A 445595-nucleotide genomic window follows, 5' to 3' on the forward strand; every position below is an offset into this window, starting at 1 on the left:
CAACTGCACACCGCCCAAGGGCCTGCGGAACATCCGCGGCGCGATATTGCTGTCGTCGTTCGCCAGCGGCGCGGGCTACGTGGGCGATTCGCCCGACCTGGCCGATCGCAACCTGTTCCTGGGCGGCATGGCGGCCGAGCACCACATCGCGTTCTATCCGAACTCGTCCACGCTCGCGGGCATGGACCGCTGGCCGGCCGCCTTCTTCGGCAAGGGCCTGTGGGACCGCGCGGAAACGCTCGAAGGCACGGTGGCCGCCTACAACCGCATCCGCGGCGTGAAGGAGATAGTGCTGGCGCGCGGGCCGCATTCGATCGAGACCTGGCCCGCCTCCGACCAGGCCTACCTGCGCGAGCGCATGGTGGTGTTCGCGAAGGCGGTGATCGTCGGCGGGCGCACCATCCCGGGCGCTCGGCCCTGGAAGGACTTCAAGTCGCTGGTCGCGACCACGCCTGACTCGTGGGAGCCGTCGTCGCGGCCCAAGGCGCCTTGAGCGGCCACCGCACGCGCTTGCCGGGGGCGCCCGTCACGGCCGGGTTGAAAACCTCCGGCACGCCGCCACCTCCTCTGGGATCCAGGCGACTGAAAGAGGTGCTCCATGGGCGCGCGCGACGAATTCATTCTTGACTCCTACTCGGCCACCGTCACGCGGGTGGCGCACACCGCCAGCGCGGCGGTCGCGCACATCAAGGTCCGCAAGGCGGCTCAGCGCGGCAACGCAGCCTCCCACGGCAGCGGCTCGGGCTTCCTGTTCACGCCCGACGGCTTCTCGCTCACCAACGCCCACGTGGTCGAGGGCGCAACCGAGTTGCGCGCCGCGTTCGCCGACGGCACCGAAAGCATCGCGCGCCTGGTGGGGCTGGACGCCTCGACCGACATCGCGGTGCTGCGCATCGAGTCGCACCCGGGGGCTTTCCTGCCGCTGGGCAGCTCGGCCACCCTGCAACCCGGCCAGCTGGCCGTGGCGGTCGGCAACCCGCTCGGCTTCGATTTCACCGTGACCGCGGGCATCGTGAGTGCGCTGGGGCGCAGCCTGCCGGCACGCGGCGGCCGGATGATCGAGGACGTGATCCAGACCGACGTGGCCCTCAACCCCGGCAACTCGGGCGGCCCGCTGCTCGACAGCGCGGCGCAGGTGATCGGCGTGAACACGGCGGTGATCCCGTCGGCGCAAGGCCTGAGCTTCGCGGTGGCCATCGACACCGCGCGCTGGGTGGCCGGCGAGCTGATGCGCCATGGCGCAGTGCGCCGCGGCAAGCTGGGCGTGCAGTGTGCGGCGGTGGCGCTGCCCAGGCGCTGGGTGCGCGAGAACGAATGGCCCGTGGCCACCGGCGTGCGTGTGGTCGAGGTGGTGGCCGGCTCGGCCGCGGCGCGCGACGGGCTGCGCAGCGGCGACATCCTCATCGGATGCGACGGGATACCGCTTGCCCAGCTGTCCGACCTGCTCAAGCGGCTGGCGGGCGAAGGGTACGGGCGGCCGCTGCTGCTCAAGCTGCTGCGGCCGGTGGCCGGGACGCTGACGCCGTTCTACATCACGGTATCGCCGGCAGGCTGGGATGAAGACCGGCCGGCGCAACGACAATAGGCGCCTGCAGCGAAGCACCCGTCCAGGAGAAAACCTTGTCCACCGTCACCATCACCCCTCAAGTCAACGCCGGCAACGACGCCCCCTTCGTCCTCTTCGGCGGTGTCAACGTTCTCGAATCGAAGGACCTGGCACTGCGCTCCGCCGAGGAGTACGTGCGCGTCACGCAGAAGCTGGGCATTCCCTACGTCTTCAAGGGCAGCTTCGACAAGGCCAACCGCTCCTCCATCCACTCCTACCGCGGCCCCGGCCTGGATGAGGGCCTGAAGATCCTGCAGGCCGTGAAAGACAGCTTCGGTGTTCCCGTGCTGACCGACGTGCACGAGATCGCGCAGGCAGCGCCTGTCGCCGAAGTGGTCGACGTGCTGCAGCTGCCCGCCTTCCTCGCGCGCCAGACCGACCTCGTGGTGGCGCTGGCCAGGACCGGCCGCGTCATCAACATCAAGAAGCCGCAGTTCCTGAGCCCGTCGCAGATGCTCAACATCGTCGAGAAATTCAAGGAGGCCGGCAACGACAAGCTCATCCTGTGCGACCGTGGCACCTGCTTCGGCTACGACAACCTCGTGGTCGACATGCTGGGCTTCGGCGTCATGAAGAAGGTCACGCAGAACCTGCCTGTCATCTTCGACGTGACCCATGCGCTGCAGCAGCGCGAAGCCGGCGCCGCCGCGTCGGGCGGCCGCCGCGAACAGGTGGCCGACCTGGCGCGCGCCGGCATGGCGGTCGGCCTGGCCGGCCTTTTCCTCGAAGCCCACCCGGACCCGGCGCACGCCAAGTGCGACGGCCCGAGCGCGCTGCCGCTGGACAAGCTCGAACCGTTCCTGGCGCAGATCAAGGCGCTGGACGATCTGGTCAAGTCGTTCGCACCCCTGAATATCTGAAGAGCCCATCTTGTCATCCAAAGTCTCCCGCATTGCCCTGTCGGCTTCGGCCGCCGCCATCGGCGGCATCGCGGCGTACTGGACCCTCCTCGCGACGCGCCAGGGGCACATCCTGTTCAACGCCCGCAAGCTCCCCGTCGTCCACCTGTCGGACGACTTCTCCACCTACTCCCACACCGTGCCGGGCGGGATGGTCCGCGGGTATGTCTACCACCCCCAGGGTGAAGACACGCTGCAGGACCTGTTCGTCTATTTCGCCGGCCGCGGCGAGGACGTGCGCGCCACCGCGCAGATGCTGCACTGGCTGCCCAAGGGCTTCGGCTTCGCCGCGATCAACTACCGCGGCGTGGCCGACTCGCAGGGCCATCCTTCCGAGATTGCCTCGGTGGAGGACGCGGCCCAGTTCGCCAACCACCTGCGCCGCGCCTTTCCGCAGGCGCGCCTGCACGTCGTCGGCCGCAGCCTGGGAACTGGCGTTGCCATCCAGCTCGTGGCGCTGCAGGACTTCGAGAGCCTGCAGCTGGTAACGCCCTACGACTCGATGCTGGAGATTGCGAAAAAGCGGTTCCCGCTCGTGCCGCTGTCGCTGTTGCTGCGGCACCAGTTCAACTCGCTGGAGCATTCCAAGGAGGTCGCCGCGAAAACCCAGGTGCTGCTGGCGGAGCACGATGACGTTGTCGTGCCCGAGCGCTCGCAAAAGCTCATCGCCGCATGGCCCACGCCGATCAGCGTGCAGACGATTCCGGGGTCGAACCATCACAGCATCATGGGGCTCGAAGCGACCTGGCTTCATCTCATCGACTTTGCGTTGACGGCGATTCTTCCGGAGCCGAAGGCGGCTTAGGGCCGGCCTTCCTATACGTACTTCAAGAGAATCCTCGCGAGAGCTTCGGGGGCCAGGCGCGGAACATCGTGTGCGCATTCGAGGCGATGCGTGACCCATTCAGGGTCCAGCCGCAGGCGTTCGTACAGCTCGACGAATGGGCTTCCTTCCCACCCACACGCGGCGATGAAGGCTTTGCTGCGGACGTTGCGCCAGTTGCCGGTCAACTTGATCGCCTGCAGGAAGGTAGCGATCGGATGGGGACGGCATCGCCTGTCGAGATGGGCCGGCGGCGCGCAAGTCAATCCATCCGCAGCCGCGCCCGCTATGAAACGCTCCCGGTAGCTCGGTGTGGCGAGCGCCCAGACCGATGCACCGTTGTCCGGCACATAGGCATCGGCGTAAACGATGGCCCTGATGCGCGACGGCTCCTTGTCCGCCGCGCCGGTGATGACCATTCCCCCATACGAATGACCGACGAGAACGGCACTCGCATCGCGCCCGCGAACCGCTTGGACCACCTCGTCGATATGACTGTCGAGATTGGCGCCATCCGCGGGCTCGTCGCCCAGCCCCGAGAGAGTGAGCGCCTGGACTTCATGGCCTTCGCCTGACAGCGCATTGCCGACAGCCTCGAATGCCCAGGCTCCGTGCCAACCACCTGGCACCAAAATGAATCTTGCCATCCAGTTTGTCCTCTCGGATACGGCTGCAGAGCAGGCGCCGGGCCATCGGCCGCAGCAATTTCGCCGTGCGCACATTGTTGCTTGGGGATCGTGTTCGCGCCAAGCTCGGCGCAGGGCAGGATGCGAGGGCTCCTGTCCCCGCGACATGCCAGCAAGCAGCACCGGCTTGCGTTGACACGTTCAATCCCGTACGCTGGCTTGGCGTCCACGCGCAGCACCCGAGCCCTTGCGGGCCGCCGGACCGGCCTTGCGGACGTGAAGGAGTCCACGCCATGCCAAGCCGATCGAACGGCCCCACGGCCGAAATGGAAGCAGTGCGAACGCTGGCGCTCGTCGGTGCCGCCGCAGCCGGCAAGAGCTCCCTTGCCGAGGCCTTGCTGCACAAGGCTGGCGCCATCGCAGCGTGCGGCAGCATCGAGCGCGGCAGCACCGTCAGCGACTACGACCCGCTGGAGCGCCGCATGCTGCACTCGCTCAACGCATCGGTGATGCACCTCACGCATGCCGGCACGCGCGTCCACTTCATCGACACGCCCGGCGGCCCCGACTTCCTTGGCCAGAGCCTGCCGGCGCTGGAGGCGGTCGAGACGGCGGCGGTGGTCATCAATGCCGCCACCGGCATCGAGCCGATGACGGTGCGCATGATGGAGTACGCGGCCTCGCGCCACCTCGCCCGCATGATCATCGTCAACAAGATCGACTCGCAGGGCGTCTCGCTGGCGCGCCTGCTGGCCGACATCCAGGCCACCTTCGGCCGCGAATGCCTGCCGCTGAACCTGCCCGACGGGGTCGGCAAGCAGGTGGTGGACTGCTTCTTCAACCGCTTCGGGCAGTCCGACTTCGGCCCCGTCGAAGCAGCGCACCGCGCGCTGGTGGAGCAGGTGGTCGAGGTCGATGCGGCCTTCGTCGAGCGCTACCTGGAAGAGGGCGACATGGATCCGGCCGAGCTGCATGCGCCGCTCGAACAGGCGCTGCGCGAGGGCCACCTGATTCCGGTCTGCTTCGTCTCGGCGCGCAGCGGCGCGGGCGTGGCCGAGCTGCTCGACGTGATCGTCAGGCTGCTTCCCGACCCCGCCGAAGCCAACCCGCCGGACTTCCTGGTCGGCGAAGGCGCGGATGCCAAGCCGATGCAGGCCAGGCCCGATCCGTCGCTGCATGTGCTGGCGCATGTGTTCAAGGTCATGGGCGACCCTTATGTCGGCAAGCTCGGCATCTTCCGCGTGCACCAGGGCACGGTCGCGAGCGACAGCCAGCTCTACATCGGCGACGGCCGCAAGCCCTTCAAGGTGGGCCATCTGTTCATGCTGCAGGGCAAGGACCACGTGGAGGTGTCGCGCGCCGTGCCGGGCGACATCGTGGCGGTGGCGAAGATCGAGGAGATCCACTTCGACGCCGTGCTGCACGACGCGAGCGAAGACGACCACGTCCATCTCGCGCCGCTGGAATTTCCTGTGCCGGTGCACGGACTCGCCGTGGAACCCGCACGCCATGGCGACGAGCAGCGCACCTGGGAGATCCTCGGCAAGCTCGCGGCCGAAGACCCCTGCCTGCGCATCGAGCACGTGGCCGCCACCAACGAAACGATCCTCTACGGCCTCGGGGAGCTTCACCTGCGCACGGTGCTCGAGCGCCTGCGCGAGGTGTACCGCTTCGAGGTCCGGACGCGGCCGCCGCGCATCGCCTATCGCGAGACGGTGGCCGCACCGGCCATGGGCCATCACCGCCACAAGAAGCAGACCGGCGGCTCCGGCCAGTTCGGCGAAGTCTTTTTGCGCATCGAGCCGCTGGCGCGCGGCGCCGGCTTCCAGTTCGATGACGAGGTCAGGGGCGGCGCGATACCGAGCCAGTTCATCCCCGCGGTCGAGAAAGGCGTGCGCGAGGTACTGCTGGGCGGTGTGATCGCCGGCTACCCGGTGGTCGACGTGCGGGTGGTGGTGTACGACGGCAAGCACCACAGCGTCGACAGCAAGGACATCGCCTTCGCGACTGCGGGCCGCAAGGCCTTCATGGCGGCAGTCCGCGAGGCCAGGCCGGTCGTGCTGGAGCCGATCGTCCAGATCGAGATCGTCGTATCCGAGCATTCCGTGGGCGACGTCACGAGCGACCTGTCGTCGCGGCGCGGCCTGGTCACGGGCACGTCGGCCATGGGAATCGGCAGCGTGATCGTTCGCGGGCAGGTGCCGATGGCGGAGCTGGCCAGCTACCAGTCGCGGCTGAATGCGATGACCAGCGGCCAGGGCCGCTACACCATCGCGCTGTCGCACTACGAAGCCGTGCCGCCGGCAACGCAACAGGCGCTGATGGGCCAGTTCCAGGTGCGCGACGAGGCTTAGCCCAAAGCGTCGTTCACCTGCTCGCGGAACTCGCTCAGGCTGACTGCGGCGCCGATTTCCCGCGGCAGCGCATCGCGCACCGAGAACACGCCGAGCACCTTCGCTCCCGCCACCAGCGGCAGGTGGCGAAAGCCGCGCTCGAGCATGAGCACCACGGCATCGGACACCAGCGTTTCAGGCGGCACGCAGATCGGGTTGGGCGTCATGACTTCGCGCACCGCGGTGTGATCGGGATCGAGTCCCCGGGCCAGCACCCGGGTCATGAGGTCGCGCTCGGTGAGGATGCCCAGCAGGGTGTCCGGCAGCTCCATGACGAGCACGCTGCCGCAACTGGCCCGCGTCATCACGCAGGCAGCGTCGCGCACGCTGGCCTGCGGGCCCAGGCTGACCACATGTGCGCGCGAGATGGATTGGAAAACGGTGCGCTCGGCCATGGTGCGCCCTCCGGAAGTAGCGTGAATGGTGCCGCCGGCTTTCGCTCAGCGCAAGGAGTCGTTGAGCCGCTCCAGCGCCTCGGCGCCGGGGCACAGATGGGCCGGCCCCAGCGCGTTGAGCGGCCGGTCGACGGTGTTGAGCGCCGTGTGCAGGTCGGTGGCCAGCGGATCGACATAGAGCAGTCCGGTGACCACTTCGCCCATCTCCTGGTGCCGTTGCATGTAGGCCATAGCGGCATAGCGGTCGCCGGGGTTGTAGTCGGAATGCAGGCTGCGCAGGCGCAGCAGCGTGCCGTCGTGCTGGCGCACGTCCACCACTTCGCCCGCCCCCATGTCGACGGTGATTTCCTCCCGCCCGCTGATGAAGTCGATGCGGCTCACCGCCTCGTTGTGCTCGCGCACGTAGTCGTAGCTCTTGGTGCTGCCGGGGTGGTTGTTGAAGGCCACGCAGGGGCTGATCACGTCGATGAAGGCAGACCCGCCGTGGCTGATCGCGCCCTTGATGAGTGGCACAAGTTGCGCCTTGTTACCCGAAAACCCCCGCCCCACGTAGCTGGCTCCCAGTTGCAGCGCCATGGCGACAAGGTCCACCGGGCTGTCGCTGTTGACGACGCCCTTCTTGCTCCTGGAACCCTGGTCGGCGGTGGCCGAGAACTGGCCCTTGGTCAGGCCGTAGACGCCGTTGTTCTCCACGATGTAGGCCATGCGCACGCCGCGCCGCATGGCGTGGGCGAACTGTCCCAGGCCAATGGACGCCGAATCCCCGTCGCCCGAGACACCCAGGTACAGCAGGTCGCGGTTGGCCAGGTTGGCGCCGGTCAGCACGCTGGGCATGCGGCCATGGACGGTGTTGAAGCCGTGCGATGCACCGAGGAAATAGTCCGGCGTCTTGGAGCTGCAGCCGATACCCGAGAGCTTGGCCACGCGATGCGGTTCGATGTCCAGCTCCCAGCAGGCCTCGATGATGGCGGCGGAGATCGAATCGTGGCCGCAGCCGGCGCACAGCGTGGAGATCTTGCCTTCGTAGTCGCGCCGCGTGTAGCCGACCTTGTTGGTGGTCAGCGTCGGATGGCGCAGCCGGGGCTTGGCGAGATAGGTCATGCAAGTTCCTTCGTCCCGGTGCTGCCGGATGCATGCGTCTGCACATGCGAGCTGATCGCCTGCACGATGAAGCGCGCGGTGATCGGCGTGCCGTCGAAATGCAGCACGCGCACGAGCCGGGCGGGGTCGGCGTCCAGTTCGTTGACCAGCAGGCTGCGCATCTGCGCGTCGCGGTTCTGCTCGACCACGAACACCTTGTCGTGCTGCGCCAGGAACTGCACCACGCTGTCCGGAAAGGGAAAGGCGCGCAGCCGCAGTGCATCGAGGTGGATGCCGCGCTCTTCCAGCGCCTGCAGCGCCTCATGCATCGACGGGCTGGTCGAGCCGAAATAGATCACGCCGAGCGCGGTCTTTTGGGCGGCAGGCCGCAGCACCGGCTGCGGCACCAGCGTGGCCGCGGTCGCGAACTTCTTCAGCAGCCGCTCCATGTTGTAGATGTAATCGGGGCCGCGCTCCGAATACCGGGCATAGGCGTCGCGCGTCGTGCCGCGCGTGAAGTAGCTGCCCTTGGTCGGGTGCGTACCCGGCAGCGTGCGCCACGGAATGCCGTCGCCGTCCACGTCCTTGTAGCGGCCGAAGTCGCGGCCCGCCTCGAGCTCCTCGGCGCTCATGACCTTGCCGCGGTCGTAGGCCTTGCTGTCGTCCCAGGCGAAGGGCTTGCACAGGCGCTGGTTCATGCCAATGTCCAGGTCCGTCATCAGGAACACCGGTGTCTGCAGCCGGTCGGCCAGGTCCAGCGCCGCCGCCGCTTGCTCGAAGCATTCGTGCGGGTCTTCGGGGAACAGCAGCACGTGCTTGGTGTCGCCGTGCGAGGCATAGGCGCAGGACAGGATGTCGGCCTGCTGCGTGCGCGTCGGCATGCCGGTGGAAGGGCCGCCGCGCTGCACGTTGATGAGCGTGATCGGGATCTCGGCGAAGTAGGCCAGCCCGATGAACTCGGCCATCAGCGAAATGCCCGGCCCCGAAGTCGCCGTGAAGGCGCGTGCGCCGTTCCAGCCGGCGCCGACCACCATGCCGATCGAGGCCAGTTCGTCTTCCGCCTGCACGATGGCGAAGCGGTGCTGGCCCGTGGCCGGGTCCACGCGGAATTTCGCGCAGTACTTCTGGAAGGCCTCGGCCACCGAGGACGACGGCGTGATCGGATACCAGGCTGCGACCGTGGCGCCGCCATACACGCAGCCCAGCGCCGCGGCACTGTTGCCGTCCACAAAGATCCGGTCGCCCACCCGGTCGGCGCGCCGCACCTGCAGCCCCACGGGCTCGCGCAGGTTCTCCCTCGCGAAGTCGCAGCCCAGGTGCAGTGCCTGCACGTTGGAGGCCAACAATTTTTCCTTGCCCTTGTACTGCTCGCCGAACAGCTTCTCGACCACTTCCGGCTCGATGCCGAGCAGGATCGCCAGCGCGCCCACATAGACGATGTTCTTGAACAGCTGGCGCTGGCGCGGGTCCTGGTAGACCGCGTTGCAGATCTCCGTCAGCGGCATGCCGATGACGCGGATGTCGTCGCGGAACTTCGATGGCGGCAGCGGCCGCGTGCTGTCGTAGAAGAGATAGCCGCCGGGCTCCAGTTCGGCCACGTCGGCGTCCCAGGTCTGCGGGTTCATCGCCACCATCATGTCGGTACCGCCACGCCGCCCGAGATGGCCCTGCTCGGTCACCCGCACCTCGTACCAGGTCGGCAGGCCCTGGATGTTGCTCGGGAAGATGTTGCGCGGGCTCACCGGCACGCCCATGCGCAGGATGGCCTTGGCGAACAGTTCGTTGGCCGAGGCCGAACCCGAGCCGTTGACGTTGGCGAACTTGATGACGAAGTCGTTGACCGCCTCTATCTGCTTCATGCTCATGCGGCCACCCCCTGCCCTGCCGGCGTCATCTTCAGCAGGAACTTCTGCATGTCCCACGCGCCGGTGGGACAGCGCTCGGCGCACAGGCCGCAGTGCAGGCAGACATCTTCGTCCTTGACCATCACGCGGCCCGTCTTGAGCCCGCCGGAGACGTACAGATCTTGCGCCAGGTTCAGTGCCGGCGCCTTGAGCCGGGGCCGCAGTTCGGCTTCGTCGCCGTTGTCGATGAAGTTGATGCAGTCCATCGGGCAGATGTCCACGCAGGCATCGCATTCGATGCAGGCGGCCTCGGTGAACACGGTCTGCACATCGCAGTTCAGGCAGCGCTCGGCCTCCTTGAAGGCAGTGGCGGCGTCGAAGCCAAGCTCGACCTCCACGCGGATGCTCGCCAGCGCCATCTCGGCCTTGGCCCACGGCACCTTGTAGCGCAGGTCGTTGGAGGTGTCGTTGCCGTAGCTCCATTCGTGGATGCCCATCTTCTGCGACACCAGGTTGGTCATGGGCGCGGGCCGCACATACACCGGTTCGGCACGCAGAAGCTTGTCGATCGACACTGCCGCCTCGTGCCCGTGGGCCACGGCCGTGATGATGTTCCTGGGCCCCAAGGCCGCATCGCCACCGAAGAACACGTTGGGCACCGTCGACTGGAAGCTGGTCTTCTCGAGCACCGGCAAGCCCGACTTGTCGAAGTCGATGCCGCTGTCGCGCTCGATCCACGGAAAGGCGTTTTCCTGGCCCACCGCGACCAGCACCTCGTCGCATTCGAAGTACGCGTCCGGTGCGCCCGTCGGCACCAGCGTACGGCGGCCCTGGCTGTCGTATTCGGCCCGGACGATTTCGAAGCGCATGCCCAGCAGCTTGCCCTCCTCGTGCACGAAGGCCTTGGGCACATGGAAGTCGATGATCGGAATGCCTTCGTGCTGGGCATCTTCCTTCTCCCAGGGCGAGGCCTTCATTTCGTCGAAGCCGCTGCGCACGATGACCTTCACGTCGGTACCGCCCAGGCGGCGTGCCGACCGGCAGCAGTCCATCGCCGTGTTGCCGCCGCCCAGCACGATCACGCGCCGGCCGATGCTGCTGACGTGGCCGAAGGACACGGAGTTCAGCCAGTCGATGCCGATGTGGATGCCGGCCGCTGCCTCCCGGCGCCCGGGAACGTCCAGGTCGCGCCCGCGCGGTGCGCCGCAGCCGACGAAGATCGCGTCCCATCCCTGCGCCAGCAATGCCTTCATCGAATCGATGCGCTCGCCGCCGCGGAATTCGACGCCCAGGTCGAGGATGTAGCCCGTCTCTTCGTCGATCACCGACTCCGGCAGGCGAAAGCGCGGTATCTGCGTGCGGATGAACCCGCCGGCCTTGGCCTCGCCGTCGAACACCGTCACTTCGTAGCCCAACGGCGCGAGGTCGCGCGCCACGGTGAGCGAGGCCGGCCCCGCACCGACGCAGGCGACCCGCTTGCCGTTCTTCGGTTCGGGCTTCGGCATGCGCGCGCGCACGTCTTCCTTCATGTCGGCTGCCACGCGCTTGAGGCGGCAGATCGCCACCGGCTCGGGCTCCTTCGTGTTGCCTTCTTCCACCCGCCCGCGCCGGCAAGCCGGTTCGCAGGGACGGTCGCAGGTGCGCCCCAGGATGCCGGGAAAGACGTTGGAGACCCAGTTGATCATGTAGGCGTCGCCGTAGCGGCGCTGCGCGACCATGCGGATGTATTCAGGGACGGGGGTATGCGACGGACAGGCGTACTGGCAATCGACAACCTTGTGGAAGTAGGCCGGATCTGCAATGTTGGTGCGTTGCAATGCGTGTCTCCTGGCAAGCCTCCCTCGACCCCGGAGGGGCCGGCATGCGGCTTTGCCGCCAGTATGCGCCGCACTGGCGGGCGCACGGCCTTGGTGGAATCCCGCAGCGCTCCGGGCTATGCCTCGGTGGCCAATCCCCGCATCGATGCTGGCAATGCGTGTGCGCCCGGGCCTGCGCTATCCCTTCGCAACGATCACGTGCGCCTGTATCTTGCCGGCCACCGGGCCTTCGCCATGGCGGCTGGCGATCGCCTGCGTTGCGCGGTCCGTCGCGAGCTGAAGCAAGCTGGCGTCGCGCGCCTCGATTTCGTTGCGCAGAGGCGTTCCCTGGCAATAGGCGGTGGCGACCTCGCGTGCCGAGGGCGCGCGACTCACCTCCTCGCGCGTCTCGATCTCGATGCCGGTGAACCCTGCGCGGCTCACATCCTCGCGGATCAGTGCGACATCGTGATAGCCGTGCGGCGTGCGGGCAAGGAATCGCGGAGGGTCGTCCGGAAACATCGCGGCAACGGCGTTGGTGACATCGTCGGCAAAGGCGTTCTCTTCGATGCGGTCCCAGACGTTGAAGACGAAGCGCCCGCCAGGCCTCAGCACGCGACGCGCCTCGGCGTAGCCGGCGACCCTGTTGGGGAAGAACATCGCGCCGAACTGGCAGCAAACGACATCGAACGAGGCATCTTCGAACGGCAGGCCGAGCGCATCCGCCTGCCGCCATTCGATGCGGCCGTCGGGGCCCTGGCGGGCGGCAGCATAGTCGAGCATGGGCTGGTTGAGGTCGCTCACCACATAGCGTGCGTCGGCGCGGAGTCTTGGTGCAAGCGCACGCGTGACCACGCCGCTGCCGGCGGCCGTCTCAAGCACCGCGCCGGGCGAGAAGGCAGCGACGCGTTGCGCCATGTCGGCGGCATAGGCCTCGAAGATCAGGGGGACCATCAGCGTGTCGTAGAACCTCGGGATCGAACCCGCGAACACCTTGTCGCTCTCAGCCATGGGATCTCCTTGAAAGCTCCGAACGGCGCCTTGAGCTTCCGTTCCCGAGCGGGCCAGTCCTCCCCGACGAGTCCGCCGCGTGGGACACCCGCGACGACCCGCCATGGTGGACGCGCCTGCCGGCCTCGTCAACGTCGTCGTCCTGCGGTCTGCCCCTCAAGGTAACCTGTCGCCATGGATTCCCTCATCGCCGCCTCCGCCCGCGCCCTTGCCGCCGGCGATGCACTCGGCGCCCTCAAGCGGATAGCCCTGCGCGACGATCCGCCGGCGCTGGCCCTGCGCGGCATCGCCATGGCGCAGCTCGGAGAACACCCCCGCGCGCGCGAGTTGCTGCGGCGCGCCGCGCGCGACTTCGGCGCCCATGAAGAGCTGTCGCGCGCCCGCTGCATCGTCGCCGAGGCCGAGGTCGCGCTGGCCATGCGCGACCTCGGCGGCTCCCCTCGCCCGCTGACCGCGGCGGCGGCCGCGCTGGAGGCGCACGACGATCACGCCAACGCATTGCAGGCGCGGCTGATCGCGGCGCGCAGGCTCCTGCTGCTCGGCCGCCTCGACGAAGCCGCCGCCGCACTGCTGCACCTCGATGCGCGCGGCCTGCCGCCAGCGCTGGGGGCGGTGGCCGAACTGACCTCGGCCGAACTGGCGCTGCGCTCGCTGCGCATCGGCCCGGCCCAGGCCGCACTCGCCCGCGCACACGAAGCGGCCGGCCGCGCGCGCGTGCCCGCGCTGCTGGCCGAGGTGGCGGAGGCGCGTGCGGCCTTCGAGCGACCCGCCGCGCGGCGCCTCTTCGCGGGTGGCGAGCAGGCGCTGCGCCTCGACGAAGTAGCCGCCCTCCTCGCCTCGAACGCGCTGGTGGTCGACGCCTGCCGCCGGGGCCTGGGCGCTGGCGACGCATGGCTGCCCCTGGCTCGCCGGCCGATCCTGTTCACGCTGGCACGCGCGCTGGCAGAAGCATGGCCCGCAGACGTCGACCGCGAAGCCTTGATCGCATCCGCCTTCCGCACCCACCGCCCCGACGAAACGCATCGCGCGCGGCTGCGGGTCGAGATCGGCCGCCTGCGCGCGCTCGCCACCACGCTGGCGGGCATCGAGGCCACGCCGCGCGGCTTCGTGCTCAAGCCGCATGGCGAGCGCACCGTCGCGCTGCTGGCACCGCCCATCGACGGAGACCAGGCCTCGCTGGTCGCGTTGCTGTCCGACGGCGCGGCGTGGTCGACCTCGGCCCTGGCGCTGGCGCTCGGGGCCAGCCAGCGCACCGTGCAGCGCGCCCTCGCCGAACTGGAGGCCGAAGGACGGGTGCGCTCCATCGGCCAGACGCGGGCGCGCCGCTGGCTGTCGCCGCCGCTGGCGGGATTCACGACGATCTTGTTACTCCCCGCTGCGCTGCCGTTTGAATAAAGTTGTCTCCAGGCGCCGATCCACGGCGCTACAGGAGCCAACAATGACCAGCAGGAAGAGCAAGGACACCACTCAGCCCAAGGTGCGGCCGGCCGAGATCGTGCGCGAGTACGGCCCCTTCGGCGGTTCCGGCAGCATCGCCGGCGTGACCCATGACGGCCAACGCGTCTGGGCCGCCACCGGCACCAAGCTGGTGGCCTTCGACCCCGCCAGCGGCGAGACCACGCGCACGCTCGATGCCGCCTGCGACGCCGGCACCGCCTTCGACGGCACGCACCTCTACCAGATCGCCGAGTCGCGCATCGACAAGATCGACCCCGCCACCGGCAAGGTGCTGGCGTCGATCCCCACACCCGGCCACGGCTACGACTCGGGGCTCACCTGGGCCGAAGGCAGTCTGTGGGTGGGGCAATACCGCGACCGCAAGATCCACCAGATCAACCCCGAAACCGGAGCCATCGTGCGCACCATCGAGTCGAACCGCTTCGTCACCGGCGTGACCTGGGTCGACGGCGAGCTGTGGCACGCCACCTGGGAAGCCGAAGAAAGCGACATCCGCCGGATCGACCCGCAAAGCGGCGCCGTGCTCGAGCGGCTCGAGATGCCGCGCGGCGTCGGCGTGAGCGGGCTCGAATCCGACGGGGCCGATCTCTTCTATGCCGGCGGCGGCGAGAGCGGAAAGGTCCGCGCCGTTCGCCGTCCCCACAACCCTACGGAGCACTGACATGACCGGCCTCGCCACCACCGCCAAGAACCCCGCCATCGAACCGGGCCTCGCCAACCATCCCGTCGTATCCGGCGAACGATGGCTCGCCGAGCGCAAGGCATTGCTGGCGCGCGAGAAGGAGCTCACGCACCTGCGCGACCAGATCGCCCGCGAGCGCCGCGCGCTGCCGTGGGAGCGCGTGCAGAAGAACTACCTCTTCGACACGCCCGCCGGCCAACGCACGCTCGCCGGACTCTTCGAGGGCCGGCGCCAGCTGCTGGTGCAGCACTTCATGTTCGGTCCGGGATGGGAGCAGGGCTGCCAGAGCTGCTCCTTCATGGCGGACCACACCGACGGCATGAACGTGCACCTGGCGCACCGCGACATCACGCTGGTCGCCATCTCGCGCGCACCGCTGGCCGAGATCGCGCGCTTTCGCGAGCGCATGGGCTGGCAGTTCAACTGGGTGTCGTCGAACGGCAGCGACTTCAACCGGGACTTCCACGTCAGCTTCTCGCCCGAGGAACGCGCCGGCGGCGAGGTCTACTACAACTACGGCATGCAGCCCTTCCCGCAGGAGGAAGCGCCCGGCGTCAGCGTGTTCTACAAGGACGACGCAGGCGAGGTGTTCCACACCTACTCGACCTTCGGCCGCGGCGTGGAAGTGATGATGGGCGCGTACAACCTGATGGACCTCGTGCCGGAGGGCCGCGGCGAGCGCGACGTGCCCTACAAGATGGAATGGGTGCGCCACCACGATCTGTACGAACCACAGCCCGATGCGAAGGCTGCCGGGTCGTGCTGCTCGGAACACAGCTGAAGCGCGAGCGGCCCGGGCGCGTGGAGACAACATCATGGCAAGCCTCTGGCCATGGCTGGCGGTCGCGGGGGTCGGCGCCCTTCACGGGCTGAACCCCACCACCGGCTGGATGTTCGCCGCCGCCCGGGGCGTGCGGTCGCGCGACCGGACGAAGGCGCTGCGGGCCCTGCTGCCGATCGCCATCGGACACGCCGCATCGGTCGCGCTCGTGGCCGCCGCAGTGGCGCTTGGCCTGTCGATGGGCGGCGTGATGCTGCAGGTGCTGGCGGGCGGGCTTCTTGTCGCCGTCGCGGTGCATCACCTGCGGCGCCGCAATGCAGGGCATGCGCGGGCAGCGGCCGGGAATGCCGGGCTGGCACTCTGGTCTTTCATGATGTCCACCGCGCACGGCGCGGGGCTGATGCTGGTGCCGGCGCTGATCCCGCTGTGCATGAGCGGCGCACCGGCAGCCCGCGAGATCACCGCGTCGGGCTCGCTGCTGCTGGCGCTCGCGGCCGTCGGCGTTCACACCGCGGCGATGCTCGCCGTCACCGGCGTGACGGCCATTGGTGTTTGCCTGGGCTTCAACGCCGTCCGTGCTACCTCCGCTCCTTCGGCAGGCGAAAATCCGGCGACAGACGGTCTGGCGCGCCGGCGTCGGTTCGCCCCGAACCGGAACTAGCGGGCGGCCGATCCGCGAGCGCCGCTGCCCTTGCCCGCAATGACAAGCCCCGCGCTCTCGACGAATCCGTGAATCAATTTCAGCCGCGGCGACGCGCGCGGCCACAGGACGCCGAAGCGCCGGGTCTCCGAGGGCAATGGCAGTGGAATCTTGGCGACCCGCTGCCCCTCCAGCAGCGGCGATGCGATGTCGGGCACGATCGACACGCCAAGGCCGCGGTCGACCATCATCGCGATGGCCAGCAGTGAACTGAGCTCGAAGCGCTCCTGCGGAACGATGCCCGCCGCGCGCAGGTAGCGGTCGGCCTGCTTGCCGCCGCCGAGATTGCGGTCGTAGCGGATGAGCGGTGAAGTTCGCAGCAGCCCGTGCGGGTCGCGCCGCGCGAGCCGACTGGGCGCGAGCAGCACCAGCGGCTCCTCGCGCAGCAGCGCCCAGTCGAAGGTCTTCGCGAGCGCGAACGACGGATACAAGCACACGGCCGCATCGAGTTCGCCCTGCTGCATCGACTTGTAGAGCGTGGCGGTGGTGCCCGACTGCAGGAACACCTTGACGCCCGGATGCGTCTTCACGAAGCGCGCGAGGATGTCCGGCAGCAGGCTGTGGATGGCCGTATTGATGGTGCCGATGACCAACTCGCCGCTGGCTGCTTCGCTGCCGAGCATCGCCTTGATGTCGCTCACATCGCGCAGCAGCGTGCGGGCCCGCTGAACCAGCCGGTGCCCCGCCTCGGTCGGCTGCACCGTGCGGCCGGCGCGCGCGAGCAGCGGCGCGGCGAGTTCGCGCTCGAGCGCGCGGATCTGCTGCGCCACCGCGCCGGGCGTCAGGTCAAGCCGGCGTGCGGCCTCCGACATCGAGCCCGATTCCACCACCAGAAGAAAGCTTTGCAGGTAGGCCGTTTCCATGAAGATAGATTTTCTACGATGTGATCGCAGGAAGCAGCTGTTTTTCTCCTCTCACAAACTGCGGACACTGCATCCATGAGAAGCAAACTCTTCGTTCCCGGCACCCGCCCAGAGCTGTTCGCCAAGGCACTGGCCAGTGCAGCGGATGCCATCTGCCTCGACCTGGAAGACGCGGTGTCCGAGCCGCGCAAGGACGAGGCACGCGAAACCGTGCGCAAGTTCCTCGAAAGCGGCAAAGCGGCCGCGTCGCACAAGACGCTGATCGTTCGCATCAATGCCATGGACACGCCGCACTTCGAGCGCGACGTGGCAGCGGTGGCGCAGGCCGGCGTGCACCTGATCAACTTGCCCAAGCCGCAGAGCCCGGCGCATGTGCGCACGGCGGCCGAAGCCATCGAGCGCGCGGAGCGGGCCAACGGTGTGCATGCGCCCATCGGCCTGCTGCTGAACATCGAGACACCCGCTGCCCTGCGCACGGCCGCCGAGCTCGCACTGGCGCATCCGCGCGTGGCGGGGTTGCAGCTGGGGCTGGGCGACCTCTTCGAGCCGCTGGGCATCGCGCGGCGCGAGCCCTCCGCGATCCGGCAGGCAATGTTCGCGGTGCGCATCGCGGCCGGCGAAGCGGGCCTGTATGCCTGCGACAGCGCCTTCGCCGACATCCGCGACGCCGAGGGCTTTCGTGCCGAGGCGATGCTCGCGCGCGACCTCGGCTTCCTCGGCAAGACCTGCATCCACCCGAGCCAGATCGCCATCGCCAACGAAGTGTTCCGACCGACCGACGAAGAAATCGCGCACGCCCGCAAGGTGGTCGAGGCGGCGCAAGAGGCCGATGCCAAGGGCGTCGGCGCCTACGTGGTGGACGGAAAGATGATCGACATCCCCTTCGTGATCCGCGCGCGCGCCATCGTCAAGAGCGCACGCAGCTTGGGGCTGCTGCCCGGCTGAGCTTCCCTATTCGAAAAGAGAACCGGAGACAAAAAAATGCGTATCCCTTCATTCATTCGTCCGCTCGCGGTGGCCTCGGCCGTCGCACTCGCCGGCACCGCGTTCGCACAGGCCGCCTATCCCACCAAGGCCATCACGATCGTCGTGCCCTACCCGGCCGGCGGATCCAACGACACCTTCGCGCGCCAGGTTGCCAAGGAGCTCGGCGATGCGCTCAAGCAACCCGTGATCATCGACAACCGCCCCGGCGCGAGCGGCAACACCGGCACCGGCCAGGTGGCCAAGGCGGCGCCGGACGGCTACACGCTCGTGGCCGTGTCCTCCAGCATGACGACCAATGCGGCCGTGCAGTCGAAGCTGCCCTTCGATCCGGTGAAGGGCCTCGCGCCCGTGGCCATGTTCGCCAAGGGCCCGTTCATCGTCGCGGTCAACAACGAGTTTCCCGCGAAGACGCCGGCCGAGCTGATCGGCGCCATCAAGGCGAAGCCGGGCCAGTACAACTACGCCTCGTCGGGCTCGGGCAGCGTGAACCAGTTCGGCACCGAGCTGCTCAAGGCCAAGGTAGGCGACCTGCAGATCGCGCACATTCCCTACAAGGGCATGGGCCCGGCCGTGACGGACCTGGTCGGAAACCAGACGCAGCTGCTGATTTCCAGCGGCCCCTCGCTGCTGCCGATGGTGCGTGCCGGCAAGCTGCGCGCCGTTGGCATCACGAGCCTGAAGCCCAGCCCCATCGCCCCCGATCTCACGCCGATGGCCACGGCCGTACCCGGCTACGAGTTCGAACTCTGGTGGGGCCTGCTGGCACCGGCGGGCACGCCGGCCGACGTGGTCGCGAAGCTGAACGGAGCCGTCAACCAGATCCTGGCAAGGCCCGAGATCACCGCCAACTTCCTGCGCGAAGGCGCCATCGCCACCCCGCTCACGCCGGCGCAGTTCGGCACCGTCATCGCCGAGGACGTGGAGCGCTGGAAGAAGCTGGCGAAGCAGCAGAACATCACCGCCGATTGAGGAAAGAAAGAAGGAAAGAAAAGCCCATGAGCACCACCGTCCCCGACGACGCGTCCCTGCCTGTCCGCCAAGGCCCCGCCGGGCCGTTGAGCGGCCTGCGCGTGCTCGACCTGAGCGCCTACATCGCAGGCCCCTACGGCTGCTCGCTGCTGGCCGACCAGGGCGCGGAGGTCATCAAGATCGAGCCGCCCACCGGCGACAACCTGCGCAAGTACCCGTCGTCGCTGGAGGCCGAGAGCCGCGCGTTCGTCGGCGTCAATCGCAGCAAGCTGGGCGTGGTGCTCGACCTCAAGAACCCGCAGGACCTTGCCGCGCTGATGGCGCTGGTGCGCACGGCCGACGTTCTGGTGCACAACTTCCGCCCCAGCGTGCCGCCGCGGCTGGGCATTGCCTACGACCAGCTGAAGGCCGTGAACCCGCGCCTCATCTACTGCGCCGTGACGGGCTACGGCGAGACGGGGCCGCTGCGCGAGAAGGCCGGCTACGACCAGGTGCTGCAGACCATGACCGGCATGTGCGCACTGCAGGGCAAGCGCGGCGAGCCGCCCGAGATCATCTACGGCTCGGTGGTCGACTACTACGCGGCCGCGCTGGTGGCCGCCGGCGTCGCCTCGGCGCTGTACGAGCGCGAGAAGAGCGGCGAAGGCCAGTTCGTCGGCGTGTCGCTGCTGCGCTCCGCGCTCACGATGCAGTCGGCGCGCATGGTGTGGGCCGAGGGCGAGCCGAAGGACGTGGGACGCGACATGCGTTCGGGCGGCATCACTGGCATCCACCCGACCCGCGAAGGGCACATCTACATCTCGGCCAACACGCCGCATTTCTGGCAGGCGCTGTGCGCCAAGGTCGGGCTGCAGGAGCTGGCCAACGACGAGCGCTACGACTCGGTGCGCAAGCGCGCGCAACATTTCGCGGAGATCGTTCCGAAGCTTCGCGCCGCGCTGGCCGAACGCACCGCGCTCGAATGGGAAGAACTGTTCGGCGAGGACGTGCCCTGCGCCGCGGCCCGCACGGTGGAAGACATGTTCGACGACGAACAGGTGCTGGCCGAGGACATGGTCGCGAACTTCGCGCACCCCACGCTGGGCTCCTACCGCGGCTTCACCCGTCCCGTGAAGTTCGGCCGCACGCCCGGCCCCGAACCCTTCGCGGCGCCCACACTGGGCCAGCACACGCAGCACGTGCTGACCCCGAAAGCGGCCGCCAGCCGCACGGGCGACTGAGCCCATGCGCGCCGATCTCGCGGTGCCGCACAGCAGCGGCACACGCAAGCCCACCCATGCGGCGCCCGAAGACGCCTGCGACGCCCACATGCACGTGTACGACCGCCGCTTCGCGCTGCAGGGATCGCCCGACGCCATGCTCGACCATGCCACCGCCGACGACTATCGCCTGCTGCAGCGGCGCATCGGCACGCAGCGCACGGTGGTCGTGCAGCCGCGCGTGCACGGTACCGACAACAGCGTGACACTGGCGGCCATCCGCGAACTGGGCGCGCAGCACACACGCGGCGTGGCGGTGGTGCGGCCCGACGCGAGCGACGCCGAACTCGAAGGGCTGCACGCGGGCGGCATCCGCGGCATCCGCTTCACGCTGTACACGCCGACGAATGCAGCGACGGACTTCGGCATGGTCGAGCCGCTGGCGCACCGGGTGCATGCGCTCGGCTGGCATGTGCAGCTGCATTGGAGCGCCGGCCAGATCGCGGAACACGCGGCGCTGCTCGTGCGGTTGCCTTGCACCGTCGTCTTCGACCATCTCGCGCGCATGCCGCAGCCCGATGCGCAGGCGCATCCCGCGTTCGAGGTGGTGCACCGGCTGCTCGACAACGGCCGCACCTGGATCAAGCTGTCCGGCGCGTACCTCGACTCGCGGGTCGGCGCGCAAGGCGGCTATGCCGACACCGTCGCGCTCGCGCGGGCGTGGGTGATGCAGGCGCCCGAACGCGTGGTGTGGGGCAGCGACTGGCCGCATCCCACGGAGCGCATCGCCAAGCCCGACGACGCGCAGCTCTTCGACCTGCTGAGCCAGTGGGTGCCCGACGAAGTGCAGCGCCGGCGCGTGCTGGTCGACAACCCGGCGCGGCTCTACGACTTTTCCTGAACCACAAGACCCGAGACATCGACATGAACAAGCGACTCCTGAAATCCGTCGCGGCCCTGGCCGCCTGCGCCGCCCCACTGCTGGGCTGGGCCGCCTGGCCCGACAAGCCGATCCGCATGGTGGTGCCGTATGCCGCGGGCGGCGGTGCCGACAACACCGCGCGCATCGTTGCGCAGCAGATGAGCACCGCGCTGGGCCAGCAGATCGTGATCGACAACAAGCCGGGCGCGGGCGGCGTGATCGGCGCCGACAACGTAGCCAAGGCGGCGGCCGACGGCTACACCGTGCTGTACGACGCGTCGGCGTTCTCGGTGAACCCCTCGCTGCGCAAGCTGCCCTTCGACGCGGCGAAGGATTTCATTCCCGTGTCGCTGGTGGCCACGGCGCCGCAGATCCTCGTGGTGCCGGCGACCGCGCCCTACAAGACGGTGCCGGAGTTCATCGACTACGCACGCAAGAACCCCGGCAAGCTGAGCTTCGCGTCGGCCGGCGGCGGCACCGGTTCGCACCTCGCCGGCGAGGCATTGAACGAGCAGGCGAAGATCGGCCTGATGCACGTGCCCTACAAGGGCGGCGCGCCCGCGCTGACCGACGTGATGGGCGAGCAGGTGTCGGCCTACTTCGGCAACGTGGCCTCGACGCTGGGCTACGTCAAGAGCGGCAAGCTGCGCGCGCTGGGCGTGAGTTCCATCAAGCGCGTGCCGGGGCTGCCCGACGTGCCGACGCTGGCCGAGTCGGGCCTGCCGGGCTACAACGTGGTCGAGTGGAACGGCATGTTCCTGCCCAAGGGGACGCCGGTCGACATCGTGCAGAAGCTCGGCAAGGCGGCGCAGGCGGCGGTCGCCGATCCGGCCGTGCGGCAAAAGCTGCTGCAGCTGGGCCTGGAGCCCGCGGGCACCGCGCCCGAGGCGTTCGCGAAGTTCGTGCAGGACGAGACGGCGAGAGTGAGTGCGCTGGTGCGCTCGCGCAACATCAGGGTCGATTGACCATGCGCGTCCGCGCGGGATGTGAAACGTAGTGTGTGGGGTTCGTCCCGCGGATACAGAGGCATACGCATTTCGCTCCGCGGCGGGGTGGCCCGGCGAAGAATCGGCTCCGTTCACAGACGACGCCCGTCACTCTTCCGAAGGAATCGCCATGCGCTTTCGCTCTCCCGCCCTCTTCTTTGCCGTCGCCATCGCGGCCTCTGCGGCAGCCCTCACGCTGACCTTTGCCGCGCCCTCGCCGCTGGGCGGCGATGTTCCGGTCGGCGAGGCCGTGCCCGCACCGGAATTCCAGAACATCGACACCTGGCTCAACTCGCCGCCGCTGAAGCTGAGCGAGCTGCGCGGCAAGGTGGTGCTGGTCGACTTCTGGACCTACACCTGCATCAACTGCCTCAACCACCTGCCCTACGTGAAGGAGTGGAACGAGAAGTACAAGGACAAGGGCCTGGTCGTCGTGGGCGTTCACACGCCGGAGTTCGCGTACGAGAAATCGACGAAGAACGTGAAGGACGCCATCGCGCGTCTGCAGATCAAGCATGCCGTGGCGCAGGACAACAGCTACGGCACCTGGAAGGCCTTCAGGAACCAGTACTGGCCGGCCGTGTACCTGATCGACAAGCAGGGAAAGATCGTCTATTCGCACTTTGGCGAAGGCAGCTACGGCACTACCGAGAAGAAGATTCAGGCGCTGCTGGCTGAGCCTTCTGGGACTTGAGGCGGCGCAGTAGTTCGGGGTGCGATCACGACGACGGGGGACCTTCGCGGAGGGGAGCGCCCGGTGCCATTCGCACGCCCCCAAAACACAAGCAACCACAACACGAGACAAACAAGAGAAATGAACAAGCTCTGGTTCGCCCTCCTCTTCCTCGCAGGCGGCATCTCGCAGGAAATCCGCAACCCGGTGAACTGCCAATGCATCCCCGCCCGGCAGCCGCAGCAGCCTCGGCCGCACAGGCGTCAGTCGAGCGCCTCGACCGCCGACGAGAAGACGTAGCCCTCGCTGCGCACCGTCTTGATGTAGCGCGGCTCGCGTGCGTCGTCCCGCAGGCGCTGGCGCAGGCGGCTCACCAGCAGGTCGATGGAGCGCTCGAAGAGTTCCGCCTCGCGACCTTGGGTGAGGCTCAGCAGCTGGTCGCGGCTCAGCACCTTCTGGGGATGATCGAGAAACACCATCAGCAGCCGGTACTCCGCGCCGCTGAGCGCCACCATCACGCCGCTGTCGTCGATCAGGTTGCGCGCGGTGGTGTCGACCTGCCAGTCGCCAAAGGCCAGCTTCGAGGCCGACTCGGTGGAACGCATGTTCGGCGGCAGCATGCGCGTGCGGCGCAGCACCGAGCGGATGCGCGCCAGCAGCTCGCGCGCGGAGAATGGCTTGGCAAGGTAGTCGTCGGCGCCCATCTCCAGGCCGAGGATGCGGTCGGCCTCCTCGCTGCGGGCGGTGAGCATCAGGATGGGCGTGGCCTTGTACTTGCCCGTGCGCAGGTCGCGGCACAGCGTGAGCCCGTCTTCGCCCGGCAGCATCAGGTCAAGAATGATCAGGTCGAAAGGTCCCGACTCCTCCAGCGCCGCGCGCATGTGCCGCCCCGTGGGTACCGTCACCACCCGCAGGCCGTTCTTGACCAGGTAGGTGGAGAGCAGTTCGCGGATTTCCCGGTCGTCGTCGACGATGAGGATGTGGTCGGAGGTCTTGGCAATGTTCATGGAAGTGCGGTGATGCGCCCGCAGGGCGACGGGCAGGTGCAATGTAGCCCGTGCAGGCGAAGGATCGGGCGGTTTTGTATGCCCGTGTATCCGGCGGGCCGGGCGACCACACTATGTTGCTTGCACGGGCGCGCCGGCAGGGCCGGCGCCGTGGAGGCAGACCGGGCGCGACGGGTAATGTTGTATGTCAGGCCACGCGGCCCAACACACTGGAATACAAACCGCCGCGCCTTGGAGCGGGACCGGGTCTATAAACCCGTCCATGCCTACTCCCGCCGCCAGCCTTCCCGCCGACATCGCGCCGGCCTCCTGCGCCCCCATGGGCCTGCGCCGGCTGCTGCCGCGCTCGCTGTTCTCGCGGGTGACGCTGATCATCGTCGTCGGGCTGGCCATCGCGCAGCTGCTGACCTTCATGGCCATCGGCTACGAGCGCGGCATCGCGATGCGCGAGCTGATGATGATCGGCATCGAGCGCGACATCGCCAGCTCGGTCGCCATCCTCGATCGGCTGCCGGCCGCCGAACGCGAGGGCTGGCTGGCGCGGCTGGAGCGGCGCAACTACCGCTTCGTGCTCGGCGGGAACGCGCAGGGCAAGGCGCCCGACACGCCGTCGTCGCAGCAGTTCGCGACCGCGATCGCCGACGCGATGCGCCCCTTCGAGATCGTGAAGATCGGGCAGGTGAGCAACCCGCCGCAGGGCCTGCAGATCCAGGTGCGGCTGTCGGACGGCTCCTCGGTGGTGGTGCATGCGCGGCGCGTGGACATGCCGGTGTCGAGCTGGGTGATGTGGCTGCTGTGGGTGCAGCTGCTGGTGCTGGCGGTGTGTGCCTGGTACGCGGTGCGGCTGGTCACCCGGCCGCTGGCGCAGCTGGCCGACGCGGCCGACGAGCTGGGCCCCGACCTGAAGGGCCGGCAACTGGCCGAAGAGGGGCCGACCGAGGTAAAGCACGCGGCGCGCGCCTTCAACGCGATGCAGAAGCGCATCGCCGGCTACATGGCCGAGCGGGTGGAAATACTCGCGGCCATCTCGCACGACCTGCAGACGCCCATCACCCGCATGCGGCTGCGCACCGACCTGATGGACGACGGCCATGACCGCGACAAGTTCCGCCAGGACCTCGACGCCATGCACACCCTGGTGCGCGAAGGCGTGACCTACGCGCGCACGCTGCACGGTGCCACCGAGCCGCCGCGCCGCATCGACGCCGACGCGCTGTTCGAGAGCATGGTGGCCGACTATGAGGACTCGGGCGAGCAGGTGCTGCTCGAAGGCCGCGTGGGCGAGCCCATGATGACGCGGCCGAACGCGCTGCGGCGCATCCTGACGAACCTGATCGACAACGCGCTGAAGTTCGGCACCGACGTACGCCTGCAGGTGCATGCAGACGCCGGCAACCGGCTGACGCTGGCCGTGGTCGACAACGGCCCCGGCATTCCGACCGACCAGTTGGAGAACGTGCTCAAGCCCTTCTACCGCGTCGAGGGCTCGCGCAACCGCGGCACCGGCGGCACCGGGCTGGGCCTGGCCATTGCACAGCAGCTGGCGACGGCGATGGGCGCGGAGCTCACGTTGCGCAACCGGGACGAAGGCGGGCTGGAAGCCCGGCTGACCGTGAATACCAACGCGGCCGCGCCACCGGACTGAGCCGGCTGCGCGGCAGCCGCCGCAGCAGCACCACCGACCGAAGAAGAAAGAGAAGAGCGGCTCGCATGGCGAGACCGTGAAGGGCCCCGCTCGCTCTCGACTTCCTGTTTAGCCCTTCATCGACAACATTCACCGACTGGAATCCGATCATGCTGCTCCTCATCGTTGCCTACCTCGGTGGCGTGCTCACCATCCTGAGCCCGTGCATCCTGCCCGTGCTCCCGTTCGTGTTCGCGCGCGCCGACCGGCCGTTCCGCTCGCACGGCCTTCCCATGCTGCTGGGGATGGCGCTGGCGTTCTCGGCCATTGCCACGCTCGCGGCCGTGGGCGGCGGCTGGGTCGTGGCGCTCAACCAGTACGGGCGCTATGCCGCGATTGCGATGCTCGCGGTATTCGGCGTGACGCTGCTGTTTCCGTCGGTGGCCGACCGGTTGAGCCGGCCGCTGGTGGCACTCGGCCTGAGGCTGGCGGGGCCAGCGCCGGAAACAAAGGCGTCGGTGTTCTCGCCGCTCCTGCTGGGGGTTGGCACGGGGCTGCTGTGGGCGCCTTGCGCGGGGCCGATCCTCGGACTGATCCTGACGGGCGCGGCGCTCAACGGCGCAAGCATCGGCACCTCGCTGCTGCTGCTGGCCTACGCGGCAGGTGCGTGCACCTCGCTGGCGGCCGCGCTGCTCTTCGGCGGGCGGCTGTTCTCGGCGATGAAGGGCTCGCTGCGCACCGGCGAATGGGTACGGCGTGCAGCCGGCGTGGCCGTGCTCGCGGGTGTCGGCGCCATCGCGCTGGGGCTGGACACCGGGCTGCTCAGCCGCCTGTCGGTCGGCACCACTTCGGCCTTGGAGAAAGCACTTGTGGAGAAGATCGGCATGCCAATGCCGATCCCCGTGCCGTTGTCGCAACCTCGCGCACCGGCGCTGCCCGACGAAGGCGGCCTTCCTTCGCTCGCGGGCGCCACCGAATGGCTGAACTCCGCCCCGCTGACCGCCGAGAGCCTGCGCGGCAAGGTGGTGCTGGTCGACTTCTGGACCTACTCGTGCATCAACTGCCTGCGCACCCTGCCCTACGTTCGTGCCTGGGCCGAGAAGTACAAGGATGCGGGACTGGTGGTCGTCGGCGTGCATGCGCCGGAGTTCGCGTTCGAGAAGCTGCCCGCCAACGTGCGCCGCGCGACGAAGGACCTGGGCATCGGTTTCCCCGTGGCCATCGACAGCGACTACGCGATCTGGCGCGCCTTCGGCAACCAGTACTGGCCGGCGTTCTACATCGTCGATGCGCAGGGGCGCATCCGGCATCACCAGTTCGGCGAGGGCCAGTATGCGAAGGCGGAACAGGTCATCCAGCAGTTGCTGGCGGAAGCGGGGCGGCCCGCCGTGCCGGCCGACCTGGTCTCGCCGCAAGGCCAGGGCACGCAGGCCGCGCCGGCCAAATCGCCGGCCCTGTCGGGCGAAACCTACCTGGGCTACGAGCGCGCGCACAACTTCGCTTCGCCCGGCGGCATATCGAACGACCATGCGCACGTCTATTCAGCGGCTGCGCCATCGCTGCGCACCAACCAATGGGCACTGGCAGGTGAATGGACGGTGGAGAGCGAACGCGCGGTGCTGGTCCGCGCCAACGGGCGCATCGCCTACCGCTTCCATGCACGCGACCTGCACCTCGTGCTCGGCCCGTCGGCCGATGGCAAGCTGGTGCGCTTCAGGGTGCTGGTCGACGGCAAGCCTCCGCTCGCGGACCACGGCGCCGATACCGATGCGCAGGGCAACGGCACCATCGACGGGCAGCGGCTGTACCAGCTGGTGCGCCAGGCGGCGAACGACAGGGAGCGCCTGTTCGAGATTGAATTCCTCGATGCCGGCGCGCAGGCCTACGTGTTCACCTTCGGCTGAGTGCCTCGCGGCAGCGGGCGCGTGCCCCTTTCACAGGTGCTGAGCCACCAGCACCACGGCTCCGGCGATAGAGATGACGCCGCCAACGAACTTCCTGAATGCCTTCATGGCGTTCTCCTTCAATTAGGCTCCATGGTGCCGCGTGGCTGTGCGTTCGTGGGTTGGGAATTCTCATGTGCAGGATAGAAAAACCCAACCCGCAAGGCATTGCTCGGTCGTGCGGCATCTACGACCGGGCACTCGGCAAGAAAAGCCGCGCCCTCGCGAACTGGCTGGCGCGAAGCCTCACGCGCTCCACTGCCGCTTCCAGCGTGGGCTGCTGCATGAATACGAGCACTCCCTGCTTGAGCCCGCGAAGGCTCAGCTCGGCAACGCCGGCGTAGCGGCCGTTCGTGGTCCGCTGGATATCGATGCGGCTCGACCAGCCATCGGGCAGTTTGACGAGAAGCTGTAGCTGTTGTGTGACGCTCATGAGGGCGCCGAGGATAGGCGCCGCGACGTTGGCCCCCAAGGAAATAGTTCCTTGGTATTCGAGATACTTCAAGGTTGGCATCGAGTGAATCTCCGGACCCATCCTCTTTGCAAACTGAGCAAGTTCAGTTCTGACAATCGTGAAATGCGTCCCTGTCTGGAGCTCGCCGCCTCCGATGGCATGGCCGAAGAGTCAACCGACATGCGGCGAGGACGTTGACAGCCACATGCACGTGTTTTCGTGTGACCCTTGAGGTGCAATCATGAAAAAAGCCCTGATCCTGTTGGCTGCCGGAACTGTCTTCACCGCTTCGGTCTTTGCGCAGCAGCCACCGGCTGCAGCAGCAACGACGAGCCCCGCTCCCGCTGCAAAAATGGCACCAGCACCGGCACCGGCACCAGCCGCTGCGCCCGCGGCCGCAGCACCCGCAGCCGCAGCGCCCGCGGCCAAACCCGCAACGACCACCACGGCAGCAGCACCTGCCGCAGGCCAGGTCTGGGTCAACGGCAAGGTCTATCACTGCGCGACCGACAAGTACTTCGGCAAGACGAAGCACGGCTCGTACATGTCGGAGGCCGACGCAAAGGCCAAGGGCGCTCACGCAGCCCACGGCAAGGCCTGCTGAACGTCGCAATGCCGGGGCGCGGGCTGCTTCGCGCCCGTGCCCCGGCGAAAACCCACGAGCAGACAGCGGCCTGCTGCTCCCCTCGCTTTCCCCCCGCTCCCTTCGTTGTGGCTATCGGCCGAAACTGCTAGCATCAGTTAATTTACCGGCCGGCATGTAAAACAAACCTCCAGCCTCGGCGGCCCGTGGCGCACCACAACAAGGCACCCTCATGCGACTCTTCAAACAAACCCTGTGTGCGGCCGCGATGGGCATCGTGTCGGCCATGGCTTCGGCGGCGACGCCGCAACCCTTGCTCGATCATGCGCTCGCCCTGTCCGATGCCGCGGAGCCCAACGTGATCGCATGGCGCCGGCATATCCACCAGCACCCCGAGCTGGCCTACGAAGAGATCGAGACGGCCAGGTACATCGCCGCAGTCCTGGCGAAAATTCCCGGCATCGAAGTGCAGACCGGCATCGCCGGAACCGGCATCAAGGCGGTGCTTCGCGGCGGCAAGCACGGCCCGGTGGTGGCGCTGCGCGCCGACATGGATGCCCTTCCCGTCGAGGAGCGCAACGACCTGCCGTTCCGCTCGAAGGCCAAGGCCATGTGGCGTGGCCAGGAGGTGTCGGTGGCGCACGTCTGCGGCCACGACACCCACGTGGCGATGCTGCTGGGCGCGGCGCAGGCGTTCTCGGCCATGCGCGCCGAACTGCCCGGCACGGTGGTGTTCCTGTTCCAGCCGGCCGAGGAGATCGGCCCCGGCGACCGCCCGAGCGGCGCGCTGGCCATGGTCAAGGCGGGCGTGCTCGACAACCCCAAGGTCGACGTCGTGCTGGGCCAGCACATCGGCTCGCAAGCGCCCAAGGGTTCGATCTCTTATCGCCCAGGCGCGATGCTGGCCAGCATCGATGTGTTCGACATCAAGCTCAGCGGTGCGGGCGGACACGGCGCCGCGCCCTGGGCCGCCAATACGCCGATGCTGGCGGCCGCGGAGATCACGCTGGGCCTGCAGAACATCGTGAGCCATCGCACCAACCCGACCATTGACGGCGGCGCCACCGTGGTCACGGTGGGCATGCTGCAAAGCGGCAACCGCTTCAACATCCTGCCCGAGACCGCCGAACTCTCCGGCACGGTGCGCGCGCTGTCGGCGCAGAACCAGAAGACGGCCCACGAGCAGATCCGCATGAAGGCCGAGCACATCGCAGCCAGCTATGGCGTGAAGGCCGACGTGCGCATCGACACCGGCGGCGGCTATGGCGTGCTGGTCAACGACGTACCGTCCACCCTGGCGCTGGTCGATGGCCTGAAGGCCGCAGCGGGCAAGGACAAGGTCGCGGAAATCCTGCCGTCGATGGGCTCCGAGGACTTCGGCGCGTTCGGCGCCACGGGCATCCCGGTGGTCTTCTGGATCCTCAACGCCTCGCCCTATCCGGACCGCGCGGGTCCGACGAACCACTCGCCGCTGTTCACCATCGACGAGTCGGCCATGCGCATCGGCGTGCGCGCGCTGACCAGCGCAACCCTCGCCCAGATGACGCGTGCCAACGGCACGTCGCCTTGAAGACAGCCGACGGCTGATCCCCGGGTTTCCCCCGACCCACCCGCGTTGTGGCTGTCAGCCAAAACTGCTAGCATGAATTAACTTACCGGCCGGCATGTAAAAACAAGCATCGAGGCCGGCGGCCGAGACCACAGAACCAGAGACGCGAGACAACGAATGAACGCCCTGATGCAAGACAACGCGCTGCTGATTTCCAGCCTGCTGGAACACGCGGCCCGCCATCATCCGGACGTCGAGATCGTCTCGCACCTCGACATGCGGACCTGCGTGCGAACCACCTGGCGCAAGGTGGCGCTGCGCGCGGCCAGGCTCGCCTCCGCCCTGCGGACGCTCGGCATCCAGCCCGGCGCACGCGTCGCGACGCTGGCCTGGAACACGCACCGGCACCTCGAGCTCTACTACGCCGCCTCGGGCATGGGCGCGGTGCTCCACACCGTGAACCCGCGGCTCTTTCCCGAGCAGATCGGCTACATCGTCAACCACGCGGCCGACGAGTTGGTCTTCTTCGACCTGGGCTTTGCGCCGCTGCTCGAGCAGGTCGCACCGCAGCTGAAATCGGTCAAGGGATTCGTGGCGATGTGTTCGCGCGCGGAGCTGCCTGCGCTGAACCTGCCCGGCCCCCTGCTGTGCTACGAAGACCTCGTGGCCGATGCCGAGCCACTCGCCGAATGGCCCTCGCTCGACGAGAACACCGCCTCGTCGCTGTGCTACACCTCCGGCACCACGGGCAACCCCAAGGGCGTGCTCTACAGCCACCGTTCGACGGTGCTGCACTCGTGGGCCGCCTGTGCCGCCGATGGCCTGCAGCTGTGCGCGCGCGACAGCGTGCTGCTCGCGGTGCCGATGTTCCATGTGAACGCCTGGGGCATTCCCTACGCGGCGGCCATGTGCGGCGCCAAGCTGGTGCTGCCGGGCCCGGACCTCGGCGGCGAGCGCCTCTTCAACCTGATGCGTGACGAGCGCTGTACCTTCTCGCTCGGTGTACCGACCGTGTGGCTGGGCTTCTTCCAGCACGCGGAGAAGCTCGATGCGGCTGCGCGCGCCGGCCTGTGCCTCGAGCGTGTCGTGGTTGGCGGCTCCGCCGCGCCGCGCGCCATCGTCGAGAAGTTCGAGCACCTGTTCGGCGCCTACGTGATCCAGGCCTGGGGCATGACCGAGACCAGCCCGCTGGCCACCATCTGCAACCTGCTGCCGCGCCACGACGGCATTCCCCTGGAAGAGCGCTTCGACGTGCAGACCCGCCAGGGACGCGCCATCTTCGGCGTGGAGATCGCGGTGTTCGACGCCGAAGGCCGCCGGCTGCCCGCCGACGACCACACGCCCGGGGAACTGAAGGTGCGCGGCCCCTGGGTCGTATCGGCCTACTACGGCCAGGAGCCCGGCGCCGAGCTCGACGCGAACGGCTGGTTCGCCACCGGCGACGTCGCGCTGATCGACAAGGACGGCTACGTGCAGATCACTGATCGCTCGAAGGACGTGATCAAGTCGGGCGGCGAATGGATCTCCTCCATCGACCTCGAGAACCTCGCGGTCGGCCATCCCAAGGTGAAGGAAGCCGCAGTGATCGGCGCGTACCACAGCAAGTGGCAGGAGCGCCCGTTGCTGATCGTGGTACCGAACGAAGGCGCAGAGGTCACGGCTGCGGAAATCCTCGGCTTCATGCAGGACCGCGTGGCCCGCTGGTGGATGCCCGACGACGTGGTCTTCGTCGACGAACTGCCCCACACCGCCACCGGCAAGCTGTTGAAGACACGGCTGCGCGAGCAGTTCCAGGGCCACCGGCTGCCGACCGACGCGGCCGTTGCCGACTGAGGTTCGGGCGCCCCCCAAACACGCCCCCGACACCCGCCGGTGCTGCGGCCGAGTTCACGCGACAGCAACCCTGAAAACAATGGAGAGACAAGCATGCAACATCGATTCCGGCTCGCGGCCTCTGCGGCCATTCTTCTCGCCTGCGCTGCGGCTGCTGCGCAGGGCACCCCGAATACCATCAGCGACGACGTCGTGCGCATCGGCGTCATGGCCGACCAGACCGGCCCCTACTCGGGCAATGGCGGCCCCGGCTCTTCGCTGGCCGTGAAGATGGCGGTCGAGGACTTCGGCGGCAAGGTGCTCGGCAAGCCCGTCGAGGTGCTGGTGGCCGACGACCAGAACAAGCCCGACGTGGGCCTGAACATCGCGCGCAAGTGGCTGGACACCGAGAAGGTCGACACCATCGTCGGCGGCTCGGCCTCGTCGATCGCGCTGGGGGTCTCGTCGCTGCTCAAGGAGCGCAAGAAGCCGTACCTGATTGCCGGCACGGTGAGCGCGGAGCTCACCAACAAGTCGTGCTCGCCGATGAACTTCCAGTTCCTCACGGACACCTATGCGCTGCCCAAGGCGGGCGTGCAAAGCCTGATGAAGCAGGGCGTGAAGAGCTTCTACTTCATCACCGTGGACTACGCCTTCGGCCAGGCCTTCCAGGACGACGCCACCAAGTTCATCCAGGCCGCCGGCGGCAAGGTGGTGGGCTCGGTCAAGCATCCGCTGGGCGCCACCGATTTCTCGTCGTACCTGCTACAGGCGCAGTCCAGCGGCGCGCAGGCCATCGTCATCCTCAACGCCGGCCTCGACCTGTCGAACGCGTTGAAGCAGGCGGCCGAGTACAAGCTCACGCGCAACGGCCAGATGGTGTCGGTGTTCGGCATGACCATCAACAGCGTGTCGGCCATGGGCCTGGACGTGGCCCAGGGCCTGCAGCTCACGGTGCCGTTCTACTGGGACCGCGACGACGCCTCGCGCGAATGGTCAAAGCGCTTCATGGCGCGCAACAAGGGCGTGGTGCCAACCTATATTCACGCTGGCGCCTACAGCGCGACCATGCACTACCTGAATGCGGTCAAGGCCGCCGGCACCGACGACGGCGCCACGGTCGCGGCGAAGATGAAGGCCACGCCGATCAACGATTTTTTCTCGAAGGACGTCAAGATCCGCGAGGACGGCCAGGCGCTGCGCCCGGTGTATGCCGTGCAGGTGAAGAAGCCGGCCGAGTCGAAGGGTGCGAACGACTACTACGCGGTGCGCGCCGAGATCCCGCCCGAACAGACCTGGCGTCCGCTGGCCGAGAGCAGCTGCGACTTCATCAAGGGCAAGTGAGCGGTACGGTGGGCATGCAGATCGACATCCTCGAGCCCCGGCGCGACCTGCTCGGCGAATGCCCGCTGTGGGACGCGCGCAGCCAGTCGCTCTACTGGATAGACGGCCGGGCCCAGCTCGTGCGCCGCCACACGCCCGCCACCGGCGCCAGCGCCGAGTGGCATGCGCCGCAGCACATCGGCTCGATCGCGCTGTGCGAGAGCGGCCGCCTGCTGCTGGCGCTGGAACACGACTTCTGGCTGCTCGACCCCGACAATGGCGCGATCGTGCCCATGGACGCGGGCGTCACGCATGCGGCCGATCGCATGCGCCTGAACGACGGCCGCACCGACCGCGCCGGCCGCTTCGTCGTCGGCTCGATGACCCTGGGCCGCGCCGAGCCCGAAGGCGCGCTTTACCAATTGACGGCCGGCGGGGCAGTGAAGACGCTGGACACCGGCATCGCGGTTGCCAATGCCACCTGCTTCAGCCCGGACGGCCGCTGGCTCTACTTCGCGGACAGCCACACGCACCAGATCCGCCGCTATCCCTACGACACGGCCACCGGCGCAGCCGGCGCGAGCGAAGTGCTGGTCGATACCCAGGCACTCGGCTCGGTGCCCGACGGCGCCACCGTCGATGCCGAAGGCCACCTGTGGGTGGCGCTGGTGCAGGCCGGCCAGCTCGCGCGCTTCACGTCCGAAGGCCGGCTCGAGCGCACCATCCAGCTGCCGGTGACCTACGTCTCCTGCCCCTGCTTCGGCGGCCCCGCGCTCGACGTGATCTACCTCACGTCGATCAGCAACAGCGGCAACCTGCTGCGCAGCGACCATCCGGACGCGGGCGCGGTGTTCGCCATCCATGGTGTCGGCGTCCGCGGGCTCGAGGAGTCCCGCTTCGCCGACCTCCCTCCCCTCATCTGACAAGGCAGACAACATGGCTCGACGTTTCGAAGGCAAGGTGGCGCTGGTCACCGGCGGTGCACGCGGCATCGGCCGCGCCATCTCGGAAGCCCTGGCGGCCGAAGGCGCCGTGGTGGGCGTGCTCGACCGGCAGGAAGACCTGGCGCGCGAAGCCGCCGAATCCATCAAGGCCCAAGGCGGCCACGCCGTGGCCTTCGGTGGCGACGTGGCGCGCCGCGACACCTTCGCCCAGTCCATTCCGGCGCTGAAGCAGCAGTTCGGCCGCTTCGACATCCTGGTCAACAACGCGATCTGGGTGCGCTACGGCCCCATCGAGGCCATCACGCCCGAGATGCTCGAGCGCATGGTCGGCACCGGCTTCAACTCGGTGGCCTGGGGCATCCAGGTCGCGGCCGAGGCCATGGGCGAAGGCGGCAGCATCGTCAACATCGCCTCGTCGGCGGCCTACCTCGGCCTGCCCGAGGGCATGCTGTACTGCGGCGTGAAGGCGGGCGTGCTGGGCCTCACGCGCTCGGCAGCGGTCGACCTCGGGCCGCGCGGCATCCGCGTCAACGCGATCTGCCCGGGCTCGATCGAGACCGAAGGCGTGAAGATCAACCTGACACCCGAGAAGACCAAGATCCGCCTGGCCAAGACGCCGATGAAGCGGCTCGGCGCGGTGGACGACGTGGCCAAGGCCGCCTGCTTCCTCGCCTCGTCCGACAGCAGCTTCATCACCGGTGAATCGCTGCTGGTCGACGGCGGCGTGACGCACGCCTTTCTCTGAACACCGGGCCCGCCCACGCCATGGACACCATCCTCGAAGCGCACCAGCTCAGCCGGCAGTTCAGCGGCTTCTTCGCCGTGAAGAACGTCGACCTGCGCGTGCGCCGGCATTCCGTACATGCGCTGATCGGCCCCAATGGCGCGGGCAAGACCACCTGCTTCAACCTGCTGACCACCTTCCTGCGGCCCAGCGCCGGGCGCGTGACCTTCAACGGCCGCGACATCTCTCGCAGCGACCCGGCCTCGGTGGCCATGGCCGGCCTGGTGCGCTCGTTCCAGATCTCGGCCGTGTTCGGCCAGATGACGGTGCTGGAGAACGTGCGCGTCGCGCTGCAGAAGAAGGCCGGCGGCAGCTTCGCCTTCTGGCGCAACGTGCGCGTGCTGCGCAGCCTGGACGCGCGCGCCATGGAACTGTTGGAGCGCGTGGGCCTCGCGCACTGGCGCGACACGATGGCCGGCGAACTGCCCTATGGCCGCAAGCGCGCACTGGAGCTCGCCACCACCATCGCGATGGACCCCGAGATGATCCTGCTCGACGAGCCCATGGCCGGCCTCGGCCACGAGGACATCGGCCCCGTGGTCGAGCTGATCCGCGATGCGGCCAAGGGCCGCACCGTGCTGATGGTCGAGCACAACATGAAGGTCATCGAGGCGCTGTGCGACCGCGTGACCGTGCTGCAGGCCGGCCAGGTGCTGGCCGAAGGCAGTTACGACGAGGTGTCGCGCGACGCCCGCGTGATCGAAGCCTATGTGGGGGGCGCGCATGCCTGAGACCCTGGAAGCGGCGGCCACCACCGCCATGCTGCGCGTGGACGGCCTGCGCGGCTGGTACGGCGAAACACTGGCGCTGCAGGGCATCGACCTGGAAGTGCATGAAGGCGAAGTGGTCTGCCTGCTCGGGCGCAACGGCGCCGGCAAGACCACCACGCTGCGCGCCATCATGGGCCTGCTCGGGCGGCACGAAGGACAGATCCGCATCGGCTCGACCCCGTCCATCGGCCTGCAGCCCGAAGCCATTGCGCGGCTCGGGCTGGCCTACTGCCCCGAGGAGCGCGGCATCTTCGCCAGCCTCACGACGCAAGAGAACCTGATGCTGCCGCCGGTGCTGCGCCCGGGCGGCCTGAGCGTGGACGAGATCTACACGCTGTTCCCCAACCTGCTGCAGCGCCGCCACAGCCCAGGCACGCGGCTGTCGGGCGGCGAGCAGCAGATGCTGGCCATCGCACGCATCCTGCGCACCGGCGCGCGGCTGCTGCTGCTCGACGAGCCGACCGAAGGCCTCGCGCCCGTGATCGTCGAGCGCATCGGCCAGACCATCGGCATGCTGCGCGAGCGCGGCTTCACCGTGCTGATGGTGGAGCAGAACTTCCGCTTCGCATCCACCCTGGCCGATCGCTTCTACGTGATCGAGGAAGGCCAGGTCGCGGCGCACTTCCGCCGCGACGAGCTGGACGCCCAGCGCAGCCGCATCGAGTCCCTGCTGGGGCTCTGAGCAAAGCAACCAACGCAGGACACACCACAAGATGGACGGGCTACTCGGAATTCCCCCGGCGGCACTGATCGGGCAGCTGATGGTCGGACTCATCAACGGCGCCTTCTACGCGCTGATGAGCCTGGGGCTGTCGATCATCTTCGGGCTGCTGCGCGTGGTGAACTTCGCGCACGGCGCGCAGTACATGCTGGGCGCCTTCGTCACCTGGGGGCTGCTGGAGTACCTGGGCATCGGCTACTGGGGCGCGATCGTCATCGCGCCGCTGGTGGTGGCGGCCTTCGGGCTGCTGTTCGAGCGCTGGATGCTGCGGCGCCTGTACACGCTGGACCATGTCTACGCGCTGCTGCTGACCTTCGGCGTCGCCTTGCTCATGGAGGGCGCGTTCCGCCTGCAGTTCGGCGTGAGCGGTCAGCCCTACCCCAACCCGCTGTCGGGCGGCCTGGACGTGGGCGTCACCTTCCTGCCGATGTACCGCGTGTGGGTCATCGTGGCCGCGCTGGCAGTGTGCATGGGCACCTGGTTCTTCATCGAGAAGACGAAGCTCGGCGCCTACCTGCGCGCCGCCAACGAGAACGCACCGCTGGTGCGCACCTTCGGCATCAACGTGCCGCGCATGCTGATGCTGACCTACGGCCTCGGCGTGGGCCTGGCCGGCCTCAGCGGCGTGATGGCCGCGCCCATCTACCAGGTGAGCCCGCTGATGGGTTCGAACCTGATCATCGTGGTGTTCGCGGTGGTGGTGATCGGCGGCATGGGCTCGATCCTCGGCTCGATCGTCACGGGCTTCGGCCTCGGCGCGATCGAAGGGCTCACCAAGATCTTCTATCCGGACGGTGCCGGCGTCGTCATCTTCGTCGTGATGATCCTGGTCCTCGCGGTCCGCCCCCACGGCCTGTTCGGCCGCGCCTACTGAAGAAAGCCGACATGGACGCTCTCCACCGCCGCACGAACATTGCATTGCTGGCAGCCGCCCTGGCGGCGCTCGCCATCGCGCCCTTCGCGGTCTATCCGATGTTCCTCATGAAGCTGATGTGCTTCGCGCTGCTCGCCGCCTCGGTCAACCTGCTGGTGGGCTATGTGGGCCTGCTGTCCTTCGGCCACGCCATGTTCTACGGCACCGCGGGCTACGTCACGGCGCACGCGGTCAAGGTCTGGGGCTGGGACGGCATGGCGGGCATCCTCGCGGGCGTGGCCACGGCGGCGCTCGTCGGGCTGGTCACGGGCCTGCTGGCCATTCGCCGCCAGGGCATCTACTTCTCGATGATCACGCTGGCCTTCGCGCAGTTGGTGTACTTCATTGCGCTGCGCATGCCCTTCACCGGCGGGGAAGACGGCATCCAGGAGATCCCGCGCCCGATGGTGCTGGGCCTGTTCTCGCTGCAGAACACCTTGGTGCTCTACTACTTCGTCGCGGCGCTGATCGTGTTCGGCTTCTGGCTGATCTACCGCGTGGTGCATTCGCCCTTCGGCCAGATCCTGCGCGCCATCCGCGACAACGAACCGCGCGCCCAGTCGCTGGGCTACCGCGTCAACCGCTACAAGCTGCTGGCCTTCGTGCTGTCGGCCGGGCTGGCGGGGCTGGCCGGTTCGCTCAAGGTGCTGGTCTTCCAGCTCGCCTCGCTGACCGACGTGCACTGGGCCACCTCGGGCGAGGCGCTGCTGATTTGCATCGTCGGCGGCATGCACACGCTGCTCGGGCCGGTCGTCGGCTCGATCGTCATCGTGTCGATGGAGAACTACCTCGCCTCGTTCGCCGAATGGGTGCTGATCATCCAGGGCGTCGTCTTCGTGCTGGTCGTCATGCTGTTCCGCAAGGGCATCGTCGGCCAGTTCCATTCGCATCTCGCCGCGCGCCGGCAGCGCCGCGCCGCGGCTTCCTGAGGAGCATGCCCATGGCAGCCCACGACCTTCCCTCCACCTGGCCGGCCACGCCCGGCCTGCTTTCCGGCCGGCTGGCGCTGGTGACCGGCGCCGCCAGCGGCATCGGCCGCGCCATCGCAACGGCCTATGCCCAGGCGGGCGCGCGCGTCGTCGTGACCGACCTGAGCAGCGATCGCTGCGCCGAAACACTGGCGGCCGTGCGCGCCGCCGGCGTCGAGGGCTGGGCCTACGCGCTCGATGTGTCCGATGCCCAGGCCTGCGTCGCGCTGGCCGAGGCGGTGCACGACACCGCGGGCGACATCGACACGCTGGTCAACAACGCCGGCGTGATCATCCGCGAAGGCATCGACAGCCCGCGTGCGCAGGAGAACCTGCACCGCACGATGGACGTGAACCTGTTCGGCGTATTCAACACCGTGCATGCGTGGCTGCCGGCCTTGCGGCGCACGCGGGGCTGCATCCTCAACGTGGCCTCGGGGGCCGCGTTCATCGCCCAGGGCGGCGCGCTGGGTTATTCGGCCTCCAAGGCGGCGGTGAAGATGTTCACGCAGACGCTGGCGCTCGACCTTGCGCCGGACGGCATCCGCGTCAACGCGCTCGCGCCCGGCGTGATCGAAACGCCCATGACCGAAGCCACGCGCGCCGATCCGGCGCGGCTGGGCCGATTCATGCAGCGCATTCCGGCCGGCCGGCTGGGCCAGCCGCACGAGCTCGCGGGGCCCGCGGTGTTCCTGGCCTCCGGGCTGGCGAGTTTCGTCAACGGCGTCACCTTGCCGGTGGACGGCGGCACGCTGGCCGTGTAAGGCCCCGGGACCCGCAACAGCGGGTCCACGCCTTGGCATCAGGCCGCTAGTGCCTGCTGCGCGCGTTCGAACACGAAGTCGCGATAACCGCCCTGCGCCGCCGCGGCGCAATGCTCCCGGTACTTCAGGAAGCCGCCCGTGAAGAGCGTGAGCCCTTGCGGCTTGTCCTTCACGTTCGCGCCGACGTACCAGGTCTTGGCCTTGGTCAGCAGTGTGCGCTGCGAGAGCGCGTAGACAAGGTCCATCCAGGCTTGCTCGGCCTGCGCGGTCGGCTCGATGGTCGACAGGCCGTTCTCTTCCATGTGCGTCATGGCCGCCGCGATCCAGTCGACGTCGTGCTCGCTGATGCGGATGATGTTGGCGAGCGCGGCCGGGCCGTTCGGTCCGGTGGTCATGAACAGGTTCGGAAAGCCTTCCATCATCAGGCCCAGGTGGGAACGCGCGCCGTCCTTCCACTTCTCGTTCATCGTGCGCCCGTCGCGCCCGACGATGTCGAAGGCCAGCAGCGCGCCCGTGAGGCCGTCGTAGCCGGTGGCGAAGATGAGCATGTCGAGCTCGACCTCGCCGGCCTGCGTCTTCACGCCACGCTCGGTGATCTCCACGATCGGGTCGGCGATGCAATCCTTCAGGTGGACGTTGGGCCGGTTGAAGGTCTCGTAGTAGCTGCTGTCCAGGCAGGGGCGGCGCGCGAAGATGGGGTAGCCGCGCGGCTTCAGCTTCTCGGCCGTTACCGGGTCCTTCACGGTCTCGCCGATCTTGCCGCGCACGAATTCGGCCACGTGCTCGTTGGCTTCCGGGTTGGCCAGCAGGTCCGAGAAGGTGCCGAGCATCGCAAGCCCGCCGTTCTTCCAGGCGTCTTCGAGCAGCTGCTGGCGCTGCCTGGGCGTCACGCTGAAGAAGGCCCGCGTGGACTGCGGGCGCACGCCGCCCACCGCGCTGTTGCGGGCCGATTCGCGAATGCTGGCGTAGTTGCGCTTGACCTCGGCCACATAGTCGGGCTCTAGTACTTCGTTGCGCATCGGCATGGTGAAGCTGGGCGTGCGCTGGAACACGAAAAGCTCGCCGGCTTCCTTGCCCACTTCCTGCACGATCTGGATGCCCGTCGATCCGGTGCCGATGACGCCCACGCGCTTGCCCGCGAAACCGACGGGTTGGTGCGGCCACTTGGCGGCGCGCAGCAGCTGGCCCTTGAAGCGGTCGATGCCGGGAATCTCGGGGTCCTTGGGAATCGACAAGGGGCCGGTCGCCATGATGCAGTACGTGGCCTCGTAGGTGTCGCCGCGATCGGTCGTCACGGTCCACAGCTTGCGCGCCTCGTCCCACACCGCGCGGGTCACGCGCGTCTTGAACTGGATGTGCCGGCGCAGGTCGAGCCTGTCGGCCACGAAGTTGATGTACTTCAGCAATTCAGGCTGGGCCGCGAACTGCTCCGACCACGTCCACTCCTGCTCGATCTCGGGAGAGAACGAAAAGCTGTAGTCGATGCTCGGCAGGTCGACGCGCGCACCGGGGTAGCGGTTCCAGTACCAGACACCGCCGACGTCGCCGCCCGCTTCGAAGCCCTGCACCCTGAAGCCCATTTCGCGGAAGCGGTACGTGGCGTACATGCCGCCGAAACCGGCGCCGACCACGACCACGTCGACGCGCCTGGCGCCGGTCTGCGGGTTCAATGGATGGTGGGATGGATGCAGGTTGATGGGTTCGGCGGTCATGTGTGTCTCCTTGTTGATTCCAGCCACGGCGGGCAGGTTTGCGTGCAAGGGAAATGATGCCCACCGTGGGGAAGCCCATCAAGAAAATCACACTGGCGCTGAACAACATTACATCCGTGATTTCCGCGCCCTATGCGGTCCCGTCTTCTTCCAGCTGCTGCACGAGCCTTCGCATGAGTGCGGTGTAGCGCGCACGATGCGGGCGCATGCGCTCGATGGTCCCGCCCATGCCCAGCACCGCGATGCGCCCCTGCACCAGGCAAGGCAGCACCACGCCGACGGTGGCGCCGCCGAGCAGCGGCATGTTCTCCATGTAGATCGACTTGCGCTCGCGCGCATCGGCCACCTGCGCCGCAACGACTTCCAGCGGCACGCGGTCTTCCTTGCGCGGCGTGGCGATGTTGGCGCGGCGCACGAGCTTCTCGATCTCGGCATCGGAGCGGTCGGTCAGCAGCAGCCACCCCATCGCCGACAGTGTGAGCGGCCGCATGCTTCCCTCGTCGGTGTGAAAGCGCAGCTGGTGCGTCGACTGGATCACGCGGATGTACTGCAGGTAGATGTCGTTGAGCATGCAGATCGACACCGTCTCGCCCGTGGCGCTGTGCAGGTCGCGCATCACCTCGACGACGCGGCCTTGCCCGAACAGCGCCTGCGTGACCCAGTCGCCCAGCGAGGCCACGCGCGGCGTGGGGAAGTACACGCGATCGGCGCGGTTGTAGTTGAGGTAGCCCAGTGCGATGAGGTTCTTCAGCAGCACCGTGGTGCTGGACTGCGGATACCCCAGCGCGTCGCTGATCTGCTTGAGGGCCAGGGGTGTGCGCACCTGCGCGAAATGCTCCAGCACCTGAAGCACCCGCGTGGCCGATTTGACTGTGCCGATGGGCATCGATGTCCTTCAGAAATCACGCATGCGATGGTAGTTGTCGTACATGCGTGTCCTCCACCGGGTGAACCATAGGCTAGAACGCCACGCGCACCCCGACGTGGGTGGCGTGGCTGTTGCCGCCGCGGTCCAGCCCGGCCTGGGAGGTGGCGCCCGTCACCGCATACGCCGCGCCGTTGCGGTTGCGGATGCGGCCGTAGTCGGCGTACAGGCTGGTGCGCTTCGACAGCGCGTAGATGTAGGCGATGCCGAACTGCGTGGCGTCGCGGTTCAACGGCCCCTTGTCATCCACACGCACCACCTGTGCGAGCACGGTGCTCACGCCAAAGGGCACGGCGATGCCGATCGACGCGCTGCGGTCGTCCTGCCCGCTGTAGTAGCCCACCAGCGGAAAGCCCGCGAACATGAGGTTGTTGTCCGCGGCGGCATGCGTGGCCGGCGTGACCGCAGCGCCCGGATTGCGGAAGGTCGCGTATGAGCCGAACAGCTTGGCCGCACCGAAGTCGTAGGCCGCGGCGGAATGGAACCAATGCAGGGTGCTCGCGTCCGCCAGTTGCCTGTAGGTGGAATAGCCGATGGCGGCGCTCAGCCCGCCCTTGAGGTAGAACACCGACGCGGCCGTGCTCGCGCCGGACCGGGAGCTGGTCGCCGTTCCGCTGGTCACGGTGGTCTCCCCCGGCGAGTAGGACAGCTTGGCGATGAATCCGCCGAAATTCGGCGACTGGTACCAGATGGTGTTGTTGACCCGCCCCGGCGCCGGCTGGATGCCCTGCAGGTTGCCGCCGCCGCCCAGGCCGAAGGCGTCGCCCACCGCCTGCACCTCGGAGCCGATGGCCACCACGGTGCGCCCGAGCCGGATCTCGCCCATCGAGCCCGACAGGCCGACGATCGCTCCGCGGCCGAACGACTTGGCGCCCGCGCCCTGGTTCTGGCCCATCGTTCCCGCGTCGGAGTTGAGGCCCATCTCCAGCAGGAAGTTGGCGCGCAGTCCGTCACCCAGGTCTTCGCTGCCCTTGAACCCGAGGCGCGAGCCGTTCATGTGGCCGCTGTCCATCCGTCTCACCCGTCCGCCGGCATTGCTGGCCGATGCCAGGCTCGTGTCGATCAGGCCGTACATCGTGAGGCTGGACGGCGAGGCCGCCATGCCGCCCGCCGGCTGCACGATCTGGCGCAACTCTTCCTTCTGTGCCTGCTGGGCCAGCGCTGGCGATGCGCCACAAAGGCCGGTGGCAAAAAGCGTCACAGCGAGCGGCATGCGACGCGGGGTGTTCAAGAAACTCGACAAGATTTGTCTCCTCGTATGGGATTTCTGGTTGCAGGCCCGCCTTGCAAAGGGCCTGGCCGCCGTCAACGCGTGGTTGTCGGCCGGCATGCAGAAAGCCGCCCTGCGGCAATGCCGGGGGCGGAAGTCGAAGAGAACGGAGGTTTCGTCAGGTAGTTGCCGGGGGCAGCGACGCCAGGAGCGCGTACCTGGGGGCGTCGGGCGCGCGCCCGCCGATCGGCTGGCGCACGCCGAAGCGCTCGGCCTCGGTGCCGGCGGGCGCTCCCGACTCGCGGATCCAGTCGTAGGCCACGGTGCGCGCGGCCACCCGCCATTCGCCCGCGCCGCGCCGCTCGAAGCGGTCGATGTAGCGGCCGCACAGGAAGGTCTCGCGCAGCTTGCCCTGCGCGTCGGTGTCGGTCTGGAAGGCCTGGAAGTAGCTCTCCACCGCGGCCTCGGCGCCACGCAGTTCGATCGCGATGTTGCCGATCGTGTGGATCACGCGGCCGCCCTCCTTGAGCTTTGCCAGCGCCCAATCGATGAAGCCGCTGGCGCTGCCGCTGTAGGGGCCGTGGCGATCGGTGGCGTCGGGCCAGTACGACGAGCGCAGCGCGGCCTCGTCGCAGCGGTCGATGCCGCGGCAATAGCGATAGAGGCATGCGCGGATCGCCTCGCGCGCGCTCAGCGCCTCGAGCCGGGCCTCCAGTGCGATCAGGCGTCCTTCAGTCTGCATGCGAATGCTCCTTCGTTTCCGTGCCGCGCAGCACGATCACCGCGTCGAGGCAGGCGGCACCGTCGGTGCGCACCACCAGGGGATTGATGTCGACGCTTTCGAGCTCGTCGGCATGGGCGATGCCGAAGTCGGACAGGCGGCACAGGGCGTCGGCCAGCGCCGCCTCGTCGTAGCGCGGGCCGCCGCGCCAGCCGCGCAGCAGCTGCGTGGAGCGCACGCGCTCGATCAGCGCGGCGGCACGCCCGGGCGTCAACGGCGCGGAGGCGAAGGCCACGTCCTTGAAGAGCTCGACGGCCGTGCCGCCCGAGCCGTACATCACCATCGGCCCGAAGGTCGGGTCGCGGTGGATGCCGAGGATCACCTCGACACCGCCCTGCAGCATCGGCGCGACCAGCACGCCTTCGAGCCGCGCGTCGGGCCGCGCCTTGCGGGCGCGTGCCATCAACTCGTCGTACGCGGCCTCGACCGCCGCCGCGTCCTGCAGGCGCAGCATGACGCCGCCGACCTCGGTCTTGTGGGGAATGTCGGGCGAGACGATCTTCGCAACCACCGGAAAGCCCAGCGTCCGCGCGGCAGCCGCCGCATCGGCGGCGCTGCGGCACAGGCGCTCGGGCAATACCGGCAGGCCCGCATGCGCCAGCGCGCGCTTGGCACCGTCCTCGGTCGACACGTCGCCGCGCAGCGGCTCAGCAGCCGCACACCGCACGGGCTTGTAAAGCGTTTCGCGGCGTGCACGGATATGCGCGAGCGCGGCCAGCGCACGCACCGCGCGCGACGGGTCCTCGAACACCGGAATGCCGTGCTGTTCGAGCGCGCGGTTGACTTCGGGCTTCGACAGCATCACCAGCACCATGAGCCGGTCCGGATGCCGCTGGCGCTGCGCGATCAGTTCCGCCTGCGTCGAGGCGAAGCGCTCCGGCGAAAGGCCCACGTGAGCGAGGTAGGCGAACACCGCGCCGTAGTCCGCGTGGTCCAGCATGACACCCACCGTGCGCGACACGCCGCTGGGCACCGAGGTGACCTGCGCCGTCATGTCCAGCGGATTGCTCGCCACCGCGAACGGCAGCAGGTCGAGCGCGGCACGGCGTGCGGCCTCGGGCAGCGGCGGCAGCGACATGCCGCGCCCACCGGCATCGTCGGCCATCAGCACGCCGATGCCGCCGGAGCCGGTGACGATGCCCATGCCGGCGTTGTGCGGCAGGGCCCGCGCGACCGAGAACGCGTAGGCGATGTCGAGCATCTCCTCGATCGATTCGGGCCGCCATGCGCCGCACTCTGCGAAGATGGTGTCGTAGACCGTGTCGTTGCCGGCCAGCGAACCGGTGTGCGTGGAAGCCGCGGCGGCGCCGACCTCGGTGCGGCCCACTTTCATGATGAGCACGGGCTTGCCGGCAGCCGCGGCCTTCAGCAGCGCGCGCCGCAGGCGCTCGCCGTCGCGGCACGACTCCAGCGCGGCGCAGATGACGCGCGTGTCGGCGTCGTCCACGAGGTAGTCGATGCACTCGGCCACATCGACGTCGCCTTCGTTGCCGGTCGCGATGATCTTACTGAAACCCAGGCCGCGCAGCGAGGCCATGCCGTAGGCCGCGGAGCCGAAGGCGCCGCTTTGCGTGGCCAGCGCGATGGGCCCGGGCACGGGCTTCAGGCCGTTCAGCGCGGTCGAGAAAGTCGAGAAGAAGCGCGTCGGCACGTTGAGCAGGCCGAGCGAGTTCGGCCCCACCATGCGCACGCCGGCATCGCGGCACATCTGCACCAGGCGGTCCTGCAGCGCACGGCCCGCGGCGTCGATTTCGGCAAAGCCGGCGGTCAGCACCTGGATCGCCTTCACGCCCTTGCCGATGCTGTCGCGCACGGCCGCCTCCACGCCGGCCACCGGCACGGCAATGACGGCCTGGTCGACCGGGTGCGGAATGTCGAGCACGCTGGCGAAGGCGGGCAGGCCCTGGATGGTGTCGCCGCTCTTGTTGACCGGGTAGAGCGGCGCCTCGAAGCCGCCTTCGAGCATGAAGCGCAGCGGTCGTCCGCCGATGCGTTCGGGGTCGGACGAAGCGCCGATCAGCGCCACGGAAGAGGGATTGAAAAGCGAATCGAGCGAATGCACCACAAGCTCCTCAATGCAGCACGGCATCGGCGGCGAGCCGGTCGAGCTGGCTGAAACGATCACCCCACCGCTGGCTGCAGGCCAGCGCATGCATGGCGAGCCGCGCCGCCGGCAGCTCGCGCGACATGCCGATGCCGCCGTGCAACTGGATGGCAGTCTCCGCGACCTGGCGGCCTGTGAAGGCGAGGTACAGCTTCACCAGCGCCAGTTCCCGCCGCACCTCGCGCCCCGGCAACGCCGAGCCCATGCCGTCGAGCACCAGCACCTGCTGGCGCACCATGCCGCGCACATTCTCGTAGGCCACGTACATCTCGACCACCTTGTGGCGCAGGGCCTGGAAGGTGGCGAGCGCCACGCCGAACTGCTCGCGCGTGCCGAGGTACTCGATGGTCTGCTCGATCATCGCGCCGATGGCGCCGACCATCTGCGCGCACGACAGCAGCGCGCCGACCGCGTTGGCGTGGTCCACCAGCGGGCGAACCGCGGCGCCGCTCAGCAGCACGGCGGCCTCGGGCAGCGCGAGGCCCTCGACGTCGATGTCGGTGGTGTGGCGTGCATCGATGCCCGTGTAGCTGCGTGCGGCGCCTGCCAGCACAGCGCGCGGCAGCAGCACCAGCGCGTCCTTGCCGTCCAGCGCAACGAGCACCAGCAGGTGCGTCACGGGTTCGGTGAGGTCCGCGCCGCGCAGGCTGCCGTGCAGCACCACGCGTGCGCCTTGCAGGCGCGCGGCAGGGGCCGCGTCGTCGAGCGCCAGCACCGGGCAGACCGAGGCCTCGCCGCTCGCGATGTCGCCCAGCAGCGTTTCGGCGGCGGGGTTGCCGCCGATGCGCGACAGCAGCGTGGGCACCACGGCGCAACGCTCGACCAGTGGCGCGGCCAGCGCGTGGCGTCCGGCCGCCTCGGCGATGGCGGCGATGTCGCCCAGCGAGGCGCCGGCACCACCGCTGGCTTCGGCCACCAGCACGGCCTGCCAGCCCAGGCCCAGGAACTGGCGCCAGGTTGCGCTCGATGCATGGGCATCGGCATCGGCGGTCGTGGTGGCAGCGGCGGCAACGCGCAGCGTCGTGTCGTAGAGGTCGCCGGGGAACATCGGCTCTGCGTGGAATGGCATGGATTCAGGCTCCGAAAAGGTCGCGCGCGATGACGTTCTTCTGAACTTCGCTGGTGCCGCCGGCGATGGTGCGCGAGCGGTAGAAAAGATAGGTGTGCACGAGCTCGCGCTGCAGGTCGACATCCTGCTGCGCGTCGACGCCGGTGGCAGCCACCAGCCGCGCCGCGTGCGCCGGGCCCGCGATGTCGAACGCGATGCCGATGATCTGCTGCGACAGCTCCGAACAGTAGAGCTTCAGCGCCGACGACTTGGAGGCCGCGAGCGTGCCCTGCATCTCCTCCTGGATGGCGCTCAGCAGCATCTCGCGTGCGCCCTTCACGCCGGCCTGCGCGAGATAGAGGCGCTCCAGCAGCACGTGGAAGCTGGGCGAGGCGGCGCTGGCGGCATTGCCGTCGCGCCGTGCCGTCAGCAGCTCTTCGACCTGCTCGGCGAGCCGCGCCAGCCGCGGCACGGTCGCTGGCGACAGGCGTTCGCGGTCGAGCAGGAACTTGGCGCACCTCCAGCCCTCGCCTTCGGCGCCGACCAGGTTCTCGCACGGCACGCGCACGTCGTTGAGGAACACCTCGTTGACGTGGTGCCAGTGGTCGATGGTGGGAATCGGGCGCACCTCGATGCCCGGCGTGTTCATCGGCACCAGCAGCAGCGAGATGCCGGCCTGCTTGCGCCCCTCGTTCGAGGTGCGCACCAGCGTGTACATCATGTCGGCCTCCTGCGCGTGCGAGGTCCAGATCTTCTGGCCGTTGAGCACGTAGTGGTCGCCGTCGCGGCGCGCGGAGGTCTTGAGCGAGGCCAGGTCGGAGCCGGCGCCGGGCTCCGAGTAGCCCTGGCACCACCACTCGCTGCCGTCGAGGATGCGCGGCAGGAAGCGCGCCTTCTGCGCCTCGGTGCCGAAGTGCAGGATCACCGGGCCGATGTGGCCCAGGCCGTGGTGGTACTGCGGCGGGCAATCGGCCTGCGCGGTGATCTCCTCGAACAGGTAGCGCTGCTGCAGGTCCCAGCCGGTGCCGCCGTGGGCCACGGGCCAGTTGGGCGCGGCCCAGCCGCGGGCGAACAGCTTCTCCTGCCAGATGCGGTATTCGTTGCGCGTGATCTTCTGGTTGCTGCGCACGAAGCGCTTGAGTTCTTCCGGGCACTGCTCGGCGGCGAACTGGCGCAGCTCCTCGCGAAACGCGGCGTAGGGATCGGTCTGTGTTGGCGTTGTCATGTGTCGGTGTGCTTTTTTTCGAAGGCGGTCATCGGGTCTTGCTCAGTCGAGCTGGATGCGGCGCTCGCGGATCACCGGCGCCCAGCGGTCGTGCTCGGCGCGCAGGTAGGCCGCGAACTCCGGTTGCGTCATGAGGCGCGGCTCCACGCCGGCGCGCTCGAGGGCCGCGCGCATCTCGGGCGTCTCGAGCACCGCGCGCAGGTCGGCGTAGATGCGTTGCTGCAGCTCGGCGGGCGTCTTGCTCGGCAGGAAGAAACCGAACCAGCCGCCCGCGGCGAAGCCCGCAAGCTGCGGCACGCCCGAGCGCGCGATGGGCACCACCTCGGGCATCCGCGCCACCGGCGCGTCGCTGGCAACGCCGAGCGCCTTGAGCCGGCCTGCGCGCACGTAGGACATCGAGGCGGCCGAATCGAACATGGCCTGCACCTGGCCGCCCAGCAGGTCGTTCAGCGCAGGACCGTTGCCGCGGTAAGGCACGTGCACGATGTCGATGCCCGTCAGCGAGGCCAGCAGCTCGGCGGCGATGTGCGGGCTCGATCCGTTGCCGGAGGACGCAAACACAACCCCCTTGGGATGCGCCTTGGCATAGGCGATCAGCTCGGGCACCGTGTTCACCGGCAGCCTGGCCGACACGAACAGCACGCTCGGCGCGTCGGCCACGATGGTGACCGGCACCAGCGCGGCGGGGTCGTAGGGCAGGTTCTTCATCAGCAGCGGATTGCCGATGTAGCCGAAGGCGGTGAGCAGCAGCGTGTAGCCGTCGCCCGGCGCACGCGCGGCCGCGGCGGTGCCGATGGAGGTGCCTCCCCCGTTGCGGTTGTCGATCACCACCGGCTGGCCCCAGCGCGCCGACAGTGCAGGGGCGACGATGCGTGCGAGGTTGTCGGTCAGCCCGCCGGCCGCGTACGGAACGATCAGTTGCACCGGCTTGTCGGGAAATGCCAGGGCCATGGCCGGCACCGCGGCAAGCGCGCCGCAGCACATCGCGAGAAGGAATCGTTGAAGGACTTGCATCGCTGGATCTCGAAGAAAGTTTACTTAACGGCCGGTAAGTTACGAATCGGGTTTACCCTTCCAGGCGATGCTGCGCGCGTGGGCGCCGCAGCGTCGCCAAGGTTCAGCGCTTTGGTGTCGCGCGCAGGCCGCCGAAGGCCATGTCCAGGTACTGCTCGATCACCTCGCGGGTGCTCAGGCGGCCCTTGGGCGAATGCCAGCGGCAGATGTGGTTGAGCATCGACAGCAGCATGCGTCCCGCGATGGCGGGGTCGACCTTGCGCACCTCCCCCTTGGCGATGGCCTCGGCGATGCAGTCGCGCAAGAGGTGCTCGTATTCGTCGCGCAGGTAGACGGCCCCTGCGCGCGGATCGCCCTCACTGCCGGACCAGAACGCGTTGGAGCCCGCGATCCAGGAATTGCGGCTGCGGTCCAGGAAGTCGGCGGACGACTCCATGAACAGGCGCACCTTGTCCAGCGGACTCTTGCCGCGGGACATCGCCTCGCGCACCGAGTCCACCAGCGCCTGCATCGACTCCAGCACGATGCGCTCGTACAGCGCTTCCTTGTTGGGGAAGTGATAGTAGAGCGCAGCCTTGGTGATCTTGGCTTCGTCGGCGATGTCGCGCAGCGACGTGCCTTCGTAGCCCTTCTTGGCGAAGAGCCGGCAGGCGATTTCGGTCAGCTGCTCCTGGCGCACGTCGGACTTGCGCCTGGAGCCCCGTTCCGGATCTGCCGCCTCGGCGACGTTGGACTGGGTTGCCATGGGCGAAGGTCCTCTTGAAATTCTTGGCGTGGGAGCTTGCGGGGGTAGCGGCTGAACAGCCATGCAATCGGTCCGCAATCGATCAAAAAATAATAGCACGCACCATGTCGGCGCAAGGTCCCGGTGCCGCGCGCCATCAGCGTCCGGTGTAGACGGGCGCGCGCTTCTCGAGGAAGGCGCGCTGCGCTTCCTTCGCGTCTTCCGTCTTCGACAGCGCCACCGTGTTGCCCTGCTCGTAGCGGTAGGCATCGCGCGACGGCATCACCTGCGTCATGCGGGCCGCTTCCTTGGCCAGGCGCAGCGCGATCGGGCTCTTGGAGGCGATCTCGGCGGCGATCTCCATCGCGTAGGGCATGAGTTCGTCGGCCGGCAGGCAGGCTTCCACGAGGCCGAGGCGGTACAGCTCCTGGCCGGTGACCTTCATGCCTGTGTAGAACATGCGCCGCGCGCGCGAGCGGCCGAACACCTCCTGCAGGAAGGTCACGCCGCCGGCCAGGCCGACGTTGATCTCGGGCATCGAGACGAAGGCGTCCTCCGACGCCACCCAGATGTCGGAGGCCATCACGAGGCCGAAGCCCGCGCCCATGGCCGGGCCGTTGATGGCCGCGATGACGGGCTTGGCGCACTCCACCACCGCGTAGTACGACTCGCGCACCAGGCGGTTGTGGCGGCCATAGGCGCCGGGCGTGGCGCCGAGGTTGGGCCGCTCGCGGATGTCCGCGCCGGCCGAGAAAGTCTTGCCACTGCCGGTGAGCACGATGACCGAGACGTCGTCGCGATCGGAAAGCTCGTCGAACACCTGCGTCAGCTCGCTGCGCAGCTCGGCGTTCTGGGCGTTGACGGGAGGGCGATTGAGCGTGAGCACCGCGATCCGGTCCTTGACCTCGAGCAGCAACGTATTGAAAGTCATCATGTCTCCTTGGGTGTCCTTGAAAATATTACCTGTCGCACGGTAAGTTATTTTGGGGCAGACCGCGCTCTTTTGGCAACTGCCGCGGCCCAGGACAGGTCGCGGTCGGGACAGCCGCGCCGAAGCCATCTATGCCAGAGGGGCCGATGCGGGGCCGCATGTGCGCCGCGGAATTCAGGTGCTCATAATGCCGGCGACCACGCCAGAGGTCACCCTCGAACCCGAGGCTCCGCGCCCTCCAGCCGGGCCGGCCGCTCTCCTCTCCTGGCATTTAGGGGACGACATCATGAGCGCACTGCACATGTTTCTACCGGCGTGCGAGCCAGCGCGCAGCGAGATGCTCGCGCAGCTGGTGAAGACGCACCACGTACCCCGCCACCTTGTCAAAGGCATCGTGCCCAGGAGCCACGGCACGCGCGTGGAGACCACTTCGGCCGATACGCCGCAAGGCCAGCAACAGGCGCAGCAAGCGCCGCCGCAGGAATCCGGGGCACCGGCCGCACAGGAGTAATTGCCGCGCAAACCCCCGGCCGTCGGGGATGGGGGAATCTCCTACAGCGCGATGGTGCTGCAACCGATCCGCGCGTCTCCCACGCAGAGCGACACCTCCTCCCTGGGCTCTGCAAGCAAACGCCGGCGCTTTCCCAGAAGTGCCGTCAAGGAGATATTCATGGCAGCCACTTCCATTGCCACCGTGATCTCGTCGGATCGCGTCGAGGGGACGAGTGTCTACAACACATCGGGCGACAAGCTCGGCTCGATCGACGACCTCATGATCGACAAACTCACGGGCCAGGTCCGCTATGCGGTGCTGGAGTTCGGCGGTTTCCTCGGCATCGGCACCGACCGCTATCCCATTCCCTGGAGCATGCTCAAGTACGACACCTCGCAGGACGGCTACGTGGTGCCCCTGGACAAGGCCATGCTCGACAAGGCGCCGCGCTACACCGACGACCAGGTGCCGGACTACGACGACCGGTACAGCGCCACCATCAACAAGTACTACGGCTTCTGACGCGGCGATCGCGGGCCCGCCAGGCGGATCCGCGCGCCGGACGTGATCGGCAGCTTCAGGAACTCCTTCAGCTGCCGCAGCACGATGTCGTTGCGCCGGGCCGACTGGGAGGCCACGCAATCGCGCGGCACCACCACCGAGAGGTCGCGCATTCCTGCCTCGCTCGCCGTCACGAGAACGCACTGGTCGCTCGCCACGCCCGTAAGGATGAGGCGGTCGGCGTCCAGGTGCTGCAGCAGCAGTTCGAGCGGCGTGCCGAAGAACGCGGACTGCTTGGGCTTGAGCAGGAAGTAGTCGTCGGCGTCGGGATTCAACGCATTCGCGATCGCTGCACCGGCGCCGCCCTGCGCCAGCGCCTGGTCCACCAGTGCGCGGAAATCGGAGCGCCAGCGGCCCCGGTTGTCGTTCGCGTAGATCACCGGCACGCCGGCCTTGCGGCACCGCACCTTCAGCGCCGCGATGGGCCGCGCGATCCGCGCAGCGCGCACGAGCAGCTTTTCCGCATCGGGGAAATCCCAGCAACTGATCATGTCGATGATCAGCAGCGCGGTGTGGCCCGCGGCGCTTTCGTCGGCGAGCACGCCTGGAGATGCGGCAGATCGGGAAGGCATGCGGCCATTTTTTCATTTGCAGCACCCGTGTGCGCAGCGGCAGCGCCATTCGCGGCTTCGTCCGACATCGCATGGCGGCGCAGCGCGGCGGGCCCGCGCTTTCGCACGGAAGAACGTCGGCCTTTTCCACCTGCCCTCGACCACGAGCCCGGAGTCTTCCGATGAAAAGTACCGTCAGCGATCTCGTTGTCCAGCGTAGTGCCACGACCGCGAGAGGAGAAGCGGCCGTGCCCACGCGCCTTTCGGTCGCACGCACGCGCGAGGCGCTGCTCGAGCTGAAGAAGGCGACCGACCGATGCCGCGAATGCCCCCTCGGTGCGCGCGCCACGCAGGCCGTGTGCGGCGAGGGCCGGGTTCGCTCGGCCATCATGGTGGTCGGCGAGCAGCCCGGCGACAAGGAGGACGTGCAGGGCCGGCCTTTCGTCGGACCGGCTGGCAAGCTCCTCGACCGGGCGTTGGACGAACTGGGCTGGACGCGCGAAGAACTCTATGTGACCAATGCGGTCAAGCATTTCAAGTACGAGCTGCGCGGCAAGCGGCGCATGCACAAGACGCCGGCCCAGCGCGAGGCCGAAGCCTGCCATCACTGGCTGCAGGACGAGATCGATCTCGTGCGCCCCCCTGCCCTCGTCGCCCTGGGCGCCACGGCAGCGCGCGTACTTCTCGGACGGCAGGTGGCGGTGACGAAGGAGCGCGGCCGCTGGCACGGCGACCCGTCGGGGCGGCCCGTGCTGGTCACCCTGCATCCCTCCGCATTGCTGCGTGGCGACCCCCGGCAGCGCGACGAGGCCTGGCAGGCGTGGCTGAAGGATCTGGGGATTGCGCTGCCGCGCAAGGCGAAGGACTGACACGAGCGATGGGCCGTTTCTCACACGCGCGGCCCGTGAATCCTGCAGATTGAAGACTGCCCAGTTTCGACCCCGAAGGACTTCCATGACTGCCAGCATTCCCGGCTCACCGGGCACACCCGACTCGAGCGATGTCGTCGATCGGCTTCTCACGTTCGCATACCGCGGATGGATCGTTTCCTGCGGCACCCAGCGCATCGATCGCGGCCTCTACAGGCCGGTCGTGTTCTGCCGTCCGGACGATCCGGGAGAAAAGGACACCAGGCTTCCCGCCGACACGGACAACGCCGCTTATGCAAGCGAGGCCGAGGCGCTGCGCCATGGAGAGCAACAGGCCATGCGGTGGGTCCACGACCGCACCGGGGGACAGGGCGAGTTCTGAACGATTCGCCCGGCAACCGCGGCGGCCATTGGCGGCGACTGCCTACATCCGCATGGGGGTGTGGCGTCGTGCGCTCGCGCGAGACGATCCCTACGATGGCCTCGTCCAAGTGTTGCAGGAGGCTCGCATGCAAATACGGCGACATCGAATCCTCATCCACCACCACCGCCCGTTCCACCTCCATGTTCTCGGCACGTTGGCGATATTGGCAGTGCTGCTGACCTCGTCGATGGCAACGCATTCGCAACGCCACGGAATCCTGGTCGCCGCCGACGCGCCGGCCATCGAGGCGCAGGCCGCCGCCGGGCAGCTCGATCCGGCCGACAGCGCCCTGCTGCGCGACATTGCCGAGGCCAATCTGGCGGAGATCGAATCGGGCCAGCTCGCCCTCGAGAGAGCGCAGAGCGACCAGATCCGGCAGTTCGCGCGAACCATGGTCGACAACCACACGCAGGCCATGAAGGAAACTGAACTGTTCGCAAGGGAAAAGAACATCCGGCTGCCTTCGGGTCCGGGCGCACGATACGCCGTCGCCCTCGCCGAACTCAAGGCGCTCAAGGGCGCAGCCTTCGACCGGCAGTACATGTCGCAGTCCGGCTTCGGCCAGCACAAGGCGACCGTCGAGCTGCTGCAGAAGACCCAGTCGACGGCAAAGGACCCGGAGCTGAAGGCCCTGGCCGTGAAGCTGCTCCCGATCGTCCAGAAGCAGCTGCAGTACGCCACCTGAGACGTGGCGGCCTACTGCGCACGCTCGCGCGCAGCCGCCCAGCGCGGATCGGTGTCGCGCCCTTCGTACTCGCGGTCGATTTCGTCGATCAGCTTTTCGGCGTTCTTCGGATCGACCGCCGCGAGGATGGCGTCGATCTTCGCCTCCACCCGGTCGTTGCCCTCCTTCGATTGAGGAGAGCCGACGTACAGGAGAAAGGCCAATCCGCCGATCTGCCATAGCAGCTGCAAGAACTCTGACTGCCAGTTCTCCAGCGTGTCGCGGCCCATCTGCATCGCATAGCCTGCGAACTCGACGGGGTGGCCGAACTGCTTCTGTTCGTCCACGTAGGCAAACCAGCCGAACACCCAATGCCCGAGCAGCGAGACCAGGAAGAAGCCCAGAGTGACCCAGCCATATCCGTAGAGTTTCCAGATGGATTTCTTCACGCTTCTTCCTTCCGGTTGTTGTGTGCCGGGATTTATCGGACCGTGGGAAGACGGGCCGTGAAGGCTGCCATCTGAAGCGCGTGATCGGTCCGTCCTACGCCTCGGGCACACCGACTCCCAGGCGCTGCGCGAGCCGGGCGGCATCGTGCGGGGCATGCACCTTGATGTCGTTGTCGAAATAGCAGAACACGTCGCGCATGCCGCGCCGCGCCGGACGCGGCGAGGCCAGCCTCGCTCCTGCCAGCTGCCGGCCATGGCGCCATGCATCGATGCGCGCGGCCCACTTCGCGAGTGCTTCGTCGCCGTAGCCGCTCGCATAGAGTTCCTTGTCGCCGTGCAGCCGCAGGTAGACGAAATCGGCGGTGATGTCCTCGATCAGCGGCCACCGCCCGGCCGTGTCGGCGACCACGAGCGCGACCTCGTGGCGGCGCAGCATCGCCACGAAGTCGGGCGTGGCGAAGCTCGGATGCCGCACTTCGATCGCGTGCCTGATGCGAAGCCCGCGCGGCGCTTGCAGGAAGCTGCGCCCGTCGACGCGCTCGTCGTGCAATTGCGCAAGCCCCAGTGCCGAGCGACCATCGCGCGGCAGTACCGACAGGAAGGCGTCGATGCGCTCGGCGTCGTAGGCCAGGCGCGGCGGCAGTTGCCACAGCACCGGCCCCAGCTTGGCGCCCAGCGCGAGCACGCCCGAAGCGAAGAAGTTCGCCAAGGCAATCTCCGCGTCCTCCAGACGCATCATGTACGTGATGTAGCGCGAACCCTTGACCGCGAAGAGAAAGTCCTCCGGCGTCTGCTCTCGCCACGCCTCATACGACTCGGGTCTCTGCAAAGAGTAGAAGGAGCCGTTGATCTCGATGGTCGACACCTTCCTCGACGCGAATTCGAGTTCGCGGCGCTGCGCAAGCCCCCGCGGATAGAACTTGCCGCGCCACGGCGCGTATTTCCATCCGGAGATCCCGATGCGTGTTTCGCCTGGCATGGCGCTTCCATACGCCCGGGTACCGGCTGCGCGGCGACGTCCTCAGGGTGCGCTCGCCGCCATGTTGCGGCACTCCTGCGCGCAGCTCCTGCAGGCCGTCGCGCACGCCTGGCATTGATCGTGGTCATGGCTGGCGCATTCGTCGCCGCAGGCACTGCAGACCTCGGCGCACAGCCGGCAGGCGGCTCTGGCGTGCCCGCTGCCTCGGGCCATCAGCGATGCGCAGAGCCTGCACATGGCCTCGCAGTCGGTGTCCAGCGCGATGCACGCGGCCAATGATTTCACGTCCGGTTCGCGCAGGCACGCCGCCGCGCAGCGGCCGCATGCAGTGGCACAGGCATTGCACGCGGCAATGCATCGATCGAAGAGTTCCTGGGTCATCAGAGTCCTTCCTTGCGTTTCGGCAGGAGTTCCGTTGCGGCGCGCAACGGGCGGGGCCCGGGCTCCCGGGGTGCATCGGTCGGCGCGCTTCCTGGTGCACTTCCGGAAATCGGCCATCGCGAGCGCCGGTCGTCCGGGCCAAGCCAAGGTTCGGCCCAGGCGGCGCGCGCCATGTCGGACAGATGCGGACGCGGCGGTCGGCTGCCGTCGAAAAACCGGGCTCGCGGCGTTGCCGGTTGCCGGCCCATTCGCCTGCATCGAAAAAGCGCAGCGCTCCTACATCCCTGCGAGCTGGGCGGATGAAGAACACACCTTTCACCTCGAAAGGAACGCACATGACCGACCCACGCAAAGCGGCGCCGCGCCCGCCGTTTTCCACCCCCGAACAGCAGCCGCCCGGACTCCAGTCCCGCATGGACCCGCCGCCCGACTCCGGCGAGAACTCGTACGTGGGAAGCGGCAAGCTGCAGGGCAAGGCCACCCTGGTCACGGGCGGGGACAGCGGCATTGGGCGCGCCGTCGCACTCGCCTTCGCGCGCGAGGGCGCCGACGTGCTCATCTCCTACCTGGCCGAAGAAGAGGAAGACGCCCGCGTCACCGCCCAATGGGTCGAGCGCGCGGGGCGCAGCTGCGTCTGCGTGGCAGGCGACATCCGCGAGGAAGCGCACTGCCGGCGGCTCGTGGACACGGCCATCGAGCGCTTCGGCAAGCTCGACGTGCTCGTGAACAACGCGGCATTCCAGATGAGCCACAAGTCGCTGGACGAGATCTCCGAGGAAGAGTTCGACCGGACCTTCCGCACCAACGTCTACGCCACTTTCTTCCTCAGCAAGGCAGCGGCCGCGCACATGAAGCCGGGCAGCTCGATCATCAGCACGGCCTCGGTCAACGCCGACAAGCCCAACGCGACCCTCGTGGCCTACGCGGCCACGAAGGGGGCGATCCAGAACATGTCCGGCGGCATGGCGCAACTGCTCGCCGAAAAGGGCATCCGGGTGAACTGCGTGGCGCCCGGTCCGTTCTGGACGCCGCTCATTCCTTCCACGATGCCGCCCGACAAGGTCAGGGAATTCGGCAGCCAGACGCCGCTGAAGCGCCCCGGCCAACCGGCCGAGCTGCAGGCCGTGTACGTGCTTCTCGCCTCGGACCAGGCAAGCTACATCTCAGGCGCCACCATTCCGGTGACGGGCGGGGTGCCCTTCATCTGAGGCGGGACGCGAAGGCCGCCTGCCGGTCTGCCGCATGAGCGCGGCAGTCCAGGGCGGCTCTCCGCATGGCTCCAGCTCAGGCCTTGGCACTGCGCATCTGGTCGCGCAGGGACTTGATCTGGTCGTGGTTGCGCTGGGCACCGTCGGCCTGGCGCTGCACCACGGCACGCACATCCGCCGGGAGTTCCTGCTTGAGCGCCTTGCGATAGCGCGCGACCGCCGCGTCCTCGCCGCGTTCGCATTCCTCCAGCATGGACAGCGGGCTGTCCGCGCCGACCTTGCCCTTCACGTGCACCCAGCCGCGGTGCATCGCGCCGGCGACCGTGCCGCCGTCATCGACTTCGCCTCCGTACTGCCGGATGAGCCCCGCCAGTTCCGATGCAGCGCTGGCGCACTGGCCGGCGCGCTCCCGGAACACCTGCTTCAGTTGCGCCGAGTCGACCTCTTCCGCGCAGGCGCGGAAGCCGTACTCGCCGTCGCGCGTGTTTTCCAGGAGATCGTCGAGCACGTCCACGACCTGGTCGTTGGGAATGACGCTCGTAGTGGTACCGGTGGTTGTGTGGGTGTAGCTGGTCATGAAATCGCTCCATGCAAATGCCGGGCAGCCGCGGCGCCGGCGGGGTTGAAGAAAAGGAAAAATCGCAATGAAGCTTCATCGTGTGCCGCTCGCGTGCGGCCCGTGTCGTCTACACCCGATGGCGGCTGTAAGCCTTCTCCGAGGCGCAGCATCCCGCGGGCGGGAACCGCCGCTTCATGCAACCAGCCTCCCCGCGGAAATGGAGGAGTCGCCCGGATCGAGTTGCGCGAGGATGGCGAACAACTCGTCCACGCGGTGCGCGCAGGTGTGGCGGGCGAGCACCGTGGCAAGGCCGTGCTGCGCCAGCGAATCGGCGAATTCGCGGTCCCCGAGCACGTCGTGCAGGTGTTGGCGCATTGCGGTGCCGTCGTTCGCGACGAGGAAATCGCGGCCCGGCGTGAACAGCCCCTCGGTGTCGTGCCAGGGCGCGCTCACCAGTGGAATGCCGCACGCCAACGCCTCGAACGTGCGGATGGTGGGAACGCCGCGCAGCGCTTCCACGTGGGGCCGGTGCGGCAGGTGCACCGTTACACGGTGGCGCGCGAACACGAGCGGCACCTTGTAGTTGGCGATCCATCCGCCGTACTCGATGCCGGCCCCGCTCAGGCGGTCGAGCGCGGGATCGGGGTAACGCACGCCGTGCACCAGGGCCTTCAGGCCGAGGTCGCGCACCGGTCCGAGCAGGAATTCGTCGATCTCGGCCACGCGCTCGTCGTCGCCCCAGTTGCCGATCCACACCAGGTCGCCGGTGCGTGCCACCTCGGGGCGTGGATGAAAACGCCGCACGTCCGCGGCCTCGTGCCACGTCCACGCCTCGCGTGTCCAACCCTTGCTGCGGTACAGGTCGCGAATCACATCGCCGAAGGCCAGCGCGCCGTCGTAATGGGCGAGGTCGTAGGCGGCCATGGATCTTTCGTCCGTCACCGCGCGGTGATGCGTGTCGTGGAACAGCAGGCGGTAGCGGCCGCCGTCGCGCCGGTGCAGGCCGATGCGGCGCACCAGCGCAGGCTCATTCCATTCGTGCACGAGGACGACGTCCGCACCGTCGAGCACGGCATCGAGGTCGAGCGTCGCGCGATCGTACGGCGTGCTTCGCAGTTCGGGGTAGGCGCGCGCGAAGCCTTCCACGGGCCTGCGGCCGTGTCCGGCCTCGAGGTTGGCTCGGCTCCAGCCGCGGCGCGGTTCGTACACGGCCACTTCGTGGCCTCGCGCGACAAGCTCGCTGCAGATGCCGCGCAAGAAGTGAGCATTGCCATGGTTCCAATCGGAAACGAGTGAATGGCAGAACATCACGAAGTGCATGAAATCTCCCTGTTTTGCTGTTTTGCTGTTGGACGGCAAGGTGGAAGCAACGGGATCGGCGACCCCGGGCCTCAGTGCCTGCGCCTCGCCACGAGATAGCCCGCCGCGGCGGCCAGTGCCAGGGCGCCTCCCGCCGCGACGATGCCCGCTGCCAGCCCCGGCATCTCCGGGCGGGGCGGCGTGCGCTGCGCGGTGGCGCGCGCCGGTGCGGGCGCCGCGGACACCGGCATCGACTTCGACACGCTCACCGACACCGGATCGCTCGCCGGGAACGACTCTTCGATGCCGTGGTCGATCGCGTCCTCGTGCGGCATCTCGGTCACGGCCCGGGCAGGGGGCGTCCCGCCGCTGTGCGCGGGTGGAGCGGAGTGATCCTCCGACGTGGGGAAACGGAAGGCGCGGTCCTCGTCCGGGGTGCTGCTGGAAGTGGGGGTGCTCATGGAAGGACTCCTGGATATGGTTCGGCTTCGGATCAGATTGCCGGTCTATCCAAGCGCCGCACCGCCGCGTGTGGGAGCCCGGGGTCAGCGCCTGTAGGAGCGGCGGACTAGGGCCGGCCACACGGGCGCGGCGGGGAAAAAAGCCCGGCCGGTATGGGTGCGCTCCGACGCGAAGACGGGATTCCGGGACGCGGTGGCCGTCGCTTCCGGACGACGCCTCCACGGGGCCGGCGCAACCAGCATCGGGGCCCCAGGAGGAATACGCCCATGGACCGACTCTTCGCTTCGTTCGCCAACCACGTCGCGCGCATCGCGGGGAGCCCGACGACCTTCCTGCTCTGCGTCGCGGTGGTGGTGGTGTGGGCCGCCACGGGGCCCATGTTCGGCTTCTCGGAGACCTGGCAGCTGATCATCAATACCGGTACGACGATCGTGACGTTCCTGATGGTGTTCCTGATCCAGAACACCCAGAACCGCGACGGCCTGGCGCTGCAGACCAAGCTCGACGAACTCATCCGCTCGTCCGACGCGCAGGACGAATTCATGGGCATCGAGAAGCTCACCGACAAGGAACTGGTCGTGCTGCACCAGAAGTGCGAGGCGGCTGCGAGACAGAGCCAGGCCACGCTGGAGCGCGCGCTCGCCGAACGCCGCAGGCGCGGCCATGCGGGCGTGCCCGAAGGCGAGCGCGAGGAGGTGGCCGATGGCCGGAATCGCGGCATGGGCGAACCTTGAATTCGAGCGGCCGAGACCGAATAATGGGCCGCAGGCGCCGCCCCTGCCGCCCCTATCCGTATCCGCCGCGTTCCTTGTTCATTCATCCCTTTCGAGGAGATCGTCTTGACAATGAAGATCGCGCAGATTGCGCCACTGTACGAAGCCGTTCCACCCAGGTTTTATGGCGGCACCGAAAGAGTCGTCGCGCACCTTGCCAATGCGCTGGCGGACCTCGGCCATGAGGTCACGCTGTTCGCCTGTGCCGACGCGCGCAGCCGCGCGAAGGTGGTGCCGATGCGCGCCCAGGCACTGCGGCTGGACCCCGCGCCACTGAAGTCGGACCTGGCCAGCCACCTGACCATGCTCCACGAGGTTCGGCGCCGCGCCGGCGAGTTCGACGTGCTTCATTTCCACGTCGACCTGGTGCACTTCCCGTTCTTCGAGGACATGGCCGAGCGCACGCTGACCACGCTGCACGGGCGGCTCGACATCGCCGACCTGCCCGAGGCCTACATGCGCTGGAACAGGTATCCGCTGGCATCGATCTCGCGCCACCAGCGCCGCCCCCTGCCCTTCGCCAACTGGCTCGCGAACGTGCCGCACGGGATCGATGAATCGGCCTACGCGTTCGGACAGGGCACGGGCGGCTACCTGGCGTTCCTCGGCCGCATCTCGCCCGAGAAACGGCCGGACCGCGCCATCTCGATCGCCAGGAAGGCGGGCCTGCCGCTGCGCATCGCCGCCAAGGTGGACCCCGCCGATCGGCACTATTTCGAGCAGGAGATCCGCCGCCTGCTCGACGACCCGCTGGTCGATTTCATCGGCGAGATCGGCGACGAGGACAAGGCGGCCTTCCTCGGCGGCGCGCGCGCGCTGCTGTTTCCCATCGACTGGCCGGAGCCCTTCGGGCTCGTGATGATCGAAGCCATGGCCTGCGGCACGCCGGTGATCGGCTGGCGCTGCGGATCGGTGCCCGAGATCGTCGAGGACGGCGTGAGCGGTGTGATCGTCGAGAGCGAGGCGCAGGCCGTCGCGGCGGTGCACGAGATCGACCGGCTCGACCGCCGCCTCGTGCGGCAGGCCTTCGACAGCCGCTTCTCCGCGCGCGCCATGGCCAAGGCCTACCTGGAGCTCTATGCGCGCCTCGTGGGCGGCGGCAGCCCCCTGCCGGAGAAGCAGCCGCCGCTGCCGGTTCTCCAGAAAGCGGCCTGAGACATGAGCACCGATGCAGAAACCACCGCCGCCGACCAGGCCGAGCCGGCCACGGAGCGCGCCGTGCAGCAGGCCTTCGTCCTGAAGGAAGGCGACACCTATTTCGTGATGGACGCGCTGGGCGACGTGGGCGGCGGCGTCGACGGACTGTTCCACAACGACACGCGCATGCTCTCGACCTTCGCGCTGAGCCTCGACGCGCAGCGGCCATCGCTGCTTTCCAGCGGCGTGAGCCAGGACAACGTGTTCTTCATCGCGAACCTCACGAACCATCCGCTGCCCGTGCTCGGCTCGACGTCGATGCCGCAGGGCGTGATCCACCTGGAGCGCAAGCGCTTCCTGTGGAACGCCCGCCTCTTCGAACGCATCCGCCTCGTGAACTACGGCGAGCAGGCGGCCCACGTGCCGCTGGGCCTGCGCTTCGGCGCCGACTTCCGCGACATGTTCGAGGTGCGCGGGCAGCGCCGCGCCCGGCGTGGCGACTTCGACGCCCCCGAAGTGCGCCCCGACGGCGCGACGCTTCGCTATCGCGGGCTCGACACCCTCCTGCGCAGCGCCTGCATCGATTTCTCCATGACCCCGCGCAGCATGGACGCCGGCAGCGCCGAATTCGATGTGCGGCTCGCCGCGCACGGCGAATGGACCTTGCATGTCGAAGTGGGCGAGCAGCCCGCGCGGCCGACTCCGCAGCGATTTCGCGAAGCCTGCACGCTCGCGCGGTGGCGCATGCGCGCGCGGCAGCGCAGGGGCGCCCGCCTGCAGAGTTCGGGGCGCCTGTTCCAGGCATGGCTGGAGCGCTCGCGCGCAGACCTGGCGCTGCTGACCACCGATTTGCCCACCGGGCCCTATCCGTACGCCGGCATCCCCTGGTTCTCCACGCCTTTCGGGCGCGACGCGATCGTGACCTCGTTCCAGACGCTGTGGATCGATCCGCGGCTGGCCGAGGGCGTGCTCACCTTCCTGTCGGCGAGACAGGCGCGCCAGACCTCCACCTTCCGCGACTCCGAGCCGGGGAAGATCATGCACGAGACCCGCAAGGGCGAAATGGCCGCCGTGGACGAGCTGCCCTTCGGCGAGTACTACGGCGGCGTCGACACCACGCCGCTGTTCGTGGCGCTCGCGGGCGCCTATGCGCGGCGCACCGGCGACCACGCCGCCATCGCGCGCATCTGGCCCTCGCTGTGCGCCGCCTGCGACTGGATGGAGCGCAACATGTCGCGCCACCCCGAGGGGCTGCTGGCCTACCAGCGCGGCGAGGCCAGCGGCCTCGTCAACCAGGGCTGGAAGGACAGCCACGATTCGATCTTCCACGCCGACGGGCGCACGCCCATGGGGCCCATTGCGCTGGTCGAGGTGCAGGGCTACGCGTACGACGCGTTCCTTGCGATGTCGACGATGGCCGAATGGCGCGGCGACGCGGCCGCGGGGCGCTGGCGCCGGCGCGCCGAGGCGGTGCTCGAGGCGGTCGAGAGATGCTTCTGGCTCGAGGACCAGCAGTTCTATGCACTGGCCGTCGACGGCCTGGGGCTGCCCTGCCGCGTCCGCGCCTCCAACGCCGGCCATCTGCTGTTCTTCGGCCTGCCGGACCAGGACCGTGCCGCGGCGGTGGGGCGGCAACTGATGTCGTCCTCGTTCACCTCCGGATGGGGCGTTCGCACGCTGCCCACGGAGGCCGTGCGCTTCAATCCCATGTCCTACCACAACGGCTCGGTGTGGCCGCACGACACCGCCCTGTGCGCGGCGGGCCTGGCGCGGTACGGCGAGCGCGAGGGCGTGATGCGCATCCTCGACGAGCTCTTCGAATCCGCCGCGCATTTCGGCATGCGCCTGCCGGAACTCTTCTGCGGCTTCGACCGCCAGCCCGGCCAGGCCCCCGTGGCCTACCCGGTCGCATGCCTGCCGCAGGCATGGGCAGCGGGTTCGGCGTTCATGCTGGTCCAGGCCTGCCTGGGCGTGGAGATCGACGGCATCCGCAACAAGGTGCGCATCGTGCAGCCGCGCCTGCCGGCGAACATCGAGCAGCTGCGCGTGGAACGGCTGAAGGTCGGCCAGGGCCTTGTGGACCTGAGGTTCCAGCGCATCGGCAACCGCATCGTGGTTTCGGCGGAATCGCCGCCGCGCGGCCCGCACGTGGAGGTGGAGCTTTGCCTCTGACGCCCGCGACGGGTGTCTAGAGCCCGCCGACGATGGTCTTCAGCTCGTCGATCGACGCCGGTTTCGGCAGGTGCGCATTGAAGCCCGCCTCGAGCGCGCGGCGCACATCCGCGCGCCGGCCCAGGCCCGACATCGCGATCGAGCGCAGCTCGCGCGTCGCGGGCCGGCGGCGCACCTCCGCGATGAGCTCGAAGCCATCCATCTGCGGCATTCCGAGGTCGGACACGAGCAGGTCGTATGTGTTCTTCTCGAGCAGATCCAGCGCTTCCCTGGCGCTCTCCGCGACGTCGACGGTCGCGCCTTCCAGCCGCAGCACCTCCGCGAACGGAATCAGCGCGTCGGCGTAGTCATCCACCGCCAGCACGCGCCAACCTTTGAAATCGACCTCGGCCTGCGCCTGTGCCTGCGTTGCCGCCTGCTCGGCGCCCTTGCCTTCGAGCGGAAGCCACACGCTGAACTCGCACCCTTTCCCGATGCCGGCCGAGAACGCCTTGACCCGCCCCTGGTGGGCATGCGCGAGTTCCTGCACGAGGGCCAGGCCGATGCCCATCCCGGCGTTGGACGGCGCTGCCTCGTCGACGGCCTGGTTGAACATGCCGAACACATGCGGCAGGAACTCGCTGGAGATGCCGCAGCCGCTGTCCGTCACGGTGAGCCTGGCGAATCCGCCCTCGGCCTCCACGCGGGCGCAGATGCGCCCGCCCGCGGGCGTGAACTTGACGGCGTTGCTCAGCAGGTTCCAGGCGATCTGCTCAACGCGCACCCGGTCGCCATGGCACTCGATGCCCGGTTCGCAGTGCGTCTCCAGCACCAGCTTCTTCTCGGGCGCGGCTGCAACGGCGGCATTCGCGGCAGCCTGCACGATCTCGCCCAGGTCGACGCGCACCCGGTTCAGCCGCAACTTGCCGGTGCGGATGCGCGAGAGGTCCAGCAGGTCGTTGATGATGCGGGTCTGGCTGCCGACGGCGCGCTTGATGGTCTCGCTCACCCGCCGGACCTTGGCGTTTTCCATGGCCACCGGCAGGTGCAGCAGCAGTTCCGCGTTCATCTGGATCAGGTTGAGCGGCTGCTTCAGCTCGTGCGACATCACCGCGAGGAACCTGTCCTTCAGCTCGTTGGCCATCTGGGCGTTCAGGCTCGCCTTTTTTTCCTTGACCAGCAGATGGTCCAGCGTGAGCTCGTGCCGCTTGGTGCCGGTCATGTCCCGCGCGATCTTGGCGAAGCCGCCTCCCGCCCTGTCGTCCAGCAGCGTCATCACGCCGCTGCAGAAGAAGCGCGTGCCGTCCTTTCGCTGGTGCCAGCGCTCGTCTTCGGCGCGGCCGGACTGCGCCGCGCAGCGCATTTCCGCTTCGGGTACGCCGTGCGCGCGGTCCTCGGGCGTGAAGATGGTCGCGATCGGGCTGCCGATCATCTCTGCCTCGCTGTAGCCGAAGATGCGCTCGGCACCGAGATTCCAGCTGGTGACGATGCCCTGCGGGTCGGCCGTGATGATGGCGAAGTCGCTCGTCGTCGCGGCCGCCCGCCGCAGCCGCTCCTCGCCCGCACGCACGCGCTCTTCCGCGGCCCGCAATTCGGTGATGTCGAAGAAGTTGAGGATGGCCCCCTCGATCCGGTCCTCGGCCGTCCGGTACGGAAGGATGCGCGCGAGAAAATGCCGTCCGTCGGCGCTCTTCACGTGGCGCTCGCTCGCGCGCAATTCCCTGAAGGCCGACGCCGTGTCCTCGGCCAGCTCGGGGTAGTCGAGCCGGGTCGTGATGTCGAACAGCGAGCGTCCCAGGTCCGAAGGGATCAGGTTGAAGAGGTTGCTCGCATGCGGCGTGTAGCGCTTGATGTGCATGCTCCGGTCGACGAACACGGTGGCGATCTCGGCCGAGGCGATCAGGTTCTGCAGGTCGTCGTTGATGTGCTCCCATTCCTCGACCTTGACCTTGAGCTCGAAGTTGACGGTCACCAGCTCCTCGTTCATCGACTGGAGCTCTTCCTTGCTCGTCTCCAGTTCCTCGCTGGCCGAACGCAGTTCCTCGTTGATGGCCTGCAGCTCCTCGTTCGAGGCCTTCAGTTCCTCGGTCGATGTCTCAGAGCTCTCGATGGTGTCCTGCAGGTGGAGCTTGAGCTGCCTGATTTCCTCCTCGAGCTGGGCGACCAGCTGTTCGCGCGCGGCGTCGGGCGGTGCGCCATCGTCCGGCCTTGTGCTCTCCTCGACCTCGTCGAAGACCACGAGAATCAGCTGCCTGCTCCCCGGCTCCTGCTGCACCGGTCGCACGGTGATGTTCAGGAACACCTGCCGACCGTCTTCCTGGCGCAGCACGAGCCGCGCCTCGACGCTGTGCGACGACTGCGCCGACTTGAACAGCGCGGTGCGCAGCTCGAGCCGGACGTCCGGGCGCACGTTGTTCAGCAGGTTGTCCGAAGGCTCGCCGCTCGCGCGCTCGAGGAAGCGCCCGGCGCCGTTGGACAGGTGAAGCACGTTGTGGTCGCTGTCGATCAGCACGCTGGGCGGCGAGAACTGCTCCAGCGCGCGCTGGTGCAGCTCGGCGAGGCTGGGCCGTTCGCCGCCATTGCGCCTGGCTGCACGCAGTGCCTGCATGACGGGGCCGGTCGGCAGCGCGGTCGGCGCCTCATTGATCACCGGCACGTGCCGTGCGGGCGGAAACTCGGGGTTGACCTGGAAGATGCGGTGGCGCTTGTCGACGGCGGCGAACAAGTTCGCGGCCGCGTCGGTCGACTCGGAGGTGCCGAGGAACAGGAAGCCGCCCGGCTTGAGCGCGATGCGGAACATCCCGAGCACGCGGGCCTGGGCGTCGCGATCGAGATAGATCAGCAGGTTGCGGCAGCAGATCATGTCGAGCCTGGAGAACGGCGGATCGCTCAGCAGGTTGTGCTGCGCGAAGAGCACCGGCTCGCGCACCGCGGCCGACACGCGGAACTGGTCGCGGTCCTTCAGGAAGTACCGCCGCAGCCGGCCCGGCGCGATGTCTTCCGCGATGCCCTGCGCATACACGCCCTTGCGGGCCGTGGCGATGGCGCGCTCGTCGACGTCGGTTGCGAAGACCTGGATGTCCAGCGGCTTCGACAAACGATCGGCGTGCTCGCGCAGCAGCATGCTGACGGAGTACGCCTCCTCCCCGGTCGCGCATCCTGCCACCCAGACCCGCAGCTGCTCGCCCGGTTGCTTGCGCTCCACCAGCGGCCCGACGACCTCTCCGGACAATGCCTCGAAGGCATCGCGGTCCCGGAAAAAGTTGGTCACGCTGATCAGCATGTCCTGCAGCAGCGGCGCGGCCTCCTCCGGGTGCTCCCGGAGGAAGTCGCGGTAGGCCGGCAGGTCGGCCAGCCGGTTCACCTGCAGCCGGCGCTCGATGCGGCGCAGCACCGTGGCGCGCTTGTAATGGAGGAAGTCGTGCCGCGTGTAGGTCTTCAGCAGCGCCATGACCTCCTGCAGCGCCTTCTCGGCGAGCAGCGACGAGGCGAGGCCCTCCGGCTCCTCCACGAAAGCGCCCACCTCGGACGTGTGGGGAAGCTGGATGTGGCGCGCGTTGCGCCATACATCGACCAGCCGCTCGCCCATCTGGTCGGCCGGAAGCACGAAGTCGACCATGCCGGTGGCGATGGCGGCCAGCGGCATTCCACCGTAGGTCGCGTCCTCCGGCGACTGGGCCATGGTCAGGCCCGCATGCTCCTTGATTCGGGTGAGCCCGACCGCGCCGTCGCTGCCGGTGCCCGACAGGACGATGCTGACCGCGCGCTCGCGGTGCACCTGCGCCAGCGTGCGGAAGAAGACGTCCGCCGCGGTTGCGCGTCCATAGGGCCGCTCGCCCTGCGTGACCTGCAGGTTGCCGCCGTTCATCGTCAGTTCGACGCCGGGCGGAATCACGTAGATGTGATCGACCTCGATCGGCATCGTGCCGGTCGCCTGGGCCACGGGCAAGGCCGTCGTGCGCTGCAGGATCTCGGGGGCGCTGCTTTCATGGTCCGGCGACAGGTGCAGGATCACCACGAAGGCCATGCCCGGCCGCTCGGGCATGTGCTTGAAGAAGCGCATCAGCGCTTCCATTCCGCCGGCCGATCCGGCAAGGCCGACGACGGGGAAACTCAGTGAACTTGGCGCCAGCGTCGCGGGTGCGGAGGACGGCGCAGGGGCACCGGAGGTCTGGGAATCGGGCATTCGGGCTCGCAGGGAAAATGCGGCATTCGGGAGGAGCGATTTTGCGCCCAAGTCCGGCAACCCCGGTACGGGCATTTCCTGCGCGGCGCCCGCCGCGGGAGCGGGGGCGCCGTGCAAGCCCTCAGGCGGCCTGGATCTCGATGCGCCGCGCCTTCGCGTGCGCAGCCTTGGGAATCCGCAGCCGCAGCACGCCCTGCGCCAGTTCGGCGGTGACGTTCTGGGTGTCGAGCTCCTTGCTCAGCGTGAACACCCGCCTGAACCTCGCGAGGCCCACCTCCGTGTGGCTGGAGTTGAGGCCCTCGGGCGTTGTCAGGCTGGACTCGGCTTCGATGGTCAGCGTCGCGGCTTCCACGTGGAGGTTCAGCCTGTCGCGGCTCACGCCGGGCAGGTCGGCGTAGAGCGTGATGCCGCCGCTGTCCTCGATCACGTCGACGGCCGGCGTCAGCGCAGCCTCGGCATGGCGAGACGAGTCCTTCTGTGCGAGCTTGCCCGGTTCGGCGGCCGACGAGGCCTGGAGATCGCGTTTCATGGTGTGGCTCCTTTCGTTCGGTTCGTTCGGGATTCCTCCTCCGGCTCGCTACTGGATGGCGATCCGGCGCGGCTGCGCGGACGCGCGCCGCTGGACGGTGATGTGCAGCACGCCATCGCTCATGCGGGCGTTCACGGCGTCGGGGTCGGCGTCTTCCGGCAGCGTCATGACGCGGCGGAATGCGCCTTCGAAACGCTCGTTGATGTGCACCGCGGCCTTGTCGCCTTCCTCGGGGAGCGCGCTCTTGCGCTCCCCGGAGATGGTCAGCAGGCCGCGCTCGAGGTTGACCTCGAGCGTAGAGGGGTCCACGCCCGGCGCGAACGCATAGATTTCCAGCGTCTGCGGGGTGCTGCCCACGTTCAGCGCGGGGAAGCCGTTCCAGGCAATGCCGCGGATGGAGGGAGACAGGTCGAAAGCCTGCTGCACGTCGCGCTGCAGGCGGTCCATCTCCGCAAAGATGTCGCGAGGAAACAAGGATCGATACATGGCGAAACCTCCGTAAGAAGTTGAATGCAGAAACAACGAAAAGCCGGCGGCGTGCCCCCGTGCTCCAGGCGCTACTGGAGCCTGCTCGATTCGCGCTGGGCCGGGGGCGGCGCCGCCGGACCGGCGCGCGCGAGCGTCTTGATTCGCGGCATCCGCAAGCGCCAGCGCGGCGGGCGGGTCACCGGATAGTCGAACTTCGCCAGTTCTTCCCGCCCCTTGCTGGTGATGGCGAGCACCTGCGCCGCGGACGGCGTGCCCGCAAGCGCGATGGGGTCGGAGGGCGACGGCACCAGGGCCACTACGAGGCCCGCGGCCCGAAGCAGCCGGACCTTGTCGATGTCCTCCGTCCGGTAGAAGGACACGGGCAAGCGGGAGGTGGCGATTTGCCTCAGCAGGTTCATGGTCATTTGAGTGCCTCCTTTTCGGTTTGACCAGGTTCCAACGGAAGTCAACATAGTTTCGCTCGCCAGGATTTCAAGAGGGGAAATCGACAGCCGATCTTCAGTGTCAGTGCGCCGCGTTTTCGCTGTCTCCTTCCTCATGAAGGTCGCTCATGGGCGGCTCCACGAAGCCAGGGTGTCGCGCACCTCGTCGTCGCTGGGCGGATCGAAGACGCCGTACCACGCGCCCACGGCGTGGAAAGGATCGGGCATGTGCATGCAGACCACCTCGTCCGCACGCGAGCCTATGCGCTCGAGGTCGCTGCGGCCGGCGAACTCGCTCGCCTTCGCGGGCTGTGCCAGCGCCTGGCACGCCATGGCTTCGCCGACCGGCACCGCGGCAACGACTTTCGCCGCGCCGAGCGAACGCGCCGCTTTGATCGCGGCGCGCATCGACAGGCCGGTGGCGAGGCCGTCGTCGACCAGGATGACGGTCTTGCCGGCCAGCTCGCAAGGCGCCCGGCCGCCGCGGTAGGCGCGTTCGCGGCGCGCCAGTTCCCGCTGCTCGCGTTCGAAGACGCGCGCCAGGTCGGCCCAGGGCTCGCCGGTCACGCGCACGCCGCCAGCGGCGATCGCCCCGGCCGCATATTCCTCATGGCCGGGAAGCCCCAGCTTGCGCACCACCATGATGTCGAGCGGGAGATTCAGTGCGCGCGCGACTTCCGCACCGACAGGCACGCCGCCGCGCGGCAGCGCCAGCACGAGCGCATCCGGCGCGTCGCGGTACTGGCCGAGCAGCGCCGCGAGCTGGCGGCCTGCATCGACGCGGTCCCGGAACATGGTCGGCCTCCCGCCTACGAACGGCCTCGCCGCAAGGCCGGGTCGCTGGGCGAATTGGTCGGCGACAGCTGTTCAGCCGGGGGCCCGAGCAGGCCGCTATCGCCGCCCTTGGCGTGCGTGGTGCCGCCGCTGCGCACCTTGTCGCGGCCCGAATAGATCTCGTCGTCGTCGAAGTTCAGCGGTGCGGTGTCGGGGGTGCCGCCGCTTTGTACCGCGCCGCGCGACGGCGGGTTGTCGTCGTGGGGGCCGATGGCGTCCTGCACCGGGGCGCCGGCCTGGCGGCTTTTCGTGGCTGCGGGCTTGTGCGTCGTTTTCATGGTTCGTTCCTTTTGGGCGATGGAGACCGGAAACAGGCCTCTAGAGTTCGGGTTTCGACCTTGCAGCGCAGGTCCGCTGTGGGAGCGGCCAGGCAGCGAATGTAGGAACAGAAACCCTTGTCGCGTGCCACCGCACTCGCGCTCCCTCAGAGCGAAGTGAACCCGTCCGACAGACGGCCGGCGCCGGCGGCGCAGATTGGTCCTGCCAAGTGAAAAAAGGAGTGCGCAATGATCCGGAAACTCGCTTCGGGCGAATACCGCCTGTATTCCCGCAAGATCGACCCCAAGACCGGCAAGCGCCGCAACCTGGGCACCTTCGCTTCGCAGGAGCAGGCCCGGCAGCACGAGCGCGAAGTCCAGTACTTCAAGCGGCACCACTGAAGAGCCAGCGTGTCGCGAAGGAACGGGACCCCGCGCCACGGAGCCGGGGCGGGCCGGCAGCTCACAGCATGAACGAATCCCGGCTGCGCGCGGCGGGGCCTGCCTCGCTCGCGCTGCCTTCATCGTCGGCGGTGGCGATGCGCAGGCGGGCGCGTTCGTGCCTGCGGATGAGGTCGCCGCACCGTTCGCGGTCGGCCGTATCGGCGGGCGGGTCTTCGCCGCAGTCGATGAGGAACTGCGACTCGTCGAAGCTGAGGCCGTGCAGGATCTCCTGGTCCCGCGAATTGAGGGCGAGCAGGTTTTCGCTCGATAGCTGGGCGCGCCGCTGCGTCGAAATCCGAAGCATCTTCATGTCGTCTCCTGGTGATTCCCGTGGTGTTCATTCGAACCCGCATGCGAGACCAATCTAGTGCGTGCCCATCGCGCTTCCGTAGGAGGCAGCGCAGTCCGCTGTAAGAAACCGGGTGCACTTTCGTACGACGGCGCGGCGGTGGAGCGGCGCCCTTTTCGTCGGCCCGTGCCTACACGACGACAGCGCGCAGGCGCCGCCGCGCAGCCACGGGCCGTTCCTAGGATTCGTCCCGGTCCTCATCCGATCGGAGGCTCCGCATGAAATTCGAACATCGCACGGACGACGTGGGAGATGGCGTGGGACGCCTGCCGCCCGAGCGCATGCAGCTGCAGCTCCAGGTCAACGGGCAACCCCATCGGCTGGAGGTCGACACCCGCACCACCCTGCTCGACGCGCTGCGCGAGAACCTGTGCATGACGGGCACCAAGAAGGGCTGCGACCACGGCCAGTGCGGTGCCTGCACGGTGCTCGTCGAAGGCCGGCGCATCAACGCATGCCTCACGCTGGCCGTGATGCACGAGGGGCAGTCGGTCATCACCATCGAAGGCATGGCGCAGGGCGAGACTCTGCATCCGCTGCAGCAGGCCTTTCTCGAGCGCGACGGTTTCCAGTGCGGTTACTGCACGCCTGGGCAGATCTGCTCGGCCGCCGGCATGCTGGCCGAGGCCAAGGCGGGCATGCCCAGCCACGTCACGCGCGACCTGGGTGCGAGCGCGACGCTCACCGACGCCGAGATCCGCGAGCGCATGAGCGGCAACCTCTGCCGCTGCAGCGCGTACCCCAACATCGTGGCCGCCATCAAGGACGTGGCGGGAGCGGAGGCGCGCCCATGAAAGCCTTCACCTACGAGCGGGCCGCGAGGCCGCTGGCGGCGGCCTCGGCCGCAGCGCGCCCGGGGGCGCGGATGATCGCGGGCGGCACCAACCTGCTCGACCTGATGAAGCTGCAGGTGGAGACGCCGGTGCACCTGGTGGACATCAACCGGCTGGGCCTCGATGCCATCGAGCCCACCGCCGACGGCGGACTGCGCATCGGCGCGATGGTGCGCAATGCCGACCTGGCCGCCGACCCGCGCGTGCGCCGGAACTACGCGGTGCTCAGCCGCGCGCTGCTGGCCGGGGCCTCGGGCCAGTTGCGCAACAAGGCCACCACCGGCGGCAACCTGCTGCAGCGCACGCGCTGCGTGTACTTCTACGACATCGCCCGCCCCTGCAACAAGCGCCAGCCCGGTTCGGGCTGCTCCGCGCTGCAGGGCTACAACCGCATGCACGCGGTGATCGGCGCCAGCGACCAGTGCATCGCCACCCATCCGTCGGACATGGCGGTGGCCATGCGGGTACTCGACGCGACGGTGGAAACAGTGATGCCGAGCGGTGCGCACCGAGTGATTCCCATCGCCGATTTCCATCGCCTGCCCGGCGACACGCCGCAGCTGGAAACCGACCTGCAGCCCGGCGAGATGATCACCGGGGTCACCCTGCCGCCGCCGGTGCCAGGGCGGCAGGTGTACCGCAAGGTGCGCGACCGGGCCTCTTACGCCTTCGCGCTGGTGTCGGTGGCGGCCATCGTCGATGCCGGCGGCGGGCGCATCCGCTCGGCGCGGCTGGCCTTCGGCGGGCTGGCGCACAAGCCGTGGCGCGTGGAGGCGGCCGAGGCGCGGCTGGCCGACACGGTGCTCGACGAGGCGGCTGTCGACGCCGCGGCGGACGGCGTGCTTGCCGGCGCGCGCGGCCGCGGCCACAACGACTTCAAGCTGCCGCTGCTGCGCCGCACCCTGCAGGCCACGATCGACGAAGCCGCGCGCGCGGCCTGAAGGAGTGGCATCATGGACATGAACGCACCCTCGGCGCGCAATCCCATCGACGACAACCGCGGCGGCCTGATCGGCAAGCCCGTCAATCGCGTGGACGGCCGCCTCAAGGTGACCGGCCAGGCGCCCTATGCCTACGAGGTGCAGGAGGCGCCGGGCAAGCCGGCCTGCGGCTTCATCGTCGGCGCCACCATCGCCAAGGGCACGGTGGCCGACATCGACGCCTCGGCCGCAGAGAAGGCGCCGGGCGTGCTGCTGGTCATGACCCACCGCAATGCGCCGAAGCAGGCGCCCTGGGGCCCGGTCGACGCCAAGGACCGCTTCGCGCGCTCGACGCCGCAGCTCGCGAGCAACGCCGTGCGCTACTACGGCGAAGCGGTGGCCTACGTGGTAGCCGAGAGCTTCGAGGCCGCACGCGCGGCCGCCGCGCTGATCCGCATCCGCTATGAAGCGGCGCCCGGCGAATACGACATGGCCGCCGCCCAGGGCAAGGCGGAAAAGCCCAGAGACGAAGAGACGCAGAAGGCTGACAGCCGCATCGGCGATTTCGAGGCCGCCTTCGCCGGTGCGCCGGTGCAGGTCGATGCGACCTACACCACGCCGCACCACATCCACGCGCAGATGGAGCCGCACGCTGCCCTTGCGTGGTGGAGCGGCGACCGCGTGACGGTGCACTGCGCCTCGCAGCTGCTGGAGAGCGCGCAGAACGCAGTGGCCGACACGCTGCAGATTCCGCCGTCGAAGGTGCGCATCGTGAGCCGCTACGTCGGCGGCGGCTTCGGCGGCAAGCTGCCCGTGTACGGCGACGTGATACTCAGTGCCATGGCCGCGCGGCAGCTGCGGCGCCCCGTGAAGACGGCGCTGACGCGCCAGCAGATGTTCCACTTCACCACGCACCGCAGCCAGACCGTGCAGCGGCTGCGCCTGGGCGCCGCGCCCGACGGACGGCTCACCGCCATCGGCCACGACTCGCTCTCGCACAGCGCGCGCTTCGACGACTTCTACGAAACCGCCAGCACCCAGACGCGCTCGCTCTACGCCGCGCCCAACCGGCTCACCACGCACCGCGTGGTGAGGCTCGACCTGCCGGTTTCCGACTCCACGCGCGCACCTGGCGAGGCGGTCGGCATGCTCGCGCTCGAACAGGCCATGGACGAACTGGCCGGCAAGCTCGGGCTCGACCCGATCGAGCTGCGCCGCCGCAATGAGCCGGCCATGGACCCGGAGACGAACCTTCCCTTCTCCACCCGCCAGCTGCTGCGCTGCATGGACGAAGGCGCAGAGCGGTTCGGCTGGAACCGGCGCAGCGCCACCCCCGGTGCGGTGCGCGAGGGCCGCTGGCAGATCGGCCTGGGCATGGCCGCGGCCACCCGCGGCAACTACCTGATGGATGCCAGGTGCGCGGTGGCACTCGACCGCCAGGGCGTGCTCACGGCGCGCATGTCGATGACCGACATCGGCACCGGCAGCTACACCGTCTTCACGCAGATCGCGGCGGAGATGCTCGGCCTGCCGATGGAGAAGGTGCGCATCGAACTCGGCGACAGCGACTTCCCCGAGACGCCCGGCTCCGGCGGCTCCTGGGGCGCTGCCAGCGCGGGATCGGCCCTGTTCGACGCCTGCACGGCCCTGCGCGCGCAGCTCGCGCAGCGGCTCGGCGCGAAGCCCGCCGAAGTGGTGTTCGCCGGCGGCCGCGCCACGGCGGGCGCGCGCTCCGAAACGCTGGCCGCGCTCGCCGGCACCGTCGGCCTGAGCGCCGAGGGGCGCATCGGGAAGGGAGACATGGCGAAGAAGTTCTCGCAGCAGGCCTACGGCGCGCATTTCGCCGAGGTGGCGGTCGACGCGGACACCGGCGAGATCCGGCTGCGCCGCATGCTTGGCGTGTTCGCGGCTGGCCGCATCCTGAACATGAAGACCGCCACCAGCCAGGCCACGGGCGCCATGATCTGGGGCGTGGGCTCGGCGCTCTTCGAGGAGGCGGTGGTCGACCCGCTCTTCGGCGCCTTCGTGAACCACGACCTGGCCGAATACCACGTGCCCTCGCATGCCGACATCCCGGCCATCGAGGCGGTGTTCCTCGACGAGTTCGACGACAAGACCAATCCGCTGAAGATCAAGGGCGTGGGCGAGCTGGGCATCTGCGGCGCCGGCGCCGCCGTGGCGAATGCGGTCTACAACGCGACGGGGGTGCGCATCCGCGACTATCCGCTCACGCTCGACAAGGTGATCGGCCTTCAGCCGCACCAGGGCTGAAGGGGCGCGCCGCCGGGCTGCCGGTTCAGGTCCTGGCGGCGTAGATCTGGTCGAGCATCGAGCCCAGCCGATCGAAATCCACCGGCTTCGTCAGATGGGCGAAGAAGCCGGCTTCGAAGCTGGTGTCGCGGTCGCTGGGCTGGCCGTAGCCAGTGATGGCGATCAGCGCGGGCGGATTGATCAGGTCGGCGCGCAGGCGCTTGGCAACGTCGTGGCCGTTCATGCCGGGCAGCCCGATGTCCAGCAACACCACGTCGGGCCGTTTCGCCTTGACGGCCTCTATCGCGGCAAAACCGTCGTGCTCCACCGAGCACGAGTAGCCCAGCGATTCCAGCAGCAGTGCCAGGGTTTCCGCCGCATCGCGGTTGTCGTCCACGACCAGCACCAGCTTTTCGCCCTCGCCGCGTTCGGTCGGCCGAGGCATGTCGGGTGTGGGCGCCGCCGGCAGGCGCACCACGAATTCGCTGCCCTCCCCCGCGCGCCCGGTGCTGAACACGCTGACGTAGCCGCCATGAAGCTGCGTCAGCTGCTGCACGAGGCTCAGGCCCAGCCCAAGCCCGCCGCGCGTGCGCGCCAGTTCGTTTTCGCCTTGCACGAAGAGTTCGAAGACCCTCTCGAGATCCTTGCGCGGGATCCCCGGGCCGTTGTCCTTGACGCTGATCTCCGCTTCCGAGGCGTTGGCACCGTGGGTGCCGAGGCGGATCGCGATGCGCCCGCCGTCGGGAGTGAACTTGGACGCGTTGTGAGCCAGGTTGCCGATGACCTGGATCAGCCGCGCCCTGTCGCCCGTGACCCAGGGATCGGCCCCGTCGACCTGCAGCTCCAGGAGCTGCGACTTCAGCGCCATGGCAGGGCGCATGGCCTCCACCCCTTCGACGACCACTTCGCGAAGCCGCACCGGCTTGGCTTCCAGGTGGATGCGCCCGCTCGTGATCCGGCCCACGTCCAGCAGGTCGTCGATGAGCCGCGTCATCTGCCTGAGCTGGCGATCGATGATGCCGCGCGTCCTGTTCAGCACCAGCGAGCCCGTCTCCTCGCGCTTGAGAAGCTCCAGCGCGTTGGAGATGGGCGCGAGCGGGTTGCGCAGCTCATGGCCCAGCATTGCAAGGAAGGTGGTCATGCGCCTTCCCTCGTCCTCCAGCGTGATGATGCGGCGGCGCTCGGTGAGGTCGCGGGTGACCTTGGCGAATCCCTTGTGCTGCCCGGCGGCGTCGTAGATGGCCGTGATCACCACGCTGGCCCAGAAGCGGGTTCCGTCCTTGCGCACGCGCCAGCCTTCGTCTTCGAAGCGTCCCTCGCGCAGCGCATTGGCCAGTTCCTCGGCGGGCCATCCGCGCGCGGCGACATCGGGCGGATAGAACTTCGAGAAGTGCTGGCCGACGATCTCGTGTGCCTTGTAGCCCTTGTTCTTCTCCGCGCCGAGATTCCAGCTGACCACGTGGCCGCCGGGGTCGAGCATGAAGATCGCGTAGTCCTTCACGCCCTCGACGAGCAGGCGGAACCGTTCCTCGCTGGCGCGCAGCGCATCTTCGTGCTTTCGCCGGTCGCTGTGATCGCGAATGATCTTGGAATACCCGCGCGTGGCGCCGTTGGCGCCTGGCAGGCGGGTGATGACGATGTTGGCCCAGAAGCGCGTGCCGTCCTTGCGCAGGCGCCAGCCCTCGTCCACGAAGCGCCCCTGCTTGCCGGCCTGCGCCAGCTCCTCGTCGGGCAAGCCGCGCGAGAGCGTCTCCTGCGGATACAGGACGGAAAAATGGCGCCCCAGGATGTCGGCGCCGTCGTAGCCGCTGAGCTGGCGTGCCCCGGCGTTCCAGCTCACGATGTTGCCGTCCGGGTCCAGCAGGATGATGGCGTGATCGGTGAGGCCGTCGACCATCTGGCGATAGTCGGCATCGGTCAGGGAGGCGACGGACAACCCGGGCTGTTCGCTGGCTTTCATCGGTTCAGCAGGCATGTCTGGCCCCGGCTCGTGGAGTCTTGCAAGTGTGGTCCATTGCACTTGAACAGCCCGTGGGAAGATTCCTACTCCGGAGCGGAAGCCGAGGCCTCCTCGGCCGCTTCGCGCGGCAGTTCGTACAGGAAGAATGGCGGCACGCCGGGCCGGCTGCGCTGCAGCAGGGGCTTGGCAACGTTGTAGACCGGCACGCCGTTGATGGTGCGCGCCTCGAGCGTGCCCCGGTGCGCGTGGCCGTGGAACACCGCATCCATCGGGTAGCGCAGCAGCGGCTCCTCCAGCCGGCTGCTGCCCAGGAAGGGAAAAATCTCCACCGGCTCGCCCTGCACCGTGCCGGCGATGGGCGCGTAGTGCAGCAGCGCGATGCGGCGCCGCGTGCGCAGCTTGGCCAGCGCCGACTCCAGCTTCATCGCCTCGTTCAGCGCCTCCTGCACGAACAGCTTGATCGCCGGCTCGCCCCAGGCGCCCAGCGAGCCGCGCCCGAAGCCACCGGCAAAGCCCTTCACGCCGGCGATGCCCACGCCCTCGATCTCGCAGGCCGAGCCATCGAGCACGCGGACGCCGGCATGCATCAGCGCACCGGTCACCGCCTCGGGCGTGCCGGACTCGTAGTCGTGGTTGCCCAGCACGGCGACGATGGGGATGTGGATCGCACCCAGCTCCTCGACCAGCACCCGGGCCTCCTCGGCCGTGCCGTAGTCGGTGAGGTCGCCACACAGCAGCAGCGCATCGGCCTCGTCGGCGGCCTGGGCGAAGAGGCTGCGCAGCGTGCCGGCGGAGTCCTTCTGGACATGGATGTCGCCGACGGCGGCAAACCGGATGTGGGAGGACGATTTGGGATTGGGCATGGCGACGCGGCTCGATGAAGGCGAGCGCCAGAATGTGCCGCGCCGCGGTTCGCCGTCATCGGCCCCATCCCGCAGCGGCTGTAGGCGCATGCCGACGTTCGATGGGGCCCTTTGCTCCGGGCCGCCGCCTGTGGCCAGCCCTAGCTTGCATGCATGTCGCCCTTCACCGCGCTCGCGCCTTCGCTGGAAGAAGAAGTCGACCCCCACGTGGCCGATTTCTATCGGCAGACCTTGCGCGCCTTGAACGGTGCGGGCATTCCCTTCCTGGTGGGCGGAACCTTCTCGCACGCGTGCTACACGGGCATCCGCCGCTCGACCAAGGACCTCGACCTGTTCATCCACCGCGAGGACTACGAACGCATCGCGCAGCTCATGCAGCGGCACGGCTGGCGCACCGAGCTGACCCATCCGCACTGGCTGGCCAAGGTGTACGACGGCCCCGAGTTCATCGACCTGATCTTCAATTCGGGCAACGGCGTGACGCCGGTGGACAAGCGCTGGTTCCGCGGCAACTGCCGCGCCGAGATCCTGGGCGTGCCGGTGCTCATCGCCAACGCGGAGGACAGCCTGCTGTCCAAGGCCTTCATCATGGAGCGCGAGCGCTACGACGGCGGCGACATCTCCCACCTGCTGGAGGCCAATGCGCAGCGGCTTGACTGGGTCAGCCTGCTCGAGCGCTTCGGCCCGCACTGGCGGGTGCTGCTGGCCCACCTCACGCTGTTCGGCTACATCTACCCCGGTCAGCGCCATCACATTCCGGACTGGGTCATGTCCCGGCTGATGGAACGCCTGGCCGATGAAATGCGCGAGCCGCCGGCCACGCACGAGAACGTGTGCGCCGGCACCCTGCTGTCGCGCGAGCAATACCTCCACGACGTGGAGCGGCTGGGCTACGTGGACGGACGCCTCACCGGCGCGAGCAGCATGACGGCCGAGGACGTGGCGTTGTGGACCGCGGACATCCACGCCAGGAAGCCGCATTGCACCGCGGGCGGGCCGTAGCCTGCGCAGTTGCGTGGGGGTTCATGCGGTGCGGGCAGCCACCAGCGCCGCCCACGGCATGCGGCGGAAAGCCACGTCGAGGCTCACGGTGCCGCCAGCGGCCGCCGCGGGCTCGCCGGTCAGCACGTTCTTCAGCACGCCCCCGTCGTGGCCTGCGGGAAGCCGCACCGCCGTGCCGCACCACCTCGCCGCATCGGGCAGGGCCGGGGCATGGTCCATCGCTTCCCGATGCGGAAGCCCGACGAACAGCCGGCTCGCCACGATCACGAGCATGCGGTCGCCATGCAGCCGCCCGAAAGCCACGACGTGCCTCGACAACGGCCCCTCGACCTCCAGCGGTTCGTAGCTGCCCTCCTGGAACAGCAGCGGCTGCTGCCGCCGCAGCGACAGCAGCCGCCAGATGAACCAGAGCTTCGCGCGGCCGTCGTGCGGGGCCGCCGCCAGCGCACCGACCCGCTCGGCAAGAGCGTCGCCCTCGGCCACGGCATGCAGCTCGTCGAGGCGCTGCTGGCGCAGCGCGTAGTCGACCGGGCGCCGGTTGTCCGGATCGACGAGGCTCAGCTCGATGAGTTCGCTGCCCTGGTAGAGATCCGGCACGCCGGGGGAGCCGTACTTGAGCAAGGCCAGGGTCAGGCTGTTCCACGCGCCGAACCACGCCAGCCTGTCCGCCATGCGCTGGATGTCGGACAGGCAGGCGCCTTCGCTCGGGTCGCCCAGGATCTCGCGCACGAAGGTCTCCAGCACCGCCTCGTAGTCGGCATCGGGATGGGACCATCGCGTGCGCAGCTTCGATTCGCGCGCGGCCTTCTGCATGTAGTGCCAGATGCGGTTGCTGTAGCCCGCGACTGCATCTGCGGCCAGCCCGCCCACCGGCAGGGTGCCGAGCAGCGTCTGGTAGAGCAGGTATTCGTCCGCGCGCGAGGGAGCCTCGCCGCCGGGCAGCTTCCTGTGCGCGCCGCGGCACTGCGCGTGCCATCGCGCCAGCGCGTGCATCCATTCATCGGGCATCTCGGACAGCACGTCGATCCGGTTGCGCACGTCCTCCGAGCGCTTGTTGTCGTGCGTCGAGGTGGCCAGCATCGTGTGCGGCCAGCGCAGCGCGCGATCGGCGCTGAGCGCGTGGAATTCCTCGACCTCGATGCCGAAGCGGTCGGGCTCGCCGCCCACTTCGTTGAGCGAGCAGAGCGGAAAGTAGCGGTAGAACGCGGTGTCCTCCACGCCCTTGGCCGCCACCGGCGCGCTGAACTGCTGGAAGCGCCGCGCGAAGTGGCGCGCCCGTTCGCCCAGTGCCGGCGCGGCCTGGACGGCCTCTCCCCGCAGTGCGCTGCGCACGAAGAGGAAGATCGAGCGGTCGGCATCGCCGCTGCTGCGGGCGGCCGCGTCGACGGCTTCGTCGATGACCCGCTCGTCCTGTCCCGAGAGGCCATCGACGATGTAGGTGCGATACACCGGCATGCACGAAGCCACGCCCGCGAGGGCCCGGCGCAGCGCGTTGAGCGTGTAGTCGCGCGTGCTGCGGTCGGCGCGGGCGATGCGCAGCAGCTCGGTGGCCAGCACGTTGAGCTCCGACGCCAGCGCGTTGCGCATCACCTCCCGCCGGCCCGACCGCGCCACTGCGGCAAAGTCCTGCGTGTCGCCGGTGAAGCGCTGCCAGGCGTGGAGAACATCCGACTCGGCTGCCGTATCGACCAGCACGCCGTTGGCAACGTTGGCGAAGCGATAGCCCGTGGTCCCGTGCACGTGCCAGGTCTCGGGCACTTCCTCGTTCGCGCCCGCGATCTTCTCGGCCACCACGTACAGCGGCCGCGCGGGCCGCCCTTGCGCGTCGGCAGCCGGCAGCATGAGGCCGGCACGGCGCGCATAGCCCTCCTGCAGCTTGCGGAAGTAGCCGGCGGGGTCGTAGAGCCCGTCGGGGTGGTCGATGCGCAGGCCGTCCACCGCCCCGGACGCAGCCAGCTCGAGCACGAACGACTGCGTGGCCTCGAACACCTCGTCGCGCTCGATGCGGATGGCGGCCAGGTCGTTGATGTCGAAGAAGCGCCGGTAGTTGATCTCGTCGGCTGCCATCCGCCAGTGCGCGAGCCGGTAGGCCTGCGCCTCGATCAGCCGGTGCAGTGCGTCGCGCGCTTCCGGCAAGGCGAGGTTCAGCTCCGCCACCGACGCCTGGATCGCCTGCGCCACCGCGGGGCGCCGCCGCACGAGCAGCGCAAGCCGCGCCTTGAGCAGCTCCTTGTCGCGCACACGTTCCGCGCGTTCTTCCGGCGACGCCGCATTGCGTCCGGGCAGGTGGCCGAACGCGGTGGCAAGGCTTGCGAGATGCCCGGAGGCGGTCGCATCGCCGAGCCGCGCGAGCGCCCGGTGCAGCACCGCCGGATAGCTCTCCGGCGCGAGCGGAAAGCGGTGATCGAAGTAGCGGATCGCCAGGCTGCCGGCCGCATCCTCGAAGCGAAGGATCAGTTCACCGTTTTCCAGCACCTCGCCATAGTGCCCACCGAGCACGGGCAGCAGCACCCTGCCGGCAAGCTCCACGTTGAGCGGTTGCCAATCGATGTCGAAGTGCTGAGCGAACAGCGAGGCCGGGCCGTTTTCCAGCACGTCCATCCACCATGCGTTGTCGGCGCCGAACACGCCCATGTGGTTGGGCACCATGTCCAGCAGCTGGCCAAGGCCGTTGGCCTTCAGCGCGGCAACGAAGCGCGCGAAGCCTTCGGCGCCGCCCAGCTCGGGGTTGATCTCCGCGTGCGCCACCACGTCGTAGCCATGCATGCTGCCGGCGCGCGCCCGCTGGATCGGCGAGCAGTACACGTGGCTCACGCCGAGCCTTGCGAGATACGGCAGCACGCGGATCGCCTCGTCGAAGCCGAAGTCCTTGTGGAGCTGCAGCCGGTAGGTGGCGCGCGGCACGCGGGTCTGCAGGCCCGGCGATGCCGCGTGTTCGACAACGCGCGGCCTCTGGGCACGCAGCAACCGGCCGAGGCCGCGCATGCGTTCGCCGCCGGCCAGCGCCGTGCTCGAGACGGGCAGCTTGCGCCGCCAGTTGGGATGCGTATCGACCGTGCCCGGCATGTTGGCCTGGGCGACCACCTCCGCCACGTCTTCGAGCTGGACCAGCATCAGCGCCGACGGCGAGGCCGCCAGGAATGCATGCGCCGCTTCCACGATGCGGCCGGTCGGCATCGCAAGGCCGGCGGCCTGCGCCATGTCTTCGCGCGACAGCAGGCCGGCCCGCAGCATCGCGTGCATCAGCTGCATGCGTTCGTGCGCCCGGTCCATCAGCTGTTTGTCGAAGATCGCCGGATCGGGGAACAGGCCAAGCGCGAGGCGCTCCCGAAGGTCTTGCGCCGTCCACCAGCCCGCGAAGGTCGCAAGGTCGTGCGTGCTGACCGCGGCCAGCGCGGCCGGCGGATAGGCGGCGGGCGGCTTGAATCCGCCGCCCTGCGGCTCCTTCTCGAAATACAGCAGGCGATAGGACAACACGTCGGCACGCAAGAGCGCGTCGCGCAACGCGTCGTCGACCGTGCCCAGGTCTTCGCCCACCACCATGCAGCGGTGCCGGTGGCTCTCTATCGCCACCACGGCCAGCATCTCGTCCAGCGCGTAGTGGACATAGGCGCCCTCTTTCGCATCGCGTCCGGGCGGAATCCAGAACAGGCGCATCAGGCCCATCACGTGGTCGATGCGCAATGCACCCGCGCTACGCATGCCGGCACGCAGCGTGTCGATGAAGTAGCGGTAGCCCTCCGCGCGCAGGCGGTCGGGGCGCAATGGCGGCAGGCCCCAGCCCTGTCCCGCGGGGTTGAACTCGTCAGGCGGCGCACCGATGCTGGCACCTCCGGCAAGGCCCTGCTGCAGGGCCCAGGCATCGGAACCGGCGCGGTCGACCGACACCGCCAGGTCCACGTACAGGCCAACACCCATGCCGAGCGCGCTGCAGCGCGCGGCGGCCGCAGCCAGCTGGCGGGCGGCCAGCCACTGGAGGTACTGGTGGAACTGCACGCGCTGCGCATACACCACCGCGAATGCACTCACCTCGGCGGAATCCGGGTCCTGGTAGGCACTCGGCCACGCGTGCCAGTCCCACACGCCCCCTTCGTGCGCGAGGAACTGGGCTTGCAGCGCTTCGAAAAGAGCGTGCCGGCGCAGCGCCTCGCCACGCTCCGCGACGAAGGCCATGAACTCCTGGCCCGTTTCGTCGGGCGGCCCTTCGGACGGCAGATGGCGCTCGCAGAAATGGCTGAACAGCAAGGCGAGCACTTCGAACTTCGCGGCAGCCACGCCGGGGTAGTCCACCAGGGGCGTTGCGCGCAAGGCGGCAAGGCGCGACTGGAAATCGGGCGAATGCACCCGCTCGCGGGCCGGCGCGCAATCGGCGAAATCCGCCACCGCCTCCACGTCGATGTAGAGCGCATTGAGCTGCAGGCGGGACGAAGGGCTGTAGGGACTCGCGTGCTGCGGGGTACTGGCGAACAGGGCGTGCAGCGGGTTGAGGCCGATGATGTCGGCGCCCTGTGCCGCCATCTGCACGGCCAGTTCTTCGAGATCGCTGAAGTCGCCGATGCCCCAGTTGCGCGGCGAGCGCAGGCTGTAGAGCTGTAGCGACACGCCCCACGCGCGGCCGCCGTCGCGCACCGCGGGGGGCCGGTAGCAACGGCCCGGCGAGACCAGCACCAGCGTCTCCCCGCGCAGGCCTTCGCCTTCGATACGCAGCCTGCAGTAGCCTGCTTCGAGGCTCGATGGGAGGTGCAGGACGCGCTCGCACACATGCCCGCCGCTTTCGATGCGGCCGGTTTCGGGCAGCGCCCCGGCATCCGCTTCGCCCTGCCGCGCACGGCCTTGTTCGTCGATGAGCTCCCATCGAAGCCGGCCCGTCGAGACCGGCAGCCGCAGCGGCACCTGCCACCCGCGGCTCGACGCCTGCACGGCCACGGCCGGCGGCAGCACCTCGGCGCTGCGCGCGCGGTGTGCCGCCTCGAGGGCGTGGGCCGCGTCGGCCGCATCGCCGATGTGCATGCCGAACTCGGCGAGCAGCGCAATCAGGCTCTGCGCAGAAACCTCGCGACGAACGCCGAATGCGTCGACATAGCCGGTGTCAATGCCGAAGTGCTCGCACAGCCGCCCAAGTTCGCCTGTGACGCCGTGGTGGTGCGGTTCATGCGCCATGCAGCTCTTCCAGCGTCACATGCGCCGCGCCGCGTGCGCAGCGCAGGCTGCCCTGGCAATCGGCCGTGCCGTCGCTATGGATCACGGCGCCCGGCGGCGGCTCGACGCCATCGGCCGGCTGCGAACCGAAATGAGCGAGCAGGTACAGCCGCGCCCCAGGCTGGCCATGTTGCAAGGGCCCCAGGCTCCACTGCACCCGGAGCAGGCCATTCTCGCAGCGGTAGCTGCCCGCGCCCGCGGTACCGGCGAGCCACGGTACTACGAAGCGCTGGCGCAGGCGCAGCAGTTGCGTCACCTCGCTGAGCCTCGCGAAATGCGCGCGCGCGCCGCGCTCGCGCCAGTGCAGCTTCGACGCGAGAAAGGTCGATTCGGCGTTGGGGTCCGGAATGCGCGCGCGGGCTGCCTCATCGGCAAACGCCGCGAAACCGCCGAACTCCGAACGCCGCCCGTCGGACACCGCCGCCGCCAGCTCGGGGCCGAAGTCGCAGAAATACTGGAACGGCGTGGAGGCGGCGAACTCGTCGCCCATGAAGAGCATCGGCACATGCGGGCACAGCAGCAGGCAAGCCATCGCCGCGCGCAGCAGCACCGGATCGCCGAGCGCGTGGATGCGCTCTCCGAATGCGCGGTTGCCGACCTGGTCGTGGGTCTGAAGGAAGGAAACGAACGCCTGTGGCGGCAGCCGCGTGCTCGGCTCGCCGCGCCGCTCGCCCTGGCGGAAGAGCGAGGGCTGCCCCTGATAGACGAAGCCCTCGGCCAGCGCCTGCGCGAAACGGCATACCGGGTCGTCGGCATAGTCGGCGTAGTAGCCATCGCGCTCGCCGGTGGCCAGCACGTGCACCGCGTGGTGCAGGTCGTCGTTCCACTGCGCCGTTGCCGCGACCGGCAGGCCGTGGTCGTCGCGTACCAGCATCGAGGCCTGGTTGGCATCGTTCTCCACCACCAGGTGGATGTGGCGCTCGCGGGCGGGGCCGGCGTCCAGCGCCTCGCGGATCTCGCGCACGATGTGCGGCCGCGTTTCGTCGTGGATCGCGTGGACGGCGTCCATGCGCAGGCCGTCGAAGCGGAACTCCTCGATCCAGTAGAGCGCGTTGTGCAGGAAGAAGTCGCGCACGGTGCGCGAGCCCGGTCCGTCGAAATTGATCGCGGCGCCCCACGGCGTCCGGTGCCCGGGGTTGAAGAACTCGGGACAGTAGGCATGGAGGTGGTTGCCCTCCGGGCCGAAGTGGTTGTAGACCACGTCCAGCAGCACCATCAGGCCGAGCGAATGCGCGGCATCGACCAGCGCCTTGAGATCGTCCGGCGTGCCGTAGGCGGCGTCCGGGGCGAACGGCAGCACGCCGTCGTACCCCCAATTGCGCCGGCCCGGAAAGTCGGCCAGCGGCATGAGCTCGATGGCGGTGATGCCGAGTTCGGCCAGCTCGCCGAGCCGTTCCCGCGCCGCATCGAAGGAGCCCTCCTGCGTGAAGGCGCCGACGTGCAGTTCGTAGACCACCGCCTCCTCCCACGGGCGGCCGCGCCAGGCGTCGTCGGTCCACCCGAAGCGGTGTGGGTCCATCACGGCGCTCGGGCCGTGCACGTCGTCGGGATTGAATCGCGAGGCCGGATCCGGCACGCGCGAGCCGTTGGCCAGCAGGTAGCTGTATCGGTCGCCGTGCCCTGCCTGCGGCACCAGCAGCCGATGCCAGCCGCGGTGGTCGCGCTCCATCGGCCTGGAGACCGCGCCGCCCCCGGCGGCGCGGTGTTCGAGCACGACGGACGGCTCCGAAGGCGCCCAGAGGGCGAACTCCACCCCGCCACCCCCCGCCTGCACGGTGGCGCCGAACGGCATGTGGTGCGAACGGGTGCTCATGGGATGCCTCCGGGGTTCATGGCCTCATGCCGGGCCGGTTCAACACCGCGAGCGAGCGGCATTGCAGGGGGTAGGCCGGCTGCGTCCACGCCGGGGCCGGCGTGGCGGCGTCGACGGTGGCGAGCGGCGGCGCGCTGCCGGCGGTGTCGACCAGCAGCCGCCAGGCCCCATGCGGGGTCGCCGGCAGCGTGAAGGGAATCTCGTCGTGGTGGGCGTTGAACAGCACCAGGAAATCGTCGTCGTGCTGCGCCTCGCCGCGCGGCCCGCGGTCGACGATGCCGCCGCCGGGGATGTACATCGCGATGCAGCGCGCGTTTGCGTCGTTCCAGTTCTCGGGCTGCATCTCCGTGCCGTCGGGCTTGAGCCAGTGCACGTCGGTCACGCTCTCGCCTTCCGCCGGCCGGCCCGCGAAGAACGAACGGCGCCGGAACGATGGATGCGCTCGGCGCAGCGAGATCATGCGTTCGACGAAGCTCGTGAGCGCCGAACTCTCCGGCGAGGGCATCCAGTCGAGCCAGCCGATCTCGTTGTCCTGGCAATAGACATTGTTGTTGCCCTGCTGCGTGTGGCCGCGCTCGTCGCCCGCCAGCAGCATCGGCACACCCTGCGAGAGCAGCAGCGTGGCCAGCAGGTTGCGCTTCTGCCGCTCGCGCAGCGCGAGCACTTCGGGGTCGTCGGTGGGGCCCTCGGCGCCGCAGTTCCACGAGACGTTGTGGTTGTTGCCGTCGCGGTTGTCCTCGCCGTTGGGCTCGTTGTGCTTGTCGTTGTACGAGACGAGGTCGTGCAGCGTGAAGCCGTCGTGCGCGGTCACGAAGTTGATGCTGGCGGTGGGCTTCTTGCCGGACCAGCCGTACAGGTCCTCGGAGCCGGTGACGCGCCTGGCCATCTCGCCGAGCAGGCCGCCATCGCCCTTCCAGAATCCGCGCATGCCGTCGCGGTACTGGTCGTTCCATTCGGCCCAGCCGAGCGGGAAGTTGCCCACCTGGTAGCCGCCGTGGCCCAGGTCCCAGGGCTCGGCGATGAGCTTCACGCGGTTGAGCGTCGGGTCCTGGCGGATCGCGTCGAAGAAGCCGCCGAGGTTCTCGACCTTGCCCGACTCGCGCGCCAGCGCCGAGGCCAGGTCGAAGCGGAAGCCGTCGACGTGCATCTCCTCGGCCCAGTAGCGCAGCGAGTCCATCACCAGCTGCAGCGCGTGCGGGTGCTCCAGGTTCACGGTGTTGCCGCAGCCGGTGAAGTCGTCGTAGTAGCGGCGGTTGTCGGCGTTGGCGATGTAGTAGGAGGCGTTGTCCACGCCGCGCATCGACAGGGTGGGCCCGAGCTGGTTGCCCTCGCAGGTGTGGTTGTAGACCACGTCGAGGATCACCTCGATGCCTGCCGAATGCAGCGTCTTCACCATGGTCTTGAACTCCTTCACCTTGCCCGAGGCGCTGTAGCGCGTCTCGGGCGCGAAGAAGGCCAGCGTGTTGTAGCCCCAGTAGTTCTGCAGGCCGCGCTCGGCAAGGTGCCGGTCGTTGAGGAAACTGTGCACCGGCAGCAGCTCCACCGTGGTCACGCCCAGGCGCTTGAGGTAGTCGACCACCGGCGCGCAGCCCAGGCCGGCGTAGGTGCCGCGCAGCGCGGGCGGCACGTCGGGGTGCGTCATGGTGAAGCCGCGCACGTGCATCTCGTAGATCACCATGTCCTGCCACGGCACGAGGGGGCGGCGGTCGTCTCCCCAGGTGAAGGCGGTCTCGAGCACGCGGCCCTTGGGCATCAGCGGCGCGCTGTCGCGGCGATCGAAGGAAAGGTCCTCGCGCTTGCTGCCCACGGTGTAGCCGTAGAGCGCGTCGCCCCAGCGCAGCTCGCCCGCCAGGTCCTTCGCATACGGGTCGACCAGCAGCTTGTTGGCGTTGAAGCGGTGCCCCTCCTCCGGCTTGTAGGGGCCGTGCACGCGGTAGCCGTAGGCTTGGCCGGGGCGCGCCTCGGGCAGGTAGCAATGCCATACGCCGTCGGTGCGTTCGCGCATCGCGATGCGCTGCAGCTCGTGGCGTCCGCGCTCGTCGAATAGGCACAGCTCGACGCCGCTCGAATGCTGCGAGAACAGGGCGAAATTGACGCCCCCTCCGTCCCAGGTGGCGCCGCGCGGATACGGTCGGCCGGGCCAGACGGCCGTGATCGACGGATTGGGTTTTCGTGTCATTCAGTGCGGCAGGCGATCGTTGCCGGGACGCGGGGTGGAACTGTCGACAGTGGTCACGTTCGGCGGCGGCTTGCCGCCCCTGATCTGCCTCGGCCACCAGTGTTCGATCTGCGCCTTCGCCCAGTCCTTGCCTGCCAGTCCGAAGGCCAGGGCGAGCGCGAAGACCACGCCGGCGAGGATCACGAGGAAGCTCTCGCGCACGATGTCGCCGCCGACCTTGATCTGGTCGAGCGCGATCAGGATCACGAAAGCCATCACCGCGTACTGCGCCACCTTGCCGAAGAGGGCCGCGTCCTGCATCTGGATGCCGCGGAAGTAGCTCGACACCGCATCGCCCACGAAGCGCGCGAAATAAGAGCCGAAAGCCAGCACCAGCAGCGCCACGAACACGTTCGGCACGAACCAGACGATGCGCCCGAGCAGGTCGGCGATGTAGCTCAGCCCCATGCCGTTGAAGGCGATGAGCAGCGAGGCGAAGATCACCAGCCAGTACGCGAGGATGCCGAACAGGCTGCTGGTGTCCCCCGCGAGCCCGCCCTGGCGCAGGAAGTTGTCGAGCCCCGCGCGCTCGGTCAGCACGTTGAAGTTGACGGCGCGCAGCGCCCTGGTCACCGCGAAGCGCACCGCCTTGGCGACCAGCCAGCCGGCGATGACCACGACCACCGCGATCAGCAGGCGCGGCACGAAGGCGCCGACCTGGTAGAGGATGGCGCGCAGCGGCTCGAGGTGAATGCCGAAGTTTTCCATGGTGTGAGCTCCCTTGGGGTTGCGTCGACAACGTCAGGCGCGGGACGGTTGGATGAGCGCGAGCACGCCTTGCAGCGGCACCTGCGCCCAATCGACACGGTTGTCGAGTTCGTAGCGCAACTCGTAAAGGGCTTTCTCGAGTTCGAACAGCGCGAGCAGTTCGCCGTCGAGCGCCCCGCCGTAGCCCGCCAGGAAAGCTTCGCGCGTCGCCTGCTCCCACGCGACGGCCGGGGCGGCCAGCCGCTCGGCCTCGTCGGGGTTCTGCGCCACCCGGCGCAGCGCCGACCAGCGCGCGTAGTTGAACGAGCGCAGCATGCCGGCCACGTCGCGCAGCGGCGAGCTCTTGGTGCGTCGCTCCTCGAAGCTGCGCGCGGGCTCGCCCTCGAAATCGATGATGACGAAATCGTTGTCCTTCACCAGCACCTGGCCGAGGTGGTAATCGCCGTGGTAGCGGCTCTTGATGCCGGCGCCTTCCACCGGCCGTCTCGCCTCGATGCCGGCCTGCAGCGTGCCGGCCGCCGCGAGCAGCGTGCGTGCGTCGGCCTGCACCGTGGGCGGCAGCAGGTCGAGCCGTTCGCGCAGCAGCGCGAGCGTTGCCTCAGCGTCGCTCGCGGCATGGGCCCTGAACCCGGCGAAGTCGGCAGACGCCAGCGGCTCGGGGTCGAATGCGGCAGCGCCCGTGCGCACGGCGAGCGCCTGGTGCAGCTCGGCCGTGCGGCGGCCCAGCGTGGCCATCAGCGCGAGGAAGCCGCCGTGCACCTCGGACACGGCGGGCGCGCCGCCGTCGGTGGTGGCCACGTCGCGCAGGAAGCGCTCGAGGTAGCCGAGCGTGTAGTCCCAGCCGTCGCCCTGGTTGGACACGTAGCTCTGCACCATGGCGAGCGTGATCGTGCGGCCGTCGTTCGCCATGTACTCGAGCGCGCCGAGCACCGGCACGCAGTGCGGGTAGCGCGCCACCTCGGTCAGGAAGCGGCCCATCTCCAGCTCGGGGTTGATGCCTTCGCGCACGTGCCGATAGCCCTTGAGGAACAGGGTCTCGTCCAGCGTGACCACCGTGTTGCTGCTCACGCCGCTCGGGCGGCCCACGGGCAGCGCGTCGATGTCGGCGCCGACTTGCGCGAAGGCCGCCGTCGGCTTGAAGACCAGCCTGCCGTTCGCCGTCGCGAGCTCGGTCCCCTTGCCGATGGCACGCACCAGCTCGCGGCAGAAGGCCTCGTCGTAGAAGGCGTCGCCCATCAGCCCGACCTGCGCCTGCTGCCGCACCTTCGCGATCGCGGCCTGCGCCACGCCGGCCATGCGCTCCTCGTCGCGCTCTTCCCACGCCAGCGCGAGCGGCATGAAGTAGGCGGCCCCGCCGGGCGGGCCGTCGAGGTCCAGCAGCGGCAGCATCCAGCTCAGGCCGCCGACCTCCCACACGGCATGGTCCACCAGCCGCGCGCGCCCGATGGCCGTGCCCTTGGAGGCGTACCAGCGCTGGATCTCGATGTGGCGCGGCAGGATCTCCAGCTCGAACTGGTTGCGCATGCGTTCGGCCATGTTGATGCGCCAGGGCATCACGCGGTCGCGGAAGAAGCTGGTCCAGCCGTCGAACAGCACCAGCGTGGGCCACTCCTGCAGAGCCACGCCTTCCTGGTGCCAGCTCGGCGCATCGGCCTCGGCGGCGAGCTTGAACCAGTAGAAGCCGTACGAAGCCAGCGTGAGCAGGTACGGCAGCTCGCCGATGGGCGGGAACGGTGCGCGCCCCAGCATCTCGATGGGCACGAAACCCTTGAACTCCGACAGGTCCAGCTCCACCGGCTGGGCCGCGCGCGACAGGTTGAACACCGTCAGCACCACGTCGCTGTCGTACTCGCTCAGGTAGGCCAGGATCTTGCGGTTGCCGGGCTTCAGGAAGCGGCGCCTGCCGCGCCCGAAGGCGTGGCTGGTCTTGCGCACAGCGAGCATGCGCCGGGTCCAGTTGAGCAGCGAGCTGCTGTCGCGCGCCTGGGCCTCGACGTTGAGCGCCTCGTAGCCGAACATCGCGTCCATGATCGGCTGCAGGTAGAGGCGCTGCGGGTCGGCGCGCGAGAAGCCCGCGTTGCGGTCGGGGCTCCATTGCATCGGGGTGCGCACGCCATTGCGGTCGCCCACGAACACGTTGTCGCCCATGCCGATTTCGTCGCCGTAGTAGATGATGGGCGAGCCCGGCATGGACAGCAGCATGCCGTTCATGAGCTTCACGCGATCGGGGTCGTTCTCCATCAGCGGCGCGAGCCGGCGGCGGATGCCCAGGTTGATGCGCGCGCGCATGTCGGCGGCATACATGGTGTACATGTAGTCGCGCTCCTTGCTGGTCACCATCTCGAGCGTCAGCTCGTCGTGGTTGCGCAGGAAGATGGCCCACTGGCAGCCCTCGGGGATGTCGGGCGTCTGCGCCATGATCTCGACGATCGGGTGCCGGTCTTCCTGTGCGATGGCCATGTACATGCGCGGCATCAGCGGGAAGTGGTAGGCCATGTGGCACTCGTCGCCGTCGCCGAAGTACTCGCGCACGTCCTCGGGCCACATGTTGGCCTCGGCCAGCAGGAAGCGGTTGCGGTACTGCGCATCGATGGCCGCGCGCAGCCGCTTGATCACCGCATGGGTCTCGGGCAGGTTCTCGTTGCTGGTGCCGTCGCGCTCCACGAGGTAGGGAATGGCGTCGAGCCGGAAGCCGTCCACGCCCATGTCGAGCCAGAAGCGCATGGTCTTGAAGATGGCTTCCATCACCGCCGGGTTGTCGAAGTTCAGGTCGGGCTGGTGGCTGAAGAAGCGGTGCCAGAAGTACTGCTTGGCCACCGGGTCCCAGGTCCAGTTCGACGTCTCGGTGTCGGTGAAGATGATCCGCGTGCCCTGGTAGATCTGGTCGGTGTCGCTCCACACGTAGAAGTTGCGCTCGGGCGAGCCGGGCGGTGCGAGCCGCGCGGCCTTGAACCACGGGTGTTCGCTCGAGGTGTGGTTGATGACCAGCTCGGTGATCACGCGCAGGCCCCGCTTGTGCGCCTCGGCCAGCATCTCGCGGAAGTCGTCGAGCGTGCCGTACTGCGGGTGCACGTCCTCGTACTCGGAGATGTCGTAGCCGTCGTCGCGCAGCGGCGAGGGGTAGAAGGGCATCAGCCAGATGGTGTTGACGCCCAGCTCCTTCACGTAGTCGAGCTTGGCGGTCACGCCCTTGAAGTCGCCCATGCCGTCGTTGTTGGAGTCGAAGAAGGCCTTGACGTTGAGCTGGTAGATCACGGCGTCGCGGTACCACAGCGGATCGTCGCTGTTGTCGATCTCGACGGTTTCGAGCGCGATGTGCGAGACGGGTGCATTCATGGGCCGGCGACCTCCTCACAGGAAATAATCGAAGTCGCGCTCGTCGCCATGGCGCCGGCGGACCACGAAGATGTGTGCGGGCACGCTGCGCGGATCGAGCCGCACGTAGTGCCAGTCGCCCTGCCAGGTGAAGCGCTGGCCGCTCAGCAGGTCGTGCATCTGGAAGGCCCGCGAGGAAGGAACGCCGACGCTGCCGGGTTCCAGCCCGAGCCAGCCCGACTGCGGCTCGTGCGGATCGAGGTTGACGACGGTGACGATCACGTTGAGGCCGTCCGGCGATTCCTTGGCATAGGCCAGCAGCCGGTCGTTGTCGATGTGCAGGAAGCGCAGGCTCCGGTCCCGCTGCAGCGCCGGGTTCTCTCGGCGGATGCGGTTCACCCGCGCGATGAAGGGGGCGAGGCTCGCGGGATCATCGTGGTTCCAGTGGCGCAGCTGGTACTTCTCGGAGTCGAGGTATTCCTCGCTGCCGGGTCCGCGCGGCAGGTGCTCGCGCAACTCGTAGGCCGGCCCGTAGATGCCGTAGTTGGCCGCCAGGGTGGCCGCCAGCACGAGCCTGGCCATGAACACCGCGGGCTCGCCGGTCTGCAGCTGCTCGTGCAGGATGTCGGGCGTGTTGGGCCAGGCATTCGGGCGGAAGTAGTCGATGCCGGGGGCGCTCGAAAGCTCGGTGAAGTACTCCTGCAGCTCCTGCTTGGTGTTGCGCCAGGTGAAGTAGGTGTACGACTGCGAGAAGCCCAGCTTCGCGAGCCGGTGCATCACCTTGGGCCGCGTGAAGGCCTCGGCAAGGAAGATGGTGTCCGGGTGCTCGCGCTTCACCTCGCCGATGGCCCACTCCCAGAACGGGAAAGCCTTGGTGTGCGGGTTGTCCACCCGGAAGATGCGCACGCCCTCCCCGATCCAGTGGTCGATCACGCTCTTGAGCTCGGCCCACAGCTCGCGCCATTCCTTGCACTCGAAGTTGAACGGATAGATGTCCTGATATTTCTTGGGCGGGTTCTCGGCGTATTGCACGCTGCCGTCCGGGCGCCAGCGGAACCAGTCGGGATGCTCCTTCACGTAGGGATGGTCGGGTGCGCACTGGAAGGCGATGTCGAGCGCGATCTCGAGGCCGTGTTCCGCGGCGCGTGCAAGCAGCCGCCGGAAGTCTTCGGGCGTGCCGAGCGCCGGAAGGATCGACTTGTGCCCGCCTTCTGCCGCCCCGATGGCCCATGGGCTTCCCACGTCTTCGGGGCCGCTGGCGAGCGCGTTGTTGGGACCCTTGCGCTGCACGCGGCCGATCGGGTGGATCGGCGGGAAGTACAGCACGTCGAATCCCATCGCCGCGATGGCCGGCAGGCGTGCTTCGACATCCTTGAAGGTGCCGTGCACGCCCGGCTGGGGACTGGTGGAGCGCGGGAACAACTCATACCAGGTGCTGAAGCGCGCGCGCTCCCTGTCGACGGCCAGCGGCAGCTCGATGGGGTAGCGCGCCTCATGCCGCCTGTCGGGATGGCGGCGCACGAGCGCGGCATATTCCTCGTCGAGCGCCAAGGCCTTGAGCGAACCGATGTCGCAGCCGGGATCGGCCGCCATGGCATCGAGCTCGGTCGCCCAGCGCTGCAGCTCGACGCGGTCGGTACCCTCCGCCCGCGCGGCGGCGGCGGCGATTTCGAGCGCACCGATCTGGGCCGCGATGCGCACGTCCGCGGGATCGACGCGCCGCGTGAGCTCGTGGTGCCACGAGTCGAAGGAATCCACCCACGCAACGCAGGTGTAGACGTAGCGACCGAGGGACGGCGGCGAGAACGCGGCCTCCCACACGTCGTTGCCGAGCGGCTTCATCGGTACTTCGCGGAAGTCGGCCTGCTCGTGCGCACGCCAGCACAGCTGCACCCGCAGCACGTCGTGCCCGTCGGTGAAGCAATGGGCGCGAACCCGGACCCGCTCGCCGACGACGCACTTGACGGGAAACCGCCCGTTGTCCACGCATGGCAGGACGGCATCGATCACGGCGCGCACGGCGCCCTTCTCGATGTCTGCCGCCGCGGGTACGGGACGCGTCGCAAAGATGTTCTTCATGAGGCGCTGTGCTCCAGGATCAGCGTGGACAACGGCGGCAGCGTCAGGCACACCGATTGCCTTCGGCCGTGCGAACGCACGGGGGCCGCTTCGACGCCCCCGAAATTGCCCCAGCCGGAGCCGCCGAATTCGGTGGCGTCGGTGTTGATGAGCTCGCGCCAGTGGCCGCCGAGCGGCACGCCCAGCAGGTAGTTGGTGCGCGGCACCGGGGTCATGTTGCTCACGACGAGCAGCGGCGGACTGCCGTCGCTCGCCTTGCGCAGGAACGCGAACACGCTGGCGTCGGCATCGTCGGCAGCAATCCATTCGAATCCCGGCGACGAAAAATCCAGCTGATGGAGCGCGGGCGCGCCGCGGTAGACGTGGTTGAGCCGGGCCACCAGGCGCTGCAGCCCGCCGTGCCCCTGGAGCTCGCACACCCACCACTCGAGCTCGCCGTCGTGCGTCCATTCACGGCGCTGGCCGAATTCACCGCCCATGAAGAGCAACTTCTTGCCCGGATGCGCCCACATGAAACCGAACAGCGCGCGCAGGTTGGCGAACTGCTGCCATTCGTCGCCCGGCATCTTGTTGAGCAGCGACCCCTTGCCATGCACCACCTCGTCATGCGAGAGCGGCAGCACGAAGTTCTCGTGAAAGGCGTACACCAGCGAGAAGGTCAGCTTGTGGTGGTGGTACTTGCGATGGACCGGCTCTTCCTTCATGTACGCCAGCGCGTCGTGCATCCAGCCCATGTTCCATTTCTCGCCGAAGCCGAGGCCGTCCATGTCGGTGGGCCGCGATACGCGCGGCCACGCGGTCGATTCCTCCGCCACCGTGATGGCGTCGGGATGCTCGCGGTAGACCGCCCGGTTCAGCGTCTGGATGAAATCGATCGCCTCCAGGTTCTCCCGGCCGCCGTGGCGATTGGGAATCCATTCGCCATGCCCGCGCGCGTAGTCGAGATAAAGCATCGAGGCGACGGCATCCACGCGCAGGCCGTCGACGTGGTACAGGTCGAGCCAGAACAGGCCGGAAGACACCAGGAAGCTGCGCACTTCGGGCCGGCCGTAGTTGAAGATGCTTGAATTCCATTCCGGATGGAAACCCTGGCGCGGATCGGCATGTTCATAGAGGTGCGTACCGTCGAAATACGCAAGGCCGTGCTCGTCCGTCGGAAAGTGCGAAGGCACCCAGTCGAGCAGCACGCCGATGCCCTGCTGGTGCAGGTGATCGACGAGGTACATGAAGTCCTGCGGCGAGCCGAAGCGCGACGTGGGCGCGAAGTAGCCGGTGGTCTGGTAGCCCCACGAGCCGTAGAACGGATGCTCGGTCACGGGCATGAGCTCCACGTGCGTGAAGCCCATCTCGTTCACATAGGCGGCGAGCTGGCGCGCGAGCTCCCGGTAGTCCAGGAACCGCCCGTCGCGGCGGCGCCATGAGCCAAGATGCACCTCATAGACCGACATCGGGGCGTCGAGCGCATTGCGCGAGCCGCGCGTGGACATCCACTGCGCGTCCGCCCATTCGTACGAAAGCTCGCAGATGCGCGATGCGGTCGCGGGTGGCGGCTCGGCACTGAAGGCGACCGGGTCGGCCTTGTCCACCGAGTAGCCGCCGTAGCGGGATCGAATGCGGTATTTGTAGGCCTGGCCGATGGTGGCATTGGGAGCATGGCCTTGCCATATGCCGGTGCCATCGGCACTGGGCCTCAGCGGATCGGCATCGCCGGACCAGTAGTTCCAGTCTCCCACCACCGACACCGACTCTGCATTCGGCGCCCACACGGCGAAATAGGCGCCGCCCTCTTTGGAGGGATGGCAACCCAGCACGTCATACAGGCGGGAGTGGGTCCCCTCGCGGAAAAGATGGACGTCTTGCTCGTTCTGGAGTGAATGATTCAACGGCACCGGCAACCCTCGGATTGAAGCCGGCGGAACGATGGTCAAGGAACGACGTCGGTTTCCGCAGGGCTTGGCGCCAATCTGCAGCGAGCCAAGACAGCGCAGGTACGGCCTGCACCGCCTCGTCTTGTCGGAGAGTTGCCTGTTCGCCGGGGTTCCGCTTCGCGCAGCGTGCAGGACATTTGGCATAACGCCTGGTGCCCGGGGCGACGCCGCGCACTGGAAAGGGGCGCTCAGCGCGCAATCGGAATGATGGGCGGAGGCCTAATGACTTACTGCGCAGTCTTGTCCTGCGGCTGGTCGTGCGGCAGCGGCTCGGCATCGAAGCGCTCGAACCCGCAGTAGCAGAGAAAGTGGCGATTGGCGGCTCGGCCGAACAGCGTCATGCCGAGCTTGCCTGCCAGCTCGTGCCCCATCGCGGTGACGCCATTGCGCGAGGCGATGATCGGCACACCCATGTGGGCCGACTTCATCACCATCTCGCTCGTCAGACGCCCCGTCGTGTAGAAGACCTTGTCGCCACCGTCGACGCCATGGACCGCCATCCACCCTGCGATGGTGTCAATGGCGTTGTGCCTTCCGACGTCTTCCACGAACACCAGCATGTCGGTTCCGCGGAACAGCGCACAGCCGTGCACCGACCCTGCGTGCCGATGCACGCTGTTGCGCGATCTCATCAGTTCGAGAATCCGCAGCAGCGTGCCTTGGGCGATGCGTGCCGATTGCGCCGGCGGCAGGCGGACGAAGGCGAGCTGGGCCATCGCATCGCCGAAAACGGTGCCTTGTCCGCAACCTGTCGTCACGACCCGGCGCGCGGTCTTCTCCCCGAGTCTGGCGACGCCGCGATGCGACTTCACGGCGGCCGCATCCACGCTCCAGTCGACATCGATGCTCTCGATGTCGCTTGCGCGCTGGATCAGGTCCTGATTCAGCAGATAACCCAACACCAGCAGCTCCGGCGAGGCGCCCAAGGTCATCAGCGTGACGAGCTCGCGCTTGTCCACGAAAACGGTCAACGGCCGCTCCGCCGGAATATCGATGTCGCGCCGTTCTCCGTGCTGGTCGACGATCTCGATCCGGCGCAACAGCGGGCTGCGCGCCTGGTTCAGGCGAGGCGTGCCGGCACGCGTGGAGAGCTGTACCGCATCAAAGGCCAGCGGCGCTTCGTCTTCAGGTGGGGCCATGCAGGAATCCTACGCCACCGGACTGCCGCGACATGCCGGATCCGCGGGCCTCCCGTCGAAGGGGATACTTCTCGCAGGCTTTCGTGCCATCGGCTATCGTTCGTTCGATGCCTTCCTCGGACACTCCTGCCGCCAACGGCCGCCCGGCGCTCGACGTCGCGGTGGTCATGCGCCGCGAGCGCCTGCACGGCCCCTCGAGCCACTGGCAGCCCTGGCGCTGGACGCTCGACAGCGTGCTGCCCGACGAGCCCGGCTTCGGCACCGAGCCGCGCCTGCTGCGCAATGACGGCGGCGAGCAGCACTGGCTGCATCCCGGCTTCAAGGTCGAGCTGTTCCGCGACGAGGCCGAGGGCTACCACCTCAACGCGATCACGCCAACGCCGTGCTGGTTCGTGCTGTGGCGCATGGACGAGGAGGCAACGCTCGCGTCCGAGCCCATCCCCCGACCGGTCGTGGTGACTCTGAGCTACTACGAGGCCGGGCGCTGGCTCGATGCGCAGGAAACGGTAGAACAGGTTCCGGCACCTGCAGAGGTGGTCGACTGGGTGCGCGCCTTCGTGGACGAGCACTACGTGATCGAACCCAAGCGCCGCCGGCGGCCCGAGAGCTTCCGGTCGCTGGTCGACCGTTTCGGCAACGCCGCGAGCGTGACGACCGAGAAGAAGCGCGGGCGGGGCGCTGGCGATGTCTGAGGGTTTTCTCGGACGGTGGTCGCGCCGCAAGCAGGAGGTGCGGGCGGCCGAGACCGCCGTGGAAGAGAAGGCCCCGCCGGCAGCGGCACCTGTTCCGACGCCAGCGGCGGCACCCGCCCCCGTCGCGGAGGCTGCCGCCCTGCCCCCGGCGGGTGAACAGGAAGCTCCGCCGCCACTGACGCTCGCCGACGTGGACGAGCTGGGCATCGAGTCGGACTACAAGCCCTTCCTGGCCAGGGAAGTCGCGCCCGAGGTCAAGAACGCGGCCTTGCGCAAGCTCTTTTCCGATCCGCATTTCAACGTGATGGACGGCCTCGACACCTACGTCGACGACTATTCCCGATCCACCCCCGTGCCCGAGAGCGTGCTGCGCCAGATGGCGAGCGCCAAGTTCCTCAAGCTCTTCGACGAGGCACCCGAAGACACTCCCCCGGAAACCCCCGACGCCGCCGAGGCAGCGAAAGTGGCACAGTCCAAGGAATGTGAAACGCTTCCCAGCCCGCCGGTTGCCCAGATGCAGCCCGCCAGCCAAGAAACCGATGACCACCACGCTGATTTGCGACTGCAACCAGACGATGCCGCTGAAGCCGAAGACCCTCGGCGCGGCACTGGCTGAAACGCTTCCGCTGCATTCGTCGCTGTGCCGCCGCGAGGCGACTTCCTTCCAGCGCGCCATCCAGTCCGGCGACGAGGTCGTGGTCGCCTGCACCCAGGAAAAACGGCTCTTCGGCGAACTCGCCACGCAGACGCCCGACGCGACCTCGCCGGTCCGCTTCATCAACATCCGCGAGACGGGCGGCTGGAGCCGCGACGCCAAGAGCGCGATGCCGAAAATCGCCGCGCTGCTGGCCGCCGCCAGCCTGCCCGAGCCGGAGCCCGTCCCGACCGTGAGCTACACCAGCCAGGGCCGCCTGCTGATCATCGGTCCGCTCGACGAAGCCGAGCGCGCAGCGGCACTGGTCGGCGACACGCTCGACGTGACCTTGCTCGCGCAGGGTCCCGGTGCAGTCGGCGGCGCACAGGCGCGCCGCTGGCCGGTGATAGCCGGGCGCATCGATTCGCTCACCGGCTGGCTCGGCGCCTTCACGCTGCACTGGACGCGCGACAACGCGATCGACCTCGACCTGTGTACCCGCTGCAACGCCTGCGTCGTTGCCTGCCCCGAGCAGGCCATCGGGCTGGACTATCAGATCGACAACGCGCGCTGCACCTCGCACCGCGATTGCGAGCGCGCCTGCAGCGCGGCGGGCGCCATCGATTTCAGCCGCAAGCCCCAGGCGCTCGATGCGGCGTTCGACCTCGTGCTCGACCTTGGCCCCGCGCCGCTCATCGACTGGCACGCGCCGCCGCAGGGCTACTTCCACCTGTTCGGCGGCGTCGCGCATGCCGATGGCCTGCAGACGCTGCTGCGCGTGCGCGAACTGGTCGGGGAATTCGAAAAGCCCAAGTTCTTCGACTACAAGCAGAAGCTCTGCGCGCACAGCCGCAACGAGGTGGTCGGCTGCAATGCCTGCATCGACGTGTGCTCGGCCCATGCCGTGAGCAGCGACAAGGAACGCCAGCGCATCGTGGTCAACCCGAACCTGTGCGTGGGCTGCGGCGCCTGCACCACGGTGTGCCCGACGGGCGCGCTGGGCTACACCTACCCGCGCGCGCCCGACCAGGGGCTCAAGCTGCGCAAGCTGCTCGCCACCTATGCATCGGCGGGCGGCCGCGACGCCGCGCTGCTGCTGCACAGCCAGGAAGGCGGCCAGGCGCTGCTCGAGCAACTCGGCCGACAGGCGCAGCTCGGCAAGGCGCAGGGCGTGCCGGCGCAGGTGATCCCCGTGGACCTCTTTCATGCGGCCAGCACCGGCATCGACCTGTGGCTGAGCGCGATCGCCTTCGGCGCCTCGCAGGTGGCGGTGCTTTGCACCGGAGAGGAAGCGCCGCAGTACCTCGCGGCACTCAGGCAGCAGATGGACATCGCGCAGGCGCTGTTGCTGGGCCTGGGCTACACCGGCACGCACTTCCGCGTGATCGAAGCCGACTCGCCCGCCGTTCTGGATGCCGCGCTGGCCAGCTTGCGCACGACCACGCAGCGCGTGCCGGCCCTCCCCGCCCGCTTCGCCGTCGGTGCCGACAAGCGCGACCGGCTCGAGATGGCGCTCGACCACCTGATGGGCACGGCGCCCGCCCTGCAGACGCAGCTCGACGCACCGCTGGCTTTCGGGTTGCCGGCAGGATCGCCCCTGGGCGCCATCGCGGTCGACAGGGACAAGTGCACGCTGTGCCTGGCCTGCGTCGGCGCCTGCCCGTCGGGCGCGCTGCTGGACAGCCAGAGCGCACCGCAGCTGCGCTTCATCGAAAAGAACTGCGTTCAATGCGGCTTGTGCGAGACCACATGCCCCGAAGACGCCGTCTCGCTCTTGCCGCGCCTGCTGGCCGCGCCCGAGCGCAAGCAGCAGGTGCTTCTGAACGAGGCCAAGCCCTGGGTCTGCATCCGCTGCAGCAAGCCCTTCGGTACGCAGAAGGCGATCGAGGCCATGCTCGGCAAGCTGGCCGGGCATGCGATGTTCCAGGGCGAAGCGCTGGAGCGCCTCAAGATGTGCAGCGACTGCCGCGTCATCGACCTCTACAGTGCCACCAACGAAGTGAAGATCGCCCCGCTATGAGCCAGACCTTTCCCGCCTCTTCCGCACTCGACGAGGAGGTGGCCCGGGCGGAGCTCTACGGCCTGCTGGCGCGGCTCTGGTACGCCGCACCCGATGCCGGGCTGCTGGAGGCCTTCCAGGTGGCGCCCACCGAGGCGCCGGCCGCGGGCGCCTTTCTCGAGGAACCGTGGCGCCAGCTGGTCGGCATCGCGCGCGACACGAGCGCGGCCGCCGCGCACGACGAATACGACGCGCTCTTCGGCGGTATCGGCAAGCCCGAGGTCTTCCTCTTCGGCTCGCACTACCTGAGCGGCTTTCTCAACGACAAGCCGCTCGTGCAGTTGCGCAACGACCTCGACCGGCTGGGCCTGGCGCGCACCGAGACCACCTGCGAGACCGAGGACCACATCGCCTGCCTGTTCGAGGTCATGCGCTACCTGATCGCCGGCGAAGACGTAGCGGTCGCCAACCTCACGCAGCAGCAGGCCATCTTCTCGAAGCACATCCAGCCCTGGCTGCCAGCGCTGTGCGAGGCCGTTTCGCAGCATCCGAAGGCCCGGTTCTACGCGGCGCTCGCCGTCTTCACGCGCGCGTTCGGCGACGTCGAGGCACAGGCCTTCGACATGCTGGCCTGAGGCCACGGAACGCAAGGGCTATTCAGGTTGCTCACCGGTTGCTGCTGGTCTAGTATTTGTAAGGGCGGACGGGTTTCCCTTCTCTCGTCGGGCCCAGCCACTCCAGGGGTCAGCATGCAGGACAGCCAAAATACCGGCCTCGAGCCGGCATCCCGTCGGGGATTCTTCCTCGGTGCCGCAACGGCCGGCGTCGCCGCAGTGGCCGTCACGGCGCTGCCGAAGGTGGTGCAGACGCCCGTCGCCGCCCCCTCCCCCCTGCCACCCGCGCCTGAAAACGGCGGCGGCTATTCCCTGAGCGAGCACGTCAAGCGCTACTACGCGACCGCTTCAGCCTGAGGAGTCCCTGTTGTGCTTCTGACCAGAAAATCCCCGGGCACCGCAAGTCAACGTGCCTGCGACGCGCCCCCCAATGCGTCGCCCTTCGTCCACAGCCTTCGGCGCGGCCTCGCGAACGCGCTGCCGACGATGGACCGGCGCGCCTTCCTGCGGCGCTCCGGCCTCGGTGTCGGCGTGGGCCTGGCCGCCAGCCAGCTCACGCTGATCCAGAAGGCCAGGGCCGCTGACGGCAAGCCCGCGGCCATCGGCGCCGGCAAGATCGAGGTGAAGCGCACCGTGTGCTCGCACTGCTCGGTCGGCTGCGCGTCCGACGCCGTGGTCGAGAACGGCGTGTGGGTCCGGCAGGAACCCGTGTTCGACTCGCCCATCAACCTCGGCGCCCACTGCGCCAAGGGCGCCGCGTTGCGCGAACACGGCCATGGCGAATATCGCCTGCGCTATCCGATGAAGCTCGTCAACGGCAAGTACGAGCGCATCAGCTGGGACACAGCGCTCGACGAAATCACCGCCAAGCTCAAGGAGCTCACCAAGGCCAGCGGGCCCGACGCGATCTACTGGATCGGTTCGAGCAAGCACAGCAACGAGCAGTCGTACCTGCTGCGCAAGTTCGTGAGCTTCTTCGGCAGCAACAACTGCGACCACCAGGCGCGCATCTGCCACTCGACCACGGTCGCGGGCGTGGCGAATACATGGGGCTACGGCGCCATGACCAATTCGTACAACGACATGCGCAACGCGAAGGTCGCGATGTACATCGGCTCGAATGCGGCCGAGGCGCACCCCGTGAGCATGCTGCACATGCTGCACGCCAAGGAACACGGCTGCAAGATGATCGTGGTCGACCCACGCTTCACCCGCACCGCGGCCAAGGCCCACGAGTACGTGCGCATCCGCTCGGGCTCGGACATCGCGTTCCTGTTCGGCATCCTGCACCACATCTTCAAGAACGGCTGGGAAGACAAGCGCTACATCAACGACCGTGTCTACGGCATGGACGAGGTGCGCGCGGACGTCATGAGCAAGTGGACGCCCGACAAGGTCGAAGAGGCCTGCGGCGTCGGCGAAGCCCAGGTATTGAAGATCGCGACCATGCTGCACGAGAACCGCCCCGGCACCGTGGTCTGGTGCATGGGCCAGACGCAGCACACCATCGGCAACGCCATCGTGCGGGCTTCGTGCATCCTCCAGCTGGCGCTCGGCAACGTCGGCACGTCGGGCGGCGGCACCAACATCTTCCGCGGGCATGACAACGTGCAGGGCGCGACCGACGTCGGCCCGAACCCCGATTCGCTGCCGGGCTACTACGGCCTGGTCGAAGGGTCGTGGAAGCACTTCGCCGCCACCTGGGGCGTGGACTTCGAATGGATCAAGGGCCGCTTCGCATCGCCCGCGATGATGAGCAAGCCCGGCATCACGGTGTCGCGCTGGATCGACGGCGTGCTCGAGAAGAACGAGCTGATCGACCAGGACTCGAACCTGCGCGGCGTCTTCTACTGGGGCCATGCGCCCAACTCGCAGACCCGCGGCCTCGAGATGAAGCGGGCGATGGACAAGCTCGATCTGCTCGTCGTCGTCGACCCCTATCCGTCGGCCACGGCCGCGATGGCCGCGATGCCGGGCAGGCCCGAAGACGCCAATGCGAACCGCGCGGTCTACCTGCTGCCCGCGTGCACGCAGTTCGAAACCAGCGGATCGGTGACGGCGTCGAACCGGTCGGTCCAATGGCGCGAGAAGGTGATTGAGCCGCTGTGGGAAAGCCGCAGCGACCACATGATCATGCAGCAGTTCGCCGACCGCCTGGGCTTCGGCAAGGAGCTCAGCAAGAACTACAAGATGCAGAAGGTCAAGGGCATGGACGAGCCCGTGCCGGACGACATCCTGCGCGAGATCAACAAGTCCTGCTGGGCCGTCGGCTACTCGGGCCAGAGCCCCGAGCGGCTGCAGGCGCACATGCGCAACATGGCCGCCTTCGACGTGCGCACGCTCAAGGCCAAGGGCTCCGTCAAGGACAAGGTCAACGGCTACGACATCTCGGGGGACTACTTCGGACTGCCCTGGCCCTGCTACGGCACGCCCGAGCTGAAGCATCCCGGCTCGCCCAACCTCTACGACACGTCCAAGCACGTGATGGATGGGGGCGGCAACTTCCGCGCGAACTTCGGTGTCGAGCGCAATGGCAAGAACCTTCTGGCCGAAGACGGCTCGTACTCGCTCGGCGCCGACATCACCACGGGCTATCCCGAACTGGACCACGTGTTGCTCAAGAAGCTCGGGTGGTGGGACGAGCTCACCGAGGCCGAGAAGCCCAAGGCGGAAGGCAAGAACTGGAAGACCGACAGCTCGGGCGGCATGATCCGCGTGTTCATGAAGAACCACGGCTGCCACCCCTTCGGCAATGCCAAGGCGCGAGCCGTCGTGTGGAATTTTCCGGATGGCATTCCGCAACACCGCGAGCCGCTCTACGGCACGCGTCCCGACCTGGCCGCGAAGTACCCGACCCACGACGACAAGATGGCCTTCTGGCGCCTGCCCACGCTCTACAAGACCGTCCAGCAGAAGAACATCGCCGACAAGATCGCCGAGAAATTCCCCTACATCATGACCTCGGGCCGGCTCGTGGAGTACGAGGGCGGCGGCGAGGAAACACGCTCCAACCCCTGGCTGGCCGAGCTGCAGCAGGAGATGTTCATCGAGATCAATCCGAAGGTGGCGGCCGAGAAGAACATCCGCAACGGCGAGCGTGTCTGGGTGCACACGCCCACCGGCGCCAAGCTCAACGTGCAGGCTCTGGTGACCGAGCGCGTCGGGCCCGACACGGTGTTCATGCCCTTTCACTTCTCGGGCCGCTGGCAGGGCCAGGACCTGCTCGCCTACTACCCGAAGGGCGCGGCGCCCGTCGTGCGCGGCGAGGCCATCAACACCGGCACGACCTACGGCTACGACAGCGTCACCATGATGCAAGAGACCAAGACCACCGTCTGCAACATCGAGAAAGCATGAGGAATCACCATGGCAAGAATGAAATTCGTCTGTGATTCCGAGCGCTGCATCGAGTGCAACGGCTGTGTCACGGCCTGCAAGAACGAGAACGAGGTGCCCTGGGGCGTGAATCGCCGCCGCGTGGTCACGCTCAATGACGGCCTGCCGGGCGAGAAATCGATCTCGGTGGCCTGCATGCATTGCTCCGACGCACCCTGCATGGCGGTGTGCCCCGTGCAATGCTTCTACCGCACCGAGGAAGGCGTGGTGCTGCACGACAAGGACGTGTGCATCGGCTGCGGCTACTGCTCGTACGCCTGCCCCTTCGGCGCGCCGCAATTCCCGTCGCAAGGCACCTTCGGCGCACGCGGCAAGATGGACAAGTGCACCTTCTGCGCCGGCGGCCCCGAAGCCAACGGCTCCGAAGCCGAGTTCGAGAAGTACGGCCGCAACCGCCTGGCCGAAGGCAAGCTGCCGGCCTGTGCCGAGATGTGCTCGACCAAGGCGCTGCTGGCCGGCGACGGCGACGTGGTGGCCGACATCTTCCGCACCCGCGTCGTGCAACGCGGCACGGGCGCCGAAGTCTGGGGCTGGGGCACGGCCTATGGCTCGCAGCAGGCCGGCACGCCGACCACCGGAGGCACCAGGTGAAGCGCGCGGTCGCGACCCTCGTCGTGCTCGCTTCGGGCGCGATGCTGCTTGCGGCCTGCACCGAGAAGCCGCAGACGAACGCGGAGGGCGTCAAGCACGATGCGGTGCCCTGGAGCGGCACCGGCACGCAGGCCAACACCGGCACGGCCTTCACCGCGCCCGGCTGGAAGGTGGGCGACAAGACGGCGTGGGAGCAGCAGATCAAGGTTCGCTCCAACGGGCAGAACGAGTACATCCGAGAAAACTGAACCGGAGGCCGCATGAGCGTCACCATTCGCACCAGGCGGGCGTTCCACGCGCTGTTGGCGACCGCGCTCCTGGGCTGTGCGGCGGTGGCGCCGGCCCAGGACGCCAACCCGGCCGCGAGCGGCGCCGTCGCGGCTTCGCCCGCCCCTGCTTCGCCTGCTTCCGCTTCCACCGCCGCTGCCGCTGCCGCACCGAAGGCCGAGGGCGGCATCCGCAGCCAGAACATCTTCGAGGTCAAGCCCGAGGCCAGCGCCGACCCGAACTACCTCAACCAGACCAACGGCGAGCGCAACAAGGTGCAGCCCGGCAACAACGCACCGATGTGGCGCCAGGTGAGCGGCGGCATCACCGGCTACAGCAGCCTGCCCGTGAGCGAGGCGCCCGAGGCCGGCAACCTGATCCAGCGCTTCGTGCAGTACCCGGGCTCGCGCTTCACCAACGCGGGCGAGGCCTGGCGGCAGGTGCGCAACAACTGGATCATTCCGTACGGCGCGGCGCTGCTCTTCGTCACGCTGCTGGCGCTGGCCATCTTCCATTTCACGCGCGGGCCGATCCGGCTGCACGGCGCCGAGACCGGCCGCAAGATCGAGCGCTTCACGCCGTTCGAGCGCGCCACGCACTGGTCGAACGCGCTTGCCTTCGTCACGCTCGCGCTGTCGGGCATCGTGATGGCCTTCGGCAAGTTCTTCTTGTTGCCGGTGCTCGGCAGCGCGCTGTTCGGCTGGCTCACCTACATGCTCAAGACCGTGCACAACTTCGTCGGACCGCTGTTCGTCGTGACCACGCTGTTCATGATCTTCACCTTCATCCGCAGCAACTGGCCGCGGGCGGAAGACCTCAGCTGGCTGCGGCACGGCGGCGGCCTGTTCGGCGGCAAGGAGCCCGCGTCGCACCGCTTCAACGCCGGCGAGAAGGCCGTGTTCTGGGGCGGCGTGCTCCTTCTGGGCAGCATCGTCATCGGCTCGGGGTTGTTCCTCGACAAGCTGTTGCCGGGCTTCGTCTACACGCGCGGCGAGATGCAGATCGCGCACATGGTGCATGCGGTGGCCACGCTGCTCATGATGGCCATGATCCTGGGCCACATCTATATCGGCACGCTGGGCATGACCGGCGCCTACAAGGCGATGCGCGAAGGCTATGTCGACGAGACCTGGGCGCGCGAGCACCATCGCCTCTGGTATGACGACATCGAGGCCGGCAAGATCCCGGCGCAGCGCTCGGCGCGCCCCGACGCATCGGACCCGGCGCGGCCGGTGACCGCGCAAGGAACCTCCGCATGAAGCACACGCTGACTCTTCTCTTCGCGCTGGCTGCATCGTCCGTTTTCGCCAAGCTTCCCGCGCCCACGCCGGAAGCGCAGGCGAAGGCCGCCGAGGCTGCAGCCCGCACCGCATGGAGCACCAAGACCGACGCCTACCTGCTGTGCAAGGCACAGGACCAGGTCGCAGCCAAGTACCGCGCCAGCGCCCAGTCCGCGGGCAAGCCGGTACCGGCCGCGGCGACCACACCGCCCTGCGTGGATCCGGGCCCTTACGCCGCGGCGCCCGCGGGCGAAACCAAGCCCATCGAAGCCTCGGGCGCACATTCCCCGGCCTCCACGGCTGCATCGCCGCCCAGTACGAACCAGCCCTCGGCACAGACCCATCCCGCACCCAAGAATTAAGTCAGCCGCCGCGCGCAAGCGCGGGCGAGACTGAACCTGATGCCCCCACCCGAACGAACTGCCTCGACCGATGTGCGCATGCGCGGCTTCACCCAGCGCGCGGAGGTTCCCGATGCGCTCGCCTGGATCGACGCCCACACGCCGCTGCTGCCGGGCGAATCCGTGGCGGTTGAAGAGGCCGCGGGACGGGTACTGCTGCATGAGGTGATCGCACCCATCGCGGTGCCCGAATTCGACCGCTCGGCCATGGACGGCTATGCGCTGCGCGGCGGCGAGACCACGGGGGCCGGCGAATACAACCCGTTGGAGTTTCCGATCGCGGGCCATGCCTGGCCCGGCCGGCCTTTCGATGGCGCCGTGCCCGCGGGCGCAGCCATCCGCATCATGACCGGCGCTCCGGTACCGCTGGAACTGGATGCCGTGGTGCCCGCCGAATATGCGAGCGAGCAGGACGGGCGCCTGGCCATCACGCGGGCTGTGGCACCGGGCCAGCATGTGGGCCGCGTCGGCGAGGACATCGCGCGCGGCAGTACGGCGCTGGCCGCGGGACGCCGGCTGCGACCGCAGGACGCGGGGCTGGCGGCTTCGCTGGGCCTGGCGCAGTTGCAGGTGGTGCGCCGGCCCCGCGTGCGGCTGCTCGTGACCGGCAATGAAGTGCGCGCACCCGGCACGCCCAAGGGGCCCTTCGACATCTACGACGCCAACTCCGTGACCTTGCGCGGCCTCGTGGCGCGCGACGGCGGCCTGCTCGAGTCGCACCAGCGCCTGGGCGACGACCCGCAGGTCATCGCTCAGGCCCTGGCGGCACCCGGTGCCGATGTGGTGCTCATCTCCGGCGGCTCCAGCGTGGGCGCCGAGGACCATGCGCCGCACCTGCTGGCCGAACTCGGCGAACTGGCCATCCACGGCATCGCGATGCGGCCCTCCAGTCCGGCCGGCATGGGCCGCATCGGCGACACGCTGGTCTTCCTGCTGCCGGGCAACCCGGTCTCCTGCCTGTGCGCCTACGACTTCTTCGCCGGGCGTGCGATCCGCCGGCTCGGCGGCCGGTCCGCCGACTGGCCCTACCCCCGCACGCGCGCAACCGTGGCGCGCAAGATCGTCTCCCAGGTCGGACGCGTCGACTACGTGCGCGTGAAGATCGGCGAAGAAGGCGTGGAGCCGCTCGCGCTGTCGGGCGCGTCCATGCTGAGTTCGACCACGCGGGCCGACGGCTTCGTCGTCGCGCCCGCGGAAAGCGAAGGCTTCGGGGCCGGGATCGAAGTCACTGTTCATCTTTACGAGTGCCTGTGAAACCCCAATCGCAATTTCTCGATGTCGTCACGCGCGACGAGGCCGAACGCCGCTTCCGTCAACACCTCAGGCTCGCGCCACTGGGTCGCGAGACCGTTCCCCTGCACGAGGCGCTGGGCCGTGTGCTGGCCGAAGACGTGGTCGCCGCGATCGACGTGCCCGGCTTCGACCGCTCCAACGTCGACGGCTTTGCCGTGCAGGCCGCCGACACCTGGGGAGCAATGGAAGAACAGGCCCGACTGCTGACGCTCGCCGACGAGACGCTGGCGCCCGGCATCGTGCCGCAGCGCGAAGTGACGGGCGGCCATGCGACGGCGATCGCCACGGGCGGCATGCTGCCTCGCGGCGCCGATGCGGTGGTGATGGTGGAGCACACCGATGCCGAGGACGGCCGGGTGCAGATCCGCCGCGCGGCCACCGAAGGCGAGAACGTCAGCTACGCCGGCACCGACATCGCGCGCGGAGAAACGGTGTTGCGTGCCGGCCAGGCGTTGAGCTCTCGCGAGATCGGCGTGATCGCGGCACTCGGCCTCGCCGAGGTCGGCGTGTACCGCAAGCCGCGCGTGGCCATCTTTTCCACCGGCAACGAGATCGTCGCGCCCGGCGCGCCGCTGCCCACGGGTGCGGTGTACGACTCCAACGCCGCCATCATCGGCGCCGCCGTCGAGGAACTGGGCGGCCAGCCCGTGCGGCTGGGCGTGATTCCCGATGACGAGGCCGCACTGTCGGCCGCGCTCGCACAGGGGCTGGCCTGCGATGCCGTGGTCTTCTCGGGCGGCACGTCCAAGGGCGAAGGCGATCTTTCCTACCGCGTGGTCGCAGCGCTCGGCGATCCGGGCGTGGTGGCGCACGGCGTGGCGCTCAAGCCCGGCAAGCCGGTGTGCCTGGCGGTCACGGGCGGCAAGCCGGTCGTGATCCTGCCGGGCTTTCCGACCTCGGCAGTCTTCACCTTCCACGAGTTCCTGGCCCCCGTGATCCGCGCCTTCGCCGGCCGGCCGCCGGAGCGGCGCGAGCATGTGGACGCCAAACTGCCGATGCGCGTGAACTCCGAGCGCGGCCGCACCGAGTACCTGCTCGTGGGCCTGGTGCCCACCGACGAAGGCCTGGCGGCCTACCCGATGGGCAAGGGCTCGGGCTCTGTCACCACGTTCAGCAGCGCGGACGGGTTCATCACCATCGGCCAGCACACCGAGATCGTCGATGCCGGCGCGCCCGTGCAGGTGCAGCTGCTGGGCCATGGGCTGGACGCCGCGGACCTGATCTTCATCGGCAGCCACTGCGTGGGCCTGGACTGGCTGGCCGGGGAGCTGGTGCGCCAGGGCATTCGCATCAAGGCCATGAACGTGGGCAGCACGGGCGGGCTGATGGCCGCCCGGCGCGGCGAATGCGACGTGGCGGGCATCCACCTGATGGACCCGGCCACCGGCGTCTACAACCGGCCACTGCTCACGCGGGAGCTGGAACTGATCCCGGGGTATGGCCGCATGCAGGGCATCGTCTATCGCCCGTCGGACGCGCGCTTCGAGGGGCGCGATGCCACCGCGGCCATCGCCGCCGCGATCACCGGGCCCGGCTGCACCATGGTCAACCGCAACGCCGGCAGCGGCACGCGCATCCTCATCGATCGCCTGCTCGGCAGCGCCAAGCCGCCCGGCTACGGCGTGCAGACCAAGTCGCACAACGCGGTGGCCGTGGCCGTGGCGCAGCAGCGCGCCGACTGGGGCCTGGCCATCGACACGGTTGCACGGCAGTACGGCCTGGGCTTCATCCCGGTGCAGGAAGAGCGCTACGACTTCGTGGTGCCCAGGGCACGCCGCGAGCGGGCGCCCGTGCAGGCATTCATTGCCTTGCTGCAATCGGCCGCGGCCCGCGAGGCGCTGAGCCGGTTGGGCTTTCGCGTCGATCCCGCTGTCTGATCCAGCAGGACGGTACATCCTCAACTTCCAAGGACCCACACGATGACGATGGCCTCGCGCAGACGCCTCAACTTCCTCGCCCTCGCTGCTGCCCTCGTCGGCACGCTGCTCGCGCCGATCGCCCAGGCGCAAGAAAAGTTCATCGTGCTGGCTTCCACCACCTCGACCGAGCAGTCCGGCCTGTTCAAGCATCTGCTGCCGCAGTTCACGAAAGCCTCCGGCACCGAGGTGCGCGTGGTGGCCGTGGGCACAGGCCAGGCGCTGGACATGGCGCGCCGCGGCGATGCCGATGCGCTGTTCGTGCATGACCAACCCGCCGAGGAAAAGTTTGTCGCGGAAGGCTTCGGCCTCCCGCGCCGCGCGGTCATGTACAACGACTTCGTGCTGATCGGACCGAAATCCGACCCGGCCGGCGTGCGCGGCAACGACATCGCGGCCGCGCTCAAGCGGCTGGGCGCCACGGGCGGTGCCTTCGTCTCGCGCGGCGACAAGAGCGGCACCCACGCGGCCGAACTGCGCCAGTGGAAACTGGCGGGCATCGACCTCGCGGCCGCCAAGCCCGCCGGCTACAAGGAGTGCGGCTGCGGCATGGGCCAGGCGCTCAACATCGCCGCTTCCACCAATGCCTATGTGCTGTCCGACCGCGGCACCTGGCTCAACTTCAAGAACCGCGGCGACCTGGGCATCGTGGTCGAGGGCGACCGGCAGCTGTTCAACCAGTACGGCGTGATCGTCGTGAATCCGGCCAGGCATCCGCACGTCAAGAAAGACCTGGCGCAGGCTTTTTCCGACTGGGTGGTGTCGCGCGACGGGCAAGCCGCGATCGCCTCGTACAAGATCGGCGGCGAGCAGCTCTTCTTCCCGAACGCGAGCCAGTGAACGGTGGCCCAGTCGATGGATGGGCCGCGTGATGAGCATGGCCTCGCGCTTGCATTGAGAGCCGTCCTTCGATGAACACCATGACCGAAGGCTGGGCACTGGCCTGGCAGCTCATCACGCACGCCGACCCCGAACTCGTACGCATCACGGCGCTCTCGCTGCAGGTCAGCGCCACGGCCTGCGCAATTGGCGCGCTGTTCGGGCTGCTGCTGGGCGCCTGGCTGGCAGTGGCGCGGTTCCCGGGGCACGCGCTGGCCGTGTGGTTGGTGAACACGCTGCTCGCCCTGCCCGCCGTGGTGGTGGGCCTGCTGGTGTACCTGCTGCTCTCGCGCTCGGGACCGCTGGGCGAACTGGGAATCCTGTTCACGCCTTCAGCGATGGTGGTGGCGCAGAGCGTGCTCGTCACGCCGCTGATCGCCGCCCTGTCACGCCGGCTCGTGATGGCGGCCCTGGCCGATGGCGGCGACCAGTTGCGCTCCCTGGGCGCCGGGCCGCTCACCACCTCGCTGCTGATGCTGGTGCACGACCGGATGGGCGTGGCCACCGTCCTGCTCACGGCCTTCGCGCGGGCCATTGCCGAGGTAGGGGCCGTGATGATCGTCGGCGGCAACATCGCCGGCGTCACGCGCGTGATGACCACCACCATCGCACTGGAGACCAGCAAGGGAGATCTTGCGCTGGCCTTGGCGCTGGGCATCGTGCTGCTGGCGGTGGTCGGCGCGGTCAACGGCGCCATCGGCCTGTTGCATTGGCTTGCCACGCGCCCGCTGCGCGCCGCCTCTCAGGTGCCGCCGCATGCGGCGCCCCGGACGCCCACTCCTCGCGCCCCTCGCACGCCGGCTGCTACCGAGGCGGCAGCGTTGATCCGGGCCGACCGGGTCACGGTGCGCTTCCGCTCGTTGATGGCGCTGAACGACGCATCGCTGACCGTGCGCCGGGGTGACCGGCTCATCCTCATCGGAGCCAACGGCTCCGGCAAGACCACGCTGCTGCGGCTGCTGCATGGACTTTTGCCCTGCGAAGGTCGCTGCGAATCCTTGCCGCTGCAACCCGAAGGCCGCCTTCCGCGAGCGGCCATGCTGTTCCAGCGCCCCTTCCTGCTGAGCCTCTCGGTGTGGCGCAATGTCTGGGTGGGCCTCTGGCTTTCCGGCGTGCCGGCCTCCGAGCGCAGCGAGCGCTGCCGCCAGGGCCTGGCTAACGTGGGCCTGCTCGAACACGCCACGCGATCTGCCCGTTCGCTTTCGGGCGGACAGCAGCAGCGCCTTGGCCTCGCACGCGCCTGGGCACTGCAGCCGGACATCCTGTTCCTGGACGAGCCGACTGCCAGCCTGGACCCCGGCGCCAAGAATGAAATCGAGGCCCTCATCGAGGAGGTCGCCAACAGCGGCGTGACGATCGTGATGAGCACCCACAACCTCGGGCAGGCCAAGCGCCTCGCCACGCGCGTGGCCTATCTGCATGCTGGACGGATCGTCGTCGAGCGCCCCGTGGCGTGCTTCTTCGACGCAGAGGATCTGCCCGCCGAGGCCGCCCAGTTCCTCCAGGGCGAACTTGGCTGGCGCCTGCGGCCGTAGGCAGGGCCGGCCTGGGCGCCCTGGGCGAAGCCGCTTGCGCTCCCCTGGTGGGCTCGACGCCCCCTGCCTCATCAAGATTCGTATGCAAGACTGGTCGCACTCTCCAGGCGCCACAGCCGCTCGAGAAGCCTGCGCGCCCGCGCGGCACCGATCACCGGCGTGGACAGTTCGAGAAACTTGCTTTCCAGGTCGGCGTCACTCAGTGGCTCCTCGGGATCGCCCTTCCGATTGGGCTGCAGATGGCTGAGCCGGCGCCCATCCGCGGTGTCGATCTCGATGCGTGCGGCACGCTGGCCCGGGAATGCCGCGTCGAGCGCCGGATCCACCGCGACCTCCATGCGCTCCATCAGGGCGCGCGTTGCGGGATCCTCGAGGCGCGCCGGCTCAAACGCCGCCATGCGCACGCTGCCATGCACGAGGGCCGACGCCACCATGTACTTCAAGCTGAAGCGTGCTTCGTTGGCGGAAGCCGGTCGCTCGTAGCAAGCGATATCCAATGCTGGCCAATAGGTGCCTACACGAATGCGAACGATGTCTTCAGTCGCAATACGGTGCTTCGACTGCAGCGCGAGGGCGCCGTCGATCGACGGAAAAGTGTGGCCGCAGCCGATATGGTTCTTGAATGTCAGGCGTGTGATGTGAAAGTCCTGCCCGAGCGTCGCGCCGACCTGCGACCAGTCGGGCCCGTTGCTCATGGCCTGGCCGAGCCCGGCGTCGCCATCGAGGACATCCAGCGAACCCGTCAGGCCGCGCCGCGCCAGTTGGGCAGCGAGGAGGCCCGCCTCGGCTGCACGCCCCGCATGCAGCGGTTTGGACATCGAATCCATCCGGAACGCCTGCTGCAGTCCCGCCGTGAAGGTCGCAGCGGTGGCGAGCGCGTGCGCGAAGGCAACTTCGTCGAGCTCCATCAATCCGCCAGCCGCCGCAGCCGCTCCGAAGCTACCCACGGTGCCCGTGCTGTGCCAGAACTTGTAATGCGACCGGCCCATCACGACGCCGATTCGCGTCGAGATCTCGTAGCCAAGCACCACGCCGCGCAGAAACTGAAGCCCTGAGGCACCGATGTCCTGCCCACCGGCCATTGCGGCCGCGATGGTCGCAGCGCCTGGGTGGTACATGGCCTCGCGAAAGCTGTCATCTACCTCTGCGGCATGCGCAGCCGTGCCGTTGATGAGCGCAGCAGCGCGCGCAGTGGCCGGGCGCCCTTGCGCCAGGAAGGCGCCACCGCGATCGAGGTCGTCGCCCAGGGCTTGCTCCAGCATGCGCACCGGTGCCGCATCCAGGCCCGGGAAAAGCGATGCATACCAGTCGATCACTGCGCGCTTGGCATGATGAATGACCTCGGCAGGGAGCGGCTGCCGGTAAAACTCGGCCGCGTATCGCGCAAATACTTCCGTTGCATGCATCCAGGTTCTCCTGATTCAGGGGTTCAATTTCTTCAGGCGAGAACGACCACGCCATCGGCAGCACGCACGCCCTGCCCCTGCGGCAGCACGAACACCGGGTTGATCTCGGCTTCGACCAGACGGTCACCCAGTTGGGCCGCCATGTGAGAGAAGGCGACGATGGCCGCCAGCAGCGCCTCGACATCGGCCTTGGGCCGGCCGCGAAAGCCGTCCAGCAGCGGCCACGTCTTCAGTTCCTGCGCCATGCCCAGTGCCTCGTCGCGGCTCAGGCCACCTTGCGCCGGCAGAAGCCGCATCGCCGTGTCCTTGAACAGCTCTGCGGTGACGCCGCCCATTCCCAGCAGGATGGCCGTGCCCAGCGCATCACGGTGCATGCCGAGGATCAGTTCGGTACCGCCGGCCACCATTTCCTGCACCAGGAATCGCTGCGGCCTCGAGCCGGCGTTGGCCTCGACATCGGACGCCATCTGCAGCAGGCGCGCGCCCACCGTGTCGGGCGTGAGGTTGACCGCCACACCGCCCACGTCGCTCTTGTGCGTGACCTGGGCCGACAGGATCTTCAACACCACGCGGCCACCCAGCTCACGCGCAGCGGCCTCGGCCTGTGCTGGCTCGGTGACGACAAGCTCTCGCGCGCACGGCACGCCGAAACGGCTGAAGAGCTGCTTGGCCTGCGCCTCGTCGAGCGAGCCCGAAGGCAGATCGCCTACCGCAACCGGCTGCATGGCGGCGGTCGGCTCGCCCGGGTCTTTCCACTGGCTGGCCCGCAGCATGGCGTCGAGCGCAGCGGTACAGCTTTCCGCCGCGGCAAAAGCGGGGACACCGCGCTGTGTCAGCAGCGCGCCGATTTCCGGCGCGTGCGGGCTCACGTAGGCAATGACGGGCTTGTCCGAGGTCGGCAGGCAGTCCTGGATCGCGCCGGCCATCAATTCGGGCATGGCGAGGCTGGATGAGCCGACGATGATGGTCAAGGCGTCGTAGCTGGGACTCTTCAACAGCACGTCGATGGCGCCGCGCAGCAAGTCAGGCCGCAGGCCCGCCAGGGTCACGTCGATCGGGTTCCGATCGAGCACGGCATGGTCGCCGGTCTGCAGCGCGCGCAATGCTTCGGCCGTCGCGGCATCGGGTGCGGGCGTATCGAAGCCGGACAGGCCCAGGTCGTCCGACACCAGCGTCCCGGCGCCGCCGGTGGAGGTCAGGACCGCGACCCGGTTGCCGCGCAGCTTACGGCCGGTGGCCAGTGCGGCGGGGATGTCCAGCAGGTCATTGAATGTCTGGGCGCGGATCACGCCCACCTGCCTGAAGAGCGCGTCGTACATGCGGTCGGCACCGGCCAGCGCGCCGGTGTGCGACACCGCCGCCTTGGCGCCCGCCTCGGAACGGCCGATCTTGAACGCGACCACAGGCTTGCCCGCGCGTGCCGCCTTCAGCGCCGCAGCGCGGAACTTCTCCGGATTGCGCACCGTCTCGACGTACAGCGCGATGACCTTCGTGGCATCGTCTTCGGCGAGATGATCGATGAAGTCCGCCAGCTCCAGGTCGACCTCGTTGCTGGTCGAGATCAGCTTGGACAGGCCGATGCCGCGCACCGCAGCGCGAGACAACAGCGAACCGAGGATGCCGCCACTCTGCGACACCACGCCGACGCCGCCGACGGGAAAGTGCGCCATCTCGAGCGCACCCGTGGCCGACAGCACGATGTTGTCCGTGAGGTTGACCAGGCCGATGGTGTTGGGCCCCAGGATGCGCATGGACCCGGCCGCTTCCATCAGCTGCCGCTGGCGGCGCGCGCCCTCCTCACCGATCTCGGTGTAGCCGCTGGCCAGCACGATGGCTGCCGCGGTGCCGCGGGCGGCCAGGTCGCGCACCGCCAGGTGGGCGCGCTCGGCCCCGAGCAGCACGATGCCCACGTCAGGCACCGCCGGCAGCGAAGCCACGTCCGCATAGCAGGCCAGCTCGCCGATGCGATCGGCCTTCGGATTCACCGGATAGATTTCGCCCGAGAAGCCGTGCTTCACGAGGTACGAGATGGGCCTGCCAGCGGTCTTGGTGGCGTCGCCCGACGCTCCGATGACGGCGACGCTGCGTGGCTTGAGGAGTCGGGAGATGGCATTCATGGCGCTCACTCCTTGCCGGCCGGGGTGGAGGTCTTGGCCAGGAACGCCATCACCGATTCGCGATGCTCGGTGCTGGTGTAGCAAATGCCTTGCGCCTGGCTGCCTTGGGCGAACACCTGATGGGCCGACAACTCGAAGCTCTGGTTGAGGATGGTCTTGCCCAGGGCCAGCGCCGTGGCGGAGCCCTTGCTCATTTCGGCGGCCCAGCGCTGCGCTTCTGCAATCAGGCTGTCCGCATCGGCCTTGCGATCGGCGATGCCGAGACGAAGCGCCTCTTCGGCCTCGACCTTGCGGCCGCTGAAGATCAGCTCCTTGGCCTTGGCCAGGCCGACGCGGCGAGGCAGAAAGTACATGCCGCCGCCGTCGGGAATGATGCCGCGGTTGATATAGGACCAGGTGAAGCTCGCCGCATCCGACGCAATGATGAAGTCGCAGGCGAGCGCCGTATCGGCACCCAGGCCCGACGCGGCGCCGTTGACTGCGGCGATGGTCGGCTTGGGCATGGTGTGCAGCAGCGACTGCGCGTGGTGCACGCGTTGCTGGCGGCTCCAACCGTTGAAGCCGACCTCGCCCGCGGGCGCTTGCATCCGGCGCTCCATGCCGGCGATGTCGCCGCCGGCGCAGAAGCCATTTCCCTTGCCCGTCAGCACCAGGGCGCGAATCGCCTTGTCGTTCGCCACGCGCTCGAGCGCGGCGATGAATTCGGTGCGCATGTCGTCGCTCATGGCATTGCGCTTTTCCGGGCGGTTCAACCACAGCGTGGCAACGCCGTCGACGACTTCGAGTTGGATCAGGTTTTCGGTCATTTTTTTGCCCTTGGGCCTCAGTCAGTGGTGATGTGGTTCTCTTTGACCACCTTTCGCCAGCGGGCCTCTTCACCCTTGGCATAGCGGTCGAACGCCTCCGGCGAACCCGCGTCGATCACGAGGCCTTCGCTTTCCACGCGCTTGCGGAAGGCCTCGGTCTGGACGGCTTTCCTTGCGGCGGCGTTCAGTTTCATGATCACGTCCCGTGGCGTTCCGGCCGGCGCATAGAGGCCATACCAGCTGTCCGCCACGTAACCGGGCACGCCGCTCTCCGCGACGGTCGGCACCCTGGCCAGCGAGGGCGCCGTGGAGCGCGAGGCGGTGGTCACGGCCAGCGCCCGCAGCTTGCCGCTTTCGATGAACGTGCCGACCGCGGCTGCCGTGGCGAACATCACATCGACCTGGCCGCCCAGCAGATCCGTGATGGCCGGGCCAGCGCCGCGGTAGGGGATGTGCGTGATGTCGGTCTTGGTGAGATTCTTGAAGAGTTCGCCTGCGAGATGAGCCGACGTGCCGGCGCCCTGCGATGCGAACGAGAGCTTTCCGGGATGGGCCTTGGCCGCGGCGATGATGTCGCCCACGGACTTGTAAGGACTTTCGGCCCGAACGACGAGCACGTTCGGCGAAATTCCCACCAGCATGACCGGCGCAAATGCCTTCTCGTAGTTGTAGGGAAGCTTTGGCAGGAGGCTCGGATTCACCACGTGCGCGACGGTCGCCATGACAAGCGTGTAGCCGTCGGGCTGGCTCTTCGCGACGGCGTCGGTTCCGATGATGGTGCCCGCACCGGGCTTGTTGTCGATGATCACCGGTTGACCCAGCTCCTGGCCCATGGTGATGCCCATGGTGCGCGCCACGAGATCGGTGCCTCCGCCCGGCGCGAATGGCACCACGATCTTCACAGGCTTGTCCGGAAACGCCGCGAAAGCGGGGAACGCCGTCAGGCTTGCTGCAACGGTGGCGCAAGAGAAAAAGACGGCTCGTTTGGCACGCGCCAGGGTCAGCGTGATCTGCATGGATTTGTCTCCGGTTTGACAAGAGAAGTACGGGAAGCCCCATCGACGGCCACGTTGGGCTGCGGTTCTCATCGAATGGGTGAAGCTTAGGTTTGCCAAGCGGTTCGCGCACCCCCCTATTTCCAACAGATGGAAATCGGTGATACGCTGCCCGGCGCCTCTCCCCACGTTTTCAGCGCCACACGCCACTCGCGGAACATGTCGAACACACCCTCTGAGAAAGCGCGCCGGCCACACCACGAAGACCCGATGCTCAACCGGTCGCTCGTGCGCGGTGTCGAGGTGCTCAGAGCGTTCAGGCCAGGCGCCGATCTGCTTGGCAACGGCGAACTCGCGGAACGCACGGGACTGTCTCGCGCCACCGTGAGCCGCCTGACGCAGACGCTGGTGGAAACCGGCCTGCTGGAGCACGATCGCGCCCGCCGGGCCTACCGCCTGGCCGCACATGTCTTGAGCCTGGCCCATGCGATGCGCGCGGGCTCGCCGGTGCTGAACACGGTCGCCCCGCTGATGCGCGCGCTGGCCGAAAAGATGCGCATCAACGTCGGCCTGGCGGTGCCCGATCGCGACGAAATGGTCTATCTCGAATCCGTTCGCTACAACCGCCGCGTTGCGCTACGCCATGTGGTGGCAGGTCAACGGGTGCCGATGGAACTCACTTCGTTGGGCCGCGCCTATCTGGCGGTCGCTCCGGAATCCACGAGGCGAGCGCTGCTGGCACTGTTCCGCAGCAGACGCTCCACCGGATGGGGGCAGTTGCGAGACGAGATCAAGTCCGCGAAACTCAGCATCGAGCAGCGCGGCTACTGCAGCGCCGCATGGCAACCGGAAGTGATCGCCCTGTCAGCACCGATCGTGCTGGCGGATCGCCCGATCTATGTGCTCAACGTCAGTGTCGCCACCGCCGCCAACATGGACGAGGTGGAGCAGGAACTCAGCGGCCCATTGCTTTCCTTGAGGGAGAAAGCGACGGCCGCTCTTCTGGCATCCGGCGGAGCAGGCCTTCGGCTGGATAGTCCGTCGTCGACTTCCAACTCACAGCACTAGGCGGCATGAAGTGTTCGTGCCACTGCGGCATGGCTCTCGCGCAGTTTCGATTTTCTATTTTCGATGGCTTCCGCGAGGAACGCCGCATCACCGGCTACGCCCGAGAAGCGCCCCGACCCCCAAGTGTGCAGCCACGGCAGGCCCAGGAAGTACAGGCCCGGTTCGTTCGTCACCCCGCGCAGGTGCACCGGCGCACCGCGCCCGTTGAACACTGGCGCATCGACCCACGCGAAGTCCGGCAAGAAGCCGATGCACCACACGACACTGCCGATGCCCGCCGCCGCAAGGTCGAGCCGCGTGCGTTCTTGTGCCGGCTCCCACACGGGCGAGTAGACCGAAGGCGGTGGCGCCTCGATGCCCTTCGCCGCAATGTGTTTGTCGATCGACGCGTTGATGCGGTTGTAGGTGTCGTCCGCGGCATCGAGGTTGTCGCGCAGGTTGGGCTGCAGCTCGAAGTTTCCGCTGTCGAAGCCGCTCAGCACCCCATACAGCTCCATGCCTTCGAGCGCGAAGCGCCGCAGGTCGATGTCGCGCCCGCCGTCGCGGCCGGTCACATAGTGGTTGGTGTTGTCGCGCACGCCTTCGCGCAGCGGATGCTCGGTGACGGGCATCTCGTAGTACTTCATCTCGGCGAGCCAGTCGACCACCTCGCGGCCGCGGTAGAAGCGCGCGCAGCGCGGCGCGTGGCCTGTGGCCAGGTGAACCTTGCGGCCGGCCAGGTGCAGGTCTTCGGCAATCTGCGCGCCCGACTGGCCGCAGCCCACCACCAGCACCGCGCCCTCGGGCAGCTGCGCCGGGTTGCGGTACTGCGCCGAGTGGAACTGCGCCACACCCGCAGGCAGCTTCTCGGCGAGGCGCGGCACGATGGGGCGGTGGTAGCCGCCCGAGGCCACGACCACCTGGTCGGCGGTGTAGAGGCCGGCGTCGGTCTGCACGTTGAAGCGCTCGCGTTCTCCATCGCGCGAGACGCGCTCGACCGTCACGCCCTCGATGGCCGGTGCCTTCACATGATCGACGAAGCCTGCGAGCCATTCGTTGATCTGGTCCTTGACCATGAAGCCGTGCGGATCGCTGCCGAGGTAGCTCCATCCCGGCAGCTGGCACTGCCAGTTGGGCGTGACGAGGCAGAACGAGTCCCAGCGCTGCGTGCGCCAGGTGTGCACCAGGCTGCGCTTTTCGATCACGAGGTGGTCGATGCCGCGCTGCTGCAGGCAGTGGCTCAGCGACAGGCCGGCCTGGCCGCCGCCGACGATGACGACGCTGTAGTGGCTGCGTCCGCCGTAGGGGTGTGACATGGGGTGCTTCTTTCTCTCTGGGGATGGAGTCGTCAGTCGAAGGCGACGACGGTGACCTGCGCGCCGGCGGTTTCCGCGAAGCGCGCAGCGATGTGTTCGATCTCCGCGAGCTGGTCCATCGCCTGCGAGCACGCGAAGCCGTACTTCGCGCGCACGCGCTCGCTGGCGAGGCCCAATGCCTCGCGCGCGTGCTGCATGAACTCACCGAGGGCATAGGGCTCGCCGGGCACGAGGTGTTCGCGCACCACGCTGGAGGGCGAGTAGCAGCGGGTCTCGCTGGCGTCGGGCCAGCGCACGCGGAAGTGCGTCACCGGCATGCGGCGGTCTCCAGTCGAATGGCGGGTGGCTGGATGAAGGCGTCACTGCCGAAGTCCCACAGCAGGGCTTCTTCTCCACCGGCACGCAGGTGCACCTGCCGCGTGGCGTCGACCTCGCCGATCACGCCGCAGGCGATGTCGCGCGCGGCGAAGCGCGCCAGTACCGGGCCCACCTGCGCAGGCGCGACGCTCAGCACGAAGCCGTAGCTCGGAAACGAGGACAGCCAGCGCATCAGCGGCACGCCCGCGGGCCTGGGCAGTGCGTCGAGCTCGATGCGCGCGCCCACGCCCGAGCACTCCAGCAGCATCATGGCCGTGCCCACCGCGCCCGCCATGCTGATGTCCTTGGCTGCACGGCACAGGCCTTCTTCGGCCAGCGCGGGCAGCACTTGGAGGTCGGCGCGCAGGCGCGCGGCGGGCGCGGCGGTCGATGCGTTCCAGTAGGGAAAGGGCTCCTCGTAGGCGCCGCGCAGGTCGGCCGCCATCACGAGCAGGTCGCCGGGCTTCGCATCGAAGCTGGTGAGCAGACTGCGCGCATGGCCGAGGATCGCGACCGCGAGCTGCGGCCGCTCGCTGCGGTTGTTGCTGTGGCCGCCGACGATGGGCACGCCGTAGCGCACAGCCGCCTCGGCCAGCCCGCGCAGAACATCGTCCGCAGGGCTCATGCCAGTGCTCCACAGTGCATCGACCACGGCGGTCGGCCGGCCGCCCATGGCGTAGATGTCGCTCACGTTGACCATCACGCCGCAGTAGCCCGCGAACCACGGCATGCGCACGATGAAGTCCTCGACCAGCCCCTCGATGGCGAACAGCAGGTAGCCGCCGTGACCGTCGGGAATGGCGGCGCAGTCGTCGCCGATGGGCACGGCCTGCGCGAGCGCCGCGTGGCCGCCCGGAAGCGCCCGACCGAGGGCGGAGACCACATCGCTGATGTCGCGCTTGTGGGCGAAGCCGCGCGTGGCGCGAAGGGCTTCGGCGATTTCGTGGACGTTGTCGGTCATGGCAGCACCTTGGAGCGCGTGACGAAACCGCTCACGGGGTCGTGGCAGGGCGGGTACCAGCTGAGCTCGGCCTGCATGCGTGCATGCGGGCGGCCGTGCACGCCGGTTTCTTCGAGCAGTTGCCAGCCCAGCTTGCGAAAGAGCGGCACGTTCTGCATCTGCACCTGCGCGAAGAAGCGCTTGCAGCCAAGCGCGTTGGCGCGCGAAACCGCCAGGCGGATCAACGTCACGCCCAGGTGGCCCTGGCTGCGGAACGCGGGATGCACGGCAAGGCGTGAGCCCCACCATTCGCCATCTGCCTCCCCGCGGTGGATGCGCACCGTGCCCACCACCTGCTCCGGCATGCCCGCCGCGCAGGACATCGCCACCAGCAGTTGCGCGTGGTCGTCGACGGCATCGCGGTCGTCGCGCACGAAGATGCCCTGCTCGATGCAGAACACCGCCCGGCGCAGCCCCATCGCTTCGTCGCGCTCCCACTGCTGCGCCGCCTCGCGCACCAGGTACTCGACCGGCGCGTAGTGCAGGTCGAGCTCGCTCAGGTCGTCGATGCACAGCATGGTCAGCTTTCGTAGACGGACAGCGACGAGCACGCGCCGCACTTGCCGCAGCCGGCCTTGATGTCGGCCGAGCGCAGGCCCGCCGCCACCACGCGCTCGCCCAGCGGCGCGAGCAGCGACTTCATGAACTCGGGCGTGGGCGCCGGATGGTCTTCGAGCGGCGTGCCGCTGATCGGCACGAAGGGCACGACGAAGGGGTACACCCCGCGCGCGAGCAACTGGTCGCAGGTGTCGAGGATGGCTTCGCGCGTATCGCCCAACCCCGCCAGGATGTAGGTGCTGACCTGCCCGCGTCCGAACACGCCCACGGCCGCCTCGAAGGCGCTCATGTAGCGCGAGACAGGCACGCTCGCCTTGCCCGGCATGAGGCGTTCGCGAACCTCGGGCGTCACCACTTCCAGGTGCATGCCCAGCGTGTCGATGCCGGCCGCCTTCATGCGGTGGAACCACTGGTCGTCGTCGGGCGGCTCGCACTGGCCCTGGATGGGAATATCCACCGCGGCCCTGATGGCGAAGGCGCTCTCGCAGAGGATGGCGGCGCCGCGGTCGGTGGCGTTGGGCGTGCCGGTGGTCATCACCATGTGCTTCACGCCGTCGAGCAGCACGGCGGCGCGCGCCACCTCGGCGAGTTGCTCGGGCGTCTTGCGCGCTACCGTGCGGCCGGCCGCGAGCGACTGGCCGATCGCGCAGAACTTGCAGCTCTTTTTCCGGCTCTCGTAGCGGATGCAGGTCTGCAACACCGTGGTGGCGAGCACGTCGCTGCCGTGCAGCGTGGCGATGTGCGAATAGGGCACGCCGTCGAAGGTCTGCATCGCGTAGAAGCGCGGCTGCTTCGGAAAGCTGATGCTGGCAATGGGAATGCTGCCGCGCATCACGCGGCTCATGCCCTGCGCGTCGGGCGCCTCGGCGGTGAAGGGCGAGTGCCAGGCCGTGGAGGTGTGCACCGGCACCATGATCGTGTGGCCGTCCACCGTCACGGCCTTGTGGTCCGAGGGGCCCGCGCCGCCGCGGCGGCTCGCAACGCCCGCCGAAGGATCAACCAGCCGCAACCCGAAGGACTGGAGCTCGGTCATCAGTTGCCGGCTGTCTTGCTGTGTCGTCGTGGTGGTCATGGTCGGAGCTCCATTGAGCAGGGGGTTGCGTGAGATGCATCGGCACGGTGGTTTGCGCCGGCCGGTCGTTGATGGCGAGCGACAGCAGTTCGGGCCGCGCATAGTGGCCGACCGAATCCATCATTCGCTTGCGCTTGGCGATGAGCGCCATGTCGAGGTCGGCCACCACCATGCCCTCTCCCTCGGTGAGCGGTGGCGCGAGGTGCTTGCCCTCGGGCGAGACGATGGCGGTGTGGCAGCCGCCGCGCAACGCCTTCTGCAGGTTGGCGTCGGGCGTGACCGAGCGGATCTGCTCGTCGCTGAGCCAGCCGGTGGCGTTGACCACGAAGCAGCCCGACTCCAGCGCGTGGTGGCGGATGGTCACTTCCATCTGCTCCGCGAAGATCGGGCCGACCAGCGAGCCGGGGAACTGCGCGCAGTGAATCTCCTCGTGCTGCGCCATCAGCGCGTAGCGCGCGAGCGGGTTGTAGTGCTCCCAGCAGGCCAGCGCGCCGACGCGACCCACTGCGGTGTCGACCACCTTCAGCCCCGCGCCGTCTCCCATGCCCCAGACCATGCGCTCGTGGTACGTGGGCGTGATCTTGCGGCGCTTGAGCGCGAGCGTGCCGTCGGCATCGAACACCAGCTGCGTGTTGTAGAGGCTGCCGTGGTCGCGCTCGTTCACGCCGAGTATCACGACCATGCCGTGATGGCGCGCGCGCTCGGCCACGGCCTGCGTGACCGGGCCCGGCACGACCACCGCGCGTTCGGCCAGCCGCAGGTGCGGCGCACCCTGCAGCACCGGCGGCAGCACGAAGCTGAAGTAGGGGTAGTAGGGCACGAAGGTCTCTGGAAAGACCGCGAGCTGCGCGCCCTTGGATGCGGCCTCGTCGATGGCGCTGCACACCCGGTCGAGCGTGCCGTCGGGCCGGTCGAGGTCGGGCGCGATCTGGATCGCCGCGGCACGCACGATGCGGGATGTGGAAGCCATCGCCGGTGCCCTGCCCTACAGCGTCCAGGTGTCGAGGATGACCGCGCCGGCCTTCTTGTGCAGCAGCACCAGGTCCAGCACGTCCAGCGGGTTGATCGGCGTGATGCCTTCGATCAGCGCCCCTTCGCCGTGGCCGTACAGCGCCTGCAGCGCGAAGCGGCAGGCGTAGACCTTGCCGCCTTCTTCCATGAACTTGCTGATCTGCTTGTTGAAGTTCTGGTGGCCCGGGAAGGCCTCGTCGCCCAGCGTGGGAAAGCCGCGCTGCACGCCCAGCGTCACGCCGGGGCCGTACAGCAGCACGGAGGTTTCGTAGCCCTTGCGGCGCAGGCGCGTGGCCTGCAGCAGGTTCACGAAGCCGATGGAACCTTCGAAGGCGACCGTGTGGAAGGTGACGAGCGCCTTCTCGCCGGGGTCGGCCTTGACGTCTTCGAACACCTTCTCTTCGTAGTCGACGAGGTACTCGCCTTTCTCGTTGCGGGGGCGGGTGACTTTGGGCATGGGGTACTCCGGTTGAGGGGTTGAACGCAGGTCTTGCGTGCCTTTCTCTTTGCAGGCGATGTGCCAGCGTGCGGCCGGGTGCGTGCGATCAACTCGCGATCAATGCGCAGCGGTGCGCCTTGCGTGCGGATAAAAAATTTCGGAAGGCCGCAAAGGCGGGCACGCACAGAGGCTGCCGGCCGGTTTCCGCACCGCGACGACGCATCCGCCATGCGATCAATGCACCCGATCAATGAGGTTGATCGCACCCGATCGAAGCATTCGGCGCCTCCGGGGCGGGCGCGATTCCTGCGTGCTTGATCGGTGGCCCGATGCAATCAATGGATGCAATCAACTTCGACGATCCGCCCCATGCCCACGATCACCACCCACTGGCGCAAGCAGCTGCGCAACAGCGACCGGCCGGCCTACCTGCTGCTGGCCGATCTGATCGCCGACGACATCAAGACAGGCCGCCTTGGCGTGCGCGACCGCCTGCCTACGTTGCGCGAGCTCGCGGCCGACCTGGATCTCAACTACACGACGGTGGCGCGCGGCTATGCCGAGGCGCGCAAGCGCGGCCTGATCGACTCGCGCGCCGGCACCGGCACCTTCATCCGCTCCGGCAGCCCCAGCCTGCGGCTGCGTGGCGGCAGCGGCGCCGAGATGACGATGAACATGCCGCCAGAGCCCGACGACGCGCACCTGATGGCGCGGCTGCACGAGAGCGCGAGCCGTGCCTTCGCCGAGATCGACTTCCACGACCTGCTGCGCTACCAGGACTTCGGCGGCACCGCGCACGACCGCGAAGTGGCCTTGCAATGGCTGCGACCCTTCGTGCCGCATGCGAGCGTGGACCGCATCCTGGTGTGCCCCGGCATCCACGGCGTGCTCACGGCGCTGTTCTCGCAGCTCGCGCGGCCGGGCGAGCTGATCTGCGTGGAGTCGCTCACCTACCCGGGCGTGAAGGCCATCGCGGCGCAACTGGGCGTGCAGCTGCATGCGCTGCAGCTGGACGACGACGGCCCCATCGCCGATGCCTTCGAGCATGCCTGCAAGACGCTCAAGCCCAAGGCGCTGTATTGCAACCCGACGCTGCTGAATCCGACCGCCGGCACCGTGTCGCGCGCACGGCGGGAAGCGCTGGCCGACGTGGCGCTGCGCTATGCCATTCCGATCATCGAGGACGACGCCTACGGCATGCTGCCGCGCCAGACGCCGGGCACCATCGCCACGCTTGCCCCCGCGCTCACTTACTACGTTAGCGGGTTCTCCAAATGTTTCGGCGCGGGGCTGCGCAGCGCGTATGTGTGTTCACCGACGGTGGTGCAGTCGCAGCGCCTCGCGGGCGCGATGCGCGCCACCACCGTGATGGCCTCGCCGATCACCAATGCGCTGACCACGCTGTGGGTGGAAGACGGAACGACCGAGGCGATGCTGCAGGCGGTGCGCGCCGAATCGGGGGCGCGGCAACTGCTCGCGACGCGCCATCTGGGCGACAGCGGGTTGCAGGCACACCCTGAGGGCTTTCATGCATGGCTGCCGCTCACACCGGGCTGGAGCCCGGTGGAGTTCGCGTCCTACCTGCGCACCCAGAACGTGGGCGTGGTGGCGAGCGCAGCATTTTCGACGGATGGCGATCCGCCAGATGCGGTGCGCATTTGCCTGGGCGGGCCGATGTCGCGGGAGCAGTGCGATCAGGCGCTGAGGCTCATCGCCGACACGCTGGCGCATCCGCTGCATCCGCACTCGACATTGCAGAAGCGCGGTTAGCCGATCACACGGAGAGCGAGGTCGAGGCGTCGGCAGAACGGATGGCGTGATGGCACGATCTGCTGTAGCGACTCGCACAACCGCAGCCTGCTTTGTGCAAGACCCCCATTGCAGCACCGGCGCGAGGGGCACGCGGCCTAGACTTTTGGACATCCACAAGTCCGACCTCAGCCCCTTTTCCAAAGGACCAACTCCGTGAACTCCTCCATCGTCGAACGCCTCCGGAGCACTGGCCGTCTGGACCGCATGTTCATCGACGGCGAGTGGGTGCTGCCCCAGGGGCAGGCTCGCGCCTCCGTCATCGACCCGTCGACCGAGGAACCCGTTGCGGAGATCGCGCTGGGAACTGCGCAGGACGTCGATGCGGCGGTGGCTGCGGCGCGGCGCGCCTTCGCCGCCTGGTCCGTGAGCTCCGTCCGGAGCAGGGTCTTGCTTCTCGACCGTGTCCACGCCCTGATCCTCGAACGAGCAGAGTCGTTCGCCCAGGTGATCTCGCAGGAGATGGGCGCTGCCATCGGCTTTGCGCGCAGCACACAGGTGCCGGTCGCGGCGCAGCACATCCGCGTGGCCCGGGACAATCTGGCCAGCTATCCGTTTCTCACCCATCGGGGGGACGTGGCCATCATGCGCGAGGCCATCGGCGTGTGCGGCCTGATCACTCCCTGGAACTGGCCGCTCTACCAGATCACCGCCAAGGTCGGGCCGGCCTTGGCGGCGGGATGCACGCTGGTCCTGAAGCCCAGCGAACTGTCGCCGCTGAGCGCCCTGCTCTTTGCGCAGGTGATGCAAGACGCCGGCATCCCGCCGGGCGTTTTCAACCTGGTGAGCGGCACTGGGCCGGAGGTCGGCGCCGCGCTGTCGGCGCATCCGGACGTGGACATGATCTCGATCACCGGCTCGACCAGGGCCGGCGTCCTGGTGGCCCAGGCGGCCGCCCCGACGGTGAAGCGCGTGGCTCAGGAACTCGGCGGGAAATCGCCCAACGTGATCCTGCCGGACGCGGACCTGGCGCGAGCCGTGCCAGCAGGTGTGGCGGCCGCCTTGCGCAACGTCGGCCAGTCGTGCAGCGCGCCGACGCGCATGATCGTGCCGCGTGAGCACCTCCAGGAGGTCGAACGCATCGCGCACGAAGCGGCGTCCAGCTTCATCGTGGGCGATCCGCGCGCCGAGCAGACCACGCACGGCCCTGTGGCGAATCGCGCCCAGTTCAATCGGGTGCAGGAAATGATCGGCATCGGAATCGCCGAAGGCGCGCGGCTCGTTTGCGGCGGCCTCGGCCGGCCCGAGGCCTTGAGCCGCGGTTTCTACTGCCGCCCGACCATCTTCTCCGCGGTGCATCCGCGGATGCAGATCGCGCAAGAGGAGATCTTCGGGCCGGTACTCGCGATCATTCCGTACGACAGCGTCGACGAGGCCGTGGAGATTGCCAACGGCACCGTCTACGGCCTGGGCGCTCACGTCCAGGGGCAGGACCTTGCAGCGGCACGCGCCGTCGCGGCGCGCATCCGCTCCGGGCAGGTGCACATCAACTATCCGGCCTGGAGCCCCCATGCACCCTTCGGCGGATACAAGCGCTCGGGGAACGGCCGCGAATACGGCATCGAAGGTCTCGAGGAATACCTGGAAACCAAAGCCATTCTTGGCTTCCAGGAAAGCAGCGAAAGCGTCCAGGCTTGAATCGACGAGCGAGATTCATCATGTCCCCTCCGCTGCACCATCTCAACACTTCCTCCAAGCCGCCGGCCTCCGCTGACGTCGTCGTGATCGGCGGCGGCATCATCGGCGTCTTTACCGCCTACTACCTGGCCAAGCGCGGTGTATCGGTCGCCCTGGTCGAAAAGGGAAGGATCGGCGCCGAGCAATCGAGCCGCAACTGGGGCTGGTGCCGGCAGCAGAACCGGGACGCTCGCGAACTGCCGATGGCGAGCAAGAGCCTTGATCTCTGGGAACGGTTTGCCGCTGAAAGCGGGGAAGACACGGGCTTCCATCGCTGCGGGCTCCTGTATCTCAGCAACGACGAGGCCGAGCTGTCCCGTTGGTCCAGCTGGCGCGATTTTGCGAAGACCGCCGGCGTGGCGACCTACGTGCTCGGCAGCCGCGAGGCCGCCGAGCGCGGCCGAGCGACCGGCCGCGCCTGGAAAGGCGGCGTCTTCTCGCCCAGCGACGGCACCGCTGATCCTGGCAAGGCTGCGCCCGCCGTGGCCGCTGCGCTCATCAAGCTTGGCGGCAGCGTCAACCAGAACTGCGCGGCCCGCGGCATCGAGACGGAAGGCGGGCGGGTCAGCGGCGTCATCACCGAAGCCGGGGTCATCAGGACCAGGACGGCCGTGCTGGCCGGGGGCGCGTGGGCCTCCTCGTTCTGCCGCCAGCTCGGCATCCGTTTTCCGCAGGCCTCGATCCGGCAATCCATCCTCAGCGTGTCCCCCGTGGAGCACCGCCTTCCGGATGCCCTGTTCACCTCAGGCGTCTCCGTGACGCGCCGCAACGACGGACGCTACGCACTGGCCATCAGCGGCCGCGCACGCGTGGACGTGACACCCCAGTTCATGCGCTTCGCCCCGCAATTCGTGCCCATGTTCGCCAAGCGCTGGCGCAACCTTCTTCCGGGGGGCCTGGAAGGCATTCGCGGTGGCCACGAAACGCTGGGGCGGTGGCGGCTCGATGCGCCGACGCCGATGGAGCGGGTGCGCATCCTCGATCCGAAGCCATGTTTGTCCACGATCAGGGAGACCCAGCGACGCGCCGTCGAGCTCCTGCCCGAACTGCGCGAAGCAAGGATCACGCACGCCTGGGCCGGCTTCGTCGACAGCACGCCGGACGGTGTGCCCGGCATCGGCGAAGTGCCGGGCCTGCCGGGCTTCATCCTGGCTGCGGGCTTTTCCGGACACGGCTTTGGCATCGGCCCCGGGGCCGGCCACTTTGTCGCGGACCTTGCCACCGGTGCCAAACCGATCGTCGATCCCATACCGTACCGGCCCGAGCGGTTCAGCGACTCGGCATGGGGCAAGGTCGCTGATTTCTAGGCCGCGCCTGCGACGCGCCGAACCCTGCCCTGCATCTACGGCATTGCGACAACGGAGATCAAAGGCTCCAGCATCGCGTGCCGGCCGACGACGTGATTGCCTGCCGCTGCCAGGAAGCCACGGCCGGCGAACTGCGCCGATCGGTTGCCCTGGGCTGCCTGGGGCCGAGCCAGGGCAAAGCCTTCACGCGCTGCGGCATGGGCCCCTGCCAGGGCCGCCTTTGCGGCCTCACCGCCACCGAGGTCATCGCACATGAGCGCGGCGTCTCTCCGGCCGAGGTCGGTCACTACCGGATCTGCTCTCCCATCAAGCCGATCACGCTCGAAGAGCCTGCCGCACGTTGATTCCGGCCAGACGCAGACCTGGTCGAGCCGCTCGCCGGCCAACTGGGGCTGCCGGTATTCGTCACGCGACCCTTGTGAAATCGGCTCGGCGACGAAACGTAAGCAGGCCATAGGCTCTCAGCCGAGCCGCCAGCGGCGTCACGAAGCCGCAGACGCATCCCCGAGCAGGCCACGCTGAAGTGCGACACGCACGCCCTCGGCCCGAGACCGGCAATCGAGCGCCGCCAGCGAGTGCCGGACATGCATCTCGACGGTGCGGTGGCTCAGTCCCATCACCCGGCAGGTTGGTCTTGGCAGACGTGCTTGGCAACCTATGGACGTACCGCAACTGCATTGGATGCGCTGCGAAACAACCGAAAGGCGACCCCCATGCGAACCCAGACCGACATCGAATCGAACGCACTCCAAGGCATGCGAGGCATTCGAGGCATGCCCGGCGGCTACCTCATTTGCACCACGACCTTGCCCTTTGCGCGCCCACTGTCGACGTAAGCCAAAGCTTCGTGGGTGTCCTGAAACGGGAATACCTTGTCGACGACCGGGTGGATGGCACCCGATTCGACGAGCGAAGTGATCTCGCGCAACTGCGCCCCATCGGCCCGCATGAAGACGAACGAGTATTCGCTCCCGATCTTTTTTGCCTTCTTCCTGATGCCGAAACTCAGCAGGCGCAGCACCTGCTGGAGCGGCCAGGCCAGTCCTCGCGCGACGGCGAACGCCGGGGTGGGCGGCCCCGAGATGGAGATGAGATGCCCGCCCGGCTTGAGAACCTGGACGGATTTGTTCAGCTCGTCGCTGCCGAGGCTGTTCAGCACCACGTCGTAGCCGCGAAGCACCGTGGCGAAGTCCTGCTGCTTGTAATCGATGACGACGTCCGCGCCCAGGGATTTCATCCAGGCGATGTTGGCCGTACTCGTGGTCGTGGCCACGAACGCGCCGAGATGCTTGGCAAGCTGAATGGCGATGGTGCCTACGCCGCCGGAGCCGGCATGGATCAGCACCTTCTGCCCCTTTTTCAGCTTGGCGGTCTCGACCAGCGTCTGCCAGGCCGTCAGGGCCACCAGGGGAAGGGATGCGGCCTCGACCATGCCGAGTTTCGCGGGCTTCAACGCCACCGAAGATTCCTTGATGGCAATGAACTCCGCGAAGGTGCCGATGCGATCGTCGTCGGGGCGTGCATAGACCTCGTCACCGGGCTTGAAGTTGCGAACGCGGGGGCCGACGCGCATGACCGTTCCGGCCACATCGTTGCCCAGGATCAGCGGGAGGCGGTAGGGAAGAATCAGCTTGAATTCGCCGCTCCTGATTTTCGAATCCAGGGGATTGATGCTCGCCGCGTGGATCCGGATCAGGACGTCATCGTCCCGGACCTCGGGGTCGGGCATCTCGCCGATGCGGCCGACTTCCTTCTTTCCGTAACGACCGATGATGAAAGCTTTCATTGGGGGGTTTTTTTCAGGTTTTTTGATTGAAGCTGGTCGCCGAGGATGCCGACGTTCAGTCATTGAGGAAGGCCAGCGCCTTGGGCACGAACTCGCCGTGGTACTGGAAAATCCCCCATGCCCGGCGTCCTTGTAGCTGACCAGTTGCGAGCCGGGAATGCGCTCCGACATCGTCGATGCCTTTGCCGCCTGCCGGCCCCGTGCCGGTCAGGATGAGTCGGCGCACCAGCGCGGGTGCTTTCAGCAATGTCCTGCGCCACGAATCCTCCGAGGGAGAAGCCAAGCAGGTCGATCTTCTCGAAACCCAGCGCGTGGATCAGTGCGATCGCATCTCGTGCCGTCGCATCGATGGTCACGGGTGCCGTTCCGCCTGAAGCGCCGATACCCCGGTAGTCGATGGCGATGATGCGATGCCGGCGGGAAAGCCCATCGACGATACGCGGGTCGAAATTGTCGAGGACCGCGCCCCAGTGGTTGAGCAGGACCAGCGGCACGCCGCTGCGCGGCCCCAGGTCGCGGTACGCGAACGCAGTCCCGTCGACATCGATCGATTGGGTGGGGGTGTCGATATAGGGCATGCGCGATCCTGGGTGCCGGTCGGTCGGGGTCAACGTCATCGTCATCGCGTTGGCGGTCAGGCGTTCACGTCGACGATGGTGCGCCCCTGAACCTTCCCTGCGAGGACTTGGCTGGCGATTTCAGGAACCCCTGCCAGGCCAATCACCTTGGTGGTCCGTGCAAGCTTGCCCAGATCCAGGTCGCTGGCCAGGCGCGACCACGCCTGCAGCCGCACAGGCTGCGGCGCATTGACCGAGTCGATGCCGGCGAGGGTGACGTTGCGCAGGATGAACGGCAGCACGGATGCCGGCAGATCCGCGCCCTGTGCGAGGCCGAAGGCCGCGACCACGCCGCGATACCGGGTCTGCGCCAGGACGTTCGCCAGCGTATGGCTGCCGACCGAATCGATGGCCCCGGCCCACCGCTCCTTGGCGATCGGTGCGCCCGCTTCGGACAGGGTGTGGCGGTCGATGACGTCCGCCGCGCCCAGCGCACGCAGGTAGGCGGCTTCGTCGAGTCGGCCGGTCGACGCGATCACGCGATAGCCCAAGCCCGACAACAGCGTGATAGCCACGGAACCGGCGCCGCCATTGGCGCCGGTCACCAGGATGTCTCCACGCTCGGGCGTCAGGCCCCCATGCTCCAGTGCGAGCACGGACAGCATGGCGGTGAACCCGGCGGTGCCGATGGCCATGGCATCCCGGGTCGAAAAGACCTCCGGGATCTTGACCAGCCAATCACCGCTCACCCGCGCCTTCTGCGCGAAGCCACCATGGTGCGTCTGACTCAGTCCCCAGCCAGTCGCCAGCACACGGTCGCCGGCGACGAGGCCGGGATAGCTCGACGACTCGACGACACCGGCAAAGTCGATACCCGGAATCAGCGGAAACTGGCGAATGACCGGTGACCGGCCACTGAGCGCCATCGCGTCCTTGTAGTTCACCGTCGAGTACTCGACCGCGACGGTAACGTCACCCGGCATCAGATCCTCTTCCTTGAAGTCGACCAAGCTGGTTGATATGGTGTCGCCGGTCTTGCTGGCGAGCAGTGCCTTGAATGTCATGTGCTGTCCGTTCCGTTCTGGAGCTGTTTGCGGTTTCAGGCGGCAGCTCGATAGCGCTCTGCCACATGCGCCTGCCGGATGTCTGCGATCAGGGTCTGCCGTGCCGCGTTCAGCACTTCCCAGCGCGCGGCATCATGCAGCGGCGGGATGGTCACGAGTTCGCGGCGGTCGAATCCGACCAGTGCGGCATCTACCAGCTCTTCCACTCCCATCAGATCAGGCATCGCGCTGCTGTCGATGCCCGCGCGCTCCCAGATCTCGGTACGGGTTCCGGCTGGCAACACCGCCTGCACATAGACACCCTTGGGCGCGAGCTCCAGGCTCAGCCCCTGGGACAGGAACAGCACGAAGGCCTTGGTCGCACCGTAGACCGACATGCCGAACTCGGGCGCCAGGCCGACCACCGAGCCGATGTTGACGATCGCGCCTTTGCCAGCCTGCGCCAGGCGCGGGGCGACGGCGCTCGCCAGCCTGACGAGTGCGGTGGTGTTGAGGCTGACCAGGCGGGCGACATCGTCTGTCGATTGGTCGATGAAGTGACCGGACAGCGCGGCCCCGGCGTTGTTGATCAGGATTTCGATCTTGGCGTCCTCGCGCAGGCGCATCTCGACTGCGGCCAGATCGCCGGGCCGGGTCAGGTCGGCCGGGAGGGTATCGACGGCAGCGCCGGTTTCCTCGCGCAGCCGCGCAGCGAGCGTTTCCAGCCGCGCCTTGTCGCGTGCCACCAGCACAAGGTCGTGGCCGCGGCGTGCGAAGCGGTCGGCATAGATGGCGCCAATGCCGGTCGAGGCGCCCGTGATGAGAACAGTGGAGCGGGAGGTCATGTGTTTTCTCTTGATCGAAAAGGTCGTTGGAGTTGATTTAATGATGTCGATCATCATCTTTGTTGTCAAGGGATTTGATGATGATCGACATCAATGTATATTCATAACTTCACTGATGGCACATCTAGAGAGATCCTGGACATGAAGGTCACCAAAGCGCAGGCGCAGGCGAACCGGGCACACATCGTCGAGACGGCCTCCACGCTGTTTCGCGAGCGAGGCTATGACGGGGTAGGGATTGCGGACTTGATGGCGGGCGCAGGATTCACCCATGGTGGCTTCTATAAGCACTTCGGGTCCAAGGCCGACCTGATGGCAGAGGCGGCAATATGCGGTTTTGCGCAGACGGCGGCCAAGGCCGAAGGCGTCGATGCGATGGAGTTCGTCAAGCACTACTTGTCCCGTGAGCACCGCGATGCTCCTGGTGACGGTTGCACGATGGCCGCACTATGCGGAGATGCCGCGCGTCAGACGGAGTCGATCAAGACGGCTTTTGCGGCCGGCGTTGAAAGCTTGCTGGCGAACCTGGCAAACCAATGCGGCGCGACAGAGGAAGGCAATCAGGGCGGCGACGCGCGTGCCATGCGGATCGACGTCATTGCACAGGTAATCGGCGCAATAGTGCTGTCACGGGCGTGTCCTGACGACTCACAAATCGCCGATGAAATTCTGGATGTCTGCCGCATTGCAGTCCTGTCGAGGCTTTCCTCGCCGACCCTTGGCTCCTCCCTTGCCCAGATCAGCTAGTGCAGGCTCATGAAGATGAGGAGTCGAAGGCTGGACAACCATGGGCACGATGCGTCAAGGCATTGCGAAAAGTGACCCTTTGGGGGTGCGGACGAAAACTTGGACTACCAGGAGGTAGTTCATGTATTCCTACGAAGACAGGGTTCTAGGGCTACGCTGAAGTAGCCACCCTTTTCGGAATCGAGCATGCTGCACGCTTTGGATTGCGCTGATCGGCACTCAGGGATGACAGTTTTTTCCCGTGTCGGTGCATCGGCGCGCTGCTTTGGGCGGCCTTCTGCGTTTTACGGGCGCACGCGCACCAGCAGCAACCCTCGGCTCATGTAGATGTTGGCCAGCGCAAGGGCCGTGAATGCCCTGGTCGCGTTCTTATGGAGCCCACGGTATCGCACCTTGCTGAAGCCCCACAGTCTCTTGACCACCCCGAACACGTGCTCGACCTGCGCGCGCACCTTGGACTTGTTGCGGTTGCGCCGCCTCTGGCCCTCATCGGGCACCCCGTCAATCTTGCGCACACGCTCGTTGGTGCAGTCCAGCGCCGCAGGCGCTTTGCTGGCGATCAATTCCTGCTGGCCCGCGTAGGCGCAATCTCCGTAGACCTTCAACTCTTCGCCGTGCAGCAGTTCGGGCAGTGGGTGCTTGTCGTGCACATTGGCCGCCGTGACCACTGCGCTGTGGGCCAGCCCCGTGTGGCTGTCCACGCCGATGTGCAGCTTCATGCCGAAGAACCAGTTCTTGCCTTTGGCCACCTGGTGCATCTCGGGATCTCGCTTCTTGTCGGCGTTCTTTGTGGAGCTGGGCGCACTGATGATCGTGGCATCCACAATCGTGCCGGCGCCCACCTTCAGGCCATGGCCTTGCAGCACTTCGCCCACCTTGGCGAACAGCGCTTGCCCAAGATGGTGCTTCTCGAGAAGCCGGCGAAACTTCAGCAGCGTCGTCGCATCCGGAACGCGCTCGCGACCCAGGTCGATGCCTACGAAGCTGCGCAAGCTGGCGCTGTCATACAGCGCCTCTTCGCAGGCCTCGTCAGCCAGATTGAACCAGTGCTGCACGAACAACATGCGCAGCATCCGCTCCAGCCCGACGGGCGGGCGCCCGCCTTCGCCTTTGGGGTAGTGCGGCTGCACCACCGCACAAAGCTCCTCCCAGGGCATGACCTTGTCCATCATGTTGAGGAACACGTCACGCTTCGTAGGCCGGCGGAATTGCTCAAAACCTTTGTCGGCGGCCATCGCCAAGGTCTGTTGCTTCATGTTCTGATCAACGAATAAGCCTGGATGGTGGTGGACCTTTTTCAGCGTAGCCTTAGACTGTTGCGAGACAGGCCTGCACGCCTGGCTACCTCGCAAATGGACAACGATTCATTTCATTTGCATCTTTTACTCAGAGCAAATCAGCCGGCGCATCATGCCTTGTGCATGTCGTATCGATGCACTTTGGGTCTCGGCTCGACCCACCCGGCCGCTCCGTATCCAACTACTTCAATTGGAGACCCAAATGAAAAAATTCATTCCCAGCGCCATCGCCAGCCTCCTGATCGCCGGGGCAATCTTGCCGGCCGCCGCCAAGGAGAAAGTCGTCGACCGGAGCATCACGGAAGCGGAAGTCCTGGGGGCCCAGCAGGCCTGGTGCAAGGCGCTGGTCGACATCAGTGCTGCGAATTCCAGCGCAGGGCAGCCGGCCGCCAGGGCGCTGGCCGAGAAGGTCATCGACAGCGCCTACGCCTACCAGCTGGGCGCAGTGCTGTTCAAGCCGACGCTCACGACATCGCCGCAGACCTTCCGCACCGCTCGCGACGGCGCGCTGGCGTACTTCGTGGGCGGCAACCCTGCCTTTCCCAACGACACCGGCTTCGCCCTGAAGGGCTGGACCAAATGCGAGATTGCCAACAGTGCCGTGCTCATCCACGGCGACGTGGCCAGCACACTGGGTAACGTGCTGTTCACTGACCCGGACGGCAAGGTCACCACGGTCGACAAGACCTGGACTTTCGTGAAGGACGGTGCCGGCAAGCTGCGCATCGTCGTGCATCACTCGTCGCTGCCGTACGCTGGCCGTTGAACACCGCGTTCGAGTGCCGGCAGGCCCAGGCTCTAGGGCGGCGCCTTCAAGGACCGTCATTGGCGGCTCGAAGGCGCGAATCGGTGGCAGCACGCCGTCGTAGCGCTCGACCTGCACCGTAGTGAGTTGCCCCGCGCAACCCTGCGCCAGCGATGAGGTGCCGATGTCGCGCGTCAACACATTGGGGTTGCCGTGCACGATTGCACTTCGAGCGGCAGTGGCCAGAGTGGCTGAACGCCTGTCTGTCTTGGGTCAGTAGGCACCCATGTAGTCGCGCTTGCCGATCTCCATACCGTTGTGGCGCAAGATGGCATAGGTGGTGGTCACGTGGAAGAAAAACTGCGGCAGTCCATAGTGCAAAAGATATGCGCTTGCGGTCAGCTTCTTTTCCTTGGGGGTGCCGGGGCGCAATACGATCTCGCGGCTCTCGCTTGAATCAAATTGCTCAGGCTTGAAGGAGCCGATATGGGCCAAAGCTTTTGCGATCAGCGCTTGCAGGTCGGCGAAGCTGACCTCGGTGTCGGGCCAGGACGGCACCTCGGCACCCGCCAGGCGGGAGGCAATGCCCTTGGAGAAGTCTGCGGCGATCTGTACCTGACGTACCAGCGGAAACATGTCAGGGAACAGCCGCGCCTGCAGCAGCGCATTCGGATCGATATTTTTCTGCGTCGCCTGGTCTTCGGCCTTCTTGAGCACGTCGGACAGGGCGCGCAGCATCTGCTGCATGACGGGAACGGAGGCGTTGTACAGCGGGCTGGTCATGGTGAGTTCACTTCTAAAATTTTGGGCACGATGGCCGGAGTTGGCGTGGCAGAGGCCCTGCCGACCATGCAAGGCTAACAGCACAGGGCGAACTGAATCGCCCCGGCTTTTGTGGCCAGCTTTTCTTCCCGCTGGTAGTCGGAGCAGCCGCATTGAAGGGCAGTTCATCAGCAAGAAGCGGACGTCAATTGCAGACGCACGACAGACCGCGATCGCTGCGTAACCGCCCTTCGAGGATGCCCGCTTCAGGCTGGCTGCCCCCTTACCTACGCCCCGCTCACAAACGGCCGGTCTCCTTCAGCACCAAGGTTTCAACCCAATTCAATGGTCCGACGCAGCAACCCCGATTGCTCGGCACTCGGCCCGACAAGGATCTCCACCTCGCCCGCCTCGAACAAGGGCAGCAGGTCCGGCCCGAGGTAGCGCAACTCGGACGCCGGCAACTCCAGTTCGACCGCGCCGGCTTCGCCGGGCATCAATCGCAGCTTCGCGTAGCCCTTGAGTTCCAGCAGCGGCCGGGTGACACGGCTCACCTTGCCGCGCACGAACAGGAAGACGGTCTCTTCAGCCTCGCGCGCGCCAACGTTGCGCAGCCTGACGCTGATCTTCAGCGCGTCCTGCTCGCGCACGCGCCGCGGCTCGACCTGGAGTTCGTCGTAGCTGAACCGGCCGTAGGTCAGGCCATGACCGAAGGCATACAGCGGCGTGTTGTCGACGTCCTGGTACTTGCTCGTGAAGTAGTCGGCGGGATTCATCGGCCGGCCGGTGGGACGCTGGCCGAAGTGGATCGGCACCTGTCCGACGGCGCGCGGCCAGCTCATCGGCGTGCGGCCGCCGGGCGATGCCCGGCCTGTGACCACGTCGGCGATCGCACGGCCCGCTTCGACGCCGAGGAACCACGCAGCCAGCAGCGCATCGGCGTGTTCGGAAAGCCAGGGGACGACGAGCGGACGGCCCGAAAACAGGATCGCGACGACGGGGATGCCTCGCGCACGTGCACGGGCCGTCACCGCTTCGGCCAGAGCCTGCTGTCGGCCGGGAAGCGCGGGCGTGGCGCGGCTGGCCGCCTCGCCGCTCATCGTGGCGCGCTCGCCCAGGCACAGCAGAACGGCGTCGGCGCCCTAGCACAGCGCGACAGCAGCTTCGATGCCGCTGTCGTCGTCGCTCTCGATGGCAACGCCCGGTGCGTGGCGTATGTCGATCTGCGGCAGCGCGGCGCGCAGGCCGGCAAGCACGCTGACGGCCGGCTCGTGTTCGCCGGCCCCCCACCACGGGCCTTTCATCTCGGTGCTCGCGTCGGCCAGCGGGCCGATGACGCACAGTGCCTTGGCCGCCGCGGGCAAAGGCAAGGTGTCACGCTCGTTCTTCAGCATGACGATGGCCCTGCGCGCGGCGTCGCGCGCCACCGCGCGTCGCTCGGCGACAACCGCCGCGGGCTCCGGTGTCGCGCCGCGGCGGTAGGGGTCGTCGAACAGTCCGAGTTGTTCCTTGAGCCGCAACACGCGGCGCACGCTGGTGTCGATCTCCTCGATCGTCACGCGCCCCTGCTCGAGCGCGACCGGCAGGCCCTTGCGGTATGCGTCGGCCATCATGTCGATGTCGACGCCGGCCTTCAGCGCCAGTACCGCGGCATCGACGAGATCGGCGGCAACGCCGTGCTTGATGAGTTCCGCGATCGCGTTGTAGTCGCTGACGATCACGCCCTCGAAGCCCATCTCGCCGCGCAGCCAGTCGCGCAGCAAGGGAATGTGCGCCGTCATCGGCACGCCATTGAGATCGGTGAAGGCGGGCATCAGCGTCGCGACGCCGGCGCGCACGGCCGCCGCGAAGCCCGGCAGATGCACTTCGCGCAAGGTGCGCTCGGAGATGTCGACGGCGGCGTACTCGCGCCCCGCGGCGACCCCGCCGTACGCGACGAAATGCTTCGCGCAGGCGGCCAGCGATTCGGCCGACGACAGGTCGGCGCCCTGGAAACCGCGCACCTTGGCCTGCGCGATGCGCGCGTTGAGCCAGGGGTCTTCGCCGGGTCCTTCCGCGGTGCGGCCCCAGCGGGGATCGCGCGATACGTCGAGCATCGGCGCGAAGGTCATCGCCAGTCCGTCGGCCGCGCCTTCGCGCGCGGCCTCGCGCGCGGTGCGCTCCCAGAGCTTGTCGTCGAAGGCGCCGGCCTCCGCGAGCGGGATCGGAAAGAGCGTGCGATGGCCATGGATGATGTCCAGGCCGATCAAGAGAGGAATGCCCAGCCGCGACTTCTCGACGGCCAGCCGCTGCATCTCGTGCGTGGGACCGGCGCCCACCATGTTCAGCAGGTTGCCGACGGTGCCGTCGATGATCGACTGCGTGGAGTCTCCCGCGAGCACCGGTCCGGTGACCGTGTAGCTGGAAGCCGTCATCGTGAGCTGGCCGAGCTTTTCGGGCAGCGTCATCCGGGCCATGAGGGTATCGATGCGACTCATCAGGGATTTCGAATAGAGCCCAGGGGCCTCAATGATGGCATGCTGTGGGACAGGGCCATCGGCCATGTGGTGTGGCCGATGATTCGGTGAAACCAAACGTCACACCGAAGACGACAACGACGAAAGGATCCGTTCGTGTTGAAGGATGAGAGGAACCCGAAGGAACTGGCTGCGCTGCCCGACGAAGCCTTGATCGAGGCCGTGCAGCGGCAGACCTTCCGCTATTTCTGGGACGGCGCCGATGCCGCCAGCGGCCTTGCGCTCGACCGCCGCACGCTGGTCGCCGCCACCGGCGAGGACGTGGCCGACGAGAGGGTGGCGATCGGCGGCACGGGCTTCGGCATCATGGGCCTGATCGTCGCAGTGGAGCGCGGCTGGGTCTCGCGCGACGCGGCGCTGGAGCGGCTGGGGCGCATGCGCGACGCGCTCCTGCGCGCCAGGCGCTACCACGGCACCTTCCCGCACTTCATGGACGGGGCGAGCGGCGTGACGATCCCGATGAGCCCGAAGGACGACGCGGGCGATCTGGTCGAGACCTCGTTTCTGTGCATGGGCCTGCTCTGCGCACGCCAGTACTTCAACGACGACACGGCCATGGCGCGCCGGCTGCGCGCCGACTTCGACATGCTGTGGCACGAGGTCGAGTGGGACTGGTTCACCCAGGGCGGGCGCGATGTTCTTTACTGGCACTGGAGCCCGACCCACGGCTGGGCGATGAACCACGAGGTGCATGGCTGGAACGAGTGCCTCATCACCTACTTCATGGCCGCTGCGGCGCCGCGCCATGCGATCGATCCGCGGGTCTACCACCGCGGCTTCGCTTCCGGGCCGGACTTCCTCAACGGCCGCTCGTACCACGGCATCGAGCTGCCGCTGGGCCCGCCCAACGGCGGCCCGCTGTTCTTCGCGCACTACTCGTTCTGCGGCCTCGATCCGCACGGCCTGAAGGACCGCTATGCCGACTACTGGAGTCTCAACACCCGCCACGTGCAGGTCAACCGCGCGCACTGCGTCGCCAACCCCCGGGGCTTTGCGGGCTACGGCGAATCATGCTGGGGCCTGACAGCCAGCGACGACCCCGACGGCTATCTCGCGCACGACCCGAACAACGACAACGGCACCATCTCACCGACAGCCGCGCTGGCCAGTCTGCCTTACGCGCCGGCCGAGGTGATGCGGGTGCTGCGGCATTTTCTCAACGTGCACGGCACGCGCGTGTGGCGGGACTACGGCTTCATCGATGCATTCTGCGAGGCGCGCGGCTGGTTCGCCGACACCTTCCTGGCCATCGACCAGGGCCCCATCGTCGTGATGATGGAGAACCATCGCACGGGCCTGCTTTGGAAGCTGTTCATGAGTGCGCCCGAGGTGCAGGCGGGGCTGCGGCGCCTGGACTTCAGCAGCCCGCATCTGAGGGCGCCCGCATCGTGAGTCTTGGCGCGACGAGTCGACAAGACCCGGCCTTCGAGTCGTGGCTCGAAGGGCAGCTGCGCCATTCGGCGAGTGCGATGCTGTCGAGCATTTCGCCGGTGTCGATCGTCAAGCATCGCCCGGGCTTCGGGCAGACCGTGCGGCCGGTCGCCGGCGCCATCGTCGCTTCGCCCGTGCTCGGCGACTACAACCCCGACCCGGACTACTTCTTCCATTGGTTCCGCGATTCCGCCGTCGTCATCGATGCGCTGCGGCTGCTCTATGCCGACGGGCGCATCGGCGCCGAAGCGATGCGGCATCTGCGCGACTTCACCCGCTTCAGCCTTGCCCTGAACGGACTCGACGGCCGGGCAATCGCCGCAGTGCCGGACCGCAGGGCGCGCGTGGCTCCCGAACTGCTGCAGTACCTGCGCGAGGACCATGAGCTCGCGGGCGTCCACGGCGATGCCGTCGCCGCCGAGACGCGGGTGAACCCCGACGGCACGCTCGATGTCCTGCGTTGGGCGCGCCCTCAGCACGACGGGCCGCCGCTGCGAGCGCTGGCGCTGCTACGCTGGGTGGCCGGCGGGCACCTCGACGCGGCCCTGCTGGCCGAGGTCGCGCCGCTGATCCGCTTCGACCTCGGCTTCACGCTGCGCCACTGGCGCGAGCCGTCGTTCGACATCTGGGAGGAGGAAAGCGGCCATCACTACTACACGCTGCGCGTCTCGGCAGCAGCGCTGGCCGAAGGCGCGGCATGGCTGGAGGGCCTGGGCGACGCGGCGCAGGCGCAGCGCTGCCGGGAGGAGTCGCAGGCCGTGCTGCGCCTGCTCGATGGCTACTGGGTCGATGAGGAAGGCGCGACGCACGGCTACTACCGTTCGCGCGTGCTGGCCGACGGCCGGCCCAGTCCGAAGGCGCTGGACATCGCGGTGATCCTGTCGGCGATCCACAGCCTCGGCACCGAGGCCTCGCACAGCCCGGTCGATCTGCGCATGCAGGCCACGCTGGCGCGGCTCGACGCACTGTTCGACGCTGCCTATCCGATCAACCACGGCCGTGCCGCAGGCCGTGGCACGGCGATGGGCCGGTACGCCGGCGACGTGTACTGCTCAGGCGGCGCGTACTACTTCTCGACGCTCGGTGCCGCCGAGTTCTGTTTCCGCGCCGCGGCGCTGGGCGGCGATGCACGCCATGGGAACCAGTGGATGGAGCGCGGCGACGCCTACCTGGCCACCGTACGCACCTACACGCCGGCCGGCGGTGATCTGTCGGAGCAGTTCGATCAGCACAGCGGCGCGCAGACCTCGGCGAAGCAATTGGCCTGGAGCCACGCCGCGTTCATTTCGTGTGTCTTCGCGCGCCGCATCGCGGCCGCCGCCTCTCAGGCATCGCGGTAACGATGAGCGCAAGGCCAGGCGACCCTGCCGAGCCGGCTGCAAGGACCGGCGTCTTCCGCCAGGTCGGCGAGCTGCTCGGCGCCTTGCGCGTATCCCCGGTCGCGAAAACGCTTGTCGCGCTGATGGGCGCGATCGTCGTGGTCGTCGCGCTCACGGCGTATGGGCAGATCGAGCTCAACAGCTGGAACAAGCCGTTCTACGACGCGATCTCGCGCCGCGACCTGAGCGAATTCATCGTGCAGGTCGGCGTCTTCGCGGTGATTGCGGGCGCGTTGCTGGTCTTGAACGTCGCGCAGCGGTGGCTCGGCGAAACCTTGCAACTGAAGCTGCGAAAGGCAGTGGTCAACGACCTGGTGGGGCTGTGGCTGCAGCCGCGCCGGGCGTTCTGGCTCCAGGCCAGCGGCCCGATGGGTGCCCACCCGGATCAGCGCATGCACGACGACACGCTGAAGCTGTGCGATCTGTCGGTCACCCTCGGCGTGGGCCTGCTGCAGGCCACGATGCTGTTCGGCAGCTTCGCGAGCGTGCTGTGGGTGCTCTCCAAGGACTTCAGCATCTTCTTCGACGGCCAGGACCATGTGTTGCCGGGCTTCATGTTGTGGGCGGCGATTGTCTATGCGGTGGCCGGGTCGCTGGTCACCTACTGGGTCGGCAACGGCCTGATCTCGCGCAACGCCGAGCGCTACGCGCGCGAAGGCGAACTGCGCTTCTCGCTGACGCGCATCAACGAGCATCTGGACGGCATCTCCCTGGCCGGTGGCGAGGCCGACGAGAAGCGTCGCGTCGCCATGCATTTCGGCGACGTGCTGCGCGCCACGTCGCGCGTGGTGCTCGGGCTGACCAACCTGACCTGGGTCACCGCGGGCTTCGGCTGGATCACCATCATCGCGCCGACGCTGGTGGCCGCACCGCTGTATTTCTCGGGGAAGGTTTCGTTCGGCGGCCTGATGATGGCTGCCGCGGCCTTCACGCAGGCGCAGTCGTCGCTGCGCTGGTTCGTCGACAACTTCAGCATCATTGCCGACTGGCGCGCCACGCTGCTGCGTGTCACCGACCTGCGCCGGATGCTGGCGTCCGATCTGGAGGCACGGGCGAGCGGCAGTCGCATCGCCTACGAGGAAGGCGAAGGCGGAACGCTCGCGATCGAAGCGCTGGAGGTTCGCTCCTGGAGCGGCCACGATCGGCTGGACGTTTCGGGCCTGGTCGTGCACCGCGGCCAGCGCGTGCTGATCCTCGGCACGCCGGGTGCCGAGAAGACGCTGCTGTTCCGCTCGCTTGCGGGCCTGTGGCCCTGGGGCTCCGGCACGGTGCGCCGGCCGGGCGGCGAGACGATCCACTACATGCCGCGCGGCACGCCCTACATTCCCCGCGGCACGCTGGCCGAAGTGCTGTCGTATGCGATGGAGCCGACGACCTATCCCAGAGATGCCATGGTGGCCGCGCTGGCAAGCGTGGGCCTCCAGCGCCTGGAACCCTTGCTTGACAGGAAGGGCCGCTGGGAAAGCGAGCTCAGCATGGACGAGCAGCTGCGGCTGGGCTTCGCCCGCGTGGTGCTGCAGGCGCCGCCCTGGCTGGTGATGGACGAGGCCTTCAGCGCATTCGACGACGACACGCTCGAACTCATCATCGGCGTTCTGGGCAAGCTCACCTACACGGGCATCATTCACATAGGCTCGGCCGGCGAGGCGCACGACCGGCTGTTCACGCAGGTGGTTCATCTGGTCAAAGCGCCGCACGCCGTGCCCGAGGAGCAGCGACCATGAGACGCCCCCTGCCAACCGTCAGCCGTGCGCGCCGCGCCCTCATGCGGCTGGCTCTTGCGCTGCCCGCCTGGCCCACCGGGTCGCGGGCGGCTGATTTCGGCTTTCGGCCGCCGCGCGACCCGGACGATGCCGCCGCTGCTGACCTGATGCGGGACTTGGCCGAGCGCATCCTGCCGGTGTACCAGGACGCGGACACCGATTCCTTCCTGGCCAACGTCACCGCCCTGCAGATCGTCAGCGGCGCCTACCGTGCGGCCTACGACAGCAGCCGCTCCCTGCGCGACCGGCGCCAGGGCAAGCCCTTCGACGGCCTGGTCGAGCGTGCGATCCTCGATGGCATCTATGCGAATGCGCGCATGCTCGAGGCGGACGGGCGCCTCGGCTTCGCCGAAGCCTACGCGCGCTCGTTCCATGAGCTGGTGTCGCCGCTCGACAACGCGCAGGCCCAGGCCGTCATGGCGCGGCTCGAGATTCCGCCGGCTACGTACAGGGAGCCGCTGCGCCAGGCCTTCGATCTCTGGCGCGCGAAGGGCAGCCTCCCGGAGGCCGAGGCCTTGGCGCTCGTGCGAACCTGGCTCTCGTACCAGTCGCGCCGCAGCTTCGGTGCGCTGCTGCCCGAATTGTTCGCCGCGCAAAACGGCAGCCGCTACGTGGCGGAGGCCGACGTCAGGATTCCCGTGCGGGGCGGCGTCATCCATGCCAGCGTGGTCCGGCCCGGCCGCATGGACGGCGCGCTGTCGACGCTGCTGCGCTTCACGCTCGACCCGGCCGAGGACGACGCCAGGCGCAGCGCCGCCAGGGGCTACATCGGCGTCACGGCATACGTGCGCGGACGCACGCCCGACGGCAAGGGCGCCGTGTGGCCCTTCATTCGCGACGGCGAAGATGCCGCCGCCGTCATCGACTGGATCGCCCGGCAGGCGTGGAGCGACGGCCGCGTTGCCATGCTCGGCGACGGCTACTCCGGCTACGCCGCCTGGGCCGCCGCGCGCAGGAGGCCGGCGGCGCTCAAGGCCATCGCCACCATCGCGCCGATGGCGCCGGGCATCGACTTCCCGATGGCCGGACAGATCTTCCGCAATGCCATGGTCCGATGGGCGCAGGAGCACGCGGATGCCGAGCCCCTGCAGGCCGGCATCGACGCCGACGCCGGCCCGGACGCGGTATGGCAGGCACTCGACGCGCGCTGGCATCGCGGCAATCGCCCCTACTGGGACGTGGACCGCGTCCTGCTGGGCAGGCGCAGCAGGCTGATCCGCGCCTGGCTGACGCACCCGAGCCACGACCGCTACTGGCAGAAGTTCCTGCCGTCGGCGGAGCAGTTCGCGCGCATCGACATCCCGGTGCTCAGCTTCGCCGGCTACTACGGCGCCGACGCCGGCGCGCTCTACTTCCACCACGAGCATCTTCGCAACCGGCCGCAGGCCGACACGACGCTGCTGCTGGGCCCCTACGACGCGACCTCGATCCGCCGCGGCACGGCGCCGACGCTGCGCGGCTACACGCTGGACCCCGTCGCGCGCGTCGACCTGCCCGAGCTGCGCTACCAATGGCTCGACCACATCCTGAAGGGCGCGAACAAGCCTTCCCCGCTGCTGGATCGCATCAACTACCAGGTGATGGGCGCGGACCAGTGGCGCCATGTGCCGACGCTGGACGCGCAGGAGCGCACGCCGCTGCGCCTCTATCTCGACACCAATGGGCGCGACGACCCGCACCGCCTGTTGCCGTCGCCGTCCGAAGGCGGTGGCAGCGCGCGGCTCTCGGTCGATCTCGCCGATCGGCGCGACGTGGGCATGCCGTGGCCCGACGCGCTGCGCGTGAAGGAAGTGCCGACGCGCAACGGCATCAGCTTTGTCAGTGACCCGCTGCCTTCGGACACCGAGATCGCCGGCAGCCTGCGCGGCGTGTTCGACATCACACCCTCGCGGCAGGACGTGGACTTCCGCATCTCGCTGTACGAGCAGACGGCGAGCGGCGAATACCAGCTGCTGTTCGACCCCTACGACTTCCGCGCGAGCTACGCCGGCCATCGCGTGCGCCGCCGGCTTCTTCGGGCCGGCGAGCGCCAGCTGCTGGCCTTCACCACCGAGCGGGTCACCGCTTGCAGGCTCGCGGCGGGCAGCCGCATCGTGCTGGTGATCGGCCTCAACAGGCGCCCCGACCGGCAGGTCAATTACGGCAGCGGCAAGGACGTGAACTCGGAAACCATTGCCGACGCGAAGTGGCCCGTGCGCGTGCGCTGGCATGCGCGCAGCTACGTCGAGATCCCGACCGGCGAGCCTTGATCCCTCATCGTGTCGTCGGGCCCTTGTCGCTCACCGCGCCGATGAGGACACCTTCGCAAGGCGCCAGCACCAAGGGCCCTTCGATCGATCCGGCGCGCGCAGGATCGGTCGATGCCAGCACGATCGGCTGGCGCGGCAACAGCGCCGGCGACACCGGTGCCGAGGTGGCGCCGAAGTTCAATATCACCACCAGCCGCTGTCCGTCGCTCTCGCGCGCATAGGCGAGCATCTCGTCCCCGGCTTCAAGCGCTTCGTAGCTGCCCCGGTGCAGCGCAGGCTGCGCGCGGCGCAACGCGATGAGGCGCCTGTAGAGCGCCAGCATGGAGCCCGGATCGCGCAACTGCACTTCGACGTTGTGCATGTGCCAGTCGGATGCGAGGCGCAGCCACGGAATTCCCGTCGTGAAGCCGGCGTGCGTTTCGGCGCTCCACTGCATGGGCGTTCTCTCCGGGTCTCGGCCCAGGCCCATGCCGGGCTTGTTCTTCTCGAACGGGTCCTGCACTTCGTCGGCAGGAATGGGGACGTCCGTCATGCCGATCTCGTCGCCGTAGTAGAGCGTGGGCGTGCCGCGCAGCGTGAGCAGCAGCATGGCGGCGAGCCGCGCCATCCGTGGCCCGACGCGGCTTGCAATGCGGGACCTGTCGTGATTGCCCAGCACCCAGTTCGGCTGGGCGCCGGCGGGCAAGGCGGCTTCGTAGTCGCGCACCAGGCGGTCGATGCGCGCCGCCTGCCACTCGGTCGCGATCAGCTGGAAGTTGAAGGGCAGCTGCACGCCTTCGAGCACGCCCTGGGCGTTGAGGCCGTAGTAGGCGACCAGGCGCGCGAGCGGCAGGTAGAGCTCGCCGATCAGCACGCGCGACGAGTGTGCATCGCTGAACTCGTCGACCACGCGGCGCATCTCGGCCACGATCGGCTGCACCTCCGGCAGGTCCGTGTTGTGAAGCATCGTCCAGCGAAGAAACGGGTCCTGCCCTTCGACGAAATCCGGATTCGGCGGGTTGTCGCGGAACTGCGCGTCCTTGACGATCTGCGAGAGCACGTCGACGCGGAATCCGTCGACGCCGCGCCGGAGCCAGAAGCGCAGCACCTCAGACATCGCGGCGCGCACTTCGGGGTTGCGCCAGTTGAGGTCGGGCTGCTCCTTCAGGAACGAATGGGCGTAGTACTGCCCGGTGGCCGCATCGAAGCTCCAGGCCGGGCCGCCGAAATTGCCGAGCCAGTTATTGGGCGGCCCGCCGTCGGGCGCCGGGTCGCGCCAGATGTACCAGTTGCGCCGCGCATCACTGCGCGCGCTGCGGCTTTGCACGAACCACGGATGCCGGTCCGACGTGTGGTTGGGCACGAAATCCAGGATGAGCTTGAGCCCCTTCGCATGGGCCTCCTGCACCAGCGCATCGAAGCCATCGAGCGTGCCGAAGCACGGATCGATGTCGCAGAAATCGGAGATGTCGTAGCCGAAGTCGGCCATCGGCGAGGGATAGATCGGCGAGATCCAGACGGCGTCGACGCCGAGCGAGACCAGATGATCCAGCCGGGCACGGATTCCGTCGAGGTCTCCGATGCCATCGCCGTTGCTGTCCTGGAACGAACGCGGGTAGACCTGATAGACGATTCCGCACTTCCACCAGTCGTCAGCTGACATCTTGATCCCTTCGTGCTTGGCTTCGAGCGGGGTCATTGTCTCCAGAAACCGTGCGGGGCATCGTCAAGCAGGCCCGGAGCGGACGTAGCAACCCGACTACGCTCGAGCGGCGACCCGCCCTCTCGTCGACGCCTGGGCCTCGTGCAGGTACGTCGTGAAGCCATCCCTGGCCGGTGGAACCGAATTGAGCAGCATCACCGCGCTGACCTGTCCACGATGGCCTGCTCCGTGCGTGACAACATGCATGAGCATCTCCTCGCGGGACATGCGCCCCTGTGCGCCGTCGGTGAACGCGAAGTCGATTCGTTCGGCCAGTTGGTCGAGATCGAGCTTCGACACATAGTCGATGTATTCCTGATCGCTTCTCCGGAGATCGGTGGACAGATCTTCCAGCGTTGGCATCTCGCTCAAGTTGGCCGATGCGTACCCGTGAGCTTCCCGCCTGATGTGGGCGGCGAATATCCGGTCGACCACATAGGTGTGGCTCAAGGCCTTGATGGCCAATGCGATGATCGAGGAGCTGTCGCCAAGCCGGGCCAGCGCGGTCAACAGCTGGTCGTTTGCCCAAGCCTTGTATCTGAAGAGGTGATGCAGTGTGTCGTCCATGTCATGGTCTCCTGAGGGGTTTGCGCGCCACGGGTCTTACATGCAGGAAGTTGCGCTGCCTGTCCGCGCCCACTCAGAATATGAGCGATCATTCGCTTTTCATACTCGCATTGATGGCATCTGAAAATGACGAGAAAACCAGTCATCCGGCCCAGGAAAATCGCCATTCAGGAGCGATCGCGCGCGACCGTGGACAACCTGATCGAGGCAACTGCTCGCATTCTGGTCAAGGATGGTTTCGACAAGGCCAGCACCAACCGCATCGCGGAGGTTGCGGGGGTGAGCATCGGCTCGCTCTATCAGTATTTCCCCAGCAAGGAGGCACTCGTCGCCGCCGTGATCGAGCGCCACCAGCAGCAGATCATGCAGATGGTGCGCAGCGAGCTGAGCGAGGTCTCGAGCCAGCCGCTGGACCAGGCGATGCGCAGGTTCGTCGCTGTCGCGGTAGAGGCCCACCGTCTCGACCCCCAACTGCATCGGGTGCTCGCCGAACAGATCCCGCGCGTGGGAAAGCTGGAGAAGCTGGAAACCTTCAGTCGTGAAAATTTCAGCCTGTTCAGTACCTATCTAGAAGGAGCCCGGGACGAACTCGGCGTCGACGACCTGGAGCTCGCATCGTTTGTATGTGTCACCACGATCGAGGCGTTGACGCACAACGCGGTGCTGCACCACTCCAGGGTTCTGACCGACGATCGGATGGAAGCGCTCATCGACGAGGGTGCGCGCCTCGTGACCGGCTACCTGAAAGGCCAGCGCGCAAGCCAGCTCCGCGCAGGTCACCATAAGCCCATCCGCTGAGATCGCTCCCATGCAGGCGGCCGGGCGGCCCGTGGCGAGCGCAGGGCTCAGCCCTCATTGCTCTCCGGCAGCCTCGCAATCACCTTGATCTCGAACTGGAATCCGTAGAGCCACGTCACCCCGATCCCCGTCAGCGTCGGGTGCGGCGCACTGCCCCAGTACTCCGGCACCACCTTCCAGACCGTCTCGAAGTTCGACTCCGGATCGACGATGAACACCGTGACGTCGACCACGTCGTCGAACGTGCAGTTCGCCGCCGCAAGGATCGCATTCAGGTTCTCGAACGCCAGCCGGACCTGCGCCTCCAGATCGGGCTCCGGCGAGCCGTCGGGGCGGCTGCCGACCTGCCCCGACACGAACAGGAAGCCGTTGGACCGGATCGCCGGCGAGTAGCGATTCTTTTCGTAGAGCGCCTGGCGCCCGGGTGGAAAAACGACGTCGCGCTGAGTCATGGATGGATGGCCTTCCCGAAGAAATAACGATGAAGGGACTTTAGGGAGCCGCGCCTCCCGGATAAATGGGCAAGGCCAACAATCACTGTTTGCAGAACCCAAACAATCCGCGCATCCGCAGGAGCAGCACCATGGACCGTTTCGATGCAATGCAGGCATTCGCCCGCGTGGTGGAAGCAGGCAGCTTCACCAAGGCGGCCGAGACGCTTCACATCAGCAAGACCAGCGTGACGCAGCTGGTGCAGCAGCTCGAAGCGAGGCTGCGCGTGAAGCTGCTCAACCGCACGACGCGCAAGGTCAACGTCACTGCCGACGGCGCGGCCTACTACGAGCGCGTGGTGCGCCTGCTGGCCGACATGGACGATGCCGAGACCAGCCTCTCGGGCGCCTCGGCATCGCCCAGGGGCCGCCTGCGCGTTGACGTGCCCAGCCCGCTGGCGCGCACGATCCTGGTGCCGGCGCTGCCGGCGTTCCACGCGCGCTACCCCGACATCCAGCTCGACATGGGCGTGAGCGATCGCATGGTGGACCTGATCGGCGAGAACGTGGACTGCGTGGTGCGCGGCGGCGAACTCACCGACCAGTCGCTCATGGCACGCCGCGTGGGCGATCTGCAGCTCGGCGTGTATGCGGCGCCGAGCTACCTGGAACTCGCCGGCACGCCCTCGCACCCTCAGGACCTGGAAGACACGCATCACCGCACCGTGGGCTTCCTGTGGTCGCGCAACGGCAAGACTTTTCCGTACACCATGCGCCGCGATGGCGAGCACATCGGGGTGCAGGGCCGCTACGTGCTGTCGGTCGACGACGGCAATGCCTACCTCGCGGCTGGTCTGGCCGGACTCGGCATCCTTTGGCTACCCGACTACTTGGCCAAGGCGCACGTGGCGAACGGGGAACTGGTACCTCTGTTCGAGGGCTGGCAGCTCGACCCGATGCCGCTGTACATCGCGTTTCCGCCGAACCGGCACGTCAGCGCCAAGCTGCGCGTGTTCATCGACTGGGTGGCCGGGCTGATGGCGCTGCATGCGCCCATCAGCGGCCGGCGCGGTTCATGAAAGCGGGAGAGCGGACAGCTCGCGCAGCCGCTGATGCGCAGCCCCATCCCATGCAATGGGCTGCTGCTTCTTCGCACTCAGGTAGTGGTGCGTGAAGACCGCGAGATAGGCCTCCAGCGTTTGCTCGGCGGCGTGTTCACCTGCCAGGTTCATGCACAGCGCGGCCACCTCGCTCGTGCAGAAATGGTCGTCGCGGCCGGAGCGGCGCAGCTTGTATTGCGTGATCCGCTCCGGCTGCAGGCTCAGCACGGGCAGCAGGTCGAGGTAAGGGCTCCTGCTGAACATCTTGCGCGCCTCGGCCCAGGTCCCGTCGAACAGGATGAAGAGCGGGCGTTTGGCAGTGCCGGCACAGGTTGGGTCGGGCGACGAGACACTGGCGACCACCCGCTCGGGCGCCGCGTACTGCCCCGGGAACACCACGTACGGTTGCCACTGCGGGTCGCTCAGCAAGGCCAGCAGCGCGGGGTCGGTGTCGGTGCGCATCCAGCCGAAGGCGAAGGTATCGGCCACCACGTCGGCAATCAGCCAACCCGTGTTGGTCGGCTTGAGCGGCTCGATGTCGGCCATGAGCAGGCACACCCCAGCGCGTGTTGCCACCGACGGGCGCACTGCGCACATGCAGTGGCTGGGCACCAGCCGGCAGCCGGCGCAGCGCTCGCGCTTGAAGCCCCCGCGGGCCAGAAAGGGTTTGGCGCTTCGCGCCAGGCGCGCGGCGCGAAGGAGGGAAACGGCGTGGGGCATGCGGGGATTCTCTGCGGTGACAATGCGGAAATGGCCAAAGGCAAACGAATTTCCGCAGACATCGGGGGCGACGCCATTCAGGCGATCAAGGAGCTGGGCGCTGCCGCCAAGCTGGCGCGCACCAGTGCCGGCGAGGGCCAGGCCGCCGCTGCCGCACGCCTGGGCGTTCACGTCCAGACCATCGCACGGATCGAATCAGGCGAGCCAGGCGTCGCCATCGGGCATGTGCTCGGCATGCTGGCTCTTTACGGGATCTCGGCGAAGCTGCAGCACCCGGACGCGGGCGGGTCGACCTAACGCCGGTCTTCGGTCTTTCGAAACAGCACCTGCACTTCGGCTGCGCGCGCCCTCAACTGGCCGCATCCGCCGTCGACATCCTGGCCGGCTGAATTGCGCAGCTTCGTCAGGATGCCCCGGTCGTGCAGCGTGCGAGCCATCTGTTCGCAACGCTCCCACGACGGGCGGCTGAACGCCACGCCGTCGACCGCGTTGAAGGGAATCATGTTCAGCACGCCGTACTTGCCGGAGAGCAGCTGGACGATGCCTTCGATCTCATCCTGCCCGTCGTTGACGCCTTCCAGCAGCGTCCACTGGTACTGGATCGGGTAGCCAGTGGCCCGCGCGTAGCGCTCGCCCGCGGCGACCAGTTCCTCGGGCGTCATGTTCGGCGCGCGCGGCAGGAGCTTGCGGCGCAGATCGGCCTTGGTCGTGTGCAAAGAAAGAGCCAGCGCAGGCTTCACGCGTTCCTGGTGCAGCCTCTCGAACGCGCGTGGATCGCCCACGGTCGAGAACACCAGGTTCTTGTGGCCAATGTTGCCCACCGTGCCGAGCAGGTCGATCGCCTCCATCACGTTGTCCAGGTTGTGGGCCGGTTCACCCATGCCCATGAACACCACCTTGCGCACCGGCCGCCGCATGCGCGCGAGGGCGACCTGGGCAATGATCTCGGCGCTTCCCACCTGGCGCAGCAAGCCTTCGCGGCCGGTCATGCAGAAGTGGCACCCGACGGCGCATCCGACCTGCGAGGAGACGCACAGGCCATCACGGGGCAGAAGCACGCTCTCCACGGTCTGGCCGTCCGCGAGGGCCACGAGCAGCCGCTCTGAACCATCGGCACCGGGATGCACCGCATGGATGCGCGCCAGCCCCGCAAGCTCGGCTTCGATCGACGGCAGGACAGCCATCAGCGACGACGGAAAGAAGCTCGACGGTTTACGCCTGCCGCTGTCCCGGGGCAGCGCATGGGACCACAGCCGCAGGATGCGTTGTTCGTGGCTGGGGCCGGCTCCGGCTTCGCGCAGTCGGCGTTTCAGTTCGTGGATTCGCATGCTGGGGCAGATTGTGCACGGCAGGCAGTCCGCCGCCGGTCATCGCGCGAGGAACGCAAGCGCCTTGCTCAGGAAGTCGGCGTGCAACCGGAACACCTCAGGAGGCCTGCGGCAGGTAGCCGCCGCGAACGCCGACGGCGCTCTGCAGCCTATCAAGGTCCGGCGTGTCGGACTCGATGAAGAAGAGGTCCTCAGTCACGCCGGTGACGTTGTCGGCAATGCCGATGACGAACTCGCGGTCGAACGCCGAGCGCAGCTTTGCCAAATACCCGACAACGCGCACAACGTCGCCGAACCATCTAGCAGGCTCGTCGCCTAGGTCCGGTAGTGCCAAATTGATGCCAAGGTCCCAGTCGGGCAAATCATCAGGGTGGCTGCCGGACAGGTTTGTCTTCTGATTTACCACGGTCGGCCTTGATGTGACCCAGCCTGGCGCTTCGGCAAGCTCGACAAGCCTTTCCTCGATGAGCGCGGCGACGTCTTCTAGTCAGAGTCGTCTACGTACGCATACAGGGTGTGTCGTTGCATGGTCCTACTGGAAGGTGGATCGGAATGTCCGGTTGTGGCCGCAATGAGCCCTAATCGTCCACCTCGACAATCTTAGGGCCCAATCGATCGAGCTCGTTGCGCTGACCTTCGGTCAAGGCGCGTCGCGCGAGTACAAGTGACTGCAACCCCGGGATGCCAGCTGTCAAGCGACATCAGCAGCTGGCCCCCGGGCGACATGAAGAAGTGACCCCAGTGTTTATTCCTGTTCGGTAAGTTCGGACGCGGTGGCTGCCTGGCTTATCAGCCCGGTACGGCGCTTCGAGCGAAGCCGGTAGCTGTCTCCGCGGATCGTGATGACGTGGCTGTGGTGCAGCAGCCGGTCCAGGATTGCCGTGGCCACGACAGCGTCGCCGAACACCGTGCCCCATTCGGCTACCGATCGGTTGCTGGTCACCAACATCGAGCCGCGCTCATAACGCCGGCTCACCAATTGGAAGAATAGGTGCGCCGCGTTCGTCTCAAACGGCAGGTAACCCAGCTCATCGACCACCAGCAACTTGGGCTTGGTGAAGTGCAGCAGCTTCTCCTCGAGCCGGCCCTCTGCATGCGCACGTGCCAGTTGCGTCACCAGTCCCGTGGCCGGCACGAACAATGTGGAGTACCCCCGCACGATGGCTTCGCGCCCAAGTGCCACGGCCAGGTGCGTCTTGCCCACGCCCGGTGGTCCGAGCAACAGCAGGCTGTCGCCGTTGCCGATCCAACGCGAGGTCGCCAGCTCACGGATCTGCTTGGGATCGACCGATGGTTGCGCCTCGTACTCGAAGCCCTCCAGCGTACGCACGCATGGGAACTTGGCAATCGACATGCCCATCTGGATGCGTCGCTCATCCTTGCGCGCGACCTCGGCCGCGCACAGCATGGACAGCGCCTCGCGCAGGTTCAGCTCGGCTCGACCGGCCTGGTCCAGCAGCGTGTCGAGCTGGTCGCGGATGGCGGTCAGCTTCAGACGGGTGAGCATTGGTTCGAGGTCCCCCGCCACCTCCAGGGCCGGCACCTTGGCCTTCTTGCCGGCGGCCATCACCAGGGACCTCCGAGCGCACTCTCGTATTCGGCGAGGGGCGCAGCAGCTCTGCGGGCACTGCCGGCGTCATCGTCGTGGGCGCAGCGCCGGCCGATGCTCTGCTCAGCCAACTCGCGCCCACCAAGTGGGAGCCGACGATGCCCGCCAGATGCGTACGCTCGATCACAGTGACGCGGCGGTCCGCGTGCTGGGCGTGACAGGCGACCTCCTGCCCGGCATAGAGGACTCGCACTTGCCGCTCGGCTACGACGACCGTGACACTCTCGCCAATGAGCTTCCACGGCACGCTGTAGCGGTTGGTGTCCAGCTCGATGCAGGCGTCGCTGTGCACGCGGCGGGTCAGTTCGCGCACCTGAAGGAACGGCGCTTTGGCGGCGAGCGGCGTCAGCATGCAGCGCTCGTCACGCTCGAAGCGTAGCGCCGGCGGCTCGGCCGTCGTGCCGTGTATGCGCACATCGGCCACCTCGCGCATCCAGCGAGCCAGGTGGGCCTGCAGGTGTTCCGTGGACGCGAAGCAATGCCCGGCTATCGCGTTGCGCTTGACGTAGCCGACACCGCGTTCGTCCTTGCCTTTGGTCTGTGCGCGGTACGGCGCGCAGGCCCGTGGGATCACCTTCCAGTACCGGCAGAAGGCATGGAAGCGGTCGTTGAAGCGCACCTCGCGTGTCTGCACATCGTGCTCGTTGACCAACGCTCGCGCGTTGTCCACGAGCACTTCCTGGGTCGTTCCGCCGAAGTGCCGGAAGGCACTCTCCAATCCTTGCAGCCATGCCGACTGGCGTTCGTGCAGGAAGATGGTGACGAAGGTGCGCCGTGAGTAGCCCAGCGTCGCCACGAACAAGTGGACCTTCAGCGGTTCATCGGCCACCGGCACACGCACGGTGCCGAAGTCGATCTGCAACTGATGACCGGGCGGCGTCTCGTAGCGCACCGTGGCAACACTCTGCGCCAGAACCTCGCGTCGAAGGTGCACCACAGCACGTTCAACGGTGCGCAGGCTGACCTCGATTCCGTGCACCCGCAGCAACTCCTGGCGCACGACATCGCAGTTGCCCCGATGCTGGCGGAACTGGGCAGCCAGCCATTCGGCGTGCGCGTGCAGGCGCCCCGGTCGCTCGGGTGATTCGTACGGTTGCCAGCCCCCCTGACGAAGGTAGCGTCGCACCGTATTGCGGCTGCATCCCAACTCATGGGCGATGCGCTTGGCGCCCCACCCAAGCGACGCCAGCTTGAGCATCGCCTCTACGTCCTCTGGTGCCTGCATCGCCTGCCTCCAATCGATCCGTTCGGATCGCGGAGCTTGCTCGAACACGTTGGCTTCCATCTTGGCCTCCTGCTATGAGGGGGGTCAATTCCTCATGTCGTCGGGGGGGCAGTTTGTCGTGTCGCCTCACACCAGCCAACGCTGCGACGGCCGCAATGGCAGGCGTCATTTTCGGTTCACTGTATTGAAAGCGACGTGAGGCAAGCGCGCCCCGATTGGAAAACCGGGAGGCGCCGGCGAACTTCCGTTCTCGGCCTACTTTGCCCGGCGCTGCAAACGGCCGGTTGTGGCCGAATGTAGCCGGTTGCAACGGCCGGAACTTCGGGCCCATCGCCGTCTTTCGAGTCAGCCAAGGCACCAATGCGACTCCTGTGCTCGACGGAGGGCGCAGGCCGCAGAGGCAAACGCCACTGCTGCTAGTTCGCTCTCTAGGCGGCCCCCACGAACTTGCAGATCTCATGCGAATACTCTCGCAGAAACGCTTGCTTGTTGGGAAGTGGCTCCGTACTGTGCGGCGGTGGGACGTCCATGAACGAGAAATGGCCAGCCCCTTCGGTGATGCGGACATCCACGATGTTCCGATCGTGCATGGCACTTGCAAGCCATTCTGTTTGGATTGGCGGCGTGATGCTGTCCGCCGACCCCACCCACGCCAGAACTGGAATTCGCACGGCATCAAGTGCGGCCGGAGCTTGAAAGAAACCGGTTGGCGGCGCCAAAAGGGCCAGACGAGCCAAGCGACGGTCCGGTGCAATGCTGACGCGCCGACCTGGCCCCAACCACAGTTGAGCGCCGGCCATTGCAACGAGGATGGCAGCACCGATCGAATGCCCCACGCCCATTGCTTTTGCGGAGGGCTCAACGAATGCGTCCAGGGCAAGGACGAGGCGTCTTGCCCGGAGGGCCAGTTCCTCCTCTGTTGGGGTAGTCGAAGCAAGTCGCTCGAAATGTGGGGCAACAACCGTCCAACCAGATTCAGTCAAGGCGTCCAGAAGCGTAGAAAGCCGTTCCGGCTGACCGCCCGATCCGACTGAGAAAAGAACGACTGGCGAACCTGTGGCAGCTTTGCGAACTGACACCTCAAATGAATCACCGTTGTCTTGCAGCGTCTGCGTCAGCACTAGAAATGGCTCCTCGGAGCAATGGATTCGATAGGGATTTGTGGGATCTATTGGACGCCACGGACAAAGTGACCAATGTCCCAGCGTCTGTCTTCGGTGGATTCTGTGCAAATGCTAGAGGCCGGTCCTGGCCGATTGTGCCCCTTGCTGCCGCAGGTCAAAACATAGCCGCGAAAGCCGATGCCCAATCCAGCGAAGCAGGCGCGACACCAAGGACAGCTGCAGTCCGGCCCGCGCATCTTGTCAGCCTGAAGGTCAGGGACGTTTGCCACGGAGAGCAAAGGCAACAGTGATGCAGCGCAAGACGCAGCGTCCGGTGCAGTTCGAGCTCGCGCCCGGAACCCGCGAGACTGTGCAGGCGTGGATTCAGCACGCCGGGCTGCGATCGGACGACTTCCTGTTCCCGAGCCGAATGCACGACTCGCCGCACCTCGGCACCCGGCAGTACGCCCGGATTCTTGGTGGCTGGGTCAGAGAGCTTGGCTCGGATCCTGCCGACTACGGAACGCATTCGATGCGACGGACGAAGGCAACCCTGATCTACCGGCGGACGAGGAACCTCCGTGCGGTGCAGTTGCTGCTCGGCCACTCCAAGCTTGAGCAGGCCCCCTCCAGCCTCACCCCTTCGACACCCGCCGCCGCTCCTTCACCGCCGAAGCCAGCCCCTCAAGCACCGGCACCGTCTGCGCAAAGCCGATGCAGGCATCGGTGATCGAGACGCCGCGCTTCAGCGCAACCCCGGGCTTCAGGTCCTGCCGTCCTTCCTCCAGATGGCTCTCGATCATGATGCCCGTGATGCGCCGCTCGCCCGCCGCGATCTGCGCCGCCACGTCTTCGGCGACCACGATCTGCCGCTGGTGCTGCTTGCTGCTGTTGCCGTGCGAGACATCGATCATCACCTGCGGCCGCAGGCCATTCGCCAGCAGCGCCTCGCAGCTGGCCGCGACATCCGCGGCCGAATAGTTGGGGGCCTTGCCGCCGCGCAGGATCACGTGGCAGTCGTCGTTGCCGCGGGTCTCGAAGATCGCCGCCATGCCCATCTTGGTCATGCCCATGAAGGCATGCGGCGCGCGGGCCGCGAGGATGGCGTCGGCCGCAACCTTGACGCTGCCGTCGGTGCCGTTCTTGAAGCCGACCGGGCAGCTCAGGCCCGACGCCAGCTGCCGGTGGCTCTGGCTCTCGGTGGTGCGGGCGCCGATGGCACCCCAGGCGATCAGGTCGGCAATGAACTGCGGGCTCAGCAGGTCGAGGAACTCGGTGCCGGTCGGCAAGCCCAGGGTGGTCAGTTCGAGCAGCAGGCGCCGCGCGCGCTCCAGCCCTTCGTTGATCGCGAAGCTGCCGTCCAGGTGCGGGTCGTTGATGTAGCCCTTCCAGCCCACGGTGGTGCGCGGCTTCTCGAAGTAGGCACGCATCACGATGAGCAGGTCGTCCTGCAGCGAATCGGAGACGGTCTTCAGGCGCTGTGCGTATTCGATGGCCTGGTCGTGGTCATGGATGGAGCACGGGCCGACCACGACCACCAGCCGGTCGTCGCGGCCGTGCAGCACGTCGGCAATTTCCGCGCGGCTGCGCTCGACCAGCGCCAGCGTGTTGTCGCGCACGGGCACGCGTTCCTGCAGCAGCGCGGGGGTGATGAGCGGACGGACGGCGCCGATGCGCACGTCGTCGATGCGCGTGGTGTCGAGCGTGCTGTCGCGGGAGCCGACTTCGGCGTCGTGGAGGGGGTCGTCGAGGCGGGGCATGGTGGTCTTGGCTGTGGTTTCGAATGGAGCTTCCTCGATTGTCCACTCGAAGGCCCCACGGCCGATCCGCCCGTCAGACCAGTTGCAGATCCTTCGGCGCCACCCCATCGAATACCTTCGCCAGCTGCGCCGGCGACAAGCCATACATCCGCCTGAACAACCCGCCGAACACCGCCCGGTATTCATTGAGCACCGGATAGTCCCGGTTCTCGAACAGCGTCGCCTGCGTCAGCGCCTGCTGCTCGCCGACGACGCGCCCACCCGCCTGCGCCGACAGCCCGCCGCCGAGCACCCAGTACACGGTGCCGTGCCCGTGGTCGGTGCCGCGGTTGCCGTTCTCGCGGAAGGTGCGGCCGAACTCGCTGATGACGACGACCACGGTCTGGCGCCATGCATCCTCGCCCATCTCCTGCGCGAAGCCGGCCACGCCGCGGCCCAGTTCTTCAAAACGGTTGGCAAGGTAGCCGGTGGCACCGCCCTGCCCCACGTGCGTGTCCCAGCCGCCGACGTCGACGAAGCCCAGGTCGAAGCGGTCGCGCATCAGCAGCGCCATGCGGCGCGCGACCAGCTCGAAGCCCTTGGCGCTCATGGCGTTGCGGCTGGCCGCGTCCATCTCGGCCTGCACGGCGCGCATGACTTCATCGCGCACCTGGAAGCCCTCGGCCACGGGCTGCGCGAGTGCGGTGTTGCGGTACATGGCCGCGATGACCTGGCTCTGCCGCGCGTCGAGGGCCGAGCGCGCATTGCCCGCGAGCGCCATGTTGGCGGCCTTGGCGTTGCCGCGCAGCGAGATCGGTAGCTGGTCGGTGAAGGCGATGGGCGACACGTCGGTGGCGGGCCCCGCGCCGAGCACGCCGGCCAGCCGGTTGAGAAAGCCCGAGCGGTAGTCGCGACGCTTGTCGAGCGCCTGGCCGAGTTCGATGGAGTCCTGCGTCTCGAAGTGGCTGCGCGTGAGGTCGTCGGTGCCGGCGAAGGCGATGAAGGACGCCTGCTTCTGCTGGAACAGTGGCATCAAGGTTTGCGCGAGCGCCGGGTGCAGGCCCCAGTTGCCGTCGATCGGAAGCGCGCCGTTGGGTGTGCCGGGGCGCGCGATGGCGATGTTGGGCCGCGAGGCGTAGTAGAAGTCGCTGCTGGTCGGCACGAGCAGGTTGCTGCAGTCGTACGCGCCGCGCAGGAACACGACCAGCAGCTTGGTGCCTTCGGCGGCGGGCGCGGCCATCAGCTGGCCGGCGGCGCCTGCGAACGGGGCGGCGGCGATGAGCTTCAAGAGTTCTCGACGTTGCATGACGGTTGTCCTTTCTTTTGCCTTGCTCCTTCCCCCTCTGGGGGAAGGTTGGGATGGGGGCAAGCGGCACTCGATCAAACACCGAAGCGGAACCAACGCCGCTTGCCCCCCCCCCAGCCCTCCCCAGCGGGGAGGGAGAAAAACATCAGCGGCGCATCAGCTCGGGCGACGCCAGCAGGAAGGTATTCCATTCCTGCGGATTCTTCGCCTGCGCCAGCGCCTCGCGCGTATCCGCACTCAGGCCGCCCTGCATCGCGCGAACCGCTGGCGATTCGGCCAGCGGCGGAAAGGCGGGCTTCTCCAGCGGCGCCTTGTCGTCCGTGCGGAACAGCACCGCGCCGTTCGCACCGATGGCACGCGCGATCTCGAAGCGCGTGTTCATCTGCCCCGCACTGGCCCATGCGGCTTCATTGAGCGGATAGCCATCGGGCGTCTCGTGGCCGTACAGCTGCTCGCCCATGCGGTTGATCCAGTTGAGCACGGGGTTCACGTCCGACGCGACGCGGTCGTCGTATGCGAGCCGCACGCCGGCCATCACGTAGTGCACCGGGTCGCGGAACTTGCGGCCCAGCGATGCAGAGAACTCGGGCGATTCGAACAGCGACTTCAGTGTGATGGCGATGTCGCCGTCGCTGCGCGTGAAGGCCGCGGCCATGCGGTCGACCAGCGCGGGCGGTGGATCGTCCGACACGAAGTACACGGCGAGCTTGCGCGAGATGAAGCGCGCGGTGGCCGGCGCGCGCGCGAGGCGGTCGAGCGCCTCGTCGGCCTCGGCCAATCCACGGCTTTGGATGGGTTGGCCCAGCAGCGTCTTCGGCCCGTAGTCGTGCCGGTTCGGGTTGAACTCGAACAGGCCCTTGCGCACGTAGTCGGCACGCACGGCCGGCCGCACATTGGGCGGTGGCGCATCGAGCGGCTGGTAGCTCACGCCCACGCCGGTGAGCACGCGCGCCAGCTCTTGCACGTCGGCCTGCGAATAGCCGCCCCCCACGCCCAGCGTGTGCAGCTCCATCAGCTCGCGCGCGTAGTTCTCGTTGATGCGGTTGGCGCCGTTCTGCGCGTTGTCGAGGTAGCGCAGCATCGCGGGGTGGTGCAGCGTGGCGCCGAGCAGGTCGCGGAACCTGCCGAGCGCGTGCGGGCGGATGGCGTTCTCTTCGTAGTCGCCCACCATCGCACGGATGTTGTCCTTGCGCAGGTTGACGTTGAAGTGATTCATCCAGAACCACGTCATCTGCTCCTGCAGCTGGTTGGGCGAGTACAGCGCGCGCAGCACGAAGCGCTGCTGCGCCTCGCGAGCGAGCTGGTTGAGTTGCTGCTGGTAAGCCTGCCGCGCGGCCTTTTTCTGCTCTTCGTCGGGCAGCGCATCGGCGGCCTTGCGCTGCGCGTCGAGTTCGGAGACGAGCTGATCGAGCGGCGTGCGCGAGATGGCCATCGCATCGATCTGCGCCTGCGCGGCCGGCGGCAGCGGCGCGGGCCGCGGGTTGAGCTGGTCGCGCATCCACAGCGACAGGCCGCGCTTCGCCAGCCGTGCGTCGCTGCTCGCGTTGGCGCCCCAGCTCACGCGGTCGAGCCAGCGCAGGCGCGTGGCTTCGTTCACCGGAGCGGAGGGCAGCGATACCGATACCAGTGGCCGATGGTCTCCCGGCGCGCTCGCGCAGGCTGCGAGCAGCACCACCACACAGGCGCCGAGTAGGCTTTTCTTATTCATCGGAACTCCTGGGCGTGAGCGTGAAGAGGATGCTCCTCTCAACCACTGCGCCCCGCTGCGCGTTGACGCTCTTTACCTTCGCAGCGCTGCGCCAGGAGGCGCCTAAGCGTCAGCTAAGTCAGGCTACCGACACGCTCGGCGGCGCAGCGCCGGCAATCTGCCGCAGCGCGCGCTCGAACACCTCGACGGGTTGGCCGCCCGAAATGAGGTGCTGGTCGTTGATGATGATCGCGGGCACCGAGTGGATGCCGGCGTCGGTGTACATGCGCTCGCGTTCGCGCGTTTCCTGCGCGAATTCGTCGCTGTCCAGGATCTGGCGCGCACGCACCGGGTCGAGCCCCGCTTCGGTCGCCGCGCGCACCAGCACTTCGGGGTCCGACGGGTTCTGGCTGTCGGTGAAGTAGGCCTTCAGCAGCAGCTTCTTGAGTGCCGCCTGCCGTGCCGGGCTCTCGAGCTCGGCCCAGTGCAGCAGCCGGTGCGCGTTGAAGGTGTTATAGACGCGCGGCCGGCCTTCGGGGCTGAACTCGAACCCGACGGCAGCGCCGCGCTGGCGGATCATCTCGCGCGACTGGGCTTGTTGCTCGCGCGTGGAGCCGTACTTCTGGTTCAGGTGCTCGAAGGTGTCCTGGCCTTCGGGCGGCATCTGCGGGTTCAACTCGAAGGGCTGGAAGTGCAGTTCCGCGGTGACCCCGGGCGCCACGTTCCTGAGCGCCGCCTCGAGCGAGCTCAGGCCGACGGCGCACCAGGGACAGGACACATCGGAGACGAAGTCGATCTTGAGGTGGGAAGAAGAGGTAGTCATGGCGCCATTCTTCATGGCGCCACAACCCTTGGCATGCGAAAGGTCTTCAGGCCGCGGCCTTGGCCATGCGCGCTTCCGCCAGCGTCTTCTCGCGCAGGAGGTCGTACTCGGCCTTGTCGACCGGGATCGCGTCGGGCTTGCCCAGGTCGTTCATGTGCACGCGGTAGGTTTCGCGGGCAGTCCAGGCCGAGACCGCGGCGATGGCGCAGATCGCCAGCGTGATGGCACCGACGGTCAGCGGGATGTTGGTGGCGCCGGGGGGCGCGACCGCCACGAACAGCGCCGGCAGCAGCGCGGTGATCGCGGTACCGATGTTCTGCGAGATCGCCATGCCAGAGACGCGGGTGCGCGTGGGGAACATCTCCGGGTAGAAGCTCGGGAACACGGCGTTGTAGCCCTGGTAGACCACGCCCCACATCAGGAGCGACATCACGATGGCCAGCGGCACGTTGTGGATGCTGATGGCGTACAGGTAGCCGAACGACAGCAGGCCCGAACCGATGGCACCGATGGCGATCGGCAGGCGGCGGCCGATCTTGTCCGACAGGGTGCCGACGAACGGGATCACGATCACGGCCACGATGTTGCCCATCACCGGAATCCAGAGGTAGATGTCCTTCTCGAAGTTGATGCCGTAGCCGGGCTGCACCGCGTAGGCGGCGCCGAAGATGGTCGCGACCACCGGGATCACGTTCATCAGGGAGCACAGCAGCACGCGCAGCATGTCGGGCCAGCTTTCGGTCACGGCCTGGATCACCGGCGCCTTCGGCACAGCCGCGCTCTTGTCGACTTCGGCGAAGGCGGGTGTCTCTTCCACTTCCTTGCGGATGATGTAGCCGGCCACGATGACGATGAAGCTCAGCAGGAACGGAATGCGCCAGCCCCAGGAGTTGAAGGCCTCCTTGTCCATGTAGTGCGCGAGCGGCAGGAACACCGCGGCCGCCATGATCTGGCCGGCCTGCACGCCCTGCAGCGTGAAGCTCGCGAAGAAGCCGCGACGCCCGAATGGCGCGTGCTCCAGGATCATCGAACTCGCGCCGGAAATCTCGCCGGCCACCGCGAAGCCCTGGATCAGGCGCAGCAGCACCAGCAGCGCGGGCGCCCACAGGCCGACCTGGTCATATGTCGGCAGCAGGCCGACGGCAACGGTGGAAAGGCCCATCAGGAACATGCACAGGATGAGCACGTTCTTGCGGCCGTGCGTGTCGCCCCAGTGGCCCAGCAGCACTGCGCCGATCGGTCGTGCGACGTAGCCCACGCCGTACGTCGCGAGCGACGCGATGATCGCGATCTGCGGATCGCCCTTCGGAAAGAAGATCTGCGGAAAGATCAGCGCCGCCGCGGTGGCGTAGATGAAGAAGTCGTAGTACTCCAGCGCCGAGCCGATCCAGCCGCTCGCGGTGGCCTTCTTCGACTGGTGCTTGCCTTTCGGCTCGTGGGCCGTGGTGGTTGCCATGGTTTGTCTCCGGGTTGACGAAAAAAATCTATTCCTGCGCCTGCGATGCCATGCGCGCGGGTGCGTTGAGCGCGCCGTAGGCGTCGTAGCCTGCGGTGCGCTGTGCCAGTTCGAAGAACAGTCCGCCTTCGATGTTCTCGGTGTAGATGTGCAAGTAGTCGCCGGCCGGCGAACGGTCGAACAGCACGCCCGCTTCGCGCATGCGCGCCAGCAGTTCGGGCGCGATGTCGATGCGCGTAGCCAGGTCGTCGTAGTAGTTGTCGGAGATGGGCACGAAGCGCGTGCCGTTGGCGCGCAGTTTCGCGGCCGAGTCGAAGATGTCCGCGCAGCCCAGCGCGATGTGGTGCACCGCGCCGCCGCCGGTCACGCTCAGCGTGCGCGCGGTGCGGGTGCGCTGGCTCAGCGACACGTTGAGCACCAGCCGCACACTGCGGTCCGCGTTGGCGACGCCGCGGCTGCGGATCAGGCCGAAGGGATCGGCCAGCTCCAGGCTTTCGCCGGGTTCCAGGCCGAGCACGGCGCGTGTGAACAGCACCCAGGTGTCGAGCTGGTCGACCGCCAGGCCCAGGGCCACGTGGTCGATGCGCTGCAGGCCGGCGTCGTTGGCATCGGCGCCCTCGTCCTGCAGGACGAAGTCGGCCTCGTACAGGCCGTTGGCGCCCAGCGCCTCGGGCACGAAGTGAATGAGGTTGCCGCCCGGCGCGACGATGGCGGGCACGTGCAGTTCGTGGGGACCGACCGGGCTGTCGTGCCGCTGCGAACGCATGGCGGTGGCGCGGTCCACGGCCGCGAGCGGGTCGCCGCAGCGCACGCCCAGCGCGCACACCGAGGTGCCATGCGCCTCGAAGCGGCCGCGCGCGAACGAATCGGGCTGTGCGTTGACGATCAGGTTGATCTCGCCCTGGCGGTACAGCGTCACGGCCTTGGAGCGATGCTTGCCGATGCGGCGGAAGCCGAGCTGCTTCACCAGCGCGTCCAGCGTTGCGGCCGAAGCCTCGTCGGCCGCGAACTCGATGAACGACAGGCCCGACAGCGCGGACACCGGCGGCGGGTTGAACAGCTCCACCTGCAGTGGCTGCATCGGGGCTTCGGCAACCAACCGCCCGCGCGCTTCGCTTTCGAGGTACAGCAGCGAGCGCATGGCGTCCACCGCGGTGCGGCGGTTCGGCGTCTCGCGGAAGATGTCGTTGAAGATCTCGAGCGACAGCGGCCCGGTGTAGCCCGCGCGCAGCACCTGCTCGAAGAAGCCGACCACGTCGAAGTCGCCCTGCCCCGGGAACGAGCGGTGGTGGCGCGCCCACTGCAGCACGTCCATCGACAGCAGCGGCGCATCGGCCATCTGCAGGAAGAAGATCTTGTCGCCCGGAATCCTGGCGATGCCGGTCGGGTCGTCCTTCAGCGAGAGCGTGTGGAAGCTGTCGAGGATCAGGCCCAGGTGCGGATGATCGGCGCGCCGCACGATGTCCCAGGCCTGGCCGTACAGCGAGGTGTGGCGGCCCCAGGCCAGTGCCTCGAAGCCCACGCGCAGGTTGCGGCGCGCGGCGCGCTCGGCCAGTTCGTGCAGCTGCGCGGCGGCAAGCGCCGGGTCGTTCACCGACAGCGGCGAGGTGTTCGAGCAGCACAGCACCGTCGGCGCGCCCATGGCTTCCATCAGGTCGAACTTGCGCTCGGCTCGCTCCAGGCTGCGGCGGAACTGCGGCTCGGGCATGCCCTCGAAATCGCGGAACGGCTGGTACAGGTCGATGCTCAGGCCAAGGTCGCCTGCAATGCGGCCCAGCTCTGCCGCCGTGCCCTTGAAGTTGATGAAGTCGGCCTCGAACAGCTCGATGCCATCGAAGCCGGCGGCAGCGACGGCTTCGAGCTTCTGGCGGAGCGTGCCGCTGAGCGAGACGGTGGCGATGGAGCGGTGCATGGGGTGGACTTTAGGAATACCCGGCCCTCGCCACAATCAATTCCGAGGCCGACTGATCGATGATCGATCACATGCGTTCATCATTCGCACGAAATACGGGATACACCTAGGCTCCAGGCCCGGCTGGCGGCCTTCAAAGGCTGCGCCAGAAATCGATCAGCAGCTGCGTGAACTCCACCGGGCGTTCGACGGCGCTCAGGTGCGCGGCGTCGATGGTGACGAGGCGCGCGCCCGGAATGGCACCGGCCATGGCCTGCGACATCGCCATCGGCGTGGCCTCGTCCTGCAGTCCGCCGATCACCAGCGTGGGCACCGCCATGCGGTGGTTGCTCTCGCGGAAATCGATGGCCGCGACGGCGTTGCAGCTCTCGATGTAGCCCTGCGCGTCGGTGCGCACCAGCACGTCGTGCAGCGCCTTCGCGGCGGCCGCGCCCTCGGGCGTGCCCGCGTAGGCCGGCGTGAGCCAGCGCGCCACGGCGCCCGGGGCAATGGCGGCCACACCCTTGGCGGCCACCGTCTCGACGCGCGCGCGCCAGGGGGACTGATCGGGGTAGTGCGCGGCCGAATTGGCGATCACCACCGTCTTCAGCAATTCGGGATGCCGCACCGCCAGCGCCTGCGCCGTCATGCCGCCCATCGATAGGCCGACGAAGTGCACCGGCTCGCCGCCCGCCTCGCGCTCGATGAGCTCGGCCACGTCCTGCGCCAGTGTCTCGACGCGCAGCGCGCCTGGCACCACTTCCGACGCGCCGTGGTTGCGATGGTCGTAGCGCAGCACCGTGTGGGCGCGCGCGAGCTGGGCGGCCACGCCGTTCCACATGCTCAGGTCGCAGCCGAGCGCATGGCTGAGCACGACGATGGGACCATCGCCTTCGCGGACGACATTCAGACGGGTCATGGTGTGGTTTCCTTTTTCGGGTGTTGAAGACGCGGCAGCCAGAGGAACGCGATGGCCACCAGCACGCTGCCGGCCAGCAGCATGGGCACGACCATCGGCCAGGCGCCATGGGAAAAATCGGCGTCGACGAAATGCGAGGCCGCCTGGCCCACGCAGAACGCGACCATCATCATGCCGAAGCCGGACCACGATACGGCCCGGCCCGCCAGATGCGGCAAATCACCCACCGCGCCCGCCTGTCCGCAGGGCTGGTGGATGCCATGGCCGAGGCAATACACGGCATGGCCGAGCAGCAGCGGCACGGCACTCAGCGGCATCAGCCAGCAGCCGAGCGCCTGGACGAGCGCCCCTGCCAGGCTCAGCGAAGCGCCCAGCCGCACGGTGCGCACCGGTCCATAGCGCCGGAGCAGCGTGCGGCACATGGTGGTGCTGAAGATGTAGACCAGCGAGCCGCCGGCCGGGATCCATCCGTACCACGCGGGCGACCAGCCCAGGTAGCCGATGTAGACCATCGGCGACAGCAGCAGGAAGCAGAACAGCCCGCCCCACGTCGCCGCCGCCAGCGAGGCCCAGGCGCGGAAGGACCGGCTTGCGAACACGGCACGCGTGCTGCCGCGCGGCGCGGACGACTCGCCCTCGCCCGGCGGCTTGCGCGTTTCGCCGAACGAGCGCCAGCACAGCGCGAACAGCACCGAGGCATACACCGCCATCGCGACCATCACCCAGCGCCAGCCCGCGCCCTGCACCAGCCACGCGCCGAGCAGCGGCGCCGTCAGGCCGACCACGCCCAGCCCGGTCAGGCCGCGCGCCATCACATGCGGACCTTCGTGCGCGGGGTACAGGTCGCGCACCGCCGCGCGCGAACACACGAGGATCGCCGCCATCGAGAAGCCCTGCAGCGCGCGCCAGCCCGCAAGCAGCGTCACGCTGCCCGCGAGCGCGCCGCCCAATGCCGCGAGCACGTAGCAGCCGAGCCCCGCCAGCAGCACCGGTCGGCGCCCGAAGCGGTCGGCCAGCGGGCCGCACAGCAGCTGCGCGAAGCCGAAGGCCAGCACGAACAGCGTGAGGCTGGTGCTGGCGGAGCCGAGTTCCTTCGCAATGGCCGGCAGCGCCGGCAGGTAGCTGTCGGTGGCCATCGGCTGCGCCGCCAGCAGCAGTGGCAGCAGCAAGGTGAAGCTGGCGTCGAACCGGCCTGTCCGCCTGGCGACCGGCGTGCTCACTGGGGCAGCGCAGGCAGCAAGCCCTTCTCGCGCAGGATGCCGGCCGCGATGCCGAAGGCATGGTTGGCCACCGGCACGCCGCAGTAGATGGCGGCCATCATGATCACTTCCTTGATGTCCTCGGGCGTGAGGCGCGACTCGGGCGGCCCGTCGAGCGCGGCGCGCACGTGCATGGCGAATTCTTCATACGCATGGATGCCCAGCATCATCGACAGCACCATGTAGCGGCGCGTCTTGTCGCCCAGCGCGGGGCGGCCCCAGATGTCGTTCCAGGCGTGGCGCGTGATCAGTTCCTGGAACTCGGCGTTGAAGCCGTTGCGGTTGGCGAGCGACTTGTCGACCCAGGCATCGCCGAGCACGCGGCGGCGGTTGACGAGGCCGGCTTCGTAGCCTTCGGCGGGAGTTTCGGGGGCGGTCATTGCGGGAGTTCCTTGTCGTTGAGCCGGGCCTGCAGCGCCTTCACTTCGGCGAGGGCGGTCTGCCCGGCGTTGTGGGCGAGCGCGGGGTCGAACCATTCGTCGGCCGCGTCGCGCGGGAGTTCGGCGCGCAGCCGGTCGATGTTGGCGCGCATGCGCGCGGCGTCGACCTGCAGGCCGGGCAAGGCGCCCGCCATTGCGCGCACGCTGCCGTGCGCCGACATCAACAGCTGCGGCCATTCGGCCAGCTCGGCCTGCCAGGCGCCGAGCGCGCGCTCGTGCTGTTGCGGCATGGCGCCGAGCAGTGCGGCCACGCGCTGCGGTGCGCGGTGCGCGGCGGCAATGGCGACCATCGAGGCCACCGGGTTGCGCTTGTGCGGCATCGCCGACGAGCCGCCGCGGCCGGGCTCGCTGGGCTCTGCAACTTCGCCGACTTCGTACTGCCCGAGCAGCGCGATGTCGACCGCGATCTTGCCGAGGCTGCCGGTGACAAGGCCCAATTCGCAGCCGAGCGCGACCCATTCGTCGCGCTGCGTGTGCCATGTCGCGCCGGGGTCGCCCAGTCCCAGCTCCTTGGCCATGCGCTGGCGTACGGCCGCGCCCTGCCCCTTCATCTGCGCCAGCGTGCCGACGGCGCCGCCGAGCTGCAGCTGCAGCGCGTGCCTCGCGGCGTCGCGCAGGCGGATGCGGCTGCGCACCAGCGGCGCGGCCCAGCCCGCGCACTTGAAACCGAAGCTGGTGACCGAGGCCGGCTGCATCAGCGTGCGCGCGAGCATCGGCGTTTCGGCGTGCGCGACGGCCAGGCGCAGCAGTGCATCGCCGGCCTTGGCGAGATCGGCTTCGACGAGCGCGACCGCCTCGCGCGTGACCAGCGCCATCGCGCTGTCGATCACGTCCTGGCTGGTGCTGCCGAAGTGCACGAAGGGCGCGGCCTCGGCATTGAAGAGGCCCACGGCTTCGCGCAGCGCCTTCACCAGCGGAATCGCGACGCTGCCCGCGCGCCCGCTCTCGCGCACGATCTTGGCCACGTCGAACAGTTCGACCTTGCAGCTGCTCACGATCGAATGCGCAGCGCTTTCGGGGATCAGCCCTTCGGCCGCCTGAGCACGCGCGAGCGCGGCCTCGAAGCGCAGCATGGCGTCGACGAAGGCGCGGTCGCTGAAGGCGCCGAGCGTTTCGGATGTGGAGAGGAAGCCTTCGAAAATACTCATGGGGCGACCCGGCCTTTCAGTACTTCAGTTGGGCCACGGCGCGCAGCTCTTCCGGCGAGGCTGTGCCGAAGCCGAAGAACTCGAGGTACGCGGGAATCATCTCGAACAGCATGTCGGTGCCGACCTGCACCTGGCAGCCCTTGGCCTTGGCCGCCTGCAGCAGCGGCGTGTACTCGGTCTTCATGACGACCTCGCCGACGAAGGTGTTCGGGTCGATGCGGTCCACGTCGAAGGGCAGCGGATCGCCCTCCTTCATGCCGAGCGGCGTGGCGTTGACGACCACGTCGTAGCCGGCCGGGTCCTTCGAGCCGGTGGCCACCTTCATCTGCGGGTAGTGCTCGCGCAGCCGCGCGGCCAGTGCGCCGGCCGAAGCCTCGCTCATGTCGAACAGCATCAGTTCGGCAGCGCCTGCCGCGGCAATCGACGCCGCAATGGCCGAGCCCACGCCGCCTGTGCCCGACACCAGCACGCGCGTGCCCTTGAAGAGGCGCCCCTTGCGCTCCACGCCGCGCACGAAGCCCGCGCCGTCGAACTGGTCGCCCAGCAGTGTGCCGTCGGGCCGTTTGAGGATCGCGTTGCAGGCGCCCGCGACGCGCGCCGTGGGCGTCACCTCGTCGACCAGCGACATCGTCGTGACCTTGTGCGGCATGGTCACCAGCGCGCCGCGGATGTTGCTGAACCTGAAGATCTGCGGCAGCGAGGCCGCGTAGTCCTCGGGCTTGACGCCCATGGGCACGACCACGGCGTCGATGCCGTGCTTGTCGAACCAGGGGTTGTAGATCATCGGCGCCTTGAAGGCTTCGGTGGGATAGCCGATGTGGGCGATGAGTGTGGTCTTGCCGGAAATCATGTCGTTCGTGTTTCTGTAGGAAGGCGCGGTCAGGCCACGCTGGGGGAGTGGTAGCGCAGCGGCTGCGCGATTTCGGCGTGCATCGCCGGCGGATAGATGATTTCGCGCAGGAAGTTCGAGTCGGCCTGCATCGCGGCGGCCGCGTCCAGATGGCCGAAGTAGCGGAAATAGTGGGGCATCTGCTGGATCAGCATCTCGAAGCCCGCCTGCGCGTTGAGCCCGCGGTCGCGGGCCGCGCGCACCAGCGGCGTGGGCTGGTTGCGCAGAAGAATGTCGAACAGCGCCGCATGGCTTTCCATGCGCGCCACGTCGACCGGCAATGCATCGCCATCGACCAGCCCGAGCTGCGTGGCGTTGATCACGAGGTCGAAGCCTTCGGGTGCGTTGCTGTCCACCGAGGCGACAGTCGCGTCGAAAAACGCATCGAGCTTGGCCGCCACGCCGGCCGCCTTGCCTGCGGCGCTGTCGTAGAACGCGATGTACTCCGCGCCGTTCACCGTGCCGCCCTCGGCCAGCGCCACGCCGATGGCCGCGGCGCTCACGCCCGCGCCGAGGATCAGCACGCGCTTGCCGCGGAACGGGATGTTGCAGTGGTCGAGCGCGCCGATCAGGCCTTCGCCGTCGAACAGGTCGCCTTCGAGCTGGTCGCCCTCGGTGCGGCGCACCACGTTGACCGAGCCGGCCACACGGCCGAAGAGGCCGCAGCCGTCGAGCAGGTCGACCACCAGCGGCTTGTGCGGCGGCGCGATCACCATGCCGCGCAGGTTGCGCGCGAGAAAGGCCGACTTGAAGAACACCGCGAAGTCGCGCACCGGCACCTGCATGGGCAGCAGCACGGCATCGATGCCGAAACGCTCGAAGGCGGCGTTAAACATGCGCGGCAGCCGCACGTTGCGAACCGGGTCGCCGGGAATCAGGTAAGCCTGGGTGCTGCCGCGGATGGAATGGCTCATGTGCTTGCTTCCGTTCGTCAATCGCTCTTTTCGAGACCGGATGCCGAGCTTTATAGTCGCTTCACTGAAGTCCCGCACTTCTTTCACCCGCTAAACAAGCGATCATCGAACTTGAAAGATCGTTTATCGCTCAATCCAAGGGTTTTCACCTGCATTCAATGCAGCTCTCGAACCCTCCCACGAAGGCACACTTCCCGCCATGAGCAAGGACAGCAAGGACGACTCCGCGCCCCCGCCCGGCCTGGACAAGCGCGACTGGATCGCCGGCCTGGAGCGCGGCGTGAGCATCATCGAGGCGTTCGACGACGCCAACCCGCGCCTCACCGCCAGCCAGGCCGGCCAGCGCACGAACATGACCCGCACCGCCGCGCGGCGCTACCTGCTGACCCTGCAGCACATGGGCTACGTAGCGAGCGACGGCAAGCTGTTCTGGCTCACGCCGCGCGTGCTTCGGCTGGGCCAGTCGTACCTGGAGTCGGCGCGGCTGCCGCGCGTGGTGCAGCCCTTCCTGCAGCGGGTGGCCGCCGGCACCAACGAGATCGCCTACCTCAGCGTGATGGACGGCGACGAGGTGGTCTATATCGCGCGCAACGGCCCCAATCGCAGCATGAGCACCGGTTACGTGCTCGGCGCGCGCGTGCCGGCGCAGGTCACGGCCTCGGGCATGCTGATGCTGTCTCTGCGCAGCGATGCCGAGCTGAACGAATGGCTGACGACTCGGCAGCTCACGGTGTTCACCTCGCACACGATTGCGAGCATGGAGCGCATGAAGCTCGAACTCGCCCGCATCCGGGCTCAGGGCTGGGCCCTTTCCGAGCAGCAGCTCGACCTGAACTCGCGCGGCATCGCGGTGCCGCTGCGCGACCGGCACGGCACGCTGGTCGGGGCGCTGAACATCACGATGCCGATGGGGCATGAAAGCTCGGAGGACGCGGTGGCGCGCGTGCTGCCGGTGCTGCGCGAGACGGCGCAGGCGATGCGCAACCTGATCTGACTGACAGCTTTCCGACAGCAACCGTCGGGCACCATGCGCGCTTTCAATCCAAAAGCGCTGGAGACAAGCACCATGTCCGACCTCTTCGTTCCCGACGACACCCGCCTGAGCCGCCGCGGCCTGCTGCAAGCCGGCGGCGCCGCGGCCCTCGGAGGCCTGCTCCCCTCCCTGGCCTCGGCGCAGGACACCTGGCCCAGCAAGTCGATCCGCTTCGTCGTGCCCTTCGCGCCGGGCGGCAGTTCGGAGATCGTCGCGCGCTCGACCGCCGCCGAGCTCTCGCGCACGCTGGGCCAGAGCGTGTTCGTCGACAACAAGCCGGGCGCCGCCGGCAACATCGCCATGAGCGAGGTAGCGCGCAGCACCGACCAGCACACGATCATCCTCGGCCACATCGGCACGCTGGCGGTCAATCCGTACATCTTCGCCAAGCTGCCCTACGACGCGAACAAGGACTTCAAGCCCGTGAGCCTGCTGGCCAAGGTGCCCAGCCTCTACGTGGTACACCCCGACGTGCCGGCGAAAAACCTCAAGGAGTTCATTGCGTATGCCAAGTCGAAGCCCGGCAAGCTCAGCTATGGCTCGGCGGGCAACGGCAGCGCGGGCCACCTGGCTTTCGAGTACCTGAAGATGACGGCCGACGTGTTCATGCTGCACGTGCCCTATCGCGGCACCGGCCCGATGGTGACCGACCTGCTCTCGGGCCGGCTCGACGCCTCGGCCATCGGCGCGGCGGCGATCATTCCGTTCATCAAGGCGGGCAAGGTGCGCTGCATCGCGACCGGCTCGGCCAAGCGCCTCGCGCAGTTGCCCGACGTGCCGACCGTGGCCGAGCAGGGCTTTCCAGGTTTCGAGATGACGCAGTGGTACGGCATGCTGGCGCCGGCCAACATCGCGCCTGCCAACCTGGCCAAGCTTTCCGCCGAGACGATGAAAGCCGTGAAGTCGCCCGATTCGATGCAGCGGCTGACGGCCGATGCCGCCGAAGCGGTGGGCGGCACGCCCGAGCAGTTCGCACAGTTCATCGCCTCCGAGCAAGCTCGTTGGCAGAAGGTGATTGCAAGGGCAAACATCAAGCCGGATTGAGCCCTGCCGGCCCTAGCATCGGCCCATGCGCATCCTCCTTGCCGAAGACGAACACACCCTGGGCACCTGGCTGTGCAAGGCGCTGGAGCACGCGGGCATCCAGGTCGAATGGGTGGACGACGGGCGCCTGGCCGACCGGGCGCTGCAGCAGCGCGACCACGACGCGCTGGTGCTCGACCTGGGCCTGCCCGGGCTCGACGGGCACACGGTGCTGCAGCGGCTGCGCGAACGCGACCAGCGGCTGCCGGCACTGATCCTCACGGCGCGCGACTCGCTGAATGAGCGTGTCGCCTCGCTCAACGCGGGCGCCGACGACTTCCTCGCCAAGCCCTTCGCGCTGGCCGAGCTCGAAGCGCGGCTGCACGCGCTGGTGCGGCGTGCGCGCGGCATCGAGCATCCGCGTCTGGCCTGCGGCCCGCTGGTGTACGACGGCGCGCGCCGGCACTTCACGCTGAACGGCGAGGCGCTGGCGCTCTCGCCGCGCGAACTGGCCGTGCTGCGCGTGCTGGTGCAGCGCAGCGGCGAGCCGCTGTCGAAGCAGCAGATCCTCGAGCGCGTGTTCTCCGACGACGAAGACGTGCACCCCGAGGCGGTCGAGGTTTTCATCTACCGGTTGCGCAAGCGGCTCGACGGCACCGGGGTTCGCATCGTCACGCTGCGCGGACTTGGCTACGTGCTGGAAACAGACTGAATGAAGCTCACTCCCAGTCTTCGAGCACTTCGGGCCGAGTGGACGTGTTGACGCGCCTGCGCAACCGCCTGCGCCGCACCAGCCTGTGGCAGCGGCTCGCGCTGCTGCTGTTCCCCGCCCTGCTGGTGGTAACCGGCCTCGAGCTGTGGATGACCCGGCACGACGCGCTCGCCGCCGCCAACGCGGCCTACGACCGCTCGCTGCTGGGCGCGCTCAAATCCATCGACGCCAACATCTCGACCGCCTCAGGCGGCCTGTCGGTCGAGCTGCCGTACACGATGTTCGAGTTCTTCGAGCTCACGGCGAGCGGGCAGGTGTTCTTTCGCGTGTCCACGTCCGACGGGCTGGTCGAACTCGGCAGCGCGGACCTGCCCGCGCCGCCCGCCGAACTGGCGATGGGCGTGCCGGCCTTCTACGACGCGGCCTACTTCGGAGAATCGGTACGGCTCGCGGCCTACCGGCGCGACCTCGATCGCGCGCCGGCCGGCAGCACCGGTCGCAGCGTGCTGATCCAGGTGGGCGAGAGCACTCGCTCGCGGCAGGAGTTCAGCGCGCGCTTCGTACGCAGCGCGGCGCTGCGCGATGCGCTGGTGCTCGCGATACTGCTGTGCGGCACCGCCATTGCGCTGGCGGCGGCGCTGCGGCCGCTGTCGCGGCTGGCGCGCGAAGTCCAGGCGCGCACGCCGGACGACCTCACGCGCATTGCGGAAACCGACCTGCCCGCCGAAGTACGCCCGCTGGTCGCCGCGGTCAACCAGCAGATGTCGCGCACGCAGGAACTCGTCACGCAGCAGCGCCAGTTCCTGGACGATGCCTCGCACCAGCTGCGCACACACCTGACCACGCTGCAGATGCAGGCCGACTACGCGCGGCGCGAGCAGGACCCGGCGCAGGTGCAGGTGGCGCTCGACGCGCTCGGCACCGAGATCGGCCGCGCGACGCGCAGCGCGCAGCAGCTGTTGGCGCTGGGCCGCAGCGACACGGTGTCGGTGGAGCCTGCCGAGTTCAACGTGGCGGCATTGCTGCGCGAGGTGGCGGTCGACCTGCTGCCGCTGGCGCGCGCCAAGCGCATCGACCTGGGCATTCATTCGCCCGCGCCTGAATTCCTTGCCGTGGCGGATCGATCGCTGATGCGCGAGGCGCTGGGCAACCTGGTGGCCAACGCGATCGCTTACACGCCCGCCGAAGGCACGGTCACGCTCTTTGCCGCGGGCGACGCGGCGGGCTGGAGCCTCAACGTGGAAGACAACGGCCCCGGTATCGGCGACGAGGAGCGCGCCGCGCTCGGCCAGCGCTTCCGGCGCGGCGCGCGCGCCGGCAAGGGCGGCTTCGGGCTCGGGCTGGCCATTGCGCGCTCCATCGCGCAGCGGCATCGGGGTGAGCTGCGGCTGGAAGCGCGCGAGGCAGGCACGGGGCTGCATGCGATCATCTGGTGGCCCCGCACCCAAGCTGCGGCGGCCACCTGACAAGCCCGCCGCCATGCCTATGCGACCTGCCCGCCGCCACGCACTTCGCACGCTGTCCGCGCTGCTGATGCCTTGGGGCGCGGGCGCGAAGGCTGCTGCCAACGATCCCTCCGAAGACGCTGCCGACTGTGTGATCCCCGCCAAGGCCGGCGGCGGCTTCGCACTGACCTGCGCGCTCGCGCGCGATGCGCTGCAGGCCGTGCGCCCCACGCGCCCGCCGCTCGCCCAGCGCTACCTGCCGGGCGGCATCGGCGCCGTGGCCTTCGACCGCATCGCCACCGGCCGCCTCGGCGGCCCGGGCACGCTGGTGGCGTTCTCGAGCGGCTCGCTGCTCAACCTTGCGCAGGGCCGCTTCGGGCCGCATTCGCCCTCGGCTGTGCGCTGGATCACGACGCTCGGAACCGACTACGGCGTGATCGCCGTGCATCGCGATTCGCCCTACAAGCGCCTGCAGGACCTCGTCGCGGCGCTGCGGCAGGACCCGTCGCGCATCGCCTTCGGCGCCGGTGGCACGGTCGGCAGCCAGGACTGGGTGAAGGCCGCGCTGCTGGTGCGCGCCGCGGGGCGCGACCACAAGGCCATGCGCTTCGTGTCGTTCGAAGGCGGGGGCGATGCGCTCGGCGCGCTGCAGGGCAAGCATGTCGACGCCTTTCCGGGCGACGCGGCCGAGGCGCTGCAGGCCATTGCCGGCGGCGCGGCCGTGCGCCTGCTTGCCGTGCTGTCGGAGAACCGGCTCGGCGGCGCACTCACCGGGGTGCCGACCGCGCGCGAACAAGGCGTCGATGTGGTGTGGCCCACCGTACGCGGCCTTTACCTGAGCGCGGCCGTGCCGGAATCGGCCGTGCGCGCGTGGACCGCGGCGTTTCGCGAGGCGAGCGCGGCGCCCGGCTTCGCTGCCTTGCGCGAGCAGCACGGCCTGTACCCCTTTGCGCTCACCGGCGCCGCGCTCGACGACTACGTGCAGGCGCAGATCAAGAGTTATCGGCGGCTGGCGGACGAACTGGGCCTGCGGCGCTGGCCTTCCTGAACGCCGGGCGGTCCTGTCAGGCCGCCTTCAGGAACACGTCGTGGTCGGGCGCGAAATTGGCGTGCAGCGGCAGCATCGCGCCGCCCAGCGCACACGCTTGCGCACCCGCCTTGCCGCCATGCAGCCGAGGCTGCCAGAGGCCTTCCCAGTTGCAGCCGTCCAGCGCGGCACGGGTCTGATCGAGCAGCGCCTGCAGCAGCGCGCGCGACATCGAGCCGTCCACCACCACGTCGGGCAGGTCGAGCATGGCGGTGCCGCTCACGATGGCATGCGCCAGCGCCTGTGAGGCGCTTTCCAGCCAGGCTTGCGTGGTGGCGGCATAGGGCGGCTGAAGGGCGCGGTCGTCATATGCGGCCATGGCGTCGAGGCCCTCGCCGGCCAGGCGCTGCTCCAGCTCCCAGAGCGACGCCTGCGCAACCAGCTGCGGCGGCAGCGCACCGCGGCTGCCCGGAGGCTGCATCGGCAATGAAGCGAGCGCGCCTGCGTTGCCGTGCGCACCGGTGTGCAGGTGCGAGTTGATGACCAGCCCGCCGCCCACGAAGGTGTCGACGAAGATGTACAGGAAGCTCTTCAGGTCGTGCCCTCGCCCGCCGACCAGCTCGGCCACGCAGGCGGCCACCGTGTCGCGCGCGAAGCTCACCGGCACGTCGGTGCGCGCGCGCACCTCGGCCGCCAGGTCCATCTGGTTCCACAGGTCGGACTGCGCCTTCGACAACCCCAGCGTGCGGTGCCAGCCGCCGAGCTGGAACGGCGCGGCCAGCCCCGCGCCCACGTTGCGCGCGGCCAGCGGTCCCAGCCCGTCGCGCAGCCGGTGGATGTGCTGCGCGATGGCGGGCAGCAGCTCGTCCGCATCGGGAAAGTCGTAGCTGATCGCGTGGCGCTCGCGCACCTGCGCGGCGAAGTCGATCAGCAGCCATTCGGCGCCGCGCCGCCCCACCTTGATGCCGATGGCGAAGGCGCCGTCGGGGTTCAGCGCCAGCGGCACCGACGGCTGCCCGATGCGTCCGCGCACGCGGCTCTGCTTGACGATGAGCCCGTCTTCCTCGAGCCGCGCGGTGATGAGCCCGATGGTCTGCGCGCTGAGCCCCGTCAGCCGCGCGAGGTCGGCCTTGGGCAGGCTGCCGTGGACGCGCAGCGCCTGCAGCACCGTGCGCTCGTTGAACTGGCGCATGCCGACCTGGTTGGAGCCGCGGGGCCGCAACAGGTCGGGCGTGCGTGCAGGCACGTCCGCATCAGGCATGCGCCTCCGCGGGCAACTGGTCGGCCGTCATGGCGCCGGTCATCACGGCGACCGTGTCGCTCATGCTGATCTTCTTCGGGTTGAGCACGGCCGCGCGGCGGCCGAGGCGGGCCACGTGAATGCGGTCGGCCACCTCGAACACGTGCGGCATGTTGTGGCTGATGAGCACCACGGGCAGGCCGCGATCGCGCACGCGGCGGATCAGCTCCAGCACCATGTTGCCCTCCTTCACGCCGAGCGCGGCGGTCGGTTCGTCCATGATGACCACGTGCCGCGCGAAGGCCGCGCTGCGCGCCACGGCCACACATTGGCGCTGGCCGCCCGAGAGCGTCTCGACCGCCTGCGTCATCGACTGGATGCCGACCTTCAGGTCGGCCATGCGGGCGGTGCTTTCCTTCAGCATCTGCTTCTTGTCGAGCATGCGCAGCACGTTGCCCAGGAAGCCGGGGCGGCGCAGCTCGCGGCCGAGGAACAGGTTCTCGTAGATGGTCATGGCCGGGGCCACGGCGAGATCTTGATAGACCGTCTCGATGCCGGCGCGGCGCGCATCCAGCGGATTGCGGAAATGCACTGCCTTGCCGTCGAGCAGGATCTGCCCTTCGTCGGGCACCACCGCGCCCGACAGCGCCTTGATGAGCGAGGACTTGCCTGCGCCGTTGTCGCCGATCACCGCGAGGATTTCTCCTTCGCGCAGCTCGAAGTCGACACCGTCGAGCGCCGTGACCTGGCCGTAGCGCTTCACCAGGCCCTTGGCCTGCATCACGATCTTGGGGTTGGCGATGATGTTCATCAGCGGGCTCCCCTGCGCGAGAGTTGGTCGGCCGCTACCGCAAGAATCACGAGCACGCCCGTCACCAGCACCTGGTAGATCGACGACACGCCCATCAGCGTGAGCCCGTTGCGGAACACGCCCACGATCAGCACGCCGATCAGCGAGCCCAGCACGATGCCGCGCCCACCGAACAGGCTGGTGCCACCGAGCACCACGGCCGTGATGGCGTCGAGGTTCTCGGTCTGCCCCGCGTTCGGGTCGCCCACGCCGGTGCGCGCCACCGACAGCAGCGAGGCAACGCCATACAGCACGCCCGCCGCCACGTACACGCCCAGCAGCACGCGCTGCGTCGGAATGCCGACCAGCCGCGTGGCCTCGGCGTTGTTGCCCACCGCATAGATGTGCCGGCCGGCTCCCGTCTCGCGCAGCACGAACCACGCGAGCAGGTACAGCACGAGCATCAGCACCGAACCCCATGCCACTTCGGCATTGCCGATGGCGAAGGTGGTGCCCAGGCCCGTGAGGCCGCCGGGCAAATCAGTGATGGTCTGCGACGACGAATACAGCTGCGTGATCGCAAAGGCGATGTTCAGCGTGCCCAGCGTCACGATGAAAGGCGGCAGCTTGATGCGCGTGACCAGCAGCCCGTTGAGCAGGCCGAACAGCGTCGTCACGCCGATGCCGCAAAGGATGGCCACCGGTGCGGGCATGCCCAGTTCGGTCGCGAACTTGCTCATGATGATCCCGCCCAGCGCCATCACCATGCCGCACGACAGGTCGATGCCCGCCGTGAGGATGATCAGCGTCTGGCCGATGGCGATCACGCCGACCACCATCACCTGCTGCAGGATCAGCGAGAGATTGCCGCCGGTGAGAAAGCGATCCGACTGGGTCGCAAAGAAGATGCACGCGCCGAGAAGAGCCAGCCACGGCCCGAGGGCGCCCCACGGAATGTGGTGCGTTGGAGACTTCGCCATGGCTTCGTCCTGATGCTTCCGATTACTTCTTGCCCCAGCACAGCTCGGTGCCGGTCTTCGTGTCCTTGCTGTCGACGCCGGCCACGCTCTTGCCGGCGATCAACGTCACGCCGGTGTCGACGTAGCCCGAGGCCTTCTTGCCCGTCTTGGCGAACTCCACGCCCGCGGCCACGCCCATGGCGGCCATCTTCAGCGGGTACTGCTGCGAGGTCGCGGCGATGATGCCGGCGGCCGTGTCCTTGATGCCCTGGCAGCCGCCGTCGACCGAGACGATCATCACGCCCTTCTCCTTGCCAGCGCGCTTCAGCGCGTTGTACGCACCGGCCGCGGCGGGCTCGTTGATGGTGTAGACCAGGTTCACGTCAGGTGCCTTCTGCAGGCAGTTTTCCATCACCGTCTGCGCCTTGGCCTGGTCGCCGTAGCTGTCGGCCATGCAGACGATCTCGGGCGTCTTCGACAGCTCGTTCGACTTGGCGTCGTTGGCGGCAAGCCCGAAGCCCTTCATGAAGCCGTTGTGGCGCTGCGCGCCCACCGGGTGGCCCGGCAGCAGGTCGAGCGCGATGATCTTCGCGGGCTTGCCGGCCATCGCGGCCTTGGCGTATTCGCCGATCAGCACGCCGGCGGTGTAGTTGTTGGTGGCGAAGAGCGCGTCGGTCGCATCCGGCGGATCGGCCGGGCTGTCGAGCGCGATCACCATCACACCCTTGTCGCGCGCCTTCTTGATCGCGGGCACGATCGCCTTGGCGTCGCTCGGCGTGATGAGGATGGTCTTGGCACCGGCGGCGATCATGTTCTCCATCGCCGTGATCTGGCCCGCGTTGTCGCCGTCGGCCTTGCCAGCGCCCGAGAGCAGCTTGGCGCCGAGCTTCTTGGCCTCTTCCTGCGCGCCTTCCTTCATCTTGACGAAGAAGGGGTTGGTTTCGGTCTTGGTGACGAGGCCGATGACGGGCTGGTCGGCGGCGAAGGCGGTGGATGCGGCCATTGCGGTGAGGGACATGGCCGCCATGGCCAGGATAGAGCGGGAGCTGAACATGGTTTGTCTCCGTGGGCAGGCGGCGAAGCGCCTGCGGTCTTGTGGAACCGGATCGCTCGGGCCTTGAGGGCTCGGTGTCCGGGCGCAGGGAGACTATCGGCCAGCAGAGGGACTAAATCAAGTGGATTTAGTTATCGAAAACCCGAGGTTGCGGCGAAGGAGCAGGACGTGTTGGATTCCGCCGATCTCTGATCCTAGATTTCCACTAAATACTGACCCACCCGCTTTGTGAGCCTGAGGCTTCACTGTGCGGATAAGTGCTTGGTGTTCTCCTTTTTTGGGTTGAGTGTGTGGATCTGCCGCAGATTGCGCCGCTGTTTCCGCGATTTGGTGGCCTCGATCGCGAGCCAGGTCGTGAGCTTCTCAGCATAAGGATCGAGCTTGCTCGAGCTCGCCCGCTTGGCGTAGCGCGGCTCTTCGTCGCCGGCTCGCAGGTACTTCTTAACGGTGTTGCGAGACAGGCCTGTACGCCTGGCTATCTCGCGGATGGACATCTGCTCTCGCAGGGCCCAGCGTCTGATGACACTCAATGTCGCCACGTCTATCACTCCTAGGATCCCCTGCTTTAAAAAACAGCAGGGTAGGGTTTTACGTGGGTCAGTCTTAGACGGAAATTACTGCGCTAGCTGGGTCAATTTTCGACGGCAAACAACACTTGGGCTCTTCAGGAGGAGTGGGCTCAGCGGCTTTTTTGCGCGCCAACCCAAGTGCATCAACCCATTCCACCGAATTCGGCGCGTACTGCTGGAGATTGATGCCTCCCAGCAGTCCAATCGGATCTGGAGTTTGTACTTATCAATCGTTCAGAAAACCACCCAGCACTCTCTAGAACGAGAAGGGCATTATTGCCAATTTTCGTAAGATCAATCATCTAATTCTCACTTTGTCATACTTATATTCCCCCCAATTAATTCTGGAGCTCTCAATTAATGCAAAGCCAATCATCTTTCTCGTGCTTCCTAGACCCACTCCAGCACATAAAACAATTGGACCCACACCCTGAAGCACGATCAATTTCACTTAGCTTCGTAGTTATTGAAAATTCAATTCCAAATCCATATCTCCAAAATTAAACCATCAAATTTCATTCAGGCATTACAACAGGAAAATATTTATTGACACGAGCAACTGCAGCAGCGGCATCAGAATTCTTGCCAACATATTCACTCAGTTGCTCTTCCGAAGTAATCTTGTCCATGGATCGAAAAATAGCCGAGGAGTATCGATTTCTCTTTTCTTTTTCATTTTCCGCATAAGAGGTCTCAATAGTCGATAGATAGTATCTACTGCCAATTCTGCCAAATCTAAAAATCAAAAGATGGTCATAAACAAAGGCACCTTCATCAATATCCCCAAGATACAAGACTCTGGATGTACGATCATTGAGCGACCCAATTTCCGCAAGCATCTCGAGCAATATTGTCAGCTCGATTTTTTTGGGCATGACAGAAAAAGAAGTATTAACATAGTCTCCATGAAAAAAAAGATTCTTCATAGTCAACTGAACGCGAGTCCCTCGAAATCTAATTAGGCACTCTTTTTCAAGAGCCAAGAATTCCTCTACATCGCCCACACCAAAGAATCCATTTTTAATACTTTTTTGGAAATCCAAGGGATAAAACCCGAATTTCTCCTTTGAAACAATATTTCCCGAAGAAACATATTCTTCGATTAATTGAAAGAAACCAATATCAATTAAATAAGGGGTAAATATTTTCATCGTCATCTTGCAGGATTGGTTCCCGCCTTGCTGTGCGTGTCCAAAATTGACTTCACTTTTGCCAATTCCTCGGCCCGCGACGTCCCCGGATATGTATCGAGGCCGCTTTGCGCCTGTTTTGAAAGGCGATCTACGTTCTTCGAGTCATCCAAGTGTTTAATCACGCACGCACAGACCTTTGTCCATTGACCGTCACTTAGATCTGCTGTTTCCGCGGCCGAACCTTTGGTTGGAACAACTTTTAGTCCGTCGGCGGTGGGCAGAAGCTTAATGTGAGCTCCACCACTGGTTTGAGGCAAGCCTGGTCCATGAACGTTCACGTGGACTCCCCGACTTAGCGTGTCGGTACCTGCAGTGTTGCTCTTGGCCGTATAGCCCGCCAAGCCCAAGGGATCGACCCACAGAATGGCATTAGCAGCGTATAGCTGCAAATTAAGCCCACCTCTCAATTTGATGGGGTCTTCGGACACAAACCGTCCAGAGATGGGATCGAAATACCGATACCGGTTGTAGTGCAGCCCCGTCTCCTCATCCCAATACTGCCCCTGAAACCGGATCGGATTCCTGAACCCCGCCTTTCTTCCTGCCTCGCTGATCGCCTCCCGCGCCTCTCCCCACGCCTTGTACTGCGCCGACCACGCAATGCTGCCCTCATGGTCTGTCAGTTCCTGCGGCGTGCCCAGGTGGTCGCACTGGTAGAACGCCATCTCCCTCCTGTCGAACGCCCGCGGCACCAGCCTCTGCTCGCCGTTCCACAGCGGATCCTGCTCGATGTCATAGATGCCCCCGTTGGCCTCCATCAGCGCCTTCGCATCCGTCGTCTCGCTCAGCGCCATCGCGCTCGCACGGCGCACCTGCATCAGGGGCACGAACGAGTTCGGCTCATGGATGTAATGCACGCTCCAGCCGTGATCGCCGCCCTCCTCGGTCGCTGAGCTGCTCTGGGTGCTCTCGAATGCGAGCACGTCGCCGTCCCAGCCGAACAGCGTCGTGGTGTCGCCCGAACTCTTGGACAGACGCCGCCCCAGCGCGTCATAACTGAAGGTGGTGGTGATGCCGCTGTGGTCGGTCGCCGCCGTCATGTGGTTGAAGCCGTCCCACTCGAAGACGGTTCGCCAGCCATTGCGCACCCGCTCGGTCATGTTGCCGCGCTCGTCGTAGCGGTAGCTGGTGCCGGCGTAGTTCTTCAGCAGGTTGTCCAGCAGTTTGCTGGCCGGGTGCCTCAGTGGTTCGTTGGCCGGGGGCGGATCGACGATGTTGCCTGCAGGGTCGAAGGCGAAGGTCTCGCGCCCGAGGCGGCTGTTGGCTTCGAGCAGGCGGCCCACGGGGTCGTAGCGGTAGTTCAGGCTGCCTCGGCGACTGTCGCCGATGGTCACCAGCTGGCCAGCCTTGTCGTAGGTGTAGCGGCGCTGGATGCCGGTTGTCGATTCAATGGCACCAGGCCTGGTGCGGGAGATGTGCTGTTCGAGCAGCCGGCCCGCCGGGTCGTACTTCTGCCGCTGGCTCAGGCCGTTGCCTTGTTCGCGTGCGATCTCGCGGTGCAGGTCGTCGCGCTCGAAGCCCAGGATGTCCTGGCCGTCGATCATCAGGCCGTGCACGTGGCCGGAGCCATAGGTCAGCCACTGGGTGACATGCCCGTCGGGCCGCACGGTGGCGATGCGATGGTTGAGTTCGTCGTAGCGGTGCTGCCAGACTGCCGTGCGCTTGCGCTTCAGGTAGTGGTGATGTTCGCGCGTCAGGTTGCCGGCAGGGTCGTAGAACCACTGCAGGCGTGCATCGCTGTTGGTCGCCTCGAGCAGGCGGCCGTTGCGGTCGTAGGCGAAGCGTTCGGACTGCCCGCCGGCGCGGCGTTCGCTCAAGCGGCCGAGAGGATCGAATTCGACTTCGGTGCGGTGGCCCGCCTCGATCACTTCGGCGAGCACGCCCGTGGTCTCTTCGTGGACGTACTGCGTGGCCTTGCGGTCGAAGCCGGCTTCTTCGAGCAGTCGGCCTACGGGGTCGTAGCGGAAGTCGTACCGGCTGCCGTTCTCGTTGTGCAGTTCGGTCAGGCGACCCAGAAGGTCCCAGTAGTACTTGAGCGAACGGCCCGCGGCATCGGTGCGGCCGGAGATCAGGCCGGCACGCGTGTAGCTGTAGCGCGTGGCGCGCCCCAGTGCGTCGGTGTGCAGAAGCAGGCGGCCTTCGGCGTCGTGCTCGAAGTGTTCGCTCGTCCTGTCGGGCTGTTCGATTTCTTCCAGCTGGCCGGCTGCGTAGCGATAGCTGGTGGCGTTGCCTGCGGCATCGGTGGCCTTGACCAGGCGGCCGCGCTCGTCGTATTCCCAGCGGCTGGTCTTGGCGGAACAGTCGGTGTAGCTCAGCAGCTGGCCCGCTGGCGAATAGGCGAGCACCTTGACGCCGCCCTTCGCATCGGTGATGCGCACGGGCCTGCCGGCCTTGTCGTAGGCGTACTCGGTCTTGTGGCCCAGCGGGTCGATCTCCTCGACCAGGTGGCCCTGCGCATCGTAGTCGCGCTTCCACACGCCGCCCTCTGCGTCGAGGATGCCCGTGAGGCGATGCTGCCTGTCGTATTCGAAATGCACGCGGCTGCCGTCTGCGCGCGTGTGCGTCTGAAGGTTGCCGTCTTCGTCGTAGGTGTAGTCGTCGGTCGTGCCGTCGGTGTGCACATGGCGGGTGACGTTCTTGGCCTCGTCACGGAAGAACCACTCCTGCAGCCTGTCCGGATGGATGATGCGATAGGTATAGCCCAGGATGTCGTAGTAGAACCATGTCTCGCCGCCCAGCGCATCGGTCACATAGGTGAGGCGGATGTTCCGGTCCCACTCCAGCTTCAGCGCGAAGCTGCCGTCGTCACTCCATTCGCGCACGGCCTTGGCATCGGGGCCGGCTCCGTCGTACTCCAGGTTCATGCCCCGGCCGGTGCGGTCGGTGTAGCGCGTCACGAGATGGTGCGTGTAGCTGTAGCTCCAGCTCGCACCGTCTTCGTCTTGCGCGGCGACGAGGTCGTGCTCGGCATCGTGCGTGTAGGCGGCTAGCTGGCGCACGACCTGGCCGTCCTTCAGCTCCCACAGCGACTGGATGAGGCCGGTCTGCGCATCGGGTTTCGTGCCCACGTGTGCCATGACGGCTTCGCCGTGTTTGCTGATGATGTCGCTGAGCACGCGCTCGCCCGTTGCCGCGATCACATGGTCGTAGCGCAGGCCGATGGACATGCCGTCTTTTGCCTGCTGCGCCACGAGCCGGAAGTGGGGCTGCTTGCTGTCGACGTGCTCGTAGATTTCGCGCCACTCGCTCTGCTCGCCCTCGGGGAGGGGCTTGCCGAAGTCCAATGCCAGCAGACTCTCGCTCAGGCGCGAGACGCGGACTTCCTCGATCGGGTCGAAGTACGTCTGGCCCACGGCTAAGACCGGATAGGCGTGGCTGCGGCCATCGGCCGCGTGGTACACCAGACTGGCCTGGCCCTGGCGTGCGCCACGCGTCGGCGTGGTGATGTCCACGCGCATGCTGTAGGGAGTGATCCAGCGTGCACCGAGGCTGCCCCGGTCGAAGGCATCGAGGTCGCTGGCGTAGGTGCGCGCCCATTCGATCGGCAGCGGGGCTGCAAGCACGAAGTCGGTGTGAGTGAAGCTCTCGTTGCCGGTGCTGAGGCTGATGGAAGCGCCCTTGCGTGCTGGTGCGGGGCAGTTCTTGCAGCCCCCGGTTCCCTGGGCGTCGGCCTGCTTGTTGATGTGCCCGAGTGGCGTACCGGGATTCTCTTTCTCCGCCTTGGCTCCTGCTTGCGGCGGCACGATCGCCGCGCGCTTGCCCTTCTTGTGCAGCAGCGCATCCCGCAGCTTGTGCAGCAGCCACATGATGCTCGCCTGCGCCTCCTTGTCCGCCAGCCTCGACAGCTGCCCCCTCAGCAGCCGCTTGAAGTCCAGCATCTGCGTGATCACGCCGTTGACCCGGCCCGCGACCCCATCTGGCAGCTGGCTCGCCGCCGTCTTGGCCACGTAGTTCGCCGACTGCTTCGAATAACGCACCGCCGCGCCCCACATCCGGTTCCAGGTGCTTTGCGTCTTCGGGTCGTGCACCCTGGTCTCCGCCGCCGCGGGCGTGCCCACCGTGAACAAGTCCTTCTGTCCCAGCACCCGCCGCAGGATGTCCACCAGGTTGTCGATGATCTTGTCCGCAAGATCCGCGCAGCTCTTCAGGATGCCGTCGAGCTTGGCAATGGCTCCGTCGATGAACGTGTCCAGCTCGCCCATGATGGTGGCGTTCAGGTGCCCCACCAGCGTGGTCACGATGGCCTCGCCCAGGTTGGAGGCTGCCGTCTTCAGCTCCTGCCTCACCAGGTGCAGCGTGGGCCTCAGGCTCATGCGCGCCGCCGCCATGCTCGGCGGCAGCGGGATCAGCCCGATCAGGTTGATGCCCAGGCTCACCCAGTTCAGGAACGCATCGACGCCGTCCTTGGCCTTCTTCTCGACGATGTTGATGATGTCCAGGAACACATCCACCAGCGCCATGATGTTGCCGACGATCGGGATGCTGCCCAGCACCATCGTCAGTCGCTCCAGCGTCACGTAGCCGCCGCTGAAGGAGCGCAGCCAGTCGTCCACCGCCTTGCTTGCCGCGGCGATGTCCTCCTTCACGATCGTGTTCAGTGGCGCTACTGCCGTCTGCGGTTCGCGCTCGCTCGGTTTCTGGCCTTGCTGCTGTTGCGGGCCTTCGCTTTCTGCCATCTTCTCTCCCTGCCTCTGGCTGACGCCTTGACTGTTCTGTGAATCCCGACTTCAGGGCCGGATCACGCAATCCTTCATTGTGAGAAATGCCGATCCCATCGCAAACCCGACCTCGCAGCTCGCGGTGAATTTCGCGCCGCTGCGCAGCTCGCCCATCTTCTGGTTCTGTGCGTCGTCCGCCGGGGTCAGGCGCGCCAGCTCCTGGTTGCCGCGCACATCGGCAGCGCGAATCACCGCAGAGCCGCCGAAGGAATCGGACGCCTCGACAACCACCGCCGGGAACTGCACGCGCTGGCCATACTCCGGCATGCCGAGCGCGCGGCGTCCCTGCTTCTCGTAACTCTGGTGCAGCTTGGTCAGCGTGGTTTTCGTTTCCGTTTGCGCGGCACACAGGGAAGCGACGCCGAGGAAGACAGTGGCGACAAAAACGGTCTTGATGCTTTTCATGAACATGGAATCGATGAAGTGATGAGATGAGGTTGCCCCTCAGGGCTCAGTTGATGTTGGCGCCCTGGAACTCGAGTTGCTCGAACGTGCTGCCCGTGAAGTCGACGCTGCGCCCCCGCAGCCCCTGCGCATGCACCACGGTGCCGCTGCAGTCCAGTACGCCGACGTCGTTCCAGCTGCCGCCTGCGAAGCTGATGTCGTCCCACTGGCATTGCCTGAAGGTGCTGCTGCCGATGCTTGAGCCGTCGAAGTTCGCGCGCGTGAAGCTGCAGTTGATGAAGGTGCAGCCCGTGATCGAGATGCCCCTGAAGTCGCACTGGGTGAAGCAGCACCCAGTGAACTGGCAGCCGCTCCAGCCCGCCTGCTTGAAGCTGATGGCGGTGAAGCTCGTACCTGCGAAGGTCGTAGCGGCGAACTGGGCAAGGCCCAGGTCGAGCCCCGCATAGGCGAAGCTGTCGGCCTGGCCCACGAGCCCGGCGGGAGCGCCGCCCGCACCTTTGCGCCACATGTCGTGGGCGAGGATGATGATTTGGGAAGACATGGAGGATCAGAGCGGAAAGATTTCACTCATGGGCTCGGAAGCTGGTCAAAGTGCATACAGAACCTCAACGCAATCAAGCGTGTTTACCGAGATAGTCATTCATTCAAACTTGGCACTTCAGCAAATATCCCGGTAGATGCTCCAGTTCGAGACATCGACGTTGAGGTCGTCCTCGAAGCTTTCCGAGGTTATTTCGATCGAGTTGCCGGACGGGTCCAGGACTCTCGCAAAAAATCCCCCCGGAGTACGTGCAAGCATGTCGAACTCAACCTCGCTTTCCTTCAATCTTTGGCAGAAGCTTGGAAAGTTTTTCTCAACGGAAAATTCATAAATCGCCTCCCGATCTCGTTCATTGATCCCTCTGACGGGGTTGAAATACTTGAAGCAGATTGCCAAGTCTTGATGGCCCGGCACTCGCAGAATGTTCAGCCCCGGATCTCGCTCGTACTTCAGAACCCCTTCATAGAAAGCGCTCATCCTCTCGAGTATTCCTTCTTTCCGAAGCATCGGGATATGAATGGTGAATGGCGTACTCATCTTTCCGAACGTCCCTTCAAGCTTGTAGTTCCCGAGCTGCATGCCGAAGACGTTGCCTCTTCACAGGTCACCACATTCGCTTATGCCACCAAGCCCCACGATCCGGACTTGGCCATCAGCTCAGCGGGAGAAACCTCTCTGGAGCACTCGGCCGGTACTCTTCTCGATCAGAAAAGTGGGCTCCGGCGTACCGGGCAAGCTGCCGCGATGGCCGCGCGGCTTGTCCTTGGCAACCCACGATACGTTGTAGCCGCCAGGCTCTTCAATCACGACGAGCTTGTATTTTTCAAGCGGCAGGCCCGAAGACTTCGCATCTTCGTAAGCCACCGCGATCGCCTGTGCCATCGTGGCGTCGGTTTCGAAGGGTTCATTCATTTTTCTGCCCTCTGCAAAATTGAAAGTGGTGAATCCGAGCAAGACCGAGATCAGGAACAGTTTCTTCATTGGCTTCATAGATTCCCTGTCGTCCGGGTCTTAGGGTCGAAAACTTTGAACACACCGCTTGGCGTACCGAGGTAGCCCTTGTATTCGGGCTTTCCTCTTGCGTCACTCGATATGCCGGTGTAATCACCTCCCGAGAAGTTGTCGCTATTAAAGGAATCCTGTTTGGGATTACTGGTTCTGATGGCTTTGCCACCCTGTCCCGCGAGCGAGTAGTCGCCATGCGTGTGGTAGTCGCCAACCACTTGCGCACATTTGGGTACCGCTCCTTGTGCACTCCACGGATTGACCCCTTGGTCGGTACCTCGGGTCGGCTTTGTGAAGTCATAGCGGCCATTAGGCGTCTTGTAGATCAAGCCCCCGTATTCCAGGTTGTCACGAATCGACTTTGGGTTGGCATTGACCAGCGCGGCTTTGGCCGCGCCGTCCGCTGTGGCAAAACGACCGCTCTTGGGAATCTTGCATGTAGCTGGTCCGGCCTGCAGGCCGAGCGGGTCAACCCACGCCACGGGATTGGGCACGTACGCATGCGTGTTAAGACCACCGCCCAAACCCAATGGATCACTGCTGATGAACCGACCGGCCTGCGGATCGTAGTAGCGATGCCTGTTGTAGTGCAGCCCGGTCTCGTCGTCCAGGTACTGCCCCTGGAAACGTATCGGGTTGGTGAAACCGGCTCTTCTCCCCGCTTCACTGATGGCCGCCCTTGCCTCGCCCCATGCCTTGTACTGCGCCGACCAGGCAACCCGGCCTTCATGATCCGTCAGTTCCTGGGGCGTACCGAGGTGATCGCATTGGTAAAAGGCGATCTCCTCCTTCGTAAAGGCAACCGGTCTGGACAGCTGCTCCCCATTCCAAAGTGGGTCCTGCTCGATGTCGTACTGCCCGGAATTGGCATCCATCAGCGCTTTGACGTCGGTGGTCGCACACAGAGCGACGGCTTTTGCCTGCCTGATTTGCACCAGTGGCACGAACGAATCCTGCTCGTGGATGTAGTGGACGCTCCAGCCCCGGCCTTGCCCTTCGCTCTCGCCGGCTGTGCTCTGCGTGCTTTCGAAGGCCAGGGTATCACCGTCCCATCCGAACAGCGTCACGGCGCCGCGTGAGCGCTTGGCAATGCGTCGCCCGACCGGGTCATAGCTGAAGACGGTTGAGCCCTCTTCGCTTATGGCCGCAGTCATGCGGTTGAAGCCGTCCCACGCGAAGACGGTCCTTTTTCCGTTCCTCACGCGCTCAGTCAGGTTGCCGCGCTCGTCGTAGCGGTAGGCGGTGCCTGCGTATTCCTTCAGCAGGTTGTCCAGCAGCTTGTTAGCAGGGCGTGCGCCGTGCAGCTCTTCACCCGGCGGTGCGTCGGCGATATTGCCGGCCGGGTCGAAAGCAAAGGTTTCGCGCCCCAGTCGGCAGTTGGCCTCGAGCAGGCGGCCCACCGGGTCATAGCTGTAACTCAGACCGCCACGCCGGCTGTCGCCGATGGCGGTCAGCTGACCGGCCTTGTCATAGCCGTAGCTGCGGCGAAGGCTCAGTGCTTCGACAGTGCCAGGCTTCGCGTGCGTGATCTGCTGCTCCAGCAGTCTGCCGACGGGGTCGTACCTCAGGCTCTGGTTCAGGCCGTTGCCTTGTGTTCGGCCGATCTCCCGATGAAGATCATCGCGTTCGAAGCCCAGGACGTCCTGCCCGTCGACGAGCAGGCCATGGACATGGCCAGAACCGTAGGTCAGCCATTGCGTGACATGGCCATCAGGGCGCACGGTCGCAATGCGCCGATTGAGTTCGTCGTAGTGGTGCTGCCAGACGGCCGTCTGCGAACTCGCCAGATAGTGCTGATGCTCGCGCGTAAGGTTTCCGGCGGGGTCATAGAACCACTGCAACCGTGCATCGGAGTTGGCTGCCTCGATCAACATGCCATTGAGATCGAAGGCAAAGGTCTCGACTTGCCCCTCTCCAGCAGCGCGTTCAACCAAACGCCCCATCGGGTCGAAGCGGTATCGCGTCACGTACTTCCCTGCCTCGACGACTTGCGTCAGCGCGCCGGTGGACTCCTCGTAGAAGTACTGCCTCCGTTGCCTGTCGAAGCCAGTTTCCTCCAGCAGCCGTCCCATGGGGTCGTAGCTGAAGTTGTAGCGGCTGCCGTTTTCGTTGCGCAGTTCGGTAAGGCGGCCCAGCAGGTCCCAGTGGTACCGCAGCGAGTGGCCTGCGGCATCGATACGACTGGCCACGAGCCCAGCCTTGTCGTAGTCGTAGCGGGTACGGCGACCCAGTGCATCGGTATGAGCGAGCAAGCGAGCTTCAGCGTCGTGCACGAACTGCTCGCGGGTCTGATCGGGCAGAGATATCTCTTCAAGCTGACCAGGATGGTTGCCATCGCGCGTTTCAGCGATGCTGCCTTCAGCGGTGTAGCGATACTTGGTGGCTTGACCTACCGCATCGATGGCGCTGACCAATCGCCCACGGCTGTCGTACTCCCAACGACTGGTCTTTCCCGAGCAATCGGTGTAGCTGGCGAGTTGGCCAGCCGGGGTATAGGTCAGTTGCTTCGAGCCACCTTTGGCATCGGTGATGCACACGGGCCGGCCGGCCTTGTCGTAGGCGTACTCGGTCTTGTGCCCCAGCGGATCGACCTCTTCCGCAAGGCGACCCTGCGCGTCGTAGTCACGCCTCCACACACTACCCTCGGCGTCGCGCAGACCTGTCAGGCGATTGAGCCTGTCGTATTCGAAATGGACACGACTTCCATCGGCACGCGTGTGCGTCTGCAGGTTGCCGTCGGCATCGTAGGTGTAGTCATCGGTCGTGCCGTCGGTGTGCACATGGCGCGTGACGTTCTTGGACTCATCGCGGAAGAACCATTCCTGCAGCCTGTCCGGATGGATGATGCGATAGGTGTAGCCCAGGATGTCGTAGTAGAACCATGTCTCGCCGCCCAAGGCATCGGTCACGTAGGTCAGGCGGATGTTCCTGTCCCACTCGAACTTCAGCGCAAAGCTGCCATCGTCCGACCACTCTCGAACGGCCTTGGCGTCAGGGCCTGTGCCGTCGTATTCGAGATTCGTACCCCGGCCCGTGCGGTCGGTGTAGCGGGTCACCAGATGGTGGCTGTAGTTGTAGCTCCAGCTCGCACCATCTTCGTCCTGTGCAGCAACGAGGTCGCGCTCGGCATCGTGCGTGTAGGCGGCCAGCTGGCGTACGACCTGGCCATCCTTCAGCTCCCACAGAGACTTGACCAGGCCCGAGTGCGCATCAGGCTGTGTGCCCACATGCGCCACGACCACATCGCCCTGCTTGCTGATGATGTCGCTCAGAACCTGCTCACCCGTACCTGCGATCACATGGTCGTAGCGCAGGCCGATGGAGGCTCCATCCTTGGCTTGCAGGGTCACGAGCCGGTAGTGCCGGCCGCCTTCGGTGAGCTCGTAGATCTCGCGCCAATTGCCTTGTTCGCCCGCCGGCAGCGGTTTGCCGAAGTCCAGCACCAGCAGGCTCTCGCTCAGGCGGGAGACAGTCACTTCCTCGATGGGGTCGCGCCAAGCCTGGCCCACGCCCAGCAAAGGATAGGCGTGACTGCGGCCATCGGCCGCGTGATAGACCAGACTCGGCTGCCCTTGGCGCTCGCCCCTGGCGGGCGTCATCAGGTCTACACGTGTGCTGTAGGCCGTGATCCACCGCGCGCCCAGCATGCCATTGTCATAGGCGTCGACCTGGCTGCGGTAGGTGCGGGCCCATTCGATCGGCAGCGGCGCGACGAGCACGAAGTCGGTGTGCGTGAAGCTCTCGCAGCCCGTGACCAGGGAGATCGATCCTCCAAGGGAAACAGGCGCCGGACAGTTCTTGCACCCCGCGTCCTTCTGGCCTGGGGCCTGCCTGGTAACGTGTTCCAGTTGATCGCCCGGCTTGTCCTTCTCTGCCTTGGCTCCTGCTTGCGGCGGCACGATCGCCGCGCGCTTGCCCTTCTTGTGCAGCAGCGCATCCCGCAGCTTGTGCAGCAGCCACATGATGCTCGCCTGCGCCTCCTTGTCCGCCAGCCTCGACAGCTGCCCCCTCAGCAGCCGCTTGAAGTCCAGCATCTGCGTGATCACGCCGTTGACCCGGCCCGCGACCCCATCTGGCAGCTGGCTCGCCGCCGTCTTGGCCACGTAGTTCGCCGACTGCTTCGAATAACGCACCGCCGCGCCCCACATCCGGTTCCAGGTGCTTTGCGTCTTCGGGTCGTGCACCCTGGTCTCCGCCGCCGCGGGCGTGCCCACCGTGAACAAGTCCTTCTGTCCCAGCACCCGCCGCAGGATGTCCACCAGGTTGTCGATGATCTTGTCCGCAAGATCCGCGCAGCTCTTCAGGATGCCGTCGAGCTTGGCAATGGCTCCGTCGATGAACGTGTCCAGCTCGCCCATGATGGTGGCGTTCAGGTGCCCCACCAGCGTGGTCACGATGGCCTCGCCCAGGTTGGAGGCTGCCGTCTTCAGCTCCTGCCTCACCAGGTGCAGCGTGGGCCTCAGGCTCATGCGCGCCGCCGCCATGCTCGGCGGCAGCGGGATCAGCCCGATCAGGTTGATGCCCAGGCTCACCCAGTTCAGGAACGCATCGACGCCGTCCTTGGCCTTCTTCTCGACGATGTTGATGATGTCCAGGAACACATCCACCAGCGCCATGATGTTGCCGACGATCGGGATGCTGCCCAGCACCATCGTCAGTCGCTCCAGCGTCACGTAGCCGCCGCTGAAGGAGCGCAGCCAGTCGTCCACCGCCTTGCTTGCCGCGGCGATGTCCTCCTTCACGATCGTGTTCAGTGGCGCTACTGCCGTCTGCGGTTCGCGCTCTGATGGCGTCTTGCTTCCTTCCGTCCCTGCCATTTTCTGGTTTCCCTCAGTTGATGTTCGCGCCCTGGAACTCGAGTTGCTCGAAGGTGCTGCCCGTGAAGTCGACGCTGCGCCCTTGCAGTCCTTGCGCATGCACCACGGTGCCGCCGCAGTTCAGCACGCCAACGTCGTTCCAGCTACCACCCGCGAAGCTGATGTCGTCCCACTGGCACTGCCTGAAGGTGCTGGTGCCGATGCTGCCGCCATCGAAGTTCGCACGCGTGAAGCTGCAGTTGACGAAGGTGCAGCCGGTGATCGAGATGCCGCTGAAGTCGCACTGAGTGAAGCTGCAGCCCGTGAACTGGCAGCCGCTCCAGCCCGCCTGCTTGAAGCTGGTGGCGGTGAAGCTTGTGCCCGCGAAAGTGGTCGCGGCGAACTGGGCGAGTCCCAGGTCAAGTCCCGCATAGGCGAAGCTGTCGGCTTGGCCCACGAGCCCGGCGGGAGCGCCGCCTGCGCCTTTGCGCCACATGTCGTGGGCGAGGATGATGATTTGAGAAGACACTGTGGAGGTACCTGTGGACGTCGTTGGTTCAGCGAGACAGATGCCTCTGAAGGATTCGGCCGCCGCTCTTGTCAATCAGCAGACAAGCTTCCGGAAAGCTTGACAAGGCCCAGCGATGGGCCTGCGACAGGCCCGAGGACCTTGCATCTTCAAAGGCCACTGCAATCGCCTGCTCCGCCAAGCCATCGACTTCGATGGTTTCTTTCATTCTTTCCTCCCTCTGCGAGATTGAAGGTGCAGGGTCCTGTCAGGCGCAATGTCTTTCGAGACGTGCCCAGTGCCGGACCACTACCGACTTCCTTGTTCCCGAAGTATTTCGCCCGTTGTCTTCGAGGCGATGTACATGATCGACCGCCCAAGCTTGCTTGCGTTGCCAAGTCCCTTCTGTCCCGGAGGGAGCTTGGCCGAGAAAGCGATCCCGATGGTGTTGACCCCGTTTTCTTCTTCGCCGTTTTCCTTCTTCCTCTCAGCGATGTGGACATTGAAGTTGTTCAGGTCTTGCCCGGTCCTCTCGAACAACTTGTACGCGTTGCCCAATGCGATGACCACCGGGGTATGGAGTAGCAGCTGATCCGGCGACTCGACCGCGAAGAGCGGCAAGACCGAGACATCGAAGTCATGATTCACGGGCGAGGCCCCCGAGCCTTCGTGCGGACTGCCTCGATTTCTTTGAGCAGATCATCGGCATCCGCGTTGCCGTTCTTCAGCGACTCCGCCGCCCAGTGCGCGGCTTCGGCGAGATCCTTGCCATTCATGTAGAGGTCGCAGGCCAGGTTGTGTTGCCCTACGACATGGCCACCCTTGGCCGCGATCGACAGCCAGCGGACGCGTTGATCTGCGTCCGAGGACACGAAGGTGTAGTACAGCGAGAGACGAAACGCAGCCTCGGCGTCGCCAGTCGCGGCCTTTGCGACCAGCCCGGCTCGCTGTGCATCTGTCAGCTCGTAGGCCTGCGCACCCGAGACGGGCGAAGAAGTGGCAAGTGCGGCGCCGGGCTTGTCCATGGCGTGGTTCTCCGTTGCGTGATCCGGGAGCTCATCGGCCCGGCTGCCTGCTGGCCCCGGCGCGAAGGGCCTCGATCCGCTGCAGCAGCCGGCCCGCATCCGGATCGCCGTTCTTGCGTGCTTCGGCAGCCCAGCGCGCGGCCTCGGCCAGGGTGCCGCCGTCCAGTTGCAGCACGGCAGCGAGGTTGTACTGCGCCGTCGCATGGCCGCCCTCCGCGGCCCGGACGAGCCAGCGCCGACCTCCCACCCTGCCGTCCTGATGCACGAAGTGGTGGTACTTCGAGAGGCGGAACGCGGCCTCGGCATCGCCGGCCTCGGCCTTTACGACCAGCGCGGCCTCCTGTTGCGGTGCGAGCGCTGCGGACTGGAGCGCTTCGATTTCCTGCGCGAGCCGGCCCGCGTCCGGGTCGCCGTTCCTGCGTGCCTCGGCGGCCCAGCGCGCGGCCTGGGTGAGGTCCTTGCCGTTCCTGTAGAGATCGGCCGCAAGCTCGTACTGCGCCGACGCTTGGCCCCCCTCGGCCGCCAACTTGCGCCAGCGCCGCTCTTGCGAACGATCCTGAAGCACGTAGTTGGCGTACCTCGACAGGCGGAATGCGGCCTCGGCATCGCCGGCCTCGGCTTTCGCGGCCAGTGCGGCCCGCGCGTCGGGCGCGAGCATGGCGGAGCGTGCCGCCTCGATCGCGCCCAGGAGCCGGTCTGCATCTTTGTAGCCGTTCTGGAGCGCCTCCGCGGCCCAGTGCCGAGCTTGGTCGAGGTCCTCGCCGTCACTGCTCAGTTCGGACGCCAGGTTGTACTGCGCCGTCGCATGGCCCGCTTTGGCGGCCACCGCGAGCCAGCGCGTGCGCTGAACCTTGTCGGCGTGCGTGAAGGTGTAGTACTGCGAAAGGCGAAAGGCGGCCTGCGCATCGCCGGCCTCGGCCTTCCTGGCGAGATCGCTGCGCTGCGCGTCGTCGAGCGCATGGATCTGTCCGCCCGATACGGGCTCGTCGTTGTTCATCGAATGCGCCTCCATGGCGGGAGAAAGAGAAAAGAGGACCAGCGCGAGCAGGGCCGGCATTGCGCGCGGGGGGCGGGGAGCTTGTTTCATGGATCGGGCCTGAATGTGCGCCATCTTCCAAGGTCGGCGGTGTCCATCTTCCTGTCGGCCGTCATGCCTGCGGGCTGAACTCTTCCATCGGGCCAGATCCACAGGAACTTGTCGGGCGCGCTCACGGGTGCATTGAGCTCGTTCGAGAGGTGCTGCGCGAACGGCGCGTTGCCCTGGCCGGTTTCACACGACATCAGCACCACGTGCTGCCCGTCCTTGTACGAAGGGTGCGCGCGGATCTGCTCGGCCAGTTCGGCCGGCCGCACGGTCTGGCGCGCGGCGTTCTGCATGATCGACGAGTTGCCGTGGCCCCCCACCGTGAAGCTGCCCGGCGGGTTCGGAATGTTGTCGCCCGAGGCCCGGATCGCCTCGTCGTGCGGGAACATGTTGATGTCCACCAGCCCGAGCGGGTCGATGCCGCGCACCGGGTTGTTGCCCACGTACACATGAAGGTTGCGCCCGCCCGCGAGCCCCAGCGGGTCGCGCGAGACATAGCGGCCGCTCGCCGGGTCGTAGTAGCGATGGCGGTTGTAGTGCAGGCCGGTCTCGGCGTCGAAGTACTGGCCCTGAAAGCGGATCGGGTTCGCGAAACCGGCGCTGCGCCCTGCCTCGCTGAGAATTTCGCGTGCCTCGCCCCAGGCCTTGTACTGCGCCGACCAGGCGAGGCGGCCCTCGTGGTCGGTGAGTTCGCGCGGCGTGCCGAGGTGGTCGCATTGGTAGAAGGCAACCTCGTCGGGCGTAAAGCGAAGCGATGCGGGATGCTGCTCGCCGTTCCACAACGGATCCTGCGCGATGTCGTAGACGCCGCCGTTGGCGGCCATCAGCGCCTTCACGTCGGTCGTCCTGCCGAGCGCGATGGCCTGCGCCTGCCGCACCTGCACCAGCGGCACGAAGGAACCGGGCTCGTGGATGTAGTGCACGCTCCAGCCGCGGCCCTGCTGCTCCTGCTCGCCGGCCGTGCTCTGGGTGCTCTCGAAGGCGAGCGTGTTGCCGTCCCAGCCGAACAGCGTCGCGCGGTCGTGCGAGCGCTTGGCGATACGCCGGCCCATCGGGTCGTAGCTGAAGCGGATGCCGGTCCCGTCCTCGTCGGTGGCCGCGCTCATGCGGTCGAAGCCGTCCCAGGCGAAGGTCGTCCTCCGGCCGTTGTGAATGCGTTCGACCAGGTGGCCGTGCTCGTCGTAACGGTAGCGGGTGCCGGCGTATTCCTTCAGCAGGTTGTCGAGCAGCTTGTGGACCGTGCGCTGTTGCGGCGGCGGTTCGGCCTGCGCTGGGTCCGCGATGTTGCCCGCAGGGTCGAAGGCGAACACTTCGTGGCCGAGCCGGCTCGAGGCCTCCACGAGCTGGCCCACCGGATCGTAGCGGTAGCCGGAGTTGCCGTGGCGGCTGTCGCCGATGCCGACGAGCTGGCCGGTCCGGTCGTAGCTGTAGCTGCGGCGCAGTTGCAGCGCCTCGACGCCCCCCGCCCGGGTGTGCGAGATCGCCTGCTCGAGCAGGCGGCCGCCGCTGTCGTAGCGCAGCCGCTGGCTCAGGCCGTTGCGCTGCTCGCGCAGGACTTCGCGGTGCAGGTCGTCGCGCTCGAAGCCGAGGATGTCCTCGCCATCGAGCATGAGGCCATGCACGTGGCCCGAGCCGTAGGTCAGCCACTGGGTGGTGTGGCCGTCGGGCCGCACGGTTGCGACGCGCTGGTTGAGCTCGTCGTAGCGGTGCTGCCAGACGGCCGTGCGTCCGTTCGCAAGGTAGTGGTGGTGCTCTCGCGTGAGGTTGCCCGCGGGATCATGGAACCACTGCAGGCGAGCCTCGTCATTGGAGGCCTCGATCATGCGGCCGTTGCGGTCGAAGGCAAAGCGCTCGACCTGCTCGCCGGCGGCGCGTTCGACCATCCGACCCATCGCGTCGTTCTGCATCCGCAGCACGCGCGCGCCCTCGGCTGCTTCCACGAGCCGGCCGGTGCCTTCTTCGTAGCGGTAGCGGATGGTCTTGCGGTCGAAGCCGGTCTCCTCAAGCAGGCGTCCCGCGGGGTCATAGCTGAAGTTGTAGCGGCCGCCGTTTTCGTTGCGCAGTTCTGTGAGCCGTCCCAGCAGGTCCCATTCGTAGCGCAGCGAATGGCCCGCCGCGTCGACGCGGCCCGCCACAAGGCCGGCGCGGCCGAAGCTGTAGCGCGTGCGGCGACCCAGCGGATCGACGTGGGCGAGCAGGCGGCCTTCGGCATCGTGCACGAAATGCTCGCGCGTCGCGTCGGGCCGGGTGATCTCCTCGAGCCGGCCCGGGCTGTTGGTCTCGTCGCGCTGCACGATGCCTTCGCGCGAGGGGCTGTAGCGGTAGCGCGTAGCTTGGCCCGCAGCATCGATGGCTGTGACCGTGCGGCCGTGGCTGTCGTATTCCCAGCGCCGGGTCTTGCCCGAACAGTCGGTGAAGCTCGCGAGACGGCCGCCCGGCGTGTAGCTCAGCAGCTTGGTGCCGCCCTTGGCGTCGGTGATCTGCACCAGCCGCCCTGCCTTGTCGTAGGCGTACTCGGTCCTGTGGCCCAGCGGATCGATCTCCTCGACCAGGTGGCCCTGCGCATCGTAGTCGCGCTTCCACACGCCACCCTCTCCGTCGCGGATGCCCGCAAGCCGCTGCTTCGCGTCGTACTCGAAATGCACCCGGCTGCCATCTGCGCGCGTGTGGGTCTGCAGGTTGCCGTCCGCGTCGTAGGTGTAGTCGTCGGTGCCCCCGTCGGTATGCACATGCCGCGTGAGGTTCTTCGCATCGTCGCGGAAGAACCACTCCTCAAGCTTGTCGGGATGGATGATGCGGTAGGTGTAGCCGTCGATGTCGTAGTAGTACCAGGTCTCGCCCCCGAGCGCGTCGGTCACGTAGGTCAGGCGGATGTTCCTGTCCCACTCCAGCGTGAGCGCGAAGCTTCCGTCGTCACTCCATTCGCGCACGGCCTTGGCGTCGGGACCGGTGCCGTCGTATTCGAGGTTCATGCCCCGGCCGGTGCGGTCGGTGTAGCGGGTCACGAGATGGTGCGTGTAGCTGTAGCTCCAACTTGCGCCGTCTTCGTCCTGCGCGGCCACCAGGTCGCGCTCGGCGTCGTGCGTGTAGGCGGCCAACTGACGCACCACCTGGCCGTCCTTGAGCTCCCACAGCGATTCGATGAGACCGGTCTTCGCGTCGGGGCGCGTGCCCACGTGCGCCATCACCGTCTCACCCTGCTTGCTGACGATGTCGCTGAGCACCCGCTCGCCCGTCGAGGCGATCAGGTGGTCGTAGCGCAGGCCTACCGACAGGCCGTCCCTCGCCTGCTGCGCCACGAGGCGGTAATGCGGCTGACGACCCTCGACGCGCTCATAGAGCTCGCGCCAGTCGCCCTGCAGGCCGAAGTCGAGCGCGAGCAGCGTCTCGCTGAGCTGCGTCAGCATGAGGTCCTCGACCGCGTCGCGGTGCGACTGCCCCACGGCGAGCCGCGCATAGGCGTGGCTGCGGCCGTCGGCGGCGCGGTAGACGAGTCCGCCCTCGGGCGTGATGTCGACGCGCGTGGTGTACGCGGTGATCCAGCGTGCGCCGAGCACGCCGCGGTCGCAGGCGTCGAGCTGGCTGCGATAGACGCGCGACCAGGTGATGGCCAGCGGCGCGTTCAGGACGAAGTCGGTGTGCACGAAGCTCTCGCTGCCGGTGGCGAGGCTGATCGAGCCCCCGACCGCCGCGCGCGCCGGCCGGTTGCGACGGCAGTTCGGATCGTTGCGCGCGGGCGCCTGCCTGCTGATGTGGCCCAGCTGCGCGCCGGGACGGTCCTTGTCGGCCACCGCACCCTCGCGCGGCGGTACGATAGCCGCGCGCTGCCCCTTCTTGCGCTTGATCGCCGCGAGCAGCTTGTGCAGCAGCCACATGATGCTGGCCTGCGCCTCCTTGTCGGCCAGCTTCACGAGCTGGCTGCGCAGGTTCGCCTTGAAGTCGAGCATCCGCGCGATCACGCCGCCGACCTGCTCCGCCACGCTCGCCGGCAATTGGTTGGCTGCCACCTTGGCCACATAGTTGGCCGACTGCCTGGTGAAGCGCACGGCGCTGCCCCACATGCGGTTCCAGGTGCTCTCGGTCTTCGGGTCGTGCACCCGGGTTTCGGGGGTGGGCGGCGTACCGACCGCGAACAGGTCCTTCTGCCCGAGCACGCGGCGCAGCACGTCGACGAGGTTGTCGATGATGCTGTCCGAAAGCTTCGCGCAGTTCTCGAGCATCTCGTCGAGCTTGGCGATCGCGCCCTCGATGAACTTGTCGAGTTCGCCCACGATGGTGGCGTTGAGGTGGCCGACCAGCGTCACCACGATGGTCTCGCCGAGGTTCGACGCCGCGGCCTTGAGCTGCTGGCGCACCAGATGCAGCGTGGGCCGCAGGCTCATGCGGGCGGCGGCCATGGTCGGCGGCAGCGGGATCAGGCCGATCAGGTTGATGCCGAGGCTGACCCAGTTCAGGAAGGAATCGATGCCGTCGCGCGCCTTCTTCTCGACGATGTTGATGATGTCCAGGAACACATCCACCAGCGCCATGATGTTGCCCACGATCGGGATGCTCCCGAGCACCATCGTGAGCCGTTCGAGCGTGACATAGCCCCCGCTGAACGAGCGCAGCCAGTCGTCCACCGCCTTGCTCGCGGCCGCGATGTCCTCGCCCACGATGGTGTTGAGCGGCGCGACCGCTGTCTGAGGCTCTCGTTCGGACGTCTTCTGCTGCTGCGATCCTTCTGCCATGGCCTTGCTTTTCCTCTTGCCTGGAACCGTCTTGTTGTTCGAAAGAAGCGCGCCGTCGCGCCGCGTCAGCCCATGAAACCGGGGGTGCGGCCCGCGAGCGCGGGCGTGCCGGCAGCGGCAGGCAATCCACCTTTTGCGACCCCGCCTGCCATGTTCGCGATCGCCGTGACCGGGGCGCCCATCGGCCCGAGCCGCGCGCCGGCCGCCTGCGTCGCCATGCCGGTGGCCGCCTGTCTCGCCTGGCCGAGCATCGCCTTGGCGCCACCCTGCCGGATCGCCTGCGCCGCGCCCACGGCTTGCTGCGCCGTGGCTGCGGCCTCGGAGGCCTGGCCGAGCAGGCTCGCGGCCTTGCTGCCGGTGCCCGCGACGCCGGCCAGCGCGGCCGCGGCGGCGCCGCCCGCCCCGCCGAGCAGCCCCGAGACGCCCGATGCAGCGCCGGCCGCATCGAAGCCACCGCCGGCCGGGGCCTTGCCCTTCCAGTCCTGCGGCGTGCCGAAGTAGCTGCCCTCCTCCCACGGATCGCGAGGGTCCTTGCCGAAGGTCACCTTGGCGGTGCCGATAGGCAGGCCCGCGACGCTCGCGAAGCCGTTGCGGTCCAGCGTTCCGGCGTGCGTGCCGCCTTCCGAATCGACCACGGTGAAATCGCCCTGCGCCACGCCCTGGCGCTTCTCGCCGGTCGGCTTGATGTACTGGTGGTAGAGATCGAGCTGGCCCTTGGGCACCTGCGGCGGATTGGGCAGCGCAGGCTTGCCCTCGCTGGCCGGCCCGACCAGACTGTGCACCGCGGCGTGCTCGCGCCAGGTACCGGAGGTGCCGTGCTCGATGCCGCCAGAGCTCCAGCGGCTGTAGCTCGAGCCGCCGTTGATCACCACCTCTTCTTTCGCCTGGATGGTGATCTTGTTGGCAGTCTGCGTGATGTTGAGCTTGGCCAGCACGTTGACGCTGTCCTTCAGCGCCTTGATGTCGATGTCGGCGCTGGCCGCCACCAGCCGCATGCCGGCCTTGGCGGCGAACAGGCGGATCGCGCTCTGCACGCTTACCAGCAGGCTCTTGCCCGCACTCACGCTGGTGTGGCCGCCGCTGGTGAGCGCGGTGTGCTCGCTGCTCACGATGTGGGTGGAACCTTGCGCCACGGTCTGCAGGCCGCGGGCGCTGGCCAGCGTCAGGTGCGGCTCCTGGAACTCGGGGAAGTCGCCCTGCTCGCGGTTGCCGCCCTGGCCCCTGATGGCGTCGTTCTGCGCCTTGAGGATCTCCGTGACCTCGTCCTGGTCGCCGGCGTCGTGCGCCTGCGCACCCCGTGCCACTTCGCTCAGGCCTTCGTGCATGTCGCGCGCCTGCGTGAGGCGGCCCACGGTCTCGCCCATGTCCGTCATGTGCGCCTGCGCGTTGGCCCGCGCCTCGGTGGTCACCAGCAATCCTTTGGCCGATCTCACCGCCCCATGCCCATCGGTACGCAGCTCGAAGCCCTGGCCTCGTGGCTCCTTGCGCCCAGCCGTGTCCTCGATGCGCCCGATATGCCCAACGCTCAACTGGCTGGCCTGGTGATCGCTGCGCAGCTGCGCCTGGATCTTCCCTGCCGTATCGTCGAGCACGATGTGGTTGCCTCGGCCCCCACCCAACTCGCGGCTGCGGATGCCCGACAGGTGCTTCTGCCCGGGCAGCTCCCACGCAGGCATGGTGTCGGCGTTGTGCACGCAGCCGGTGACGATGGGGTAGTCGGGGTCGCCGTTGAGGAAGTCGACGATGACCTCCATGCCGATGCGCGGCACGCTGGTCATTCCGAAGGTGGTGCCGGCCCATGCGGTGGACACGCGCACCCAGCAACTGGAGTTCTCGTTGTCCTGGCCAATGCGGTCCCAGTGGAACTGCACCTTGATGCGCCCGTACTGGTCGGTCCAGATCTCCTCGCCCGCCGGACCCACCACCTTGGCCGTCTGCGGGCCGCGTGTACGCGGCCTGGGGGTGGTGCGCGGCGGGCGCCACGCGTAGCTGGTGGGCTGAGCCTCGAAGGCGAAGCGCTGCACGGAGCCTTCGGTGCCGTCGGCGCCTTCGCTGGCCTGCAGGTTCTCCTGCAGGTGGTAGCTCATGCCCACGAGCAGGTACTGCTGGTTCTGGTCGGCCCTGGGATGGCCGGTCAGCCGCAGGGTGTGGCCGGTGGCCAGCTCGCGCAGGTTGGATCTGCCGGTGACGCGATTGCGCTGGCTGAGCTGTTCTTCGTTGCGGATGCGCGCATAGGTCTCGCCGTCGCCGTGCTGCACGAAACCGCCCGGCCATTCGTACTGTTCGTAGGCGTCGTGGTCGTGCCCGGGCGGCATCTGCCGCAGATGCGACAGCTCGGCCTTGGGCTTCTCGAAGTCGTAGTCGTCGTTGTAGTGATGGCCGGGTCGCACCTCTTCGGCGATCTCCCACGCGTAGATGCGCTCGCGCTGGCCCATGCCGGACTTCTCCAGCGGGTGGTAGCGCACCTCCTCCCCGCCGGGCAGCGGGTTGTGCGAGTTCGCGATGTCGTCTGCGAACACGAGCACGTGCTGGCTCGCCTCGTGCCGGAAGTGGAAGTAGAGGCCTTCGAGTTCGCACAGGCGCGAGACGAAGTTGAAGTCGCTCTCGTGATACTGCACGCAGTAGTCCCAGCGCCGGTAGTCGCCGCGCGTGAGCTTCTTCTCGATGGGGTAGCCGTAGCTGCCGAGCACTTCCATGACGATGTCGGGCACGCTCTTGCCCTGGAAGATGCGGAAGTCGCTGCGCCGCGTGGCCAGCCACAACCAGGGACGCAATTGCAGGCGGTAGAAGGAATGGCGCGCGTCTTCTTGCTGCAGGCCGAACCGGGTGGCGATGCCGCCGAGGTAGCGCACGCCGCCCTCGGTTTCCACCGCCACGGTGGCCGCCTTGCCCAGCAGCGCCTTGGGGTCGATGCCGTTACTGCTGCCCAGCAGTTCGATGTCGAACGCGTAGAGCTGGCTCAGTGCCTCGCGGCCCACCAATTGGCGAAATTGCAACGCCTCGCCCAGCGGCGTCTGGATGCTGACGCGGCGGCTCATTGCGCCTCTGCATCCGGCAAATAAGCCAAATTGCTCAATTGCAATAAAACGAATAAGAATATTGTTTTAAAAATGAGCGCCATGCCCACCTCCCCGTGAATTACCTTTCCAATTATTCTAAATGGTCAATTTGCGTAATACCCAATGCAAAAAATGGAAATGCGGCCGACCGACAGCGCAGCCCAATCAAAGGCCTTGCTGGCGATCGGCAACTCGAGCGGGTTATTGCAGACCCGTGCGGAATAGCAAGAATCCCATGCTCCCGGGATCAGCCCCGCAATTCATCCCCGCAAAGAAATCCAACGGCTCATGCCGCCTTGCGCGCCGTCAGCCACTGCGCGGGCGTCAAAGCCGCCGCCACCACGCGCACCTCGCCGATGTTGCCGAAGAAGCCGTCGGCGCGAGCGCCGTCCCACGAGCCGCCGCCCACCACCCACGGCGAGGCGGCCGAAAGCGTGGCCAAGCCCGGGATGGCCGACGCATTGCGCAGCACCGGCGCGCCTTCGACGTACATCGTGGTGTCGTGCGACACCGGGTCGTTCACGATCGCGACGTGCACCCAGCGGCCGGCAATCACTTCGCCTGACCAATTGGCCTTGGGCGCGCGCGTGCCGGCCGGGCTCGGCACCACCTCCCACTGCACCTCGCGCAGGCTCGAAATGGCGAACAGCATCGGCGGAGACTCCGGATCGCCACCCGAGTAGCCAGCCAGATCGCCGCGGCGGCCGTCGCGCGTCATGATGTTCATCCACGCCTGGTTGCCGCTGGCCCAGCTCTTGTCGATCTTGATGAAGGCCTCGACCGTGTAGCCGTTCTCCAGCGTCTGCGCGTTGATCGGCGCCGCCGCGTCGGTGAGGAAGTAGCTCAGCCGCGGCGTGTTCTTGTTGGTGTTGAGGAAGCGCACCGAGCCCGGCGCCGCCGACAGGTAGTGCCGGTCGTCGGTCCACACGATGTCGCCATCGGCGGCGCCGACGATGCCGCCCTGGTTCAGCGCATCGCGGTGCAGGGGGTTGTTGCCCGTGACGTCCGCGACGACGGTGCCCGGCAGCACCGGCTGGTTGACCGCGCCGCCAAAGAAGCGCCAGTGCGCCAGCGTGTTCGCGACCTTCGGGTAGTCGTCCGAATTCGCGGCGGGCCGCTGCTCGACCGTCGCCGGGTCCTTGTAGTTGGCCAGGATCATCGCGCGGGCCTGGTCTACCAGGGAGCTGTCGATGGTGGCGCTGCCGGTGCCGAAGCTCTTGTTGAACCCCGCGAAGCGCTGCGCGAAGTCCACGTCGATGACGAAGGCTTCGTTGGGGGTGGTGAGCACTGCCTGGTCGAAGGTATTCAGCGTATTGGCCGGCTTCTGCGGCACCCAGGGCGAGAACGACAGCACCCTGATCTGCTTGTTCGTCAGGTCGAATTCGTAGAGGCGCATCAGGCCGTTGCCGCCTTGGTAGGCCATCTGGTAATCGACCACCATCTCCTCGACCTTGTGGCCGAAGTCGTTGGTCTTCGTGAGGTGCGCGGCGCCGTGATGGTGGCCGTTGAGCGTCATGAAGATCTGGTCGTTGTCGCGGATCAGCTTCTCCCAGAGCATCCTGCCGTAATCGGTTTCGAGCGGGCTCTTGCCGTCGGCGTCGATATTCAGCAACTGGTGGTTCACCAGAACGACGGGCAGCGTCGGGTTCTTCGCAATCACTTGGCGAGCCCAGGCAATGCCCGCGGCGGAGATGCGCCACGACAGCGACAGCACCATGAACTTCTGGCCCTGCGCCTCGAACACGTGGTATTCGTGAAAGCCACTCGGGTCGCGCGCGCCAAAGGTGGTCTGCTTCTTTGCGCGCTCGGGGCCGAACCACTGGATGTAAGGCTCGTTGGTGGGGTCGCGGTCGGCATCGGTGCCGCCGACGGGGTCGACGCTGTAGTCGAAATCCTTCAGCACGTCGTGGTTGCCGGCAAGCACGCTGTAGGGCAGCTTCGCGTCTTCGAGCACCTTCATGGCGGCATCGGCCACCTTCCACTGGTCGGGCTTGCCGACCTGGTCGACCACGTCGCCGAGATGGATGGTGAACGGGATGTTCAACGCCTTGGCGTTGGCCGCGATCCATTTCGTCTGCGCGGCGAAAGGTGCGCTGCCGAAGCGCTTGTCGTACTGGTCGCTCTCGGCGGCGGTGGCGTAGCGCGCATAGAACTGCGTGTCGGGCATCACGGCGAGCGCGAAGCTGGAGATCTTGGCAGCGGCGGCCGGCGGTGCTGGCGTGGGTGCTGGTGCCGACGTGGATGCCGGTGTCGGCGCGGGTGCTGGCGCCGATGCAGGCGCTGGCAGCGGACCGAAGGCGGGTGAACTGCCGCCACCACCGCCGCAGGCGGCAAGCAAGGCACTGCTGCCGCTGACCGTCAGCAGCGATGCACCCAGCTTGAGCACCTGGCGGCGCGGTGGGGTGCGATGGTTGTCACCGCCATTCGATGGGGAATTGCTCGGTTCGGCTGGCGCGGCAACGCGCGGCGCGCGGGCGCCGCGCGAATCGTCGGAAACGGACATGGGAAATGAGGAGAAATTGCGAAGCGCGCAGCGTAGGAGGCTGCGATGACACGGGCATGCAAGGCTCGTGTCACTTCGGTGCACCGGTTCGCGTTCAGGCGTTGCGCGCTCGCTCCATCCGCTCCAGCTTCACCACCTGCCATGCGCACAGGCTGCCGAGCACCGCCAGCAGCGCCGCCGCGGTGAACATCGTGCGGTAGCCGAAAGCCTGCGCGACCGCGCCGCCAAGCAGCACGCCCAGAACGCCGCCAAAGCCATAGCCGATCACCGTGAACAGCGCCTGGCCGCGTCCGCGCAGATGGCCGGGAAAGCGGCGCGACACCACCGCGATGCAGGTCGTGTGGTGCGCCGCGAAGCTCAGCGCATGCAGCCACTGCGCCACGACGAGCGCCGCGATCCAGCCGCCGAGCCCTGCCGTCAACCCCAGCCGCGCGACGGCCGCGATGCCGCACACCAGCATCCAGCGCGGCATCGGCATCAGGCCGATGAGCCGGCCCTGCAGGAAGAACCAGACGATCTCCGCCACCACCGACAGCGCCCACAGCAGGCCGATGGTGCTCTTGCCGTAGCCGATCGAATCGAGGTACAGCGAGAAGAACGCGTACACCGAGAAGTGCGACATCACCTGGAAGAACAGCGCCGCGAAGAACCATTGCACCGACGGGTTGCGCAGCACCGGGCCGATGGGCACCCTCACCGCATCGTGGGCGGCGGGCGGCTCGCGCACGTCCGGCAGCTTCATCGTCGCGAGCAGCACGATGGCCAGCGTGCCGGCCGCCCAGGCCGGAAAGTGCTTCATGCCGAAGCGCTCGAACCACTCGCCCGCCACGAACACCGTGAGCAGGAAGCCGGCCGAGCCGCACAGCCGGATGCGCCCGTAGCGCCCCCAGTCGCCGGCCACCAGCTGCGCCATTGCGGCCTCGGTGAGCGACATCATCGAACTGGTGTGGGTGAACATCACGAGCAGCACCAGCGCGAGCCACCAGGCACCGCCGTGCCACCACAGCCCGAAGGAACTGAGCAGCGCCACCGCCGCGCTGAAGCGCAGCAGCTTGACCCGCTGCCCCGTGTGGTCGCTGAGCGCGCCCCAGGCGTACGGCGCAAACACCCGCGTGATCGACTGCACCGACGCCAGCAGGCTGATGGTGAAGATCGGAAGCCCCAGGTCCTTGAGCCAGAGTGGCAGGTAGGGATTGAAGAAGCCGATGTGCGCGAAATAGCTGGCCGACAGACCAGCGAACGCCAGCAGGTGGCCGCGCCCGGCGGCCACTGGCGGCGGGGCGGACACTACAGGAAGGACGCCTGCGGCGACGCAGCTTCGGTCGCGTTGGCTTGCGTCTGCACGTCGCCGCACTGCGCGCGGTTGCGCAGCGCGTGCTCCATGACCACCAGCGCCAGCATGGCCTCGGCGATGGGCGTGGCGCGGATGCCGACGCACGGGTCGTGGCGGCCCTTCGTAACGACCTCGACGGGGTTGTTGTGGATGTCGATGGACTGGCGCGGGCTGATGATCGAGCTGGTCGGCTTGATCGCGATGGTCACCTCCAGGTCTTGCCCGGAACTGATGCCGCCGAGGATGCCGCCCGCGTTATTGGTGACGAAGCCGGTGGGCGTGATCGAGTCGCCATGCGTGGTGCCGCGCTGGGTGACGCTGTCGAAGCCGGCGCCGATCTCGACGGCCTTTACCGCGTTAATGCCCATCATCGCGTAGGCGATCTCTGCGTCGAGTTTGTCGAACAACGGCTCACCGAGCCCGATGGGCACGTTCGTGGCGGTGACGCGGATGCGCGCGCCGCACGAATCGCCGGCCTTGCGCAGGCGGTCCATGTAGTCCTCCAGCGCGCTCACGTCGGCGATGGGGGCGAAGAAGGGATTGTTGGGCACGTGCTCCCAGCTCTCGAACGGAATGGCGATTTCGCCGATCTGCGTCATGCAGCCGCGGAACACCATGCCGTATTTCTCGGCCAGCCACTTCTTGGCAACGGCGCCGGCCGCGACCATGGGGGCGGTCAGCCGCGCCGAGGAACGCCCGCCACCGCGCGGGTCGCGGATGCCGTACTTCTTCCAGTAGGTGAAGTCGGCATGGCCGGGGCGGAATTGCTGGGCAATCTGCCCGTAGTCCTTGCTGCGCTGGTCGGTGTTCTGGATCAGTAGTGCAATCGGGGTGCCGGTGGTCTTGCCTTCGTACACGCCGGAGAGGATCTGCACCGCGTCGGGCTCGTTGCGCTGGGTGACGTGGCGGCTGGTGCCGGGGCGCCGACGGTCCAGGTCGCCCTGGATGTCGGCCTCGCTCAGTGCCATGCCGGGGGGGCAGCCGTCGATGACGCAGCCGATGGCCGGGCCGTGCGACTCGCCGAAATTGGTGACCGCGAAGAGTGTTCCGAAGGTGTTGCCGCTCATGCCCGGGATTATCCCCACAAAGCGGCCGCCCCTCAGTCGGTCGTGTTTTCCATGCGCTTGGTCAGCGCGCCCACCTGCAGCTCGATGGAAAACAGCCGTTCGTTCAGCACGGCCGTCTGGAGCCGGATCGCCTCGATGATGGCCTTGGTCTGCGGGTCGGAGGTGTTGTCGCAGAGTTCGGCCAGGTCGTGCAGCTTCTTGCGCAGTTCATTGCTCATGGGAGGCTCCGGTAATCCATCGCGTCGTGGAAGCCCCAGTATGGGGTTTCGTCATCGCTGCGGCAATGCGGCGCCACCCGGGGCTTCGGGTGCACGCGCTTCACGCTGGCGGCAGCAGCCAGCCTTCGAGCTTGGCGAGAGCGCCGGTCCAACCGTGGGTGTGGCTGTCGCGCGCGGCCTCGTCGAAGAACTGTTCGTGCAGCAACACCAGTTCACAGCCCTCGGCATCGGGTTCGATGCGCACGGTGACGCGCGACTCGCGCTCCGGCGTGCTGCGCCATGCCCAGCTGAAGACCAGCTTGCGATGGGGCACCACCTCGAGGTAGGTGCCGCTCACGTCGTGCGTTTCACCGTCGGCCGCCAGCATGGCCACGCGGAAGCGGCCGCCCACGCGCAGGTCGACCTCGGCGATGGGGACCGAGACGATCTCCGCGGGCCCGAACCAGCGCTTCAGCGCTTGCGGGTCGGTCCACGCGCGCCAGACTTTGTCGGGTGCAACGCGGTAGTGCCGGCGGAGCGTGAGCGAGGGGCGCTCGGCGGCGTCTCGGGCGGAAGGGTTCTCCATTCGGTCTCCTCCTGGTGATAGAGAAAGCGCGCCAGTGCATCGAGGCGCCCGGTCCAGAATTTCTCGTAGCGCGACAACCACACGGCAGCCTCCTGCATGGGCAGGGGCGAAAGCGCGCAGCGCACGATGCGGCCCTCTTTCGTGCGCGAGATCAGGCCGGCCTCTTCGAGCACGCGCAGGTGCTTCATGAAGCCGGTGAGCGACATGCCGTGCGGCTCGGCCAGTTCGGTCACGCTGAGGCTGCGTTCGCCCAGGGTTTCGAGCACCGCGCGGCGCGTGGAATCGGAAAGCGCGGCGAAGACTGCGTCGAGGGTGACGGCGTCCGGGAGGGCGATTGAGTGAACCATACGGTTGAGTATCTGGAGGGCCCATGGGCTCGTCAAGCCGTGTTTCGACGACGTGCGTGGCAAGCTCCGACACGTTGCCGCAGCTCATCTTCCCCGGGGCCATATGCTCGACCTCGGAGCGCCAACACCCGCCAAAGGAGAACCATCGATGCCCGACCTGCGCCAACCGTACCCCCCGATCGAACCCTACGAAACCGGCATGCTCGACGTGGGCGACGGCCACCTCATCCGCTACGAACGCGTGGGCACGCCCGGCGCCAAGCCGGCGGTCTTCCTGCATGGCGGGCCCGGCGGCGGCATCTCGCCCGAACACCGGCGGCTGTTCGATCCGGCGCGCTACGACCTGATGCTGTTCGACCAGCGCGGCTGCGGCCAGTCGCAGCCGCACGCCGGCCTGGATGCCAACACCACCTGGCACCTGGTGGCCGACATCGAGCGCCTGCGCGAGCGCGTAGGTATCGATCGCTGGCTGGTGTTCGGCGGCTCGTGGGGCTCCACGCTCGCCCTCGCCTATGCGCAGAAGCACCCCGAGCGCGTGAGCGAACTGGTGCTGCGCGGTATCTACACCGTGACCCGCGCCGAGCTGCAGTGGTACTACCAGTTCGGCGTGTCGGAGATGTTCCCCGACAAATGGGAGAAGTTCCAGGCGCCCATTCCCGAGGCCGAACGCGGCGACATGATCGCGGCCTACCGCAAGCGCCTGACCAGCGACGATCCGGTGGCGCGCATCGAGGCGGCTCGCGCCTGGAGCGTATGGGAGGGCGAGACCATCACCCTGCTGCCGAACCCCGCGCTCGCCGAGACGCATGCCGACGATCATTTCGCGCTGGCCTTCGCGCGGCTGGAGAACCACTACTTCGTGCACGACGCCTGGCTCGAAGACGGCCAGCTGCTCCGCGACGCGCACAAGCTGCACGGCATCCCCGGCGTGATCGTGCACGGCCGCTACGACATGCCCTGCCCCGCGCGCTACGCCTGGGCGCTGCACAGGGCCTGGCCCGAAGCAGAGTTCCACCTGATCGAGGGCGCGGGGCATGCCTACTCGGAGCCCGGCATCCTCGACCAGCTGCTGCGCGCGACCGACAGTTTCGCAGGCCGCTGAATCGCGCCTGGCCGGCCCGACCTGGGAACGCTTTATGCGTGTTGCACCGCAACACCCATCACCTGCGAAGGAGCGCCCCATGCCGGACCGTACCGCCACCCAGTTCTCCCATGTGAAGCCCGGTGACACCGAGTTCGTATCGGGTGGCTTGCGTGACTTTTTTCTCTACCGCGACCTGGGTATCGCCGAAGCCACCAACGGCAAGGTGATCGCGCATCTGGTCAAGGCCAACATGGCACCGGAAACGGGCACGGGCTGGCACCGCCATGAGGCGGACTTCCAGATCGTGATCATGGTCAAGGGCTGGGCCCGCTTCATGTACGAGGACAAGGAAACGCTGGTCGAGGCCGGCGACGTGGTGCACCAGCGGCCAGGCATCCGGCACTTCCTGTTCGACTACTCGCCGGACATGGAGTACCTGGAAATCGTCTCGCCGGCGGACTTCAAGAGCGTCGACGTGGAGCCGGTGTGCGAGATTCCGCCGCCGACGCCCTGGAAGTAGAGTCGCACGGCCACCGGCGGGCGGCTTTTACTCCAAATAACCTGTCTCCAACCTGACCTCGCACGTAAAGACGGCGGGGCTGTCTCCTCGGCCAAACATCGGGCGAGGAAAGTGTCAAACAAGAGTGATTCGCAGTCAGAATCCCGGCCGACGCTTTTGTTTGCGTCCTCTCGAAGGCTCCACGATGACTCCCCCCACCCGCCCGATGCGTCGCCGCACGCCCGTCGCACTGGCCCTGATCGGCCTGTGCGCTTCCTCCCTCCCCACGGCGTTCGCTCAACAGGTCGCGCAGCCCGCCGCGTCCTCGCCCGCCCCCAAGCCCTCGCCCGCTGCCGGCACCTCCGTGCCCACCACGCTGCGCGAAGTCCAGGTCCAGGATGCGCAGGACAAGACAGGCTTCGGTGCCAACCCTGCCTCGCTCAACCGCCTGCCGGCCGACCTGCGCGATGCGCCGCAGTCCGTCACCGTCATCAACCAGGCCGTGATGCAGTCGCAAGGCGCCACCTCGCTCGCGAGCGCGCTGCGCAACGTGCCGGGCCTGACCATCGGCGGCGCCGAAGGCGGGCAGATCGGCACCAACATCAACCTCAACGGCTTCTCGGCGCGTACCGACATCTACCTCGACGGCGCACGCGACCGCGCCCAGTACTACCGCGACACCTTCGCGCTCGAATCGGTCGAGGTGCTGATGGGCCCCTCGTCGATGCTGTTCGGCCGCGGCTCCACCGGCGGCGTGATCAACCAGGTCACGAAGAAGCCTTCGCTCACGCCCGCGGGCGAGGTCTCGGTGTCGGCCAGCACCACGGGCCTCGTACGCTCGACGATCGACGTCAACCGCCCGCTGTCCGACACCTCGGCCTTCCGCATCGCGGCCATGGGCCAGCAGGGCGACGCCAGCACGCGCGAACAGACGAAGCTGAAGGACTTCGGCCTCGACGCCTCGCTGAAGTTCGGCATCAACACGCCGACGCAGGTCACGCTCTCGGCGCTGGTGCAGCACAACCGCGACCAGCCCGACTACGGCGTGCCGCCACTCAACGGCCGCCCGGCCAAGGTCGACCGCGACACGGCCTACGGTTTCAGCGACGACCGCACGATCTCCGACATCCAGGCCTTCAGCGCCGTGGTGCAGCACAAGCTCACCCCCGACACGTCGATCCGCAACCAGACGCAGTACAACGACGTGACCACCGACGCACGCGAGACCGCGCCGCAGGGCATCGGCACCCTGTCGACCAAGGGCGTGTTCACGCCCCTGTCCACCGGCACCACGGCCGCGCCCGCGGCCGCGTTCTCGTCGCTGCCGCTGAGCAGCCTGTGGGTGCGCCAGCAAAGCCATGACCGCACGATCCACGACAAGTCGCTGTTCAACCTGACCGAGCTCAACACGAAGTTCACCACCGGCTCGGTCAAGCACACCCTGCTCGCGGGCCTGGAACTGGGCCACGACACCTACGACAACCAGACCTACTACCGCAACGGCACCTGCAACGGCGTGGCGCTGAACCCGGTGGGCGGCACCAGCGGCTACGCGACATGCTCGCCGCTGCTCGCGCCGTACCAGGGCAACACGCCGGGCACCGCGCCCAGCCTGCGCGGCAACCTCGCCACCGCGAGCGCCACCACGGTGGCCGGCTACGTCAACGACACCATCGAGCTGAGCCCCCAATGGAAACTGGTGGCTGGCGTGCGGCAGGACCACTACCGCGCAAGCGTCTACAACAGCATCCCGACCGCGACCACGCTCGGCAGCGAAAGCCAGACCGTCGACTTCACCAGCGTGCGCGCCGGCGCGATCTGGCAGCCCACGCCCTCGCAGTCGTACTACGTGTCGTACAGCACCTCGTTCAACCCCTCGCTCGAACAGCTCGTCGCCACCACGGGTGCCACGCAGCCGCTGCCGCCGCAGAAGAACAAGGCCTACGAACTCGGCGGCAAGTGGGACCTGAACGACGGCAACCTCTCGCTGACAGCGGCCGCCTTCCAGATCACCCAGACCAACGCGCGCTCGCAGAACAGCGACGGCACCTACAGCGCGACCGGCACGGTGCGCGTGAACGGCGCGCGCGCCGGTGTCGCGGGCCGGGTGACCGACAAGCTCCAGCTGTTCGGCGCCTACACGCACCTGGATGCCACCATCGTCAACGGCATCGCGCCCGGCACGCTCGGCAAGACGCCCGCCAACACGCCGAAGGACGCGGCCAGCCTGTGGGCCACCTACGCCATCACGCCCGAATGGGAGATCGGCGGCGGCACCACCTACAGCGCGAAGCGCTTCGCGAACAACACCAACCTCGTGCAGGTCGGCGGCTACGCGCGCCTCGACGCGATGGTGGCTTACCATCAGCCCAAGTACGACATCCGGCTGAACCTGTTCAACCTGGCCAACCGCTACTACTACGACGCGCTGATCCCCTCCGACGGCGGCCGTGCAGTGCCGGGCTCGGGCCGCGCCGCCACACTGTCGCTCACCTACCGCCTTTGAGGCCCTGAAGAAGAAGACGATTCGCCATGCTGGTCTGCATTCCCGGCATCCTGGACCGCGAAGCGCTTGCGGCGGTCCGCGCGCGCCTCGATGCGGCCGGCGATGCGTGGATCGACGGCCGAGTCACCGCGGGCCACCAGGGCGCGCCGGTCAAGTTCAACCAGCAGATCGACGAAGGCTCGGCGGTGGCGCACGAATGCCAGTCCATCGTGGCGAGCGCGCTCGAACGCCACCCGACCTTCATCAGCGCGGCGCTGCCGAACCTGCTGTACCCGCCGATGTTCAACCGCTACAGCGAAGGCATGCGCTTCGGCCTGCACGTGGACGGCGGCGTACGCATCGACCCGCGCACCGGCCGCAAGCTGCGCACCGACCTGTCGGCCACGCTGTTTTTGTCGGACGCCGACAGCTACGACGGCGGCGAGCTGCAGATGGAAGACACGCACGGCATGCAGACCGTGAAGCTCGCGGCCGGCGACATGGTGCTCTACCCCGCCACCAGCCTGCATCAGGTGACGCCCATCACGCGCGGCGTGCGCGTCGCGTGTTTCTTCTGGGTGCAGAGCCTCGTGCGCGACGCGGGCGACCGCGCGCTGCTGTTCGACATGGACAACGCGATCCAGCGGCTCAACCAGAGCGGCGCCGACGAATCGGCGCGCCGCACGCTCGTAGGCACGTACCACAACCTGCTGAGGAAGTGGAGCGACACCTAGTTCTTTAAACTCTCCCGGCTCACCAGACATACAACAACCGAGGAGAGAGAACTTGCGTATTCAAACCACCCGCCTGACAGCCGGCGTGCTGCTCGCGTGCGCCGCTTTCGTGGCCCACACCGGCCACGCCGCATCGCCGACCGGCACCACCCCGTCCACCCCCGCTTCGACCGCCAGTTCGCTGGAAGCCGAGCAGGACGCCGCCTTCAAGGCTGCCAAGGCCGTGCAGAAGGCCGGCCCCGCCGACATCGTGCTGCGCGACCAGGCCCACCTTCAGCTGCCCGCGGGCTATGTGTGGGTGCCGACGCCCGCCGCCGCGCAGTTGATGCGCAGCATGGGCAACCGCACCGACGACACCTTCGTCGGGGCGATCTTCCCCGCCGACGACGCCGACTGGATGGCCGTCGTGAAGTTCGTGAAAGAGGGCTATATCAAGGACGACGATGCGAAGGACTGGAACGCCGACGACCTGCTCAAGAGCCTGAAGGAAGGCACCGAAGCCGCGAACGAGGAGCGCGCCAAGCGCGGCATCCCCGCCATCGAGGTGACGGGCTGGGCGCAGAAGCCGCAGTACGAAGCCGCATCGCACCGCCTCGTGTGGTCGGCCCTGTCCCAGCGCAAGGGCAACACCGACGGCAGCCAAGGCGTCAACTACAACACCTACGCGCTGGGCCGCGACGGCTACCTGAGCCTGAACCTCATCACCAACGCCAAGGACCTCGACAAATACAAGCCCGACGCCAGCAAGCTGCTGGCCGCAATCCAGTACGACGACGGCAAGAAGTACGCGGACTTCAATTCATCGACCGACAAGGTCGCCGCCTACGGCCTGGCCGCGCTGGTGGCCGGCGTTGCGGTGAAGAAGCTGGGCCTGTTCGCGATTGCGCTGGCCTTCCTGGCCAAGTTCGCAAAGCTGGCCGTGGTGGCGGGCGGTGCGGCGCTGTGGGGCATCGCGAAGCTGTTCAAGAAGAAGGCTTGAGCGAGGGGGCCGGACTGAAGGACCGCGGCGGCGCAGCCGGACTGAGTTTTCAGAACATCCCGGAATTCCAGCAATCCGGCACGACAATTCGGGCATGGCCACCTCCTCCGACCTCCCTCCCCTCAACCGCCAGTTCGTCGCGCATTTCGGCGAGATGGGCAGCAAGTGGGGCATCAACCGCACCGTCGGGCAGATCTATGCGCTGATCTTCCTGTCGGAGCGCGCGCTCAACGCCGACGAGATCGCCGAGTTGCTCGAGTTCTCGCGCTCGAACGTCAGCATGGGCCTGAAGGAACTGCAGGCCTGGCGGCTGGTGCACCTGCGGCATCACGCGGGCGACCGGCGCGAATACTTCGAGGCCCCCTCTGACGTGTGGGAAATCTTTCGCGTGCTGGCCGAGGAGCGCCGCCGCCGCGAGATCGAACCCACGCTCTCGATGCTGCGCAACGCGCTGCTCGAATCACCCACCAGCGACGCCGAACGCCACGCGCAGGAACGCATGCGCGAGATGCACGACCTGATCGACCGGCTGATGAAATGGTTCGACGACGTGCAGCGGCTCGCGCCCGAGACCGCCATGAAGCTCATGGGCATGGGCGCGACGGTGACGAAGGTGTTGACACTCAAGGACCGCATCACGGGGGGCGGCGTCTCGAAGAAGAAGCCCGCGGCGGATTGAAGGGGGCGCCGTTCGGGGGCGCTCACGCCGACGGGGGACCTTCGCGGAGGGGAGTACCCGGTGGCCTGTGCACGCCCCCAGACTGACCGCAAAAAGCGAATGGACTCTCAAAGCCGCTCCTGCCCCTGCGGCGCCTCTGGCATCTCGAGCTTCTCCCTGCGGATGGCGTCGTCGTCCATGAGTTCGTACCACATGGCATTGAGTACGGCGAAAGCGGCTGCCAGCGGCAGACCGAGGATCCAGGCGAAGTACCACATCTTTTTTCCTCCGTTCAGTAGGCGTGACCGCTCTCGTCGCGGATCGCCTGTTCGTCGACCTTGCCCCACAGCACGTGGTAGACCCAACTGGTGTAGGCCACGATCAGGGGAATGAAGAAGGCCGTGACCACCAGCATGATGAACAGCGTGAGGTGGCTCGACGACGAGTCCCACACCGTGAGGCTCGCGCGCGGATCGATCGACGACGGCAGGATGAACGGGAACATCGATGCCCCCACGCTGAGGATGATGCCGGCGATGCCGAGCGCCGCCGCGAGCAGCGCTAGCACCGGGCGGCGCAGCGCGAGGCCGAGCAGCGCACCCAGCGCGCCGACGAAGCCCGCGGCCGGTGCGGCCCATGTCCACGGGTGCGCAGTGTAGTTGGCGGTCCACGCACCGGCGTGCAGCTCGACAGTCTTCAGCATCGGATTCGACGGTCCTATCGCATCGACCACGCTGCTGATGCGATAGCCGCCGATGCTCGTCGCCAGCAGCACGCCGGCCAGCGCATACAGCGCGATGGTGAGCACCGCGGCGACCATGCCGTAGCTGCGCGCGCGCTCGGCGACCGGCCCGGCCGTCTTCAGCAGCAGCCACGACGCGCCGTGCATCACGAGCATCGCCACCGACACCAGCCCGCACAGGATGGCGAACGGGTTCAGCAGACCGAAGAAGCCGCCGTCGTAGAAGATGTGCATGTCGCTTCCGAAGCGGAACGGCACGCCCTGCAGCACATTGCCCACGGCCACGCCGCAGATCAGCGCGGGCACGAAGCCGCTGAAGAACAGCACGCCGTCCCAGCGCGCGCGCCACTGCGGCGACTCGCGCTTGCTGCGGAACTTGAAGGCCACGGGCCGCAGGATCAGCGCCGTGAGAATCACGAACATCGCCAGGTAGAAGCCCGAGAAAGACACGGCGTACAGCTGCGGCCACGCCGCGAAGATCGCGCCGCCGCCGAGGATCAGCCACACCTGGTTGCCTTCCCACACCGGGCCCACGCTGTTGATGACGACACGGCGTTCGATGTCGTTGCGCGCCGCGAAAGGCAGCAGCATGCCGCTGCCCAGGTCGAAGCCGTCGGTCACGGCGAAGCCCACCAGCAGCACGCCGATCAGCAGCCACCAGATGATGCGAAGGGTGTCGTAGTCGAGGAGTGTGTGAAGGATCATGCGGCGCTCCCGGTGGTGGCAACAGCGGCGCCGGCGTGCGCCGGCGGAACGTGCGAGCGGGTGTCGCCCTCGTCGGGCGCGTGCTCGGCTTCAGGCCCCTTGCGGATGGCCTTGAGCATCAGCTTCATCTCGATGACGAGCAGCGTGCTGTAGATCGCGACGAAGCCCGCGAGCGTGAGCAGCAGCGTCTTCACGCCGAGGTTCGACACGGCCACCGCGGTTGGCAGCACGCCCTCGATCACCCACGGCTGGCGGCCGAACTCCGCCACCAGCCAGCCCGACTCGATGGCAATCCACGGCAGCGGAATCGCGAACACGGCGAGCTTCAGCAGCCAGCGGTAGCGGTCCAGCCTGCGGCGTGCCGACAGCACGAAGAAAGTGGCGGTCAGCACGATCAGCAGCATGCCGATGCCCACCATCACGCGGAACAGCCAGAACAGCGGCGCCACTTGCGGCACGGTGTCCCACGCGGCCTTTGCGATCTGCTCGTCGGTGGCGGTGCGCGGGTCGTCCACGTAGCGCTTGAGCAGCAGCGCGTAGCCCATGTTGATGCCGTTGTCCTCGAAGTCGCCGCGCACGCCTTGCGTGACCTTGCCGGTGCCGCCGGCTTCGCGGATCTTCTGCAGCGCGTCGTACGCCTTGAGGCCTTCGCGGATGCGGGCTTCGGCGCGCTTCACGAGTTCGTCGATGCCGGGCATCACGGTGTCGAGCGAGCGCGTGCCGATCAGGCCCATCACCGCCGGGACGTGGATGGCGTAGTGCGTCTCGCGCGCCTGCTGGTCGGGAAACCCGATGACGGTGAAGGCGGCGGGCGCGGGCTGCGTTTCCCACATGGCCTCGATGGCGGCCAGCTTCATCTTCTGGTGTTCGCCCGAGAGGTAGCCGCTTTCGTCGCCGAGCACCGCCACCGACAGCGCGGCGGCGAGGCCGAACGAGGCCGCAACAGTCATCGAGCGCTTTGCAAGTTCGAGGTGGCGCCCCTTGAGCACGTACCAGGCCGACACGCCGAGCACGAACACGGCCGCGCACACGTATCCCGCCGACACGGTGTGCACGAACTTGGCCTGCGCCACGGGGTTGGTCAGCACCGCGGCGAAGTCGGTCACTTCCATGCGCATGGTCTGCGGGTTGAAGGCCGCGCCCACGGGGTTCTGCATCCAGCCGTTGGCGATCAGGATCCACAGCGCCGAGAAGTTCGAGCCGATGGCCACGGCCCACGTCGCGATCAGGTGGCCCACTTTCGATAGCTTGTCCCAGCCGAAGAAGAACAGCCCGACGAAGGTGGCTTCCATGAAGAAGGCCATGAGCCCCTCGATGGCCAGCGGCGCGCCGAAGATGTCACCGACGTAGTGGCTGTAGTAGCTCCAGTTCATGCCGAACTGGAACTCCATCACGATGCCGGTGGCCACGCCCATTGCGAAGTTGATGCCGAACAGCACGCCCCAGAACTTCGTCATGTCGCGCCAGATCGTGCGACCGGTCATCACGTAGACCGTCTCCATGATCGCGAGAATGATCGAAAGCCCGAGCGTCAGCGGCACGAACAGGAAGTGATACAGCGCCGTGACGGCGAACTGCAGGCGCGATAGCGCGACGATGTCGAGGTCCATGAGTCTTCCTTTGTGTTCCCTGTTTTCCCGTTCTGAAATCAATCCGGCCGCAGGCTGCGCAGCGCAGCGTCGAAGGCACCGCTGCCGCGCCGCAGGTCGGCGGTGATGCAGCCCTGGTGCATGCACACGATGCGGTCGGCCAGCGCGGCTTCGCGGCGCAGGTGCGTGGCGATCAGCAAGGTGCGTCGGCCGGCGTGTTGCGCGAGGCGATGCAGCACGTCGTGCGCGGTAGCGGCATCGAGCGCCTCGGTCGGTTCGTCGAGCAGCCAGAGCGGCACGGGGCGCAGCAGCAGGCGGGCCAGTGCGAGCCGGCGCGACTGCCCGCCCGAGAGGCCGAGGCCGCCCTCGCCGAGGCGGGTGCCGAGGCCGGAGGCCATCGCGCGCAGGTCGCTTTCGAGACCTGCGGCGCGCAGTGCGGCGTGCAATTGCTCGTCGGTGGCGTCGGGGGCTGCAAGGCGGAGGTTGTCGCGCAGGCTGTCCTGGAAAAGTTCGGTGCGCTGCGTGAGCAGGCAAGCGGGCTGCGCGCTCGTGCTGCCGGACTGTGGCGTGATCTCGTTGGCGATCGCTGCGAGCAGCGTGGACTTTCCGGCGCCGCTTGCGCCGATCAGTGCGACGCGCTCGCCTGCGTCCAGGGTCAGCGACACGTCGCGCAACACTTGCGTGCGGCTGCCGGGGTGAACCACCGTGACGCCCTTCAGCTCCACCGCGAAGGCCGCGTCACGCTCTTGTGCCGCGGCAACCTCGTTGCCTTGCGCAGTCATGCGCGGTGCAAGGCGCCGCACCGCCAGCCACGTGCGGCCCGCATCGAGCGCACCACGGCGCAAGGCCGCGAAAGGTTCGGCCGCTGTGAGTGCCACCAGCAGTGCCAGTGCCGCAGCGGGCGCGCCGATGACGCCCTCGCCTGCCAGCACGCCGACGGCCAGCAGCACGCCAACGAGGGTCAGGGTGCTTGCGCTGCCATAGGCCAGACCAGCCGCCGCTTCGAGCTTGTTCAACGCGAGGTCCGCCTTGGCGAGGTGCATATCGGCATTCATCAATGCCTCGCGCTGTGCGCCGATGCGGCCTGCCATCACCAGGTCGGCCTGCCCCGCCACGAGGTCGACCGCGCGTGCGCGCAGCGCTTCCATGGCATGCGCCCGCTGCACGGCCGGTCGGCGCGCGCGCCTTGCGACGAGGAACGCGATGCCCCAGCCGACGACCACGAGCCAGAGCATCAGCGCAATGCCCACGCCGGCGTGCATGAAGCCGAGCACGAGGCCCGCCAGCAATGCAGCGCCCAATGTCGCAGCGGCCGGCACGAACAGGCGAAGGTAGAGCGACTCCAGCGCATCGATGTCGGCCGTCAGGCGAAACAGCAGGCGGGCCGGGCGCATCAGCAGTTCGCGCGCCGCCTCGGCCTTGGCCCAGCCGCGGAACAGGCGAACGCGCAGCGCGGCGAGCACGGCGAAGGTCGCGTCGTGTGTCACCAGCCGCTCGCCGTAGCGCGATGCCGTACGGCCGAGCGCCAGCAGGCGGATGCCGGCCGACGGCATGAACACGTCGAAGGTGAAGGCGGTGGCTGCATGAAGGCCGGCCAATGCGGTCGCGGTGATGAACCAGCCCGAAAGCCCCAGCAGCGCCATGCCTGCAAGCACGGTGACTGCCGCTAGCAGGCAGCCCAGCAGCAGGGGACGCGGCTGCGCGGCAAGGAAGGGCCGCAGCACCAGGCGCAGATCGCGCCAGTTCGAAGCGACGAGAGGCAACGCCTTCATGCGGCCTTCTCCATCGCTTCGGTGCCAAGGTTCACTGCACGGTCCATGCGCGCAGCCAGCACCGGGTCGTGCGTGGCGACGACGAGGGTCTTGCCGCGCGCCAGCGCCACCAGCGCATCGGCCACGCGCTCGGCCGTTTCGGTGTCGAGGTGGGCCGTCGGTTCGTCCACAAGCAGCAGGTCGGCATGCGGATGCACCGCGATGCGTGCGAGCGCGAGCCGCACGGCTTCTCCGCCAGACAGGCCATGGCCGCCCTCTCCGATCGCCACGCCAGGATGCGCCTGCGCCACAGCGTCGAGCGACGCGAAGCGCATCGCCTCGGCGACCTCCGAGGTACCCACCTCCGCGCGCCCCAACGCCACATTGGTCTTGACCGAGCCGGCGAAAACGTGCGGTGCCTGGCCCATCCATGCCATACGCTGGCGCAGCGCCGTCACCGTGCGATCCGTGAGCACCACGCCGCCGACCGAGATCTCGCCGCGCGTCGCGGGCACGAGGCCTGCGAGCAAGGACAGCAAGGCCGTCTTGCCCGAGCCGCTGGGCCCCATCAACGCGATGTGTTCGCCGGCCGCGACGCGAAGCTCGAAGCCTTCGAAGACTTCTTGCGGCTCACCGGGCCAGGAGAAATGCAGGTTGCGGACGGCGACAGCCGGTGCCCCGCCGGTCGGAGCCATCGCTGCGCGCGTCAGCGAAGCGCTCGCACCGGGCAGCGGCAGTTCGTTGCGCTGCAAGCGGTCGAGCGCCTCCAGCGCCGCTTCGCCCGCAGCCCGGTCATGCCAGACCGCCGACAACTCACGCAGCGGCTCGAAGAATGCCGGCGCCAGCAGCAGCACGAACAGCCCCTCGCCCAGGCTCAGCTGCCGGCCCCAGGTGCCGAAGCCGAGCGTGCCCAACAAGTGGAAACCGACGTACGCGGCCACCATCGCCACACCCAGCGCCGAGAAAAGCTCCAGCACGGCCGACGAGAGAAACGCAATGCGCAGCACCGCCATCGTCCGCCGGCGCAGGGATTGCGCGGCATCGTCCAGCCGCAGCGCCGTGGCCTCCACCGCATCGAGCGCACGCAGCGTCGCCAGCCCGCGAAGCCGGTCGAGCAGGAACGCATTCATGCCGCCCATCTCCACCATCTGCGCCTGGCTCGCCGCCTTGGCACGCCAGCCGACGATGGCCATGAAGACCGGAATGAGCGGCGCCGCGACCAGCAGCACCAGCGCGGCCACCCACGAAAAGGCGGCCACCGCACACAGGATGAAGATCGGCACCACCGTCGCGCGCCAGCGCGCGGGCTGGTAGCGCACCAGGTACGGCACCAGCGCCTCGGCCTGCTCGGCGAGCACGCTGGCGGCCAGCCCGGAAGGCGCGCGGCCGCGATCCAGCGGCGAGCCGCCGGCCAGCGCCGCGGCTGTTTGCGCGCGCAGCACCGTGAGCTGCGCGCGCGCCCGGGAGAAGGTCCGGCGCGCGCCCCAGGCCTCGCAGCCTGCCCGCAGCAGCCCGAGCAACAGGATCGCACCGGCGGGCCAGGTCACGGCCGCCAAACCGCGACCCGACGCCAGCCCCTGCACCGCCATCGCCAGCAGCGCCGCCTGCGGCAGCCAGAACAGCGCCGCGGCGCCCTGCACCATCCCGCCGACGTCGGGCGACGCGAAAGCCCGCAGCGGCGATCGGAGTGGCGAGTGCTTGGTCATTCCTTTTTTTCGTGTATTTTCAGTATTTACTGAAATTTCCACAATCATACCGGAGACGGGAGTGACTGACGAGCCCGCAGACTGCACGCTCCAGCGCTCGAGCGCAACCGGTTCAGGAAGATTCGGCCAGTGCGCCTGCGCGGGCGCGCCTGTCCTTTAATGAGAAACGACTATTCCGCTGACCAGCAGCGCGGCAAACAGCGCGAAGACCGCGCGCCACGAGGCAGGGCGCGCTTCCACCCAGCGATACAGCAGCGCCGCCGCGGCCACCGACAGGCCGAAGGTCGCCACGAGGCCGGCCGCATCGAACCACGCGCCGTGCGGCCCGGAATTAGCGACCGCCGCATTCGTGGCGAGCAGCACCGGGAAGTGGATCAGGAACAGCGAGTAAGACATGCGCCCCAGCCGCAGCAACGGCATGGCCACGGCAGGCCAATGGGGCGGCGACAGCCAGTTCCGGCGCTGCGCGACGGCCAGCAGCAGCGCCGTGACCAGCGCGGTCGCGATGCGGCTGCGCCAGTCGAGGGCAAGCGCGCCTGCTCCCACCAGCGCCATCAGCGCGACGGCGCTCTGCCAGGTGCTGGCGCGCGTGGCGCGGCCGATCCAGAACACCAGCATGCCCAGGCCGTAGGTTCCGAAGAAATAGAAGGCGGTGTCGTCCAGCCCCGCGTTGCGGTTGAAGAGCACGAGCGAAGCCACGGCCAGGCCGACCACCAGCGCCACGGGCATCCAGCGCATCTGCGCGCCCGGCGGCGGCGAACCGCTCGAGCGCTGCAGCAGCGTGGGCAGGCCCACCAGCGCCAGCGCCAATGCAAACAGCTGGAAGTCGATGGCCACGTACCAGACACCCGTCGACAGCGACTCGAAGCCCAGCAGGTCCTGCAGCAGCAATCCATGCGCGACCAACTGCCCGAAGGTCGGCGCCGCGGGCACCACCTCCTCGTCGAGCCATGGCCGCACCACCGCCGCGACCAGCACGCACACCGTGAGCGCAGCAAGGTATGGCATGACCAGCCGCCCATAGCGCTGCAGGATGCGCGTCACCGGCCGCTCCACGCGCAGCAGGCCGTCAGGCGCAAGGCTGGCGGCCGCCAGGAAGCCGGCGATCACAAGGAACACCTGCACCGCCAGCCGGCCCTCGTCAGCCAGCCAGGCGAAGAAATCGGGCGCGAGCGCATACGCGCCGGCCGGCATCGGCCCGTAGCGCGAAAGATGGTGTCCGACGATCACCGCACAGGCGATGCCCTTTGCCGCATCGAGCAGCGGCATGCGCCCCACGGATGACGACGGCGCGCCGGCAGCAGGCGCCGCGCCGTTCGCGGCGGAAGTCAAAGCGCGAGCCGTTGCCTTGCTTCCTGGTATTCGCGCTTGAGCTTCTCGATGAAGGCCGCGGCGCTCGCCACTTCGGTCACGGCGCCGATGCCCTGGCCCGAGCCCCAGATGTCCTTCCAGGCCTTGGCCTTGCTGCCTTCGCCGCCGCCGAAGTTCATGGTCTTCACGTCGCCCTCGGGCAGGTTGGCCGGGTCCATGCCGGCCTTGACGATGCTGGGCGCGAGGTAGTTGCCGTGCACGCCGGTGAAGAGGCTCGAATAGACGATGTCATCCGAGGTGCCATCGACGATGGCCTGCTTGTAGTCTTCGCTGGCGCGCGCTTCCTCGGTCGCGATGAAGGCGGTGCCGATGTAGGCGAAATCGGCGCCCATGGCCTGCGCGGCGAGCACCGCACCGCCGTTGGCGATGGAGCCCGACAGCGCGATCGGGCCGTCGAACCACTGGCGGATTTCCTGCACCAGCGCGAACGGACTCTTCACGCCCGCGTGGCCGCCTGCGCCCGCCGCCACGGCGATGATGCCGTCGGCGCCCTTTTCGATCGCCTTCTGCGCGAACTTGTTGTTGATGATGTCGTGCAGCGTCACGCCGCCGTAGCTGTGCACCGCGTCGTTCACGTCGGTGCGCGCCCCCAGCGAGGTGATGACGATCGGCACCTTGTACTTCACGACCATTTCCATGTCGTGCTCGAGGCGGTCATTGCTCTTGTGCACGATCTGGTTGATGGCGAACGGCGCGGCCGGCTTGTCCGGATTGGCCTTGTTGTAGGCCGCGAGTTCCTCGGTGATCTCCGCGAGCCAGTCTTCCAGCTGCGCCGCGGGACGCGCGTTGAGCGCGGGCATCGAGCCGACCACGCCGGCTTTGCATTGCGCAATCACGAGCTTGGGGTTGCTGATGATGAACAGCGGCGAGCCGATGATCGGCAGCGGCAGGTTCGCGAGGACGGGGGGTAGCTTGGACATGTTGTCTCCGGAATTGGATGTCGGTTTTATAAGAGAGAGGAGCCCCTGCCGCCCGTCAGGTGGGCGACACGGGGCGGGGCTCAAAAAGCGTCGAGCGCGAGCGCCGTGACGCTCTCGGCACCGTCGACGATGCTGTCGCGGATGCCCGGCACCTTGTTGAGGATGTGCTCGGCATAGAAGCGCGCGGTGGCGATCTTCGCCAGCATGAAGTCGGTATCGAAGCTGCGCGAGGCAAGGTCCTGCGCAATGATCAGCGAGCGCGCAAGCTGCCAGCCTGCCACGAGGTTGCCCGCGAGCATCAGGTAGGGCACGCTGCCTGCGAACACGGCGTTGGGCGAAGCCTTGGTCTGGCCCGCGACGAAATCGACGACTTCGACGAAGGCTTCGCGCGCAGCCTTCAGGCGCTTGAGCACGGCGGCTGCAGCGGCGCTGTCGCTCTTGGCGAGTTCGGCCTCGGTCTTCTCTATTTGTGCCGCGATGGCCTTCGCAGTCTGGCCGCCGTCGCGCGCCGTCTTGCGGCCCACGAGGTCGTTGGCCTGGATCGCGGTGGTGCCTTCGTAGATCGTGAGGATCTTCGCGTCGCGGTAGTACTGCGCCGCGCCCGTCTCCTCGATGAAGCCCATGCCGCCGTGCACCTGCACGCCCAGCGAAGCCACTTCGAGGCTCATCTCGGTGCTGTAGCCCTTCACGAGCGGCACCATGAATTCGTAGAAGGCCTGGTTCTGCTTGCGCGCATCGGCGTCGGGATGGTGATGCGCTGCATCGTAGGCGGCGGCGGCCACGCTGGCCATCGCGCGGCAGCCTTCGGTGTAGGCGCGCATCGTCATCAGCATGCGCTTCACATCCGGATGGTGAATGATCGGCGCACTGGCGTTGATGGAACCGTCGACCGGGCGGCTCTGCACGCGGTCCTTGGCGTAGGCCACGGCGTGCTGGTAAGCGCGCTCGGCAATCGCGATGCCCTGCATGCCCACGGCGTAGCGGGCCGAGTTCATCATGATGAACATGTACTCGAGGCCGCGGTTCTCCTGGCCCACGAGGTAGCCGACGGCACCGCCATGGTCGCCGTACTGGAGCACGGCGGTGGGCGAGGCCTTGATGCCCATCTTGTGCTCGATGCTCACGCAGTGCACGTCGTTGCGCTCGCTTAAGCGACCGTCCTTGTTCACGAGGAACTTGGGCACGACAAACAGGCTGATGCCCTTCACGCCCTCGGGCGCGCCGCTGACGCGCGCCAGCACCAGGTGCACGATGTTCTCGGCCATGTCGTGCTCGCCGTAGGTGATGAATATCTTGGTGCCGAACACCTTGTAGGTGCCGTCGGGCTGCGGCTCGGCGCGGCTGCGCACCATGGCCAGGTCGCTGCCGGCCTGCGGCTCGGTGAGGTTCATCGTGCCGGTCCACTGGCCGCTCACGAGCTTTTCGAGGTACACCGCCTTCAGTTCGTCGGAGCCGGCCGTGAGCAGCGCCTCGATGGCGCCGTCGCTCAGCAGCGGGCACAGCGCGAAGCTCATGTTGGCCGAGTTGAGCATCTCGCCGCAGGCCGCGCCGATGGTCTTGGGCAGGCCCTGGCCGCCGAAGTCCGACGGATGCTGCAGGCCCTGCCAACCGCCCGACACGTACTGCGCGAAGGCCTCCTTGAAGCCCGGCGTGGTCGTGACCTCGCCGTCCTTGAACGACGAGGGATTGCGGTCGCCCGCCACGTTCAGGGGCGCGACCACATCCTGGTTGAAGCGCGCGCATTCCTCCAGCACGGCCTGCGCGGTTTCGAGGCCGGCGTCTTCGAAGCCCGGCAGCTTCGCGATCTCGCCGATGTTGGCCAGGTGCTCGATGTCGAACAGCATGTCCTTGAGGGGGGCGGTGTAGCTCATGTCTTGTCTCCAGATACAGCGGATACGAAAAGGGCATCGCGAACGATGCCCTCTGGCTCATTGCGCCGGTGCGGTCAAAGCGCCTTCACCAGTTCCGGCACCGCCGTGAACAGGTCGGCCACGAGCCCGTAGTCGGCCACCGAGAAGATCGGCGCTTCCTCGTCCTTGTTGATCGCCACGATCACCTTGGAGTCCTTCATGCCGGCCAGATGCTGGATCGCACCCGAGATGCCGGCAGCGATGTACAGCTGCGGCGCCACGATCTTGCCCGTCTGGCCCACTTGCCAGTCGTTCGGCGCGTAGCCCGCATCCACGGCTGCGCGGCTGGCACCCAGGCCCGCGTTGAGCTTGTCGGCCAGCGGCGCCATCACCTCGGTGAACTTCTCCGCGCTGCCCAGCGCCCGGCCACCCGAGACGATGATCTTGGCGGCCGTCAGCTCGGGGCGTTCGCTCTTCGTGACTTCCCGGCCCACGAAGCTGCTCTTGCCGCTGTCGGCCACGCCTTCGGCCGTTTCGACCGCTGCGCTGCCACCGGTCGCAGCTGCGGCGTCGAAGCCGGTCGTGCGCACCGTGATCACCTTGATCGGGTCTGCGCTCTGCACGGTGGCGATCGCGTTGCCCGCGTAGATCGGACGCTCGAAGGTGTCGGGGCTGTCGACCTTGGTGATGTCGCTGATCTGGGCCACGTCGAGCTTGGCGGCCACGCGCGGCGCGACGTTCTTGCCGTTGGCGGTCGAGGGGAACAGGATGTGGCTGTAGCTGGATGCGATCGCCAGCACCTGGGCGGCGACGTTCTCCGCGAGGTTCTCGGCCAGGCTCGGGCTGTCGGCCACGATGACTTTGCTGACGCCCGCGATCTGCGCGGCGGCCTTGCCGGCTTCGGCGGCGTTGGCACCGGCCACGAGCACGTGGACGTCGCCGCCGCAGGCCAGCGCTGCGGTCACGGTGTTCAGGGTCGCGGGCTTGACGCTCGCGTGGTCGTGTTCGGCAATAACTAGTGCGGTCATGTCGTTGTCTTCCTCAGATCACTTTGGCTTCGTTCTTGAGCTTGTCCACCAGGGTGGCGACGTCGGGCACCTTGATGCCGGCACCGCGCTTGGGCGGCTCGCTGACCTTCAGCGTCTTCAGGCGCGGCTTGACATCCACGCCCAGGTCCTCGGGCTTGAAGGTGTCCAGCTGCTTCTTCTTGGCCTTCATGATGTTGGGCAGCGTCACGTAGCGCGGCTCGTTCAGGCGCAGGTCGGTGGTGATGACGGCCGGCAGGCTGAGGCTGACGGTTTCCAGGCCGCCGTCGACTTCACGCGTCACGGTCGCCTTGCCGCCAGCGACTTCGACCTTCGAGGCGAAGGTGGCCTGGGGCAGATCAGCCAGCGCAGCCAGCATCTGGCCGGTCTGGTTGGCGTCGTCGTCGATGGCCTGCTTGCCCAGGATGATGAGCGACGGTTGTTCCTTGTCGACCAGCGCCTTGAGCAGCTTGGCCACGGCCAGGGGCTGCAGTTCTTCGGTGGTCTCGACCAGGATGCCGCGGTCGGCGCCGATGGCCATGGCGGTGCGCAGGGTTTCCTGGCACTTGGCGTCACCGCAGGACACGGCGATGACTTCGGTGACCACGCCCTTTTCCTTCAGGCGAACCGCTTCTTCCACCGCGATCTCGTCGAAGGGGTTCATGCTCATCTTGACGTTGGCAATGTCCACCCCGGTGCCGTCGCTCTTCACGCGCACCTTGACGTTGTAATCGACGACCCGTTTGACAGGTACGAGAACCTTCATTGACTTGACTCCATTGGATTGCAAAAAGGGGGCTTCGAGGGCAACCGGTCATTCTAGGACGCGACCTTTGTCGCCTCTCCATTCTTCTCGTCGGCACGGGGACCAAGAAAAAAGAACGATCGTGCTTTTCCGTGATTATAAAACAGCGTCGGGCGCCTGGACGACTCCTGGCGGTAAAGACTCCACACGCAGCACGCGCTGCGGATAGGGAATGTCGATGCGCGCACCGCGCAGCCCGTCGAGGATTGCGATGTTGATGGCCGAGCGCAGGTTGTCCTTGCCCTTGTCGGGGTCGGCGACCCAGAAGTTCAGCGTGAACTCCAGGCCGTCGGGCGCGAAGTTCATGAGGAAAGCCACCGGCTCCGGGTCGGACATCACGCGCGGCTGGGCCTTGGCGGCCTCGCACAAGATGGACTGCACCTGCGCCACGTCGCTCTCGTAGCCGACCACGATGGTGGTCGTGATGTTGAACTTGCGGTCGGCCAGCGACAGGTTTTCCACCCGGCTGGTGATCAGCGATTCGTTCGGCACGATGGCCTCGCGCCCATTGCCCGCGCGGATCAGGGTATAGCGGGTCTTGATGTCGGTGATGCGGCCCTCGAAGGTATCGACCTTCACGTTGTCGCCGATGCGGATCGAGCGCTCGAGCAGGATCACGAACCCGCTCACGTAGTTGGCCGCCAGCTTCTGCAGGCCGAAACCCAGGCCCACGCCGAGCGCGCCGCCGAGCACGGAAAGCGCCGTCAGGTCCACCCCCACCGCCGACAGTGCGAACAGCAGGCCGACCAGCAGCAGGAAGGCACGCACCGCATTCGACGCCACCTTGCGCATCGACAGGTCGGTCACGGCCTCGCGCAGGATGCGCTTCTCGATAGTGCTCGCGATCCACAGCGAGATCACCAGCACCAGCCCCGCCGACAGCACGCCCTGGAAGATGGTCTGCAGGCTCACACGCGTCTTGCCGAAGGCCAGCGTGATGTCATCGAGCTCGGCCAGCACCGGCGGCAGCAGCCCGACGATCCAGAGCACCGCCGCGATCCACGCCAGCCAGGAGATCGTGCGCTCGATCAGCCGCACGAGGTTGGACGCGGGAAACACCGCCCGCAGCACCCGCGCGAACAGCCTGATAACCACCAGCGACAGGAACACCGGCACCGCGATGCGCAGCACCAGCACGGTCTGGAAATCGAGCACCACGCGCCGGGCGAGATCGGTGAACACCAGCGCCAGCAACGGGAACAGCAACCCGTCGAAGGTGCTCTCGCCGAACCAGATCGAATCCTTGGGCTGGTCGCGGCCGAACCACTTGCAAACGGCCCAGGCCAGCGCCACGCAGACCACCAGCGCGACAAGCTCGATGCCGAGGCCGCGCGCATCGACCTGGCTCAGACGTTGAGTGAAATCGTTGAAATTCATCTATTGAAAGGTAGCGGAGCGCCGTCCGCGCCGGCTGCGTTAGAGATCCGCGAGAACGCGGATGTGGGCTTCCACGCTGCGCGCGAGCGCATCGAGGTTGTAGCCGCCTTCGAGCATCGAGACGATACGGCCCTTCGCATGGCGCCTCGCAACATCGTGTATGCGGCCCGTGATCCAGGCAAAGTCGTTTTCGTTGAGGCCCAGCTGGCCCAGGTCGTCCTCGCGATGGGCGTCGAAGCCGGCGCTGATGAAGACCATCTGCGGCTTGAACTCCTCCAGCCGCGGCATCCAGGCCGCTTCGATCATCTCCCGCACGTCCATGCCCCTTGTGTAGGCCGGGATCGGCAGGTTCAGCATGTTCGGCGCCGGATGCTCGGTGCCGCTGTACGGGTAGAACGGATGCTGGAAGAACCCGACCATCAGCACGCGCGGATCGTTCGAGAGGATGTTCTCGGTGCCGTTGCCGTGGTGCACGTCGAAATCGACGATGGCTACGCGCTCGATGCCGTGCACCTCGATGGCGTGGCGCGCCGCGATGGCGACGTTGTTGAAGAAGCAGAAGCCCATTGCCTGCTCCCGGCATGCATGGTGGCCGGGCGGGCGCACCGAGCAGAAGGCGTTTTCCAGGTCGCCGGCAATCACCGCGTCGGTCGCAGCGATCGCAGCGCCGGCGGCGCGGCGCGCGGCCAGCAGGGTGAAGCGGTTGAGCACCGTGTCGGGGTCGACCTGCGCGTGGTCGGGGCCGCCGGCGGGTTCGTCGGCCACCAGGCGCTGGTTCAGCGCCTCGAGGTACTCGACGTGCGCGGTGCTGTGCGCCCGGGTGATCTGTTCCAGGGTGGCCAGCGGCACCTCGCAGTGCTCCAGCGCATCGCCCACGCCGGTGAGCAGCAGGCGGTCTTCGATGGCATCCAGCCGACCCGGGCACTCGGGGTGCCCCTCGCCCATGTCGTGCTTCCAGAAGTCGCGGTGTGTGAAGTAGCCTGTCTTGCCCATGTGTCTCTGTCGCCACGCCTAGACCTCATTCGGCATGGGGCCGGCAGGTCTTACGGTATCGTTTGCATATGGATACAAATATGGACGTTGCTGCGAAGCTAGCCACTTTGCTGAGTCAGCTTAACACGGTGATCGTGGGCAAAGAGGCCCAGGTGCGCGACTGCGTGGCCTGCCTGCTGGCAGGTGGGCACCTGCTGATCGAGGATGTGCCGGGGGTGGGCAAGACCACCCTCGCCCACGCGCTGTCGCATACCTTCGGGATGCAGTTCTCGCGGGTGCAGTTCACGGCCGACCTGATGCCTGGCGACCTGTCGGGCGTGGCGATCTACGACCGGGGCCAGCAGGCCTTCGTGTTCCACCCCGGGCCGATCTTTGCGCAGGTGCTGCTGGCCGACGAGATCAACCGTGCCAGCCCCAAGACCCAGAGCGCGCTGCTCGAGGCGATGGAGGAAAAGCAGGTCACCGTCGAAGGCGAAACCCGCCCGCTGCCCACGCCCTTCTTCGTGATCGCCACCCAGAACCCGCAGGACCAGCTCGGCACCTTCGCGCTGCCCGAGTCGCAGCTCGACCGCTTCCTGATGCGCATCTCGCTCGGCTACCCCGACCGCGCCGCCGAGCGGCTGCTGCTCGCGGGCGGTGACCGCCGCGAAATGCTGGCCTCCCTTCCCGCCATGCTGACCGCCGGCGAACTCACGGCCCTGCAGCAGCGCGTGCAGCAGGTGCATGCGGCCGAGCCGCTGCTCAACTACCTGCAGGACCTGATCGCGGCCACGCGCTCGGGCCGCTGGTTCCTGCAGGGCCTGTCGCCGCGCGCCGGCATCGCGGTGCTGCGTGCGGCCAAGGCGCAGGCGCTGCTGGCCAACCGGAGCTACGTCGCACCCGACGACGTGCAGGCCGTGCTGCCGCAAACGATCGCGCACCGCCTCACGCCCGTGGGCGACGCAGGGCGCGGTGCCGTGGAGCAGGTGCGCGCCATGATCGCCGCCGTGCCACTGCCGTAGTCATGAAACACCCCCAGGCTTTGCGCACTTCGTGTCGCTTCTCCTTCCCCCTTGCAGGGGGCAACACCGGCGGCCCGGCGAAGCCGGTTCCGCGGTGTTTCGCGCTTTTCGGCCCCAGGGACCACCACCGATGATCGCCTCTTTGCGCTCGCGCATCGATGGCTGGTTCCTGTCGCGCCGTCCGCCGTCGGACACGCTGGAACTCACGCAGCGCAATGTCTACATCGTGCCCACGCGAGCCGGATGGACGCTGGGCGCGACGCTGCTGGTGCTGCTCGTCGCCTCGATCAACTACCAGCTCAACCTCGGCTACCTGCTGACCTTCCTGCTGGCCGGCAGCGTGGCCGTGGGCATGCACGTGTGCCACGGCACGCTGCGCGGGCTGGCGATGCACCTGGTGCCGCCCGATGCCCACTACGCGGGCGCCGCCGCCGTCTTCCGGGTGGTGCTGCACAACACGCGGCGCCGCGTGCGCTACGGCATCGGCATGGCCGTGCGCGGCAGCGGGCAATGGGCCTGGACCGACGTGCCGGCCGAGGGAACGTCCACCGTCGAGATCGCCTTCCAGCCCGAGCGGCGGGGCCTGCACCCGGTGCCGCCGCTCACGGCCGAGACGCGCTTCCCGCTCGGCACGTTCCGCGTGTGGACAGTCTGGCGGCCGGCCGCGCAGATGCTGGTCTACCCCACGCCCGAGGCGCATCCGCCGCCGCTGCCGCCGGGCGAGCCGCTGTCGGGGCCGGCGGCGATGTCCGCCTCGCTGCGGGCGCACAACGCCGGCGAGTACGACGGCGTGCGCGCCTACCGCCGCGGCGATCCGCTGAAGCTCGTGGTCTGGAAGAAGGCAGCGCGCGCACAGGCAGCCGGATCGGAAGAGCTGGTGAGCCGCGACACGCAGCAGACCCAGCGCGAAGAACTCTGGCTCGACGCGCGGAGCACCAGCCTTGCCGATGCCGAAGCCCGCCTCTCGCGCCTGTGCGCGTGGGTGCTGATGGCCGACCGGCTGGGCGTGGACTACGGCATCCGGGTAGAGGGCCGGGTCGTGAAGCCGTCGCAAGGCGAAGCCCACCGGCGCGCCTGCCTCGAGGCCTTGGCGCTGTGTTGAACGGAACCGCCGCATGAACCGAGTCATACGGGAACTCGCCGCACTCCCCCGGGACGCGCGGGATACCCTTTTCCTGCTCTGCGTGATCGGCCTGATCCTGCTGCCGCAGATCGAGAACCTGCCCTGGTGGTGCACGGCCATCACGGTCATGGTGCTGCTCTGGCGCGCCACATTGTCCGTACAGGGGCGCTCCCTGCCCAGCAAGTGGTGGCGCATCGCCCTGCTGGCGCTGATCCTCGGCGCCACCTACGCCACGCACCGCACGCTGCTGGGCCGCGACGCGGGCGTGACGCTGATCGTCAGCCTGCTCGCACTCAAGACGCTGGAACTGCGCGCGCGGCGCGATGCGTTCGTGGTCTTCTTCCTGGGCTTCTTCGCGATGCTCACGAACTTTTTCTATTCGCAGTCGCTGCTGACCGCGTTCACCATGCTGCTGGCGCTGCTGGGCCTTTTGACCGCGCTGGTCAACGCGCACATGCCGGTGGGTCGGCCGCCGCTGATGCAGGCCGCACGCATGGCGGGCTGGATGGCGCTGGCGGGCGCGCCGATCATGCTCGCGCTGTTCCTGCTGTTCCCACGCCTCGCGCCGCTGTGGGGCACACCCAGCGACGCCATGCTGGGGCGCAGCGGCCTGTCGAACACCATGCGCGTCGGCACCATCGCCGAACTGGCGCTCGACGACCGCATCGCCGCGCGCATCAAGTTCGACGGTGGCCGGGCGCCGCCGCAAAGCCAGCTCTATTTCCGCGGACCGGTGCTGGCGCAGTTCGACGGCCGTGAATGGACCGCGCTGCCGTCATGGGCGCGCGGCGCGCAATGGACCCCCAACCTGCGCGTGAGCGGCGAACCCGTGCGCTACGAGGTCACGCTCGAAGCCAGCAACCGCCCCTGGCTGCTGGCCCTCGACGCGGCGCAGCGCCCCCCCGAGGCACCCGGCTTCGAAGTCACCGGCACGCCCGACCTGCAATGGATCGCGAACCGCCCCGTCACCGACCTGGTGCGCTACCGCGCCGAAAGCTACACGCAGTTCCAGAGCGGCCCATTGAAGCGCACGGGCGGCCAGCTCCAGGCCTACCTGGCGCTGCCGCCCGGCACCAACCCGCGCACCGCCGCCCTCGCCGCCGAGATGCGCGCCGACCCCGCGCTGGCCAACGCCAACGCGCAGGCCTTCGTGCAGGCAGCCCTGCGGCGCCTGCGCACCGGCGGCTACAGCTACACGCTGGAGCCGGGCGTCTATGGCAACGACACGGCCGACGAGTTCTGGTTCGACCGCAAGGAGGGCTTCTGCGAGCACATCGCCTCGGCCTTCGTGGTGCTGATGCGCAACCTGAACATCCCGGCGCGCATCGTGACGGGCTACCAGGGCGGGGAACTCAACGGCGTAGACAACTACTGGATCGTGCGCCAGAGCGATGCCCATGCCTGGGCCGAGATCTGGCAGGAAGGCACCGGCTGGACCCGCGTGGATCCCACGGGCTCGGTGTCTCCGGGGCGCATCGGCCAGACACAGCGGCTCCAGCCGCAGCCGGGCCTGATCGCGGGCGCCTTCGGCTCGATGAGCCCCACCCTCGTGCAGAACATCCGCGCCGCATGGGAAGCCGTCAACAACGGCTGGAACCAGTGGGTGCTCAACTACACCCAGAGCCGCCAGCTCAACCTGCTGAAGAACATCGGCTTCAAGGCGCCGAGCCTCGAAGACCTGGCCTACGTGCTGCTCTACCTGCTGGTGGGCGCGAGCCTGGCTGGCGCCGGCTGGACGCTGTGGGAGGGCAGCCGGCACGACCCATGGCTGCGCCTGCTAGGCCGGGCGCGCGCGGCTCGCCAAGGCCGGCCTGCAGCTGCCCGACAGCGCCCCGCCGCGCCAGATGGCACAGGCGGCCGACGCACGCTTCGGCCCCGCCGCGCAGGCCGTGCGCGACTGGCTGCTCAAGCTCGAGGCACAGCGTTACGCGCCGGCCACGCCCGACTCGCTCTCCACCCTGCGCGCCGAGTTCCGGCGCATCGCCTGGCCGACCGACAACCCACGCGGCTGAAACCACATGTGTCCCTGAAGAGGGGCCATGTGGGCGGACGGCACAATCGGCCCATGCGATTTTTCCTCTCCACGCCTTCGCGCGCCGCCGCGGCAGCCGCCCTCCTTGCCGCCTGCTGCGCATGGTCCACGGGGGCTGTAGCCCAGAAGTCTTCCAACGGCCGCAGCGCAGCGGCCAGCCCGGTGCGCGGCAGCACGCCCTACGCCATGCGCGACGACGCGATGAAGTTCGCCGACGAAGTGGCCGAGCGCCGCGGCCTCGATCGCGACTGGGTGCGCGCCACCATCGGCAGCGCGCGCTTCCTGCCCAACGTGCCGCGGCTCATGCTGCCGGGCCCGGTCGGCACGGTGAAGAACTGGCAGACCTACCGCAGCCGCTTCATCGACCCGGTGCGCATCGCGGCCGGCGTGCGCTTCTGGCGCGCCAATGCCGACACGCTCGCGCGCGCCGAGCAGGTGTACGGCGTGCCGCCGGAAATCATCGTCGGCATCGTCGGCGTGGAGACCATCTACGGCCGCAACATGGGCAACTTTCGCGTGATCGATGCACTGGCCACGCTCTCGTTCGACTTTCCCGAAGGCCATCCACGCGCGGCCGAGCGCCAGGCCTTCTTCCGCGGAGAGCTCGAAAGCTTCCTGAGCACCGAGAGCCGCACCGCCGACGATCCGCTCACGCCCGTCGGCAGCTATGCCGGCGCGATGGGCATGCCGCAGTTCATGCCCAGCAGCATCGCCAAGTACGCGGTCGACTTCGACGGCGACAGCCGCATCGATCTCGTGAACAACCCGGCCGACGTGATCGGCTCGGTCGCCAACTACTTCAAGGCCTTCGGCTGGAAGGCCGGCATGCCGGCGATCTATCCGATGCATTTCGAGGAAGCGCGGCTGCAGAAGGCGCTGCTGCTGGCGCCCGACATCCTGCCGACCTTCAGCACCGACAGCTTCGTGGCCGCCGGCGCGGTGCCCGAAGGCGACGGCATCAACCACAAGGGCCTGCTCGCATTGATCGAGCTGCAGAACGGCGCCGATGCGCCACCAACCTACGTGGCCGGCACGCGCAACTTCTACGTGATCACGCGCTACAACTGGAGCAGCTACTACGCCATGTCCGTGCTCGACCTTGGGCAAGAGGTCAAGGCGGCGATGGAGCAATAGCACCATGACACCCGAGGCGCTGCGCGCGAACTGGAACGAGGCCTGGCATGCGCTGGGCATCGACTCGCCGGGTGAGGCGCTGTGCGAAGAGCTGCAGCGCCGCTACGGCGAACCGCAGCGCCACTACCACACGGTGCAGCACCTGGGCGAATGCCTCGCGTGGTTCGAGCGCGAGAAGACGTTGGCCGAACGCCCCGGTGAAGTGGCGCTCGCGCTGTGGTTCCACGACGCCATCTACGACGTACACGCCCACGACAACGAGGCACGCAGCGCCGATTGGGCGCGCGAGGCCCTGCTCGAAGCCGGTGCGGACAGCGCAGCCGCCGAGCGCGTCCATGCGCTCGTGATGGCCACGCGCCACGACGCCGTACCCGAAGGCCGCGATGCCGAGCTGCTGATCGACATCGACCTGTCGATCCTCGGCGCGGAACGTGGGCGTTTCGACGAATACGAGCGGCAGGTGCATGCCGAATACGCCTTCGTTCCGGACGAGGTGCGGCTGCCGCGGCGCCGAGCGATTCTTCAGCGCTTTCTCGACCGCCAGGCCATCTATGCGACACCGCGGATGCACGCGCAGCTCGAAGCGCAGGCGCGCCTCAACCTGCAGCGTTCCATCGCGGGCTGACCGGCCTCGTCAGGCGGGCACCAGGCGCCACCATTCGGTGCGCGGCGGCTCGCCATGGCGCTCTTCTTCCACGATGCCGAACAACAGGCCGTCGCGCGCCGCGCCCAGCTTCGCCAGCTGCAGCGTGCGCGCCGCATCGCGGCACAGCGCAAAACTGGCGTCGCCCCACCATTCGAGACAGCGGCCGACTTCGGCCAGCATCAGCGCGGGCTGGCTCTGCATGAAGGTGAAGGGCATCGGCAGGCCTGCATCGAGCTGGGTCAGGCCGGCATGCGTGGCGCCCCATGCGCCGCGTTGACTGGCGACACGGATGCGCGCGCCGGCCGGCAATGCGGCCTCGCCCGCCGCGTCGAGGCAGCAGCGTGCGCCGTACATCGCCAGCTCGGTCCACAGGCCGACACGGCGCGGCCGGCGGCCGATGCGGCGGGCGAGGTCATCGCGCCAGTCGACCGGCGGCGGATGCGCGATGAAATGGGCGGTGGTGTGCCAGGTGCTCATGGGCCTGCGTCCTTCAACACGAGCGAAGCATGTCCACCGCCGAAGCCCACCACGTTGAGCAGGATGTTGCGCAGCTTCTGCGGCGCCTCCTTGCTCAGCGCAATGCCGAGCGATGCATCGAGCGGATAGTCCACCGACGGCCAGACGCCACCCTCGATGCAGCCGACCAGCAGGGCCAGTTCCGCCGCCCCCGCCGCGCCCAGCGTGTGGCCGATCGCCGACTTGAGCGACACCAGCGGCGGCAGCGGATCGAACACCTGCTTCAGCGCTTCCACCTCGATGGCGTCGTTGACGGGACTGCCCGCCGCCTGCACCTTGATCAGGTCGATGTCGCCGGGCTGCAGGCCGCTCTGCGCCAGCGCGCCGCGGCACATCGCATGCACGGCCGTGGCTTCGGTGCCCGATGGGTTGCGCCCGTCGACCACGTTGGCACCGCCCGCGACCTGCCAGCGCGCAGGACGCGATGTCAGTCGCAGTGCGGCGACCGCTTCGCCGAGCACCAGCCCCTTGCGCTGTGCGCCGAAGGGCTGCGCGCGGTCGGGCGCCAGCAACTGCATCGCGCCGAAGCCGGCGACCGTGAAGCGGTTGTCGAGTTCGATGCCGATCACCAGTGCCTGGTCGGCGTCTTCGCTGCGAATCAGCTCGGCGGCCGCCAGCACCGCGTTCAGCGCCGACGTGCAGGCGGTCGAAACGGTGAACACCGGTCCCTGCCAATCCAGCGCGCGGGCCACGATGCCGGCAAAGTCCTGCAGGTCGCCGCCGAGCCGCAGGTCCTGCTTCTCGTGCTCCATGAAGCCGATGTCGAGCGACGACGAGGCCACGAACAGCGGTACCGTGCGCGCGCCCCAGTCGCCGGTCTGCGAAGCCACGTTGCACACGGTGCGGCACAGGCGCTGCGTCCAGTCGCCTTCGCTCGGCGCCAGCGCGTACACCGGCCAGTGGATTCCCTCTGCCACGGCCACCGGTGTCGGCGGCACGCCGCCGCGCTGCAGCGACGCCAGCACGGATGGAACGTCGTCGCCGAGCACACAGGCCAGGCCCGTGCCGCCCAGGTAGACATCGCTCATGCCTTGCCCGCCAGCGCGAGGTGTTCCGCCAGATGAGCGATGGAAGTCATCGCCCGGCGTGTTTCCTTGCTGTCGGGCATGCGCACGCCGAAGCGCTGCTGGATCGTCATCGACACCTGGAGCGCGTCGAGCGAGTCGAGGTCGAGCCGGGCCTCGGGGCCGAACAATGGCTCGTCGTCGCCGAGGCCGCCCGGGGGCGTGTCCTTCTCGACGGCTTCGAGCACCATGGCCTTGAGGCTGGCAATGAATTCAGGGGTGACGGTGGTGCTCACGATGCGCGCCTGCGAAACAGAAAAACAGCCAGAAGAAACATCAGCGCCGCGAACACGGCCAGCCGGCCAATCTGCGGCAGCGCATCGGCCACGCCGCCGCCACGCAGCAGCACGGTCAGCAGCGCTTCGAGCCCCCAGTTCATCGGGGAAATCTCGACCAGCCGCTGCATGAAGCCCGGCATGACGAACTTGGGCACCATGATGCCGCCCGCCGCCGCCATCAGCACATTGACCATCGGCCCGATGGTGGCCGCCTGCGCGTGGCTGCGCACCAGGCAGGCCAGCGCGAGCGACAGGCTCACCGCCGCGAGGCTCACGGCCGCGAGCGACAACAGCAGCGCGCCCCAATGGATGCCCGCGAGCGACAGCGCGTCGCCGCCGATCAGCGGCATGAACCAGATGCCGGCCGCGAGCATCAGCACGGCCTGCAGCGCGTTCACGCCCAGGTACGGCAGCGCCTTCGACATCAGCAGCATGCTGCGCGACACGCCCAGGCCCTGCAGCCGTCCGAGCGCGCCCGAACTGCGCTCCTGCACGAACAGGCTGGACAGCGAGGCCACTACGAAGAACATGCCGAACACCAGCCAAGCCGGCACGTTCTGCTGCACCGAGGTCGGCCGCGGGCCGGCGGTGGAGAAGCGCTCGGCGCGCACCATCGCCTCGATGGACGCCTCGGGCGCGGGGCTGGCCGTGCCGGGCACCGCCAGCGCAAGACGCGCCTTGAGCTCGCCCGAGGCGCCGATGAGTTCGGCGCGCAGCGCGTTGAACAGGTTGGCGTCGATGCCGGGTTCGGTCAACAGATGGATGTACGCCCTGGTCGACAGCGCGGCCGACTCCAGCTCTTGCGACAGGCCCGGCTCCATCACGATCACGTACTTGAGCGAGCCGTTGCGCAGCCGCGCCTGCCAGTCATTGCCAAGCGGCTGCGGCGCGCCATGGTTGCGCTGCCAGAGCTGCTTGAGCCACTGCGCGGGCGTGGCCATGTCGCGCATGTCGATGGCGTAGTTCAGCTCGGCCAGCGGCGGGCGGTAGATATCCTTCAGCGTGAGCGACATCAGCACGATGAAGACCATCGGCATCAGGAACAGCGCGGCAAGGCCGTGCATGTCGCGCACGAGGGCGAGCAGTTCTTTCTTGATGAGCGCGAGGAGCATGGGGTTCTTCAGTCGCGCAACGAGCGGTGGGTGAGCGCCATGAACAGCTGCTCCAGGTCATGGCGGCCGAATTCGGCGTGGCGCACCTCGATGCCCGCGGCTTCCAGAGCAGCCAGCACCGGCGCCGGGCCGCTCCCTGCGTTCAGGTGAATGCGCCAGTGCGCGCCGCCCTGCTCCACCGTGCCGAAGCGCGAGAGCATGCCGGCGTCGAGCCCGTCGGCGGCCAGCGTGAGCAGCATCGCGCTCTTCGACAGCAGCCCGTCGAGCGAGCCTTCGCGCAGCACGTGTCCACGGTCGAGGATGGCGACGCGATCTGCAATGGCCTCGATCTCCTCCATGTAGTGCGAGGCGTAGATCACCGCCGCGCCCTGCTGCGCGAGGCTCCGGATCGCGTCGAGGATGAACGCGCGCGATTGCGGATCGACGCCCACGGTGGGCTCGTCGAACAGCATCAGCTCGGGCTCGGGCAGCAAGGCAATCGCAAGGTTGAGCCGGCGCTTGAGGCCGCCCGAGAGCCGCTCGGCGCGCACGCCCGCGAACTGCTCCAGCTGCGCGAATTGCGTACAGGCCTCGATGCGCTCCTTCTTGCGCGGGCCCGACAGCCTTCCCGCAGCGGCGAACACCGCCAGGTTCTCGGCCACGGTGAGCATCGGATAGAACGCCTGCTCCTGAGGTGCCACCGCGATGCGCGTCGGGGCCTTCGCACGCACCTGCTGCAGCGGCTGGCCGTCGATGAGGATCTCGCCCGACTGCACGGCCAACGCGCCCGACAAGTGCGAGATCAGCGTGGTCTTGCCCGCGCCGTTGGGGCCCAGCAGGCCCAGCACGCAGCCCCGTGGCACGGTGAGCGACACGTCCACCAGCGCGGGGGCGTCGGCGTTCGGATACCGGTGACCGAGGGTCTTCAACTCGAGCATGGGTCTGGCCTCGGGTTGCCGGGTGACGGGGGCGTGTCGGCGTGATCGCGCCCCGAACAACGAACAACAAGGAGAAAAGAACAACGCCCCATCTCAGGCCACGGCAGCCTTCAGGTCGCGAAAGAAGTTTTCTTCCTGCAGCGCCTGCTCGTGCAGCTTGGCAGCCAGCGCGGCGGGGTCGACCGCCTCTCGCCCCTTCACCATGCGCGCCGCCTTGAGCGCGAACGCACGCCAGCCGTCGCCGATGGCGATCAGCCGCTCGGACATCTGCTGCAGTTGCGGCTTGTCGAGCAGCTGTGCCGCCTCTTGCAGGAAACCCGCATAGATGAAGCGGAAACCCGCCCCGCCCGTGCCGATTTCTTCCTGCATGCGCACCACGTGGCCGATGAAGTCGACGCTGCGCGGATCGGTCGGCGACAGCTTCTGCATGCGCTTGGCCAGCGTCCGCATGCCGCGCACGCCGACGATGGGAATGGGCGCCAGCATGTTGCGCACCGTCTTGCGGATGGCCTTGACCACGGAGGCCGCATCGACCGTCTTGCGATCGATGGCCTGCGGGTAATACATGAGCCCCTTCGGCGCCAGCACGCCCTTGGCGAAGCGAGCGCGTGCCAGGTCGCCGCTCGGGCAGCGCACGGGCTCCTCGAACACCGGGTCGCTGATCAGGTAGTCGTCGCCGTCCTTCCCGTACACCAGCAGGTTGTGCGCATTGAAGTGGAAGCGCATGTTCGGCGGAAAGTACGGCAGCCAGTAGACCGAGGTCTGCAGGCCCACCAGCTGGCCATCGGCCAGCAAAGCATCGAGCCGCTGCTGTCCGGCCTCGGCGCTGCGAAAGGTCTCGAAGCGGAAGCGGGCGGCCATCGGCGCCAGCAGGCCCTTGATGATGGCCTTGGGCGGCATGCGGTACGAAATGAGCGGCAGGCCCGACAGCTTGATGAACGGCAGGTACGCGAACGAGATCGCGGACGACAGGCCGAGCGCCATGCTCTCGCTCATCGGTGCGCCGTGGTGGCGCATCAGGCTGGAGATGACGCCGCTTTCGCAATGCGCCGCCTGTTGGTGTTGGAAGTTCACGGCAGGCCCTGCAAGGTGGAGACGGAAAGCCCCAGCGCTTCGCCGTAGCGCGCGAGCTGGGCCGGCGACAGCGCCGCGAAATGGCGCGGCTGCAGGTGGCGCCGTACGCGCCATTGCCAGAAGCCGCTGGTCTGCGAGAGCAGCGCCACGTCCATGCGGCGCTCGTACATCCAGTATTCGAGCGGCGAGGCCTGCCCCGCCTTCACGCGCTCCTTCGCGGCCTGCGCCTGTTCGACGAGCACGTCGACCGCATGGCTGGTGACGATCTCCTCCGCCTCCCAGCCGCGCGAAGTGGTGGTGACGACGCGGCCCTGCGCGTCGCGGGCGTACATCAGCTTGGAATGGCCGTCGAGGGTCGCATTGCCCTCCTGCGGTACTGCGTCGAGATCCATGGCTACACAGCCTCCATGTAGATGAAGCCGCTGGAGAAGCGGCCGCTCTCCGGCACGAACATCAGCAACTTCTGGCCACGCTGGATGCGGCCCGAGCGGAACAGCTCGTCGAGCATGATGTAAGGCGACGCCGAACCCGTGTTGCCCTTGCTCGCAAGATTGCTGAACCAGCGCTCGCGCGGAATCGGCAGGCCCAGCGATTCGAGGCACTGGCTCACCGGCTCGACGAAGTACTGCGACGACAGGTGCGGCAAAAACCAGTCGATGTCCGCCGACTTCAGCCCGCGCCGCTCGATGATGGCCGCCAGCGGCTCGCCCAGCGTGGCGCGCACGATGTTCTCGTTGAGCAGGCGCACGTCCTGCTTCACGGCGAAGGTCGACTCGCTCTGCCATTCGGCGGGCGTCTTGCGCCCCCAGCCGTCGAGGCCGCCTTCGGCATTCTTCTCGGCGCCGGCGTACATGCACACCGGCAGCTCATGCGCAGCCGACGACAGGTCGATCCAATCGACACGCAGCGACAGCGGCCCGCGCGGCTCGCGCTCCAGCAGCACGGCGCCGGCACCGTCGGACAGCATCCAGCGCAGGAAGTCCTTCTCGAAGGCCAGTTCGGGCCGCGCCTCCAGCGCCTCGAGCTTGTGCTCCAGCTCGGCCTCGAAGCGCGAGCCGCGCATGACGGCCGAGGCCAGCTCCGAACCCGTGGCCACCGCACGCTGCGCATCGCCCGCGCGCACCGAGAGCCACGCATGCTTCAGCGCGGTGGCGCCGGCCAGGCAGATGCCCGCGCAGGCCACCACTTCGAGCCGGGGCCAGCCGAGTTCGCCATGCACCATCACCGCGTGGTTGGGCATGAGCTGGTCGGGCAGCGAGGTGCCGGTGACGAGGCAGTCGACCGGGCCAATATCGCCGAGCGCGCGGATGGCCGAGGCGGTGAGCTGCGCGTTGGTCATGGCCAGCTCGCCGGTGGCGCGGTCGATGGCGTAGTGGCGCGACTGGATGCCGTTGCTGCGAAGAATCAGCCGCCGCGCGCGAGAAGCCTTGCCGCCGATGCGGCCGAGGACGTCTTCGATGTCTTCATTGCTGACGGGGGGAAACGGCAGAAAGGCGGCGGTGCGGGTCAGGAAGACATCAGTTGTCATAGAGAGCAGTGCGATCCGTGGCCGAGCCCGACGGGCACTCGAATTGAGCCGTCATTTTAGTCAGCCACCCTCTGAACAAAGGCCGCAGGAGCGCCTGCAGCGTCAGGCTCACCGGCACCACCGTGACGATCAGCGCGATCAGGAACAGCACGTACAACAGCAGCAGCGGCTTGCGCTGCCATGCACCTGGACTGCCGGCCGCCATGATCAGCTTGCCCCACAGGTAGAAGCTGCGGGTGCCGGCCTTCTCGCTGATGAGCAATTTCGCGTCGGCCCGCACGGCGCCCAGGCCGGCCAGCAAAGGCTGCGTCCCACGCTCCTGGCCGCTGTGCAACGCATCGCGCAGGGCACGCCCGAAGCGGGCGGTGCCGCGGATCTGGCTGTTGCTGAGCCCGGCATCGGGCATGCCCCAGAAGCCGCGCTTGCGGCCCCAGATCAGCCAGGCCGGCGTGGTGAAGAAGGTGGCGAGCGTGGGGCCGGGGTCGGTGAGCACCACGTTGTCGATCAGGCGCGCGCCCACGTCATCGAGCATGCCCTTGAGCTTCTCATGGGCCAGCAGCCACATGTTGCGGCACGCGATGACCGTGACCACGGGTTTGCCCTTGAGCAGCCGCGCCGCCACCGGGTGCTTCAGAAAAGCCGCAACGGGCTGCGAAGGTGCCAGGAACCACACCTGGTAGGGCAGCACGATCAGGTCGAAGTCTTCCTCGCCCGTGAGCGACAGCGGCGCGAGCGGCTGCGGCTTCATGTGGGCCGACTCGGGGAAGGCGTCGAAGAAAGTCAGGAAGGGCCAGGGAAAGGGATACGGCTTCTGCGGCCGCAGTGTTTCTTCGTGCACCTGGATCGACGGGTCGGCGCGCAGCGGGGCGGCGATCTGCTCGGCGACCTCGTCGAGCTGGCCGGACTGCGAATAGCGCAGGACCAGGACGCGCTTGACGCTTCGAGGGGCGGCTGCTGGGTCCGTGCGTGGGGGGCTGGAAAGGCTGGAGGTCACTGGCGGTGGCGTTTCGGGGGCCGTCGAATGTACGCGAAGCCCGTGCCGAACGCATCTGCCATTGGTCATGCGTCGCGACAATCAGACGGCCGGATCGGTCATATGGCCGCAATGCGGGAAAAGAACAAAAAGGGCCGCACCTCGCGGCACGGCCCTTGTCACGGCGATCTTTTCAGAACGCGGACGCTGTATGCAAGGCTCAGCGCACCTTGCCTTCCTTCCAGGCGGTCAGCAGCTTGTTGTAGTCGATGGTCTCGCCCTTCGGCTTTTCGTTGGCCAGCTTCTTCCACGGGGCATGGTCGTCGCTCAGGTACTTGGCCGGATCACCCTTGGGGTTCAGCTTGGGCGCGCAATGGGCCATGCCGGCGCGCTCGAGGCGGGCCATCACGTTGTCCATCTCGTCGGCCAGGTTGTCCATTGCCTTCTGCGGGGTCTTCTCGCCCGTGACGGCCTCCGCCACGTTCTTCCACCAGAGCTGCGCGAGCTTCGGATAGTCGGGTACGTTGGTGCCGGTCGGCGTCCATGCCACGCGTGCCGGGCTGCGGTAGAACTCGATCAGGCCGCCGTACTTGTTGGCGTTCTGCGTGAAGTAGTCCGCACGGATGTCGCTGTCGCGGATGAATGTCAGCCCGGTGATCGACTTCTTCAGCGAGGTGGTCTTGGCGGTGATGAACTGCGCGTAGAGCCATGCTGCCGCCGTCTTGTTGGCGTCATGGCCCTTGAAGAAGGTCCACGAGCCCACGTCCTGGTAGCCGTTCTGCATGCCCTGCTTCCAGTACGGACCGTTCGGGCCGGGGGCCATGCGCCACTTGGGGGAGCCGTCGTCGTTCACGACCGGCAGGCCCTTCTTGGTCATGTCGGCGGTGAAGGCCGTGTACCAGAAGATCTGCTGCGCGATCTGGCCCTGGGCCGGCACTGGACCGGATTCGCCGAAGGTCATGCCCATGGCCTCCTTGGGCGCGTACTTCTTCATCCAGTCGATGTACTTGGTGAGCGCGTACACGGCGGCTGGCGAGTTGGTGGCACCGCCGCGCGACACCGAGGCACCGGTAGGCGTGCACTTGTCGTCGGCCACGCGGATGCCCCATTCGTCGATCGGCATGCCGTTGGGAATTCCCTTGTCGGCGGAGCCGGCCATCGACAGCCACGCATCGGTGAAGCGCCAGCCGAGCGACGGGTCTTTCTTGCCGTAGTCCATGTGGCCGTAGATTGGCTTGCCGTCGATGGTCTTCACGTCGACGCTGAAGAACTCGGCGATGTCTTCATAGGCGCTCCAGTTCAGCGGCACGCCCAGGTCGTAGCCGTACTTGGCCTTGAACTTGTCCTGCAGGTCCTTGCGCGCGAACAGGTCGGCGCGGAACCAGTACAGGTTGGCGAACTGCTGGTCGGGCAACTGGTACAGCTGGCCGTCGGGTGCGGTGGTGAAGCTGGTACCGATGAAGTCCTTCAGGTCGAGGCCGGGGTTGGTGAACTCCTTGCCGGCGCCCTTCATGTAGTCGGTCAGCGACATGATCTTGCCGTAGCGATAGTGCGTGCCGATCAGGTCGGAGTCGGAAATCCAGCCGTCATAGATCGACTTGCCCGACTGCATCGAGGTCTGCAGCTTCTCGACCACGTCGCCTTCCTGGATCAGGTCGTGCTTGACCTTGATGCCGGTGATTTCCTCGAAGGCCTTGGCCAGTGTCTTCGATTCGTATTCGTGGGTGGTCAGGGTTTCGGAGACGACGGACACCTCCTTCACGCCCTTGGCCTGCAGCTTCTTGGCCGCATCGATGAACCATTTCATTTCCTCCATCTGCTTGTCCTTGGACAAGGTCGATGGCTGGAACTCGCTGTCGATCCATTTCTTGGCTTCGGCCTCGCCAGCCGTCGCCGCACCATGCGCGGCGAACATCGCCGCTGCCAGTGCCAATGCCGTGTAGCGCATCTTCATGAAGTTGTCTCCTCGGTTGTTGCTTCCCCGGTGTTGTGTTCGATCACGGCTCCGGGGAGGCGGAGAGCCGGAACGCGTCTGAGAAGACGAAAGGAAATGTTCAGCCCTTGCGCATCACCAGCGCGAGCAGGCCCATCGACAGCACGAAGCTGATCCAGATCGAAGGCTCGGCCTCGAGGCTGAACCACTCCTGGAACTTGCCCGCCAGGCCGATGAAGACCAGGTTCACATACGCCGCCGACAGCAGCCCGATGAACAGCCGGTCGCCACGCGTGGTGGCCATCGGCAGCCAGCCGCGCCGCAGCGTGGTGGGCGACTTGAATTCCCACACCGTCATGCCGACCAGCATGAGTGCGATGCAGCTGAAGAAAACGGCCACGGGGGTGGTCCATACCATCCAGTCGAACATGCTCTATTTCCTTGTCTTTTCTTGCTCCTTCCCCTTCCGGGCGAGGGAGAGAAACCATCATTCAAACGCGCCCCATCGCGAAACCCTTCGCGATGTAGTGGCGCACGAACCAGATCACGATCGCGCCCGGCACGATGGTCAGCACGCCGGCCGCTGCCAGCGTTGCCCAATCCATGCCCGACGCGCTCACCGTGCGCGTCATCGTCGCGACGATGGGCTTGGCGTTCACGCTCGTGAGCGTGCGCGCCAGCAACAGCTCGACCCAGCTGAACATGAAGCAGAAGAACGCCGCCACGCCCACGCCGGCCTTGATGAGCGGCAGGAAGATGGTGAGGAAGAAGCGCGGGAACGAATAGCCGTCGATGTACGCCGTCTCGTCGATCTCGCGCGGGATGCCGCTCATGAAGCCCTCCAGGATCCACACCGCCAGCGGCACGTTGAACAACAGGTGCGCGAGCGCCACGCCCAGGTGCGTGTCCATGAGGCCGACCGTGCTGTAGAGCTGGAAGAACGGCAGCAGGAACACCGCGGGCGGCGTCATGCGGTTGGTCAGCAGCCAGAAGAACACGTGCTTGTCGCCCAGGAACGAATAGCGCGAGAACGCATAGGCCGCCGGCAGCGCCACGGTGAGCGAGATGACCGTGTTGATCGCCACGTAGATCAGGCTGTTGATGTAGCCCGAGTACCACGACTCGTCGGTGAAAATGCGCGCGTAATTGGCCCAGGTGAGCTGCTGCGGGAAGAACGAGAAGCTCGACAGAATCTCCTCGTTCGTCTTGAAGCTCATGTTGACCATCCAGTAGATGGGCAGCAGCGCGAACAGGATGTACAGCACCAGGAAGATGCTGCGCTTGTGAAATCTCTTCTCGTTCATTTCTCCACCTCCGCTTCCTGCGTACCGACCCGCTGCATCCAGTTGTAGAGCACGAAGCAGAACAGCAGGATGATGAGGAAATAGATCAGCGAGAACGCTGCCGCCGGCCCCAGGTCGAACTGCCCCACGGCCTTCTGCGTGAGGTACTGGCTCAGGAAGGTGGTCGCATTGCCCGGCCCGCCGCCCGTCAGCACGAAGGGCTCGGTGTAGATCATGAAGCTGTCCATGAAGCGCAGCAGCACGGCGATCATCAGCACACCGCGCATCTTGGGCAGCTGGATGAAACGGAACACCGCGAACTTGCTCGCGCCGTCGATGCGCGCGGCCTGGTAGTAGGCGTCGGGAATGGAGCGCAGGCCCGCATAGCACAGCAGCGCCACCAGCGGCGTCCAGTGCCAAACGTCCATCACCAGCACGGTGAGCCACGCATCGGTAGCGCTGCCGGTGTAGTTGTATTCGATGCCCAGGGTCTGCAGCGCGTGGCCCAGCAGGCCGATGTCGGCGCGCCCGTAGATTTGCCAGATGGTGCCGACCACGTTCCATGGGATGAGCAGCGACAGCGCCACCACCACCAGCACGGCCGACGACTTCCAGCCCTTGGCCGGCATCGACAGCGCCAGGCCGATGCCCAGCGGAATCTCGACCAGCAGCACCGACAGCGAGAAGCCCAGCTGGCGCCACAGCGCCTGGTGCAGCTCGTCGTCGCGCATCACCGCGGCGAACCATTCGGTGCCCACGAACACGCGGCGCTCGGGCGAGATGATGTCCTGCACCGAGTAGTTGACCACCGTCATGAGCGGCACGATGGCCGAGAAGGCCACGCAGATCAGCACTGGCAGCACGAGCCACCAGGCTTTCTGATTGATTGGCTTGGTGGTTGCGTTCATGCGACCAGTTCCTCATCCTTGTAATAGCAGGTGTGCGTGTCTAGCACCCGCACCCATACCGTGTCTCCCACTGCGGGCGGCCGGTCGTCCGAATGCAGCCGCACCTTCAGCAGGCTACCGCCGGCTTCCACGCCCAGCATCACGTGCGTGCCCACGTCCTGCACCTGCTTCACCACGGCCGGCACCGCACCGGCCGCGCCTGCATTCGACAGACGCAGGTACTCGGGGCGGATGCCGATCTTCAGCGGCCCCTGCGGCAATTCCCGCGTGGACGCCAGCGGCGTGCCCGCCACTTCGATGGTGCCGTTCGCGCTCTGCGCGGACAGGAAGTTCATGCCCGGCGAACCGATGAAATGCCCGACGAAGGTATGGGCCGGCCGCTCGAACAGCGCGTCGGCGCTGCCCACCTGCACGGCCTTGCCGCGCGTCATGACCACCACCTCTTCCGCGAAGGTGAGCGCCTCGACCTGGTCGTGCGTCACGTAGATCAGCGTGAGCTTCAACTCGCGGTGGATCTGCTTGAGCTTGCGGCGCAGCTGCCACTTCAGGTGCGGGTCGATCACGGTGAGCGGCTCGTCGAACAGCACCGCCGATACGTCGCTGCGCACCAGCCCGCGTCCCAGCGAGATCTTCTGCTTGGCGTCAGCCGCCAGACCGGCCGCGCGCTGGTTGAGCTGCCCGCTCATGTCGAGCATCTCGGCAATCTCGCCGACGCGCTTCTTGATCTGGTCGGCCGGCACCTTGCGGTTGCGCAGCGGGAACGCGAGGTTCTCGGCCACGGTCATGGTGTCGTAGATCACCGGGAACTGGAACACCTGCGCGATGTTGCGCTCCTGCGGCGTGGCCCGCGTCATGTCGCGGCCGTCGAAGCTCACCGTGCCCTGCGAAGGCACGAGCAGGCCCGAGATGATGTTCAGCATGGTCGTCTTGCCGCAGCCCGAGGGGCCGAGCAAGGCATAGGCGCCGCCGTCGCGGAAGCTCATCTTCAGCGGGAGCAGCGCGTAGTCGCTGTCCTGCGTGGGGTTCGCACGGTATGCGTGGGCCAGGTCGAGATCGATGCGTGCCATGTCAGCTCTCCTTCACGCTTCCGCGTGATACGCAATGCATGAAACAGTCGAGACCTTGTCGCGGAACACCGCGGAACCGGCTTTGCCGGGCCGCTGGTGTTGCCCCCTGGAAGGGGGTTGGCGAAGCGACACGAAGTGCGCGAAGACTGGGGGTCATCCTATTTCCTCGGCGCCAGCGCCAGTTTTTCACTGGCATCGAACACATAGGCCTGCGACGCGCTGAAGTACAGCGTGATCGGCGCGCCCAGCTCGAAACGATGCACGCCGGTGAGCTGCGCCACCAGTTCGCCCACCGCGGTCTCGACGTGCACGAAGGTGTCGGAGCCCGAGATCTCGGCCAGCTCCACCTTGCCGGGCAAGGCGATGTCGCCCTCACTCGCGCCCACGTTCAATGCGCTCGCGCGCAAGCCGACCGTGACAGCACCCGATACGCCTTCAGGCAAGGCCAGCGCCAGTGCGGGGCCACCCGCGAGTTGCACCTTGCCGGCGGCCGCCGTGCCCTGCAGCAGGTTCATCGGCGGATCGCTGAAGGCGCGCGCCACGCGCAGCGATTGCGGCGCATGGAACACCTCGGCGGTCGGGCCGTACTGCAGCAGTTCGCCGGCATCCATCACCGCCGTGTAGCCGCCGAGCAGCAAGGCCTCGCCCGGTTCGGTGGTGGCGTAGATCACGGTCGAGTCGCCGGTGGCGAAGAGCTGCGTGAGCTCTTCGCGCAGGCCTTCGCGCAGTTTGTAGTCGAGGTTGACCAGTGGCTCGTCGAGCAGCATCAGCGGTGCGTTCTTGGCAAGCGCGCGTGCCAGCGCCACGCGCTGCTGCTGCCCGCCAGAGAGCTCGGCCGGCAGGCGGTCGAGGAACATGCCGATGTGCAGCTTCTCGGCCAGCGCCTTCACCCGTGCCTCGATGTTCGTCTCGCCGCGCAGCTTCAGCGGCGAGGCGATGTTGTCCGACACCTTGAGCGACGGATAGTTGATGAACTGCTGGTAGACCATCGCGACATTGCGTTCGCGCACGGGCATGCCGGTCACGTCCTTGCCGTCGACCAGCACCTTGCCTTCGGTCGGCGTGTCGAGTCCGGCCATCAGCCGCATGAGGCTGGTCTTGCCGGCCTGCGTGGCGCCCAGCAGCACGGTGACCGCGCCGCTTCGGGGCGCGATGCTCTGCTCGTAGAGCCATGTCTGCGCTCCCACCTTCTTGGTGACGCGCTCCAGTGTCAATTGCATTGGCGCTGCTCTCTTTTACGGATCTAGTTGCTCTTGGGATGGGACTGCAGCCAGAGCGCGACCTGCTCGCGCTCTTCGGCCGTGTAGTGCAGCCCCAGCTTGGACCGCCGCCAGAGCACGTCTTCGGCGCTCACGGCCCATTCGTGGTCCTGCAGGAAGCGCAGTTCGCGCTCGTACAGGCCCGGCGCCACTTCGGCGCCCAGGTCGGCAAAGGACCTCGCATCACCGAGCAGGTCCGCAATGCGGGCGCCGTAGCCGCGCGCGAAGCGGCGTGCCAGTTGGCCGTAGAGCCACGGATACCTGGCCTGCACGGCCGATACGAAGCGCTCGAAATCGTCATCGGGCCGGCTGGCAGCGCCGATCCAGGCCGACAGGTCGCCGCCCGCGAGGAAGGCGCCGTCGGTCCAGGCCGGGCGTTGCGCGCTCGACTGCCCGAGCATCTTGCCGACCTCGTCGGCCGCGTCTTCGGCCAGCTTGCGGAAGGTGGTGATCTTGCCGCCCCATACCGACAGCAGCGGCGCGGCCGTGGTGTTCGATTCGAGCATGTAGTCGCGCGTGACGGCCGAAGGGTCGCCCGAGTCGTCGTCGAGCAGCGGACGCACGCCCGAGTAGGTCCACACCACGTCGGCCGGCACGATGGGCTTCTCGAAGTAGCGGCTGGCCTGGGTGCACAGGTAGTCGATTTCCTCCTGCGCGATGCGTGCGGCGCCCGGGTCGTCGCCGGTGAGTTCGATGTCGGTGGTGCCGATCAGCGTGAACTCGTCCTGGTAGGGAATGGCGAAGATGATCCGCTTGTCGGGGTTCTGGAAGATGTAGGCGTGGTCGTGCTCGAACAGGCGCGGCACGACGATGTGGCTGCCCTTCACGAGCCGCAGGCTCTTGGTGGCCAGCGCCTCGCCCCTGGCCGACTGCGCGACGCCGCGCAGAAAGGATTCGGCCCACGGCCCCGCGGCATTGACCACCGCGCGGGCGCGCAGCGTGCGCTTGCCGCCGTCAGCGCCCAGCAGCGTCGCGGTCCAGCCGTCGGCATCGCGCTGCGCATTCACGCAGCGCGTGCGGGTCAGCACCTCGGCGCCGCGCGCCTGCGCGTCGAGCGCGTTGAGCACCACGAGGCGCGCGTCGTCGACCCAGCCGTCGGAGTAGATGAAGCCGCGCTTGTACTGGTCCTTCAGCGGCTTGCCGGCCGCGTGCTTGCGCAGATCGACGCTGCGCGAACCCGGCAGCACCTCGCGCCTGGCGAGATGGTCGTACATGAACAAGCCGATGCGGATCATCCAGGCCGGGCGCATCGACGGGTCATGCGGCATCACGAAGCGCAGCGGCCACATGATGTGCGGCGCGCTCTTGAGCAGCACCTCGCGCTCCTGCAGCGCCTTGCGCACAAGCGAGAACTCGTAGTACTCGAGGTAGCGCAGCCCGCCGTGGATCAGCTTGGTGGAGGAAGAAGAAGTGTGCGAGGCGAGATCGTCCTTTTCGCACAGCACCACGCGCCAGCCGCGGCCAGCGAGGTCGCGCGCAATGCCACAGCCGTTGATGCCGCCGCCGACGATCAGCACGTCGCAATCGGTGGCTGGCGCGGGCGAACTGGAAGAAAAATCGCTCACAGAAAGGAGTCCGTTGAAGCGTGACTTTGGTCACTGACGGCGGCCATTGTATTTTCGTGTTTTTTCATTTGGATTCCTTTTAGCGCGATTTCCCCCCGAGTTTTCCCTTAGGCATCTTCGTTTTCGTTCGTTTTAAAGTGGCACGCGCTGTACCCTTGCCCCCACTCTTCCCGCTTTCCACGACGCCCTTGTGAATTCCAACCCGCGCCAGATCAACCTCCTGGACACCGTGCGAACGCGCGGTTCCGTCACCGTCGAACAGCTGGCGGACATGCTCGGCGTCACTCTCCAGACCGTGCGGCGCGACGTGCAGCGGCTGGCCGACGAGGGGTTGCTCACGCGCTTTCACGGCGGCGTGCGCATGCCCAGCTCGACCACGGAAAACATCGGCTACCAGCAGCGCGAGACGCTGCATGCCGAAGGCAAGGCGCGCATCGCCCGCCGCGTGGCGGAGCTGGTGCCCAATGACTGCTCGCTGATCCTCAACATTGGTACCACCACCGAGGCCATCGCCAAGGCGCTGCTGCGCCACACCGGCCTGCGCGTGATCACCAACAACCTGAACGTGGCCACCATCCTGAGCGGCAACACATCGTGCGAGGTGATCGTGGCGGGCGGCTCGGTGCGCCCGCGCGACCGCGCCATCGTGGGCGAGGCCACCATCGATTTCATCCGCCAGTTCAAGGTCGACATCGCACTGATCGGCGTGTCGAGCATCGAGGCGGACGGCTCGCTGCGCGACTTCGACCTGCGCGAGGTGAAGGTGGCGCAGACCATCATTGCCCAGGCACGCGAGGTGTGGCTGGCGGCCGATGCGAGCAAGTTCAACCGGCCCGCGATGATCCAGCTGGGCACGCTGTCGCAGATCGACCGGCTGTTCACGGATGCGGAGCCGCCTGCGCCTTTTGCGGACCTGCTGCATGCGGCGCAGGTGCGCCTGGAAATCGCGCGTGAATCATGAGCACATCCCCTGTTGCTCCCGCCTTGCTCCCTCCCCCTCTGGGGGAGGGTTGGGGTGGGGGCACGGCGGCCTCCACAGACGCATCGCGCCCCATCGAAGGCCCGCCCCCATCCCGGCCCTCCCCCGGAGGGGGAAGGAGCAAGACAACGTCGGTTCGATGAGCGGACTCAGAGAAACATTGCCCCTATGACCACCTACCTGCTAGCCCTCGACCAAGGCACCTCCAGCTCGCGCAGCATCGTGTTCGACCGCGAAGGCCACATCGTCGCCATAGCCCAGAAGGAACTCACGCAGATCTATCCGCAGCCGGGCTGGGTCGAGCACGACCCGATGGAAATCTGGCGCAGCCAGCTCGCCACCGCGCGCGAAGTGCTGGTGAAGGCGAAGCTGCAGCCCACCGACATTCACGCCATCGGCATCACCAACCAGCGCGAGACCACCGTCCTGTGGAACCGTAAGACCGGCCAGCCGGTGCACCACGCCATCGTCTGGCAGGACCGCCGCGCCGAGCCGCTGTGCGCGCAGCTGCGCGACGCGGGCATGACCGACACCATCCGCGAGAAGACCGGGCTGGTGATCGATGCGTACTTCTCCGGCACCAAGCTGCGCTGGCTGCTCGACAACGTGCCTGGCGCGCGCGCGCAGGCCGACCGCGGCGAACTGGCCTTCGGCACCGTCGACAGCTGGCTCATGTGGCAGCTCACCGGCGGCAAGGTGCACGTGACGGACGTCAGCAATGCCTCGCGCACGATGCTCTTCAACGTGCACCGGAACGAATGGGACGCCGACCTGCTCGCCGCACTGGAGATCCCCGCCGCGCTCATGCCGAAAGTGCAGCCGTCGAGTTCGCACTTCGCCGATACCGACGCGGCACTGCTGGGCCATGCGCTACCCATCGGCGGCGTGGCCGGCGACCAGCAGAGCGCCCTCTTCGGCCAGGCCTGCTTCGAGGCCGGCATGGCCAAGAACACCTACGGCACCGGCTGCTTTTTGCTGATGCACACGGGCGGCGCGTTCCAGCCCTCGCACAACGGACTGCTCGTGACCAGCGCCGCGCAGACCGACAAGACGCCGCAATACGCGATGGAAGGCAGCGTGTTCGTCGGCGGCGCCGTGGTGCAGTGGCTGCGCGACGGACTCAAGGCCATCAAGGGCAGCGCCGAGGTGCAGTCGCTGGCCGAGAGCGTGCCCGATGCGGGCGGCGTGATGATGGTGCCGGCCTTCACCGGCCTCGGCGCGCCCTACTGGGACGCGGACGCGCGCGGCACGATCACGGGGCTCACGCGCGGCACCACGGTCGCGCACATCGCGCGCGCCGCGCTCGAAAGCATCGCCTACCAGAGCGCCGCGCTGCTGCAGGCCATGAGCCGCGACGCAGTGGCTGCCGGCGGCAAGCCCGTGGCCGAGCTGCGCGTGGATGGCGGGGCGAGCGTGAACGACCTGCTGATGCAGTTCCAGGCCGACCTTCTGGGCATTCCGGTGGTGCGGCCCGAAGTGATCGAGACTACCGCGCTGGGCGCCGCGTACCTCGCGGGGCTGTCGACCGGCGTCTACACCGACGCGCGCCAGCTGTCGAAGCTGTGGAAGATCGAGCGCCGCTTCATGCCCACCATGGGCCGCGCGCAGGCGGAGGAGTCGATGGCACGCTGGGAGCGCGCGGTGCGGCAGGCCACGGCGACCTGATCGTCCCGGGGGCTACCGTGGGCGGTGCAAATACCTCGCCATCATCGGGCCACTGGGGCGCGTAGCGCAGGCCCCGGGGCAGAATGCGCCCGCCCCGACCTCCCGCGCTACCTGCTTGACCACCCGTCCCTCCCCTCCGCGCAATGCCCTGCCCGCCTGCGGCGTGGTAGGTGCAACACTGCTGGCGCTCATTGCGCTGGGCCACGACGGCCGGCGCATCGCGCAGCTCGCGGTGCTTGCAGCGCCCATGGTGCTGTGGCTTGCGTGGCCATTGCGCAGCACGCAGATGCGGCGATTGCGCACCCTGCTGGTCTGGCTTTGGGCCATTGGCTTCGCACTCGACGGCGCAGTGCGCGCCTACCTGCTCGACACCTACCAGGCCGCGCCCGACAGCGCGATGGTGCTCGGCGCCGCAGCCAACACCAACGCGCGCGAAGGCACCGAATACCTGTGGATGCATTGGCGCTCCGCGGCCGTGTGGTGTGCCGTGCTGGCCGTTGCGGGCGTGCTCATGGGCATGTTCGCGCGGCGCGGTGCGGTGGCCCCATCCGTCCGGCCCGCGCGATGGGCCGTGGCGCTGATCGCGCTGCTGCTGCTCGTCGCATGCGCCGCCTATGCAAGCAAGCCCTGGCGCCGGCTGCATCCCGCGATTTTCTGGACGCAGTGGGCGAACTCCGTCCACACGCTGCGATCCGCCTGGGCTGACCAACAGAAACAGCGCGACCGCCTGATGGCGCAGGCCAGGAGCATCGCGCCCGCCATATCGCAGGCAGGCCCCTCCACCGTCGTACTGGTCATCACCGACAGCATCAACCGCGACAACATGGCCCTGTACGGCTACGGGCGCCCGACCACGCCGCGCCTGCTGGCGCACAGGGCGCAGGCCGGAGGGCAGATGGCGGTGCTGAAGAACGCATGGTCGGTCGACGCCAGCACCCTGCCCGCACTGCGCAACATGTTCCGTTTCGGCCTGCCCGACAGCGACAACCCGCCGCATGTGCTGGCGCTGGCGCGCGCCGCAGGCTACAAGGTCTGGTGGATCAGCAACCACGACGACCTCGCCATCGAGCAGCAGCATGCGCGCCTCGCCGACGTGGTGGACATGGTCAACCGCACGCCGGGCCGCGCCAGCGCCTCGCTCGACGGCGAGATCCTCGACTGCGTGCAGGAGGCGCTGCAGGATGCGAGCACCGACCGCAAGCTGATCGTCGTTCACCTGATGGGCGCGCATCCGCACTACAGCCTGCGCTTTCCGGAGAACGCCAATCCTTTCGACGATGATGTCGACGCGGTCGAGAACGGCCTCGTGAAAGACGGCCGCTCGGCCTGGGTGCGCCGCTTCCGCCAGGAGTACGACGCCGCGCTGCTGTACCACGACTTCGTGGTGTCGGAGCTGCTGCAGCAAACACGCACCGCGGGCAAGCCTGGCGACTACCTCGCGTGGATGTACCTGTCGGACCACGGCCAGGAAGTGGGCCACGTCAGCGATCGCGCGGGCCACAGCCCATCGACCGCATCGGGCTATCGCATTCCGGCCCTGATCTGGCGCAACCGCGACGCCTTGCCGGTCGAAGCGGAGCAACGACCTTTTCGCGCGGACTGGACCGCCTGGGTCCTCGCGGACTTGCTCCGCATCCGATGGAATGGCCAAATTCCCACGCGCAACGTGCTGAGCGACGCCTATCGATGGCAGGCGCCGGAGATGCCGGTGGCCATCGAATCCTTTTCGCGCTGACGCCCCCTCCGGAGAGAAAACGATGACGAAGGAAGTAGTGTCGATGTTCCCGTGCTCGGGCAGGCACCGCAGGGTGCTGCCGGTGGTCCTGTGCCTCTTCGCCTTGCCGAGCGCCGCGGGCTGGAGCATCGACGACGATCGCTCCAATTCGTTCAAGCACGGCCTTTACGAAATCAGGGAAGAAGCGAGGCGGTTCGTCTTTCAGGAGAACGCCCGCCACGGCACGCACTGGGAAGCCATCGAACCGAACGCCAAGGTCTTCGTTCCGTTGTGCAAGACACCGCTGAAAACCGGTTGGGCCACAGGATCGCCCCGTCCCGGCGTCAGCGTGGCATGCGCCCGGTCCGTCGACGGGAGCTATCGCGCGTGGAACGTCACCGTGCCGGTGCGCAACGGCCCCGCCGGATCGGCGCACTGGCCGTGCAGCCGCGCGCGCCCACAGGACCTCAGTGCGCAGGAACCAGGAAGTCCTGGCTGATGCGCCCGCCCAGCTCGTTCACCCGGTCGAGGAACTGCGTGAGGTACGCGTGCAGCCCGGTCGCCAGGATCTCGTCGACGCGCGCGTACTGCAGGTCGGCCAGCAGCTTGCCGGCGCGGCGCTGGGTTTCGGCGCTCTGCTCGTTCTGCACCTTCGCGAGGTTGTTCACCACCTCGACCAGGCTCGCGTGCAGCGAGCGCGGCATGTCGGCGCGAAGAATCAGCAGTTCGGCCACGCGCTCGGGCTTGATCACGTCGCGGTACACCTTGCGGTAGACCTCGAAGGCCGAGACGCTGCGCAGGATCGCGCTCCAGTGATAGAAGTCGTACTCCTGGTCTTCCTCGGTGGCGGTGCCGAAGAACTCGCTGTTGAGTGCGTGGAACTTCACGTCAACCAGGCGCGCGGTGTTGTCGGCGCGCTCCAAAAAGGTGCCCAGGCGCGAGAAATAAAACGCCTCATCCTGGAGCATGGTGCCCAGCGTGACGCCGCGCGAGAGGTGCGAGCGGAACTTGACCCATTCGAAGAATTGGCCCGGGTCGCGCTCGAAGTCGCCTGCGCGCAGCATGCGGTTCACTTCGAGCCAGGTGGTGTTCTGCGTTTCCCAGGCTTCGGTGGTGAGCGCGCCGCGCACGGCACGGGCGTTCTCGCGCGCGGCTTTGAGACAGGACACGATCGACGAGGCATTGCTCTCGTCCTTGACCATGAACTCCATCACTTCCTTGGGCGCGATCTGGTCGTACTTCTTGTTGTACCAGGGCAGCAGCTCGCTGATGGAGAGCACGCCCTGCCAGCCGTACTTGGCGACTTCGGCGGACTGGGGCAGCAGCGAGGTCTGGTAGTTGACGTCCAGCATGCGCGCCGTGTTCTCGGCGCGCTCGGTGTAGCGGGACATCCAGTAGAGATGGTCGGCGGTGCGTGACAGCATCGGTGGTGCTCCTACTACGATTGGCTTTGCGACTGCGCGGGCGCCGCCTTGGGCTTGGGTGCGCGGTCGGCTTCGAGAATCCAGGTGTCCTTGGTGCCGCCGCCCTGCGACGAGTTGACCACCAAGGACCCCTCTTTGAGCGCTACGCGCGTGAGGCCGCCGGGCACCATCTGCACCTCGCTGCCCGAGAGCACGAAGGGGCGCAGATCGATGTGGCGCGGCGCAATGCCGGCGTCCACGAAGGTGGGCGAGGTCGACAGGCTCAGCGTGGGCTGGGCGATGTAGCCGTCGGGCTTGGCGATCACGGCCTTCTTGAAGTCCTCGATCTCGGCCTGCGTGGCGGCCGGTCCGATCAGCATGCCGTAGCCGCCGGCACCGTGCACCTCCTTGACGACCAGGTCCTTCATGTTGTCGAGCGTGTACTGCAGCTCGTCCTTGTTGCGGCACATGTAGGTGGGCACGTTCTTCAGGATCGGCTTTTCGCCGAGGTAGAACTCGACCATCTTCGGCACGTACGGGTAGATCGACTTGTCGTCGGCCACACCGGTGCCCACGGCATTGCAGATCACGACGTTGCCTTCACGGTACGCGCGCATCAGGCCGGCGCAGCCGAGCGTGGACGTGGGGCGGAACACCTCGGGGTCGAGGAAGTCGTCGTCCACGCGGCGGTAGATGACGTCGACGCGCTTCGGCCCGCGCGTGGTGCGCATGTAGACGAAGTTGTCCTTGACGAACAGGTCCTGTCCCTCGACCAGCTCCACGCCCATCTGCTGCGCGAGGAAGGCGTGCTCGAAGTAGGCGCTGTTGTACATGCCCGGCGTGAGCACCACCACCGTGGGCTCGGCCGTGGCCGGCGGCGCGCTGGCGCGCAGCGTCTCTAGCAGCAGGTCGGGGTAGTGCGCGACCGGCGCGATGCGGTTCTGATTGAACAGCTCGGGGAAGAGCCGCATCATCATCTTGCGGTTCTCCAGCATGTAGCTCACGCCGCTGGGCACGCGCAGGTTGTCTTCGAGCACGTAGTACTCGCCGTTGCCCTGGGCATCGGGCGCGCGCACGATGTCGATGCCCGAGATGTTCGAGTAGACGTTGTGCGGCACGTTGACGCCCATCATCTCGGGGCGGAACTGCGCGTTGTTCAGGATCTGCTCGGCCGGGATGATGCCGGCCTTGATGATTTCCTGGTCGTGGTAGACGTCATGAAGAAAGCGGTTGAGCGCCGTGACGCGCTGCACCAGCCCCTTTTCCATGCTCTCCCACTCGTGGGCCGGAATGATGCGAGGCAGCAGGTCGAACGGGATGAGCCGCTCGGTGCCGGAGCCGTCCTCATCCTTCGCGCCATACACCGCGAAGGTGATGCCGACCCGGCGGAAAATCATTTCCGCCTCTTCGCGTCGCGAACGCATCACCTCACCGGGTTGCTTCGCGAGCCATTGGTCGTAGCGCTTGTAGTGCTGTCGGATCGCAGCCCCCGCATAGGGCAACTGCTCATACATCTCGTCGAATTTGTGCATGGGACGACCAATCTCCTTGAGCTATAGCTTAGCAAGTTCAGGGCCAGTAGAACCCCTTATGCCGAGGCCGCGTGCGGGTCGAGCGACTTTTTTTTCGGCCTGGCGCAAGCGTCCCGATGATGGCAGGAACAACGGCCTCCCCCGAAAATCCAGAGCCGGCTTCAGGGCGGGCTGTGCTGCCAATATCGCGCGTTCCGCTCGCGCTCGCAGGCCAGGTCCCCGGGGCGCACGCTGCTCCAGTGCGCTGCGCCGCACCGGGTGTTCTCGACCAGCCGACCGCCGCGCTCCAGGTAGCGCGCCGCCACTTCCTGCGCCGGATGGCCGAAGCGGTTGCGGTACCCCGCCTGGACGATAGCGATGCGCGGCTTCACCGCGTCGAGGAACGCCGGGCTCGACGAGGTCTTGCTGCCATGATGCGGCACCAGCAGCACGTCGGCGCGCAGCAGTTCCGGCGTGCGCGTGACGAGCGCCGCCTCCTGCAACCGCTCAATGTCGCCGACCAGCAGCGCCACGGCGCGGCCGCTGTCGATGCGCAACACGCACGACACCGCATTGGGTTTGGTGAAGCCGCGGTAGTCGGTGTCGAACGGATGCAGCACCTCGAAGCGCACGCCGTCCCAGCTCCAGGCCTGCCCCGCCTCGCAACGCCGCGCCGCACGCATCGCCTGCAGCGGGTGCGTGGCCTCGATGGAACTCAGCAGCGCGGCCTGCGGCTGCATCGCGAGCACCGCGGGCGCGCCGCCGGTGTGGTCGAGGTCGCGGTGGCTCAGCACCAGCGTGTCGAGGCGCTCGCCGTATGCCCGCAGCAACGGCACGAGCACGCGATGGCCGGCATCGCTTTCCAGGCTGTAGCGCGGGCCGGCGTCGTAGAGCAGGCTGTGTGTCGCGGTACGCACGAGCACCGCGTTGCCCTGGCCGACGTCAGCGGCGAACAGTTCGAATTCGCCGGCCGCGGGCCGGGGTGCCTGCCACAGCAGCACCGGCAACAGCAGCGGAACGCCGAGGGCGCGCTGCGACCCGGGCAGCCGCATGGCCAGCAGCGCGCCGCCGGCCACGCCGCAGGCGGCCATCCACCAGGGCGGCGCGGCCACCGAGAGCGTGGCATACGGCAGCCCGGCCAGCCATTGCAGCAGCAGCGCCAGCACCTGCACGGCGCGGGCCGCCAGATCCCACAGCGGCGCCACGGCCACGCCGAGCATCGCCAGAGGCGTGATCACCAGCGTGACCCAAGGGATCGCCACCGCATTGGCCAACAGGCCGATCAGCGAAACCTGCTGGAACAACAGCAGGCTGAGCGGCGTGATCGCGAGCGTGATGACCCACTGCTCACGCAGGAACTGGAGCAGGCGGGAAGACGCGCCGGTCTTCCGCTCTCCGGGCACCCCGGCGTCGGTGGCGAACAGCACGCCCACCGCCACGAAGCTGAGCCAGAAACCGGCCTGCATCAAGGCCCAGGGATCGAGCGCGACCACCACGGCCGCCGTCAACAGCCACACATGCGGCCAGGGCCAGCGCCGGCCCGTGAGGCGCAGCAGCGCGACCGTCGCCAGCATCCAGACCGTGCGCTGCGAAGGCACGCCCCAGCCGCTGAACAGCGCATAGAGCGTGGCGAGCAGCACGCCGCCCACCAGCGCGGCCTGCTGCGCGGGCAGGCGCAGCGCGCGGCTGATGCTGCGCCGCCACAGCAGGCCGACGACGTGCGCGGCCAGCCAGGCGAACATGGTGACGTGGAGGCCGGAGATCGACATCAGGTGCGCCACGCCCGTGGCGCGGAAGACGTCCCAGCCCGAGCGGTCGATGGCGCTCTGGTCGCCGGTAACCAGGGCCGCGATCACGCCTGCCTGGGCACGGTCGAGCACGCGTTCGAAGACGGCGTCGCGCACGGCTTCGCGTGCGCGCTCGATGGGATGCCGCCACGTTGGCGCAACGAGCGCGGGCGCCGCATCGCGCGTGCCGGTTCGCACAGTGCCGCCGGCATGCAGGCCCTGCTCCCACATCCAGAGCTCGCTGTCGAAGCCGTGGGGATTGCGGTTGCCGTGCGGCGCCTTGAGGCGCACCGTCAGGCGCCATCGCTCGCCGGCGTGGAGGGGGCCGACAGCGCTGGCCGTCGGCGTGCGGCCTTCCGAAGCCCGGTCCCACAGGCCTGAACCTTCCGAATACCAGCCGAGGGCAATGCGATCAGGCACGGTGGGCCGCCCCTCCTCGCCGGGGTCGGCCCAGCCCGCAGACTCGACATCCAGACGGAACCGCGTCCCGCCCTCGCTGCGCTGGGGCATCTCCGACACGACACCGGTGACCTGCAGGTCGCGCCCTTCGAGCGCCGGGTCCAGCGCACCGCCCGCGTAGATGGCGGCGCGCCATCCCGCAAGCCCCGCACCCGCCATTGCGCCGCACACGAGCGAGGCCAACAACAGCCCCCGGCCCGACAGGCGCCACCACCACCACAGGCCGGCCCCGGCCCCGAGCAGCAAACCCGCATACATCCATGCCCGCCAAAGCCCCGCCTGCTGCAACTGCAGGACCGCACCGAGCAGCGAACCGCACAGCGCCGCGAACACCCACGATCTGCCCGCGGCGGCACCGGACGCGCGAAACGGCGTCAACGAGAAACTCCCGAACCCATGATGCAAACCCTCCCCAAAGTCACGCTCAGTGGCGCGTTAATTGCTTTGCAACTGGGCTAGTATGCGTCTCACAAGAGACATCTTTTCGATGCAATCTCGCAGCACTGCACATAAAAACGCATGTCCATTCACGCCGCTCTCCACCACGTCACCCACTACAAATACGACCGCCCGGTGCAGCTGGGCCCACAGGTCGTGCGCTTGCGGCCCGCGCCGCACTGCCGCAGCAACGTGATCTCGTACTCGCTGCGGGTCGAGCCGGCCGAGCATTTCGTCAACTGGATGCAGGACCCCTTCGCCAACTACCAGGCGCGGCTGGTGTTCCCCGAGAAGACGCGCGAATTCAAGATCACGGTCGACCTCGTGGTCGAGATGGCGGTCTACAACCCGTTCGACTTCTTCCTCGAGCCGCAGGCCGAGAACTTCCCTTTCAAGTACACGCAGTCGCAGGCCGAAGAACTCGCGCCCTACCTCGTCACCGAAGCGCCCACGCCGCTGCTGCAGGCCTACCTCGACAAGATCGATCGCAAGGAGCAGCGCACCATCGACTTCCTGGTCGGCATCAACCAGCAGGTGCAGCAGGACGTCAACTACCTGATCCGCATGGAGCCCGGCGTGCAGACGCCGGAAGAAACGCTCGCCAGCGGCAGCGGCTCCTGCCGCGACTCGGGCTGGCTGCTGGTGCAGCTGCTGCGCCACTGCGGACTGGCCGCGCGTTTCGTCTCGGGCTACCTGATCCAGCTCACGCCCGACGTGAAGGCGCTCGACGGCCCGAGCGGCACCACGGTCGACTTCACCGACCTGCACGCCTGGTGCGAGGTGTTCCTGCCGGGCGCAGGCTGGATCGGCCTCGACGCCACCTCGGGCCTGCTGGCCGGCGAAGGCCACATTCCGCTGGCCTGCACGCCCACACCATCGAGCGCCGCGCCCATCGAGGGCGGCGTGGATGAGTCGGAGGTCGAGTTCGGCCATGAAATGAAGGTCACGCGCATCTACGAATCGCCGCGCGTCACCAAGCCCTACACCGAAGAGCAATGGTCCGAAGTGCTGGCCCTGGGCGACGCCGTCGATGCGCGCCTGAAGGCCGGCGACGTGCGCCTCACCATGGGCGGCGAGCCCACCTACGTGGCCACCAGCGACCGCGACGCGCCCGAATGGAACACCGACGCGCTCGGCCCCACCAAGCGCGGCTACGCCACCGAACTCGTGCACAAGCTGCGCGCAGAGTACGGCAAGGGCGGCTTCCTGCATTTCGGCCAAGGCAAGTGGTACCCGGGCGAGCAGCTGCCGCGCTGGGCGCTGTCGATCTTCTGGCGCGCCGACGGCCAGACGCTGTGGCACGACCCCGAGCTCTTCGCCGACGAGCGCTTTCCCACGCAGTACACGAGCGAGGACGCGCGCCGCTTCACCACCGTGCTGGCGCACAAGCTCGGCCTGACCGAGCGCTACATCCAGCCCGGCTACGAAGACACCTACTACTACCTCTGGCGCGAACGCCGCCTGCCGGTGAACGTCGACCCCTTCGAGTCGAAGCTCGACGACGAACTCGAGCGCGTGCGCCTGCGCCGCGTGTTCACGCAGAAGCTCGACGCGGTGATCGGCTACATGCTGCCCATCGAGCCCGGCAACGCGAACAGCGATGCACCCGCGCTCGCCGGCCCCGGCTGGAAGACCGGGCCCTGGTTCCTGCGCGACGACCGGCTCTACCTGATCCCGGGCGACTCGCCCATGGGCTACCGACTGCCGCTCGACTCGCAGCCGTGGGCGAGCAAAGGCGACTATCCCTACCTGATCGAGCGCGACCCGACCGCGCCGCGCGGTGCGCTGCCGAGCGCGGCCGACTACCGTGCGCGCTATGCCGTGGCGGCAGGCGGTGCGGAGGGTGACCGCGGCGCCGTGCCCTATGCCTTCGGCACGCCGCCCGTCGTGGCGGCCTCGCTGCGCATGCAGGCACCGGGCAGTGCAGGCGAAGGCGGCGCAGCCACGGCCGCCGACGAGGCTGCCGACGAGGCTGCCGACAAGTCGTCCACCACCGCGCGCCAGCCGCTGCGCGGCGAATCGGCCCACTGGGTCACGCGCACTGCGCTGTGCGTCGAAGTGCGCGACCCGCGCCGCGCCAACGGCCCCGCGGCCGAGAAGAAGGGCAATGCCTCGGGCGTGCTCTACGTCTTCATGCCGCCGCTCGCGCGCCTGGAGGACTATCTCGACCTCGTCGCGGCCGTCGAAGCCACCGCGCGCGAACTCGGCATGCGCATCGTGATGGAAGGCTATCCGCCGCCGCGCGACCCGCGCCTGAAGATGCTGGCCGTCACCCCCGACCCTGGCGTGATCGAGGTCAACATCCACCCGGCGCACAACTGGAAGGAACTGGTCGATCACACCGAGTTCCTCTACAACGCCGCCTTCGAAACCCGCCTGTCGGCCGAGAAGTTCATGACCGACGGCCGCCACACCGGCACCGGCGGCGGCAACCACTTCGTGATGGGCGGCGCCACGCCGGCCGACAGCCCCTTCCTGCGCCGGCCCGAGCTGCTGGCCAGCCTGCTGCTGTACTGGCACAACCACCCGTCGCTGAGCTATTTGTTCTCGGGCATGTTCATCGGCCCGACCAGCCAGGCGCCGCGCGTGGACGAAGCGCGCAACGACCAGGTCTACGAGCTGGAAATCGCGCTGAAAGAGATCGCTAAGAACCGCGAGATCTACGGCGCCAACATGCCCGCATGGCTGGTCGACCGCACGCTGCGCAACATCCTGATCGACGTGTCGGGCAACACACACCGCAGCGAGTTCTGCATCGACAAGCTCTACTCGCCCGACTCGAGCACCGGCCGCCTCGGCCTGCTGGAGCTGCGCGCCTTCGAGATGCCGCCGCATGCGCGCATGAGCATCGCGCAGCAATTGCTGATCCGCGCGCTGGTGGCCCGCTTCTGGGACGAGCCCTACAAGGCCCCCGTCACGCGCTGGGGCACCGAGCTGCACGACCGTTTCCTGCTGCCGACCTTCGTGAAGATGGACTTCGACGACGTCATCAGCGAGATGCGCCAGGCCGGCTACGCCTTCGACGCCGACTGGTTCGCGCCGCATTTCGAGTTCCGCTTCCCGCTCGTGGGCCAGATGCAGGCGATGGGCGTGGAGCTGTCGCTGCGCAATGCGCTGGAGCCATGGCACGTGATGGGCGAGGAAGGCTCGGCCGGCGGCACGGTGCGCTATGTCGATTCGTCGCTCGAGCGCATCGAGGTGCGCGTGACCGGCCTGAACGAAAGCCGCCATGTCGTCACCGTCAACGGCAAGGTGCTGCCGCTGCAGCCCACCGGCGTCACGGGCGAGTTCGTGGCCGGCGTGCGCTACAAGGCCTGGAACCCGCCGTCGGCGCTGCACCCGAGCATCAAGGCCCATGCGCCGCTGACATTCGACCTGGTCGACACCTGGATGAAGCGCTCGCTGGGCGGCTGCCAGTACTTCGTCGCCCACCCGGGCGGGCGCAACTACGACACCTTCCCGGTCAACGCCTACGAGGCCGAAAGCCGCCGCCATTCGCGCTTCACCCGCACCGGACACACGCCCGGCCTCATGCGCACGCCCCCGGCGACCATCGAGCTGCCGGGCAGCCGTGAATTCCCGTTCACGCTGGACCTGCGGCGGTAAGGGGTCATTCGGCACGCTGCCCGAACGGACGCCCCGTGACGGCAGTGTGACAATCCACCCCTGTGGAACCTTTGAACGAATCCCTGTTCGACGCCGAGGCGCTGGAGTTTCCAGCTGCCCTGGCGTCGGCGCTCGCCCCTGCGGCCCTGCCCGGTCATTTCGATGAACTGCGCGGAGCGGCCACGGCGGCTGCGCCCGTGCGGCCGGCGGCGGGAGCCGTGCCTGCCGCCGCTGCGCCGCTCTATGACACCGCCGGTGAGCGGCCGGTAGCGTCTGGCCAGTCTCAATCGCAATCCCAGTCCCAGACGCAGACACAGGCCCCGCCCGGCGAACAACCGCCGCTCACGCCCGCCTGGAACGCCTTCTTCGATCAACTCGGCCCCGACGGCTTCAGCGACCTGCCCCGGCGTGCAGCCAGCCTCGAGCGCCAGATCCGCGACAACGGCGTCACCTACAACGTGTACGCCGATGCCAACGGCCCGCAGCGGCCTTGGTCGCTCGACCTGTTCCCGCTGATCGTCTCGCCCGAGAGCTGGAGCCAGATCGAGGCCGGCGTGCTGCAGCGCGTGCGCGTGCTCGACCGCGTGATGGCCGACGTCTACGGCCCGCAGCAGCTGCTGGCCGAAGGGCTCATTCCGCCGGCGCTGGTGCGCGGCCACCCCGGCTACCTGCGCGCGCTGCACGGCGTGAAGCCGCCGGGCGACACCTGGCTGCACATCGCGGCCTTCGACCTCGCGCGCGGCCCCGACGGCAACTGGTGGGTGGTCTCGCAGCGCACCCAGGCGCCCTCGGGCCTGGGCTATCTGCTCGAGAACCGTTTGGCCATCACGCGGCAGTTTCCGCAGGCCTTCGAAGCGCTGCACGTGCAGCGCCTGGCCGCCACCTACAGCGCCATGATGGAAGGCCTGCAGCGCATGTGCCCGGCCGGCGTGCCGCCGCACATCGCGCTGCTCACGCCCGGCCCGTACAACGAAACCTATTTCGAGCACGCCTACCTCGCGCGCTACCTGGGCCTCACGCTGGTCGAGGGCAGCGACCTCACGGTGCGCGACCAGCGGCTGTACCTCAAGACGCTGCAGGGCCTTCGCCCGGTGCACGGCCTCATCAAGCGGCTCGACGACCAGTTCCTCGACCCGCTGGAGCTGCGCCCCGATTCCACGCTCGGCGTGCCCGGCCTGCTGCAGGCCATTCGCGCCGGCAATGTGCTGGTGGCCAACATGCCGGGCTCGGCGTTCCTCGAGTCGCCCGCGCTGCTCGGCTTCCTGCCGGGCCTGGCGCGCCGCCTGATCGGCGAGAAGCTCAAGCTGCCCGCGTTGCCCACCTGGTGGTGCGGCGAGCGCGCGGCGCTCGAATCGGTGCTGCCGCAACTGGCCGACTGCGCCATCAAGCCCACCTACCCCGGCTTCGACGGCCACGCCAGCTTCGACGCCGTGCTCGGCAGCCAGCTCGGACGGCGCGAGCTCGACGAATGGGCCGGCCGCATCGTGCGCGAAGGCGACGGCCACACCGTGCAGGGCTATCTGCCGCTGTCGCAGATGCCCACCTGGGCCAACGACATGGGCCCGGGCCACATCGCGCCGCGCGCAGTGCTGCTGCGCGTGTTCGCGGTGAGCGACGGCGCGCAATCGTGGCGCGTGCTGCCCGGCGGCCTGGCCCGGCTCGCGGGGCCCGACGCACAGATCGCATCGATGCAGCGCGGCGGCAGCAGCGCCGACGTGTGGGTGCAGACCCACGGCGAGGTCGACCGCACCACGCTGCTGCAGCCGCACGCCACGCCGGCCTCGCTCGCGCGGCACCGTGCCCCCGTCACCAGCCGCGCCGCGGAGAACATGTTCTGGCTCGGGCGCTACACCGAGCGCGCCGAGAACGCCGTACGCCTCGCGCGCCTCACGCTCAACCTGCTGGGCAGCGAAGACCAGTCGTCGCGCCCGCTGCTCGAATGGCTGCACCGCATGGCGCTGCGCAACGCACTGGTGCCAGCCGAGGCGCCCAGTGCGCCGAAGTCGCGCCGGGTGTTCGAACGCGCACTGATCGCCGAACTCGGCGACGTGGAGCGCGGCGGCAGCGTGGGCTTCAGCCTGATGTGCATCCGGCAGGCCGCCGCCGCCGTGCGCGAACGCCTGTCGCAGGACAACTGGAACCAGATCGTGCGCGCCGAGGCCGACTTCCTGCGCCGCGCGGCCGAGCAGGCCGGCGAAGGCAGCTTTGCCACCGGCGCCGCGCTGCGCGCCCTCGAATCCGCCAGCACCGCGCTGGCCGCCATGACCGGCGCGCAAACCGACCGCATGACGCGCGACGATGCCTGGCGCCTGCTGTCCATCGGCCGCCACATCGAACGCCTGGGCTTCCTGTCGAACGCGCTGGAGGCCGGCTTCGAGAACGGCGCCGTGCACGAGGTCAGCGGCTTCGAGGCGATGGTGGCGCTGTTCGACAGCACCATCACCTTCCATGCCCGCTACCAGCAGCGCCGCGATGTCGCCACCATGGTCGACCTGCTGGTGCTCGACGCCGAGAATCCGCGCTCGCTCGCATGGGTCACTCAGACGCTGCGCGGACGCATCGCCCGGCTGGCCGGCAGTGCGCCCGGCAAGCTGACGGCGCTGTCGTACGAGTTGTCCGATCCGGCCAGCTGGACGCTCGAACACCTCTGCGCCACGGGGCCTCATGGCAACTATCCGGCCCTCGCCGAACTGCTCGCCAACTGCGAGACGGCGGCCTACCATGTGTCGGACGCCATCGGCACACGCTACTTCACGCTGACCTCCGAATCGCTGCGCTCCGTCGGGGCGTGAACAGGCACTCCCCCATGCTTCGCGCACTTCGTGTCGCTACGCACACCCCCTCGCTGGGGGCAACGCCTGCGGCCCGGCAAAGCCGGTTCCGCGGCGTTCCACAATAAGTTCACGGAGAAGCACCGCCATGCCCCACTGCGTCACCATCAACCGCCGCTTCGCACTCACCGCCGCGGGCCTCTTCGCGGCCCTCGCCATCGCCGGCTGCGACAAGCAGGAGCCGGCATCCGCACCGTCCGCCACCGGTGCACCGGCGGCACCGGCCGCCGCGCGCGTGCTCGTGGTCGGCACCGACGCCGCCTACACGCCCTTCGAATCGCAGAACGACAAGGGCGAGATCGTGGGCTTCGACATCGACGTGGTGAAGGCGGTCGCGCAGAAGGCGGGCTTCGAGGTGAAGTTCGTCAACACGCCGTGGGAAGGCATCTTCAATGCGCTCGACCAGGGCGACCGCGACCTGCTGGTGTCGGCCATCACCGTCACCGACGAGCGCCGCCAGACCATGGACTTCTCGCAGCCCTACTTCGACGCCCGGCAGCTGATCGCCGTGAAGAGCGACTCGCCCGTCACGAAATTCGAGGACATCAAGAACATGAAAGTCGGCGTGCAGAACGGCACCACCGGCGACGAGGTCGTGGGCAAGCTGCTGGGCAAATCGAGCACCGCCATCAAGCGCTTCGAATCGACGCCGCTCGCGCTCAAGGAACTCGAGGCCGGCGGCGTGCAGGCCGTGGTGGCAGACAACGGCGTGGTGGTGCACTACATCGCGAACAACACCGCGGGCGGTTTCAAGACCGTGAGCGACGCGGGCTTTCCGGTCGAGAAGTACGGCATTGCCGTGAAGAAGGGCAACGCCGAACTGCTGGCCAGGATCAACCAGGGCCTCGAAGGCATCCGGGCCGACGGCACCTACGCGAAGATCTACGCTTCGCACTTCGGCGCCGAGGCCAAGTAGACCCACGCAACGGGCACTGTCGATCATGCTGCTTCACGTCACCCACGAAACGCGCTACGAGTACTCGCCGCCGGTCGAGACCGCGCAGCACCTTGCCCACCTCAAGCCGCTGGCCACGGATTCGCAGCGGCTCGTGAGCCACCGGCTTGCCATCGAGCCGGCGCCTGCGCAGCGCAACGAGCTGGCCGACCTGTACGGCAACACGCGCGCCTTCTTCGCACTCGAAGCCACGCACGACCGGCTCGTCGTCACGGCCGAGAGCGTGGTCGAAACCTCGCAGCCCGTGCTGTCGCCCGCCGTGGCGCGCGAACTGCCGTGGGAAGCCGTGCGCGAGCGCTTCCGCTTCCGCAAGGACGCCACCTTCGATGCGGCCTCGGAGTTCGTCTTTCCCTCGCCCTACGTGCCGCGCCACGGCGACTTCGCGGCCTATGCGCGCGCCAGCTTCGTGCCTGGCCGCCCTACCTTCGACGTGGCGATGGACCTCACCGAGCGCATGTACGAGGACTTCGCGTACGACGCCGACAGCACCGAGATCAACACCCCCGCCGTCGAGGCTCTCGCACAGCGCAAGGGCGTGTGCCAGGACTTCGCCCACATCATGATCGCGTGCTTCCGCACCATGGGCCTGCCCGCGCGCTACGTCAGCGGCTATCTTCTGACGCAGCCGCCGCCCGGCCAGCCCCGGCTGGTGGGCGCCGATGCGTCGCACGCCTGGGTGTCGGTGTACTTGCCCGGAAAGGGCGAGGACGACGGTTCCGAGAGCGCGGGCGGCTGGGCCGATTTCGATCCCACCAACGGCCGCCAGCCGGGCGAGGACTACGTCACGCTCGCCATCGGCCGCGACTATTCCGACGTGTCGCCGATGCGCGGCGTACTCCATGGCGGCGCCAGGCACACGCTGCGGGTCGGCGTGACCGTGCAGCCCGTGGGGGAAGTGGTCGAGGGCCTGCCGCAAACACAGACACAATCGCCTTCCCAAGACAAGGAGTCTCCATGAGCGTTTACGACAAACTTTCCAGCCTCGGCATCACCCTGCCCCCGGTCGCCGCCCCCGCGGCCGCCTACGTGCCCTTCGTGCAGACCGGCAACCTCGTGTTCCTCTCGGGCCACATTGCGAAGAAGGACGGCAAGGTCTGGGCCGGCCAGCTCGGCGCCAGCATCAGCACCGAGGAAGGCAAGCAGGCCGCACGCGCCATCGCCATCGACCTGCTCGGCACGCTGCACGCGGCCGTGGGTGACCTGAACAAGGTCAAGCGCATCGTCAAGGTGATGAGCCTCGTGAACTCGGTCGGCACCTTCACCGAACAGCACCTCGTGACCAACGGCGCGAGCGAGTTCTTCGCCGAAGTCTTCGGTCCCGAAAAGGGCGCGCATGCACGCAGCGCCTTCGGCGTCGCTCAGGTGCCGATGGGAGCCTGCGTGGAGATCGAGCTGATCGCCGAAGTCGGCTGATCCCGTCGATCTTTTTTCAGTTGACGCCCGGCTCGGGCGAGCCGCTGCGGCAGCGGGCAGCGCTCGTCCAGTCACTCCCCCGGCGCGGGGCTGCGCGCCTTCTCGCGCGAGACGAACAGCACGATCAGCACCGTCGCCATGCACTCGACCACCGCGATGATCGTCAGGCCCTGCGCATATTGCCCCGTGCTGCTCTTCAGGTAGCCCAGCAGCTGCGGCGAGAAATACCCCGCCAGGTTGGCCACCGAATTGATGAACGCCAGGCCCACCACCAGCGCCGTGGCAGACAGGTAGCGGCTCGGTATCTGCCAGTAGATCGGGATCGAGCCCATCGTGCCGGCCGACGACAGCGCCAGCGACACGATCACGCCGGCCATGTTTTTCTGGCCCAGGAAGTAGGCCGTGAGCAGCAGGCCCAGCGCTCCCAGCCCGGCCGCGATGGCCGTGTGCCACTTCACCTCCTTGCGCCGGTCCGAGAGGTAGCCGTTGCCGATCATCCCGATCCAGCCGCAGGCGTAGATGCCCGCCATGACCCAGCCCAGCGTCTTGATGTCGTTCACGCCGACCTCCCGCACGATGCTCGGCCCGTAGTACACCAGCGTGGCATTGCCCGCCACGATGCAGAAGAAGATCAGCGTGAGCACCCAGAGCTGCGGGTTGCGCATCGACGCCAGGAAGCTGTGCTCGCGGTGGCCCAGGCTCCTGGCCTCGAGCACCAGTTCGCTCTCGACATGCGCCTTCTGCCGCGCGCTCAGCCAGCGTGCCTTGGCGGGCGAATCGCTGAGGACGAAGTACGCCACGGCCCCCGCCACGATCGATGGAATGCCCTCGATCACGAACAGCCACTGCCAGCCGCGAAAGCCACCCACGCCGCCGAGCGCTTCCATCAGGTAGGCGGCGATCGGGCTGCCGAACATCAGCGACAGCGCGGAAGCCGAAACGAAGAACGCGAGCGCCTTGCCGCGCCGGTGTGCGGGCAGCCAGTAGGTCAGATACAGGATCACGCCGGGCTGCAAGCCCGCCTCGAACGCCCCCATGAGGAAGCGCAGCGCATAGAACTGCAGCGGTGTCTTCACCCAGGCCATGAGCACGCACACCACGCCCCAGCCGATGGTGATGCGCATGATGGTCTTCTTGGCGCCGAACTTCTGCAGCAGCATGTTGCTCGGCACTTCGAAGAAGAAGTAGCCGATGAAGAACACGCCCGCACCCGCGCCGTAGATGGCGTCGGACCACTGCAGGTCGCTCATCATCGTGAGCTTCGCGAAGCCGACGTTGACGCGGTCGATCCACGCCAGGAACCACACCAGCGTGAGGAAGGGAATCAGGCGCCAGACGATGCGCCTGAAGGTCAGGTCGCGTTCCGCGAGCGAGTCCACGCCCGTGCCTGACGCCGCTGCAGATGCGCCCGGATTTGCCGCCGTGCTCATGCTCATGTCTTGCTCCTCATGTTCAGGACGCGACTTCGAGTCGCGCACACAGCTGCCGCATTGCGGCGGAAATCGGTGCGATCACCGGCACGCCGAAGCGCGGTGCCAGCGCCAGCGCGGCCTGGCCCAGCGGGCCGCCGCCAATGATCACGGCCTGCGCGCCGTCTTCGTCTATGCAGCGCTGCACGGCCCGTGCCAGCGCGTCCTCCAGCGCTTGCGGTTCGGCCGCCAGTTCGCGCGGGTCGCCCTGTGTCAGGCGGGTGCCTGCGTACAGGCCGAGCAACCCGAGCGCACGGGCGCGCCGCTCGATGGGTGCCACCAGCTCGGGCGTCACCGTGGCGATGCCGAAGCGCCGATGTCCATTGCTCGCCTCGCGCATCGACGCCTCCGCGATGCCGACCACCGGCACCCGCGCGTTCGCTCGCACGAGGTCGATTCCCGGGTCGCCGAAGGCACTGACGATCACGCCGTCCCAGCGCGCAACGCCAGCCTCGCGCCACACCTTCAGCACCTCGGTGGCGGCGGCCTCGAGCTCCTGCTCGTTGACGATCATCGAGGGCCCGCCCGTGGCGGTGCGGCCGGTCACACGGCAGCCCGCAGGGGCCTCGCCGTTGGCGATCTTCGTCATCATCTCCGTGGTGGCGGTCGACGAGTTGGGGTTGATGAGCAGGATGTCCGTCATGCGAGAAGCTTTCTGAGGTTCAACCCGGCTGCGCGATCTTGGCGGCCGGGGTGGCGTCGGTGGCCGGGCCTTCACCGGGCAGGGGCAGTGCGTCGGGCGACTGGCCATAGGTTTCCGGCACGCTCTGCACGCTGATCACGAAGACCGCGTACATGCCGGCCGCCAGCCCGAACACGCCGACGAGGCCGAAGGCATCGAACAGGCGCCCGGCGACGAGCGGCATCAACGCGCCCGCCGCGGTGCCCGTGGCCAGGATGAAGGCAGTGCCGAAGGCCCGCACGCGCGTCGGGTAGAGCTCGGGCGCGAAGATCCAGATGGTCGTGTTCAGCAGCAGCACGAAGAACTGGAACACCGCGCCCGCAATGAGGATCACGGCGATGCTCTTGGCCACGAAACCGATCGTCAGGGCCGCCAGGCAGGCACACACGGCGCCGGCCGTCAACACGCGCTTGCGCGGAAAGTGAAAACCCAGCAGCGACGCCGCAATGGCGCCCAGCAGGCTGCCGCCCTGCATCACCATCGTGAACACCAGGCTCTTCGACATGCTGTAGCCCAGCGTGACGAGGATGGTCGGCATCAGCGTGAGCACCGAGATCTGCGCGCCGTAGGTCATCCAGATCGTGATGCACAGCGGGATGGTGCGCCGCGCCAGCGCACCGCGGAAGATCTCGGTGACGCGCACCTTGACCTTCGCAGGCTGCGCGTGCGCGCCATCCTCGTTGATGTACTGCTGCTGCGGCACTTTCTTCGCCGAGAGCCGGCCCGACGCCAGCCGCGACAGCACCGCGTTCGTCTCCTTCACGCGGCCCTGCGAGAGCAGAAAGCGCGGCGTTTCCGGAATGTAGCGGCGATAGAACGCGCCGAGCAGCGCCGGCACCATGAGGCAGGCAAAGAGCCAGCGCCACGCGTTGTCGCCCGGGAACATCCAGAACACCAGCAGGCCGAAGCCCGGCGCGAGGAAGTTGCCGAGGCCGCCTGCCCCCACGTTGACCAACCCCACTGCCGTGCCGCGGAACCTGGTCGAGCAGAACTCGGCCAGCATGGTCACCGCAATGGCGATCTCGCCGCCGAGTCCGAAGCCGACTATGGCACGCCCGAGCGCCATCACCGTGAAGTTCGGCGCCGTCGCGCAGACGCCCGCGCCCAGCGTGAACAGCAGCAGATCGAGCGACAGCATCACACGGCGTCCGTAGCGATCGGCAATGAAGCCCGAAACGATCCGCCCGATCGCCGCACAGGTGAAGGTGACGGTGTTCAGCAGGCCGATGTCCGATGCGCTCAGGCCCCACTGCTGGCGCAGCATGGGCCCCACGATGCCGACGGCGTTCTGCTCGAAACTGTCGAACAGGCAACCGATCAGGATCAGAAAGATGATCGTGTGATGCGAGCGCGTGACACCGATCTTGTCGAGCGCGCGGTCGAGCTCGGCAACCCGGGGCGAGTCAGGCCCGGAGGAAAGTGCAGGTCCAGCCATTGGAAACCCCTTGAGAAAGGAAGAAGTGCTTGCTCGGTGCTGTCCGGAATCGCCTTTCGCATGCTATCGGCGACCTCGTTGCAATGACATATCGATTTCACCTATATATGTTTTGTGAAATCATAATTTCAGTCACAAGCAACCATGAGCAAGCGCCATGCCCGAACTTTCGGGGAATTACAGGGGAAATTTCAGGCCGGGCGCACCGTGAACGTGCGGGTGCGCACCGTTGGCGTGCGGCTCAGAGCTCGCCGTTTTCCTCGTGGCCGAGCTCGATGGCTGCCAGCCGCTTGCGGCCGGCGGAGCCGGAGGCCTCGATCACCATGGTGGCGAGCAGATCGCACACGCCCATCACCGCGGTGTGGTTGTCCAGCAGCCCGGGGCCGCGGCAATCGCACTGCAGCGACCAGGTGGCACCGGCAAAGTCCGGCGACGCCCGGTCGCTGATGTAGACGATGCGCGCGCCGATGCGGCTCGCGGCCTCGAGCAGGGTGTCCATCTGCCGCGTCTGCCGGCGCGTGCCGAAGACGATCACGCAGTCGCGCGTGCCCAGCCCGGCCAGGTGCTCGGCCAGCGTTTCTCCAGGCCCCGGAATGGCGGTGACGCGCGGGACCACCTGGATGATCTGCCAGCGCAGGTACTGCGCGAAGGCATGGCTGCTGCGGCTGCCGAAGATCAGCACCTGGTTCGCGCCGATGATCGCCTTGACGATCTCTGCCATCTGCCGGTCGTCGAGCCGATCGAAGGTGCTGGCCAGGTTGGCCTGAGACTGCTGGAAATGCGTGGCCACCAGGTGGCCCCGCTTGGAAGCCTCGGTGGCGTTCTGGAACAGCGGCGAGCCGGTCTGCTTTTCCTCACGGACCTGCCGCCGGGCCTCCTCGTAGTTCTCGTACCCGATGCGGCGGATGAAGCGGCTTACCGTCGAGGGCGACACGCCCGCAAGCTCCGCCAGTTCGTTACCGGCATAGCTCGCCAGCTCGCCCGGGAACTCCAGCACGAAGTCGGCAAGCTGGCGCTCCGTCGCGGACAGCTGGTCGAGCTGGCTGCGAACGCGGCGGACGAAGGAGTCTGCGGAAGGTGACATGGCGGTCTGGGCACGCGATGATGCCAGCTTCAACTGTTCGCGGATGCTAGAGCGCCCGCGACGAGCCCCGCACCACCAGCTCTCCAGGCAGCAGCAACTGGCGCGGCGCCGCGTCCAGTCCCCGCAGCCGCTCGATCAGGCAGGTAGCGGCGGTGCGGCCGATGGCGTCGGTGGGCTGGGCCACGGTGCTCAGGCCGGGACCGATGAGCGAGGCCCATTCCGGATCGTCGAAACCGACGAAGCCCAGGTCGGTGCCGAACTGCCAGCCCAGCCGCGCCATCGCCTGCGCAATGCGCAGCGTGACCACCGCATTGCCCGCGACCACGGCCGCGCGTCGGCCGCGCTTGGCGCGCTGGCGCAAGGCGCGCAAAGCCTCGTCGAGCGCATCGCTCTCACCCTCGACCGATTCGAACACCTCGCCCGCCACGCGCGGCTCATGCGCGGCCACGCAGGCGCCGAACGCTGCCGTGCGTTCGCGCCGCGAGCTCACGCCCTTCTGCGGCTCCGTGACGTAGAGCAGATCGCGGTAGCCGCCTTCGACCAGGTGGCCGCAGGTGGCCGTCATCGCGGCAGGGTTGTCGAGCGAGACGAAGTCCGTGTGCATGCCCGCGTGGCGGCGGTCGACCAGCACCGCCGGCTTGCCGTGCAGCGTGACCGCATCGACCACGTTGCTGCCTCGACCCAGCGTGTTGAGGATGAAGCCGTCGACCTGGTAGCCAGCCAGCGCATCGATGGCTTCGCGCTCGCGTTCGCTCTCGTTGCCGAGGTTGAACAGCATCACGAGATAGCCGGCGTCCTGGCAGGCCTTCTCGGCGCCGCGCAGCACCGCGACGGAATACGGGTTGGTGATGTCGGCCACGATCAGGCCGATGAGGCGCGAACGGCCATGGCTCAGGGCCTGCGCCATCGGACTCGGCGAATAGGCGAGCGCGGCGATGGCGACTTCGACGCGCGCGGCGATGTCGGGGCTCAGCAGGCGTTCGCGGTGGTTGAGGAAGCGCGAGACGGTGGCCTTGGAGACGCCGGCCGCCGCGGCGACATCGGCGATAGTGGCGCGGCCCGTCGGCTTCATGGTCTTGCTCCTTCCCCCCCTGGGGGAAGGTTGGGATGGGGGCAGGCAGAGTGCCCAGTGGATGCGCCGCTTGCCCCCACCCCTGCCCTCCCCCGGAAGGGGAGGGAGAAAAGCCTTGAGGGACTCATGCGGCCGCCGTGTCGTACGGCGCCGCCGGCTTCTCCCCGGCCAGCACCTGCAGCAGATTGGTCGTCGCCAGCTCCGCCATCGCGTGCCGGGTCTCGTGCGTGGCCGAGCCGATGTGCGGCAGCGGCGTCACGCGCGGATGCGTGCGCAGCGGCGAGTCGGCCGGCAGCGGCTCCTTCGCGAACACGTCGAGGCCTGCGGCGCGCAGCGTGCCGTGGTCGAGGGCGTGCAGCAGCGCGTCTTCGTTCACGGTGGCGCCTCGGCCGCCGTTGATGAAGGATGCACCGGGCTTCATACGCGCGAAGAAGGCCGCGTCGATCATGCCGCGCGTGGCGTCGGTCAGCGGCAGCATCGCAAGCACGATGTCGGCGCGCGCGAGCAGATCGTCGAGCGGCGTGTGCGTGGCGCGGCCCTGCAGTTCGGGCGCCTGCGCAGCCAGGTCGACCGCGCGGCGCGAGTGGTACAGCACCGGCATGCCGAAACCCAGTGCAGCGCGCCTCGCCACGGCCTGCCCGATACGGCCGAAGCCCAGGATGCCCAGCGTCTTGCCATGCACGTCGGTGCCGAAGAGCTCTTCGCCGATGTTCCTGGTCCATCGCCCTTCGCGCACGAGGTTCGAGAGTTCGACCACGCGGCGCTGCGTGGCCATGAGGATCGCGAACACGGTGTCGGCCACCGTCTCGGTCAGCACGTCGGGGGTGTGGCACAGCACGATGCCGCGCTTGTGCAGTTCGGCCAGCGGGTAGTTGTCGACGCCGACCGACACGCTCGAAATGACTTGCAGCTGCGGCGCCGCATCGAGCAGCGCAGCATCGACCGTGTGGCTCGATCCGATCAACCCGTGCGCGATGCGCAGCGCGGCGGCGAATGCCTCGGGCTCCTTGCGGGGATCGGCCACGGTGACGTGGTGCGCGGCCTGCAGGCGTGCCAGCTGATCCTCGGGCAGCGGCCGGAAGACGAGGATGTTCTTCTTCGATGCGTTCGTCATGGCGTTCAGAGCCCCGCTTCTTCGAGTTGCGCCCGCGTCGGCAGGCCTTCGGTATCGCCCAGCACCTGAACGGCGCGCGCGCCGATCCATGCGCCGCGGCGCACGGCATCGGGCACGCTGCGGCCTTCGAGCAGCGCGCTCACCACGCCGGCCGCGAAGCCGTCGCCCGCGCCCACGGTGTCGATCACTTCCTTCACCGGAAAGCCGTCGACGCGGCCAGTGCCGGCCACGTCGCTGTCGTAGTAGGCGCCCTCGGCGCCGAGCTTGACGACCACCAGCTTCGCGCCGCGTTCGCGATAGAACTTCGCGACGTCCTCGGGCTTGTCGTGGCCCGTGAGCAGCAGTCCCTCTTCGATGCCGGGCAGCACCCAGTCGGCGCGCGAGGCGAGTTCGTTGACCCAATGGCGCATGGTCTCGGTGGACGACCACAGCGTCGGGCGCAGGTTGGTGTCGAAGGAGATGGTGCGGCCCGCGGCGCGCATCACGTCCATGGTCTTCAGCGCGGCCTGCAGGCTGGTGTCGGAGATGGCGGCGAACACGCCCGTGGCGTGCAAATGGCGCGCCGAGCGCAGCCAGGCCTCGTCGACGTCGGCCGGGCCCATGTGGCTCGCGGCCGAACCCTTGCGGTGGTATTCGATCGGCGGGTCGCTGCCGTCGGTGACGCGGCCCTTGAACTGGAAGCCGGTGCGCTGCGTCGCATCGGTGATCACGTGCGAGCAGTCGATGCCTTCGGCGCGCATCGCGGCCAGCAACGCGCGGCCCATCGAGTCGGTGCCGAGCCGGCTGGCCCACCCGACCTTGAGGCCCAGCCGCGAGAGGCCGATGGCCACGTTGGTCTCGGCGCCGGCGGTGCGCTTGTGGAACGACTGGGCGTCTTCCAGCGGACCTGGCCGGTCGGCCACGAGCAGCAGCATGGCTTCGCCGAACAGGGCGACGTCGAAAGCGGTGGGTTCTGTCATGAGTGTCTCTCGATCTATGCGCGCGCGGCGCGGATGAAATCGATCTGCGCGCGGGTAACGGCCAGCAGGTCGTCGCCTGCGAGAGGGTATTCGATGGCGTGGGGCACGTCAGCCGGCAATGCACGCAGCACCGCGCGCCACGGCGCGGCCGAATCGCCCAGCGGCACCGCCACCCACTTGTGCGGCAGGCGCTGCACGCCCTTGCAATGCACGTAGCGCACGCGGTGGCCCAGCGCCTGCGCCGCCTGCAGCGGGCATTCGCCGAGCCAGTGCCAGTTGCCCATGTCGAAGGTCATGCCGAGCGGCACCCCGGCACGGTCGGCCACCTCGAAGAAAGTCTGCAGCGCGGGCAGCGTGCCGGCGCGCACGGTCTGGTCGTTCTCGATGAGCAGCTCGACGCGTGTTTCGGCCAGTTCCACCTTCAGGCCCCAGAGCGAGCCGTGCGACGAGGCCTGGAAGTCGCCGATGGACATCTTGAGCCGCTTGGCGCCTATACGCGTGGCCGCGGCGATGCCGCGCTTGAGCGCGGCGCTGTCGAGCCAGCCACCCTGGGCCCACAGGCCCTCGGGGCTGGAGTACACGGAAGCGAGCCCGCTCAGGGCGGGCAGTTCGGCCCCGGCGTCGCGCAGCATCTCGCCGCGCACTTCCACCGAATCGGCGCCAGCCGCCAATGCCAGCTGCGAACACCAGAGCTGGCCATGCCGCCCCACCTCGGCCGCACCGAAGGACGACAGAGAAATCAGAACGGAAAAGGACATTCAGTGCGCTTGGTGGGAGCTGAGGATCTGGCCGAGGAACTGGCGCGTGCGCTCGTCCTTGGGGTTGCCGAAGAACTCTTCCGGCGGCGCCTGCTCGACGATCTTTCCGTCGGCCATGAAGATCACGCGATCGGCCACGCTGCGGGCAAAACCCATTTCGTGCGTCACGCACAGCATGGTCATGCCGTCTTCGGCAAGGCCGATCATGGTGTCGAGCACTTCCTTGACCATCTCGGGGTCGAGCGCGGAAGTGGGCTCGTCGAACAGCATGATCTTGGGCGCCATGCACAGCGCGCGGGCGATGGCCACGCGCTGCTGCTGGCCGCCGGAGAGCTGGCTCGGGTACTTGCCGGCCTGCTCGGGAATGCGTACGCGCGTGAGGTACTTCATGGCCACCTCTTCGGCTTGCACCTTCGTCATGCCGCGCGAGCGCATCGGCGCCAGCGTGCAGTTCTCCAGGATGGTGAGGTGCGGGAACAGGTTGAACTGCTGGAACACCATGCCGACTTCGGCGCGCACGGCATCCACGTTCTTGCCGCCGGCCGTGAGGTCGATGCCGTCGACCACGATGCGGCCCTTCTGCACCGTCTCCAGCCGGTTGATGCAGCGGATGAGCGTCGACTTGCCCGAACCCGAAGGCCCGCAGATCACGATGCGCTCGCCCTGGCGCACCGACAGGTCGATGCCGGTCAACACCTGGAATTCACCGTACCACTTGTTGACCGCTTCCATGCGGATGATCGATTCCGTCGTCATGCTCGTTGTTCCGATACTCACTGTGGGGCGCCCTGCGCCTTCTCAAGGAACACCGCGGAACCGGCTTTGCCGGGCCGCAGGTGTTGCCCCCTGCAAGGGGGTTGGCGTAGCGACACGAAGTGCGCGAAGCCTGGGGGTCAGTTCATTTTCGGCAGGTCGGCCTGCAGCCACTTCTGATACAGCTTGTTGAGCTCGCCGTTGGCGGTGTTCTTCTGCACGAATTCGTTCACCGCCTTGTGCAGCTCTTCCTGGCCCGGACGCATCGCGATGCCCATCGACTGCTGCACCAGCGTGAACTTGTTTTCGTAGGTGCCGGCAGGCACGCGCTTGGCGATCTGTGCCGCCACGGTCACCGAGCAGCCGATGGCATCGACCTGGCCCGAGATCAGCGCCTGCATGGCCGAGGCGTCGTCGTCGAAACGGCGGATTTCGGTGCCTTCGGGCGCGGCCTTGGTCACGGCCACGTCCTGCGTCGAGGCGCGGGCCACGCCCACGCGCAGGCCCTTCAGGTCGCCCGCGGCCTTGATGGGGGCCTTGGTCGCGCCGTACAGCACGATGGTCGCGGCCGCGTAGGGCTGCGAGAACTGCACCTGCTTGGCACGCTCGGGCGTGATGGCCAGCGAGGCGACCAGCAGGTCGACCTTGTTGGTCAGCAGGAACGGGATGCGGTTGGGGCCCGTGACCGGCACGATGTTGGCCTTGACACCCCAGTCCTTCGCAAGCAGCTTGGCCACGTCGGCGTCGTAGCCGTCGGGCTGGTTCTTCGCATCGGTGGTGCCGTAGGGCGGAAAGTCGACCAGCATGCCGATGGTGATCTCGCCCTTCTTCTTGATGTCGGCCACCGACTGTGCCGAGGCGAAGGGTGCGAACACGGTGAGAGCGGCGCCGAGGCCCAGCACGGCGAGCGCGGCACGGCGGGTGGTGATACGGGTCATGGGTGTGTCTCCTGAATAAAAAAAGGAAGCGACGAGAAAGAGAAAACGGAAAGGGTCAGCGGGCAAGCGCCCGGGCGCGGCGGCGCTCCATGCGCGCGGCCAGCAGCGACAGCGGCCAGCAGATCGCGAAGTAGATGGCCGCCACCACCGAGAACACGATGAGCGGCTGGAAGGTGGCGTTGTTGACGATCTGCCCGGCGCGCGTGACTTCGACAAAACCGATGATGGCCGCGAGCGACGTCCCCTTGATGATCTGCACCACGTAGCCCACCGTGGGCGCCAGCGCGATCTTCAGCGCCTGCGGCAACACCACGTCGCGCATGCGGGACGTGTACCTGAGGCTCAGCGCCTCGGCGGCTTCCCACTGGCCGCGCGGAATGGCCTCGATGCAACCGCGCCAGATCTCGCCGAGGAAAGCGGCGCTGTTCAGGATGAGCGCGACACCGGCAGCCACCCACGGATTGATGTCCAACCCCAGCACCGGCGCGCCGAAGAACACCAGGAACAGCTGCAGCAGCAGCGGCGTGCCCTGGAAGATCTGGATGAAAGTGGTCGACACGCCGCGCGCCCACGTCGACTGCGACGTGCGCATCAACGCGACGATGAGCCCCAGGATCGCGCCGCCCACGAAGGCGATGGCCGACAGCGCAAGCGTCCACTTGGCCGCTTCGAGGATGAAAAGGAATTCGGGAAAGCCGAAGGTGCGCATGGTGTTGTCTCCGTCCGTCGTTTCTTACCGGCGGTCCGGATAGTTGAGCGTGCGCCTGTAGATCAGCTTGAACATCGTCGAGAAGGCCAGCGCCAGCGCGAGGTAGATCGCAGCCACGACGATGTAGATCTCGAAGCTGCGGAAGGTCTGCGACTGCAGGTTGGCGGCCACCGAGGTCAGGTCGTCGGCCGAGATGACCGACACCACCGCCGAGCTCAGCATCAGCAGGATGAACTGGCTCGTGAGCGCCGGGTAGATGGCCTTCAGCGCGGGCTTGATGATGACGAAGCGGAAGATTTCCCAGGGCTTGAGGTTGAGCGCCCTGCCCGCCTCGATCTGCCCCTTGGGGATCGACTCGATGCCCGCGCGGATGATCTCGGTCGCATACGCACCGAGGTTCACCACCATCGCCACCAGCGCGGCCGTCTGCGGCGACCAGCGCAGCCCGATGGCCGGCAGCGCGAAGAAGAAAAAGAACAACTGCACGAGGAACGGCGTGTTGCGGATCACCTCGATATAGGCATTCACGATGAAGCGCAGCCAGCCCGGCCCGGAGGTCTTGCCCCAGGCGCAGAAGATGGCGACCACGAGGCCGAGCACCGTGGCCACGAGCGAGAGCTGGACCGTGATCCACGTGCCCTTGAGCAGCAACGGCCAGGCGGCGAAGACGGCGTCGAATTGAAACTGGTAGTTCATGGAGGGCGAACCCGGAAGTGGCGCGGGTGGCGCGTGCATGCCTCGAAAGCAATGCTTGCAGCTTATCTGAAACCGGTTTCATGATTGCCTAGGGATTCCCCTAGGTGGTCGTTTTGTCTCGCCTTCTGCCTACACTGAAGCCATGCTGAACCCACCCGCGGCCACCATGCCCACAGAGGCAACTACGCTCTCCACAGGCGCTCCCACCGTGCAGCATTTCCGCCAGGCCCTGCTCTGGCCCTTGCGGCTGATGCCTGCGCCGGACGCCGGGCACGCGCACCACCACGCGCCCTGGCATGTGCTGCGCGAGATGGGCGATGCCTCGCCATGGCGCGAAGAGGTCGACGAATACACCGGCGACAGCAGCCGCTTTCACGAGCGGCACTACAACGAGTTCGTGAGCTTCCTGCCGTACGTGCAGCGCTTTCTCTACGGCGAGGGCCGCTCGCGCAACGGCAGCAGCGGCGGTCCGGCCTCCGGCAACGACGGCGATTCACCGATGCGCGTCTTCCGCCGCCAAGACATCGCATCGGTGCGCGTGGTGGCCCGCGCGGGCGACGCGCCCGTCACGCTCGACGTGGTGCATTGCGACCTCTACTTCTTCTTCGACATCGACGTGGTCATGGTGAACCTCGAGGTCGGGGCCGACCACCTGAGCCTCGCGCAGGCGCAGGAAATCCTCTACCGCTTCGGCCGCGCCTACCCCTCCGGCTGGGAGCCCGATGGTTCGGCGCTGCATTGCATGGCGAGCGTCGAATGGCTGGGCGCCGACGGCCGCGTCCTCGCAAGCTCCGACGCGCAGCAGCGCGAGAGCTTCCTCTCGCACGTGGCGCAGCACCGCGCGCCGCGCATCTCCTCGCACTGGGCCTACCTGATGCAGCCGCTGGTGAGCGACCATTCCGAAGACCCCGGCGTGCTGCGCTACCGGCAGATCGAGTACTACCGCATGCCGGTCATGGCCTACCTCTCGCTGGACGACCCGCGCCGCCTCACGCGCGACGACTTCGTGCGGCTCGCGCTGGTAACGGGTGCCGGCACCACCGACGCGCACCTGCCCTACGCCGACCACCACCTCGCCGACTTCGAGCACAAGTACTGCTACGACCGCTTCTGGGTCAACGCCGGCGCAGCACCCAACACGCGCTACCTGTGCAACGGCCACGCCCTCATCGTGGTGGGCGATGCGCACTCCGAGTTCTTCTGCTGCCGCGACCGCGGCGTGCTCGCGCAGTTCAGGCACCAGCACTTCCTGCTGTTCCTCATCGCGCATTTCCAGAAGGCCTCGCTGCTGATGTTCTCCGACCAGCTGGTGGAGGCGCTCAAGCGGCTCGACATCCGCAGCACGCCGAGCGTGAAGCAGTTCAAGCGCGCGATCCGAGCGAGCTTCGAGCGCTTCCTGCGCTTCACGCACCGCTACTGGTTCCACGAGATCTCGGAACAGGCGCAGGTGCGCGCGCTCTCGCACATGTGTGCCGCGCACCTTGGGCTCGACCCGCTCTACGACGAGGTCAAGGCGCGCATCGCCGACATGAACACATATCTCGACGCCGACAGCCTGCGCCGGCAGGCCAGCACCGTGGTGCGCCTCACGGTGGTCACGCTGTTCGGCCTGATCGGCACCATCACCACCGGCTTCCTCGGCATGAACCTGTTGGCCGAGGCCGACGCACCGCTGTGGCGCAAGGCACTGTGGTTCGGCGTGGTGTTCGTCCTTACGACCTGGCTCACCATCTACACGATGGTGAAGTCGCAGCGGCTGTCGGATTTCATCGACGCGCTGTCGAACGACAGGCTGGGCTTCAAGGGGAAGATGGCCGCGCTGGCGCGGGTGTGGCGGCCGGGGGCCGACTGATCAGAACGCGATGTCGGCGCTGGCCACCGCGCGAATCGGCACGCCGAAGCTCGTGATGTCCGACAGCGTGGCGTTGTGATGCGCACGGATCTGCGCACCCGTCGCGTGCGGCTTGTCGTGCGAGGTGTGCGCGTCGGCTGCGAGCACCACGTGGTAGCCCAGCGCGGCGGCGCGGCGCACGGTGGTGTCGACGCAAAACTCCGACGAATAGCCGCAGACCACCACGCGCTTCACGCCATGCTCCGACAGCCAGGCTTCGAGCGGCGTGCGCAGAAAGGAGTCGGGCGTGGTCTTGCGGATGCGGACGTCGCGCGAATCGGTGTTCAGCGCACCGGCGAGCTGCCAGCGCTCGGAATCGAATTCCAGGTCGACCGCATTCTCGTGCTGGATGAAGGCCACGGGCACACCGGCTGCACGGGCACGTTCGGTGAGCGCATTGATGCGCTGCATCACTTGCCCGGCTTCATGGGGGCGCGGTGGATCGTCGCAAAGGCCACGTTGGACGTCGATGACGAGGACGGCAGTGTTCATGCGCCCATCGTAGCGGCTCCCCTCAGTTCCAGGCACTCACTTCGAGCCGTACTTTCCCGCTGATGCCGGGCGCCGCCGGTGCGGCGCCGAGGCTCGACAGCGGCACCATGAACTGCAGCTTGCCGCTGGCCAGCTGCTTCGGGCTCATCGGCAGCGAGGCCTGCCCCGCCGTGTCGGTCTGCCAGCCGTACTTGACGTTCCAGCTCTGCGCCGGATCGCCAGGCGCGGGCGGCGCGATCTCGATGACCAGCGTATCGCGGAACAGCGAGCTGCCTTCGTAGTGACCATCGAGCCAGAACTTGTTGTTGACCTGGTAGTCGGGCACGCGCACGCCCAGCGTCATGGCATAGGCGAGCGTCGGGCGGTCCTGCTTCACGCGGGCCCTGTTGGCGAGAAACACGGTGGAAAGGTAGATCGACCGGCGATCCGCCTTGGCCGGGTCGGTCAGTTCCTTGTGCGTACGGCAGGCGGGCGAATCTTCCTCGGCCACGCGCCGGCTCAGGTACCAGCGCTTGCCGCGCGGTGCGGCGAGCAGCTCGACCTGGTAGAGCGCATCGACGTCAGCGCCCTTGGGCAGGTCGGGCGGCAGCGTGACGCCCTCGATGTCGAACCACAGATCGACCCGCACGTCGCCGAACAGGAAGCGCACGAGGTTCTGGTAGGCCTCCTCCGAATTGACGATGCCGAAGAAGCCCGAGTGCGAGCGGTAGGTGTAGGCGGTGGCCACTGGCTGCGTCTTGCCCGCAGCGTCGGAGGCCCAGAGCGAGGCGTTCTCGATGCGCACGAGCCCATCGCTGCCGTGGCCCGCGAACATGCGCGACAGGCCCTTGGCGCTTTCGTAGTCGCCGCGATTGGTACCGACCATGCAGAAGAAGCGCTCGGCCGGAAAGGCCGTGGCCGGCAGGTAGTCCATGCGGCCGTTGACCGCCGGCGTGGCCAGGAACTCCGACATCTTCTCGCGGTTGAAGGTGTTCATCTCAGCCGCCGTAAGCCAGGCCGGCACGTTGATGCCGCCCATGTCGATGCCGTTGTGCGGCGTGGCATAGGTGAACACCTTGTCGACGCACGCACGCGCGGCCGCACCGCCGAGCTCGGGGTTCTGCAGAAAGGCGCGCACCACCAGGCCGCCCATCGAATGCGCGACGAGGTAGCAGCGGAAATCCGCGGGCGAGAAGCCGGGCCCCTCGCGCAGCGCCACGAGGTCGCGCACGCGCAGGATCAACTGGCTCAGGCCTTGCGCGTACACCTTGATGTCCCTGGCCCGGCCATCGCCGAGCAGCTCGGAGCCCGAGTCGTAGTAGCGGTAGATGATGACCGAAGCCGAGGGAATGCCGTCGACGTCCCTGCCGTTTTCATCGGGCGAGGGCTTCCAGTCGGGGTCGAGGATGTCCAGCCCGTTCTGGTAGACGCTCTGGTACTGGAAGTCAGCCAGCAGCCGCACCATGGGCGACTCGAAGACGAACTTCTGCGCCGGCGCTTCCTTCTTGACGGTGGCGCGATACACCGTGGAGCCGATGTTGAAACCGCAGAACGGATCGGCGGCGGTGTCATCGCGCTCCGCTTCGGTCATGGCGTAGCCACGCACGTAGATGATGGGGTAGCGATTGCTGCTCATGGCTCTGCCGCCTCGTTCCTTGGGATCGATGAAGACTTTCAGTTTGCCGAGGGGTGAAGGGGAGCGCCATATCGCGCATGGCATAGGACTGTTCGCTGTTTCGCCCCGGACAAGCGTCCCGGATACCCCCGCTCCCCAAATGTTTCTACGGTTGAAACCATTGAAACGCGCATCGTCGCTAGTCTCGCGCCATCCAACAAACACAATCCAGAAGGCACTCCCATGGCTGACGATCCAGGTTCGCAGGGTTCCTACCTGCCTCAACTGCTGCGCCGTGGCACCGCATTGGCGGCCGCCGGCTGCGCGTTCGTGGCGGGATGCGGCGCCGCCGGCGGCGGCGAGACGCGCTACGAGAACTCGCCGCAATTCCGCGACGGCGGCTTCCACAACATGGCCAACCCCGACCTGCCGGCCCAGGCCAGCGCATGGCGCATCTGGTCACGCTTCATCGTGGGCAGCAAGGTCGACACCGTGCCGATCGATGCGATCCCCGTGCAGGCGCTGGACCGCGGCGCGCTCGATGCGCTCGACACCAAGGCCAACCACGTGGTGCGCCTCGGCCACTCGTCGCATCTGCTGAAGCTGCGCGGCAAGTACTGGCTGATCGACCCGGTGTTCAGCGAACGTGCATCGCCGGTGCAGTGGGCCGGGCCGAAGCGCTTTCACCAGCCGCCGATCGCGCTCGAACAGCTGCCGCCGATAGAGGGCGTGATCCTTTCGCACGACCACTACGACCACCTCGACGTGGCGACCATCGAGTACCTCTCGAAGAGCGTGCAGCGCTACTTCGTGCCGCTGGGCGTGCGCGCGCGGCTGCTGGTGATGGGCGTGCCGGCCGAGCGCGTGAGCGAGCTCGACTGGTGGCAAAGCGGCGAACACGACGGCGTGAAGCTCACCGCCACGCCCGCGCAGCATTTCTCGGGCCGCACGCTGGGCGACCGCGACCGCACGCTATGGGCCTCATGGGTAGTGCAGAGCGGCGAGCAGCGCCTGTTCTACAGCGGGGACTCGGGCTACTTCCCCGGCTTCAGGCAGATCGGTGAACGCTTCGGCGGCTTCGACATCGCGCTGATGGAAAACGGCGCCTACGACAGCATGTGGCCGGCCGTGCACATGACGCCCGAGCAAAGCGTGCAGGCCTTCGAGGACCTGCGCGGCAAGGTGTTCTTCTCGGTGCACAACAGCACCTTCGACCTTTCCTTCCACACCTGGCGCGACCCGCTGGACCGCATCGCGAACCTCGCGGAGGCAAAGAAGATCGAGCTGGCGACGCCGGTGATCGGGGAGGTGGTGACGGTGGGGCAGGCGCGCACGAATGTGCGCTGGTGGACCGGCCTGCGCTGAGCGGCCCTGCCGCCCGTTACCGGCCTACCCGCCCCGCTCCTTGCGCTCCCGCGCCCGGCGCACCTGCCGCGTCTCGTTCGCCTGCGAAGCGATGCGGTCTTTCTCGCGCTTCTTCGCCGCCCGCTTTTCGCGCATGCGCCGGCCCAGCACATAGCTGCCGAAGCCGGTGACCACGGCAATGAAGATCCCGATGACGCTGATGTCGATGCCGCCCATCACTGCACCCGCACGATGCTCGACGGCTTGAAGCCGAGGTCGGCCGCCTTGCCCTTGCGTGCACGGCTGCCGCGGGCGTTGTTGAGTGTGCGGATTTCCAGCGTTTCATCGCGCTCCTTGCCGCCGCGGCCGATGCCCTCGATCTTCACGCTTCGCGTGTAGGCCGCGGCGCCGGCCAGGGTGTCCTTGGCCTCGAGGTCGATCAGCGTGAGGCCGCGCCCGCCCTTCGGCAGGCTCTTGAGTTCGGTGATGTCGAAGGTCAGGATGCGCCCGCCGGTCGAGGCGCAGGCCACGTGCGTGGCGGCCGGCATCGGCTCGGCGCCGCTCGCGCCGCCGACCAGCGACGGCCGGCACAGCTGCTCGCCCTCGCCCACGTCGATGAAGGCCTTGCCGCCGCGCTGGCGCGACATCATGTTCTCGACCGTGGCGATGAAGCCGTAGCCACCGGTGTTGGCAAGCAGCACGCTGGCGCCGACGGGGCCGGCGAAGAAATGCGTGACGTGCGTGCCGGCATCGAGCTCGATGAGCGTGGTGACCGGCTGGCCGTCGCCGCGCGCGCCGGGCAGCGAGGACACGGGCACGGTGTAGACGCGCACGCTCTTGTCCTTGGCACTGCCGAAGACCAACAGCGTGTCGACGCTGCGGCATTCGAAGGCGCCGTAGAGCGAGTCGCCGGACTTGAAGCTGTATTCCGGCGCTGCGCCCTTCTCTGCGTTCGCACCGTTGCCCGCAGCCTTCTCGCTCGCCCAGCCCTTCTGCGCACGGACCCAGCCCTTCTGCGACACGATGACGGTGACGGGCTCGTCGACCACCTTCACCTCGGCCACGGCGCGCTTCTCGGCCTGGATGAGCGTGCGGCGCGCGTCCTCGAATGTCTTGGCGTCGGCCTCGATTTCCTTCACGAGCAGGCGGCGCAATGCGGTCGGGCTGCCGAGAATGTCTTCGAGCTTCTTCTGCTCGTCGCGCAGGCCCGAGAGCTCCTGCTCGATCTTGATGGCTTCGAGCCGCGCAAGTTGGCGCAGGCGAATTTCAAGAATGTCCTCGGCCTGCCGTTCGCTGAGATTGAAGCGTGCGATGAGCGCGGCCTTCGGGTCTTCCGCCGCGCGGATGATCGCGATCACCTCGTCGATGTTCAGCAGCACCAGCTGACGGCCTTCGAGGATGTGGATGCGTTCCAGCACCTTGTTGAGCCGGTGCCGCGAGCGCTTCTCGACGGTGACCTCGCGGAACGCGATCCACTCGTTGAGCATCTGGCGCAGCGACTTCTGCGTGGGCTTGCCGTCGATGCCGACCATCGTGAGGTTGATCGGCGACGAGGTTTCGAGCGAGGTCTGCGCGAGCAGCGTGGTGATGAACTCGTCCTGGCTGATGCGCGAGGTCTTGGGCTCGAACACCAGGCGCACGGCCGCGTCCTTGCTGGACTCGTCGCGCACCACGTCGAGCACCGACAGCATCGCGGCCTTCAGCTGCGTCTGGTCGGCACTCAGCGCCTTCTTTCCGGTCTTGACCTTCGGGTTGGTGATTTCCTCGATCTCTTCGAGCACCTTCTGCGTGCTGACGCCCGGCGGAAGTTCGTTGACCACCAACTGCCATTGGCCGCGCGCGAGGTCTTCGATCTTCCAGCGCGCGCGCACCTTGAGCGAGCCGCGGCCGGTGCGGTAGGCATCGGCGATGTCGCCCGCGCTGCTGATGATCTGCGCGCCGCCCGGATAGTCGGGGCCGGGCACGATGGCGAAGAGTTCTTCCTCGCTGAGCTTGCCGTTCGACTTGATCAGCGCCACGCAGGCGTCGGCAATCTCGCGCAGGTTGTGGCTCGGGATCTCGGTGGCAAGGCCGACCGCGATGCCGCTGGCGCCATTGAGCAGCGTGAACGGCAGCCGCGCGGGCAGCAGGCGCGGCTCTTCGGTGCTGCCGTCGTAGTTGGGAATGAAGTCGACCGTGCCTTCATCGATCTCGTCGAGCAGCAGGCTGGTGATGCGCGCCAGTCGCGCTTCGGTGTAGCGCATGGCCGCGGCGCCGTCGCCGTCGCGGCTGCCGAAATTGCCCTGGCCATCGACCAGTGGATAGCGCTGCGAAAAATCTTGCGCCATGCGCACCAGCGCGTCGTACGCGGCCTGGTCGCTGTGCGGGTGGAAGCGGCCGAGCACGTCGCCGACCACGCGCGCGCTCTTCACGGGCTTGGCACCCACGGTGCCGTTGGTGCCGCCGAAGCCCAGGCCCATGCGCGACATCGAGTACAGGATGCGGCGCTGCACCGGCTTCTGGCCGTCGGACACATCGGGCAGCGCGCGGCCCTTGACCACGCTGAGCGCGTATTCGAGGTAGGCGGTCTGGGCGTAGTCGGCGAGGGTCAGGGTCGTGTCGCCGTCGGTGGGACCCTGGAGATCGAGCGGAGGTTGAGAGTCGTCCATGAATGAGAGGGAAAGAAAAACAGTTGCTTGAGGCTGCGCGCCTTGTTTGCGGTCGCGAGGACGGTACTTGGCAGTCCCCGGAGGTCAGGACAACGGGGACGGCGGCGCGGTGGCGCCCGGCTCGGCCGCGCCGGTCGGCACGTCGGGCAGCTCGGGCATCGTCGGAGCGCTGCGCGGCGATTCGGAGGGCATGTTGCCGCGGCCGATCGCGCCGCCCTTTGGCACCGCCATTTCCATGCGGATGCGCCCCGGCGTCCTGCCGCCGCCACTGCCACCCCGAAGGTTTCCGCCCACCGTCACTGCCGAAGGCTTCAGGTACGCATACAACTGCAGCACGGTCTGTACATAGTTCTGCGTTTCCTTGTAGTTCGGGATCTTGTTGCCCGCACGCTGCACCGCCCCCTCGCCTGCGTTGTAGGCAGCCAGCGCGAGCTCGATCTGTCCCGGGAACATCGCGATCAGGTCACGCAGGTAGCGCGAGCCGGCGGCGATGTTGATGCGCGGGTCGAACAGCTTCTTCTCGATGGTCGCGCGCTTGTCGGCCGACACGCCATAGCGCTGAGCCGTCGCGGGCATCAACTGCATGAGACCCATGGCGCCCTTGGGCGAGACGGCCTGCGCGTCGAAGCCCGACTCGGTCGCGACCAGGGCCTGGAGCAGTTCGTAGTCGATGTCGTGCTTGTTCGATGCGTCGCGCAGGGCGGACTTGGCGGTCTTGTAGCCGGGCGAGGCCTCGAACATGGCCAGCAGCGACTGCGACGCGGCCGGCACCTTGCCGTCGAGCTTGCGGGCGCCGCGGCCCAGCGGAGAAAGGCCCTGCGCCGTGTCGAAGCTCTGGCCGCCACGGAAGAAGACCTGGTAGCGCTCGTCGACCTTCTCGGCGGCGAAATGCGCCACGCCCTTGCTGTCGACGTAGCCGTAGATGTCAGCGGCGTGCGCCGCCTCCTGCTGCGTGCACAGCAGGAAGGCCGAAAGCAACAACGAACGCTTGAAAGCTGACATGCGTGGTGGAGGAATCAGACGTCGATGTCGACATCGTCGGCCCGCAACTCCATGAGTTCGCGCCGCGCTGCCGCTTCGCCCTTGCCCATGAGCTTGGTGATCTCGCCCTGGGTGGCCGTGAAGTCGAACCGCCCCAATTGGACCTGCATCAGGCGCCGGGTGTCTGGATTGAGCGTGGTTTCCCACAATTGTTCCGCGCTCATTTCGCCCAGGCCCTTGAAGCGGCTGATGCTCCAGGCGCCTTCGCGAACGCCGTCCTTGCGCAATTTGTCGAGCGTGGCGGTGAGTTCACCTTCGTCCAGCGCATAAACCTTGGAGGCCGGCTTCTTGCCGCGCGCAGGTGCATCGACCCGGAACAATGGCGGCTTTGCAACATACACGTGGCCGACTTCGATCAATTTCGGAAAGTGCCGGAAGAACAGCGTGAGCAGCAGCACCTGGATGTGCGAGCCGTCCACGTCGGCATCGCTCAGGATGCAGACCTTGCCGTAGCGCAGCCCGCTCATGTCGGGCGTGTCGTTGGGGCCGTGCGGGTCGACGCCCACGGCCACCGAGATGTCGTGGATCTCGGTGTTGGCGAAGAGCCGGTCACGCTCGACTTCCCAGGTGTTGAGCACCTTGCCGCGCAGGGGCAGGATCGCCTGGCTTTCCTTGTCGCGGCCCATCTTGGCGCTGCCGCCGGCGGAGTCGCCCTCGACCAGGAAGACTTCGTTGTGGCTGATGTCCTTGCTCTCGCAGTCGGTCAGCTTGCCGGGAAGCACGGCCACGCCGGAGCCCTTGCGCTTCTCGACCTTCTGGCCGGCGCGCTGGCGCGTCTGCGCGGCCTTGATGGCCAGCTCGGCGAGCTTGCGGCCATAGTCGACGTGCTGGTTGAGCCACAGTTCGAGCGCGGGGCGCACGAAGCTCGACACCAGGCGCACCGCGTCGCGCGAGTTCAGGCGTTCCTTGATCTGGCCCTGGAATTGCGGGTCGAGCACCTTGGCGCTGAGCACGTACGAGGCGCGCGCGAACACGTCCTCGGGCAGCAACTTCACGCCCTTGGGCAGCAGCGAGTGCAGCTCGATGAAGCCCTTCACGGCGGTGAACAGGCCGTCGCGCAGGCCGCTTTCGTGCGTGCCGCCGGCGCTGGTGGGAATCAGGTTGACGTAGCTCTCGCGCACCGGCTGGCCGTCTTCCGTGAAGGCCACGCACCAGTCGGCGCCCTCGCCTTCGGCGAAGTTGTCGGCGTTCTTGTCAGCGTGGCCGCTGCCTTCGAACAGCGGAATGACGGGGTCGCCGTTGAGCGTCTGCATGAGGTAGTCGCTCAGGCCGCCCTTGTAGAGCCACTGCTGGGTTTCCTTGGTCTTCTCATTGACGAGCGTGACGCTCACGCCAGGCATCAGCACGGCCTTGCTGCGCAGCAGGTGCGTGAGCTCGCCCATGGGAAGCACGGCGGTCTCGAAATACTTGGCGTCGGGCCAGGCGCGCACGGTGGTGCCCTGGCGGCGCTCGCCGGCCTCGAGCTTGCGGATTTCGAGCGCCTCGATCACGTCGCCGGCACTGAAGGCCAGCTTGGCGACGGAGCCTTCGCGGTGCGAGGTGACTTCGAGCCGCTTGGACAACGCATTGGTCACCGAAACACCCACGCCGTGCAGGCCGCCCGAGAAGCTGTAGGCACCGCCCGAGCCCTTGTCGAACTTGCCGCCCGCGTGCAGGCGGGTATACACGAGCTCGATCACGGGGGCCTTTTCTTCGGGGTGCAGGCCGAACGGAATGCCCCGGCCGTCGTCTTCGATGCTGGCCGAGCCGTCGGCATGCAACGTGACCTTGATCTTCTTGCCATAGCCCGCCAGCGCCTCGTCGGCGGCGTTGTCGAGCACTTCCTGGATGATGTGCAGCGGGTTGTCGGTCCGGGTGTACATGCCCGGGCGCTGCTTCACGGGCTCGAGGCCCTTGAGCACGCGGATGGAGCCTTCCGAGTAGCCGGACGATGCGGACGCTGAACTGGGGGGAGTCTTGAGGGGAGTCGCCATGGGGGCGGATTGTAGTCAGTCGCCACCAAATGACTGGATACCCATACAGGAACCTTCGATCAGGAGCCGAAGGTTGGCACGATGACCGGACTTGCTCGTTGACGATGGCCCGGCCGGCATAGGCCAGCGAGGCGAGTTCGTTTGATGCGCCGGTCGCATCAAAGCCGCCTCGATAAATCATCAATGCCGTCGGCCGACCTGCCGCCTGCCGAAGCCCTCAAGTCGCTACATTCGACGCGATGCAAGCCCCAGCCCCCGTCCTCTCCATCAAGCAAGTCCTGTTCTGCGGGGCCATGATCGTCACGTTGTCGATGGGCATCCGCCACGGCTTCGGGCTCTGGCTGCAGCCGATCACGCAGGCGCAGGACTGGAGCCGGCAGACCTTCTCGTTCGCGCTGGCGGTCCAGAATCTTTCATGGGGCATCTTCGGGGTGTTCGCGGGCATGCTGGCCGACCGCTTCGGCGCGTTCCGGGTGCTGATCGGCGGCTCGGTGTTCTATGCGCTGGGTCTGCTCGGCATGGCGCATTCGCCGACGCCGCTGCTCTTCACGCTGAGCGCGGGCGTGCTGATCGGCGCGGCGCAGGCGGGCTCGACCTATGCGGTGATCTACGGCGTGATCGGTCGGCAGATTCCGGCTGAACGGCGATCGTGGGCGATGGGCGTTGCGGCGGCGGCCGGCTCCTTCGGGCAGTTCCTGATGGCGCCCATCGAGGGGCGATTGATCGGCCACCTGGGCTGGCAGACGGCGCTTGCCGTGGTGGCGGTGCTGGTGCTCGTGATCATCCCGATGGCCTTCGGCCTGCGCGAACCGAAGACGTCCGCGCTGGCCGGGCACCGCGAACAATCGGTGCTGCAGGCGGTGGGCGAGGCTTTCCGCTATCCGAGCTTCGGGCTGCTGATGGCGGGGTACTTCGTCTGCGGCTTCCAGCTTGCGTTCATCGGCATCCACATGCCGACCTACCTGCGCGACCGGAGCCTGCCGGCCGAAGTGGCGGGCTATGCGCTGGCGCTGATCGGGCTGTTCAACGTGTTCGGCACCTACACGGTGGGGCTGCTGGGGCAGAAGCTGGCCAAGCGCAAGATCCTGGCGGCGATCTATTTCGCGCGGGCCGTGTCGATCGCGCTGTTCCTGCTGGTACCGATCTCACCGCTCAGCGTGTATGTGTTCTCGGCGGCGATGGGCTTCCTGTGGCTGTCGACTGTGCCCGCGACCAATGCGATCGTGGCGGGCATCTTCGGCGTGGCGCACCTGTCGATGCTCAGCGGCTTCGTGTTCCTGAGCCACCAGGTGGGCTCGTTCCTGGGCGTGTGGCTTGGCGGCTACCTGTACGACACCACGGGCAGCTACGACATCGTCTGGTACATCGCGGTCGCGCTGGGCGTGTTCGCGGCGCTGATCAACCTGCCGGTGAAGGAAAGCGCCATCTCGCGCTCGTCGCCACAGCCGCTGGGGGCCGCGGGCTGATTGCGTATAAACACGGCCATGACTTCGCAAATGCGCCACCACATCGTCCACGCGGGCTGGCTGGCCGCCGCGCTGGCAGTGCTGGGCGGCGTGTTCGCGCTTTACGTCCACCCGGACTTCCTCGTGACGTTGGTCGACCAGATCTGGTCCTGCTTCTGAGGCCCGCCCCGCCATGAAAGATGCTGTACCGATGCACGGCCTGTCCGCGCCTTCCGAATGGATCGTTCGCTGGACGCACCTGCTCGCGCCCGGCGCCAAGGTGCTCGACGTGGCCTGCGGCGCCGGGCGGCACATGCAGTGGTTCGCGGGCCGCGGGCATCCGGCCACCGGTGTCGACCGCTCGCCTGAAGCCATAGCGGCGGCCGGCGCCTTCGGCCGCACCGTCTCGGCGGACATCGAGTCGGGCCCCTGGCCCTTCGCCGGCCAGGCCTTTGGCGCCGTGATCGTCACCAACTACCTCTGGCGCCCGCGCATGGCCGACATCGTGGCCGCGGTGGCAGCGGGCGGCGTGCTGCTCTACGAAACCTTCGCGGCGGGCAACGAGACCGTCGGCAAGCCCTCTCGCCCCGACTTCCTGCTGCAGCCCGGCGAACTGCTGACGGCCTGCACCGGCCTGCGCGTGGTGGCCTACGAGGACGGCTTCATGCCCGAACCTGCGCGCTTCGTGCAGCGCATTGCCGCCGTCCGCCCCGCTGGCAGCAACGACGGCCAGCCGCCCCGGCACCTCCTTGCGGGAAACTGAGGGGCCCGGGGCGGCTGTCTTGCGGCACGCCGGAGTAAGTAGAATCGGCACTTTCGTCCACCGACAAAGAGATTCCCCTTGGAGCAACTGACAGGCAGCATCGTCGCGCTCGTCACGCCGATGCACGACGACGGCAGTGTCGACTACCCCGCCCTGCGGCGGCTCATCGACTGGCACATCGAAGAAGGCACCGACTGCCTCGGCGTGGTCGGCACCACCGGCGAATCGCCGACGGTCGATGTCGAAGAGCACTGCGAAATCATCCGTGTTTCGGTCGAGCAGGCCCGGGGCCGCGTGCCCGTGATGGCCGGCTGCGGCGCGAACTCGACCAAGGAAGCCATCGAACTCGCCAGGTTCGCCAAGGGCGTGGGCGCCGATTCGCAGCTCCAGGTCGTGCCGTACTACAACAAGCCCACGCAAGAGGGCCAGTACCAGCATTTCAAGGCCATCGCCGAAGCCGTGGGCGACCTGCCCGTCGTGCTCTACAACGTGCCCGGCCGCACCGTTGCCGATATGGCGCACGACACCGTGCTGCGACTGGCGCAGGTGCCCGGCATCATCGGCATCAAGGAAGCCACCGGCAACATCGAGCGCGCCCAGTGGCTCATTCGCGACCTGCCTAAGAACTTTGCCGTCTATTCCGGCGACGACCCGACCGCGGTCGCGCTCATGCTCTGCGGCGGCCAGGGCAACATCAGCGTCACGGCCAACGTCGCGCCGCGCAAGATGCACGAACTGTGCGTGGCGGCACTGGCGGGCGACGTCAAGCGCGCCATGCAGATCCAGTTCGAGCTGATGCCGCTGCACCGCAACCTGTTCGTCGAGCCCAACCCGATCCCGCTGAAGTGGGCCATGGCACGGCTCGGCCTGTGCGGCGGCACGCTGCGCCTGCCGCTCACCGAACTCGGCGAAGCGAGCCGCCCCGCGGTCGAAGGCGCCCTGCGCGCCACCGGCCTGCTGAAGGGCTGAGCATCCTTTCCCCTGGCCGCAGCAAGGTTAAGCAACCTTTTGCCCGAACCGTGCTCTGAGATGGCGGGCACTGCGGCCCCTAGATTGACCGAACCATTCCAACAAGGAAGACGACGTTGAAGAACCTTTCGCGACTTGCACTGCTGGCCCTCGTTGCCAGCCTCGCCGCCTGCTCCGTCCTCGAGAGCGACAAGATCGACTACAAGAGTGCAGGCAAGGCCCCGACGCTCGAAGTCCCACCCGATCTCTCCCAACTCTCGCGCGACAACCGCTACGCCATCCCCGGCGGCGCCGTGACCGCCAATGCCTACCAGGCCGGCATCGCCAACGCCCCGGGCGTGCCCACCGCCGTGAGCAACCTCGGCGACGTGCGCATGGAGCGCTCGGGCACGCAGCGATGGATCGTCGTCAACCGTACGCCCGACCAGCTCTGGGACCCGGTGAAGGACTTCTGGCAGGAAAGCGGCTTCCTGCTGACCACCGACCAGCGCAACCTGGGCATCATGGAAACCGACTGGGCCGAGAACCGCGCCAAGCTGCCGCAGGACATCATCCGCGGCACGCTGGGCAAGCTGGTCGACTCGGTCTACTCGACCGGCGAACTCGACCGCTTCCGCACTCGCCTGGAACGCACGCCCAACGGCACCGAGATCTTCATCAGCCACCGCGGCATGCAGGAGGTCTACAACAACTCGCGCCAGGACCAGACCGTGTGGCAGCCCCGCCCCAGCGATCCTGAGCTCGAGACCGAATTCCTGCGCCGCCTGATGGTCAAGCTCGGCGTCTCGCAGGAGCAGTCGAAGATCCTGGCCGCCACCACCGCGACGACCAAGACCGCCACCGTCGCCAAGGTCGGCAACCAGCCGGTCGTGCAGATCAGCGAAGGCTTCGAGCGCGCATGGCGCCGCGTCGGGCTCGCGCTCGACCGCACCGGCTTCACCGTGGAAGACCGCGACCGCAGCGCCGGCCTGTACTACGTGCGCTACGTGACCCCCAACCCCGACAAGAAGGAGCCCGGCTTCTTCGGCAAGCTGTTCAGCAGCTCGCCCAAGGACGAAGCACCGATCAAGTTCCGCATCTCGGTCAAGGGACAGGGCGAAGCCACGACGGTGTCCGTGCTCGACGCAGCCGGCGCACCTGAAACCTCGGCCAACGCCGAGCGCATCGTCAAGGTCATCGCAGACGACCTGAAGTAACCCGCATGCTCCGCTTCCGAAGCCTCGGCAGCGGCAGCACGGGCAACGCCGCGCTGGTCGAAGCGACCAGCGCCGGGCGCACCTCCCGCCTCCTGATCGACTGCGGCTTCGGCCTCAAGCAGCTCGATCTGCGGCTGGCCCAGGCAGGCCTCGCCGCCAGCGACATCGATGCGGTCTTCGTCACGCACGAGCACGGCGACCACATCGGCTGCGCCCATTCGCTGTCGCGGCGCAACCGCATCCCCGTCTGGATGAGCGAAGGCACGTGGCTCGCCACCGGCGGGCGCGATTTCGAGGGCCTGCTGAACCTGGCGCGCGACGACGCCGAGTTCGAGGTCGGCGACATCTGCGTGCAGCCCTTCACCGTGCCCCACGATGCGCGCGAGCCGCTGCAGCTTCGCTGCACCGACGGCAACCGCACGCTGGGCGTATTGACGGATCTGGGCCACGCCACGGCCCACGTGCTGGCCCGCCTGAGCGGCGTGCATGCGCTGCTGCTGGAGTTCAACCACGACAGCGATCTGCTGGCCAATTCGGCCTATCCGCCCTTTCTCAAGCATCGTGTCGGCGGCAACTACGGCCACCTGTCGAACACGGCCGCCGCAGAGATCGCACGCGCGGTGCTGCACGACGGCTTGCGCCACGTGGTGGCTGCACACCTGAGCGAGCAGAACAATCGACCCGAGATCGTGCGCCGCCTGATGGCCGAGGCCCTCGGCGGCGACGAGGCCGAGATGCTCACCGCCACGGCATCGCAGGGCTCGCCCTGGCTCGACGTATGAGCCGCGCGATCCTCACGCTCTCCTAAGAAAAAAAGCCGCCTCGTGGCGGCTTTCATCATGGCGGGTGCCGAGGCCTGGCCTATTGCTTCGGCGCTTCGTTCTTCTTCGCTGCCTCGGTGGCTGCGTTCGCCGCGTCGAGCGCGGACGATGCGCCGGGCGCCGGCGTTGCCGCCCCCGATGCGGCCGGATCGGTGGCAGGTGCGGGCGCAGGCGCAGGCGCGGGTTCGGTCACGGGTGCAGGAGGCGGCGTCACGACAGCCGGCGCAGCATCCTCCTTCTTTCCGCAGGCGACGAGCGCGGCAGCGGCAATCAGCGAGGCAACCAGGACGGACGATGACTTCTTCATGGAATCTCCTTTGGCAATGAAGGTCTGGAACGAAAAAAATTCTAGACCTGCCCACCTGTCCGAATATGTCTCGCGGCCGCATTCGCGGCATTGGCTTACAAGCCCAATGTCGATGCCGGAAACGCCGGCCGCGCGATGCGCCAGCATTCGTCGATCGAATCGCGCAAGGCGCGGCGGGCGGGCGCATCGGTGCCGCTCACGCCGCGGCTGCGCTCGGGGTCGATGCGATGCACGAACCAGGTGGGCGTCCAGATGGCGCTGGGCACTTCGGAGCCCGCGGCCTTGCCGGTCGCGCGGCATTCGATGATGTGGTCCCACATGCGGCGCCACGGCACGAAGCGCGCGTGGCCGCGTTCGAGTACATCGAAGCGCTGGGCGAGCAGCACGAAGCGGCGGCCGCTTGCCGACCAGGTCTGCAACGCCTCGATGCTCGCGCGCTCGCCCAATGGCCAGTCGGCAAAGTCGGGGTCGCTGAAGACGATCTCCTTCCAGCCCTCCCGCGCGGCGGCCGACAGTGCGGCACGCAGGATCGCATCGAAGGCTTCGCGGCCATCGAAGCGGCCTTCGCTCAGCGGCGCTCCGGTGTGATCATTCGGCATGAAGCCAACCTGCCTCGCACCATTCGCCAAGCAGCGCGAGAGCGCCTTCGCTGGCACGGGCCAGCTCGCGGGAATCCAGCGCGCGCCGGTCGGCAAGGCGGCGCATCAGCGTGGCGTCGGACCCTCCCGCGCGAAAGCTCTCGCCGTTGATGTAGATGTGCCGCGTGTCGTAGAGCATGCGCGTGCGGCGGTCGAGTGCCACGCGCTGCATTGCATCGGGTGCCTCGCCGCCTTCGCCGAACCAGACATTGGCCTTGGGCTCGGTGAGCGACTCGCCAAGTGCGCGATCGACGGCGTCGGCATCGCGCAGTGCGGCCTCGATGGCCTTGCGGGCGAAGCCCTGCAATGCGGCGGGCATCTGCGCGGGTGCATCGACCGCCGGCTGCATCGGGTCACGGTAGCGCGCCAGCTCGGCAGGCCCCGCATCTTCCAGGTCTTCGGCGTACGCCTGCGCCATGCGCGCCAGCAGGTCGGCGCCGAGTTCGCCCAATGCGGACGAACGCAGGCCGATGGAACAGGTCATGCAGTCGTCACCCACGGCCACGCCGTCGTGGGCATAGCGCGGCGGCAGGTACAGCATGTCGCCGGGTTCGAGCACGAAGGTCTGCTCGGGTTCGAAGTTCTCGAGGATCTTGAGCGGCACGCCCGGCTGCAGGCGCAGGTCGCTCTGCTTGCCGATGGACCAGCGGCGACGCCCCTGCGCCTGCAGCAGAAACACGTCGTAGCTGTCGAAATGCGCGCCTACCCCGCCGGTATCGCTGGCATAGCTGATCATCAGGTCGTCGAGGCGAGCGTCGGGCAGAAAGCGAAACTGCTGCAACAGTTCGTGTACGCCTTCGTGATGCAGGTCGACGCCCTGCACCAGCAGCGTCCAGGCGGGTTGCTTCAACGGCGGCAAGGCACGCCGGGCCAGCGGCCCATGCTTGAGCGACCAGCCGGCCTTGCCATGCCGGATGAGCCGCGATTCGACCTCCTCGCGTTCGGCCAGCGAGAACAGCGCAGCACGTTCGATCGGTGGCACCATCGCGGGTATCGCCTGTCGGACGAGCAAGGGTTTTTTCTGCCAGTGCCGCCGCATGAACTGCGCGGCACTCAGGCCGCCGAGCAATGGCAGGGGTTGATTGATCTCCATGGGAGAATTCTGCAATGGAAATCTCTGAACAATGCGTGGTCGGCCTGACCTGGACCATGAAAGACACGCTCGGCGACGTGCTGGACGTGCTCGACGAGCCGGTGGAATTCATGGTCGGCGGCGACGACCTCTTCGACGTGATCGAAGCGGCCCTGCAAGGCCATGAGCCCGGCGCCCGGGTGCAGCTGCAGATCGAACCCGAACAGGGCTTCGGCGACTTCAACGACCAGTTGCTCTTCCTGGAGCCGCGCTCGCTTTTTCCCGAAGGCACGGAAGAAGGCATGACCTTCGACGGCTCCGCCCTTCCCAAGGGCGTGAACAGCGACATTCCAAAAGACGCGATCTACACCGTGGCCGAGATCTATCCGGAGCATCTGGTGCTGGACGGCAACCATCCGCTGGCAGGCATCGCGATCCGGCTCGACATCACAGTGCGCTCCGTGCGCGAGGCCACCGAAGAGGAAGTCGGCCGCGGCTCGGCGGGCACGGGCTTCTTCAAGGTCGCGCCGATGGCACCGGGCAACCATACGCTGCATTGAGGCTCCGTCAGCCAAAGAAAAAGCCGAGCATGCTCGGCTTTTTTGCGTACGGAAGATCGTCGACGGCTACATGCGCGAGATCTGGCCGTTGTCGATGCGCACACGGTCGCCGATGCGCAGGTCGCCCGGGCTTTGCACATCGAAGGCGCGGTAACCGCCGTTGTCGGTCTGCACCGACACGCGGTAGGTTTCATAGGCACGTGGCCCGTTCTGCTGAGCCTCGATGGTGTTGCCCAGCAGGGCGCCGCCCACGATGCCCAGCGCGGTGGCCGCCGCACGCCCATTGCCGCGCCCGAACTGGTTGCCCACCACACCACCGATGACCCCGCCGGCGACAGCGCCGCCGCCGGTGGTGCCGGTGCCGGCTGTTTCGCTGCGCAGCACCTCGATGTTGGCCACGTGGCCGTACTCGACGTAGGAAGCTTCGCGGTACTGGATGGCCTGCGGGGGCGCCTGGTACGGATAGCGCGAGGTCTGGTAGACGGGCGCCGGTGCCACGCATGCCGTGAGCGTGGCCACGGCCAGCACGGAAGCGGTGACGGAAACAAAGCGCATTGAGATCTTCATGTTGGAGGCTCCTCGGATAGAACAGTGCACGAATGATGAATGCATGCACCCTGCGTGTGCCTGACTAACGCCGCAGCGTCCGCCGCGATGACGCCAGAACACACACTGAAACCTTCGAGGCCGCCCGGCCTTCGCCAGTTCCAGTCTTTACCGCCCCGAAACTCAGCTTCCCTTCAGCATTTGCTCAATGTTTGCCCGTGGAGCCGTAGCCGCCCTCGCCGCGTTGCGAAGGTGCAAAGTCTGTGACCACCCGAAATTGCGCCTGTACCACGGGGACGATCACCAATTGGGCGAGCCGCTCCATCGGCTGCAGCACGAAGGGTGTGTCGCTGCGGTTCCAGGCGCTGATCTTCAGTTCGCCCTGGTAGTCGCTGTCGATCAGGCCGACGAGGTTGCCGAGCACGATGCCGTGCTTGTGGCCCAGCCCCGAGCGCGGAAGGATCAGCGCCGCATAGGCCGGGTCGGCCAGGTGGATCGCGATGCCCGTGCCCACCAGCTGCCAGCCGTTGGGCTCCAGCGTGATCGGGGCATCGAGGCAGGCCCGCAGGTCGAGGCCGGCGCTTCCAGGGGTGGCATATGCGGGCAATTGATCCACCATGCGCGGATCGAGGATACGGACGTCGACTTTCACTTTTGCTTGCTGCCTTGCTTCTGTTGCTGTTCTCTTTGCTTGCGGGCCGCCTCTTCCAGCACCTGCTGCCATTTGGCGACGCCGGGGGTGAGCTTCACGCCCTTCAATTTCTTGCCGAACCAGATGGCCACGCCCGCCAGCAGGAGCAGCACGCCGAAAGGCACGCCGGAGGCCCACAGCACGAGGAACACCAGCGCGCCGACGGCGCCCAGCACCTTGAGGGTCAGGGGGTCGAAGGAGCCAGGCTCCTTCTTCGGCACTTCGCCATTCGGCAGTTCTGCGCTGCGCTGCATGGCCGCGCTCACCGGCCCCTGCTGGCCGGGTGACGGGCCCATGCCGACGTCGAGCCCGGGCTCGCCCTCTTTCGCCGCCCGCTTCGGCAGCGCGGCCTGCGCCGACAGCCGCTCGACATAACGGGCGAAGTCGCCGTTCGGTGGCGTGTTCCACTGGGGATGGGGATTCATCAGGCCCTCCAGTCGGGAAGTCGAGCGGCAATCTCGGCCATGAGTTCTCGCGCCAGCGTGAGCTTGGGCGCGCGCGGGAGCTCGCGCACGCCCTTGGCATCCACCAGCAGCAGCGCGTTGTCGTCCTGACCGAAGGTCAGCGGGCCGATGTTGCCCACCAGCAGCGGAATGCCCTTGCGCTCGCGCTTGGCCTTGGCGTGCTCGGCGAGGTTCTCGCTCTCCGCCGCGAAGCCCACGCAGAAGAGCTTTCGGGCCTGTGCCCGCTCGCTCTTGGCAACGCTCAGGAGGATGTCGGCGTTCTCGACGAACTCGAGCACCGGCGTCTTGCCGCTGCCGTCCTTCTTGATCTTCTGATCGCTCTGCGTGGCCGGACGCCAGTCGGCCACGGCGGCAGTCGCTACAAAAATGCTAGCAGACTGCGCGGCATGGGTGGTCACTTCGAGCATGTCCTGCGCCGACAGCACGTCGAGGCGCGTCACGCCGCGCGGGGTCGGCAGATGCACCGGGCCGGCCACCAGGGTGACCTCGGCCCCCGCCTCGCGGGCCGCGCGGGCGATGGCAAAGCCCATCTTGCCGGACGAATGGTTGGTGATGCCGCGGATCGGGTCGAGCGCCTCGAAGGTCGGGCCGGCCGTGACCAGCACTTTCTGCCCCGCCAGCAGCTTGGGCTGGAAGAAGGCCGTGATGTCCTCCAGCAGCTGCGCAGGTTCGAGCATGCGCCCATCGCCCGTTTCGCCGCAGGCCTGCCAGCCGCTGCCCACGCCCAGCACGGTTGCGCCGTCGGCCGCCACCTGCATCAGGTTGCGCTGGGTGGCGGGATGGGCCCACATCTCGCGGTTCATGGCCGGCGCGATCAGCAGCGCAACGCGGTCCATCGGGCGGGCCAGGCACATCAGGCTCAGCAGGTCGTCGGCGCGGCCCTGCACGAGGCGAGCGATAAAGTCGGCGCTGCAGGGCGCCAGCACGATCGCATCGGCCTCGCGACTGAGGTTGATGTGCGGCATGTTGTTGGGCTCACGCGTGTCCCACTGCGAGGTGTAGACGGTGCGGCCCGAGAGCGCCTGCATGGTCACCGGGGTGATGAACTCCTCGGCCGCCTCGGTCATCACGACCTGGACAGTAGCCCCGGCCTTCACGAACAGCCGGCACAGCTCGGCCGACTTGTAGCAGGCGATGCCTCCGGTGAGGCCAAGGACGATGTGTTTGCCGGCGAGATCTTGCATGGGCCGTATTGTTGCTCATAGGCCATCGAACAAACGGCAACAAGCCCTTGGCGGGGGGTGTCGCAAAGGGCACATCTATAATCGCAATTTCCCACTGCCCGGATTCACGCATCCGGAACTGGCATGACCAAATTTGTCTTCGTCACCGGTGGTGTCGTATCTTCCCTTGGCAAGGGAATCGCCTCCGCCTCGCTCGCCGCGATCCTCGAATCGCGCGGCCTCCAAGTCACCCTCATCAAGCTCGATCCGTACATCAATGTCGACCCCGGCACGATGTCGCCCTTCCAGCATGGGGAAGTGTTCGTCACCGATGACGGCGCCGAGACCGACCTCGACCTCGGCCACTACGAGCGCTTCATCAACACGCGGATGCGCAAGGCCAACAACTTCACGACCGGCCAGATCTACAAGACCGTGCTCGAGAAGGAACGCCGCGGCGACTACCTCGGCAAGACGGTGCAGGTGATCCCGCACATCACCAACGAGATCCAGGAATACATCAAGCGCGGCGCCGGCATCGGCACGGCGCACGAGGTGGACGTGGCCATCGTCGAGATCGGCGGCACCGTGGGCGACATCGAGTCGCTGCCCTTCCTCGAAGCGGTACGCCAGATGAGCCTGCGCAACGGTCCGAACAACTCGGCCTTCGTGCACCTGAGCTACGTGCCCTGGATCGCCGCCGCCGGCGAACTCAAGACCAAGCCGACGCAGCACACCGCCAAGGAACTGCGCGCCATCGGCATCCAGGCCGACGTGCTGCTGTGCCGCGCCGACCGGCCGATTCCCGACGACGAGCGCGCCAAGATCTCGCTGTTCTCGAACGTGCCCGAATGGGGCGTGATCTCCATGTGGGATGTGGACACCATCTACAAGGTGCCCCGCATGCTGCACGAACAGGGCCTGGACGGCCTGATCTGCGACAAGCTGCGCATCAACACGCCGCCCGCCAAGCTGCAGCGCTGGGACGACCTGGTCTACGAGGTCGAGCATCCGCAAAAGGAAGTGTCGATTGCCATGGTCGGCAAGTACGTCGACCTGTCGGACAGCTACAAGTCGCTGAACGAAGCACTGCGCCACGCCGGCATGAAGAACCATGCCCGGGTGAAGATCGACTACATCGACTCCGAGACCATCTCGGCACAAGACGTGTCGCGCCTGGCCAAGTACGACGCCATCCTGGTGCCCGGCGGCTTCGGCCAGCGCGGCGTCGAGGGCAAGATCTCGGCGGCCCGCTTCGCCCGTGAAGGCAAGGTGCCCTACCTCGGCATCTGCCTGGGAATGCAGGTTGCCACCATCGAATACGCCCGCCACGTGGCCGGCCTCAAGAACGCCAACAGCACCGAGTTCGACCCCGAGACGCCCACCCCCGTGATCGCGCTGATCACCGAGTGGAAGGACCGCGACGGCACCGTGAAGACGCGCGATGAGAAGTCCGACCTCGGCGGCACCATGCGCCTGGGCGCGCAGAGCTCCGACGTCACGCCCGGCACGCTGGCCCACAGCATCTACGGCGACGTGGTCACCGAGCGTCACCGCCACCGCTACGAAGCCAACGTCAACTTCCTCGACGAACTGCGCAACGCCGGCCTGGTGATCTCCGCGCTCACGCAGCGCGAGCATCTGACCGAAATCGTCGAGCTGCCGCAGGACGTGCACCCGTGGTTCATGGGCGTGCAGTTCCACCCCGAGTTCAAGTCGACGCCGTGGGGCGGCCACCCGCTGTTCAACGCCTTCATCAAGGCGGCGCTCGACCACAAGGAAAAGGGCGCGGGCAGCACCAACAAGACGTTGAAGGCTGTCGCATGAGCAGCGGCTACGTCATCGCCCACGTCGAGGTCACGAACCCGACGCAGTACGAGGAATACAAGAAGTGGTCCAGCGCCGCGATGCAGGCGCATGGCGCCGAAGTGTGCGTGCGCGGCGGCCAGGTGCAGCCGCTCGAGGGCGACTGGAAGCCCACGCGCGTGGTGATCCTCAAGTTCCCCAGCTTCGAGAAGGCCAAGGCCTTCTACGAGACGCCCGAGTACCTCAAGGCGCGCGAGGCGCGTGCCGGCGCCGCGATCATGAACATGATCGCCGTCGAGGGCCTCTGATCCCCATTTATTCATCCGCCAAAGAGACCAGAAAGAGAAAGACAGAAGATGAGTGCAATCGTTGACATCGTCGGCCGCGAAATTCTCGACAGCCGAGGCAACCCCACCGTCGAGTGCGACGTGCTGCTCGAATCGGGCACCATGGGCCGCGCGGCCGTGCCCTCGGGCGCATCGACCGGTTCGCGCGAGGCCATCGAGCTGCGCGACGGCGACAAGAGCCGCTACCTCGGCAAGGGCGTGCTCAAGGCCGTGGAGAACATCAACACCGAGATCTCGGAAGCCGTGCTGGGCCTCGACGCCAGCGAACAGGCCTTCCTCGATCGCACGATGATCGACCTCGACGGCACCGACAACAAGGGCCGCCTGGGCGCCAACGCCACGCTCGCCGTGTCGATGGCCGTGGCCCGCGCCGCGGCCGAGGAATCGGGCCTGCCGCTGTACCGTTACTTCGGCGGCATGGGCGGCATGCAGCTGCCGGTGCCGATGATGAACGTCATCAACGGCGGCGCGCACGCCAACAACAGCCTGGACCTGCAGGAGTTCATGATCATCCCCGTGGGCGCCAAGAGCTTCCGCGAGGCCGTGCGCTACGGCGCCGAAGTGTTCCATGCCCTGAAGAAGATCCTGGGCGATCGCGGCATCAGCACGGCGGTCGGCGACGAAGGCGGCTTCGCCCCCAGCGTCGAGAGCCATGAAGCAGCCATCCAGCTGATCCTGGAAGCCATCGACAAGGCCGGCTACACCGCTGGCGAACAGATCGCCCTGGGCCTCGATTGCGCGGCCAGCGAGTTCTACAAGGACGGCAAGTACGTGCTGTCGGGCGAGAACCTCTCGCTCACGGCCGAAAGCTGGACCGACATGCTCGCGAACTGGGTCGACAAGTACCCGATCATCAGCATCGAGGACGGCATGCACGAAGGCGACTGGGACGGCTGGAAGCACCTGACCGAACGCCTGGGCAAGCGCGTGCAGCTGGTGGGCGACGACCTGTTCGTCACCAACACCAAGATCCTGCAAGAGGGCATCGACAAGGGCATCGCCAACTCGATCCTCATCAAGATCAACCAGATCGGCACGCTGACCGAAACCTTCGCCGCCATCGAGATGGCCAAGCGCGCGGGCTACACCGCCGTCATCTCGCACCGCTCGGGCGAAACCGAGGACAGCACCATCGCCGACATCGCGGTGGGCACCAACGCCGGCCAGATCAAGACCGGTTCGCTCTCGCGTTCGGACCGCATCGCCAAGTACAACCAGCTGCTGCGCATCGAAGAAGATCTCGGCGACATCGCCGTGTACCCCGGCCGCGGCGCGTTCTACAACCTGAAGTAACGCCCGGACGCCACGCGGCATGCGCGCCCGCCTCGTTCCTCCGATCGTCCTGTTGCTCCTGCTGGCCATCCTGCAGTGGCAGCTCTGGAACGGGCGCGGCAGCGTGCGCGACGTGGCCCAGCTGCGCACCAAGCTGGCCGACCAGAAAGAAGCCAACGCCAAGGCCACGCTGACCAACGAGCGCCTGACCTCCGAGGTCAACGACCTCAAGAACGGCCTCGAGATGGTCGAGGAGCGCGCGCGCGCGGAGCTCGGCATGGTCAAACCGAACGAAGTGTTCGTACAGATCGCTCATTAGGATGACCCCCAGTCTTCGCGCACTTCGTGTCGCTTCGCCAACCCCCTTCCAGGGGGCGACGCCGGCGGCCCGGAAAAACCGGCTCCGCGGTGTCCCACGAACAGACCGCGACGGTGCCCTTCGGGGGTGAACCTGATCCTCGAGCTTCTCTCGGCCCCGGCATTCCTGCTCTGGGGCTCTCCTGTCAGCTGGCTCGAATTCATCGCAGCCGTGCTGGCTCTCGGCATGGTCGGCTGCAACATGCGCGAGATTCACTGGGGATGGCCGCTGGCCATCATCAGTTCGCTGCTCTACGTCGTGGTGTTCGCCAAGGCGCGCATCTACGGCGATGCCTCGCTCCAGGTCTTCTTCGCCTTCGTCGCCCTGTGGGGCTGGGCGCAATGGCTGCGTGGCCACCGGGCCGACGGCAGCGCCTTGCATGTCGCCCGGCTCTCGCCGCGCGGCATCGCTTTCACTCTAGCCGCCTGCGCACTGGCATGGCCGGCCGTCGCCCTCTTTCTGCGCCGTTTCACTGACACCGACGTGCCCTGGTGGGACGGCTTCGCCACCGGCCTGAGCCTGGTCGGGCAGTTCCTGCTCGGGCGCAAGTTCATCGAGAACTGGCTGATCTGGCTGGCCGTGAACATCGTGAGCGTGGGCCTGTTCATCCACAAAGGGTTGTGGCTCACCGTGGGCCTGTATGCGGTGTTCGCCGTGCTCAGCGTGGCCGGCTACGTCGCGTGGCGGCAGCGCATGCCGGCCGAGGTGGTACGCGCATGACGCCCACGCTGCCGACCGGCTGTGTCATCGCACTCGTGGGCGCCGAGAGCACCGGCAAGACCGAGCTGGCCCGCGCCATCGCGCAGCGCCTGAAGGACCGCGGCACGCCGACGATGCTGGTGAGCGAGTACCTGCGCGAATGGTGCGAACGCGAAGCCCGCACGCCGCGCCCCGACGAGCAACGGGCCATCGCCGAAGAGCAGACCCGCCGCATCGAGGCCGCAGCCGCCTCCGGCGTGGTGGTGGCCGACACCACGGCGCTCATGACGGCTGTCTACAGCGAGCAGCTGTTCGCCGACACCACGCTCTACGACAGCGCGCTGGCCGCGCAGCGGCGCTATGCCATCACGCTGCTCACCGCGCTCGACCTGCCCTGGATGGCCGACGACATGCGCGACGGCCCGCACGCGCGCCAGCCCACCGACACGCTGGTGCGCGCCGCGCTCGCGGGCGCGAAGCTCTCGTACGCCGTGGTGCATGGCACGGGCGGCGAGCGGCTCGCCAATGCCTGGAACGCCATCAATTCCATCGCCGGCAGCGAGGGCCGGCCCCGCGCGCGCACCCAGTCCGACGCGAAGCCCGCCTCGTGGTCATGGCCTTGCGAGAAGTGTTCCGACCCGGAATGCGAACATAAGCTTTTCAGCGACCTGATCGCGCGCCGCGAGTAGCGCGCCCCATCCCATCACCGGAGACCCGATGCCTCTTCGTTCCGTCGCGCGTGTCGCCCTGATCTGCAGCGCCTTCGCCGCGCTGCTGCCGGCTACCGCAGCCCCTGTCGCCGCCACCGTCGAGAACGGCACCACGACCACCGCCTGCGCAGAGGAAGACAACGTGTCGCTGACCTTGCGCGGCGACGGGATCCGCCGCCTGCGCATCGAGGCACTGCAGCCCGACTACCTCGACAAGGTCGGCAACGACGTCACCAAGCCCGACTTCTCGGGCTGCAACTTCGACGGCGGGGCCCACCCGACCGACCCGGCGCACCGCTTCCGCAAACGCACCGTCGTGCTGATGGACAACGCGCAGTGGCGCATCGTCGGCATGACACTGCCCACCTTCTGGCGGCCGCAGCGCGTGCCCGTGCAGATCGGCAAGCGCAAGGACGGCGGCTTTCACCTGCTGCAGGTGTTCAAGAAAGAGAACGGCAAAGCGCTTGAAGCGATCGTTCTCTACCCGTCCGATGGCTACTGGCGCATCAAGCCGCTGCCCGAGGCCCGCTTCGGCGACGGGGCGTATGGCTCGTCGTTCCTGCTCGGCCCGGTCGAGGCGGCGGCGCGGCCGGTGGTGAACATCGCGTCGATCCGCATCGTGCCCCGGCCGCTGGCCATCCAGGTGCGCTTCACCGACGGCGGCAGCGCCGTGGTGCGCGTGGACGAAATCAGCCGCGCACGCACCGCGCTCGACGTGACGCTCTCGAAGCCCACCGCGAGCGCTCAGCCCTTCGCGGTGCTGCGCTCGATGTACGTCGCGCCCGACAACGCCGACGTGAGCGAGGTGCGCTGGCAGTCAGCGCCGCAGGCCGCGGCGCAAACCCTGCCGTTGCCCGAGGTCAAGTCGCTCAACGCCACGCACGTTCGCTTCGGGCGCAGCCAGCCTTCGCGCCACAACACCAGCGCACCCGACATCGTGTTCGGCGGCTTCGACGATTGAATGCCGAACGTGCGCGCCTCGACGCGCAGTGCTACTCGATGCCCAGGTCTGCGATGAAGCGCTCTCGCCGTTCGAGCGCCTTCAGCGCCTTCTTGCCCAGGCTGGTCGCGACCAGGTTCAGCAGGCCTTCGCAGAAGATGACATAGGCGCCCATCGAATTGCTGAAGAAGGTGCTGCCGTGCGGCACGAAGAAGGCGTGCTTCGCGAAGGCCGCGAGCGGCGACGCGCGGTGGTCGGTGATGGCGATGACGATCACGCCGGCCTTGGCGGCAGCGGCCGCCGTCTCGGCGATGCTGCGCGTGTAGGGCTCGACGCTCGTCACCACCACGAGGTCGCCGGGCTGCAACTGGGCCAGCCCCTCGGCCACGCCCAGCCCGTGCGGATCGAGCAGGGCCACGTCGCCGCGCACCATCGCCAACCCATAGGCCAGGAAACTTGCCAACGCGCTGAACTGCCGAAGACCATGCACGCGAACCCGCGGGGCCGTGGCCAGCAGCCGGGCCGCCTGCTGCAGTTCGTCGGCCGAGAGCTGCGCGAGGAAGCCTTCGGTGTTGGCGATCGAGTCCTTGGCAATCTGCACCATGGTGTCGATCTCCGGGCGCTGCCCGGGCCCATCCGACTGCGAGCGCTCCGAGGCATGCGCGACCAGGCGGCCGGCCTGCTCGCTGTAGAAATGGCGGTGCCGGGACGCCAGCCCGTCGCGGAACACCGTCTGGAAATCGACGAAGCCGGCATAGCCGAGACGGGTCGCCAGACGCGTCAGCGTCGACGCGTTCACGCCCAGGGATTCGGCGAGTTCGGTGATCGTGCGCACGGCAACCTCTTCCGGTCGCTCGACCAGGCGCGCTAGCACGCTGTGCGCCTTGCCGCCCATCGAAATCAGCGCATCGCCCCGCCCCACGCGCACCGTCAGCGCACGCAGTGCCTCGACCGTTCGAGGCGGCGAAGCGCCATCGTTCTCGGCGTCAGGTGGGTTGGGTTCGCTGGCTTTTTTCGATGCTTGCATGGCCGTCGATCATATGGAACCGCGGCGGCTGCGCTGGATGCTCGTACACCTGCCATTCGACGCACGAAGGGCCGATGCGGATGTCCGCGGTCGCCATCGTGTTCTCGCCGTCGCTGTCGGCCGGATCGGTGCGCAGGATCGGGAACGACGCATCACCGCTGTCGGCCAGCAGGCGCAGCGGATCGCCGTCGGCCAGCAAGGCATCGCCGCGCAGTTGCCGGTGCCGCGACGAGCCGGTGACGATCTGCGGCAGATCGCTCAGCGCAGCATGCAGCGCGTGGTTGGCATGCAGCCTCCGGCCAACGACCTCAACGACCGAACAGGCTTCTGAGCTGAACTCCACGCTGAGCAGTTCGGGCGTGGACCGGTGCGCCACGGTCAGGTGGAAGCCGCCTGCACGTTCGTTCGATGCAAGCAGCGCGCGCACCTCGCGCAGGCTGGCCGCTTCGAGCAGTGCCCGCGTGAGAACCATCCGTGGGACGCCGGGCCGCACCTTCAGGCATCGCAGGTTGTTGACCGTCATCGCGAAGCCGCCCTCGGTCACGGCGAAGGTGTGGCCCGGCAGCGATCCCGGATAAACGAAGGACGCGAAGGACGCCCCGCCTTCCATCGCACACACCGCGATCGCGCAATGTCCCGCGAAGGCCGGATCGCCGTCTTCGTTGTGGGTGATGCGGCGCAGCGCACCCGCTTCCTGCACCGTGGTGCAACCGTCCGGTGCCATGGCCCACAAGTCGCCGCGGCTGTTCCACAGGAACACGTCTTCGAACGGCAGTTCCAGCCCGGCGGCGAGGCCCTGCAGCTCGTCCCAGATGCGCGGAAAACGCGTGCGCACCAAGGTGGCCATCGCCTCGGCTGCGGGTGCGCCACGATGGCGCATCACCGTCGCCCAGGCGGGCGAATGCCGCGCATAGTCCTGCAGGGCCGCGGCGCCGAAGCGGCCGAGCATGCGCCCCGTTTCGAAGGGCGATCCCCCGGCCTCAAGGTAATTCAATGTCGGCATGTCACTCCACGTGCTGAAGAAAATCGCGCAGGCGTTGGTTCGGCGGGTTGTCCAGCAGTTGCCCCGGCGGCCCGTCGACCGTGATGTGGCCGTGCTCCATGAAGATCAGCCGTGTCCCGACCTTTCGGGCGAACTGCATCTCGTGGGTCACGACGACCATCGTCATGCCCTCCTCGGCAAGCGACTGCATGACGCGCAGCACCTCCTGGCGCAGTTCCGGGTCGAGCGCGGAGGTCGGCTCGTCGAACAGCATCAGCTTCGGCCTGACGGCCAGTGCGCGTGCAATGGCAACGCGTTGCTGCTGCCCGCCGGAGAGCTCGCTCGGATAGTGGTGCATGCGCTCGGCGAGGCCCACCTTGGCGAGCAGTTCCGCCGCCAGGGCCTGCGCCTGCGACCTGGAGGCGCCGCGCACCTGCCGCGGCCCGAACGCGACGTTCTCGAGCGCCGTCATCTGCGGAAACAGATTGAACTGTTGGAACACCATGCCCGCTTCCTGGCGGATCTCACGCGCCACGGCATTGCCGCCGCGCACGCTCAGCCCGTCCACCAGCAGGTCGCCGCCATTGATCTGCTCGAGCGCGTTGATGCAGCGCAGCAGCGTCGACTTGCCCGAGCCCGAGGGACCGATCAGCACGACGACTTCGCCCGGGCGGATCTGCAGGTTCACGCGGTCGAGCACCACATTGGCGCCGAAGTGCTTCTCGACATTCTTGAATTCGACGATGTTCACAGGATGCGCATCCTTCTTTCGACAGTCCGCAGGCCCAGCGTCAGCACGCCGATCAGCAGGAGATAGATCACGGCGACCGCGGTCCAGATCTCGATGGCCCGGAAATTGGCCGCCATGATTTCCTGTCCCTGGCGGGTCAGTTCGCCGACACCGATGACGATGAACAACGAGGTGTCCTTGAGGCTCACGATGAATTGATTGCCGAGCGCCGGCGTCATGCGCCGGAACGCAACCGGGCCGACGACGAAGGCCAGCACGCGCCAGCGCGGCAGGCCCATCGCCAGCCCCGCCTCGCTCAGGCCCTTCGGCACCGAGAGGAACGCGCCGCGGACGATCTCCGCGATGTAGGCGCCGGAGTTGATGACGATGGAGGCAATGGCCGCCGTCATCGGGTCCACGCGCACGCCCAGCAGGCCGGGCAAGGCGAAGTAGATGAACATGACCTGCACCACGATGGGCGTGCCCCGCACGAGGCCCACGTAGGCAAAGCCGAGGCTGGCGACGAAGCGGTTCCCGTAGGCGCGCATCAGGCCGAACAGCACGCCCAGCAGCGTGCCGCCCACCAGGCCCGCCACGGTGATGAGCACCGTCAGCTGGGCGCCCTTCAACAATGCCGGCATGGCGCCGGCGATCACTGACCAGTCGAAATCCATGCTCAGGCCTTCGGCGGCTCGGTCTTGAACCACTTGCGGTAGATCGCGGCGTAGCGGCCGTCGGCCTTGATCCTGGCGAGCGCCGTGTTCACCTGCGCCACCAGCGGGCTGCCCTTGGGGAAGCCGATGCCGTACTGCTGCGCCATCATCTGCGGACCGACGGCCTTGGCCTTGCCCGCGCCGGCGGTCGCAATGTAGTAAAGGACGTTCGGTGTGTCGTGCATGGCGGCATCGACGCGGCCGGTCATCAGTTCCAGGTAGGCGTTGTCGATGTTCGGGAACTGGCGCAGTTCGGTGCCCGCGAAATTGGCCTTGGCGTAGTCAGCGGCGGAGGTGCCCGTCTTGATGGCCAGTGTCTTGCCCTTCAGGTCCGCCACACCGGCGATCTTGCTGGCTGTGGGCACCATGAGAATGAATCCGCTGTCGTAGTAGCCGTCGGAGAAGTCGATGGCTTTCTTGCGTTCCTCCTTGATGGTGATGCCGGCCAGCGCCACGTCGACGTTCTTCGTCTGCAGCGCGGGGAGGATTCCGTTGAAGTCCATCGGCTGCAGCTTGTACTCGAGCTTCAGTTCCTTGGCGACGGCGTCCCACAGGTCGATGTCGAAGCCCACGTACTTGTCGCCCTCCTTGAATTCGAAGGGAACGAAGGCCGTGTCGACGGCAACGAGCAATGGGCCGGCCGCCGTGGCGGGGGCGACGATCGACGTGGCGACGACCGCTGCCGCGAGCAGTCGGAGAACGAGTTTCTTCATGACAATCCTTCCGGAGTAAGAGCTCACCGAATTGGTGCAATTGAATTTGCAGTAACTTCAAATTCGCAAATCCATTTGCATAATGTGTGCCATGCCGCAGCGCACGGCAAGCTCGGGTTTGCCCTGAGCGACCTGTGTCGCAATGGCGGGGATCCGCAGGATGGAAAGAAATCGGTCGCGTCGGCCCAGCCGACGGCGGGGCTCGCAGACGGCGTTCGCGAGCGTTGTCGGTGCGTGGCCTTCGGAACCGCGGAATGCGTTCCGACGAGCACCTTGCCGCGACGGTCAAGGTGCTGCGCTGGCCAGAATGGCCAGCCGTCGCTTACTGGACGACCGGGCTGCCCGGGATCTGGTCGCCGAGCGGCGTGAACAGCTGTGCCGCATCGATCGCGTCGAAGCGGTACTGCTTGCCGCAGAAGTCGCAGCCCACCTCGATGTCGCCGCGCTCCGCGAGGATGCTTTCGGCCTCCTCCGCGCCCAGCCCGCGAATCATCTGCGCCACGCGCTCGCGCCCGCAGGTGCACGCGAAATGCGGGCCTTGCAGGCCGGCCTGCGGCTCGAAGCGCAGCAACTTTTCTTCCCAGAACAGGCGGCGCAGGATGGTCTCGACGTCGAGCGTGAGCAGTTCGTCGCGCGTCAGGCTCGAGGCGAGGATCGAGATTCGGTTGTAGTCCTCGTTGCGGCCGATCTGGTCTTCGTTGGCCTGGTCGTGGTCTTTGTCCGAGGTGCCGGAAGTGCCTTCGAGGTTGCCCTCGCCCTTCACCGGCAGGCGCTGGATCAGCAGGCCGGCCGCGACCTTGTCGTCGGCCGCGAGCACCAGCGTGGTGTCGAGCTGCTCGCTCTGCAGCATGTAGTGCTGCAGCACGTCGCTGAGCTTGCCCAGCTTCTCGCCGCCGTCGCCAAAAAGCGGCACCACGCCCTGGTACGGCGTGGCGCCCGGCAGCTTGTCCTTGGGGTCGAGCGTGATGGCGCAGCGGCCCTTGTTGTTCACGTTGACCATGTCGGGCAGGTGCGCATCGGCCGGGAGCTCGCCGATCACCTTGGCGGTGGCGCGCAGGCTCAGGTCGGGCTTGGCCTCGGCCACTGCGACCTTCACGGGACCGTCGCCGAAGATCTGCAGGATCAGCGCGCCGTTGAACTTGATGTTGGACTGCATCAGCGTGGCCGCGGCCGTCATTTCGCCCAGCAGCTCGGCCACGGGCGGCGGATAGGCCCCGGTGGCGGTGTTGGAGGCGCGCCGCGCCAGGATCTCCTGCCACGCATCTGTCAGGCGCACGATCATGCCGCGCACCGGCAGGCCATCGAACAGGAATTTGTGCAGCTCGCTCAAAACGGATCTTCTTTCTGCTGGGCCTGTGGATCAGGCGATTTTCTTCAGGCCCTTCGCATAGCGAACGGCGTTTTTCACATAGTGCTCGGCACCGTGGCGCAAGCGGGCGACGTCTTCGTCGCTGATCGTGCGCATGACCTTGGCGGGCGAACCGAAGATCAGCGAGTTGTCGGGAAACTCCTTGCCCTCGGTCACGACGCTGCCGGCGCCAACGATCGAGTTGCGGCCGATCTTCGCGTTATTCAAGACCACCGCCTGGATCCCGATCAGCGAGTTGTCGCCGATGGTGCAGCCGTGCAGCATGACCTGGTGGCCGATGGTGACGTTCTCGCCGATGGTCAGCGGGCTGCCGGGATCGGAATGCAGCGTCGACATGTCCTGCACGTTGCTGTTGCGTCCGATGGTCATGGTCTCGTTGTCGCCGCGCAGCACGGCGCCGAACCAGATGCTGGCGTTGGCGCCCAGCCGCACGTCGCCGATGACCTCCGCACTGTCGGCAACCCACGCGCCGGTACCGAGTTGCGGCGCAACGCCGTCGAGTTCATAGAGGGCCATCGTGGAGTCTCCGGGGCAAAAACTAGAATTGTAGGGATGCACCCCCGATTGAGCGCGCTGGCCGCGCTGCGACTGACCGATCCTGAACAAAAGGTGGCTGCAACACGCGCTACCGTTGCGCTGGCCGCTACCGATTCCATAGCAACTGCGCCGATCCGCACCGAGGGCGACGATCTCGGCGTGCCGGGCCGCCCCGAACGGCCGCTGCGCGTGGCCGCCACCGCCGTGCAGAAACGCTCGCCCTTCACGCCCGAGGGCCGGGCCGCGCTGATCCATTCGATCTGCCACATCGAGTTCAACGCGATCAACCTCGCGCTCGACGCGGTGTGGCGCTACGACGGGATGCCCGAGGCCTACTACCGCGACTGGCTGCGCGTGGCCGACGAAGAAGCATTGCACTTCACGCTGCTGCATGCGCACCTGCAGGACATGGGGTATCGCTACGGCGACTTCCCCGGCCACGACGGGCTCTGGAACATGTGCGAGAAAACGAAGGACGACGTGCTCGCGCGCATGGCGCTGGTGCCGCGTACGCTCGAAGCGCGCGGGCTCGATGCCACGCCGCTGATCCAGGCCAAGCTGAAGCGCGTGAACACACCCGATGCGCTGCGCGCGGTCGAGATCCTCGACGTCATCCTGCGCGACGAAGTGGGCCACGTGGCCATCGGCAACCACTGGTACCGCTGGTTGTGCGACGGCGCGGGCCTCGATGCCGAAGCGACCTACCCTGCGCTGGTGGCGCGCTACGACGCGCCGCGGCACAAGCCGCCTTTCAACCTCGAAGCGCGCAGGCGGGCGGGGTTCAGCGCCGAGGAATTGCGCCAGCTCTCGGCGACGGCGCACCCGGACAAGCGCTGAAGGCCCGTGGCCTATGCCGGCCGCGCGTGCACCACCAGCTTCGGCGTGAAGTACTGGAGCACCTCGCCGTGCTGGTTGCGCGTCTGGCAGCGCATCGTCACCATCGCCCGGCCGGGCTTGGAGCGCGAAGGCGTGATGTCGAGCACTTCGCTCACCACATGCAGCACGTCGCCGGGTCGCGTCGGCTTGGGCCATTGCAGTTCGCCGCCCGAACCGATGATGCCGTCCGCCAAGGGAATGCCACTGTCGACCAGCAGCTTCATCGTGAGCGCGGCCGTGTGCCAGCCGCTTGCCGCAAGGCCGCCGAAGAAGGTGCTCTTTGCGGCCTCTTCGTCGGTGTGGAAGGGCTGCGGGTCGAACTGCTGCGCGAAGGCCTTGATCTGTGCCACGTCGAGCAGGTGTTCGCCGCTCTGGAAACGGTCACCGACCTTCAGGTCTTCAAGGTACAGCTTGGCCATGGGGGTCTCCTCGTTGTGACGGACTTCCCATTCTCGGACGATCAGACGCGCTCGAGGATGGTCGCGATGCCCTGCCCACCGCCGATGCATTGCGTGGCCAGCGCAAAGCGGCCCTTCTCGCGCAACAGCAGCGACGCCGCCTTGCCCGTGATGCGTGCGCCGGTCGCGCCGAGCGGATGGCCGATGGACAAGCCGCCGCCGTCGAGGTTGATCTTTGCGGGGTCGAGGCCCAGGTCGCGGATGCAGGCCAGCGCCTGCGACGAGAACGCCTCGTTGATCTCGATCACGTCGAGGTCGGCTGCGCTCAGGCCGGCGCGCGCCAGCGCCTTGAGGGTCGCGGGGATGGGGCCGATGCCCATGATGGCCGGGTCGACGCCCACGGTCGCGAACGACCTGATGCGCGCCAGCGCCTGCAGGCCGTGCTTCGCGGCGAAGGCGTCGCTGGTGACGAGCACCGCTGCAGCGCCATCGGTCAGCGGCGACGAGGTGCCGGCCGTCACCACGCCGTCTGGGCGGAACGCGGGCTTGAGGTTCGCCAGCGCCTCGGCCGAGGTGGTCGGCCGGATGCAGCCATCGGCATCGACGATGTCGCCGGAGACGAGGCGCACCGGCACGATCTCGCCCGCCAGCCGGCCTTGCGAGCGCGCTTCGGCCGCCTTGCGGTGCGATTCCACCGCGAAGGCTTCCTGGTCGGCACGGCTCACGCTCCAGCGCTGCGCCACGTTCTCGGCCGTCTCGCCCATCGAGATATAGGCATCGGTGCTCTCCTTCAACTCGGGGTTGGGCGAGAAGTTGAAGCCGCCCTGCGGCACCATCGTCATCGACTCCACGCCGACGCACAAAAAGGCCTCGCCCATGCCTGCCTCGATCTGCGCGGCGGCAATGTGCACGGCCTGCATCGACGAGCCGCAGAAGCGGTTCACCGTCATGCCGCCCACTTCGTGCGGCAGGCCGGCCAGCAGCCCGACGATGCGCGCGAGGTTGTTGCCCTGCGAGGCTTCAGGGTACGCGCAGCCGAGGATCAGGTCTTCGAGCAGCGCAGGGTCGAGGTCCGTGCGCTGCAGCAGGCCGCGCACCACGCCGGCAGCCAGCGTGTCGGGCCGCACCTCGGCGAGGGAGCCCTTCTTCGAGAAATGGAAGGGGGAACGAGCGTAGGCGGAAATGACGGCTTTCATGAAGGTTCTCCAGCAAATTTAAACTACCATCCAATCGGTAGGTATCGAGGTCAAAAAATAAGCACGCCGTGGCGTGCCCGCGTTGGGCCGGGCGGTCAGCCCGGCAATGAACTCCTGAGTTGCGCGATGGCTTCATCGAAGTCGTCCACGCGGCCCGTCATGCGCGCCGACAGCAGCGCGCCCTGACAGACGGAAAACACATAGGCGGCCAGCGAAGCGACCGAGGTGCCCTTCTTTCGCGCCGGCATCAGTGCGCCCAGCACCCCGGTGAGCCACGTCACCTGCGTATTGCGCAGTTCCTGCACGGCCTGGCGCAGTTCGTCGTTGATCACGCCCCATCCGGGCGCCAATGCTCCCGCTGGACACATGCCCGATCCCGCCTTCAGCGTGTTGCGGTACATGCGGAAATACGATTCGAGCGCGTCCCTGGGCTCGCGCGCCCGGCCCGCGTCCCAGTCCTTGAAGCTCTGCGTGGCCCCGCGGATCACCGCGATGCCCAGCGCCTCCTTGGTCGGAAAGTGGTGGTACAGGCTGGCCTTGCGAACGCCGACCGCGTCGGCCACATCCTGGAAGCTGAAGCCCAGGTAGGAACGCGTTTCGATGAAGCCGCGCGCCACCGCGAGGATCTGCTCGCGGGTGCTGCCGGTGACAAGGGCTGTGGCGGAGGTCATCTACCAACTATAAGGTAGGGAATTTCAAACCGCAATCAGCAGGGTCAATCCGCCTTGATGGCCGCGGCCTTGATGATGCGGCCGTTGCTTTCGAACTCGCTGGCGATCTCTTTCGCAAACGCAGCCGAAGTGCCGCCGGTCGGCACGTTGTCGGTGGCCGTGAGCCTGGCGCGCAGCTCGGCGCTGGCCAGGGCCTTGTTGATCTCGGCGTTGTACCTGGCAATCAGCGCGGGCGGCGTGGCCGCGGGTGCGAAGACGCCGAACAGCGAATTGATGTTCGCCGCGCTGTAGCCCAGTTCGCCCAGCGTGGGCACCTGGGGCAGGCTCTCGAGCCGCGCCGGCGCACCGACGGCCAGCGGACGCAGCTTGCCCGACTGGATGTGGGACGTGAGCGTCGGACTCGCATTGGTCGAGAGAATCTCGAACTGCCCGCCGATGGCGTCGTTCAGCTGCTGGCCGCCGCCCTTGTACGGCACGTGCGTGATGTCGACCCCCGCCGCCGAGCGCAACTGCTCCAGCACGATATGACCCAGCGAAGCCGGCCCCGACGTGGCCCAGCGCAGCGCGCCCGGCTGCACCTTCGCATCGGCGATGAGCGCGCGGAAATCCTTCGCCTTGCTGGCCGGCGTGGCGATCAGCAGCACCGGCGAATACATCACGCTCGCCACCGGCGCGATGTCCTTCAATGGATCGAAGGGCAGCTTGCCGAGGTGCGGGCTCAGCACCAGCGGGCTGATCGCCGAGAAGCCCAGCGTCGCGCCATCGGGCGCGGCCTTGGCGACGGCGTCCATGCCGATGGCGCCGCTCGCGCCGGCCCGGTTGTCGACGATCACCGTGACGCCCAGTTGCGCCGCGAGCCTGTCGCCGAGCGCACGCGCAACGACGTCGCTGACGCCGCCCGCGGGGTACGCCACGATGAGGCGCACCGTCTTGGGAATGGCCTGTGCGTGCGCACCCGAGGCAGCGCACAGTGCCGCGGCTGCGAGGAGCCGGGTTGCCGTGCGGTGCGAAGGCTTCGAGGAAGCGAGGAAATTCATGAGGATTCCTGTCGATCGTCTACGTGGGTTGCATCGGTCCAGCGGCGGCTTGCGCTCGCGAATGAGCCTGGACCCTTCCACCGCATTGTCGGCCCTGGCGAATCGGCGATGTTGAAGCAGGCGCGCCAGCGTCATCGCATTGCCGGGCCGCGGGCTTGTGTGGTGCGCTCAGCCGCGCGGATGATGCTGCGCGTGCAATTGCTTCAGCCGCTCGCGCGCCACGTGGGTGTAGATGGTGGTGGTCGAGATGTCGGCATGGCCCAGCAGCAACTGCACCGCGCGCAGGTCGACCCCGTGGTTCAGCAGGTGCGTGGCAAAGGCATGGCGCAGCGTGTGCGGCGACAGCGGCACGTGGATGCCCGCCGCGGTGGCGTGCTTCTTCACGATGATCCAGAACATCACGCGCGTCATGCCGGCGCCGCGTGCGGTCACGAACAGGTCGGACGTCTGTTGCCCGTCGAGGATGAGAGGGCGCGACTCCTCGAGATAGCGCTCGATCCAGCGCCGCGCCTCACCGCCGAAGGGCACGAGCCGTTCCTTGTTGCCTTTGCCCAGCACACGCAGCACGCCGTCGTTGAGGCTCATGTCGATGGCCTTGAGCGCCACCAGTTCACTCACGCGCAGGCCGCTCGCGTACATCAGCTCGAGCATCGCGCGGTCACGCAGGCCGAGCGGCGATTCGACGTCGGGCGCGGCCAGCAGGTCGTCGACCTGTTTTTCCGACAGCGTCTTGATGGCGCGCGGCATCTGCCGCGCTGGCGCAAGCCGGATGCTCGGGTCCGCCACGACACGGCGCTCGCGCAGCGCCCAACGGTAGTAGCGCTTGAACACCGTGAGCCGGCGGTTGGCCGAAGTGGCCTTGCCCTTGGTCGACAGGCGTGCACCCATGTAGGCTTGCAGGTCGGTCTCTTTCGCGGCATCGAGCCCGGCACCGTTGCGCTGCGCATCGAGCCACTGCGCGAACAGCGCGAGATCGCGGCGGTAGGCGGCCAGCGTGTTCTTCGACAGGCCGTCTTCCAGCCAGAGCGCGTCGATGAAGTCGTCGATATCGGATGTCTGCGTCTGTATCTGCGGAGAGGCCTCGGTCATGCCGTGCAAGATAACAAAAGAAAAAGCCGCCCGGCATGCGGGCGGCTTCGGGGTGCGGGAAAAAAATCTTCAGTCGAGCTTCAGGTTCTGCTTCTTCACGACCTGCTTGTAGACCTCGTACTCGGCCTTGATCTGCGCGGCGAACTGCTCCGGCGTGTTGGCGACGATCAGCGAGCCCGTGTCCTCGATGCGCTTGCGCACGGCCGGTTCTTCCACCGCCTTCTTCACGCCGGCGCTGATCTTGTCGACCACTTCCTTCGGCAGGCCCTTCGGGCCGAGGATGCCGTAGTAGGCCATGCGATTCACCGGCTCCAGGCCCACTTCCTTGAAGGTCGGCACGTTCGGCAGCGCGGCCAGGCGCTGCGGTGCCGACACCACGATCGGGATCAGCCGGCCGCTGGTGATGAAGGGCATGGCCGAGGGGATGTTATCGAACATGATCGGCACCTGGCCGGCCACCACGTCGTTCAGCGCCGGACCCGCGCCGCGGTACGGGATGTGCGTGATGAAGGTGTTGGTCAGGCTCTTGTACAGCTCCATCAGCAGGTGGCCGATACCGCCCGTGCCCGACGAGGCGTACGAATACTTGCCGGGATTCTTCTTGATCTCGGCCACGAACTCGGCGTAGTTCTTGGCGGGGAAGCTCGGGTTGACCGCGATGATGTTCGGCGTGGCCGCGATGTTGATGATCGGCGTGAAGTCGTTGATCGGGTCGTACGGCACCTTGGGGTTGATGGCCGGGTTGGCCGCCGTGCTCGACACCGTGGCAACGCCGAGCTTGTAGCCGTCGGGCGTCGCGCGCGCCGTTTCGGCCGCGCCGACGATGCCGCCGCCACCGGCGCGGTTGATCACCACCACCGGCTGGCCGAGCACCTTGCCCAGCGGGTCGGAGATCACGCGCGCCACGATGTCCGTCGTGCCGCCCGGTGCGAACGGAACGCTCAGCTCGACAGGCTTGTTCGGATAGCCCTGTGCAAAGCTCTGGCCCGCCACCGCGACCAGTGCCGCAGCTCCCACCAGCGTGCTCCATTGACGACGTTGCATCGAAAACTCCTTGATCTGATTGATGTCGAAAAACGAAGCCCGGATGCTAGCGGCTCAGGGGCAGTCCTCGTGCTGTGGATTACCCATGGTCAAGCGGGTTTATCCTCGAAGCGGTGAATTACGCTCAGCTGCTTTTCCCCGACTTCTCCCTCATCGCCATCGGTTGGCTCCTGTGCCGCTACACCGCCCTCGACCGCCGCGTGTGGGACCAGGTCGAGAGCCTGGTTTACTACTTTCTTTTTCCCGTGCTGCTGTTCCACTCGATCGTGCGCAGTCCGCTGGATTTTGGCGCCACGTCGAGCCTGCTCACGGCGGGCGTCGGCGTCGGTGTCTGCGGCATCGCGTTGGCCTACGCCCTGCCCTTCGTTCCGGGCCTGCGCACGCACATCGACCGGCGCGACCACGCGGCCAGCGCACAGATTGCCTTCCGCTTCAACTCGTTCATCTGCCTTGCGCTGGCGGAGCGGCTGGCGGGGTCTGAAGGCCTGCTGCTGATCGCGGTGCTCATCGGCGTTTGCGTGCCCATCTTCAACATCGCCGCCGTGTGGCCGATGACACGGCATGCGCAGACCGGATTCGTGCGGCAGCTCGTGCGCAACCCGCTGATCGTCGCAACGGTGGCCGGCCTGCTCGCGAATGTGCTGGGCCTTGCCGTGCCGACATGGGCGACGCCGACGCTGACGCGCATCGGGGCTGCATCGCTGGCATTGGGACTGCTGGCCGCAGGGGCGGGAATGAAGTTCTCCACGCTGGGGGCAGGCAAGGTGCTGGCCACTTCGGTGCTGGCGATACGGCATCTGCTGCTGCCGCTGGTTGCATGGGGGCTGGCGCTGGCATTGCGGCTGGATGCGACCCAGGCTTCGGTGCTGATGGCTTTTTCGGCTGTACCTACGGCTTCGAGTGCTTATGTGCTGGCTGCGCGCATGGGCTACAACGGGCCCTATGTGGCGGGGCTGGTGACGCTGTCCACCTTGCTGGGTGTCGTGAGCCTGCCGTTTGCCCTGGCGCTGCCCCGGTGAGTACCTTCCCCGAGCACAGGCTTATCCCCGCTGCAACAGGGCGGGCACGGACGAAGCCAGCATGGCCACTCCCGAAGCTGTCAGCAACCCGAGCACCAGCTTGCGGAACGCCACCTCGCTGATCCCGATATACAGCCGCGCACCGAGCAGAACCGGCACCGCGACGGCCAACGCGACCAGGCCCAGCAGCGGCACCACGGAGCGCTCGATGCTCCCGCTGAACACATGCACGGCAAACGCCACCATCAGCATCGACAGATTGAAGTTCTGGATCACTGCGCGCTGCGTGTCGCGCTGAAAGCCGCGCAGCGTGCACCAGAGCGTGGGTATGGCCCCCGAGAACCCACCGATGCCCGCCATCGCACCACCGATGGCGCCGGCCACTCCATCAGCCGCACGCCCACCGAACGAAACCTTCGGCAGATGCTGCGACATCAGCATCGCCGGGCACCACAGCACCAGCAGCACGCCGAGGCACAGCTTGAAAACGACAAGGTCGAGGTGCGGCAGCAGCCAGACACCGAACGGCACTCCCACCAGCCCGCCCAACACGAACGGCCAGAGAATGTTCCTGTCGAAAGAACGCCGCACGGTCACTGCCGCGATCACCTGCCCCGTGAGCGCCCCGAAAAGCGCAAGCACTGCCGCGAGCTGCGGCTCCAGCGTCCACGCCCAGACCGACATCGCCACCAGCCCGAACGCGAAGCCCGACAGGCCCTGCACGAAGCCCGCCAGCACGGCTCCGGCGATCACGTAGACGTACAAGGCTTGCATGCGGCCGATGATATCGACCGCACTTCAACCAAGAGAGCGCGGCTCAGGCCGAGACCGGCACCAGCACGGTACGCCGCACGCGGCGCACATTGAACGCGCTGGCAATCAGCACCCCCTGCACCAGCGCCAGCCCCACGATCACGCTCGTGTACTGCCCATGGTCCATCAGCCGCCCGAACACCAGCGGCGCCAGGGCCTGCCCGATGTCGAGCCCCGCATACACCACGCCGTAGACGCGCCCCGTCGCATTGGGCGGCGTCGACCTCTTCACCAGCAGGTCGCGCGACGGCCCGGCGACGCCCGAGACAAAACCCATGGCGCCGAACAGCACCGGCACCACGATCGGCGGAAAGCTCGCAAACGCCAGCACCAGCGCCAGTGCGGCCGCAATGCCGAAGCCCGCACCCACGATGCGCTCGCAGCGCGACGGATCGGAAGCCAGGAAGCCCCCTACCACCATGCCCGCCGCGCTCGCGACCATGTAGACCGTGAGGCACACCGCCACCAGCGCCACCGGCACCGCATGCAGGTGCCCGGCGGCCACCGGCGCGAAGGTCTGCACCACGCTGATCACGGCGGCATAGAAGAAGAAGAAACCGAAGCACATCCACACAGCAGGAATGCGCAGGAAGTCGAACTCGCCGCCGACCGGCGCGGGCTCGCCCTGCCCCGTGGCCTTGTGCACGGCCGCCGCGTCGAGCGACAGCACGCTGCGGTACGCCCACAGCACCAGCAGCACCACGAGCGCCACGACACCCGCCGAGGCCAGCGCCACGCGCCACGAGTACGCGATGGCGATCGGCACGACGAAGGCCGGCGCCAGCGCCCAGCCCAGGCTGCCGGTGATGCCATGCACGCTGTAGGCGTGGCCCAGCCGCGTCGGCGCGACCTTGCGGTTGAACAGCGTGTAGTCCACCGGGTGGAACACGCCGTTGCCGATGCCGCCGACCACCGCGCACACCAGCAGCATCCAGTAGCTCTGTGCCGCGGCGTAGCCGAAAGCCGCCAGGCCCAGCGCGCCCAATCCGACGAACAGCACCGGCCGCGGGCCCAGCTTGTCGACGATGAAGCCCGAGGCCGCCTGCACCATGCACGAAACCACGAAGAACACCGTGAGCACCGCGCCCAATTCGACATAGCTCACGTTGAACGCGTCCTTGAGCCACGGGAACAGCGGCGCCAGGATGAGCTGGCTGAAATGGCTGACCGCGTGGGCCAGACCGACGAGTCCGATCAGCTTGGCGTCGGTGCGCAAGGTCGTGTTGGGAGGAGAAGCGGCGGTCGTTGACGAAGTGGAAGACATGGATTGCTACAAAAAAACGGGGCAGGGATCGATGCTATGCGCCGGAGACGCGGCAGAATGGCGATACAGCGACAACATTTGTCGAAACCATGCCAAGCGCCGCCTCATCCACCTCCAGGAGCACCGCGCCCGCCAGGCCGCGCGGCGCAGCCCCTGCCCCGATCACCAGCGTCGCCTCTCTCACGCCGCACCTCTACGCGCCGGACGCGGTGCGCCCGCTGCGCGCCAAGGAGCACTTCCTGAGCGCGGACACGCTGGTCGAGCTGCACGAGCATCCGTGGCCACAGCTCACTTTCTCCACCCGCGGCGTGATCCGCCTGAGCACGCAGGACGGCAGCTACATCGTGCCACCCTCGCGCGCGCTCTGGGTGCCGGCCAACATGCCGCACAGCATCACGCTGATCGAGGACGCCGAGCTGCGCACCGTCTACCTGCACGCCTGGATCGCCCCCGCCTGGGAAAAATGCGAGGTGCTCGAAATCAGCCCGCTGCTGCGCGCGCTGATGCTCGCGCTCGACACCACGCCCGACGGCCTGCCGCCGTCCGACCCGCATGCACCGCAGCGCGAACGCATGATCGCGCCGCTGCTGATCGACGAAGTGGAGCGCGCCACGCAGATCCGCATCGACGTGCCGCTGCCCACCGACAAGCGCCTGCGCCAGCTTTGCGAGGCGCTGCTGCGCAACCCGGCCGACCGTGCCACGCTGGCCGAACGCGCCGCCACCATCGGCGCCAGCGAGCGCACGGTGGCGCGCCTGTTTCGCGACCAGCTCGGCATGAGCTGGCAGCAATGGCGCCAGCAGGCCGTGATGGCGCATGCGCTGCCGCTGCTGGCACGCGGCATGGCCGTGAGCCAGGTGGCTGCCGCCAGCGGCTATGCCACCGACAGTGCCTTCTGCGCGATGTTCAAGGCGGCCACGGGCCGCTCCCCGACTTCGTTCCAGCACCGCAAGCGCCCTGCCCCCACCTGACACGGCGGGGGCATTGCGGGGGATCGTCATGGCGCTCTGGCAAGATCGGCGGCCGACAACACCATGCACTCACCGATCCCTCTGCACATGGCGCCCGACGCCGGGCCACCCACCTGGACCGCCGAGATCTGGCTGCGCATCCGCCGCCATTTCCTGCTGAAGGCGGTCGGCACCACGGTTTTCACGTGGCTGTTCTTCATCGGCTATTTCCACCTGCTGCGCAACCCGGCCTTTCCGATCGCGGTGATGCCGCTGACGCCGCTGGACCACCTGGTCCCGTTCCAGCCCTACACGCTGGGCGCATACCTTTCGCTCTGGGTATATGTGGGCGTCGCGCCGGGCCTGCAGCTCACGTTCCGGGAACTGGTGGTCTACGGACTGTGGATCGGCGCACTCTGCATCACGGGCCTGGGCCTCTTCTACTTCTGGCCGACCCAGATCCCCCCCATGGCCATCGACGCCGCAAGCTACCCTGGCTTCGCGATGCTGCAGGGCGTGGACGCGGCGGGCAACGCCTGCCCCTCGATGCATGTGGCCGTGGCCATCTTCACCGCCATCCGCATCGAGCATGTGTTGCGCGAAGCGCGCACGCCGGCCCTGTGGCGCGTGCTGAACTGGACCTGGTTCGCCGCCATTGCCTACTCGACGCTGGCGGTCAAGCAGCACGTGGCGCTTGACGTGGCGGCCGGCGCGCTGCTGGGCATGGCCTTCGCACTGCCCTCTCTGCGCTGGCGGCCGAAACCGCGTTTGCGAGGGGATGTCCCTCGCGTGGGAGCGGATATCATCGACGCTCACTGACCACACTCACCACTGGCCGACGAGGAAGGGATCGATTCAATGGCACCCGCACAGGGTGGCAATCGATCAGCGGCACATGACGACAGGCATTGCACGATGAGTTCGCTGAAGGAATTGCAGGACCTGATCCACGAGAAGTACGGCATCGAACCGTCGAAGCTCGACCCACACGCTTCGATGCGGGAAACCGGCGGGCTCGATTCACTCGCCCTCGCGGAATTTCTGTTCGCCATCGAAGACCACTTCGGCATCACCATGCCCGACGAGGACGCGAGCATCGACACCCTGGCCGAACTCGCGCTGCTGGTCGACAAGGTCCGGGCCGCCAAAACCGCGTGAACCACGAGGTCGCCGTCACCGGGCTGGGCGTCATGGCGCCGCATGGCGGCGAGCCCGACACGTTATTCCAGGCCCTGCTGCAAGGCCGCTCGGCCATCCAGCCGGTCTTTCCGGATCTGCCCAAGGCGGCCGCCGCGGCCACCGCGGCCTTCGATGAAACCCGCTGGTTCACCAAGCTGCAGCTCGCAGGTGTCGACCGCGTGAGCCAGCTGGCCGTGGCCGCCGCCGACATGGCGATGCGCGACGCGGGTCTCGGCATCGCCGACACCGATCCCGAGCGCGTGGGCGTCTTTGCCGGCTGCGGCATGGGCGGCGCCGCGGCGCTCGAAGCGGCCTACCGCGGCAACGGCCGCGTGTCGCCTCTCACGATTCCCGCCTTCATGCCCAATGCGCCGGCCGCCCATGTGGCGATGCGCCAAGGCGTGCAGGGACCGGTGCTCACCTACTCCGTCGCCTGTGCCTCTTCTTCGGCTGCGATCGCCGAAGCGGCCAAGGCCGTGCAGCGTGGCGAAGTCGACGTCGCCATTGCCGGCGGCAGCGAAGCGCTGATCGTGCCGGGCGTGGTCGTGGCCTGGCAGGCCATGCAGACGCTGGCCACCTTCCAGCCCGGCGAAGCGGCCAGCGCGGTGAGGCCCTTCGCCACCGACCGCAGCGGCTTCGCGCTCGGCGAGGGCGCGGCCTTCCTGATTCTCGAATCCGCCGAGCGCGCACGCGCCCGCGGTGCCCGCCGCTACGCCACGCTGGCCGGCTGGGGCCTGAGCAGCGACGCCACCCATCTCACCAAGCCCGACGCCCCGGGACAGGCCCGCGCACTGCGCGCCGCACTGCGCCAGGCCGGCCTGCAGCCGCGCGACGTGGGCTACTGCAATGCACACGGCACGGCCACGCGCATCGGCGACGTGGTCGAGCGCAATGCGCTGGCCGATGTGTGGGGCGACCATCTCGACGCGCTGCGCGTGAGCTCGACCAAGGCGCTGCACGGCCACATGCTCGGCGCGGCGGGCGCGATCGAAGCGCTCGTCACCGTGCTGGCGCTGCACCAGCGGCAGCTGCCGCCCAATGCAAACTGCCGCGAGATCGATCCGGACTGCAGCCTGAACCTCGTGACGCCGAACGAATCAGCGGCGCCCTTGCTCGAGGCCGCCATCAGCAATTCGTTCGCCTTCGGCGGCACGAACTCCGTGCTGCTCTTTCGCCGCGCCTAGGCAGCCGCCGCGCAGAGCCATTCCACGAAAGCGCCGACCAGCGGATCGTCCGTGCGGCTCGGTGCCACGAACACGCTGTAGCCCCGGCTCGACGGCGCCCTGTGCGGGCAGGCCAGCAGCAGTTCGCCAGAGCGCAGTTCACGCTCGACGAAGTACTCGGGCACCAGCCCCACGCCCAGGTCGGCACGCACTGCGGCAACGAGCGAAGAGAACAGATCGAAGCGATGCCCCGCCACGAGGTTCTCAGGCGGCCGCGCATGCGCCGTCTGCCCGAACCATTCCTCCCACGCGCCCATGCGCGTGCGCAGCTGCAGCAACGGCACCGAGCGGAAGTCACCGCGCGCCATCGCCGGGCGCCCCTTCGCTTTCGGCGAGCACACCGCAACGCAGGACTCGCCCATCAACGGCAGCGCATTCGCGCCGGGCCAGACCGCATCGTCGTACTGCACGCCCACGTCGAAGGGCATGTCCTCCATGTAGAGATGCGTCGGGAACACCTGCAGGTGCAGGCTGCAGCCCGGGTGCCGGGCGATGAACTCCGGCAGCCGCGGCGTCAGCCAGCCCTCGGCCAGCACCGGCACCGCGCCCACCAGCAGGCGCAGGCCGTCGGCACGCTGCGCCATGGCTTCGAGCGTGTGGTTCTGCAGCCGCAGCAGGTCGCCCGAAACCTGGCCGTGATAGCGCCGCCCGGCCTCGGTCAGCTCGGTGCCGCGCGCCGTGCGCTGCACCAGCCGCACACCGATCTGCGACTCCAGCAGGCGCAGCTGCTGGCTCACCGCGCTGTGCGTGAGACACAGCTCCTCCGCAGCCTTGCCCACGCCATGGTGGCGCGCCACCGCGTCGAAGATCAGCAGCGCGCGGGTGCTGGGGATGTGGCGGCGCATGGCGAGCCTCGTTAGAAAAACTGACAACGCCAAAGATTAAACCAGAGCGCGTGGCTAACACAGCCATAAGAATCGTCGGCGACGCCGCGCCGGCGTCGCCAACCCGGCTTCACTCCCAAGGACATCCCGACCATGCCCCGCCCCATGTCACTTCGCCTCGCCCCGCTCGTCCTCGCCCTGGCCTCCACGGCCGCAGGCCTCGCGCATGCCCAGACCGGCGCCGTCGCGGCCACGCCGACGCAGGTGCGCCCCGAAGTCGACAAGGCCTACACGCAGTTGATGGCATCGCCCGCCATCCAGAAGCTGCTCGACGCGGTCAGGGCCGACCACGAGCGCTCGGTCGAAGACCTGAAGATGCTCACCGAGATCGAGGCGCCGCCGTTCAAGGAACAGAAGCGCGCCGAAGCATTCCTCGCGCGCATGAAGGCCCTCGGCCTGGCGGACGCGAAGATCGACGCCGAAGGCAACGTGGTCGGCCTGCGCAAGGGTACGGGCAACGGGCCGAAGCTGCTGATCTCCGCGCACCTCGACACGGTGTTCCCCGCCGGCACCGACGTGAAGGTGAAGGAGCGCGACGGCAAGCTCTACGCGCCCGGTATCTCCGACGACACGCGCGGGCTCGCCGTGCTGCTGTCATGGCTCAAGGTGCTCAACGACAACAAGGTCCAGACCGTGGGCGACCTGCTGTTCGTCGGCAACGTCGGCGAGGAAGAGCTCGGCAACCTGCGCGGCATCAAGGCCGTCTTCCGGGACAACCTCGACATCGACGGTATGGTCGGCCTCGAGCCCGCGCCCGACGGCACGGTGCTGATGCTGGGCACCGGCAGCCACCGCTACGAAGTGAGCTTCAAGGGCCCGGGCGGCCACAGCTACGGCGCCTTCGGCCAGGTGCCCAGCGCCATCCACGGCATGGGCCGCGCCATCGCGAAGATCGCCGAGATCCGCACGCCGAGCTTCCCGAAGACGACCTTCACCGTCGGCACCGTGGGCGGCGGGACCTCGGTCAACACCATCGCGCCGGATGCACGCATGGCGGTGGACATCCGCTCCGACGAAATGGCACCGCTGCTGGAGACCGAAAAGAAGATCCTCGCGGCCATCGACGAAGCCGTGGTCGAGGAAAACAAGCGCTGGAACGTCAACACGCTGAGCGTGAGCGCCAAGCTCATCGGCGACCGTCCGGGCGGCCGCACGCAGTCGGACACCGTGATCGTCGAGGCCGCCACGCGCGCGAACAGCGCCTTCGGCCACAAGACGCTGCTGAGCGGCGCGAGCACCGACGCGAACGTGCCTATGTCGCTGGGCATCCCCGCCATCATCATCGGCGGCGGCGGCAAGACCGGCGGCTTCCACGCGCTGTCCGAGTGGATCGACGTGACCGATGGCTGGAAGGGTGCACAGAACTCGCTGGTGACCGTGCTGGGCCTTGTCGGCGTGCAGGGCACGAGCGCTCCCTTGCTCGAAAAGCGCCCGCCGCGAAAGAACTAGGCTCGCTCCCAGGCTTCGCGCGCACTTCGTGTCGCTTCACCACCCCCTACCGGGGGCAACACCTGCGGCCCGGCGAAGCCGGTTCCGCGGTGCTTCACGAAAGGATGCACGAACCTCGAGGGCCTCGCCCCCCCGGGACTCTCCGGTATGCTGGTGGCCGCTTTCCATCATGCTTACCGACAGGAGGACCTCATGCACGCCCGCTTCACCCTCATCGCGCTGGCCCTGCTTGCCGCAGGCGCCTCGGCCCAGGCCAACGACCTGCTCGACCAGTTGAAGGAAAAAGCCGGCGAGGCCGTCAGTGCCAATCCACAAGACGGTAGCAGCGGCGCTTCCTCGCTCGGCAACCTCGGCTTCAAGATGCCCGCCATCGGCTCCAGCACCGTCGGCAACGCGGCCGGCGTGCTGCAGTACTGCGTCAAGAACAACTACCTGGGCGGCGACGCGGCCTCGGTGAAAGACAAGCTGCTCGCCAAGATCACCGGTCAGAAGCAGCAGGAGACCGGCTTCGCGAGCGGCGCCAAGGGCCTGCTGAAAGGTGGCGACGGCAAGTCGCTGAACTTCAAGCTCCTGTCGTCAAAGGTCAAGACCAAGGCCTGCGACTACGTGCTCAAGAACGCGACCTCGCTCATCTAGACACCCCCATGCTTCGCGCACTGCGTGTCGCTTCGCACCCCCCCTCCCCGGGGACAATGCCAGCGGCCCGGCAAAGCCGGTTCCGCGGCATTCCCCGACTGGCCGCATAAGCTCCCTGTGCCAGCGCAGCATTCCAGCGCCGTTGCGCGTGCCATCAGTCATTCATGAATCCGGCTACAACCTCTCCTTCCCTGCGCCAGCGCCTCTCTCGCTGGGTTCCCTGCTTCGCCTGGCCGCGCCCTTCCGCCGCGCTGCTGCGCAACGAGGCGATGGCCGGCATCACTGTGGCGCTGATGGTGATCCCGCAAGGCGTGGCGTATGCGGCGCTGGCGGGCATGCCGCTGGTGACGGGGGTGTACGCGGCCCTGTTCCCCGCGCTGATCGCGGTGATGTTCAGTTCGTCGCAGCGGCTGTCGGTCGGGCCCACGGCGCTCACCAGCCTGCTGGTCGGCGCCTCGCTCGCGCCGCTGGCGGTGGCAGGCAGCGCCGAATGGGTGGCGATGGCGGTGTGGCTCACGCTGATGTCGGGCGCCATCCAGATCGTGCTGGGCGCGGGGCGCTTCGGCTGGCTGCTGCGGCTGGTCAATTCGCCGGTGCTCATCGGCTTCACGCAAGGCGCGGCGGTGCTGATCGCCATCTCGCAGCTGCCGGCGCTGCTGGGCTTCACGGGGCGGACCATTGCGCAGGTGCTGCGCGGCGGCCCGCTGCCCGACCTCGTGGCCATTGCCTTCGGGCTCGGCAGCATCGCGGTGCTGTGGCTGGGCAAGCGCCTGCTGCCGCGCTTTCCGACCACCATGGCGCTGGTGGCCGGCGCGGCCGCCATCAGCTGGCTCGTCGACTACGCGCTGCGCGGCGGTGCGGTGGTGGGCAGCCTGCCTTCGGGCCTGCCCTCGCTTTACTGGCCCGGCCTGCTACCCATGAGTACCTTCAGCGCGCTGGTGCTGCCGGCGTTGATGATCACGCTCGTGAGCTTCCTCGAAACCGCGTCGAGCGCCAAGGTCGACAACGCGCGCGCCGGCACGCTGTGGAACGAAAACCAGGATCTGATCGGCCAGGGCCTCGCCAAGCTGGCCTCGGGCTTCACGGGCGGGTTTCCCACCAGTTCGTCGTTCTCGCGCTCGGCCATCACGCTCTATGCGGGCGCGCAGACCGGCTGGGCCACGCTGTTCAGCGTGGCAGTGGTAGCCGGTGCGCTGCTGTGGCTGATGCCGCTGCTGTACCACGTGCCGCAGGCAGTGCTGGCGGCGGTGGTGGTCACGGCCATCCTGGGGCTGGTGAAGCCCGCGAGTTTCACGGCGCTGTGGCGCATCTCGCGCATCGAGGCCGGCATTGCCTTCGGCACTTTCGTGCTGACCATCGCGACCGCACCGAGCATCTACTGGGGCGTGCTCGGTGGCCTGCTCGCGAGCATGGCGCACTACATGTACCGCCACCTGCATCCGCGCATCATCGAGGTGGGCCTGCACCCCGACGGCAGCCTGCGCGACCGCAACCTCTGGAAGCTGCCGCCGCTGGCGCCGCAGCTCTATGCACTGCGCATGGACGCCGAACTCGACTTCGCCTCGGCCTCCACGCTCGAACGCGCGCTCACGGTGGCGCTGGCCGAGCGGCCCGATCTGACCGACGTGTGCCTGTTCGCGCAGCCCATCAATCGCATCGACATCACCGGCGCCGAAGTGTTCGGCTCGATCCGCCGGATGATGGAAGCCAAGGGCATCCGCCTGCACCTGAGCGGCCTCAAGCTGCCCGCGATGCAGGTGCTGGAGCGCGCCGGCCTGCTGGCGCCGGGGCCTATGCTGTTCAGCTACCGCACCGACGGCGAGGCGCTCGCGGCGCTGATGCCGCGCATCGACGAGTCCGAGGAACAGGAAGCCGCCGCCTGACCCGCCAGCGCCCATGAAGTCCACCATCGAAGAACTGGTCGCGTTCCGCACGGTGGTGGACACGGGCTCGATCACGGCCGCGTCCGAACAGTTGGCGCAAACGGTCTCGGGCATCAGCCGCGCCTTGAGCCGGCTCGAACAGAAGCTCGACACCACGCTGCTGCGCCGCACGACGCGGCGGCTCGAACTCACGGAGGAAGGCGCGGCCTTCCTGCAGCGCACGCGCGCCATCCTCGACGCGATCGACGACGCCGAAGAGCAGATGGCCGCGCGCCGCCAGCAGCCGGCCGGGCGCCTGCGCGTGAACGCGGCCTCGCCCTTCATGCTGCACGCCATCGTGCCGCTGGTGCCGGAGTTTCGAAAGCTCTACCCGCAGATCAGCCTCGAGCTCGACACAGACGACCTGCCCATCGACCTGCTGGAGCGCCGCACCGACATCGCGATCCGGATCGGCCCGCTGCGCGACTCCACGCTGCATGCGCGCCCGCTCGGCACGCACCGCCTGCGCGTGCTCGCGAGCCCTGCGTACCTCGAGGCACACGGCAAGCCGCGCAAGGTAAGCGACCTCGCCGAACACGTGCTGCTGGGCTTCACCCAACCCGAGTCGCTGAACCGCTGGCCCCTGCGCGGCGTGCATGGCGACGAATGGAACATCGCGCCGACGCTGATGGCATCGAGCGGCGAAACGCTGCGCCAGCTGGCGCTGGCCGGCGTGGGCGTCGTCTGCCTGTCGGACTTCATGACCGGTGCCGACCGCACAAGCGGCGCGCTGGTGCAGGTGCTGGCAAAGGACACGGCGGACGTGCGCCAGCCGGTCAACGCGGTGTACTACCGCAACACGCAGCTGTCGGCACGCATCACGTCGTTCCTGGATTTCCTGTCGCAGCGCATGGCCTGAGTGCGCGGGCCGCGGCGCTGCTTACTGCGCCTGCTTCGCGACGAAGCGCTCCACGGACGCCGACTTGATCTCGTAGCCGCTCACGCCCATGTCCGCCGACGCATAGCGCGCCGCCTTCAGCGTGCCGCTGACGTACACCGTGTCCATCGCATGCAGGCCCTTCACGGCGGCAGGCGCGATCACGTGCACGATCTGGTTGGCGGGCGGCGGCGGCGTGTGGATGCAGGCGCCGAAATACGGCACCAGCAGGAATTCGCGAATGCCGTCCTGCGCGGCGTCGAGCGGCACGACGAAGCCCGCGAGCTTGGCCGCCTTGCCGTCGAGCGCCACGTTGACCGGGGCGTTGTCCCAGACTGCACGCATCTCGTCGAGCATCTGGATCGCGCGCGGATCGTTGTCGCGCAGCGCTTCGAGGCTGATGTTGCGGTAGCGCCTGGTCGGGTCCCAGCTCTTGGGAATCAACTCTTCCCACTTGAGTTCAGGGGCCGCGGCCGTGCTCGTGCCCTGCATCGCCGCTGTCCCCGGACCGCAGCCGGTCAGGAGTGCCGCGGCCGGCGTCAGCAGGAGCACAGCCAACACGGCGCGCGAAAAGAACCTTCTCATGACCGCGATTCTGCTTGGGAGATGTTTCAGCCCCGTAAAGCGGGGCCTTTTGCGCTCAATTCGCCTCAGATCAGACGAATTCGGCCGAATGCGCGCTCAGTCGCGTACCGGCCCGCGCAGGCTCTTGATCTGCGAACGCTGGCTCTTGCCCTCGAGGCGGCGCTGCTTCGAACCATAGGTCGGCTTGGTGGCGCGCCGCACGCGCGGCGGCATGGCCACGCTGTCGACCACCGCCTGCAGGCGCGTGAGCGCATCGGCGCGGTTCATCTCCCGCGTGCGGTGCTGCTGCGCCTTGAGCACGAACACGCCTTCCTGCGTGATGCGGCTGTCGCGCAGCGCGAGCAGACGCTCCTTCACGTCGGCCGGCAGCGAGCTCGCATGGATGTCGTAGCGCAGGTGCACCGCGCTCGACACCTTGTTGACGTTCTGCCCGCCCGCGCCCTGCGCCCGGATGGCGCTGATCTCGACTTCGTCGGGGTCGATCAGGAGGGGTGGGTGGAACATGCGCGCGAGTGTGCCTTCAAACGCGTTCGAAGACGGCCGCGATGCCCTGGCCGCCGCCGATGCACATCGTGACCAGTGCATAGCGGCCGCCGGTGCGGTGCAGCTCGGCAATCGCCTTCGTCGTGATGATCGCGCCGGTCGCGCCCACCGGGTGGCCCAGCGAAATGCCCGAGCCGTTCGGGTTCACCTTGGCCGCGTCGAAGCCCAGCTCCTTGATGACGGCGCAGGCCTGCGCCGCAAAAGCTTCGTTCGACTCGATCACGTCGAAGTCGCCCACCTTCAGGCCCGTGCGCTCCAGCACCTTGCGCGTGGCCGGCACGGGGCCGATGCCCATGTACGCGGGCTCGACGCCCGCATGCGCATAGCCCACCAGCCGCGCCAGCGGCTTCAGGCCCAGCGCCTTCACGCGACCGCCTTCGGCCAGCACCACGGCAGCGGCGCCGTCGTTGATGCCCGAGGCATTGCCAGCGGTCACGAGGCCGTCCTTCTTGAACGCGGGCTTCATCTTCGACAGCGCCTCGACGGTGGTGTCGGCGCGCACGTGCTCGTCGGTGTCGAACAGCACGACGCCCTTGCGCGTCTTCACCTCGACCGGAACGATCTGCTCCTTGAAGCGGCCCGCCGCGATGGCGGCTGCCGCACGCTGCTGGCTGGTCACGGCCAGTTCGTCCATCTGCTCGCGCGTGATGCCGTAGCGCGCGGCCACGTTCTCGGCGGTGATGCCCATGTGGATCTTCTCCCACGGGTCGTGCAGGATGCCCAGCATGTAGTCGACCAGCACCGCGTCGCCCATGCGGGCGCCATAGCGGGCCGAGGTGTCGAAATACGGCCCCCGACTCATCGACTCCGAGCCGCCGCCGATGGCGATGTCGCAGTCGCCCAGCGCGATGGCCTGGGCCGCCGACACGATGGCCTGCAGGCCCGAGCCGCAGAGGCGATTCACGTTGAAGGCCGGCGTCTCGATGGGGCAGCCCGCGTCGATGGCGGCCACGCGGCTCAGGTACGCGTCCTTCACGTCGGTGGGAATCACGTTGCCCATGACCACGTGGCCGATGGCGTCAGCCGCGACACCGCTGCGCTCGATGGCGGCCTTGACGGCGGTGGTGGCCAGCTGGGTGTTGGGCACGTCCTTCAACGAGCCGCCGAAGGTGCCGATGGCGGTGCGGGCGGTGCCGACCACGAAGATGTCGCGTTGGGTCATGGAATGTCTCTCCTGGATGAAAGCGAAAGCCGCGCTCAGCGGCGGCTGCAGGAGGACGATTCTGACGGCGAACGGCGCGACGGGTGGTCACGCCGGGAACACCGGGGCCTCAGCCGCGCGAAACCCGCTTCGGCGCCACGTCGGTCACATCGCCGACGCTGCCGCGGATGCGCACCGGGCGTTCCACCGACTCGCCACGCGCCCGCGCATTGGCCACGTCGGCGGCCGTCGGCTCGGCCGGCGGTGCCGCATGGCGAAATTTATCGAAGCCCGAGCGCGGGTTGAAACGCATGACCCAGGGCGTCACGGGCTTGCCCGTGAGACGCCCCCAGGCGTAGCGCACACCCCACACGGCCGCCAGCAGCATGACCGCCACGGCCAGGCTGGCCGCGAAGACCAGTCCCAGAAGCAGAAGAATGACGCGAAAAATGAAATTCATCATCCGACTTTAGGCCGAAGCGGCCGCCGTTGGTTCCCCCGCCTTGCCGAAGGAGAACTGTCCGGGCGACCGGATCGGATCGGTCGTGACCTCGATCGTGTCCTTCGGCCCGAAGCTGCCGTCCAGCAGCAGCTTCGACAGCGGGTTCTCGATGCGCTGCTGGATCGCGCGCTTCAGGGGCCGCGCACCGAACACCGGGTCGAAGCCGACCTTGGCGATCTCCGCCAGCGCCGCTGGCGACACTTCCAGCCCCAGGTCCATCTTCGCGAGCCGCGCCTGCAACACCTTGAGCTGGATCGCTGCGATCGATTCGATGTTCTTCGCGTCGAGCGCATGGAACACCACGGTCTCGTCGATGCGGTTCAGGAACTCGGGGCGGAAGTAGTTCTTCAGCTCGTCCCACACCGCTTCCTTGATCTCTTCGGAGGGCTTGCCCACCATGGCCTGGATGATGGGCGAGCCGATGTTGCTCGTCATCACGATCACCGTGTTCTTGAAGTCCACGGTACGGCCCTGGCCGTCGGTCAGGCGCCCATCGTCGAGCACCTGCAGCAGCACGTTGAACACGTCGGGGTGGGCCTTCTCGACTTCGTCGAGCAGCACCACGCTGTAGGGCTTGCGGCGCACGGCTTCCGTGAGGTAGCCGCCCTCCTCGTAGCCCACGTAGCCCGGCGGCGCGCCGATCAGGCGGGCGACCGAGTGCTTCTCCATGAACTCGCTCATGTCGATGCGGATCAGGTGGTCCTCGCTGTCGAACAGGAAGCCCGCCAGCGCCTTGCACAGCTCGGTCTTGCCCACGCCCGTGGGGCCGAGGAACAGGAACGAACCCGTGGGACGGTTCGGGTCCGACAGGCCCGAGCGCGAGCGGCGGATCGCGTTGGCGACCGCGCCGATGGCTTCGTCCTGGCCGACCACGCGCTCGTGCAGCTTGTCTTCCATCACGAGCAGCTTGTCGCGCTCGCCCTGCATCAGCTTGGCGACCGGAATGCCGGTGGCGCGTGCCACGACCTCGGCGATTTCTTCGGAGCCGACCTGGGTGCGCAGCAGCGTGGGCGCGCTCGACTTGCCTTTGGTGGCCTCATTGGCTTCGGCTTCCTTCAGGCGCTTTTCGAGCGCGGGCAGCTGGCCGTATTGCAACTCGGCGACCTTGTTGAAGTCGCCCTTGCGCTTCCATTCCTCGATCTGGAACTTGATCTTGTCCACGTCCTCGCGCACCTGCGCGCTGCCTTGGGCCTGGGCCTTCTCGGCCTGCCAGATCTCGTCGTAGTCGGCGATTTCCTTCTGCAGCTTCTCGATCTCGCCCTCGATCAGGCCGAGGCGCTTCTGCGAGGCCTCGTCCTTCTCGCGACGCACGGCTTCGCGCTCGATCTGCAGCTGGATCAGCCGGCGGTCGAGGCGGTCCATGACCTCGGGCTTGGAGTCCATCTCGATCTTGATCTTGGCCGCAGCCTCGTCGATCAGGTCGATGGCCTTGTCGGGCAGGAAGCGGTCGGTGATGTAGCGGTCGGACAGCTCGGCCGCGGCCACGATGGCCGGGTCGGTGATCTGAACGCCGTGGTGCACTTCGTACTTCTCCTGCAGGCCGCGCAGGATGGCGATGGTGGCCTCCACGCTGGGCTCGCCCACGATGATCTTCTGGAAGCGGCGCTCCAGCGCGGCGTCCTTCTCGATGTACTTGCGGTATTCGTCGAGCGTGGTGGCACCCACGCAGTGCAGCTCGCCGCGCGCGAGCGCCGGCTTGAGCATGTTGCCAGCGTCCATGGCACCTTCGGCCTTGCCGGCGCCGACCATGGTGTGCAGCTCGTCGATGAAGACGATGGTCTGGCCTTCGTCCTTCGCGAGCTCGTTGAGCACGGTCTTCAGGCGTTCCTCGAACTCGCCGCGGAACTTGGCACCGGCCAGCAGCGCGGCCATGTCGAGCGACAGCACGCGCTTGCCCTTGAGCGACTCGGGCACTTCGCCCGCGACGATGCGCTGCGCGAGGCCTTCGACGATGGCGGTCTTGCCCACGCCGGGTTCGCCGATGAGCACGGGGTTGTTCTTGGTGCGGCGCTGCAGCACCTGGATGGCGCGGCGGATTTCCTCGTCGCGGCCGATGACCGGATCGAGCTTGCCCAGGCGGGCGCGCTCGGTGAGGTCGAGGCAGTATTTCTTGAGGGCTTCGCGCTGGCCTTCGGCATCGGCGCTGTTCACGCCCTGCCCGCCGCGCACGGCGTCGATGGCCGATTCGAGCGACTTGCGGCTCAGGCCGTTCTCCTTGGCGATCTTGCCGATGTCGGCCTTGCTGTCGGCCACGGCGAGCAGAAAGAGTTCGCCCGCGATGAACTGGTCATTGCGCTTGATGGCTTCCTTCTCGGTGGCCTGCAGCAGCTTGCCGAGCTCGGGGCCGACCTGCACGATGTCGTGGCCCTGCACCTGCGGCAGCTTCTTGATGGCGGCCTCGGCCGCCTGCGTCAGGCCCGGTACGTTGACGCCGGCACGCTCCAGCAGGGCGCGTGGGCCGTCGTCCTGGCGCAGCATCGCCAGCAGCAGGTGGGCCGGTTCGATGTAGGCGTTGTCGTTGCCCAGCGCGAGCGACTGTGCGTCGCCCAGCGCTTCCTGAAATTTGGTGGTGAGTTTGTCTTGTCGCATGGTGGTATTCCTGCATCCAAAATAGGGCTGTTCGGGCACGATTCAAGGCTGCCGGCTACGCCGGTGCCGTGGGCACGGCTATTGCACAAGATCCGTTTCCCCTGCCCGTAGGCATTTCTCTCTCTCGAATGGAGTCGATCATGGTTTTTTCAATGCAGCGCGTTCAACCGGTGCGCCGGGCGATCAGCGTGGGCCTCTTTCTAGCCGCGATGGGCCTGTCCGGCCTTGCGCAAGCGCAAAGCGGCACCCCCATCCGCCTGCTCGTGGGCTTCCCCGCCGGCGCCGGAACCGACGCCATTGCACGCACGCTGGGCGAAAAACTCAAGGACGTGCTGGGCGTGCCAGTGGTGGTCGAGAACCGCGCCGGCGCGGGCGGGCAGATCGCGGCGACGGTGCTGAAGTCCTCCCCGGCCGACGGCCACACGCTGTTCCTGTCGCATGACCACACGATATCGATCCTGCCGCAGGTGGTGAAGAACCCGGGCTTCAACCCCGCCACCGACTTCGTGCCCGTGGCCGGCTTCGCCACCTTCGCCAACGTGTTGGCGGTGTCTGGCGGCACGCCTGCCAGGAGCATCGACGAGTACGTGAAGTGGGTCCGCACGCAAAAGGGCGGCAAGGAAACCATCGGCATCCCGGCCCCGGCCTCGATCCCCGAGTTCCTGGTAAAGATGATTTCGGAGAAGTACAAGATCGACGTGCAGCCCGCGCCTTACCGCGGCAGCGCGCCGATGACAGCCGACATGCTGGGCAACCAGATCACCGCGGGCATCGCCTCGGTGCCGGACTTCATCGAGAACCACAAGGCGGGCAAGCTGCGCATCGTGGCCTCCATCGGCGCCAAGCGCCAGGCGGTGATCCCGAACGTGCCGACCTTCACCGAGCTGGGCTTCTCGAACCTGGAAGACCTGCCCTACTACGGCATCTTCGCGCCGGTCGGCACGCCGCAGCCGATCATCGACAAGTACGGCGACGCGCTGCAGAAGGTGCTGGCGATGCCCGACGTGAAGCAGAAGCTGACGACAATGGGGCTGACGGTCGGCTACGAGCCGCAGGGCCAGTTCGCGGGCCGCGTGCGCACGTATACGCAGACGTGGGAGCGGATCATTCAAGCGAGCGGCTTCAAACCCCTCTGACCTCTTGCTCCCTCTCCCCCTCGGGGAGAGGCAACAAGTCAGGCGTTCGGGGCGCTGATTCCCCAGCGCGCCAGCGCCGCGTCGTCGGCCACGCGCGCATCCACCCAGCGGGCGCCTTCGGGCGTCTGCTCTTTCTTCCAGAAAGGCGCCTGGGTCTTGAGGTAGTCCATCAGGAATTCGCAAGCCTCGAAGCTCTGGCCGCGGTGCGCCGACACCACCGCCACCATCATGATCTGGTCCAGCGGCTGCAGCAGGCCCACACGGTGGATCACGCGCGCGCCCAGGATGTCGAAGCGCTTGTGCGCCTCGTCGATCATGGCTTCGATGGCCTTCTCGGTCATGCCGGGGTAGTGCTCCAGCTCCATAGAGGCGACCGTGCTGCCGTCGTTGCGGTCGCGCACGGTCCCCACGAAACTGCAGACGGCGCCCACGCGCTTGTCGCCGGCACGCAACGCGGCGACCTCCTGGCCCAGGTCGAAATCGGCTGTCTGGATCGAAACACGCGCAACGCTCATGTCCGGATTGTGGCATCGCGATAGACTGCGGCAATGCCTTGCCTCGCCACGCTTTTCACAGTGCTTTCGCACGCCGAGAGCCGTCGCGCGTGCCAGGGCAGCAATAAAGCCAAAAAACCAAAGCTCGTCTGACCGGAGCCGAGGTTCCGTCGTCGGATGAGCGACGGAACCTGCAAAAGGCTTTGGCCCCTTTCGGGTTGTGCGCGCATCGGACGATGGTTCGTTCCATCGGTCGATTCCTGAAAGGAAGCCCGCGTGCCTCAACAACAACCAAGCTCCACCACCCCTGATTTCTCCGGCCTCTGGGTGGCCCTCGTTACCCCGTTCCGCGACGGCGCGGTGGACCATGCCGCCCTCGCCGCGCTGACGCGGCGGCTCGCCGGCGATGGCGTGACCGGCTTCGTGCCCTGCGGCTCGACCGGCGAGGCCGCCGCGCTCGATGAAGCCGAGCAACTGGCCGTGCTCGATACCGTGCTGGCCGCGGCCGGCGGACTGCCGGTGGTCATGGGCATTTCCGGCTATCACCTGGGCAAGGCCACGGCCTGGGCGCACAAGCTCTCCGAACGCCCGCTGGCGGGCCTGCTGGTGGCTGCGCCGCACTACGTACGGCCGTCGCAGGCCGGCCTGCTCGAATGGTTCCGCACCATCGCCGATGCCAGCACGGTGCCGGTGCTGGTCTACGACATTCCCTATCGCACCGGCGTCACCATCGCCCGCGACACGCTGCTGGCGCTGGCCGAACATCCGCGTATCCGCGGCATCAAGGACTGCGGCGGCGACATGGCCAAGACGCGCGCCGTGATCGCCGACGGTCGGCTGCAGGTGCTGTCGGGCGAGGATCACCAGATCTTCGGCACCATGGCCGAAGGCGGCGCGGGCGCCATCGCGGCCAGCGGCAATGTGCAGACGCGCCGCTTCGTGCGGCTGGTGCGCCTGCTGGCGGACAACCGGTTGGCCGAGGCGCGCGCCGAATGGCAGGCGCTGCAGCCGCTGGTGGAGATGCTTTTTGCCGAACCGAATCCCGGCCCGCTGAAGGCGCTGCTGGCGCACGCGGGCGAAATGCAGGACGAATTGCGCTCGCCGATGACCCGTGCGTCCGACGGCCTGCGCGAGCGCCTCGCGGCCCTGGACGGGCGCCTCAACCGCCCGTGACGGGTGGAAAGAATGCGACTTCGCAGCCTTCGCTCAGGGTGGCGGCTTCGTCGCTCATCATCTGGTCGAGCGCCATGCGCACCGCCTTGCCGCGTGCAAGCGCGGTGGCGTAGGCGCCACCGCGGGCGATGAGCTCGTCGCGCAGGGCCGAAAGCGTCCCGGCCTTCGTGTCGACGGTTTCGCCGCTGCTGGAAAGGGCTTCGCGCACCGAGGCGAAGTAACGGATCTGGATCTTCATACGATTCAGGCGAGCAGCGATGCGAAGGGAATGAAGTCGACGGTGTCGCCTGCCTTGATCGTCTGGCCGGCAGGGTTGTCGACCAAGCCGTCACCCCAGACCATCGAGGTCAGCACACCCGAGCTCTGGTTGCCGAACAGGTCGAGGCCACCGTCCGCGTTGCGCCGCGTGCGCAGGAACTCCCGGCGCTTGTCGGCGCGCAACCAGTCGAAATCGGCGCGCATCTTCACCGCTTCCGGCGCGACGCGCGCGGCGCCCTGCAGCGCCAGCAGGAAGGGCCGCACGAGCATCAGGAAGGTCAGGAAGCTCGACACCGGATTGCCGGGCAACCCCGTCACATGGCAGGCGCCCTGCCCGTTGCTGCGCGCGATCGAGCCGTAGGCGAAAGGCTTGCCGGGCTTCATCGACAGCGACCAGAGCTGCAGCTCGCCCAGCGATTGCAGCGCCGCGCGGATGTGGTCTTCCTCGCCGACGGAGACGCCGCCGGTGGTGATGATCAGGTCGCTCGTCTCCGCCGCATCGCGCAGTGCGGCGATGGTGGCTTCGCGGTCGTCGGGCACGATGCCCAGGTCGTTCACTTCGCAGCCCAGGCGGCGCAGGAGGGCCCGCATGAAGAAGCGGTTGGAGTTGTAGATGGCGCCAGGCTTCATCGCGTCGGGTGCGACCTCGCCGGGCATCACCAGTTCGTCGCCAGTGGAGAGCATGGCCACACGCGGCTTGCGGGCCACCTGCAGGCGGTCGAAGCCCACGCTGGCCGCAAGGCCGAGCGCGGCGGGGGTGAGGCGCTCGCCCTTCCTCAGCACGACATCGCCCGAGGCCACGTCTTCGCCCGCGCGACGGATCCATTGGCCGGCAGCGGGAACGACGGCGATACGCACCGAGCCCAGGCTGCCTTCCTGCGGCATTGCCGTGGTGTCTTCCTGCATCACGACGGTGTCGGCGCCTTCGGGGATCTGCGCACCCGTGAAGATGCGCGCGGCGCTGCCGGCCGCGAGTGGCGTGCCGACGGTGCCTGCGGGGATGCGCTGCGTCACCTTCAGTTCGGCGCCCGGTGCGGCACAGTCGGCCGCGCGCACGGCATAGCCGTCCATCGCACTGTTATCGCGCGGCGGCACGGTGAGGCCGGAGACGAGGTCCTGCGCCAGCACACGGCCGTCGGCGTCAAAGGTACCGACGCTCTCGGCGGGCAGCTTCGGCAATGCCTTCGCGAGCAGCACCGCAATCGCCTCGTCGAGCGGCATCAGCGGCGGGCGCGAGGATGAAGCGGCGAAAGGAATGGGTGAGTCAGCCATGGTGATCGGGGTTGTATTCGAAGCGATCGCCGCTGTCGATCAACCACCTCGCAATGGCCTCGGCGTCGTTGAGGTCGAACAACGGCCGCTCGGTGGGCAATGGCAGGCTGGCTGGCGCATCGGTGGCCACGGCGATGACGAAAGGATCGTCGGTGTACAGCACAGGCCGCGACGGCTCGCCCGCTTCCGGCAGCCGCCAGACCTCGATCTTGAGCACGTCACTGTGCCGGAACCCCTCGACCAGCACCCAGTCGGCAGCCGGGTGCACCTCGGCCAGCAATTGGTGCACGCTGAGTTCGACGGGAGCCTCGAACTCGCGCATCACAGCCAGCCGCTTGTCGGAGGCGACCACCACCTCGAAGGCACCCGCCTCGCGGTGGCGGTAGGTGTCCTTGCCGGGATGGTCGATGTCGAACTTGTGGTGCGCGTGCTTGACGACCGACACGCGCTGGCCGAGCCGCTTGAGCGCCGGTATCAGGCGCTCAAGCAGCGTGGTCTTGCCCGCGCCCGAATAGCCGGCGAAACCGACGACTTTCATGTCCCGGCGCGACCGCAGTCAGTCACAGTTTTCGGCGATGTAGGCCTTGACGGCCTCGGCATCCGCAGGCAACTTGACGACGCGCTTGGGCAGCGCCTCGATGCCTTCGAACTTCTTCGGCCGCGCGGGCTCCGCCCCGAGCGCCTCGACCAGCGTGGCCGCAAACTTGATCGGCAGCGCCGTTTCGAGCACCACCATCGGCACGCCGGGCACGAGCTGTTCGCGCGCAGCCTTCAGGCCATCTGCCGTGTGCGGGTCGACCAGCGTGGCAAAGCGCTTGTCGGTGTCGCGAATGGTGGCCAGGCGGTCGGCGTGCGTGCTGCGGCCGCTCTTGAAGCCGAAGCGTTCGGCGGCCTGCTTGAACGCCGGATCGGCACTGAGGTCGAAGCTGCCCTGCAGGCCCAGGTCGTCCACGAACAGCTTGCGCAGCTTGGCCGCATCGCGCCCGACAAGGTCGAACACGAAGCGCTCGAAGTTGCTGGCCTTGCTGATGTCCATCGACGGGCTGGAGGTTTCGTGCGTGTCGACGGCCGCGCGCACGCGGTAGACGCCGGTGCGGAAGAACTCGTCGAGCACGTCGTTCTCGTTGGTGGCGACCACCAGGGTCTGGATCGGCAGGCCCATCATGCGGGCCACGTGGCCCGCGCAGACGTTGCCGAAGTTGCCCGAGGGCACGGTGAAGCTCACCGGCTTGTCGTTGCTCGCGGTGGCCTGGAAATAGCCCGCGAAGTAGTAGACGACCTGCGCCAGCAGCCGCGCCCAGTTGATCGAGTTGACCGTGCCGATGCGGTACTTGCGCTTGAAGCCCAGGTCGTTCGACACCGCCTTGACGATGTCCTGGCAATCGTCGAACACGCCGGTGATGGCGATGTTGTGGATGTTCTCGTCCTGCAGGCTGAACATCTGCGCCTGCTGGAACGGGCTCATGCGGCCGTCGGGCGAGGTCATGAAGACACGCACGCCCTTCTTGCCGCGCATGGCGTATTCGGCCGCGCTGCCGGTGTCGCCGCTGGTCGCGCCCAGGATGTTGAGCTCCGCGCCGCGGCGGGCCAGTTCGTACTCGAACAGGTTGCCGAGCAGTTGCATCGCCATGTCCTTGAAGGCCAGCGTGGGGCCGTTGGACAAGGCTTCGAGGTACACGCCGTCCTCGAGCTCGCGCAGCGGCACGATCTCGTCGGTGCCAAACACTTCGGCGGTGTAGGTCTTCGCGCAGATCGCTTTCAGGTCGGCGGCCGGAATGTCGTCGATGTAGAGCGAGAGGATCTCGAACGCCAGTTCGGCGTACGGCAGCGCGCGCCATTTGGCGAGCGTGGCAGTGTCGACCTGCGGATACGCCTCGGGCAGATAGAGGCCGCCATCGGGCGCAAGGCCTTCGAGGAGAATTTCGCAGAAGCGCTTGCGGTCCGGATGGCCGCGGGTGCTCAGGTAGTTCACTTCAACTCTTCCTTGCGGATGCGCACGATGGGTTCGAGCACGGTGGGCAGCGCCTGCAGCTCGGCCATCACGTCGTTGACGGTGCCTTCGCGCGCGTCGTGCGTGAGGATGATCAGGTCGGTCTGCGTGGAACCTTCGCCGCCCACCTCGTCGGCTTCGCGCTGCAGCACGGCATCGATGCTGATACCGGCGGTGGCCAGCAGGCCCGTGACCTTGGCTAGCACGCCGGCCTGGTCGGCCACGCGCAGGCGCAGGTAGTAGCTGGTGACGACTTCCGACATCGGCAGCACCTTCAGGTCGCTCATCGCGTCGGGATGGAAGGCCAGGTGCGGCACGCGGTGCGCGGCGTCAGCGGTGTGCAGGCGGGTGATGTCGACGAGGTCGGCGATCACGGCGCTGGCGGTCGGCTCGCTGCCTGCGCCTTTGCCGTAGTAGAGCGTGGTGCCCACGGCGTCGCCGTGCACCACCACCGCGTTCATCGCACCTTCGACGTTGGCCAGCAGGCGCTTCGAGGGCACCAGCGAGGGGTGCACGCGCAGTTCGATGCCCTTGGCAGTGCGCTTGGTCACGCCCAGCAGCTTGATGCGATAGCCCAACTGCTCGGCGTACCTGATGTCCTGCGCAGCGAGCTTGGTGATGCCCTCGATGTGGGCCTTGTCGAACTGCACCGGAATGCCGAAGGCGATGGCACTCATCAGCGTGACCTTGTGGCCGGCGTCGACGCCCTCGATGTCGAAGGTCGGGTCGGCTTCGGCGTAGCCCAGGCGTTGCGCTTCCTTCAGCACGGTCGCGAAGTCCAGGCCCTTGTCGCGCATCTCGGACAGGATGAAGTTGGTGGTTCCGTTGATGATGCCGGCCAGCCACTGGATGCTGTTGGCCGTGAGGCCTTCACGCAGCGCCTTGATGATCGGGATGCCGCCGGCCACCGCCGCCTCGAAGGCCACCATCACGCCCTTGGCGTGCGCGGCCGCGAAGATCTCGGTGCCGTGCACGGCGAGCAATGCCTTGTTGGCCGTGACCACGTGCTTGCCGGCCGCAATGGCCTCGAGCACCAGCTGCTTGGCGATGCCGTAGCCGCCGATCAGCTCGATGACGATGTCGATGTCGGGGTTGGCGATGACTTCGCGCGCATCGCTGACCACCTTGACGCTTTCGCCGGCCACTTCGCGGGCGCGGGCAGTGTCGAGGTCGGCCACCATGGTGATCTCGATGCCGCGGCCAGCGCGGCGCTTGATCTCTTCCTGGTTGCGCTGGAGCACCTTGAAGGTGCCGCTGCCGACCGTGCCTGCGCCGAGCAGGCCTACTTGGATGGGTTTCATTGGGAGAGTCGCGTTCATGGTTTCGATGGGGTGGCGGCAGCAGTGATGCAGGCAGGCTTCATGGCCGCGACTGGCGGCGCAGGCGGTACTGCTCCAGGAACCTCGCGATGCGGTTGATGGCCTCGCGCAGGTCGTCTTCATGGGGCAGGAACACGATGCGGAAGTGATCCGGCGTGGCCCAGTTGAAGCCGGTGCCCTGCACCAGCATCACGCGGGTTTCCTTCAGCAGCTCGAGGAAGAACTGGCGATCATCCTCGATCGGATAGACCTCGGGATCGAGCTTGGGGAACATGTAGAGCGCGGCGCTCGGCTTGACACAGCTCACGCCCGGAATGGCGGTGATGAGTTCGTAGGCCAGGTCGCGCTGGCGGCGCAGCCGGCCGCCCTCGCACACGAGGTCGTTGATGCTCTGGTAGCCGCCGAGCGCCGTCTGGATGGCCCACTGGCCGGGCACGTTGGCGCACAGGCGCATGTTCGAGAGCATGTTCAGGCCCTCGATGTAGTCCTGCGCGCTGCGCTTGTCGCCCGACACCACGAGCCAGCCGGCGCGGTAGCCGCACGAGCGGTAGCTCTTGGAGAGCGAATTGAAGGTGAGCGTGAGCACGTCGCTCGACAGGCTGGCGATGGCGGTGTGCTTCACGCCGTCGTACAGGACCTTGTCGTAGACCTCGTCGGCGAAGATCACGAGGCCGTGCTCGCGCGCGATGGCCACGATGCTCTTGAGCAGTTCGTCGGAATACAGCGCACCGGTCGGGTTGTTCGGGTTGATGACCACGATGCCCTTGGTGCGCGGCGTGATCTTGGCGCGGATGTCGTCGAGATTCGGCATCCAGCCGTTGGCCTCGTCGCACAGGTAGTGCACCGGCGTGCCGCCCGACAGGCTCGTGGAGGCGGTCCACAGCGGGTAGTCGGGGGCCGGCAGCAGCAGTTCGTCGCCGTCGTTGAGCAGCGCATTGGTGGACATGGCGATCAGCTCGCTGGCGCCGTTGCCGAGGTAGATGTCGTCGAGCGTGACGCCCGCGATGCCCTGCTTCTGCGTCTCGTGCATCACCGCCTTGCGTGCCGCGAAGACGCCCTTGCTGTCCGAATAGCCGGCCGAGGTGGGCAGGTTGCGGATCATGTCCTGCTGGATTTCCTCGGGAGCATCGAAACCGAACACGGCGAGGTTGCCGATGTTGAGCTTGATGATCTTCTGGCCGTCCTCTTCCATCTGCTTGGCGGCATCCATGATGGGACCGCGGATGTCATAGAGAACGTTGGCCAGCTTGGCCGATTTCTTGAGCTGCTTCAAAGGGCCCTCCCGGGCGCGGAAATTAACGGGTTGACGGGGTGCTTACTCGAAGGCAAAGGCCCTTGCGAGCCCCGTGGCACTAGGGAAAACCTATAATTTGACCACAGTTCCCAGTGCCCAGATGAAGCTCCAGCCCGACAAATCCGACGCCCAGTCCCTTACCGCGCACGGCCCCGGCTGGGTGGCGATCAACAACGAAAAAGTCGAAGGCAGCGTGGTAGTGGGCTCGCGCGGCGAGCGCTTCGAATGGAATTGCTCGAGCTTCGACCAGCTCGGCGCCGAACATTTCGAGCAACTGGCCTCCCTGGGCGCGGAATTGATCATTTTCGGCAGCGGAAACCGCATCCGCTTTCCCCAACCCGGCTGGCTGAAACCCCTGATGGCGCAACGCACCGGTGTCGAGACCATGGACACCGCTGCAGCCTGCCGAACCTACAACATCCTGGCTGGAGAAGGCCGGCACGTGATCGCCGCCCTGCTGGTCGAGAGCCCGCCGCGTGGCTGAGAGAGGTGTTTTCGGGGTAAAATACCGGGTTGCGAACAGGCCAGCTACCCCTAAGTTAGCAACGACCAATCCTCCATTCCTTGAGCAAGTCCCGTCCGAAACGGGGCGAGAGGGCTCAGGAACGGAATCTAACGGAGAAAACAAGTTTCATGGCGATCGTTGTCAACAAACCCATTCCTGAATTCGACGCCAACGCCACGGGCGGCCTCAAGGTCTCGAATACCTCGCATCTCGGCCATGTGCTGGTCATGTATTTTTACCCGAAAGATAACACTCCGGGTTGCACTACCGAAGCCATGCAGTTCCGCGACCGCTACAAGGACTTCGAAAAGGCCGGCGCCACGGTGTTCGGCGTATCCCGCGACAACATGAAGTCGCACGACGAGTTCAAGGCCAAGCTCGAGCTGCCCTTCGAACTCATCGCCGACACCGAAGAAAAAATGTGCCACATGTTCGGCGTGGTCAAGAACAAGATCATGTACGGCAAGAAGGTCAAGGGCATCGAACGCAGCACCTTCCTGATCGGCGCCGACGGCATCCTGAAGGCCGAATGGCGCGGGCTCAAGGTTCCCGGCCATGTCGACGACGTGCTCAAGGCCGTCAAGGCACTCAAGAAGGCCGCCTGACCGCCTCCCGGCGAGCCGGCCGTGCGCTTTTCCGCTCTTGCGTGGGAAATGCCCAACGCAGTGCGTAAAGTGCCTCCGGCGCGTCATCCGCGGTGTGCATAATGGGCTCATGCCGTTGAGCTCCACGACCGCATCCCCCGAACAAAGCCGCCTTGGTCTTCAGGCGGCTTTTTTGTTTTCTGGTTCCCACTTTCTGCGAGCGATCTGACACATGCCATTGCCTCCCGCCCCCACGAAACGCGCTGCATTGCTCTCGCCGGACGCGATCGACGCACCCGCCCGGTCCTCGCACAGGGGTTCGCGCCGTTCCGGCGATTCGCGCGCTGACGAGACCACGGCGCGCAGCCCGCAGCCGCTGGAACTGTTCGACAGCCTCGGCACCGACAGTGCCGGCGGCGGCGACACTGTGCGCCCGGCACGCCGGGCCAAGTCGAAACCGGCGACCGTACCCGTGAGCGCGCCCCAGCCGCAAGCCCTCATCCAGGTCGAGACGAAGGCACCGGTCGTCGCCGCCCCCTGCCCCCGCCCCGGCGCCACAGGCACAGGCACCGGCACGGCCCAAACGCAGCAAGTCCACCGGCCCCGCCAAGCTGTTCGTGCTCGACACGAACGTGCTGCTGCATGACCCGATGTGCCTGTTCCGCTTCGAGGAGCACGACATCTTCCTGCCGATGATCGTGCTGGAAGAGCTGGACGGCCACAAGAAAGGCACCACCGAAGTCGCGCGCAACGGCCGCCAGACCAGCCGCACGCTCGACGCGCTCGCTGGCGCCCAGGATGCCGACATCGACAAGGGCCTGAAGCTCGACACCACTGGCCACCGCGAAGCCGGCGGCCGGCTGTTCTTCCAGACCGCTCCGCTCGACTACTCGCTGCCGATCAGCCTGCCCCAAGGCAAGGCCGACAACCAGATCCTCGGTGTGGTGCACGCGCTGCGCGACGAGTACGCCAAGGACCGGCCGGGCAAGCCGAAGCAGGAAGTGGTGCTGGTGTCGAAGGACATCAACATGCGCGTCAAGGCGCGTGCGCTGGGCCTGGCCGCCGACGACTACCAGAACGACAAGACGCTGGAAGACGGCGACCTGCTGTACGCCGGCTCGCTGGCGCTGCCGCCCGACTTCTGGACCCGCCAGAGCAAGACGGTCGAAAGCTGGCAGAGCGGCAGCAACACCTTCTACAGGATCAGCGGTCCGCTGGTGCCCAACCTGTACATCAACCAGTTTGTCTTCTTCGAGGCACCGGGCGAGCCGAGCATGTACGCGCGCGTCACCGAGATCCGCGACAAGACCGCGGTACTCAAGACGCTGAAGGACTACAGCTCGGGCAAGAACGCGGTCTGGGGCGTGAACACGCGCAACCGCGAGCAGAACTTCGCGATGAACCTGCTGATGGACCCGGAGATCGACTTCGTCACGCTGACCGGCACCGCCGGCACCGGCAAGACCCTGATGGCGCTGGCCTCCGGCCTCACGCAGGTGCTCGACGACCGCCGCTACACCGAGATCATCATGACCCGTGCCACCGTGAGCGTGGGTGAAGACATCGGCTTCCTGCCCGGCACCGAAGAAGAAAAGATGGGCCCCTGGATGGGGGCGCTCGACGACAACCTCGAGTTCCTGGCCAAGGGCGACGGCGGCGGCGCCGGCGAGTGGGGCCGCGCGGCCACCAACGAGCTGATCCGCAGCCGCATCAAGGTCAAGAGCATGAACTTCATGCGCGGGCGCACCTTCCTCAACAAGTACGTGATCATCGACGAGGCGCAGAACCTCACGCCCAAGCAGATGAAAACGCTGATCACCCGTGCCGGCCCAGGCACCAAGATCATCTGCATGGGCAATCTCGCTCAGATCGACACGCCGTACCTCACGGAAGGCTCCTCGGGCCTCACCTTCGCAGTCGACAAGTTCAAGGGCTGGCCGCACGGCGGGCACATCACGCTGGCGCGCGGCGAACGCTCGCGGCTGGCGGATTTCGCGAGCGACGTGCTCTAAGCCGCGACTCCTGGCCGACAAGAGCCCGCGTGTGCCCCCAGGGGCATCGCGGGCATTTTTTCGCCTGCGATGACAGCCTACTGACAAGACGCTGTCAGGAGCCGGTCCGCACCATCGGGGCTCCTTCAACCACACGAAAGAACACCCATGTACAAGCAGAACGCCATCAGCTGGTTCGAGATCCCCGTCGTCGACATGGACCGTGCGCAAACCTTCTACGAAACCGTGCTGGCCCGCAAGCTGCGCCGCGAGAACTTCGGCGGCCAGACATTGGCCGTGTTCCCCTACGACGATCCCGCCACCGGCGGCGCCCTGCAGGCCGGCGCCAACGCAAGCGCGCGCGCCGGCACAGGCATCCGCATCTACCTCGACTGCATGCCCAGCATCGACGCCGTGCTCGCGCGGGTCGAGGCGGCCGGCGGCCAGATCGTGGCGCCCAAGTCCGCTTTGCCGCCTGGCATGGGCTTCATCGCCCACCTGCGCGACACCGAAGGCAACGAAGTCGGCCTGCACTCCCTGGAGTGATTCCGCCATGACGCAACGCAACTGGATCGCCGTGGCCAGCGCCGAGCATGCACGGCGCGGCCGCGACCACCGGCCGCTCGGCTTCATGCAGGTCGGCCATGGCAAGCATGCGCCGCTCAAGCGGGTTGCGGCGGGCGACCGCGTTGTCTACTACTCGCCGGCCACAGTGTTCGGCGGCACGGACAAGCTGCAGAGCTTCGTGTCGATCGGCGTCGTGCAGCCCGGCGAACCTTACGAGTTCGACATGGGCGACGGCTTCGTGCCGTGGCGCCGCGACGTGGCCTACACGGCCGGGCAGGAGGCGCCGATCGCGCCATTGATCGAGCGCCTGGCCTTCATCGAGAGCCCCAGGCAATGGGGCTACAAGTTTCGCTTTGGCATGTTCGACGTCACCGATGCCGACATGAAGCTGATCGCCCGGGCCATGAAGGCCGATCCGAAGACGCTGGCACTTTGAGAACAAGCCCCATGGAACCCATCCGCCAACACCTGGACGCCTTCCGCGTCGCGGGCCTCACCGCCCGCACTACCAACCATGAAGAGAACGATCCCGCAACGGCCCGCATCGGCGCACTGTGGGATCGGTTCTTCGGCGAACAGACATACGAGTCGACGCCGCACCGCACCGCTGACGTCCGCCTCTTCGGCGTCTATTCGGCCTACGAGTCGGACGCCCGCGACGCCTTCGACGTGACGACGGGCGTCGCCGTCTGGGGCGGCGAAGGCAGCCTTGCCATCGAGGCCGGCGACTACCTCGTGTTCACCGGCCAGGGCAAGATGCCGCAGATGATCATCGCCACCTGGCAGCGCATCTGGCAGTATTTCGAGGCTCACCCGGAAATCGCGCGCAGCTACCGCAGCGATTTCGAAGCCTACGAAGGGCCAGACAGGGTGGCGGTCCACATCGGAGTTTCATGAGCATCAGGAAAAACCGGCGCACCCGGCTGGCCGGCCGCCTTCATCTGCTGAACGTCGGGGCGGCCGTACAGCGCGGCAAGCGCTGCTTCGTCGAAGGCTTCGCGAAAAAGCTCACCGAAACCCGCTGATGCGCCGCGCCGACCGCCTCTTCCAACTCGTGCAGCTCATCCGCGGACGCCGGCTCACCACGGCTGCGTTCCTGGCGCAGCGCCTCGAGGTGTCGGAGCGCACGGTGTACCGCGACGTGGCCGACCTGCAGCACCAAGGCGTGCCCATAGAGGGCGAGGCCGGCGTGGGTTATCGGCTGGGCGCGGGCTTCGAACTGCCGCCGCTGATGTTCACGCAGGACGAAGCCTCGGCACTGATGGCCGCGGCGCGGCTCGCGCAGAGCTGGGTCGATCCGGCGCTGGCGCGCGACATCGAGAGCGGGCTGGGCAAGATCCTGTCGGTGCTGCCACCGGCGGCACGCGTCTCGGCCGAGGCGCTGGCACTCTATGCCCCTGCGATGGGCCTGGACGACACGCTGCGCACGCGGCTGCAGACGTTGCGCGAGGCGGTGCAGTCGCACAACAAGTTGCGATTGAGCTACCACGATGTGTCGGGCGATGCGAGCGAACGCACGGTTCGGCCGCTCGGCTGCTTCTATTGGGGCAAGGTCTGGACGCTCTCGACCTGGTGCGAGCTGCGCAACGACTTCCGCGGCTTTCGCCTGGACCGCATGGACACGATCGAAATGCTGCCCGAGCGCTTTCGCGACGAACCCGGCAAGACGCTGGCCGACCTGCTGCGCCAGGTGAAGGCCGAGACGGCGCACGGCAAGACGATAGAGCAGAAGCCGCCGGCCTCGCTGCCCCGGCCTGGCGGCAACGTTGGCTGACGCGCTGCGTCAATACTGGTCGTTGTTGCTGTAGCCCACGAGGTTCTCGAACTTGGTGATCGGCTTCAGGAAGGCCAGTTTGACGGTGCCGGTCGGGCCGTTGCGGTGCTTGCTGATGATCACCTCGGCCACACCCGGCTCCTTCGACTCCTTGTTGTAGTAGTCGTCGCGGTAGATGAACATGATGATGTCCGCGTCCTGCTCGATGGCGCCGGATTCGCGCAGGTCGCTCATCATGGGGCGCTTGTCGGTGCGGCTTTCCACGCCTCGGCTGAGCTGCGACAGCGCGATCACCGGGCACTTGAGTTCCTTGGCCAGCATCTTCAGGCCGCGCGAGATTTCGCCCACGGCCGTGGCGCGGTTCTCGTCGCCCGAGCTGCTGGTCGACATCAACTGCAGGTAGTCGACCACGATCAGGCCAAGGCGCCCGTACTGGCGCGCAAGCCGGCGCGCGTTGGCACGCAGTTCGCTGGTCGACAGGCCCGGCGTTTCGTCGATGTGCAGCGACACGGTGCGAAGCTTCTCGATGGCTTCGGTGAGGCGCGGCCATTCCTCGTCGCTGAGCTTGCCGGTGCGCAGGTGACCCTGGTCGATGCGCCCGATGGAGCCGACGATACGCACCGCGAGCTGCGAGGCACCCATTTCCATCGAGAACACCGCCACCGGCAGACCCTCCTCGAGCGCCACGTGCTCGGCGATGTTGATCGCGAGCGAGGTCTTGCCCATCGATGGACGCGCAGCCAGCACGATCATGTCGCCCGGCTGCAGGCCGGAGGTCATCTTGTCGAAGTCGTGGAAGCCGGTGCGAATGCCCGTGATGTCGTTCGGGTTCTCGGCCATTTCGGTCACGCGGTCGAGCAGCTCGACCACCAGGGAATCCATGCTCTGGAAGCCCTGCTTCATCCGCGTGCCTTCTTCGCCGATGTTGAAGATCTTCTGCTCGGCCTCGTCGAGGATCTTGTCGACCGCCTTGCCCTGCGGGTTGAAAGCGTTGGTCGCAATCTCGTCGCTGGCGGTGACAAGTTTGCGCAGGATCGAGCGCTCGCGCACGATTTCTGCATAGCGGCGGATGTTGCTCGCGCTGGGCACGTACTGCGCGAGCGAGTTCAAATACACCAGCCCGCCGATCTCGTCGGCCTTGCCGAGGTTCTGCAGTTGCTCGTAGACCGTGATCACATCGGCCGGCTTGCTGGCATTGATCAGCCCACCGATGGCGGCATAGATCAGCTTGTGCTCGTGGCGATAGAAGTCGCCGTCGACCAGCAGGTCGCCCATTCGGTCCCAGGCGCCGTTGTCGAGCAGCAGGCCGCCGAGCACGCTCGATTCGGCCTCGATGGAGTGAGGCGGAATGCGCAGTTGAGCGACTTGGCGATCGGCCGACGGGTCATTGTCGGCATAGGAGAAAACGGCGGACATGGACTTCCCTTGCAACCCTGCATGCTAAGCCGCGCACGCGGATGCGCGTGTGGACAAGGTTGTGAATAAACAGTGATCTTCCAGTGCAATCGACTGGATAACCCGAGCGCAGAAAAAGAAAAGCCGCCCGAAGGCGGCTTTTGCTGCAGCGCACTGAGGCGCCGTGGACGATCAGGCGGTTTCGCCGTAGACCGTCACGGTGATGTCGACCACCACGTCGGTGTGCAGCGCAACGCTCACGGTGCTGTCGCCAACAACCTTGATCGGGCCATTGGGCAGGCGCACTTGCGACTTGGCGACCTTGTAGCCTTGCTTGCCCAGTTCTTCGGCGATGTCGCCGTTGGTGACCGAGCCGAACAGACGGCCGTCGACGCCAGCCTTTTGCGTCAGCTTGACGGTCGTGCCACCGAGCTTTTCGCCTTGGGCTTGCGATTCGGCCAGCTTGGCAGCCGCAGCCTTTTCGAGTTCGACGCGCTTGGCTTCGAATTCAGCCTTGTTGGCGGCGGTAGCACGGCGGGCGCGGCCCGTCGGGATCAGGAAGTTGCGTGCATAGCCGTCCTTGACCTTGACGATATCGCCCAGGCCGCCGACGTTGAGAACCTTGTCCAGAAGAATGATTTGCATGGTCTCGGCTCCTTAGACGCGGTGCTGGTCGCTGTACGGCACCATGGCCAGGAAGCGCGCGCGCTTGATGGCGGTGTTCAGCTGGCGTTGGTAGATCGCGCGCGTGCCGGTCAGGCGTGCGGGGATGATCTTGCCGTTTTCGCTGATGAAGTCACGCAGCGTGTCGATGTCCTTGTAGTCGATTTCTTCGACGCCAGCGACGGTGAAGCGGCAGAAGCGCTTGCGCTTGAACAGCAGCGACTGGGTGTTGCGCTTCGGGCGCTTGTCTTTGTTGAATTTCTTGAACGTGGCCATTTGGGGACCTCTTGTCGAAAATTAATCTTGCTGAAAATCCTGGATATGCAGGACCGGATGCTTGCCGTTGCCCGGTGTCGCCAGGAAGCCCTGAAAACGCCAGAGACTTCCCATCGACTGTCTTGCGAGCCGTTCGGCGATGGCGCCGAAGGCAACGGCCTTGAGGGCCGTCTTCACCTGCCTGGGTTTGCCTGCCTCCTGGAGCGTCGACTCGTGTTCGAGCTTCAGATCGATGGCGGGCAAGCCGGCTGGCGTGTATCGCAGGGCTCCGAGTTCGGCAACGGAGGCGGTCAGCAGAAGCTGGTTGACCCCGGTTGCCGTAGCGGCAGCAGTCACGCCATCAGTTGTTGTTGGCGGCGTATTCGGCCTGCTGGGCCTTGCGGGCTTCTTCGCGCTCGACCGTCTTCATCATCGACGAAGGACCGGTTTCAGCCTTCTTCTTCTGGACGGTGAGGTGACGCAGCACGGCATCGTTGAACTTGAACGCGTGTTCCAGTTCGCCCATCACGGCTTGTTCAGCTTCGATGTTGACGCACAGGTAGTGAGCCTTGTTGAGCTTATTGATCTGGTAGGCCAGCTGACGGCGGCCCCAGTCTTCAACGCGGTGGACCTTGCCGCCGCCGGCCGTGATCAGGCCCTTGTAACGCTCCAGCATGGCCGGAACTTGTTCGCTCTGATCCGGGTGGATCAGCAAAATGATTTCGTAGTGACGCATGGCACTCCTTGTGGATTCTTCCGAAGAAGAGGAAAAGCCACCTGCAGCGTCGGGCGCAGTGTGGCAAGGCAAAGCCGGCGATTATAGCCCTGTATCGGCCATCCCGGCAAGAATTCAGTCGTTGAGGGCCTTGTCGAGCGCCGCGGCCTTCTCAGGGCCGACGGCGGCTCGGATCTTCGGCGCCAGCGCCACGAGGTCCTCGTAGCTGGTGGTGCCCTCGACCTGCAGGTTGAGCCGGAAACCCATCAGGCCCAGGCTGCCGGTGAGTTGCGTGGCGATCGGATAGGCGTCCTTGTACCGCTGCTGCTTGCTGCGCCCGGAGCCAGCAGCATCCGCAGCCGGCTTCGGAACTTCGGGGGCCGCGGCCTCCCCGGCCGGCGTCGCCGCAGGCTTGCCGCCCACCGGCGCCAGCACGCCCAGTTCCATCATCTGGTTGATGTCCTCCGCGGTGATGCCCATGCCGGCGGCGATCACGTCATCCACCGAGCGCTTGCCGTCGAACAGGATGAACGCCGATCGCTGGCGCGGCGTGAGCGGCACCGAGCGATCCTTGAGAACCTGCTGGCCGGCGTCTGTCTTTACAAGAATCATGATGGTGTCCCCCGCGAGCTGCCGGGATGCGCCCCGTTAAGCCGCAAGTCTGACATCGGAAACGCATCTTGTTTCAATGACACCAAGCAGACGCGGGAAATCCCCCTGTGGGGATTCCCGCAGTCTGTCGCGCGGCGGGCACATGGCCCAATGCCTTTTGCGGGTCAGCGCTTGGCGAGCTGCTGCCAGGTGTCGATCACACTGTCGGGATTCAGCGAGATCGATTCGATCCCCTGCTCCGCCAGCCACAGTGCGAAGTCCGGATGGTCGCTGGGGCCCTGGCCGCAGATACCGACGTACTTGCCCTGATCCTTGCAGGCCTTGATGGCACGGCTCAGCATCGCCTTGACGGCCGGGTCGCGCTCGTCGAAGTCGGCGGCCAGAAGTTCGAGGCCCGAGTCGCGGTCCAGGCCCAGCGTGAGCTGGGTCAGGTCGTTCGAGCCGATCGAAAAGCCGTCGAAGTACTGCAGAAACTCATCCGCCAGGATGGCATTGCTCGGCACCTCGCACATCATGATCAGCTTGAGTTCGTTCTCGCCGCGCTTCAGGCCGTGCTCGGCGAGCAGGCCGGTCACGCGCTCGGCCTGGCCCAGCGTGCGCACGAAGGGCACCATGATCTGAACGTTGGTCAGGCCCATGTCGTTGCGCACGCGCTTGAGCGCTTCGCATTCCATCGCGAAGGCTTCGCCGAAATCGGCGCTCAGGTAGCGCGCGGCGCCGCGGAAGCCCAGCATCGGGTTTTCTTCTTCCGGCTCGTAGCGGCTGCCGCCGATCAGCTTGCGGTACTCGTTCGACTTGAAGTCGGACAGGCGCACGATGACGGGCTTTGGCCAGAACGCGGCCGCGATGGTCGCGATGCCTTCGGCCACCTTGTCGACGTAGAACGCGCGCGGCGAGGCGTGGCCGCGCGCCACCGACTCGACGGCCTTCTTCAGGTCGTTGTCGACGTTCGGATAGTCGAGGATTGCCTTCGGATGCACGCCGATATTGTTGTTGATGATGAACTCCAGGCGGGCCAGGCCCACGCCGTGGTTCGGCAACTGCGCGAAGTCGAAGGCGAGCTGCGGGTTGCCCACGTTCATCATGATCTTGAGGTCGATCTCGGGCATCACGCCGCGCTGCACTTCGGTCACTTCGGTCTCGAGCAGGCCGTCGTAGATGAAGCCGGTGTCACCCTCGGCGCAGCTCACGGTCACCAGCGTGCCGTCCTTCAGCAGATCGGTCGCGTCGCCGCAGCCGACCACGGCCGGAATGCCCAGTTCGCGCGCGATGATGGCCGCGTGGCAGGTGCGCCCGCCACGGTTGGTGACGATGGCGGCGGCGCGCTTCATCACCGGCTCCCAGTTGGGATCGGTCATGTCGGTGACGAGCACGTCGCCGGCCTGTACCTTGTCCATTTCGCTGATGCTGTGCACGAGCCTCACGGGGCCGGTGCCGATCTTCTGGCCGATGGCACGGCCTTCGGCCAGCACGGCACCCTTGCCCAGCAGCTTGTAGCGCTGCTCGGCCTTGCCTTGCTGCTGGCTCTTCACCGTCTCGGGGCGGGCCTGCAGGATGTAGAGCTGGCCGTCGGTGCCGTCCTTCCCCCACTCGATGTCCATCGGACGGCCATAGTGTTCTTCGATGACCAGCGCGTACCTGGCGAGCTGCTCGACGTCGGCGTCGCTCAGCGAATAGCGGTTGCGCTGCTCCGCCTTGACGTCGGTGGTCTTCACCAGCTTGCCGCTCGCCTTTTTCTCTTCAGGCGTGGCGAATTCCATCTGGATCAGCTTGGAGCCGAGGTTGCGGCGGATCACGGCCTTCTTGCCGGCCTTGAGGGTCGGCTTGTGGACGTAGAACTCGTCAGGATTCACGGCGCCCTGCACCACCGTTTCGCCGAGGCCGTAGCTGGAGGTGATGAACACCACGTCTTCGAAGCCCGATTCGGTGTCGATGGTGAACATCACGCCGGCGGCGCCGAGGTCGGAACGCACCATGCGCTGCACGCCGGCCGACAGCGCGACCACGTCGTGCTCGAAGCCCTTGTGCACGCGGTAGCTGATGGCGCGATCGTTGTAGAGGGAGGCGAACACCTCCTTCATCTTGTGCAGTACGTCGTCGATGCCGACGACGTTCAGGAAGGTCTCTTGCTGGCCGGCGAACGAGGCGTCGGGCAGGTCTTCGGCGGTGGCCGAGGAACGCACGGCAAATGAGGCGGCGGGGTTACCGGCGCTCAGCGTGGCGAAGGCCTCGCCGATGGCTTTTTGCAGGTCGGCCGGGAAAGGCTGGGCCTCGACCATGGCGCGAATCTCGGCGCCGGCGGCGGCCAGCGCGCGCACGTCTTCGGTGTCGAGCGCGGCGAGGCGCTTGCTGATCTTGTCGGCCAGGCCGTCGTGGGCCAGGAACTGTCGGAATGCGTGGGCCGTGGTCGCGAAACCGGTCGGCACCCGCACGCCCTGCGGCAGCTGCGAGATCATTTCGCCGAGGCTGGCGTTCTTGCCGCCAACCGCCTCGACGTCGGTCATTCTCAGGTTTTCAAACGGTACGACCAGGGCGGTCGCGTCGAAAAGTGCAGACATGGGAAAGCTCCAGAAGTTGAAACCGGTGCCGCATGCAGACGGCGCGGCACGATCGTTGTCGTTGCTTTGGGTGCGGGCGCGGTGTGCATGGAAAGAATTGGGGTTGGGAAAGCGGATTCCCGATAATGGCCCGGATTGTAGGCGTGGCAAGGTCGCGCGCGCCGCAGGACAAGGCCGCAAGACCATGCATACACGCACTGTTTTCTTCATTTCCGACGGCACCGGCATCACCGCCGAGACCTTCGGCAACGCCGTTCTGGCCCAGTTCGAGATGAAACCGCGCCATGTCCGGCTGCCTTTCACCGACACGGTCGACAAGGCACACCAGGCGGTGCGGCAGATCAATCACACCGCCGAAATCGAGGGTGTCCGCCCCATCGTCTTCACCACGCTGGCCAACATGGACGTGCTGGAAGTGATCGAAACCGGCTGCAAGGGCATGCTGCTCGACATGTTCGGCACCTTCGTGCGGCCCCTGGAAATCGAACTGGCCGTGAAGTCGAACCACCGCATCGGCCGCTTCAGCGACGTCAGCAAGAGCAAGGAATACAACGCCCGCATCGCGGCCATCGACTTCAGCCTGGCGCACGACGATGGCCAGAGCAACCGCGACCTGCAGGGCGCCGACGTGATCCTGGTTGGCGTGAGCCGCAGCGGCAAGACGCCCACCTCGCTCTACCTGGCGATGCAGCACGGCCTCAAGGCCGCCAACTACCCGCTGATTCCGGAGGATTTCGACCGCCGCCAGCTGCCACCGGCCCTGATGCCGCACCGCAAGAAAATCTTCGGCCTGACGATCCAGCCCGAGCGCCTCAGCGAGATCCGCAACGAGCGGCGCCCCGATTCGCGCTATGCCAGCCTCGAGAACTGCCGCCACGAGGTGAGCGAGGCTGAGGCGATGATGCGACGCGCCGGCATCCGCTGGCTGTCGACCACCACCAAGTCGATCGAGGAGATCGCGACGACGATCCTGCAGGAACTGCGGCCGGAGCGGCTGAACTACTGAGACTTCAAAGAAAAGGGGCCATCGACTTGCGATGCCCCCTTCTTGCATCGGGCAGCCGGTCAGGCAGCCGCCGGCGCGGCGGGCGCCGAAGTGCGGATCAGGTGGTCGAACGCACCGAGCGCCGCCTTCGCGCCGTCGCCGGCCGCGATGATGATCTGCTTGAACGGCACGGTCGTCACATCGCCTGCCGCGAACACGCCGGGCACCGAGGTCTGGCCGCGCGCGTCGACGAGGATCTCGCCGTGCTTCGACAACTCGACCGTGCCCTTGAGCCAGTCGGTATTGGGCACGAGGCCGATCTGGATGAACACGCCTTCAAGCTCGACCTTCTTCAGCTCGCCCGTCGCACGATCCTTGTAGACCAGGCCGTTGACCTTCTGGTCGCCGGTGATCTCGGTGGTCTGCGCGTTGGTGAAGATGTCGACGTTCTTCAGGCTCTGGAGCTTGCGCTGCAGCACGGCGTCGGCGCGCAGGGCCGTGTCGAACTCGATCAGCGTGACGTGGCCCACGATGCCGGCCAGGTCGATCGCCGCTTCGACGCCCGAGTTGCCGCCGCCGATCACCGCGACGCGCTTGCCCTTGAACAGCGGGCCGTCGCAGTGGGGGCAATAGGCCACGCCCTTGTTCTTGAACTCGTGCTCGCCGGGCACGTTGATGTTGCGCCAGCGCGCGCCGGTCGAGATGATGACCGACTTGCTCTTGAGCGAGGCGCCGCTTTCGAGCTGCACTTCGATCAGGCCGTTGCCGGGCACCAGCGCCTTGGCACGCTGCAGATTCATGATGTCGACATCGTAGTCGCGCACATGTTCCTCGAGCGCATGCGCGAACTTCGGTCCTTCGGTTTCCTTGATCGAGATGAAGTTCTCGATGCCCAGCGTGTCTAGCACCTGGCCGCCGAAGCGCTCCGAGGCCACGCCGGTGCGGATGCCCTTGCGCGCCGCGTACACAGCCGCGGCGGCGCCGGCAGGACCGCCGCCGACGATCAGCACGTCGAACGGATCCTTGGCGGCAATCTTCTTCGCTTCGCGCTCGACGCCGCTGGTATCGATCTTGGCGAGGATTTCCTCCAGGCTCATGCGGCCCTGGCCGAACTCGGTGCCGTTGAGGAACACGGTCGGCACGGCCATCACCTGCCGTTCCTTCACTTCGTCCTGGAAGGTGCCGCCTTCGATCATGGTGGTGCGGATGCGCGGGTTCTGCACTGCCATCAGGTTCAGCGCCTGGACCACGTCGGGGCAGTTGTGGCAGGTGAGCGAGACGTAGATCTCGAACTCGAAATCGCCGTCGAGCGCCTTGATCTGGTCGAGCACTGCCTGCTCGACCTTTGGGGGATAGCCGCCGATCTGCAGCAAGGCAAGGATCAGCGAAGTGAATTCATGGCCCATCGGCAGGCCGGCAAAACGCGGGCCGTGGTTTTCGCTCGGGCGATTGACCGAGAACGAGGGCTTGCGGTGGTTGTCGTCTCGGCTTTCGGTCAGCTTGACCAGGGGCGAGGCTTCGGCGACGTCCTTCAGCAGCGACAGCATCTCGCCCGAGGCCTTGCCGTCGTCGAGCGAGGCAACGATCTCGATCGGCTGCGTGGCGCGTTCGAGGTAACTCTTCAATTGGGCTTTGGTGCTGGCGTCGAGCATGAGGGACTCTCTTTCGATAACTGAAAACTATCAACTGGGGACGAAAAAGCCCGGGGCCTCGTGAGCGCCCGGGCTTTCGCGCGGGGCGCTTAGATCTTGCCGACGAGGTCGAACGACGGTGCGATGGTCTTGTCGCCTTCATTCCACTTGGCCGGGCAGACTTCGTTCGGGTGGGCGGCGGTGTAGACCGCTGCCTTGAGCTTGCGCAGGGTTTCCTTGACGTCGCGGGCGATTTCGTTGGAGTGCACTTCGGCGGTCTTGATGATGCCCTCGGGGTTGATCACGAAGGTGCCGCGCAGTGCCAGGCCTTCTTCGGGGATGTGCACGCCGAAAGCGTTGGTCAGCGTGTGGGTCGGGTCGCCCACCAGCGGGAACTTGGCCTTGCCGACGGCCGGCGACGTGTCGTGCCAGACCTTGTGCGAGAAGTGCGTGTCGGTGGTCACGATGTAGACCTCGGCACCCAGCTTCTGGAACTCGGGGTAGTTGTCGGCCGCGTCTTCGACTTCGGTCGGGCAGTTGAAGGTGAAGGCCGCCGGCATGAAGATCAGCACGGACCACTTGCCCTTGAGCGTCTCGTCGGACACATCGATGAACTTGCCGTTGAGGTAGGCCTGGGTCTTGAAGGGTTGGACTTGGGTGTTGATCAGGGACATGGTGATTCCTTGGATGCTTCGGGTGGACAAAATTAAGTGCGAGTCATGAGTATAACTACCAAATAAGACACATTAATAGCATTGAGCTATCAACAACATCGGTGCGGCCTATGAAAAACAAAGGTGTCCTCGCCTTCGTTGCCCGCCCGAATACGAACGCCTATCACCCTCGTACGCATGCAGACCGACCGCGCAGGGGAATGCTTGCGCGGGCCCTCCGAGGAACCGGACAATCCCCTCTTTCAGAACAAGGAAAACGATCATGAAGGGCGACCCCAAGGTCATCGAACATCTGCAGGCGCAGCTCAAGAACGAGCTCACTGCAATCAACCAGTACTTCCTCCACTACCGCATGCTCAAGCACTGGGGCCTGGACAAGCTGGCGAAGAAGGAATACGAGGAATCGATCGGCGAGATGAAGCATGCCGACAAGCTGATGGACCGCATCTTCATGCTCGACGGCCTGCCGAACCTGCAGGACCTGGGCAAGCTGAACATTGGCGAAGACGTGCCGGAACTGCTGCGCTGCGACCTCGGCGCCGAAACCGGCGCGCAAGCGACCATCAAGGACGGCATCGCGCATTGCGAATCGGTGCGCGACTATGTCTCGCGCGACCTGTTGCAGGAAATCCTGGACGACACGGAAGAGCACATCGACTTCCTCGAAACCCAGATCGACCTGATCGACAAGGTCGGGGTGCAGAACTACCTGCAATCGCAGATGGGCGAACTCGAATAAGCGAGGCTTTCGCGCCTGCCGATCAACGGGACTTCGGTCCCGTTTTTTATTGCTTTACGCAACTTAACCAATCACGAATAGCAGTCATTCTCATTTGCACGGATAGAATCCGCGCCTTCGATGATGACTGCCGCCCGCCCCGACACCCGCCGACGAGCCTACTGGCTCAAGACCCTGCACGAATGGCATTGGGTGAGCTCGGCGATCTGCCTGATTGGCATGATTCTGTTCAGCGTCACGGGCTTCACGCTCAATCACGCGGGGCAGATCGAGGCCCGGCCGGCCGTCACGAAGCTGAGCGGTTCGGTCGATGAAGTCCTGCGCACGCAACTCGAAAAGCAGTTGCCAGCCGCCAAGGCCCTCAAGGGAAAGGCGCCCTTGCCCGCCGAACTGCAGGCCTGGGTGCAGAAGCACTGGGACATCGGTACCGCGGGCCGCGAGGCCGAGTGGTCGGACGACGAAATTTATCTCTCGCTCCCCCGCCCTGGCGGCGACGCCTGGCTGCGCCTGAGCCTGGCCGACGGCGAGATCGAGTACGAGCGCACCGACCGCGGCTGGCTCTCCTACTTCAACGACCTCCACAAGGGCCGCAACACCGGTGCCGCGTGGAGCTGGTTCATCGACATCTTCGCGGGCGCCGCACTGGTCTTCTCGATCACCGGCCTGTTCATTCTCAAGATGCATGCGGGCAACCGGCCGTTCACATGGCCGATGGTGGGCATGGGGCTCGTCGTGCCGGCGCTGCTCGCGCTGCTGTTCATCCACTGATTCATTCAACGATCCAGGAAAAGAGGTTTCCCGTGCACGTTCGCTATTCACTCGCGCCGCTGGCCATGTCGGCGCTGTTCGCGGCCCCGGCCTTCGCGTCGGGGCTGGCCGTCAACATCGAGATCCCGCGGCTGAACGTGTCCGAGTACCACCGTCCCTACGTGGCGACCTGGATCGAGCGCGCCGACAACACCGTTGCCGGTACGCTGGGCGTCTGGTACGACGTGCGCACCAAGACCAACAACCCCGAGGGCGAAGGCACGAAGTGGTTGAAGGACATGCGCCAGTGGTGGCGCCGGGGCGGCCGCGAACTCGCGGTGCCGGTCGATGGCGTGACGGGCGCGACCAAGCCGGCCGGCAAGCACCAGCTGAGCTTCACGGAAGGCACGGCCCCCATGCCCAAGCTCGCGCCGGGTGCCTACAAGCTCGTGGTGGAAGCCGCACGCGAAGTCGGCGGACGCGAGGTCGTGAGCATTCCCTTCCAGTGGCCCCCGACGGCAGCGGCGCAACCGACCGCCACGGGCAAGGAAGAGCTCGGCGAGATCAAGCTCGAACTCAAGCCCTGACCGGCGCCCCCTTTTTACCGCCTCACCGCCAGCCCACATCAAGGAACCGCCATGACCCGCTTCACACTGCGCGCCGCCGCCCTCGCCATCGCCCTGGCGGCTGCCGCCTCGCTTGCCCACGCGCACAACGCCTGGCTGCTGCCCTCGTCCACCGTGTTTTCCAAGGCCGACACCGTGACCGTCGATGCCGCGGTGTCGAACGACCTGTTCGTCGCGAACCACGCGCCGCTGCGGCTCGATGGCCTGCAGATCACAGCGCCCGACGGCAGCACCGTCAAGCCCGAAACCGAAGCCAGGCTCAAGCTGCGCAACGTATTCGACGTGAGCGTGGCGCAACCGGGGACCTACCGCATCGCGGTGGTCAACGCCGGCGCCTTCGCGAGCTGGAAGGACAAGGCCACGGGCCAGGCCAAGCGCGCACGCGGCACGGCCGAAAGCATCGGCAAGGAGATCCCGGCCGACGCCCAGGAGGTGACGATCACCCAATCGTCCGGCCGCATCGAGACCTTCGTGACGGTCGGCAAGCCTTCGGCGCTCAAGCCGGTCGGCCAGGGGCTGGAACTGATCTCCACCGGCAGCCCGACCGACCTGGTCAAGGGCGAGAAGGCCGCCTTCACGCTGAACCTCGACGGCCAGCCCGCCAAGGGCCTCGAAGTGACCGTGACGGCAGGCAATACCCAGTACCGCGACAAGCTCGAGGAAATCAAGCTCAAGACCGACGACAAGGGCCAGTTCAGCGTGACCTGGCCAGCCGCCGGGATGTACTGGCTCGACGCCAGCACCAAGGACACCAAGACCACGGTGCCGCAAGCCAAGGAACGCCGCCTGAGCTACGCGGCGACCCTTGAAGTGATGCCCTGACGCGACAGCCGACCACCTTGGGCCTTTCGTTCAGCACCTGGCGCGCTGGCGGCTACGCCAACGCGGCCGTCCCACGCGCCGCCGATCCCGCCACGCTCCAGCAGTCGGGCGGGCAGACCATGGGCACCACCTGGTCGCTGCGCTTCGACAATCCGCGGATGCTGCCGTTGGCGGAGGTTCGCGCGGCGGTCGAGTCGGCGCTTGGCCGCGTGGTCACGCAGATGAGCAACTGGGAGCCGGGCTCCGACATCAGCCGGTTCAACCGCGCGCCAGCCGGATCACGCCACGTGCTGCCCGCGGAGTTCGCCGAGGTGATGCGCTGTGCGGACCGATGGGCAACGGCCAGCGGTGGCGCGATCGATCCGACGATCGGTCCGCTGGCCGCCTGCTGGGGCTTCGGCCCTGAAGCACACGAAAGCGGCCTGCCTTCTGCGCAGGTCCTGGCCGATGCGCGTGCGCGCGTCGGCTGGCCGCGGCTGGCGTTCGATGCGGCTGATGGCTCGCTGCTGCAGCCGGGTGGCGTTGCGCTCGATCTTTCGGGTATCGCCAAGGGCTTCGCGGTCGACTGCGGCGTCGAAGCCTTGCGCGCGCTCGGCCTTGCGGACCTTCTCCTTGAAGTCGGCGGCGAACTGCGAGGCATCGGGCGACGCCCCGGCGGCCAGCCGTGGCAGGTGCTTGTCGACGGCGACCCGGCCGTGGCGCAGCGCGTGGCGCTGGCCGACATGGCGATCGCTACTTCGGGCGATCGGTGGCACCGCCGCACGCACCAGGGGCGCAACTGGTCGCACACCATCGATCCGCGCACCGGTGAACCGGCCGCCCATGCATTGGCCAGCGTCACCGTGCTGCACGCCGAATGCATGCAGGCCGACGCACTGGCCACCGTGCTGACGGTACTGGGGCCGGACGAAGGATTCGATTTCGCGCAGCGGCACAACATTGCCGCGCTGCTCGTGAGCCGCGGCGACGCATCGTCCGCTGTGCGGGCTACGCGCGCGTGGCCCGCACCGGCCGGGACATGAACGACGTTGGCTGGCGCGCACTTGGCGCGGGTTCCACCGTGGCTGCGTATGCGGCGCTCTGCGCATCGGTCTACCTGCGCGAGCGCAGGCGGCAAGCGGCCGCCGTGCGCGATGCGGTAGCGCTTTCGGAAGGCAGCGGCGAGCCCCCCGTCCTCGTACTGTTCGCGAGCCAGACCGGCCAGGCCGAAACCATCGCCTGGCAGACCGCACGGCAAATGAGCGCGGCGGGCACGCCGGCGCGCGTGATGGAACTCAACGCGCTCGATGCCCCGACGCTGACCGCCGCGCGGCGCGCGCTTTTCATCGCCAGCACCTACGGCGAAGGCGATGCTCCCGATGGCGCCAGCGTGTTCGCCGAACGCGTCATGCATTCACCGCCCGCGCTGTCCTCGCTGCGCTACGCCGTACTGGCCCTGGGCGATCGTCAATACGCCAGCTTCTGCGGCTTCGGTCGCGCGCTCGACGAGTGGCTTCTTGCAACGGGCGCCACGCGCGAATTCGATCGCATCGAGGTCGACAACAGCGAGCCTGCCGCGCTGGCTGCGTGGCACGCGCAATGGGGCGACGCGCCGGCGGCAGGCATCGAAGGGGCGGCAACCGGCTTCACGCAGTGGCGACTCATTGCGCGCGAGCGGCTCAATCTTGGTAGCGTCGGTGCGCCGGTGTTCCATCTCGGACTGGTTCCGCAGATGGGTGCGATGCCGCATTGGATGTCGGGCGACCTGGCGCAGGTGGCCACGGCGAGCGATCCGGCACGCCCGCGCGACTACTCGATCGCATCCGTGCACGCCGACGGCGAATTGCAGTTGCTCGTCCGACAGGAGCAGCATCCCGACGGCACGCTGGGAGCGGCATCGGGGCTGCTCACCTCCACCCTCAGTGTTGGCGACACGGTCGCGCTGCGTTTGCGGCCCCATCGGGGTTTCCGCCTGGACGGCAACGAGACGCGACCCCTGATCCTCATCGGCAACGGCACCGGGCTGGCCGGACTGCGCGCCCATCTGCGAGCCCGTGCCGCCGCGGGCAGGCACGACAACTGGCTGGTGTTCGGCGAACGCCAAGCCGCGCACGATTTCCTGTACCGAGAAGAAATCGAAGCCTGGCAGGCCGGCGGCGTGCTGCAGCGGCTCGACATGGTGTTCTCGCGCGATCAGGCGGAGCGCTTCTACGTCCAGCACCGGTTGCTGCGGTCGGCCGACACCCTGCTGCGGTGGCTGCACGGCGGCGCGGCTGTCTACGTCTGCGGAAGCCTGCAGGGCATGGCGTCCGGTGTCGACGCCGCATTGCGGCAGGTCGCTGGCGAGACGCTGATGAGCGAGCTGGCGGCAAGCGGACGCTATCGCCGCGATGTCTACTGAGCCCCTCGCGGCCGCACCAGTTGCATGTCAGCAACAAACCGAGATGACTTTTGAATTAATACGGTTTTGGTTGCGTACTTCCGTATTGAGAAGCAATATCATTTAAGACGATTTACAAGCACTTTGCAAATCGACTCACCCAGCCAGTCCGCCCCGCTTCTCCCGGAGAACGCAGGCCGCCAAGACATCGCCAGTCGAGTCCTGACGCCCGTCCTTTCCGGAGAAAACTTCATGGCCTACATCAAGAGCCGCAAACACACCGTTGTGCGCGCCGTTCCACACCTTTCGAGCGCTGCCGCCGCCACACTGATAGCCATCGCAGCCCCGGCGGCCCTCGCCCAGTCGAGCGGTGCACTGCCTGAAGTCCGGGTGCAGGACACCACCGCCGCCGACTACAAGGCCGACAACTCGTCGAATCCCAAGTTCACGGCCCCGCTGGTGAACACGCCCCAGACCATCCAGGTCATCAAGGAACAGATCATCCGCGAACAAGGCGCAACCACGCTGACCGAGGCGCTGCGCAACACGCCCGGCGTGGGCACCTTCTTCCTCGGGGAAAACGGCAACACCAACACGGGAGACGCCGTCTTCATGCGCGGCTTCGACAGCTCGAGCGCGATCTTCGTGGACGGCATCCGCGACCTGGGCTCGGTGTCGCGCGACGTGTTCAACATCGAACAGCTGGAGGTCGTGAAGGGCCCATCGGGCACCGACGTAGGCCGCACCTCGCCTACCGGCTACATCAATCTCGTCACGAAGAAGCCCAAGCTCGAAGACAGCTTCCTGGGGTCGATGAGTTTCGGCAGCGCAGACTTCAAGCGCGGCAGCGTCGACTGGAACAAGTCGCTGAGCAGTGCCAACGGCATCGGCGCGGCCTTCCGCCTGAACGCGGTGACCGAAGACGGCGGCGTTGCCGGGCGCGATTTCGTCAAGAACAAGCGCACGGCCATCGCTCCGTCGCTGGCCCTCGGGTTGAACAGCCCGACGCGCATCTTCCTCGACTACCTGCACGTCGAGCAGAACAACATTCCCGACGGCGGCGTACCCACCATCGGCCTGCCGGGCTACAGCACGCCGGATGCCACCGCGATCACGCGAGGCCTGGCGCGCCGCACCTACCTGAACTCCGCCGCACGCGTGGATTCGAGCAACTTCTACGGCACCAGCTCGGACTTCGACAACGTGAAGGCCGACATGTTCACCGCGCGCATCGAGCAAGACCTGACGCCGGACATCACCATCCGCAACACCACCCGCTACGGCAAGACCTCGCAGGACTACATGCTGACGTCGTTCACGGGCGGCGGCCTCACGGCATCGGCAAGCGGCGGCGGCCAGCTGCCGGCCGCGAGCGCGGGCTTCATCAACACGGTCATCCCGACGATTCCCGCCAGCTGGACCATCACGCGCAACCTGCCCACCAACAAGGACCAGGAAAACACGATCTTCACGAACCAGACGAGCGTGTCGGCCAAGTTCAACACGGGCAGCATCGGCCACTCGTTCAATGGCGGCCTCGAGTTCGTCCGCGAGACGCAGCGCGCCAACAACTATTACGCCGCGGGCTACCCGAGCGTGGGCACCACGCTGGCCGCGGCCGGCTCGTGGCCTGTCGCCAACCTGTACAACCCGAATCCGTACGTGAGCGGCTACAACCGCATCGCCAACGGAACGGGGGCCGACGGCAGCACCGACACCATCGGCCTCTACGCCTTCGACACGCTCAAGTTCAACGAGCAGTGGCAGCTGACCGCCGGCCTGCGCTACGACCACTACTCGACCACATACAACGCCACCGCGCTGACGTTGGCGCGCACCGGCAACGGCCCTCAGACCTCGACGATCACGCCGACCAACCTGAAACTGTCGGACAACCTGCTCTCCGGCAAGATCGGCCTGGTCTACAAGCCGACCGCAAACAGCAGCATCTACGCAGCCTACGGCACCGCCGCGCAGCCGCCGGGCGGCGCCAACTTCCAGTTGGCCGCCGGCGGCACCGGCAACAGCGCCGGGCGAACCGACTTCCTGCCGCAGAAGGCCAAGACCTACGAGGTCGGCACCAAGTGGGACGTGATGAACAAGCGCGTGGCGCTGACTGCAGCGCTGTACCGCACCGACGTGAGCAACGAAGTCGTGCAGGACACGGTCTCGCAGCAGTACTTCCAGACCGGCAAGAAGCGCGTGCAGGGCGCCGAGCTGGGCCTGTCGGGCGCACTGACCGACAACTGGGGCGTGAGCTCGGGCTTCACCACCATGAACACCCGCGTGCTGAGCGGCGCCTCGGTGCTGGCGGATGGATCGACCGCCCTCGCCTACACACCGAAGAAGGCCTTCACGCTCTGGACCACCTACCAGTTTCCGTTCGGCCTGACCATCGGCGGCGGCGCGCGCTACAACGGAAAGCTGCAGCGCGGCGCCGACAGCGCGGTGGGAACGCCGGCCTACGTCGATTCATACTGGGTGGTCGATGCGATGGCGTCCTATCGCATCAACAAGAACATCGACATCCAGCTGAACCTGTACAACCTGTTCGACAAGGACTACGTGGCGGCCATCAACAAGAGCGGCTACCGCTACACGCCGGGCACGCCGCGCTCGGCGAAGATCACCGCGAACTTCGCGTTCTGACAGTCCTGCGCGCGCCGAGGCTTTTCTCATTGCGGAGATCCGGAAAAATGATGCTGCATGTGCCCGATGTGCTGAGTCCCGATCAGGTGCGCGAAATGCGCTCCGCTCTCGACGCCACGCAATGGACCGACGGCCGCGAGACGGTCGGAACACAAGGCGCACAGGTCAAGCGCAACCGCCAGCTGCCGGAGCAGTCCCCCGTGGGCCGGCAGCTCGGCAACACGGTTCTGGCCGCGCTGGCCCGGCACGCTCTGTTCTTCTCGGCCGCGCTGCCGTTGCGCTTCGTGCCGCCGCTGTTCAACCGCTATGAGGGCGGCGAGCACTACGGCGTTCATGTCGACGGTGCGGTGCGGGCCTTGCCCGGCGTCAACCAGCAACTGCGCACCGACTTGTCGTGCACGCTTTTCCTGTGCGACCCCGAGGACTACGACGGCGGCGAGCTGGAGGTCATCGACACCTATGGCTCGCACGAAGTGAAGCTGCCGGCCGGCGACCTCATTCTTTATCCGGCCAGCAGCCTGCACCGCGTCCACCCCGTGACCCGGGGGGCGCGGATCTGTTCGTTTTTCTGGCTGCAGAGCATGGTGCGCAGCGACCAGCAGCGCGGCATGCTGTTCGAACTCGACCAGAACATCCAGAAACTTCGTGCGCGTTTCGGCGAAGGCGAGGAAACCGTGGCGCTGACCGGCCACTACCACAACCTGCTTCGGCTCTGGTCCGAGGTCTGAATCCAGGGATCTGGCTCACTTGCATGAATCAGTAACACATGGTTATTGTGAATGCGACGGATTCTTATTTATAATCAAGCAAATCCAACAGCCAGCCAACTGCCGCTTTCACAGCCATGATCGTTTGCGTCTGCCGCCGAGTCTCCGACCGAGAAATCGCCCGCCACGTGCGGGCCGGCATGACTTTCGACGAGGTTCAGTTCGAACTTGGCGTGGCCACCCAGTGTGGCCAATGTGAGGGGTGTGCGCGAGATATCGTCGCGCAGTGCAGCGCTTCGCATCCGGTCGCCGCGCTGAGCTGCGAATCAGGTCCGAGGGCGATCCAGCTTGCCAACTCCATCAAGGAAAGCAAGGCATGGAACTCTTCTCGACACTCGGTGGCAGCCTGATCCTGGTTGCAGGCTCGGTCTGGTGGATCTTTCGCAAGTAGCGCAACTGGCGCAAGTGTTGTCTTCGTAGCGGTTTTGCTGAAATCGGGGCACCTTTCGCGGTGCCCGTATTCGAATGGTTGATCGTGTCTGACCGCTTTGCTCCCCCCCCTTCCGTCCTCGGCCTTTCGCGCAATGTCGTCATTGCCGGCGGTGTCATCCTGTTCCACGCGGCTGCGCTCTGGGCGCTGCAGAGCGGGTTGCTCCGCCGCGCCGCCGAGGTGGTGATTCCAGTCGAAATACTGAGCCAGTTCGTCGAGCCGCCGAAGCCGAAGTCAGATCCGCCTCCGCCGCCCCCACCGCCGCCCCAGCCCAAAGCCAAGGCCCCGCCTCCGCCGCGGCCCCAGGCGATCCGCGAGCCGAAGCCCACGCCGGCGCCCCAGGCGCCCGTTGGCACCACGGAACCACCGCCTCCGGCAACGCCGCCGGCACCTCCCGCTCCGCCAACGCCGCCCGCGCCACCACCTGCGCCCCCGGCGCCTCCAGCCGTGCAGATGCCCTCGAGCAACGCCGACTACCTTCAAAACCCCAAGGCAACCTACCCCGCCATGAGCAAGCGGCTCGGCGAGCAGGGCAAGGTCATCGTGCGGGTGCTCGTCGGCGTCGACGGCCTGCCCAAGAGTGCCGAGGTCAAGAAATCCAGCGGTTTCGATCGCCTCGACGAAGCCGCGGTCGAATACATCATGAAATGCCGCTTCGTGCCCGGCAAGATCAACGGCGTGGTGCAGGCCATGTCCTATGACGCCCCCGTCAACTACGTCCTGAACTAATTTTTCTCTGGAGCAACTTCGTATGGATTCCCAATTTGGCCTGATGAACGTCTGGCATCAGGGCGACTTCGTCACCAAGGCCGTCGCGGTACTGTTGATCGGCATGTCGCTCGCGTCGTGGATCGTCATCATCGTCAAGGCGCTCGACGTCATCAAATACAAGCGCCTCGCCAAGCATTCGCAAGACTTCTGGCACAGCGAAGACTTCGCCACCGCGCTGAACAAGCTCGGCAAGGACGATAGCAACCCGTTCCGTGCGCTTGCCCTCGAAGGCCGAGAGGCAGCAGCGCACCACCGCAACACCAAGGCCCATCTGCATGACGCGCTCGACGTGAGCGACTGGATCACGCGCGCCCTGCGCAACGGCATCGACGCCTTCACTGCCCGCCTGCAGACCGGCCTGGCCGTGCTGGCATCGGTTGGCTCGACCGCCCCCTTCATCGGCCTGTTCGGCACGGTCTGGGGCATCTATCACGCGCTCATGAGCATCAGCTCGGTCGGCCAGGCAACCATCGACAAGGTGGCCGGCCCGATCGGTGAAGCGCTGATCATGACGGCCCTGGGCCTGGCCGTGGCCATCCCCGCGGTGCTGGGCTACAACGCCCTGGTGCGCGGCAACAAGTTCGTGCTGACCAAGCTCAACGCCTTCGCGCACGACCTGCATGCCTACTTCGTGACCGGCGCCCGCGTTCAAAGCGGCAGCGAGGCCGTCGTGGTTCCGCTCAAGAAGGGCTGAGTGCCATGGCCTTCGGTACACAAGACGAACCCGATGAGGTGATGAACGAGATCAACATGACGCCGCTGGTCGACGTCATGCTGGTGCTCCTCATCATCTTCATCATCACCGTGCCGGTGATGAAGCACGCGGTCAACATCGACCTGCCGCGCGCCACCAGCGAACCCGAGCAGCCGAAGCCGCAGAACATCCTGTTCAGCGTGACGGCCGACGGCTCGTACTACTGGAACGAACAGAAGATCGACGACAGCGAGCTGCCCAACCGCCTGGCCGCCGAAGCCGCCAAGGAACCGCAGCCCGAGCTGCACATCCGCGGCGACAAGGCCGTGCGCTACGAGCGCGTGGCCAAGGCGATGTCGGAGGCCCGCGAAGCCGGCGTGCGCAAGATCGGCTTCATCACGGAGCCTGAAGCGAAGTGATCTGACATCGCAAGCCAAAAAGTCGATCGCGACGATTGACTTTTTATTGCGAATCATTATCATTAACTCATCGCTTCGATAGGGAAACCCAGATGCCAGCCACACCGAATGCCTTTTCTGTCCTGAACCATCCTTCGCTCGACCAGTCGGGTGGCGGCCATGCGTCAATCCAGGCAATGCGTCCGGCGCCAGTGGTCGAGAGCACCGAGCTTCTGAAGGGAAGCAAGACCGTGGGCATCATGCATAACGGCTCGCTCTACCGGCTTCAAGCCACCAAACTCGGCAAGCTGATCCTGACCAAGTAGGTCGTCCAGTCCGCCCTTCGCGCAAGTTTCATCGTGGGGCGACTCGAGGAGATTCATCTCCGAAGGGTCGTTTTTTGCTAGCCAACGGTTCGCCGACTAGCCAAGCTTTTTTTCACGCTGAAGCACCCAAAAGAAAACGCCGACCTCGAAGTCGGCGTTTTGCTTTGTGCAGAAGAAAAACTCAGAGGCCGAGGGCGGCGATGCCCGCCTTGGCGATCTGCGCGTCTTCGTTCGACTTCACGCCGCTCACGCCGACGGCGCCGATCACGTGGCCGTCCTTGACGATCGGCACGCCGCCTTCGAGCAGGCCCTGCACTTCAGGCGCCGTCAGGAACGCCGTGCGGCCGCCGTTGATGATGTCTTCATAGACCTTGCTTTCGCGCCGGCCCATGGCTGCCGTGTGGGCCTTGGCAGGCGCAATGTGCGAAGACAATGCCGCGGCGCCATCCAGCCGCTGCAGCCAGAGCAGGTTGCCCGCGTCGTCGGATATGGCGATGGTCACCGCCCAGTTGTTCTTGAGGGCCTCGGCTTCGGCCGCTGCGGCCACGGCCTTGACGTCGGCGAGTTCGAGGAATGACTTGGTCTTCATGATGGGCTCTGGTTTCGTGAAAACCCGACAGCATAACGGCCATGCCGCCAGGGGTGTCTTCAGGGCTTGGGAACACCCCGCATACGGTCTTTTCGACACCCCCTCTTGCAGCCCCCTAGAATGCGCCCAAACTGCGTCACTGCAGCAACCACAGGAGCTCCGGCCATGAACGACCGCGTCACCACCCTAGACACTTCCGCTGGCTATGGCCAGCCGTTGGCGCAGGCTGAACGCCAGCGCGTGCTGCGCAACACCTACTGGCTGCTCGCGCTGAGCATGCTGCCCACCGTGCTGGGCGCATGGATCGGCGTCAGCACCGGCATCACCCGCTCGCTCACGGGTGGGCTGGGCCTCATGGTTTTCCTCGGCGGCGCGTTCGGCTTCATGTTCGCCATCGAAAAGACCAAGAACTCCGCCGCCGGCGTGCCCGTGCTGCTGGGCTTCACCTTCTTCATGGGCCTGATGCTGTCGCGCCTGATCGCGATGGTGCTGGGCTTCAAAAACGGCTCCGAACTCGTCATGACGGCCTTCGGCGGCACCGCCGGCGTGTTCCTCGTGATGGCCTCGCTGGCAACGATCATCAAGCGCGACCTGTCGGGCATGGGTAAGTTCCTGTTCGTCGGCGCGCTGGTGCTGATGTTCGGCGCGATCATCAACGTGTTCGTCGGTTCGACCACGGGCATGCTGGTCATCTCGGTGGCCGCCATCGGCATCTTCTCGGCCTACATGCTCTATGACCTGAAGCAGATCATGGACGGCGGCGAAACCAACTACATCAGCGCCACGCTCGCGCTGTACCTCGACCTGTTCAATGTGTTCCAGAGCCTGCTGGCGCTGCTGGGCATCTTCGGCGGCGAACGCGATTGAGCGAATCACGCGCAGCAAGAAAAAGGGCCCGGAAGGGCCCTTTTTTCATTCCAGCTCGAAGACTGCAATCGACTCGACGTGCGCGGTGTGCGGGAACATGTTGACCACCCCCGCGAAGGTGCAGCGGTAGCCCGCCTGGTGCACCAGCAAGCCGGCATCGCGCGCAAGCGTCGACGGATTGCAGCTCACGTACACGATGCGCTTCGGGGGTGTCCAGCCATCGGTTCGCAGTTCGGGCTGCTGATGAAGGTCGGCCATGGCCTTGGCCAGCGCGAAGGCGCCTTCGCGCGGCGGATCGACCAGCCACTTGTCGGCACTGCCGTCGGCCACAAGCATTTCCGGCGTCATGTCGAACAGGTTGCGCGCCACGAAAGTGGCGGGCGACAGTGCCCGCCGGGCCGACGTCGCTGGCTGATTCCTGTTGAAGTTGTCGGTTGCGCGTGCCACCAGCGTGTCGCTGCCCTCGATGCCCAGCACCTCGCGGGCCCGGCTCGCCAACGGCAAGGTGAAGTTGCCGAGGCCGCAGAACCAGTCGATCACGCGCTCTTCGGGCTGCACGTCGAGCAAACGCAGTGCCTTGCCCACCAGCGCCCGATTGATGTGCGGATTGACCTGCGTGAAGTCAGTAGGCTTGAATGGCATCGTGACGTCGAACTCGGGCAGCCGGTATGCCAGCGGCGTGCCGCCCTCTTCCAGCAGCTTCACGGTGTCCGGCCCCTTGGCCTGCAGCCACCATTGAACGCCCTCGTTCTTCTCAGCAAAGGCCTTCAGCCGATCGATGTCTGCGCGCGAGAGCGGTTCAAGATGCCGCAGCACCAGCGCGATGGTGCCGAGCCGCGTTGAGTCGGGGGCGTCGCCGCAGGCCAGTTCGATCTGCGGGCAGGTTTCGCGCGCGTCCATCGAACCGATGAGCGCGCGCAGCGGCATCAGCATGTCGCTGACCTGCTTCGGCAGCACGGGGCACACCTGCATGTCGGCCAGGTAGCGGCTCTTGCGCTCGTGGAAACCGATCAGCACCGTGCCCTTCTTGACCACGTGGCGTACCGAGAGGCGCGCGCGGTAGCGGTAGTGCCAGGTCGGCCCTTCGAGCGGCCGCAGCAGGTTCTCGGGCTTGACCTTGCCGAGGTGCCAAAGGTTGTCTTCCAGTGCGCGCTGCTTCACGGCCACCTGGGCGGCCGCATCCAGGTGCTGCATCTTGCAGCCGCCGCAAGCGCCCGTGTGCAGGCCGAAATGGGGACAGCCCGGGCGCACGCGCTGCGACGATTCGCGGCGGATGGCCGTGACCGTGCCCTGCTCCCAGTTGTTCTTGCGGCGATGGACATTGAACTGCACTTCCTCGAAAGGCAATGCGCCTTCGATGAACACGACCATGCCGTCGGCCTTGTGCGATACGCCCTGCGCGTCGAGGTCGAGAGACTCGACCTGCAGCCACTCTTCACCGGGATTCGTGGGGACTTTCGCGGGGGCTTTGTTTTCTTCGATGGATTCCGTCATCCCCCGATTGTCTCAGCGTGGCCGAGGCAGCTAGAACAGCGCGTCGCGCTCGACGCCAGCGCGGGCCAGTTGGCGGCGCATCTTGGCCAGCGCCTCGTTCTGGATCTGCCTGACGCGCTCGCGCGTGAGGCCGAGGCGCACACTCAGCACCTCCAGCGTTTCGGGCTCGCGGTCGTGCAGGCCATAGCGCCCCTCCAGCACCTCGCGTTCGCGCGCATCGAGGGCGAGCACCCACTGATCGAGCAGGCGCTCCACCTCGTGCATGTGCGTCACGTCGGTCGGGCTGCCCTGCCCGTCCTCGGAAGCCACGGTGTCGGCCAGCGTGAAGCCCTCGTCCCCGCGCGCGTCACCCGCGTCCAGCGAGCGCGGGGCTTCAGACAGGGCCAGCAGTTCGGCCACCGCCTGCACCTCGCGGCCGAGCAGCGCGGCGATGTCTTCCACACGCACGCCATCGGGCCGGTGCGCGAGGAATTCGGCGTCGCCTTCGAGTGTGCGGCGGGCCCGCAGCACCTGCTGCAGCTCACGCACCACATGCACCGGCAACCGGATCGCGCGCGCCTGCGTCATGACCGCACGCTCGACGGACTGGCGGATCCACCAGGTCGCGTAAGTGGAAAAGCGAAAACCGCGTTCGGGCTCGAACTTGGTGATGGCGTGCATCAGGCCGAGATTGCCTTCCTCGATGAGGTCCGACAGCGGCACGCCACGGCCCAGGTAGCTCTTGGCGATATTGACCACGAGCCGCAGGTTGTGCTCGATCATCGACTGCCGCGCCGCGAAGTCGCCGGCCCGCGCGGCGCATGCGGTCTGGTACTCCTGCGCAGGCGTGAAGAGTTCGGTGCGACGGACCTGGCGCAGATAGATGGTCAACGCATCCGCGCCCTCGCCGCCGATTTGTTCGCTCGCAGTGCCTGCAGGCAGCACGCCGTCTGCCGTTGGTGGTTCTAAGCCTTCTTCCGGTGGCGGGTGAACGCTCTCACCGACGAACTCATGCCGACCGTTGTCGGGAGATGGGCTGCCCCTGCCCGCCAACCCGCGCACGGGCAACAGCGTGCGGCGGGGGCGGGAAGCAGCCATGGCATCACCGGCCGGGCAGGTAGCGCGAAGGATCGACGGGCTTGCCCTGGCGGCGGATCTCGAAATGCAGCTTCACGCGATCGGCGTCGCTGTTGCCCATTTCGGCGATCTTCTGGCCCTTCTGAACCGACTGGTCTTCCTTCACGAGCAGCGTCTGGTTGTGGGCATACGCCGTGAGGTAGGTGTTGTTGTGCTTCAGGATGATCAGGTTGCCGTAGCCACGCAGGCCTGCGCCCGCATAGACCACGCGACCGTCGGCGGCGGCCAGCACAGGGTCGCCCGCCTTGCCGCTGATGTCGTAGCCCTTGTTCTTGGCCTCATCGAAGCCCGCGATCAGCGAACCGCTCGCAGGCCAGATCCAGCCAATGTCTTCATCACCCACATTTCCGCTGCCGGGACCGGCCGGCGAAGCCGTGACCGGCGGCTTGGTCGTCGCGCTGCTGGCGGGCGCCGAGGGCACCACCGCAGGCTGCGGCGTCACGGGCTTCGTGACCACACCTTCGGGCGAAGCGGCGGGCGGTGTTGCAGGCGCGGCCGCGACGACCGTTCCCGAACCTGCCGGCGGAATCACGCGCAGCACCTGGCCGACTTCGATCAGGTCAGGGTTCTCGATGTTGTTCCAGCGAACGATGTCCTGCCAGCGCTGGCCGGTGTCGGCACCGATGCGGCGAATGGTGTCGCCGGGACGCACGGCGTAGTAGCCGGGCTTGCCATAGTTTTCGATGCCGGCGAGCGGCTTGCCGTTGGCGTCGGTGGTGATGGGCGGGCCGCCGGGCACTGCTGCGCTAGGCGCGCGCGACATAGTGCCGCGGTCTTCGACCGGCGCCGGCCCGCGCGGTGTGGAACAGCCCGCGATCACGAGCACAAAGGCCAACGTGACGCCAGCGAACCAACTCCGATTGCCAAAACCCTGCATTTGTTATTCCTTCAAGCGATGCCTGATTTTAGGGGGACAAAGTGAACCGCCTCAAGAATGAGGCGCTCCAGTCCCCGCGGGGTCTTGTCGATGACGACAAGGGCCTGGCCACCACTTGCGGACTGGGTCGGTGCCACGATGCGACCACCCACCGCGAGCTGCGCAATCCAGGCCTCGGGCACGGCTTCGCCGCCAGCCGCGGCAATGATGCCGGCGTAGGGCGCGCCCTTGGCATAGCCGATCATCCCGTCGCCCAGCATCAGGTGTACTGTGGCCAGCCGGAAGTGCCGCAGATTGGCGCGCGCGCGTTCGTGCAGGCCGCGCAGGCGCTCGATGCTGTAGACCTCGGTGGCCACATGATTCAGCACCGCAGCCTGATAGCCGCAACCGGTGCCGATCTCGAGCACGCGGCCGAGCTTGTCCTGCGGCTTTCCAGCCAGCGCGGGTGCGCCCATCAGCAGCTCGATCATGCGGGCCACCACGTTGGGCTTCGAAATGGTCTGTCCCAACCCGATCGGCAGGCTCGTGTCTTCGTAGGCCTGGTTGACCAGCGCACTGTCGACAAAGCGATGCCGCTCCACGGCGCCCATTGCGCGCAGCACCCGCGGATCGGAGATGCCCTGCGCCGCGAGCCTCTGCACCATGCGCGCGCGCACGGCATCGGAAGCCATCGAAGGCGTGGACGGCACCATGGGCTTGGCCGGCACGGCGGGCATGCGCCCTCGCGTGGCGGCCGAAGCGGTGGGTGTCAGGCGAACGGGGAAACTCGGCCGCTGCGTGGCCATGTCAACTGCCGAGACGGGCCACCGTCTCGCGCCATTGGCCAAGGTTGGCGTGGTCGGTCAGGTCGATCTGCAGCGGTGTCAGCGCGATGTGGCCGGCTGCGGTGGCATGGAAGTCGGTGCCTTCGCCGCTGTCCTTGGCGCCGCCTGCGCCGGCGATCCAGTACATGGTTTCGCCTCGCGGGCTGTCCTGGGTGATTACCTTCTCCGCCGCATGGCGGCGGCCGAGCCTGCAGACCTTGACGGGCTTCAGCTCGTCGAAAGGCAGGTTCGGCACGTTCACGTTGAGCAGGAAGGCGGCGCCTCCCAGCATGCGCTCGCGCTCGATCTGCTGCACCAGCCGCCGCGCCACCTGGGCGGCCGCATCCACATGCGCCCAGCCCTTTTCGATCTGCGAGAACGCGATGGCCGGAATGCCGAACAGGTAGGCCTCCATCGCCGCGCCGACCGTGCCCGAATAAATGGTGTCGTCGCCCATGTTGGCGCCGTTGTTGATGCCGGAGACCACCAGGTCGGGCCGGTAGTCGAGCAGACCCTTGAGCGCGATGTGCACGCAATCGGCCGGCGTGCCCGTCACGTAGCGAAAGCCGTTGTGCGCCTCGCGCACATAGAGCGGTGCCGCCAGGGTCAGCGCGTTCGATTTGGCACTGTTGTTGTGCTCCGGCGCGACCACCTCGACATCGGCGATGTCCTTGAGCGCGTCATGCAGCGCGACGATGCCCGGCGCCTGAAAGCCATCGTCGTTGGAAATTAGTATCTTCATGGTGTCCTGGATGCCCGGGATTGTAGGCGCCGGGTGCGTCGCAGCAGGGACAAGCCCACCCTGCCGCGCCGCCTATCATCGCCCGCATTCTTTGGACCCATCCGACTCACACGAAGGAGACTCGAGCATGCACGCATGGCTTTGCGAAAACCCCACCGGCGTCGACGCGCTGACCTGGAAGGAACTGCCGACCCCGACCCCGGGCCCGGGCCAGGTGCTGATCGAAATCAAGGCAGCGAGCCTGAATTTCCCCGATCTGCTGATCGTGCAGAACAAATACCAGATGAAGCCGCCCCTGCCCTTCGTGCCGGGCTCCGAATACGCTGGCGTGGTCCAGGCGGTCGGCGACGGCGTCACACACCTCAAGGTCGGGCAGAACGTGGCCTGCCTGTCGGGCACGGGCGGCTTTGGCACCCACACACTGGCACCCGCGGCCTTGTGCATGCCGTTGCCCGAAGGTTTCGGCCACGTCGATGCCGCGGCTTTCATCATGATCTACGCCACCTCGTGGCACGCACTGATGGACCGAGCGCAACTCAAGGCCGGCGAAACCGTGCTGGTGCTCGGCGCGGCAGGCGGCGTGGGCACGGCGGCCATCCAGATCGCAAAGGCTGCCGGGGCCAGAGTGATTGCAGCAGCCTCCACCGATGAAAAATGCGAGCTTTGCCGCTCCATCGGCGCCGACGCGACGATCAACTACACGACGCATGCACTGCCCAACGGTTTTCGCGATGCCGTCAAGGCCGCCACCGACGGTAAAGGACCGGATGTCATTTACGACCCGGTGGGGGGTGATTTTGCAGAGCCCGCCTTTCGCTCCATTGGGTGGCGCGGCCGTTATTTGGTTGTCGGTTTTGCGTCCGGCCCGATTCCATCACTGCCATTGAACCTGACACTGCTGAAAGGCGCTTCGCTGGTCGGCGTGTTCTGGGGTGATTTCGCCAGGCGCGAGCCCAAGGCCAATGCACAGATGATGGCCGAATTGGCGCAGTGGTACGGCCAGGGAAAGATCAAGCCGGTGATCGACAGCACGATGCCCATGGCGGAATTGAAGGCTGCCTACGCCCACATGGGCTCGCGCGGCGTCAAAGGAAAACTGGTGATGGTGAACTGAGCGCACCACCCACGAACGCCCAATAAAAAAGCCCGCGCATGCGGGCTTTTTTATTGGGCCACAGCCCGGAGAAGCCGGGGGGCGCTTACTTGATCTCGTACTCGGAAAGCGACTTGCCCGCAGCCAATGCCTCGGTCACCCAGCGCGGCTTGCGGCCACGGCCACCCGACCAGGTTTCGCCCGTCGGGCCACGGTATTTGGCGGCAGCCTTGGCGGGCGCGACGCCTGCACTGCGCTTGACGGCGCCCGCACGGCCGGTGAGTTTCAGATCGGAGGCCGTCAAACCGTATTCGGCGATCTTCTTGCGCAACTCTTCGACCACGCCCGCGCGTTCCTGGTTGCGCAGGTCTTCGGCCTGCTTGCGCAATTGCGCAATCTGCTCGTCATGCTTCTTGATCTGGGAATTGATATCGGCGAGGGTCGAAGCCATTGTTGGACTCCTGAAAATTGAAAACGGGTGGATTTTAATTCAGTTTACATTTGCCACAAGTATCCTGCCGGGCGAAAAAAACGGCGGCGCATTGCGTCATTGCAACAACTCGCAACATAAAGCCATCCGCGACGGGCGCTTTATATACGGGCAAGACGAGAAAAAAGAGAGAAAGGGGAGCGGCGCGCGGGCAGAAGAAGATGCGGCGGCCGGAAATGACAACGCCGGGTAAACCCGGCGTTGTGGTCCTTTTTGAGCGCTATTGCGCAATAGCACAAAGGAGATATTTTGGGGTGGCTGATGGGACTCGAACCCACGACGACCAGAATCACAATCTGGGACTCTACCAGCTGAGCTACAGCCACCGTAGAGCCTACGATTGTAGCGTTAAAAATCGCTGTTTTGACGAAGGCAATCAATGGCGAGGCTCGAAAGCTACATTTCGCCTCCCCGCCGGGATCGGCGCCGGCGCTTCGATGCCTGTCGCGATCGCGGTGATCGGCAAAAATTCTCGCCCGCCTGTCCGATCTTCATCACCGGCACCGACAGGCATATCGCTCCGCTATCATGAATGCGACCCGCGCCGACGGGCATGGCTTCTGGCCATCTCCACTTCATCACATCTCAAAGGAATTTCTTCATGAGCATCGTCTGGACCATCCTGATCGGGTTCGTCGTGGGTCTTGTGGCGCGGGCCGTCAAGCCAGGCGATGACTCTGCCGGCTTCATCGTCACGACCATCATCGGCGTCGCCGGTTCGCTGATCGTCACCTACGTCGGCCAATCGCTGGGCTGGTACACCGCCGGCCAGGGCGCGGGTTTCATCGCATCGGTGCTGGGCGCGATCGTGCTGCTCATCATCTACGGCCTGATCAAGCGCAAGAGCTGATGCGAAGAATGGGCCGTGCCGCCTCACGCGCACGGCCATCATGATGCCCCGCAAAGCGCGCGCCAAGCATCATGTCTACGTGGTCGAGCTCGATGACCGCGTATGGAACAACCGCCGCTTCAGGCGGGCCAACCCCGACTACCAACTCGGCAAGCCCTTCGTCTATGTCGGCATGACCGGCCTGGACCCCGATATCCGCTTCGACAAGCACAAGGCCGGCATCCAGGCCAACAGCTTCGTACAGGAGTTCGGCCTGCACCTGCTGCCGGCGCTCTACGAACGCTACAACCCCATGACCTACGAGGACGCGCGCCTGATGGAGGTCGATCTCGGCATCGCGCTGCGCAAGGCCGGCTACGGCGTGTGGCAGGCCTGACGCGGCGGCAAGGATTTCAGGAGTAGGTGACCCAACTTTCGTAGGCAGGGCCGTCCAGATGCGGCAGCGTGTTGTAGGTCACGAGCATGTGCCGCTTGGGTGTAAAGGCGAACTCGGTCACCGACGTGTTGCGGATACGCAGGTTGAGTTCGATCGTCGTCTCCGCGCTCGTCCCCAACACATGGCCCACCGCCGTGCTGATCGGCCCCCCGCTCGACACCACCAGCACCTTTGCGCCATGGTGCTTACCGCGGACATGGTCGAGCGCCGTCGTCACGCCCGCCATGAAGTCGACATAGCTCGGCATTCCGGCCGGCGTCGTCCTGCCCTGCATCCACGCGCCCAGCCCCTCGCGCAACAGGCGAAAGTGATGGCGGTACATCTCAGGCGAATCGGGCTTCTCCAGCTTGCCTTCGTGGATGGTGGCGATGACCGCCTCGCTGTCGTATTCGTTGAGGCCGGGCCACGGCAGCACGTCGTCGCGCTCCAGGCCGAGGCCCTTGGCGATGCCCTCCCAAGTCTGGCGATGGCGCTTCAACGTGCCGGTGATGACGGCATCGAACTTCATGCCGCGCTCGCGCCAGTACTCGCCGAGGCGAACGGACTGCCGGTGCCCGAGTTCGCTCAGGTTGTCATAGTCGGCAGCGCCAAAACTGGCCTGTCCGTGGCGCACGAGATAGAGGGTTCCCATGCACGGGATTCTGGCAAGAAGCCGAGCCGCAGCTTGTCCCTCGGGCGACCGATTCATGGGGGCCAAAAAAAAGCCCGAGCGGTCGGCTCGGGCTGTCTCTGGCAACGCTGTGTACGTCAGCGGCCCGCGGCGGGCGGCAGCGGCTCCGTCGGCTTCGGCACCAGGATCTCGGCCTTGAAACGGTCCTTCAGCAGGTTGTAGTACGCGGCGTCTTCTGCGGCAGCCACGGACTGGCCGACCTGTGCCTGTTCCTGCTTCGCGAGTTCGGGCGCCGGCGGCGTGCGCGGAACGACCTTGGTCACGCGGACCACGGCATAGCCCTGCGCGCCGAGGTCCACGCCCACGAGTGCGGGCAGCTTGGAAGGGTCGGCACGCAACGCGGCATCGATGACCGGCAGTGGCTGCGACTGCGCTTCGCGGCGCGAAACGGTCAGAGGCGCGCCGAAAGTCGCACCGTCCGCCTTGGCAGTCCACGCGGCGAGCTTGGCTTCGCCTTCGGTCTTGGCGAGCACCGAGGCGCGTTCGGCAATGAGTTGCGCACGGATCTTGTCCTTGACGTCGGCCAGCGGCACCGGATGTGCAGGCGTGTACTTCGTCACGCGGCCCGATGCGAGTTGGCTCGGGCCGACTTCGATCGCCTCGGTGTTCTGCTTGCGTTCAAGCGAATCGGTTGCGAAAAGCGCGCTCAGGAAATTGCGGCTGGCCATCGGGCCGGTGCTGCCCGGTGCGGGCACGCGCGCAACATTGTTGGCCGTCTGGATCGTGAGCTTCAGCTTCTCGGCAGCGGGCTTGAGGCTGTCGGGCGACTGGTAGACGGCGTCGGTGAATGCTTCGGCGGCCTTCGCGAACTCCTGCGTGGCCTGCTGCGAGCGCATGTCGTTCTCGATGGTCGCGCGCACCTGCTCGAAAGGCGGCACCACGGCCGGCTTGATGTCGGTCAGGCGAATGATGTGATAGCCGAATTCGGTTTCGACGACGCCGCTGGTTTCGCCCTTCTTGAGCGCGAACATCGCGTCTTCGAAAGGCTTGACCATGGCGCCCTTCGTCACGAAGTCGAGGTCGCCGCCCTTCTCCGCCGAACCCGGGTCCTGCGAATTCTTGCGTGCAACGTCGGCGAAGCTGGCAGGCGACTTCTTCACTTCGGCCAGCAACTGCTCGGCCTTGGCCTTGGCCTTTTCGCGATCCGCCGCGGGCATGCTGGACGGCGCGGTGATCAGGATGTGGCTTGCACGGCGCTCTTCCTTGGTGCCGAAGCGCGCGGCATTCTGTTCGTAGTAGGTCTTGAGGTCGGCCTCGTTCACGACGACGTTCTTCTTGGCCGCGTCGAGGTCGAGCACGAGGTATTCGATGCTGGCCTGCTCGGGCGCCTGGAACTGCGCCGTGTGACCCTTGTAGTAGGCCTCGATGTCGGCATCGCTCACCGTCACCTTCGAAGCAAAGCTGTCGGGGCCGAAGCGCGCCACCTGGATTTCGCGGCTGTCGTAGAAGGCATTGATGGTCGTGGCGGCCAATGCAGGCGGCGTGAAGGCAGTGCCGGAGACACCCAGCAGCACCTGCTGCGTAGCCATGTCGGAGCGCACCGAAGCTTCGTACTGCTCCGGCGTGCGGCCGGTCACGCGCTGGAAGGCCTCGCGGTCGAACTTGCCGTCGGGTGTACGGAACGCGGCCAGGCCCGGGTCCTGCGCGAAGATGCGCGACAGGCGCTCTTCGGACACCGTCATGTTGACCTTGGCCGCCGCGGCGGCCAGCACGCGGTCGCGCACCATGCGCTCCAGCGTGGCGTAGCGCAATGCATCCGACTCGAGCAAGGTCGGGTCGACGTTGGGCGACTGCTGGCGAATACGGTCCGTCTCAACGCGGTGCTGCTGATCCCATTCGGGCTTCGTGATGTCGTGCCCTTCGATGCGGGCGACCTTCTCGTCGCGCCCGAATCCCTGATAGCGCTCGACGCCGAAGAACACGAACGAGGGAATGATCAGCAAGAACAAGAAAATCATGACGACCTTGTTGTACTTGCGGAAGGTATCAAACATGCTTGAACACTCTTTTTCGACGGCTGTCGGACGGCAATAAAAAAGGCGAACTTGCGGTTCGCCTTTGCATCGGGTGGGTGGTGGGTGCTGAGGGGCTCGAACCCCCGACCTACGCCTTGTAAGGGCGCCGCTCTACCAACTGAGCTAAGCACCCCACCGGGAATACTTTCCGAGTCTAACGTCTTAGTTCAGCGCGTCTTTCAGCGCCTTGCCCGGACGGAACTTCGGGATCTTGGCTGCCTTGATTTTAATCGCGTCGCCGGTGCGGGGATTTCGGCCGGTGCGGGCCGCGCGCTTGCCTACTGCAAAAGTGCCGAAACCGACGAGCGAAACGGAGCCGCCTTTCTTGAGCGTGGTGCGAATGGCGCCAATAGTGGATTCGAGTGCACGCGTCGCTGCGGCTTTGGAAATATCGGCGTTCTTTGCGATGTGCTCAATCAGTTCGGTCTTGTTCACAAGGGCCCCTTGTAGGAAAAAGTTGGTCGGCTTCCGTCAGCTGCGACCTGGCCGCAAACGATGCGACCCCAGAGCCTGGCAAGACTGACGCCTCGGCAGCGCGCTGCCAGCGAGGATTACAACCACTGGTCTGCAGGGTGTCAATAAGACGCGAAGCCATGCCGATCAGCGGAGCGCGCGATTTTAGAGGCCTTTCGTGAAGCCCTTTTTCAGGGCGGCTCAAAGGGCGGCGGCGATCGCCTTGCCCACGTCGCTGGTGCCGCCCGTTCCGCCGATGTCGGGGGTGCGCGGCGCTCCGCTTTGGGGCGCAAGCACCTTTTCGATGGTCGAAAGAATGGCGTCGTGCGCCTGCTTGTGGCCCAGGAACTCCAGCATCATCGCGCCGCACCAGATCTGCCCGATCGGGTTGGCGATGCCCTTGCCGGCGATGTCGGGCGCCGAGCCATGCACCGGCTCGAACAGCGACGGCGCGGTGCGATCGGGATTCAGGTTGGCGCTCGGCGCGATGCCGATGGTGCCGGTGCAGGCCGGCCCCAGGTCCGACAGGATGTCGCCGAACAGGTTGCTCGCCACCACCACGTCGAAGAAGTCGGGCCGCTGCACGAAGTGCGCCGTGAGGATGTCGATGTGGAACTTGTCGAGCTTGACGCCCGGGTAGTTCTTGCCCATCGCGGCCACGCGCTCGTCCCAGTACGGCATGGTGATCGAGATGCCGTTCGACTTGGTGGCGCTGGTCAGGTGCTTCTTCGGCCGCGACTGCGCGAGCTCGAAGGCGAACTTCAGCACCCGGTCGACGCCGATGCGCGACATCACGGTTTCCTGCACCACGATCTCGCGCGGCGTGCCTTGGTACATGCGCCCGCCGATGCTGGAGTACTCGCCCTCGGTGTTCTCCCGCACGATGTACATGTCGATCTCGCCGGGCTCGCGCGGCGTGCCGTCGCGCCGCACCACGGGCGCGATGATGCCGGGCATCAGGCGCGCGGGACGCAGGTTGATGTACTGGTCGAACTCGCGGCGGAACATCAGCAGCGAGCCCCACAGGGAGACGTGGTCGGCGATCTTCTCGGGCCAGCCGACCGCGCCGAAGAAGATGGCGTCGTGCCCGCCGATCTGGTCCTTCCAGTTGTCGGGCAGCATCTGGCCATGCTTCTCGTAGTAGTCCCAGCTCGAGAAGTCGAAGTGGTCGAATTTCAGGTCGATGCCGAACTTGCGCGCCGCAGCATCGAGCACGCGCAGGCCCTCGGGCATGGTTTCCTTGCCGATGCCGTCACCGGCGATGACTGCGATTCTGTGGGTGCTCATGGTGTGGCTCCTGCTCGTTCGAGATGGGTGAAAGGCGAAAAGAATGCCTGCGCCTCGGCGAGCAACTCGCCCGGCGCTTCTTCGGGAACGTAATGACCGCACGGCAACGCGCGGCCCGACACTTCGGCCGCGCGTTCGCGCCACAGCGCGAGCACGTCGAAGGCCTTGCCGACCGCGCCGTGCTCGCCCCACAGCACGCGCAGCGGCTGTGCCAGGCGCTGGCCGGCGGCGATGTCGGCGCGGTCGTGCACGAGATCGATGGTGGCGGAGGCGCGATAGTCCTCGCAGATGGATTCGGCCGTGCCCGCGATGCCGGCGCAGCGCTCGTATTCGGCCAGCACCTCGGGCGCGAAGGGCGCGAGGCCGGCATGCCGCCCGCCCATCACGCTGCGCACGTAGCGCACGGGGTCGGATGCGATCAGCGCCTCGGGCAGCGGCGGCGGCTGGATCAGGAAGAACCAGTGCCAGTAGGCCTTGGCGAAGGCTTCGGAGGTGTGCTCGTACATCGCGAGCGTGGGTGCGATGTCCAGCAGCAGCATCCGCTCGACTGCGTCGGGGTGGTCCGCGGCGAGCCGGTGCGCCACGCGCGCGCCGCGGTCATGGGCCAGCACGCCGAAATGTTCGAAGCCGTGGTGCCGCATGGCGGCGAGCGCGTCGAGCGCCATCTCACGCTTGCTGTAGACCACGTGTTCGGCATCAACTGCAGGCCGGCCCGAATCGCCATACCCGCGCAGGTCGACGGCGACCACGGTGAACCGCTCGGCCAGCGCCGGAGCCACGCGATGCCAGATCGCATGCGTCTGCGGATGGCCGTGCAGCAGCAGCAAGGGAGCACCGCGCCCGCCGATGCGCCCGTGGATGCGCACGCTATCGCGCTCAATATCGAAAGTGGGAAAGGAAAGGAAGGAGGCTGTCACGCAAACGATTGTGCGTTGCGCCCGGACGATCATCAAGCAACAATCAGCCAATTCATACTTTCCGATGTGGCATGAATCCTCTCTCGATGGATCGTGGCGACCTGGCACTGGTGCTGGCCATTCGCGACCAGGGCAGCCTGGCGGGCGCTGCGGCCACGCTCGACGTCGTGCCCTCGGTCATCACCAAGCGGCTGGGCGCGCTGGAGGCGCGCCTGGGCCAGCGCCTTTTCGAGCGCACCACCCGGCGGCTCAGCGTCACGGCCGAGGGCGAGGCGGTCTGCCTGCATGCGCGAGCGCTGCTCGACGGCTTCGCCGCCCTCGAAAGCGAACTCGGAGAACGCCAGAACGAACTGACCGGCACCGTCCGCCTGGCCGCGACCTTCGGCTTCGGCCGCCGCTGGCTGGGGCCGGCGCTGGCCACTTTCCAGGCGCGGCACCCTGCACTGCAGATCGAACTGCTGCTGACCGAGCAACTGCCGGACCTCGGCGCCGAGGGTTACGACGGCGCGGTCTGGCTCTGGGCGGTGCAGCAGCGCCGTGCGGCCGACTGGATCTCGCGGCGCATCGCGCGCAACCAGCGCGTGCTGGCCGCCTCGCCCGCCTACCTGAAGCGCCGCGGCACGCCCGGCACCGTCGAGGCGCTGGCTTCGCACGATTGCCTGGTCGCGCGCGAGAACGGCGATGCCAGCCAGCGCCAGTACGCACTCTGGACCCTGCGCCATGTGCGCGACGGCAGCACGGCGCGCGTGCGTGTGCAGGGGCCGCTGGCCAGCAACTCGGGCGAGATGGTGCGCGACTGGTGCGTGGCCGGGCATGGCGTCATGCTGCGCAGCCTGTGGGACATCGCACCCCAACTCGCGAGCGGCGAATTGGTGCGCGTGCTGCCGCAATACGCGATGGCGGAAGCGGACATCCACTGGATCGCGCCCTGGCGGCCGAAGACGCCTCGGCGGGTGCGCCTGCTGGTCGATCACCTGGTGGAACAGTTCCGCGGCGAGCCCTGGAAGCCGGGCAAGGCCGATACGCGCTGAAGAGAAAAGCGCCGGCGCTCAGCGGCCGTTGCGCACCACGAGGCTCACGCCCACCGCAGTGAGCGCAATGCCCAGCACCGTCACCAGCGTGATCGGCTCGGAGAACAACAGCCACGCCATCACGGCCGTGCAGGGCGGCACCAGGTACAGCAGGCTCGTGACGGCCGTGGCCGTGCCGCGCTGGATCAGCATGTAGAGCAGCGAACTGCCGCCCAGCGACAGCGCCAGCACCGACCACGCCATTGCGCCGCCGGAGTGCAGGTTCCACTGGATGCTCTCCGACTCCAACGCCGCGAAAGGCAATGTGACAAGCAGCGCGGCCGCCATCTGCACCGCGCTTGCACTGCGCACGTCGCAGGGCGCGACAAAGCGCTTCTGGTACAGCGTTCCCGCCGTGATCGAGACCAGCGCCATCAGCGTGAGCCCCATCGTCAGCACGCTCACCTCGCCGCCCTGCCCGAGCTTGCGCAGCACCACGAGCACCAGGCCCGCGAAACCAAGCCCCAGCCCGACCCACTGCCGCTGCGAGATGCGGCCGCCGTGGAAAGACAGCCAGACCGCCGTCAGCACCGGCTGGATGCCGACCAGCAGCGCCACCAGCCCCGCGCCCATGCCTTCCCGCACCGCGGCCCACACACCGCCCAGGTAACCGGCCTGCATCAGGATGCCCGTGGCCGCCAGGTGCCCCCACTGCGCGCGCTGCTTTGGCCACGCGACCCGCGCGAGCGCGACCCACACGCCGAAGCAAGCCAGCGACAACGCATAGCGCACGGCCAGGAACTTGAGGGGTGGCGCATACGGCATGCCGTAGCGCGCGACGATGAAGCCCGTGCTCCAGATCAACACGAAGACCGCCGGCATTGCCCGCAGCCAGCCCGCGTTGCGGGCCGCGGCTGCCGCGGTCATTTGGTGCGGGCCCGGATTTCGGGAATGGCCTTCTGCAAGTAGTACACCATCGACCAGATCGTGAGCACGGCCGAGATCCAGATCAGCCACTGGCCCCAGACGCCGGTGTCGATCACCCGGAACAGGTGCCCGTCAAAAAGCAGGAACGGAATGGCGATCATCTGCACGGTCGTCTTGACCTTGCCGATCATGTGGACCGCCACGCTCTTGCTTGCGCCGATCTGCGCCATCCATTCGCGCAGCGCCGAGATGGCGATCTCGCGGCCGATGATGATCAGCGCCACGAACACGTCGGCCCGGTTCAGGTGCACCAGCACCAGCAGCGAGGCGCACACCAGGAACTTGTCGGCCACCGGATCGAGGAAGGCGCCGAAGGCCGAGGTCTGGTTGAGCCGGCGCGCCAGGAAGCCGTCGAGCCAGTCGGTGGCGGCGAAGACGATGAACATCACCGTGGCGATCAGGTTGCGCATCGGCTCGCTGATCGGAAGGTAGAACACGCCGACGATCAGGGGGATCGCGACGATGCGCGTCCAGGTCATGATGGTCGGCAGGGTCCAGAACATCGCTTGATTGTGTCATGGCGGCATTAACCCCCAACGGGGGTCGCGCCCTCAGTGCAGCGCCTTGTAGATTTCCTCCGCCAGGTCGGAGGCGATCCCCTCGACCGACGCGATGTCCTCCACGCTCGCCGCCGCCACACCCCGGATGCCGCCGAAGCGCTGCAGCAGCCGCGCGCGCCGCTTCGGTCCGATGCCCGGAATGTCCTCGAGCTGGCTGCCGCCGACCCGCACCTTGGCGCGCTTGGCCCGCATGCCGGTGATGGCGAAGCGATGCGCCTCGTCGCGGATCTGGGCCACCAGCATCAGCGCGGCCGAGTCCTTGCCCAGGTAGACCTTCTCGCGGCCGTCGGCGAACACGAGTTCCTCGAGCCCGACCTTGCGGCCCTCGCCCTTCTCGACCCCGACGATCAGCGACAGCGGCAGGCCCAGTTCGCTGAACACCTCGCGCGCCATCGACACCTGCCCCTTGCCGCCGTCGACCAGCACCAGGTCGGGCATGCGCGCGGCCTTGATCTTCACCGGCGCCTCGCTGCCGTCGCTCTCGGCATCGCCCGGAGGCAGGGCGTCGGTCTCGGCCGCCATCGCCTCGGCCAGCTTGCCATAGCGGCGGTGCAGCACCTGGCGCATGGCCGCGTAGTCGTCGCCGGGCGTGATGCCCTCGATGTTGTAGCGGCGGTACTCCTTGTTCTGCATGGCGTGGTGCTCGAACACCACGCATGAAGCCTGCGTCGCCTCACCCGCGGTGTGCGAGATGTCGAAGCATTCGACGCGGAAATTGTCGAGATCGTCCGATGCCAGCTCCAGCGCATCGGCCAGCGCGCGCGTACGCGCCTGCTGCGAGCCCTCCTCAGCGAGCAGCCGGGCCAGCTGCAGCTTGGCGTTGGTCTCGGCCATTTCGAGCCAGTGCCGGCGCTGCTCGCGCGGCTGGAACACCGCCGTCACGCGCGTGCCGGCCTGCAGCGAAATCGCCTCGATCAGCTCGCGGCCCACCTGCTCGCTCAGCACCAGCGTGGCCGGCACCGGCACGTCGATGTAGTGCTGGGCGATGAAGGCCTCGAGCACCTGCACCTCGATCGGGTCGGTCGCGGCGGGCGGACCACCCTCTTCTTCATCGTCGAGTTCACCGTGGTGGATCTGCGCCGCGTCTTCCACATGCACGGGAAAGTACGGCCGGTCGCCCAGGTGGCGGCCGCCGCGCACCATCGCCAGGTTCACGCAGGCCTTGCCGCCTTGCACCTTCACGGCCAGGATGTCCACGTCCTTGTCGGACGCGATCTCGATCGACTGCTGGTGCAGCACGCGCGAGATGGCGGACATCTGGTTGCGCAGCTCGGCCGCCTGCTCGAACTCGAGCTTCTCGGCGTGCGCAGTCATGCGCTGTTCGAGCTTGGAGAGCACGAGCTGCGTATCGCCCATCAGGAAGGCCTCGGCGCTGGCCACGTCCTGCGCATAGACATCGGGCGCGACGTAGCCGACGCACGGCCCGCTGCAGCGCTTGATCTGGTACAGCAGGCAAGGCCGCGTGCGGTTGGCGTACACCGTGTCTTCGCAGGTGCGCAGGCGGAACACCTTCTGCAGCAGCTGGATCGATTCCTTCACCGCCCAGGCGCTCGGGTACGGCCCGAAGTAGCGGTGCTTCTTGTCGACCGCACCGCGGTAGTACGCCAGCCGGGGGAACTGGTGCGACGCGATCTTGAGATAGGGGTAGCTCTTGTCGTCGCGAAACAGGATGTTGTAGCGCGGCTTGAGCGTCTTGATCAGGTTGTTCTCGAGCAGCAGCGCCTCGGCCTCGGAGCGCACCACCGTGGTCTCCATGCGCACGATCTTCGAGATCATGTGGCCGATGCGGGTGCCGCCGTGGTTCTTCTGGAAGTAGTTGGCGACCCGCTTCTTGAGGTTGCGCGCCTTGCCCACATAGAGCACGGCGCCGGCCGCGTCGAAGTAGCGGTAGACGCCCGGCAGCTGCGGCAGGGCCGCGACTTCGCTGAGCAATTGATCGGAATGCACGTCTGACATGGCGGCTATTGTGGCGCGCGGCACGCGGCCCGGCGCCCGCCTGCGCGCAAACCCCGACGCAGCTGGAATGAAACCTGCTGAAGATAGCCACGGGCGCGAGGAGCGCCCGGTTTTTTCAACATACCTATTCGGGAAATCTGCATGAACAAGAACAACAGGCGCGCCTGGTGGGTGCTCTCACCCATCGCGCTCTCGCTGAGCCTCGCGGGCTGCGGCGGCGCCTCCCGCAATGACGCGCAAGACACGACAACGATTCTTGCAACCATCGCCGCGATCAACGCGGCCAATCAACCGGCCCAGCAGCCTGCCCCGAGCGCACCCGACAACGGCTGCCTCACCTCGACCGGCAACTCCTCCGTGGTGGTCGGCTCGGGGGATGCCGGCGATCCGGCCGCGCCCGAGGCGGCCTCGGGCTACGCGCCGGGGCACAAGCTGGTCTACGCGAAGAATTACATGGTCGTCGCCAACCACCCGTTGGCCACGCGCGCCGGCTGCGACGTGCTGAAGGCCGGCGGCAGCGCAGTCGATGCGGCGGTGGCCGTGCAGGCCGTGCTGGGGCTGGTCGAGCCGCAATCGAGCGGTCTGGGCGGCGGCGCCTTCATGCTCTATTACGACGCCGCGACGAAGAAGGTGCAGGCCTACGACGGCCGTGAGACCGCGCCCGCCGCGGCCACCGAGAACTACCTGCGCTACGTGGACGACGCCACCGACACCAGCCTGCCCAAGCCCGGCGGCGCGCGCGCCAGCGGCCGCTCGATCGGCACGCCCGGCGCGGTGCGCATGCTCGACATCGCCTACCAGGACCACGGCAAGCTGCCCTGGAAAGACCTCTTCAGCTACGGCATCACGCTGGCCTCCGACGGCTTCCTGATCGGCGGGCGCATGACCGCCGCCATCTCGTCGTCGGCCGCCAGCCTCAAGCGCGACGCCGAGGCCACGGCCTACTTCTTCAACGCCGACGGCACGCCGAAGGCGCTGGGCACCCGCCTGCAGAACCCGGCCTACGCCAAGACGCTGACCACCATCGCGACGCAAGGCGCCAACGCCTTCTACACGGGCGACATCGCCCAGGGCATCGTCGACAAGATCGGCGTCACGGTCGCCGCGAACGACGGCTCGGCCATCACGCCCGGCAAGACCACGCTGGCCGACCTGGCCAACTACAAGGCCAAGCGGCGCGACCCGGTCTGCGGCACCTATCGCGACTACTACGTGTGCAGCATGTCGCCGCCGTCCTCGGGCGGCATCGCGGTGGTGGCGAGCCTGGGCATCCTCGAGACCTTCAACATGGGCCTGTACAAGCCGACCGCCATCGGCATCGAGGGAGGCAAGCCGACCGTGATGGGCGTGCACCTGGTGAGCGAGGCCGAGCGCCTGGCCTATGCAGACCGCGACAAGTACGTGGCCGACACCGACTTCGTTCCGCTGCCGGGCGGCTCGGTCGACACCATGATCAACAAGCCCTATCTGCAGAGCCGCGCCAGCCTCATCAGCCTGGCGAAGAGCATGGGCGTTGCCCAGGCCGGCAACCTGGGCGCGGTGCCGCTGGGCATCGACAAGACCGAGGAGCATGGCACCACGCACTTCACCATCGTCGACAAGCAGGGCAATGTGGTGGTGATGACCACCACGGTGGAAAGTACGCTCGGCTCGTTCCACATGACACAGGGCTTCATGCTGAACAACCAGCTGACCGACTTCTCGGCCAACCCGAACGACACGGTCGATCCGAGCATCAAGGTGGCCAACCGGGTCGCACCCGGCAAGCGCCCGCGCAGCACGATGGCGCCGACGCTGGTATTCAGGAAGCAGGCCGATGGCAGCATGGGCGAGTTCGTCATGGGCACCGGTTCGCCGGGCGGCGGCACCATCATCCAGTACGTCGTGAAGACGCTGGTCGGCGCGCTCGACTGGGGGCTCGACGCCCAGCAGGCCACGTCACTGGTCGACTTCGGTGCCTCCAACAGCGTGACCACCAATGTCGGCGGCGAGCATCCGAACATCGACGCGACGAACTCGGGCCTCAACGACCCGCTGGTCGCCGGGCTGATCGGACTGGGTCACAAGGTGTCGGTCTCGGCGCAGTCCAGCGGCGTGAGCACCATCATCCGCACCAGCGTCGGCGGCAAAACCGTGCTGACAGGCGGCGCTGACCCGCGGCGCGAAGGCATCGTGCTGGGCGATACCTTCACGCCCTGAGGGCGTTGGCCTGGACGAAGTGGTGCTCGCAGGCGCCGCTCATCGGCGCGCCTACTTCGCCAGCTCCGACACCAGCCGGTACAGGAACTCGCGGCCGTCATAAAGCCGCTGGATCTCGATGCGCTCGTCGAGCCCGTGCGCGCGCGCATCGGACGGCTCCAGGAAAATGCCGCTCACGCCGTACATCGGAATGCCCGCGTTGCGCATGAAGCGGCTGTCGGTGGCGCCTGTGCTCATCGCAGGCACCACGGGCACGCCGGGCCACATCTGCTGCGTGAGCGACTCCACGGTCTTCACAAGGTCGCCGTTCAGCGGCGACGCCGGGCTGCGCAGCGGCTTGCCCATGTTGCGCACCACGATCTTGTCGTTGCCGACCGCCTGGGTCAGCAGGCGCTCCACTTCCTCGGGATCGTCGTGCGGCAGGATGCGGCAGTTGACCGTGGCCTTGGCCGATTGCGGCAGCGCGTTCTCGGCATGGCCGGCCTGCACCATCGTCGCGACGCAGGTGGTGCGGAACTGCGCGCTGTAGGCCGGGTTGGCCGACATGCGCTCGATGACCGCTGCGTCGGGGTTGCCCGCGCCTACCGCGCGCATGTCGTCGGCCAGTTGGCCGGTGGCGAACGGTGCGCTGCGCGCGAAGTAAGTCTTCGTGACCTCCGCGAGCTTCACCGGAAAGCTGAAGTTGCCCAGCCGTTCCAGGCCGGCGGACAGCGCATAGATCGGGTTGGTCTTGGTCGGCACCGAGCTGTGGCCACCCACGTCGCGCGCCTCCAGCATGTAGGTGGTGTACATCTTCTCGGCCACCTGCATGCGGTGCAGGTTGGGCTTGCCGCCGCGCAGCTCGCCGCCGCCGCCTTCGTTGATGCCGAACTCCGCCTGCAGGAGTTCGGGCTTGTTGTTGATGAGCCAGAAGGCGCCGTTGCTGAGCGCATCGCCGCGCTCTTCGTCGGCCGTCAGCGCCAGGATGATGTCGCGCTTGGGCTTGAAGCCCTCCTGCTTCAGCTGCCCCATCACCGAGACCAGCGCCGAGGCCATCGCCTTGTCGTCGATGGCGCCGCGCGCGGTGAAGTAGCCGCCGGTTTCCTGCAGCTTGAAGGGGTCGGTCTTCCAGTCTTCGCGCCGGGCCTCGACCACGTCGATGTGGGCCAGCAGCAGCAGCGGCTTCTTGCTGCCGTCGCCCTTGAAGCGCAGCACCAGGTTACCCTTCTTCGGGAAGGGTTCGAAGATCTGGATGTCGCCGGGCGCGAAGCCCGATTCGATCAAGCGCTTTTCCATGGCGCGCGCGGCCACCGTGTTGTCGCCCACCGAATGGCTGGTGTTGATCTCGATCAACTCCTTGTAGATGTCGTGAAAGCGCTGCTGCTGCGGCGTGAGGGCCGGCGGGGTCTGCGTCTGCGCCATGGCCGCGGTCATGCCGCACAGGGCCAGCGAGGCGGCGAGCACGGTTCTCGCGGCACGGAAGGTCTTCATCCTCATGGGTTCTCTCTCCGGTGGTGGTTGTGCCGGACAGCATAGCAAGCACCGCCCGCGAACACGGGCACACTCGCGCCCATGCAATCGAGGCAATGGGACATCTTCTGCAAGGTCATCGACAATCACGGCGACCTCGGCGTCTGCTGGCGGCTGGCCCGCCAGCTGGCCGCGCTCGGCGAACGCGTGCGGCTGTGGATCGACGATGCGGCGGCGCTGCGCTGGATGGCGCCCGAGGCTCGCACTGGTCGCGACGGCGTGGAGGTGATCGACTGGCTCGACGCCGCTGCGCTTCGGGCTGCCGTAGCGGGGCCGGCGCCCGACGTATTGATAGAAGCCTTCGGCTGCGAGCCGGCGCCGGAATCGATCGCCCGTTTCGCCGAAGGGCCGGGCAGTGCGTGGATCAACCTCGAATACCTGTCGGCCGAACCGTACGTGGAGCGGCTGCATGGGCTGCCGTCGCCGGTGTTCAGGGGTCCCGGCGCCGGGTTGACCAAGCGCTTCTTCTATCCAGGCTTCACGCCAGCCACGGGCGGGCTGCTGCGCGAGCCCGACCTGATGGAGCGCCGGGCGCGCTTCGACCGGGTGCAGTGGCTGGCCGAACGGCAGATCCCGTGGCGAGCCGACGAACGCCTGCTCTCCCTCTTCTGCTACGAGCCGCCTGCACTGGCCGCCCTGCTCGCCCGGCTGGCGGAAGGCCCCGAACCCACGCGCCTGCTGGTGACGGCGGGCCGCGCCACCCAGGCAGTCCAGGCTTGTTTTGGGGGCGCCCCATCGACCCACGGGCGCGGTGCGCTATCAATTTCATACCTCCCCTATCTCACGCAGCCCGATTTCGATCACCTGCTCTGGGCCTGCGAATTGAATTTCGTGCGCGGCGAGGATTCGCTGGTGCGCGCCCTCTGGGCCGGCGCGCCGCTGGTCTGGCAGATCTACCCGCAGGACGACGATGCCCACCACGTCAAGCTGAACGCCTGGCTGGACTGGCTCGGCGCCCCGCCCTCGCTGCGGCTTTTCCACCACGCCTGGAACGGCTTCGTCGACGGTGCCCTGCCGCTGCCTGAAACACAGGGCCCGTGGCTCGAAACAACACTGGACGCCCGCACGCGGCTGCTCGCCCAGGACGATCTGGTCACGCAACTGCGGAAACTGATCGGCCAAAAAAGCTAAAATAGCAGGCTTTGCGGATTTCGGCCCGGATCTCAACGATTCGAGATGCTCTCCGCTAAACCTGCCGCGGGACCTGTACCGCGGGGCCAACAATGCCGGCAAGCGTCGCCGGCAGCCCCGTGCACCGAGCGGCCAACATCCAGAGACCCTGTTATGAAAATCGCTCAAGAAATCCGCGCCGGCAACGTCATCATGCACGGCAAGGACCCGATGGTCGTCCTCAAGACCGAATACAGCCGCGGCGGCCGCAACTCCGCCACCGTGCGCATGAAGATGAAAAGCCTGATCGCCAACTTCAACACCGAAGTGGTCTTCAAGGCCGACGACAAGATCGACCAGATCGTGCTCGAGAAGAAGGATTGCACCTACTCCTACTTCGCCGACCCGATGTACGTCTGCATGGACGCCGACTACAACCAGTACGAAGTCGAAGCCGAAAACATGGGCGACGCCCTGAACTACCTCGAAGACGGCATGGCCGTCGAAGTGGTGTTCTACGACGGCAAGGCCATCTCGGTCGAACTGCCGACCAGCGTCGAGCGCGAAATCACCTGGACCGAACCCGCCGTCAAGGGCGATACCTCGGGCAAGGTGCTCAAGCCCGCCAAGATCGCCACCGGCTTCGAAGTGCCCGTGCCCCTCTTCGTGTCGCAAGGCGACAAGATCGAAATCGACACGCGCACCGGCGAATACCGCAAGCGCGTCTGAGCCTCCTTCCCGGCTGACCGCCACCCTCGAAAAAAGCTCCGCAAGGAGCTTTTTTTGTTGATGGGCATGGCAGTTGCAACGCTGCACAATCTCCCAAGGTCCTTCCGTCTGGTTTCCTCATGAACAACACGCACAACATTCACGACAAACGCCTGGCCGATGCCTGGGCCACGCTCCAGTCCCATGCGGACAAGGGCCTGCCGCTCGACCCCGATCCCTCGCGCATCGCCTTCGCCGACCCCGAGTTCCTGCTGCGCCGCGAGACGCGCGGCATCCGCATGCAGCTCGAGCTGATGAAGCCCGATCTCGAACAGCGTGCCCATGGCATCGAGAACACGGTGGTGGTGTTCGGCAGCGCACGCTTTCGCAGCGAGGAAGACGCCTCCGCCATGATCGCGCAGGCCGACGCCGCTGGCGACGCCGCGGCATCCGAGCGCTGGCGCCGGCTGGCGCGCAATTCGCACTACTACGAGAAGGCGCGCGCCTTCGGCAAGATGGTCGCGCAGTACAGCAACGACAAGGAACCGCAGGACAAGCTCTTCGTCTGCACCGGCGGCGGCCCCGGCATCATGCAGGCGGCCAACCGCGGCGCGCACGAAGGCGGCGGCCTCTCGGTCGGCCTGGCCATCGCGCTGCCGATGGAAGAAGAGGCCAACCCCTACGTCACGCCGGCACTGAGCTTCAAGTTCCATTACTTCGCCATCCGCAAGATGCATTTCATGATGCGTGCGAAGGCGCTGGTGGCGTTTCCGGGCGGCTTCGGCACGCTCGACGAGCTGTTCGAGGTGATCACGCTGGTGCAGACGAAGAAGTCGAAGCCGGTGCCGATCGTGCTGTTCGGCTCGGACTACTGGAAGCGGCTGATCGATTTCGACTTTCTGGTCGACGAAGGCGTGATCTCGCCGGGCGACGTGAAGCTCTTCGAATACGTCGACGCGCCCGAAGACGCATGGAGCGCGATCAAGCGCTTCTACAAGCTCTAGACCTTGAGGCCCCAGGTGGCGCGCGCGCCGAGCGCCACCACGCCTCCCACTACCCAGAACACGCCGCCGATGCCGATCAGTGCACCGAGCGAGCCGAACAGCATTGGCATCGCCACGCTCGACGCGTTGATGGTCATGAGCCGCAGGCCCAGCGCCTCGCCGTGGCGGGTGTGCGGCGTGATCTGGTGGAGCATGCTCATCACCATCGGCTGCACCGCGCCCAGCGCGAAGCCGAGCACCACCGAGCACACTCCCATGCTCAGTGCCGAGTCCAGCAGCGGATAGACCGCGAACACCATCGCAGTGACCGCCGTGGAACTGAGGATCACGCTGCGCTCCGAAGCGCGCGAGGCGATCACCGGCAGCACCACGCGAACGACCGCCGCCGCGATCGCGAAGGCGCCGAGGATCGAGCCGATCACCGAGGCGCTGATGCCCCGGTCGTGCCCCAGCACCGGCAGCACGAAGGCGTGCACGTCCCAGCTCGACGACTGCAGCCAGTTCACGAACAGCAGGCGGCGGAACATCGGTTCGCGCAGCAGGTCCCAGGCGCGGGTCGGCGTGGCGCCCGGCACGGGCGCGGCGGGCGGTGGCTCGTGCGCGCGGCGCGCGAGCATCCAGCAGAGGATGGGCAGCGCCGCCATCACCGCGAAGCAGATGCGGAACGCAAGCATGTCCGCGGGCGAGCGGCCTGCATGGTCGATCAGCATGCCGGCCAGGAAGGGCCCGACGAAATTGGCCACGGCCGGCGCGATGGCGAGCCAGCTGAACACGCGCTTGAGCTGCGTCGCGTCAGTGGCCGAGCGGCCGACGTGCCGCTGCAGTGCGATGACCGTCGCGCCCGTGGCGCCGCCTGTCAGCAGGGCGGCAATGCACATCACCGGAAAGATCGGAAGGATCACCACGAGCCCCGCACCGACGACTGCCGCAATGACCGACAGCCACAGCGGCCGCTTGAAACCGTAGCGGTCGGCAAAGCGTCCGGCAGGCAATGCAAGGAAGACCTGCGTCAGCGCAAACAGCGAGATCAGCAGGCCGACCGCCGCGGCGCTGTAGCCCTGCTGCAGCGCCAGCAGCGGCGTGGCGAGCCGCATGCCGGCCATGGTCGCGTGCAGGCACACCTGGGCCCCGATCACGCGCAGCAGTTCGGAACCTTTCACGGGGTGTCTTCGGCGTCGCTGTCGGCGGTGGGCGGCAGAAGCGCCTGCGACTGCGCCTCGGGCAGCGCCTCCACCTTGCGCAGCGCCAGGCGCATCTGCTTGGCGCGCGTATCGGCCTTGTCGAGCGTGTCGGAAGCCTTGGCCACCTGCTCCTTGACGCGCGCAACCCATTCGCCGTAACGCTCGAACTCGGTCTTCACTGCGCCCAGCACCTTCCAGACTTCGGAGGCCTGCTGCTCCAGCGCCAGCGTGCGAAAGCCCATGTGCAGGCTGTTGAGCATCGCGAGCAAGGTGGTCGGGCCCGCCAGCGTCACGCGGTGCTGGCGCTGGATGGCATCCATCAGGCCCGGCCGGCGCAGCACCTCGGCATAGAGGCTCTCGACCGGGAGGAAGAGGATGGCGAAATCGGTGGTGTGCGGCGCGGCGAGGTAGTTGTCGGCGATCGACCTGGCCTCGGTGCGGATGCGCGCTTCGAGCGCCTTGGCCGCCAGGTCGGCACCCACGGCATCGGCGCGTTCGTGCGCGTCGATGAGCCGCTCGTAGTCGTCGCGCGGGAACTTGGCGTCGATGGGCAGCCACACCGGCGCACCGTCCTCGCCCCGCCCCGGAAAGCGGATCGCGAAATCGACACGCTGCCCGCTGCGCGGCTTGGTCTCGATCTGCTTGGCGTACTGGTCGGGCGTGAGCACCTGTTCGAGCAGCGCCTCGAGCTGCACTTCGCCGAACACGCCGCGTGTCTTCACGTTGGTCAGCACGCGCTGCAAGCTGCCCACGCCCACGGCCAGCGTCTGCATTTCGCCGAGTCCCTTGTGCACCTGTTCGAGCCGGTCGGCTACCTGCTTGAAGCTTTCGCCGAGGCGCGCCTCAAGCGTGCTCTGCAGCTTCTCGTCGACCGTCTTGCGCATCTCGTCGAGCTTGACGGCGTTGGTCTGCTGCAGCTGCGCGAGCTGCGTTTCCATGGTCGCGCGCACTTCGGACAGGCGGCGCGCATTCGATTCGCTCAAACCCTGCAGCTGCGTGCTGAGCGTGTCGGCCAACGTCTTCTGCAAGGACGCGAGCTGCAGGGAGAACGCGTCGAGCTGCGCATTCTGCGTGCGCGTGGCTTCGGCGCCCTGCTGCACCAGCGCCTGCTGGAAAGTGGCGAAGGCCTGCGCGGTTTCCTGCCGCACGCCGCGCGAGCTTTCGCCGATGTCGTGGCGCAGTTCGCGCTCGGTGCGTTCGTTGGCCGAGCCCAGGGCGGCCAGCACGCGCAGCACGTCGCCGTGGTCGGACGAGGGCTGCCGGCGGGCCAGCAGCCAGATCACCAGCACGAGCTGGACGACCGCGAGTACGGCCAGTCCGATGAGGATCAGCGAGGTGTCCAAGGGTGCGGTACTGCCTCTGCCTATTTGCTTGCCGAAGGAGCGGGCGTCACGGGCGTCAGCGGTCCCTTGCCGCCGAAGTACGCGATGAGGTTGTCCGCCGCAAGGTCGGCCATGGCGCGGCGCGTGGGTACGGTGGCGCTGGCGATGTGCGGCGTCAGCACCACATTGGGCACGGTCAGCAGGTCGGGGTGCACCTTGGGCTCGCCCTCGAACACGTCGAGGCCCGCGGCGGCGATGCGTTTCTCGCGCAAGGCCACGGCCAATGCCGCGTCGTCGACGATGCCGCCGCGCGCGATGTTGACGAGCGTGGCGGTCGGCTTCATCAGCGCGATCTCGGCCGCGCCGATCGTGTGGTGCGAGGCCGGCGAATAAGGCACCACAAGCACCACGTGGTCCGCCGTCCTGAGCAACTCCTCCTTGCTCAGGTAGCTGGCCTTGCATTCGGCCTCGAGCGCGGCGTCGAGCCTGGAGCGGTTGTGATAGACCACCTTCATGCCGAAGCCGTGCGCGCCGCGCTTCGCGATGCCCTGCCCGATGCGGCCCATGCCGATGATGCCGAGCGTGGAACCGTGGATGTCGGAGCCGGCGAACATGTCGTAGCTCCACTTCTGCCACTTGCCCGCGCGCAGAAAGTGTTCGCTCTCCGTGATGCGGCGCGCCGTGGCCATCAGCAGCGCAAAGCCGAAGTCGGCCGTGGTCTCGGTCAGCACGTCGGGCGCGTTGGTGCCGAGCACGCCGTGCGCGGCCATCGCGTCGACGTCGAAGTTGTTGTAGCCCACCGCCATGTTGGCGCAGATCTTCAGGCCGGGGCAGGCATCGAGCACCGCGGCGTCGATGCGCTCACTGCCGGTGGTGAAGGCGCCCTGCTTGCCCTGCAGCTTCGCAATCAGCTGTTCCTTGCTCCAGCTCTCGTCGGACTGGTTCGACTCGACCTCGAAGTGCTGCGAGAGGCGCTCGATGGTTTCGGGAAAGATCGCGCGCGCGACCAGTATCTTGGGCTTGCTCATGATGTTTGCACTCAGCGAAAGAAGATGAAGGTGGAAAGAACGAACAGCGGAACCAGGATGGCCACCGACCACGCCATGTAGCCGAAGAAGCTCGGCATGCGCACGCCGCGGCTCTCGGCGATGGCCTTGACCATGAGGTTGGGTGCGTTGCCGATGTAGGTGTTGGCGCCCATGAACACGGCACCAGCCGAGATGGCGGCCAGCGTGGTGGCGTAGGTGGTCATCAGCGCGGCCGGGTCGCCGCCCGCGGTGTTGAAGAACACGAGATAGGTGGGCGCGTTGTCGAGGAAGGAGCTCAGCATGCCGGTGGCCCAGAAATACATCGCCGGATCGGGCTGGCCGTCAGCGCGCGTCACGGCCGAGACGACGGCACCGAACGGGCCTTGCGTGCCGGCCTTGAGCATCGCGATCACCGGGATGATGGTCAGGAAGATGCCCGCGAACAGCTTGGCCACCTCGGCCATGGGGCCCCACTCGAACTGGTTGTCGGCATGCACCTTGGCCGGCGTGATCTTCAGCGAGAGCAGCGTGATGGCGACCAGGCCCGCGTCGCGCACCAGGCCCGGCAGGCCCACCCGGGTGCCGAAGACGTCGAAGCCGACGGGCGACTTCCAGAAGCCGCTGAGCAGCACGAAGGCGACCACCCCGCCCAGCAGCCAGAAGTTGACGGCGCCATCGAAGCCGATGCGCTTCGTGTCGGGCGTCGGGTCGACCGGCAGCACGCCCTCCTTGCGATAGTAGTGGCGGTCGATGGCGTAGAACAGCGCGAGCAGCACGGCCAGGAGGAAGAGCGTGTCGGGCAGGATGTTCTTCGCGGTCCAGAAGAAGTCGACGCCCTTCAGGAAGCCGAGGAACAGCGGCGGATCGCCCAGCGGCGTGAGCGAGCCACCCACGTTGGAAACGATGAAGATGAAGAACACGACCACGTGGACCCGGTGCCTGCGGTTGTCGTTGGCACGAATGAGCGGCCGGATCAGCAGCATCGACGCGCCGGTGGTTCCCATGAAGCTCGCGAGCACCGCGCCGATGGCGAGCAGCCCGGTGTTGAGGCCAGGCGCCCCATGCAGGTTGCCCCGGATGTGGATGCCGCCCGCCACGGTGAACAGCGCCGTGAGCAGGATGATGAAGGGGATGTACTCCTCCACCAGCGCATGCACGAGCTGGGCGCCGGCCAGCGAAACGCCGAAGGTGGCGGCAAGGGGCAGCAGGAAGGCCAGCGCCCAGGCCGCCGAGACCTTGCCGTAGTGGTGGTGCCAGAAGCCCGGCGCCAGCAGCGGGAACAGCGCGATCGACAACAGGATGCCGGCGAATGGCACGCCCCACAGCGGCGAGAGCGTGGCGCCGTCGAAGTCGGCAGCCATCGCCAGGGCGGGAAACGTCAGCGGCAGCACCGCGGCCGCCGCAAGGCGAAGGGGGTTTTTCATGGGGCCGTACCGTACCAGAGGGGTCAGTACAGCCTTCAAGCCGGGGGTTGTTCGATCTCGAAGACCTGGCGCAGGTAGGCCAGGTATTTTTCGTCCTCGCACATGTTCTTGGATGGCGTGTCCGACAGCTTGGCCACCGGCTGGTCGTTGCAGTGGATCATCTTGATGACGATCTGCAGCGGCTCGTAGCCCAGATCGTTGGTGAGGTTGGTGCCGATGCCGAAGGCCAGCTGGCAGCGGCCGCGGAACTGCTGGTAGAGCTCGATGGTGCGCGGCACCGTGAGGCCGTCGCTGAAGATCAGCGTCTTGGTGCGCGGATCGACCCGGTTGGCGACGTAGTGCGCCAGCATGCGCTCGCCCCACTGGAACGGGTCGCCGCTGTCGTGGCGGGCGCCGTCGAAGAGCTTGCAGAAATACATGTCGAAGTCGCGCAGGAACGCGTTCATGCCGTACACGTCGGACAGCGCGATGCCCAGGTCGCCGCGGTACTCGCGCGCCCAGCTCTCGAAGCCGAAGATCTGGCTGTCACGCAGCCGCGGGCCGAGCGCCTGGCAGGCCTGCAGGTATTCGTGGGCCATGGTGCCTAGCGGGATCAGGCCCAGCTTCATCGCGTACAGCACGTTGCTGGTGCCCGCGAGCTGCGGCAGCCGCGTGCCGGGCGGCGCCTGCACCGGCGGCGAGGTGACGGCGCCGAGTCGGGCGGTCAGCGTGCGCAGCACCTCTTCGTGCCAGTCCTTGGAGAAGCGGCGGCGCGTGCCGTAGTCGGCGATCTTCAGGTCGGCGAGGCCTGCGTCCTGCAGCTGGGTGATCTTGGTTTCGAGCCGGCGGCGGCCTTCCTCGAAGTCGGGCTTCTTCTGCGTATTGCGGAAGTACACCTCGTTGACGATGGCCAGCACCGGGATCTCGAACAGGATGGTGTGCAGCCATGGCCCCTTGATGCGGATCTCGAGCTCGCCCGAGGGCTGGGGAACGATGTTGATGTACTTCTCATTGAGCCGGAAGAGCCCGAGGAAGTCGACGAAGTCGCTCTTGATGAAACGCATCGAGCGCAGGTAGGCCAGCTCGGCGTCGCGGAACTGCAGCGAGCACAGGCTGCGCACCTCGTCCCGGATCTGTCCCGCGAACTGCGCCAGGTCGACGCCGGGGTTGCGGCACTTGAAGCGGTACTCGACCCGGGCCCCGGGGAAGTGATGCAGGACCACCTGCATCATCGTGAACTTGTAGAGGTCGGTGTCGAGCAGGCTGTGAATGATCATGGTGCTGTGCGCGGTGTCTCAAACTTTCGGCGTCCGTTCGATTATCACGGGGTGAGTCGGCCTCTGCCTACGGGGCCTGAACTGCACGTCCTACCGTGAGGGTGAATCCCCCCGATGACAGTGACTCCACGGCGAAGCACACGGCCCGCCGGATCAACCTGGCTCAAAGGAGGTTCGCATGAACAAGGACACCGTCAAAGGCAACTGGAAACAGCTCAAGGGCAAGGTCAAGGAGCAATGGGGGAAGCTGACCGACGACGACTTCGACGTCATCGCGGGCAAGCGCGACCAGCTGCTCGGCCGCATCCAGGAGCGCCACGGCATCAGCCGCGAAGAAGCCGAGAAGCAGGTCAAGGACTGGGAATCGCGCGACGGCCGCACGCCGGACGCGCTCTGGTTCGAACGCTATTGAGCAGCCCCCGAATTTCATCCACTCCCGAAGGAAAACATCCCATGAAAAAGCATCTCCTCATGCTGGCCCTCGCCTCCACCTGCTTCGTGGCCACGCAGGCCAGCGCCATGACCAAGGATGAATACAAGGTCGCCAAGGAAAAGATCGAGGCCGACTACAAGGTCGCGAAGGCCCAGTGCGACACGATGAAGGACAACGCCAAGGACGTCTGCCAGAAGGAAGCCAAGGGCAAGGAAAACGTCGCCAAGGCCGAGCTGGAGCAGCAGTACCAGCCGAGCGACAGCCACGCCCGCAACGTGGCTGAAGAGAAGGTGAAGGCCACCTACGAAGTCGCGAAGGAAAAGTGCGACGACCAGAAGGGCGATGCGAAGGCCGCCTGCGTGAAGCAGGCCAAGGCCGACGAAGCCCAGGGCAAGGCCGACATCAAGGCGATGAAGAAGACCGCTTCAGAACGGACCGCGCCGGTCAAGCCTTGAGCGAATCGACCACGCGTTGCAGCGCCTCGGGTAGCGGTACCGGGCGCTGCGTGACGCGGTCCACGTAGACGTGGATGAAGTGGCCCTGTGCTGCAGCGCTGTCCGCGCCCTCGGCGAACAGCGCGATTTCATACCGCACGCTCGACCGGCCCGCCTGTGCCACCCGGATGCCCGCCTCGACGGTTTGCGGGAACGCGATGGGCGCGAAATAGTTGCACTGCGTCTCCACCACGAAGCCGATCGTGGAGCCCTGGTGGATATCGAGCGCGCCGCGCTCGATCAGCAGTGCATTCACCGCGGTGTCGAACCAGCTGTAGTAGACGACGTTGTTGACGTGGCCGTACATGTCGTTGTCGGCCCAGCGCGTGGGAATGCTGCGGAAAGCGCGGTAGCTGCCGCGCGTCTGGGGGATTGGTTTGGTCGGGGCGCTCATCGCGCGGCATTTTGCCCGGGAAGCCGAATTTAGAAGATGGCTTCTAAATTGCTGCATGGCAGCAAAAACCCCTTGATCGCAAAACTCAGCTGCCTATACTTGAGGCCATGCTGCACCGCAACATAGACGGCGAGACAGCGCAACGTGAACCGACCACTCAATCATCCCCTTCTGGAGATTTCCCAAATGGCCCTGACCGCTGACCAAATCCTCGCCGCCCAAAAGGCAAACCTCGAAACCCTCTTCGGCCTGACCACCAAGGCTTTCGAAGGCGTCGAGAAGCTCGTCGAACTGAACGTGACCGCCTCGAAGGCTGCCCTGGTCGAAGCCCAGAGCACCGCCCAGGCCGCCCTGAGCGTCAAGGACGCCCAAGAGCTGCTGACGCTGCAAGCCAGCCTGTTCCAGCCCCTGGCTGAAAAGACCGCTGCCTACAGCCGTCACCTGTACGACATCGCCCAAGGCACCGGCGCCGAATTCGGCAAGGCCTTCGAAGCCAAGGCTGCCGAAGCCCAGCAAGCCTTCGTCGGCCTGGTCGACAGCGCTTCCAAGAACGCCCCCGCCGGTTCGGAAACCGCTGTTGCCGTGCTGAAGAGCGCCGTGGCCGCCGCCAACAACGCTTTCGAATCGGTCCAGAAGGCCGTCAAGCAAGCATCGGACGTCGCCGAAGCCAACTTCAATGCCGTGTCGACGCAAGCCGTTGCCGCCGCAAAGACCGCAACCGCTTCGCGCAAGCGCTAAGCTGGCGACCACCACCAGTTGTCTCCTTGGGTCCTCACGGATCCAATTCAGGGCCTCGTCTCACGACGAGGCCTTTTTTTTCGTCTGGCGGCCTCTTCGATAATGCGGGTCTCATTTCAGGAGACTCTCCATGCAGATCGACGGCAAGGTTTTTATCGTGACCGGTGGCGCTTCGGGCCTCGGCGAAGGCACGGCGCGCATGCTGGCGGCCAACGGCGCCAAGGTGGTGATCGCCGACATGCAGGCTGACAAGGGCGAAGCCGTTGCCAGGGAAATCGGCGGCGTGTTCGTCAAGTGCGACGTGAGCCAGGAAGCCGACGGCCAGGCCGCGGTGGCCGCCGCGCTCAAGCTCGGCAAGCTGGTCGGCCTCGTTAACTGCGCCGGCATCGCACCGGCCGAGAAGACGGTAGGCAAGAACGGCCCGCACGCGCTGGCCGTGTTCAGCAAGACCGTCACGGTCAACCTGATCGGCAGCTTCAACATGATCCGCCTGGCGGCCGACGCCATGGGCAGGAACGAGCCCGAAGCCACCGGCGAGCGCGGCGTGCTGATCTCGACCGCCTCGGTCGCGGCCTACGACGGCCAGATCGGCCAGGCCGCCTACAGCGCCTCGAAAGGCGGCGTGGTCGGCATGACGCTGCCCATTGCCCGCGACCTCGCGCGCAGCGGCATCCGCAACATGACCATCGCCCCCGGCATCTTCGGCACGCCCATGCTGTTCGGCATGCCGCAGGAAGTGCAGGATGCCCTGGCCGCCAGCGTGCCCTTCCCTTCCCGCCTGGGCACGCCCGAGGACTACGCCAAGCTGGCGAAGCACATCATCGAGAACGACATGCTCAACGGCGAGGTGATTCGTCTGGACGGAGCGATTCGATTGGCTCCCCGCTGAGAGCGGATTTGGGCGGCTTCGTGCTGCCGGTGCGGTCCAGGCGCTCGTAGTTCGCGATCACCTGGGCGCCCAGCAGCACCAGCGTGGCAGCGATCTCCAGGCTCAGCAGCACCACGATGGCCGTGGTGAGCGAGCCGTAGACCACATTCACCTGCGACAGCGTCGAGAAGTACCAGATCAGCACGCGCCGCGTGGCCTCCCACAGCAGCGCGGCCGTCACGCCGCCCAGCAGCGCATGGCGCAGCGACATGCGCCCGGCCGGCATCACGAGGTAGAGCGAAGTCAGCATGAAGATCTCGCCGCCCAGCCCCAGCAGGTACAGCAGCAGCCCCGAAACACCCGACAGCGACCAGCTGCGCCCCAGCAGGTCGACGCTTTCCTGCCCCACCAGCTGCAGCGCGCCCGACACCAGCGTGACGAGCAGCAACCCGACGCACAGGCACAGGATGTAGACATAGGGCATGGCCACCGATACCAGGAAATGGCGCTTGTGGTCCGCCTTGCGGTGGTGAAAGATCACCGCCATGGCACTTTCGAGCACGCTGAAGGCCAGGGAGCTGAAGAAGATCATCGTCACCAGCAACACCGGCCCCAGCACGTCGCGATGGTCCAGGAAGCTCGACAGCTCGGCCACGATGGCTTTCGACTGCCCCGGAAGCAGCCATTCGAGGTACCGCCCGATGGTGCGCAGCAGCTCGGCCTGCTCGATGACGTGCGACAGGGCGATCACGCTCACGATCAGCAGCGGCACGATGGACAGCAAGGCGTAGTACGCCACAGCCCCCGCGAGCAGCAGGCCCTGGTTGGCGCGAAATTCCTTGAGCGCGTCCCAGGCGAACCGCAGGGGGTGGCGCAGCAGCGGCGCGATGTGTTGCAGGGGTTTGGGCATCGTCATGCGTGATCCGGTCGCTTTCAGTATGCCGCCGGGGCGCGAGGCTTCGCCCGCTTGCGTATGATTTGCCGCTCTTCGCCTACATGACCATCCCCGCTTCATTCATCCAGGAACTCATCGCACGCGCCGATGTGGTCGAGATCGTTGGCCGCTATGTGCAGCTCAAGAAGGCCGGCGCCAATTTCATGGGCCTGTGCCCGTTCCACGGCGAGAAATCGCCCTCCTTCTCCGTCAGCCCGACCAAGCAGTTCTATCACTGCTTCGGCTGCGGGGTGCATGGCAACGCCATCGGCTTTCTGATGGAGCATGCCGGCATGGGCTTCGTCGAGGCGGTGCACGACCTGGCCGGCCAGTACGGCCTGCAGGTGCCGGAAGACGACGCCTCCCCGGCCGAGCGCGCCCGCGCCGCCAGCCAGCGCCAGAAGCAAGCCACGCTGAGCGACGTGCTCGAAAAGGCCGGCGACGCCTACCGCAAGCACCTGCGGCAGGCGCCCGGCGCCATCGAATACCTCAAGGGCCGGGGGGTGTCGGGCGAAGTGGCCAAGCAGTTCGGCATCGGCTATGCGCCGGCCGGCTGGCGCGCGCTCGCCAGCGTGTTTCCCGACTATGACGACCCCCTGCTCGCCGAGAGCGGGCTGGTGATCGTCAACAACGAGGAAGGCCAGCTCAGCGAGGCCGAGGCCAAGCGCTACGACCGCTTCCGCGACCGCGTGATGTTCCCGATCCGCAACGTGAAGGGCGAATGCATCGGCTTCGGCGGCCGGGTGCTGGGCGACGAGAAGCCCAAGTACCTGAACTCGCCCGAAACGCCCGTTTTCAGCAAGGGCCGCGAGCTCTACGGGCTCTACGAAGCCCGCGCCGCCTTCCGCGACCGCGGCTATGCGCTGGTCACCGAAGGCTACATGGACGTGGTGGCGCTGGCGCAGCTCGGTTTTCCGAACGCGGTGGCCACGCTCGGCACGGCCTGCACCACGGAGCACGTGCAGAAGCTCTTCCGCTTCACCGAATCGGTGGTGTTCAGCTTCGACGGCGACGCCGCGGGCCGGCGCGCTGCGCGCAAGGCGCTCGACGGCGCGCTGCCCTACGCCACCGATGTGCGCAGCATCAAGTTCCTGTTCCTGCCGGCCGAGCACGACCCCGACAGCTTCATCCGCGAGCACGGCGCCGAGGCTTTCGCCCGCTTCGTGAACGAGGCAACGCCGCTGTCGCGCTTCATGCTCGAAGCCGCCCGCGAAGGCTGCGACCTGACTTCCGCCGAGGGCCGCGCCCACATGACGAGCAACGTGCGCCCGCTTTGGAGCGCCATGCCCGACGGCGCACTCAAGCGCCAGTTGCTGAGCGAGATCGCAACGCTGGTGCAGCTCGATGCGGCGGCGCTGTCGGATCTCTGGGCCTCCACACCCGGCCCGCGCAAGGCCGGGGGCGCACCGGCGCCGCAGCGCCACAGCGAGCCCTCGGGCTTCAGCGGTGGCGGCGGTGATGACTACTACCCGGACATGCCCCCGCCCCAGGACTACGAACCGCCTCGCTATGAAAACGATAGCGAACCCAAGTTCCAGCAGCGCGGCAAGTTCACCAAGGGCAAGCGCTGGGGCGGCAAATTCGAGGAACCCATCGAGCCCCTGCGCGGACGCGGCGCCCCGCCCAGCCGCCCCGACGTGGCGGTGCGGCTGCTGCTGTCGAACATGGCGCAGTGGGAAGCCCTGTCACACGAGCTTCACCTGATGCTCTGCGAACTGCCCGGCCACCACGGCGCCCTCTTCACCTGGCTCGACAGCCAGCTGCACGAGCACGGTGTCCAGCCCTGGGCAGCACTGCGCGAAGGCCTGCGCGGACTCGGCTTCGAGCCGCTGGCCGAGCGGATGATGTCCGTCTCCGAAGCCGGGCCCATCCCCGAAGGCGAAGAAGCGCAGCACCTGGCCGACGCCGCCCGCGAACTCGCCAGCGTGCTCGATTTCATGCTCGACGACCGCCTCAAGGCCCAGCAGAGCGAAGCCATCGCGGCCGTCGGGAAAGACCCGAAAGCCCTGGAGCGCTACAAGGCGCTGGAGACCCGGCGGCTCGAATTGCGCGCCCGCCTGCGCGCCTCGGGTTCAGAAACTGCTTGAAATTTGCGCAACACGCTATAATGTAGGGCTTCGCAACTGGCGAAATTAGGCAAGAGCGACAGCAGCACCTCCGGGCCGACCCCTAGCGCAACGCACTCCAACGGTAAATTCCGGCGGAAAGGGTCAATAACCGCAAGGACTGCATACCAAATGTTCGCCCGACATCTTGCCTGCTGAGGAATTCATTCCTCTTTCCCAATTGTTTTTAGTCCGTGCCTGTGCACGGGCTGTGGTGGCGCTGTCCGTGTGACGGTGCGCCTGTGATTTCGCTTGTTCTTTCTTGCCGTAACGAGGTCGTATGCCCAGTTCAAAGAAGCCTGCTCCTTCACTTGCCAAAAGCGTCGCCACCAAGCCCGCAGCAGAGAAACCGTTGAAAGCCGGCGCGAAGCCGGCAACCAAGACGGCCGCCGCCGCATCCAGATCGGCAGCCGCAACGAAAGTGAAAACCGTGCCCACGAAATCGACCTCTCTCGACGATCCCAAAAAAGCAGCCGCCCCGGCAGCCAAGAAAGTCGGCCGCCCGCCCAAGGCCGCCGGTGCCGCCACGCCTGCCACCGGCGCCAAGCGCGGCCGCAAGCCCAAGGCTGACAAGGATGCGCCCGAGAACGACATCGACCTGTCGGACATCGAGGAAGATCTGGCCGGCGACGAGCCCGCGGCTGCCACGACCACCGAAGAAAAGGTCAAGCCGCTGCGCATGAAGATCAGCAAGGCGAAGGAACGCGCCTTGATGAAGGAGTTCGGCCTCGACGAGACCGTGCTCTCCGAAGAAGACCTGGCCAAGCGCCGTTCGCGTCTGAAGACCCTGATCACGCTGGGCAAGACGCGCGGCTACCTCACGCACGGCGAAATCTCCGACCACCTGCCCGACAAGCTGGTCGACGCCGAGACCATGGAAGTCGTGGTCACCATGCTCAACGACATGGGCGTGGCGGTGTACGAGCAGACGCCCGACGCCGAAACCCTGCTGCTGAACAACACCGCGCCCACCGCCACCACGGTGGAAGAAGCCGAGGAAGAAGCCGAAGCTGCCCTGTCCACGGTGGACAGCGAATTCGGCCGCACCACCGACCCGGTTCGCATGTACATGCGCGAAATGGGCACGGTCGAGCTGCTGACGCGCGAAGGCGAAATCGAAATCGCCAAGCGCATCGAAGGCGGCCTGATGGCCATGATGGAGGCCATCTCGGCCTCCCCCGCCACCATCGCCGAAATCCTGCGCCTGGCCGCCGAGATCCGCGAAGGCAAGGTCGTCATCTCGACCATCGTCGACGGCTTCTCGAATCCCAACGAGGCCGACGACTACGTGGCCGAAGAAGACTTCGACGAATTCGACGAGGAAGACGACGATGACGGCAAGGGCGGCTCCAAGGCCCTGACCAAGAAGCTCGAGGAACTCAAGCGCGAAGCGCTCGAGCGCTTCGACCGCATCGCCGGAATGTTCGAGAAGGTCCACAAGATCTACGACAAGGAAGGCTACGGCACCCCCGCGTACGTCAAGGCCCAGGAGGCCCTGTCCGCAGAGCTGATGACCATCCGCTTCACGGCCAAGACCATCGAGAAGCTGTGCGACCTGGTGCGCACGCAGGTCGACGACGTGCGCAAGAAGGAGCGCGAGCTTCGCCGCATCATCGTGGACAAGTGCGGCTTCCCGCAGGACGAGTTCATCCGCGACTTCAGCGGCTACGACAAGAACGGCAACCGCATCGCGTCGAACCTCCTGAACCTCAAGTGGGTCGAGAAGCAGGCCGCCGCCGGCAAGCCCTGGAGCGCCGTGCTCGCGCGCAACATTCCGCCGGTGCAGGAACTGCAGCAACGCCTGACCGACATCCAGTCGCGCGTGGTGGTGCCGCTGACCCAGCTCAAGGACATCAACAAGCGCATGAACGAAGGCGAATCGTCTTCGCGCGATGCCAAGAAGGAAATGATCGAGGCCAACCTGCGCCTCGTGATTTCCATCGCCAAGAAGTACACCAACCGCGGCCTGCAGTTCCTGGACCTGATCCAGGAAGGCAACATCGGCCTCATGAAGGCGGTCGACAAGTTCGAATACCGCCGCGGCTACAAGTTCTCGACCTATGCGACGTGGTGGATCCGCCAGGCCATCACGCGCTCGATCGCCGACCAGGCGCGCACCATCCGCATCCCGGTGCACATGATCGAGACGATCAACAAGATGAACCGCATCTCGCGCCAGCACTTGCAGGAGTTCGGCTTCGAGCCCGACGCCGGCATCCTGGCCGCGAAGATGGAGATCCCGGAAGACAAGATCCGCAAGATCATGAAGATCGCGAAGGAGCCGATCTCGATGGAAACCCCCATCGGCGACGACGACGATTCGCATCTGGGCGACTTCATCGAGGACAGCAGCAACACGGCGCCCATCGAGGCCGCCATGCAAGCCGGCCTGCGCGACGTGGTGAAGGACATCCTGGACTCGCTCACGCCGCGCGAAGCCAAGGTGCTGCGCATGCGCTTCGGCATCGAGATGAGCACGGACCACACGCTGGAAGAAGTCGGCAAGCAGTTCGACGTGACGCGTGAGCGCATCCGCCAGATCGAGGCCAAGGCGCTGCGCAAGCTGAAGCACCCGAGCCGCTCCGACAAGCTGCGCAGCTTCATCGATACTCTGTAATCCGGGTTCCCTGAAGCCACAAGCGCCCGCCTCGCCCCTCACCGGGCGGCGGGCGCTCTCTTTTGGGAGCCGCACACGACAAGAAGAATGGAGCAACTTCCATGAATCCCGATGCAGACAAACTCTGGCAGGCCCCGCGCTGGGCGCTTGCCGTGCTGCTCGCAGTGCTCGGCATGCTCGGGCCCTTCTCCATCGACACCTACATCCCGGCCTTCTCGGGCATTGCGCGCTCCATCGGTGCCACGCCGGCCGAGATGCAGCAGACGCTCTCGGCCTACCTGTTCGGCTTCGCGTTCATGAACCTGTTCCACGGTGCGCTGTCGGACAGCTTCGGCCGCCGGCCTGTGGTGCTGTGGGGACTGGCCGTGTTCACGCTCGCCTCGCTGGGCTGCGCGCTGTCGCAGAACATCACGCAGCTCGTGCTGTTCCGAGGGCTGCAGGGCCTCTCGACCGGAGCCGGCATCGTGGTCTCGCGCGCGGTGATCCGCGACATGTTCCCGCCGGCCGAGGCGCAGCGGGTGATGAGCCAGGTGACGATCTACTTCGGCGTGGCCCCGGCCATCGCACCGATCATCGGCGGCTTCCTGTTCGTGCACGCGGGCTGGCATGCGGTGTTCTGGTTCCTGGTGGCGGTGGGCGTGGTGCTGTTCGCCGCCAACTACAAGCTGCTGCCCGAGACGCTGCACAAGGACCACCGCCAGCCCTTCCAGGTGCGGCACCTGCTGCGCGGCTACTGGGACCTGTGCTCCGATCCGCGCTTCCTGCTGCTGGCCTTTGCCAGCGGCGTGCCCTTCAACGGCATGTTCCTCTACGTGCTGGCCGCGCCCGCGTTCCTGGGCGACCACCTCGCGCTGCAGCCGCAGCAGTTCTTCTGGTTCTTCCTGCTGACGATCGGCGGCATCATGCTCGGCGCGCGCGCCAGCGGCCGCATGGCCGGCAAGGTGGCGCCCAAGCGGCAGATCCGCGACGGCTTCGTCATCATGCTGGCGACCTCGGTGGTCAACGTGGTGGCCAACACCTTCTTCGAGGCGCACGTGGCCTGGGCGCTGTGGCCGCTCGCGGTGTTCGCCTTCGGCTGGGCGCTGATGGTGCCGGTGGTCACGTTGCTGGTGCTCGACCTGCACCCGGAGCGCCGCGGCATGGCCTCGTCGCTGCAGGCGGTGATCGGCTCCACCGCCAACGGCGTGGTGGCCGGCGCGGTGGCGCCGCTGGTGATGCACTCGACGCTCGCGCTGGCGCTGACCTCCATGGGCATGCTCGGCATCGGCCTGATCGCATGGGTGTGGCTGCATGGCCGCTGGCCCGAGATCGGGCGCCTGGTGGCTCACGAAGGCTGAGGACGGAGGCTGCGATGCGGTTCGAGGCACTCCTGAATCATGCGCGCGCCTGGCTGCCGGGCCGCACCACCGTCGATGCGCGCGAGCGGCTGCGCGCGATTGCGGGCGCCGGCCTCGGGCTGCTGGCCACGGCGCTGCTGTGCCGCTGGCTGGCCGGCCCGCTGGCCGCGACCGTCTGGCTGATCGCACCGCTGGGCGCCAGCGCCGTGCTGGTGTTCGCGGTGCCGGCGAGCCCGTTGGCGCAGCCGTGGTCGGTCATCGGCGGCAACACGCTGTCGGCGGTGGTCGGCATCGCGGCCGTCAACTGGATTCCCGACTCCGCGCTGGCCGCCGCCGTGGCCGTGGCGGGCGCCATCGGCCTGATGTTCAGCGCGCGCTGCCTGCATCCGCCCGGCGGCGCCGCGGCGCTGCTGGCGGTGCTGACGCACACCACGCATTTCTCGTCCGCCCTCTTCCCCTTCTTCACCAACTCGCTGCTGCTGGTGCTGGCCGGCGTGGCCTACAACACGCTCACCGGGCGGCGCTACCCGCACGTGCAGGTGGTGCGTCCGCCCGCGGCCGATGCGCGCTTCAGCCAGGCCGACATCGACGCGGTGCTGGCCCGCTACAACCAGGTGCTCGACATCAGCCGCGACGACCTCGAATCGCTGATCCGCGAAACCGAGCTCGAGTCGTACAAGCGGCGCCTCGGTACGCTGACCTGCGCCGACATCATGTCCAGCGTGCCCATCTCGGTGGAGTTCGGCACGCCGCTGCAGGAAGCCTGGGCGCTGATGCACGAACGACACATCAAGGCCCTGCCCGTCACCGACCGCACGCGCCGCGTGGTCGGCATCGTCACGCAGGCCGACTTCTTCCGCCAGCTCGACCTGCAGCACCATGACGGCATCGCCGGCAAGCTGCGCGACCTGATCCGCGCCACGCGCACGGTGATGTCGAACAAGCCCGAGGTGGTTGGCCAGATCATGACGCGCCAGGTGCGCGTGGCCAGCGCCGACCGGCCCGTGGTCGACCTGGTGCCGCTGTTCTCCGAGGGCGGGCATCACCATATCCCGATCATCGACGGCGAGAAGCGGTTGACGGGGATGATCACGCAGTCGGACTTCGTGCGGGCGTTGTACCGCGCCGTCGGGCCGGCTTGATTTTTCCTCCTCCCCTGCCGGGGGAGGGTCGGGGTTGGGGGCACGACGGCATCGACCACGACGCAGCGCCTCGTCGACGGCCGCCAGCCCCCATCCCAGCCTTCCCCGGAAGGGGAAGGAGCAAGGCCCTTACTCCAGCACCACGTTCGCTTTCTTCACCAGCGCCGCATAGCGCGCGGCCTCGCTGCGGAAGTAGCTCGCGGCCTGCTCGGGCGTCGTGGGCCTGACGACGTTGCCCTGCTTGTCCATCGCCTCGCGCACTTCGGGGCTCGCGAAAGCGGCGGCCACCGCATCGTGCACGCGCTGCACGTCGGCCGCCTGCATCTTCGGCGGGCCGATCACCGCGAACCAGCCTTCGACCACGTAGTTCGGCAGCCCCTGCTCCGCGATGGTCGGAATCTCCGGCGCTGCCGGCGAGCGCGTCGCGCCGCACAGGCCGATGGCGCGCAGCGCACCGCTCCGGATGTGCTGCTGCACGGCCGGCAGCGCGACCACGCCCATCTCGACCTGCCCGCCGATCATGTCGGTCACCATCGGCCCGGTGCCCTTGTAGGGGATGTGCCGCGCCTTCACGCCGGCCTCGTCCATGAACATCTCGCCGGCAAGATGGATGATGGTGCCGTTGCCCGACGAGGCGTAGTTGTAGCCCTCGGGTTTGGCGCGCAGCAGCGCCACCAGCTCCTTCACGTTCTTCGCGGGCACCTTCGGGTTCACCAGCAGCACCAGCGGCGTCGCGCCCACCACGCTGATCGGCGTGACGTCGTTGATCGCGTCGAAGGGCATCTTCTTGAACACCGCCGGATTGATGACGTGGTTGTTCGACACCATGCCCAGCGTGAGTCCGTCGGGCGCGGCCTTGACGATGGCCGCCGCGCCGGTGATGCCGCCCGCACCCGGCAGGTTCTCGATCACCACCGGCTGGCCGAAGGCCTTGCCGAGCGCGGGCGCCGCCGCGCGCACGATGGTGTCGACGCCCGAGCCGGCGCTGATCGGCAGGATGAAGCGGACGGGCTTGTCGGAGCCCTGCGCGAGCGCCGGGCGCGCACCCATCGCGGCCACCGCGGCGGCGCACGCGCCGAGGCCGAGCACCGCGCGGCGGTTCAGGCGATCCAGGTTCGTCGAGGGAAGTGTCTTCGTCATGGTCTTGTCTCTCTTTATGTCTTCGAAAAAGGATCGCAGGATCAGGCCACTGCCGAATCGGCGAGCAGGGCGTCCACCTGCTCGCTTGCATAGCCCAGTTCGGCCAGCAGTTCGCGCGTGTGCTCGCCGAGCGTGGGTGGATTCAGGCGCACGCCGAGGCGCTCGCCGCCGAGCGTGATCGGGAACAGTGTCGTCTGCGCCGTTTCGCCGGCACGCTCGCCGTCGGGCAGGCGGATGTCCACGAGCCCGCCGGTGGCCTTCAGGTGCGGGTCTTCGTACAGGTCTTCCGGCCGCGTGATCGGCGCGAACGGCAGGCCCCTGGCCTCGAAGATCGCCGACAGATCCGCTGCCGAACGATCAGCCAGGCGCTGGCGCAGATCGGCCAGCAGCGTGGGCCGCAAACGCACCCGGTCGTTGTTGGTGCGCAGGGCCGGGTCGGCCTTCAGGTCGTCGAAGCCGAGCGCGTCACAGAAGGTCTTCCACTGCGCGTCGCTCACCGCGGCCAGAAAGATCTGCTCGCCGTCCTTCACAGTGAACACGTCGTACAGCGCCCACGCCGAGATGCGCTCGGGCATCGGCGCGGCGGCCTGCCCGGTGATCGCGTACTGCAGCATGTGCTGGCCGACCAGGAACACGTTGTTCTCGAACAGCGCAGACTGCACCTCCTGCCCCTTGCCGGTCTCGGCGCGCTGCATCAGCGCGGCGATCGCGCCGATGGCGCCGAACATGCCGCCCATGATGTCGTTCACGCTCGTGCCCGCGCGCAGCGGGTCGCCGGGGCGGCCGGTCATGTAGGCGAGGCCGCCCATCATCTGCACCACCTCGTCGAGCGCAGTGCGGTGCTCGTACGGGCCGGGCAGGAAGCCGGTGTGGTTCACGTACACGAGGCGCGGGTTGAGCTTGCCGAGGGCGGCATAGCCCAGGCCGTACTTGTCCATGGTGCCTGGCTTGAAGTTCTGCGCCACCACGTCGGCCGTGGCGCACAGGCGCAGCGCGGCCTCGAGCCCCTCGGGCTTCTTGAGGTCGAGCGCAATGCTCTTCTTGTTGCGGTTGAACATGGGAAAGAAGCCAGCCCCCGCACCCAGCAGGTGCCGCGTGCGGTCGCCCTCGATCGGCTCGACCTTGATGACCTCGGCGCCCAGGTCCGCGAGCACCATTCCGCAGGTCGGCCCCATGACCATGTGCGTGAACTCGACCACGCGGATGCCAGCCAGCGGCAGGCGCTTTTCTTCGGTGCCTGCGGTGCTCATGCCGCGACCCCCGCCGTGGCCGCGAAGGTCTTTGGAAAGCCCGCGCGCCATACCGTGCCCTGCAGCGTTTCGCCTTCGAGCCAGCCCGCCACGCGCTTGCGCAGCTCGAGCAGCTTCGGCAGATCGACGCCCGTCGCGACGCCCATGCTCTCGAGCATGAAGACGAGGTCTTCGGTGTCGACGTTGCCGCTGGCCCCGGGCGCATGCGGGCAGCCGCCGATGCCGGCGAGGCAGGCGTCGAAGCGCGTCACGCCGACTTCCAGCGCCGCGTAGACATTGGCCAGCCCGAGGCCGCGCGTGTCATGGAAGTGGCCGCACCACAGCCGGTCGCCCGCAATGCGCAGCGCGCGCTCGAACAGGCTACGGACCATCGCCGGATCGGCATAGCCGACGGTGTCGGCAAGGCTCACGCGGTCGGCGCCCGCGTCGAGCAGCGCCTGCATCAGCCGCAGCACTTCGTCGGCGTCGACGTGGCCCTGGAGCGTGCAGCCGAAGGCCGTGCCCACGCCGCCGTCGATGAGCGTCTTCGAGCCCGCCGCATCGCGCGCGGCGCGGATGCGGCCCACCTCGGCCACCACCTCGTCGGGCGTCTTGCGCAGGTTGGCGAGGCTGTGTGCGTGGCTGGCCGAGAGCGGCACGATCATCAGGTCGGCCCCGCCCGCGATGGCGCGCTCCGCGCCCTTCAGGTTGGGCACCAGCACCGAGGCGAAGAGCCCGGGCAAGGTCTTCGCATAGGCCAGCAGCTCGGCCGTGTCCGCCAGCTGCGGCAGCAGGTGCGCCGGCACGAAGGAGCCGACTTCGATCTCGCGCTGGCCGGCCGCATGCGCGTCGCGGATCCATTCGAGCTTGCGTGCGGTGGGCAGCACACGGGCAATGCTCTGCAGGCCGTCGCGCAGGCCCACTTCGCGAACGACCGCGCATGGCGGCAGGAAGGGGTGAATCAAGACTTTGTCTCCGTCGTGAGGGTACGGCGTGAATATTAGAAGTTCCGATTCGACCCAGAAGGTATATTTTGGAAGCCATTTGCTTCCGAAGCGGAACACCATGAGAGACCTCGACCTCACCACCCTGCGCCTGTTCGTCGCCGTCTGCGAAACGCGCAGCATCGCGCGCGCCGGCGAGCAGGCCAGCATCGTCGGCTCGGCCATCAGCAAGCGGCTGGCCCAGCTCGAAGAAGCGGTGGGCACGCCGCTGCTGCTGCGCAAGCGCCGCGGCGTGGTGCCCACGCCGGCCGGCGAAACCCTGCTGGAGCACGCCCGCGCGATGCTCGGCAGCGTGAACCGCATCGAGCGCGACATGGCCGCCTATGCGGGCGGCGCTCGCGGGCACGTGCGCATCCTGGCCTCGGCCTCGGTCATGGCCGAGTCGCTGGCGGAAGACGTGGCGGGCTTTTTGAAGGATCCGGCCCACCGCAACATCCGCGTCGACATGGAAGAGCGCATAAGCCCCGAGATCGTGCGCGGCATCCGCGAGGGCAGCGCTTCCATCGGCCTGTGCTGGGATGCCGCCGACCTCGACGGCCTGGAACGGCGCAACTACCGCTCCGACCACCTCGCCATCGTCGCGCACCCGTCGCATCCCGTCGCAAGGCACGAGCACGTGCGCTTCGAGCAGGTGCTCGACCACGAGTTCGTCGGCATGCCGGCACTGAGCGCCGTGCAGTTGATGCTGGCGCGCGAGGCGGCGGTGGCGGGCAAGCCGCTGGTGTACCGCGTGCTGGTCTCCAACTTCGACGCGGCACTGCGGGTGGTGCGGGCCGGGCTGGCGATCAGCGTGGTGCCGGCGGAGGTGGCGCGACCCTTCACCGATGCCTTCGGCCTGCGGCTGATGCCGCTCACCGACGCGTGGGCGCGGCGGCGTTTCGCGATCTGCTTTCGCGGCGAGGCGGCGCTGTCGCCGTCGGCGCAACTGCTGGTCGCGCACCTCGAGAGATGCGCCACGGACTGACGACCCGGAAGCTCATTCGGCCGAAATCCGAAACTATTCGTTGTGAATCATCAGGTTTTTGTTTCGATTCGCGCAACCTAACATTCGGGGCATTCAGCGCTGTCACCTCTTCGCATCACACATTCAGAAAGATCGCCGCCATGTTCCGCAGAGCCCTCCTCTCCGCCGCTACCCTCGCCACCACGCTGAGCCTCGCCCCGCTTGCCGCGCAGGCGGCCCAGCCGCTCAAGCTCGACGTCTACAACCCCGGCACGAAATCGATGTTCCCGGTCTCTTCGGAAATCGTCACGGGCCAGACCGACGCCGTGCTGATCGACGCCCAGTTCCAGCGCAACGACGCCGAGGCGCTGGTGCAGAAGATCAAGGCCACGGGCAAGAAGCTCACCACGGTCTACATCAGCCACAGCGATCCCGACTACTACTTCGGCCTCGACGTGATCCAGGCCGCCTTCCCCGACGCAAAGATCGTCGCCACGCCGCAGACCGTGGCCGCGATCCAGGCCTCGAAGGACGGCAAGCTCGCGCACTGGGGCCCGATCCTCAAGGACAACGCGCCCAAGGCGCTGCTCGTGCCCGAGCCGCTGGCCGGTGACAGCCTCACGCTCGAAGGCCGCAAGATCCAGGTCGTCGGCCTCGACGGCCCCACGCCCGAACGCACCTTCGGCTGGATTCCTTCGCTGAAGGCCGTGGTCGGCGGCATCCCCGTCTCGGCCAACATCCACGTGTGGGTGGCCGACACGCAGACGCCCGAATCGCGCCAGGAATGGATCAAGACGCTCGGCCGCATCGAGGCACTGCACCCGAAGACCGTGGTGCCCGGCCACTACCTGCCGAATACCAACGGCTCGGCGCCGTACACGCTGGCCTCTGTGAAGTTCACGCGCGACTACCTGAAGGCCTTCGAAGTCGAAGCCGCCAAGGCCAAGGACTCGGTCGCGCTGATCGCCGCGATGAAGAAGCGCTACCCGAAGCTGGAAGGCACTTCGTCGCTGGAACTCGGCGCCAAGGTCATCAAGGGAGAAATGAAATGGCCGCAGTGAACGACACCATCACCCTGCACTACATCTTCGACCCGCTGTGCGGCTGGTGCTACGCCGCGGCGCCGCTGGTCGACGCGGCGCGCAACGTGCCGGGCCTGCAGGTCGCGTTCCATGGCGGCGGCATGATGACCGGCGCCAACCGCCGCGCAATCACGCCGCAGTGGCGCGAGTACGTGATACCGCACGACCGGCGCATCGCCGAGATGACGGGCCAGCCCTTCGGCGAAGGCTACTTCGAAGGACTGCTGCGCGACACCGGCGCGGTGATGGATTCCGAGCCGCCGATCACCGCCATCCTCGCGGCCGAATCGCTGCGCTCAGGCGGTGGGCTGGACATGGTGCATCGCCTGCAGCGTGCGCACTATGTCGAAGGCCGACGCATCGCCGACGCGCAAGTGCTGAAGGCGGTGGCCGCGGAACTCGGTTTCGATACCGAAGCCTTTGCTGCAGCCGTCGAGCGCCTGGCGGGAGAAGCGACCGCGCAGCACATCGCCGAAAGCCGCCAGCTGCTGCAACGTGCGGGCGGCCAGGGATTCCCGACCTTCGTGCTGACGCGGGCCGATGGCAGCGCCAGCCGCATCGAGATCGGCCCGTGGCTGGGCCGTACCGAAGACTGGAAGGCGCGCCTCGCGGAACTCGTCTAGCGCGCCACGCCCAGCAGCCGGTCCAGCACCTGCGGCTGGGTGCGCAGCGCCGCGGCGCTGTCCTTGTGCACGATGGTGCCGTGGTCCAACACCACTGCTTCGTCGGAGATCGCGAGGATCGCCTGCGGATGCTGCTCCACGATGATCGCGGCCAGCCCCTCGTCCTGCGTGATGCGGCGGATGGCGCGCAGCAGCTCTTCCACAATGATCGGCGCGAGCCCTTCGAGTGGCTCGTCGAGCAGCAGCAGCTTGGGGTTCAGCACCAGCGCGCGGCCCACGGCCAGCATCTGCTGCTCGCCGCCCGACAGCTGCGTGCCGAGGTTGGTCTTGCGCTCTGCGAGACGCGGGAACATCTCGTAGACCCGTTGCGGATTCCACTTGCCCGGCCGTTCCACGGCCGTGAGGTTCTCGTGCACGGTGAGCGACTTGAAGATGTTGCGCTCCTGCGGCACCCAGCCGATGCCGGCTGCCGCGCGCTGGTGCGGCGCCAGCTTGTGCAGCGCCTGTCCGCTCAGCGCGATGCTGCCGCCATGCTGGCGCGTGGCGCCCGCGAGCGTATTGATCAGCGTGGTCTTGCCCGTGCCATTGCGGCCCAGCAGCGCCAGCGTCTGGCCCTCGCCGAGCGCGAACGCCACGTCGTGCAGCACCACGGCCTCGCCGTAGCCGGCACTCAGGTTCTCGATGCGCAGCAGCTCAGACATGGGCGGTTTCTCCGTGGCCCAGATAGACCTCTTTCACCTTGGGATCGTTGGCGATGGTTTCAGGGTCGCCCTCGGTCAGCAGCGTGCCGTTGACCAGCACCGTCATGCGGTCGGCAAAGCTGAACACCAGGTCCATGTCGTGCTCGATGAGCAGCACCGACACGTCGGCCGGCAGCGCGGCCACGGTTTGCAGCAGCTCCTCGCGCTCGCCGGCGGGCACGCCCGCCACCGGCTCGTCGAGCAGCAGCACGCGCGGCTCGCAGGCCAGCGCGATGGCGATCTCCAGCAGGCGGCGCTTGCCATAAGCCAGGTGCTTCACCTGCTGTTGTGCCACGTCGCTCAGGTGGAATTGCTCGAGCAGTTGCGTCGCGCGCTCGGCGATCGCCTTGCTGGCGCCCAGCGGACGCCACCATTGCGCGCCGATGCCCTGGTGCTGCGACACCACGAGCGCCAGCGTTTCGAGCGGCGTCATCGAATCGAACAACTGGTTGATCTGGAACGTGCGCACCAACCCGCGCGCCACGCGCTTGTGCGGCGCGAGCGTCGTGATGTCTTCGCCCAGCAGCGTGATGCGGCCTTCGGTCGGCGTGAGCACGCCCGTGAGCTGGTTGATCAGCGTGGTCTTGCCCGCGCCGTTGGGGCCGATCAGCGCATGGCGCGCGCCGCGCTTGAGCTCCATCGACACGTTGTTGGTGGCCGTGATGCCGCCGAAGCGCATCACGAGGCCGTGGGTGGAAAGAACGGTGTCGCTCATGCCGCTCCCCCCTTCTTCTTGCCGGCGCCGAACCACGTCCAGGGCTTCAGCAGCCGGTCGCGCCCGACCAGCACCAGCAGCACCAGGATCAGGCCGATCCAGAACATCCAGTACTGCGGCGTCACGGCCGACAGCCAGGTCTGCAGCAGCTTGAACACGATGGCGCCCGCCACGCCGCCATAGAGCCAGCCCACGCCGCCGATGACGAGCATCAGCAGCACGTCGGCCGAGCGGTCGAAGGCCAGCACGTCGAGCGAGGCGAAGCCGGTGGTCTGCGCCAGCAGCGCGCCCGCGGCGCCGGCGATGCCGGCTGCCACGGTGTAGATGACCGCAAGGCGCGACACCACCGGGATGCCGATGGCCATGGCACGCAGCCGGTTGTCGCGGATGGCCTTGAGCGTCGCGCCGAACGGCGAATGCACCAGCCGGCGCATCAGCAGGAACAGCAGCAGCATCACGGCCAGCGAATACCAGGCGGCCGTGCGGCCGTACAGGTCGAAATCGAACAGGCCGAGCACCGGTCCCATCACCACGCCCTGCAGGCCGTCGGCACCGCCGGTCAGCCAGTCGAGCTTGTTGGCGAGTTCGAGCAGCAGCAGCGCGGTGCCGAGCGTGACCATCAGGCGCGTGAGGTCGCTGCCGCGCAAGATCGTCACGCTGGCGACGAGGCCCAGCAGCGCGGAGAGCACGGTGGCGACCACGAGCCCCACGGTCGGGTCGGGCATCGCGAGCTTGGCGAACAGCGCCGCCGCATACGCGCCGAAGCCGAAGAAGGCGGCATGGCCCAGCGACACGATGCCGGTGTAGCCGAGGATCAGGTCGAGCGACATCGCAAACAGCGCGACGATGGCGATCTCGTTGATCAGCAGCGAGTGCGAAGGCATCACGAGCGGCAGCGCGAAGGCCGCGGCCCAGACGACGAACTCGAGCGGGTGCCAGCGCGCCTTGCGCAGCAGGGCCGACTGGAAATCGGTCGCAGAAGAAGGCGTGCTCATTCAGCGCCCCCCTTTGCGGGTGAACAGGCCCTGGGGCCGCCACATCAATATGAGGATCATCAGCAGGTAGACGGTGAACGCACCCATCTTCGGAATGAAGTACTTGCCCGCCACGTCGGCAATGCCCAGCAGCAGCGCCGCCGCGAGCGGCCCGGTGATCGACGAGGTGCCGCCGACCGACACCACGATCAGGAAATAGATCATGTACTTGAGCGGGAAGGTCGGGTCGAGCCCGAGAATTTCCGCGCCCAGCGCACCGCCCAACCCCGCGAGCCCGGAGCCCACGGCGAAGGTCAGCAGGAACACGATGTTCACGTTGATGCCCAGCCCCGCCGCCACGCGCGGGTCGTCGACCGCCGCGCGCAGCCGGCTGCCGAAGCGCGTCTTCGACAGGATGAGCTGAAGCACCACCGTGAGCACGGCGCACACGCCGATGATGAAGAGCCGGTAGTGCCCCATGCCCAGCAGCAGCGCGCCGTCGCCGATTTCGGTACGGCCGCGCAGCCACTCGGGCAGCTGCACGTTCTGCTGCGACGATCCCACGAAGTAGTCGACGGCCGCCACGGCCATGAAGGCGAGGCCGATGGAAAAAAGCACCTGGTCGAGGTGCGGCTTGCCGTACATCGGCCGATAGAGCGTGCGTTCGAGCAACGCCCCGGCCAACGCGACGACGATGAACGCGAACGGCAGGCAGGCCAGGAATGGCAGGCCCAGCTTCTGCATCGCGAACACCGTGAGGTACCCGCCCGCCATGGCGAAGGCGCCGTGCGCGAGGTTGATGAAGTTCATCAGCCCGAGCGTCACGGCCAAGCCGACGGCGAGCACGAAGAGCAGCATGCCGTAGGCGATGCCGTCGAAAAGAATGGTCAACATATCAGCGATTCACCAGCTTGCCGCGCGCTGCGGTCTCTTCGGGAAACACCGAGGAACCGGCTTTGCCGGGCCTCTGGTGTTGCCCCCGGTAGGGGGAAGGCGAAGCGACACGAAGTGCGCGCAGCCTGGGGGCGAGCATTATTTAGCTTTACCCGGGTCCTTCACGCCCTTGATCACGTCGAACTCGACGTTGTAGAGCTGTCCGTCCTTCTTCTCGACCTTGCGCAGGTACACGTCCTGCACGATGTCGCGCGTCTGCGCATCGATCAGAACCGGGCCGCGCGGGCTCTCGAAGACCTGGCCCTTCATGGCCGCCAGCAGCGCTTCGCCGCCGCCCTGGCCCTTGGTGGTCTTGAGCGCTTCGTAGATCACGCGCATGCCGTCATAGCCGCCCACGGCCATGAAGTTGGGGCGCATCTTGGGGTTGGCCTTCTGGAAGGCCTCGACGAACTTCTTGTTCATCGCCGAGGGGTGCGCGGCCGAGTAGTGGTGCGAGGTGACCACGCCCAGCGCGCCGTCGCCCATGTCGTTGAGCTGGTCGTCGTCCGTCACGTCGCCGGTGGCGATCATCTTGATGCCGGCCTTGTCCATGCCGCGCTCGAGGAACTGCTTCATCACGGCCGCGCCCGCGCCCGAGGGCACGAAGACGAACAGCGCGTCAGGCTTGGCGTCGCGCACCTTCTGCAGGAACGGAGCGAAGTCGGGGTTGCGCAGCGGCACGCGCAGCTTCTCGAGCACCTTGCCGCCGTTGAGCTGGAAGCGCTCGCTGAAGAACTTCTCGGCGTCGTTGCCGGGACCGTAGTCCGCCACCAGCGTGACGACTGTCTTCACGCCGTTCTTCGGCGCCCAGTCGCCCATGGCCACCGACACCTGCGGCAGCGTGAAGCTCGAACGGATGACGTAGGGCGAGGCTTCGGTGATGCTCGACGTGGCAGCGGCCATCACCACTTCAGGCGTCTTCGACTGCGTGGCGATCGGCGCCACGGCCAGCGCCAGCGGCGTGAGGCCGAAGCCGGCCAGCACGTTGACCTTGTCGTTCACCACCAGTTCCTGAGCCAGGCGCTTGGTGACGTCGGGCAGGCCGGTGTCGTCCTTGACGATCAGCTCGACCTTCTTGCCGGCCACGGTGTCGCCGTTCTGGGCCATGTAGAGGCGCGCGGCAGCTTCGATCTGGCGGCCGGTGGAGGCCGACTGGCCCGTCATCGGCAGGATCAGGCCGATCTTGAACTTGTTGTCCTGGGCGCTGGCCAGCGACATTGAAAGCGCTAGCGCCGACAGGGCGGCGGTCTGGATGAGATGGCGTCTTTGCATGGTTTTTCCTTTGAGGGGCGGAACGCGAACCCGGGCTATTTTCAACACTTTGCAACACCCGGCGGAGCTGGCAATCACCTAGCGGCCTCCGACGGGATTCTTTGTTGCGCGATAACCAGATGAACCGCGCGATCATCGCGCATGGCAGCTTCCGCCTGCGTGCGTGCCGGCTGTCGGCGCAGTAGGCGCAGCCGGGCCGGGTCGTTTGATCCAAGCCGCCGATGTTTCGAAGGCGATACGATGTTCCGCTCGTTCCCCCATCACGACGGAGTCATCCATGTCCCAGCACGCCGCCTTGCCCGCCCGCTACGACCACGTGGGCAGTTTCCTGCGCCCCAAGTACCTGCTCGAAGCGCGCGAGCAGAAGGCCAAGGGCGAGATCACGCCCGAGCAGCTTCGCCTGGTCGAAGACAAGGCCATCACCGAGATCGTCCGCTTCCAGGAAGACATCGGCCTGAAGAGCATCACCGACGGCGAGTTCCGCCGCACCTACTTCCACATCGATTTCCTCGACCAGCTCGGCGGCGTGAAGACCGACATTCCGGTCACCATCCGCAAGCCCGACGGCACCGAGGAACTGGCGCCGCCGGCGATGCGCGTGATCGACAAGGTGCGCCACGTGAAGGACATCCAGCTCGCCGACTTCCAGTACCTCAAGAGCCAGGTTACGGCGGGCCGCACGCCGAAGGTGACCATCCCCTCGCCGACCATGCTGCACTTCCGCGGCGGCCGCGCCGGCATCAGCAAGGAACACTATCCCGAGCTCGACCCGGTGTTCTACGACGACGTGGCCAAGGCCTATGGCGACGAGCTGCGCTCGCTGGCTGCAGCCGGCTGCACCTACGTGCAGATGGACGACACCAACCTGGCCTACCTGTGCGACGAGCACATGCGCGAAGCCGCCCGCAAGCGCGGCGACGACCCCAACGAGCTGCCGCACCGCTACGCCGCCTTCATCAACAAGGTGGTCGCGCAGAAGCCGCCGGGCATGCTGCTGGCCATGCACCTGTGCCGCGGCAACTTCAAGAGCACGCACGCAGCGGCCGGCAACTACGAACCGGTGGCCGAGGCGCTGCTGAAAGAGATGGATCTCGACGCCTACTTCATGGAATACGACGACGCCCGCTCGGGCGACTTCAAGCCGCTGCGCTACCTGCCCAAGGGCAAGACCGTGGTGCTCGGCCTCGTGACCACCAAGTTCGGCGAGATGGAGGACAAGGACGAACTCAAGCGTCGGATCGAAGATGCCACCAAGTACGCCCCGCTCGAACAGCTCGCGCTATCGCCGCAATGCGGCTTCTCCAGCACGGTGCACGGCAACAACATCGCCGTGGAAGCGCAGCGCGCCAAGCTGCGCCTCGTGGTCGAGACTGCACAGGAAGTCTGGGGCTCGACCTGAAGCGCCATTTCTGTTGAAGTCGGGGCCCATGACGATTCACATCTACTCCGGCCCCCTCAGCATGTTCGGCGCCAAGGTCGAGATCGCGGCGCGCGAAAAAGGCCTTGCCTTCGAACTGGTCATGGTGCCGTTCATCGAGGGCGACGCCTACGAGCCCAAGCACCCGGTGGTGCTGCGGGTCAACCCGGTCAAGCAGCAGGTGCCCGTGCTGACCGACGAGATCGACGGCGGGGTCGAGCTGTTCGACTCGACGCAGATCTTCGAATACCTCGAAGACCGCTACCCCGCCCCTGCGCTGTGGCCCGAGGGCATCGCCGAACGGGCCCGCGCACGGCAGCTGGAGCAGAAGTCCGACGAGGTCTTCTTTCCCAACGTCATCAAGCTCTTCGGCCTGCAGCACGACATGCACAGCGCCGCGGCGATCGCGGCCTGCGCCGGCTGCGCGCGCTTCTATGAAGAAATGGAAGGCCTGCTGGCCACGCGCGAGTACCTCGCCGGCCCCTACTCCTTCGCCGACATCGCCTTCTACATGGCCTGCGTGTTCGCCGACCGCAAGGGCGCCGGCATGACCGACACCACGCCGCGCCTGCTGGCCTGGCGCACACGCGTGGGCGACCGCCCCGCGGTGCGCGCGGTGGTCGACCCGATGATGCGGTTCCTGGCCTCGCAGGGGCGCGGCGTGCCGGCCTTCCTTCAACGCTGAAGGCCGGCGGCGCTGAGGCATCATCGCTCCATGCCGATCACAGGGTTCGACTGGCTGCCCTCCCCTTCGCAGCATTTCCTCGTCGTCACTTTCGCATTGCTGGTCTACGTCCTGACCACGCGCGCGCGCCGCGAGCAGCGCGCACCCACCACGGCCATCGCCTGGGTCATGGGGCTGGTGCTGATGCCCTATTTCATCCTGCCCATGTACCTGCTGTTCGGCCAGCGCAAGCTGCGCCCGGCGGGCTCGCCGCGGCCGCCGCGCTCGGTGCCGCCGGGCCACTGGGCGGCCGACCTGATCGAGAGCTTCGGCCTCGCTCCGCCGGGGCGCTGCGCGATCCGCATGCATGCCGACGGCGAGGCCGCGCGCGAGGCGCTGTGGCAGGTGATCGACGGCGCGCGCGAGCGCATCGACGTGTGCACCTTCATCATCGGCGACGACCCGCTCGGCCATGCGGTGATCGAGCGGCTCGCCAGGCGGGCGCGCGAGGGGCTCAAGGTGCGGGTGCTGCTCGACGGCTTCGGCGCGCTGTCGCTGCCGCGCCATCACTTCGACCGGCTGCGCGCGGCGGGCGGCGAGGTGGCGGTGTTCCGCCCCTTCTTCAGCCTGCGCCGCATCGGGCCGCGCAACCTGCGCAACCACCGCAAGTTCACCATTGCCGACGACAGCTGGCTCTGGTCGGGCGGGCGCAACCTCGCGGGCGAGTATTTCACCGGCAGCGACAAGCATCCCGAGGCCTGGTACGACCTGTCGTTCGATCTGCGCGGCAGCGTGGCCGCGGCGGCGGCGCGCCAGTTCGACCACGACTGGACCTCGGTGCGCACCCGCAAGGCCCGCGCCATCACGTGCGACGACGTTGCCGAGGGCCCGGGCACGGCCATGGCCCAGTTCCTGCCGAGCGGCCCCGACCAGACCGAGGACACGGCGCATGCCTTGCTGATCGACGCGTGCTTCCGCGCCGAGCACCGCATCCTCGCGATCACGCCCTACTTCGTGCCCGGCGACGGCCTGCGCGACGCACTGCGGCTGGCCGCGCGGCGCGGCGTGCAGGTGACCATCGCGATGCCGGCGAAGTCGAACCACCGCCTGGCCGACTTCGTGCGCGCACGCGCCATGCGCGACCTGGCACGCGCGGGCGTGAGCTTTCGCATGCTCCCGTTCATGGCGCACGCCAAGGCCGTGGTGGTGGACGACGAACTCGCCATCTGCGGCTCCATCAACCTCGACCTGCGCAGCCTGCTGCTGAACCACGAGGCCGCCGTGGTGTTCTACGGCCAGGACCACATTGACTGGCTGGCCGAGTGGATCGAGACCACCGCGTCGGCCGGCGAACCCTACCGCGCGCGGCGACCGGGGCTGCTGCGCGACGTGGCCGAGGGGCTGCTGCTTACCGTCGCTTTCCAGCTGTAGTCGGCTCGGCGGCCTTGGCGTCCTTTGCCACGGCGTCGAGCCCGGCGAGCACGTAGCGCATCAGGTCGTCCGCCAGCGCCTGCGTGTCTTTCAGGGCCGGCAGCACCTTGCTGCTCAGGTCCTTGGGTGCCACCGTCATCACCAGGCACGGCAGCACCGTGAGCAGCAGGCTGCGCTGCACCGAGGGATGGTCGCCGGGCAAGCCCATGATCTCGCCGATGATGCCGCGCAGCAGCTTGGCCTTGGGCAGCACCGCCCGCTGGATCATCGCCGGCATGGCCGGCGACGGCGACAGCGCCTCGCGCAGCACCACCCGGAAGCCCCACGGCGCCTTCGGCTGCGCGCTCATCTCGACCATGTGCGTGAGGAAGGCGCGCAGCTTGAGCCGCGCATCGGTGGACTCCATGGACAGCGCCATCAGCTCGTCGAGGCTCACCAGTTGCCGGTGCGCCTCGATCAGCACCGCCTCGTAGAGCCCGTCGCGGCCGCCGAAGTGGTAGTTGATCGCGGCCATGTTGGTGCCCGCGCGGGTGCAGATTTCCTTGCTGGTGCTCTGCGCGAAACCCTGCGCCGCGAACAGCCGCCCCGCGGTCTCGAGGATGTGCAGGCGCGTGGTGTTGCCGTCGGTGCGCGGAGTGCGGGTTGCCATGCCTCGAGGCTAACCCAAACGAAAAAATACTTCAAATTCAAATTTCAATTTGATAACATCACACAGGGCCGGGGACAGAAGCAGCCTCGTCAGGACACACACCATGAACAGGAAACCGCTTATCGCCATCGCCGCCGTGGCAGTCATCGCGGCAGCGGGCGGCTGGTGGTACGCGCACCGCTCGGCCGCGCCCTCCGACCAGCTCGTGCTGTACGGCAACGTCGACCTGCGCCAGGTCTCGCTGGCCTTCAACGCCAACGAGCGCGTGGCCGAGCTGACGGTGCGCGAAGGCGACCGCGTGCGCGCCGGGCAGGTACTGGGCCGGCTCGACACCCGCTCGCTGGTGCTGCGCGCGGCGCAGTCGCAGGCGCGCATCGGCGTGCAGGAGCAGGTCCTGCTGCGCCTGAAGACCGGCAGCCGCCCCGAGGAAGTGGCGCAGGCCGGCGCCCAGGTGGCCGCCGCGCAGGCCGATGCCGATCTGGCGCAGCAGCAGCTCGCGCGCCTGCAGGCCATCGGCGCCACCACGGCCGGCCGCGCGGTGAGCCAGCAGGATCTCGACAACGCGCAGGCCAGGCGCAAGGTGGCGCTGGCGCAGCTCGACAACGCGCACAAGGCGCAGCAGCTGGTTGTCACCGGGCCGCGCAAGGAAGACATCGGGCAGGCGCAGGCCCAGCTCGAATCGGCCCGCGCCGAACTCGCACTCATGAACCACCAGCTCGCGGAGGCCGAGCTCAAGGCGCCCATCGACGCCGTCGTGCGCGCCCGGCTGTTCGAACCGGGCGAGATGGCCTCGCCGCAGCGCCCGGCCTTCACGCTCGCCATCACCGATCCCAAGTGGGTGCGCGCCTACGTGGCCGAACCCGACCTCGGCCGCGTGCGCGCCGGGCAGGAGGCCCGCGTGAGCACCGACAGCCAACCCGGCGAGGCCATTGCGGGCAAGGTCGGCTACATCTCGTCGGTGGCCGAGTTCACGCCCAAGACGGTGCAGACGGAGGAGCTGCGCAGCAGCCTCGTCTACGAGATCCGCGTGATGGTCGACGACAAGGAGGACCGGCTGCGGCTCGGCATGCCGGCGACCGTGCGACTGCAGCTGGCTTCGACGGGCAGGCCCTGAATGACCGCCTCTCTTCATGCATGGCTCCCTCCCCTTTCGGGGGAGGACCGGGGTGAGGGCAGGCGGTGCGGCCATCGAGCGCTCTGCCTGCCCCCATCCCAGCCTTCCCCCAGCGGGGGAAGGAGCAAGACTTCCCACACGGAGGGCTGTTGAATGCAAGCCGTGGCCGGGCGCTCGCTGCACAAGCGCTTCGTGCCGAAGGCGCCGGCCGCGGCCGTGCACGCGCTCGACGACGTGTCGCTCGAAGTACCCGCCGGCACGCTCACCGCGCTGGTCGGTCCCGACGGCGCAGGCAAGACCACGCTGCTGCGCCTCATGGCCGGCCTGATGCGCGCCGACCAGGGCGAGCTTCGCGTGCTCGGCATCGACGTGTCGGCCGACCCGCAGGCGGTGCAGGACCGCATCAGCTACATGCCGCAGCGCTTCGGCCTCTACGACGACCTCAGCGTGCAGGAGAACCTCGACCTCTACGCCGACCTGCACGGCGTGCCGCGCACGCAGCGGCGCGAGCGCTACGCACGGCTGATGGAAATGACCGACCTCGGCCGCTTCACCACCCGCCCCGCCGGCAAGCTCTCGGGCGGCATGAAGCAGAAGCTCGGCCTGGCCTGCACGCTGGTGCGCTCGCCCGACCTGCTGCTGCTCGACGAGCCGACTGTGGGTGTGGACCCGCTCTCGCGCCGCGAGCTGTGGGGGATCGTGCAGCAACTGGTCGACGACGAAAAGCTCTCGGTCATCGTCAGCACCGCCTACCTCGACGAGGCCGAGCGCTGCAGCCATGTGTTCGTGCTGCGCGGCGGCAAGCTGCTGGCGCAGGGCGCGCCCGGCAAACTGCGCGACCGGGCGCGCGGCCTGTGCTTTGTCGCAACGCCGTCCGACAGCGAGCCGCCGCGATTGCTTCAGGCTCGCCTGCTCGATGCGCGGCAGGACATCGTCGATGCAGTGCCGCAGGGCGGCGAGGTGCGCTTCATCCGCCGCGAGGAAGCAGACGGCGCGCGGCTCGACGCGCTGCTCGACGGCGCGCACACCGAGCCCGTCGCACCGCGCCTCGAAGACAGCTTCATGATGCTGCTGCGAACGCAGCCATCGCCCGCCAGCGACACCATTCCGCCAGCCGCCATGGCGACGCCCGACGGCCAATCCGGCGAGGTGGTCATCGAGGTCAAGGACCTCGTGCGCCGCTTCGGTGATTTCGTCGCCGTGGCCAACACCAGCTTCTCGGTTCGCCGCGGCGAAATCTTCGGCCTGCTCGGCCCCAACGGCGCGGGCAAGACCACCACCTTCCGCATGCTCTGCGGCCTGCTGCCCGCCAGCGGCGGCCAGTTGCGCGTGGCCGGCGTCGACCTGCGGCATGCACGCGCACAGGCGCGCCAGCGCATCGGCTACGTCTCGCAGAAGTTCGCGCTCTACGGCAACCTCACGGTGCGCGAGAACCTCTCGTTCTTCGGGGGGGCCTACGGCCTGCGCGGCGCGAAGCTGCGCGAGCGGATGGACACGGTGCTGCACCAGTTCGACCTTGCCCAGGCACTCGACACGCCCAGCGGCCAACTGGCCGGCGGCTACAGGCAGCGCCTGGCGATGGCCACCGGCCTGCTGCACGAGCCCGAGATCCTGTTCCTCGACGAACCCACCAGCGGCGCCGACCCGCTCGCGCGCCGCGAGTTCTGGCGCCGCATCACGGCGCTGTCGGAAGGCGGCACCACAGTCGTCATCACCACGCACTTCATGGAAGAGGCGGAGTACTGCGACCGCATCGTGATCCAGGACGCAGGCAAGGTGCTGGCCATCGGCACGCCGCAGGAGGTGCGCGCGCAGGCGCTGGGCGAGGAAGACAACGGGAGACGCATCGACATGGAACAGGCCTTCATCGGCATCGTCGAGAAGGCGCGGCACAAGAGCACGGAAGAGGTGGCGGCATGAACGGCTTCCGGTCCCGCCTGGTCTCCCTCACGCGCAAGGAGTTCCGCCAGCTGCTGCGCGACCGCAGCAACCTCGCCATCGGCATCCTGCTGCCGATGGTGCTGATCCTGATCTTCGGCTACGGCATGTCGCTCGACGTGAAGAACGCGCCCGTGGCCGTGGTCATGGAAGACGCCTCGCCGACCGCGCACGAGGCCGTTGCCGGGCTGCAGCTCTCGCCCACCATTGCGCCGGTCCTGCTGGGCTCGATGCACGACGCCGAGGAACTGATGCGCGAGCGCAAGGTCGACGGCATCGTGCGCGTGCCGGCCGATTTCTCCCGCGCGCTCGCCGCCGGCAACGCACGCGTGCAGCTCATCGTGCACGGCTCGGACGCGGGGCGCGCGAGCATCATCAAGGCCTACGTGAGCGGCGCCCTCGCGCAAGCGGGCGTGCGGCAGGCGGACCGCAGCGGCGACGCTGCCGGCGCCGCGGCCGCAGGCAGCGTCGCCGTCGAGCAGCGCATGTGGTTCAACGCCGCGAACACCAGCACCTGGTATCTGGTGCCGGGCTTGATCGTGCTCATCATGACGCTGGTCGGCGCCTTCCTCACGGCGCTGGTGATGGCGCGCGAATGGGAGCGCGGCACGCTGGAGGCGCTGTTCGTCACACCGGTGCGGCCGGTCGAGATCCTGCTGGCCAAGATCATTCCGTACTTCGCGGTCGGCATGCTGGGCCTTACGCTGTGCCTGCTCTCCGCGCGCTACCTGTTCGCCGTGCCCATGTACGGCTCGCTGCTGGTGGTGGTGTTCAGCTCGATGCTGTACCTGATCGTGGCCGTGAGCCTGGGTCTCGTGATCTCGTCGGTCACGCGCAACCAGTTCCTCGCGAGCCAGGTGGCTCTGATCGCGACCTTCATGCCTTCGATGATGCTGTCGGGCTTCCTGTTCGATCTGCGCAACGTGCCCACTGCCGTTCGGGTGGTGGGGCACCTGCTGCCGGCCACCTATTTCATGGATCTGATCAAGACGCTGTTCCTCGCCGGTGACGTGTGGCCGCTGATCTGGCGCAACTGCGCGATCCTGCTGGCGTACGCGGTGGGCCTGCTGCTGGTGGCGCGCGCGGTAACTCGCAAGAGCCTCGACTGAGGACCGAAGCCATGATCGATTTCCTCATGCGCATCGCCAACCTCTGCCGCAAGGAGCTGCTGACGATCCTCAAGGACCCGGCCACGCGCGCCATCCTGGTCGCGCCGGCATTGCTGCAGAGCCTGGTCTTCGGCTACGGCGCGACCTACGATCTCACCAACGTGCCCTATGCGTTGCTCGACCAGAGCCGCAACGGCGCCTCGTCCGAACTCATCGCGCACCTGGACAGCACGGGCGTCTTCCACCGCGTGGCCACGCTGCGCTCGCAGGCCGACATCCGCGAGGTGGTCGACACCGAGCAGGCGCTGCTCGTCATCCAGATTCCCGCCAACTTCGAGCAGCAGCTCAGCGCGGGGCAGACCACGACGATCCAGCTGATCCTCGATGCGCGCAACTCCAACACCGCGGGCTCGGCGGCGGGCTACGTGAGCGCGGTGGTCGAACGCTACAACGCGGAACTGCGCGCGCGCGCGGGCGCCCCGCCCTCACCGCTGGTCATCGAATCGCGCGCATGGTTCAACCCGAATCTCGAGACGCGCTGGAACCTGCTGCCCGGCATGATCGCTGCGCTCAGCATGCTGCAGACGCTGCTGCTCACCGCGCTGTCGGTGGCGCGCGAGCGCGAGCAAGGCACCTTCGACCAGCTGCTGGTCACGCCGATGTCGCCGCTCGATATCATGATCGGCAAGGCACTGCCGCCGGTGCTGGTGGGGCTGGTGCAGTCGTCGCTGATCCTGCTTGTGGCGCTGTTCTGGTTCCGCATTCCGATGGCGGGCTCGCTCGTCACTCTGTACACGGGGCTGGTGTTCTTCACGGTCGCGAGCGTGGGCATCGGCCTGTCGATCTCGGCCGTGTCGGCCAACATGCAGCAGGCCATGCTCTACGCATTCGTGCTGCTCATGCCGCTGATGCTGCTGTCGGGCCTGACCACGCCGGTGCGCAACATGCCGCACGTGCTGCAGGTGGCCACGCTGGCCAACCCGCTGCGCTTTGCCATCGATCTCGTGCAGCGCGTGTACCTCGAAGGCGTGGGGCTGGGCACGGTCTGGCACAACCTGATTCCGCTCGCAGTCATCGCCGCCATCACGCTGCCGCTGGCGGCCTGGCTGTTCCGCAACCGTCTTGTCTGAAACCGGGAGCACGCCATGCCTCTTCTGTCCGCTCCTCGCGCCGCGACCGCGTTCGCCTTCTCCCTGTTGCTCTCCGGCTGCGCCGTAGGACCCGACCACAAGCCGGCCGAGGTGCGCACGCCCGCCGACTGGACTGCCTGGCACGGCGGCTCGCCCGCGCTGCTGGGCGCGGAACGGCAAGGCGCTTCCACCGGCGGCATCGCATCCGGCGACTGGAAGGCCTTCAACGATCCGGTGCTCGATCGCCTCGAAGCCATGGTGCTCGCAAGCAACCCCGACCTTCAGACTGCCGCCCTGCGCTTCGCACAAAGCCGCGTGCAGCGCACCACCACGGCGGCGCAGCAGGGGCCGCAGGTGAACGCGAGCGCCGGCGTCACCCGGCAGCGCCAGAGCGAAAGCGGTGCCGCCACGCGGATGATCGATGCGCTCGGCTCGTCGGTCTCCAACCGCGACCAGCTCATTCACACACTCAGCGAGCCCTACAACCTCTACCAGGCCGGCTTCGATGCCTCGTGGGAGATCGACCTGTGGGGCCGCGTGCGCCGGGCCATCGAGGCGGCCGATGCCGACGCGAGCGCCTCGTCCGCGCTGCTGCGGCAGGCCCGGCTCAGCGTGCAGGCCGAGCTGGCGCGCAACTACTTCGAGCTGCGCGGCACGCAACGCGAACTGCGCATCGCGCGCGCCGACATCGCTGCAGCCGCCGAGTCGCTCGAACTGGTGCAGGCGCGCGCCGACGGCGGCCTCGTCACCGACCTGGACCCGATGCGCCAGCGCTCGCTGGTCGCCGAACTGCGCGCGCGCATTCCCGCGCTGCTGCTGCAGGAGGCCGATGCGACGAACCGCATCACGCTGCTGGCCGGTGCCGCGCCCGGCGCGCTGAACACCGAGCTGGCCGACACCGCCACCGGCGACGCACTCGACACCCCGGCGCTCCCCGCCCTCGCGCTGGGCCAGCCCGCCGAACTCGCGCGCCGCCGCCCCGACATCGCGGCGGCCGAGGCGCAGCTGCATGCCGCCACGGCCCGCATCGGCGTGGCCGTGGCCGATCTCTATCCTCGCGTGACGCTGGGCGCCGGCTTCGGCTACGAATCGGTAGGCAGCGAGCGTTTCGGTGAATGGGGCAGCCGGCAATGGCACGTGGGCCCGTCGATCAGCCTGCCGATCTTCGACAACGGACGCCGCCGCGGCACCGTCGAACTGCGCGAGCTGCAGCAGCAGGAAGCGGCCGTGGCCTTTCAGCAGACCGTGCTCAAGGCCTGGCACGAGATCGACTCGGCGCTCACCGCCTACGCCGCCGAGCGGCAGCGGCAGACCGAACTGGCCGAGCGCGAGCGCCGCGGCCGCGACGCGCTGGTGCTGGCGGCTGCCCGCTACAAGGGCGGCCTCACCGACCTGAGCGTCGAGCTCGACGCGCGCCGCGCCCTGCTGCAGGCGCGGCGCGACCAGGCGCAGAGCGCCAGCCGGCTCGCGGTCGGGCTGGTGGCCGTCTACAAGGCACTGGGCGGCGAGGCCGTGGCGTCGGCCAGCATGCGCGTCGAAGGCCTGCGACCCGAAGACTGATTCAAGCCCTGTTGGTAAAGCTCGCGTTGCCCAGCCCCGTGCCGATGGTCAGCACGCCCCAGTGCCGCACGTCGCGCATGAAGGGCAGTTCGCTCAGGCCCTGCACCACTGCGTCGTTGTGCATCAGCACCAGCGTCGGGCCCGAGCCCAGCATCGGCATGCGCTGCCACAGCTGGCTCGGCAGGTGGAAGGCGTGGCTGTCCCAGTCGCCGGGCAGGTTCTGCGCGCCGCGCGCTATGAAACCGTCCGGCCGAATCAGGCCCGGGCAGCCAACGCCGACGAAGGGCGCGAGCCGGATCTTCCTGCGCTCGCTGTAGCGCACCATGTCTTCCAGCATGTCGGCGATGTGCTCGACCATGCCGCCGCGGTCGGGCGCATCGTCCGCATGGCGCCACTTCTCGCGGCGCACCACCTTGGCGAGCGAGAAGTCGCGCGCCTTGCGGTGGCGTGTTTTCACGATGCCGCAGCGCACGTTGGTGCCGCCGATGTCCACCGCGAGGATCGCGTCGTGCTTCTTCAGCATGGCGCGCGGCACAAGGTGCGCCCAGCCGATCAGTCCGCCGTCGTCCACGTCGTGCGAGAGGCGGCCGATCTGCACGTGCAGGCCCATCTCCTCGAGGATGGCCCCAGTCTGCAGGATGGCGCGCTCGCCCACGTCGCTCTCGGGAAAGCCGCCGCCGACCACGATGCGCTGCACCTTCCGCCACGAGGGCTGGCGCATGAAGCGCTGGATCACCAGGGCCAGCTCCTGCGCGAACTCCTCGATGGCGCCATGCATCACATCGGAGGCCTCGGACGCCTTTCCTCCCTGCAGCGCGCGGTCGAGTTCCCCCTTGCCGAGGTCGCGCGAATGCGAGCCGCCCAGCGGGTCCTTTCCCTTCCTGCGGCGGCGCTTGCGCCAGCGTTCGAGCAGTTCGCGAAAGGCCGTCTGGCTGGCCTGGTCGCCGACGAAACCGTCCTTGTCGCGCAGCTGCAGGCTGTAGCCGTCGACCTGCACGCCCGGCAGCTCCCGCAGGCCGTGGACGTCGGGGCCGGGGTGTTCGTTCTTCATGGAGCGGGTCTTCATGGCAACCGACTGTGGGCCCGATCAGCGGCCCGCCCCATCGGCACCGCGCACCACGGCGTGTAGGAGAGCGGCGGGTGCGCCAAACGGAACGATGTCTATACACTGGCCCGGATGCATCTGCCCCGCTGTTTCTGGCGCGCCGCCCTGCTGTACGCCCTCGCATGGCTTGCCGTCGCGCCCGCCCCCGCACGAGCCGCGGACGAGACGCTGCGCGTGGGCTCCAAGCGCTTCACCGAGTCGTACATCCTGGCCGAACTGCTGGCGCAGACGGCCGCACCGCACACCGTCTCGCCGCCCGTCGTGCGGCAAGGCCTGGGCAACACGGCCATCGTGTACGAGGCGCTGCGCTCGGGCGCCATCGACCTGTACGCCGAATACACCGGCACCATCGCGCTCGAAATCCTCAAGGGCTCGCCGGCGGACACGCGCGAGGCCATGAACGCGGCGCTCGCGCCGATGGGCCTGGGCGTGGCCATTCCGCTGGGCTTCAACGACGGCTATGCGCTCGCGGTGCGCGCCGCCGACGCCGAGCGGCTGGGCCTGCGCACGCTGAGCGACCTGGCGAAGCACCCCGAGCTGAAGTTCGGCCTGTCGAACGAATTCATCGGCCGCGCGGACGGCTGGAAGGGCCTGGCCGGGCGCTACGGCTTCACGCAGATGCCCACCGGGCTCGACCACGGGTTGGCCTACGACGCGGTGGCCGCGAAGCAGATCGACGTGATCGACATCTACACCACCGACGCCAAGATCGACCACCTCGGCCTGCGCGTGCTGGAAGACGACAGGAAATACTTTCCGCGCTACGACGCGGTGGTGCTCTACAAGCTCGACCTGCCCACGCGGCTGCCGCTGGCCTGGGCCGCGTTGAAGACGCTCGAAGGCCGCGTCGACGAGCGCGCGATGATCGCGATGAATGCGCGGGCCGAGCTGCAGAGCGTGCCCTTCGACACCATCGCGCGCGACTTCCTCGCGAGCACGGGCAAGGGCGCGAAGGCGCAGCCGCGGGAAGCGCGGCGCGGCTTCATGGCCAAGCTGTTCGGGCCGGACCTGTGGAAGCTCGCGCGGCAGCATCTTCTGTTGGTGGCGGTGTCGGTCGGCGTCGCGATTCTCATCGGCGTGCCGCTGGCGATCCTGGTGTTTGCGCATGTGCGGCTGCGCGCGGTGGTGCTGGGTTTCGCGAGCCTGCTGCAGACAGTGCCGTCGCTGGCGCTGCTGGCCGTGCTGATCTCGATGCTGGGCGCCATCGGCGCGCTGCCCGCGCTGATCGCGCTGACGCTCTATTCGCTGCTGCCGATCATGCGCAACACGGTGACGGGCCTGGCCGAGGTGCCCAACGGCCTGCGGATGGCCGGCACCGCACTCGGCATGACGCCGCCGCAGAGCCTTCGGCTGGTGCTGCTGCCGCTGGCACTGCCCACGCTGCTGGCGGGCGTGCGCACCGCGACCTCGATCGCCATCGGCACGGCGACCATCGCGGCCTTCATCGGTGCGGGCGGCTTCGGCGAGCGCATCGTGACGGGGCTGGCGCTCAACGACCGCGAACTGCTCGTTGCGGGTGCATTGCCGGCGGCTGCGCTGGCGTTGCTGAGCGAGGGCCTGTTCGAACTCGTGGAGTACTTGATGCGGCGGCGGCGTCGTGTGCCGCCGTCTTCGCCACCTTCCTGAATTCGGGGGGCTTTCTTTCGGGGTGTGTGCGAAGGGCACCGGGTGGCTCCCTCCGCGAATGTCCCCCGCCTTCGGCTCCTCCTTTATTTCGCTGCGGGAGCCACCCGGTGCCCTTCGCACAATGGACGCTGCCGTTGTGTTGGCTGATCAACCAGTGCTCTGATCGATCATGCTGGCGGGGTGCTCTGCGCAGCGAAATAAAGGAGGAGGCCAAAGGCCGGGGGACATTCGCGGAGCAGAGTACCCGTCGGCGCGAGCGCACCCCGAACACGACAGCGTGCCCAGAGCCACCCACGACCAAAGGATCAGGCCAGTGTGTAAGCCGTCTTCACAGTGGTGAAGAACTCCTGCGCATACTTGCCCTGCTCGCGCGGACCATAGCTCGAACCCTTGCGGCCGCCGAACGGCACGTGGTAGTCGACGCCAGCCGTCGGCAGGTTGACCATCACCATGCCCGCCTGGCTGTGGCGCTTGAAGTGCGTGGCGTACTTCAGGCTCGTGGTCGCAATGCCCGCCGAGAGGCCGAACTCTGTGTCGTTGGCCGTTGCCAGCGCCTCTTCGTAGTTCTTCACGCGGATCACGCTCGCGACCGGCCCGAAGATCTCTTCCTTGTTGATGCGCATGGCTGCGGCCGATTCGCTGAAGAGCGCGGGCGACATGTAGTAGCCGTCGGTCTCCAGCTTCAGCAGCTCGCCGCCGGCAGCCAGCGTGGCGCCCTCGCCCTTGCCGATGGCAACGTATTCCATGTCCTGGTCGAGCTGCGACTTGGACGAGACGGGGCCGATGTCGGTGCCCTGCGCGAGCGCATCGCCGACCTTGATCTTGGCCATGCGCGCCTTCATCGCCTCGATGAACTTGGGGTAGATGCCTTCGGTCACGATGAGGCGGCTCGACGCGGTGCAGCGCTGGCCGGTGGAATAGAACGCGCTTTGCACGCTGAGCTCCACGGCCTGCGCGAGATCGGCGTCGTCCAGGATCACCTGGGGGTTCTTGCCGCCCATTTCGAGCTGCACCTTCTTGTGGTTGGTGACGCACTGCACGGCGATGTTGCGGCCCACGCCGACCGAGCCCGTGAAGCTGATCGCATGGATGCCGGGGTGGTTGACCAGCGCGTTACCGATCACGCTGCCGCGGCCCATCACGAGGTTGAACACGCCGGCCGGGATGCCCGAGCGGCTGATGATCTCGGCCAGCGCCCAGGCGCAGCCGGGCACGAGGTCGGCAGGCTTCAGGACCACGCAGTTGCCGAAAGCGAGCGCAGGTGCGATCTTCCAGGCCGGGATGGCGATGGGGAAGTTCCACGGCGTGATGAGGCCGACCACGCCGACCGGCTCGCGCGTGATCTCCACGCCGATGTTGGGCCGCACCGAAGGCAGCACCTCGCCCGACAGGCGCAGGCATTCGCCGGCGAAGAACTTGAAGATCTGGCCCGCGCGGGTGGCCTC

General features: G+C 67.2%; 404 protein-coding genes, 2 tRNA genes and 8 pseudogenes (2 of these 414 only partly in view). 176 read left to right on the forward strand and 238 right to left on the reverse strand.

Features of this window, described 5'->3' with window-relative positions:
• The 4 genes from ACEN9N_RS12710 to ACEN9N_RS12725 form a co-directional block, all read left to right on the forward strand.
• Nucleotides 1–493 carry the end of an alpha/beta hydrolase gene (locus ACEN9N_RS12710; RefSeq protein WP_495656189.1) on the forward strand. Its footprint begins 1181 nt before the window's first position, so only the last 493 of its 1674 coding nucleotides appear in the window; its start codon lies off the left edge, out of view; the stop codon is at nt 491–493.
• Between the two features lie 105 nt (nt 494–598).
• Entirely contained in the window at nt 599–1585 is a 987-nt protein-coding gene (locus tag ACEN9N_RS12715) for a S1C family serine protease (protein WP_495656190.1), read from the forward strand.
• A 35-nt stretch (nt 1586–1620) separates the two neighbouring features.
• Nucleotides 1621–2466: a 3-deoxy-8-phosphooctulonate synthase gene (kdsA, locus tag ACEN9N_RS12720; RefSeq protein WP_495656191.1), complete on the forward strand. Its 846-nt coding sequence runs from the start codon at nt 1621–1623 to the stop codon at nt 2464–2466.
• A 10-nt stretch (nt 2467–2476) separates the two neighbouring features.
• Nucleotides 2477–3310: an alpha/beta hydrolase gene (locus ACEN9N_RS12725; protein ID WP_007833067.1), complete on the forward strand. Its 834-nt coding sequence runs from the start codon at nt 2477–2479 to the stop codon at nt 3308–3310.
• An 11-nt stretch (nt 3311–3321) separates the two neighbouring features.
• On the opposite strand, the gene ACEN9N_RS12730 is transcribed toward ACEN9N_RS12725, so the two are convergent.
• Nucleotides 3322–3975 carry an alpha/beta fold hydrolase gene (locus ACEN9N_RS12730; protein ID WP_495656192.1) on the reverse strand — a complete coding sequence of 218 codons (654 nt, stop codon included), beginning with the start codon at nt 3973–3975 and terminating at the stop codon, nt 3322–3324.
• A gap of 272 nt (nt 3976–4247) precedes the next feature.
• Here ACEN9N_RS12730 and fusA point away from each other — a divergent pair, with 272 nt between their 5' ends.
• Nucleotides 4248–6308, forward strand: coding sequence for an elongation factor G (gene fusA, locus ACEN9N_RS12735; protein ID WP_495656193.1), 2061 nt, complete (start codon nt 4248–4250; stop codon nt 6306–6308).
• On the opposite strand, the gene ACEN9N_RS12740 is transcribed toward fusA, so the two are convergent.
• From ACEN9N_RS12740 to ACEN9N_RS12760, 5 genes are all read right to left on the reverse strand, one after another.
• On the reverse strand, nt 6305–6742 hold the full coding sequence (locus tag ACEN9N_RS12740) for a CBS domain-containing protein (protein ID WP_007833062.1): 438 nt from the start codon (nt 6740–6742) through the stop codon (nt 6305–6307). The genes fusA and ACEN9N_RS12740 overlap by 4 nt on opposite strands.
• 45 nt (nt 6743–6787) lie before the next feature.
• Nucleotides 6788–7843, reverse strand: a complete 1056-nt coding sequence (locus ACEN9N_RS12745) for a 2-oxoacid:ferredoxin oxidoreductase subunit beta (RefSeq protein WP_495656194.1) — start codon at nt 7841–7843, stop codon at nt 6788–6790.
• Complete coding sequence (locus ACEN9N_RS12750) at nt 7840–9681, reverse strand: 2-oxoacid:acceptor oxidoreductase subunit alpha (RefSeq protein ID WP_042673326.1); 1842 nt, start codon at nt 9679–9681, stop codon at nt 7840–7842. The genes ACEN9N_RS12745 and ACEN9N_RS12750 overlap by 4 nt, the downstream gene beginning before the upstream one ends.
• Nucleotides 9682–9683: 2 nt before the next feature.
• A complete protein-coding gene (locus ACEN9N_RS12755) occupies nt 9684–11483 on the reverse strand; it encodes an FAD-dependent oxidoreductase (RefSeq protein ID WP_413335725.1) in 1800 nt (599 codons plus the stop codon).
• Nucleotides 11484–11660: 177 nt separating this feature from the next.
• On the reverse strand, nt 11661–12473 hold the full coding sequence (locus ACEN9N_RS12760) for a class I SAM-dependent methyltransferase (protein ID WP_495656195.1): 813 nt from the start codon (nt 12471–12473) through the stop codon (nt 11661–11663).
• A gap of 174 nt (nt 12474–12647) precedes the next feature.
• Here ACEN9N_RS12760 and ACEN9N_RS12765 point away from each other — a divergent pair, with 174 nt between their 5' ends.
• Genes ACEN9N_RS12765 through ACEN9N_RS12780 form a run of 4 tightly spaced genes read left to right on the forward strand, consistent with a single transcriptional unit; the run spans nt 12648 to nt 16055 of the window.
• A complete protein-coding gene (locus tag ACEN9N_RS12765; RefSeq protein WP_495656196.1) occupies nt 12648–13868 on the forward strand; it encodes a helix-turn-helix domain-containing protein in 1221 nt (406 codons plus the stop codon).
• A 43-nt stretch (nt 13869–13911) separates the two neighbouring features.
• The gene (locus ACEN9N_RS12770) at nt 13912–14592 is read left to right on the forward strand and encodes a Vgb family protein (RefSeq protein ID WP_413312740.1); all 681 of its coding nucleotides are present in this window, start codon (nt 13912–13914) and stop codon (nt 14590–14592) included.
• 1 nt (nt 14593) lies between these two features.
• A complete protein-coding gene (locus ACEN9N_RS12775) occupies nt 14594–15394 on the forward strand; it encodes a DUF899 domain-containing protein (protein ID WP_413312738.1) in 801 nt (266 codons plus the stop codon).
• Nucleotides 15395–15428: 34 nt separating this feature from the next.
• Nucleotides 15429–16055, forward strand: coding sequence for a hypothetical protein (locus ACEN9N_RS12780; protein ID WP_007833045.1), 627 nt, complete (start codon nt 15429–15431; stop codon nt 16053–16055).
• On the opposite strand, the gene ACEN9N_RS12785 is transcribed toward ACEN9N_RS12780, so the two are convergent.
• Entirely contained in the window at nt 16052–16957 is a 906-nt protein-coding gene (locus tag ACEN9N_RS12785) for a LysR family transcriptional regulator (RefSeq protein ID WP_007833043.1), read from the reverse strand. The two genes, ACEN9N_RS12780 and ACEN9N_RS12785, sit on opposite strands and share 4 nt — an antisense overlap.
• A gap of 75 nt (nt 16958–17032) precedes the next feature.
• Here ACEN9N_RS12785 and ACEN9N_RS12790 point away from each other — a divergent pair, with 75 nt between their 5' ends.
• From ACEN9N_RS12790 to ACEN9N_RS12820, 7 genes are all read left to right on the forward strand, one after another.
• Nucleotides 17033–17902 carry an HpcH/HpaI aldolase/citrate lyase family protein gene (locus tag ACEN9N_RS12790; RefSeq protein ID WP_413312733.1) on the forward strand — a complete coding sequence of 290 codons (870 nt, stop codon included), beginning with the start codon at nt 17033–17035 and terminating at the stop codon, nt 17900–17902.
• A 36-nt stretch (nt 17903–17938) separates the two neighbouring features.
• Nucleotides 17939–18913: a tripartite tricarboxylate transporter substrate binding protein gene (locus ACEN9N_RS12795; protein WP_413312731.1), complete on the forward strand. Its 975-nt coding sequence runs from the start codon at nt 17939–17941 to the stop codon at nt 18911–18913.
• Nucleotides 18914–18939: 26 nt separating this feature from the next.
• Complete coding sequence (locus ACEN9N_RS12800; RefSeq protein WP_413312729.1) at nt 18940–20133, forward strand: CoA transferase; 1194 nt, start codon at nt 18940–18942, stop codon at nt 20131–20133.
• A gap of 4 nt (nt 20134–20137) precedes the next feature.
• Nucleotides 20138–21013 (forward strand): amidohydrolase family protein, encoded by an 876-nt coding sequence (locus tag ACEN9N_RS12805; RefSeq protein ID WP_495656197.1) that lies wholly within the window; start codon nt 20138–20140, stop codon nt 21011–21013.
• A 23-nt stretch (nt 21014–21036) separates the two neighbouring features.
• The gene (locus tag ACEN9N_RS12810; RefSeq protein ID WP_495656198.1) at nt 21037–21999 is read left to right on the forward strand and encodes a tripartite tricarboxylate transporter substrate binding protein; all 963 of its coding nucleotides are present in this window, start codon (nt 21037–21039) and stop codon (nt 21997–21999) included.
• Between the two features lie 151 nt (nt 22000–22150).
• Nucleotides 22151–22714, forward strand: a complete 564-nt coding sequence (locus ACEN9N_RS12815; protein WP_495656199.1) for a thioredoxin family protein — start codon at nt 22151–22153, stop codon at nt 22712–22714.
• Nucleotides 22715–22834: 120 nt separating this feature from the next.
• Nucleotides 22835–22993, forward strand: coding sequence for a hypothetical protein (locus ACEN9N_RS12820; protein ID WP_495656200.1), 159 nt, complete (start codon nt 22835–22837; stop codon nt 22991–22993).
• Here ACEN9N_RS12820 and ACEN9N_RS12825 read toward each other — a convergent pair.
• On the reverse strand, nt 22957–23700 hold the full coding sequence (locus tag ACEN9N_RS12825) for a response regulator (RefSeq protein WP_184641902.1): 744 nt from the start codon (nt 23698–23700) through the stop codon (nt 22957–22959). The genes ACEN9N_RS12820 and ACEN9N_RS12825 overlap by 37 nt on opposite strands.
• A 262-nt stretch (nt 23701–23962) precedes the next feature.
• Here ACEN9N_RS12825 and ACEN9N_RS12830 point away from each other — a divergent pair, with 262 nt between their 5' ends.
• The gene (locus tag ACEN9N_RS12830) at nt 23963–25345 is read left to right on the forward strand and encodes an ATP-binding protein (RefSeq protein WP_495656201.1); all 1383 of its coding nucleotides are present in this window, start codon (nt 23963–23965) and stop codon (nt 25343–25345) included.
• Between the two features lie 149 nt (nt 25346–25494).
• Nucleotides 25495–27228 carry a cytochrome c biogenesis protein DipZ gene (locus tag ACEN9N_RS12835; RefSeq protein ID WP_495656202.1) on the forward strand — a complete coding sequence of 578 codons (1734 nt, stop codon included), beginning with the start codon at nt 25495–25497 and terminating at the stop codon, nt 27226–27228.
• 226 nt (nt 27229–27454) lie between these two features.
• Here the strand turns inward: ACEN9N_RS12835 and ACEN9N_RS12840 are convergent, their stop codons facing one another.
• Nucleotides 27455–27781 (reverse strand): hypothetical protein, encoded by a 327-nt coding sequence (locus ACEN9N_RS12840; protein ID WP_413312719.1) that lies wholly within the window; start codon nt 27779–27781, stop codon nt 27455–27457.
• A 181-nt stretch (nt 27782–27962) separates the two neighbouring features.
• Between ACEN9N_RS12840 and ACEN9N_RS12845 the strand changes: the two genes are divergently transcribed.
• The 11 genes from ACEN9N_RS12845 to ACEN9N_RS12895 all read left to right on the forward strand — a co-directional run bounded on the left by ACEN9N_RS12845 (nt 27963) and on the right by ACEN9N_RS12895 (nt 38852).
• On the forward strand, nt 27963–28325 hold the full coding sequence (locus ACEN9N_RS12845; protein WP_495656203.1) for a DUF3761 domain-containing protein: 363 nt from the start codon (nt 27963–27965) through the stop codon (nt 28323–28325).
• A 211-nt stretch (nt 28326–28536) separates the two neighbouring features.
• The gene (locus ACEN9N_RS12850) at nt 28537–29874 is read left to right on the forward strand and encodes a M20 metallopeptidase family protein (RefSeq protein WP_495656204.1); all 1338 of its coding nucleotides are present in this window, start codon (nt 28537–28539) and stop codon (nt 29872–29874) included.
• Between the two features lie 156 nt (nt 29875–30030).
• The gene (locus tag ACEN9N_RS12855) at nt 30031–31686 is read left to right on the forward strand and encodes a long-chain-fatty-acid--CoA ligase (protein WP_413312715.1); all 1656 of its coding nucleotides are present in this window, start codon (nt 30031–30033) and stop codon (nt 31684–31686) included.
• Between the two features lie 93 nt (nt 31687–31779).
• Complete coding sequence (locus tag ACEN9N_RS12860; protein WP_413312714.1) at nt 31780–33009, forward strand: ABC transporter substrate-binding protein; 1230 nt, start codon at nt 31780–31782, stop codon at nt 33007–33009.
• A gap of 14 nt (nt 33010–33023) precedes the next feature.
• On the forward strand, nt 33024–33911 hold the full coding sequence (locus ACEN9N_RS12865) for an SMP-30/gluconolactonase/LRE family protein (RefSeq protein WP_495656205.1): 888 nt from the start codon (nt 33024–33026) through the stop codon (nt 33909–33911).
• A 13-nt stretch (nt 33912–33924) separates the two neighbouring features.
• Entirely contained in the window at nt 33925–34677 is a 753-nt protein-coding gene (locus tag ACEN9N_RS12870) for an SDR family NAD(P)-dependent oxidoreductase (protein WP_478179274.1), read from the forward strand.
• Between the two features lie 20 nt (nt 34678–34697).
• A complete protein-coding gene (locus ACEN9N_RS12875) occupies nt 34698–35447 on the forward strand; it encodes an ABC transporter ATP-binding protein (RefSeq protein WP_413312709.1) in 750 nt (249 codons plus the stop codon).
• Nucleotides 35440–36168 carry an ABC transporter ATP-binding protein gene (locus ACEN9N_RS12880; RefSeq protein ID WP_495656206.1) on the forward strand — a complete coding sequence of 243 codons (729 nt, stop codon included), beginning with the start codon at nt 35440–35442 and terminating at the stop codon, nt 36166–36168. Before ACEN9N_RS12875 ends, ACEN9N_RS12880 begins: the two co-directional genes overlap by 8 nt.
• Before the next feature lie 31 nt (nt 36169–36199).
• Nucleotides 36200–37081, forward strand: a complete 882-nt coding sequence (locus ACEN9N_RS12885) for a branched-chain amino acid ABC transporter permease (RefSeq protein WP_007833006.1) — start codon at nt 36200–36202, stop codon at nt 37079–37081.
• Nucleotides 37082–37092: 11 nt separating this feature from the next.
• Nucleotides 37093–38049 (forward strand): branched-chain amino acid ABC transporter permease, encoded by a 957-nt coding sequence (locus ACEN9N_RS12890; RefSeq protein ID WP_413748870.1) that lies wholly within the window; start codon nt 37093–37095, stop codon nt 38047–38049.
• 11 nt (nt 38050–38060) lie between these two features.
• The gene (locus ACEN9N_RS12895) at nt 38061–38852 is read left to right on the forward strand and encodes an SDR family NAD(P)-dependent oxidoreductase (RefSeq protein WP_413312706.1); all 792 of its coding nucleotides are present in this window, start codon (nt 38061–38063) and stop codon (nt 38850–38852) included.
• A 38-nt stretch (nt 38853–38890) separates the two neighbouring features.
• Here ACEN9N_RS12895 and ACEN9N_RS12900 read toward each other — a convergent pair whose 3' ends face one another.
• The 10 genes from ACEN9N_RS12900 to ACEN9N_RS12945 all read right to left on the reverse strand — a co-directional run bounded on the left by ACEN9N_RS12900 (nt 38891) and on the right by ACEN9N_RS12945 (nt 50526).
• Nucleotides 38891–40564, reverse strand: a complete 1674-nt coding sequence (locus ACEN9N_RS12900; RefSeq protein WP_413312704.1) for a flavin-containing monooxygenase — start codon at nt 40562–40564, stop codon at nt 38891–38893.
• 130 nt (nt 40565–40694) lie between these two features.
• Nucleotides 40695–41450: an IclR family transcriptional regulator gene (locus ACEN9N_RS12905; RefSeq protein WP_495656207.1), complete on the reverse strand. Its 756-nt coding sequence runs from the start codon at nt 41448–41450 to the stop codon at nt 40695–40697.
• A gap of 73 nt (nt 41451–41523) precedes the next feature.
• The gene (locus ACEN9N_RS12910) at nt 41524–42732 is read right to left on the reverse strand and encodes a porin (RefSeq protein WP_495656208.1); all 1209 of its coding nucleotides are present in this window, start codon (nt 42730–42732) and stop codon (nt 41524–41526) included.
• A 145-nt stretch (nt 42733–42877) separates the two neighbouring features.
• A complete protein-coding gene (locus ACEN9N_RS12915) occupies nt 42878–43441 on the reverse strand; it encodes a nuclear transport factor 2 family protein (RefSeq protein ID WP_495656209.1) in 564 nt (187 codons plus the stop codon).
• Complete coding sequence (locus ACEN9N_RS12920) at nt 43431–45542, reverse strand: acetate--CoA ligase family protein (protein WP_495656210.1); 2112 nt, start codon at nt 45540–45542, stop codon at nt 43431–43433. Before ACEN9N_RS12920 ends, ACEN9N_RS12915 begins: the two co-directional genes overlap by 11 nt.
• 10 nt (nt 45543–45552) lie before the next feature.
• Nucleotides 45553–46653, reverse strand: a complete 1101-nt coding sequence (locus tag ACEN9N_RS12925; protein WP_495656211.1) for an acyl-CoA dehydrogenase family protein — start codon at nt 46651–46653, stop codon at nt 45553–45555.
• Nucleotides 46654–46657: 4 nt separating this feature from the next.
• Nucleotides 46658–47857, reverse strand: coding sequence for an acyl-CoA dehydrogenase family protein (locus tag ACEN9N_RS12930; protein ID WP_495656212.1), 1200 nt, complete (start codon nt 47855–47857; stop codon nt 46658–46660).
• Nucleotides 47858–47899: 42 nt separating this feature from the next.
• The gene (locus ACEN9N_RS12935) at nt 47900–48871 is read right to left on the reverse strand and encodes a Bug family tripartite tricarboxylate transporter substrate binding protein (RefSeq protein WP_478179271.1); all 972 of its coding nucleotides are present in this window, start codon (nt 48869–48871) and stop codon (nt 47900–47902) included.
• Between the two features lie 103 nt (nt 48872–48974).
• Nucleotides 48975–49616: a TetR/AcrR family transcriptional regulator gene (locus tag ACEN9N_RS12940; RefSeq protein WP_007832976.1), complete on the reverse strand. Its 642-nt coding sequence runs from the start codon at nt 49614–49616 to the stop codon at nt 48975–48977.
• 136 nt (nt 49617–49752) lie between these two features.
• Nucleotides 49753–50526 carry an enoyl-CoA hydratase/isomerase family protein gene (locus ACEN9N_RS12945; protein ID WP_007832974.1) on the reverse strand — a complete coding sequence of 258 codons (774 nt, stop codon included), beginning with the start codon at nt 50524–50526 and terminating at the stop codon, nt 49753–49755.
• A 286-nt stretch (nt 50527–50812) separates the two neighbouring features.
• Here ACEN9N_RS12945 and ACEN9N_RS12950 point away from each other — a divergent pair, with 286 nt between their 5' ends.
• Together ACEN9N_RS12950 and ACEN9N_RS12955 are read left to right on the forward strand one after the other, a co-directional pair.
• The gene (locus ACEN9N_RS12950) at nt 50813–51037 is read left to right on the forward strand and encodes a hypothetical protein (RefSeq protein ID WP_495656213.1); all 225 of its coding nucleotides are present in this window, start codon (nt 50813–50815) and stop codon (nt 51035–51037) included.
• Nucleotides 51038–51196: 159 nt separating this feature from the next.
• A complete protein-coding gene (locus tag ACEN9N_RS12955; protein WP_413312689.1) occupies nt 51197–51541 on the forward strand; it encodes a PRC-barrel domain-containing protein in 345 nt (114 codons plus the stop codon).
• Here ACEN9N_RS12955 and ACEN9N_RS12960 read toward each other — a convergent pair.
• On the reverse strand, nt 51529–52152 hold the full coding sequence (locus tag ACEN9N_RS12960; protein ID WP_495656214.1) for a cysteine hydrolase family protein: 624 nt from the start codon (nt 52150–52152) through the stop codon (nt 51529–51531). The two genes, ACEN9N_RS12955 and ACEN9N_RS12960, sit on opposite strands and share 13 nt — an antisense overlap.
• A gap of 227 nt (nt 52153–52379) precedes the next feature.
• On the opposite strand from ACEN9N_RS12960, the gene ACEN9N_RS12965 reads away from it, so the two are divergent.
• The 3 genes from ACEN9N_RS12965 (at nt 52380) to ACEN9N_RS12975 (ending at nt 54109) form a co-directional block, all read left to right on the forward strand.
• Complete coding sequence (locus ACEN9N_RS12965; protein ID WP_495656215.1) at nt 52380–53000, forward strand: UdgX family uracil-DNA binding protein; 621 nt, start codon at nt 52380–52382, stop codon at nt 52998–53000.
• A gap of 85 nt (nt 53001–53085) precedes the next feature.
• Entirely contained in the window at nt 53086–53382 is a 297-nt protein-coding gene (locus tag ACEN9N_RS12970) for a hypothetical protein (RefSeq protein ID WP_413312686.1), read from the forward strand.
• Between the two features lie 127 nt (nt 53383–53509).
• On the forward strand, nt 53510–54109 hold the full coding sequence (locus ACEN9N_RS12975; protein WP_495656216.1) for a DUF4142 domain-containing protein: 600 nt from the start codon (nt 53510–53512) through the stop codon (nt 54107–54109).
• Nucleotides 54110–54120: 11 nt separating this feature from the next.
• Here the strand turns inward: ACEN9N_RS12975 and ACEN9N_RS12980 are convergent, their stop codons facing one another.
• The 3 genes from ACEN9N_RS12980 to ACEN9N_RS12990 all read right to left on the reverse strand — a co-directional run bounded on the left by ACEN9N_RS12980 (nt 54121) and on the right by ACEN9N_RS12990 (nt 55897).
• Complete coding sequence (locus ACEN9N_RS12980; RefSeq protein WP_413749053.1) at nt 54121–54537, reverse strand: DUF6766 family protein; 417 nt, start codon at nt 54535–54537, stop codon at nt 54121–54123.
• Nucleotides 54538–54631: 94 nt separating this feature from the next.
• A complete protein-coding gene (locus ACEN9N_RS12985; protein WP_495656217.1) occupies nt 54632–55516 on the reverse strand; it encodes a DUF72 domain-containing protein in 885 nt (294 codons plus the stop codon).
• Nucleotides 55517–55558: 42 nt separating this feature from the next.
• On the reverse strand, nt 55559–55897 hold the full coding sequence (locus ACEN9N_RS12990) for a four-helix bundle copper-binding protein (RefSeq protein ID WP_495656218.1): 339 nt from the start codon (nt 55895–55897) through the stop codon (nt 55559–55561).
• A 335-nt stretch (nt 55898–56232) separates the two neighbouring features.
• On the opposite strand from ACEN9N_RS12990, the gene ACEN9N_RS12995 reads away from it, so the two are divergent.
• On the forward strand, nt 56233–57105 hold the full coding sequence (locus ACEN9N_RS12995; RefSeq protein ID WP_495656219.1) for an SDR family oxidoreductase: 873 nt from the start codon (nt 56233–56235) through the stop codon (nt 57103–57105).
• Between the two features lie 76 nt (nt 57106–57181).
• On the opposite strand, the gene ACEN9N_RS13000 is transcribed toward ACEN9N_RS12995, so the two are convergent.
• The 3 genes from ACEN9N_RS13000 to ACEN9N_RS13010 form a co-directional block, all read right to left on the reverse strand.
• Nucleotides 57182–57682, reverse strand: a complete 501-nt coding sequence (locus ACEN9N_RS13000; protein ID WP_413312678.1) for a ferritin-like domain-containing protein — start codon at nt 57680–57682, stop codon at nt 57182–57184.
• 174 nt (nt 57683–57856) lie between these two features.
• Nucleotides 57857–58873, reverse strand: a complete 1017-nt coding sequence (locus tag ACEN9N_RS13005; RefSeq protein WP_495656220.1) for a CgeB family protein — start codon at nt 58871–58873, stop codon at nt 57857–57859.
• 182 nt (nt 58874–59055) lie between these two features.
• Nucleotides 59056–59298 carry a hypothetical protein gene (locus tag ACEN9N_RS13010; RefSeq protein WP_495656221.1) on the reverse strand — a complete coding sequence of 81 codons (243 nt, stop codon included), beginning with the start codon at nt 59296–59298 and terminating at the stop codon, nt 59056–59058.
• A gap of 393 nt (nt 59299–59691) precedes the next feature.
• Here ACEN9N_RS13010 and ACEN9N_RS13015 point away from each other — a divergent pair, with 393 nt between their 5' ends.
• From ACEN9N_RS13015 to ACEN9N_RS13025, 3 genes are all read left to right on the forward strand, one after another.
• Nucleotides 59692–60159, forward strand: a complete 468-nt coding sequence (locus ACEN9N_RS13015; protein ID WP_413312674.1) for a low affinity iron permease family protein — start codon at nt 59692–59694, stop codon at nt 60157–60159.
• A 111-nt stretch (nt 60160–60270) separates the two neighbouring features.
• A complete protein-coding gene (locus ACEN9N_RS13020) occupies nt 60271–61353 on the forward strand; it encodes a glycosyltransferase family 4 protein (RefSeq protein ID WP_495656379.1) in 1083 nt (360 codons plus the stop codon).
• 3 nt (nt 61354–61356) lie between these two features.
• On the forward strand, nt 61357–63507 hold the full coding sequence (locus tag ACEN9N_RS13025; RefSeq protein WP_495656222.1) for an amylo-alpha-1,6-glucosidase: 2151 nt from the start codon (nt 61357–61359) through the stop codon (nt 63505–63507).
• A gap of 16 nt (nt 63508–63523) precedes the next feature.
• On the opposite strand, the gene ACEN9N_RS13030 is transcribed toward ACEN9N_RS13025, so the two are convergent.
• The 6 genes from ACEN9N_RS13030 to ACEN9N_RS13055 all read right to left on the reverse strand — a co-directional run bounded on the left by ACEN9N_RS13030 (nt 63524) and on the right by ACEN9N_RS13055 (nt 70224).
• Nucleotides 63524–67672, reverse strand: coding sequence for a CheR family methyltransferase (locus ACEN9N_RS13030; RefSeq protein ID WP_495656223.1), 4149 nt, complete (start codon nt 67670–67672; stop codon nt 63524–63526).
• Between the two features lie 121 nt (nt 67673–67793).
• A complete protein-coding gene (locus ACEN9N_RS13035) occupies nt 67794–68201 on the reverse strand; it encodes an Hsp20/alpha crystallin family protein (protein ID WP_007832948.1) in 408 nt (135 codons plus the stop codon).
• A gap of 48 nt (nt 68202–68249) precedes the next feature.
• Entirely contained in the window at nt 68250–68687 is a 438-nt protein-coding gene (locus ACEN9N_RS13040; RefSeq protein ID WP_007832946.1) for an Hsp20/alpha crystallin family protein, read from the reverse strand.
• A gap of 71 nt (nt 68688–68758) precedes the next feature.
• Nucleotides 68759–69094 carry a hypothetical protein gene (locus tag ACEN9N_RS13045; protein WP_413312668.1) on the reverse strand — a complete coding sequence of 112 codons (336 nt, stop codon included), beginning with the start codon at nt 69092–69094 and terminating at the stop codon, nt 68759–68761.
• A 144-nt stretch (nt 69095–69238) separates the two neighbouring features.
• Entirely contained in the window at nt 69239–69907 is a 669-nt protein-coding gene (locus tag ACEN9N_RS13050) for a phosphoribosyltransferase (protein ID WP_495656224.1), read from the reverse strand.
• Nucleotides 69908–69921: 14 nt separating this feature from the next.
• Nucleotides 69922–70224: a hypothetical protein gene (locus ACEN9N_RS13055; protein ID WP_495656225.1), complete on the reverse strand. Its 303-nt coding sequence runs from the start codon at nt 70222–70224 to the stop codon at nt 69922–69924.
• A gap of 228 nt (nt 70225–70452) precedes the next feature.
• Here ACEN9N_RS13055 and ACEN9N_RS13060 point away from each other — a divergent pair, with 228 nt between their 5' ends.
• Nucleotides 70453–70605, forward strand: coding sequence for a hypothetical protein (locus tag ACEN9N_RS13060; RefSeq protein ID WP_007832938.1), 153 nt, complete (start codon nt 70453–70455; stop codon nt 70603–70605).
• A 61-nt stretch (nt 70606–70666) separates the two neighbouring features.
• On the opposite strand, the gene ACEN9N_RS13065 is transcribed toward ACEN9N_RS13060, so the two are convergent.
• Nucleotides 70667–70957, reverse strand: coding sequence for a hypothetical protein (locus ACEN9N_RS13065; RefSeq protein ID WP_495656226.1), 291 nt, complete (start codon nt 70955–70957; stop codon nt 70667–70669).
• A gap of 257 nt (nt 70958–71214) precedes the next feature.
• On the opposite strand from ACEN9N_RS13065, the gene ACEN9N_RS13070 reads away from it, so the two are divergent.
• From ACEN9N_RS13070 to ACEN9N_RS13080, 3 genes are read left to right on the forward strand one after another with little or no spacing between them, the layout of a single operon-like run.
• The gene (locus tag ACEN9N_RS13070; RefSeq protein WP_495656227.1) at nt 71215–71790 is read left to right on the forward strand and encodes a 2Fe-2S iron-sulfur cluster-binding protein; all 576 of its coding nucleotides are present in this window, start codon (nt 71215–71217) and stop codon (nt 71788–71790) included.
• Nucleotides 71787–72770: an FAD binding domain-containing protein gene (locus ACEN9N_RS13075; protein ID WP_495656228.1), complete on the forward strand. Its 984-nt coding sequence runs from the start codon at nt 71787–71789 to the stop codon at nt 72768–72770. Before ACEN9N_RS13070 ends, ACEN9N_RS13075 begins: the two co-directional genes overlap by 4 nt.
• 12 nt (nt 72771–72782) lie before the next feature.
• Nucleotides 72783–75020 (forward strand): molybdopterin cofactor-binding domain-containing protein, encoded by a 2238-nt coding sequence (locus ACEN9N_RS13080; protein WP_495656229.1) that lies wholly within the window; start codon nt 72783–72785, stop codon nt 75018–75020.
• 25 nt (nt 75021–75045) lie between these two features.
• On the opposite strand, the gene ACEN9N_RS13085 is transcribed toward ACEN9N_RS13080, so the two are convergent.
• Complete coding sequence (locus ACEN9N_RS13085) at nt 75046–76959, reverse strand: PAS domain-containing hybrid sensor histidine kinase/response regulator (protein ID WP_495656230.1); 1914 nt, start codon at nt 76957–76959, stop codon at nt 75046–75048.
• Between the two features lie 83 nt (nt 76960–77042).
• Nucleotides 77043–77822, reverse strand: coding sequence for a metallophosphoesterase family protein (locus ACEN9N_RS13090; protein WP_007832934.1), 780 nt, complete (start codon nt 77820–77822; stop codon nt 77043–77045).
• A gap of 153 nt (nt 77823–77975) precedes the next feature.
• Here ACEN9N_RS13090 and ACEN9N_RS13095 point away from each other — a divergent pair, with 153 nt between their 5' ends.
• The gene (locus ACEN9N_RS13095; RefSeq protein WP_495656231.1) at nt 77976–78824 is read left to right on the forward strand and encodes a nucleotidyltransferase; all 849 of its coding nucleotides are present in this window, start codon (nt 77976–77978) and stop codon (nt 78822–78824) included.
• A gap of 21 nt (nt 78825–78845) precedes the next feature.
• On the opposite strand, the gene ACEN9N_RS13100 is transcribed toward ACEN9N_RS13095, so the two are convergent.
• From ACEN9N_RS13100 to ACEN9N_RS13135, 8 genes are all read right to left on the reverse strand, one after another.
• Entirely contained in the window at nt 78846–83984 is a 5139-nt protein-coding gene (locus ACEN9N_RS13100) for a malto-oligosyltrehalose synthase (RefSeq protein WP_495656232.1), read from the reverse strand.
• A complete protein-coding gene (gene treZ, locus ACEN9N_RS13105; protein ID WP_495656233.1) occupies nt 83974–85836 on the reverse strand; it encodes a malto-oligosyltrehalose trehalohydrolase in 1863 nt (620 codons plus the stop codon). The genes ACEN9N_RS13100 and treZ overlap by 11 nt, the downstream gene beginning before the upstream one ends.
• 16 nt (nt 85837–85852) lie before the next feature.
• Entirely contained in the window at nt 85853–88015 is a 2163-nt protein-coding gene (gene glgX / locus ACEN9N_RS13110; RefSeq protein WP_495656234.1) for a glycogen debranching protein GlgX, read from the reverse strand.
• Complete coding sequence (locus tag ACEN9N_RS13115; protein ID WP_413312656.1) at nt 88016–88762, reverse strand: mechanosensitive ion channel family protein; 747 nt, start codon at nt 88760–88762, stop codon at nt 88016–88018.
• Between the two features lie 33 nt (nt 88763–88795).
• A complete protein-coding gene (gene treS / locus ACEN9N_RS13120) occupies nt 88796–92098 on the reverse strand; it encodes a maltose alpha-D-glucosyltransferase (RefSeq protein WP_495656235.1) in 3303 nt (1100 codons plus the stop codon).
• Between the two features lie 15 nt (nt 92099–92113).
• Entirely contained in the window at nt 92114–94156 is a 2043-nt protein-coding gene (locus tag ACEN9N_RS13125; RefSeq protein ID WP_413331969.1) for an alpha-1,4-glucan--maltose-1-phosphate maltosyltransferase, read from the reverse strand.
• Complete coding sequence (gene glgB / locus ACEN9N_RS13130) at nt 94153–96045, reverse strand: 1,4-alpha-glucan branching protein GlgB (protein WP_495656236.1); 1893 nt, start codon at nt 96043–96045, stop codon at nt 94153–94155. Before glgB ends, ACEN9N_RS13125 begins: the two co-directional genes overlap by 4 nt.
• Before the next feature lie 266 nt (nt 96046–96311).
• Entirely contained in the window at nt 96312–97223 is a 912-nt protein-coding gene (locus tag ACEN9N_RS13135) for a formate dehydrogenase accessory sulfurtransferase FdhD (protein ID WP_495656237.1), read from the reverse strand.
• A 107-nt stretch (nt 97224–97330) separates the two neighbouring features.
• Here ACEN9N_RS13135 and ACEN9N_RS13140 point away from each other — a divergent pair, with 107 nt between their 5' ends.
• The 14 genes from ACEN9N_RS13140 to ACEN9N_RS13205 all read left to right on the forward strand — a co-directional run bounded on the left by ACEN9N_RS13140 (nt 97331) and on the right by ACEN9N_RS13205 (nt 112720).
• On the forward strand, nt 97331–97915 hold the full coding sequence (locus tag ACEN9N_RS13140; RefSeq protein ID WP_056599854.1) for a DUF3305 domain-containing protein: 585 nt from the start codon (nt 97331–97333) through the stop codon (nt 97913–97915).
• Nucleotides 97908–98531 (forward strand): DUF3306 domain-containing protein, encoded by a 624-nt coding sequence (locus ACEN9N_RS13145; RefSeq protein WP_495656238.1) that lies wholly within the window; start codon nt 97908–97910, stop codon nt 98529–98531. Before ACEN9N_RS13140 ends, ACEN9N_RS13145 begins: the two co-directional genes overlap by 8 nt.
• On the forward strand, nt 98491–100569 hold the full coding sequence (locus tag ACEN9N_RS13150; protein ID WP_495656380.1) for a 4Fe-4S binding protein: 2079 nt from the start codon (nt 98491–98493) through the stop codon (nt 100567–100569). The genes ACEN9N_RS13145 and ACEN9N_RS13150 overlap by 41 nt, the downstream gene beginning before the upstream one ends.
• On the forward strand, nt 100566–101183 hold the full coding sequence (locus tag ACEN9N_RS13155; RefSeq protein ID WP_413312648.1) for a TorD/DmsD family molecular chaperone: 618 nt from the start codon (nt 100566–100568) through the stop codon (nt 101181–101183). The genes ACEN9N_RS13150 and ACEN9N_RS13155 overlap by 4 nt, the downstream gene beginning before the upstream one ends.
• Before the next feature lie 114 nt (nt 101184–101297).
• Nucleotides 101298–101519, forward strand: a complete 222-nt coding sequence (locus tag ACEN9N_RS13160) for a formate dehydrogenase (RefSeq protein ID WP_495656239.1) — start codon at nt 101298–101300, stop codon at nt 101517–101519.
• 12 nt (nt 101520–101531) lie between these two features.
• Nucleotides 101532–104519: a formate dehydrogenase subunit alpha gene (locus tag ACEN9N_RS13165; protein WP_495656240.1), complete on the forward strand. Its 2988-nt coding sequence runs from the start codon at nt 101532–101534 to the stop codon at nt 104517–104519.
• 9 nt (nt 104520–104528) lie between these two features.
• Nucleotides 104529–105149 carry a formate dehydrogenase FDH3 subunit beta gene (gene fdh3B / locus ACEN9N_RS13170; protein ID WP_495656241.1) on the forward strand — a complete coding sequence of 207 codons (621 nt, stop codon included), beginning with the start codon at nt 104529–104531 and terminating at the stop codon, nt 105147–105149.
• A complete protein-coding gene (locus ACEN9N_RS13175) occupies nt 105146–105397 on the forward strand; it encodes a hypothetical protein (protein ID WP_007832882.1) in 252 nt (83 codons plus the stop codon). Before fdh3B ends, ACEN9N_RS13175 begins: the two co-directional genes overlap by 4 nt.
• Nucleotides 105398–105409: 12 nt before the next feature.
• Entirely contained in the window at nt 105410–106675 is a 1266-nt protein-coding gene (locus ACEN9N_RS13180) for a formate dehydrogenase subunit gamma (protein ID WP_495656242.1), read from the forward strand.
• The gene (locus ACEN9N_RS13185) at nt 106672–107058 is read left to right on the forward strand and encodes a hypothetical protein (protein WP_413312643.1); all 387 of its coding nucleotides are present in this window, start codon (nt 106672–106674) and stop codon (nt 107056–107058) included. Before ACEN9N_RS13180 ends, ACEN9N_RS13185 begins: the two co-directional genes overlap by 4 nt.
• A gap of 39 nt (nt 107059–107097) precedes the next feature.
• Nucleotides 107098–108351, forward strand: a complete 1254-nt coding sequence (locus ACEN9N_RS13190; RefSeq protein ID WP_495656243.1) for a molybdopterin molybdotransferase MoeA — start codon at nt 107098–107100, stop codon at nt 108349–108351.
• Nucleotides 108348–110267, forward strand: coding sequence for a molybdopterin biosynthesis protein (locus ACEN9N_RS13195; protein ID WP_495656244.1), 1920 nt, complete (start codon nt 108348–108350; stop codon nt 110265–110267). The genes ACEN9N_RS13190 and ACEN9N_RS13195 overlap by 4 nt, the downstream gene beginning before the upstream one ends.
• A gap of 42 nt (nt 110268–110309) precedes the next feature.
• A complete protein-coding gene (locus tag ACEN9N_RS13200; protein ID WP_413312640.1) occupies nt 110310–111146 on the forward strand; it encodes an ABC transporter substrate-binding protein in 837 nt (278 codons plus the stop codon).
• A 71-nt stretch (nt 111147–111217) separates the two neighbouring features.
• Nucleotides 111218–112720, forward strand: coding sequence for an ABC transporter permease (locus ACEN9N_RS13205; RefSeq protein ID WP_413312639.1), 1503 nt, complete (start codon nt 111218–111220; stop codon nt 112718–112720).
• 71 nt (nt 112721–112791) lie between these two features.
• On the opposite strand, the gene ACEN9N_RS13210 is transcribed toward ACEN9N_RS13205, so the two are convergent.
• Genes ACEN9N_RS13210 through ACEN9N_RS13225 form a run of 4 tightly spaced genes read right to left on the reverse strand, consistent with a single transcriptional unit; the run spans nt 112792 to nt 118065 of the window.
• Entirely contained in the window at nt 112792–114126 is a 1335-nt protein-coding gene (locus tag ACEN9N_RS13210; RefSeq protein ID WP_495656245.1) for an MmgE/PrpD family protein, read from the reverse strand.
• A gap of 32 nt (nt 114127–114158) precedes the next feature.
• Nucleotides 114159–116243 carry an acetate--CoA ligase family protein gene (locus tag ACEN9N_RS13215; RefSeq protein WP_495656246.1) on the reverse strand — a complete coding sequence of 695 codons (2085 nt, stop codon included), beginning with the start codon at nt 116241–116243 and terminating at the stop codon, nt 114159–114161.
• Nucleotides 116244–116248: 5 nt separating this feature from the next.
• Nucleotides 116249–117049, reverse strand: a complete 801-nt coding sequence (locus tag ACEN9N_RS13220) for an enoyl-CoA hydratase/isomerase family protein (RefSeq protein ID WP_495656247.1) — start codon at nt 117047–117049, stop codon at nt 116249–116251.
• A gap of 17 nt (nt 117050–117066) precedes the next feature.
• A complete protein-coding gene (locus tag ACEN9N_RS13225; RefSeq protein ID WP_413312635.1) occupies nt 117067–118065 on the reverse strand; it encodes a tripartite tricarboxylate transporter substrate binding protein in 999 nt (332 codons plus the stop codon).
• A 198-nt stretch (nt 118066–118263) separates the two neighbouring features.
• On the opposite strand from ACEN9N_RS13225, the gene ACEN9N_RS13230 reads away from it, so the two are divergent.
• Nucleotides 118264–119112, forward strand: a complete 849-nt coding sequence (locus ACEN9N_RS13230) for an IclR family transcriptional regulator (RefSeq protein WP_495656381.1) — start codon at nt 118264–118266, stop codon at nt 119110–119112.
• Here the strand turns inward: ACEN9N_RS13230 and ACEN9N_RS13235 are convergent.
• The 7 genes from ACEN9N_RS13235 to ACEN9N_RS13265 are packed head-to-tail and all read right to left on the reverse strand — an operon-like array spanning nt 119109 to nt 124862.
• On the reverse strand, nt 119109–120407 hold the full coding sequence (locus tag ACEN9N_RS13235; RefSeq protein WP_495656248.1) for an MSMEG_0569 family flavin-dependent oxidoreductase: 1299 nt from the start codon (nt 120405–120407) through the stop codon (nt 119109–119111). The two genes, ACEN9N_RS13230 and ACEN9N_RS13235, sit on opposite strands and share 4 nt — an antisense overlap.
• Nucleotides 120408–120439: 32 nt before the next feature.
• Nucleotides 120440–120724, reverse strand: coding sequence for an MSMEG_0570 family nitrogen starvation response protein (locus tag ACEN9N_RS13240; RefSeq protein ID WP_413312627.1), 285 nt, complete (start codon nt 120722–120724; stop codon nt 120440–120442).
• Nucleotides 120715–121725, reverse strand: coding sequence for a sll0787 family AIR synthase-like protein (locus ACEN9N_RS13245; RefSeq protein WP_495656249.1), 1011 nt, complete (start codon nt 121723–121725; stop codon nt 120715–120717). Before ACEN9N_RS13245 ends, ACEN9N_RS13240 begins: the two co-directional genes overlap by 10 nt.
• Entirely contained in the window at nt 121722–122282 is a 561-nt protein-coding gene (locus tag ACEN9N_RS13250) for an MSMEG_0567/Sll0786 family nitrogen starvation N-acetyltransferase (RefSeq protein WP_495656250.1), read from the reverse strand. Before ACEN9N_RS13250 ends, ACEN9N_RS13245 begins: the two co-directional genes overlap by 4 nt.
• A gap of 2 nt (nt 122283–122284) precedes the next feature.
• Complete coding sequence (locus ACEN9N_RS13255) at nt 122285–123355, reverse strand: MSMEG_0568 family radical SAM protein (protein ID WP_007832836.1); 1071 nt, start codon at nt 123353–123355, stop codon at nt 122285–122287.
• Nucleotides 123318–124364: a Nit6803 family nitrilase gene (locus tag ACEN9N_RS13260; protein ID WP_495656251.1), complete on the reverse strand. Its 1047-nt coding sequence runs from the start codon at nt 124362–124364 to the stop codon at nt 123318–123320. The genes ACEN9N_RS13255 and ACEN9N_RS13260 overlap by 38 nt, the downstream gene beginning before the upstream one ends.
• Before the next feature lie 15 nt (nt 124365–124379).
• The gene (locus tag ACEN9N_RS13265) at nt 124380–124862 is read right to left on the reverse strand and encodes an MSMEG_0572/Sll0783 family nitrogen starvation response protein (RefSeq protein WP_007832834.1); all 483 of its coding nucleotides are present in this window, start codon (nt 124860–124862) and stop codon (nt 124380–124382) included.
• 351 nt (nt 124863–125213) lie between these two features.
• Between ACEN9N_RS13265 and ACEN9N_RS13270 the strand changes: the two genes are divergently transcribed.
• From ACEN9N_RS13270 to ACEN9N_RS13285, 4 genes and pseudogenes are all read left to right on the forward strand, one after another.
• Complete coding sequence (locus ACEN9N_RS13270) at nt 125214–126614, forward strand: aminotransferase-like domain-containing protein (RefSeq protein WP_413312625.1); 1401 nt, start codon at nt 125214–125216, stop codon at nt 126612–126614.
• A gap of 246 nt (nt 126615–126860) precedes the next feature.
• Entirely contained in the window at nt 126861–128291 is a 1431-nt protein-coding gene (locus ACEN9N_RS13275) for an aldehyde dehydrogenase family protein (RefSeq protein WP_495656382.1), read from the forward strand.
• Nucleotides 128292–128311: 20 nt separating this feature from the next.
• Nucleotides 128312–129637 (forward strand): NAD(P)/FAD-dependent oxidoreductase, encoded by a 1326-nt coding sequence (locus ACEN9N_RS13280; RefSeq protein WP_495656252.1) that lies wholly within the window; start codon nt 128312–128314, stop codon nt 129635–129637.
• Between the two features lie 71 nt (nt 129638–129708).
• Nucleotides 129709–129981, forward strand: a pseudogene (locus tag ACEN9N_RS13285) (bacterioferritin-associated ferredoxin); the annotation flags it as partial.
• Nucleotides 129982–130421: 440 nt separating this feature from the next.
• On the opposite strand, the gene ACEN9N_RS13290 reads toward ACEN9N_RS13285, so the two are convergent.
• From ACEN9N_RS13290 to ACEN9N_RS13305, 4 genes are read right to left on the reverse strand one after another with little or no spacing between them, the layout of a single operon-like run.
• Nucleotides 130422–131423: an NADP-dependent oxidoreductase gene (locus ACEN9N_RS13290; protein ID WP_007832821.1), complete on the reverse strand. Its 1002-nt coding sequence runs from the start codon at nt 131421–131423 to the stop codon at nt 130422–130424.
• 59 nt (nt 131424–131482) lie between these two features.
• Nucleotides 131483–132001 carry an alpha/beta fold hydrolase gene (locus ACEN9N_RS13295; RefSeq protein ID WP_495656253.1) on the reverse strand — a complete coding sequence of 173 codons (519 nt, stop codon included), beginning with the start codon at nt 131999–132001 and terminating at the stop codon, nt 131483–131485.
• Nucleotides 132002–132057: 56 nt separating this feature from the next.
• On the reverse strand, nt 132058–133044 hold the full coding sequence (gene acuI, locus ACEN9N_RS13300; RefSeq protein WP_413312621.1) for an acrylyl-CoA reductase (NADPH): 987 nt from the start codon (nt 133042–133044) through the stop codon (nt 132058–132060).
• 35 nt (nt 133045–133079) lie between these two features.
• Entirely contained in the window at nt 133080–133868 is a 789-nt protein-coding gene (locus ACEN9N_RS13305; protein ID WP_495656383.1) for an SDR family NAD(P)-dependent oxidoreductase, read from the reverse strand.
• A gap of 141 nt (nt 133869–134009) precedes the next feature.
• Between ACEN9N_RS13305 and ACEN9N_RS13310 the strand changes: the two genes are divergently transcribed.
• Nucleotides 134010–134615: a TetR/AcrR family transcriptional regulator gene (locus tag ACEN9N_RS13310; protein WP_495656254.1), complete on the forward strand. Its 606-nt coding sequence runs from the start codon at nt 134010–134012 to the stop codon at nt 134613–134615.
• Between the two features lie 284 nt (nt 134616–134899).
• Here the strand turns inward: ACEN9N_RS13310 and ACEN9N_RS13315 are convergent, their stop codons facing one another.
• Nucleotides 134900–135871, reverse strand: a complete 972-nt coding sequence (locus ACEN9N_RS13315) for an IS5 family transposase (protein WP_495655696.1) — start codon at nt 135869–135871, stop codon at nt 134900–134902.
• Nucleotides 135872–136115: 244 nt separating this feature from the next.
• Here ACEN9N_RS13315 and ACEN9N_RS13320 point away from each other — a divergent pair, with 244 nt between their 5' ends.
• Nucleotides 136116–136679 (forward strand): metal-independent carbonic anhydrase family protein, encoded by a 564-nt coding sequence (locus ACEN9N_RS13320; protein WP_101488608.1) that lies wholly within the window; start codon nt 136116–136118, stop codon nt 136677–136679.
• 252 nt (nt 136680–136931) lie between these two features.
• On the opposite strand, the gene ACEN9N_RS13325 is transcribed toward ACEN9N_RS13320, so the two are convergent.
• From ACEN9N_RS13325 to ACEN9N_RS13335, 3 genes and pseudogenes are all read right to left on the reverse strand, one after another.
• The gene (locus ACEN9N_RS13325) at nt 136932–137441 is read right to left on the reverse strand and encodes a DUF1993 domain-containing protein (RefSeq protein WP_062471023.1); all 510 of its coding nucleotides are present in this window, start codon (nt 137439–137441) and stop codon (nt 136932–136934) included.
• 311 nt (nt 137442–137752) lie between these two features.
• The gene (locus ACEN9N_RS13330; RefSeq protein WP_495656384.1) at nt 137753–138196 is read right to left on the reverse strand and encodes a fibronectin type III-like domain-contianing protein; all 444 of its coding nucleotides are present in this window, start codon (nt 138194–138196) and stop codon (nt 137753–137755) included.
• Nucleotides 138173–139963: pseudogene (locus ACEN9N_RS13335) on the reverse strand (glycoside hydrolase family 3 N-terminal domain-containing protein); the annotation flags it as partial. The gene ACEN9N_RS13330 and the pseudogene ACEN9N_RS13335, both read right to left, overlap by 24 nt.
• 69 nt (nt 139964–140032) lie before the next feature.
• Here ACEN9N_RS13335 and ACEN9N_RS13340 point away from each other — a divergent pair.
• From ACEN9N_RS13340 to ACEN9N_RS13355, 4 genes are read left to right on the forward strand one after another with little or no spacing between them, the layout of a single operon-like run.
• Nucleotides 140033–141328, forward strand: a complete 1296-nt coding sequence (locus tag ACEN9N_RS13340) for a glucoamylase family protein (RefSeq protein ID WP_495656255.1) — start codon at nt 140033–140035, stop codon at nt 141326–141328.
• The gene (locus tag ACEN9N_RS13345) at nt 141325–142707 is read left to right on the forward strand and encodes a glycoside hydrolase family 15 protein (RefSeq protein WP_495656256.1); all 1383 of its coding nucleotides are present in this window, start codon (nt 141325–141327) and stop codon (nt 142705–142707) included. The genes ACEN9N_RS13340 and ACEN9N_RS13345 overlap by 4 nt, the downstream gene beginning before the upstream one ends.
• 2 nt (nt 142708–142709) lie before the next feature.
• Nucleotides 142710–144470 carry an ABC transporter ATP-binding protein/permease gene (locus ACEN9N_RS13350; RefSeq protein ID WP_495656257.1) on the forward strand — a complete coding sequence of 587 codons (1761 nt, stop codon included), beginning with the start codon at nt 142710–142712 and terminating at the stop codon, nt 144468–144470.
• Nucleotides 144467–146758 (forward strand): CocE/NonD family hydrolase, encoded by a 2292-nt coding sequence (locus tag ACEN9N_RS13355; protein ID WP_495656258.1) that lies wholly within the window; start codon nt 144467–144469, stop codon nt 146756–146758. The genes ACEN9N_RS13350 and ACEN9N_RS13355 overlap by 4 nt, the downstream gene beginning before the upstream one ends.
• 4 nt (nt 146759–146762) lie before the next feature.
• Here ACEN9N_RS13355 and ACEN9N_RS13360 read toward each other — a convergent pair whose 3' ends face one another.
• Entirely contained in the window at nt 146763–148400 is a 1638-nt protein-coding gene (locus ACEN9N_RS13360; protein ID WP_495656259.1) for an alpha-amylase family glycosyl hydrolase, read from the reverse strand.
• Between the two features lie 96 nt (nt 148401–148496).
• Nucleotides 148497–149006: a DinB family protein gene (locus ACEN9N_RS13365; RefSeq protein WP_495656260.1), complete on the reverse strand. Its 510-nt coding sequence runs from the start codon at nt 149004–149006 to the stop codon at nt 148497–148499.
• A gap of 126 nt (nt 149007–149132) precedes the next feature.
• Between ACEN9N_RS13365 and ACEN9N_RS13370 the strand changes: the two genes are divergently transcribed.
• Nucleotides 149133–149804 (forward strand): TetR/AcrR family transcriptional regulator, encoded by a 672-nt coding sequence (locus ACEN9N_RS13370; protein WP_495656261.1) that lies wholly within the window; start codon nt 149133–149135, stop codon nt 149802–149804.
• A gap of 47 nt (nt 149805–149851) precedes the next feature.
• Here ACEN9N_RS13370 and ACEN9N_RS13375 read toward each other — a convergent pair whose 3' ends face one another.
• Complete coding sequence (locus tag ACEN9N_RS13375) at nt 149852–150256, reverse strand: RidA family protein (protein WP_495656262.1); 405 nt, start codon at nt 150254–150256, stop codon at nt 149852–149854.
• Nucleotides 150257–150387: 131 nt separating this feature from the next.
• Here ACEN9N_RS13375 and ACEN9N_RS13380 point away from each other — a divergent pair, with 131 nt between their 5' ends.
• Nucleotides 150388–151314, forward strand: a complete 927-nt coding sequence (locus tag ACEN9N_RS13380; protein ID WP_495656263.1) for a LysR family transcriptional regulator — start codon at nt 150388–150390, stop codon at nt 151312–151314.
• Here the strand turns inward: ACEN9N_RS13380 and ACEN9N_RS13385 are convergent.
• A complete protein-coding gene (locus ACEN9N_RS13385; protein WP_495656264.1) occupies nt 151309–152055 on the reverse strand; it encodes a tRNA-uridine aminocarboxypropyltransferase in 747 nt (248 codons plus the stop codon). The two genes, ACEN9N_RS13380 and ACEN9N_RS13385, sit on opposite strands and share 6 nt — an antisense overlap.
• A 30-nt stretch (nt 152056–152085) precedes the next feature.
• Between ACEN9N_RS13385 and ACEN9N_RS13390 the strand changes: the two genes are divergently transcribed.
• A complete protein-coding gene (locus ACEN9N_RS13390) occupies nt 152086–152352 on the forward strand; it encodes a helix-turn-helix domain-containing protein (protein WP_495656265.1) in 267 nt (88 codons plus the stop codon).
• Here the strand turns inward: ACEN9N_RS13390 and ACEN9N_RS13395 are convergent.
• The 5 genes and pseudogenes from ACEN9N_RS13395 to ACEN9N_RS13415 all read right to left on the reverse strand — a co-directional run bounded on the left by ACEN9N_RS13395 (nt 152349) and on the right by ACEN9N_RS13415 (nt 157338).
• A complete protein-coding gene (locus ACEN9N_RS13395) occupies nt 152349–153383 on the reverse strand; it encodes an RNA methyltransferase (RefSeq protein WP_495656266.1) in 1035 nt (344 codons plus the stop codon). The two genes, ACEN9N_RS13390 and ACEN9N_RS13395, sit on opposite strands and share 4 nt — an antisense overlap.
• Nucleotides 153384–153480: 97 nt before the next feature.
• On the reverse strand, nt 153481–153789 hold the full coding sequence (locus ACEN9N_RS13400) for a hypothetical protein (protein ID WP_495656267.1): 309 nt from the start codon (nt 153787–153789) through the stop codon (nt 153481–153483).
• Nucleotides 153790–154128: 339 nt separating this feature from the next.
• A complete protein-coding gene (istB, locus tag ACEN9N_RS13405; RefSeq protein ID WP_495656385.1) occupies nt 154129–154890 on the reverse strand; it encodes an IS21-like element helper ATPase IstB in 762 nt (253 codons plus the stop codon).
• 59 nt (nt 154891–154949) lie between these two features.
• Nucleotides 154950–156217: pseudogene (istA, locus tag ACEN9N_RS13410) on the reverse strand (IS21 family transposase).
• Nucleotides 156218–156645: 428 nt separating this feature from the next.
• Nucleotides 156646–157338: an alpha/beta hydrolase gene (locus tag ACEN9N_RS13415; RefSeq protein WP_495656268.1), complete on the reverse strand. Its 693-nt coding sequence runs from the start codon at nt 157336–157338 to the stop codon at nt 156646–156648.
• Nucleotides 157339–157562: 224 nt separating this feature from the next.
• On the opposite strand from ACEN9N_RS13415, the pseudogene ACEN9N_RS13420 reads away from it, so the two are divergent.
• Nucleotides 157563–157939, forward strand: a pseudogene (locus tag ACEN9N_RS13420) (tyrosine-type recombinase/integrase); the annotation flags it as partial.
• 16 nt (nt 157940–157955) lie between these two features.
• On the opposite strand, the gene ACEN9N_RS13425 reads toward ACEN9N_RS13420, so the two are convergent.
• The 12 genes from ACEN9N_RS13425 to ACEN9N_RS13480 all read right to left on the reverse strand — a co-directional run bounded on the left by ACEN9N_RS13425 (nt 157956) and on the right by ACEN9N_RS13480 (nt 171791).
• The gene (locus tag ACEN9N_RS13425) at nt 157956–159080 is read right to left on the reverse strand and encodes a 3-deoxy-7-phosphoheptulonate synthase (protein ID WP_495656269.1); all 1125 of its coding nucleotides are present in this window, start codon (nt 159078–159080) and stop codon (nt 157956–157958) included.
• A 73-nt stretch (nt 159081–159153) separates the two neighbouring features.
• A complete protein-coding gene (locus ACEN9N_RS13430) occupies nt 159154–160365 on the reverse strand; it encodes a DUF1501 domain-containing protein (RefSeq protein WP_495656270.1) in 1212 nt (403 codons plus the stop codon).
• A gap of 145 nt (nt 160366–160510) precedes the next feature.
• A complete protein-coding gene (locus ACEN9N_RS13435; protein ID WP_495656271.1) occupies nt 160511–162073 on the reverse strand; it encodes a DUF1800 domain-containing protein in 1563 nt (520 codons plus the stop codon).
• 118 nt (nt 162074–162191) lie between these two features.
• Entirely contained in the window at nt 162192–162875 is a 684-nt protein-coding gene (locus ACEN9N_RS13440) for a DsbA family oxidoreductase (RefSeq protein ID WP_413750756.1), read from the reverse strand.
• A 46-nt stretch (nt 162876–162921) separates the two neighbouring features.
• Nucleotides 162922–164331 carry an MFS transporter gene (locus ACEN9N_RS13445; protein WP_478179553.1) on the reverse strand — a complete coding sequence of 470 codons (1410 nt, stop codon included), beginning with the start codon at nt 164329–164331 and terminating at the stop codon, nt 162922–162924.
• Between the two features lie 28 nt (nt 164332–164359).
• On the reverse strand, nt 164360–166243 hold the full coding sequence (locus ACEN9N_RS13450) for a bifunctional sugar phosphate isomerase/epimerase/4-hydroxyphenylpyruvate dioxygenase family protein (RefSeq protein ID WP_495656272.1): 1884 nt from the start codon (nt 166241–166243) through the stop codon (nt 164360–164362).
• A gap of 133 nt (nt 166244–166376) precedes the next feature.
• A complete protein-coding gene (locus tag ACEN9N_RS13455; RefSeq protein ID WP_495656273.1) occupies nt 166377–167141 on the reverse strand; it encodes an alpha/beta fold hydrolase in 765 nt (254 codons plus the stop codon).
• Nucleotides 167138–168277 (reverse strand): multidrug effflux MFS transporter, encoded by a 1140-nt coding sequence (locus ACEN9N_RS13460; protein ID WP_237726028.1) that lies wholly within the window; start codon nt 168275–168277, stop codon nt 167138–167140. The genes ACEN9N_RS13455 and ACEN9N_RS13460 overlap by 4 nt, the downstream gene beginning before the upstream one ends.
• Before the next feature lie 80 nt (nt 168278–168357).
• Nucleotides 168358–168780 carry a carboxymuconolactone decarboxylase family protein gene (locus ACEN9N_RS13465; RefSeq protein WP_007828066.1) on the reverse strand — a complete coding sequence of 141 codons (423 nt, stop codon included), beginning with the start codon at nt 168778–168780 and terminating at the stop codon, nt 168358–168360.
• Nucleotides 168777–169988, reverse strand: coding sequence for a 3-carboxy-cis,cis-muconate cycloisomerase (gene pcaB, locus ACEN9N_RS13470; protein WP_495656274.1), 1212 nt, complete (start codon nt 169986–169988; stop codon nt 168777–168779). The genes ACEN9N_RS13465 and pcaB overlap by 4 nt, the downstream gene beginning before the upstream one ends.
• A 16-nt stretch (nt 169989–170004) precedes the next feature.
• The gene (locus ACEN9N_RS13475) at nt 170005–170838 is read right to left on the reverse strand and encodes a shikimate dehydrogenase family protein (RefSeq protein WP_478179551.1); all 834 of its coding nucleotides are present in this window, start codon (nt 170836–170838) and stop codon (nt 170005–170007) included.
• Nucleotides 170839–170867: 29 nt separating this feature from the next.
• A complete protein-coding gene (locus ACEN9N_RS13480; protein WP_413333142.1) occupies nt 170868–171791 on the reverse strand; it encodes a shikimate dehydrogenase family protein in 924 nt (307 codons plus the stop codon).
• A gap of 199 nt (nt 171792–171990) precedes the next feature.
• Between ACEN9N_RS13480 and ACEN9N_RS13485 the strand changes: the two genes are divergently transcribed.
• From ACEN9N_RS13485 to ACEN9N_RS13505, 5 genes are all read left to right on the forward strand, one after another.
• Entirely contained in the window at nt 171991–172785 is a 795-nt protein-coding gene (locus tag ACEN9N_RS13485; RefSeq protein ID WP_007828060.1) for an IclR family transcriptional regulator domain-containing protein, read from the forward strand.
• A 72-nt stretch (nt 172786–172857) separates the two neighbouring features.
• Complete coding sequence (locus ACEN9N_RS13490; RefSeq protein ID WP_007828059.1) at nt 172858–173868, forward strand: Bug family tripartite tricarboxylate transporter substrate binding protein; 1011 nt, start codon at nt 172858–172860, stop codon at nt 173866–173868.
• 25 nt (nt 173869–173893) lie between these two features.
• Entirely contained in the window at nt 173894–174559 is a 666-nt protein-coding gene (locus tag ACEN9N_RS13495; RefSeq protein ID WP_007828058.1) for a response regulator, read from the forward strand.
• A 44-nt stretch (nt 174560–174603) separates the two neighbouring features.
• On the forward strand, nt 174604–176025 hold the full coding sequence (locus ACEN9N_RS13500; RefSeq protein WP_495656275.1) for a sensor histidine kinase: 1422 nt from the start codon (nt 174604–174606) through the stop codon (nt 176023–176025).
• Between the two features lie 13 nt (nt 176026–176038).
• Nucleotides 176039–177052, forward strand: a complete 1014-nt coding sequence (locus tag ACEN9N_RS13505; RefSeq protein WP_495656276.1) for a Bug family tripartite tricarboxylate transporter substrate binding protein — start codon at nt 176039–176041, stop codon at nt 177050–177052.
• Nucleotides 177053–177068: 16 nt separating this feature from the next.
• On the opposite strand, the gene ACEN9N_RS13510 is transcribed toward ACEN9N_RS13505, so the two are convergent.
• The 25 genes and pseudogenes from ACEN9N_RS13510 to ACEN9N_RS13630 form a co-directional block, all read right to left on the reverse strand.
• The gene (locus tag ACEN9N_RS13510) at nt 177069–178292 is read right to left on the reverse strand and encodes an ROK family transcriptional regulator (RefSeq protein WP_413315170.1); all 1224 of its coding nucleotides are present in this window, start codon (nt 178290–178292) and stop codon (nt 177069–177071) included.
• The gene (locus ACEN9N_RS13515) at nt 178285–179082 is read right to left on the reverse strand and encodes an ATP-binding cassette domain-containing protein (protein WP_007828054.1); all 798 of its coding nucleotides are present in this window, start codon (nt 179080–179082) and stop codon (nt 178285–178287) included. The genes ACEN9N_RS13510 and ACEN9N_RS13515 overlap by 8 nt, the downstream gene beginning before the upstream one ends.
• Complete coding sequence (locus tag ACEN9N_RS13520; protein ID WP_007828053.1) at nt 179082–180041, reverse strand: ABC transporter permease; 960 nt, start codon at nt 180039–180041, stop codon at nt 179082–179084. Before ACEN9N_RS13520 ends, ACEN9N_RS13515 begins: the two co-directional genes overlap by 1 nt.
• Nucleotides 180042–180063: 22 nt before the next feature.
• On the reverse strand, nt 180064–181074 hold the full coding sequence (locus ACEN9N_RS13525; RefSeq protein ID WP_007828052.1) for a sugar ABC transporter substrate-binding protein: 1011 nt from the start codon (nt 181072–181074) through the stop codon (nt 180064–180066).
• Nucleotides 181075–181364: 290 nt separating this feature from the next.
• A pseudogene (locus ACEN9N_RS13530) lies at nt 181365–181622 on the reverse strand (helix-turn-helix domain-containing protein); the annotation flags it as partial.
• A gap of 536 nt (nt 181623–182158) precedes the next feature.
• Nucleotides 182159–182794, reverse strand: coding sequence for a hypothetical protein (locus tag ACEN9N_RS13535; protein WP_495656277.1), 636 nt, complete (start codon nt 182792–182794; stop codon nt 182159–182161).
• Nucleotides 182795–182796: 2 nt separating this feature from the next.
• The gene (locus tag ACEN9N_RS13540) at nt 182797–187512 is read right to left on the reverse strand and encodes an RHS repeat-associated core domain-containing protein (protein WP_495656278.1); all 4716 of its coding nucleotides are present in this window, start codon (nt 187510–187512) and stop codon (nt 182797–182799) included.
• A 51-nt stretch (nt 187513–187563) separates the two neighbouring features.
• Complete coding sequence (locus ACEN9N_RS13545; RefSeq protein ID WP_495656279.1) at nt 187564–187959, reverse strand: hypothetical protein; 396 nt, start codon at nt 187957–187959, stop codon at nt 187564–187566.
• 46 nt (nt 187960–188005) lie between these two features.
• Nucleotides 188006–188500 (reverse strand): pentapeptide repeat-containing protein, encoded by a 495-nt coding sequence (locus ACEN9N_RS13550; protein ID WP_495656280.1) that lies wholly within the window; start codon nt 188498–188500, stop codon nt 188006–188008.
• A gap of 117 nt (nt 188501–188617) precedes the next feature.
• Nucleotides 188618–189079: a VOC family protein gene (locus ACEN9N_RS13555; protein WP_495656281.1), complete on the reverse strand. Its 462-nt coding sequence runs from the start codon at nt 189077–189079 to the stop codon at nt 188618–188620.
• A gap of 78 nt (nt 189080–189157) precedes the next feature.
• A complete protein-coding gene (locus ACEN9N_RS13560) occupies nt 189158–189481 on the reverse strand; it encodes a hypothetical protein (protein ID WP_495656282.1) in 324 nt (107 codons plus the stop codon).
• 5 nt (nt 189482–189486) lie between these two features.
• Nucleotides 189487–194322, reverse strand: coding sequence for an RHS repeat-associated core domain-containing protein (locus ACEN9N_RS13565; RefSeq protein WP_495656283.1), 4836 nt, complete (start codon nt 194320–194322; stop codon nt 189487–189489).
• A 13-nt stretch (nt 194323–194335) separates the two neighbouring features.
• The gene (locus ACEN9N_RS13570; protein WP_413335739.1) at nt 194336–194830 is read right to left on the reverse strand and encodes a pentapeptide repeat-containing protein; all 495 of its coding nucleotides are present in this window, start codon (nt 194828–194830) and stop codon (nt 194336–194338) included.
• Nucleotides 194831–194858: 28 nt separating this feature from the next.
• The gene (locus ACEN9N_RS13575; RefSeq protein WP_495656284.1) at nt 194859–195038 is read right to left on the reverse strand and encodes a hypothetical protein; all 180 of its coding nucleotides are present in this window, start codon (nt 195036–195038) and stop codon (nt 194859–194861) included.
• Between the two features lie 80 nt (nt 195039–195118).
• A complete protein-coding gene (locus ACEN9N_RS13580; protein ID WP_495656285.1) occupies nt 195119–195457 on the reverse strand; it encodes a hypothetical protein in 339 nt (112 codons plus the stop codon).
• Nucleotides 195454–195834 carry a hypothetical protein gene (locus ACEN9N_RS13585; protein WP_495656286.1) on the reverse strand — a complete coding sequence of 127 codons (381 nt, stop codon included), beginning with the start codon at nt 195832–195834 and terminating at the stop codon, nt 195454–195456. Before ACEN9N_RS13585 ends, ACEN9N_RS13580 begins: the two co-directional genes overlap by 4 nt.
• A gap of 31 nt (nt 195835–195865) precedes the next feature.
• Entirely contained in the window at nt 195866–196921 is a 1056-nt protein-coding gene (locus ACEN9N_RS13590) for an SEL1-like repeat protein (protein WP_495656287.1), read from the reverse strand.
• On the reverse strand, nt 196918–201648 hold the full coding sequence (locus ACEN9N_RS13595) for a DUF8616 domain-containing protein (protein WP_495656288.1): 4731 nt from the start codon (nt 201646–201648) through the stop codon (nt 196918–196920). The genes ACEN9N_RS13590 and ACEN9N_RS13595 overlap by 4 nt, the downstream gene beginning before the upstream one ends.
• Nucleotides 201649–201713: 65 nt before the next feature.
• On the reverse strand, nt 201714–204686 hold the full coding sequence (locus ACEN9N_RS13600) for a type VI secretion system Vgr family protein (protein WP_495656289.1): 2973 nt from the start codon (nt 204684–204686) through the stop codon (nt 201714–201716).
• A 307-nt stretch (nt 204687–204993) separates the two neighbouring features.
• Nucleotides 204994–207210: a LamG-like jellyroll fold domain-containing protein gene (locus ACEN9N_RS13605; protein WP_495656290.1), complete on the reverse strand. Its 2217-nt coding sequence runs from the start codon at nt 207208–207210 to the stop codon at nt 204994–204996.
• A gap of 94 nt (nt 207211–207304) precedes the next feature.
• A complete protein-coding gene (locus ACEN9N_RS13610) occupies nt 207305–208498 on the reverse strand; it encodes an MFS transporter (RefSeq protein ID WP_007828852.1) in 1194 nt (397 codons plus the stop codon).
• A complete protein-coding gene (gene aroC, locus ACEN9N_RS13615) occupies nt 208498–209610 on the reverse strand; it encodes a chorismate synthase (RefSeq protein ID WP_042672705.1) in 1113 nt (370 codons plus the stop codon). Before aroC ends, ACEN9N_RS13610 begins: the two co-directional genes overlap by 1 nt.
• A 32-nt stretch (nt 209611–209642) precedes the next feature.
• Nucleotides 209643–209828 (reverse strand): hypothetical protein, encoded by a 186-nt coding sequence (locus ACEN9N_RS13620; RefSeq protein ID WP_007828850.1) that lies wholly within the window; start codon nt 209826–209828, stop codon nt 209643–209645.
• Between the two features lie 100 nt (nt 209829–209928).
• Nucleotides 209929–210393: an SRPBCC family protein gene (locus tag ACEN9N_RS13625; RefSeq protein WP_413315477.1), complete on the reverse strand. Its 465-nt coding sequence runs from the start codon at nt 210391–210393 to the stop codon at nt 209929–209931.
• On the reverse strand, nt 210279–210740 hold the full coding sequence (locus ACEN9N_RS13630; RefSeq protein ID WP_495656291.1) for an ArsR/SmtB family transcription factor: 462 nt from the start codon (nt 210738–210740) through the stop codon (nt 210279–210281). The genes ACEN9N_RS13625 and ACEN9N_RS13630 overlap by 115 nt, the downstream gene beginning before the upstream one ends.
• A 148-nt stretch (nt 210741–210888) precedes the next feature.
• Between ACEN9N_RS13630 and pip the strand changes: the two genes are divergently transcribed.
• The 6 genes from pip (at nt 210889) to ACEN9N_RS13660 (ending at nt 217200) form a co-directional block, all read left to right on the forward strand.
• A complete protein-coding gene (gene pip / locus ACEN9N_RS13635; protein ID WP_495656292.1) occupies nt 210889–211842 on the forward strand; it encodes a prolyl aminopeptidase in 954 nt (317 codons plus the stop codon).
• Between the two features lie 79 nt (nt 211843–211921).
• Nucleotides 211922–212344 carry a cupin domain-containing protein gene (locus ACEN9N_RS13640; RefSeq protein ID WP_007828846.1) on the forward strand — a complete coding sequence of 141 codons (423 nt, stop codon included), beginning with the start codon at nt 211922–211924 and terminating at the stop codon, nt 212342–212344.
• A 184-nt stretch (nt 212345–212528) separates the two neighbouring features.
• Nucleotides 212529–214829 carry a TonB-dependent receptor gene (locus ACEN9N_RS13645; RefSeq protein ID WP_495656293.1) on the forward strand — a complete coding sequence of 767 codons (2301 nt, stop codon included), beginning with the start codon at nt 212529–212531 and terminating at the stop codon, nt 214827–214829.
• Between the two features lie 26 nt (nt 214830–214855).
• Nucleotides 214856–215542: a Fe2+-dependent dioxygenase gene (locus ACEN9N_RS13650; protein ID WP_413315482.1), complete on the forward strand. Its 687-nt coding sequence runs from the start codon at nt 214856–214858 to the stop codon at nt 215540–215542.
• An 85-nt stretch (nt 215543–215627) separates the two neighbouring features.
• Nucleotides 215628–216521: a DUF2167 domain-containing protein gene (locus tag ACEN9N_RS13655; RefSeq protein WP_157632114.1), complete on the forward strand. Its 894-nt coding sequence runs from the start codon at nt 215628–215630 to the stop codon at nt 216519–216521.
• A gap of 94 nt (nt 216522–216615) precedes the next feature.
• A complete protein-coding gene (locus ACEN9N_RS13660) occupies nt 216616–217200 on the forward strand; it encodes a GbsR/MarR family transcriptional regulator (RefSeq protein WP_007828838.1) in 585 nt (194 codons plus the stop codon).
• A 107-nt stretch (nt 217201–217307) separates the two neighbouring features.
• Here ACEN9N_RS13660 and cydX read toward each other — a convergent pair whose 3' ends face one another.
• From cydX to ACEN9N_RS13720, 12 genes are all read right to left on the reverse strand, one after another.
• Complete coding sequence (cydX, locus tag ACEN9N_RS13665; RefSeq protein ID WP_007828837.1) at nt 217308–217457, reverse strand: cytochrome bd-I oxidase subunit CydX; 150 nt, start codon at nt 217455–217457, stop codon at nt 217308–217310.
• A 14-nt stretch (nt 217458–217471) separates the two neighbouring features.
• Nucleotides 217472–218626 carry a cytochrome d ubiquinol oxidase subunit II gene (gene cydB, locus ACEN9N_RS13670; protein ID WP_413315483.1) on the reverse strand — a complete coding sequence of 385 codons (1155 nt, stop codon included), beginning with the start codon at nt 218624–218626 and terminating at the stop codon, nt 217472–217474.
• Entirely contained in the window at nt 218623–220236 is a 1614-nt protein-coding gene (locus ACEN9N_RS13675; RefSeq protein ID WP_007828834.1) for a cytochrome ubiquinol oxidase subunit I, read from the reverse strand. The genes cydB and ACEN9N_RS13675 overlap by 4 nt, the downstream gene beginning before the upstream one ends.
• A 38-nt stretch (nt 220237–220274) precedes the next feature.
• On the reverse strand, nt 220275–221987 hold the full coding sequence (locus tag ACEN9N_RS13680; protein ID WP_495656294.1) for an amino acid ABC transporter ATP-binding/permease protein: 1713 nt from the start codon (nt 221985–221987) through the stop codon (nt 220275–220277).
• On the reverse strand, nt 221984–223672 hold the full coding sequence (gene cydD, locus ACEN9N_RS13685; protein ID WP_495656295.1) for a thiol reductant ABC exporter subunit CydD: 1689 nt from the start codon (nt 223670–223672) through the stop codon (nt 221984–221986). The genes ACEN9N_RS13680 and cydD overlap by 4 nt, the downstream gene beginning before the upstream one ends.
• A 156-nt stretch (nt 223673–223828) precedes the next feature.
• Entirely contained in the window at nt 223829–224941 is a 1113-nt protein-coding gene (locus ACEN9N_RS13690; RefSeq protein ID WP_007828830.1) for an acyltransferase family protein, read from the reverse strand.
• 59 nt (nt 224942–225000) lie between these two features.
• Nucleotides 225001–225963 (reverse strand): NAD(P)H-dependent flavin oxidoreductase, encoded by a 963-nt coding sequence (locus ACEN9N_RS13695; RefSeq protein ID WP_413315486.1) that lies wholly within the window; start codon nt 225961–225963, stop codon nt 225001–225003.
• Between the two features lie 80 nt (nt 225964–226043).
• Nucleotides 226044–227834, reverse strand: coding sequence for an acyl-CoA dehydrogenase (locus ACEN9N_RS13700; RefSeq protein ID WP_495656296.1), 1791 nt, complete (start codon nt 227832–227834; stop codon nt 226044–226046).
• Nucleotides 227835–227908: 74 nt separating this feature from the next.
• Nucleotides 227909–228841 (reverse strand): electron transfer flavoprotein subunit alpha/FixB family protein, encoded by a 933-nt coding sequence (locus tag ACEN9N_RS13705; RefSeq protein ID WP_495656297.1) that lies wholly within the window; start codon nt 228839–228841, stop codon nt 227909–227911.
• 13 nt (nt 228842–228854) lie between these two features.
• On the reverse strand, nt 228855–229604 hold the full coding sequence (locus ACEN9N_RS13710; protein ID WP_495656298.1) for an electron transfer flavoprotein subunit beta/FixA family protein: 750 nt from the start codon (nt 229602–229604) through the stop codon (nt 228855–228857).
• A gap of 135 nt (nt 229605–229739) precedes the next feature.
• Nucleotides 229740–231020: a mechanosensitive ion channel family protein gene (locus ACEN9N_RS13715; protein ID WP_007831644.1), complete on the reverse strand. Its 1281-nt coding sequence runs from the start codon at nt 231018–231020 to the stop codon at nt 229740–229742.
• A 39-nt stretch (nt 231021–231059) separates the two neighbouring features.
• Entirely contained in the window at nt 231060–232013 is a 954-nt protein-coding gene (locus ACEN9N_RS13720) for a histone deacetylase family protein (RefSeq protein WP_007831641.1), read from the reverse strand.
• Between the two features lie 80 nt (nt 232014–232093).
• On the opposite strand from ACEN9N_RS13720, the gene ACEN9N_RS13725 reads away from it, so the two are divergent.
• The 5 genes and pseudogenes from ACEN9N_RS13725 (at nt 232094) to ACEN9N_RS13745 (ending at nt 237928) form a co-directional block, all read left to right on the forward strand.
• Entirely contained in the window at nt 232094–233014 is a 921-nt protein-coding gene (locus tag ACEN9N_RS13725; RefSeq protein ID WP_007831639.1) for an AAA family ATPase, read from the forward strand.
• Between the two features lie 130 nt (nt 233015–233144).
• Nucleotides 233145–234116, forward strand: a complete 972-nt coding sequence (locus tag ACEN9N_RS13730; RefSeq protein ID WP_495656299.1) for a DUF58 domain-containing protein — start codon at nt 233145–233147, stop codon at nt 234114–234116.
• A gap of 13 nt (nt 234117–234129) precedes the next feature.
• Nucleotides 234130–236149: pseudogene (locus ACEN9N_RS13735) on the forward strand (transglutaminase TgpA family protein).
• Nucleotides 236150–236202: 53 nt separating this feature from the next.
• Entirely contained in the window at nt 236203–237303 is a 1101-nt protein-coding gene (mltB, locus tag ACEN9N_RS13740) for a lytic murein transglycosylase B (RefSeq protein WP_495656300.1), read from the forward strand.
• A gap of 4 nt (nt 237304–237307) precedes the next feature.
• The gene (locus ACEN9N_RS13745; RefSeq protein ID WP_495656301.1) at nt 237308–237928 is read left to right on the forward strand and encodes an HD domain-containing protein; all 621 of its coding nucleotides are present in this window, start codon (nt 237308–237310) and stop codon (nt 237926–237928) included.
• Between the two features lie 9 nt (nt 237929–237937).
• Here the strand turns inward: ACEN9N_RS13745 and ACEN9N_RS13750 are convergent, their stop codons facing one another.
• The 16 genes from ACEN9N_RS13750 to glpD form a co-directional block, all read right to left on the reverse strand.
• Nucleotides 237938–238426 carry a hypothetical protein gene (locus tag ACEN9N_RS13750; protein ID WP_007831623.1) on the reverse strand — a complete coding sequence of 163 codons (489 nt, stop codon included), beginning with the start codon at nt 238424–238426 and terminating at the stop codon, nt 237938–237940.
• Nucleotides 238423–239493: a beta-ketoacyl synthase N-terminal-like domain-containing protein gene (locus ACEN9N_RS13755; protein WP_495656302.1), complete on the reverse strand. Its 1071-nt coding sequence runs from the start codon at nt 239491–239493 to the stop codon at nt 238423–238425. Before ACEN9N_RS13755 ends, ACEN9N_RS13750 begins: the two co-directional genes overlap by 4 nt.
• Nucleotides 239490–239765: an acyl carrier protein gene (locus ACEN9N_RS13760; protein WP_495656303.1), complete on the reverse strand. Its 276-nt coding sequence runs from the start codon at nt 239763–239765 to the stop codon at nt 239490–239492. The genes ACEN9N_RS13755 and ACEN9N_RS13760 overlap by 4 nt, the downstream gene beginning before the upstream one ends.
• Nucleotides 239762–240919: an ABC transporter permease gene (locus ACEN9N_RS13765; RefSeq protein WP_413315493.1), complete on the reverse strand. Its 1158-nt coding sequence runs from the start codon at nt 240917–240919 to the stop codon at nt 239762–239764. The genes ACEN9N_RS13760 and ACEN9N_RS13765 overlap by 4 nt, the downstream gene beginning before the upstream one ends.
• An 8-nt stretch (nt 240920–240927) precedes the next feature.
• The gene (locus tag ACEN9N_RS13770) at nt 240928–241836 is read right to left on the reverse strand and encodes an ABC transporter ATP-binding protein (RefSeq protein WP_413315494.1); all 909 of its coding nucleotides are present in this window, start codon (nt 241834–241836) and stop codon (nt 240928–240930) included.
• A gap of 93 nt (nt 241837–241929) precedes the next feature.
• The gene (gene darH / locus ACEN9N_RS13775) at nt 241930–242910 is read right to left on the reverse strand and encodes a BtrH-related acyltransferase DarH (protein WP_413315496.1); all 981 of its coding nucleotides are present in this window, start codon (nt 242908–242910) and stop codon (nt 241930–241932) included.
• Complete coding sequence (locus ACEN9N_RS13780; protein ID WP_007831610.1) at nt 242907–243302, reverse strand: DarG family dialkylresorcinol biosynthesis protein; 396 nt, start codon at nt 243300–243302, stop codon at nt 242907–242909. The genes darH and ACEN9N_RS13780 overlap by 4 nt, the downstream gene beginning before the upstream one ends.
• A gap of 2 nt (nt 243303–243304) precedes the next feature.
• Nucleotides 243305–244438 (reverse strand): beta-ketoacyl-ACP synthase III, encoded by a 1134-nt coding sequence (locus tag ACEN9N_RS13785; RefSeq protein ID WP_413335941.1) that lies wholly within the window; start codon nt 244436–244438, stop codon nt 243305–243307.
• Nucleotides 244428–245432, reverse strand: a complete 1005-nt coding sequence (locus ACEN9N_RS13790; protein ID WP_495656304.1) for a dialkylresorcinol condensing enzyme — start codon at nt 245430–245432, stop codon at nt 244428–244430. Before ACEN9N_RS13790 ends, ACEN9N_RS13785 begins: the two co-directional genes overlap by 11 nt.
• 199 nt (nt 245433–245631) lie before the next feature.
• Nucleotides 245632–247365 carry an ABC transporter substrate-binding protein gene (locus ACEN9N_RS13795; protein WP_007831607.1) on the reverse strand — a complete coding sequence of 578 codons (1734 nt, stop codon included), beginning with the start codon at nt 247363–247365 and terminating at the stop codon, nt 245632–245634.
• A 100-nt stretch (nt 247366–247465) separates the two neighbouring features.
• Entirely contained in the window at nt 247466–247774 is a 309-nt protein-coding gene (locus tag ACEN9N_RS13800; protein ID WP_007831606.1) for a DUF2160 domain-containing protein, read from the reverse strand.
• Nucleotides 247775–247835: 61 nt separating this feature from the next.
• Entirely contained in the window at nt 247836–248648 is an 813-nt protein-coding gene (locus ACEN9N_RS13805; protein ID WP_007831605.1) for a carbohydrate ABC transporter permease, read from the reverse strand.
• Nucleotides 248645–249535, reverse strand: a complete 891-nt coding sequence (locus ACEN9N_RS13810) for a carbohydrate ABC transporter permease (protein ID WP_007831603.1) — start codon at nt 249533–249535, stop codon at nt 248645–248647. The genes ACEN9N_RS13805 and ACEN9N_RS13810 overlap by 4 nt, the downstream gene beginning before the upstream one ends.
• Nucleotides 249532–250602, reverse strand: coding sequence for an ABC transporter ATP-binding protein (locus ACEN9N_RS13815; RefSeq protein ID WP_495656305.1), 1071 nt, complete (start codon nt 250600–250602; stop codon nt 249532–249534). Before ACEN9N_RS13815 ends, ACEN9N_RS13810 begins: the two co-directional genes overlap by 4 nt.
• Nucleotides 250603–250760: 158 nt before the next feature.
• Nucleotides 250761–251822, reverse strand: coding sequence for an ABC transporter ATP-binding protein (locus ACEN9N_RS13820; protein WP_413315500.1), 1062 nt, complete (start codon nt 251820–251822; stop codon nt 250761–250763).
• A 23-nt stretch (nt 251823–251845) separates the two neighbouring features.
• Nucleotides 251846–253426, reverse strand: a complete 1581-nt coding sequence (gene glpD, locus ACEN9N_RS13825) for a glycerol-3-phosphate dehydrogenase (protein WP_495656306.1) — start codon at nt 253424–253426, stop codon at nt 251846–251848.
• Between the two features lie 190 nt (nt 253427–253616).
• Between glpD and ACEN9N_RS13830 the strand changes: the two genes are divergently transcribed.
• The 4 genes from ACEN9N_RS13830 (at nt 253617) to ACEN9N_RS13845 (ending at nt 258283) form a co-directional block, all read left to right on the forward strand.
• Entirely contained in the window at nt 253617–254387 is a 771-nt protein-coding gene (locus ACEN9N_RS13830) for a DeoR/GlpR family DNA-binding transcription regulator (RefSeq protein WP_007831595.1), read from the forward strand.
• 186 nt (nt 254388–254573) lie between these two features.
• Nucleotides 254574–256070 carry a glycerol kinase GlpK gene (glpK, locus tag ACEN9N_RS13835; protein ID WP_413316147.1) on the forward strand — a complete coding sequence of 499 codons (1497 nt, stop codon included), beginning with the start codon at nt 254574–254576 and terminating at the stop codon, nt 256068–256070.
• Nucleotides 256071–256185: 115 nt separating this feature from the next.
• Nucleotides 256186–257805, forward strand: a complete 1620-nt coding sequence (locus ACEN9N_RS13840) for a phosphoethanolamine transferase (protein ID WP_495656307.1) — start codon at nt 256186–256188, stop codon at nt 257803–257805.
• 22 nt (nt 257806–257827) lie between these two features.
• A complete protein-coding gene (locus ACEN9N_RS13845) occupies nt 257828–258283 on the forward strand; it encodes a hypothetical protein (protein WP_495656308.1) in 456 nt (151 codons plus the stop codon).
• Here the strand turns inward: ACEN9N_RS13845 and ACEN9N_RS13850 are convergent.
• The 3 genes from ACEN9N_RS13850 to ACEN9N_RS13860 form a co-directional block, all read right to left on the reverse strand.
• Entirely contained in the window at nt 258252–259208 is a 957-nt protein-coding gene (locus ACEN9N_RS13850; RefSeq protein WP_007831588.1) for an alpha-E domain-containing protein, read from the reverse strand. The two genes, ACEN9N_RS13845 and ACEN9N_RS13850, sit on opposite strands and share 32 nt — an antisense overlap.
• 14 nt (nt 259209–259222) lie before the next feature.
• Nucleotides 259223–260719 (reverse strand): circularly permuted type 2 ATP-grasp protein, encoded by a 1497-nt coding sequence (locus ACEN9N_RS13855; RefSeq protein ID WP_007831587.1) that lies wholly within the window; start codon nt 260717–260719, stop codon nt 259223–259225.
• Between the two features lie 161 nt (nt 260720–260880).
• Nucleotides 260881–263322: a DNA internalization-related competence protein ComEC/Rec2 gene (locus ACEN9N_RS13860; RefSeq protein WP_495656309.1), complete on the reverse strand. Its 2442-nt coding sequence runs from the start codon at nt 263320–263322 to the stop codon at nt 260881–260883.
• Nucleotides 263323–263463: 141 nt separating this feature from the next.
• Between ACEN9N_RS13860 and ACEN9N_RS13865 the strand changes: the two genes are divergently transcribed.
• From ACEN9N_RS13865 to ACEN9N_RS13885, 5 genes are all read left to right on the forward strand, one after another.
• On the forward strand, nt 263464–266988 hold the full coding sequence (locus ACEN9N_RS13865) for a transglutaminase family protein (protein WP_495656310.1): 3525 nt from the start codon (nt 263464–263466) through the stop codon (nt 266986–266988).
• Between the two features lie 62 nt (nt 266989–267050).
• On the forward strand, nt 267051–269780 hold the full coding sequence (locus ACEN9N_RS13870) for a circularly permuted type 2 ATP-grasp protein (protein WP_495656311.1): 2730 nt from the start codon (nt 267051–267053) through the stop codon (nt 269778–269780).
• 127 nt (nt 269781–269907) lie between these two features.
• Complete coding sequence (locus ACEN9N_RS13875; RefSeq protein WP_495656312.1) at nt 269908–270735, forward strand: basic amino acid ABC transporter substrate-binding protein; 828 nt, start codon at nt 269908–269910, stop codon at nt 270733–270735.
• A 25-nt stretch (nt 270736–270760) separates the two neighbouring features.
• Nucleotides 270761–271732, forward strand: a complete 972-nt coding sequence (locus ACEN9N_RS13880; RefSeq protein ID WP_007838551.1) for a transglutaminase family protein — start codon at nt 270761–270763, stop codon at nt 271730–271732.
• The gene (locus ACEN9N_RS13885) at nt 271729–272187 is read left to right on the forward strand and encodes a RidA family protein (protein ID WP_495656313.1); all 459 of its coding nucleotides are present in this window, start codon (nt 271729–271731) and stop codon (nt 272185–272187) included. The genes ACEN9N_RS13880 and ACEN9N_RS13885 overlap by 4 nt, the downstream gene beginning before the upstream one ends.
• Before the next feature lie 71 nt (nt 272188–272258).
• Here ACEN9N_RS13885 and ACEN9N_RS13890 read toward each other — a convergent pair whose 3' ends face one another.
• The 12 genes from ACEN9N_RS13890 to ACEN9N_RS13945 form a co-directional block, all read right to left on the reverse strand.
• A complete protein-coding gene (locus tag ACEN9N_RS13890; protein WP_237726176.1) occupies nt 272259–273617 on the reverse strand; it encodes an MFS transporter in 1359 nt (452 codons plus the stop codon).
• Nucleotides 273618–273639: 22 nt separating this feature from the next.
• Nucleotides 273640–274299, reverse strand: a complete 660-nt coding sequence (locus tag ACEN9N_RS13895) for an aspartate/glutamate racemase family protein (RefSeq protein ID WP_413316139.1) — start codon at nt 274297–274299, stop codon at nt 273640–273642.
• Between the two features lie 19 nt (nt 274300–274318).
• Entirely contained in the window at nt 274319–275773 is a 1455-nt protein-coding gene (locus ACEN9N_RS13900) for an MFS transporter (protein WP_495656314.1), read from the reverse strand.
• 241 nt (nt 275774–276014) lie between these two features.
• Nucleotides 276015–276857 (reverse strand): MurR/RpiR family transcriptional regulator, encoded by an 843-nt coding sequence (locus ACEN9N_RS13905; RefSeq protein ID WP_007838561.1) that lies wholly within the window; start codon nt 276855–276857, stop codon nt 276015–276017.
• Nucleotides 276858–276903: 46 nt separating this feature from the next.
• The gene (locus ACEN9N_RS13910) at nt 276904–277929 is read right to left on the reverse strand and encodes a LacI family DNA-binding transcriptional regulator (RefSeq protein ID WP_413316137.1); all 1026 of its coding nucleotides are present in this window, start codon (nt 277927–277929) and stop codon (nt 276904–276906) included.
• 124 nt (nt 277930–278053) lie between these two features.
• Nucleotides 278054–279043, reverse strand: coding sequence for a 2-hydroxyacid dehydrogenase (locus ACEN9N_RS13915; protein ID WP_413316360.1), 990 nt, complete (start codon nt 279041–279043; stop codon nt 278054–278056).
• 5 nt (nt 279044–279048) lie between these two features.
• Complete coding sequence (locus ACEN9N_RS13920) at nt 279049–280002, reverse strand: sugar kinase (protein WP_413332994.1); 954 nt, start codon at nt 280000–280002, stop codon at nt 279049–279051.
• 14 nt (nt 280003–280016) lie between these two features.
• A complete protein-coding gene (locus tag ACEN9N_RS13925; protein ID WP_495656315.1) occupies nt 280017–280760 on the reverse strand; it encodes a sugar phosphate isomerase/epimerase family protein in 744 nt (247 codons plus the stop codon).
• A complete protein-coding gene (locus ACEN9N_RS13930; protein ID WP_413316366.1) occupies nt 280761–281516 on the reverse strand; it encodes an amino acid ABC transporter ATP-binding protein in 756 nt (251 codons plus the stop codon).
• A gap of 137 nt (nt 281517–281653) precedes the next feature.
• Nucleotides 281654–282451 (reverse strand): transporter substrate-binding domain-containing protein, encoded by a 798-nt coding sequence (locus ACEN9N_RS13935; RefSeq protein ID WP_413316368.1) that lies wholly within the window; start codon nt 282449–282451, stop codon nt 281654–281656.
• 55 nt (nt 282452–282506) lie between these two features.
• Nucleotides 282507–283160 carry an amino acid ABC transporter permease gene (locus ACEN9N_RS13940; protein ID WP_007835641.1) on the reverse strand — a complete coding sequence of 218 codons (654 nt, stop codon included), beginning with the start codon at nt 283158–283160 and terminating at the stop codon, nt 282507–282509.
• A 24-nt stretch (nt 283161–283184) separates the two neighbouring features.
• Nucleotides 283185–283856 carry an amino acid ABC transporter permease gene (locus ACEN9N_RS13945; protein ID WP_007835644.1) on the reverse strand — a complete coding sequence of 224 codons (672 nt, stop codon included), beginning with the start codon at nt 283854–283856 and terminating at the stop codon, nt 283185–283187.
• A 142-nt stretch (nt 283857–283998) separates the two neighbouring features.
• Here ACEN9N_RS13945 and ACEN9N_RS13950 point away from each other — a divergent pair, with 142 nt between their 5' ends.
• The gene (locus tag ACEN9N_RS13950) at nt 283999–285708 is read left to right on the forward strand and encodes a hypothetical protein (RefSeq protein ID WP_495656316.1); all 1710 of its coding nucleotides are present in this window, start codon (nt 283999–284001) and stop codon (nt 285706–285708) included.
• Here the strand turns inward: ACEN9N_RS13950 and ACEN9N_RS13955 are convergent, their stop codons facing one another.
• Together ACEN9N_RS13955 and ACEN9N_RS13960 are read right to left on the reverse strand one after the other, a co-directional pair.
• Nucleotides 285709–286239, reverse strand: coding sequence for a cysteine hydrolase family protein (locus tag ACEN9N_RS13955; RefSeq protein WP_413316374.1), 531 nt, complete (start codon nt 286237–286239; stop codon nt 285709–285711).
• Nucleotides 286240–286261: 22 nt separating this feature from the next.
• On the reverse strand, nt 286262–287854 hold the full coding sequence (locus tag ACEN9N_RS13960; RefSeq protein ID WP_495656317.1) for an esterase/lipase family protein: 1593 nt from the start codon (nt 287852–287854) through the stop codon (nt 286262–286264).
• A 222-nt stretch (nt 287855–288076) separates the two neighbouring features.
• Here ACEN9N_RS13960 and ACEN9N_RS13965 point away from each other — a divergent pair, with 222 nt between their 5' ends.
• Entirely contained in the window at nt 288077–289198 is a 1122-nt protein-coding gene (locus ACEN9N_RS13965) for an MBL fold metallo-hydrolase (RefSeq protein ID WP_495656318.1), read from the forward strand.
• A 24-nt stretch (nt 289199–289222) separates the two neighbouring features.
• Here the strand turns inward: ACEN9N_RS13965 and ACEN9N_RS13970 are convergent, their stop codons facing one another.
• The 4 genes from ACEN9N_RS13970 to ACEN9N_RS13985 all read right to left on the reverse strand — a co-directional run bounded on the left by ACEN9N_RS13970 (nt 289223) and on the right by ACEN9N_RS13985 (nt 294839).
• On the reverse strand, nt 289223–289414 hold the full coding sequence (locus ACEN9N_RS13970) for a hypothetical protein (protein ID WP_495656319.1): 192 nt from the start codon (nt 289412–289414) through the stop codon (nt 289223–289225).
• Complete coding sequence (gene parC, locus ACEN9N_RS13975; protein WP_413315063.1) at nt 289414–291825, reverse strand: DNA topoisomerase IV subunit A; 2412 nt, start codon at nt 291823–291825, stop codon at nt 289414–289416. Before parC ends, ACEN9N_RS13970 begins: the two co-directional genes overlap by 1 nt.
• Before the next feature lie 84 nt (nt 291826–291909).
• Nucleotides 291910–292827, reverse strand: coding sequence for a lytic transglycosylase domain-containing protein (locus tag ACEN9N_RS13980; protein WP_495656320.1), 918 nt, complete (start codon nt 292825–292827; stop codon nt 291910–291912).
• A gap of 14 nt (nt 292828–292841) precedes the next feature.
• The gene (locus tag ACEN9N_RS13985; RefSeq protein ID WP_495656321.1) at nt 292842–294839 is read right to left on the reverse strand and encodes a DNA topoisomerase IV subunit B; all 1998 of its coding nucleotides are present in this window, start codon (nt 294837–294839) and stop codon (nt 292842–292844) included.
• Between the two features lie 239 nt (nt 294840–295078).
• On the opposite strand from ACEN9N_RS13985, the gene ACEN9N_RS13990 reads away from it, so the two are divergent.
• The 6 genes from ACEN9N_RS13990 to ACEN9N_RS14015 all read left to right on the forward strand — a co-directional run bounded on the left by ACEN9N_RS13990 (nt 295079) and on the right by ACEN9N_RS14015 (nt 299994).
• Nucleotides 295079–296305 (forward strand): MFS transporter, encoded by a 1227-nt coding sequence (locus ACEN9N_RS13990; RefSeq protein ID WP_007835659.1) that lies wholly within the window; start codon nt 295079–295081, stop codon nt 296303–296305.
• A gap of 18 nt (nt 296306–296323) precedes the next feature.
• Nucleotides 296324–296464: a hypothetical protein gene (locus ACEN9N_RS13995; RefSeq protein WP_200936025.1), complete on the forward strand. Its 141-nt coding sequence runs from the start codon at nt 296324–296326 to the stop codon at nt 296462–296464.
• 13 nt (nt 296465–296477) lie between these two features.
• Complete coding sequence (locus ACEN9N_RS14000; RefSeq protein WP_413315065.1) at nt 296478–297047, forward strand: class I SAM-dependent methyltransferase; 570 nt, start codon at nt 296478–296480, stop codon at nt 297045–297047.
• A gap of 120 nt (nt 297048–297167) precedes the next feature.
• Nucleotides 297168–298016, forward strand: coding sequence for a 4-hydroxy-tetrahydrodipicolinate synthase (dapA, locus tag ACEN9N_RS14005; protein WP_042673732.1), 849 nt, complete (start codon nt 297168–297170; stop codon nt 298014–298016).
• A 116-nt stretch (nt 298017–298132) separates the two neighbouring features.
• Nucleotides 298133–299212, forward strand: a complete 1080-nt coding sequence (gene bamC / locus ACEN9N_RS14010; protein WP_007835664.1) for an NlpB/DapX family lipoprotein — start codon at nt 298133–298135, stop codon at nt 299210–299212.
• Nucleotides 299213–299217: 5 nt separating this feature from the next.
• Nucleotides 299218–299994 (forward strand): MBL fold metallo-hydrolase, encoded by a 777-nt coding sequence (locus tag ACEN9N_RS14015; protein ID WP_007835666.1) that lies wholly within the window; start codon nt 299218–299220, stop codon nt 299992–299994.
• Nucleotides 299995–300073: 79 nt separating this feature from the next.
• On the opposite strand, the gene ACEN9N_RS14020 is transcribed toward ACEN9N_RS14015, so the two are convergent.
• The 3 genes from ACEN9N_RS14020 to ACEN9N_RS14030 form a co-directional block, all read right to left on the reverse strand.
• Nucleotides 300074–300340, reverse strand: a complete 267-nt coding sequence (locus tag ACEN9N_RS14020) for a hypothetical protein (RefSeq protein ID WP_495656322.1) — start codon at nt 300338–300340, stop codon at nt 300074–300076.
• Between the two features lie 95 nt (nt 300341–300435).
• The gene (locus ACEN9N_RS14025) at nt 300436–300939 is read right to left on the reverse strand and encodes a hypothetical protein (protein WP_495656323.1); all 504 of its coding nucleotides are present in this window, start codon (nt 300937–300939) and stop codon (nt 300436–300438) included.
• A complete protein-coding gene (locus tag ACEN9N_RS14030) occupies nt 300929–302071 on the reverse strand; it encodes a JmjC domain-containing protein (RefSeq protein WP_495656324.1) in 1143 nt (380 codons plus the stop codon). The genes ACEN9N_RS14025 and ACEN9N_RS14030 overlap by 11 nt, the downstream gene beginning before the upstream one ends.
• A 14-nt stretch (nt 302072–302085) precedes the next feature.
• Here ACEN9N_RS14030 and ACEN9N_RS14035 point away from each other — a divergent pair, with 14 nt between their 5' ends.
• Nucleotides 302086–302610: an FKBP-type peptidyl-prolyl cis-trans isomerase gene (locus ACEN9N_RS14035; RefSeq protein ID WP_413315070.1), complete on the forward strand. Its 525-nt coding sequence runs from the start codon at nt 302086–302088 to the stop codon at nt 302608–302610.
• A gap of 66 nt (nt 302611–302676) precedes the next feature.
• On the opposite strand, the gene ACEN9N_RS14040 is transcribed toward ACEN9N_RS14035, so the two are convergent.
• The 4 genes from ACEN9N_RS14040 to coaBC all read right to left on the reverse strand — a co-directional run bounded on the left by ACEN9N_RS14040 (nt 302677) and on the right by coaBC (nt 305495).
• A complete protein-coding gene (locus ACEN9N_RS14040; RefSeq protein ID WP_007835672.1) occupies nt 302677–303177 on the reverse strand; it encodes an outer membrane lipoprotein in 501 nt (166 codons plus the stop codon).
• Nucleotides 303178–303361: 184 nt separating this feature from the next.
• Nucleotides 303362–303808 (reverse strand): dUTP diphosphatase, encoded by a 447-nt coding sequence (dut, locus tag ACEN9N_RS14045; RefSeq protein ID WP_007835673.1) that lies wholly within the window; start codon nt 303806–303808, stop codon nt 303362–303364.
• Nucleotides 303805–304272 (reverse strand): hypothetical protein, encoded by a 468-nt coding sequence (locus tag ACEN9N_RS14050; RefSeq protein ID WP_056590869.1) that lies wholly within the window; start codon nt 304270–304272, stop codon nt 303805–303807. Before ACEN9N_RS14050 ends, dut begins: the two co-directional genes overlap by 4 nt.
• On the reverse strand, nt 304272–305495 hold the full coding sequence (coaBC, locus tag ACEN9N_RS14055) for a bifunctional phosphopantothenoylcysteine decarboxylase/phosphopantothenate--cysteine ligase CoaBC (RefSeq protein WP_495656325.1): 1224 nt from the start codon (nt 305493–305495) through the stop codon (nt 304272–304274). The genes ACEN9N_RS14050 and coaBC overlap by 1 nt, the downstream gene beginning before the upstream one ends.
• A gap of 123 nt (nt 305496–305618) precedes the next feature.
• On the opposite strand from coaBC, the gene pyrG reads away from it, so the two are divergent.
• The 7 genes from pyrG to ACEN9N_RS14090 all read left to right on the forward strand — a co-directional run bounded on the left by pyrG (nt 305619) and on the right by ACEN9N_RS14090 (nt 311627).
• Nucleotides 305619–307301 (forward strand): CTP synthase, encoded by a 1683-nt coding sequence (gene pyrG / locus ACEN9N_RS14060; protein WP_007835677.1) that lies wholly within the window; start codon nt 305619–305621, stop codon nt 307299–307301.
• Entirely contained in the window at nt 307298–307588 is a 291-nt protein-coding gene (locus ACEN9N_RS14065; protein WP_007835679.1) for a DUF1330 domain-containing protein, read from the forward strand. The genes pyrG and ACEN9N_RS14065 overlap by 4 nt, the downstream gene beginning before the upstream one ends.
• Before the next feature lie 48 nt (nt 307589–307636).
• Complete coding sequence (eno, locus tag ACEN9N_RS14070; RefSeq protein WP_413315073.1) at nt 307637–308920, forward strand: phosphopyruvate hydratase; 1284 nt, start codon at nt 307637–307639, stop codon at nt 308918–308920.
• Nucleotides 308921–308939: 19 nt separating this feature from the next.
• A complete protein-coding gene (ftsB, locus tag ACEN9N_RS14075) occupies nt 308940–309218 on the forward strand; it encodes a cell division protein FtsB (protein WP_007835683.1) in 279 nt (92 codons plus the stop codon).
• Between the two features lie 135 nt (nt 309219–309353).
• Nucleotides 309354–309977 carry a nicotinamide riboside transporter PnuC gene (gene pnuC, locus ACEN9N_RS14080; RefSeq protein WP_495656386.1) on the forward strand — a complete coding sequence of 208 codons (624 nt, stop codon included), beginning with the start codon at nt 309354–309356 and terminating at the stop codon, nt 309975–309977.
• Nucleotides 309974–310645 (forward strand): AAA family ATPase, encoded by a 672-nt coding sequence (locus ACEN9N_RS14085; RefSeq protein ID WP_495656326.1) that lies wholly within the window; start codon nt 309974–309976, stop codon nt 310643–310645. The genes pnuC and ACEN9N_RS14085 overlap by 4 nt, the downstream gene beginning before the upstream one ends.
• A 28-nt stretch (nt 310646–310673) precedes the next feature.
• Nucleotides 310674–311627 carry a hypothetical protein gene (locus ACEN9N_RS14090; RefSeq protein ID WP_495656327.1) on the forward strand — a complete coding sequence of 318 codons (954 nt, stop codon included), beginning with the start codon at nt 310674–310676 and terminating at the stop codon, nt 311625–311627.
• Between the two features lie 31 nt (nt 311628–311658).
• Here ACEN9N_RS14090 and ACEN9N_RS14095 read toward each other — a convergent pair whose 3' ends face one another.
• From ACEN9N_RS14095 to ACEN9N_RS14125, 7 genes are all read right to left on the reverse strand, one after another.
• A complete protein-coding gene (locus tag ACEN9N_RS14095; protein ID WP_413315076.1) occupies nt 311659–312633 on the reverse strand; it encodes a MurR/RpiR family transcriptional regulator in 975 nt (324 codons plus the stop codon).
• Nucleotides 312593–313636, reverse strand: coding sequence for a C45 family autoproteolytic acyltransferase/hydrolase (locus ACEN9N_RS14100; protein WP_495656328.1), 1044 nt, complete (start codon nt 313634–313636; stop codon nt 312593–312595). Before ACEN9N_RS14100 ends, ACEN9N_RS14095 begins: the two co-directional genes overlap by 41 nt.
• A gap of 1 nt (nt 313637) precedes the next feature.
• On the reverse strand, nt 313638–314366 hold the full coding sequence (gene glnQ / locus ACEN9N_RS14105; RefSeq protein ID WP_495656329.1) for a glutamine ABC transporter ATP-binding protein GlnQ: 729 nt from the start codon (nt 314364–314366) through the stop codon (nt 313638–313640).
• The gene (gene glnP, locus ACEN9N_RS14110) at nt 314363–315019 is read right to left on the reverse strand and encodes a glutamine ABC transporter permease GlnP (RefSeq protein ID WP_413315079.1); all 657 of its coding nucleotides are present in this window, start codon (nt 315017–315019) and stop codon (nt 314363–314365) included. The genes glnQ and glnP overlap by 4 nt, the downstream gene beginning before the upstream one ends.
• Before the next feature lie 2 nt (nt 315020–315021).
• Complete coding sequence (glnH, locus tag ACEN9N_RS14115; RefSeq protein WP_413315080.1) at nt 315022–315771, reverse strand: glutamine ABC transporter substrate-binding protein GlnH; 750 nt, start codon at nt 315769–315771, stop codon at nt 315022–315024.
• Between the two features lie 322 nt (nt 315772–316093).
• Complete coding sequence (gene hslO / locus ACEN9N_RS14120; RefSeq protein WP_413315081.1) at nt 316094–317101, reverse strand: Hsp33 family molecular chaperone HslO; 1008 nt, start codon at nt 317099–317101, stop codon at nt 316094–316096.
• A 30-nt stretch (nt 317102–317131) separates the two neighbouring features.
• A complete protein-coding gene (locus tag ACEN9N_RS14125) occupies nt 317132–317656 on the reverse strand; it encodes a gamma carbonic anhydrase family protein (RefSeq protein ID WP_413315082.1) in 525 nt (174 codons plus the stop codon).
• A gap of 36 nt (nt 317657–317692) precedes the next feature.
• Here ACEN9N_RS14125 and ACEN9N_RS14130 point away from each other — a divergent pair, with 36 nt between their 5' ends.
• Complete coding sequence (locus ACEN9N_RS14130) at nt 317693–318514, forward strand: ferritin-like domain-containing protein (RefSeq protein WP_478179592.1); 822 nt, start codon at nt 317693–317695, stop codon at nt 318512–318514.
• An 11-nt stretch (nt 318515–318525) separates the two neighbouring features.
• Here ACEN9N_RS14130 and ACEN9N_RS14135 read toward each other — a convergent pair whose 3' ends face one another.
• From ACEN9N_RS14135 to ACEN9N_RS14160, 6 genes are all read right to left on the reverse strand, one after another.
• The gene (locus ACEN9N_RS14135) at nt 318526–318972 is read right to left on the reverse strand and encodes a MaoC family dehydratase (protein WP_007830874.1); all 447 of its coding nucleotides are present in this window, start codon (nt 318970–318972) and stop codon (nt 318526–318528) included.
• 41 nt (nt 318973–319013) lie between these two features.
• Nucleotides 319014–320147 carry a thiolase family protein gene (locus tag ACEN9N_RS14140; RefSeq protein WP_495656330.1) on the reverse strand — a complete coding sequence of 378 codons (1134 nt, stop codon included), beginning with the start codon at nt 320145–320147 and terminating at the stop codon, nt 319014–319016.
• Nucleotides 320148–320242: 95 nt separating this feature from the next.
• Complete coding sequence (locus ACEN9N_RS14145; RefSeq protein ID WP_495656331.1) at nt 320243–320818, reverse strand: TetR/AcrR family transcriptional regulator; 576 nt, start codon at nt 320816–320818, stop codon at nt 320243–320245.
• A gap of 44 nt (nt 320819–320862) precedes the next feature.
• Nucleotides 320863–321855, reverse strand: coding sequence for a Bug family tripartite tricarboxylate transporter substrate binding protein (locus tag ACEN9N_RS14150; RefSeq protein ID WP_478179590.1), 993 nt, complete (start codon nt 321853–321855; stop codon nt 320863–320865).
• A gap of 168 nt (nt 321856–322023) precedes the next feature.
• A complete protein-coding gene (xerD, locus tag ACEN9N_RS14155; RefSeq protein WP_007830866.1) occupies nt 322024–322944 on the reverse strand; it encodes a site-specific tyrosine recombinase XerD in 921 nt (306 codons plus the stop codon).
• A 69-nt stretch (nt 322945–323013) separates the two neighbouring features.
• Nucleotides 323014–323988, reverse strand: a complete 975-nt coding sequence (locus tag ACEN9N_RS14160; protein ID WP_413748478.1) for a tripartite tricarboxylate transporter substrate binding protein BugE — start codon at nt 323986–323988, stop codon at nt 323014–323016.
• A gap of 101 nt (nt 323989–324089) precedes the next feature.
• Between ACEN9N_RS14160 and ACEN9N_RS14165 the strand changes: the two genes are divergently transcribed.
• Nucleotides 324090–325007 carry an AEC family transporter gene (locus tag ACEN9N_RS14165; protein ID WP_193386539.1) on the forward strand — a complete coding sequence of 306 codons (918 nt, stop codon included), beginning with the start codon at nt 324090–324092 and terminating at the stop codon, nt 325005–325007.
• A gap of 21 nt (nt 325008–325028) precedes the next feature.
• Here the strand turns inward: ACEN9N_RS14165 and ACEN9N_RS14170 are convergent, their stop codons facing one another.
• Entirely contained in the window at nt 325029–325781 is a 753-nt protein-coding gene (locus ACEN9N_RS14170; protein WP_007830858.1) for a sulfite exporter TauE/SafE family protein, read from the reverse strand.
• 43 nt (nt 325782–325824) lie between these two features.
• Complete coding sequence (locus ACEN9N_RS14175) at nt 325825–327084, reverse strand: MFS transporter (protein ID WP_007830857.1); 1260 nt, start codon at nt 327082–327084, stop codon at nt 325825–325827.
• A gap of 89 nt (nt 327085–327173) precedes the next feature.
• Here ACEN9N_RS14175 and ACEN9N_RS14180 point away from each other — a divergent pair, with 89 nt between their 5' ends.
• The 4 genes from ACEN9N_RS14180 (at nt 327174) to ACEN9N_RS14195 (ending at nt 330397) form a co-directional block, all read left to right on the forward strand.
• A complete protein-coding gene (locus ACEN9N_RS14180; RefSeq protein WP_413315089.1) occupies nt 327174–328055 on the forward strand; it encodes an AraC family transcriptional regulator in 882 nt (293 codons plus the stop codon).
• A gap of 63 nt (nt 328056–328118) precedes the next feature.
• The gene (locus ACEN9N_RS14185) at nt 328119–328853 is read left to right on the forward strand and encodes a phosphatase PAP2 family protein (RefSeq protein ID WP_413315090.1); all 735 of its coding nucleotides are present in this window, start codon (nt 328119–328121) and stop codon (nt 328851–328853) included.
• Between the two features lie 96 nt (nt 328854–328949).
• Nucleotides 328950–329192 (forward strand): acyl carrier protein, encoded by a 243-nt coding sequence (locus ACEN9N_RS14190; protein WP_007830850.1) that lies wholly within the window; start codon nt 328950–328952, stop codon nt 329190–329192.
• Nucleotides 329189–330397 carry a beta-ketoacyl-[acyl-carrier-protein] synthase family protein gene (locus ACEN9N_RS14195; RefSeq protein WP_495656332.1) on the forward strand — a complete coding sequence of 403 codons (1209 nt, stop codon included), beginning with the start codon at nt 329189–329191 and terminating at the stop codon, nt 330395–330397. The genes ACEN9N_RS14190 and ACEN9N_RS14195 overlap by 4 nt, the downstream gene beginning before the upstream one ends.
• On the opposite strand, the gene ACEN9N_RS14200 is transcribed toward ACEN9N_RS14195, so the two are convergent.
• Entirely contained in the window at nt 330394–331281 is an 888-nt protein-coding gene (locus ACEN9N_RS14200; RefSeq protein WP_007830845.1) for a LysR substrate-binding domain-containing protein, read from the reverse strand. The genes ACEN9N_RS14195 and ACEN9N_RS14200 overlap by 4 nt on opposite strands.
• 132 nt (nt 331282–331413) lie before the next feature.
• On the opposite strand from ACEN9N_RS14200, the gene ACEN9N_RS14205 reads away from it, so the two are divergent.
• The 4 genes from ACEN9N_RS14205 (at nt 331414) to ACEN9N_RS14220 (ending at nt 336186) form a co-directional block, all read left to right on the forward strand.
• Nucleotides 331414–332769, forward strand: a complete 1356-nt coding sequence (locus tag ACEN9N_RS14205) for a M20/M25/M40 family metallo-hydrolase (protein ID WP_495656333.1) — start codon at nt 331414–331416, stop codon at nt 332767–332769.
• A gap of 192 nt (nt 332770–332961) precedes the next feature.
• Nucleotides 332962–333405, forward strand: a complete 444-nt coding sequence (locus ACEN9N_RS14210) for a DUF2501 domain-containing protein (RefSeq protein ID WP_495656334.1) — start codon at nt 332962–332964, stop codon at nt 333403–333405.
• 164 nt (nt 333406–333569) lie between these two features.
• Entirely contained in the window at nt 333570–335288 is a 1719-nt protein-coding gene (locus ACEN9N_RS14215) for a SulP family inorganic anion transporter (RefSeq protein WP_007830840.1), read from the forward strand.
• A gap of 13 nt (nt 335289–335301) precedes the next feature.
• The gene (locus tag ACEN9N_RS14220) at nt 335302–336186 is read left to right on the forward strand and encodes a LysR substrate-binding domain-containing protein (RefSeq protein WP_007830839.1); all 885 of its coding nucleotides are present in this window, start codon (nt 335302–335304) and stop codon (nt 336184–336186) included.
• A 21-nt stretch (nt 336187–336207) separates the two neighbouring features.
• Here ACEN9N_RS14220 and ACEN9N_RS14225 read toward each other — a convergent pair whose 3' ends face one another.
• The 5 genes from ACEN9N_RS14225 to clpB all read right to left on the reverse strand — a co-directional run bounded on the left by ACEN9N_RS14225 (nt 336208) and on the right by clpB (nt 341564).
• Nucleotides 336208–336789, reverse strand: coding sequence for a DUF3299 domain-containing protein (locus tag ACEN9N_RS14225; protein WP_495656335.1), 582 nt, complete (start codon nt 336787–336789; stop codon nt 336208–336210).
• Nucleotides 336790–336885: 96 nt separating this feature from the next.
• Nucleotides 336886–337293: an alternative ribosome rescue aminoacyl-tRNA hydrolase ArfB gene (arfB, locus tag ACEN9N_RS14230; protein WP_007830835.1), complete on the reverse strand. Its 408-nt coding sequence runs from the start codon at nt 337291–337293 to the stop codon at nt 336886–336888.
• Nucleotides 337294–337309: 16 nt separating this feature from the next.
• Entirely contained in the window at nt 337310–338494 is a 1185-nt protein-coding gene (locus ACEN9N_RS14235) for an acetyl-CoA C-acyltransferase family protein (RefSeq protein WP_495656336.1), read from the reverse strand.
• A gap of 109 nt (nt 338495–338603) precedes the next feature.
• On the reverse strand, nt 338604–338936 hold the full coding sequence (locus tag ACEN9N_RS14240; RefSeq protein WP_495656337.1) for a hypothetical protein: 333 nt from the start codon (nt 338934–338936) through the stop codon (nt 338604–338606).
• 6 nt (nt 338937–338942) lie between these two features.
• Nucleotides 338943–341564, reverse strand: coding sequence for an ATP-dependent chaperone ClpB (gene clpB / locus ACEN9N_RS14245; RefSeq protein WP_413315097.1), 2622 nt, complete (start codon nt 341562–341564; stop codon nt 338943–338945).
• Nucleotides 341565–341704: 140 nt separating this feature from the next.
• Between clpB and ACEN9N_RS14250 the strand changes: the two genes are divergently transcribed.
• Entirely contained in the window at nt 341705–342700 is a 996-nt protein-coding gene (locus tag ACEN9N_RS14250; RefSeq protein ID WP_413315098.1) for a Bug family tripartite tricarboxylate transporter substrate binding protein, read from the forward strand.
• A gap of 38 nt (nt 342701–342738) precedes the next feature.
• Here ACEN9N_RS14250 and ACEN9N_RS14255 read toward each other — a convergent pair whose 3' ends face one another.
• Complete coding sequence (locus ACEN9N_RS14255) at nt 342739–343215, reverse strand: molybdenum cofactor biosynthesis protein MoaE (protein ID WP_413315099.1); 477 nt, start codon at nt 343213–343215, stop codon at nt 342739–342741.
• Nucleotides 343216–343470: 255 nt separating this feature from the next.
• Here ACEN9N_RS14255 and dapA (ACEN9N_RS14260) point away from each other — a divergent pair, with 255 nt between their 5' ends.
• Nucleotides 343471–344367: a 4-hydroxy-tetrahydrodipicolinate synthase gene (gene dapA / locus ACEN9N_RS14260; protein WP_495656338.1), complete on the forward strand. Its 897-nt coding sequence runs from the start codon at nt 343471–343473 to the stop codon at nt 344365–344367.
• Here the strand turns inward: dapA (ACEN9N_RS14260) and ACEN9N_RS14265 are convergent.
• From ACEN9N_RS14265 to ACEN9N_RS14290, 6 genes are read right to left on the reverse strand one after another with little or no spacing between them, the layout of a single operon-like run.
• On the reverse strand, nt 344354–344605 hold the full coding sequence (locus ACEN9N_RS14265; protein ID WP_495656339.1) for a MoaD/ThiS family protein: 252 nt from the start codon (nt 344603–344605) through the stop codon (nt 344354–344356). The two genes, dapA (ACEN9N_RS14260) and ACEN9N_RS14265, sit on opposite strands and share 14 nt — an antisense overlap.
• 5 nt (nt 344606–344610) lie before the next feature.
• Nucleotides 344611–345897, reverse strand: coding sequence for a molybdopterin molybdotransferase MoeA (locus ACEN9N_RS14270; RefSeq protein WP_495656340.1), 1287 nt, complete (start codon nt 345895–345897; stop codon nt 344611–344613).
• Entirely contained in the window at nt 345890–346435 is a 546-nt protein-coding gene (gene mobB / locus ACEN9N_RS14275; RefSeq protein ID WP_495656341.1) for a molybdopterin-guanine dinucleotide biosynthesis protein B, read from the reverse strand. The genes ACEN9N_RS14270 and mobB overlap by 8 nt, the downstream gene beginning before the upstream one ends.
• An 18-nt stretch (nt 346436–346453) precedes the next feature.
• On the reverse strand, nt 346454–347869 hold the full coding sequence (gene thrC, locus ACEN9N_RS14280; RefSeq protein ID WP_413315104.1) for a threonine synthase: 1416 nt from the start codon (nt 347867–347869) through the stop codon (nt 346454–346456).
• Nucleotides 347866–349188 (reverse strand): homoserine dehydrogenase, encoded by a 1323-nt coding sequence (locus tag ACEN9N_RS14285; protein WP_007830808.1) that lies wholly within the window; start codon nt 349186–349188, stop codon nt 347866–347868. The genes thrC and ACEN9N_RS14285 overlap by 4 nt, the downstream gene beginning before the upstream one ends.
• Nucleotides 349189–349246: 58 nt before the next feature.
• Complete coding sequence (locus tag ACEN9N_RS14290; protein ID WP_007830805.1) at nt 349247–350479, reverse strand: pyridoxal phosphate-dependent aminotransferase; 1233 nt, start codon at nt 350477–350479, stop codon at nt 349247–349249.
• 121 nt (nt 350480–350600) lie between these two features.
• Between ACEN9N_RS14290 and ACEN9N_RS14295 the strand changes: the two genes are divergently transcribed.
• The 8 genes and pseudogenes from ACEN9N_RS14295 to ACEN9N_RS14330 all read left to right on the forward strand — a co-directional run bounded on the left by ACEN9N_RS14295 (nt 350601) and on the right by ACEN9N_RS14330 (nt 355921).
• Nucleotides 350601–350984, forward strand: a complete 384-nt coding sequence (locus tag ACEN9N_RS14295; protein ID WP_056590750.1) for an Mth938-like domain-containing protein — start codon at nt 350601–350603, stop codon at nt 350982–350984.
• 149 nt (nt 350985–351133) lie between these two features.
• Nucleotides 351134–351610 (forward strand): peroxiredoxin, encoded by a 477-nt coding sequence (locus ACEN9N_RS14300; RefSeq protein WP_007830801.1) that lies wholly within the window; start codon nt 351134–351136, stop codon nt 351608–351610.
• Between the two features lie 211 nt (nt 351611–351821).
• A pseudogene (locus tag ACEN9N_RS14305) lies at nt 351822–353601 on the forward strand (PhoH family protein).
• A gap of 147 nt (nt 353602–353748) precedes the next feature.
• The gene (locus tag ACEN9N_RS14310) at nt 353749–354126 is read left to right on the forward strand and encodes a VOC family protein (RefSeq protein ID WP_413314507.1); all 378 of its coding nucleotides are present in this window, start codon (nt 353749–353751) and stop codon (nt 354124–354126) included.
• Nucleotides 354127–354133: 7 nt separating this feature from the next.
• Entirely contained in the window at nt 354134–354583 is a 450-nt protein-coding gene (locus ACEN9N_RS14315; RefSeq protein ID WP_413314508.1) for an EVE domain-containing protein, read from the forward strand.
• A gap of 11 nt (nt 354584–354594) precedes the next feature.
• Nucleotides 354595–355044: a GyrI-like domain-containing protein gene (locus tag ACEN9N_RS14320; RefSeq protein ID WP_495656342.1), complete on the forward strand. Its 450-nt coding sequence runs from the start codon at nt 354595–354597 to the stop codon at nt 355042–355044.
• Nucleotides 355041–355172, forward strand: a complete 132-nt coding sequence (locus ACEN9N_RS14325; RefSeq protein ID WP_413314511.1) for a hypothetical protein — start codon at nt 355041–355043, stop codon at nt 355170–355172. The genes ACEN9N_RS14320 and ACEN9N_RS14325 overlap by 4 nt, the downstream gene beginning before the upstream one ends.
• Nucleotides 355172–355921 (forward strand): helix-turn-helix transcriptional regulator, encoded by a 750-nt coding sequence (locus ACEN9N_RS14330; protein WP_413314512.1) that lies wholly within the window; start codon nt 355172–355174, stop codon nt 355919–355921. Before ACEN9N_RS14325 ends, ACEN9N_RS14330 begins: the two co-directional genes overlap by 1 nt.
• 9 nt (nt 355922–355930) lie before the next feature.
• Here ACEN9N_RS14330 and dnaB read toward each other — a convergent pair whose 3' ends face one another.
• The 7 genes from dnaB to ppsA form a co-directional block, all read right to left on the reverse strand.
• The gene (dnaB, locus tag ACEN9N_RS14335) at nt 355931–357337 is read right to left on the reverse strand and encodes a replicative DNA helicase (RefSeq protein WP_007830785.1); all 1407 of its coding nucleotides are present in this window, start codon (nt 357335–357337) and stop codon (nt 355931–355933) included.
• 171 nt (nt 357338–357508) lie between these two features.
• Entirely contained in the window at nt 357509–357961 is a 453-nt protein-coding gene (gene rplI, locus ACEN9N_RS14340) for a 50S ribosomal protein L9 (protein WP_007830783.1), read from the reverse strand.
• A gap of 12 nt (nt 357962–357973) precedes the next feature.
• Nucleotides 357974–358255 (reverse strand): 30S ribosomal protein S18, encoded by a 282-nt coding sequence (gene rpsR, locus ACEN9N_RS14345; protein ID WP_007830781.1) that lies wholly within the window; start codon nt 358253–358255, stop codon nt 357974–357976.
• A 21-nt stretch (nt 358256–358276) separates the two neighbouring features.
• Nucleotides 358277–358591 (reverse strand): primosomal replication protein N, encoded by a 315-nt coding sequence (gene priB / locus ACEN9N_RS14350; RefSeq protein WP_007830777.1) that lies wholly within the window; start codon nt 358589–358591, stop codon nt 358277–358279.
• A 4-nt stretch (nt 358592–358595) separates the two neighbouring features.
• On the reverse strand, nt 358596–358970 hold the full coding sequence (gene rpsF / locus ACEN9N_RS14355; RefSeq protein WP_007830775.1) for a 30S ribosomal protein S6: 375 nt from the start codon (nt 358968–358970) through the stop codon (nt 358596–358598).
• Nucleotides 358971–359084: 114 nt separating this feature from the next.
• A complete protein-coding gene (locus ACEN9N_RS14360; RefSeq protein WP_413314513.1) occupies nt 359085–359561 on the reverse strand; it encodes a hypothetical protein in 477 nt (158 codons plus the stop codon).
• A 164-nt stretch (nt 359562–359725) separates the two neighbouring features.
• Entirely contained in the window at nt 359726–362119 is a 2394-nt protein-coding gene (gene ppsA / locus ACEN9N_RS14365; protein WP_007830770.1) for a phosphoenolpyruvate synthase, read from the reverse strand.
• A 184-nt stretch (nt 362120–362303) separates the two neighbouring features.
• Here ppsA and ppsR point away from each other — a divergent pair, with 184 nt between their 5' ends.
• Entirely contained in the window at nt 362304–363125 is an 822-nt protein-coding gene (gene ppsR, locus ACEN9N_RS14370; RefSeq protein ID WP_007830768.1) for a posphoenolpyruvate synthetase regulatory kinase/phosphorylase PpsR, read from the forward strand.
• A gap of 59 nt (nt 363126–363184) precedes the next feature.
• Here the strand turns inward: ppsR and ahpF are convergent, their stop codons facing one another.
• Together ahpF and ahpC are read right to left on the reverse strand one after the other, a co-directional pair.
• Nucleotides 363185–364756 (reverse strand): alkyl hydroperoxide reductase subunit F, encoded by a 1572-nt coding sequence (gene ahpF / locus ACEN9N_RS14375; RefSeq protein ID WP_007830766.1) that lies wholly within the window; start codon nt 364754–364756, stop codon nt 363185–363187.
• A gap of 89 nt (nt 364757–364845) precedes the next feature.
• On the reverse strand, nt 364846–365409 hold the full coding sequence (ahpC, locus tag ACEN9N_RS14380; protein WP_007830764.1) for an alkyl hydroperoxide reductase subunit C: 564 nt from the start codon (nt 365407–365409) through the stop codon (nt 364846–364848).
• A gap of 262 nt (nt 365410–365671) precedes the next feature.
• On the opposite strand from ahpC, the gene bfr reads away from it, so the two are divergent.
• The 13 genes from bfr to hemP all read left to right on the forward strand — a co-directional run bounded on the left by bfr (nt 365672) and on the right by hemP (nt 376737).
• Nucleotides 365672–366148 (forward strand): bacterioferritin, encoded by a 477-nt coding sequence (gene bfr / locus ACEN9N_RS14385; protein ID WP_007830763.1) that lies wholly within the window; start codon nt 365672–365674, stop codon nt 366146–366148.
• 123 nt (nt 366149–366271) lie between these two features.
• Nucleotides 366272–366916, forward strand: a complete 645-nt coding sequence (locus tag ACEN9N_RS14390; RefSeq protein ID WP_413314574.1) for a PepSY-associated TM helix domain-containing protein — start codon at nt 366272–366274, stop codon at nt 366914–366916.
• 65 nt (nt 366917–366981) lie between these two features.
• On the forward strand, nt 366982–367482 hold the full coding sequence (locus ACEN9N_RS14395) for a DUF2271 domain-containing protein (protein ID WP_495656387.1): 501 nt from the start codon (nt 366982–366984) through the stop codon (nt 367480–367482).
• A 51-nt stretch (nt 367483–367533) separates the two neighbouring features.
• A complete protein-coding gene (locus ACEN9N_RS14400) occupies nt 367534–368343 on the forward strand; it encodes a DUF4198 domain-containing protein (RefSeq protein WP_495656343.1) in 810 nt (269 codons plus the stop codon).
• 17 nt (nt 368344–368360) lie between these two features.
• Nucleotides 368361–369365 carry an FAD:protein FMN transferase gene (locus ACEN9N_RS14405; RefSeq protein WP_495656344.1) on the forward strand — a complete coding sequence of 335 codons (1005 nt, stop codon included), beginning with the start codon at nt 368361–368363 and terminating at the stop codon, nt 369363–369365.
• Nucleotides 369362–370723, forward strand: coding sequence for a sulfite reductase subunit alpha (locus tag ACEN9N_RS14410; protein WP_495656345.1), 1362 nt, complete (start codon nt 369362–369364; stop codon nt 370721–370723). Before ACEN9N_RS14405 ends, ACEN9N_RS14410 begins: the two co-directional genes overlap by 4 nt.
• 231 nt (nt 370724–370954) lie before the next feature.
• Entirely contained in the window at nt 370955–373351 is a 2397-nt protein-coding gene (locus ACEN9N_RS14415; protein WP_495656346.1) for a catecholate siderophore receptor Fiu, read from the forward strand.
• A gap of 47 nt (nt 373352–373398) precedes the next feature.
• Nucleotides 373399–374079: a Fe2+-dependent dioxygenase gene (locus tag ACEN9N_RS14420; RefSeq protein WP_495656347.1), complete on the forward strand. Its 681-nt coding sequence runs from the start codon at nt 373399–373401 to the stop codon at nt 374077–374079.
• 116 nt (nt 374080–374195) lie between these two features.
• The gene (locus tag ACEN9N_RS14425; protein ID WP_413314520.1) at nt 374196–374468 is read left to right on the forward strand and encodes a (2Fe-2S)-binding protein; all 273 of its coding nucleotides are present in this window, start codon (nt 374196–374198) and stop codon (nt 374466–374468) included.
• 122 nt (nt 374469–374590) lie between these two features.
• Nucleotides 374591–375277 carry an energy transducer TonB gene (locus tag ACEN9N_RS14430; RefSeq protein WP_495656388.1) on the forward strand — a complete coding sequence of 229 codons (687 nt, stop codon included), beginning with the start codon at nt 374591–374593 and terminating at the stop codon, nt 375275–375277.
• A gap of 22 nt (nt 375278–375299) precedes the next feature.
• Nucleotides 375300–376013, forward strand: coding sequence for a MotA/TolQ/ExbB proton channel family protein (locus ACEN9N_RS14435; protein WP_007830742.1), 714 nt, complete (start codon nt 375300–375302; stop codon nt 376011–376013).
• A gap of 5 nt (nt 376014–376018) precedes the next feature.
• A complete protein-coding gene (locus ACEN9N_RS14440) occupies nt 376019–376432 on the forward strand; it encodes an ExbD/TolR family protein (protein ID WP_413314522.1) in 414 nt (137 codons plus the stop codon).
• 92 nt (nt 376433–376524) lie between these two features.
• Nucleotides 376525–376737 (forward strand): hemin uptake protein HemP, encoded by a 213-nt coding sequence (hemP, locus tag ACEN9N_RS14445; RefSeq protein WP_007830738.1) that lies wholly within the window; start codon nt 376525–376527, stop codon nt 376735–376737.
• Nucleotides 376738–376918: 181 nt separating this feature from the next.
• On the opposite strand, the gene ACEN9N_RS14450 is transcribed toward hemP, so the two are convergent.
• The gene (locus tag ACEN9N_RS14450; RefSeq protein ID WP_007830736.1) at nt 376919–377326 is read right to left on the reverse strand and encodes a GlcG/HbpS family heme-binding protein; all 408 of its coding nucleotides are present in this window, start codon (nt 377324–377326) and stop codon (nt 376919–376921) included.
• 165 nt (nt 377327–377491) lie between these two features.
• Here ACEN9N_RS14450 and ACEN9N_RS14455 point away from each other — a divergent pair, with 165 nt between their 5' ends.
• Entirely contained in the window at nt 377492–378193 is a 702-nt protein-coding gene (locus tag ACEN9N_RS14455; protein WP_007830734.1) for a Bax inhibitor-1/YccA family protein, read from the forward strand.
• A 45-nt stretch (nt 378194–378238) separates the two neighbouring features.
• Here ACEN9N_RS14455 and rlmD read toward each other — a convergent pair whose 3' ends face one another.
• From rlmD to surE, 5 genes are read right to left on the reverse strand one after another with little or no spacing between them, the layout of a single operon-like run.
• A complete protein-coding gene (gene rlmD, locus ACEN9N_RS14460) occupies nt 378239–379687 on the reverse strand; it encodes a 23S rRNA (uracil(1939)-C(5))-methyltransferase RlmD (RefSeq protein WP_007830731.1) in 1449 nt (482 codons plus the stop codon).
• Nucleotides 379688–379717: 30 nt separating this feature from the next.
• Complete coding sequence (locus ACEN9N_RS14465; RefSeq protein ID WP_495656348.1) at nt 379718–380764, reverse strand: sigma-70 family RNA polymerase sigma factor; 1047 nt, start codon at nt 380762–380764, stop codon at nt 379718–379720.
• Nucleotides 380765–380768: 4 nt separating this feature from the next.
• A complete protein-coding gene (locus ACEN9N_RS14470; RefSeq protein WP_413314526.1) occupies nt 380769–381680 on the reverse strand; it encodes a peptidoglycan DD-metalloendopeptidase family protein in 912 nt (303 codons plus the stop codon).
• 11 nt (nt 381681–381691) lie between these two features.
• On the reverse strand, nt 381692–382465 hold the full coding sequence (locus tag ACEN9N_RS14475; protein ID WP_413314527.1) for a protein-L-isoaspartate(D-aspartate) O-methyltransferase: 774 nt from the start codon (nt 382463–382465) through the stop codon (nt 381692–381694).
• 1 nt (nt 382466) lies between these two features.
• Nucleotides 382467–383225, reverse strand: a complete 759-nt coding sequence (surE, locus tag ACEN9N_RS14480) for a 5'/3'-nucleotidase SurE (RefSeq protein ID WP_413314528.1) — start codon at nt 383223–383225, stop codon at nt 382467–382469.
• A gap of 127 nt (nt 383226–383352) precedes the next feature.
• On the opposite strand from surE, the gene ACEN9N_RS14485 reads away from it, so the two are divergent.
• On the forward strand, nt 383353–384339 hold the full coding sequence (locus ACEN9N_RS14485; protein WP_007830720.1) for an NADPH:quinone oxidoreductase family protein: 987 nt from the start codon (nt 383353–383355) through the stop codon (nt 384337–384339).
• 85 nt (nt 384340–384424) lie between these two features.
• On the opposite strand, the gene ACEN9N_RS14490 is transcribed toward ACEN9N_RS14485, so the two are convergent.
• On the reverse strand, nt 384425–384769 hold the full coding sequence (locus tag ACEN9N_RS14490; protein ID WP_007830718.1) for an H-NS histone family protein: 345 nt from the start codon (nt 384767–384769) through the stop codon (nt 384425–384427).
• Between the two features lie 289 nt (nt 384770–385058).
• A tRNA-His gene (locus ACEN9N_RS14495) sits at nt 385059–385134 on the reverse strand.
• Between the two features lie 275 nt (nt 385135–385409).
• Here ACEN9N_RS14495 and ACEN9N_RS14500 point away from each other — a divergent pair.
• Together ACEN9N_RS14500 and ACEN9N_RS14505 are read left to right on the forward strand one after the other, a co-directional pair.
• A complete protein-coding gene (locus tag ACEN9N_RS14500) occupies nt 385410–385658 on the forward strand; it encodes a GlsB/YeaQ/YmgE family stress response membrane protein (RefSeq protein ID WP_007830716.1) in 249 nt (82 codons plus the stop codon).
• Between the two features lie 40 nt (nt 385659–385698).
• The gene (locus ACEN9N_RS14505; RefSeq protein WP_007830714.1) at nt 385699–386034 is read left to right on the forward strand and encodes a hypothetical protein; all 336 of its coding nucleotides are present in this window, start codon (nt 385699–385701) and stop codon (nt 386032–386034) included.
• 16 nt (nt 386035–386050) lie between these two features.
• Here the strand turns inward: ACEN9N_RS14505 and ACEN9N_RS14510 are convergent, their stop codons facing one another.
• The 6 genes from ACEN9N_RS14510 to ACEN9N_RS14535 all read right to left on the reverse strand — a co-directional run bounded on the left by ACEN9N_RS14510 (nt 386051) and on the right by ACEN9N_RS14535 (nt 391436).
• Nucleotides 386051–386725, reverse strand: a complete 675-nt coding sequence (locus tag ACEN9N_RS14510; RefSeq protein WP_007830713.1) for a histidine phosphatase family protein — start codon at nt 386723–386725, stop codon at nt 386051–386053.
• A 116-nt stretch (nt 386726–386841) separates the two neighbouring features.
• Complete coding sequence (locus ACEN9N_RS14515) at nt 386842–388758, reverse strand: SurA N-terminal domain-containing protein (RefSeq protein ID WP_495656349.1); 1917 nt, start codon at nt 388756–388758, stop codon at nt 386842–386844.
• Between the two features lie 78 nt (nt 388759–388836).
• A tRNA-Val gene (locus ACEN9N_RS14520) sits at nt 388837–388912 on the reverse strand.
• A gap of 29 nt (nt 388913–388941) precedes the next feature.
• Entirely contained in the window at nt 388942–389214 is a 273-nt protein-coding gene (locus tag ACEN9N_RS14525; protein WP_007830705.1) for an HU family DNA-binding protein, read from the reverse strand.
• Nucleotides 389215–389433: 219 nt separating this feature from the next.
• On the reverse strand, nt 389434–390519 hold the full coding sequence (locus ACEN9N_RS14530; RefSeq protein WP_495653857.1) for a tartrate dehydrogenase: 1086 nt from the start codon (nt 390517–390519) through the stop codon (nt 389434–389436).
• Nucleotides 390516–391436, reverse strand: coding sequence for an alpha/beta fold hydrolase (locus ACEN9N_RS14535; protein ID WP_413314531.1), 921 nt, complete (start codon nt 391434–391436; stop codon nt 390516–390518). Before ACEN9N_RS14535 ends, ACEN9N_RS14530 begins: the two co-directional genes overlap by 4 nt.
• Before the next feature lie 71 nt (nt 391437–391507).
• On the opposite strand from ACEN9N_RS14535, the gene ACEN9N_RS14540 reads away from it, so the two are divergent.
• Nucleotides 391508–392467, forward strand: a complete 960-nt coding sequence (locus tag ACEN9N_RS14540) for a LysR family transcriptional regulator (protein ID WP_495653858.1) — start codon at nt 391508–391510, stop codon at nt 392465–392467.
• Nucleotides 392468–392485: 18 nt separating this feature from the next.
• Here the strand turns inward: ACEN9N_RS14540 and ACEN9N_RS14545 are convergent, their stop codons facing one another.
• From ACEN9N_RS14545 to uvrC, 3 genes are read right to left on the reverse strand one after another with little or no spacing between them, the layout of a single operon-like run.
• The gene (locus tag ACEN9N_RS14545; protein WP_007830697.1) at nt 392486–393373 is read right to left on the reverse strand and encodes a DMT family transporter; all 888 of its coding nucleotides are present in this window, start codon (nt 393371–393373) and stop codon (nt 392486–392488) included.
• On the reverse strand, nt 393370–393936 hold the full coding sequence (gene pgsA / locus ACEN9N_RS14550) for a CDP-diacylglycerol--glycerol-3-phosphate 3-phosphatidyltransferase (protein ID WP_007830693.1): 567 nt from the start codon (nt 393934–393936) through the stop codon (nt 393370–393372). Before pgsA ends, ACEN9N_RS14545 begins: the two co-directional genes overlap by 4 nt.
• Before the next feature lie 48 nt (nt 393937–393984).
• Entirely contained in the window at nt 393985–395949 is a 1965-nt protein-coding gene (gene uvrC, locus ACEN9N_RS14555; RefSeq protein WP_413314533.1) for an excinuclease ABC subunit UvrC, read from the reverse strand.
• Between the two features lie 141 nt (nt 395950–396090).
• Between uvrC and ggt the strand changes: the two genes are divergently transcribed.
• Nucleotides 396091–398148 (forward strand): gamma-glutamyltransferase, encoded by a 2058-nt coding sequence (gene ggt / locus ACEN9N_RS14560; RefSeq protein ID WP_495653859.1) that lies wholly within the window; start codon nt 396091–396093, stop codon nt 398146–398148.
• 51 nt (nt 398149–398199) lie between these two features.
• On the opposite strand, the gene ACEN9N_RS14565 is transcribed toward ggt, so the two are convergent.
• On the reverse strand, nt 398200–399624 hold the full coding sequence (locus ACEN9N_RS14565) for a M20/M25/M40 family metallo-hydrolase (protein ID WP_413314535.1): 1425 nt from the start codon (nt 399622–399624) through the stop codon (nt 398200–398202).
• A 75-nt stretch (nt 399625–399699) separates the two neighbouring features.
• On the opposite strand from ACEN9N_RS14565, the gene earP reads away from it, so the two are divergent.
• The 3 genes from earP (at nt 399700) to ACEN9N_RS14580 (ending at nt 402479) form a co-directional block, all read left to right on the forward strand.
• Nucleotides 399700–400788 (forward strand): elongation factor P maturation arginine rhamnosyltransferase EarP, encoded by a 1089-nt coding sequence (gene earP / locus ACEN9N_RS14570; protein ID WP_495653860.1) that lies wholly within the window; start codon nt 399700–399702, stop codon nt 400786–400788.
• Between the two features lie 153 nt (nt 400789–400941).
• Nucleotides 400942–401496 carry an elongation factor P gene (efp, locus tag ACEN9N_RS14575; protein WP_007830687.1) on the forward strand — a complete coding sequence of 185 codons (555 nt, stop codon included), beginning with the start codon at nt 400942–400944 and terminating at the stop codon, nt 401494–401496.
• 119 nt (nt 401497–401615) lie between these two features.
• Nucleotides 401616–402479, forward strand: a complete 864-nt coding sequence (locus ACEN9N_RS14580) for an LOG family protein (RefSeq protein WP_007830686.1) — start codon at nt 401616–401618, stop codon at nt 402477–402479.
• Here the strand turns inward: ACEN9N_RS14580 and ACEN9N_RS14585 are convergent.
• Genes ACEN9N_RS14585 through pncB form a run of 5 tightly spaced genes read right to left on the reverse strand, consistent with a single transcriptional unit; the run spans nt 402476 to nt 408690 of the window.
• Nucleotides 402476–403639, reverse strand: a complete 1164-nt coding sequence (locus tag ACEN9N_RS14585; RefSeq protein ID WP_495653861.1) for an MFS transporter — start codon at nt 403637–403639, stop codon at nt 402476–402478. The two genes, ACEN9N_RS14580 and ACEN9N_RS14585, sit on opposite strands and share 4 nt — an antisense overlap.
• Nucleotides 403636–405003 carry a DNA recombination protein RmuC gene (locus ACEN9N_RS14590; RefSeq protein WP_495653862.1) on the reverse strand — a complete coding sequence of 456 codons (1368 nt, stop codon included), beginning with the start codon at nt 405001–405003 and terminating at the stop codon, nt 403636–403638. The genes ACEN9N_RS14585 and ACEN9N_RS14590 overlap by 4 nt, the downstream gene beginning before the upstream one ends.
• Nucleotides 405004–405023: 20 nt before the next feature.
• Nucleotides 405024–406010: a 2-hydroxyacid dehydrogenase gene (locus tag ACEN9N_RS14595; RefSeq protein ID WP_495653863.1), complete on the reverse strand. Its 987-nt coding sequence runs from the start codon at nt 406008–406010 to the stop codon at nt 405024–405026.
• A gap of 11 nt (nt 406011–406021) precedes the next feature.
• Nucleotides 406022–407434 carry a sodium:proton antiporter gene (locus ACEN9N_RS14600; protein ID WP_413314540.1) on the reverse strand — a complete coding sequence of 471 codons (1413 nt, stop codon included), beginning with the start codon at nt 407432–407434 and terminating at the stop codon, nt 406022–406024.
• 35 nt (nt 407435–407469) lie between these two features.
• Nucleotides 407470–408690, reverse strand: coding sequence for a nicotinate phosphoribosyltransferase (gene pncB / locus ACEN9N_RS14605; protein ID WP_007830668.1), 1221 nt, complete (start codon nt 408688–408690; stop codon nt 407470–407472).
• Between the two features lie 178 nt (nt 408691–408868).
• On the opposite strand from pncB, the gene ACEN9N_RS14610 reads away from it, so the two are divergent.
• Entirely contained in the window at nt 408869–409102 is a 234-nt protein-coding gene (locus ACEN9N_RS14610) for a CsbD family protein (RefSeq protein ID WP_007830667.1), read from the forward strand.
• Nucleotides 409103–409143: 41 nt separating this feature from the next.
• Nucleotides 409144–409578 (forward strand): hypothetical protein, encoded by a 435-nt coding sequence (locus ACEN9N_RS14615; RefSeq protein ID WP_007830666.1) that lies wholly within the window; start codon nt 409144–409146, stop codon nt 409576–409578.
• Here the strand turns inward: ACEN9N_RS14615 and ACEN9N_RS14620 are convergent.
• Nucleotides 409568–410011: an acyl-CoA thioesterase gene (locus ACEN9N_RS14620; RefSeq protein WP_413314542.1), complete on the reverse strand. Its 444-nt coding sequence runs from the start codon at nt 410009–410011 to the stop codon at nt 409568–409570. The two genes, ACEN9N_RS14615 and ACEN9N_RS14620, sit on opposite strands and share 11 nt — an antisense overlap.
• A 186-nt stretch (nt 410012–410197) precedes the next feature.
• Here ACEN9N_RS14620 and ACEN9N_RS14625 point away from each other — a divergent pair, with 186 nt between their 5' ends.
• Together ACEN9N_RS14625 and ACEN9N_RS14630 are read left to right on the forward strand one after the other, a co-directional pair.
• Nucleotides 410198–410749, forward strand: a complete 552-nt coding sequence (locus tag ACEN9N_RS14625) for a phasin family protein (protein WP_007830664.1) — start codon at nt 410198–410200, stop codon at nt 410747–410749.
• Between the two features lie 130 nt (nt 410750–410879).
• Entirely contained in the window at nt 410880–411638 is a 759-nt protein-coding gene (locus ACEN9N_RS14630) for a 3-hydroxyacyl-CoA dehydrogenase (protein WP_007830663.1), read from the forward strand.
• Here ACEN9N_RS14630 and ACEN9N_RS14635 read toward each other — a convergent pair.
• Complete coding sequence (locus ACEN9N_RS14635; protein WP_007830662.1) at nt 411586–412533, reverse strand: YihY/virulence factor BrkB family protein; 948 nt, start codon at nt 412531–412533, stop codon at nt 411586–411588. The genes ACEN9N_RS14630 and ACEN9N_RS14635 overlap by 53 nt on opposite strands.
• Nucleotides 412534–412613: 80 nt before the next feature.
• Here ACEN9N_RS14635 and dnaG point away from each other — a divergent pair, with 80 nt between their 5' ends.
• Nucleotides 412614–414638: a DNA primase gene (gene dnaG, locus ACEN9N_RS14640; RefSeq protein WP_495653864.1), complete on the forward strand. Its 2025-nt coding sequence runs from the start codon at nt 412614–412616 to the stop codon at nt 414636–414638.
• 123 nt (nt 414639–414761) lie between these two features.
• Here dnaG and ACEN9N_RS14645 read toward each other — a convergent pair whose 3' ends face one another.
• Nucleotides 414762–415094: a hypothetical protein gene (locus ACEN9N_RS14645; RefSeq protein ID WP_235507901.1), complete on the reverse strand. Its 333-nt coding sequence runs from the start codon at nt 415092–415094 to the stop codon at nt 414762–414764.
• Here ACEN9N_RS14645 and rpoD point away from each other — a divergent pair.
• The 3 genes from rpoD to ACEN9N_RS14660 all read left to right on the forward strand — a co-directional run bounded on the left by rpoD (nt 415087) and on the right by ACEN9N_RS14660 (nt 419752).
• Entirely contained in the window at nt 415087–417273 is a 2187-nt protein-coding gene (gene rpoD, locus ACEN9N_RS14650; protein WP_235507900.1) for an RNA polymerase sigma factor RpoD, read from the forward strand. The two genes, ACEN9N_RS14645 and rpoD, sit on opposite strands and share 8 nt — an antisense overlap.
• A gap of 101 nt (nt 417274–417374) precedes the next feature.
• Nucleotides 417375–418610, forward strand: a complete 1236-nt coding sequence (locus ACEN9N_RS14655; protein ID WP_413314549.1) for a multidrug effflux MFS transporter — start codon at nt 417375–417377, stop codon at nt 418608–418610.
• Between the two features lie 14 nt (nt 418611–418624).
• On the forward strand, nt 418625–419752 hold the full coding sequence (locus tag ACEN9N_RS14660; RefSeq protein WP_495653865.1) for an HPP family protein: 1128 nt from the start codon (nt 418625–418627) through the stop codon (nt 419750–419752).
• Nucleotides 419753–419881: 129 nt separating this feature from the next.
• Here the strand turns inward: ACEN9N_RS14660 and ACEN9N_RS14665 are convergent, their stop codons facing one another.
• Genes ACEN9N_RS14665 through ACEN9N_RS14675 form a run of 3 tightly spaced genes read right to left on the reverse strand, consistent with a single transcriptional unit; the run spans nt 419882 to nt 423086 of the window.
• Nucleotides 419882–420892, reverse strand: a complete 1011-nt coding sequence (locus ACEN9N_RS14665) for a tripartite tricarboxylate transporter substrate binding protein (protein WP_413314552.1) — start codon at nt 420890–420892, stop codon at nt 419882–419884.
• Nucleotides 420893–420933: 41 nt separating this feature from the next.
• Nucleotides 420934–422142, reverse strand: a complete 1209-nt coding sequence (locus ACEN9N_RS14670; RefSeq protein ID WP_495653866.1) for a CaiB/BaiF CoA transferase family protein — start codon at nt 422140–422142, stop codon at nt 420934–420936.
• The gene (locus tag ACEN9N_RS14675) at nt 422139–423086 is read right to left on the reverse strand and encodes a hydroxymethylglutaryl-CoA lyase (protein ID WP_413314554.1); all 948 of its coding nucleotides are present in this window, start codon (nt 423084–423086) and stop codon (nt 422139–422141) included. Before ACEN9N_RS14675 ends, ACEN9N_RS14670 begins: the two co-directional genes overlap by 4 nt.
• Before the next feature lie 100 nt (nt 423087–423186).
• On the opposite strand from ACEN9N_RS14675, the gene ACEN9N_RS14680 reads away from it, so the two are divergent.
• The 3 genes and pseudogenes from ACEN9N_RS14680 (at nt 423187) to ACEN9N_RS14690 (ending at nt 425773) form a co-directional block, all read left to right on the forward strand.
• A complete protein-coding gene (locus ACEN9N_RS14680) occupies nt 423187–424089 on the forward strand; it encodes a LysR family transcriptional regulator (RefSeq protein WP_495653867.1) in 903 nt (300 codons plus the stop codon).
• A 140-nt stretch (nt 424090–424229) separates the two neighbouring features.
• Nucleotides 424230–425123: pseudogene (locus ACEN9N_RS14685) on the forward strand (MBL fold metallo-hydrolase); the annotation flags it as partial.
• A complete protein-coding gene (locus ACEN9N_RS14690; protein ID WP_413314556.1) occupies nt 425117–425773 on the forward strand; it encodes a DsbA family protein in 657 nt (218 codons plus the stop codon). The pseudogene ACEN9N_RS14685 and the gene ACEN9N_RS14690, both read left to right, overlap by 7 nt.
• Here the strand turns inward: ACEN9N_RS14690 and ACEN9N_RS14695 are convergent.
• From ACEN9N_RS14695 to ACEN9N_RS14715, 5 genes are all read right to left on the reverse strand, one after another.
• Nucleotides 425770–426474 carry an ABC transporter ATP-binding protein gene (locus ACEN9N_RS14695; RefSeq protein WP_007830636.1) on the reverse strand — a complete coding sequence of 235 codons (705 nt, stop codon included), beginning with the start codon at nt 426472–426474 and terminating at the stop codon, nt 425770–425772. The two genes, ACEN9N_RS14690 and ACEN9N_RS14695, sit on opposite strands and share 4 nt — an antisense overlap.
• Nucleotides 426467–427228 (reverse strand): ABC transporter ATP-binding protein, encoded by a 762-nt coding sequence (locus tag ACEN9N_RS14700; RefSeq protein WP_007830634.1) that lies wholly within the window; start codon nt 427226–427228, stop codon nt 426467–426469. The genes ACEN9N_RS14695 and ACEN9N_RS14700 overlap by 8 nt, the downstream gene beginning before the upstream one ends.
• On the reverse strand, nt 427225–428223 hold the full coding sequence (locus tag ACEN9N_RS14705) for a branched-chain amino acid ABC transporter permease (protein ID WP_495653868.1): 999 nt from the start codon (nt 428221–428223) through the stop codon (nt 427225–427227). Before ACEN9N_RS14705 ends, ACEN9N_RS14700 begins: the two co-directional genes overlap by 4 nt.
• Nucleotides 428224–429096, reverse strand: coding sequence for a branched-chain amino acid ABC transporter permease (locus tag ACEN9N_RS14710; protein ID WP_413314558.1), 873 nt, complete (start codon nt 429094–429096; stop codon nt 428224–428226). It lies immediately after the preceding gene.
• A gap of 138 nt (nt 429097–429234) precedes the next feature.
• Nucleotides 429235–430407, reverse strand: a complete 1173-nt coding sequence (locus tag ACEN9N_RS14715; RefSeq protein WP_413314560.1) for an ABC transporter substrate-binding protein — start codon at nt 430405–430407, stop codon at nt 429235–429237.
• Nucleotides 430408–430684: 277 nt separating this feature from the next.
• Between ACEN9N_RS14715 and ACEN9N_RS14720 the strand changes: the two genes are divergently transcribed.
• The 3 genes from ACEN9N_RS14720 to ACEN9N_RS14730 are packed head-to-tail and all read left to right on the forward strand — an operon-like array spanning nt 430685 to nt 433919.
• Entirely contained in the window at nt 430685–431806 is a 1122-nt protein-coding gene (locus tag ACEN9N_RS14720) for a 5-methyltetrahydropteroyltriglutamate--homocysteine S-methyltransferase (protein ID WP_495653869.1), read from the forward strand.
• Between the two features lie 28 nt (nt 431807–431834).
• Nucleotides 431835–432509 carry a glutathione S-transferase family protein gene (locus tag ACEN9N_RS14725; RefSeq protein ID WP_413314562.1) on the forward strand — a complete coding sequence of 225 codons (675 nt, stop codon included), beginning with the start codon at nt 431835–431837 and terminating at the stop codon, nt 432507–432509.
• 30 nt (nt 432510–432539) lie between these two features.
• A complete protein-coding gene (locus ACEN9N_RS14730) occupies nt 432540–433919 on the forward strand; it encodes a phospholipase D-like domain-containing protein (RefSeq protein WP_413314563.1) in 1380 nt (459 codons plus the stop codon).
• On the opposite strand, the gene ACEN9N_RS14735 is transcribed toward ACEN9N_RS14730, so the two are convergent.
• On the reverse strand, nt 433897–434568 hold the full coding sequence (locus ACEN9N_RS14735) for a TetR/AcrR family transcriptional regulator (RefSeq protein ID WP_007830625.1): 672 nt from the start codon (nt 434566–434568) through the stop codon (nt 433897–433899). The two genes, ACEN9N_RS14730 and ACEN9N_RS14735, sit on opposite strands and share 23 nt — an antisense overlap.
• 103 nt (nt 434569–434671) lie before the next feature.
• On the opposite strand from ACEN9N_RS14735, the gene ACEN9N_RS14740 reads away from it, so the two are divergent.
• The 5 genes from ACEN9N_RS14740 (at nt 434672) to ACEN9N_RS14760 (ending at nt 441419) form a co-directional block, all read left to right on the forward strand.
• Nucleotides 434672–435682, forward strand: a complete 1011-nt coding sequence (locus ACEN9N_RS14740) for an HlyD family secretion protein (protein ID WP_495653870.1) — start codon at nt 434672–434674, stop codon at nt 435680–435682.
• Between the two features lie 153 nt (nt 435683–435835).
• Nucleotides 435836–437602 (forward strand): ATP-binding cassette domain-containing protein, encoded by a 1767-nt coding sequence (locus tag ACEN9N_RS14745; RefSeq protein ID WP_495653871.1) that lies wholly within the window; start codon nt 435836–435838, stop codon nt 437600–437602.
• Complete coding sequence (locus ACEN9N_RS14750; RefSeq protein WP_413314568.1) at nt 437599–438729, forward strand: ABC transporter permease; 1131 nt, start codon at nt 437599–437601, stop codon at nt 438727–438729. Before ACEN9N_RS14745 ends, ACEN9N_RS14750 begins: the two co-directional genes overlap by 4 nt.
• Nucleotides 438730–438740: 11 nt before the next feature.
• Entirely contained in the window at nt 438741–439859 is a 1119-nt protein-coding gene (locus ACEN9N_RS14755) for an ABC transporter permease (protein WP_495653872.1), read from the forward strand.
• A gap of 15 nt (nt 439860–439874) precedes the next feature.
• A complete protein-coding gene (locus ACEN9N_RS14760) occupies nt 439875–441419 on the forward strand; it encodes an efflux transporter outer membrane subunit (RefSeq protein WP_495653873.1) in 1545 nt (514 codons plus the stop codon).
• Between the two features lies 1 nt (nt 441420).
• Here the strand turns inward: ACEN9N_RS14760 and ACEN9N_RS14765 are convergent, their stop codons facing one another.
• Complete coding sequence (locus ACEN9N_RS14765) at nt 441421–442470, reverse strand: ROK family protein (protein WP_495653874.1); 1050 nt, start codon at nt 442468–442470, stop codon at nt 441421–441423.
• 126 nt (nt 442471–442596) lie between these two features.
• Between ACEN9N_RS14765 and ACEN9N_RS14770 the strand changes: the two genes are divergently transcribed.
• Nucleotides 442597–444150 carry an ABC transporter permease/substrate-binding protein gene (locus ACEN9N_RS14770; protein ID WP_495653875.1) on the forward strand — a complete coding sequence of 518 codons (1554 nt, stop codon included), beginning with the start codon at nt 442597–442599 and terminating at the stop codon, nt 444148–444150.
• Nucleotides 444151–444455: 305 nt separating this feature from the next.
• On the opposite strand, the gene ACEN9N_RS14775 is transcribed toward ACEN9N_RS14770, so the two are convergent.
• On the reverse strand, nt 444456–445595 hold the 3' portion of the coding sequence (locus ACEN9N_RS14775; protein WP_007836411.1) for an aldehyde dehydrogenase family protein. It continues 297 nt past the right edge of the window; the window shows 1140 of its 1437 coding nt (coding positions 298–1437); its start codon lies beyond the right edge, outside the window; the stop codon is at nt 444456–444458.

Source organism: Variovorax sp. Varisp46 (genome assembly GCF_059491885.1).

What these genes read in the sequence shown, in the direction of transcription:
- ACEN9N_RS13910 (WP_413316137.1), bottom strand. Translation starts at nt 277,929, where the DNA reads ATGAAGCCGACGGGCCGCGCCACTATCGCCGATGTCGCCGCGGCGGCC.
- ACEN9N_RS14095 (WP_413315076.1), bottom strand. Translation starts at nt 312,633, where the DNA reads ATGCAAGCATCGAAAAAAGCCAGCGAACCCAACCCACCTGACGCCGAG.
- ACEN9N_RS13750 (WP_007831623.1), bottom strand. Translation starts at nt 238,426, where the DNA reads ATGAGCACCTGGCACACCACCGCCCATTTCATCGCGCATCCGCCGCCG.
- ACEN9N_RS14540 (WP_495653858.1), top strand. Translation starts at nt 391,508, where the DNA reads ATGAATCCTCTCTCGATGGATCGTGGCGACCTGGCACTGGTGCTGGCC.
- ACEN9N_RS14565 (WP_413314535.1), bottom strand. Translation starts at nt 399,624, where the DNA reads ATGAGGATGAAGACCTTCCGTGCCGCGAGAACCGTGCTCGCCGCCTCG.
- ACEN9N_RS13135 (WP_495656237.1), bottom strand. Translation starts at nt 97,223, where the DNA reads ATGGCCCCACCTGAAGACGAAGCGCCGCTGGCCTTTGATGCGGTACAG.
- ACEN9N_RS13155 (WP_413312648.1), top strand. Translation starts at nt 100,566, where the DNA reads ATGAGCCAGACCTTTCCCGCCTCTTCCGCACTCGACGAGGAGGTGGCC.
- coaBC (WP_495656325.1), bottom strand. Translation starts at nt 305,495, where the DNA reads ATGCAAGATCTCGCCGGCAAACACATCGTCCTTGGCCTCACCGGAGGC.
- ACEN9N_RS12945 (WP_007832974.1), bottom strand. Translation starts at nt 50,526, where the DNA reads ATGACTTTCAATACGTTGCTGCTCGAGGTCAAGGACCGGATCGCGGTG.
- pcaB (WP_495656274.1), bottom strand. Translation starts at nt 169,988, where the DNA reads ATGAGTATTTTCGAAGGCTTCCTCTCCACATCCGAAACGCTCGGCGCC.
- ACEN9N_RS14160 (WP_413748478.1), bottom strand. Translation starts at nt 323,988, where the DNA reads ATGCAACGTCGTCAATGGAGCACGCTGGTGGGAGCTGCGGCACTGGTC.
- ACEN9N_RS14705 (WP_495653868.1), bottom strand. Translation starts at nt 428,223, where the DNA reads ATGAGCACGCCTTCTTCTGCGACCGATTTCCAGTCGGCCCTGCTGCGC.
- ACEN9N_RS12940 (WP_007832976.1), bottom strand. Translation starts at nt 49,616, where the DNA reads ATGGCAACCCAGTCCAACGTCGCCGAGGCGGCAGATCCGGAACGGGGC.
- ACEN9N_RS12960 (WP_495656214.1), bottom strand. Translation starts at nt 52,152, where the DNA reads ATGCCTTCCCGATCTGCCGCATCTCCAGGCGTGCTCGCCGACGAAAGC.
- ACEN9N_RS13065 (WP_495656226.1), bottom strand. Translation starts at nt 70,957, where the DNA reads ATGAAGATGCTTCGGATTTCGACGCAGCGGCGCGCCCAGCTATCGAGC.
- ACEN9N_RS13295 (WP_495656253.1), bottom strand. Translation starts at nt 132,001, where the DNA reads ATGCCCTATATCGACACCCCCACCCAATCGATCGATGTCGACGGGACT.
- ACEN9N_RS13025 (WP_495656222.1), top strand. Translation starts at nt 61,357, where the DNA reads ATGAGCACCGATGCAGAAACCACCGCCGCCGACCAGGCCGAGCCGGCC.
- ACEN9N_RS12785 (WP_007833043.1), bottom strand. Translation starts at nt 16,957, where the DNA reads ATGGAAACGGCCTACCTGCAAAGCTTTCTTCTGGTGGTGGAATCGGGC.
- ACEN9N_RS14510 (WP_007830713.1), bottom strand. Translation starts at nt 386,725, where the DNA reads ATGGGAACCCTCTATCTCGTGCGCCACGGACAGGCCAGTTTTGGCGCT.
- ACEN9N_RS14270 (WP_495656340.1), bottom strand. Translation starts at nt 345,897, where the DNA reads ATGGCTGACTCACCCATTCCTTTCGCCGCTTCATCCTCGCGCCCGCCG.
- ACEN9N_RS13925 (WP_495656315.1), bottom strand. Translation starts at nt 280,760, where the DNA reads ATGTCCTTTTCCGTTCTGATTTCTCTGTCGTCCTTCGGTGCGGCCGAG.
- ACEN9N_RS13440 (WP_413750756.1), bottom strand. Translation starts at nt 162,875, where the DNA reads ATGACTACCTCTTCTTCCCACCTCAAGATCGACTTCGTCTCCGATGTG.
- ACEN9N_RS14050 (WP_056590869.1), bottom strand. Translation starts at nt 304,272, where the DNA reads ATGAATCCCCATCCCCAGTGGAACACGCCACCGAACGGCGACTTCGCC.
- ACEN9N_RS13905 (WP_007838561.1), bottom strand. Translation starts at nt 276,857, where the DNA reads ATGTCACCTTCCGCAGACTCCTTCGTCCGCCGCGTTCGCAGCCAGCTC.
- ACEN9N_RS13390 (WP_495656265.1), top strand. Translation starts at nt 152,086, where the DNA reads ATGGCCAAAGGCAAACGAATTTCCGCAGACATCGGGGGCGACGCCATT.
- ACEN9N_RS12765 (WP_495656196.1), top strand. Translation starts at nt 12,648, where the DNA reads ATGGATTCCCTCATCGCCGCCTCCGCCCGCGCCCTTGCCGCCGGCGAT.
- ACEN9N_RS14325 (WP_413314511.1), top strand. Translation starts at nt 355,041, where the DNA reads ATGAGCATCAGGAAAAACCGGCGCACCCGGCTGGCCGGCCGCCTTCAT.
- pncB (WP_007830668.1), bottom strand. Translation starts at nt 408,690, where the DNA reads ATGATCATTCACAGCCTGCTCGACACCGACCTCTACAAGTTCACGATG.
- ACEN9N_RS12950 (WP_495656213.1), top strand. Translation starts at nt 50,813, where the DNA reads ATGAGCGCACTGCACATGTTTCTACCGGCGTGCGAGCCAGCGCGCAGC.
- ACEN9N_RS12985 (WP_495656217.1), bottom strand. Translation starts at nt 55,516, where the DNA reads ATGCCAGGCGAAACACGCATCGGGATCTCCGGATGGAAATACGCGCCG.
- ahpC (WP_007830764.1), bottom strand. Translation starts at nt 365,409, where the DNA reads ATGTCCCTGATCAACACCCAAGTCCAACCCTTCAAGACCCAGGCCTAC.
- ACEN9N_RS13045 (WP_413312668.1), bottom strand. Translation starts at nt 69,094, where the DNA reads ATGACCATGAACCTGCTGAGGCAAATCGCCACCTCCCGCTTGCCCGTG.
- ACEN9N_RS12780 (WP_007833045.1), top strand. Translation starts at nt 15,429, where the DNA reads ATGGCAAGCCTCTGGCCATGGCTGGCGGTCGCGGGGGTCGGCGCCCTT.
- ACEN9N_RS13150 (WP_495656380.1), top strand. Translation starts at nt 98,491, where the DNA reads ATGCCGCTGAAGCCGAAGACCCTCGGCGCGGCACTGGCTGAAACGCTT.
- dnaG (WP_495653864.1), top strand. Translation starts at nt 412,614, where the DNA reads ATGACCATCCCCGCTTCATTCATCCAGGAACTCATCGCACGCGCCGAT.
- ACEN9N_RS13600 (WP_495656289.1), bottom strand. Translation starts at nt 204,686, where the DNA reads ATGAGCCGCCGCGTCAGCATCCAGACGCCGCTGGGCGAGGCGTTGCAA.
- rplI (WP_007830783.1), bottom strand. Translation starts at nt 357,961, where the DNA reads ATGCAAATCATTCTTCTGGACAAGGTTCTCAACGTCGGCGGCCTGGGC.
- ACEN9N_RS13215 (WP_495656246.1), bottom strand. Translation starts at nt 116,243, where the DNA reads ATGAATGCCATCTCCCGACTCCTCAAGCCACGCAGCGTCGCCGTCATC.
- ACEN9N_RS14770 (WP_495653875.1), top strand. Translation starts at nt 442,597, where the DNA reads ATGCATCTGCCCCGCTGTTTCTGGCGCGCCGCCCTGCTGTACGCCCTC.
- ACEN9N_RS13865 (WP_495656310.1), top strand. Translation starts at nt 263,464, where the DNA reads ATGTCCATTCACGCCGCTCTCCACCACGTCACCCACTACAAATACGAC.
- ACEN9N_RS14635 (WP_007830662.1), bottom strand. Translation starts at nt 412,533, where the DNA reads ATGACGATGCCCAAACCCCTGCAACACATCGCGCCGCTGCTGCGCCAC.
- ACEN9N_RS13850 (WP_007831588.1), bottom strand. Translation starts at nt 259,208, where the DNA reads ATGCTGTCACGCACCGCCGACCATCTCTACTGGATGTCCCGCTACACC.
- ACEN9N_RS14125 (WP_413315082.1), bottom strand. Translation starts at nt 317,656, where the DNA reads ATGGCCCTCTATGAACTCGACGGCGTTGCGCCGCAACTCGGTACCGGC.
- ACEN9N_RS13250 (WP_495656250.1), bottom strand. Translation starts at nt 122,282, where the DNA reads ATGCTGTGCATCGACGACCTGAGCGAGCTCGACCTGCACTACGCGCCG.
- ACEN9N_RS13625 (WP_413315477.1), bottom strand. Translation starts at nt 210,393, where the DNA reads ATGGAGAACCCTTCCGCCCGAGACGCCGCCGAGCGCCCCTCGCTCACG.
- glgX (WP_495656234.1), bottom strand. Translation starts at nt 88,015, where the DNA reads ATGACACGAAAACCCAATCCGTCGATCACGGCCGTCTGGCCCGGCCGA.
- ACEN9N_RS13055 (WP_495656225.1), bottom strand. Translation starts at nt 70,224, where the DNA reads ATGAAAACGACGCACAAGCCCGCAGCCACGAAAAGCCGCCAGGCCGGC.
- ACEN9N_RS13560 (WP_495656282.1), bottom strand. Translation starts at nt 189,481, where the DNA reads ATGAAGAAACTGTTCCTGATCTCGGTCTTGCTCGGATTCACCACTTTC.
- ACEN9N_RS14600 (WP_413314540.1), bottom strand. Translation starts at nt 407,434, where the DNA reads ATGAAAAACCCCCTTCGCCTTGCGGCGGCCGCGGTGCTGCCGCTGACG.
- ACEN9N_RS13715 (WP_007831644.1), bottom strand. Translation starts at nt 231,020, where the DNA reads ATGAATTTCAACGATTTCACTCAACGTCTGAGCCAGGTCGATGCGCGC.
- ACEN9N_RS13235 (WP_495656248.1), bottom strand. Translation starts at nt 120,407, where the DNA reads ATGTCACACCCCTACGGCGGACGCAGCCACTACAGCGTCGTCATCGTC.
- ahpF (WP_007830766.1), bottom strand. Translation starts at nt 364,756, where the DNA reads ATGCTCGACGCCAGCACCAAAGCCCAATTGAAGAGTTACCTCGAACGC.
- ACEN9N_RS13145 (WP_495656238.1), top strand. Translation starts at nt 97,908, where the DNA reads ATGTCTGAGGGTTTTCTCGGACGGTGGTCGCGCCGCAAGCAGGAGGTG.
- ACEN9N_RS13965 (WP_495656318.1), top strand. Translation starts at nt 288,077, where the DNA reads ATGGCTGACGATCCAGGTTCGCAGGGTTCCTACCTGCCTCAACTGCTG.
- ACEN9N_RS12995 (WP_495656219.1), top strand. Translation starts at nt 56,233, where the DNA reads ATGACCGACCCACGCAAAGCGGCGCCGCGCCCGCCGTTTTCCACCCCC.
- ACEN9N_RS12845 (WP_495656203.1), top strand. Translation starts at nt 27,963, where the DNA reads ATGAAAAAAGCCCTGATCCTGTTGGCTGCCGGAACTGTCTTCACCGCT.
- ACEN9N_RS14100 (WP_495656328.1), bottom strand. Translation starts at nt 313,636, where the DNA reads ATGCCGACATTGAATTACCTTGAGGCCGGGGGATCGCCCTTCGAAACG.
- ACEN9N_RS14765 (WP_495653874.1), bottom strand. Translation starts at nt 442,470, where the DNA reads ATGAAGAACGAACACCCCGGCCCCGACGTCCACGGCCTGCGGGAGCTG.
- ACEN9N_RS13395 (WP_495656266.1), bottom strand. Translation starts at nt 153,383, where the DNA reads ATGCGAATCCACGAACTGAAACGCCGACTGCGCGAAGCCGGAGCCGGC.
- ACEN9N_RS12875 (WP_413312709.1), top strand. Translation starts at nt 34,698, where the DNA reads ATGGACACCATCCTCGAAGCGCACCAGCTCAGCCGGCAGTTCAGCGGC.
- ACEN9N_RS13450 (WP_495656272.1), bottom strand. Translation starts at nt 166,243, where the DNA reads ATGCACCGCTCCATCGCCACCGTCTCGCTCAGCGGCACGCTCCGCCAG.
- ACEN9N_RS13885 (WP_495656313.1), top strand. Translation starts at nt 271,729, where the DNA reads ATGAGCGTTTACGACAAACTTTCCAGCCTCGGCATCACCCTGCCCCCG.
- ACEN9N_RS14425 (WP_413314520.1), top strand. Translation starts at nt 374,196, where the DNA reads ATGATCGTTTGCGTCTGCCGCCGAGTCTCCGACCGAGAAATCGCCCGC.
- ACEN9N_RS13200 (WP_413312640.1), top strand. Translation starts at nt 110,310, where the DNA reads ATGACGATGGCCTCGCGCAGACGCCTCAACTTCCTCGCCCTCGCTGCT.
- ACEN9N_RS13690 (WP_007828830.1), bottom strand. Translation starts at nt 224,941, where the DNA reads ATGCCGCTGCTCGATGCGGCAAAGGGCATCGCCTGTGCGGTGATCGTC.
- ACEN9N_RS13935 (WP_413316368.1), bottom strand. Translation starts at nt 282,451, where the DNA reads ATGACCCGTATCACCACCCGCCGTGCCGCGCTCGCCGTGCTGGGCCTC.
- ACEN9N_RS13845 (WP_495656308.1), top strand. Translation starts at nt 257,828, where the DNA reads ATGACGAAGGAAGTAGTGTCGATGTTCCCGTGCTCGGGCAGGCACCGC.
- ACEN9N_RS13080 (WP_495656229.1), top strand. Translation starts at nt 72,783, where the DNA reads ATGGACATGAACGCACCCTCGGCGCGCAATCCCATCGACGACAACCGC.
- surE (WP_413314528.1), bottom strand. Translation starts at nt 383,225, where the DNA reads ATGAAGATACTAATTTCCAACGACGATGGCTTTCAGGCGCCGGGCATC.
- ACEN9N_RS13225 (WP_413312635.1), bottom strand. Translation starts at nt 118,065, where the DNA reads ATGCAGATCACGCTGACCCTGGCGCGTGCCAAACGAGCCGTCTTTTTC.
- ACEN9N_RS13070 (WP_495656227.1), top strand. Translation starts at nt 71,215, where the DNA reads ATGAAATTCGAACATCGCACGGACGACGTGGGAGATGGCGTGGGACGC.
- ACEN9N_RS13575 (WP_495656284.1), bottom strand. Translation starts at nt 195,038, where the DNA reads ATGAAAGAAACCATCGAAGTCGATGGCTTGGCGGAGCAGGCGATTGCA.
- ACEN9N_RS12885 (WP_007833006.1), top strand. Translation starts at nt 36,200, where the DNA reads ATGGACGGGCTACTCGGAATTCCCCCGGCGGCACTGATCGGGCAGCTG.
- ACEN9N_RS12740 (WP_007833062.1), bottom strand. Translation starts at nt 6,742, where the DNA reads ATGGCCGAGCGCACCGTTTTCCAATCCATCTCGCGCGCACATGTGGTC.
- ACEN9N_RS13970 (WP_495656319.1), bottom strand. Translation starts at nt 289,414, where the DNA reads ATGGGCGGCATCGACATCAGCGTCATCGGGATCTTCATTGCCGTGGTC.
- ACEN9N_RS13950 (WP_495656316.1), top strand. Translation starts at nt 283,999, where the DNA reads ATGCTGAACCCACCCGCGGCCACCATGCCCACAGAGGCAACTACGCTC.
- pip (WP_495656292.1), top strand. Translation starts at nt 210,889, where the DNA reads ATGCCCGACCTGCGCCAACCGTACCCCCCGATCGAACCCTACGAAACC.
- ACEN9N_RS14150 (WP_478179590.1), bottom strand. Translation starts at nt 321,855, where the DNA reads ATGAATTTCCTCGCTTCCTCGAAGCCTTCGCACCGCACGGCAACCCGG.
- ACEN9N_RS13980 (WP_495656320.1), bottom strand. Translation starts at nt 292,827, where the DNA reads ATGTCAGCTTTCAAGCGTTCGTTGTTGCTTTCGGCCTTCCTGCTGTGC.
- ACEN9N_RS14745 (WP_495653871.1), top strand. Translation starts at nt 435,836, where the DNA reads ATGCAAGCCGTGGCCGGGCGCTCGCTGCACAAGCGCTTCGTGCCGAAG.
- ACEN9N_RS13085 (WP_495656230.1), bottom strand. Translation starts at nt 76,959, where the DNA reads ATGAAAGCCAGCGAACAGCCCGGGTTGTCCGTCGCCTCCCTGACCGAT.
- ACEN9N_RS12930 (WP_495656212.1), bottom strand. Translation starts at nt 47,857, where the DNA reads ATGACAACGCCAACACAGACCGATCCCTACGCCGCGTTTCGCGAGGAG.
- ACEN9N_RS13350 (WP_495656257.1), top strand. Translation starts at nt 142,710, where the DNA reads ATGAGCGCAAGGCCAGGCGACCCTGCCGAGCCGGCTGCAAGGACCGGC.
- ACEN9N_RS13550 (WP_495656280.1), bottom strand. Translation starts at nt 188,500, where the DNA reads ATGTCTTCCCAAATCATCATCCTCGCCCACGACATGTGGCGCAAAGGT.
- hemP (WP_007830738.1), top strand. Translation starts at nt 376,525, where the DNA reads ATGCCAGCCACACCGAATGCCTTTTCTGTCCTGAACCATCCTTCGCTC.
- ACEN9N_RS14025 (WP_495656323.1), bottom strand. Translation starts at nt 300,939, where the DNA reads ATGCCGAATGATCACACCGGAGCGCCGCTGAGCGAAGGCCGCTTCGAT.
- ACEN9N_RS14225 (WP_495656335.1), bottom strand. Translation starts at nt 336,789, where the DNA reads ATGAGAAGGTTCTTTTCGCGCGCCGTGTTGGCTGTGCTCCTGCTGACG.
- ACEN9N_RS14180 (WP_413315089.1), top strand. Translation starts at nt 327,174, where the DNA reads ATGCCAAGCGCCGCCTCATCCACCTCCAGGAGCACCGCGCCCGCCAGG.
- ACEN9N_RS13585 (WP_495656286.1), bottom strand. Translation starts at nt 195,834, where the DNA reads ATGGACAAGCCCGGCGCCGCACTTGCCACTTCTTCGCCCGTCTCGGGT.
- ACEN9N_RS13365 (WP_495656260.1), bottom strand. Translation starts at nt 149,006, where the DNA reads ATGGACGACACACTGCATCACCTCTTCAGATACAAGGCTTGGGCAAAC.
- rpsF (WP_007830775.1), bottom strand. Translation starts at nt 358,970, where the DNA reads ATGCGTCACTACGAAATCATTTTGCTGATCCACCCGGATCAGAGCGAA.
- fdh3B (WP_495656241.1), top strand. Translation starts at nt 104,529, where the DNA reads ATGGCAAGAATGAAATTCGTCTGTGATTCCGAGCGCTGCATCGAGTGC.
- ACEN9N_RS13695 (WP_413315486.1), bottom strand. Translation starts at nt 225,963, where the DNA reads ATGTCCAAGCTACCCCCCGTCCTCGCGAACCTGCCGCTGCCGATCATC.
- ACEN9N_RS14265 (WP_495656339.1), bottom strand. Translation starts at nt 344,605, where the DNA reads ATGAAGATCCAGATCCGTTACTTCGCCTCGGTGCGCGAAGCCCTTTCC.
- ACEN9N_RS14715 (WP_413314560.1), bottom strand. Translation starts at nt 430,407, where the DNA reads ATGCAAAGACGCCATCTCATCCAGACCGCCGCCCTGTCGGCGCTAGCG.
- ACEN9N_RS13855 (WP_007831587.1), bottom strand. Translation starts at nt 260,719, where the DNA reads ATGCACAAATTCGACGAGATGTATGAGCAGTTGCCCTATGCGGGGGCT.
- uvrC (WP_413314533.1), bottom strand. Translation starts at nt 395,949, where the DNA reads ATGTCAGACGTGCATTCCGATCAATTGCTCAGCGAAGTCGCGGCCCTG.
- ACEN9N_RS12800 (WP_413312729.1), top strand. Translation starts at nt 18,940, where the DNA reads ATGAGCACCACCGTCCCCGACGACGCGTCCCTGCCTGTCCGCCAAGGC.
- ACEN9N_RS12820 (WP_495656200.1), top strand. Translation starts at nt 22,835, where the DNA reads ATGAACAAGCTCTGGTTCGCCCTCCTCTTCCTCGCAGGCGGCATCTCG.
- ACEN9N_RS14610 (WP_007830667.1), top strand. Translation starts at nt 408,869, where the DNA reads ATGAACAAGGACACCGTCAAAGGCAACTGGAAACAGCTCAAGGGCAAG.
- dnaB (WP_007830785.1), bottom strand. Translation starts at nt 357,337, where the DNA reads ATGTCCGCCGTTTTCTCCTATGCCGACAATGACCCGTCGGCCGATCGC.
- ACEN9N_RS13375 (WP_495656262.1), bottom strand. Translation starts at nt 150,256, where the DNA reads ATGACTCAGCGCGACGTCGTTTTTCCACCCGGGCGCCAGGCGCTCTAC.
- ACEN9N_RS13190 (WP_495656243.1), top strand. Translation starts at nt 107,098, where the DNA reads ATGCCCCCACCCGAACGAACTGCCTCGACCGATGTGCGCATGCGCGGC.
- ACEN9N_RS12890 (WP_413748870.1), top strand. Translation starts at nt 37,093, where the DNA reads ATGGACGCTCTCCACCGCCGCACGAACATTGCATTGCTGGCAGCCGCC.
- ACEN9N_RS14135 (WP_007830874.1), bottom strand. Translation starts at nt 318,972, where the DNA reads ATGGCCAAGCTGTACCTTGAAGACCTGAAGGTCGGTGACCGTTTCCAG.
- ACEN9N_RS14285 (WP_007830808.1), bottom strand. Translation starts at nt 349,188, where the DNA reads ATGAAACCCATCCAAGTAGGCCTGCTCGGCGCAGGCACGGTCGGCAGC.
- ACEN9N_RS13810 (WP_007831603.1), bottom strand. Translation starts at nt 249,535, where the DNA reads ATGAACGCAACCACCAAGCCAATCAATCAGAAAGCCTGGTGGCTCGTG.
- ACEN9N_RS12815 (WP_495656199.1), top strand. Translation starts at nt 22,151, where the DNA reads ATGCGCTTTCGCTCTCCCGCCCTCTTCTTTGCCGTCGCCATCGCGGCC.
- ACEN9N_RS13385 (WP_495656264.1), bottom strand. Translation starts at nt 152,055, where the DNA reads ATGCCCCACGCCGTTTCCCTCCTTCGCGCCGCGCGCCTGGCGCGAAGC.
- ACEN9N_RS14580 (WP_007830686.1), top strand. Translation starts at nt 401,616, where the DNA reads ATGAACAACACGCACAACATTCACGACAAACGCCTGGCCGATGCCTGG.
- ACEN9N_RS13900 (WP_495656314.1), bottom strand. Translation starts at nt 275,773, where the DNA reads ATGGCTGGACCTGCACTTTCCTCCGGGCCTGACTCGCCCCGGGTTGCC.
- ACEN9N_RS12925 (WP_495656211.1), bottom strand. Translation starts at nt 46,653, where the DNA reads ATGCCATTCCACGCAGAGCCGATGTTCCCCGGCGACCTCTACGACACG.
- ACEN9N_RS13995 (WP_200936025.1), top strand. Translation starts at nt 296,324, where the DNA reads ATGACTTCGCAAATGCGCCACCACATCGTCCACGCGGGCTGGCTGGCC.
- ACEN9N_RS12970 (WP_413312686.1), top strand. Translation starts at nt 53,086, where the DNA reads ATGACTGCCAGCATTCCCGGCTCACCGGGCACACCCGACTCGAGCGAT.
- ACEN9N_RS13700 (WP_495656296.1), bottom strand. Translation starts at nt 227,834, where the DNA reads ATGAGCTACACCGCCCCCCTCAAGGACATGCTGTTCGACATCGAGCAC.
- ACEN9N_RS12840 (WP_413312719.1), bottom strand. Translation starts at nt 27,781, where the DNA reads ATGCCAACCTTGAAGTATCTCGAATACCAAGGAACTATTTCCTTGGGG.
- ACEN9N_RS14390 (WP_413314574.1), top strand. Translation starts at nt 366,272, where the DNA reads ATGACTGCCGCCCGCCCCGACACCCGCCGACGAGCCTACTGGCTCAAG.
- ACEN9N_RS14040 (WP_007835672.1), bottom strand. Translation starts at nt 303,177, where the DNA reads ATGAAGATCTCAATGCGCTTTGTTTCCGTCACCGCTTCCGTGCTGGCC.
- bfr (WP_007830763.1), top strand. Translation starts at nt 365,672, where the DNA reads ATGAAGGGCGACCCCAAGGTCATCGAACATCTGCAGGCGCAGCTCAAG.
- ACEN9N_RS13125 (WP_413331969.1), bottom strand. Translation starts at nt 94,156, where the DNA reads ATGAAGAACATCTTTGCGACGCGTCCCGTACCCGCGGCGGCAGACATC.
- ACEN9N_RS13940 (WP_007835641.1), bottom strand. Translation starts at nt 283,160, where the DNA reads ATGCGCACCTTCGGCTTTCCCGAATTCCTTTTCATCCTCGAAGCGGCC.
- ACEN9N_RS13510 (WP_413315170.1), bottom strand. Translation starts at nt 178,292, where the DNA reads ATGCCTGATGCGGACGTGCCTGCACGCACGCCCGACCTGTTGCGGCCC.
- ACEN9N_RS12895 (WP_413312706.1), top strand. Translation starts at nt 38,061, where the DNA reads ATGGCAGCCCACGACCTTCCCTCCACCTGGCCGGCCACGCCCGGCCTG.
- ACEN9N_RS14655 (WP_413314549.1), top strand. Translation starts at nt 417,375, where the DNA reads ATGAATCCCGATGCAGACAAACTCTGGCAGGCCCCGCGCTGGGCGCTT.
- ACEN9N_RS13010 (WP_495656221.1), bottom strand. Translation starts at nt 59,298, where the DNA reads ATGCCGCACGAGGACGCGATCGACCACGGCATCGAAGAGTCGTTCCCG.
- ACEN9N_RS13265 (WP_007832834.1), bottom strand. Translation starts at nt 124,862, where the DNA reads ATGCCCAAAGTCACCCGCCCCCGCAACGAGAAAGGCGAGTACCTCGTC.
- earP (WP_495653860.1), top strand. Translation starts at nt 399,700, where the DNA reads ATGCAATCGAGGCAATGGGACATCTTCTGCAAGGTCATCGACAATCAC.
- ACEN9N_RS13180 (WP_495656242.1), top strand. Translation starts at nt 105,410, where the DNA reads ATGAGCGTCACCATTCGCACCAGGCGGGCGTTCCACGCGCTGTTGGCG.
- ACEN9N_RS13795 (WP_007831607.1), bottom strand. Translation starts at nt 247,365, where the DNA reads ATGAAGATGCGCTACACGGCATTGGCACTGGCAGCGGCGATGTTCGCC.
- ACEN9N_RS14400 (WP_495656343.1), top strand. Translation starts at nt 367,534, where the DNA reads ATGACCCGCTTCACACTGCGCGCCGCCGCCCTCGCCATCGCCCTGGCG.
- ACEN9N_RS14300 (WP_007830801.1), top strand. Translation starts at nt 351,134, where the DNA reads ATGGCGATCGTTGTCAACAAACCCATTCCTGAATTCGACGCCAACGCC.
- ACEN9N_RS13020 (WP_495656379.1), top strand. Translation starts at nt 60,271, where the DNA reads ATGAAGATCGCGCAGATTGCGCCACTGTACGAAGCCGTTCCACCCAGG.
- ACEN9N_RS13360 (WP_495656259.1), bottom strand. Translation starts at nt 148,400, where the DNA reads ATGTCAGCTGACGACTGGTGGAAGTGCGGAATCGTCTATCAGGTCTAC.
- ACEN9N_RS13535 (WP_495656277.1), bottom strand. Translation starts at nt 182,794, where the DNA reads ATGAAAATATTTACCCCTTATTTAATTGATATTGGTTTCTTTCAATTA.
- ACEN9N_RS14295 (WP_056590750.1), top strand. Translation starts at nt 350,601, where the DNA reads ATGAAGCTCCAGCCCGACAAATCCGACGCCCAGTCCCTTACCGCGCAC.
- ACEN9N_RS13245 (WP_495656249.1), bottom strand. Translation starts at nt 121,725, where the DNA reads ATGACCGACAACGTCCACGAAATCGCCGAAGCCCTTCGCGCCACGCGC.
- ACEN9N_RS13220 (WP_495656247.1), bottom strand. Translation starts at nt 117,049, where the DNA reads ATGACCGAAAACCTGATCCAACTCGAAGTCGTCGACGGCGTTGCCACG.
- ACEN9N_RS13495 (WP_007828058.1), top strand. Translation starts at nt 173,894, where the DNA reads ATGCGCATCCTCCTTGCCGAAGACGAACACACCCTGGGCACCTGGCTG.
- ACEN9N_RS14720 (WP_495653869.1), top strand. Translation starts at nt 430,685, where the DNA reads ATGTCCCAGCACGCCGCCTTGCCCGCCCGCTACGACCACGTGGGCAGT.
- ACEN9N_RS13320 (WP_101488608.1), top strand. Translation starts at nt 136,116, where the DNA reads ATGAAAAAATTCATTCCCAGCGCCATCGCCAGCCTCCTGATCGCCGGG.
- ACEN9N_RS13590 (WP_495656287.1), bottom strand. Translation starts at nt 196,921, where the DNA reads ATGAAACAAGCTCCCCGCCCCCCGCGCGCAATGCCGGCCCTGCTCGCG.
- ACEN9N_RS14185 (WP_413315090.1), top strand. Translation starts at nt 328,119, where the DNA reads ATGCACTCACCGATCCCTCTGCACATGGCGCCCGACGCCGGGCCACCC.
- ACEN9N_RS14465 (WP_495656348.1), bottom strand. Translation starts at nt 380,764, where the DNA reads ATGGCTGCTTCCCGCCCCCGCCGCACGCTGTTGCCCGTGCGCGGGTTG.
- ACEN9N_RS13075 (WP_495656228.1), top strand. Translation starts at nt 71,787, where the DNA reads ATGAAAGCCTTCACCTACGAGCGGGCCGCGAGGCCGCTGGCGGCGGCC.
- ACEN9N_RS14620 (WP_413314542.1), bottom strand. Translation starts at nt 410,011, where the DNA reads ATGAGCGCCCCGACCAAACCAATCCCCCAGACGCGCGGCAGCTACCGC.
- ppsA (WP_007830770.1), bottom strand. Translation starts at nt 362,119, where the DNA reads ATGTCTGCACTTTTCGACGCGACCGCCCTGGTCGTACCGTTTGAAAAC.
- ACEN9N_RS14755 (WP_495653872.1), top strand. Translation starts at nt 438,741, where the DNA reads ATGATCGATTTCCTCATGCGCATCGCCAACCTCTGCCGCAAGGAGCTG.
- ACEN9N_RS13035 (WP_007832948.1), bottom strand. Translation starts at nt 68,201, where the DNA reads ATGAAACGCGATCTCCAGGCCTCGTCGGCCGCCGAACCGGGCAAGCTC.
- ACEN9N_RS14475 (WP_413314527.1), bottom strand. Translation starts at nt 382,465, where the DNA reads ATGGCCACGCAGCGGCCGAGTTTCCCCGTTCGCCTGACACCCACCGCT.
- ACEN9N_RS13805 (WP_007831605.1), bottom strand. Translation starts at nt 248,648, where the DNA reads ATGAACGAGAAGAGATTTCACAAGCGCAGCATCTTCCTGGTGCTGTAC.
- ACEN9N_RS13895 (WP_413316139.1), bottom strand. Translation starts at nt 274,299, where the DNA reads ATGACGGACATCCTGCTCATCAACCCCAACTCGTCGACCGCCACCACG.
- ACEN9N_RS13800 (WP_007831606.1), bottom strand. Translation starts at nt 247,774, where the DNA reads ATGTTCGACTGGATGGTATGGACCACCCCCGTGGCCGTTTTCTTCAGC.
- ACEN9N_RS13100 (WP_495656232.1), bottom strand. Translation starts at nt 83,984, where the DNA reads ATGGCGCATGAACCGCACCACCACGGCGTCACAGGCGAACTTGGGCGG.
- ACEN9N_RS14505 (WP_007830714.1), top strand. Translation starts at nt 385,699, where the DNA reads ATGATGCCCCGCAAAGCGCGCGCCAAGCATCATGTCTACGTGGTCGAG.
- ACEN9N_RS14670 (WP_495653866.1), bottom strand. Translation starts at nt 422,142, where the DNA reads ATGAGCACCGCAGGCACCGAAGAAAAGCGCCTGCCGCTGGCTGGCATC.
- ACEN9N_RS12850 (WP_495656204.1), top strand. Translation starts at nt 28,537, where the DNA reads ATGCGACTCTTCAAACAAACCCTGTGTGCGGCCGCGATGGGCATCGTG.
- treZ (WP_495656233.1), bottom strand. Translation starts at nt 85,836, where the DNA reads ATGAGCACCCGTTCGCACCACATGCCGTTCGGCGCCACCGTGCAGGCG.
- ACEN9N_RS14435 (WP_007830742.1), top strand. Translation starts at nt 375,300, where the DNA reads ATGGATTCCCAATTTGGCCTGATGAACGTCTGGCATCAGGGCGACTTC.
- ACEN9N_RS12955 (WP_413312689.1), top strand. Translation starts at nt 51,197, where the DNA reads ATGGCAGCCACTTCCATTGCCACCGTGATCTCGTCGGATCGCGTCGAG.
- ACEN9N_RS13985 (WP_495656321.1), bottom strand. Translation starts at nt 294,839, where the DNA reads ATGGCGACTCCCCTCAAGACTCCCCCCAGTTCAGCGTCCGCATCGTCC.
- ACEN9N_RS13525 (WP_007828052.1), bottom strand. Translation starts at nt 181,074, where the DNA reads ATGTTCAGCTCCCGCTCTATCCTGGCCATGGCGGCCATGTCCCTCACC.
- ACEN9N_RS13140 (WP_056599854.1), top strand. Translation starts at nt 97,331, where the DNA reads ATGCCTTCCTCGGACACTCCTGCCGCCAACGGCCGCCCGGCGCTCGAC.
- ACEN9N_RS13725 (WP_007831639.1), top strand. Translation starts at nt 232,094, where the DNA reads ATGGACGTTGCTGCGAAGCTAGCCACTTTGCTGAGTCAGCTTAACACG.
- ggt (WP_495653859.1), top strand. Translation starts at nt 396,091, where the DNA reads ATGAACAAGAACAACAGGCGCGCCTGGTGGGTGCTCTCACCCATCGCG.
- ACEN9N_RS14210 (WP_495656334.1), top strand. Translation starts at nt 332,962, where the DNA reads ATGCACGCCCGCTTCACCCTCATCGCGCTGGCCCTGCTTGCCGCAGGC.
- ACEN9N_RS13565 (WP_495656283.1), bottom strand. Translation starts at nt 194,322, where the DNA reads ATGGCAGGGACGGAAGGAAGCAAGACGCCATCAGAGCGCGAACCGCAG.
- ACEN9N_RS14490 (WP_007830718.1), bottom strand. Translation starts at nt 384,769, where the DNA reads ATGGCTTCGACCCTCGCCGATATCAATTCCCAGATCAAGAAGCATGAC.
- efp (WP_007830687.1), top strand. Translation starts at nt 400,942, where the DNA reads ATGAAAATCGCTCAAGAAATCCGCGCCGGCAACGTCATCATGCACGGC.
- ACEN9N_RS14735 (WP_007830625.1), bottom strand. Translation starts at nt 434,568, where the DNA reads ATGGCAACCCGCACTCCGCGCACCGACGGCAACACCACGCGCCTGCAC.
- ACEN9N_RS12935 (WP_478179271.1), bottom strand. Translation starts at nt 48,871, where the DNA reads ATGCAAGTCCTTCAACGATTCCTTCTCGCGATGTGCTGCGGCGCGCTT.
- ACEN9N_RS12915 (WP_495656209.1), bottom strand. Translation starts at nt 43,441, where the DNA reads ATGCAGACTGAAGGACGCCTGATCGCACTGGAGGCCCGGCTCGAGGCG.
- ACEN9N_RS13460 (WP_237726028.1), bottom strand. Translation starts at nt 168,277, where the DNA reads ATGGCCACCGACAGCTACCTGCCGGCGCTGCCGGCCATTGCGAAGGAA.
- ACEN9N_RS13490 (WP_007828059.1), top strand. Translation starts at nt 172,858, where the DNA reads ATGTCCGACCTCTTCGTTCCCGACGACACCCGCCTGAGCCGCCGCGGC.
- ACEN9N_RS13240 (WP_413312627.1), bottom strand. Translation starts at nt 120,724, where the DNA reads ATGCCGGTGACGCACTTCCGCGTGCGCTGGCCCGACGCCAGCGAGACC.
- ACEN9N_RS13785 (WP_413335941.1), bottom strand. Translation starts at nt 244,438, where the DNA reads ATGACAACTGATGTCTTCCTGACCCGCACCGCCGCCTTTCTGCCGTTT.
- treS (WP_495656235.1), bottom strand. Translation starts at nt 92,098, where the DNA reads ATGAATGCACCCGTCTCGCACATCGCGCTCGAAACCGTCGAGATCGAC.
- ACEN9N_RS14470 (WP_413314526.1), bottom strand. Translation starts at nt 381,680, where the DNA reads ATGCAGGGTTTTGGCAATCGGAGTTGGTTCGCTGGCGTCACGTTGGCC.
- ACEN9N_RS13640 (WP_007828846.1), top strand. Translation starts at nt 211,922, where the DNA reads ATGCCGGACCGTACCGCCACCCAGTTCTCCCATGTGAAGCCCGGTGAC.
- ACEN9N_RS14360 (WP_413314513.1), bottom strand. Translation starts at nt 359,561, where the DNA reads ATGATTCTTGTAAAGACAGACGCCGGCCAGCAGGTTCTCAAGGATCGC.
- ACEN9N_RS13650 (WP_413315482.1), top strand. Translation starts at nt 214,856, where the DNA reads ATGCTGGTCTGCATTCCCGGCATCCTGGACCGCGAAGCGCTTGCGGCG.
- ACEN9N_RS13090 (WP_007832934.1), bottom strand. Translation starts at nt 77,822, where the DNA reads ATGCCCAATCCCAAATCGTCCTCCCACATCCGGTTTGCCGCCGTCGGC.
- ACEN9N_RS14140 (WP_495656330.1), bottom strand. Translation starts at nt 320,147, where the DNA reads ATGAAAGCCGTCATTTCCGCCTACGCTCGTTCCCCCTTCCATTTCTCG.
- ACEN9N_RS14545 (WP_007830697.1), bottom strand. Translation starts at nt 393,373, where the DNA reads ATGACCGCGGCAGCCGCGGCCCGCAACGCGGGCTGGCTGCGGGCAATG.
- ACEN9N_RS14690 (WP_413314556.1), top strand. Translation starts at nt 425,117, where the DNA reads ATGGCCGCAGTGAACGACACCATCACCCTGCACTACATCTTCGACCCG.
- ACEN9N_RS12745 (WP_495656194.1), bottom strand. Translation starts at nt 7,843, where the DNA reads ATGACCTATCTCGCCAAGCCCCGGCTGCGCCATCCGACGCTGACCACC.
- ACEN9N_RS12790 (WP_413312733.1), top strand. Translation starts at nt 17,033, where the DNA reads ATGAGAAGCAAACTCTTCGTTCCCGGCACCCGCCCAGAGCTGTTCGCC.
- ACEN9N_RS14130 (WP_478179592.1), top strand. Translation starts at nt 317,693, where the DNA reads ATGCACCCCCGATTGAGCGCGCTGGCCGCGCTGCGACTGACCGATCCT.
- ACEN9N_RS14250 (WP_413315098.1), top strand. Translation starts at nt 341,705, where the DNA reads ATGGTTTTTTCAATGCAGCGCGTTCAACCGGTGCGCCGGGCGATCAGC.
- ACEN9N_RS12810 (WP_495656198.1), top strand. Translation starts at nt 21,037, where the DNA reads ATGAACAAGCGACTCCTGAAATCCGTCGCGGCCCTGGCCGCCTGCGCC.
- ACEN9N_RS14530 (WP_495653857.1), bottom strand. Translation starts at nt 390,519, where the DNA reads ATGAGCACCCACAGAATCGCAGTCATCGCCGGTGACGGCATCGGCAAG.
- ACEN9N_RS13780 (WP_007831610.1), bottom strand. Translation starts at nt 243,302, where the DNA reads ATGGATCTCGACGCAGTACCGCAGGAGGGCAATGCGACCCTCGACGGC.
- cydX (WP_007828837.1), bottom strand. Translation starts at nt 217,457, where the DNA reads ATGTGGTACTTCGCCTGGATCCTCGGTCTGCCGCTGGCAGCCGCTTTC.
- ACEN9N_RS14000 (WP_413315065.1), top strand. Translation starts at nt 296,478, where the DNA reads ATGAAAGATGCTGTACCGATGCACGGCCTGTCCGCGCCTTCCGAATGG.
- ACEN9N_RS13945 (WP_007835644.1), bottom strand. Translation starts at nt 283,856, where the DNA reads ATGAACTACCAGTTTCAATTCGACGCCGTCTTCGCCGCCTGGCCGTTG.
- ACEN9N_RS13030 (WP_495656223.1), bottom strand. Translation starts at nt 67,672, where the DNA reads ATGCCCGATTCCCAGACCTCCGGTGCCCCTGCGCCGTCCTCCGCACCC.
- rpsR (WP_007830781.1), bottom strand. Translation starts at nt 358,255, where the DNA reads ATGGCCACGTTCAAGAAATTCAACAAAGACAAGCGCCCGAAGCGCAAC.
- ACEN9N_RS13485 (WP_007828060.1), top strand. Translation starts at nt 171,991, where the DNA reads ATGAGCAAGGACAGCAAGGACGACTCCGCGCCCCCGCCCGGCCTGGAC.
- ACEN9N_RS13890 (WP_237726176.1), bottom strand. Translation starts at nt 273,617, where the DNA reads ATGAGCACGGCGGCAAATCCGGGCGCATCTGCAGCGGCGTCAGGCACG.
- ACEN9N_RS14710 (WP_413314558.1), bottom strand. Translation starts at nt 429,096, where the DNA reads ATGTTGACCATTCTTTTCGACGGCATCGCCTACGGCATGCTGCTCTTC.
- ACEN9N_RS14740 (WP_495653870.1), top strand. Translation starts at nt 434,672, where the DNA reads ATGAACAGGAAACCGCTTATCGCCATCGCCGCCGTGGCAGTCATCGCG.
- ACEN9N_RS13425 (WP_495656269.1), bottom strand. Translation starts at nt 159,080, where the DNA reads ATGCCCCGCCTCGACGACCCCCTCCACGACGCCGAAGTCGGCTCCCGC.
- ACEN9N_RS14190 (WP_007830850.1), top strand. Translation starts at nt 328,950, where the DNA reads ATGAGTTCGCTGAAGGAATTGCAGGACCTGATCCACGAGAAGTACGGC.
- ACEN9N_RS13605 (WP_495656290.1), bottom strand. Translation starts at nt 207,210, where the DNA reads ATGTCCGTTTCCGACGATTCGCGCGGCGCCCGCGCGCCGCGCGTTGCC.
- ACEN9N_RS12905 (WP_495656207.1), bottom strand. Translation starts at nt 41,450, where the DNA reads ATGCCCATCGGCACAGTCAAATCGGCCACGCGGGTGCTTCAGGTGCTG.
- ACEN9N_RS14730 (WP_413314563.1), top strand. Translation starts at nt 432,540, where the DNA reads ATGCCGATCACAGGGTTCGACTGGCTGCCCTCCCCTTCGCAGCATTTC.
- ACEN9N_RS13770 (WP_413315494.1), bottom strand. Translation starts at nt 241,836, where the DNA reads ATGCTCGAGTTGAAGACCCTCGGTCACCGGTATCCGAACGCCGACGCC.
- ACEN9N_RS13765 (WP_413315493.1), bottom strand. Translation starts at nt 240,919, where the DNA reads ATGCTCCTCGCGCTCATCAAGAAAGAACTGCTCGCCCTCGTGCGCGAC.
- ACEN9N_RS13680 (WP_495656294.1), bottom strand. Translation starts at nt 221,987, where the DNA reads ATGAAGGCGTTGCCTCTCGTCGCTTCGAACTGGCGCGATCTGCGCCTG.
- mltB (WP_495656300.1), top strand. Translation starts at nt 236,203, where the DNA reads ATGCGATTTTTCCTCTCCACGCCTTCGCGCGCCGCCGCGGCAGCCGCC.
- ACEN9N_RS14660 (WP_495653865.1), top strand. Translation starts at nt 418,625, where the DNA reads ATGCGGTTCGAGGCACTCCTGAATCATGCGCGCGCCTGGCTGCCGGGC.
- ACEN9N_RS13260 (WP_495656251.1), bottom strand. Translation starts at nt 124,364, where the DNA reads ATGGCTTCCACATCCCGCATCGTGCGTGCCGCGGCGATCCAGATCGCG.
- ACEN9N_RS13255 (WP_007832836.1), bottom strand. Translation starts at nt 123,355, where the DNA reads ATGACCGAGCTCCAGTCCTTCGGGTTGCGGCTGGTTGATCCTTCGGCG.
- glpK (WP_413316147.1), top strand. Translation starts at nt 254,574, where the DNA reads ATGACCACCTACCTGCTAGCCCTCGACCAAGGCACCTCCAGCTCGCGC.
- ACEN9N_RS13745 (WP_495656301.1), top strand. Translation starts at nt 237,308, where the DNA reads ATGACACCCGAGGCGCTGCGCGCGAACTGGAACGAGGCCTGGCATGCG.
- ACEN9N_RS13545 (WP_495656279.1), bottom strand. Translation starts at nt 187,959, where the DNA reads ATGAAAAGCATCAAGACCGTTTTTGTCGCCACTGTCTTCCTCGGCGTC.
- ACEN9N_RS13280 (WP_495656252.1), top strand. Translation starts at nt 128,312, where the DNA reads ATGTCCCCTCCGCTGCACCATCTCAACACTTCCTCCAAGCCGCCGGCC.
- ACEN9N_RS13380 (WP_495656263.1), top strand. Translation starts at nt 150,388, where the DNA reads ATGGACCGTTTCGATGCAATGCAGGCATTCGCCCGCGTGGTGGAAGCA.
- ACEN9N_RS14035 (WP_413315070.1), top strand. Translation starts at nt 302,086, where the DNA reads ATGGAAATCTCTGAACAATGCGTGGTCGGCCTGACCTGGACCATGAAA.
- ACEN9N_RS13430 (WP_495656270.1), bottom strand. Translation starts at nt 160,365, where the DNA reads ATGCAACGTCGAGAACTCTTGAAGCTCATCGCCGCCGCCCCGTTCGCA.
- ACEN9N_RS14215 (WP_007830840.1), top strand. Translation starts at nt 333,570, where the DNA reads ATGAATCCGGCTACAACCTCTCCTTCCCTGCGCCAGCGCCTCTCTCGC.
- ACEN9N_RS13930 (WP_413316366.1), bottom strand. Translation starts at nt 281,516, where the DNA reads ATGACGACGGAATCGATCATCCGCATGGAAGCGGTCAACAAGTGGTAC.
- aroC (WP_042672705.1), bottom strand. Translation starts at nt 209,610, where the DNA reads ATGAGCGGCAACACCTTCGGAACACTCTTCGCGGTCACCAATTTCGGC.
- ACEN9N_RS12990 (WP_495656218.1), bottom strand. Translation starts at nt 55,897, where the DNA reads ATGACCCAGGAACTCTTCGATCGATGCATTGCCGCGTGCAATGCCTGT.
- ACEN9N_RS14090 (WP_495656327.1), top strand. Translation starts at nt 310,674, where the DNA reads ATGCCTCTTCGTTCCGTCGCGCGTGTCGCCCTGATCTGCAGCGCCTTC.
- cydB (WP_413315483.1), bottom strand. Translation starts at nt 218,626, where the DNA reads ATGATCCTTCACACACTCCTCGACTACGACACCCTTCGCATCATCTGG.
- glnP (WP_413315079.1), bottom strand. Translation starts at nt 315,019, where the DNA reads ATGGATTTCGACTGGTCAGTGATCGCCGGCGCCATGCCGGCATTGTTG.
- ACEN9N_RS13315 (WP_495655696.1), bottom strand. Translation starts at nt 135,871, where the DNA reads ATGAAGCAACAGACCTTGGCGATGGCCGCCGACAAAGGTTTTGAGCAA.
- ACEN9N_RS14630 (WP_007830663.1), top strand. Translation starts at nt 410,880, where the DNA reads ATGCAGATCGACGGCAAGGTTTTTATCGTGACCGGTGGCGCTTCGGGC.
- ACEN9N_RS14500 (WP_007830716.1), top strand. Translation starts at nt 385,410, where the DNA reads ATGAGCATCGTCTGGACCATCCTGATCGGGTTCGTCGTGGGTCTTGTG.
- ACEN9N_RS13960 (WP_495656317.1), bottom strand. Translation starts at nt 287,854, where the DNA reads ATGAGCAGCAATCGCTACCCCATCATCTACGTGCGTGGCTACGCCATG.
- clpB (WP_413315097.1), bottom strand. Translation starts at nt 341,564, where the DNA reads ATGCGACAAGACAAACTCACCACCAAATTTCAGGAAGCGCTGGGCGAC.
- ACEN9N_RS14420 (WP_495656347.1), top strand. Translation starts at nt 373,399, where the DNA reads ATGATGCTGCATGTGCCCGATGTGCTGAGTCCCGATCAGGTGCGCGAA.
- ACEN9N_RS13705 (WP_495656297.1), bottom strand. Translation starts at nt 228,841, where the DNA reads ATGACCGCACTAGTTATTGCCGAACACGACCACGCGAGCGTCAAGCCC.
- ACEN9N_RS14700 (WP_007830634.1), bottom strand. Translation starts at nt 427,228, where the DNA reads ATGAGCGACACCGTTCTTTCCACCCACGGCCTCGTGATGCGCTTCGGC.
- ACEN9N_RS12855 (WP_413312715.1), top strand. Translation starts at nt 30,031, where the DNA reads ATGAACGCCCTGATGCAAGACAACGCGCTGCTGATTTCCAGCCTGCTG.
- ACEN9N_RS14695 (WP_007830636.1), bottom strand. Translation starts at nt 426,474, where the DNA reads ATGTCTGAGCTGCTGCGCATCGAGAACCTGAGTGCCGGCTACGGCGAG.
- ACEN9N_RS12880 (WP_495656206.1), top strand. Translation starts at nt 35,440, where the DNA reads ATGCCTGAGACCCTGGAAGCGGCGGCCACCACCGCCATGCTGCGCGTG.
- ACEN9N_RS14410 (WP_495656345.1), top strand. Translation starts at nt 369,362, where the DNA reads ATGAACGACGTTGGCTGGCGCGCACTTGGCGCGGGTTCCACCGTGGCT.
- arfB (WP_007830835.1), bottom strand. Translation starts at nt 337,293, where the DNA reads ATGTTCCACCCACCCCTCCTGATCGACCCCGACGAAGTCGAGATCAGC.
- parC (WP_413315063.1), bottom strand. Translation starts at nt 291,825, where the DNA reads ATGGACGACTCTCAACCTCCGCTCGATCTCCAGGGTCCCACCGACGGC.
- ACEN9N_RS14450 (WP_007830736.1), bottom strand. Translation starts at nt 377,326, where the DNA reads ATGAAGACCAAGTCATTCCTCGAACTCGCCGACGTCAAGGCCGTGGCC.
- ACEN9N_RS13555 (WP_495656281.1), bottom strand. Translation starts at nt 189,079, where the DNA reads ATGCAGCTCGGGAACTACAAGCTTGAAGGGACGTTCGGAAAGATGAGT.
- ACEN9N_RS13060 (WP_007832938.1), top strand. Translation starts at nt 70,453, where the DNA reads ATGATCCGGAAACTCGCTTCGGGCGAATACCGCCTGTATTCCCGCAAG.
- ACEN9N_RS13325 (WP_062471023.1), bottom strand. Translation starts at nt 137,441, where the DNA reads ATGACCAGCCCGCTGTACAACGCCTCCGTTCCCGTCATGCAGCAGATG.
- ACEN9N_RS13305 (WP_495656383.1), bottom strand. Translation starts at nt 133,868, where the DNA reads ATGACCTCCCGCTCCACTGTTCTCATCACGGGCGCCTCGACCGGCATT.
- ACEN9N_RS13355 (WP_495656258.1), top strand. Translation starts at nt 144,467, where the DNA reads ATGAGACGCCCCCTGCCAACCGTCAGCCGTGCGCGCCGCGCCCTCATG.
- ACEN9N_RS13820 (WP_413315500.1), bottom strand. Translation starts at nt 251,822, where the DNA reads ATGCAATTGACACTGGAGCGCGTCACCAAGAAGGTGGGAGCGCAGACA.
- ACEN9N_RS13990 (WP_007835659.1), top strand. Translation starts at nt 295,079, where the DNA reads ATGCAAGCCCCAGCCCCCGTCCTCTCCATCAAGCAAGTCCTGTTCTGC.
- ACEN9N_RS13455 (WP_495656273.1), bottom strand. Translation starts at nt 167,141, where the DNA reads ATGACCCGTCTGAATGTCGTCCGCGAAGGCGATGGTCCCATCGTCGTG.
- ACEN9N_RS12865 (WP_495656205.1), top strand. Translation starts at nt 33,024, where the DNA reads ATGCAGATCGACATCCTCGAGCCCCGGCGCGACCTGCTCGGCGAATGC.
- ACEN9N_RS14725 (WP_413314562.1), top strand. Translation starts at nt 431,835, where the DNA reads ATGACGATTCACATCTACTCCGGCCCCCTCAGCATGTTCGGCGCCAAG.
- ACEN9N_RS13645 (WP_495656293.1), top strand. Translation starts at nt 212,529, where the DNA reads ATGACTCCCCCCACCCGCCCGATGCGTCGCCGCACGCCCGTCGCACTG.
- ACEN9N_RS14310 (WP_413314507.1), top strand. Translation starts at nt 353,749, where the DNA reads ATGTACAAGCAGAACGCCATCAGCTGGTTCGAGATCCCCGTCGTCGAC.
- ACEN9N_RS13015 (WP_413312674.1), top strand. Translation starts at nt 59,692, where the DNA reads ATGGACCGACTCTTCGCTTCGTTCGCCAACCACGTCGCGCGCATCGCG.
- ACEN9N_RS14170 (WP_007830858.1), bottom strand. Translation starts at nt 325,781, where the DNA reads ATGCAAGCCTTGTACGTCTACGTGATCGCCGGAGCCGTGCTGGCGGGC.
- glnH (WP_413315080.1), bottom strand. Translation starts at nt 315,771, where the DNA reads ATGAAGAAACTCGTTCTCCGACTGCTCGCGGCAGCGGTCGTCGCCACG.
- ACEN9N_RS12775 (WP_413312738.1), top strand. Translation starts at nt 14,594, where the DNA reads ATGACCGGCCTCGCCACCACCGCCAAGAACCCCGCCATCGAACCGGGC.
- ACEN9N_RS12900 (WP_413312704.1), bottom strand. Translation starts at nt 40,564, where the DNA reads ATGACCGCCGAACCCATCAACCTGCATCCATCCCACCATCCATTGAAC.
- ACEN9N_RS14440 (WP_413314522.1), top strand. Translation starts at nt 376,019, where the DNA reads ATGGCCTTCGGTACACAAGACGAACCCGATGAGGTGATGAACGAGATC.
- ACEN9N_RS13520 (WP_007828053.1), bottom strand. Translation starts at nt 180,041, where the DNA reads ATGGCGAAGTCTCCAACGCACCACATTCCGTGGGGCGCCCTCGGGCCG.
- ACEN9N_RS14320 (WP_495656342.1), top strand. Translation starts at nt 354,595, where the DNA reads ATGGAACCCATCCGCCAACACCTGGACGCCTTCCGCGTCGCGGGCCTC.
- rlmD (WP_007830731.1), bottom strand. Translation starts at nt 379,687, where the DNA reads ATGACGGAATCCATCGAAGAAAACAAAGCCCCCGCGAAAGTCCCCACG.
- ACEN9N_RS14515 (WP_495656349.1), bottom strand. Translation starts at nt 388,758, where the DNA reads ATGTTTGATACCTTCCGCAAGTACAACAAGGTCGTCATGATTTTCTTG.
- ACEN9N_RS12795 (WP_413312731.1), top strand. Translation starts at nt 17,939, where the DNA reads ATGCGTATCCCTTCATTCATTCGTCCGCTCGCGGTGGCCTCGGCCGTC.
- ACEN9N_RS13880 (WP_007838551.1), top strand. Translation starts at nt 270,761, where the DNA reads ATGCTGCTTCACGTCACCCACGAAACGCGCTACGAGTACTCGCCGCCG.
- ACEN9N_RS13540 (WP_495656278.1), bottom strand. Translation starts at nt 187,512, where the DNA reads ATGGCAGAAAGCGAAGGCCCGCAACAGCAGCAAGGCCAGAAACCGAGC.
- pgsA (WP_007830693.1), bottom strand. Translation starts at nt 393,936, where the DNA reads ATGTTCTGGACCCTGCCGACCATCATGACCTGGACGCGCATCGTCGCG.
- ACEN9N_RS13915 (WP_413316360.1), bottom strand. Translation starts at nt 279,043, where the DNA reads ATGACGAACGCATCGAAGAAGAACATCCTCGTCTTCCGGCCGCTGCCC.
- xerD (WP_007830866.1), bottom strand. Translation starts at nt 322,944, where the DNA reads ATGACCGAGGCCTCTCCGCAGATACAGACGCAGACATCCGATATCGAC.
- ACEN9N_RS13270 (WP_413312625.1), top strand. Translation starts at nt 125,214, where the DNA reads ATGCCCACGATCACCACCCACTGGCGCAAGCAGCTGCGCAACAGCGAC.
- ACEN9N_RS14680 (WP_495653867.1), top strand. Translation starts at nt 423,187, where the DNA reads ATGAGAGACCTCGACCTCACCACCCTGCGCCTGTTCGTCGCCGTCTGC.
- ACEN9N_RS14175 (WP_007830857.1), bottom strand. Translation starts at nt 327,084, where the DNA reads ATGTCTTCCACTTCGTCAACGACCGCCGCTTCTCCTCCCAACACGACC.
- ACEN9N_RS14330 (WP_413314512.1), top strand. Translation starts at nt 355,172, where the DNA reads ATGCGCCGCGCCGACCGCCTCTTCCAACTCGTGCAGCTCATCCGCGGA.
- ACEN9N_RS12750 (WP_042673326.1), bottom strand. Translation starts at nt 9,681, where the DNA reads ATGAAGCAGATAGAGGCGGTCAACGACTTCGTCATCAAGTTCGCCAAC.
- ACEN9N_RS12975 (WP_495656216.1), top strand. Translation starts at nt 53,510, where the DNA reads ATGCAAATACGGCGACATCGAATCCTCATCCACCACCACCGCCCGTTC.
- ACEN9N_RS13815 (WP_495656305.1), bottom strand. Translation starts at nt 250,602, where the DNA reads ATGGCACGCATCGATCTCGACCTGGCCCACGCATACCGTGCGAACCCC.
- ACEN9N_RS14200 (WP_007830845.1), bottom strand. Translation starts at nt 331,281, where the DNA reads ATGCGCCGCCACATCCCCAGCACCCGCGCGCTGCTGATCTTCGACGCG.
- ACEN9N_RS14240 (WP_495656337.1), bottom strand. Translation starts at nt 338,936, where the DNA reads ATGATGAATTTCATTTTTCGCGTCATTCTTCTGCTTCTGGGACTGGTC.
- ACEN9N_RS14595 (WP_495653863.1), bottom strand. Translation starts at nt 406,010, where the DNA reads ATGAGCAAGCCCAAGATACTGGTCGCGCGCGCGATCTTTCCCGAAACC.
- eno (WP_413315073.1), top strand. Translation starts at nt 307,637, where the DNA reads ATGAGTGCAATCGTTGACATCGTCGGCCGCGAAATTCTCGACAGCCGA.
- ACEN9N_RS14455 (WP_007830734.1), top strand. Translation starts at nt 377,492, where the DNA reads ATGAACGACCGCGTCACCACCCTAGACACTTCCGCTGGCTATGGCCAG.
- fusA (WP_495656193.1), top strand. Translation starts at nt 4,248, where the DNA reads ATGCCAAGCCGATCGAACGGCCCCACGGCCGAAATGGAAGCAGTGCGA.
- ACEN9N_RS12770 (WP_413312740.1), top strand. Translation starts at nt 13,912, where the DNA reads ATGACCAGCAGGAAGAGCAAGGACACCACTCAGCCCAAGGTGCGGCCG.
- ACEN9N_RS13205 (WP_413312639.1), top strand. Translation starts at nt 111,218, where the DNA reads ATGAACACCATGACCGAAGGCTGGGCACTGGCCTGGCAGCTCATCACG.
- ACEN9N_RS14760 (WP_495653873.1), top strand. Translation starts at nt 439,875, where the DNA reads ATGCCTCTTCTGTCCGCTCCTCGCGCCGCGACCGCGTTCGCCTTCTCC.
- ACEN9N_RS14145 (WP_495656331.1), bottom strand. Translation starts at nt 320,818, where the DNA reads ATGACCTCCGCCACAGCCCTTGTCACCGGCAGCACCCGCGAGCAGATC.
- ACEN9N_RS13595 (WP_495656288.1), bottom strand. Translation starts at nt 201,648, where the DNA reads ATGGCAGAAGGATCGCAGCAGCAGAAGACGTCCGAACGAGAGCCTCAG.
- ACEN9N_RS13620 (WP_007828850.1), bottom strand. Translation starts at nt 209,828, where the DNA reads ATGAGCAATGAACTGCGCAAGAAGCTGCACGACCTGGCCGAACTCTGC.
- ACEN9N_RS14485 (WP_007830720.1), top strand. Translation starts at nt 383,353, where the DNA reads ATGCACGCATGGCTTTGCGAAAACCCCACCGGCGTCGACGCGCTGACC.
- ACEN9N_RS14395 (WP_495656387.1), top strand. Translation starts at nt 366,982, where the DNA reads ATGTCGGCGCTGTTCGCGGCCCCGGCCTTCGCGTCGGGGCTGGCCGTC.
- mobB (WP_495656341.1), bottom strand. Translation starts at nt 346,435, where the DNA reads ATGAAAGTCGTCGGTTTCGCCGGCTATTCGGGCGCGGGCAAGACCACG.
- ACEN9N_RS12760 (WP_495656195.1), bottom strand. Translation starts at nt 12,473, where the DNA reads ATGGCTGAGAGCGACAAGGTGTTCGCGGGTTCGATCCCGAGGTTCTAC.
- ACEN9N_RS14030 (WP_495656324.1), bottom strand. Translation starts at nt 302,071, where the DNA reads ATGGAGATCAATCAACCCCTGCCATTGCTCGGCGGCCTGAGTGCCGCG.
- ACEN9N_RS14615 (WP_007830666.1), top strand. Translation starts at nt 409,144, where the DNA reads ATGAAAAAGCATCTCCTCATGCTGGCCCTCGCCTCCACCTGCTTCGTG.
- ACEN9N_RS13000 (WP_413312678.1), bottom strand. Translation starts at nt 57,682, where the DNA reads ATGACCAGCTACACCCACACAACCACCGGTACCACTACGAGCGTCATT.
- acuI (WP_413312621.1), bottom strand. Translation starts at nt 133,044, where the DNA reads ATGACATTCAAGGCACTGCTCGCCAGCAAGACCGGCGACACCATATCA.
- ACEN9N_RS12825 (WP_184641902.1), bottom strand. Translation starts at nt 23,700, where the DNA reads ATGAACATTGCCAAGACCTCCGACCACATCCTCATCGTCGACGACGAC.
- ACEN9N_RS13185 (WP_413312643.1), top strand. Translation starts at nt 106,672, where the DNA reads ATGAAGCACACGCTGACTCTTCTCTTCGCGCTGGCTGCATCGTCCGTT.
- ACEN9N_RS13330 (WP_495656384.1), bottom strand. Translation starts at nt 138,196, where the DNA reads ATGAATCCCGCCGACTACTTCACGAGCAAGTACCAGGACGTCGACAAC.
- ACEN9N_RS14625 (WP_007830664.1), top strand. Translation starts at nt 410,198, where the DNA reads ATGGCCCTGACCGCTGACCAAATCCTCGCCGCCCAAAAGGCAAACCTC.
- ACEN9N_RS13660 (WP_007828838.1), top strand. Translation starts at nt 216,616, where the DNA reads ATGGCCACCTCCTCCGACCTCCCTCCCCTCAACCGCCAGTTCGTCGCG.
- ACEN9N_RS13955 (WP_413316374.1), bottom strand. Translation starts at nt 286,239, where the DNA reads ATGAACACTGCCGTCCTCGTCATCGACGTCCAACGTGGCCTTTGCGAC.
- istB (WP_495656385.1), bottom strand. Translation starts at nt 154,890, where the DNA reads ATGCTCACCCGTCTGAAGCTGACCGCCATCCGCGACCAGCTCGACACG.
- ACEN9N_RS14205 (WP_495656333.1), top strand. Translation starts at nt 331,414, where the DNA reads ATGCCCCGCCCCATGTCACTTCGCCTCGCCCCGCTCGTCCTCGCCCTG.
- ACEN9N_RS13720 (WP_007831641.1), bottom strand. Translation starts at nt 232,013, where the DNA reads ATGGGCAAGACAGGCTACTTCACACACCGCGACTTCTGGAAGCACGAC.
- ACEN9N_RS14015 (WP_007835666.1), top strand. Translation starts at nt 299,218, where the DNA reads ATGCTCCGCTTCCGAAGCCTCGGCAGCGGCAGCACGGGCAACGCCGCG.
- ACEN9N_RS13710 (WP_495656298.1), bottom strand. Translation starts at nt 229,604, where the DNA reads ATGAAGGTTCTCGTACCTGTCAAACGGGTCGTCGATTACAACGTCAAG.
- ACEN9N_RS13480 (WP_413333142.1), bottom strand. Translation starts at nt 171,791, where the DNA reads ATGAGCCATTCCATCCGCGGCAGCACCCAGGCTTACCTGATTCCCGGC.
- ACEN9N_RS13115 (WP_413312656.1), bottom strand. Translation starts at nt 88,762, where the DNA reads ATGGAAAACTTCGGCATTCACCTCGAGCCGCTGCGCGCCATCCTCTAC.
- ACEN9N_RS14315 (WP_413314508.1), top strand. Translation starts at nt 354,134, where the DNA reads ATGACGCAACGCAACTGGATCGCCGTGGCCAGCGCCGAGCATGCACGG.
- ACEN9N_RS13505 (WP_495656276.1), top strand. Translation starts at nt 176,039, where the DNA reads ATGCCTATGCGACCTGCCCGCCGCCACGCACTTCGCACGCTGTCCGCG.
- ACEN9N_RS13310 (WP_495656254.1), top strand. Translation starts at nt 134,010, where the DNA reads ATGAAGGTCACCAAAGCGCAGGCGCAGGCGAACCGGGCACACATCGTC.
- ACEN9N_RS13230 (WP_495656381.1), top strand. Translation starts at nt 118,264, where the DNA reads ATGTCGAACACACCCTCTGAGAAAGCGCGCCGGCCACACCACGAAGAC.
- ACEN9N_RS14255 (WP_413315099.1), bottom strand. Translation starts at nt 343,215, where the DNA reads ATGAGCGTTGCGCGTGTTTCGATCCAGACAGCCGATTTCGACCTGGGC.
- ppsR (WP_007830768.1), top strand. Translation starts at nt 362,304, where the DNA reads ATGCATACACGCACTGTTTTCTTCATTTCCGACGGCACCGGCATCACC.
- ACEN9N_RS13515 (WP_007828054.1), bottom strand. Translation starts at nt 179,082, where the DNA reads ATGAACATCATCGCCAACCCCAAGATCGTGATGCAGGCCAAGGGCCTG.
- dapA (WP_042673732.1), top strand. Translation starts at nt 297,168, where the DNA reads ATGCACGACGACGGCAGTGTCGACTACCCCGCCCTGCGGCGGCTCATC.
- ACEN9N_RS14065 (WP_007835679.1), top strand. Translation starts at nt 307,298, where the DNA reads ATGAGCAGCGGCTACGTCATCGCCCACGTCGAGGTCACGAACCCGACG.
- ACEN9N_RS12860 (WP_413312714.1), top strand. Translation starts at nt 31,780, where the DNA reads ATGCAACATCGATTCCGGCTCGCGGCCTCTGCGGCCATTCTTCTCGCC.
- ACEN9N_RS13040 (WP_007832946.1), bottom strand. Translation starts at nt 68,687, where the DNA reads ATGTATCGATCCTTGTTTCCTCGCGACATCTTTGCGGAGATGGACCGC.
- ACEN9N_RS12835 (WP_495656202.1), top strand. Translation starts at nt 25,495, where the DNA reads ATGCTGCTCCTCATCGTTGCCTACCTCGGTGGCGTGCTCACCATCCTG.
- ACEN9N_RS14750 (WP_413314568.1), top strand. Translation starts at nt 437,599, where the DNA reads ATGAACGGCTTCCGGTCCCGCCTGGTCTCCCTCACGCGCAAGGAGTTC.
- ACEN9N_RS13730 (WP_495656299.1), top strand. Translation starts at nt 233,145, where the DNA reads ATGATCGCCTCTTTGCGCTCGCGCATCGATGGCTGGTTCCTGTCGCGC.
- ACEN9N_RS13435 (WP_495656271.1), bottom strand. Translation starts at nt 162,073, where the DNA reads ATGAATAAGAAAAGCCTACTCGGCGCCTGTGTGGTGGTGCTGCTCGCA.
- ACEN9N_RS14020 (WP_495656322.1), bottom strand. Translation starts at nt 300,340, where the DNA reads ATGAAGAAGTCATCGTCCGTCCTGGTTGCCTCGCTGATTGCCGCTGCC.
- ACEN9N_RS13290 (WP_007832821.1), bottom strand. Translation starts at nt 131,423, where the DNA reads ATGAAAGCTTTCATCATCGGTCGTTACGGAAAGAAGGAAGTCGGCCGC.
- ACEN9N_RS13210 (WP_495656245.1), bottom strand. Translation starts at nt 114,126, where the DNA reads ATGCATGCAACGGAAGTATTTGCGCGATACGCGGCCGAGTTTTACCGG.
- ACEN9N_RS12730 (WP_495656192.1), bottom strand. Translation starts at nt 3,975, where the DNA reads ATGGCAAGATTCATTTTGGTGCCAGGTGGTTGGCACGGAGCCTGGGCA.
- ACEN9N_RS13370 (WP_495656261.1), top strand. Translation starts at nt 149,133, where the DNA reads ATGACGAGAAAACCAGTCATCCGGCCCAGGAAAATCGCCATTCAGGAG.
- ftsB (WP_007835683.1), top strand. Translation starts at nt 308,940, where the DNA reads ATGCGCGCCCGCCTCGTTCCTCCGATCGTCCTGTTGCTCCTGCTGGCC.
- cydD (WP_495656295.1), bottom strand. Translation starts at nt 223,672, where the DNA reads ATGACCAAGCACTCGCCACTCCGATCGCCGCTGCGGGCTTTCGCGTCG.
- ACEN9N_RS13445 (WP_478179553.1), bottom strand. Translation starts at nt 164,331, where the DNA reads ATGGCAACCACCACGGCCCACGAGCCGAAAGGCAAGCACCAGTCGAAG.
- ACEN9N_RS13160 (WP_495656239.1), top strand. Translation starts at nt 101,298, where the DNA reads ATGCAGGACAGCCAAAATACCGGCCTCGAGCCGGCATCCCGTCGGGGA.
- ACEN9N_RS13050 (WP_495656224.1), bottom strand. Translation starts at nt 69,907, where the DNA reads ATGTTCCGGGACCGCGTCGATGCAGGCCGCCAGCTCGCGGCGCTGCTC.
- ACEN9N_RS14235 (WP_495656336.1), bottom strand. Translation starts at nt 338,494, where the DNA reads ATGACCCAACGCGACATCTTCGTGGTCGGCACCGCCCGCACCGCCATC.
- ACEN9N_RS13755 (WP_495656302.1), bottom strand. Translation starts at nt 239,493, where the DNA reads ATGAGCGATGTCTACCTGGGCGGCACGGGCCTGGCCTGTGTGCTCGGC.
- ACEN9N_RS14665 (WP_413314552.1), bottom strand. Translation starts at nt 420,892, where the DNA reads ATGACGAAGACACTTCCCTCGACGAACCTGGATCGCCTGAACCGCCGC.
- ACEN9N_RS12870 (WP_478179274.1), top strand. Translation starts at nt 33,925, where the DNA reads ATGGCTCGACGTTTCGAAGGCAAGGTGGCGCTGGTCACCGGCGGTGCA.
- ACEN9N_RS13630 (WP_495656291.1), bottom strand. Translation starts at nt 210,740, where the DNA reads ATGGTTCACTCAATCGCCCTCCCGGACGCCGTCACCCTCGACGCAGTC.
- ACEN9N_RS13875 (WP_495656312.1), top strand. Translation starts at nt 269,908, where the DNA reads ATGCCCCACTGCGTCACCATCAACCGCCGCTTCGCACTCACCGCCGCG.
- ACEN9N_RS13675 (WP_007828834.1), bottom strand. Translation starts at nt 220,236, where the DNA reads ATGGACCTCGACATCGTCGCGCTATCGCGCCTGCAGTTCGCCGTCACG.
- ACEN9N_RS13275 (WP_495656382.1), top strand. Translation starts at nt 126,861, where the DNA reads ATGTTCATCGACGGCGAGTGGGTGCTGCCCCAGGGGCAGGCTCGCGCC.
- ACEN9N_RS13465 (WP_007828066.1), bottom strand. Translation starts at nt 168,780, where the DNA reads ATGACCGCCCCCGAAACTCCCGCCGAAGGCTACGAAGCCGGCCTCGTC.
- ACEN9N_RS12830 (WP_495656201.1), top strand. Translation starts at nt 23,963, where the DNA reads ATGCCTACTCCCGCCGCCAGCCTTCCCGCCGACATCGCGCCGGCCTCC.
- ACEN9N_RS12715 (WP_495656190.1), top strand. Translation starts at nt 599, where the DNA reads ATGGGCGCGCGCGACGAATTCATTCTTGACTCCTACTCGGCCACCGTC.
- pyrG (WP_007835677.1), top strand. Translation starts at nt 305,619, where the DNA reads ATGACCAAATTTGTCTTCGTCACCGGTGGTGTCGTATCTTCCCTTGGC.
- ACEN9N_RS14415 (WP_495656346.1), top strand. Translation starts at nt 370,955, where the DNA reads ATGGCCTACATCAAGAGCCGCAAACACACCGTTGTGCGCGCCGTTCCA.
- ACEN9N_RS12805 (WP_495656197.1), top strand. Translation starts at nt 20,138, where the DNA reads ATGCGCGCCGATCTCGCGGTGCCGCACAGCAGCGGCACACGCAAGCCC.
- ACEN9N_RS13475 (WP_478179551.1), bottom strand. Translation starts at nt 170,838, where the DNA reads ATGATTTCCGGCAAGACCACACTCATCGCCCACATCGGCTATCCCACC.
- ACEN9N_RS14220 (WP_007830839.1), top strand. Translation starts at nt 335,302, where the DNA reads ATGAAGTCCACCATCGAAGAACTGGTCGCGTTCCGCACGGTGGTGGAC.
- ACEN9N_RS14085 (WP_495656326.1), top strand. Translation starts at nt 309,974, where the DNA reads ATGACGCCCACGCTGCCGACCGGCTGTGTCATCGCACTCGTGGGCGCC.
- ACEN9N_RS13095 (WP_495656231.1), top strand. Translation starts at nt 77,976, where the DNA reads ATGTCGCCCTTCACCGCGCTCGCGCCTTCGCTGGAAGAAGAAGTCGAC.
- ACEN9N_RS13920 (WP_413332994.1), bottom strand. Translation starts at nt 280,002, where the DNA reads ATGACAGAACCCACCGCTTTCGACGTCGCCCTGTTCGGCGAAGCCATG.